We start from the raw sequence: 458,888 nt of genomic DNA, 5'->3' as shown, positions 1-458,888 counted from the left end.
CAGAGCACGTCGTCCACGCCGGTCCGGGCGGCCCAGCGGCGCGCGGCGCTGTTGGTGGCGTACGAGATGGACTTGATGCCCGTCGGCAGCCAGGACAGTTCGGGGCGACCCGTGGCCGGCACCCCGAGGGGCAGGGTGGCGACGGTGACCCCGGCGTGGCGCAGCCGCTTCGCGGCGGCCGGCACCTCGGCCAGGGTGGCGTAGACGGTGGGCAGCCCGCCACCCTCCGGCCCCCGGGTGCAGACCAGGCGCAACGCGCCCTCGACCCCGTCGGGCCAGCCGTCGACGAGGGCGTCCAGCAGGTCCACCAGGGCCGCGTCGGGCGGCAGCGGGAGTTCCAGGGCGGCGGCTCCGGCGCGCAGCCGGGCCAGGTGTTCGGTCCGCAGCCAGGGGCGTCCGCCGCGCAGGTGCATGGTCTCGAACAGCCCGTCGCCGCGCAGCGTACCCAGGTCGTCCCCGCGCAGCACCGCCTTCGTCACGGGGACGACGCCCCGGCCGAGCACGGCGATCCTCGATGCCACCACGACCGCCGAGCCTAGCGGCGGCACGACGTGGCCGGGCGCGGGCCGCCGGCCGAACTATGATCGGACGGTGTCCGAATCCTCGCTGGCGGAAATGCTCCGCTCCCGCGGGTTGCGGCTGACGGCGCAGCGGCAACTGGTCCTCCAAGCCGTGCTCGACCTGGGTCACGCCACACCGGAGCAGGTGCACACCGCGGTCCGTGAGGTGGCCGCCGGGGTCAACATCACCACCATCTACCGGACGCTGGAGCTGCTGGAACGGCTCGGCCTGGTGACCCACACCCACCTGTCGCACGGTTCGCCGACCTACCACGCGGCGGGTGAGCACCAGCACATCCACCTGGTCTGCCGCGAGTGCGGCGCGGTCGACGAGATCGATCCGGAGCTGATGCGCCCGCTGGCCGACCAGCTCGCCACCGGGCGGGGCTTCCGGGTGGACATCGGGCACGTGGCGCTCTTCGGCGTCTGCCACAACTGCGAGGACGGGGAATCGACATGATCGACATCGGGGGAGCGGTCGCCGTCGAGGCGATCGACGAGGCCAGCCGGGACCAGCCGGACGCCGAGCACCGGGCGGCCGGGGTGCGGGGTGTCGCCGCGCACTACGGCGACCCGCTGCGCGAGCAGCGCACCCTGGCCACCGGGGTCGGTCTGGTGGACCGCTCGCACCGGGGGGTCGTGGCCGTCTCCGGCCCGGAGCGGATCGGTTGGCTGCACACCCTGACCAGTCAGCACCTCGCCGCGCTCGGCCCGTGGCAGGGCACCGAGCTGCTGGTGCTCAGCCCGCACGGGCACGTCGAGCAGCACGCCATGGTCACCGAGGACGGTACGACCACCTGGCTGGACACCGAACCGGGGATGACCGCCGGCCTGCTGACGTACCTGGAGAAGATGCGGTTCTTCAGCCAGGTCGAGCCGCGCGACGCCACCGCCGACCACGCGCTGTTGTCGCTGGTCGGGCCGCAGGCCACCGACGCCGTCACCACGCTGGGCGTGACCGGGCTGGCCGCACCCGAGGTGCTCGCGGTGCCGGGCCCGAAGTTCCGCTCCGGCGAGCTGCCCCCCCGCCCCACCGTCCGCTACGACGTGCAGCCGCTGACCGGTGGCGGGTGGGCCCGACGGGTCCCGCTCGGGGTGGACCTGCTGGTGCCCCGGCCGGCCCTGGACGGGGTCGTCGCCGAGCTGCGTGCCGCCGGGGTGCCGGCGGCCGGGCTGTGGGCGTACGAAGCGGTGCGGGTGGCCGCCCGGCAGCCCCGGGTCGGGGTGGACACCGACCACCGGACCATCCCCGCCGAGGTGGGACTGATCGCCCCGGCGGTGCACCTCGACAAGGGCTGCTACCGGGGTCAGGAGACGGTCGCCCGGGTGCACAACCTGGGCCGGCCGCCGCGTCGGCTCGTCCTGCTGCACCTGGACGGGGTGACCACCGACCAGCTTCCGGTGGCGGGCACCCCGGTCACCCTGGACGGCCGGACGGTCGGCTTCGTCGGTACCGCCGTGCACCACTTCGAGCTGGGTCAGGTCGCGCTGGCCGTGGTCAAGCGCAACCTCGCCGACGACGCCCGGCTGTCGGTGGGCGACACCGCCGCCGCCGTCGACCCGGAGTAGCCGACCCGGCGACAAGGATGCCCATCTGCTGCCGCAGGGACGGGAAGTTCTTCGCGTAACTGCCTGCGAGCGTGCGGTTCTTCCTGTCCCGGCCCGGCTGCGGCATCGACCTCAGGCGGCCTGGGCGGTTACCATCGCCGGCATGACGACAGGGACGTTGATCACGGTTGCCCCGACCGGCGCGGAGTCGGCCAAGGCGGAGGTGCCGGCGCTGCCGGTGACCCTCGACGAGTTGCTGCTCACCGCCAAGGAGTGCGAGGCGCTCGGCGCTTCCGTGATCCACGTCCACATCCGGGACGACAAGGCCCGTCCCACCCTCGACCAGGGGCGGCTGCGGGAGACGGTGGCGGCGCTGCGCGAGGGCACCGACCTGATCGTGCAGCTCTCCTCCGGCGGCGCGGTGACCGACCCGGAGGCCGACCGGCTGGCCGTGCTGGACGCCGCCCCGGACATGGCCTCCTGCACCATGGGCACTGTCAACTTCGGCGACGACGTCTTCCTCAACCGGTGGGAGTTCATCGTCGACCTGCACACCCGGATGCAGGAACGCGGCATCCTCCCCGAGTACGAGATCTTCGACCTCGGTCACCTCGCCGCCCTGTCCCGCCTGCTCGACCGGTACGGCCTGCCGCACGGCGGGCACGTGCACGTCGATTTCGTGATGGGGGTGCCGGGCGGGATGCCGGGCACCACGGCCACCCTGGTCGCCGCCCAGCAGATGTTGCGTGACCTGCCGGCGGGCACCACCTTCTCGGCCACCGGCGTCGGTCGCAGCACCATCCCGGTGATGCTGGCCTCGCTGTCCACCGGCGGTCACCTCCGGGTCGGTATGGAGGACACCGTGACGTACGCCAAGGGCCGCCCGGTGGAGTCCAACATGCAGCTCGTCGCCCGCGCGGTCGGCTTCGCGCAGCTCGCCCAGCGTCCGCCGCTGACCACCACCGAGGCCCGTCGGCTGCTCGGCCGGTAGCCGCCGGCCCGGCGGGGGCGGTCAGGCGTCGGTAAGTCATGCCCGGCCCGGCGCTCCGTACCCCCGTGGCAGACGTCGCAGGTCACCCGGGTGCCGGGCGCGTCGGCCCGCGTCGGTACCTTCCCAGGGTGACCAAGACGTACGAGGGTGGCGGGCCGCTCGCCGAGGTGGTCCGGTCGGGGTTCGTGGAGGGCGTGCACCGGGGCTCGGTGGTGGTGCTCGACGCCGCCGGCGCACCGGTGGCCGGCGCCGGGGACGGCACCTCGCCGATCTTCCCCCGGTCGGCCAGCAAGCCGTTGCAGACGCTCGGCATGCTCCGGGCCGGGCTGGCGGCGACCGACCCGGCCGACGTCGCGCTCGTCTCGGCGAGCCACGCCGGTGAGGAGTTCCACCTGGCCCGGGTGGCGGCGCTGCTGCGCTCCGCCGGTCTCGACCCGGACGCCCTGCACTGCCCGCCCGACCTGCCGTTCGGCGAGGCCGCCCGGGAGGCCGTGCTCCGGGCCGGCGGTGGCCCGAGCCGGCTGGCGATGAACTGCTCCGGCAAGCACGCCGGGATGCTGTCGACCTGCCTGGCCGCCGGCTGGCCGCTGGACGGGTACTGGCGGCCGGAGCACCCGTTGCAGCGGCGGCTGACCGCCACCATCGAGGAGTTCACCGGCGAGCGGGCGGCGGCGGTCGGCGTGGACGGCTGCGGTGCGCCGGTGCTGGCGGTCTCGCTGACCGGGCTGGCGCGGGCGTTCCTGCGGTTGGTGACCGCCGGGCCGGGCTCCCCGGAGCGTACCGTCGCGGACGCGATGCGGACGCATCCGGAGCTGGTCGGCGGCACCGGGGCGGACGACACCCGGCTGATGCGGGGCGTGCCGGGGATGCTGGCGAAGATCGGCGCGGAGGGCGTGATCGCCGCCGCGCTGCCGGGCGTCGGCGCGGTCGCCGTCAAGATCGACGACGGGGCCACCCGGGCCCGGATGCCGGTGCTGGTCTCCGGGCTGCGCCGGCTCGGCGTGCAGGCCCCCGTGCTGACCGAGTACGCCGAACTGCCCCTGCTGGGTGGTGGTCTGCCCGTCGGCGCGGTCCGTCCCGTCTGGTGACCCGCTCCCACATCCTCACTGTCAGAGGAGGAAGGCGCGCAGGGCGTCGGCCACCGGGGTCGGGCGTTCCAGCGGGACCAGGTGGGCGGCGTCGGGGACGTCGGGGAGGCGGCGGGCGTCCGGTGCCTCGGCGGCGATCCGGTCGGCCAGCCGGATGATGTCCGGAATATCGACGGCACCGGCGGTGACCAGCACCGGCATGCTCAGTTCACCGAGCCGGTCGATGGCGGGCGGGTCGAGTTCGACGACGTCCACCGCGCTCAGCGCCTGCTCGGCGGCGAGGGCCCGCCGGTCGGACTCCTCGGCGAAGGCGACGAGCGCCGGGTCCAGATCCTCGGGTCGCCGGTACGGCCCGACCACCCAGAACCGCACCTCACCGGCCGCGCTCGCCGCGAGATCCTCCTCGTCGACCTCGCCGACGAGGGTGTCCCACAACTCCTCGGTCTGCTCCGACCACTCGTGCCCGGAGACGGCGGTGCCGAACAGCGCCAGCGCCGACACCCGTTGCGGGTACGCCAGCGCGGTGTCGATCGCCACCGCCCCGCCGAACGAGCAGCCGACCAGGGCGGCCCGTGTGATGCCGAGCGCGTCCAGCACCGCTCGGACGTCGTCATGGTGGGCGAAGGACTCCGGCGGCAGCGCGGACTCCCCGTAGCCGCGCAGATCCAGGCAGATCACCCGGAACCGGTCGGCGAGGGCGTCCCGGACGGCGTGCCACATCCGCCGGTCGGCGATCCCCGCGTGCAGCAGGAGCACCGGGCTGCCGCTGCCCGCCTCGTCGTACCCCAGGGTGGTGCCGTTGACGGCGATGTTCGTGGTCACGCCGTGCAAGGTACGGACCGGGCATCCGGTGTCGCAACGCGGTTTCTGTTAGCTCGCTAACTCTGGCTAGCGTTTTGCTTGCTGGAGCTAGCAGTGCGGACTACGGTTGGGGCATGGCCGCACCCAAGGATCTACCCGACGTCGGCGGATTCATCCGTGACCTGCGGCGGAACGCCAAGATCTCACTCCGCCAACTCGCCGAGCAGGCGGGGGTGAGCAACCCCTACCTCAGCCAGATCGAGCGGGGCCTGCGCAAGCCCAGCGCCGAGGTGCTCCAGCAGCTCGCCAGCGCGCTGCGGGTCTCCACCCCGGCGATGTACCTGCGGGCCGGGCTGCTCGACGACAAGGAGGGTCAGGGGGTGCTCGCCGCCATCGCGGTCGACCCCGACCTCACGATGGCCCAGAAACAGTCCCTCAGCCAGATCTACGAGACCTTCCGCCGGGAGAACACCCGGCTCGCCGAGGCCGAGGCCGCCGCCAACCCGTCCGTCGAGGACGAGCCGGTGGCCCCGGGCGGGCCCACCGGAGCACCCGACGGACCGGCCACCGCCACCGCACCGGACCCGTCCGCTGCGGGCCGGACCGTCACCGACGAGACCGCCGTCACCGATCGGACCGCCGTCACCGACGAGAGCGTCGCGGCGGCCGTCACCGACAGGGCCGCCGTCACGGACCAGCCGCTCGTCACCGACGGGGCGGCCGTCACGGATCAGCCGGTGGTCACCGACCGGACCGCCGCCGTGGCGGACCGGCCGGACACGCCGGCCCCGACGGGCCGCCCGTCCGCGCCGGCCGTGCCGACCGGGGCGGCAGCCGGGATCACCCCGGCGGCCACCGGCCCGGTCACCCCGGAGGGCACCCCGACCGAAGCCGTCCTGGAATCGGTCGCCCGCACCGAGGCGGGCACCGCCCCCGCCCCGACCGGAGCGGGCAGCGCCGGGACGGCACCGCACTCCCCGGACACCGCGCCCATTACCGGCACCCGCGCCGACCGGGCGGATGCCGCACCCACGACCAGCACCAGCAGGGCCGCCGGAGCGGCCGAGGAGGAGTTGTCATGACCCAGCCGAAGACCAACCGCATCCCTGCCCCGCTCTACGCCGCCGCCGGCGCCGGAGAGCTGGCCTACCAGCAGCTGCGCAAGTTGCCCACCGTCGCGACCGAGCTGGGCAACCGGGTCGTCGCCGACGGCACCAAGGTCGTCGCCGAGCTGGGCGGCAGGGCCGTCGTCACCGGGGTCGAGCTGCGGCAGAAGGCCACCGAGACCTTCCGTACCGCCAACCTGACCGCCACCGGCCTGCGCGAGCGGGTCGCCCCGACCGAGCTGAACCTGGACAAGCTCCGCGCCGAGCTGAACCTGGACAAGCTCCGCACCGAACTGGACCTGGACAAGCTCCGGGCCGAGCTGGACCTCGACCGGCTGCGCGGTGCCGCCACCCGCAACGCCGCCGTCGTGGTCGCCGGGGCGCAGGCGGCCCAGGAGCGCGCGCTGGCCGCGTACGGCGCGTTGGTCGCCCGGGGTGAGCGGGTGGTCGGTGCCGGGGTGCTGGAGGCCGCCGACACCGTCAACGCCGACATCGAGGCGACCGACGCCACCGTGCGTACCGGGACCACGGCGGACACCACGACCGGCCCGGTGGACACCGTGACCACCGGCCCCTCGGACACCGTGACCACGAGCCCCTTGGACACCGCGACCACCAGCCCCTCGGGCGGGGCCGCCGCCGACCACGCGCCGACCCCGGCGGACGTGGCCGAGGTCGTCGAGGCCAAGCCGGCCGCCGCCAAGACCACCCGGACCCGGGTCAGCAAGGCCGCCAAGGCCACCAAGCCGGCGGCGACCGGGTCGACCGCGACCGGTACGCCGGCGAAGCCGAAGACCACGAAGCGGACCCGCCCGGCCGCCGAGTGACCGTCGCCGACACCGGCCCCGGGGGCGTCCTGACGGACGTTTCCGGGGCCGTCGGCATATGCTGGCCGACATGGCCATCGCCGCGCCGATCTTCGTGTTCCACCTCGTCTACGTGATCGACCTGGTCCTGCTCGTGTTCGCACTGGCGGTGCAGGGCATCTCGCTGGTGCACGCGTTCACCCAGCGTTCGGACGCCTTCCCGGCGATCGGGACCCTCCCCAAGGGTGGCTGGATCGCCATCCTGGCCGTCTGCATGCTGCTCACCCTGCTCGGTTTCGGCGCGCTGAGCATCTTCGGGCTGATCGGCATCGCGGCCGGTCTGATCTACCTGCTCGACGTCCGGGTGGGGCTGCGTGACCTGCACGACGGCAAAGGGTTCTGGTGAGGGGTTTCCGCTGGCCGCCACCACCGGACGGCGGGCCCCGCACCTGGGGCCCGGGGCCCGGGGCGCCGCGTACCGGGCGACCCGCCCTGCCGGAGCCGGAGACCGAGCTGGTCGCCACCCCGCACGACGTGCACCTGGAACGGCTGGTGACCGGTGTCGGTGACCCGGTCACCGTGTTCGCGCACGGGTTCGGCAACGGCATCGCCACCACCCGTCCGTTCGGCAGCGCGGTAGCCGGCCGCCGGGTCTTCTTCCAGTTCCGGGGGCACGGCCGCTCCGACGCGCCGCCCGGCCCGTGGAGCTACCTCGACCTGGCCCGTGACCTGCGGGCGGTGGCGGATCTCAGCGGTGCCACCCGGGCGTTCGGGGCGAGCCTCGGCGCGGGCGCGCTGTGCCGGCTGCTGGCCGAGAGCCCGGACCGGTTCGAGAAGCTGGTCTTCCTGCTCCCCGCCGTCCTCGACCGGCCGCGCGGCCCGATCGCCCAGCAGCGGCTGGCCGACCTGCTGGAGGCGGTGTCCGGCGGCGACGCCTCGGCGGTGGCGGACGTGGTCGCCCTGGAGCTGCCGCCGTCGGTCCGCAACACCCCGGCCGGCTGGGCCTACCTGCGCCAGCGGCTCGACCAGTTGCTCCGCGACGGGCTCGCCACCGGCCTGGCCGACCTGCCGGAGCAGTCCCCGCTGGCCGACCTCGCCGCCCTGGCCGGGGTGACCGCCCCGGCCCTGGTGATCGGCTGCGTCGGCGACGACCTGCACCCGACCCACATCGCCGCCGAGCTGGCCGACGCGTTGCCGCAGGCGACCCTGCACGTCTACGACCGCCCCGGGTTCGCCTGGACCGACCGCGCCGACCTGCGGGACCGGATCTCCACCTTCCTCAACGACTGACGTCGGCGTCCGCCGTCGGCAGGTGGGCGGCGCGGACGGCACGCAACCAGCGTTCCACGGTGGCCTCGTCGGGCCGGTCGGGCAGCGGGGTGCGGAGCCGGTCGAAGTCCCGCTCCGCCTCGGCGACCAGTGCTTCCGCCTCGGTGAGCGCGCCGCCCGCGACCCGCTCACCGAACGCCCGGAACCACTGCGGGTCCGCCAGCCGGATCTCCAGCACGCCGGTGGCGTAGAGGGTCCGCCCCTGGTGCAGCAGCCGGGCCAGGTGCCGGGCGTGCTTGGCGCAGCGGCGTCGACCGCCCACCGTCGCGTCGCGGGTGGTCAGCTTGCGGAACTGCTGGCTCGCGTACCCGAGGTAGGCGTCGCGGACGCGCGGTGCGCTGAGGAACGCCGACCGGACGGCGATCAGGCGGTCGCCGAGTTCGGTGCGGGTCTCGTAGCAGTCGTCGGGCAGCCAGATCAGCTCGGTGGCCGTCGGGTTGCCGCTCAACGCCAGCCGGGCGTACTTGCCGGCCTCGTGCAGGGTGACGTCCGGGTCGGTGGTGACCACCGACTCCCGGGGCGGCCGCAGGCCGTGGAAGGCGACCGTCGGGGCGGCGAAGACGCCGATCCGGTCGACGTCCGAGCCGGGGCCGGCCAGCCCGTAGGCGACCGAACCGACGATCCCGGAGAGCAGCAGGTGCATGCCGGGAGCATGCCGGATCGAACCGGCACGCGAAACCGGACTTCGGTTGTCAGGTATCACTGCCACCCTCGACGGTATGACGACGACACCGTTGGAGGGAAAGGTCGCGCTGGTGGCCGGCGCGACCCGGGGCGCGGGCCGGCAGATCGCCATCCAGCTCGGCGCGGCCGGGGCGACGGTCTACGCCACCGGCCGCAGCAGCCGGGCCGGCCGCTCCGAGCTGGACCGTCCCGAGACCATCGAGGAGACCGCCGAGCTGGTCACCGCCGCCGGGGGCACCGGCATCGCGGTCCGGGTCGACCACCTGGTGCCCGAGCAGGTACGCGACCTGGTGGCCCGGATCGACGCCGAACAGGGCCGGCTCGACGTGCTGGTCAACGACGTGTGGGGGGCCGACCCGCTGATCACCTGGGACAAGCCGGTCTGGGAGCAGCCGCTGGACGCCGGGTTCCACACCCTGCGCCTGGCGGTGGACACCCACATCGTCACCAGCCACTTCGCGCTGCCGCTGCTGATCCGTCGCCCCGGCGGGCTGGTCGTCGAGATCGGCGACGGCACCCGGGCGTACAACGACACGCACTACCGGCTGTCCGTCTTCTACGACCTGGCGAAGGTGTCAGTGACCCGGCTCGCGTACAGCTGGGGGCACGAGCTGGCGCCACACGGGTGCACCGCCGTCGCGCTCACCCCCGGCTGGATCAGGTCCGAGGCGATGCTGGAGCACTTCGGGGTGACCGAGGAGACCTGGCGCGACGGCGCGGCGAAGGACCCGCACTTCGTGATCTCGGAGACGCCGGCCTTCGTCGGGCGCGCGGTCGTCGCCCTGGCCGCCGACGCCGACCGGGCCCGCTGGAACCAGGCGTCCGTCTCGGCCGGCGAACTGGCCCGGGTGTACGGCTTCACCGACCTCGATGGCAGCCGGCCGGACGCCTTCCGCTACCTCAGCGAGGTGGTCGAGGCGGACCGGCCCGCCGACCCCACCGGCTACCGCTGATCCGGGGGAACGGGGGCGACGCCGTAGAGGGCGGCTGAGCGGGCCGCCGCGTCGACCAGACGGGCCCGCAACTCCGGCGGGTCGAGCACCTCCGCCTCCGGGCCGAAGGCGAGCAACTGGGCGTACGCCACCTCGACGGACTCGACGGGCAGCCGGGTCACCACCCACCCCTGCCCGTCGGGTGCCCCGGCGGCGGCCAGCGCCTCCTCGTACGCGAAGGGGATGTCGGCGAGGAAACGCAGCCGGCGCAGGCCGACCGGGCTGACCCGCACGGTGACCCGCTCGGCGAGCATGCCCCGCAGGAACGCCTCGGCCTGCTCCCGCCAGTAGCCGCCCAGGTCGAAACCGTCGTCGCGGACGAACGTCGCCGGGTCGGGCACGACGTCGACCACCCGGTCCACCCGGTAGGTACGCATCGCGTCACCGACCCGACCGACGAGATACCAGGTGCCGCTCTTGAGCACCAGCCCGTACGGCTCGACCCGGCGGGTCACCTCCCGTTCGCCACGCCGGTACCGCAGCACCACCACCCCGTCCCGCCACACCGCGCGGGCCAGCTCGGTCAGCCAGCGGGGCGGGGTGGACTCCCGGAACCAGCCGGGTACGTCCAGGTGGAACCGTTGCCCGGTGCGGGCCGGGGCGTCGCGCAGGCTCGGCGGCAACGCGGCGAGCACCTTCAGCTCGGCGGACGCCACCGCGTCGGCCAGCCCCAGGTCACCGGCGGGGCCGGGAAGCCCGGCGAGGAAGAGCGCCTCCGCCTCGTCGCGGGTCAGCCCGGTCAGCCGGGTCCGGTAGCCGCCGAGCAGCCGGTACCCGCCGGCCCGTCCCCGGTCGGCGTAGACCGGCACCCCGGCGGCGGACAACGCCAGCACGTCCCGGTAGACGGTCCGCTCGGACACCTCCAGCTCGCGGGAGAGTTCGGCGGCGGTCATCGTCTCCCGGGCCTGCAACAGCAGCACCAGGGAGATCAACCGGGACGCCCGCACCCCTGCATCCTGCCGGCCCGACCCGGCGCGCGACGCCACCGGGTGTCCGGTGGCGATGGTGTACGGCCGATAGGCTCTGCGGTCGTGAACGGACCCCGTACGATCGCCGCGCCGGTGACCGGTGCCACCCGTCGCTTCTTCGGCGGCGTGGGCCTGCTCCTGCGCGGCCTCGGCCTGTACGTCCGCAGCCCGGGGCTGATGCTGCTGGGCGTGGTGCCGGCGCTGCTGTCCGCCGCGCTCTTCGTCGCCGCGTTCGCCACCCTGATCTACTTCGTGGACGAGTTGGCGGCGTGGGTGACCCCGTTCGCCGACGACTGGTCGGACACCCCGCGCAGCCTGGTCCGGGTGATCGCCGGGTTGGCCTTCCTCGGGCTCGGCGGGCTGCTCACCGTGGTCGGGTTCACCGCGGTCACCCTGGTCATCGGCGACCCGTTCTACGAGAAGATCTCCGAGCGGGTGGAGGACCGCCTCGGCGGCACCCCCGGCGCGGTGGAGGTGCCGTTCGGGGCGTCGTTGCGGCGCAGCATCGTCGACTCGCTCCGGCTGATCGGGCTCTCGGTGCTGTTCGGCATCCCGCTGTTCCTGGCCGGTTTCATCCCGGTGGTCGGGCAGACCGTGGTGCCGGTGGTCGGCGCGGCGGTGGGTGGTTGGCTGCTCGCCGTGGAGCTGGTCGGTGCGCCGTTCTCCCGGCGCGGGCTGCGGCTGCCGGACCGGCGGGCCCGGCTGAAGGCGGACCGGGCCACCTCGCTCGGCTTCGGCGTGGCGGTCTTCCTGTGCTTCCTGATCCCGCTCGGTGCGGTGCTGGTGATGCCGGCCGCCGTCGCCGGGGCGGCGCTGCTCGCCCGCCGCTCACTGGGCCAGCACATCGAGGAGGGCTGACGTGGAGGTGACCCTGGTCCAGGGGGACATCACCGCCCAGCGGGTCGACGTGATCGTCAACGCGGCCAACTCGTCGCTGCTCGGCGGCGGAGGCGTCGACGGGGCGATCCACCGCCGGGGCGGGCCGGCGATCCTGGCGGAGTGCCGGGCGCTGCGCGCCTCGCGGTACGGCCGTGGCCTGCCCACCGGCCAGGCGGTCGCCACCACCGCCGGTGACCTGCCGGCCCGCTGGGTGGTGCACACCGTCGGCCCGGTGTACTCCGCCACCGAGGACCGGGCCGCCCTGCTGCGTGACTGCTTCGCCAACAGCCTCGCCGTCGCCGACGGCCTGGGCGCGACCACCGTCGCGTTCCCGTTGATCTCCGCCGGCGTCTACGGCTGGCCGCCCGACGACGCCGTACGCCAGGCGCTGGCCGTGTTGCGCCCGGCGACCCCGACCCACGTGACCGGGGCCCGCCTGGTGCTTTTCGACGCCGGTACCCACGCGGTCGCCACCCGCGTCCTCGCCGAGGGCTGATCGTCGCCCTCGGTCGGCATCCGGCCGGACCGGGCGGTCCGACGTTCCCGCAGACCGGGTGGTCCGGCCGGGCTCGCTGTCAGGGCAGGTCGCGCAGGCAGGACCAGGCGGAGGCCACCGGCCGGTAGCCGAGGCGGGTGTTGACCGCCAGCATCGGCGCGTTGGCCTCGTCGTTGGAGGTGTAGGCCGTGCGTACCCCGCGACCGGCGGCCCGGTGCAGCGCGGCCTGCTTGGTCAGCCGGGCCAGTCCCCGCCCCCGGTACTCCGGCCTGGTCGCGGTGAAGTCGGACCACATCCGGTCGCCGTCCCGCTTGACCAGGCTCAGCGCGACCAGCGTGCCGTCGACCTCGGCCACCGTCCCGGCCTCCAGGTCCAGTCCCGGGTTGTCCCAGCACTCCGAACGCCACAGGGAGTAGCTGGTCGCGTCCACCGGCACGTCGCCCGGCTCGCCCACCGCGGCGGCGGCGTCGAGGAGGTGGACCTGGTACGGGTCGAGCCCGGTGAGCGGGAGCAGCCGTACCCCGGCGGGCGGCTCGGGCATCGGCGGGGCCGGGTGCAGGTCGAGCGCCGAGTAGCGCAGCTCCCGGCTGGGGGTGAACCCGTGCCGGTGGGCGTACGGCAGCGAGCCGGTCTGCACCCAGGTGCGCACCCGGCGGACCCGCAGTGCGGCCAGATGGTCCAGCGCGGCGGTGAGCAGCGCGGTGCCGACGCCCCGGCCCCGGTGCTCCGGGTGCACGTGCAGCGTGGAGACGTCCCCGAAGTCGGGTACGGAGGTGTGCGCGTTCCGGTAGGCCGAGGCCCAGCCGACGATCAGGCCGTCCGCCTCGGCCACCCAGGCCGTCCAGTCCTCCTCGGGCGGCGGCTGGGCGATCATCTGCCGGGTCGACGCGACGCCCCGCACCAGGTACGGATGGACCAGCGACCGCAGCGCCACCACCCCCGGCGCGTCGTCCGGCCGGGCGGTGCGGATGCGCCACCCCGCTCCCGGTCGGCTCAGTGGCCTGGCGGAGTGGGCGTGGGCGGGTGGGACAGGGGGCCGGCGCTGTTCGGCGGTGCCGGTCGGCTGAGTGGTGCCGGTTGGCTCGGTGGTGCCGCTCGGTGCGGGCGGCGATGCGGCGGCGTCAGGCATGCCCGCGAGCGTAGGCACGGGCCGGTGTCGCCGGCCACGGCTTTTCCGCACCCGCCCCGTTCGTTGCTCTGAGTGACGGCACCCTCGGCTCGACCCTGCTGATTCGCCAGACTGTCGATGGTCAACCGTCGGGTGCGGTCAGGCGGACTGCCTGATCACCAGCTCGGTCGGCAGCACCACTGCCCGCTCCACCTCGGCACCGTCGGCCAGGGCCAGCAGCAGCCGGGTCATCTTCCGGCCCAGCTCGACGATCGGCTGCCGCACGGTGGTCAGCGGCGGCTCGGTGTAGGCGGCCGTCTCGATGTCGTCGAAGCCGATCACCGCGACGTCGTCCGGCACCCGCCGGCCCGCCTCGTGCAGCGCCCGCAGGGCGGCGTGCGCCATCAGGTCGGAGGCGGCGAACACCGCGTCCAGATCGGGGTACGCGGCGAGCAGTCGCCGCATCGCGATGGTCCCCGACTCGCGGGTGAAGTCGCCGTACTCGATCATCTGCGGCAGGCCGGCGGCGACCACGGTGTCGCGGTAGCCGGCGAGCCGTTCGATGCCGGCGACCATGTCCTGCGGGCCGGCGATGGTGGCGATCCGACGACGGCCGTTGTCGATCAGGTAACGGGTCGCCCTGGCGACCCCACCGATGTGGTCCACGTCGATGTAGGGCACGTCGGCGGCGTCCAGCGGCCGGCCGCTGCACACCACCGGGATGCCCAACCGGGCGAGCCGGCCGGGCAGCGGGTCCTCCCCGTGCAGCGAGGCGAAGAGCACCCCGTCGACGTGCCGGCCGGTGGTGTAGCGGGCCACCCGGTCGTGTCCGGCGGGCGAGCCGGCGAGCATCAGCACGAGCTGCTTGTCGGCGGCCTCCAGCTCCTGGGCCGCGCCCCGGATGAGCCCGGGGAAGACCTGGTCGTCGGAGAAGACCCGGGTGGCCGCCTCCGGCAGCACCAGGGCGACCGAGTCGGTCCGCTGGGTGACCAGGCTGCGGGCGGCCAGGTTCGGCACGTACCCCAGCTCGGCCACCGCCCGGCGGACGGCCTCCTGGATCGGCTCGGCGACCGTGGTGGAGCCGTTCACCACCCGGGAGACCGTCGCCCGGGACACGCCGGCCTGCCGGGCGACCGCCTCCAGGGTGGGCCGTTGTGCCGCCGTCATACCCGCCACCACCACCTCGTCACAGCCCGTTCCGGGAGATCACCTCCTGGTACCACCGGGCGCTCGACTTCGGGGTGCGCCGCTGGTTCAGATAGTCGACGTGGACGATCCCGAACCGCTTCCGATAGCCCTCGGCCCACTCGAAGTTGTCCAGCAACGACCATACGAGATAGCCGCGCAGGTCGACTCCGCGGGAGATGGCCTCGTGCGCGGCCCGTAGGTGCCCGTCCAGGTAGGCGATCCGGTCGGCGTCGTGGATCCGGCCCGCCGCGTCGGCCGCCGGGCTGCTGCCGTCGTCGGGGAACGCGCCACCGTTCTCGGTGATCATCAGCGGGAGCCCCGGGTAGTCGTTGGCGAGCCGCACCAGCAGCCGGGTCAGCCCGGCCGGCTCGATCTGCCAGCCCATGTCGGACACCGGGCCGGTGGCGGGCAGGAACTCCACCGCCCCCTCGGTGCCCGGGTAGGCGCTGCTGCCCGCCCCGTCCGGGCGGCCCGCGACGTAGGTGGGCGAGTAGTAGTTGATGCCGAGCAGGTCCAGCGGCGCGGCGATGATCTTCTCGTCGCCGTCCCGGACGAACGTGGGCTCCACCATCCGGGCGACATGTTCGAGCACGTCGGCCGGGTAGCCGGCGCCGGTCAGCGGGTCCAGGAAGATCCGGTTCTGCAGGCCGTCGACGAGACGTACCGCGGCGGCGTCGGCGGCGCTGCCCGGGTCGGCCGGCGCGACGTCCGCCGGGTTGAGGGTGATCCCGACCGTCCGCGCGCCGGCCGCCCGCAGCGCCCGTGCCGCCAGACCGTGCCCCAGCAGCAGATGGTGTACGGCCCGGAACGCCGCCCCCGCGTCCTGCACGCCGGGGGCGTGCACCCCGTTGCCGTACCCGAGGTAGGCCGAGCACCACGGCTCGTTGAGCGTCGTCCAGGTGCGGATGCGGTCACCGAGCCGGGCGTGCACCGCCAGGGCGTAGTCGGCGAAGTGCTCGGCGGTCTCCCGGCTGGCCCAGCCGCCCCGGTCCTGCAACGTCTGCGGCAGGTCCCAGTGGTAGAGCGTGACGATCGGGTCGATGCCCCGGTCGAGCAGCGCGTCGGTCAACCGGTCGTAGAAGTCCAGGCCGCGCGGGTTGACCGGGCCGGTGCCGTCCGGCCTGATCCGGGGCCAGGCCACCGAGAACCGGTACGCGGCCAGCCCCAGCTCGGCCATCAGCGCCACGTCGTCGGCGTACCGGTGGTAGTGGTCGCAGGCGACGTCGCCGGTGTGCCCGGCGAACACCTTGCCCAGCGTACGGCTGAAGGTGTCCCAGATGGACTCGCCGCGCCCGTCGTCGCGGGCCGCGCCCTCGATCTGGTACGCGGCGGTCGCCGCGCCCCACACGAAGCCCTCCGGAAATCGAACCTCATTCACGCTTTGACCGCACCTTCCATGATGCCGCCGATGATCTGGCGGCCGAACACGACGAACACCAGCAGCAGCGGCAGCGTCGCGATCGCCGTGCCGGTGAACACCTGCGACATGTCCTGGTAGTAACCGTCGGAGAGGGCCCGCAACGACAACTGCACGGTCGGGTTCTCCGGGTCGTTGAGCACAGCGTACGGCCAGAGGAAGTCGTTCCAGGTCGTCATGAACGTGAGCAGGCCGAGGACGGCGGCGGCCGGGCGCAGCGCGGGCAGCACCACGTTCCAGTAGATCCGCAGCGTGTGGCAGCCGTCGACCCGGGCGGCCTCGATCAGCTCGGTGCTGACCGCCTGGGCCGCGTACTGGCGCATCATGAACACGCCGAAGCCGGTGACCAGGGCCGGGACGATCACCGCCGGCAACCGGTCGTTCCAGTTCAGCTTGGTCATCAGCAGGTACAGCGGGATGACCCCGAGCTGGGTGGGCACCATCATGGTGGCGATGATGATCATGAGCAGCGCGTTGCGGCCCCGGAACCGCAGCTTGGCGAAGGCGAACCCGGCCAGGGTGGAGAAGAGCACCACCGAGCAGGTGACGCTGACCGCGACGATCGTCGAGTTGACCAGGCCGGTGAGGAAGTGCGCGTCGGGGTTGGCGAACAGCCGGGTGATGTTCGCGCCGAGGTTGCCACCGGGGGTGAGCGGTGGCGGCACCTGGCCCATCGCGTCGCTGCTGCGGCTGGCGACCACGAACATCCAGTAGATCGGGAAGATCGACAGCAGGGCGGTGAGCGTCAGCGCCGGGTAGGTGAGCCGGCCGGCCGACCGGATGCGGGTCATCGGTCCCCCTTGCGGGCGCCGCCGCCGAGCCGGCGCAGGATCAGTACGTTGATCGCCGCGACCACCGCGATCAGGGCGAAGAGCAGCCAGGCGACGGCCGAGCCGTAGCCGAAGTTGTAGTGCGGGGCGAAGGCGTTCTCGAACATGTACATGGTCATCGTCTGGGATTCGCGCAGCGGCCCGCCCCGGATCGCGTTGGTGCCGGAGTTGAACAGCCGGGGCTCGGTGAACAGTTGCAGTCCGCCGATGGTGGAGATGATCACCGCGAAGATGATCGTGGGTTTGAGCAGCGGCACGGTGATCGACCAGAACTGCCGGGCCCGGCCGGCCCCGTCGATCGAGGCGGACTCGTACAGGTCGCGGGGGATGGCCTGCATCGCGGCCAGGAAGATCAGCGCGTTGTAGCCGGTCCACCGCCAGTCGACCATGGCGGAGATCGCCGTCCAGGCGGCGAACCGGTTCGCCTTCCAGTCGATCGCGTCGACTCCGACGAGGTCGAGCAGCCAGTTGATCATGCCGAACTCGCGGCCGAAGAGCACCGCGAAGACGATCGCCACCGCCGCCGTCGAGGTGACGTTGGGCACCAGCACGGCCATCCGCCAGGTGGTCCGCGCCCGCAGCCGCCGGTTGAGCAGGTTGGCCAGCCAGAGGGCGGCGAGCAACTGCGGCACCGTGGAGATGACGAAGATGCCGAGGGTGTTCACCACCGAGTTCCAGAAGTCGGCGTCGGCCAGCAGTTGGGTGTAGTTCTGCGCGCCCACGAAGGCCGGGTCCACCCCCAACAGGTCCCAGTCGTGCAGCGACACCCAGAACGTGTACGCCAGCGGATAGAGCCCGAAGATCGCGAAGAGCAGGAAGAACGGCGTCACGTACAGGTAGGGCGAGTACCTGACGTCGAGCCGGGCCAACCGGTGCTCCCGCTCCGGCCGTCTGCTCCGGGTCCGTACCGCTCCCGGCGGCGGACCATTGACCTGAACAACCATCTCCCGTGCTCTTCCTCTCCTGGTCCCGGCCTGCTGCACCTGCCCGCCCGTCCGGGGCGGGGCCGTGACCCCGCCCCGGACGGCATTACTTGGCGGCGGCCTTGCGGGCGTTGGTGGTGGCGTCGGTCCAGCCCTGGGCGGGGTTGCGCTGACCCAGCTCGACGGTGCGCACGGCGTTCTCCACCTCGGTGCGGACGGCCTGGTTCTTGGGGCCCATGTAGACCGGCTTGAGGCTCTTCGCGCCGGCGGCGAAGATCTTGCCGACCGGGGCGTCGGAGAAGTACGCGTTCGTCGAGTTGACGATCGCCGGGTCGTCCAGCGCCTGCGGGGACGACGGCAGCGGCCCCTTCTCCTGGAACGCGCCGATCTGGCCCTTGGCGCTGGTCAGGAACTTGGCCAGTTCGATCGCCTCGGCCTGGTGCCGGCTCTGCTTCGGCACCGCCAGGTAGGAGCCGCCCCAGTTGCCGCCGCTGCCGGGCACCTGGGCGATGTCCCACTTGCCCTTGGCGTCCGGGCCGGCGTTGCCCTCGATCACCCCGGTCATCCAGGCCGGGCAGGCGATGGTGGCGAACTTGGCCTGCTTGAAGGCGGAGACCCACTCCTCGGACCAGGCCCCGTACCGGCCGGAGAGGCCGGAGTCGATGATGTCGACCGTGGTGTCGTACGCCTGGCGTACCGCCGGGTTGCTGTCGACCACCAGTTTGTCGGCGGTGTCGTAGTAGCTGTAGCCGGTGGTGTTGCCGGCGGTCTGCAACAGGATGGTGTTGAAGGTGTTGGTGGCGGCGTCCAGGAAGGCCGCGCCGGTGTTCTTCGCCTTGAACTGTTCGCCGACCCGCACGTAGTCGGCCCAGGTGGGCCAGAGCTTGGAGACGGCCTCCCGGTCGGTGGGCAGGCCGGCGGCGGCGAAGAGGTCCTTGCGGTAGCAGATCGCCATCCCGCCGACGTCGGTGCCCAGGCCGATGAGCTGCTTGCCGTCGGCGGTCAGCCCGCCGTTCCACTTCCACTCCAGGAAGTTGCCCCTGAGGTCGGCGGCGCTGTGGTCGAGCAGGTTGACGAAGTTCTGCGGGTTGGCCTTGTACTCGACGAGCAGCCCTTCCTCGATGGCGACCACGTCACCGGCGCCCTTGCCAGCGGCGAGCCACTGGGTGAGCTTGGGGGAGTACTCGTCGAGGTTGCCGCCGGTGCCCCGCTCGACGATCTTGATGCCGGGGTGGTCGGCCTCGTACTGCCGGTAGAGCTTCTCGTAGCCGAACTGGCCGAACACGTCGACGGTCAGCGTGACCGGTCCGCCGTCGGCGGCCTCGTCGTCGCCGCCGCAGGCGGTGGTGCCGAGCAGCGCGGTGGTGGCCACCAGGGCGATCGCCGCGAGGCGGCGGCGGGAAAAGACACCCATGGGTCGGACCCCTCTCAGGTCGGGTGGTGGGGTGTGGACCTGCGTATGAGCGGGCCGTACGGGTCGTCGGCCCGGATTCGATCTCGGTGAGAGAGCGCTCTCACGACAGGGTGGTGGGTCGATGGACTCCTGTCAAGAGAGCGCTCTCTCGCACCGTCGCCGGACCGCAGCGCCGACCGCCCGGGCTACGTGGGGGACGCTGGGAGCAACCGACCCCGAGCTACGCCGGGAACGCCGGGAGCGGCCGTCCCGGCGGGGACGGCCGCTCCTCGGTACGCGGCGTGCGGTGGCGGGCGGGCGTCAGCCGACGCGCAGGCCCTCCAGCAGGGAACGGTCCCCCACCACCGCGAGGGTGTCGAAGCTGACCCGGCCCCACAGCGCCAGCAGCAGATCGCTGGCCGAGCCGGTGACCTGCACCCGGGCGTGGTGGTCGTCGTGTCCGAAGACCGTCGCGGTGTCCAGCAGGGCCACCCCCTCGCCGCGCATCCGCAGGTACCAGTCCTGGGCGGCGTCGGTCGCGGTCAGGTGCACCACCCCCTGCCACTGCCCCGAACCGCTGCGCCGACCCGCCGGCAGCCAGGTGTCCAGCACCTCGCTGACCCCGTCGGTGGCGAGCTTCGCCTCGATCGGGTCACCGGCGGCGATGGCGAGCTGGGCGTCCCACCGGTGCACCGCCGTCTCGTGCGCCATCCGCCGCGGCCAGAACCCGGCCTTCTTCGGCTGCGGCGCCCAGTTCCACGCCGGGGCTTCCGGGTCGAGCGCGTCGAACAGGGTCATCAGCTGGTCGTACTGGTGCTGCCAGAGCTGGAGGGGGGACACCCCGGCGGGCAGCTCGGCGGTGTCGTCGCGGCGGGCCGGCTGTGCGGTGTCACCGGCACCGGCGACGGAGTGCACCCAGTGGTAGAGGCCGGCCAGGTGCACGGTCAGGTCCGCCACCGTCCACCCCGGGCAGGACAGCACGGGTGTCTCCGGCGGGGCCTCGGCGACGGCCGCGGCGAACGCCGGGCCGTCGACCCGGAGCGCTCCCAACCAGAAGTCCTTCGTAGCGTGCAGTCTGCTCATCGCAATCCTCCCCGGGGTGACCCGGCGACCAGTGGGTGCCGCGGCTACCCCTCAGCCTAGGGTGAAAGGCGTGTCAGACGTCTACGCCAAACCGACAACGGACGCGCAACCCGCCGATCCGGCCGCCCTGGCGGAATACACCACCCTGCGGCTCGGTGGTCCCGCGGCCCGCTGCGTGGCCGCCACCAGCGCCGACGAGATCGTCCACCGGGTCCGTGCGGCGCACCGGCGCGACGAGCCGGTGCTGGTCCTCGCCGGCGGCAGCAACGTGGTCGTCGGGGACGCCGGCTTCCCCGGCACCGTCGTGCTGATCCGGTCGCGGGGCTTCGACGTGGTCGCCGAGGACCCCGACACCGTCACCGTACGCGTCGAGGCCGGCGAACCCTGGGACGACCTCGTCGCCGCCACCGTCGGCAACGGCTGGTCCGGCCTGGAGTGCCTCTCCGGCATCCCCGGCTCGGCCGGCGCCACCCCCATCCAGAACGTCGGCGCGTACGGCCAGGAGGTCGCCGAACGGATCACCGGTGTCCAGGTGTACGACCGCGCCGAGGACCGGCTCGCCACCGTCGCCGCCGCGGACTGCGGCTTCGCGTACCGGGGGAGCATCTTCAAGTACAGCGACCGCTGGGTGGTGCTCTCGGTCGACTTCCGGCTGGACCGCTCGCCGCTGTCCGGGCCGGTCCGCTACGCCGAGCTGGCCCGTTCGCTCGGCGTCGAGGTCGGTGACCGGGTGCCGCTGGCCGCCGCCCGGGACACGGTGCTGACCCTGCGCGCCGGTAAGGGCATGGTGCTCGACCCGACCGACCCGGACACCTGGTCGGTCGGCTCGTTCTTCACCAACCCGGTGCTCGACCGGGCGGCGTACGACCTGCTGCGCGAGCGCTCCGCCGACGTCGGCGAACCCCCCTCCTGGCCCTGCCCGGGTGACCTGGTGAAGGTCAGCGCCGCCTGGCTGATCGACAAGGCGGGCTTCGCCAAGGGCCACCCCGGGCCGGGCGGCACCGCCATCTCGGGCAAGCACACCCTGGCCCTGACCAACCACAGCGGCACCGCCCGGACCGCCGACCTGATCGCCCTCGCCCGGGAGATCCGCGACGGCGTGCACACCCGCTTCGCCGTCCCTCTCCATCCCGAACCCGTCCTCATCAACTGCACCCTCTAGGTGGGTGGGTCAGGTGGGGGCGATGGTGGGCCAGGGGAGGGTCAGCTCGCCGTGACGCCAGCGGTGGGGCCGGTCGAGGACGGGCCAGCCGGTGGACCGGAGGGTGCCGACGGCGGTCAGCCACCGTTGGCGGGGGCCGAACGGAGCCAGCCCGGCGGCCGCCTGCCAGGCGTCGTCCAGGGCGCGGAGCAGGGCGTGGATACGTTCGCCCGGCACGTTGCGGTGGATCAGCGCCTTCGGCAGACGCTCGGCCAGCCGGGCCGGGCTCTCCAGCGTGGTCAGCCGGGCGGCCAGGGTCAGCGTCCGGGGGCCGGTGGAGTCGATCAGCAGCCAGCCGGCCAGCCGGCCCAACTCGTCGCAGGTGCCCTCGACCAGCACCCCGCCCGGGGCGAGCCGGTCGGTGACCGTCCGCCAGGCGTCGGCGACCTCACTCTCGTCGTACTGGCGGAGCACGTTGAACGCCCGGACCACGGTGGGCCGCAACCCGGCCAGTTCGAAGCCGCCCCGGGCGAACGTCAACCCCGGCGGGTCGGCGGCCGGCGCGGCGGCGGCCACCCGTACCGGATCGATCTCCAGCCCGACCACCCGGACGTCGGCGCGGACCCGGGCGGCCAGCCGGTCGCGCAGCTCGACGGCGGTGACCGGGGTGGCACCGTAACCGAGGTCCACCACCAGCGGGTCGGCGGCGGCCCGTAGCCGGTCGCCGCAGGTCTCGACGATCCAGTTGTCGACCCGGCGGAGCCGGTTCGGGTTCGTCGTCCCCCGGGTCACCAACCCCACCGGCCGCTGCCGACCCCGGTCAGCCATCCCGGGTCACGACCCGACCCGGTGCACCTTGTGCTGGGCGGCCTGGGCCAGCGGGCGGACCACCAGACGGTCCACGTTGACGTGGTGCGGGAGGGTGGCGCACCAGGCGACGCACTCGGCGACGTCGTCGGCGACCAGCGGCTGCGCCACCCCGGCGTAGGTGGCGTCGGCCTTCGCCGCGTCCCCGCCGAAGCGGTTCAGGCTGAACTCCTCCGTCCGGACCATCCCGGGGTCGATCTCGACCACCCGCACGGGCCGGCCGCACAGCTCCAGCCGCAGGGTGCCCGCCACGGCGGTCTGCGCGTGCTTGGCCGCGCTGTATCCGCCGCCGCCCTCGTAGACGGTGAAGCCGGCGGTGGACGAGACCACGACGACGGTGCCGGCACCGGAGCGTTCCAGGGCCGGCAGCAGGGCCTGGGTGACCCGCAGCGTGCCGAGCACGTTCACGTCGTACATCCACTGCCAGTCGGCGACCGAGCCGGTCTCCACCGGGTCCAGCCCACGCGCCCCGCCGGCGTTGTTGACCAGGACGGTGACCGGGCCGGGGGCGTCGGCGGCGGCGCGGGCCAGCCCGGCCACCGACTCGTCCGAGGTGACGTCGCAGGCCACTGCGGTGGCGCTGCCGCCGGCCGCCGCGATCTCGGCGACCAGACCGGCGAGCCGGTCGGTGCGGCGGGCGGCGGCGAGCACGTGGAAACCCTCGGCGGCGAGCCGGCGGGCGGTGGCCGCGCCGATCCCGCTGGACGCCCCGGTGACGATCGCGACAGAGGTCATCAGGCCATTCTCACCCCGGCGGCGTGACCGGCCGCTCCGGGCCCCGTGATGAGGTCCGTCACGCCCGCGACCCGGGGCGAGGCATTTCCGAAGCCCGATGGGGAAGATTGCATCCGGCGCGAAGGTTGTCCGAGGAGCGCCGGTCGTGCGGGACGGCATCAACCGTGACAGAAGGAGCGGACGTGGCGGATCAGCACACCGGTGTCGGTCGTCAGCGAGGTTCCCTGCCGTGGCCCCGGCCCCGCCGGATCGCCACCCTGTCGGTGCACACCTCACCGTTGCACCAACCGGGCACCGGCGACGCGGGCGGCATGAACGTCTACATCCTGGAGGTCGCCCGGCGGCTCGCCGAGGCGAACGTCGAGGTGGAGATCTTCACCCGGGCCACCTCCGGTGACCTGCCCCCGGTGGTGGAGATGGCCCCCGGGGTGCACGTCCGGCACGTCACCTCCGGCCCGCTGGAGGGGCTGACCAAGGAGGAGCTGCCCGGTCAGCTCTGTGCCTTCACCGCCGGGGTGCTGCGCGCCGAGGCGGCCCGCCCGCCTGGCCACTACGACCTGATCCACTCGCACTACTGGCTCTCCGGCCAGGTCGGCTGGCTGGCCAAGGAGCGCTGGGGGGTGCCGCTGGTGCACACCGCGCACACCCTGGCGAAGGTGAAGAACGCCCAGCTCGCCGCCGGTGACCGGCCGGAGCCGAAGGCCCGGGTGATCGGCGAGGAACAGGTGGTCGCCGAGGCCGACCGGCTGGTCGCGAACACCCGGGCGGAGGCCACCGACCTGATCGACAGGTACGCCGCCGACCCGGCCCGGGTGGTGGTCGTCGAACCGGGGGTGGACCTGGCACGGTTCCGGCCCGCCGCCGGGGACCGGGAGGTCGCCACCCGCGCCGCCCGTCGCCGGCTGGGCCTGCCCACCGACGGGTACGTCGTCGCGTTCGTCGGCCGGATCCAGCCGTTGAAGGCACCCGACGTGCTGGTCCGCGCGGTCGCCGCGTTGCGGGAACGCGACCCGGCCCTCGCCGACCAGGTGACCGTGGTGATCTGCGGCGGCCCGAGCGGCAGCGGCCTGGACCGGCCCACCTCCCTGATCGAGCTGGCCGGTTCGTTGGGGGTCGCCGACCGGGTGCGTTTCCTGCCACCGCGCACCGGGGACGACCTGCCCGCCCTCTACCGGGCGGCCGACCTGGTGGCGGTGCCCTCGCACAACGAGTCCTTCGGGCTGGTGGCCCTGGAGGCGCAGGCCTGCGGCACGCCGGTGGTCGCCGCCGCCGTGGGTGGCCTGGTCACCGCCGTCCGGGACCAGGTCAGCGGCGTGCTCGTGCACGGCCACGACCCGACCGACTGGGCCCGTACGCTGGCCCGGCTGCTGCCCGACCGGGCCGGCCGGGAGGCGCTGGGTCGGGGGGCGGCCCGGCACGCCCGCAGCTTCTCCTGGGAGCGCACCGTCTCCGGGCTGCTCGCCGTCTACGGCGAGGCGGTCACCGGGCACCGGGAGCGGCTGGCGGCCCGGCTGGCCGACGGTCCGGCGCTCACCGGCTCCTGGTGACCGGGTGCCCCGCCCCTCGTCGCCGGGTGGGGCGGCCACGGCGGCCGTAGAGTGGGGCCGATGAGCGCGAAGAGCGAGCTGGCGGCCCTGATCGAGGCGGTCTGCACCGAACGGGAACTGGACTGGGAAGCCACCGGCGAGGGCTCGTACGCGGTCACCCTGCCCGGCACCCACAAGCTCAAGACGATCTGCAACCTGATCGTCGGCGAGCACGCGTTGCGGGTCGAGGCGTTCGTGATGCGTCAGCCCGACGAGCGGCGCGAGGAGCTGTGGGCGTGGCTGCTGCAACGCAACGCCCGGATGTACGGGGTGGCGTTCTCGATCGACGCGGTCGGCGACGTCTACCTCACCGGGCGGGTCAACCCGTCCGCCGTCGACGCCGACGAGCTGGACCGGCTGCTCGGTGCGGTGCTCAGCTACGCCGACGAGTCCTTCGACACGATGCTGGAGATCGGGTTCGGCAGTTCCATCCGCCGGGAGTGGGAGTGGCGGGTCAAGCGCGGCGAGTCGACCGCGAACCTGGCCGCCTTCGCCCACCTGTTCACCCCGTCCGCCGGAGGTTCGGACCGGTCCTGACGGGTATGCCGCAGCGCTGCGGCGCGGCAGTGTGGGACCCGCCGCAGGCCGAGGACGGACTGTCGAGGAGCGTGTCATGGCTCAGCGGAACAGCTCAGGTCGCGGCGCGACGGCGACCGGGACCACGCGTCAGGCCGGCAACCGGACCCCGAACACGCCGGGCATCTCCGAGTCGGAGATCTCCCGGATGAGGGTCGACGAGATCCGGGGTCAGTTGCGTCGGCGGGGGGTCTCCGGGATCTCCGCGTTGCGTAAGCCGGAACTGGTGAAGGCGCTCGCGCGGGCGTTGCGCGCGGAGGGCCGGGCCGGCGGTGCCGCCCGCCGCAGCACCGGCCCGTCCGGCCGGGCGCCCGCCCGCCGGAGCACGGCCGGGGCCGCGAAGGCCAACCCGTCGCGTACGCGGGCGAAGGCGACGCCGGCGAAGGCCGCCCGTGCCACGGGCGTGCGCACCGGCCGGTCCACCTCCCGTTCGGTACGGTCCGCGCAGCTCATCACCTCTCCGGCGGACCGTCCGGAACGTCCCGGGCGCAGCCTGGTGACCACCAACCACCAGGTGATCCGGAACTGGGCCGCAGCCCGGGGCGCCAAGCCGGCGACCATCGCCGGCACCGAGCGCGACGGCCGGCCGGGGGTGCTCACCTTCGACCTGCCGGGCTACCGGGAGAGCCGCCGGTTGCGGGTGGTGACCTGGGACGACTGGTTCCGGACGTTCGACTCGCGCAAGCTGAACCTGATCTTCCAGGAGCAGTTGCGGGACGGCCGGCCGAGCAACTTCTTCCGGACCGAGTCACCCGATCGGGAAGACGGCTGAGACGTTTGGCGGAATGGCTGCCGGGTAGCCGCGTGTTGGCAGTCACGGAGCCCGGAACAGGAGCACCGGAGCGGGGACGGTCGGTGTTGTGACCGGCGAGACAGTGCTCGAAGGTTGAATCCGGAATCCGGGCGAACTAACTTTATTGCACCGCGTCACGCTCGGAAACGTTCGGGGGAGCGGCGGATCGATCAGATCCGTGCACCGAGCGGGACGCAATCGGGTGGGTCACACCGTTGGGGGACGGTGCCACCCGGGAACCGGCGGCGCGAGCGGGCGACGCTTACGGGGGTGAGGGTCGCCCGCCGCCGCCGGGCAGGCGGTACGAGCGCCCACCGCGACCATCGGTCGCCGGTGGGCGCTCTGCCGTTTACCGGCCTCTTGTGCCGTTTCGGCCCTGTGCGGCCGATCCGGAGAGTTCGACCCGAGCGTCGGGGTGTCGCAGCACCTGGTGGAAGCAATCCCGGGTGGTTCGGGCGGTGGGCGTACTCAGGCGGGGGTGCGGGCCGTGACCGGCTCGGCGGGTGCGGTCCGCACCTTAGCCTCGGCCGACTGCGGGGGCGGCCCGACGACGGTGACCGGCACGACGGGAACCTCGGGGCGGCGCAGGCTGGTCGCCCGGCGTTCCCGGGCCGGCCCGGAGAGCAGGTGGGCCAGCGCGGTCGCCACGCCGATCGCGGCGCAGCCCAGCCAGAGCGTGGCGTTGCCGGCGTGTTCACGCACCAGCCCGCCGAGCAGCGGGGCGACCGCCCCGGCCACCTGCCAGGACAGCGAGAAGACGCCCTGGTAGCGACCGCGCAGCTCGGCGGGGGAGAGTTCGGCGATCAGGGTGGCGTTGGACGGGGAGTTGAGCATCTCGCCGAGCGTCCAGATCAGCACGGTGAGCCCGAAGAACCAGGCGGCGTCGGCGAACGCGGTCAGCCCGAAGCCGACCCCCATCACCACCGAGGCGAGGGCGAGCACGTGCGACCGGCTCCGCCCCCGGATCAGCCGGGGGACGAAGAGTTGCCCCACCACGATCAGCACCCCGTTGAGCGCGATCACCGAGCCGTAGGTGGCGGGGGACAGGCCGGCGTCGCCCATCGCGATCGGCAGCATCGAGATGTGCTGGAGGAAGACCAGCGCGCCGAACAGGTTGAGCACGACGAAGCCCAGGAACACCCGGTCGGCGGCGATGGTGCGCAGCGCACCCACCCGGGGCGGGCCGCTCGTCGCGCCCTTGACGGCGCCGGTCGCCGGGGCGCGGCGGGTCTCGCCGACCTTGACGAAGATGATCAGCGCGGTGACCAGGGTGGTGGCCGCGTCGACCACGAACAGCAGCAGGTAGCCGGCCTCGGCGGCGAGGCCGGCGAGCACGGCGGCGCAGGCGAAGCCCAGGTTGATCGCCCAGTAGTTGAGCGAGAACGCGCGGAGCCGGTCCCGCTCCGGCACCACGTCGATCATCATGGCCCCGAAGGCCGGCCGGGCGGCCTCGGCGAACGTGCCGAGCAGCAGCGCGCCCACCGCGACCGCCCAGAGCGGCCGGGCGAAGCCGAGCGTGAGCATCATGGTGGCCGCGCCCAGGTGGGCGGTGAGCAGGGTGGGCCGCCGCCCCCACCGGTCGACCAGGGTGCCGCCCACGGTGGTGCCGACCGCGCCGCCGACCCCCCACAGGCCCATCACCAGGCCGGCCTGGGCGGCCGAGAAGTGGCGGGCCTGGGTCAGGTAGATGGCGAGGAAGACCAGCACGAACGAGCCGAGCCGGTTGATCAGGGTGCCCGTCCAGAGGTACCAGAAGGTCCTCGGTAGCCCACCTGTGGTCTCCCGGAACCAACCCCGCACCGTCCGCACGCCCGCGCCCCCGCTCAGGTAATGACCACTGTCCTTGAAGCGCCTTACAACCTAGTTCCGGGGGCGGACACCGGTCATCCGTTTTTCCACGTGGTGGTCGTCACCACCACCGCCCGCGTGTCCCCGGACGCGGTGCGGCAGGATGATCGGCATGACTGCGAGCGAGGGGTCCACCGTCGGGACGCTGGTCCTGCTGCGGCACGGCGAGAGCGACTGGAACGCGAAGAACCTCTTCACCGGCTGGGTCGACGTCGACCTGACCGCCAAGGGTGAGGCGGAGGCGCGCCGCGGCGGCGAGCTGCTGCGCGAGCACGACCTGCTGCCGGACGTGGTGCACACCAGCGTGATGCGCCGGGCGATCCGCACCGCCGAGCTGGCGCTGAACGCCGCCGACCGGCACTGGATCGCGGTGCGCCGGTCGTGGCGGCTCAACGAGCGGCACTACGGCGCCCTGCAGGGCAAGAACAAGAAGCAGACCCTGGAGGAGTACGGCGAGGAGCAGTTCATGCTCTGGCGTCGCTCGTACGACACGCCGCCGCCGCCGATCGCCGACGACGACGATTTCTCCCAGGTCGGCGACCCGCGGTACGCGCTGCTGCCGACCGAGCTGATGCCGCGCACCGAGTGCCTCAAGGACGTCGTGGCGCGGATGCTCCCGTACTGGTACGACTCGATCGTGCCGGACATCCTCGCCGGCCGCACCGTGCTGGTGGCGGCGCACGGCAACTCGCTGCGTGCCCTGGTCAAGCACCTCGACCAGATCTCCGACGAGGCGATCGCCAAGCTGAACATCCCCACCGGCATCCCGCTGCGCTACGACCTCGACCCGCAGCTGCGCCCGCTCGCCCTGGGCGGCACCTACCTCGACCCGGCCGCCGCCAAGGAGGCGGCTGCCGCCGTCGCCAACCAGGGCCGCTGAGTTGACGCAGGGCTCCCGACCCGGCGACCTCCGCCGGGTCGGGAGCCCTGTCCCGTCGTCGGGCGGTGCGGGTCAGCCGGCGGCGGGGGTGGTCTCCCCGGTGATCAGGTAGACCACCCGCTCGCCGGCGTTGACCGCGTGGTCGGCGAACCGCTCGTAGAACCGGCCGAGCAGGGTGGCGTCGATGGCGGTCTCCACCCCGTACGGCCACCCGTCGCCGAGCAGGATGCCGAACAGGCTCTTGTGCAGGTCGTCCATGACGTCGTCGTCGCGGTCCAGTTCGGCGGCGATGTCGGCGTCGGGGGTGGCCAGCACCTTGCCGATCTTCTCGGCCATCCGGTCGGCGACCGAGGCCATGTCGGTGAAGACGGGCCGCAGCTCGGCCGGCACCGCCGGGGAGGGGTGCCGGCGCAGCGCGGTCTTGGCCACGTGGTCGGCCAGGTCGCCCATCCGCTCCAGGTCGGCCGCGACGTGCAGGGCGGTGATCATCGCGCGCAGGTCGGAGGCGACCGGCGCCTGGCGGGCGAGCAGGTCGCAGACCCGCTCCTCGACGTGCTGGTAGAGGTCGTCGATCTCGGCGTCCCGCGCGATCACGGCCTCGGACGCCTCGCGGTCGGCGGTCAGCAGGCCGCGGGTGGCCTGGCGCATCGCGGCGCGTACGCCGTCGGCCATGTCCACCAGCAGTTGGCTGACGATCTGCAGGTCGGCCCGGAACTCGTCGCGCATCGTCACTTCCTGGGGTCGGTGCCGCCGGTGGTCGCGGGGACCGCTGGCGTACGGGTTGAGCAGGTGCGCGACCCACCGTAGGCGGGGGTGACGGGAGCCCAGATGAACCCGGATGAACGACGCGGGGCCCGGGAGTGAATTTCTGCCAAAGCGAGTGTGCTTCGTCCTGTTATGGGCGATAACCAGGTTAACAATGACCCTACGATCGCCGGGTGGAATGGGCGGTGGCGATCGTGGTGGCCCTGGTGACCGGACTGGTCGCCGGGCTGCTGCTGGCGCGGCCCGTCCAGACCTGGCGACGCCGCGCGGCGTCGTCCGGGGGCGAGGGCCCCCACGGGAACCTGGGGAGGCGTGCGATTCCCGACGACCAGTCCGGCGGGCTGACCGGGCTCGGCCGCAAGACCATCGACTCGCTGCGCGCCGGTGTCGTGGTGCTCGGCCCGGACGACGTTCCGGTGCTGGTGAACCCGGCCGCACGGGCGATGGGACTGCTCCGTACCGGCGCCACCCCCGGCTCCATCGCGGCCCACCCGCTGATCCGTACCCTCGCCGGGCAGGTCCGGCGGACCGGGGTGCGACGCGAGATCGAGCTGGACCTGCCCCGTGGCCGCGACAACGCCGGGGAGAACCCGCTCGGCGTGCACCTGCGGGCGATGGGCATCGGCGGCGGGTACATCGCCGTCGAAGCCGCCGACGTGACCGAGTCGCACCGGCTGGCCCGGGTCCGGCGGGACTTCGTGGCCAACGTCAGCCACGAGCTGAAGACCCCGATCGGGGCGCTGCAACTGCTCGCCGAGGCGCTCGTCGACGCCACCGAGCCGGCCGACGGCGCACCCGACCTCTCCGAGGACATGCTGGCCGCCCGCCGGTTCGCCGAACGCATCCAGCACGAGTCGACCCGGCTCGGCCGGCTGGTGCAGGAACTGCTGGAGCTGACCCGGCTCCAGGGCGCCGAGCCGCAACCCGCGCCGGAACCCGTCGCGGTCGACTGGGTGATCGCCGAGGTGCTCGACCGGACCCGCACCTCGGCCACCGCCCGCCGGGTCCAGGTGGTCACCGAAGGGCAGCGGGGCCTGACCGCGTACGGCAGCGACAGCCAGCTCGCCACCGCCGTGTCCAACCTGGTGGAGAACGCGATCACCTACTCCGGCGAGGACACCACCGTGCGGGTCGTCACCCGGGCCGACGACGACCACGTCACGGTCTCCGTCACCGACCAGGGCATCGGCATCGCCCCCACCGACGTCGACCGGATCTTCGAGCGGTTCTACCGGGCCGACCAGGCCCGCTCCCGCGCCACCGGTGGCACCGGCCTCGGCCTGGCCATCGTCAAACACATCGCCAGCAACCATGGCGGCCGGGTGGAGGTGGCGAGCACCCTGGGTGGGGGGTCGACGTTCACCCTCCGGCTACCCGCCAGCCCTCCGGACGCCCTGGAGTCGCTACTGCCGTCCGCTGGTATCGAGCCCGGCCCGACCGACCCTGCGCCGGGCCTGACCGTAGGAAAGGAAACACCCCGTTGAGCCGCGTACTGGTGGTCGAGGACGAGGAGTCGTTCTCCGACGCCCTGTCGTACATGCTCCGCAAGGAGGGTTTCGAGGTCTCCGTCGCCGCGACGGGCACCTCCGCCCTCACCGAGTTCGACCGGACCGGCGCGGACATCGTGCTGCTCGACCTGATGCTCCCGGAGATGTCCGGGACCGAGGTCTGCCGGCAGCTGCGGCAGCGCTCGCACGTGCCGATCATCATGGTGACCGCCCGGGACAGTGAGATCGACAAGGTGGTCGGGCTGGAGATCGGCGCCGACGACTACGTCACCAAGCCGTACTCGCCCCGGGAGCTGGTGGCCCGGATCCGGGCGGTGCTGCGCCGGCAGAGCCCCGAGGTGACCGAGTCGGGGGCCCCGACGCTGGCCGCCGGCCCGGTCCGGATGGACATCGAGCGGCACGTGGTCACCGTCGACGGGGCCGCCGTGCAGCTTCCGCTCAAGGAGTTCGAGCTGCTGGAACTGCTGCTGCGCAACGCCGGCCGGGTGCTCACCCGGGGGCAGCTCATCGACCGGGTCTGGGGAGCCGACTACGTCGGGGACACCAAGACCCTCGACGTGCATGTCAAGCGGCTGCGTTCCAAGATCGAACCGGAGCCGTCCGCGCCCCGGTTCATCGTCACCGTGCGCGGGCTGGGCTACAAGTTCGAGCCGTAGGCCGGCGCACCGTTCACCCCTGCGGGCTGGCCGGGTGCGGGGCGATCTGGCCCTGACCCAGCCGGGCCGCGCACAGCTCGGCCAGCCTCGCGTACGCGGGCGCGCCGACCAGCGCGGTCAGCTCCGGGCCGTACGACAGGTACATCGGCTCGGTGCCGACGTGCGCGTCGGTCGACGAGGTGCACCACCAGTCCAGGTCGTGCCCGCCGGAGCCCCAGCCCCGCCTGTCGAACTCGGCGAGCGTCGACACCAGCACCTTCGTGTCGTCGGGGCGGGTGGTCCACTCCTGGTCCCGGCGGATCGGCAGCTGCCAGCAGACGTCCGGCTTGTACTCCAGCGGGTGCACGCCGTCGCGCAGCGCCTGGCCGTGCAGCGCGCACCCGCCGCCGCCGGGGAAGTCGGCGTCGTTGAGGAACACGCACGGCGCGTCCTCGCCCCGGGTGGCGGTCCGTCGGGCCGGGTTCTCGCCGTCGATCGTGTCGGTCGCGGTCCAGTTCTTCGTACCCTTGCGGAAGTGCTGCCAGGTCTGCGGGGTGAGCCGCTTGACGGCCGCCCGGACCCGCTTCTCGTCGTCGGTGTCGGTGAAGAACGCGCCGTGCGAGCAGCAGCCGTCGGCGGCCCGGCCGGCGACGATGCCGTGGCAGCCCCGGCCGAACACGCACGTCCAGCGGGACAGCAGCCAGGTGAGGTCGGCGCGCACCAGGTGCCGCTCGTCGGCCGGGTCGACGAACTCGATCCACTCCCGGGGGAAGTCCAGCCCGACCTCCCGGCTGCGGGGGTCGTCGGGGGCGTCCACCAGCACGTGCAGCTCCACCTGGCTCGTCACCCGGCCCAGCGTACGCGTGAGTGAACCCGCCGGCCGGCGTGCCGTCGAAACGTGGTGGCCCTAGGGTCTTCCCATGCGGCTGGGTGTGCTCGACGTCGGTTCCAACACGGTCCATCTGCTGGTGGTCGACGCCCACCACGGCGCTCACCCGTGGGCCGCGCACTCCGAGAAGGTGGTGCTGCGGCTGGCCGAGCAGATCGGCCCCGACGGCGCACTCACCCGGGCCGGTGCCGACGGGCTGGTCGAGGCGGTCGGGGCGGCCCGCGCGTCGGCCACCGCGCTGGCCGCCGACGACCTGCTGGCCTTCGCGACCAGCGCGGTGCGCGACGCCACCAACGCGGCCGAGGTGCTGACCCGGGTCCGCGAGGAGACCGGCGTACGGCTGGAGGTGCTCTCCGGGGCGGACGAGGCGCGGGCGACGTTCCTCGCGGTCCGGCGCTGGTTCGGCTGGTCGGCGGGACGGCTGCTGGCGATGGACATCGGCGGTGGCTCGCTGGAGCTGGCCGCCGGCATCGACGAGGACCCGGAGGTGGCGGTGTCGCTGCCGCTGGGCGCCGGCCGGCTGAGCCGGGAACGGCTGCACGTCGACCCGTCCGGGGCGACCCCACCGACCGCCGAGGCCGTCGAGGAGTTACGGGAGTACGTCGACGCGCAGCTCGACCCGGTGGTGGAGAAGCTGGCCGGGGTGGGCTGGGAACGTCCGGTCGCCACCTCGAAGACCTTCCGGACGCTGGCCCGGCTGGCCGGTGCGGCCCCCTCCTCGGCGGGCCTGTGGGCGCGGCGCAGCCTCACCCGCACGGGGCTGCGGCAGGTGCTGGGGTTCGTCAGGCACATCCCGCCGGCCCAGCTGCCCGAGCTGGAGGGGGTGAGTGCCGGCCGGGCCCACCAGCTGCTGGCCGGCGCGGTGGTGGCCGAGGCGGTGCTGCGCCGGCTCGACGTGCCGGCGGTGGACATCTGCCCGTGGGCGCTGCGTGAGGGCGTCATCCTCAGACGGTTGGATCAGCTCGAACCGATGTGACGTACGCCGGTCGTTGCGCGGCTTTTGCGGTTGCTCGTCCGGAACTGTGGTGGCGGGCCGGGCTACCCTCGGGGATGTGACTTCCCGCGTCCCGGTGCTCCTGTCCAGTTCCTCGGTCTTTCCTGAGCGGACCGCGGCGGCGTTCCAGCTCGCCGCGGCACTCGGCTACGACGGGGTCGAGGTGATGGTCTGGACCGACGCGGTCAGCCAGGACGCCGGGGCGTTGCGCGGCCTCGCCGAGCACTACGGCGTCCCGGTGCTGTCGGTGCACGCCCCCTGCCTGCTGGTCACCCAGCGGGTGTGGAGCCCCGACCCGTGGGAGCGGCTGCGGCGGGCCGCCGAGCTGGCCGACACGCTGGAGGCACCCACCGTGGTGGTGCACCCGCCGTTCACCTGGCAGCGCGACTACGCCCGCAACTTCGCCGACGGGCTGCGCACCGTCGCCGACCGGTTCACCGGGCTGCACTTCGCGGTGGAGAACATGTACCCGGTGCGGATGGCCGGCCGGCAGTTCGTACCGTACGTGCCCGGCTGGGACCCGACCGAGGTCGGCTACCCCGCGTACACCCTCGACCTGTCGCACTGCGCCGCGTCGCACAGCGACCCGCTGGCGATGGCCGACCGGATGGGCACCGGCCTGGCCCACGTGCACCTCGGCGACGGCACCGGGGAGGGCCGCGACGAGCACCTGGTGCCCGGCCGGGGCACCCAGCCCTGCGCCGAGCTGCTGCGGTCCCTGGCCGGACGCGGTTTCACCGGCTCGGTCGCGGTGGAGGTGACCACCCGGGGTGCCAGGAGCCGCGCCGTCCGCGAGGCCGACCTCCGCGAATCCCTGGCCTTCGCCCGCGCCCACCTCACCGCCCCCACCCCCCTCAACGCCTGACCCCTGACCCCCGCCCCCGCTCCGCTCCGCCCTCTCCCGCTCCACTCCGCCCCTCCCCGCCCGCTCTGCCTCCGGTGATCAAGAGGTTTGCGTCATGTGCGGGCGTGAATCTGACGCGAACCTCTTGATCACCGAGGCGGTACGGCACGGCGGCGGGGCAGGGAGATGGCGGGGTGGGGGAGCGCGGGGGAGGGGTCAGGGGACCGGGGTGAGGGTGGGCTGTTCGGCGGCGCGCTTGCGGGCGCGGTGGGCGGCCACGTGGGAGCGGGTGGCGCAGCGCTCCGAGCAGAACCGGCGGCAGCAGTTCGACGAGGTGTCCAGGTAGACGTTGCCGCAACGTTCGTCGGCGCAGACCCCGAACCGGGCGCTGCCGTACTCGCAGAGCCACACCGACAGGCCCCACGCCGCGCCGGCCAGGTATTCGGCGCTGACCGACGCGCCCCGGCTGGTCACGTGCATGTGCCAGTCGCTGGAATCGTGGCCCGAGATGCGCGGCTGCACCGGGAACGCCTCCAGCAGCGCGTTCAGTTCGGCCACCGCCTGGGCGTCCCGCCCCGAGGTGCCGTACTCGAAGACGTCGCGCAACCGCTTCTGCGCCCGTCGGAAGACCGCCAGGTCCCGGTCGGCCACCTCGTCGCGCATCCACGCGTTCTCGTCCGGAATGAGGGCCCGCAGGTCGTCGAGGTCGTCCAGGTGGGCGTTGACGAGGTCAACCCCGGTCCTGGCGTACGCGTCGAAGTTCACCCGACCAACGGTAGACGACTCACGCGGCACGCGGCGCGTCGATGTAGTGCGGCAGGAAGCGCGCGTAACCGTCGGTGATCAGACTCTCGCTCTCCCGGATGCCGACGCCTGCCGACTCGCCGTCGACGATCCAGCTACCCAGCACCATTCGGCCCCCGTCGAACTGCGGCAACGGCCGGAACTCCTGATAGCAGAAGCCCTCGTCGCCATAGATCCCGGGATTGCTGATCTCCGTGTCGCCGGTCACGATGCGTACCGAGCCACCCTCCCGGCCGAGCAGCGGCTTCGCCACGTACTCAGGCATCCCGCGCGGCGAGTCCAGGTACGCCGGCAGCAGCAGCTCGTGCCCCGGGTACAGCTCCCAGAGCACGGCCAGCAGCGCCTTGTTCGACAGCAGCAGCTTCCAGGCCGGTTCGATCCAGGTGGTCGGGGTGCCCGGCTCCAGCGCCGGTCGGCCGTACGGCTCGGCCAGCATCCACTCCCACGGGTAGAGCTTGAAGCAGGTGGTGACCGGCCGGTCGGCGGCGTCGACGAAGCGCCGGCCGTCCCAGCCGACGTGCTGGATCGGCAGCAGGGTCACGTCCAGCCCGGCCTGCCGGGCCGTCTCGGCCAGGTAGCCGGCGGTGATCTGGTCCTCGCCGGACTCCTCCTCGTTGGACCAGCACACGTGCACCCGCCGGTCGTGCAGCCCCGCCCCGATCTTGGCCCACGCCCCGACCAGCCGTTCGTGCAGGCTGTTCCACTGGTCGGCGTCGGGCCGGGTGTCCTCCAGCCAGTACCACTGCACGATGCTCGCCTCGACCAGTGCGGTCGGGGTGTCGGCGTTGTACTCCAGCAGCTTCGGCGGCCACGAGCCGTCGTAGGCGAGGTCGAACCGGCCGTACAGGGTGGGTGGGCGCTCGTGCAGCGACCGGGCGACCGCCTGCGCCGCCCACGCGGGGATGCCGAACTCGGCGTACCGGTTGCGGGCCACCACGTGCTCGGCGGCGGCCACCGACATCCGGTGCAGCTCCTCGGTCGCCTCCTCCAGCCGCAGCACCTCGTCGAGGTCGAAGGCGTACGCGGCGGACTCGTCCCAGTACGACATGATCTCGCCGTCGGGCAGCTCGGTGTCGACGTACACCAGGCCCTGGGTACGGATCACCGCGTCGGAGTCCGGTCGGGGGGTGACCCGCTCCCGGCGCACCGTCAGCCGCCGCAGGAGGCGAGATGGGTGCCGAAACCGCCGCGCTCCGGCAGCGCGCCGGCCACCGGGTCGGGCGCGGCGGCCCGGGGGTCGATGCCGACGGTCGGCACCTGCATGGCGAGCGCCACGGTGTCCCCGCCACCGACCGGCCCGAGGGCGCAGTCGTCATCGTCGTCGTCGGAGGTGAGGTTGCAGCCGGAGAGGGCGAGTGCCAGCGCGGTGAGCGCGCCGAGCTGCACGGAGGCCGACCGCAGCCGGCGGCGGGGGTGTCGTTCCACGTTCATGGTTGTAACTGATCCACGCCAGCCGCGCGTCCCCTGACCGGCCCGCTGCCGTGGCCGGAACCGGTCCGCCCCGCCGCCGGGCGCGGCCGTACGGTCGGGCGTTACGCTCGGCTCATGCTCCGTTCCGTCATCCTCGCCGCCTCCCGGTCATCCCAGGTCGAGCGGCTCGTCGCGACGGCCCCGTTCACCCGGGACGTCGTCCGCCGGTTCGTCGCCGGCACCGGCACCGACGACGCGTTGCGCGCCACCCGCGAACTCGTCGCCGACGGCCTGACGGTCACCCTCGACAACCTCGGCGAGGACACCGTCACCCCCGACCAGGCCACCGCCACCCGGGACGAGTACCTCGCCCTGCTGCGCGCGCTCGACGCCGCCGGGCTCACCCCGGCCGCCGAGGTGAGCGTGAAGCTCTCCGCCCTCGGTCAGCGCTTCGACGAGCAGTTGGCCTACGACAACGCGCGGGCGATCTGCGTGGCGGCCGACGAGGCGGGCACCACGGTGACCCTGGACATGGAGGACCACACCACCACCGACTCGACCCTGGACACGCTGGTCAAGCTGCGCAAGGACCACCCGTCGACCGGGGCGGTGCTGCAGGCTTACCTGCGGCGCACCGAGTCGGACTGCCGGGAGTTGGCGGGTGCCGGGTCGCGGGTCCGGTTGTGCAAGGGCGCGTACGCCGAGCCGGAGTCGGTGGCGTACCAGTCGGCCCGCGAGGTGGACAAGTCGTACGTGCGCTGCCTCAACGTGCTGATGTCCGGGGCGGGCTACCCGATGCTGGCCACCCATGACCCGCGCCTGATCGCCATCGGCGAGGACCGGGCCCGCTGGTTCGACCGGGGGCCCGGCGAGTTCGAGTTCCAGATGCTGTACGGCATCCGCCCCGAGGAGCAGGCCCGGCTGGCCGGCGAGGGCTACACGGTGCGCACCTACCTGCCGTACGGGGAGGACTGGTACGGCTACCTGATGCGCCGCCTCGCCGAGCGCCCCGCGAACCTGGTCTTCTTCGGCCGGGCCCTGGCCTCGAAGAAGTAGGCCACCGGGGAACAGCAGGTCACGACCGGGTGAACGACGCCTGGAGCGTGATCAGTTGTGGGAAGGGATCGCGCAGGTCACAGCCGCCCCGCTACCGTACTGGTAACACGCGCGTTGCCGGCCCGTTCGGGAGCTCCGTCGGGTGGCGCGCGCCGGGCATGGGATGGGTCGGGTGAGCCATGGCCGGGTCGCAGTCCTCCGACGGTCGGCTGTCGGACGTCAGGTTCCTCACGGTCGCCGAGGTCGCCTCGGTGATGCGGGTCTCCAAGATGACGGTCTACCGCCTGGTGCACAGCGGTGAACTCACCGCCGTGCGGGTGGGCCGGTCGTTCCGGGTGCCCGAGCACGCGGTGCACGACTATCTGCGGGGGGCGTTCCAGGAGACCGCCTGACCGCGCCGATCGCGACGTAACGGGCATCGACGGGGGCGCGTTGGTCCTGCTGACGCTCTCCGGCTACCCTGGAGCCCGATCTGACCGTGCGCCGGTGCGCCCCGACGCCACCAGGCTGGTCCAGGTCCGTTGTCCGTAAAGCGGCCACCGGCGTCACCATCTCGACGCCGAGGGTCCGTCCCGAACGTTGCATTGAAAGGCTGTCGTATGGGCTCGGTGGTCAAGAAGCGTCGCAAGCGCATGGCTAAGAAGAAGCACCGCAAGCTGCTGCGCAAGACCCGCGTCCAGCGTCGCCGTCTCGGCAAGTGACCGACGCCGGGTCACCCCCGGCGTCCGGTACCACTTGCCAACTGTCGACCCCCGGAGGCTCAGGTGATCAGGCCGCGGACATCCCGGCTCGATCTCCCCTGCCGGTCAGGGCGTGCACGATGACCCCCGGTGGCACCCCAGGTGCTCCGGGGGTCGTCGTCGTGACCGGGGTCGGTCGCTACCTCGGCGCGCACGTCGCCGCCCGGCTCGCCGCCGATCCCCGGATCGACCGGGTGATCGGCATCGACCCGGCCACCCCCGCCCCCGAGTTCGCCGGCCTGCTCGACCGGGTGGAACGCGTCCGGCTGGACCTCGACTCGCTCGGCGGCCTGCTGGCCGACCTCGACGTCGCCGCCGTGGTCCACCTCGCCCTGGTCACCGCCCCCGACCCGCAGCACGGCGGTCGGGGGGCGATGAAGGAACAGAACGTCATCGGCACCATGCAGCTGCTCGCCGCCTGCCAGCGGGCGCCCCGGCTGCGCAAGCTGGTGGTCCGGTCGTCGACCGCCGCCTACGGCGCGTCGTTCCGCGACCCGGCGGTCTTCACCGAGGAGACCGAGCCCCGCGAGGTGCCGCGCGGCGGTTTCGGCCGCGACATCCTCGACATCGAGGGGTACGTGCGCGGCTTCCGCCGCCGTCGGCCCGACGTGACCGCGACGGTGCTGCGGTTCGCCCCGTTCATCGGCTCCACCGCCGACACCACGCTCACCCGCTACTTCTCCCGGCCGGTGGTGCCCACCGTCTTCGGCCGTGACCCCCGGCTCCAGTTCGTGCACTTCGACGACGCACTGGAGGTGCTGCACCGGTCCGTCGCCGAGGACCACCCGGGCACGTACAACGTGGCCGGGCCGGGGGTGCTCTCGCTGTCCCAGGCGATCCGCCGGGCCGGCCGGGTGGCCGTACCGGTGTGGGAGCCGGGGCTGTCCGGGGCCGCCGCGATCGCCCGTAACCTCGGCTTCGGCCGCTACGGCCTCGACCAGGTCGACCTGATCGTGCACGGCCGGGTGGTCGACACCCGCCGACTGACCCGGGAGTACGGCTTCACCCCGCGTACCACGGCGGCGGCGTTCGACGACTTCATCCGGGCCCATCACGGCGGGGTGGTGGTCACCCCGGACCGGCTCGCCTCCGCCGAGCAGGCGGTGCTGGAGAGCATCCGGCAGGTCCGCTCCGCCGTCCGGGACCGTACGTGACCGCGCAGAACGGCCATCGTCGGCTCACCACGCCACCCGCCCCCGCCTCGCGCAACGGGTCGGGCCCCGATCCGACCGTCCCCGCGACGACCCGCCCCACCCCGGCCGCCTCCACCCCGACCGCCTCCGGCCCGGCCGCCTCCGGCCCGGCCGGTGGGCGCTCGCCGGGGGTGGAGCGGCCCGGTGACCAGTGGGACCGCCGGGTCGCCTCCGGGCTGGCGTTCCTGCGCCGCCGCCTGTCCGGCCAGTACGAGGTGGACGAGTTCGGCTTCGACCCGGAGCTGACCGGGACGGTCTTCCACCCGCTGCTGCGGCTGCTCTACCGCGACTGGTTCCGTACCGAGGTCACCGGCCTGGAACACGTGCCCGCCGACGGTGCCGGCCTGGTGGTCGGCAACCACTCCGGCACGGTGGCCCTGGACGCGCTGATCCTCTCCGCGGCCCTGCACGACCAGCATCCCGCCCACCGCTACCTGCGGCTGCTCGGCGCGGACCTGGTCTTCCGGATGCCCGTCGTCTCCGAGTTGGCCCGCAAGACCGGCGGTACGGTCGCCTGCAACCCGGACGCCGAGCGGCTGCTCGGCAACGGCGAGCTGGTGGGCGTCTTCCCGGAGGGGTTCAAGGGCATCGGCAAGCTCTACTCCGACCGCTACAAGCTGCAACGCTTCGGGCGGGGCGGGTTCGTCTCGGCGGCGTTGCGCACCGGCACCCCGATCGTCCCGGTCGCCATCGTCGGCGGCGAGGAGATCTATCCGATGCTCGCCGACATCAAGCCGCTGGCCCGGCTGCTCAAGCTGCCCTACTTCCCGGTCACCCCGACGTTCCCGTGGCTGGGGCCGCTGGGCATGGTGCCGCTGCCGAGCAAGTGGCTGATCGAGTTCTGCCCGCCGATCCCGACCGCGCACCTGACCGACTCGGCCGACGACCCGCTGGTCGTGTTCAACCTCGCCGACCAGGTCCGGGAGACCATCCAGCAGACCCTGCACCAGCTGCTGGAACGCCGCCCCGACCCGTTCGGCCCCTGACCGCTCCCCGCCCCCGGTGCCCGGACGACGCGGGTGGCCCGGGTCAGGCCGGGCGGCGGCGTCGGTGCAGTGCCCGACCGGCGGAGACCGCGCCGGCCAGCAGCCCGAGCGCGGCCGTCGACGGTACGGCGATCCGCGCGGCCCGACGACCGGTGCGGAAGTCCCGCACCTCCCAGCCCCGTTCCCGGGCCACCCGCAGCAACGCGCCGTCCGGGTTGACCGCCACCGCGCGTCCCACCGTGGTGAGCATCGGCAGGTCGTTGCTGGAGTCGCTGTAGGCGGTGCAGCGGGGAAGGTCGAGCCCCTCGACCGTGGCGAGCTGGGTGACCGCCTCGGCCTTGGCCGGCCCGTGCATCAGCTCGCCCACCAGCCGACCGGTGTACGCCCCGTCGACCACCTCGGCGACGGTGCCGATCGCGCCGGTCAGGCCGAGTCGGGCGGCGATCACCCGGCCGATCTCCACCGGTGCGGCGCTGACCAGCCAGACCCGCTGCCCGGTGTCGAGGTGCCGCTGCGCGAGCCGACGGGTGCCGGCCCAGATCCGGGGCGCCATCAACTCGTCGAAGATCTCCTCGGCGAGCCGTTCGACGTCACCGACCCGCCAGCCCTCGACGAAGGCGAGGGCGGCCTGCCGGGCCTGTGACATGTCGCCGGCGTGCTCGGTGGCCAGCACCCGGTACCGGGTCTGCTGCCAGGCGAACCGGGCCAGGTCGCCGGTGGTGAAGTAGCGACGGGCGGCGAGCCCCCGGGCGAACCAGTAGATCGACGCGCCGCGCATCATCGTGTTGTCGACGTCGAAGAACGCGGCGGCGCGGGGGTCGGTCGGCGTGGGCCCGACGGCCGTCGCGTCCGCCCATCCGGTGGTGTGTCCGTGGGCGTCGGTGCTGACCGTGACCCTTCGGGTGCCGGCCATGGCACCTCCCCTCCGACGAGCGACCCTGCATGATCGAGCCTAGTCCGGGCGCGGACCGTGGCCGGCCGGTCGGCGCGGGAAGTGTGGCGTGCGGCTCCGTCGCCGTCAGCGGTCGGTCGGGCAGGTGCCGGGCACCGGGCCGAGGGCGTCGCTGCCGACCGGGGCGGGCAGTGCGCAGGCGAGCGCGGTACGCAGCGCGTCGGAGCGCCGGCGGATGGCGTCGAGCAGGGCGAGGGACTGCCTGGTGCGTTCCCGTTCGGCGGAGCCGGCCCCGTCCAGCAGGCCGCCGACCGCCCGGCGTTGCCCGCTGACGAAGGTGTTCACCGCGTCCAGCGCGGCCGGATCGCCGTGCTGCACTGCACCGCCGGTGAGCAGTCGTACGCCCTGGCGGGTGTCGGCGTCCATGTCGTCGAGGACCGCGTCGAACCCGGTGGCGTCGTCGCGGAGCGTGGCCGCCTCGTCGAGCCGGGTCCGGGCGAAGTCGAGGAAGAGCTGCCCCCGGCTGACGTCCGAGCTGGCCAGGGCGAGCTGGGCGCGTTCGGTGGAGCGCTTCATGCCGTACAGGGCGTCGCCAGGCACCGCGTTCTCGCTGGCGGCCGAGATGCCGGAGACGGCGACCGCACCGGCCGCGATGCCGACCAGGATCGCGCCCCGGGCCCGGGCCCGTCGGGCGGTCGCCCCGCCGAGCAGGGAGCCCCGGCCGGTGGCCTGCGACGTGCCGTCGGTGACCGGTTCGGTGGCGTGTTCGCGTTCGGCGGCGGCCACCAGCATGGCCCGCAGGCCGGCGCGGAACTCGACGTCCACCTGGACGTCGGGTCGTTCGGCGACGAGCCGCTGCCCGACCGCCACGAGCCTGGTGAGCTGGGCGTCGGCGCGGGACCGGACGTGGTGGCGTCGGCCGCCGTTGGCCTCGTCGAGAAGCTGGGCGAAGCGTACGGCCCGACGACGGGAGAAAAGGTCGCTGTCCACCGCAGGCACCCCCTCTCGCTGGTCACGGCCGGTCGGCCGCGGTGGTCCACGCGACCGGCGGCGTGCACCGTCGTACCAGGGTCGTGTCGGCGGCGCTGCTCCGGACCGGGACGGGTCCGGGGCGCGCCGGACAACCACCGGCCGCACCCGGAGAAACGCTCCGTGCGGGGCCCCGGTTACGGGACGGTCGGGAGTGAAATCACGAAGAGTGATCGTCGCGGCAGGTCAGGGCTGGAAGCCGTCCGGAAGCAGACGGGCCAGCGCGCGGACCGCCCGGTACTGCAACGCCTTGATCGCTCCCTCGTTCTTGCCCATCGCGCGGGCGGTCTCGGCCACCGAGAGGCCCTGGAGGAAGCGGAGCACGATGCACTCCTGCTGCTCGGGGTTGAGCCGGGTGACGGCGGTGAGCAGGGCGACGTTGGTGATGTGTTCGACCACCGCCGCTTCGGGGCTGCCCTCCGGCCCCCGGTCCTCCCGGTCGGCGTCGAGCACGTCGCCGGTGGTCACCTCCAGCCGGTAGCGGCCTGACTTGAAGTGGTCGGCGACCAGGTTGCGGGCGATGGTGACCAGCCAGGCCCCGAGGTCGCGGCCCTGCCAGGTGAAGCTGCCGATCCGCTTGAGGGCGCGCAGGAAGGTGTCCGAGGTGAGGTCCTCGGCCAGTTGCCGGTTGCCGACCCGGAAGTAGACGAACCGGAAGACGGTGTCGACGTACCGGTCGTAGATCAGGCCGAACGCCTCGGCCTCGCCGGCCTGGGCCCGCTCCACCAGCGTCCAGACCTCGGTGGCCGGGTCGGACGGGTCGGGGCGGCTCGGGAAGCCGGTGGGGGAGGTGCCGGCGGGCGGTGTCGCGGTGGCCGGCGGTCCGGCGGCCGTCGGCTGCCCGCCGGGTACGGCCGGGATCAGGGCGGTGTCGTCGGCGGGTACGGCCGGGATGACGGCGGTGTCGTCGGCCGGCACCACAGGTATCACGGCGGTCTCCCCGCCGGCGGGATCGGTGGTGGCGGGCGGCTCGCCGACCCGTCGGGTCTGCGTCGGCATGGGGGGCCGGGAGTGGGAGGTCACCCGGCCGGCCGGCGTGGCGTTGCCGCCGGGGGCGGCGGGCCGGGGGGCCGCCTCGTTGGGGTGCGGACGCTGGTGCGGCCGGCGGGGCGTCGCCTCCGGCCGGGCCGGGTCGAGCCGTTCGTTGACCGCCGCCCGGGGCGTCGGCCCGGTCAGTCCGGTGGAATGATCCGGGTAGCCGAAGGCGGTCACCGGGCCTCCCCGCAGCGGGTCACGACCGTGACCGGACGGCGGCGGGTGGCCGCCGCGCCGGGTCTGCCCCGGACGGGCAGGGCCGTGTGGGGGGGTGCCGACGCGCGGCAGATCCCCTTGAGGTGCTGGTCCAATGCGCGCACAGGCACGGGGGCCTCCTCGGGCTGAGGGGTGTCGACTCACGGCAAATGGGGTGAGCCGACCCGAGTGATGATAGGGCCAACGTCACCCGCGTGTGCCAAGTCCGTTACACAGGGCCAAAGTATTTGCCCGGCCCGCGGACCCCTGGCGGACCGGTTGTCCGTCGTGGTCGGTTGACTTTCACGTCGCGACTTGTTCCTTGATGGAAATTGCAGCCCAGAGGGGTGGTGGAGGGCCACCGGCACCCCGCCCCGCCGGTCCGGCGACGGGGGTCCACGGGTCCGTCCGGCACCGCCCCGGGGGCGGTCGGGGCGGCCCCGTTCGGGTGGTCCCGGTCGACGCTGCGTGACGGTTCGGTGTGTGGGCCTGGTCGGGCGGTCGACGGCGTGCCAGACTCAGCCACCGCGCGACCGGCTCGGGCGTCCCGGGTGTGCCGCACCCGGGGACGGGCGAGACTGGGCGGGCGTGCCCGGCCCGCCGCCGGGCATCCGGCACCGGTGCGCAGCGGTCCGTCCACCGCGCGCATCCCCGTCGCGGCCGAGTCCGGCCGCCCTCACCCGGAGGTCCCGATGTCCACTGCCGCCCGGCTCGCCCTGATCACCCGTCCCGGTTGCCACCTGTGCGACGACGCCAAGGCCGCGCTGGAGCGGGTGGTGGCGGTCACCGGGGACCGGTGGGTGGAGAAGGACGTCACCGGCGACGTGGAGCTGGAGCGCGAGTACGGCGACCGGCTGCCGGTGGTGCTGCTCGACGGCAGGGAGCACGGCTACTGGCGGGTGGAGGAGGAGCGGCTGCTGCGCGACCTGACCACCCCCCAGCTCTAGGGTGGCGCGAATCACGCTGGGTCATCGAGCAAGCGCGATTGGTGAGAGAAGTCGGGATTGCGCAATAATCGCGCGGCGGCACCGCTGGCGTGCCCGATCGATCTTGTGAGATGGAGGAGCAGGTGCAGGGGGGCCGCGATTCAGCAAGATCGCGATTTGTGCACGTCTTCACAAGCGCCTACTCTGTAGTTTCGACGCGCCCTGCTAGCACGGCCGGCTCGCCCGGCCACCGGCGGGGGTCCCCCAACGGGCGGGCACCGGAGCCGGCCGAGGATCGCACCGCACGGAGTCTCATGAGTCAGCACCGTCACCCTGGCGCGCCCGGCCGCGCCGGTGCCGTACCGGCGCTCCCGGACCTCCCGGAGGCGACCGTCGCGCGGCTCCCCGAGTATCTCCGCGCCCTGCACAACCTCGCCGACGCCGGCCACGAGACGGTCTCCAGCGAGGGGCTGGCCGGGGCGGCAGGGGTCAACTCGGCCAAGCTCCGCAAGGACCTCTCCCACCTCGGCTCGTACGGCACCCGGGGGGTCGGCTACGACGTCGCCCTGTTGATCGACCAGATCGAGTTCGTGCTCGGGCTCACCCAGCGCCGGGCGGTCGCCCTGGTCGGGGTGGGTAATCTCGGTCACGCCCTGGCCGGCTACGACGGCTTCGCCAGCCGGGGTTTCCGGATCGCCGCCCTGTTCGACGCCGACGCCTCGCGGGTCGGCGAGATGATCAACGGGCTGGTCGTCCGGCACGTCGACGAGCTGCCCCGGGTCGCCGCCGAGGAGGCGATCTCGATCGGCGTGATCGCCACCCCCGCGCCGGCCGCCCAGGCGGTGGCCGAGCAGCTGGTCGCCGTCGGCGTCACGAGCATCCTCAACTTCGCGCCGTGCGTACTCTCGGTGCCGGACGGGGTCGACGTGCGCAAGGTCGATCTCGCCATCGAGCTTCAGATCCTGTCCTTCCACGAGCACCGCAAGGCGTCGTTGACCGCGCTGCCCGCCGCCGGCGGCTCCGCCCTCACCGCCCTGCCCGGCGGGCTCGCGACCCCCGACACCCAGGAGGCGATCGGCACGTGAAGCTGCTCGTCGTCGGCGCGTCCTACCGCACCGCTCCCGTGGCCACGCTGGAGCAGCTTGCCGTCGCCCCCGCCGACCTCACCCGCACCCTGGACCGCCTGGTCGCCCAGCCGTACGTCGCCGAGGCGGTGCTCGTCTCCACCTGCAACCGGGTGGAGGTGTACGCCGCCGTGTCCGGTTTCCACGGCGGCCTCGGCGACGTCTGCGCCGTCCTCGCCGAGCAGGCCGGCGCGCCGCCCGCCGCCTTCGCCAGCCACCTCTACGTGCACTACGACTCGGCCGCCGTCGACCACGTGTTCCGGGTCGCCGCCGGGCTGGACTCCATGGTGGTCGGCGAGGCGCAGATCCTCGGCCAGCTCCGCGACGCCTACCACTGGGCCTCCGGCGCGGACACCGCTGGACGGCTGCTGCACGAGCTGATGCAGCAGGCGCTGCGGGTCGGCAAGCGGGCCCACGCCGAGACCGGCATCGACCGGGCCGGGCAGAGCGTCGTCACCGCCGCCCTGGACCTCACCGCCGAACTGCTCGACGGCGACCTCGCCGGCCGGCCGGCCCTGGTGGTCGGGGCCGGCGCGATGGGCGCGCTGAGCCTGGCGACGCTGTCCCGCCGGGCCGCCGGGCCGCTCACCGTCACCAACCGGGGGGCCGACCGGGCCGTCCGGCTGGCCGAGTCGTACGGGGCGAACGCCGTCCCGATCGCCGGACTCGTCCCCGCGCTCTCCACAGTGGACATCGTAGTGGCCGCCACCGCGGCCACCGAACCGGTCCTCACCGTCGACGTGGTGACCCGGGCGCTCGACCGCCGTGACCCCGACCGGGGGCCGCTGGTCCTGCTCGACCTCGCCGTGCCCCGCGACGTGGCACCCGAGGTGGCCGGGCTGCCCGGCGTCGAGGTGATCGACATCGACCGGATGGCCGCACTGCTCGCCGACGGCCCGGCCGCCGCCGACGCCGCCGAGGTGGGCCGGATCGTGGCTGCCGAGGTCGAGGCGTTCCTGAGCTGGCTGCGCGGGGCCGATGTGGCACCCACCGTGGCCGCCCTGCGGGGACGCGCCGACGACGTGGTCACCGCCGAACTGCGCCGGCTCGCCCAGCGTCGCCCGGACTTCAGCGACGACCAGCGCGCCGAGGTGGCCCGCACGGTGCACCGGGTGGTGCAACGGCTGCTGCACCAGCCCACCGTCAAGGTCCGCCAGCTCGCCGCCGAACCGGGCGGTGACCAGTACGCCGCGCTGCTGCGCGAACTGTTCGACCTGGAGGTGCCGCAGACCTCCGGGGTCGACGCGGTGCCCGACGTGGTCGACACCGTCGACGGCCGTGGTTCGTTCGGGGTCGCCGACGTGCCGGCGACCGACACCGACCAGCCGCCCACCGGAGGTGAGCGATGAGTACCCCCCTGCGCCTCGGCACCCGGGGCAGCGCCCTGGCGATGGCCCAGTCCGGCCACGTCGCCGAGGCGATCACCGCGGCGACCGGCCGCGCCGTCGAGCTGGTCGAGGTGGTCACCGCCGGGGACCGGTCGTCCGCGCCGGTGCAGCGCCTCGGCGTCGGCGTCTTCGTCTCGGCGTTGCGCGACGCGTTGACCGCCGGCACCATCGACCTGGCCGTGCACTCCTACAAGGACCTGCCCACCGCCGGGGCGAGCGGGCTGCACGTCGCGGCCGTGCCACCCCGGCAGGACCCGCGCGACGCGCTGGTCGCCACCGGTGGGCGTACCCTCGCCGAGTTGCCGCCGGGGGCCGTGGTCGGCACCGGCGCGCTGCGCCGTATCGCCCAGGTGCACGCCCTCGGCCTGCACCTGGAGGTCACCCCGATCCGGGGCAACGTCGACAGCCGGCTCGCCCGGGTACTCGGCCCGGACGCCGACCTCGACGCCGTCGTCGTGGCGCGGGCCGGGCTGGCCCGGCTCGGCCGCACCGACGTGATCACCGAAACGCTCGACCCGATGCTGATGCTGCCCGCGCCCGCCCAGGGTGCGCTGGCCGTGGAGTGCCGGGCCGACGACTCAGACCTGGTCGAGCTGCTCGCCGTGCTCGACCACGCACCGTCGCGGGCCGCGGTCGTCGCGGAACGCGCGTTGCTGGCCACCCTGGAGGCCGGGTGCTCCGCCCCGGTCGCCGCCTACGCCGAACTCGCCGAAGGCGACGCCGGTGATGAGATCTACCTGCGCGGGGCGGTGATCAGCCCGGACGGTTCGCGAGACATCCGGCTGTCCCGCACCGGAACGCCCGCCGACGCGGCGGAGATCGGCAAGGCACTCGCCGCCGAACTCCTCGAACTCGGCGCCGACTCGATCCTCGGCCACGAAGGAAGCACCGGCCCGGGGACCCAGCAATTTGGGAGCACAGAATGACCCGCACCCGTAAGCCCGTCGGCCGCATCGCGTTCGTCGGCGCCGGACCCGGTGACCCGGGCCTGCTGACCCGCCGGGCCCACGACGCCCTGGTCGACGCCGACCAGGTGGTGTACGACCGGGGAGTCCCCGAGACGCTGCTCGACGTGGTCCGGGCCCAGGCCCGGTCCGACGCCCAGTTCAGCCCCGCCGAGGGCGTGCCGGGCGACGTGGCGAAGATGCTCATCAGCGCGGCCCGTTCCGGGCTCAACGCGGTGCACCTGGTCGCCGGTGACCCGTTCGGCCACGACTCGGTGGTCAAGGAGGTGCAGGCGGTCGCGCGTACCGCCGCGCACTTCGAGGTGGTGCCGGGCGTCGGCCAGGCCGAGGGCGTCGCCACCTACGCCGGGGTGCCGCTGCCCGGGGTACGCACCGCCGCCGACGTCGAGGACGTCGGCACGCTGGACTTCGACGCGCTCGCCGCCGCCGTCGCCCGGGGTTCGCTGGCCCTGGCGGTCGACGCCGGTGACCTGGCCGCCGTGCGGGACGGGCTGCTGGCCGCCGGGGTGGACGGCGGCACCGGGGTCGGGGTGACCGGCGACGGGACCGGCGAGACGCAGTACACCACCACGTCGAGCGTGGACTCCTTCGTCGCGGCGGCGCTCGGCTTCACCGGCCGGGTGGTGCTCACCGTCGGCGAGGGCGTCGGCCAGCGGGACCGGCTGAGCTGGTGGGAGAACCGTCCGCTGTACGGCTGGAAGGTGCTCGTCCCCCGGACCAAGGAGCAGGCCGGGGCGATGAGCGCCCGGCTGCGCGCGTACGGGGCGATCCCGTGCGAGGTGCCGACCATCGCGGTCGAACCGCCGCGTACCCCGGCCCAGATGGAGCGGGCGGTCAAGGGGCTGGTCGACGGCCGGTACGCCTGGGTGATCTTCACCTCGGTCAACGCGGTCCGGGCGGTCTGGGAGAAGTTCGCCGAGCACGGCCTCGACGCCCGGCACTTCGGCGGCGTCAAGATCGCCTGCATCGGTGAGGCGACCGCCGACGCGGTACGCGCCTTCGGCATCCAGCCGGAGCTGGTGCCCGCCGGGGAGCAGTCCTCCGAGGGGCTGCTGGCCGAGTTCTCCCCGCACGACGAGATCCTCGACCCGGTCGGCCGCGTGCTGCTGCCCCGCGCCGACATCGCCACCGAGACGCTCGCCGCCGGGCTCACCGAGCGCGGCTGGGAGGTCGACGACGTGACCGCGTACCGGACGGTCCGGGCCGCCCCGCCGCCCGCCGAGATCCGCGACGCGATCAAGTCGGGCGGGTTCGACGCGGTGCTCTTCACGTCCTCCTCGACGGTGCGTAACCTCGTCGGTATCGCCGGGAAGCCGCACGCGCGTACCGTGGTTGCCGTCATCGGGCCCAAGACGGCGGAGACCGCGACGGAGTTCGGCCTGCGGGTCGACGTGCAGCCGCCGCACGCCTCGGTGCCCGACCTGGTCGAGGCGCTCGCCGCCTACGCCGTCGAACTGCGGGAGAAGCTCGCCGCCATGCCGGCGAAGCAGCGTCGGGGTTCGAAGGTGCAGGGGCCGACCGCGCTCAGGTTCCGCTAGCCGTACTGGGAGGCCCCTCATGCCGTACCCCGAGATCCGGCCCCGCCGGCTGCGTCGCAACGCGGCCGTGCGGCGGCTGGTCTCCGAGACCCGCGTCGACCCGGCCGAGCTGGTCGTGCCGATGTTCGTCAAGGAGGGGCTGACCGAACCACGGGCCATCGCGTCGCTGCCCGGGGTGCTCCAGCACTCCCGGGACTCGCTGCGCAAGGCGGCCGTGGAGGCGGTCCAGGCCGGGGTCGGCGGGATCATGCTGTTCGGGGTGCCCGAGCGGCGGGACCCGACCGGCTCCGGCGGCCTCGACCCGGCCGGCATCCTCAACGTCGCCATCCGCGACGTGGTGGCCGAGGTCGGCGACGCCACCGTGGTGATGAGTGACCTGTGTCTCGACGAGTTCACCTCGCACGGGCACTGCGGGCTGCTCACCCCCGACGGCGGGGTGGACAACGACGCGACCCTGGCCGCGTACGCCGAGATGGCGGTGGCGCAGGCGGACGCCGGGGTCGGCATGGTCGGCCCGTCCGGGATGATGGACGGCCAGGTGGGCGTGGTCCGCCGGGCCCTCGACGCCGCCGGCCACGCCGACGTGGCGGTGCTGGCGTACGCGGCGAAGTACGCCTCCGCCTTCTACGGCCCGTTCCGCGACGCCGTCGAGTCGGCGCTCGACGGCGACCGGCGCACCTACCAGCAGGACCCGGCGAACCTGCGGGAGTCCCTGCGCGAGGTCGAGCTGGACGTGGCCGAGGGTGCCGACCTGGTGATGGTGAAGCCGGCCCTGCCCTACCTCGACGTGGTGGCGGCGGTCCGGGCCGCCGTGGACGTCCCGGTCGCCGCCTACCAGGTCTCCGGCGAGTATGCGACTGTCGAGGCGGCCGCCGCGAACGGCTGGATCGACCGCGAGCGGGTGATGCTGGAGACGCTCACCTCGATCCGGCGGGCCGGCGCGCAGGTCATCCTCACCTACTGGGCGGTCGAGGCCGCCACGCTGCTGCGCCAGCGCTACTGACCCGACGGCCCGGGGCGCTGCCGGCCCCCGATCCGGCAGCGCCGTCGCATCCTGAGCGCGCCGGCCGCCGCCCGACTCCGGCCCGGCTGACCGCGCGCCCCACCGCCCGGTTCCGGCACCGGGTGCCTGACCTTCCTCACCGCGACGTCCGCCTGCCGGTCCGGCGCACAGGGCTGGTCCTCGTCGGCGTCGTCTGCCCCTGGTTTCGGCATCGGGATGGTCGCTCTCCGTATTCCTTCGCCCACCCTCACCTACCCTCCCTCGCAGACTTTGCTCTGCTGCCTTCCGCGCGACGCTTGCTGTAGGTGTCCGTCGCGGATAGGGCAGCAGAGCAAAGCGTCGGTAATGGGGTGGGTAGGGGCGAGGATCGAATGGCGTTTCCGCAGTTCGGGCGGATATTGCGGATCTTGGTGGTGGTGACGCTGCTGACTTCAGCCTTACTCTCTGTAACTGGAGGAGTCCGAGCGGCAGAGTTACTCGCTGTGGTCGGCGAGGTCGGCGGTTGACGCGGGAGTTATCCACAGGCGGCACCGTCGTCCACAGGTGGCGAGAGCGGGGTTGCGACGGTGCTCGGCGGGGCGCGACGGTGGCGGCATGACCGACTCCACTCCGCCGCCCGGACCCGCCGCTCATTCCGCCCCGGGCCCCGGTCCGGTTTCTCCGGCCTGCGCCTCCGGTCCGGTATCGGGTGGCGCTCCGGTCGCCGGGCCGGAGTCCCCCAGGAGCGCGCAGGGCCCGGGCGGGGAGGAGGAACGGCGGGAGGACGAGCCGCCGACCTTCCTCAGCAAGCCGTACGACCTGCCCTGGCCGGCGGCCGGGATCGTGCGGGCGGTCCGGCGGCGCGCCGACGCGAGTCAACGGGAACTGGCGCGCTGGGCGGGGGTGCACCACGGCACGGTGGGTCGGATCGAGGCGGGTGCGCTCACGCCGAGCATCGCCCTGCTGCGCCGGATCATCGCGGCGGCCGGCTTCAGGCTGGCCGTGGTCGACGAGTTCGGCCGGGTGCTCACCCCGATGCGGGACCGCGACGACACCCGGGACGGTGCCGAGCGCCGCTACCCGTCGCACCTCGACACGATTCTCGACCCGGAACCGGGTGAGTGGTGGGCGGACGTCTACGGGCTCGCCCGACCGCCGGAGACGTTCCGCCGTAACCGGGCCGTCCGGGACGCGATGCGCCGCCGGAGCCAGTGGGAGGTGCGGGTGGCGAAGTACCGCAACGTGCCACCGCCGCCCCGCGTGGTGCGCCCGCAATGGTGACGGCCCGCCGATCCGGCGGGAAGCCGGACCGACGGGCCGTCGGGGTACGGGATCGTCAGTCGTCGTCGGTGATGGTGCCGGTCGCCAGCAGGTCGGCGAACCGCAGGTTCAACGGACCGGCCACCGCGAACGCGATCTTCTCGTCCGCCTCCCGCTTGCGGTCACCACGGACGGTCACCGGGAACGCCAGCGAGGTCTGCCCGGCGGGCAGGGTCCGGCAGCCGACGTACGGCTCGAAGTCCAGCACGACCGTCGCGGTCAGCCCCACCGTGGCGGCGCAGAGCGTGGTCGGCTGGGACAGCGGACGGGACACGGTGACCTGGAACGTCATCGTGCTGGTGCCCCGGTCACCCTCCACCACGGTGGCGTCGGCCACCCGCAGCGACGGCTGGCTGCGGAACCGGGCCACCTGCGGGTCGTGGTCGCTGGCCCCCCGGGTGCCGTCCCCGGTGAACTCCGCCGGCCAGTCCGCGTTGACGTGCGCGGCCCGGATCTGCACCAGGTCGGCGTGCAGCGCGTCGTTGACGAACAGGTTGTCCAACGTCTGCGCCGAGCCCTGGAAGCTGTACGAGTACGCCGCCGACGGTACGTCGGCCACCAGGTCGTCCCAGAGGTTGCGCAAGCCGGCGCGGTAGAGCGGCCCGAGCTGGTCCGACGGGGTCGGGTTCGCGCCGGTCGCGATCGGGTCGTCCGGGCGGGGGAAGACGTTCAGGTCCCCGCCGTACACCACCCGGGCGTCCGGGTCGGCCGCCTCGATCGCGGTGACGATCGCGGCGCCGTACGCGGCCTGCTCGGTGCGCTGCCCGACCCGGCTGTCCGGCCCGGACGAGTAGTGGTTGCTCAGCGCGTACAGCAGGTAGGACTCCGACCCGCCGGGCGTCGCCCTCACCACGAACTTGCCGAGCTGCGGGGCCCGGGTGAAGACGTTGTTGCCGTCCTTGCCGGTCGAGGTGTCGGTGTCGGCCGGCAGCACCGCGTTGAGCGCCTTCGGGTTCTGCACGTCCGCGTTGGACGCCAGCCCCGCCGACCGGTACTGCACGGTGGGCGCGGAACCCAGCAGCGGGTCGGTGGCGCTCGCCCCGGCCAGCGACAACCGGTCGGTGCGGTAGAGGAACGCCGAGGTGATGCCCCGGGCGTCCGCGCCGGTGCGGTCGTACGCCGCCGTGTAGGCGGGACCACCGGCGGCCCGGATCGCCAGCGCCAGATCCTGGAGGGTGTCCGGCGCGCCGTCGGCGTTGTCGGTGGTGCCACAGACGAGGCTGCTGCCGGAGACCGAGCAGATGTCCTGGTCCTCGGCCTCCTGCACCAGGATCAGATCCGGGGCGTGCAGGTCGGTGCGGATCTGCGCGGCCAACTCGGACAGGTGCTCCCGGTAGTCGGCCTCACTCGCCGGCACGTAGTCGAACGGCGGGGACACCCCCGGGCAGCCCGCGTTGCCGGTGAAGTCGCAGCCGTCGAACGGGTCGTCGCGGAAGTCGTACAGGTTCTCCACGTTGTAGGTCGCCACCGCGACCTCCCGGGCCCGGTCCGCCGGGCGCGGCGGGTTGTTCGCCGCCGGGTCGACCCCGGCGGTCAGGGCCAGCGACTCCGGCTGCACGCTGAACTTGCTGAAGCCGTACGACACCGCGCCGAACGCGTCGGCGGTGAGGGTGTCGAAGGTACGTGCCGGCGGGAGCAGCGCCGTCGAGTCACCGGCGGTGGCCTTCACGCCGCCGCCGCCGAGCAGGATGCGCTGCCCGTTGCCGTTGTCGAACAGCTGCCCCGGCACGTCGTCGAGGGGGTGGGTGTCCCGGAAGACCCGGCGGGCGTACGGGTCGGCCCGCGCCAGCAGCGGGTCCGCCCGGTCCACCACCCACACCTCGGAGTCGGCGGTGGAGCCGAACACGTCCCGGGGGCCGGTGACGCCCGAGCCGCTGCGGACCCGCAGCCGGGCCCCCTCGTGCCGCTCCCAGAACCGGTCGGCCGCCGTCGCGTCGGCCGGTGGGACCGCGTCGTCCACGGTCACGGCGGTGTTCACGTCGAGCCCGGTGTCGAGCCGGCGGACCAGCGAGGCACCGGAGAGCTGGGTCTGGTCGAAGTACTCCGACACCCGGCCGCGCAGCACCACCTCGTCGCCGACGGTCGGCGCGTAGCCGCCGATCAGCGTGGTGAACGCGCCCATGAAGACGAAGATCCCGTCCGAGCTGAGCGGGTCGCCGTCCTCGGTGCCGGTGCGGCTCTGCAGGTAGAAGCCGTACTGGTCGGCACCGGCCGAGGTGCGGGTCAGCGACTTCTGGGTGATCACGCCCCGCACGTCGTACAGCAGCGGGCTGGTGCCGGTGCCGCTGGGCGGGGCGAGCGGCGACCGGTCGGTGCGCGGGTTCTCGTCGTCGCGGGTCGGGCCCTGCACCTGACCCACCGACAGCACCCCGTTGGCCTGCACGGTGAGCGGGCAGGTGGCGGTGCCGCCGTCGGCGTCCGTCGCGGTCACGGTGACCGTGTACGTGCCGGCGGGCAGGCCGGTGGCGGTGACCGTGGCGGTGGCCGTGCCACCCGGCGCGGTCGCCGGGGTGAACGCGGTACGGCTGATCGAGCCGCTCGCCGGCGCCGGGGTGACCGCGCCGACCGCCAGGTCGACGACGGTGTCGTCCGGGTCGGTGCCGGTGACCTGCCGGGTGCCCGTCGCGCCGGCCTCGATGGTCAACGTCCCGCCGCAGGTCAGCACGGCCGGCTGGTCGACCGGGCCGCCGCCGTCGAGGGTGTGTGCGCCCAACCCGTCGAAGGTGTCGGTGGCGTGGCCGGCCCACTGGGTGGCCGGGTCGAACGCGTCGGACGGGTCGGTGTCCCCGCTGGACACCGACGGCAGCCGGCGCAGCGTGTTGTCGGCGGTGCTGGTCAGCCCGCTGCCCCACTCGCTGCCCGGGTCGACGCCGACCTGCCCGATTGCGTCGAGCACGACGGCACCCCGACGCAGCACGATCGCGTCGTCGCCGTTGAACAGGCTCGCGCCGGTGGTCTGGTCGGCCTGGGCGAGGATCGCCGGGCCGGCCGAGGCGGCGGCGAAGACGAAGACGTCCCCGGCGGCGACGGTGCCGGTGAGGGCGATCGTGGTGGCCGTGGTGGACCCGTTGAAGTAGAGCTGGAGCTGGTAGCCACCGGCGGTCAGGTCGACCGCCGCGCCGGTGCCGTTGTACAGCTCGATCGCCTTGTTGTTGGACGAGCCTTCGACGTACTCGGAGATGAACAGGTCGGTCGGCGCGGCGGTGGCCGCGGTGGGAGCGACGCCGAGCACCGGTACGGCGACGACGGCGACGGTGGCGAGCGCGGCGAATCTGCGGCGCAGGCGCATGGGGCCTCCACGATGGGTGGACGGGAACCAACGCACGTTAAGGTGCGCCGCTGTCCGCCGTCCATCCCCCCGGGGGCGATGTGGTGAATTCGCGACAGTGGTGTCCGGCGTCCCCGGTCGGACGCCGCCGGCCGCCCTGCTCAGCGGTGGGTGTCGAGCCGGTGCACCAGCTCGGCGACGTCCACGCTGTACTCGCACCAGTCCCGGTCGGGCTGGTAGCCCAGCTCGGCGTTGACCTTGAGCATCGCCTCGTTGGCCTGGGCGTTCCAGGTCTGCACCTCGGTCAGCTCCGGCTCGGCGGACCGCAGCTCCAGCAGCATCCGTGCCTTGATCGCCCGGTCGATGCCGTAGCCCTGGTGCTCACGCACCACGATGGTGTCGTACTGGTCGGCGCGGGTGGGGTGCTGGACCGGCACCACCACCTCGGTCAGGCCGGCCACCGTGCCGGTGCGCTCGTGCAGGGCGAGCACGATGTACGGCTTCATGCCCCGCCGGTGCAGCGTGTCGAGGCTGTCCCGCAGCCGCTGCGGATCGTACGAGCTGGGGCGCAGTTCGCCGTCGTCGACGTCGCGGACCTCGGCCTTCGCCCGCGCGTACGCCTCGATCAGGTCGTCGGACGGCCCGCCCGGGTAGAACTCCAGGTGGTAGCCCGGGTCGACGGCGACGGCCATCTCGGTCAGCGCCGTCCAGTCGACCGTGCCGAGGTCGAGCACGCTGCGGGTCTCGACGTACTCCCGGGTGAAGCCCAGCGACGAGTAGAAACCGATCGCCGGGGTGTCGCCGACCACCTCGACGCCGATGGACCGGAAGCCCTCCTGGTAGACCCGGCGGGCGGCGGTCAGCACCAGTTCCCGGCCCAGCCCGCTGCGGCGTACCGCCGGGTGCACCAGCACCTCCAGCACGCCGATGTCACCGAGCAGCAGCACGTGCACGTGCCCGAGGATCGGGGCGGGACCCCCACCGGGCGGCGGATCGGCGTGGGCCACCCAGGAGATACGTCGTTCGCCGGGCATCACCTCGGAGAGGTACTCCCGCAGCGAGTCCTCCCGCCACGGCGGGTCCTGCGGGAGGTCGGCCGCGAGGACCGCGTTCAGCGTGTCCAGCACGGAGCCGATCTCGGCGGACGACGCGGTTCGGGGGTCCCATTCGCGCACCATCACGCGTCTAGCTTGCCGTCAACGGCTCTTCGGGGGAAGTGTCCGGTCCGCCAATGTATGCGGACGATCACCTCACGTACGGCTTGCGCGCCCGTACTCCTGGGCCTTGTCGAAGACGTCCTGCGCGTAGCGGCGCACGTCGTTGTAGGAGAGGATGGCACCCCACCAGTCGCCGGGGATGGTCATGTTCCGGCCGCCCTGGCACAGGTAGTTCCCGGCGGCGAGGGCGGCGTCGTCCAGGTCGTGCGGGTCCTTACGGCCGTCGTTGTCGGCGTCCGCGCCGACCTGCTGCCAGGTGGTCGGGATGAACTGCATCGGCCCGATCGCCCGGTCGTAGACGGTGTCCCGGTCGAACAGCCCCCCGTCGGTGTCCCGGATCAGGGACCGCCCACCCTTGCCGTCGAGCGGATCACCGATGATCTCCGGTACGGCCCGGCCGTCCGGCCCGAGGGTCGCCCCGTTGGCCTGCCCGTGCCGGGACTCGACGTAGCCGATCGCGGCCAGCGTGGTCCAGCTCAGCTGGCAGCTCCGGTTCGTCTGGGCGAGCACCAGCTCGGCGTAGCCGTACGCCTGCATGGCGACCGGGGAGACGCCCACCTTGGTGCCGACGACCCGGGCCCAGTCGCCCAGTGCGTCGGCCGGCCGGCCGGCGGCGGGCGGCACGGCCGGTCCGCTCGGCACGGCCCCGGCCGACGGAAAGCCGCCCAGCGGCAGGGTGGGCGCGGCGGTACCCGGGAACACCGGCACCCCGGTGGTCGCCCCGGCCGACGGGACCCCGGTGCCCGTGGAGGCGCTGTCGTCCACGGCGACCGGCCGGGGAGCCCGGACCGCGCCCGGCACCACCACCGCACCGACCGCGGCGGTCGCCGCGACCAGCGCGAACAGGAACAGGCCGGGGAGGGTCAACCGGCCGCTGGGGCGGCGTGACCAGGCCCGGGCGGCCCGGGTCGCGGCCCGGGCCGCCTGCCGGGGCGGCGGCAGCCGGACGGCGTGCGCGAACGGCACCCGCCGCCGCCGACCGATCTTCGCCCCGGTCGCGGCGCTGCCGCCGGTGCCGCTCTCCCCGGTCCCGTCGGTCTTCGCGGCCGGCTCGGTCTTCTCCGCGGGTTCGGCTTTCGCGGCCGGCTCGGAAGTCTCCCCGTCGTCGTCCTTCCCGGTCCCGTCGGTCTTCGCGGCGGGTCCGGCGGCCGGCTCGGCGGGCTTGGTCCCTTCGCCCGGGGCGGCCCGCTCGGCGGGTCCGGTCCCGCCGCCCGGGGCGGCCGGCGCGTCGGACCCGGGACGGGCGTCCGTCCCGGCGGCCGGCGCAGGAGCAGCGGCCGGCGGAGGACCTGCGGCGGGGCCGTCACCGGCCGGGGCGGCCGGCGGGGTGAGGGCGTCGTGGCGGGGCCGGCGGGGACGGGGAAGCCAGCCGCGTCGCGGGGCGGGGGGCACATCCTCGGGTGGGGTCGCTGCGCGCAGGGGCCGTTCCGTCGAATCTTCGCCGCTCACCACCGTTTGAGTATCACCCATGTCGGCCGGGGAGTCAGGTCCGGCCGTAGGGTGGGCCCATGCCCCGGTACGAGTTCCGCTGCCGCGCCTGCGGCGACACCTTCGAGGTCAACCGACCGATGGCCGAGGCCGGTGCGCCGGCCGACTGCCCCCGGGGGCACGCCGACACGGTCAAGCTGCTGTCCACGGTGGCGGTCACCGGCCGTGGGGGCGGCTCCGTCACCGGTGGCGCTCCGGCAGGGCCCGCCGCCGGCGGTGGCTGTTGCGGCGGCGGCTGCGGCTGTTGACCTGACCGGATCGGCTGCCGACCGCGCCGGAAGCGGCCGATGTAACGGTCCGGCGCACCGGTGCGCCGAGATCAGTGACCCCTTGGGTCTGATATCGCCCGACCGTTCTCACGATGCGTGACCGGTCGACCATAGGGCAGCATGAACCCGACGTCAGGGGTGGAGGTCACGCATGTCGCCACGGATGCACCTCCCGAGCGGTTGGGTGACCTTCGTCTTCACCGACATCGAAGGTTCCACCCGGTTGGCGCAACTGCTCGGGTCCGACTACCGCCCGGTGCTCTGGGAGCACCGCCGGCTGCTGCGTGACACCCTGGCCGAGACCGACGGCGCGGAGCTGCTGACCGAGGGGGATTCGTTCTTCCTCGCCTTCCCGGACGCGTCGGCGGCCCTGACCGCCTGCCTGACCGCGCAGCGGGCGCTGTCCACCCACGACTGGCCCAACCCGGAGGCCGCGCCGAGGGTACGGATGGGGCTGCACACCGGCTACGCGGAACCCCGCGACGGCGAGTACGCCAGCCCCGAGGTGCACCGGGCCGCCCGGGTGGCCGCCGCCGCGCACGGCGGGCAGGTGCTCTGCTCGGCGTCGACGCAGCGGCTGGCCCACCCGTTGCCCGACGGGGCGACCCTGATCGACCTGGGCCTGCACCGGCTGCGCGGCTTCGACGACCGGGAACGGTTGTTCCAGCTCGTCGCGCCGGGGCTGGAACGGCAGTTCCCCCGCCCGAACACCGCCGAGGCGCTGGCGCACAACCTGCCCACCCAGGTCACCTCGTTCGTCGGCCGGGACACCGAGCGGGTGGAGCTGGATCTGCTGATCCGCCGCCAGCGGCTGGTCACGGTGGTCGGTGCGGGCGGGGCCGGCAAGACCCGGCTCGCCGTCGAGGTGGCCTCCGGTCAGGTGGAGGCGTACCCGGACGGGGTGTGGTTCGTCGACATCGCCACGGTCACCGACCCGGGGCTGGTGGCGTTCGCGATCGCCGCCGTGCTCGGGGCCCGGCCGGAACCGGGCCGCCCGATCCTGGACACCCTGGTCGAGTACGCGGCCGTCCGGCGGATGCTGGTGGTGCTCGACACCTGTGACGCCCAGCCGGCGGCCTGTGCCGAGGTGATCTCCCGGCTGCTCGCCGGGGGCAGCGGGGTGCGGGTGCTGGCCACCAGCCGGGAGGCGTTCGGCCTGCCCGGCGAGGTGGTGTGGCGGATTCCGCCGCTGGCGGTCGACCCGCAGCCGGGGCGTACCGAGAGCGACGCGGTGGCGCTGCTGCTGGACCGTACGGCGGCGGCCCGGGGTGGCCGGCCGCCGGAGTGGACGGAGGCCGGCGACCTGCGCCGGGTGGTGCAGCGGCTGGACGGGTTGCCGTTGGCGATCGAGCTGGCCGCGGCCCGGTTGCGGGTGCTCTCGGCCGGTCAGTTGGCGGCCCGCCTGGACGACATGCTGGGCACCCTCGACGCCGGCCGGGGCGTGCCGGAGCGACCCCCCGAGCGGGGCTGGGCGGGCAACCAGCAGGACACCGTGGACCTGGTCGCCGCGGCCTCGGGCCAGACGCCGCCGAGCGCCGCGCACCGGGCGGTGCAGCGGTCGGCGACCGAGCGGCACCTCACCATGCAGGCCACGGTCACCTGGTCGTACCGGACGTTGGGGCCCCGTGCGGCCCGGCTGCTGCACTGGTTGGCGGTCTTCACCGGGCCGGTGGACCTGGCCACGGTGGAGTGGCTGATCGGTGACGACCCGCTCGACCCGCTGTCGGTGCTGGTGGACAAGTCGATGGTGCTGGCCGAGCCGCACGCCTCGGGCAGCACCTACCGGATGCTCGACCCGATCCGGGCGTACGCGGCGCGCAGGCTGGTCGAGACCGGCGAGGAGCAGGCCGCCCGGGACCGGCACGTGGCCTGGGCGCAGCACGCGCTGCACCGGGCCCACCTGGGGGCGGATGGCCGTCCGGTCACCCTGTCGCTGTACGCGGTCGACCCGCTCGCCGGTGAGCTGCGCTCGGCGCTGCGCTGGTCGGCCACCGGGGGCAGCGCCCGGGCGGGGCTGCTGCTGGCCGGCGGGCTGGACCAGTGGTGGCGGGAGCGCGGGCTGTCCCGGGAGGCCCGGCTGTGGCTGTTCCGGCTGTACGGGCGGATCGCCGAGACCGGCGAGGCGATCCCCGAGGCGGAACTGGCGGCGGCGTACCACCTGCACTCGCTGCACGCTGGCGCGGACGGCGAGTTCGCCGAGGAGCTGCGGTTCTCGCAGCGCGCGGAGGCGGCGGCCCGGCAGGCCGGCGACGCGGGGCTGCTGGCCCGGGTGCTCGCCGGGCGGGCCGTGCCGCTCGTCGACATGGGGCAGTTCACCGAGGCGGAGCGGGTCTGCCGGGAGGTCATCGAGTGGGCCAACGAGCAGGAGGTCGGCGGGGACGCGCTGCTCGCCGTCTACCACCTGGCCGAGCTGCTGTGGCGGCGGGGCGCGCTGGTCGAGGCGGCGGAGCTGCTGGGGCGGGCCCGACCGGTGGAGGCGGCCCGCCCGGTGGAGCGCGGGTGCCGCTCGGTGGACATGCTGCTGGGCATGGTGGCGCTGGCGCGGCGTGACCTGGTGGCCGCGCACGAGCACCTGCTGGTGGCGTTGCGGGCCCGGATGGGGCACGGCTACCACGGGCGGGCCTGCGACACGGTGAACGCGGTGGCGGTGCGCTGCGCGTTGGGCGGGGAGCCGTTGACGGCGGCCCGGCTGTTCGGTGCGGCCCAGGCCACCCGGGCCCGGCTGCGCGGCACCCCGGGCATCTACGGCTCGTACTGGCTCCAGCAGCAGGCCGAGCTGCGCCGCATCCTCGGCGACGCGGCCTTCGACGCCGCGTACGGCGAGGGTGGTGAGCTGGGGCTGGAGGAGGCGGCGGCGTTGGCGTTCGCGGTGGAGCACCCGGACATGGCGGCCGACTCGATCCGGTTCCGGGCGACCGGCGTGGTGACGCCCCGGCCGGTCCGCCGCCGCGAGGCGGACCGCCGGGAGGAGTGGGCCTGACCCGCCGTGCGGTCCGGGGTCTTCCGGACGGCACGACGGGCCGGGCGTCGGGTGCGGGCGGTGGTCAGCCGCGTCGGGCGGCGGCCCGCTCGGCGTCGGCCTTCATCCGGGCGGCCCGGTCGAGGTCGGCCTGGGAGACGGCGGCGACCGAACCGAAGATGCTGACCGCCTGGTAGTACGTCCAGGCGAGGCTGGTGCAGGCCGGGCGGACGACGGAGTTGTAGGTGGCGCAGACCCGCTTCAGGTCCTCGTAGAAGGCGCTGTCCAGGCGGGACTTGTTGGCCGAGAAGATCCCCATCGCCTTGTGGTTGCGGTAGCCGAAGTCGTGCCGGTAGCAGGACAGGTTGAAGGTGAAGCCGAGCGGGTTGTCCGGGCTCGACGAGCAGTAGTCGGTGGACCAGTCGAAGCCGTAGTCGGCCCAGGCGGCCTGGTTGAGGCGGCCGGCGTTCCAGGCGTTGTAGCTGCTCGCGCTGGTCTGGGTCCAGCTGCTCAGCACGCTGAGCTTCTGCGAGGTGCTTACCGCGGCGGACGCGGGTGAGCCGACGCCGAGCACGCTGAGCAGGGCGAACGTGCCGGCGGCGAGGGCGGTGGCGAGACGACGGGACAAGTTTTCCTCCGCAGGATGGGCGGTACGGTGCGTCACCGGCTGGTCACCGGAGTTCGATCAGTCTCGATCAATATCCGGTCGCTGTGGCGTGGCGGAGGCGACGTATTGGTGACATACGTCGAAACAGACGAATGCCCCGGGTGCGTGGGCACCCGGGGCGTCCGTGGTCGATCAGGTCAGCGCACCACCCGGGCCGGCGAGGCGGCGCTCTCGTTCCACGACCGGTCCAGCGCGGTCACCTGGTAGGTGTACGCCCGGCCGGGCTTGGCGGTGCCGTCCACCCAGGACTGCTGCCGCCCCGGGGTGGCCCGGACCGTGCCGAGCAGGTGCGCGGCGTCGGCCCGGCCGCACCCGTCGACCGGGCCGGACCCGTCGAAGCGGTAGACCGCGTACGAGGTGGCGTCGGCGAGCGGGCCCGTCCCGCCCGCCGGCTGCCGCCAGCGCAGCCGCACCCCGTCGGCGGTGCGCTCGGCGCGGGTGAACACCGGGCGCGGCAGCGGCTTCGCCGGCAGGTGCGCCATGGTCGGCACCAGCGCCGGGCGGGAGTAGTGCGCGGCGGCGTAGCGGCTCGTCGCGCCCAGCCGGTCGGCCCGCACCTGCACGGCCGAGAAGTGCACGTTGCCGAGCACCTCCGGGTACGCCCGGTTCAGCGTCAGGTGGTCCGACAGCTCCTGCGGGTTCATCCAGTACGTACCGTAGGCCGGGTCGCCGCTCTTGTAGTCCGCCTGGCCGATGTAGAGCTGCACCCGGGTGCCCCGCACCGTCTGCGCCCACCAGGGCACCAGGCGGGCGTAGTCGGCGGCCGGATACTGGCCGATGTACCAGTAGAGCTGCGGCACGATGTAGTCGATCCACTCCTGCCTGACCCACCTGCGGGTGTCGGCCGAGATGATGTCGTACGACTGGCTGCCGGTGGTGTCCGAGCCGTCCGGGTCGGCGCTGGCGTTGCGCCAGATGCCGAACGGGCTCACCCCGAACTTCACCCACGGCTTGACCGCCTTGATCCGGCCGCCCATCTCCTGGATCAGCAGGTCGATGTTGTCCCGCCGCCAGGCGGCCCGGTCGGTGAACCCCCGGTGGTACGCGGCGAACGTGGCGTCGTCGGGCACCGGGTAGGACCCACTGGGGTACGGGTAGAAGTAGTCGTCGAAGTGCACGCCGTCGAGGTCGTACCGGCGGACCGCGTCCAGCATCGCGGTCTGGACGAACTCGCGGACCTGCGGTACCCCGGGGTCGTAGTAGAGCCGGCTGCCGGCGACGCCGGCCGGCGGGTAGGCGAAGGTCCACTCCGGGTGCCGCCGGGCCGGGTGGTCCGGGGCGAGCTGCCCCAGGTCGGCGCCCGCGCCCCCGGGTGCCGGCATGGAGATCCGGTACGGGTTGAACCAGGCGTGGAACTCCAGGTTCCGCAGGTGTGACTCGGCCACCAGGAAGGCCAGCGGATCCCAGCCCGGGTCCTGCCCCCGTACCCCGGTCAGGTACTCCGACCACGGCTCGTACGGCGACGGCCAGAACGCGTCGGCGGTCGGCCGGACCTGCACCACGACGGCGTTGTGGTGCAGCCGCTGCGCCAGGTCGAGCCAGCCCCGGTACTCGGCCTGCTGGGCGGCGATCCGGTCGGGGGCGGTACGGGAACCCGCGCTCGGCCAGTCGATGTTCACCACCGACGAGATCCACATGGCCCGGAACTGCCGCTTCGGCACTGCCGGATCGACCACACAGGCGTCACCCGCCGTGCCGCCACCGGCCGCCGGCCCGACCGTCGCGGCCCCCCCGGTGGCTGCCGCCGCCGACCCGGTTCCCCCGCCGGTGGCTGCCGCCGTTCCGGTTCCCCCACCGGTGGCCGCGGCCGTTCCGGTTCCCCCGCCGGTGGCCGCGGCCGGCCCGCCCGCCGCGAGCCCACCGACCACCACCAGCGCCAACCCGATCACACCGATCCCGAGCCTGCTCACCACACTCTCCCTCCTCCGGTCCCGCCCCACCGCCCGCCTCCTCCGTCGCTAGCCCTGCCGCCCCTCCGCCTCTGCCACCCGTCCCTCCGGCCGCTCGCCCTCCGCCTCCCCCACCCGTCGTCCCCTCACCCTGCCCCGGTGATCAAAAGGTTTGCGTCAGTCGATCAAGAGGTTTGCGTCAGCGGACGCGCCGGAATTGACGCAAACCTCTTGATCACCGAGGGCGGGTGGGGTGGGTGGGGTGAGGCGGGGGAAGAGGGGGGTGGCGGGAAGTGGCGGGGTGGGTGGGGGGATGGGAGGAAATTTTCATACTTGGGGTGTGGGTGCAAGGGGTGGGTGGGGAGAGGGTGCGGATGGGGGGGGTGACCGAAAGTGGTTATCGGGGGACGGGGGGTTGATATTGGTGGGGTGATTGGGGTGGGGTTGGGGTGGGTAGCAACGCCCGGCACCGGCCGTCAGCAGGGCGGTCGCGGTGGTGGGAGGGGTGAGCGCAGTGTCCGTGCTGCGAACCAAACCGATCAGGGACGTGGTTGCCCAGGGCAACGCCGACGGCAGTGACGGCACCCCCGGTCTGAAACGACGACTCGGGGCCCGCGACCTCACCGGGTTCGGCATCGGCATCGTGATCGGCACCGGCATCTTCACCCTCACCGGCATCGAGGCGCGCGACAGCGCCGGGCCGGGTGTGGTGATCTCGTTCGCCATCGCCGGAGCGGTCGCCCTGCTCGCCGCCCTCTGCTACGCCGAACTGGCGTCCAGCGTGCCGACCGCCGGCAGCGCCTACACCTACGCGTACGCCACGATGGGCGAGATCGTCGCGTGGATCATCGGGTGGGACCTGCTGTTGGAGTTCGCGCTCGGCGCGGCGGTGGTGGCCCGGGGCTGGTCCGGTTACCTCGCCGAACTGTTCGGCCTGCCGAGCACCTGGTTCGCCGAAGAGGGCAGCGTGGTCAACGTCGGGGCGATCGGCATCGTGCTGCTGCTCGGCGTCGTCGCCATCGTCGGCATCCGCGAGTCGGCCCGGATCACCAACCTGCTGGTCCTGGTGAAGGTCGGCATCTGCGTCTTCGTCATCGTCGCCGGGCTGTTCTTCGTCAAGGCGGCCAACCTCACCCCGTTCATCCCGCCGGCCGAGCCGGCCGGCGCCGGCGACGACGGGATCAAGCAGCCCGTCACCCAGGCGCTGTTCGGGCTGGAACCCTCCGTCTTCGGTTTCGTCGGGGTGCTCACCGCCGCCGCCGTGGTCTTCTTCGCGTACACCGGTTTCGAGGCGGTGGCGAACCTGGGTGAGGAGACCCGGCGGCCCAAGCGGGACCTGACCCTGGGTCTGTTCGGCACCCTGCTGATCTCCACCACGCTCTACATCGGCGTCTCGCTGGTCGTGGTCGGCATGGTGCCGTACGCCGAGATCGACCGGGGTGCCCCGATCGCCGCAGCCTTCAACGCGGTCGGCGCGGGCTGGGCCGGGGTGCTCGTCTCCATCGCCGCCGTCGCCGGCCTGACCAGCGTGATCCTGGTCGACCTGGTGGCCATGGGTCGGATCGGCTTCGCCATCTCCCGGGACGGCCTGCTCCCGCCCGCCGTGGCGAAGATCCACCCGCGCTGGGGGACGCCGTACCGGATCTCGGCGGTGATGACGGTCGCGGTGGCGCTGCTCGCCGGGTTCCTGCCGCTGTCGGCCCTGGCCGACCTGGTCAGCATCGGCGCGCTCTGCGCCTTCATGATCGTCTCGATCGCGGTGCCGATCCTGCGTCGCAAGCGCCCCGACCTGGAACGGCCGTTCCGGGTCCCGTTCTCCCCGGTACTGCCGATCTTCACCGCGTTGGCCTGCCTCTACCTGACGCTCAACCTGTCGGTCGAGACCTGGATCAGGTTCCTGGTCTGGATGGCGCTCGGCGGTGTCGTCTACTTCTGCTACGGCTACCGGCGCAACCGCCTCGCCCTCCAGGAGGCCGAGGAGCGCGCCAAGGAGCCCGCCTCCGCCTGACCGCCCGTCGGGTGCCGGCCGGTGGCCCCGGCCGGCACCCGGCCCGCCGTCGGGGCACGGTCGGGTCAGGGGCGCGGCGCGAAACGCAGCAGGTTCCAGGAGATCCCCGGCAGGCGTACGGTGCAGCGGTCGCCGTCGACGGTGCCGGTGGGCAGCTCCCGGGGGGTCACCCGGTCCGGCTCGGCCTCGGTGTTGACCGCGTCCGGGTCGTCCCCGGCGACGAGCGCGAGGTGCTGCACCTGGTGCAGCCCCGACAGACCCCGCAGGTCGAGATCCAGGGGGAGGTCGTCGGTGCCCCGGTTGACCGCGAACACGGTCAGCGCGCCGGACTCCTCGTCGTGCAGCGCGACGGTGTCCAGCACCGGCACGTCGCCGTACCGCTTCGTGACGTAGTGCGGTGAGACCGGCTCGGTGCGCAGCACGGTGCCCGTGGCGTACCGGGCGGTCAGGGCGAACGGGTGGAAGATGCTCTGCCGCCAGGCCGGCCCGCCGGTGCGGGTGCGGATCGGGGCGATCACGTTGACCAGTTGCGCCTGGCAGGCCACGCCGACCCGGTCGGCGTGCCGGAGCAGCGTGATCAGCAGGTCGCCGACGACCACCGCGTCGACTGCCGTGTACTCGTCTTCGAGCAGCTCCGGCGCCTCGACCCAGCCGCGCCGGTCCAGGTCCGCCTGGACGCGGGACTGGTACCAGACGTTCCACTCGTCGAAGGAGATCTTCAGCTTGCGGGTCTGCCGCAGCCGGGCGGCCACGTGGTCGGCGGTGGCGACGACCTCGCTGATGAACTGGTCCATGTCGACGGCCGAGGCGAGCAGGCTGGCCCGGTCGCCGTCGGTCGGGTCGTAGTAGGTGTGCGCCGAGACGTAGTCGACCTGCTCGTAGGTGTGTTCCAGGACGGTCGCCTCCCAGGAGGCGAAGGTGGGCATGCCCCGGCCGGAACTGCCGCAGGCGACCAGGCTGATCGAGGGGTCGATCAGTTTCATCGCCCGCGCGGTCTCGGCGGCGAGCCGGCCGTACTCCTCGGCGGTCTTGTGGCCGACCTGCCAGGGGCCGTCCAGCTCGTTGCCGAGGCACCACAGCCGCACCCCGTACGGCTCCTGCGCGCCGTGTGCGCGGCGCAGGTCGGACAGCCGGGTGCCGCCCGGGTGGTTGGCGTACTCCAGCAGGTCGCACGCCTCCTGCACGCCCCGGGTGCCGAGGTTGACCGCCATCATCGGCTCGACCTGCGCGGCGGTCGCCCAGGTCATGAACTCGTCGAGGCCGAACGCGTTGGTCTCGATGGTCTTCCAGGCCAGGTCCAGCCGGCGGGGGCGGTCGTCGACCGGGCCGACGCCGTCCTCCCAGCGGTAGCCGGAGACGAAGTTGCCGCCAGGGTAGCGGACCACGGAGACGCCCAGTTCCCGGGTCAGCTCCAGCACGTCGCGGCGCAGGCCGTGCGGGTCGGCCCCGGGGTGTCCCGGTTCGTGGATGCCGCCGTACACGCAGCGGCCCAGGTGTTCCACGAAGGAACCGAAGAGCCGGCGGTCCACCTGGCCGATCGTGAAGGCCGGGTCGATCGTCATCCGCGCTGCGCGCACGGGCCCACCTCTTCCCTGAGCTGCTCGGAGCGACTGCGGTCGATGCACCGCCCCGCGTTTGTATACCGTGGTCGCCAACGTTGTAAAGGATCTGTCGCGGGCCACCGACGCGGGAGGGAGCGGGGACGTGCGCCACCGCCTCAAGGACGTCGCCGAGCGGGCCGGGGTGTCGGTCAAGACCGTGTCGAACGTGGTCAACGGCTACCAGCACGTCCGTCCGGAGACTCGGGCCCGGGTCGAGGCGGCCATCGCCGAACTGCGCTACCGACCCAACCTGTCGGCCCGCAACCTGCGCAAGGGGCGTACCGGCGTGATCGCCCTCGCCGTGCCGGAGCTGGACGTGCCGTACTTCGCCGAGCTGGCGCGGCACGTGGTGGCCGCCGCCGCCGACCACGGCTGGACCGTGCTCATCGACCAGACCGGCGGTGGCCGGGAACGGGAGAAGGTGGCCGCCGCCGGCGTCGGCGACCACATGATCGACGGGTTGATCTTCAGTCCGCTGTCGCTGTCCGCCGACGACCTCGTCGGCCTGGAACTGCCGATGGTGCTGCTCGGCGAGCGGACGGACCACGGCCGGGCCGACCACGTGATGATCGACAACGTGACCGCCGCCCGGGAGATGACCGCCCACCTGATCGGTCTCGGCCGCCGCCGGGTCGCCGCCGTCGGCGCGCAACACACCCCCGAGGGCGCCGGCGCCCGCCTGCGGCTGGCCGGCTACACCGCCGCCCTGGCCGATGCCGGCATCGGGTACGACGAGCGCCTCGTCGCCGCCACGCCGGCCTGGCACCGCGCCGACGGGGCCGCCGCCCTGCGTCACCTGCTCGCCTCCGGTGCCCGCCCGGACGCGGTCTTCTGCTTCAGCGACACCCTCGCCCTCGGCGCGCTGCGCGCCCTGCACGAGGCCGGTCTGCGGGTTCCCGCCGACGTCGCCGTCGCCGGCTTCGACGACATCGAGGACGGCCGGTTCAGCGTCCCCACCCTGACCACGGTCAGCCCGGACAAGGAACGGATCGCCCGGCTCGCCGTCGACCTGCTCGCCGGACGGCTGGCCGGTGAGCGGGACGCACCCGCCCGGGAGGTTACCGCCCCGCACCGGCTGGCCTTCCGGGAGAGCACCACCTGACCCGGCCCGGTCGGGTGGCGTCGCCCCGGTCAGTCGAAGAAGCGGGCCAGGTGGGCGGGGGACACCGGTGGCGCGTCGGCGGGCAGCGGGGTCAGGTCGGCGAAGATGGACGCACCGTCGCAGCCGGCGTGCAGCGGATACCAGCGCGGCGTCCCCGGCGGGCGCTGACCGCACACCCCCTTGATCGTCTGTACGTCCAGCAGCCGCACGTGGGTCGGGTCGGCCACCGCGTTGACATGCCCCCACCAGGGGCTCATCACGTGCAGCACGCCACCCGGCCGCAGCACCCGGTGGCACTCGTCCACGAGCGGCAGGAAGTCGATCAGGTGCTCCAGTATGTGCACCGTGAAGATTACGTCGACGGAGTCGTCGGCCAGCGGCAGCGACCCGGACAGGTCCGCCACCGCGTCCACCCCCGGGGCGGGGAAGATGTCCAACCCCAGGTTCGTCGGGTACTGCTTCTGACCGCCGCAGCCCAGGTCCACCACCACCGGGTCCCGGCCGGCGACCCGCACCCGCCCCCACACGCCGTACACCCCGGCCAGCCGGCCGACCAGCTCGCGGACCAGCCGCAACTGCTCCGGTGCGGGCACCTCCCCGCTCAGGTGGGCGACCCCCCGGTCGAACCGCACCTGGACGCCGAGCCCGCGTAACCGCTCGTCATGGCGGGCCTGCTCGGCCCAGGCCGCTTCGAGGAACCCGTCGAGCGCCCGCAGCCGTTCGGCCGAGGGCGGTGCCTGCGCCAACGCGACCATGGCCACCTCCCGCCGGCCGTTACCCGCTTCCCGGCCCGGCACACCACCCGATCCGGTGCGCCGGCGTCGGCCGGGTCAGCCGCCAGCGCCGGGTCAGCCGCCGGCTCGTCGGGTCGGCCGGCCGACGGCCCGGATGCGCTGCCGGGGCGCACCTGCCGCCTTCGGGCGCTTGAGGTGGTAGCGGTGCAGCTCGTTGTGGCCCTCCAGGGACGGGTCCTCGCTCATCCCGACGAGTTCCCAGCCCTGGTCACCGGCCCGGTTCAGGTGCGCCAGCGCGGTGTCGCCGTAGGCGGTGACGTCGGTCATCGAGCCGTCCGGGCCGTACCAGACGAAGACGACCTCCCAGCTGAGGTCGGAGGCGGTCGGCTGGCGACGGCGGACCAGCAGCGCGTACTCCCATCTGAGCATGACCCCATTGTCACCCGGCGGCCGACGGGTGACGCCGATCAGTCCTCGGCGATCCGTCCGTCGGCGACCCGCAGCCGCCTGTCGACGCTGACCGCCTCCAGCATCCGCCGGTCGTGGGTGACCAGCAGCAGCGTCCCCGGGTAGCCGGCCAGTGCCGACTCCAACTGCTCGATGGCCGGCAGGTCGAGGTGGTTGGTCGGCTCGTCCAGCACCAGCAGGTTGACCCCCCGGCCCTGCAGCAGCGCCAGCGCCGCCCGGGTCCGTTCGCCCGGCGACAGCGTCGCCGCCGGCCGCAGCACGTGCGCGGCGCGCAGGCCGAACTTGGCCAGCAGCGTCCGCACGTCCGCCGGCATCATCTCCGGTACGGCGGCCCCGAACGCCTCCAGCAACGGCTCGTCGCCGAGGAACAGCCCCCGGGCCTGGTCGACCTCGCCGACCACCACCCCCGGCCCGAGCGCGGCGTGCCCGGCGTCGAGCGGCAGCCGGCCCAGCAGCGCGCCGAGCAGGGTGGTCTTGCCGGAGCCGTTCGCCCCGGTGATCGCCACCCGGTCGGCCCAGTCGATCTGGAGGTTCACCGGCCCCAGGGTGAAGGCGCCCCGGCGGACCACCGCGTCGCGCAGCGAGGCCACCACCGCACCGGCCCGGGGCGCGGCGGCGATCTCCATCCGCAGTTCCCACTCCTTGCGGGGCTCCTCGACCACGTCGAGGCGTTCGATCAGCCGCTCGGTCTGCTTCGCCTTCGCCGCCTGCTTCTCCGTCGACTCAGCCCGGAACTTCCGGCCGATCTTGTCATTGTCGGTGGCCTTGCGGCGGGCGTTCTTCACGCCCTTCTCCATCCAGGCCCGCTGGGTGCGGGCACGGGCCTCCAACGCGGCCCGGGTGTCGGCGTACTCCTCGAAGTCGGCGCGGGCGTGCCGGCGGGCCACCTCCCGCTCCTCCAGATACGCGCCGTAGCCGCCGCCGTAGTGCCGGACCTGCTGCTGCGCCAGGTCGAGTTCGAGCACCCGGGTCACCGTCCGGGTCAGGAACTCCCGGTCGTGGCTGACCAGCACCGTGCCGGCGCGCAGCCCGGTGACGAACCGTTCCAGCCGGTCCAGGCCGGCCAGGTCCAGGTCGTTGGTGGGCTCGTCGAGCAGGAAGACGTCGTACCGGCTGAGCAGCAGGGAGGCCAGCCCGGCGCGGGCCGCCTGGCCGCCTGACAGACCGGTCATCGGATGGTCCAGGTCGACGGTGAGCCCCAACTCGGCGGCGACCTGCTCGGCGCGTTCCTCCAGGTCCGCCCCGCCGAGGTCGAGCCACCGCTCCAACGCCCCGGCGTACGCGTCGTCCGCCCCGGTCGTGCCTGCGGTGAGCGCCTCGGCGGCGGCGTCCAGGGCGGCCTGCGCCCCGGTGACCCCGGTCCGTCGGGCCAGGAAGTCGCGGACCGTCTCGCCCGCCCGCCGTTCCGTCTCCTGCGGCAGGTAGCCCACCGAGGCCCCCGGCGGGCTCAGCGTGACGCTGCCCTCCTCCACCGGCTGCACCCCGGCCAGCGTGCGCAGCAGCGTCGACTTGCCGGCCCCGTTGACCCCCACCAGCCCCACCACGTCGCCGGGAGCGACGACCAGGTCGAGGTCAGTGAAGAGCATCCGCTCCCCGTGGCCGGAGGCGAGTCCCTTGGCGATCATCGTGGCGCTCATGAGGCCCCGAGCCTAGCGCCCGCCGATCCGGGGCGGGGACATCGCGCGGCCCGGCCCGCTGCCGCCCAGTCGACGGGGGCGGTGGTCCGTGCGCCAGATCGTGGAGAGTTCTTGCGGCCATGGCGACAACAACTCTCCACGAACCTGCGCCCCTGCCGCCTCTGCCGGTCACCGCCGCCCGTCGCCACCGCCGCCCGTCGCCACCGCCGCCCGTCGTCACCGCCGGCACGTCTCCCGGGGCGGCCGGTGGTCGGGCTGCCGGCCTCGTCGGCGGAAGGTGGGGGAGGGGCGGGAGGAACGGGGGCGGGTGGGGCAAGGTGGGGGTGTGGGATTGACGTTGGCGATCGACTGCGGCGGCGGCGGCATCAAGGGCTCGGTGCTGGACGGGGACGGCACCCTGCGGGCACCGGTGATCCGGGTGGACACCCCGTACCCGTTGCCGCCGGAGCTGTTCGTCAAGACGCTGCTGGAGCTGGCCGGCCGGCTGCCCCCGGCGGACCGGGTCACGGTGGGGATGCCGGGCATGATCCGGCACGGGGTCGTGGTGGCCACGCCGCACTACGTGACCCGGTCCGGGCCACGCAGCCGGGTCGACCCCGACCTGCTCGCCGAGTGGTCCGGGTACGACGCGCGGCGGGCCGTCACCGAGGCGTTCGGGATGCCGGCGCTGGTGCTCAACGACGCCGAGGTGCACGGTGCGGGGGTGGTCGCCGGGACCGGCTGCGAGCTGGTGCTGACCCTCGGCACCGGGCTGGGCAGCGCGCTCTTCGACGGTGGGCGGCTCGCCCCGCACCTGGAGCTGTCACACGCCCCGGTCCGCTGGGGCACCACCTACGACACGTACGTCGGGGAGCCGGAGCGGCGGCGGCTCGGCGACGCCTTCTGGTCCCGGCGCATCCGGCAGGTGGTGGACGGGCTGCGGCCGGTGTTCCGCTGGGACCGGCTCTATCTCGGCGGCGGCAACTCGCGGCTGATCCGCCCCGAGCAGGTGGCCCGGATGGGCGACGACGTGGTGATCGTGCCCAACACGGCCGGAATCGTCGGCGGGGTCCGGGCCTGGCAGTTGACGGGCGAACGGGACGAGCCGGCCTCCTGAGCCACAAGTCGACCCCCAGGAACACTCGCGGTACGCCCGGTGTTGTGCCAGCGTCGGAGCAATGGCGACGTGACGCGAGGGGGTGGGTCGGGATGGATCTTCTGGCGGAGTACCGACGGGCGACCATGTACTTCGAGATGGGTGACCCGAGCGGAGCGGTCCGGCTGCTGGAGCCGATCGTGGCGGCCGAGCCCGGCAACTCCTCCGTACGTCAGCTGCTGGCCCGGGCGTACTTCCAGACCGCCCAGCTCGGCCGCGCCGAGGAGCAGTTGCGGGAGCTGGTCGACCGGGACCCCAGCGACCACTACGCCCACCACGTGCTGGGCCGGACGCTGGAGCGGCTGAACCGCTTCCCGGACGCGTTGCGCCACCTGCGCATCGCGGCGGCCATGCACTCGACCAACGACGACTACGTGACCGCGCTGCGCCGGGTGGAGAGCCGGGTCGGCAACGGTCGCTGACGTCTGACGACACCGGGCCGGGGGACGGGGTTTCTACCCGTCCCCCGGCCCGGTTCCGCGTCTGGTCCAGGCCAGGAACCTGTCGAACAGTTCCGTCGGGGTGGGTACGGCGTTCGGGTTGAGGGTGACCAGGTCACCGGTGGCGTCGAACAGCCGCCCGGCCATGTGGACGGACAGCCCGACGCGGTCCCGCCGGTATTCGAGGATCAGCAGCAGCCGGGCGGGCCGACACGGCCAGGGGGCGGCACACACCCGGCACCACCAGAGGGGCCGCATCGGTACGTGCGGCCGCACGGCCCCGCCGGGGCGGGCGTGCACCGGCGAGGCGTTCGATCTCCGTTGGGTACTGGGGGTGAACCGGTCGGGTGGCGTGCTGGTCTGGCGGGGCTCCATGGAGTGTTCCGTGGCGTCGGCCATCAGCGTGCGGGGCGAGCGGGCCGGGGGGAGTGCGGCGATATCACCCCAGCGTGTCGGCCGTCTTACCACTTGTCAAGCTGCCAGGGTGTATCTGGCAAGGTGCATCTTGCCTAGCTGCGGTTTGACCACTGGCGGTCTGGCTACTCTCGCGCCGTGCCACGTCACCTCTACGGGGCGGGCGAGATCACGACGCGGCTCGGCGTCAGCCGACAACGGGCGCGCCAGATCATCGACCGGCCCGACTTCCCCAAGCCGTACGACCGGCTCGGGATGGGTGCTGTGTGGCTCAAGGCAGAGGTCGAGGCGTGGATTCGCGAACACCGCCCCCACCTCGGCGAGGCAGACGACGAGGAACAGCCCGCCTGACGGCCGCTGGTTGCCGGCGTGCTGCTCATGTCGGAGCAACCGGCCGAAGCCTGAGCCTCGCTCCGACGCGTGCCGGCCTACGATGGGCCTGCCATGGCGGCTGCGCAGGTGGGGGAGGCGGGATGAAGCTCAAGCTGGACCTGCACGACATCTTCAACAAGGGTCACGACATCGACCGTGCCCTGCGCGGGATCATGGACGAGGCGGTGGCGAAGAAGGCCACCCTGGTCGAGATCATCCCCGGTAAGGGCTCCGGCCAGCTCAAGAAGAAGGTGCTGCGGTTCCTCGACCAGAAGGACGTCAAGCAGCTCTACCACCGGGTCGAGAAGGACTCCAAGAACTTCGGACGCCTCTTCGTCCACTTCCGCTGGAAGTGATGCGGGCGTCATGATGGCCGGTCAGAAATCGAGGACGGCGACCGTCTCCCCCTCGCTCTGCTCGCCGGTCGGCCGGAAGCCCAGCTTCAGATAAAAGCCCTCCGCCCCGCCCTCGCGGGGCACCCAGGTGACGTACGCCCGGTTGCCGCCACGGGCGCGGATCTCCGCGCACACCGCCTCGACGGCGAACCGCCCGTAACCCTTGCCCTGGGCGTCGGCCGCGATGTTGAGTTTCCAGAGGCCGGACCGGACGTCATCGGGGTTGTCGCCCCACGCGTAGTCGAGGAAGGCCATCAGGAAGCCGACCAGCCGGTCGCCGTCGAAGATCAGCCTCGGCCAGGCGATGTCCGGGAAGACGTACGCCTCGGCCAGTGACTTGACCACCGGTCCGACCAGATCCTCCTGATCGGGGCGCACCGACAGTTTGAGCGCCGCCTCGTAGTTCTCCGGGGTGACCTTCTCCAGCCGCATTCTGCGGACCGTAGTCCGCCCCGCCGGCGCTGGCGACCGGTTATCTGTGGTCATGGATGGTTGATCGCCTTCGACCACGTCGTCAGAACGGATAGGTGTGGGCGACCACCCGCATCGCCCAGCTGTGCGGCTCCACCATCCTCGGTCGTCGCCGAGACCCCCGTTAGCGTGGCCAACCGTTGCTGGCGCCCATTACCCGCAGCTATCGCGGATGTGCGCCGGGCCTTGCTAGTAGGTTGGTAAAAAGCGAAATAAAGCTTAAGTCGGACATGGAGAGCATTTTAGCAAGGGGCATGACATCGACCGCATTGAACGACCCGTTAGGATCAGGAAGGGGGGTGAGGATATGAGAGGGTGGAATCGGGGTTTCCAGAGTGGCTTGAACTACGCGCCCCTCATGATGTGGGCTGCGGCGAACTGAGCACCAACGAAAAGCACTCCTGTGGGCAGCAGGATGAGCAGTACCTTGTATGCGGCTGTGCGCCGGGCGACCGTTTCGCCGAACACTGCAGTCAAACTTATGAGGGCGACGATGCTGGTGTAAGTGAGAAGAACGGTCGTCGGAACCCAGTGAGGCATGGCAGCATCTCCGTCCTGAACAGCGCTCGGGTTGCCCATCTGGTCGGTCGGAGCCGGAAGCCCCGCGAGTCGTTTTGTGAGGCATTGAGGTCGCCAGCGGTGCCCTGCAGGTCATAGGTTGGTTCGGCGGCGTCCTATCCAACGCAGCGTCAACGCTTGCTTTGGAACGCTGCGTAGGATGTCCACCACGTAGGCGGTGCGATGCCACCATGGGACGTTTTCGGCGCGTAGGTCGTGTAACTCGCCTCGCCACTCCTCCAGCCATCGTGCTCGGGTCGAGGGGGGCAGTAGTAAGCTCAGCAAGCCTAAGATTGAGGCTCCCAGCAAAGTTGATGACGAGGTTCCCGTTGGACTTGAGCGCGGAGCTTCCGCTACCCTCCTGCTTATCGTTCCAATTGCCATGGAAAGAGGTCTCCGCGGGAGCCGCCGTCTGCCGCGATACCTATCGGGCTCGGTATTAAGCCGCTGGCGCATTACCTTACCCCCCAACTAATGCGGCGGATCCCCATCATGCGACAAGGTCTCGTCAAGGCAAGCACCTCAGTAGCCCGGGTGAGGGCGAAGTCGCCCAGCGGTGGGGGTGCCTCTGGTGCGGGCGGAGGTTTCGGCTAGAGCAAGGCGTGCGGTTTCGGCACCGCCTGGGGCGAACTGGTAATACCGTCGCCGAGGCCGCCCTTGATCCTCGTGCTCGGCAGGATCTTCCCAATGGGATTCCACCCAGCCAGCCTGCTCAAGGCGGGCGAGAATTGGATGGAGGGTGCCCGACTTGAGGCCGGTCTCGCGAGCAATGTCACGACCCCAGCGCGGGTCGGCGGGTGTGGTAAGTAGGGCGCGAATCACCGCCACGGTCTGCGGTGTGAGGCGTGGCGTTTCGGACATGACTCGACTCTACCTAGGTAGGGGTTCGATGTCTACCTAGGTAGGTCGCTTTAGTGCGCCAGTCCAGCCATGCGCGCGAGCATGGCCAGGGTGATCGAGGCCTTTCACCTGCTTAGGGCAGGTGAGTAGGCATGGCCTATGTCGGGAGCAAGCGTCAGAGTGGATAGGTGCGGGCGACCGCCAACATCTCCGAGGTGTGCGACCCCACCACTCCCACCCCCGCAGGCCGGGGACGGAACCCCGGCAGCCCCTCCAACCCGTCGCTGGCGTCCATCGCCCGCACCGCCACCTGCCCCGCCCGGGACACCACGGTCAGGGTGATCTCGACCCCTTCGGCAGGTGGGGCGTGGAAGACGATCCCGAAGCCCCACCGGTCGGCCGGAGTCTCCTCGACGCCCGGCTGCCGCTCGACCGGTACCTCCCGACCGGCCACCTCGGCCCGGGTCACCTCGGCGGTGGTCGTGTCGACGTGCAGGGTGGCCAGCCGGACGGTGCGCTGGGGGAGCAGCCGCAGCCGCAGGGTGCGCAGCCCACCGGCGGTGGTGTCCGCCAGCACCTGCACCGTCGGCGCGGGCAGGTTAGCCGCCGGTGCCGGGCCGCCGCGCAGGTCCGGATCGCCCAGGCCGGGGAAGCCGTCGACGGCGGCGGGACCGTCGACGTATCCGGCGGTCCACGGCTGCGGGTCGGCCTCCCGGGTGAGCCACTGCGCCTCGTTGGTGTCGGCGTCGAGGGCGTACATCAGGTGGGTGGGCACGGGGTGGTCGGCGTCGAACCGGTCGACCGCCAGGCCGACCCCGGCGAACAGGGCGGCGGCGAGCGCGGCGGCGACGGTCGGCAGCGCGCCGAGCCGGCGGGCGCGGGCGGCGACCAGGCCGCGCTGGCCGCCGGCCGCCGGGTGCAGCAGGTCGAGCACCGGCAGCGCGGCCAGCCCGAGCAGCACCGCGAACAGCGCCGCCACCCCACCCATCGCCATCCCCAGCGCAGGGAAGAGCAGCACCACCGTGGGCAGCAGGATCACCACGGCGACCGTGCCGGCCAGGGTCACCGCGACCACCGGCCACGGGCCGTCGATCCGGGTACGCAGCGCCACCAGGCCGGCGACCGCGCCGGCCAGCGCCGGCAGGGTGGCCAGGTACGCCCCACCGGGCACCAGCGCCGCCAGCACCACCCCGAGCACGGCCAGCCAGCCGAGCCCACCGACGGCCAGCGCCGCCGGGCCGACCCGGCGGCGGGTCAGCGCGTACCAGGTGAGCAGGATCGCGGCGGCGAGCGCCACCACCGCCAACCGGTACCAGACCGGCCGGTACGGGTCGAGCAGCTCGGCGTAGCCGGGGCGCAGCGCGGTGATCCCCGCCCACAGCAGTTGGGCGGCGACCGGGGCGGCCACGATCGGCACCAGCGCCAGCCCGAACCCGGCGGCCAGCCGACCGGCCCCGGCCCGCCCGGTGCTCCGGACCAGCCAGCCCAGCGTCAGCACCCCGAGCACCGCCAGGGCGGCCAGTGGCCAGGTCAGCCAGCCGGGGTAGCGGACCAGCCCGCCCGGCACCGGGAAGTAGGTGGCGTCGTGGCCGGCGCGCAGCGCCGTCAGGTCGGCGCGGCCGAACTCCCGGGCCAGCCCGAGCGCGTTGTCGCCGTGCATCTGGAGGCTGCCCCGGTCCATCGCCGCCGGGGTGTCCAGCGGGGTGTGGTAGATCGCGCCCCCGTCGATGTACGCCGCGTTCAACCCGACGAAGTCGTTGTCGAGGAAGGCGGTGAAGTCGGTGTCGTTGGGCAGCGCCCGGTAGATCTCCACCGCGAACGAGGTGCCCACCGGGTGCGGTGCGCCCCGGCCGAAGGCGGCCACCAGCTCGGCGTTGTTCCGGGACGTCTCGAACATGATCACCGGGCCGGTGGAGCCCCGCGCCTCCAGGTTGAGCACCACCCCGCCGTCGGCGGCCAGCGGGTGACTCGCCGCGAACGCCGCCGCCCCGCACAGGCACGCCTCCTCGGCGTCGGTCAGCACGAACACGACGTCGTTGCGGGGCCGGGGGCCGGCGGCCAGCGCGCGGGCCACCTCCAGCATGGTGGAGGTGCCGGCCGCGTCGTCGTTGCCACCCGGGCCGGTCTGCACCGAGTCGTAGTGCGCCACCAGGAAGACCCGGCCGGTGGAGGCGGTCCCGGGCAGCCGGGCCACCACGTTGCGGACCCGGGCGAAGGTGGCCCCGCCGGCCGCACCGCTGAGCTGCCCGGCCTCCGGGGCGACGGTGTCCTGCACCTCGGTCTGCAGGCCCAGCCCGCTCAGCACCCCGACCAGGTGCTCGCGGACCTGGTCGTTGGCGGCGCTGCCGGCCGGGTGCGGCCGTTGCGCCACCGTCTGCACCGTCCGGTACGCCCGTCCGGCGCTGAACTCGTCGGCCGGGGCGTCGACCGGCCGGGGCGTCGGGGTGGCCAGGGTGACCAGCACGACCGCGCCCACCGCGACCAGCGCCAGCAGGGCGGCCAGGGCGGCGGGTGGACGACGCCGGGGCCGGGCCAGCGCCCGGTCGGCGGCGGAGGCGGGGGGTGCGCCCACGGGAACTCCTCGGAGGTGGTGCGGAGGTGGTGCACCATCCTGCCCCCGCCGGGGCGCGGCCGGGGCGTACCGGAACCGAACCGTGACGCGCGGCGCTGACCGGACGCTCACCTGGTGACGGCCTTGTCAGGGAACGCCCGGACCGGGCGGACCGTGTTGTGTGCGACCGTTGTCTAATACAGGATCAGCAGGGCACTCGGAAGGAGCCCGACATCACCAGCGAACTCCCGCGTCTCGCGGCGGTGACCCGGTCGCACCGGGGGCCTGGCTCGGCCGGGCCCTCCGTCGCGCCGTACCCGCACGGCGGGCTGGGGCCGCACCCCAGCCTGCCGCCGGGTGAACGGCTGCGGGTGCTGCTGGTCGAGGACGACGAGGGCGACGCCTTCCTGGTCGGCGAGCTGCTCGCCGAGACCAACTCGATGATCGACCTGCTGGTCGCCACCAGCCTCAGCGAGGCCCGGCAGCGCATCGCCGGGGTCGACTGCGTGCTGCTCGACCTCGGCCTGCCCGACGCGCAGGGCCTGGACGGGTTGCGCCGGGTGCTGGAGATGTCCAGCGGCGCGGCGGTCTGCGTGCTGACCGGCCGCTCCGACGAGCACCTCGGCATCGTCGCGGTCGCCGAGGGCGCCCAGGACTACCTGGTCAAGGGGCAGGTCGACGGGGTGCTGCTGACCCGCGCCCTGCGCTACGCGGTGGAACGCAAGCGGGCCGACGAGAACGCCCGCCGGCTGCGCGAGGTCGAGCTGCGCCAGGCCGAGTCGGCCCGACTGGAACGGGGCCTGCTGCCCCAGCCGCTGATGACCACCGACGAGGTGGCGGTGCACACCTTCTACCGGCCGGGCCGGCACGCGGCGCTCATCGGCGGGGACTTCTTCGACGTGGTGCAGACCCGGCCGGACCGGGTCGACCTGATCGTCGGCGACGTGTGCGGGCACGGCGTGGACGAGGCGGCCCTCGGTGTCGAGCTGCGGGTGGCCTGGCGGGCGTTGATCCTGGCCGGGGTGCCCGACGACGAGGTGCTGCCCGCCCTGGAGCAGGTGCTGATGAGCGAGCGCCGGCTCCAGGAGATCTTCGCCACCGTCGCCACCGCCCGGCTCGACCTGGCCGCCAACCGGGCCACCGTCCGGCTGGCCGGCCACCCGCCGCCGCTGCTGCTGTCCGGCGGCAAGGTCGGGCCGGTACCGGCCCGGGGCGGCCTGCTGCTCGGCGTACGACCCCGCCGTCCCGTCGCGTTCGACCTGGAGTTCGACACCGATGACTGGTCCCTGTTGATGTACACCGACGGCCTGATCGAGGGGCGGGTGGGTGACGGCGACGACCGGTTGGACGTCGACGGGCTGACCGGCCTGCTCCAGGAGCGCGCCAACCACGCCGTGCCGCTGTCCGAGCTGCCCGCCTGGCTGGTCGGTCGGGCCGAGCAGATCAACGGCGGGCCGCTCGCCGACGACGTCGCCATGCTGCTGGTCACCCGGGGCGGTGGCCGGTGAACACGTACCGCCGGGGGTGGACCCTGCGTCGCCGGGTGCTGGCGCTGCTGGCCGTGGTCGGCGTGCTGCTGATCGGGTTGGCCGTGGCCGAGGCGGTGGTGGCGGCGAAGAACCGCGCCTACACCGACGCGCTGCTCACCCGCACCGGCCCGCTGCGGGTGCAGGGTCAGGAGATGCTCAACGCGCTGCTCGACCAGGAGACCGGCATCCGGGGGTACGCGGTCAGCGGCAACCGCGCCGACCTGGCCCCGTACGAGCAGGGGGTGCAGCAGGAGCGCGACGTGGCCGCCACGATCGCGGACCTGAGCCGGGACTACCCGGAGGTCGCCGCCGCGCTGCGGACCGCGCAGCAGCAGGCGGCGGACTGGCGGCGGACGGTGGCCGAGCCGGTGATCGCCACCACCGGGAGCAGCGGCACCGCCGCCGGCCAGGCGTTGATCACCGCCCAGGCCCGGCAGCAGTTCGACGAGATCCGGGCGTCGGTCGGCGACCTCCAGACGGCGATCCTGACCGAGCGGGAGAAGGGCGCCCGGGACATCGAGCGCACCGGCAACATGCTGGTGATGCTGCTGATCATCGCGGCGGTGGTGGTCGTCCTGGCGGGCACGCTGATGCTGCTCTCCCTGGAGCGGATGGTGATCCGACCGCTGACCGGCCTGGCGCAGCAGGTGCGGGAGGTCGCCGCGGGCGACTACCAGCACCACATCGCCGGGTCGGGGCCGCCGGAGTTCCGTCGGCTCGCCGACGACGTCGACGTGATGCGGCAGAAGATCGCCAAGGACCTGGCCGAGGTGCGGGCCGCCCGGGAGAACATCGAGTGGGTCAACAGCCAGTTGCAGAAGCAGGCCGAGGAGCTGACCCGCTCCAACCGTGACCTGGAGCAGTTCGCCTACGTCGCCTCGCACGACCTGCAGGAGCCGCTGCGCAAGGTGGCCAGCTTCTGCCAGCTGCTGCAACGCCGGTACGCGGGGCAGCTCGACGAGCGGGCCGACCAGTACATCGCGTTCGCGGTCGACGGCGCGCAGCGGATGCAGCGCCTGATCAACGACCTGCTGGCGTTCTCCCGGATCGGCCGGCTCACCACCGGTTTCGTCGACGTCGACCTGAACAAGGTGATGGGCGACGTGGCCAGCCAGACCGAGCCGGGCCGGCAGTACGCCGACGCCGAGCTGACCTGGGGCGAGCTGCCGGTGATCCGGGGCGAGGAGCCGCTGCTCACCAACCTGCTGGTCAACCTGGTCAGCAACTCGGTGAAGTTCCGCCGCCCGGACGTCGCGCCGAAGGTGCGGGTCTCGGCCCGGCTGGTCGGTGACGAGTGGGAGATCACCTGCCAGGACAACGGCATCGGCATCGAGGCCGAGTTCGCCGACAAGATCTTCGTGATCTTCCAGCGGCTGCACGCCAAGGACGCCTACCCTGGCACCGGCATCGGCCTGGCCATCGTCAAGAAGATCGTCGAGTACCACGGCGGTCGGGTCTGGGTCGACACCGACCAGGCCGAGGGGACGGCGATCCGGTTCACCCTGCCGGCCCGGCCGGAGGACGTCGAGGCGGCGAAGGCGGCGGCCGAGGCGGACGCGGCGGCGACCGACGGGGACACCGACGTGCCGGCCGACGGGGAGAGCCCGGCGACGACCGACGACGCCGCCCCCGGCCCGGTCGGGGAGACGGCCGACGAGGCCGGCCCGGCGGCCCGACCGACGCCGGTCGGCCGGCAACCGGACGGCACGCAGGACGAGGACCCACCCGGCGGGCCGCCGGGGCACGGCACGACGGGTGGCACGAAGGAGAGGGTCGGATGACCGCGCCGGCGGACGGCAAGAGCCCGATCGAGGTCCTGCTCGTCGAGGACGACCCGGGTGACGTGTTGATGACCCAGGAGGCGTTCGAGGAGCACAAGCTCCGCAACCGGTTGACGGTCGTCTCCGACGGCGCCGAGGCGCTGGCCTACCTGCGGCGCGAGGGCCGGTACGCGGACGCGGTGACCCCCGACCTGATCCTGCTCGACCTGAACCTGCCCCGCCGGGACGGCCGGGAGGTGTTGGAGGAGATCAAGAACGACGAGGAGCTGCGCCGCATTCCGGTGGTGGTGCTGACCACCTCCCAGGCCGACGAGGACATCCTGCGCAGTTACCAGCTGCACGCCAACGCCTACGTGACCAAGCCGGTGGACTTCGAGCGTTTCATCTCGGTGGTCCGCCAGATCGACGAGTTCTTCGTCAGCGTGGTCAAGCTGCCGCCGCGTGGCTGACCACCTGCTCGACGACGTCGACGCGCTGCTGCGGGAGACCGCGGCGAGCGTGGTGTTGCCGCTGTTCCGCAAGCTGGACGACGCCGACGTCACCGAGAAGGCACCGGGTGACCTGGTCACCGTCGCCGACCAGCGGGCCGAGGAGCGGATCTCGGCGGAGTTGCGCCGGTTGCTGCCGGGTTCCCGGGTCGTCGGCGAGGAGGCGGTCGCCGCGGACGGCTCGCTGCTGCGTCACCTGCGCGGCGACGGCGACGTGTGGGTGGTCGACCCGGTCGACGGGACGGGGAACTTCGCCGCCGGGCGGCGACCGTTCGCGCTGATGGTGGCCCTGCTCTCCGACGGCGAGCCGGCCGCGTCCTGGGTGTTCGACCCGTTGGCCGGGACGATGGCCGTGGCCCGCGCCGGGGCCGGCACCCGGCTGGACGGCCGGCCGGTACGCGAGACCCCCGTCCTGCCGCCGGACCGGCTGCGCGGCACCGCGATGGTGCAGTACCTGCCCCGGGCCACCCGGGACCGGGTGGCGGCCGGCGAGGGCCGGATCGGGGAGCTGCTGCCCGGCCAGCACTGCGCCGGGCGGGAGTACCTCGACCTGCTCACCGGTGACCAGCAGTTCGTCCTGTTCTGGCGGACCCTGCCCTGGGACCATGCCCCCGGCACGCTGCTGGTGCGCGAGGCCGGCGGGGTGGCCCGCCGCTTCGACGGCACCGACTACCACCCGGCCGACGACGGCACGGGCCTGCTGGTCGCCTCCGACGAGCAGACCTGGCACGAGGTCCACGCCGCCCTGCTCGACGACTGACCCGCCGGTCCGGCTCCGGGGCTCCGGCGGGCCGCGCCACCGGCCCGGCCGCCGGCTCCACCGCCTGAGGAATCGACGACGGTGGACCCTCGGCTACCGGTTCGACACTCCCGGTCGAGGGTCGCCGTACGGTGCCGTCACGGGCCTGGTGACCGGGCGTGGTTGCGGTAATGTGACCGGCGGTCTCCGCCCCCAGGCCGCCAACCGGGGCCGGCGGGACCGCCGCCGCACCGGCCCCACGGCCGGGCGTCGGCGGCAGAGGGAAGGACACCTCCGTGCCCAGGACCAACCTGACCCGGCCGTTGACCGTGCTGTTCGCCGCGGTGGCGCTGCTGCTCGGCGTCGGCGCGGTGCCCGCCGCGGCGGAGCCCGGCGAGGGTGGCACCAAGCAGCTCAAGGACGCGCTGACGGCGGCGGCCAAGGGGCACATCGAGGCCAAGGCCAAGCTGGACAGCTCCAAGCGCCGGCAGGCGGCGCTGACCGCCGAGCTGAAGGTGATCGAGGGCCGGCTGGGTGAGCTGACCACCCAGGTGGGCGAGGTGGCCGCGCAGTCGTACCGGGTGGGCCGGTTGACGCCCACGTCGATGCTGCTCAACACGGCCAGCCCGGAGGCGTTCCTCAAGCGGGCCGCCGACCTGGACATGATGGCCCAGCGCGACGGCAAGCAGCTCCGCGCGCTCGCCGAGGCCCGGCAAACCGCCGCCGAGGCCACCCTCGCCATCAACGCCGAGGTCCGCGAGCAGCAGAAGCAGCTCGCCACGCTGGCCAAGAAGAAGCGGGACGCCGAGCGCGCCCTGGCCACCGTCAGTTCGGGCAGCAGCGCCGGTTTCAGCGGCGGGTCGAGTTCGGCGAAGCCGGCCCCGCGCAACTCCGACGGGTCGTGGCCCAGCGAATCGTGTTCGGTGAACGACCCGACCACCTCCGGCTGCATCACCCCGCGCACCCTGCACGCCATGCAGCAGGCCAAGGCGGCCGGCTACAAGCGGTACGTCTCCTGCCACCGCAGCGGCGGGGGCGGCGAGCACCCCAAGGGGCGGGCCTGCGACTTCTCGGCCGCCACCAGCGGCTTCAAGGACGAGACGGCCACCGGCGGGGACAAGGCGTACGGCGACAGCCTGGCCAACTACTTCAAGAACAACGCCAACCGGCTCGGCGTGCTCTACGTGATCTGGTATAGGCAGATCTGGATGCCGAACACCGGCTGGCGGGCGTACAGCGGGTCGGGCAGCCCGGCCGCCGACCACACAAACCATGTTCATCTTTCGATGTACTGATCCTCCGCCCCAGGAACGGGACGTAGCATCGCGACGGTGAGCAGCTCATCGTCCGACGTCGTGACCGTTCCGACGTCTTCCGCGCCGACGCCCTCCCGGGCCCTGCCCAACGGGCTCGCCGCGTTCCTGGTCTTCTTCGCCAGTGGCGCGGTGCTGGTGCTGGAGACGGTCTCGTTGCGCCTGGTCGGCCCGTACGTCGGGGTGACCCTCCAGGTGACCAGCTCGGTGATCGGCATCGCGTTGGCCGCCATCGCGTACGGGGCGTGGACGGGCGGCTGGCTGGCCGACCGCCGGGACCCGCGCGGGCTGCTCGCCCCGGCGCTGATCCTGGCCGGCATCGCCGCCGCGGTCACCCTGCCGGTGGTCAGGTACGCCGGTGAGCTGCTGCGCGGCGGCGCGGTCAGCGGCATCCTGCTGCTCACCGCGTTGGCCGTGTTCGTGCCGGCGGCGCTGCTGTCGGCGGTCACCCCGCTAGTGGTGAAGCTGCAACTGTCCGACCTGCGGCGTACCGGGCAGGTCGTCGGCAGGCTGTCCGGCATCGGCACCCTCGGCGGCATCACCGCCACCCTGGTCACCGGGTTCGTGCTGGTGGCGGCGCTGCCCAGCACGGTCATCCTGATCGGGCTGGCGGTGGCGCTCGGCGTGGCCGGGCTGGCGCTCGGGGTCTACCTGCGCCGGCAGGAGGCCGCCGGGCTGCCCGGCCCGACCCGGGCCAAGGCCGCCCTGGCGGTGCTCGGGCTGGTCGCGGCGGGGCTGAGCGCGGTCGCGCCGAACCCGTGCGACGTGGAGACCGCCTACCACTGCGCCCGGGTGGAACGTGATCCGGCCCGGGACGGCGGTCGCACCCTCTACCTCAACTCGGCCCAGCACTCGTACGTCGACCTGAACGACCCGACGCACCTGGAGTACGAGTACACCCAGTGGATCGGCGCGGTCGCCGACGTGCTCGCCCCGAAGGGGCAGCGGCTGGACGCGCTGCACCTGGGCGGGGGCGGGTTCACCATGCCCCGCTACCTGAGCGCCACCCGGCCGGGCACCGACAACGTGGTCTTCGAGATCGACGGTGAGCTGGTCGACCTGGACCGGCGGGAGTTGGGCGTCCGGACCGGGCCGGGGCTGCGGGCCGAGGTGGGCGACGCCCGGATGCTGGTCGGCGGCGAGCCGGCCGACAGCAGGGACCTGGTGGTCGGGGACGCCTTCGGGCACCTGGTGGTGCCGTGGCACCTGGCCACCCGGGAGATGGCGGCGGAGGTCGACCGGGTGCTCCGCCCCGGCGGCATCTACGTGCAGAACGTCATCGACTACCCGCCGGGCCGGTTCATCCGCTCGGAGCTGGCGACCGTGGCCGCCGAGTTCGGGCACCTGGCGCTGGTCGCGCCGCCGGAGGCGATCGCCGGGCGGCAGGGCAGCAACTTCCTCATCGTCGCCTCGGACGCCCCGCTGCCGCTGGAGGCGCTGCGGACCCGGCTGGGCACGGTGGCGAAGATCCCCGACATGCTCGCCGGCAGCGAGGTGACCCGGTTCGTCGACGGTGCGCTGGTCCTGACCGACGACTACGCCCCGGTGGACCAACTCCTCGCGACCGCCTGATCGGGTGACTTTCCTGACCGATTACGACCATCGAGGTGTAGGCCGGGCCGTCCCGGGCAACTCGGTCGACCATGGGTGCAGGAGTCCGGAACGCCGCCCAGCTCCTCGGTGAGCGGTACCGGCTGATCGAGCAGCTCGGCGCGGGCGGTATGTCCGTGGTGTGGCGCGGCTACGACCAGGTGCTCGGCCGTCAGGTCGCGGTCAAGGTGCTCGCCTCGCGGCTGGCCAGCGACCGGGCCTTCCGGCACCGGATCAGGATCGAGGCGCAGGCCGCCGCCCGGCTCTGCCACCCCAACATCACCAACGTGTACGACTACGGCGAGTCCGAGCAGGTCGGGCTGACCGTGCCGTACGTGGTGATGGAGTTGGTGGACGGCGGCCCGCTCACCGCGCGGCTCGGCCGCGACGGGCAGCTGCCCTGGCGGGAGGCGGTGACGATCGGCGCGGAGGTGACCTCGGCGCTGGCCACCGCGCACGCCCGGGGGGTGGTGCACCGCGACGTGACCCCGGGCAACGTGATGCTGACGGCGACCGGGGTGAAGGTCGTCGACTTCGGTATCTCGGCGCTGGTCGGGGAGAGCGAGAAGGGGCCGGACGGCGCGCTGCTCGGCACCCCCGCCTACCTCGCCCCGGAACGCCTCGACAACGGCCAGGTCTCCCCGGCCACCGACGTGTACGCGGTCGGGCTGCTGCTCTACCGGATGCTCACCGGGCGGTTGCCCTGGCAGGCCAGCACCACCACGCAGATGCTGCGGGCGCACATGTACCACGACCCGGAGCCGATGCCCCCGGTACGCGGGCTCCCCGACGAGGTGGTCGAACTGGTCGGCCGCTGCCTGGCCAAGCGCCCCGAGGACCGGCCGGCGACGGCCGAGGTGGCCCGTACCCTCGCCTCGGCGGCCGGGATGGTCGCGGCGGTGCCCGTCCCACCGGCACCCGGGCGGGGTGACCCGGCCCTGCTCGCCAACGCCGGCACCACGATCCTGCCCTGGTCGGCCGACACCGACGCGTTGCCCTTCTCGGGCCGTACCCGCACCCGCCGGGCCGCTGTCCGCCGCCGGCGGATCGAGGCCGGGGTGGCCGCCGCGAGCCTCGTCGCGGTGACCGCGGCCATCTGGGGGGTGACCTCGCGCAGCCCGGCCAGCGGTGGCGTCGACCGGCCCACCGAGGCCCGGATGGGGCTGCCCGACACCATCGGGTGCGAGGTCGAGTACGCGTTGCGCAGCGACTCCGGCAAGGACTTCGCCGCCCAGCTCACGTTGACCAACACCGGTCCCCGGGAGCTGCGGGACTGGACGATGAGCTTCGCGTTCCCCGGCCAGCAGACCGTCACCACGACCACCCCCGGGATACGCCAGGAGGGACGCCTGGTGCGGGTCACCCCGGCGGCCGGGCGGGCCGTGCTGGCCCCGGGCGCGTCGGAGAAGGTCGCGCTGGCCGGCCGGTACACCGGGGGTAACCCGCTGCCGCTGGAGTTCACCGTCGGCGAGTCGAGCTGCGGGGTACGCGTCTCCGGGGTGGCCGGCAGCGCGCCCGTGGTGAAGCCCCCGGCGGTGAAGAAGCCGGCGGCCAAGAAACCGGCGAAGACGTCAGGCAAGGGCGGTTCCGGCGCGGCGGGCCCGGCCAAGCCCAAGCCGAAGGCCGAGAAGCCCGCCAAGGGGCCTGGCCCGGCGGCGGGCAAGGGGGCGGGGGCGGCCAAGGGAAAAGCGGGAAAGTGACGGGGAAGGGAGGCAAGGGCGCAGGTGGCGGTGGCCCGGGTGGCGGTCCCGGTAAGGGGCCCCGGGGCTGAGGCCGAGGGGCTGCGACCCGGTCGCGGCGGGCGGCCGGTGCGGTCAGCGTAGGGCTGCGAACCGCTGCACCTGGGCGATCCCACCCTCCACGACGAGGATGCTGCCGGGCCCGAGCATGGTGTCCGGGTCGGCGTACCGGAAGCGTTCCCCGGCCGGTTTCGCGCCGACCACCATCACCCCGAAGCGTTCCTGCACGGCCAGGTCCCGCAGCCGGTGACCGACCAGCGGTGGGGGAACCGGCACCTTGGCGATGGCGAAGTCGTCACCGAACTCCATGAAGTCGAGCATCCGGCTGACGATCAGGTGGGCCACCCGTTCCCCGGTCTCCGCCTCGGGGAAGACCACGTGGTGGGCGCCGACCGAGGCCAGGATCTTGGCGTGTTTGCGGGACGTCGCCCGCGCCCAGACCTGCGGTACGCCCACCTCGGTCAGGGCCAGCACGGTGAGCACGCTGGCCTCCACCGAGGCGCCGATGGCGACCACCACCCGGGTGAAGTCGCCGATGCCGAGCTGCCGCAGCGCCTGTTCCTCGGTGGCGTCGGCCTGCACCACCCGGTCCAGCGACACCGACCAGCGCTGCACCCGGTCGGGGTCGCGGTCCACGGCGAGCACCTGGTGGCCGAGCCGAGTCAACGCCCCGGCCAGGTGGCAGCCGAACCGGCCCAGACCGATCACGGCGATGTCGCCGTCGCCCTCGTCCCTAGCCGACAACGGGTTGCTCCTTCGGATAGCGGTACAGCCGGCGTCGGGTGTTCAACGCGATCGCCGAGCCGAGGGTGAGCGGGCCGATCCGGCCGATGTACATCAGCACGATCAGCACCAGTTGCCCCGAGGCGGGCAGGTGCGGGGTGAGCCCGACGGTGAGGCCGGCGGTGCTGAACGCCGAGGTCACCTCGAACAGCGTCTCGTTGGACCGGACGTCGGTGGTGAGCACGGTCAGGCCGAGCGTGCCGACGGTCACCAGCGCGACGCTGAGCAGCGCCACCGTCAGCGCCTGGCGTTGGCTGGCCATCGCGATCCGGCGGCGGCCCACGGTGACGTCCGGCTCGCCGCGCAGCTCCGCCCAGATGACGAAGCCGAGCAGGAAGAACGTGGAGACCTTGATCCCACCGGCGGTGCTGGCGCTGCCGCCGCCGATGAACATCAGCGCGATGAGCAGCGGATAGCTCTCCTCGCGGAGTGCGGCCACGCCGACCACGTCGAATCCGCCGGTACGGCTGAGCGCGATCTGGGTGAACGTGGCGAGCAGCTTGCCCGGGGTGTCGTAGGTGCCGATGGTGAACGGGTTGTGCCACTCGGTGGCGAGCAGCCCGACGAAGCCCGCCCCCACCAGCACCACACTGCCCCAGACGGTCAGCTTGGTGGCCACCGTCCAGCGGCCCGGCCGGCGACGCTGGCGGAACGCCTCGAACAGCGCGGGGAAACCCAGCCCACCGACGATCGCGCCGAACGCCAACGGCAGCGCCACCCACGGGTCACGGGAGAACCCGATCAGCCCGTCGGTGTAGAGGGTGAAACCGCCGTTGTTGAACGCCTGGATGGAGTGGAAGACCCCCGACCACAGCGCCCGACCCGGGGAATAGTCGTAGGCGAGCCGGAGCCGGAGGGTCAACACCGCCGTCATCACCAGCTCACAGCCGAACACCGTGCCGGCGATGCGCAGCAGCAGCCGGCGCAGGTCGGCCGGGCCGTACTCGGCGGTTTCGGCCTGCACCAGCAGCCGGTTGCGCAGCCCGAGCTGCCGGGTGACCGCCAGGCTGACCAGGGCCGCGCCGGTGAGGATGCCCAGCCCGCCGACCTGGGTGAGCACGGTGATCATCACCAGCCCGAACCCGTTCCAGTAGTTCGGGGTGTCGGTGACGGCCATGCCGGTGACCGAGACCGCCGAGGTGGCGGTGAACAGCGCGGTGACCAGCGGGGTGTAGCGGTGCTCGCTGGTGGCCCAGGGCAGCATCAGCAGGCCGGTGCCGATCGCGATCGTCACCAGGAAACCGAACGGCACCAGCCGGACGGGGTGACGAAGGAAGCGGCGCACCAGACAATCCTGTCGATTCCGGCGGGATCGGGACGGTGAATCGCGTATCCCGGCCCGGTCCCGGTTTCCCCGCAGGGTTCACCTGGCGGCCAGTCGACGGGCAACTGGCGGTCAGCCGCGCCCGGTCTGCTGGGAGCGCCCGTTGGGGCGTACCGGCGCTCGGCCGGATGCCCATACGACCAAGGAGACCGCGTTGCGACGTACCCTTTCCGCTCTCGGTGTGGCCGGCGCGCTGCTCGCCGTGGCCGTCGCCGTCCCGGTGGCCGTTCCCGGCGCCGCCTCGGCCCGCGAGGACGACGCGGACCGCGCCGACCGGGCCACCCACCGGCCCCTGGTGATCGCCCACCGGGGGGCCAGCGGCTACCGCCCGGAACACACCCTGGAGGCGTACCGGCTGGCGATCCGGATGGGCGCCGACTACATCGAGCCCGACCTGGTCTCGACCCGGGACCGGGTGCTGGTCGCCCGGCACGAGAACGAGATCTCCGGTACGACCGACGTGGCGGCCCGCCCGGAGTTCGCCGGCCGCAAGGCCACCAAGACCATCGACGGGGTGCCGGTCACCGGCTGGTTCACCGAGGACTTCACCCTGGCCGAGCTGAAGACGCTGCGGGCCAAGGAGCGGCTGCCCCAGGTACGGGTGGCGAACACCGCGTTCGACGGCCGGTTCGCGGTACCCACCTTCCAGGAGGTGCTGGACCTGGCCCGCGCCGAGTCGAAGGCCCGGGGCCGCACCATCGGCGTCTACCCGGAGACCAAGCACCCCACCTACTTCGCCTCGATCGGGCTGCCGCTGGAGGAGCCGCTGGTCACGGTGCTGCGCCGCAACAAGCTGACCCACCGCGACGACCCGGTCTTCATCCAGTCCTTCGAGACCGCCAACCTGCGCACGCTCGACCGGATGATCGACGTGCCGCTGGTCCAGCTCCTCGACGCCACCGGCCGGCCGTACGACTTCACCGCCGCCGGTGACCCGCGTACCTACCAGGACCTGGCCACCGCCGCCGGCCTGCGCGGGATCGCCAGGTACGCCGACGGGGTCGGCCTCAACAAGAACCTGATCGTTCCCCGGGACGCCACCGGCAGGCTGCTCGCCCCGACCACGGTGGTCCGCGACGCGCACCGGCACAAGCTGCTGGTGCACGCCTGGACGTTCCGCGCCGAGAACCAGTTCCTCCCGGTCGACCTCCGGATCGGCGCCGACCCGAACGCCCGGGGCGACATCACCGCCGAGTACGAACTCTTCCTCGGCCTCGGACTGGACGGCGTCTTCGCCGACCAGCCCGACACCGCCGTCGCCGCCCGCGCCGGCCTCGGTGCTTGATCCGCGCGCTTGATCGCGCTTGATGCGCGCTGTGTTGCCGATGTGGCGGTGTCCCGTCGCCCGGACACCGCTACATCGGCCCACAGGAGTCGATCGAGACGGCGGCCGGCACCTACAGTCGGGGCATGGGCATCGACGGGTTGCCACCGGCAGGAAGTTCCGGTCGGGTACGTGCCGTCTACCCCGGCAGCTTCGACCCCTTCACCCCCGGGCACCTGGACGTGGTGGACCGGGCCCGCGTCCTCTTCGACGAGGTGGTCGTGCTCGTCGCGGTCAACGGCAGCAAACATCCGGGCGTCGACGAGGAGCGGCGGGCCGCCGCCGTCCGGGCGAGCCTGCCGGCGGGATGGACCTCCGTCACCGTCGCCGCCTGGCGTGGGTTGACCGCCGAATACTGCCTTCGCCACGGGGTGGGAGTGATCGTCCGGGGCGTGCGGAACACCACCGACCTACAGACCGAATGCCGGCTCGCCGCGATGAACCAGTCGTTGGGCGTCCCCACGGTCTTCCTGCCCGCCCAGCCCGAACTGGCGGCGATGTCGTCGACCGCCGTACGCACGCTCGGTAAGTCGCTGCCGCGACCGGGGTAGCGCGGACACCGGACGGCCGGGGCGTTCCGACTGTGGAGACTTGTTGTCGTCTGGGCCGCAACAACTCTTCACCATCCAACGGCCCGGGTGGGGAGGCCGGCCGGTACGCCGGCCCGACACCGTTCCATCGGTTCAGGAGAGTGGCGTGACCCAGGATCTCGGGCTCGGGAGTCCGATCAGAGACTTCCGCCCCCGGTGCTGCGGAGGTTGCTGCCGTCCGTCGGGTTCCGGTGGTCGTCCAGGCGGCGGCGGGCCTGCTCCGATGCCGTCAGGTCACGTACCTGCTGGTCCCCGTCGGTCACCGGCCGGCGGCCACGCCGCCACCATGCCACGGCTGCGAGGGCCACGAGTACGACGATGAGGATGATGAGCCAACGCATGTCTGCCTCCAGCGAGTGAGGGCTCTGCCACCCAGAGTGGACGCCCGGGTCAAGGGCCACCGACCGTGGCCCGCCACGACCCGCGAGCGCCGGTGGCGACGCCCGGGACCTCGTCCGCGTCGTCGCCGGGCGGGACGACGCTGGTCGGAGCGCCCGCCGAACGGTGGTTCGTACCGCTCGCAGGCGTGTCGGCCGCTGACCGCCCGACAGGTCGAGGAACGACAGTTCGGCCTGGTCAAGCGGGGGCTCGACCCGGTGGAGGTGCACGCCTTCCTGCACCGGGTGGCCGCCGACCTGGCGGCGGCCCGGCGTGACCTGGCCCTGACCAGGGAGGAGAACCAGCGGATCAAGCGTGCGTCGCGCTCCTGGCGAACCCACTTCACCTCGGACGTGCGGTGGTGACCCGGACGGGCTTCATGGTCGGTCAGTCGGACGTGCGTTGGTGAGCCGGGAACGGTTCGTCGTCCACCTGCCCGTGACCGCCGACGACCTGGTCTCCGCCCAGGGACTCGCCCGGACGATCACCCGGGCGCTCGGCTTCCTGCCCGACGTAGACCGGGGCGGCACCACCCTGTCCCACGAGGACGCCCAGCCCGTACGCCACTGGGTCTACTGCGACCGACCACTGACACCCGGCCGGCGCTGCACCCGCCTGGCCGACCACCCCGACGACTGCGCGCCCGAAACCCACCGCCCCTCCCACCCCGCCCCCACCCACCCTCGTCCCGGTGATCAAGAGGTTTGCGTCACCCTGGGCGCGGATCATGACGTAAACCTCTTGATCAACTGCGTGGGAGGTCGGGGTGTCCGGCCGGGCTGGTAGACATGTCGGGTGAGTGGGGATCGGACGGCGGTGCGGGAGCGGGCCGAGGAGGTGCTGCGGCGGCTGGCCGGCGCGCACGCCCGGCTGCGGGAGGACCAGTGGCGGGCCATCGAGGCGCTGGTGGTGGACCGGCGGCGGGTGCTCTGCGTGCAGCGCACCGGGTGGGGCAAGTCGGCTGTCTACTTCGTGGCCACCGCCCTGCTGCGCGAACGCGGCGAGCACGGGCCGACGGTCATCGTCTCGCCGCTGCTGGCGTTGATGCGCAACCAGGTGGAGGCGGCGGCCCGCGCCGGCATCCGGGCCCGCACCATCAACTCCGCCAACCTCGACGAGTGGGACGAGATCACCGCCGAGATCCACGCCGGCACGGTGGACGTGCTGCTGATCAGCCCCGAGCGGCTCAACAACCCCGACTTCCGCGACGCCGTCCTGCCGAGGCTGGCCGCCACCACCGGGCTGCTGGTGGTCGACGAGGCGCACTGCGTCTCCGACTGGGGGCACGACTTCCGGCCCGACTACCGCCGGCTGCGTACCTTCCTGGGTAACCTGCCGGAGCGGACCCCGGTGCTCGCCACCACCGCCACCGCCAACGAGCGGGTGACCCGGGACGTCGCCGAACAACTCGGCACCGAACCCACCCCGCCCACCGCCGACGGCCACGCACCCCGAGCCGCACCCCCCGCCGACCGCGCCGGGTCGCCCGCCGACCGCGCCGCACCCCCCGCCGACCGCGCCGGGTCGCCCGCCGGGCCGCGCGCCGACGGCGGTGCGCCGACCGCCGATCCTGCCGCGTCGCCCGCCGACGCCGGTGGCCGCCGGGCCGACGTGCTGGTGCTGCGGGGCACCCTGGACCGGGAGTCGTTGCGCCTCGGCGTGCTCGACCTGCCCAGTCCGGCGCACCGGCTGGCCTGGCTCGCCGACCACCTGGACGCGCTGCCCGGCTCGGGGATCATCTACACGCTCACCGTGGCGGCGGCCACCGAGACCGCCGACTTCCTACGCGGGCGCGGCTGGTCGGTGGCCTCGTATACCGGCCAGGCCGAGGACGCCGACCGCCGTGCCGCCGAGCAGGACCTGCTCGACAACAAGATCAAGGCGCTGGTGGCGACCAGTGCGCTCGGGATGGGGTTCGACAAGCCCGACCTCGGTTTCGTGGTGCACCTGGGTGCGCCGCCCTCGCCGATCGCCTACTACCAGCAGGTCGGCCGTGCCGGTCGGGCCGTCGAACACGCCGAGGTGCTGCTGCTGCCCGGCGTCGAGGACGCCGCGATCTGGCGCTACTTCGCCTCGCTCGCCTTCCCGCCCGAGGAGCAGGTGCGCGCCGTGCTGGCCGCCCTGCACACCGACCGGCCGCTGTCCACCCAGGCCCTCGAACCCCTCGTCGACCTGCGCCGGACCCGCCTCGAACTGATGCTCAAGGTGCTCGACGTCGACGGCGCGGTCCGCCGGGTGCGCGGGGGCTGGCTCGCCACCGGCGAACCCTGGACCTACGACGAGGCCCGGTTGCGCCGCGTCGCCGAGGCCCGCACCGCCGAGCAGCAGGCCATGCGCGAGTACGCCGCGACGCCCGGCTGCCGGATGCGGTACCTGCGGGACTGCCTCGACGACAGCGGGGCGGACGACTGCGGCCGGTGCGACCGCTGCGCCGCGCCCCTGTTCACCGCCGACGTGTCCGATCCCGCGCTGACCGCCGCGCAGACCTTCCTCGGTCGCCCCGGCGTGCAGATCGCCCCCAAGAAGCTCTGGCCGACCGGCCTCGACGCGGTCGGCGTACCGCTGAAGGGGCGGATTCCGCCGACGGAGCAGGCGCTGCCCGGTCGGGCCGTGGGGCGGCTTTCCGACCTGGGCTGGGGTGGCCGGCTGCGTGGCCTGGTCGGCCCCGGCACGGCCGACGGCCCGGTGCCCGACGACGTGGCGGCGGCCGTGGTGGAGGTGCTGAAAGCCTGGGCCCACGGCGACGACCCGTGGCCGCGTCGCCCGGCCGGGGTGGTCGCGGTCGGCTCCCGCAGCCATCCGACCCTGGTCGCGTCGCTCGCCGAGCGGATCGCCACGGTCGGTCGGCTGCCACTGCTCGGCCTGGTCACCCCCACCGGCCCGGCCGGGGGCGGCGGGCCGCGCGGCAACAGCGCCCAGCGGGTACGCGCCCTGCACGACGCCTTCACCGTCACCGACGAGCTCGCCGGTGCGCTGGCCGGGCTGGACGGCCCGGTGCTGCTCGTCGACGACCTGGTCGACTCCGGGTGGACGATGACGATGGCGGCCCGCCTGCTGCGCCGGGCCGGCGCTCCCGACGTCCTCCCGCTGGCCCTCGCCGTCGCCGGCTGATCCAGGCCCGGGTCGATGGTGGCGGTGAGCGGCTCCGCCGGGGGGTCGACCACCGGCCGATCCGGCTCGGGTCGACCGAGGCGGCGAGCGGCCATCCCACGCCGCCGGCAGCCGGTGGGTCGATCCGGGTCGCGGACCGACCGGCGGTCGACGGGGCGGGCGGAAAAGTTCCCCGGCCGGCCGTGATGCGACCGCCGCCACGGTGTCCGGCCGTCGCCCCGGTGCCGGCGGGGTCGACGGTACGGTGGGCGGATGGCCGACCAGCGATCCGTCACCCGGCCCGCCGGCCCGGCAGGCCACGGCGGCCCGACCCCCGACCAGGACACCCGGGCGGGCCGGCCGGGCCGGGGTGCCGACGCGGGCACCGCGCGACCGACGGACCAGCAGGACCGGGGCGGCGACGCAGGGGTCGCGCAGCCGGCGGATCAGCAGGACCGAGGTAGCGCGCAGCCGGCGGACCAGCAGGAATCGGGCGGCGCGGAACCCGGCGGATGGACCCTGTCAGGCGGCACCACGGCGCGGGACGGGGCGTCGACGATGGGGCCGGACCGGGCCACGCTGCGGCTGGCGCTGGTGGTGGGCGGCCTGGTGCTGGCCGTCCTGCTCGGCTTCGGGCTCGGCCGGGTCAACGGGCGGCCGACCGACCGTACGGCGGCGACCGCCGCGACCGCCGCCGGGGACCACACGCACGCTCCGGGCACCGGGGCGCACCAGCACGACGGCACCGGCGGGGACTCCTCCGGTGATGCGGCCAGCGGCCTGTCCGTCAGCTCCGGCGGTTACACGCTCGTCCCGTCGGGCGGGGAGTTCACCGCCGGGCGGGCCGGTGAACTGCGGTTCCAGATCCGCGACGCGCAGCGCCGGCCGGTCACCCGGTTCGCGGTCGTGCACGACAAGCCGATGCACCTGGTGGTGGTACGCCGCGACCTCACCGGATTCCAGCACCTGCACCCGACGATGGCCGCCGACGGCACCTGGTCGATCCCGCTGACCCTGCCGCAGCCGGGCGTCTGGCGGGCGTACACGGATTTCACGGCGGTCGCCGACGACGGCCGGCAGACCCCGGCGACGCTGGGCGTGGACCTGGTCGCCCCGGGGGAGTACGCGCCCCGCCCGCTGCCCGCCCCGGCCACCCGGGCGGCCGTCGACGGGTTCACCGTCGACTACGAGGGCACCCCGCAGGTGGGCGCCGCCGTGCCGCTGCGGTTCACGGTCCGGGACCCGGCGGGACGCCCCGCCGCCCTGGAGCGCTACCTCGGCGCGTACGGGCATCTGGTCGCCCTCCGCGAGGGGGACCTGGGCTACCTGCACGTGCACCCGGGCCCGGGGCCGGCCACCGACACGGTGACGTTCTGGCTGACCGCGCCCGGACCCGGCAGCTACCGGATGTACCTGGACTTCCAGGTGGCGGGTGTGGTGCGCACCGCCGAGTTCACCCTGACCGTGCCCTGAGACCGGTGGCCCGGGGCGGGTGGGACCCGGCGTGGCCCGGATCTACCGGGGGACGGCGCGGCGGTCAGCCGGCGCGCCGGACCGGGCGGTGGGCCAGGTAGCGCAGCAGGTCGCGGATGTGGTGCTTCTCCTCGGCGGGCACGGCCGGATCGGCCAGCCGGTCGAGGATCACCCGGACGTCCGCCTCCACCGGTCCGTCGTCGGCGCGGCGGCGGGGGGTGGGCCCGGAGTCGGGCAGGCCGAGCGCCCGGAAGGCCGCCGCGACCGGCAGGTCGAGGGCGGCGCAGAAACCGCGCACCTTGGCCAGTTCGGGGTAGTCCTGCCAGTCACCGGCGAGCCAGCGGAACACGGTGGACCGACCGACACCGGTGTGGGCAGCGAGGTCGCTCACCGTCCAACCCCGCTCGTCACGGGCGTCGTCGATGGCCCGTCGCACGAAGCGGGCGAACGCCATCTGGGGTGAAACCTCTGTCGAACCCATGCCTGGAGATCGTCCTCTTCGGGTGGGAGCCGGGGTGTCCGGTGCGCCCTCCGAGGGTAGTACGACGACGGTCCGGTGCAATTCCCCGTACCGGTCCTCCGACCGCCCGTACGACGTCCATCCGGGGTGACGGCGCAGGTCGTGGCCGGTTTCGGCACCGGTCGTGACACAGCGTCAGTTGCCGTAGGTCAATCGAACCCGGCGGGTCCGTCCACCCGCCGCGCACCCGGTGAGGAGCAGCATGGCCGAGTCCGACCGTCCGGTGCCGCACCGCCCGGGTGCGGTCAGCCTCTTCTTCGTCGTCAAGGCGGCCGTGTTCGCCCTGGGTTTCTGGAGCTGGCTGCTGGTGCTGGTGGTCACCGGTGCCGCGGTGACCGGGGCGCACGTGCTGGCCGCCGCCGGCGCCGTCACCACCACCCTGGTGGGGGTGCTGCTCGGCGTCCGGCTGGCCCTGCAACGCAGCGCCGCCGTCCGGCACGCCGAACTCAAACGGCTCCTGGTCGACATCTCCTGGAACGCGTTCGCCGCCGCCGGCAACGCCGAGCTGTCCGGCACCGTGGTGCCGTTCCCCACCGCGCCCGGCGACGACGAGCGGGGGCCGCGTCAGCGGATCTCCTCGATCGTCGACCGGGGGCCGGGGGAGCGCCCCGGCGGCCGGCGGCGCTGAACCCGCCTCAGCGCGGCGCGCTGACCGCGCCACCGTCCCGCAGGGCGTCCCCGTCCGGGTCGGCCAGCAGCGTGGCCAGGCGCGGGGTCACCTGCCACTGGTCGACCAGTTGCCGGTACTCGGCCGTCTGCGGGTCGCCGCCGCCGGTGCCGGTCCGGCGGGCCCGGATCAGCAGGTTCCGGGGGGTGTGCCGGGAGTCGACGAACTCGACCACCTCGGCCCGGTAGCCGTGCGACCGCAGCAGGCCGGCCCGCAGCGCGTCGGTGAGCACGTCGGCGAAGCGTTCCCGCAGGATGCCCTGCCGGGTCAGCAGCTCGTACGGTGCCGGGGCCGGCCGGGCGCGCAGCTGCGCCGCGAGGTCGTGGTGGCAGCACGGCGCGGCGAGGACCCACCGCGCGTTCCAGCGCACCGCGCGGGCCAGCGCCTCGTCGGTGGCGGTGTCGCAGGCGTGCAGGGCGAGCACCAGGTCGGGGGCGGGCTCCACCACCGCGTCGGCGATCGTGCCGGCCACGAAGGTGACCCGGTCGGCCCAACCGAGGCGTCCGGCCAGCTCGCTGTTGCGTTGCCGTTGGTCCTCCCGGACGTCCACCCCGACCAGTTCCACGTCGAGCCCGCGGGCGGTCAGGTAGCGGTAGGCGGCGAAGGTCAGGTAGGCGTTGCCGCAGCCCAGGTCGACCACGCGCAGCCGCCCGGTGAGATCGTCGGGCAGGGTGGCGGCCAGCGCCCGCAGGAAGGCGTCCACCTGCCGGCGTTTGGCGGCGTTGCCGCCGATCTCGGCGAAGATCGGGTCACCCGGGTCGAGCAGGTACTCCTTGGCCCGGTCGTGGCCGTCCGCCGGTGCGGCCGGCCGGCTGGCCGTCGCCCGGTGCACCTGCGCCTCGCCGGACTTGGTCACCCGGAGCTGGAGGGTCGCCCCGGCGGTCTCCACGTGCCAGTTGCCGAAGGGCTCGGCGAGCAGCGCGTCGACCGCCGCGCCGGCCTCCGCGCCCGGTGCCACGTTCCGGGTGTACGGCCGTGCGCCGTCGGACGTGGAGATCTGCAACCGGGGGCCGGCCTTGAGGGCGACCGGGCGGAGTTCGGCCCGTACCACCGAGGGGCGCTGCCCCCGGCGTCGGCCGGCGGCGACGGCACGGGTCAGGGCGGGGTCGAGCAGCAACGCCCGGACCTCGGTCAGGGCGGCGTCCAACGGTTCCGGCATGGTTCCATCATCCTTTCCACCCCGGCGGCTGCCGCTCCCGGCCCGCCCCGGCTGGGACGCCGGCCACCGGTGTATGCCGCCTCCGGGCGTGCTCCGGCAGGGGCGTGGGGCCCGGCAGGGGCGCGGGACCCCGGTAGGGCGTGGGGCCGCCGGGGCGACGTGTCCACCGGCGCAGACGGGACATCCCCCGGACCGTCGGACGGCCGGGGGATGTCGTCGGTGCTGTCGGGTCAGTCGGCGGTGGCCTCGGCCGGCGCGTCCGCGCCGGAGCCGCCCCCACCGCGCCGCCGACGGCGGCGACGCGGCCGGCCCGGCTCACCCTCGGTGGCCGACCCGGCGGCGGCGACGGCGGGCTCGCCGGTCGGGCCGGCGGCGGTGTCGGTGGACCCGCCGGTGGTCACCGTGGTCGACTCGCCCCCGACCACCTCGCCGGCCCGGCGACGACGCCGGCTGCGGGGGGTACGGGTGCCCTCCTCGGCGGCCTCCACGGGCGTTCCGGTGGCGTCCGGCGCGTCGGAGTCGGGGCGGGCCCGACGCCGGTCACCGCGTCCGCCGCCCCGCCCGCTGCTCTCGCCGCGTCCCCGGCTCTCGCCGCGCCGGCCACCCCGGCCACCGCTCTCGCCCCGGCGGGGCCGCCCGCCCAGGTCCTCCTCGACCTCGGCGGAGAGCCCGGCGCGGGTCCGCTCGGCGGTCGGCAGGGTGCCGGTCATCTCGGGTGAGATGTCCAGGTCGGTGTAGAGGTGCGGGGAGGTGTGGTAGGTCTCCGGCGGCTCGGGCATGTCGAGGCCGAGCGTCTTGTCGATGATCCGCCACCGGGGCATGTCGTCCCAGTCGACGAAGGTGACCGCGACCCCGGTCGCCCCGGCCCGGCCGGTACGACCGATCCGGTGGGTGTAGGTGTCCTGGTCCTCGGGGCAGTCGTAGTTGATGACGTGGGTGACGCCGCTGACGTCGATGCCCCGGGCGGCCACGTCGGTGGCGACCAGGGTGTCGATCTTGCCGGCCCGGAACGCGCGTAGCGCCCGTTCCCGCGCGCCCTGGCCCAGGTCGCCGTGCACCGCGGCCACCGCGAAGCCCCGGAAGTCGAGGTCCTCGGCGACCCGGTCGGCGGCCCGCTTGGTCCGGGTGAAGATCATGGTCAGCCCGCGCCCCTCGGCCTGGAGGATCCGCGCCACGATCTCGATCTTGTTCATCGAGTGGGTGCGGTACGCCAGCTGCTGGGTCTGCGGGGACGGGCCGGTCTCGGCGGTGTGCCCGGCGTGGATCGTCACCGGCCGGCGCAGGAACCGCCGGGAGAGGGTGACGATCGGGTCCGGCATGGTCGCCGAGAAGAGCATGGTCTGCCGGTCCTCCGGCAGCATCGCCAGGATCTTCTCGACGTCGTCGAGGAAGCCCAGGTCGAGCATCCGGTCGGCCTCGTCGAGCACCAGCGCGCGGACCCGGTCCAGCCGCAGGTGCTTCTGCTTCTGCAGGTCCATCAGCCGGCCCGGGGTGCCGACCAGGATCTCCACGCCCTTGCGCAGCGCGTCGATCTGCGGCTCGTACGCCACCCCGCCGTAGATCGGCAGCACCCGGACGCCCCGGGTACGGCCGGCGGCGGCGAGGTCCTTGGCGACCTGGATGCCCAGCTCGCGGGTGGGTACGACGACCAGGGCCTGCGGCACGCCGTCGCTGCCCTCGGCCGGGGCGAAGACCCGCTCCAGCAGCGGGACGCCGAAACCGAGGGTCTTGCCGGTGCCGGTGGGGGCCTGGCCGATCAGGTCGGTGCCGCGCAGGGCGATCGGCAGCGCGTACTCCTGGATCGCGAAGGCGCGGGTGATGCCCGCCGCGGCCAGGGCCTCGACGGTCTCGGGCCGCGCGCCGAGTGCGGCGAACGTGGGGGCCTCCGGGCGTACCGGGGCGGTGGGGGCCAGTTCCTGGCCCTCCAGTTGGTCGAGAATCTGTTCGCTCATCTGGATCTGGGGGTGCCCTCTCGTGGTGCGCCCCGTGGTGTCCTCAGGGCGCGGTCGGTATGGCGTGGGCCGCGCGATCGACGGCGGAGAATCGCCGTGTCAGACCGGGCCGCACGCGCGCCGTGAGCGGGACTTCGATCAGATCGGCGCCCACGGCAACTACCTCATCCTACCCGAGCGGGTGGGTACACGCCCCTGACCTGGATGGCCGGCTTTTCGGCAGGGGTGAAAAATGTGACCCGCGTCACCGGGTCGCCCTGCGGCGGGCAGCACCCGCCGCAGGGTCGGACCGGTTCAGCGAACGGTGAAACCGACCGCGCGGGCGGACGCCTCGGCGATCTCGACGTAGGCGACCTTGGTGACCGGCACGATGACCCGTCGACCCTTCTCGTCGGTCAGGGAGAGCGTCCCCTCCGCCTTGGCGAAGGCGTCGGTCACGATCTGCTCGATCTCGGCCGGCGACTGCGCGCTCTCCAGAACCAGCTCGCGCGGCGCGTACTGCACGCCGATCTTGACCTCCACTGTGCCTCCTCAGGTGGGCGAGATAGCCGCCGATCGGAAGGCTATCCGATCTCGGGGCCGGATGTTCAGGCCGACTCACCCTGGAGCGGGAAGCTCGCGATGCCCCGCCACGACAGGGCCGCGACCAGCGCCTCCGCCTCGGCCTTCGGCACCTGCCGGCCACCGGCCAGCCAGAACTGGGCGGCGGTCTCGGCCGCACCGACCAGGCCGGAGGCGAGCAGCTCGGCGTGCGCCCGGCTGACCCCGGTGTCCGAGATGATGGTGTCGGTGATCGCCGCGATGCAGCCCTGCTCCACCCGCTCGACCCGCTGCCGCACGGCCGGGTCGTTGCGCAGGTCGGATTCGAAGACGAGCCGGAACGCCTCGCTCTCGTGGTCGACGAAGTCGAAGTACGCCCGCACCGACGCGCCGACCCGCTCCTTGTTGTCGTTGGTGCCGCGCATCGCGTCGTGCACCTTGGCGACGATGGCGTCACAGTGCGTGTCGAGCAGCGCCAGATACAGATCCATCTTTCCCGGGAAGTGCTGGTACAGCACCGGCTTGGAAACCCCGGCCCGCTCGGCGATGTCGTCCATGGCGGCGGCGTGGTACCCCTGCGCCACGAACACCTCCTGAGCCGCCGCGAGTAGCTGCTTACGGCGTGCCGAACGGGGCAGCCGGGTGGGCCGGCCGGCAGTCTGCGCACCGTTCCCCACAGCGGTCATGGGAACCTCCGAGTTTCGTCATTCCAGCCGGCACTTTTACCCCGTACCGGTCAGGGCACTCACCCCGGCCCCGGAATTGGCCCGCCGCTGTAACTTATCGCCACTGTCACCACACGGTAGCCTCAGCGGGGGCGACCAAGGAGCGCGCGGTGAGTGAAACAGGGCAACCCGGTGCCGCCACCCCGGGAGAGCACGGCGACGGGACGGGTCAGCAGGACGACCTGGCCCGTTCCGCCAGTGGGTGGGCACCTGCGACCGGGTGGTCCGGCGGCGGCGACGCCCCGGGTTACCGGGAGGCCGGGTCGCCGTGGAACCGACCCGACCCCGCCGGGGGTTGGGGCGGCCAGCCGGCGCGGCACGGTGATCTACCTGCGCCGTTCGTCACCCCGCCGGCCGAGGAGGAGGCACCCCGCAACGGTCGGGCCCACCGCAATGGTCACGACTCGGCACCGGATTTCCCGGCCCCGCTGCGTCGCCCGGTGAGCGCCCCGCCCGGCGGGCCGGGTCACCCCGGGGTCGATCCCCGGGTCACCGACGGTGACCGGCTGGTCGTGCCGGCCCCCCGGCCGACGTCCCCGACCGGGCCGCCCGACCCGGAGGCCGCCCGGCACGCCTCCGACGACCCCGCCGCACCCCGGCCGGTCCACCGGCCCGCAGGCGACCTGCCCACCTCGGCCCCACCCGCGGTGCAGGTCCCCCCGGTGGGCACCGCAGCCTCCGGCTTCGAGGTGCCCCCCGGCTTCCACGCCCCCGAGCGGGGCGGGGCCGGTTCCGCCCCGGGCGAGGACCCCCGCGACCGCTTCGCCGGGCCGGTCGGGCAACGCGGGACCGACCGCCCCGAACCCACCGCCGGCACCGGGCCGCCCGGGACGGACCCCCGGGGCGTCGGTGCGCGCGGTGCCGAGCGCCGGGGCGGGGAACCGACGCCCGGCGAGCGCCGGGCGACCGCCGGGCCGGACGAGCCGGACTGGTCCGGACCGAGTTGGAACCGGCCGAGCTGGGGCGGGACCTGGGCACCCTCCTGGTCGCGGGACGAGGAACCCCCCGCCGGCCGACGGACCCGTGCCGAACGCGCGGCGGAATGGTCGGCCGAGGCCGCCCGCCCGTACGAGCCGGTGCGTGCCGAGCCGGCCCGCCCGTACGAGCCGGTGCGTGCCGAGCCCGCCCGGCCGTACGAGCCGGTGCGCTCCGAGGTGCCCCGCCCGTACGAGCTGACCCGCACCGAACCGGTCACCCCGCCGGCCCTGCCGGAGCCCGCCGTGGAGCGGCCCGGTCGGGAACGGCCGGCCGCCGAGCGGGTCGCCCCGGGGCGTCCCGGTGTCGACGATCCCGAGCGCGCCTGGTCCGGGCACACCGGGGAACACCCCCTGCCGAACCGGGACGAGCGCGCCGACCGGCCGGAACGGCACGAACCCACCGACCGCTCCGAGCGCGACCGGCCCGGTCCGGACTGGTCCGAGCGGGGCACCCGACCGGAGCGGGACTGGGTCGACCCCGCCGGGCGGGACTGGTCCGAGCGGTCCGGGCGGGACTGGGTCGACCGCTCCGAGCGGGACTGGGCCGAGCCGGCCGGGCGGACCTACGCCGAGCCGGCCGGGCGGACCTACGCCGAGCCGGCCGGGCGGACCTGGTCCGCTCCCGGCGAGCGGGACCGGTCGCCGGTCGAGCCGCCCGCGCCGCAACGGTTGCACCCCGCCGACCGGCCCGGCTGGTCGACGGGGGGAGCCGCCGAGGCACCCCCCGTACCCCGGGACGTGCCGGCCGGGCCGCCGTCCCCGCCCCGGGACGAGCCCGCCGGTCGGGACGAGCCGGGTGCCGTGCCACCCCCGACCCGCGACGAGCCCACCGGCCTGCGCGAGGAACGGGCCGCCACGCTGCCCGCCGCCGTCCGCGCCGACCAGCCGTTCCGGCTGCCGCGCGACGAACCGTCGCCCCGGCCGGCGACCCCCCCGGCCGTCCGCGCCGACCAGCCGTTCCGACTCCGGTCGGTGCCGACCGAGCCGGCCGCCCCCACCGACCTGCCCGGCCACCCGCCGGAGCCCGCCCCCACCGCCGGTGCCCCCGCCACGAGCGGGCCACGCCGCCTGGACCAGATCCCCGCAGCGCCCGCCCCGACGAGCGCGCCCCCCTACGCGGCCCGCCGATCCGCGCCCGACCCGCTGACCACGACCGAGCCGGTGGTGGACGGACGGAGACCGGACCGGGGCACGGCGGTGCTGCCGCAGCGCGTCCCCGCCGAACCGGACGTGCCCGTCGTGCCGGAGCCGCCAGCCGTGGAGCCCCCCGCCGAGACCCCGGAACTCGCCCGGATCGCCACCCACCTGCGCCGCGACGACGAGCCCGCGCCGCTGCGGGAACGCCCCGAGGGCTTCGACGTCAACGCGATCCTGGATGCCGTACGTGAGGTGGCCGGGGTCCGTGACGCGGCGCTGCGACGTACCCCGGCCGGGGCGCACAGCCTGCGGCTCGACCTGTCCGACGGGGCCGACCCGGCTGAGGTGAGCCGGATGGTGGCCCGCCTGCTCCAGGAGCGGATGGGTCTCGCCGCCGCACCGCAGAGTCTGTCCGGTGAGCCGAGCGCCGCGGTGCCGCCGCCGATGCGCCGCCGTACCGGTGAACCCCGCGTCGTCGAGCCGACCGCCGGACTGCCGACCCCGGCGGCCGAGCGGCCGGCCGGTGATCCGGCCCGGCCGGCGACGGAACCACCGGCGGCCGGGGCGCGCACCGACGCGGCGACCGGCGGCCCGGCGCGGGACGCCGAGGACCCGCCGGCCGAGCAGTCACCGACGGTGTCCGGGGTGCCGCGGCGACGCCGGCAGTCGACCCCGCACCGGGGACGGGCCAGCGTGGAGGAGACCCTCCCGGGTGGGCTGCCGCCCACCGGCAGCCCGGCGACGCTCAACGCGTCGTACTCGGGCGGGCAGATGACCACGACGGAGACCGCGCCTTCGCGACCGCTGGACACCGGCGGCGTACCGGGGCCCCGGGTGGTCATCGACCACGTCCAGGTGAGCACCTTCGGCCTGGACGCCAACGTCGAGGTACGCCTGCTCACCGCCGGTGAGCCGGCCTCCGGGCACGCCACCGGCCCGGCCGTGGACGGGTACGTCCTGCGGCTGTGCGCGGTGGCCGCCGCGGCGGCGGTCGACGAGTTGCTGCGGCACGCCGAGCGCACCGCCGAACGGGGGCGGTGCTTCGTCGAGCACGCGGCCGTGGTGCCGTTCGGTAACTGCGAGGTGGCGACCGTGGTGGTGCTGCTGGTCTGCGACGGCTGGGTGGAGCAGTTGGCCGGGTCGGCGTTGGTCTCCGGTGACCCGCGCCAGGCGGTGGTGCGGGCGACCCTGGCGGCGGTCAACCGTCGCCTGGAGGCGTTGCTCGCCTGACCCGTCACATTGTCGGTACGGGGCCGGAACGGGAACACTTGCCGGTATGAAACGCGCCGCCCTCTGGCCCGAGGAGCACCTGCCCCCGCACCGGCTGCCCCCGCCCTGGCCCGGCCGGCCGGTACGCCTCGACGGCACGGTCACCTACGTGCGGGACACCCCGGCCACCGGCCCGGACGCGGAACCGGCGCTGTACGTGCACGGGCTGGGTGGTTCGTCGCAGAACTGGACGGACCTCGCCGGCCTGCTCGCCGACCGGCTCGACGGGCAGGCGATCGACCTGCCGGGCTTCGGGCGCAGCGAGCCGGGGCTGCGGTACACGATCCCGGCCTTCGCCGACCGGGTGGTGCGCTGGATCGAGCACTCCGGGCGGGGCCCGGTGCACCTGTTCGGCAACTCGCTGGGCGGCGCGGTCTCGGTGTACGTCGCCGGTCGCCGGCCGGACCTGGTGCGTACCCTGACGCTGATCTCCCCGGCGCTGCCGTTCCTGAACTTCGGCCGCTCGTTGCAGGGGCGGATGCTGCCGCTGCTGGCCATCCCGCGCGGCGAGCGGCTGGCCGCCTGGCGGCTCGCCCAGCTCGCCCCGGAGGTGATGGCCCAGCAGGCGATGGAGGCGTGCGTGGCCGACCTGAGCCGGATCAGCGAGCAGCGCCGGCAGGAGGCGTTGGAGGAGATCCGGGTCCGCTACGAGGCACCCCACTACGCCGCCGCGTACGTCCGCACCTTCCGGGGGCTGGTCGCCAGTTTCCTGCGGTCGTACCTGCCGGGGCCGGAGTCGCTGTGGCGGATCGCCGCCGGCATCGCAGCGCCGACGCTGGTGGTCGGGGGGATGAAGGACCGGCTGGTGGACGTCCGGGTGGCCCCGCAGACCGCCCGCGTCATCCCGGACAGCCGGCTGATGATGCTGGCCGGTGTCGGGCACGTGGCCCAGTTGGAGGTGCCGCGTACGGTGGCCCGCGCCGTGCTGCACCTGCTCGCCGAGTCGACGCCGGGCCCGTCGCCGCAACGTCCCGTGACCCTGTCCGGTGATGACGCGCCGGGGTCCGGCGATGACGGAAGGTGGCGTCCCGGCGTGGCATCCTGAGCCGGATGTCTGCGCTCCCCTCCCGTGGCCCGCGTCCGATCCGGCTCCCGCGGCCGGCGTCCGGCACCGTCCGGTGGCGTCCGACGGTGCTGGTGCTCCTGCTGCTGGTGGTGACCTCCGGCGGGCTGGCCGTCACCACCCCGCCGCCGGCTGCCGGCCGGCCGCTCGCCGGTCCGGCGGTGACGCCGGGCGGCCCGACGAGCGCCACTCGCGCACCGGGTCCGTCCGGTCCGCCCGGCGTACGCGCGTCCGGTGTCGTCGTCGGACCGTCCGGCCCCGCCGGATTCTTCGGTGCCGCCGGTTCGTTCGGTGCCACCGGTTCGTTCGGTGACGGCGGATCGTTCGGTGGTGGCGGGCCGGTCGTGGGGGCCGGGCCGGTGGGTGCGTCGGGCGGGGTCGGGGCGGTCCCGCCGGCGTCGGCGTCGGCCGGTGCCGTGGTCCCGGCGGCGACCGTGCCGCCGTTGGCGCTGTCCGGTCCGGTGCCGGTGACCGGCCGGGGCACCTTCCGCTACGACGACCGGGCCGGGTCGACGCTCGGCCGCTCGGGCGGCCTGCGGCGCTACCGGGTGGCGGTGGAGGACGGCTCCGGCGAGGACGTCCGGGCCTTCTCCGACCAGGTGCAGGCGGCCCTGGCCGGGCCGGGGAGCTGGGTGGACGGCGGCCGGTTGCGGCTGCGCCGGGTGCCGGGGGACGCGCCGGCCGACTTCACGGTGCTGCTGGCGACCCGCAGCACGGCGGGGCGGCTGTGCCGGGCCGGGGGGGTGGACATCCGGGTCGGTGGTGTGCCGTACACGTCGTGCCGCGCGCCGGGGAAGGTCATCATCAACCTGGACCGGTGGCGGACGTCGGTGCCGCACTTCGTCCGGGCAGGGGTGCCCCTGCCGGTCTACCGGACGTACGTGGTGAACCACGAGGTGGGCCACCAGTTGGGGCACCGCCACGAGGGGTGTCCGGGGGCGGGCCGGCCGGCGCCGGTGATGCAGCAGCAGTCGCTGTTCCTGCGGGGGTGCACGGCGAACCCGTGGCCGTACCGTAACGGCCGTCGGTACGCCGGCCCGGCGCTCTGAACTCCCGGCGGGGGTGCCCGGGCCGGATGCCGGCCGTCGGACGGTCGACGGAGAAGTGAAACATATTCTCGTAGTTTGCGGCAATAGCGGGTTTATGCCCGATTAGTCTGCCATGCTGGCCAGGTGAGCACCGAGTCCGCCGAGCGCCCGGAGCCGCCGGCCGCCGGCCGGCCCGACCCGCGCCACACCGACCCGTACCGGGCCGACCCGCGTCACGCCGGGCCGCACCCGGCCGAACCGCGCACCATCGAGGCGTACCCGCGTCACGTCGAGCCGTACCGGGCCCGGCCGCGTCACGTCGACCCGCGCTCGGCGTGGCGGCACGGCGAGCCGGGTGTCGGACCGCGCCGCAGCCGCCGGATGCGCCGTCGGCGACGGCGGGCCGTCCTGCTCGGCCTGGCCCTGCTCGGCGCGGGGGTGGGCGGGTTCGTCACCCTGCAACCGGAGCGCGGCCCGGGCAGCCCCGAGCAGGTCGCCGGTCGGGTGGCCGACGGGGCCGGCGGTGGTCGGCTGCCCGACGGGGTACGCGCGGAGCGGACCACCGTCGCCTATCCGCGCAGCGGACCCGGCCGCTTCACCGCCGCCGAGGGCCGCTCCGAGGTGTACGGCTTCGACGGCCCGCTGCACCGCTACCGGATCGAGGTGGAGCAGGACACCGGGCAGGACGTGGCCGCGTTCGCCGCCGCCGTCGACGCCACGCTCGGCGACCCGAACAGCTGGATCCGCTCCGGCGAGCTGCGCCTGCAGCGGGTGCCGGAGATCGCCGCCGCCGACTTCACCATCTATCTCGCCACCCCCGCCACCTCCGAGCGGATGTGCGCCGAGGGTGGGCTGGACACCGAGGGCTACACCTCCTGCCGGCTGCCCGGTCGGGTGGTCATCAACCTGGCCCGCTGGATGGAGGCGGTGCCGGACTACGGCGCACCCCTGGCGGTCTACCGGACGTACGTGGTGAACCACGAGGTGGGGCACGAACTCGGCGAGGAACACCAGGCATGCCCCGGCCACGGTGAGCCGGCTCCGGTGATGCAGCAGCAGACGTACGGGCTGGACGGCTGCGTGGCGAACGCCTGGCCGTACGTCGACGGCTCGCTCTACTCCGGCGATCTCGTACCCGGCAGTTGAGATATTCCCGCTCCCGCATGTCGGACGGGGTGTCACTGCTCATGGCCGAAGGGTGGTCGTCCGAGCAACAATGGCTCGGTTCGCCATCTGCCGATCACCGGGGAGTCCACCGTGTCGTTGCCCCCGCTCGTCGAACCCGCCGCCGAGCTGACCGTTGACGAGATCCGTCGCTACTCCCGTCACCTGATCATCCCCGATGTGGGGGTCGAGGGGCAGAAGCGGTTGAAGAACGCCCGGGTGCTCTGTGTGGGTGCCGGTGGGCTCGGTTCGCCGGCCCTGATGTACCTGGCCGCCGCCGGGGTCGGGACGCTCGGCATCATCGACTTCGACACCGTCGACGAGTCCAACCTGCAGCGCCAGATCATCCACGGCGTCTCCGACATCGGCCGGTCCAAGGCCGAGTCCGCCGCCGCGTCGATCCGTGAGATCAACCCGCTGGTCCAGGTGGAGATCCACAACACCGCCCTGGACCGGGAGAACGTCCGGGAGATCTTCGCCCAGTACGACCTGATCGTCGACGGCACCGACAACTTCGCCACCCGCTACATGGTCAACGACGCGGCGGTGCTGCTCGGCAAGCCGTACGTCTGGGGGTCGATCTACCGGTTCGACGGCCAGGCGTCGGTGTTCTGGGCCGAGCACGGCCCCTGCTACCGCTGCCTCTACCCGGAGCCCCCGCCGCCCGGCATGGTGCCGTCCTGCGCCGAGGGTGGCGTGCTCGGCGTGCTCTGCGCGTCGATCGGGTCGATCCAGGTCAACGAGGCGATCAAGCTGCTCGCCGGGATCGGTGAGCCGCTGGTCGGCCGGCTGATGGTCTACGACGCCCTGGAGATGAGCTACCGCAAGATCAAGGTCCGGAAGGACCCGAACTGCGTGCTCTGCGGGGAGAACCCCACGGTCACCGACCTGCTGGAGGACTACGAGGACTTCTGCGGCGCGGTCTCCGAGGCGGCCCAGGAGGCGATCGTCGACGCGACCATCACCGCCACCGAGCTCAAGGAGTGGCAGGACGCCGGCAAGGACATCTTCCTGGTCGACGTCCGGGAGCCCGCCGAGTACGAGATCGTCCGGATTCCCGGCTCCACCCTGATCCCCAAGGGTGAGATCATCTCGGGCGAGGCGCTGGCCAAGCTCCCCCAGGACAAGCAGGTCGTGCTGCACTGCAAGTCCGGGGTCCGCTCCGCCGAGGCGCTCGCCGCGCTCAAGGCGGCCGGGTTCCGCGACGCGGTGCACGTCCAGGGCGGGGTGCTCTCCTGGATCAAGCAGATCGATCCCTCGCTGCCGGCGTACTGACCTGGGCCCGGAGCCGGGGGCGGTGCCGAACCGTCCCCGGCCCCGACCGATTCCCCGAGGCGGGATCGCGTTCGCGCCGGTAGCGTCAGCATTGTGGTGGACTTGGATGCCGCGGTCGGCTTCGTCGTGGCGCACGGCGACGCGGTGGATCGCGCCCGGCTGTCCCGGTTACGCACCGGTGCGCCCGTACCCTCCGACCTGCTCGACGCGGCCGAGGTCGGGCAGACCCCCGACGGCGGCTGGCCGGCCCTGCTCGGCGGTGACGTGCCGTCCATCGACGCCACCTGTTTCCGCCTCGCCGAGTTGGACGACCTCGGCGCGCTCGGCCGGCCGGCGGCCCGGCACGCCCTGGACTGGCTGGCCGCCCGGCAACTGCCCGACGGCGGCTGGGACGAGGACCCGAGGCTGGCCGGCAGCGCCCCCGAATGGGCCACCCCGGGCGACCCGGAGGCCCGGCTCTACCTCTCGGCCAACGCCGCGTTCTGGCTCAGCGTGGCCGGTCGGGACGCCCGCGCCGCCGGCCCGCTCGACCACCGCGTCGGCGGCGCGTACGCCGGGGTGGTGCAGGCGGCGGCGCAGGCCCTGGCCGGTCAGCTCGCTCCGGACGGCAGTTGGCCGTCGTTCCTGGCCGCCGGCTGGTTGAGCGCGGCCGTGCTGCACCGCCAGCAGCTCTACTACGAGTCGGCCCGGATCCAGGCGGTGCTGGCCGAACGCATTCCGAAGCTCTCCCCGGCCGACGTGGCCGCCCTGGCCGCCACGCTGCGCCGGGTCGAGGTGGGCGAGGAGCAGTGGGTGCTGGTGTCGGCCCGCCGACGGCTCGCCGAGACCCAACGCAGCGACGGCGGTTGGGACAGCGACGACGGCCACCAGTTCGACGTGCACACCACGCTCACCGCGATCCGCGCCTGCCGTCCGATCGGCCCGGTCCCCCCGCCCGGCTCCCCGGGCGCCCCGACGGGCTCGCCGGTGACGCCACCCGGCTCACCTGTCGTGCGCCGGGCCCGGCCGGTCCCGCCGACCGACGACGAGCCCGTCACCTGGTGACCCCGGCCCCGGGCGTGGCCCGGGGCGGGTTGGCTCAGCGCAGGTGGCCGTCGCCGGTCACCACGTACTTGGTGGAGGTCAGCTCGGGTAGCCCCATCGGGCCCCGGGCGTGCAGCTTCTGGGTGGAGATGCCGATCTCCGCACCGAAGCCGAACTCGCCGCCGTCGGTGAACCGGGTGGAGGCGTTGATCATCACCGCCGCCGCATCCACCCGGGCCACGAACTCCCGGGCGGCGGCCTGCGAGTCGGTGACGATCGCCTCGGTGTGCCCGGTGCCGTAGCGGCGGATGTGCGCGACCGCCGCGTCGAGCGAGTCGACCACGGCGACGGAGATGTCGGCCGACAGATACTCGGTGGCGAAGTCCTCGTCGGTGGCGGCCACCACGGCGGGGGAGTACGCGGCGACCTCGGGCGAGCCGTGCACGGTCACCCCGGCCTCGGCGAACGCGGCCAGCACCGCCGGCAGGAACGCGTCGGCGACGTCGGCGTGCACCAGCAACGACTCGGCGGTGTTGCAGGTGGAGAGGCGCTGGGTCTTGGCGTTCAGGGCGATCGCCACCGCCTTGGCCGGGTCGGCGGCGGCGTCCACGTAGACGTGGCAGTTGCCCACCCCGGTCTCGATCACCGGCACCGTCGACTCCTCAACCACGGTGCGGATCAGCGACGCGCCGCCGCGCGGGATCAGCACGTCGACCAGGCCCCGGGCCCGCATCAGCTCCTTGACCGAATCGCGGGAGGCGGCGTCGAGCAACTGCACCGCGTCGGCCGGCAGGCCCGCCCCGGCCACCGCGTCGCGCAGCACCGCCACCAGCGCCGCGTTGGAGTGCGCGGCCGAGGACGACCCGCGCAGCAGCGCCGCGTTGCCGGATTTCAGGCAGATGCCGGCCGCGTCCACCGTCACGTTCGGCCGGGCCTCGTAGATGATCCCGACCACCCCGAACGGCACCCGCACCTGCCGCAGCTCCAGCCCGTTGGGCAGGGTCGAACCCCGGACCACCTCGCCCACCGGGTCGGGCAGCGCGGCCATCTGGCGCAGCGCGTCGGCGATGCCGGCCACCCGTGGCGCGTCGAGGGCGAGCCGGTCCAGCACGGCCGCGCTCAGCCCGGCCTCCCGCCCGGCCGCCAGGTCCGCCGCGTTCGCGGTGAGGATCTCCGGCGTACGCGTCACCAGCGCGTCGGCCATCGCGTGCAGCGCGGCATCCTTGACCGTACGGGTGGCCACGGCGAGGGCCTCCGCCGCGTCCCGGGCCCGCCGGGCCTGCTCGACGACGCTCATTGCGTACTCCTTCGGATCTTCCGGAAGCGCCCGCGTGGGACGCCTGAGGTCACAGCAGCACCAGGTCGTCGCGGTGGACGACCTCACGTTCGTACGCCGGGCCGAGCGCCGCGGCGAGTTCGGAGGTGGAGCGGCCGAGCAGGCCGGGCAGCTCCACCGCGTCGTAGTTGACCAGGCCCCGGGCCACCGACGCCCCGTCGACGTCGACCAGGTCCACCGGGTCCCCGGCGGTGAAGGTGCCGTCCACGGCGGTGATCCCGGCCGGCAGCAGCGACTTGCGCCGGCCCACCACGGCCTGCACCGCGCCCGGGTCCAGGTGCAGCCGGCCCCGGGGGGCGGTGGCGTGCGCCAGCCAGAACAGCCGGGCCGCCGGGCGTCGCCGGGCCGGGTGGAAGAAGGTGCCCACCGGTTCCCCGGCCAGCGCGTCGCCGGCCAGCGGGGCGGCGGTCAGCACCACCGGGATACCGAAGCCGGTGGCGATCCGGGCCGCCTCGACCTTGGTGACCATGCCGCCGGTGCCGACGCCGGCCCGGCCGGCCCCGCCGATGTCGACGCCGGCCAGGTCGGCCTCGCCGCGTACCTCGGTGATCCGGGTGCTGCCGGGCCGGGCCGGGTTGCCGGTCCAGAGCGCGTCGACGTCGGAGAGCAGCACCAGCAGGTCGGCGTCGACCAGGGCGGCGACCAGGGCGGCCAGCCGGTCGTTGTCGCCGAACCGGATCTCCTCGGTGGCGACGGTGTCGTTCTCGTTGACGATCGGCACCGCCCGCAGGTCGAGCAGCTTGCGCAGGGTCCGGTACGCGTTGCGGTAGTGCGCCCGTCGGGTCACGTCGTCGACGGTGAGCAGGACCTGCCCGACGGTGAGCCGGTGCCTGGCGAAGCCGGCCGCGTACCTGCCGATCAGCAGGCCCTGGCCGACGCTGGCGGCGGCCTGCTGGGTGGCCAGGTCGCGCGGGCGGCGGGAGAGCCCGAGCGGGGCGAGCCCGGCGGCGATCGCACCGGAGGAGACCAGCACCACCTCGCGGCCGGCGGCGGCGAGTGCGCCGAGCGCGTCGACCAGGGTGTCGACCCGGGCGTCGTCCAGGCCGCCGGTCGCGGTGGTCAGCGAGGACGAACCGATCTTGACGACGATCCGTCGGGCCTGGGTGACTGCTTCGCGCACCCGCCCATTCTGCGCGGTCGGTGCCGGCGGACCCCGTCGCGTTCCCATATCCTGGCCGGTCGTGACGCCTGAGGAGTACGTGGAGGCGGTGCTCGCGCTGGTCGAGCGGATTCCGCCGGGCCGGGTGATGTCCTACGGGGCGATCGCCGACGCGTTGGCCGAGCGCTCCGGGCGGGCCTCGGCCCGACTGGTCGGCGCGATCATGGCCCGGCACGGTGGCGGTGTGCCCTGGTACCGGGTGGTGAACGCGGCGGGCCGGCTGCCACCCGGGCACGAGGTGCGGGCGCGGGCCCTGCTGCGGGCCGAGGGCTGCCCGCTGCGCGGGGCCGGGGTGGATCTGGATGCCGCCAAATGGTGGCCGGATGAGGGGCGGTGACCCGGCGGTAACGTGAGTAACATTCGGCCGCATGGACGCGCCACCGGCCGGGCCCGGCTCCCCACCCGCCGGCCTGCCTGCGTCGGCTGCCGGGCGGCCCGCGCCGGCTGGTGCCGGCGGGGGCGGGCTGCCGCGTCGGGTGCACGCCGGTTACGCGCTCGGTTCGCTGGCCACCGGGGCGTTCGGGACCGTGCCCGGGTTGCTGCTGCTGCCCTACCTGACCGACACCCTCGGGGTGGCCGCCGGGCTGGCCGCCCTGCTGGTGCTGCTACCCAAGGCGTGGGACGTGCTGGTCAACCCGGTCGCCGGGCGGATCTCCGACCGCACCCGCTCCCGCTGGGGGCCGCGTCGGCCGTGGCTGCTCGGCGCCGGGCTCGCCCTGGCGGTGCTCTTCGCCGCCATCTTCGCCGCGCCCTTCGGCGTCGGGCCGGCCGCCGGGGCGTACGTGGCCGTCGCGTTCCTCGCCACCGCCACCGCGTTCGCCTTCTTCCAGGTCCCGTACGTGGCGATGCCCGCCGAGCTGACCGACGACGCGGCGGAGCGTACCCGGCTGATGGGCTGGCGGGTCGCGGTGCTGGCGCTGGCCATCCTGATCTCCGGCGCGGTGGCCCCGGTGGTGGTGACCGCCGGCGGCGAGGGGGTGGCCGGGCACCGCTGGATGGGGGTGTTCGTCGCCGTGCTGATCGCGCTCGGCGCGCTCGGCGCGTTCCTCGGCACCCGGTCGGCGGCGACCGGCACGGTGACCGCCACCGAGCCGACGCTGCGCGCCCAGCTCGCGGTGGTCGCCGCCGACCGGCCGTTCCGGGCGCTGCTGCTCTGCTTCGTCGTCCAGTCCGCCGGGGTGGCGACCATCCTGGCCGGGGTCAGCTACTTCGCCGCCCAGATCCTGCGTGACCCGACCACCGGGCCGACCGTGCTGTTCGCCTGCTTCGTCGGGCCGGCGCTGCTGGTGATGCCGCTGTGGACCCGGCTGGGCGCGCGCCTGGGCAAGAAGACCGCGCTGGTCGCCGCCTCGCTGCTGCTGGCCGCCGGTGCGGCGGCGCTGGTGGCCGCGCCGGTGCTGCCCGCCGTCGCCGTCTACGCGGTGGTCGCGCTGCTCGGCGTCGGGTACGCCGGTCAGCAGGTCTTCGCGCTGGCCCTGCTGCCCGACTGTGTGGCCGCCTCCACGGCGCGCACCGGCCGCCGCCAGGCGGGGGTGTTCACCGGCCTGTGGACCGCCGGGGAGACCTTCGGCCTGGCCCTCGGCCCCGGCATCTACGGCCTGGTCTTGGCCCTCTCCGGCTACGTCTCCTCGGCCACCGGCACCGCCGCCCCCCAGACCCCCACCGCCCGCCTGGGCGTCCTCCTCGGCTTCACCCTCATCCCCGCCCTCCTGGTCGCCCCCGCCACCCTCCTCCTCCGCCCCCACCCCTACCTCCCACCCCCCACCCCCACCCCCACCCCCGCCCCCACCCCCGCCCCCGCCCCCGCCCCCACCCCCCTCGTCGATCATGGAGTTGCGGCGGGGACGAAAGCCGCAGAAACCCACGGAAAGGCCACCACAAATCCATGATCGACAAGAACGGGGTGCCTGCCGAGCGGGTGCTGGATGAGATTCGGCAGCTGCGGGTGGGGGACCGTCCGGTGCACGGGGGGCGGCTGTTCGCCTACGTGTACGACCCCGGCGTCGGTGGGCTCGACGCGTTGGGGGCGGCGGCCCACGCGGAGAGCGCCCACGTCAACGGGCTCGACCCGACCGCCTTCCCGTCCCTGCTGGCGATGGAGAACTGGCTCGTCGGGGCGGCCGGCGGGCTGCTCGGCGGTGGGCCGGGCAGCGCCGCGCCGGACGTGGTCGGCAGCGTCACCAGCGGCGGGACCGAGTCGCTGATCCTGGCCGTCAAGGCCGCCCGGGACGCCCGCCCGGAGCTGACCGCACCCCGGATCGTGGTGCCGGCCAGCGGGCACGCCGCCTTCGCCAAGGCCGCCCACCTGCTGCGGGTCGGCCTCGACACGGTGGGAGTCGACCCCGTCACGCTGCGCCCGTCGGTGGCGGACATGGCCGCCGCGATCGGCCCGGAGACGGTGCTGGTCGCCTGCTCCGCCCCGTCGTACGCGCACGGGGTGGTCGACCCGGTGGCCGGGATCGCGCAGGTCGCGGCGGCGGCCGGGGTGCGCTGCCACGTGGACGCCTGCTTCGGCGGCTGGACCCTGCCCTACCTGCGTCGCCTCGGCGTGCCGGTGCCACCGTTCGACTTCACCGTCGACGGGGTCACCTCGATCTCCGTCGACCTGCACAAGTACGCGTACGCCCCGAAGGGGGTGTCGGTGCTGCTGCACCGGGATGCGACGCTGCGCTCCCCGCAGTACTTCGCGTACGCCGACTGGCCCGGTTACACCATGGTCAACCCGGTGCTCGCCTCGACCCGCTCGGGTGGCCCGATCGCCGCCGCGTACGCCACCCTGCGGCACCTCGGCGACGACGGCTACCTGCGGTTGGCCGCCACCACCCGGGACGCGGTCGACGCCCTGGCCGCCGCCGTACGCGGGGTCGACGGGTTGCGGCTGATGGCCGAACCGGAGTCCACAGTGGTCTGCTTCACCGGCACCGACCCGGCGTTCGACCTGTTCGTCCTGGTCGACGAGCTGACCGCCCGGGGCTGGCACACCCAACCCCAGCTCCGGTACGCGGACCTGCCCGCCAGCGTGCACCTCACGGTGACCGCCTCGGTGGCCCCCCGGGTGGCCGAGTTCGGCCCGGACCTGGCCGCCGCGGTGGCCGCCGCCCGCCGGGCCGGGCCGGTCGAGCTACCGGCCGACCTGCTCGCCCTGGCCGGGTCGTTGACCCCGGAGGCGCTCACCCCCGAGCTGATCGGTGGACTCGCCGCCGGCCTCGGGCTCGGCGCCGGGCCACCGGACCGGATGGCGGTGGTGAACACCCTGCTCGACGCCGCCCCCGCCGCGCTGCGGGAACGGCTGCTGGTGGAGTTCGTCGGCCTGCTGCAACGCCCCACCTGGTGACCCCCGCGTCCCGTCCGTCGCGGCCGGTGGTCGCGGAGGCGTGACGGCGTCGCCGGGAGGTCGCGCTGGGTCGGCCCCGCCGGTCCGGGGTCGCGCCGCCGGTCCGGGGTCGTGCCGTGCCGATGCGGGACGGGCCTGGCGGGACGCGGGACGGGCCCGGCCGGTTCGGGGGCCATGCGGGGCGGTTGTGGTTGACTGTCCCTGGGCGGACAGCGGGTCGGCGGGGACGGGAGGCGGTCGTGCAGTTGCCGGGAGTGCTCGGCGAGCCGATCCGGTTCGTCCTCAACTGGGGTCGCCGCTACTCGCTCTGGGTGTTCAACTTCGGCCTGGCCTGCTGCGCGATCGAGTTCATCGCCACCAGCATGGGCCGGCACGACTTCATCCGGCTCGGTGTCATCCCGTTCGCCCACGGCCCCCGGCAGGCCGACCTGATGGTGGTCTCCGGCACGGTGACCGACAAGATGGCCCCGGCGATCAAGCGGCTGTACGACCAGATGCCCGAGCCGAAGTACGTCATCTCCTTCGGGTCCTGCGCCAACTGCGGTGGCCCGTACTGGGACTCGTACTCGGTGACCAAGGGCGTCGACCAGCTCATCCCGGTCGACGTCTACGTGCCCGGCTGCCCGCCCCGGCCGGAGGCGCTCCTGCACGGCATCCTCCGCCTCCAGGAGAAGATCGCCGCCGAACAGTCAGGCATCGGCGGCGTGGACCGCTCCGACCCCCTGGCCTCCCCGGTCGACGCCGGTGCACCACCGGCCGGCGACACGTCCTCCCGTTCGGTGGAGTCGCTGACCGCCCCACCGGTACACCGCCCCGACTGAGGCACCGCCCGGTCGAGTCCCGCCGCGACGCCCTGATCGAACGCGCGTGACGGCTGCGGGCGTCGGCAGGACACCGTGTCCGGGCCCGGTTTGCGCGTGCCCTGCTCCGGCATAATCAACCATGGTGAAGCTCGATGTTCCGGGCGGCACGCCAGCGGCCCGAGGCGAGGAGGGAACCGCGGTGGTAGTGCCAGAAGACGTGCCGAGGAACCAGAGTCCCGACGAGCGGCCGACCCTGCGGCGACGCCTGAGCCGCCACTACAATGAGAGGCTGGACGGCAGCGGCCGGGGAGCCGTGCTGAGCGCACTCATCGGCCTGGTGACAGCCCTGCTCGGGGCTGTAGTGGCGATCTACGTGGGGACCAGGGGCGACGACAGGAACGCGCCACCGGATGCCAGGCCGAGTGCCGGAGCGAGTAGCCCTGCCGACGCCCCGCCGGTGCCGACTTCACCGGCCTGGCCGAGTCCCACGGCCATCCCGAGCCCTACGGCGGTTCCGTCGACCGAGCCGGGCCCCACCACGGCCGCCCCACCCGACGGCGGGGTCCGGTGGAGCGGCGAGGTGCGGTTCGCCACCCAGGGCGTCGATCTCGACACCGTGCCTGCGACGGTGCAGAGGTACTGGTCGAGCGACGCGGACCTCAGTCGGGATTCGGCGAGCGCGGATGACGGGTTGCACGCCGAATGGGGACAGCTCGCCCTGTGGCCGGGGCCGGGCACGCCCTCGCGGCAGCAGTGCGCCGAGCGCGTCTCCACGCACGGCGCGGAGCGGGTTCACATCCCGGTCGGCAGAATCGGTTGCCTGACCACCAACAAGGACCACGTCGCCATGTTCAAGGTCATCCGCTATCCGGACGACTCCTTCCAGGTGACCGCCCACGTCACGGTCTGGACCCCGCCAGGGGACTCCTGACCCGTCCCCTCCCGATGGGTAGGTCCCTTGCCGGCGTGAAGGTGCCGGAACCTGCGCCGAGCCGACCCACCTGGCGCTGCCGGGCGTGCGGGACCGTCCGGCCGTGCTCGCCTGCCACGCTGCGAACCGGGGGTGGGCGGCCCCGGCGGAGAGGTGGCGGGTGGGGGTTAGCGTGCGGGGCATGACCGACTCCGTGGACCGACGGTCCGCTTTCATCGTCGACGTGTTGACCGAGGAGTTCGGCGCGTCGATGGCGCTCGACCCGGCGGCGTTCCGCCGGAAGTTCCGCAAGATGGCCGCCTCCCCGTTCGCCTTCTACCGGGGCAGCGCCTCGCTGTTCTACGCCGACCAGCGCGGTGAGTTCGCCGACGACGCGTTCCTCGACGAGCAGACCAGCCGGGTGTGGATCCACGGCGACCTGCACGCCGAGAACTTCGGTACCTACATGAACGCCTCCGGGCACCTGGTGTTCAACGTCAACGACTTCGACGAGGCGTACGTCGGGCCGTTCTCCTGGGACCTCAAGCGGCTCGCCGCCAGCGTGGCCCTGATCGGCTACGCCAAGGCTCTGTCCGACCGGGCGATCGGCGAGCTGGTCACCGGCTTCGCCCGGTCGTACCTGACCGAGCTGCGGGCCATCGCCGCCGGTGGGGACGACGCGATCGGCTCGATCACCCTGGACAACGCCGACGGGGTGCTGCGCCGGGTGCTCCAGGAGGCCCGGCTGAACACCCGGGTCGACCTGCTGGCCGCGCAGACCACCGTCGACAACTACGAGCGGCGGTTCTCCCTCGGCGACGGGGTGTTCGAGATCGACGCGGAGACCCGCAAGAAGGTCTGCGCGGCGTTCACCGGGTACCTGGACACCCTGCCCCCCTCGACGGCCCGGCTGCGACCGGTCGCCACCCAGATCAAGGACGTGGTGCTGCGCAAGGGGGTGGGCATCGGCTCGGCCGGGCTGCCGTCGTACAACCTGCTACTGGAGGGGCACACCGAGGCGTTGGAGAACGACGTCGTCATCTACATGAAGCAGGCGCAGGTGCCGGCGGTGGCCCGGCACATCGACGACGAGCGGGTCCGGGGCTACTTCCGGCACCAGGGGCACCGCACGGCCGAGTCGCAGCGGGCGTTGCAGGCGCACGCCGACCCGTGGCTGGGCTTCACCGAGCTGGACGGGGCGGGTCAGCTCGTCGCCGAGGTCTCCCCGTACGCCGCCGACCTGGACTGGTCGGACGTCAACGAGCCGGAAGAGCTGGCCGGGGTGCTCGCCGACCTGGGTCGGGCGGTGGCCCGGATGCACTCGGTCGCCGACGACGAGTCCAGCCACGACCTGGTCGACTACTCCACCGAGGAGGCGATCGTCGCCGCGATCGGCGACGACACCGACGGCTTCGTCGGGCACCTGGTCGAGTTCGCCCACGCGTACGGCGTCCGGGCCCGCACCGACCACCAGCTCTTCGTGGACCTGTTCCGCAACGGCCGGCTGCCCGGCATCTGAGCCGGCCCGTCGGGCGTCACGCCCCGAACTCCAGCACCACCTTGATGTCGTCGTCGGCGTGGGCGTACGCCTGTGCGTACGCCGACACCGGCACCCGGCGGGTGATCAGCGCGTTCAGCCACGACTGGTCGGCCCGGGCGAGCGCCCGGGCGGCCAGGTCCCAGTGCCGCCGGTTGGCGTTGACCGAGCCGAACACCACGTTGTTCTCCAGCACCAACGCCCGGTTGAGCGCCCCGGCGTCGAAGTCGATGGACCGCCCGCCGCTGGACACCCCGGTCAGGCAGACGATCCCGGCCGGGCCGACCTTGCACATGGTCTCCAGCACCACGGTCGGCGCGCCGGTGCACTCGACCACCACGTCCGGCTCGAAGTCCAGCTCGTCGACCGGCACCGTGTGGTACGTCGCCCCGAGCGCCCGGACCAGGTCCGGCTTGGGACCTGTGGTGTTGCGGTCCAGCACGTGCACCGACAGGCCACGCTGGACGGCCAGCAGGGCCGCCAGCAGCCCGATCGGCCCGGCCCCGGTGACCAGCACGGTCTGTGGCTTCCACTCCGCCCGGGTGCCGATCTGCGCGATGTGGTCCCACGCCTTCGCCACCACGCTCGCCGGTTCCAGCAGCATGCCGACCGGGGCGAGGACGGGGTCCAACCCGACGGCGAACTTCGGCTGCACCCGCCACCGTTCCCGGGCGAAGCCGGTCAGCCCCTTGATCCCGTGCTCGGTGTACCGCCCGTTGCGGCACATGTCCCACTCGTCGACGGCGCAGTTCGGGCAGGGCACCGGGTCGGGGTGGCGGACGATGCCGGCCACCAGGTCGCCGGGTTGCAGGGTGCCGGACGGGTCCTCCAGCACCCGGCCGAGGGACTCGTGGCCGAGCACCAGTTCCCGCTGGCCGGGTGGGGCCTCCCCGTAGTCCCCGGCGATGATCTCCTGATCGGTGCCGCAGATGCCGACGGCGACCGCCTCGACCAGGATGGCCCCCTCCTCGGCCGGCGGCTCCGGCCAGTCCTGCACCAGCCGCAGCGAGTCGCGGACCCCGGGAGTCACCGTCACAGCGCGCACGGCCCCATCTTTCCCCGCCCGGCCCCGCCCCGCCGGCCAAAGTGCCAGATGCCCACCCCGCCCTGCCGGACAGGGCCCGCCGGATACGCCGCCGGACCCGCCGGACGACGCGGCCGGACCCGCCGGACGACGCCGCCGGGCCCGCCGGACGACGCCGCCGGAACTGTCGTGCGACGCGGCGGGGGGGTCGTCCGTTCACCTCATCCAGGTGTCCGCCGGGCGCGTACGACCGGGCGGGCGGGCCCGGCGTCGGGGCGGCGGCCATAGGATCAACCGCATGACTCCGGAAGAGGTCGGTCGGCGGGTGGTCGCGCTGCTCACGCCGGTCGAGGCGACCGCGTCGGTGTCCGGCGGGCAGGCCCACGCGCGGGCCACCGTCGACGTACCCCCGGTGGCCTGGGCGGACACGCTCCGCGCGGTGCGCGACGACGCCGAGCTGGCCTGCGACTTCTTCGACTGGCTCTCCGCCGTCGACGAGCTGGCCGCCGGCTTCGACGTGGTGGTCCACCTGTGGTCGACCCGGCACCGGCACGGCGTGCTGCTGCGGACCCGGGTGCCGAGACAGTCGCCGACGGTGGCGTCGGTGGTCGACGTGTTCCCGGGCGCGGCCTGGCACGAGCGGGAGACCCACGAGATGTTCGGGGTCGACTTCACCGGCCACCGGGACCTGGCCCCGCTGCTGCTGCCGCCCGAGTTCGAGGGGCATCCGCTGCGCAAGGAGTTCGTGCTCGCCTCCCGGGTGGCCAAACCGTGGCCGGGGGCGAAGGAACCGGGCGAGTCCGAGGCCGGTGGCGGTCGTCGGGCGGTCCGCCCGCCCGGGGTGCCCGCCCCGGGGGAGTGGGGTGTGGTGCCGGCCCCGGCCGGCCCGGTGACGGTGGGTGAGGGCGCTCCGGCCCGCGCGCCCCGGGAGCGGCCGGCCCGGCCGGCCGCGGGGGCCCGTCCGCCGCGTACCGCCCGCTCCGGCGCGGCCGGCGACCCCCCGGCGGCCGGCGACGGCCCGGCGCGCGGTGACCAGGGTGGCGACCAGGGGGGTATGGCCTGATGCCGACCTGGTTGGAGCTGGTGATCCGGATCGGCGGGGTGCTGCTGGCGTTCCTGACCCTGCCGCTGATCGTCGGTCAGGCCGAGCACAAGGTGATGGCGCACATGCAGGGCCGGCTCGGTCCGATGTACGCCGGTGGCTTCCACGGCTGGGCGCAGCTCGTCGCCGACGGGATCAAGTTCGTCCAGAAGGAGGACATCACCCCCCGCGAGGCGGACCGGGCGGTGTTCCGGCTGGCGCCGGTGGTGGCCCTGGTGCCCTACCTGCTGGTGCTGCTGGTGATCCCGCTCGGCCCGGACGACCTGGTCGGGCAGCCGCTGGACATCGGGCTGTTCTTCGTCCTGGCGGTGGTCGGCGTCGGCGTGGTGGCGGTGCTGATGTCGGCGTGGGCCTCGGCCAACAAGTACAGCCTGCTCGGCGGGCTGCGCGGGGCGGCCCAGCTACTCGGCTACGAGCTGCCGTTGGTGCTGGCCGCCGCCTCGGTGGCGGTGGCGGCCGGGACACTGAGTCTCGGCGGGATCGTCGAGGCGTGGCAGCCGTGGTGGCTGCTCTGGCAGGCCCCCGCCATGATCGTGTTCTTCGTGGCGGGGCTGGCCGAGATCCGACGGCCCCCGTTCGACATGCCGGTGGCCGACTCGGAACTGGTGTTCGGCTACATGACCGAGTACACCGGGTTGCGGTTCGCGTTCTTCCTGCTCGCCGAGTACGTCGGGATCGTGGTGATCGCCGCGCTGACCACCGTGCTGTTCCTCGGCGGCTGGCAGGGCCCGTTCGCCGACGCACAGCTCGGCTGGCTGTGGACCCTGCTGAAGGTCTTCGCCGTCTCGTTCGTGATCATCTGGCTGCGGGTGTCGTTCCCCCGGCTGCGGGAGGACCAGCTCCAGCGGCTGTGCTGGCTGGTCCTGGTGCCGGCCGCACTGGCCCAGCTGGTCCTCACCACCGCCGTACGCCTCACCCTGAACTGAGCGCCGGCCCGGAGGGGCCCCGGGACACTGTCCGGGGCCCCTCCGGTGTGCTCACGGCGCGGCGTAGAGCAGGCGGTTCGGGGAGCCGACCCCCGGGTTGACGACCTTGCCGGTGGTGGCGGCGGTGATCAGCGCGCTCTTGGCGGTGGCGAGGGTCGCCGACGGGTTGGTCTGCCGGTAGCGGGCCAGCCAGCCGGTGACGTGCGGGGCCGCCATCGAGGTGCCGGACCAGCCGCTGGCGACGGCGGTGTTCGAGGCGATGCCGGCGGAGGTGATGTCCACCCCCGGGGCGAAGATGTCGACGCAGGTCCCGTAGCTGGAGAACGAGGCCCGGTTGTCGTTGATGTCGGTCGCGGCGACGGTGATGCCCCGGCTGGACCGGGGGCCGTTGGTGCAGGCGTCGGTGTTGAAGTTGTTGGCGATGAACACCGGGTACACGCCGTGGTCGATCAGGTTCTCGATCGAGGTGTTCGCGGAGGTGCCGTAGCCCTGGAGGCTGAAGTTCGCCACCGAGACGGCCGCGTGGTTGGTGGCCAGCCAGTCGACGCCCTCGATCAGGTCGGTGCTCCACCCGGAGTTGTCGCACTGGAGCACCCGGACCGCCCGCAGCGTCACCGACTTGGCGACCCCGTAGGTGGTGCCGCCGATGGTGCCGGCGACGTGCGTGCCGTGGCCGTGGCAGTCGTTGGTGCCGTTGCCGTCACCGACCGCGTCGTAGACCCCGGCGGCCCGGGTGCCGAAGTCGACGTGGGTGGCCCGGATGCCGGAGTCGACGATGTACGCGGTCACCCCGGAACCGGTCGAGGTGTAGCCGAAGCTGTTGCTCAACGGCAGGTTCCGCTGGTCGATGCGGTCCAGCCCCCACGACGGCGGGTTGCTCTGCACGGCCTGGATGGACACGCCGCCGGCCTGGGCCCGCTCGGCGCGGGCCGTCGTCGGTCCGGTCCGGTCCGGGGTGGTGCTGGTCAACCCGCCCTCGATCCGGGTGTCCCGCTCGACGTACTGGACGGCCGGGTCGTTGCGGACGGCGGCGAGGGCGGCCGGCGGCAGCACGGCGGCGTACCCGTCGAGGACCTGGGTGTAGCGGTTCAGCACGGTACCGCCGGCCCGTTCGGCGACGGCGGCCGACTGGTCGGTGCGGGCGAGGCGGGCGGTGCGCTCGCCGCTGACCGGCTTGTCGGAGAGGACGACGATGTACCGGTCCGGCGCGGCCTGCGCGCTGCCGGCCAGCAGCGGCGCGGGCGCGGCCCGTCCGGGGCCGGGGGTGGCCGGTGCCGCGACGGCGGCGTTGGTGGTGGTGGCGAGCGCGCCGGCGAGAACACCGGCGAGTACGCCCAGACGTGCGGTCCTGCTACCCAGCTTGCGCAAGGCTAGATCCTCCTCAAGAGGGGAGTCCGTAGTGGACTGGTAGCCCGTCGACGGGAATCGCGGCGACGGACATCCCCTAGTCGAACAGGTCATATTGACCATCGTGTTAACTCTTGGGCACCGAAGGTGAATGTGCGACAGCTCTCAGTGTCCGGATTCGACTGTGGTGCGGCGACCGGCAGCAACGGCGGTGGGCCGGTGACCGCCCGGCCGCAGCGGCGTGCGTGCGGGTGGGACGACAGCAGCGCGCCCCCGCCCGGTGGTCCGGGCGGGGGCGCGTGGTCGGTGGTGGTTCAGCCGATCGGGGTGTGCTCCGCCGGCACCTGCTCGGCCGGCGGCGGGGGCGGCGGGGGCGTGCCGTCGCCGAACGGTCGGCCGCCGAGCGCCTCCCGCCCGTGCGGGCTGAGCCAGTTGACCAGGTCCGGGCCGAGCGGCACCACCCCGGTCGGGTTGATGTCCCGGTGCACCTCGTAGTAGTGCCGCTTGATGTGGTCGAAGTCGATGGTGTCGCCGAACCCGGGGGTGGCGAACAGGTCCCGCGCGTACGCCCACAGCACCGGCATCTCGCTCAGCTTCTGCCGGTTGCACTTGAAGTGGCCGTGGTAGACCGGGTCGAAGCGCACCAGCGTGGTGAACAGCCGCACGTCGGCCTCCGTGACGGTGTCACCGACCAGGTAACGCTGGTTGGCGAGCCGGTCGCTGAGCCAGTCCAGCCGGTCGAACAGCCGCCGGTACGCCTTCTCGTACGCCTCCTGCGAACCGGCGAAGCCGCACCGGTACACCCCGTTGTTGACGTCGGCGAACACCACCGCGTTCACCTCGTCGATCTCGGCGCGCAGCGCCTCCGGGTAGAGCTGCGGGGCGCCCTCGCGGTGGTACGCCGTCCACTGGGTGGACAGGTCCAGGGTCATCTGCGCGTAGTCGTTGGTGACCACCTGCCCGGTCGGCACGTCCACGATCGCCGGGACGGTGATCCCCCGGTCGTAGTCGGGGTAGCGGGCGAAGAACGCCTCGGCCAGCCGTTCGATGCCGAGCACCGGGTCGCGCCCGTCCGGGTCCAGGTCGAACGTCCAGCTCCGGGCGTCGTGGGTGGGCCCGGCCACCGCCATCGGCAGTGCCTCCTCCAGCCCGAGCAGCCGCCGTACGATGATCATGCGGTTGGCCCACGGGCAGGCCCGGCTGACGACCAGGCGGTAGCGGCCGGGCTCGACCGGGTAGCCGTCCCGCCCGTCGACGGTGATCCGGGTGGCGATGTAGCGCTGGTCGCGGGTGAACTCACCGCCCGGCTCGACGTACTTGCCGCCGCTCTGGGTCGCCGTCGTGCCGTTGCTCTCCGCCATCGTGTCGCCTTTCGTCCGCTTCGGCTCCCATCATGGCGGGTCCGGCTGCCGGCGGCACGGTAACGCCCGGGGTCGACACCCCACCTCGACCGGCCGGCCCCGACCCGGCGGGCCTAGGCTGCCCGCATGATCGACGTGGAGGCGGCGGCCCGGCGCTTCGTGGCCGACGTGTGGAACGCCGGCCGCGAGGAGTCGGCCGACGAACTGGTCGCCGAGGAGTGCCCGGGGCTGGGCGGCGCCGGCCCGGCGGCGGTGCTGGCCTGGCACCGGGACCGCCGGGCCGCCTTTCCCGACCTGCGCTACAAGCTGGTGGACGTGGTGGCGACCGGGGACCGGGTGGCGCTGCGCTGGCGGGCCGCCGGCACCCAGGCGGGACAGTTCGGCCCGGTGCCGCCGACCGGGCAGGTGGTCAGCTACTCCGGGGCGACGTTCCTGCGCTTCGACGCCGCCGGGCGGATCGTCGACGTGTGGAGCGTCAACGAGCTGTTCCAACTGTTGCAACAGTTGGGGGTGGAGATGCTGCCGCCGCTCACCGACGCCGGGGCGTGATCCGGGCGATCGACAGGTTCACCGGGAACGGCTCACCGGTGTCGACGAACTTCGTCCACCGCCCGGTCTCCAGGTAGACCTCGTTCACCGCGTCGATCTTGTAGGTGTGCACGACCAGGCCGTCGTCCTCCACCTCGATCCGCCAGTAGAACGGGATGCCGGCCTGCGCGTAGAGGGTCGGTTTGAGCACCCGGTCGATGGAGCGGGTGCTGGGGGAGACGATCTCGACGGCCAGCACCACCTCGTGCGGCTCGTAGCGGGACGGCTCGCGGGCCGCGGCGGTGGACGTGGTCACCAGCACGTCGGGGATGAAGGAGCGGGTCCGGTTGATCCGCACCTCCACGGCCTGGGTCACGTCGTAGTCGTCGGGACACTCCTCTTCGAGCGCGACGCCAAGTCGCATCGCGATGGTCTGGTGGACACGGGTGGGGGAGGCGGGCACGATCAGCACTCCATCGAGAAGTTCGCGGCGGCGGCCGTCCTCGGGCAGCGCGTCCAGATCGTCGGTCGTCCAGCCGCCCTCCGGCGGATGGTCGTTCTGCAACGCGGCGGTCATCGGTCGGTCCTTCCCGGTGCGTCGTTCTCCCCGCCCGTCACGGTAGCGCCGGCAAACGCCGGGTGGTGGTCGCGCACGCCGTGGCCACAGGGCAGGATGACCCCATGAGCGAGCGAATCGGGGCGACACGGTGAGCGAGCACGGCGGGGGCACCGGCGGCGGGCTGGTGAAGGGGCTGGCGGTCACGTTGAAGACGATGACCCGCCGGTCGCACACCCAGCAGTACCCGGACGTCGCCCCCGAGTTACCGCCCCGCTCCCGGGGCGTGATCGCGCTGCTGACCGAGAACTGCACGGTCTGCATGCTCTGCGCCCGCGAGTGCCCCGACTGGTGCATCTACATCGACTCGCACAAGGAGGAGGTGGCGGTGGCCGGCGCGGCCCGTCCCCGCCAGCGCAACGTCCTCGACAAGTTCGACATCGACTTCTCGCTCTGCATGTACTGCGGCATCTGCATCGAGGTCTGCCCGTTCGACGCCCTCTACTGGTCGCCCGAGTTCGAGTACGCCGAGTACGACATCAAGGACCTGCTGCACGACCGGGACCACCTCGGCCAGTGGATGGCCACGGTGCCGCCGCCGCCCGCGCACGACCCGCACGGCGAGCCGGCCAAGGAGGAGACCACCGCCGCGCGCAAGGCCGCCGCCCCGACCAGCTCCGCCGCCCGCCCCACCGTGGTACGCCCCGAGCCCGGCCCCGCCACCCCGCCTGCTCCCGGCGTCGGACCGGCCGTCCCCGAGCCCGGCCCCACCGACGACGGAGGTGCTCCCCGGTGACCGGTGCGGACGTGCTGCTGCTCGCCCTGGGCGCGGTGGCGGTCGGGTCGGGGGTGCTGGTGGTCGCCACGAAACACCTGGTCCGGGCCGGCCTCTACCTGGTGCTCTGCCTGGGCGCGCTGGCCGGCGACTACCTGGTGCTCACCGCGGAACTGGTCGCCTGGGTGCAGGTGCTGATCTACGTGGGCGCGGTGGTGGTGCTGCTGCTGTTCGCGGTGATGCTGACCCGGGCCCCGATCGGGGCGTCCGACGACCTGGACCGGCCGGGCTGGCCGGCCGCGCTGATCGGGGCGGGCACCGGGCTGGGCCTGACGGCGTTGCTGGTCGACGCGTTCCGCTGGTCGACGGTGGAGCTGCCGGCGGCGGGCACCGCCGAGGGCATCGGCGAGCAGGTTTTCCGCTCCTGGGTGCTGCCGTTCGAGGTGCTGTCGGTGCTGCTGCTGGCCGCCCTGGTCGGCGCGGTCATCCTGTCCCGCCCCGACATCGGCCGCCACCCCGACGCCGCCCCCGCGTCGTCCCGCCCCGATCCCACCACCGGGGGCGGTGTCCGGTGAGGCCGGTCATCCCGTACGTCACGGCCGCGCTGCTGTTCGGCCTGGGCGTCTACGGCGTACTGCGGCGACGCAACGCGGTGCTGGTGCTGATGGCGGTGGAGCTGATGCTCAACGCGGTCAACCTGATCCTGGTCACCGCCGACACCACCGTGCGGGCGGTCCTGCCGCACTCCGGGCAGGTCTTCGCACTGTTCGTGATCGTCCTGGCCGCCGCCGAGATCGGCGTCGGGCTGGCCATCGTGCTCCAGCTCTACCGGCTGCGGGCCAGCGTCACCGTCGACGACGTGCCGCTGACCGAGCCGGCCGGCGACCGCGCCGGTTCGACCGGTGACGTCGTGGCCGGGTCGGCCGGCGCACGGGCGGAGGCCGGGCGGTGACCGGGCTGCTCGGGGCGGCGCTGCCGGTCGTACCCCTGGTTGCCGGGTTGCTCGGGTTGCTGCTGCCGCCGGCACCGCAGGGCGCGACCACCGGGGAGGGCACTGCCCGGCGGGCGGCGATCGGCCTCGGGGTGGCCGGCGCGGCCGGCGCGCTGCTGGTCGCGGTGCTGCTGCTGGTACGGGTCGGCGACCCGGTGGAGACCAGCACCACCTGGATCGACCTCGGCGGGCTGCGGGTCACCCTCGGGGTGCGGCTGGACGGCGTCGCCGCGCTGGTCGCCGTCGCCGTGACGGCGGTGGCGCTGGCGGTACAGGTCTACTCGGTGGCCTACCTGCGGCGCGGACCACACGACGACGTCGAGGTGGACCACCGCTATCCCCCCTACGCCGCGCAGATCAGCCTGTTCACCGCCGCGATGCTGCTGGTGGTGGTCAGCGGCGACCTGATCCTGCTGCTGGTCGGCTGGGAGGTGATGGGCCTCTGCTCGTACCTGCTGATCGCCCACGACCGCCAGCTGCCCGAGGCGCCGGCCGCCGCGATGAAGGCGTTCCTGGTCACCCGGGTGGGTGACGTCGGGTTCCTGCTCGGCATCGCGCTGCTCGGCGTCTCCGCCGGTAGTTTCCGGATCGCCGACGTGCTCGCCCACGACCATGCCACCGGCACGCTGGCCGCCGCCTGCCTGCTGCTGCTCGCCGGAGTGGCCGGCAAGAGCGCCCAGTTCCCGCTGCACACCTGGCTGCCGGACGCGATGGCCGGCCCGACGCCGATCTCCGCGCTGATCCACGCCGCGACCATGGTCGCCGCCGGGGTGTACGCGGTGACCCGGCTCTACCCGCTGTTCACCGGGGCCCCGGTAGCGCTGGCGGTGCTCGGCGTACTCGCCTCGATCACCCTGCTGCTCGGCGCGCTCGCCGCCACCGCCCAGGACGACCTGAAGCGGGTACTCGCCTGGTCGACGGTCTCCCAGCTCGGCTACATGACCGGTGCGCTCGCCGTCGGTGCCCCGGCCGCCGCACTGTTCCACCTGCTCACCCACGCCGCATTCAAGGCGCTGCTGTTCCTCGCCGCCGGCGCGGTGATCCACGCCGTCGGCACCACCCTGCTGTCCCGGATGGGCGGGTTGCGGCGCAGCATGCCTGTCACCTTCTGGTGCACCCTGATCGGTTTGGGCGCGCTGGCCGGCGTGCCGCCGCTGTCCGGCTTCTGGAGCAAGGACGGTGTGCTCGCCGCCGCCGAGGCCGCCGCGCTCGACGGCACCGGTCCCGCCCCGACCTGGGTCGGCTGGCTGGTCTGGCTGGCCGGGCTGCTCGGGGTGCTGCTCACCGCCGCGTACGCCACCCGGCTGCTGCTGCGCGCCTTCTTCGGCGAGCCCCGGCTACCGCTGCTGCACCCGCACGACCCGCCGGCGGCGATGCGCTGGCCGGTGCTGCTGCTGGCCGTCCCGGCCGCGCTGCTCGGGCTGGCCGCGTTCTGGCCGCCGTTCACCGACCGGCTGCGGGGCACCGCCACCGACGTCGACCTGGTCCACCTCGCCCCGGCGGTACTGCTACCGCTCGCGCTGCTGCTGGTCGGGGCGGGGCTGGCCTGGGCCGGCTGGCGGCGGGACCCGGCCGCCGATCCGGCCCACGCGCTGGGTCCGCTGCGGCCGGTGTTCGCCCGCGCCTTCCGCCTCGACGACCTGCAACACACCCTCGTGGTACGCCCCACGACCGCGCTCGCCCGGGTGACCCGTACCGGTGACGAGGTCGGGGTGGACGGCCTGGTGGAGGGGATCGGCCGGGGCGCCTCCACCCTCGGTGCCGGGCTGGCCGCGCTGCACCGGGCGGCGCTGCCCCGCGCGACGGCGGCGGTGCTGGCCGGTGCCCTGCTGATCGGCCTCGCCGCCGCCCTGATCGGAGTCTCCTCATGAGCGCGAGGAGTGCAGCGCAGCGGAGCCCCGCAGTCGCGAACGAGAGGTGGGCCCGGTGACGGTTGGGCAGGTGCTGCTGGTCGCGGTGCTGGTGTTGCCGGCGGTGGGGGCGGCGCTGGTCGCCGTGCTCCCCGGGGAGAGGACGGCCCGGCTGCTCGGTACGGCGGTCGCCGGCCTGACCCTGGTCGGGGCGGCGCTGCTGGTGCTCGGCGACCACGGCTGGTTCGGGTACGGCCCGGCACCCGCCGTGCAGCCCTGGCACGAGGTCGACCTGCCCTGGGTGCCCGGCCTCGACCTGCGTTTCCACCTCGGGGTGGACGGCATCTCCTGGCCGCTGGGGGTGCTCACCGCCCTGCTCACCCTGCTCTGCTGCGGCTACACGGTGCGCCGGGTGCCCGAGGGCCGGGGGAGCGGCCGGGCGTTGGTGGCGTTGCTGCTGGTGGTCGAGGTGGGCATCCTGGGCACCTTCCTCGCCCTCGACCTGGTGCTCTTCTTCGTCTTCTTCGAGGTCGTCCTGCTGCCGATGTACGCGATCATCGCCGGCTGGGGCGGCACCGGTGATGATCTGCCGGCGCGCGACGCGGCCCGCGCGGCGGCCCGCAAGTTCGCCCTCTACACGCTCTTCGGCTCGGTGCTGCTGCTGGTCGGCGTGTTCGTGGTGGTGGCCGCCGCCGGCACCGCCGACATCGTCGCGCTGACCGGCGGGGCGGGGCTGTCCCGGGGCACCCAGTTGACCGCGTTCGCCCTGCTCGGGTTGGCGTTCGCGGTGAAGGCCCCGCTCTGGCCGCTGCACACCTGGCTGCCCGACGCACACACCCAGGCACCCACCGTCGGCAGCGTCATCCTCGCCGGGGTCCTGCTCAAGATGGGCACGTACGGCCTGATCCGGGTCGCCGTCGGGGTGGCCCCGGAGGGTGCCCGCTGGGCCGCGCCGATCCTCGGGGTGCTGGCCGTCGCGGCGATCCTCGTCGGCTCCCTGGTCTGTCTGGCCCAGGACGACCTGAAACGGCTGATCGCCTACTCCAGCGTCGGACACATGGGGTTCGTGCTGCTCGGGGTGGCGACGCTGACCGCCACCGGCATCCAGGCGGCGCTGATCGGCAACGTGGCGCACGGGGTGATCACCGGGCTGCTGTTCTTCCTCGCCGGGGCGGTCAAGGACCGGGCCCACACGGGGGCGCTGGCCGAGCTGTCCGGGCTACGGGAGACCGCGCCCCGGCTGGCCGGTCTGCTCGGCTTCGCGGCGGTCGCCTCGCTCGGCCTGCCCGGCCTGGCCGGGTTCTGGGGTGAGGCGTTCGCGGTGGTCGCGGCCGTCGAGCGGGGCGGGCCGCTGTGGACCACGCTGGCGGTGCTGGCGGCGGTCGGCGGGGCGCTCACCGCCGCGTACTTCCTGCGGTTGCTGCGCCGGGTCACCCACGGTCGGCCCAGCCCGGCGGTGGGCCGGTTCACCCCCGCCCTGGCCGGGGCGGAGCTGACCGCCTGGGTCCCGCTGGTCCTGCTCGCCCTCGCCGTCGGCCTGGCACCCACCCTGGTCCTCGGCTACGCCACCGGCCCGGTGGACGCCCTCGTGGCGGTGCTCCAATGAGCGCGAGGAGTGCAGCGCAGCGGAGCCCCGCAGTCGCGAACGAAAGGTCCGCCCCGTGAGTCTCGTGCAGAGCGTCGACAACGTGGCGTTGCTGCCGGCGTACCTGGCGGCCGGCACCGCCGTACTCGTGCTGCTGGCGGATCTGCTGGTCGGCCGGGCCGGCGCGACGGTGGCCGTGGCCTGCGCGGGCGTCGTCGCCACCGGGGTCGGTGCGGTGGTGGTCGGCGCGGCCGGCACCCGGCGGACCTTCTGTGCGGGTGCCGACTGCTCGTGGGTGTTCGACGGCCGGGCGGCCCTGGTCGCCGGGGTTTTCGCCCTGCTCACCCTGGGCGTGCTCGGGCTCTCCGGGCCGCTGCTACGGGACGGTCCGACGCCCGTCGGCGAGTACTGCTTCCTGCTGGCCTGCTCGATGACCGGCGGCGTGGTGCTGGGCGCGGCCGGTGACCTGATCACCCTGATCGTCGCCCTGGAGACCCTGACCCTGCCGCTGTACGTGCTGGTGGGCCTGCGTCGGGGCAGCCTGGCCAGCGCCGAGGCGGCGGTCACCTTCTTCGTGGTGAGCGTGGTGGCCACGTCGGTCACCCTGCTCGGCGCGGCCCTGCTCTACGCGGCGACCGGCGGTCTGCACCTGGACCGGCTCGGCGGGCTGCTGGCCGACGCGCCCGACGTGCCGCTGGTCCCGGCGGCGGTGGCGCTGGTGGTGCTCGGGCTGGCCTTCAAGGTGGCGGCGGTGCCGTTCCACGCCTGGGCGCCGGCGACCTATGACGGGGCACCGCTGCCGGTGGCGGCCTACCTGTCCACCGCGTCGAAGCTGGGCGGGGTGGTGGCCCTGCTGGCGGTGGTGCAGCGGGCGCTGCCGGCCGAGGTGACCGGCCCGGTGCTGGCCCTGCTGGCGGTGCTCACCATGACCGTGGGCAACCTGGTGGCGCTGCGCCAGCGGCGTACCGTCCGGTTGCTCGCCTGGTCGTCGGTGGCCCAGGCCGGGTACATCCTGGCGCCGCTGGGGGTGCTGGCGTCGACCGCCGGCCGGGCCGACGACGTCCGGGCCGGCGCGTACGCCGCTGCGGTGGCGTACGCGGTCTTCTTCGTGGTGGTGGAGCTGGCGGCGTTCGCGGCGCTGGTGGCGCTGCGTCCGGCCGGTGCGGACGGCGGCGCGGTGGCGGACCTGCGTGGGGTGGGCCGGCGGCGGCCGTGGGCCGGGGCGGCGTTCGCGTTGGCCCTGGTCGGGCTGGCCGGCCTGCCGCCCGGGCTGGCGGGGTTGTTCGCCAAGGTGACGGTGGTGCGGGCGGTGCTGGACGGCGGGGCCGGCTGGCTGGCCGTGGTGGTGGCGCTGAACGCGGTCATCGGGCTGGGCTACTACCTGCGCCTCGCCGCCACCCTGTACGCCGACCCGACCGCTCCTGGCCCTGCCGGGGAGCCGGACGCGACGGGCGTCCCCGCCCGAACCGGACAACCGGCCGCGCCCGTCGGGGTCGAGCCCGGGGTGACGCCCGGCCGGGTGGCCTGGCCGGTCTCCGTGGCGCTGGCCGGGGCGACCACGCTGGCCGTGGTGATCGGCTTCGCCCCCCAGCTGGTGCTGGACCTCGCCTCCCGCTGAGGCGGCCGTCCCAGGTGGCACGGCGGCCCGCCGACCTGGTGTCCCGGGTCGTCCCCGGTGTCCGGTCCGTTCAGCGGGTTCCCAGCTTCTGTCAGTCAACTGCCAGTCATGAGCTGGATGGTTGACGGGTACCGGTGACGTTGTACCGGTCAGCGGGTCCCGCGCGACCCGCGCACCGAAGGAGCGATCGTGCATCACAACCGTCTGAAGACCGCAGCGCTGCTGGGCCTGCTGACCTCGCTGATCCTCGCGGTCGGCTACTGGTTCGGTGGGAGCGGTGGCCTCGTCGTCGCCGTCGTCGTCTCGTTGCTGATGAACGGCGTGACCTACTTCTTCTCCGACAAGCTCGCGTTGCGCTCGATGCGGGCGCAACCGGTCAGCGAGGCGCAGTTCCCCGAGCTGTACCGGATGGTGCGTGAGCTGGCCACCGAGGCCCGTCAGCCGATGCCCCGGCTGTACGTGAGCCCCACCTCGCAGCCCAACGCGTTCGCGACCGGTCGTAACCCGGCCAACGCGGCGGTCTGCGTCACCCAGGGGATCACCGAGATCCTCGACTACCGTGAGCTGCGCGGGGTGATCGGCCACGAGCTGTCCCACGTCTACAACCGGGACATCCTGATCTCCAGCGTGGCGGCCGGGCTGGCCGGCATCATCACCATGCTGGCGAACCTGGCGTTCTTCATCCCGCTGGGCGGCAGCAACGACGAGGACGGCCCGAACCCGGCCGTGCTGCTGCTCACCATCATCCTCGGTCCGATCGCGGCCACCGTGATCCAGTTGGCGATCAGCCGGAGCCGGGAGTTCCAGGCCGACGCGTCGGGCGCACAGCTCACCCGGGACCCGTTGGCCCTGGCCAGCGCCCTCCGCAAGATCCACCTGGGTACCCAGGCCCGGCCCCTGCCCGCCCAGGGCCAGCTCACCAGCACCGCCCACCTGATGATCGACAACCCGTTCAAGCGGGGTGGCGGTATCGCCGCGCTCTTCTCCACCCACCCCCGGATGGAGGAGCGGGTGGCCCGGCTGGAGCAGATGGCCCGCAACACCGGCCCGGTGCAGTTCCAGCGCTGACCCCGACCGACACCGTGCCCGCGTCCAGGTTCCGGACGCGGGCACGGTCGTGTCCACGGGTCAGGGGGTCGGGCCGGTCGGGTGCGGGCCGGCGTCGGCCGGCAGCCGGTCGGGGCGGGTCAGCAGCACCACGACCAGGAGCAGCACCCCGGCCAGCAAATAGGCCACGGCCGGCCCGAACAGCGCGGCGGCCGACCCGAGCAGGAAGATCCCACAGCCGGCGACGACGATGTTGGCGGCCACGATGGTCGCCTCCACCTGCCCCATCCGTTCCACCGGGGCCAGCCGGGCGAAGGTGGCCTGCGCGCCGATCAGCCACCCGCCGCCCGCGCCGATCAGCGCGTTGGCGCAGGCCAGTGCCCACACCGGGGCGTGCGTGGCGACCAGCAGGGCGGCCAGCAGCAGCGCCCCGGCCAGGGCGGCGGCCACGGTGACCTGCCCGGCCAGCCGGCCCAGCCAGGTGCCCCGCCCCAATGCCAGCACGAAGACCGCGCCGCCCAGCGCGGAGGAGGCCAGCACCACCGGCCGCCACGCCCCTGCGGCGAGATCCGGGGCGAGGGTCTCCGGTAGCGCGCCGGAGAGCACCGTGGCGAGGGTGAGCAGGGCCACACCGCGCAGCACCGGGTGCCCGACGATCGTCCGCAGGCCGGCGGTGGCCGGCGGGCGCGGCCCGCGCCGCCGCTGCTGCCCGGTCGGCAGACCGGCCAGCACCACCGCCGCGACGAGGAACGAGACCAGGTCGATCAGGAGCGCCACCCGGGGGCCGAGGGCCACGGTGATGCTCGCCCCGGCGAGCAGCCCCACCACCTGGCCGACCTGGTTGGCGAACGCCGACAGCCCGAACAGCGGCAACCGCAGCGGGGCGTCCACCGACTCGGCGGCGACCGCCACGTTCACGCTGGAGTAGGCGGCCCGGACCGCGCCGAGCAGACCGGCCGCGACGATCGCCGGCACCGGCCGGGGCGCCGCGAGGGGGACGGCGATCAGCACCGCGCCCGCCACCGAGAGCCAGACCAGCAGGGTACGGCGGGCCGGCACGTCCAGCCAGCCGCTGAACACCGTGGCGACCAGCAGGGCGGGCAGGGCGCGGGCGGCGTACACGGCGGCCGGCCCGAGGACCGACTGGGTCTGGTCGTACGCGAGCAGCAGCAGCGCGGCCAGCCCCACGAAGTCACCCAGCTCGGACACCCCCCGGGCGGTGACCAGGCGGGAGGCGACCGGATGCCGGAACAGGGCCAGGTAACCGGGGGGCGGTGAGAGCCGCTCGTCGGCGTCGGTCATCAGGTCGTCGGGTCCGCTTCCTCGACCCCGTTCTGCTGGTGACTGGTGCTCTCGCGGAGCACCGGGGAAGCTGCCCGGCGGCGGCTGCCCCGGGACGCCGGGCCGGGCCGGCGGCGTTCGGTCGTCGTGCCGACCATTGGACCTCCTACGACATCGGGGGCGATCCAGCGGTGTATGTATCTGGGTCGATCAGCAAGTTACCCTCTCGCCGCCACCCGGTCAGCGGCCCCGGATGTGAGTGAATCGACCATTCCCGGAACGACCTGCGGCGTTAGGGTCTACAGGGTCCTGAGTCGTTACCTGATCGTCTCCTGGGAGGTGTGCCGTGTCCGCACTGCGCCAGTACCTGGGCGTCTGGCGGATTCCCGGCGCCCCCCTGCTGCTGCTCCTCGGCGTCGTCGGCCGGCTCGGCATCGGCATGACCCCGCTGGCGTTGCTGCTGGTCGTGGAGCAGGTCACCGGGCGGTACTCCCTCGCCGCCGTGGCCGGCGGTATCTACGCGCTGTCCGGTGCCGCGCTCAGCCCGGTCGCCGGCCGGATCGCCGACCGGGTCGGGCCCACCCCGGTGCTGCTGGTCACCGCCGTGGCGCACCCGCTGGCCCTGTTCGCGCTGCTCGGGGCCAGTCGCGCCGAGAACGCCGACCTGCCCCTGATCTACCTGGCGGCCGGGCTGGCCGGGGCCACCTACCCGCCGCTGACCGCCGCCATCCGGGGTGCCTGGAACGACCTGACCGCCCCGGCGACCGGCCGCTACCAGCTCCGCAACACCGCGCTGGCCGCCGAGACGTCCTTGTTCGAGGTCGTCTTCGTGCTCGGCCCGCTGCTGGTGGCCGCGTTCGTCCTGCTGGCCGACGCCGCCGCCGCACTGGTCGGCGCGGCCGTGGTGACCCTGGTCGGCACCGGCGGGGTGGCGCTGGGTCGGGTGATGCGCGCCTGGCGTCCGCACGCCCGCGAGCACCACGCCCGGGGCCTCGGCCCGCTGCGGGTCGGCGGGTTCCCGGCGCTGCTGGTCTGCGTGGCGAGCCTCGGCATCGCGTTCGGCGCGGCCGGCGTGATCGTGCCGGCGTTCGCCGGCAACCAGCCCACCGACGACCCGCAGAGCCTGGCCGGCCTGCTGCTCGCCGTCTGGGGGGTGGGCAGCGCCGTGGGCGGTTTCTGGTTCGGGGTACGCCGCCCGGCGGCCAACATGACCCGCCAGTTCGCCTGGCTGCTCGCGGCGGTGGCCGGCACCCTGGCGATCTTCGCGGTGATGCCCGGCCCGGTGTCCCTCGGCATCGCCCTGGTGATCGGCGGAGCCACCATCGCCCCCGCGCTGACCCTGGAGAACACCCTGGTCGGGCGGATCACCCCGACGGGCATGCTCAACGAGGCGTACACCTGGGTGGTGACCATGTCGGTGGCGGCGAGCGCGGCCGGCGGCGCGGTCGCCGGCCTGATCGTCGACCACGCCGGCGGGGTGCCCTGGGCGTTCCTCTTCGCCGCCGGGGCGGTCGGCGTCGGGGCCGGGGTCGCGGCGCTGCCCGGCGGCCCGATCGCCCGCGCCGAGGCCGCCGCCACCCGCGCCGAACACCCCGTCACGGTCTGACCATCGTGCGCGCCCCTCGGGGGTACGCGGCGTCGCGGCCGCCGCGTTCGAGTCGGGCGGCCGTCCCCCACAGGGACGGCCGCCCGACGCGCGGTGCGCCTACCGGGTCAGCGGTAGTTGGTGAACTGGAGGGCCACCCCGAAGTCCTCGCCCTTGAGCAGCGAGATGACGGTCTGGAGGTCGTCCTTCTTCTTGCCGGTGACCCGGAGTTGGTCGCCCTGGATCTGCGCCTGGACACCCTTCGGGCCCTCGTCGCGGATCTTCTTGCTGATCGCCTTGGCCTTCTCCGACTCGATGCCCTGGATCACCTTGGCGTCGATCTTGTAGACCTTGCCCGAGGCGCGTGGGTCACCGGCGTCCAGGGACTTCAACGAGATGTTCCGCTTGACCAGCTTCTCCTTGAACACGTCCAGGGCGGCGCTGACCCGCTCCTCGGTCTCGGCCTGGAGGCTGATCGCCTCCTCACCCGACCAGGAGATCTCGGCGCCGGTGCCACGGAAGTCGAACCGCTGGGCAAGCTCCTTCTCCGTCTGGCGAAGGGCGTTGTCGACCTCCTGCCGGTCGACCTTGCTCACGATGTCGAACGACGGGTTCGCTGCCATGCTGATGCTCCTGCTTGTCCGGCGGTCTGTCAGGGTCGTCGCGGTGCTGACCAGCCCCACGACCCTCTGACGGTACCCGGTTGCCACGCCCCGGGGGGCGACCGCTATCCTTGCTCCGCTGCCGCGTTACGACGCGGCGGTGTGCCCTGGCGGGTTGCCCGAGCGGCCAATGGGAGCGGACTGTAAATCCGTCGCGAAAGCTACAGAGGTTCGAATCCTCTACCCGCCACCAGGTGCACAAAGCGGCCCCTGACCAGCGAGAACGCCGGTCAGGGGCCGCTTTCGTGAGTCTCACTCAGTCCTGCTCTGACCCGCTCAATCTCGCCGGTCGCGTCGTATTCGCGTCGGCGTTTTCCGCACCTCCTAGCGCAGCCTCGATCCGGCGGCGGGCGGCTTCCTCCTGGCCGTAGACGCACTTCGCGTAGACCCGCATGAGGACGTTCACACTGTGCCCGGCCCACTCGGCGACCTGGGTAGCCGGCACCCCCGCATTGAGCCAGAGCGACACGGCAGCGTGCCGCAGGTCGTACGGCCGGCGGGCCAGCGGGGAGCGCTGCTGAGCCGGGGTGAGCACCTTTGCCCGCGCATCGCGCCACGCCTTCCCGTAGGTGTTGTTCGGGATCGGCTGGCCGGCGGTAGGCACGTATCGCCCACCGGGGCCGCGCCGGGTCACGAACAGCTTGCCGTTCGATCCGGGCGGGTACTCCTTGACGTGGTGGTCGAGTAGCCGCACGAGCGGCGGCGGCACCGGAACGTCCCGCGTGGCTGCCTTGGCGCGGTGCTTCAGCTCTCGGTCTTCGGTGGTGTCGTCTCCGTCGCCCCAGTCGCGGCCTACGGCCACTGTGGAGCCGGTGAGGTGCAGGACGCCCCACCCCCCGCGCTGGGCGGGCCGCTCGTACTCGTCTTCCCGCAGGTGAAGCACCTCCTCGGGGCGCAGGGCGGCGTAGTACATGCATCCGAAGAACGCTTCCAGCTCGGGCACGGAGCGTCCCACCTCGGCGAGCAGCGCTCGCGCCTGATCGGGATTCACCACCGCCCCCCGGTCGATCTCATCGGCCGTCTTCGGTGCGGTCCAGCTCACCAGGGACATCGGGTGCACGTCGAGTAGCCGCAGCTCAACGGCGTACTTCAGCGCCCCGGAGAAGACAGCCCGCTTACGGGCGATCGTGCTGGCCGACGCGGCGGCACCATCCATCCGCAGGGCAAGCGTGTCGAGCGCCTTCCGCACCAACGCGGCGTCGGCGAGCGCGGACAGGTTGACGGTGTTGGCTTTGAGCCAGCGCACGGCGGTGGCGAGGTCGGCGGGTGGTTCCCCGGCGTCTCGGCGTGCCTTGTTGAACACCCATCCGTAGAGTGCGGCCCGTAGCGCCTTGTGGCTGGGCACGCCCCGGTCGGTCGAGAGCAGTGCCGGGGTGACGGTGGCCAGCGTCTCGGCGATGCCCTTGCGGTGCTTGGCCGACGCGCGAGGCCACTTCATGTCGACGTAGGCTACGGCGTGGTCGAACCACGATCGGGTGTTTAGTGCTCGCGCCATTGGCTCGGGCAGGCCGCTGACCTCATCGAATGCGACACCCTCCCGCTGCGCAACGATCAGCTTGGCGCGGAAGCTCTCCGCAAGCGCTCGCGTCGCGTAGGTCTTCCGGAACGGCTTCTTCGCCACGAACCAGCGAACGGAGTAGCTGGGCTTCTTCTGGCTGCGGTTCGGAAGGATGCTCCACAACCGCACGTCATAGCTGCTGCTCAAGCGGCCTCCTCGTGGTCGTCGATCCAGTTGTCCAGGTCGCGGCGGCGGACGTAGAGGCTGCCGTTGGGGTACTTGATGGTTCGGGGGGCGCGGCCGGTGGCCTTCCAGCGGAAGAAGGTCGACCGGGGCACGCGGAGTTCGTCCAGAACTTCGGCGAGGGTGAGCAGGTTGCCGGTGGGGGTGGTGCGCTTCGGTCGGCTGGTCACGGTTGGCTGTCCTTCCTCGGTGTGGAGGTCGGTATGTCGCTGGGCGGTCGGGGTTGCCCGGGGTAGCCGTCCCAGCCGTCCCAGCCGTCCCGTTGCAGGTCAGGGCTGGGACGGCTTGGGGGCTGGGACGGCTTAAGCCGTCCCAGCGGTGGGCTGGGCAGTGGTGGTGTGGGACGGCTTGAGCCGTCCCAGGGGTATGACCCGTCCCGGGGCTGAGCTGGGCGGGGACGGCTGGGACGGCTGGGACGCCTCCGGTGGGGGTAGGGCTTCGGGGCCGGGGCAGTAGCGCTGCCAGGCGTCGGTGAAGTCGGCTTGGTAGTAGCCCTTGACCTGCCCGTGGGGTGGCCCGAAGCGGATGTTCGTGGACCGGATCTCGTACTCGGCCAGGAGTTGGCCGAGTTTCATGGCGGTGAGGCCGGTGCCGCTCTTGCCGTACTCGGCCCACGGCGCTTCGGCGTCGGCTCGCAGATGGTCCAGCAGGATGCTGCTGGGGATGCCGGGACGGTTCTGGGTGTCGAGCACTCCGGCGGTGCGGAAGATGGCGCGGCAGTCGGCCAGGAGCCGAATCCGGTCGGAGGGAACGGCTGCCCCGTCGCGAAGTGCGGTGAGGGTTTCGCAGGCGCGGCGTGCCCGGTCGGGCCAGGGTCCGCCGGCCAGGTCGGCGACGGCGACGAGGGGTTCCCAGGTGTCGGCGGCGCGGTCTTCGACGGGCATGGGTGGTTCCGCGGCTTCGAGGGTGGGCAGGTTCGCGCGTAGCCAGGTGGTGAGGGTCCGGGCCAGGGTGCGCAGGGCGGGGCCGTCACGGCGGTGCCGGTAGGGGGCGACCTGCTCGCCGGGGGCGCGGCGGCGCATGCGGATGACGACGGCGCGGTCTTCGATGGTGTCGGGCATCGCGCCGATGCCGGCGAGTGCGGCCATGGCGAAGGTGGGGATCTTCTCCAGGCTGCGGGTGTTGTTGTCCCAGCGGATCGCGGGTCGGTTGCGTTGGTGGCCGGCGTTGAGCAGGCCGCGTAGGTCTTCATTGCCCTCAGCTGCGGCTCCGAAGATGGTGTCGGCTTCGTCGACGAGCAGGGTGGGCGGGTCGTCGCTGCCGATGGCCCGGTAGACGGCGGCGGGGCTGGCGTTGACGGTGATCAGGGGCGCGTAGCAGGTGGCCTCGACGACGTCGAGCAGTCGGGACTTCCCGCACCGCTTTTCGGGTGCCCGGATGACCAGGCGTGGGGCGTGTGCCCACGCGGGTTGGGCGTGGCTGGCGGCGATCCACAGCGTGACCGCGTCTGCGGCTTCCGCCGACGGCAGGATCACGTACTTGGTGAGGCAGGCGTGCACCTGGTCGAGAATTGCTGCGCCGTCGGTGGGCGGGTGTTCGGTTGGGGGGTTGCTGGTTGTGGTGGGTGCGGCTGGTGGCATGGGTGTCTCCTCGGTGGTGGTGTAGCAGCCGCATCCGCCCCAGTCGTCGGGGTCGTAGGGGGTTTCGGAGGTGGCGCGGGTGGTGGTGATGCGGTGGCGTAGGTCGGTAAGCGGGAGGGGGCGTACGGTGCCGCCTCGGCGGTCGCGCAGGATGGCGACGTTTTTGCCGAGGGTGGTGCGTAGGTGTTGTTCGGCGGTTTCGTTGGCGGTGTACCGGTCGGGGAAGACCTTGAGTAGGTGTGCCCATTGGGCGTGGCCGGCGCGGACGCATGCGCCGCCGCAGTTGTTGTGCGCGAAGCCGAGTTCGTAGAGCCGGGGTGGGGTGATGCCCGCCGCGCGGGCGGCGTTGAGAAGGTCGTTCTTGTCGCTGAATGGTGGGTCGCAGAGGGGGGCTTTGACCTGCCAGGGCCGGTGGCCGGCTTCGATCGCGGGGAGCCTGTGGGTTTCGGTCCAGTCGATGCCGACGTAGACGGTCGTGTGAGCGGGGTCGGTGTGCTGCTCAAGCCACCGTCGGGAAGGCACTTGCTTGAGCAGCTTGGAGCAGGGGGCGATGAGTGAGTTTCCGATGATGCGTTGGTCGGCGAACACTTCCCAGGGGGTGCGCCCGTCGGCTACCCGGGTGATGGGTACGCCGATGTCGGCGGCGGCCTGGTCGATGAACCGGTAGAGGTCGTCGTCTTCGACCAGGGTGTCGGCGAAGAGCAGGGTGAGATTCTCGGTGCCATAGGTGTTCGCGACTTTCCTGGCCACAGCCCAGCTCGTGATTCCTCCCGAGAAGGTCACCACATGCCGGTGCGGCTGGCTGGTCATGCGGCGAGTCCCTCGGCGCGGAAGCCACCTCGGATGGCGGCGCGGATGTCCCGGTCGGTCTGCTCGGCTTGGTGGCCGGCGGTGGTGAGGGCGGCTATCGCGTCGTCGTGGCTGATCGCGTTGACCGCGACCATGCGAGCGATGCCTCGGGCTGCGCCGTAGAGGGTGGTTCGACGGGTGCCTTGTGGGGCGGTGGCGACCGCGTGCAGGTGCGCGGCCAACAGCCGGTCGGGATGGGAGATGCCCTCCGCCTCACGGGTGCTGGTCGGCGTGTGCGCCGGGACCGGAATCGGTGAGGGCGGGGCCGGTCGGCAGGCGTCGACCAGCGCGGGGGGCATCTCCTGCATCTCCCTGCGCGGCGCCCACTGGTACGGGCGGCCCGTGCGCGGGTGCACGCTCGGGGGCAGCACCACGTAACCGCCGTCGGCCTTGACGTCGATGCCGGGGCCGAGTCCCTGTCCGGGCTTGCCCTGACTGCACTGCACCGGTCGTCCGGGGTGCCGGTAGTACAGGTGCAGCCCTCCCGACCCGGTGACCACGTAGGCAGTGGGCGGCAGCAGCCCGGCGGCGATGAGCGTGTTCATGGTGTCTCGTCCGCCGTGGGCGGGGTCGACGTCGACCACGACGGTGCCGGACGCGGCACCGGTGCGCAGTGCGAGTTGCCCGGTGGGGACGGCGGCCACGATCGCAGTGATCCGGTCGGGGTCGGTGGTGGCGGCGTAGAAGCCGTGGCAGGTCAGGCACGAGCAGGTGTCCTGGTCGTGGTCGGGGCCGGCGGCGGTGCAGGTGGGGCAGTTGGCGACGGGTCGTTTCGAGCGGGCGAGCATGAACACGGGCCACCCGCGTGCGGCGTAGGTGAGGGCGGGGGCGACCAGGGCAGACGTGTCGGGCATGGCGCTCCTCTTGGGTTCGTTCAGGGACGTCGATAGGGCTTCGGGCCGCCCAGCGAGAGCATTCGGGGTGTGGGCCGGGCACCGTGGCCCTTGCAGGTAGGGGCGGACACCATCGGGGCGGTGGCAGAAGCGCTGTTCAGCGCCGATCCAGTGCCCGCACCGGGTGCCGTGCGGGGGCATGGCCGCTCCTTCCGGGGGCGGCGTGACGATGGCCAGCGCCGGGCGGGCACTGGCCATTCGGTGGTGAGAGCGCGAAGCGCGCCGTTGAGTTGTTAGCGGTGGGGCCGCACCAGCGTCCAGAGCACGAACACGACGGCGGCTACGACCACCGCGACGGCCAGGAGCCAGCCGCTGAGGTCGCGCAGGAGCCATCCGGTGATGCGGGCGCGGGCGAGGGTGGCGTCGGCGTACCAGGCGACGCGTTCGACGCGGCGGCCGAGGGGAACGCCGAGGATCAGGCCGAGTAGCGCGCCGAGGATGAGCGCGGTGATGGTCAGCATGGGGGGTTCTCCCGGTGGGTGTGCGCGGGCAGTGTTGGTTACGGGCTGCGATGGTGTGGGGTGGTGGGCGGCCGTCCGGACGGTCCGGATGAGGCCGTCCGGACGGCTTCCTACGTGGACCCTGGCGGGGTCGTCCGGACAGTCCGGACCGTCCGGACGACCCCGGGGTGTGGTGACGGTGGGTTATGCCGGTTCGGGGATGCGGATCTTGTAGGTGCCCCGGTCGGTCTTGCGGAGCATGGCGTCGGGGCCGGTGGAGAGTCGGCCGAGTGCCTTGCGTACCCAGTCGCCGGATAGGCCGGTGGCGGCGATGACGTCACCGAGGTCCCCGGGCCGCACGACGTTGACGCCAGCGTCGTGTAGGTCGTGCAGGTGCCCGCGCAGGTGCTCGTATGCCTCATCGGTGCTCATGGCCGGTTGGCGGAGTCCGAGGGGGATGCGGGGCATGCCGGGTGGGATGCGGATCGGTTCGGCGGGGTCGACGTTGTCGGGTGGGTCGTGGGGGTTGACGGCCTGGTTGGGTTCGTCGTCGTGGTCGCTGCCGTCGTCGTCGGTCGGGGTCGGCTGCGGGCGGGGGTGGGGTGCCGGTCGCGTCGGTTCCGGGCGGGTGGTGGGTTGTCCGCCGAGGTGCGGCGCGACGGCGTCGGCGCGGTGGTCTTCGTTGGCGACGTAGCTGCGGCAGGGCATCGACCAGCGGGTGGTGTCGGTGCCGGGGACCTCGGCGTAGAGGTAGCCCGGCTTGGTGTTCTTCCATGCCCACGGCATCGCCCCGGCATCGAGGGTGGCCTCGGACAGGGCCATGCCCGCGTCAACGTCCTTCTCGACGCCGAGGCAGATCGACCCGGGGATGTTCGCTCGGGCCGAGGTGGGGAACCGGTCGTGGGATGCCCGCTGCAACCCGAACACCAGGCTGATACCGGCGGACCGCGCGGCCTCGGTCAACTCCGTGACCAGAGGGTTGCCGGCGGCGACTTGGGAGGCTTCGTCGATGATGGCGACGCGGTAGCGGGGGCACTTCCGGCAGCCCTTGGTCCACTGCTTGTGGCCGTGTGCGCCGATCTGCCTGGCCCTACCGGTGATGTCGGTGTACAGGTCTTCCAGCAGTTCGTTCGTGTCGTCCTCGGTCCCGGCGGTCCGGGCGGCACCCTGGATGGCCCATGCGGGGAGTTGGTCGAACTTGCGGGGGTCGGCCAGCCACAGTTCCGCGTCGGTGCGGGAAATGACTTCGGCGGCGATGTTGAGGATGACCTCGGTTTTGCCCGCGCCGGACATGCCCACGATCAGGAAGTGCGCCGCGTTGCGCCCCGCCGCGTGGTCACCCGGCAGCCACAGGGTCAGCGGTTCGCCGTCTTCCATCACCCCCAGCACGATCGGTTCGGCGATGGATCGGCCGGGGGCGGACAGGCCGGGCCAGGGGACCATGGCGCGGAGTTGGTCGACGGGGACGACTTCGACCCTCCCGCGTCGGGCGGAGTCCGGGTCGGGGATGACCCGCACCGCCGTTTCCGGCACGTCGAGTGCGGAGGCGAGGGCGGCACGGTCGTTGGCGAGTTCCCGCACCGACGTACCCGCTTCCAGGGTTACCGCTGCTGCGGCCTTTGCGCCCTTGATGGTGGGTCGGGCGACGCTGGCGTTGCGGAGGCTCTTGACGGCTTCGGCCAGTCCGCCCCCGGCGGTGGCGGGGTCGTCGCCGTCGCCGTTGCGCAGCACCCGCACCACCGCCATGGCGATGCTCGCTGTGGGTGCGCCGATGAGCCACATGTCCGACCAGGGCGACGCCCACGGGCCGGCGATGGTCGCGCCGATCGCCCACACCGATCCGGCCACGCAGGTGGTGGTGGCGACGGCGCGGCGGACGATGCCCCGGGCGGCGGCGGCCCGCCACGTCAACGACGTCAGCGCCGTGCCGGCGAGGGTCAGGCCGGCGGCGGCAGCGCCGACGGTGGTGGGTTGGTCGCCCCACCGCCAGTGGGCCAGGCCGGTAGCGACGGCCAAGCCAACCGACCCGGTCGGGGTGACCAGGTAGGGCCACAGCGGCAGCCGCACCGTGTGCACAGCGGCCAGCCCGGACGGGTCGGAGAACCCGCCGTTCTTCGGCATCCGTGACTTCATGATCTCTCCTTCCTGGTTAGGCGGTGAACTTGAAGTCGGGGCGGCGGGTGCCCCGGTAGCCGACCTGCTCCAACTCGGGCATGTAGGCCGTGACGAACCGGTTGTTCGCCGTGATCACGTACTGACTCGCGATCACCAGAGCCTCACTGGCCTGCTGGATGGGCTTGGCAACCTGCCGGGCACGCGCCCGCGCGGTCAGGCCACCGACGATGACGGCTCCACCGCCGACCCGCCGCAGTCGGGCGTCCAGCTCGCTGGCGGTGATGCCGAGTTCCAGGGCGGCGGCGTGCAGAATGCGGCGGGTGCTCTCGCACCACTCGATCAGAGCATGGTTGTCCGTCAGGGAATCCGCACCGGAGAACAGCGTGCGACCCGACGGCGGGTTGGTGTTCGACACGAACGACTCCTTCGTGATCAGGCGAGGGTGGCGAGCAGGGCAGTGAGCGCGGTGCCGGCCAGGCCGGCCAGCAGCAGATCCACAGCGGTACGAACCCGCCGGTACTTGCGGACTGCTGTGCGGGACAGCCATACGAGGTGGTGCGCGCGTTCGGCGGCGGCGGTCAGTGGCGGGGCGGTGGCCTCGGTCATCAGGTCCCCCGGCGCGGTGCCGGCGTAGCGGACCAGGCCGTGACCACCGCCCAGGCACGGCCGCACCGCACCCGCGAGCAGTGCCACCGCCGTACCGACCAGCGCGACGGTGGCGGCCCCGGCGGCCAGGGCGGGGCCGGGCAGGTCGGTGCGGGCCAGGATCGCCACGCCGACCGTCACCGCTGCACCGGCGACGGCCATCAACGTGGACGCTTTGCTGTCGGCGCGGGCGAGTTCCGTGCGGACTTCGGTGATCCGGTCGGTGAACCAGGCCGGGTCGGGTACTGGCACCATCAGAGGTGCCCTCCTCTCATATGAGGGGTTGGGTGACCGGACCGGCGGCACAGCACGGGTTTCCAGGCCAATGGGCTGTGCCGCCGGGCGGGGTCAGGTACGGCTGCGGCGGCTGGTCACCAGCAGCGCGGCGGAGGCCATGACCATCAGGCCGTCGACGGCGAGGGGGCCGATGGCGATGGTGAGGGGGTCTTCGCCGAAGTGGGCCAGGAGTCCGGACAGGTGCCGGTAGGACACGACGGCGGCGACCACCGCGACCGGCAGCACCCCGGCCACCCGGGCGAACACGGAACTTGCCCCGTTGCCCCAGGGGATGCGGGTCAGGATCTCCACCGTCACGAACAAGGCGACCGGCCAGAACACCGAGAACGCCACCGCCAACGGCGACGGCGACCACCCCGGGCCGGGTACCCACCCGGCGGGCGCATCGTCGGGCGGGTTCGGCAGGTAGGTGTGGGCGATGTTCGCCGCGATCGACACCACCCCACCCAGGATCACCCCGACATAGGCCCACCCCCGCCCCGTCGGACGGCCGGTGGTCGGGGTGGTGGTGATGTTGGAACCCGGGTCTGCGACGGGTACTGCCTGCCCCGACGCGACCTCGGGTGCCTCGGTCCCGTCCGGGGCCGTGCCCGGGGCGGTCGGGTCGTGCGGCACCGGGGCCGTGAGCGCGTCCGGGGCGTCCGGCTCGGGCGGGTCGGCGTCCGGGTGCGGGGCCGGGTCGACCGGGGGGCGGGTCAGTCGGTCGATGATGGCGTCTGCCTTCGGACCGCCCACCCGCAACTCGGTCTTGATCCGGTTCCGCGACGGGACCGTGCCGAGACGGGCGACCAGGGCGTGCGCCTCGGGCATCAACTCGTCCACCGTTCGGGGGTAGATGCTCAGCGTCGGCGCGGTCATCAGGCCACCGCCAACGCGGCGAGCCGGTCAACCGTCGACGAGTCGAGCGGTGGGGCGGGGTCGGTGTACTCGGTGGCGGAGGCGTAGAACTCCCAGCCGTGCCACGTCGGATAGGCGTTCATCCGCCGGTACGCGCGGCCGTCATCGGCGGTGTCGGTGTGCTCGGCGGTCAGCATCTCCGGGTCGTTGAGTCCGGCCGAGTCCAGCCACGACGTCAGGGCGGCGACACTGGCGAACTCGACGGCCAGCGACGCGCCGTCGGAGTGGAAACGGATGGAGGTCGGGTCGGCCAGCAGCAGCAGTTCGGCCATCACAGCGCGGCGGGTCTTGCGGGTGGTCATCGCAGCGTCTCCTTCACGGTCGGGGTGGCGTGGTTGAGGGCGTGGGCCAGGGCGAACGGGGCGAGCATCACCAGCGGCCCGCCCAGCAGGATCAGGAACAGCCAGATCACGCGGGGACTCCTTCAAAGCAGTCAAGGCACTCGTTCAGCGAGCGCGGGATGTAGTAGGGCTGCACCCGTCCGCAGATGCGGCAGGTACGGCGGGCCAGCAGGGCGGCGCGGACGGCGCGGAGCTGGGCGGGGGTGGCGGTGCGTTTCGGTCGGGCCAGGTCGACCCGGTACAGGTAGGCGGCGCGGGTGCCGCCGACACCGCGCCAGAGGACCTGAGCGGCGATGTCCTGACCACCGGGGCACAGGCCGGCGGCGCGGAGTTGACGGCGGGTGGCGTAGCCGGGCGGGGCACCCTGCCACCAGTAGGTAGGGATGCCGTACCGGTCGCCGTCCGGATCGTGGAAGGCGGCCCGGATGCGGGACATCAGACTGCGCGAGGCAGGCCGGCCCGGCACCCGCTGTCGGTGCGGTGGAGAACCTGCTCGCCACCGCAGCCGGGGCAGCGCACGATCTCGCAGTCGTGGCCGCAACCGGTTCGGCCGACCACCGCGAGGCGGTGAGGCACGCACCCGTCGGCGTGCCAGGGCGGGCGAACCGCCGTCGTGGCGGCGCGGGTGACGCGAGCCTCGGCCCGGCGCAGTCGACGCCAGTCCAGCGGCGAGGGGCCGCCCCGGTCGTCGGCGTAGAACAGGCTGATCTCAGCGTCGAGCACGTCCAACTCAGCGGCGATCAACGGCCACTCGGCATCGATCGCGGCCAGGTCAACCGGGGTCGGGTCCATCTCGGCGGGGGTCACTTCGATCGGTTCCTCTCAGTACGGCGAGACGTCTGCGGGCAGGCCCGGCAGCGGCTCTTGTCAGGGGCCAGCGGAGCGAGTGCCCCGCACGCCGTGCAGGTCCGCCAGACGGCGCGGCTCTTGCTGGTGACACGCACACACGCGGCAATCACGGACATAGCGGAATCACCTCTCCCGCAGGGGTAGGTAGAACGGCCGGGTGCGCAGTACGCGGGCACCACATGGACATCACACGGACCAGCAGCAGGACGCCGGGGCCGGGGCCACGCCGGAACGGCGCGACCCCACCCACGGCAGGGGGTCAGAGGCAGAAGCAACCGCGCGCCAAGATCAGCCCACTCGGTCCGCTCGCTCGGGACATACCGAGGTCGGCCACCATGTGGATCAAGGCGGACATACCGCAGACGGATCAAACGCGGCGCTTCTGCTGTGAAGTTCTCAATGAACGACCACACGACCGGCCCGTAGGCGTGCGGCGCGGCGCGCGCCAGCCTTCCCCGGCTTCCGTTCGGCTTGCCCCGCCTGGCTAGCCAGGTTGGACGTGATGAACCTAAGTCGGCTTGGCTAGTCAGGTCAAGAGGGTGCGGCAAACTTTCCTGACTTGGCTAGTCAGCGCTACCGTGAGGGAGTGAGCGAGAATCTTGACTTCCTCGGCGAGCTGGACCCTGACGACCCCAAACAGGCTTCGCAGCAGATCGCGAACAAGCTGCGAGCGGCCATCCTGACGCGTCGACTCGCGCCCGGTGACAAGCTGCCGTCACAGCCCGACCTGGCCGCCCGATACGGCGTTGCGCGGGAGACAGTCAAGCGAGCCTTAGACCTGCTCCGGGCGGAACGGCTGATCGTGTCCCGGCAGGGCAGCGGCGCGTTCGTTCGTGCGCAGACACAGCGAGCGGTGGAGCTGCGGCCCCACATCGAAGCGGCTTTCGAGAGGGCGCACGTCACCATCGACTTCGCCGGGTTCTCGGGCGAGACGTTGCGAGACGCGCTTGCCGAAGCACTCGACAAGGTGCGGGTGGGCAGGCTCGCGCCGGAGACGATCGCGGTACGGGTGCTGATCTCTGACATGACGATGCCTATGGCGCTGCCCGCGCGGGCTGAGACTCAGGCGGATGATCCGGCGGTGCGAGAGCGAGCCGAGCGCATCACGCGCCGGGCAGCAGACGGCATCATCGACCAGGTGGCCGAGTTGGGCGACCTCGGCCTGATCCGCTCAACCACGGTAGAGGTGCGGATGCATCGGGCGTCTCCCCTGTTCAAGCTCTACATCTTGAATGGGGAAGAGGTCTTCTACGGCTTCTATCCGGTCGTCGAGCGCACCGTCTCGATCAAGGGCGAGCCCATGGCGATCTACGACCTGATGGGCAAGGACGTGCCGTTGTTCCACTACGCCGTGACCGACGACGACACGTCTCACGGCACGCAGTTCGTGGAGGCGTCCCGCCAGTGGTTCGACTCGGTGTGGTCGACCATCGCCTACCGGTACGACGGATGAGCACCAACCTTGGCCACCCGCTCGGCAAGGTCGGCGCGGTGCTGCTCGACTTCGACGGGCCGGTGTGCAGCATCTTCGCCGGGTATCCCGCGCCGCAGGTCGCGGCCGAACTGGTGGATGTGCTGCTGCGGCGCGGAGTCGACGTGCCACCGGACCTTGCCGGCGAGCCGGACCCGCTCGAAGTGCTGCGCCGAACGGGCGCGGCCGGCAACCACGGCGTCACGCGGGCAGTAGAGGATGCGCTCTGCGAGGCCGAGCGTCGAGCGGTCGAGACTGCGGCTCCGACGCCGTACGGTCGGGAAGTCATCGTGGCTGCGCGGCAGGCCGGGATGCCGGTGGCGGTGGTGAGCAACAACTCGGCCGGCGCGGTGACGGCCTACCTCACGGCGCACCGGCTCGCCGAATACGTGTCGCCAGTCATCGGCCGGGCGTATGCCGATCCGGGCCGCATGAAGCCCAACCCGGAACCGATCCTGCAAGCCGTGCGATCCCTCGGTGAGCTACCGGCCCGGTGTGTGCTGATCGGTGACTCGATTTCCGACATAGAGGGGGCGCGGGCCGCCGGGGTCGCTGTGATCGGCTATGCGAATCAACCCTCGAAGGTTGAGGCCTTTGGTTCAGCCGGTGCTGACGTAGTGATAACAAGCATGGGAGAGTTGGCAGCCGCACTAATCCAACGGTGATGAGCTTTCGTCCGCCCGTTTGGGTGTCGCCCACAACCGACAATCGGGTGTCATATTCGTGACTCAACCGTGACTGGAATGAGCGCCTTGTCACGGTATATGCGATCTCCGTAGCGGTCCCAGCTGACATACGGTGTGTTGCGCAAGGAGTCAGCCGAACCTCAGTGTCCTACCCTGGTGCGACTATGATGACCACCTAGGCAAGCCGGGACCGTGACCGATTTTCACGCCGAGAGGACAGTATTGTGGCCAAGTCGGTCTTTTTTAGTTTCCACTACAAGCGCGATGTTGGTCGCGTACAGCTTGTGCGGAATGTCAATGCCCTGGAAGGGCAGCCCCTTCTTAACCCTCAGGATTGGGAAGAGGTTCAGCGCAAGGGTGACCGAGCCGTCGAAACATGGATTCATAACCAAATGGCCTACAAGAAGGCTGTCATCGTACTGATCGGTCAAGAAACCGCTTCTCGGCCGTGGGTCATTTATGAAATCAACAAGGCGTGGTCCGATAAGAAGCCGTTGCTAGGAATTCGAATTCATGGCCTGTCTTCGTTTGGCTCGATCGACCGGGCAGGGCCAAACCCCTTCAACGAAGGTGCCGGCATTCCAGTGTTTGACCCAACCGTTAAAGACTGGCGCGGCAACACCGATTCTCGGGGCACCTACAACAAGCTTGTCGAAAACCTGGAATGGTGGTCCGGGCAAGGTGTGGTCCGCTCGTGATGAACGTCAAAGCTGATTGCCCATTCTGTGAGATTGTCCAGCGAGAGACGCCAGATACCCGAGAGGTTTATCGCGACGAGTGTACTGTCGCATTCTTTCCGCTGGAGCCGGCAACTTTAGGTCACACACTTGTGGTGCCCCGCAATCACATCGCCGATATCTGGTCGCTAGATGAGGAGACGGCTGACCGTTTGGCGCGAGTCACCCTGAGATTGTCGCGTGCAGTGAGGCGTGCTACAAATCCGGAGGGACTAAACATAATCCAATCAAACGGGGCCGTGGCCACGCAAACCGTATTCCACCTGCATATCCACATCGTTCCCCGTTGGTCAGCCGACGATCTGGGACGCATTTGGCCTCCAGAAACTACCTATTCGGAGACGCAGAAGGATGAGGTCTGGGAGCGACTCCGATACGAGTGTAGAAAAGCAGGCGGGGAGTGATGCATCCTATCGATAAGGTCGTCATTAACGGTGATGATCGACGCAAGCACTTAGACTATATTCAGGCTGTAGTGACGCGAATGTCTTCAGCTTCCTCCTCGGCAAAAGGCTGGCTGCTTCCGGTGGTGACAGCGGCTTACGGGTATGCGCTCACGAAGAAGCAGAGTCCCATTGCCTTGCTGGGAATCGCGGCCGTGCTCTTGTTTGGCTTCTTGGATGCGAACTATCTGCGACAGGAAAAAGCGTATCGAAGGCTCTATGATGCGGTAGCGCGCGGGACGAGAGAGATTCCCCTGTTCTCTCTCGACCCCTCCCACGCCGATGACCCGATTCCGCCGGCGGCGACACGGTGGCAGACGGTGCGTCTACTCTTCGGACGCTGGTTCCCGAATCGCAATGTTTGGCTGTCTTGGTCGGTTGCGCCCTTTTATGGGTCCCTCATCATTGTGGGTTGCTTCATCGCCCTGTTGGTCGACTGAAAACCTGCATTCGCTGATCTTCAGGGGCTGCGGTGGCAGCGGATGGCTCGGATGATTCTCGCTAGCCAGGCTAGCGATCTTGGCTATCCGGAACGCGCCAAGTTATATTCTGAATATCGATTGGGGTTGACGTTGGCGGCCAGCCCGGATTCAAAATTTCGGCTCGGAAGCTCGCGATATACCATCGAGTAAACCGTCGCCGAAGGAGCAGGAAAATGGTTTGGAGTTCTTGGCCGTCTTCCCACATGAACGGCTCGCCTGACGTCTCGGCCATAATTACGGCCTCATAATCTACGCCGTACGGTCGCGGCCGTTCGGCGGCTCCCCAGGTTTCAGGATCGTAAGCTGAATACGAGTTTTGCAGCTCGTCCAACTGTGTCGCGAAAAAAGCTGCAGTTAGTCTATGAGTCGGCTCCGCTTTCGCTAGTTCTTGAGCAAGGAAGTCTCGGTCGATCCCGCCTAGAGTGGGATGTCTTTCATTCGCTACTATCCATGCTTGTGTAAGAACCAAACGTGTAGTACGATCGATGCCCTTCCAGGCATCTTTCATTCGGCCGTGCTTAATATGTTCAAGCCACTGATGGCCAGCGTCAGTGGCGCTTCCTTCGCCGTAATGAGCTTGCATTGAGTCAATGGTCAGCTGCAAGTTCCTTGCAGCATCTTCAGCAACGCCGGTTAAAGGGCCGAAGTCTAATGCTCGCTGATAAGCGGAGATCGCATTCGTGAATAGGTTGTCCTCTTGGTAGATGCGACCAAGGGTATAAGCAGCGTGCGCGGCGATGCGATGGTCTGGGTTTCCGACAAGCCCCCTCAGTCTGTTGATGGCCTCCGTGCGGCCTCCCGTCGTCGCTAGTCGGGAAGCTTCGAGAACCTCCATCGCTGCTGCGGAATTTTGGCCCGGCTCGGCTAGCCGGGATATGCCCAAAGGTGCAGGAATTACCGCCGGTCGCCCAAGGAGATGCCGAATCAGCGGCTCTAGGTCACGATTGCCGGGGATTCCGATCTCGTACCTGCTGGTGAGTGTTAAGGGGCGGGGGATGAAGCGGGCGTCCGTTTGATCTACGACCACTGGAATGAACTTAACCTGGCTGCCCTCGGCATGATATAGGTCGCTAGTAATTACGGCTCCTTCCCAGCGGACTCCAAGTCCAGCCCCTCGGGCCTCACGTCTCTCGAATCGTCTCGCGTAGGACTCCGTGACTACAAGCAACACGAAGTTTGCTTGGCCGATCTGCTCGATCATCCATTGCGGCCAGGAAATAGGTGGCCGAGTTTCGTCAAACTTATCTATCCACGCGTCAATCCCATCCCTGCGCAGCTCCTGCGCAAAGTCCAGGACGTTGGCACAATGCTCGTGACTGTCATGGCTGTATGAGATGAAGACCCGAGGACCTTCCATGCTTTCTAATCGCTTCCAAACTCCCGCCGCCGAAGTCGACGAGTTGTGGTTGTGTGTAAGTTGGAGCCGCGCTCCACAGTATCAAGAAGGCACAGCGACAGGGTGCCTCGCAAGGCACTGGGCAGCGGTGTCCTCGCCGACGAGTAGGCGCCGAACATGGGGAAGGGTGGGCAGCCGAGGTGCGAGTCGTCGGTGATGTGGTCGGGCCAGCGCGGTCCAGGTTCCGGACAGCCGAGGCAGAAGCCGGAGTGCTTCGTGTCGCATCTGCGTCGCCGTACCCGCGCTGGTCGGCGTTTGCGCTGGTCGGAGACTCGCGGTTGGCGCTCTGTAAATCCGTCGCGAAAGCTACAGAGGTTCGAATCCTCTACCCGCCACCAGGTGTACGAAGAAGCCCCTGACCAGCGTCAGCGCCGGTCAGGGGCTTCCTTTGTCAGTCTCGCTTGCGTCCCACTTCGACCGGGTCGACCCGGCCCACCGTGTCGCACACATGTCACCGTTCGACCATGTTCGCCTCAGGAGTGAAGTCCGATCCGTCGGGTGCCTGTCGGCCGGGAGATCGGGTGCACCAGGCCAGTGTGGCGTCGTCGTACGCCTTGGCGCGCGGCCACGTTCTGCCCTGCGGATCGCCGGCCTCCGCCGCCCGGACCCGCCGGATCACCTCGCCCGGCCCTTCCGTAGCGATGAGCGCGAGAACTTCCGGCCAGTCCGCCAGCGCGAACTGGTCCACCATGCGGCTGGCCCCGTCACTGAGCAGGACGGCACCCCTGATGTCCGCGACAGGCCGGCTCCCGGTCAGCGCTTCCGCCGCCACCCCCGGATCGTCGGCGGCGACCCAGAACCCGCCGGGCCGGTTGCGATGGACGCGCATGGTTTCGATGTATTCGCGCAGCGCCCGGTCGTGTTCCGGGCTCCCGTTCGGGGTGGCGTCCATCGCGGCGCGGTAGCGGCTGCCGACGGCGTCCACCCGACCGTCGGTGATGACCTCGGGACCGTTCCCGGCGCGGTCGAGGACCAGCACGGAGTCGGCGAGCACGAGGTGGTCGGCGTGGTCGTCGTCGACCCGGAGGATGGTGACGGTTGCTGACGGGCTGCTCGGGTCACCGATGTCGCAGGTGTCCCGGTGCGCGTCGGCGACCTCCGCGATGGCCTGACCGAGGATGGCGGTGAGTTCCCGACCGTCACCGGCGGCGAGCTGGGCGAGCAGTGCCCCGCCGAGCCGGCGGGTGTACCAGGCGACACCGTGCAGGCAGGTCGAGGTGGTGCCGGCCAGCCCGGCCCCGTCGAGCAGGACGACGGCATTCGGTACGGCACCGACGAAGTCCTCATTCGGCTGGTCGGGCTTGGCCGGGCTGGTTGCCATGACGACCTGCATCAGCGTCCTCCGTGCCGTTCAGGGACCGATGAACCGTGGCGTCGGTGACCGGCTTCGGTCGGTGGCCCATGGGCAGGCCCGTCCGAACCACCCGAGGTACGAGGATCGCCGGTCGATGTGACGTGCGGGTTATCCGATTTCGGTGGACCGTAGCCGGGTCAGGGTGACTCCGGCGAGGACCAGAGCGATTCCGGCCACGATCGCGGTCGTGACGGCCTCGCGGAGGATCACCCAGCCGAGGATCACGGCGACGACGGGCAGCAGGTAGGTGACCACCGAGGCGGCGGTCGGCCCCTCGTCGTCGATGATGCGGTAGTTCAGGACGTAGGCGGCCCCGGTGCCGAGCACCCCGAGGACGAGCAGGCTCGCCACCGCGTCGGGCCGCCACACCGGCGACTCCAGTCCGGCGAACGGCAGCGCCGGGACCAGCAGAACGGTGGCCGCGCCGAGTTGAGCTGCCGACAGCACGAGCGGCGGAAATCCGCGCCCGGGCAGGAACCGGCCCGTGTAGACGTAGCCGAGTCCGTAGCTGGCGGCTGCGGCGAGGCAGGCGAGGCCGCCCCAACTGGCGATCTCGCTCGCGGATTCCCATGGCGAGAAGATGACCAGGACGCCGAGGAACCCGAGGGTGAACCCGGTGGCCTTCTTGACGGTGACGGCCCGGTCGACGCCGACGAGGAAGGCCAGCAGCAACGTCCACAACGGCGTGGTCGCGTTCAGCACCCCCGCCACGTTCGACCCGATCGTCTCCTCGGCGACGCTGAACAACAGGTACGGCACGGCGTTGGCGACCAGGGCGGCCACGAACAGGTGACCCCACAGCCGCCCGTGCCTGGGAAAGCGGAGTCCCCGGGACAGCGCGATCGGGGTCAGGACCAGGAAGCCGAGCAGGAGCCGGGCGAACACGATCTGCACCGGGTTGAAGCCCCGCAACGCGAGCTTGATCCAGAGGAAGCCGGACCCCCACAGCAGCGCGAGACCGGCCACCCGTGCGATACCTGCCCGGGTGACCCGCTGGGGGTCAGTCTTCGCCGAAATCCCGTCATTCAGGGTGTTCGCATCGGTTCGGGTCATGTGGATGACTTACCTGATCCGCTCGCAGAGGAACAGGGCCCGGTCTCCCGGAGCAGGCCGACGGGAGTTGACCGGGCGCGCGGATGATGCGGGCTACGGTGGGCCGGCCGGGGAGGAGCAGTGAGCGGGGCGGCCCGCAGCGGCGCGCCCCTGCGGCGTCGGCGAGGATCGCGGGATGTCCGACGACCGCTTCATGCGTATCCACAGCCCCGAGTTCCAGGCGATGGCGGCGAGGGTGCTGCGGGCCACCGAGTTGACTTCCCGGCTGAACGTGCTGCCCTTCGACGACGAGGCCGGGCGGGGGGAACTGTTGGCGCAGCTTCTCGGCCGCCCGCTGCCGGCGCGGGTCACCATCTATCCGCCGTTCTTCACCGACCACGGTCTCAATCTGGAGATCGCGGAGCGGGTGTTCATCAACCAGAACTGCACGTTCCTCGACTATGCCGGTATCCGGCTCGGCGAGGGCGTCATGATCGGCCCGAAGGCCACCTTCATCACCCTAGGTCACCCGGTCGACCCCGCGCAGCGGCGGGAGTGGCTGACCGGTGCGCCCATCGATGTGGCGGAGAACGTCTGGATCGGGGCCGGCGCGACGATCCTCCCCGGCGTCAGCATCGGCCGCGACGCCGTGGTGGCGGCCGGCGCGGTGATCGCCGACGACGTCCCGCCCGCCACCCTGGTCACCGGCCCCAAAGCAGGTGTACGCCGCCAGTGGTGACCCCCACGCCTCCCGGCCGCGCACCGTTGGGGCGAGGTAGCGGTATCGAGGCAGGGTGGATACCGCTACGCGGGCCCAGCTGCGTTGATCATGCGCGGCGCCCGTCCCGGCCTGGTCAGGGAGGCCGCGCGGGCTACGGCGTGGCCTCGTGGCCGGGTAGGCCGTGGGTACGCCGCCGCTGCTTCATCTCCGCCTCGTAGAGGTGCCGCCGGCCGTCGGCCAGCTTCTCCCGGGCGTACCGTTCGATCTCCTGGAACGTGGCGTAGTAGCCGTCGTCGAACTCCTCCACGATCTGGAACGTCCACCGGCCGGGCAGCAGGTTGCGCCCCAACAGCTCGTGTTCGACCCGGTCGGCCACCTCGTCGTGCCCGGCCCCGCGCAGCAGCTCCACCACCCGGTCCAGGGTGAGGTCCGCGCCGCCGACGAGCTGGTGCGCGGAGTAGAGGTGCCCGCGCACCCGGTGGATCGTCTCCAACGCCTCACTCAGCTTGCCCAACGCCTCGACCGTCGCGTCGTCGACTCCCGTCGGCCGCGCGTGCTCCTCGTCCACCGCACCATGCTGACCTGCCATGACCTCCGACATACCCCCCTACCGCCCGAGCTATCCCGGTCCTGCTCAGTCCGCCAGCCGGAACGCCAGCTGCGTCTTCCACGTGCTCCGGTCCGGGTCGTCGTCCGGGCCGAGGTGGTAGATCTCCAGTCGGCAGCCCCAGCGCTCACCCGTCCCGGTGTCGTCGGCGTCCCAGCGCAACCCGTGGTGCCGGGCCCAGTCCAGGAACGCCCCGGTGACCGCCACCAGTTCGTCGGGGTCGCCGACGTGGGTGGTGGTCAGGTAGCGGCCGGCCGGCAGGACGCCGGTGCCCATTGGTGCCTCGGCCGCGAGCCGCGTGCCGGCCGGGACCGGCACGCCCGCCTCGACCACCAGTTCCCGCGCCATGTCGATCACGTGGTACCGCAGGAAGTCCGGGCCGGCCGGGGTGATCCCCCGCGCGGTCAGCCAGTCGGCCAGGTCGGCCAGGGTGGCCGCGGCGTCGCCGATGGTCGCCATCGTCACCGTGCGTCGGATCCCCAGGTACGGCTGGGCCGCCCGCTGCTCGATCACCGGCGTCACCGGTGTCTGCGATGTCATGGATTCACGACATCATCGGGGTACGACATCACGGGGTCCGACCGCCTCTGGCGGGTGTTTCGCCTGCTCGCGCCGGCTCGCCACCGTACGCACGTTTTGTCGTTGATCTGGTGCGGAGTCCGTCGACTCCCGACAGGCCGCTTCCGTACCTGACGAAATGAGCTATGGTGATCGATGTGACGGTTCCGGGAGCAGTCGTCGCGGCCCTCGACCACGACGGCCGCCCTGCTACCCGGAGAACGGCCCCGCGCCGTTAAGATCGGGTTTGCGTCGATAGTGACATTGGGCGATTCGTGGAGGCTGTTACCCGTCCTGGTGCCGCTGATCTGGCACGGGGAGGTGACGGTGGTGGGCCGAACGGCGGAACCTCTCCGCTGCTCGGACCAGCGCCGCTCTCCCCGCTTTTCTGGGTACCCGAGGTGTGGCACGATCGTGGAACCTCCACCATCCCCCGTGAACACTCTCTCGACAGGAGCAATCATGTCTGGTCGAAGGCTGGGCCGGCTGTTTGGCTCGCTCCTCGTGCTCGCCACCATCCTGGGTGGACTCGCCGTCGCCGGCGTCCAGTCCATCGATGGCAGCGCGCAAATGGCGGACGTCGTCTGGACGATGGGCGGCGCGCGCTAAGCCCCCGCGTCGTCCCCGCTCCCGGTGTCCTGGGGGTGACGTCTCTCAGGGAGAGGGTGGCGCATGGCCAGCCGAGATCAGCGGCGTAAGTCCACCGAACGCGCCTGGTTCATCACCGCCCCCCTGGCCCTGCTGGCCATCGTCTTCAGCACCGCGATCGGTGTCCTGCGGCCCGAGTTCGGGAAGTGGGGCCTGGCGTTCGTTCTCTTCGTGGCGATGACGGGGATCAGCATCCCGGTCCTCAACGTCATAGTCCGGCGGCAGTCCGTCGGGGTGACGTTGACCGAGGTGCCCCTCGTCGTCGCGCTCTTCTTCCTGCCACCGCTGATCGTGGTGCTCATATACACGCTCTCCGTGCTGATCTGGAGCGCGTCACACCGGTTCGCCCCGGCCAAGCTGTGGTTCAACGTCGCGAAGGCGGCGGCGGCCACCTCGTTGGCCGGGCTGCTCCTGCTGGCCCTGCCCCCGCTGGAAGGGGTGGGGCCGGGCACCTGGGGCATCCTGTTCCTGGCGGTCAACACCATCACCCTGGTCAGCCTGCTCTCGGTGGCCGGGGTGCACGTGCTGCTCCAGGGCTGGCAGGCCGGCCGGGAGGCGTTGCGTACCGCGCCGTCGGTCTTCCTCACCACCTCGATCAACGCCTCGGTGGGCCTGCTCGTCCTGATCGCGTTGAAGACCACCTGGTGGTCGGTGCTGCTGCTGGCCGCGTTGTTCGCGGCGTTGTTCCAGGTCTACCGTTCCTACTCGCAGTTCTTCCGGCAGCACCGCACCCTGACCGGCATGTACGACCTCACCCGGCTGCTCACCAACAGCGCCGAGGGGGCGCTCGCCGACATCCTCCTCGACCGGGTGCGGGCCCTGATGCAGGCCGAGTACGCCACCCTGTGGCTGCCCGCCCAGCGCCGGCACCCCGAGGTGCTGCTGACGGCCCGGGTCGACACCCCGGGCCTGCTGGACTTCGCGCCCACCCCGACGGTCTTCCGGGAACAGGCCCGTGAGCTGGGCAAGACGCTGTCCATCGGGCGGTTGCTCGGCGACGACACGGCCCTGCGCCGGGAGGTCGGCGCGCAGCAGGTCAAGGACGCGATCGTGGTGCCGCTGCGGTCCGGTCAGGCGGTGATCGGCACCCTGGAGGTCACCAACCGGCTCAGCGACATCGGCCACTTCACCACCAGCGACATCCCCGTCTTCGAGACCGTGGCCGCGCACGCCGCCGTCGCCCTGGAGAATTCCCGGCTGGTCGACCGGCTGCGCCACGACGCCTACCACGACGCGCTGACCACGCTGCCCAACCGGCGGCGGATCACCGCCGCCCTGGCCGAGGCGGTCAAGATCCGGGCGCCCGGCGAGGTGGTCGCCGTCCTGCTCTTCGACGTGGACGGCCTGCGGCAGGTCAACGAGTCCCTGGGCCACGCGGCGGGGGACAAGGTCCTCGTCGAGGTGGCCGAGCGGCTGCGCGCCTGCGCCCCCTCGTCGGCCCTGGTGGGTCGGGCCGGTGGGGACGAGTTCCTGGTGACGCTGCGGCTGGAGAACGCCGAGGCGGCCCTGGAACTGGCCGCCCAGCTCCGCGAGCAGATCCGCGACGAGATGGTCTTCGACGCGCTCACCCTCGACGTGGACACCGCGGTCGGGGTGGCGGTGCACCCGGATCACGGCAGCGAGGCCGCCGTCCTCCTGCAACGTGTCGACCTGGCGGCCACCGCGGCCAAGGCGGTGCCGGGCAGCGTGCAGTTGTTCAATCCGGCGCTGGAGTCGCGGTCGCTGCGCCGGCTCGGGCTCGCCGGTGACCTGCGCCGCGCCCTCGACGAGGGGGAGCTGGAGGTCTACTTCCAGCCGAAGGTGACCCTGCGGGACCGCCGCCTGCTCGGGGTGGAGTGCCTGGCCCGCTGGGAGCACCCGGCGCACGGCACGGTCTCCCCGGAGGACTTCGTCGCGGTCGCCGAGCACACCGGGCAGTTGGGCCGGCTCACCGAGTTCGTCCTCCGGGAGGGGCTGCGCCGCAGCCGGGACTGGAGCCGCACCGGGCAGCCGTTGGCGGTGGCGGTCAACATCGCCGCCCGCTCGCTGACCGACAGGCACTTCCCGGACCGGGTCGGTGAGCTGCTGACCGAGTACGGCGTCCCGCCGCAGCTGCTGACCGTCGAGATCCCGGAGGCGGCGGTCCTCGACGGCACCGAGCGGCCCATCCCCACCCTGCGCCGGCTGCGGGACCTCGGCGTCCGGCTGGCGGTGGACGACTTCGGCACGGGCAACTCGTCGCTGGCCCAGCTGCGCCGGCTGCCGGTGCACGAGGTGAAGGTGGACCGGTCGTTCGTGCAGGGGATGGCGACCGACCCGGGGGACCTGGCGATCGTGAACGCGGTGGTGTCGCTGTCCCAGCAGTTCGGCCTGTCGGTGGTGGCCGAGGGGGTGGAGAGCGAGCTGACCCTCGAACTGCTCCAGGACATCGGCTGCGAGATCGGGCAGGGCTTCCTGTTCAGCCGGCCGCTGCCGTACGAGCGGCTGGAGGCCTGGTTCGGTGCCCAGACCGACCAGGAGGCGGTCGATCCGGACGCGCTGCCGAGGCTCCGTGTCGTGCCCTGAGCTGCGGCGATGCGGTACAGGGGGATCCCATTTCACCCCTGGCGCGGTGCCGTGTAATGTATCCCCTGCGCGACGCCCTCCGGGGTGATCGGGTAGGCCCCCTTAGCTCAGTCGGCAGAGCGTCTCCATGGTAAGGAGAAGGTCTACGGTTCGATTCCGTAAGGGGGCTCAGAGGGTCCGGCTGGACCCGCCTGCGGCGGTGTAGCTCAGATGGCAGAGCAAGCGGCTCATAATCGCTGTGTCGCCGGTTCAAGTCCGGCCACCGCTACTCTCGTCCTTCGGGCTCACCCCCGGTGGTCGGTGGGACGGGCGCCACTGGCGCCCGCTTTGCATGTCCAGGCGTTGTCCGCGTAGGCTGATGCGCTGTAGTTGATATCCGTAGCGAGGAAGGCACTCCGCCGTGGCGAAGGCGACCGATGTCCGGCCGAAGATCACTTTGGCGTGTGTGGAGTGCAAGGAGCGCAACTACATCACGCGCAAGAACCGCCGCAACGACCCGGACCGCATCGAGCTGAAGAAGTTCTGCCCCCGGGACGGCAAGCACACGATCCACCGCGAGACCCGCTGACCTGCGGCCGGTACTGGCCGGCCCGCTCCGCAGCGTTTCCCCGGACGCCGATCCGCACGGCTGGCGCGACCCCTTCCAAGGGCGCCCGCCCGTACGGGTCGGCGTTCGTGCGTCCCGTGTAGGTTCGGCGGCATGTCCCTGGACCCGTCCTTCGTCGGCCGGACGTACCCGCCGACCGCCCCCTACCAGGTGGGCCGAGAAAAGATCCGCGAGTTCGCCACCGCCATCGGCGCCACCGACCCGGCCCACCACGACCCGGCGGCGGCCCAGGCGCTCGGCCACCCGGACGTGGTCGCCCCGCCCACCTTCCCGGTCCTGATCACCATGGCCGCCAGCCAGCAGATCGTCGACGATCCGGCGCTCGGGGTCGACTACAGCCGGGTGGTGCACGGCGACCAGCGGTTCGCCTACACCCGGCCGGTGGTGGCCGGGGACGAGCTGGTCTGTGTGAACACCATCGAGGAGATCAGCTCCCGCAGCGGGCACGGCTTCCTCACCACCCGCACCGACGTGACCACCGTGGCCGGTGAGCCGGTGGTCGCCGTCTGGTCCAAGCTCGTCGTCCGTGGGGAGTCCTGACGTGGACCTGTCGACCCGTACGTTCCGGGTGACCCGGGCGGACCTGGTCCGCTACGCGGGCGCCTCGGGGGACTTCAACCCGATCCACTGGAGCGACCGGACGGCCACGAAGGTGGGGCTGCCCGGGGTGATCGCCCACGGCATGTTCACCATGGCGCTGGTCGGCCGGGCGGTCACCGAGTGGGCCGGCGCGCCCGACGCGGTGGTCGAGTTCGGGGTCCGGTTCACCCGGCCGGTGGTCGTCCCCGACGACGACGAGGGCACCGAGATCACCGTCGACGCGGTGGTCAAGGAGGTCACCGAAACCGGCCTGACCAGGCTCGATGTGACCGTCCGGTGCGGTGGCGAGAAGGTCCTGTCGCAGGCGCGGGCGACCGTGCGGACGGCCGGCTGAGGGTTCGTCGGCACGGACCGGGCGGGACCGGTTGGGAAAGTCGGGGTGCTACCCGTACACTGGTCCGCCGTGGGGCAAGTGACCCCTGCTCGGCCGTGCAGGCCGGGTGGGGCGAGCGTTGCCGCACAGGGGTGTAGCTCAATTGGCAGAGCAGCGGTCTCCAAAACCGCAGGCTGCAGGTTCAAGTCCTGTCACCCCTGCGCCTCAGGCCTGACCGTTCCCGTGGGTCGCGCCGCCGCAAGGCGGCGTCCGGCCCGTGGTGGTGGCATCGGCGGGGTGGCTTCGAGGCGACTCGGAGCCCTTCGTCCGGTCCGCCGGCCGCGGCCCGTCGCGGGACGGTTGGTCCGGCCGGCGTGACCAGCGCCGCGTACGCCTCCCGGCGTACGAACCGACATCCCGCGACGGAGGGCGAAGTGGCCGAGAGCAAGCGGCGCGGCGAGGACGCCGGCGACGACGGTCTGCGCGACGAGCGTGACGACGTCGTCGACGAGGTGACCGCCGACAGCGACGCCACCGACGACGACGCCACCGACGCGGACGAGCCGGTATCCCGGGGTGGCACCGCGACCCGGTCGCGGACCCGTGCGGGTGCCGCCGACAGCAAGTCGAAGACCCGCTCCGAGACCGACCGGGTGGGGCCGTTCGGCCGCATCGCGCGTTTCTTCCGCGAGGTCGTCGCCGAACTGCGTAAGGTCATCTGGCCGACCCGCAAGGAGCTGCTGACCTACACCGCCGTGGTGGTCACCTTCGTCGCGGTGATGCTGACCATCGTGGGCCTGCTCGACTTCGCCTTCGCGAAGGGCGTGCTGTGGGTCTTCGGCAGCCCCAGCTGACCGGCCGACTGAGCCGATAGTGACGGAAGTGAGCAAGCGTGCCTGAGTACGACGAGACCGCCGGGACCACGGACGACCAGTCCACGGTCGCGACGGCGGCGAGTGACGAGTCGGTCGAGGCCGCCAGCGAGCCGGAATTCCCGACCACGGAGCCGGAGCCGGACGAGGACTACGACCCGGTCGCCGAGCTGCGCCAGAAGCTGCGCTACGCGCCCGGCGACTGGTACGTGGTGCACTCGTACGCCGGTTACGAGAACAAGGTCAAGACCAACCTCGAGACCCGGATCACCTCCCTCGACATGGAGGAGTTCATCTACCAGGTCGAGGTCCCGACCCGGGAAGAGGTCGAGGTCAAGAACGGCAAGCGTTCCCAGATCCAGGCCAAGGTCTTCCCCGGCTACATCCTGGTCCGGATGGAGCTGACCGCCGAGTCCTACTCCTGCGTGCGCAACACGCCGGGGGTCACCGGGTTCGTGGGGGCCACCGACCGGGCCGACCGGCCGGCGCCGCTGAGCCTCGACGAGGTGCTCAAGTGGCTGGCGCCGGCGGTGGAGACCGAGCAGAAGAAGGCCAAGCCCGAGATCAAGGTCCTCGACTTCGAGGTGGGCGACTCGGTCACCGTCACCGACGGGGCGTTCGCCTCGCTGCCGGCGACGATCAGCGAGATCAACGCCGACCAGCAGAAGCTCAAGGTGCTGGTGTCGATCTTCGGCCGGGAGACCCCGGTCGAGCTGAACTTCAACCAGGTCGCCAAGATCTGACGTCGTTGTCGTCGCCGGCGGCGGGCCACGGCCCGCCGCCGGCGACGTCGTTCCGCCCCGGCGCGGACCTCGGCGCAGAGGGTCGCCGGGCGCTGCGCTACCCTTGAATGTCGTCGCTGTGGCACCGCGCTGACCGTGCGCGCCCGTGGCCGGCACCTTTCCCAGTTCCAAGCCCCAGGAAGTGACATGCCTCCGAAGAAGAAGCTCGTCAAGACGTTCACGCTTCAGCTGAAGGCGGGCCAGGCGACCCCGGCGCCGCCGGTGGGCCCCGCGCTCGGTCAGCACGGCGTGAACATCATGGAGTTCTGCAAGTCCTACAACGCGCAGACCGAGTCCCAGCGGGGCGACATCGTCCCCGCCGAGATCAGCGTCTACGAGGACCGCTCCTTCACCTTCGTCCTGAAGACCCCGCCCGCCGCCCGGCTGCTGCTCAAGGCCGCCGGTGTGGACAAGGGCTCCGGCGTGCCGCAGAGCCAGAAGGTCGGCTCGGTGAGCCAGGCCCAGGTGCGCGAGATCGCCGAGAAGAAGATGGTCGACCTCAACGCCAACGACATCGACCAGGCTGCGAAGATCATCGCCGGTACCGCCCGGTCGATGGGCATCGTCGTCAACGACTGACGCCCGTCAGTCCCCCAGACCAGTTCGTGGGAGGGCGCGCGTCGACCGCGGCCCGCCAGAGACCACAGGAGTAACCCGAGATGCAGCGCAGCAAGACGTACCGCAAGGCCGCCGAGGCGATCGACAAGTCGAAGCTCTACACCCCGGCCGAGGCGGTCAAGCTCGCCAAGGACACCACCAGCGCCAAGTTCGACGCCACGGTCGAGGTCGCCATGCGCCTCGGCGTCGACCCCCGCAAGGCGGACCAGATGGTCCGCGGCGTGGTCAACCTGCCGCACGGCACCGGCAAGACCGCCCGCGTGATCGTCTTCGCCGCCGGCGCGAAGGCCGAGGAGGCCGTCGCCGCCGGTGCCGACGAGGTGGGCACGGACGAACTGGTCGCCCGGATCCAGGGCGGCTGGCTGGACTTCGACGCGGCGATCGCCACGCCGGACCAGATGGCCAAGATCGGCCGGATCGCGCGGATCCTGGGCCCGCGCGGCCTGATGCCGAACCCGAAGACCGGCACCGTGACCATGGACGTCACCAAGGCCGTCTCGGACATCAAGGGCGGCAAGATCACCTTCCGGGTGGACAAGCACTCCAACCTTCACCTGATCATCGGCAAGGCCTCGTTCTCCGAGACCCAGCTGATCGACAACTACGCCGCGGTGCTGGACGAGGTGCTCCGCGCCAAGCCGTCCGCGGCCAAGGGCAAGTACCTCAAGAAGGTCACCCTGGCCACCACGATGGGTCCGGGCGTCCCGATCGACCCGAACGTGGTGAAGAACCTCCAGGAGACCGCCGTCGAGGGCTGATCCCGACCGCTCCCGCGCAGGGGCCCCGCCACGCACCGTGGCGGGGCCCCTGCCGTGTGTCGGGCTGTGGCAGGCTCACCCCATGCGACTGGAGGACGTCCGGCTCCGGTACCACCGGGGCGGCCCCTGGGTACTGCGCGGCGTCTCGGCCCGCCTCGACCCGGGCGAGGTGGCGGTGGTGCTCGGCCGCAACGGGGCCGGCAAGTCGACCCTGCTGCAACTCTGCGCCGGGGTGCTGCGCCCGGTCCGGGGCCGGGTGGTCGACCGCCCGCACCGGGTCGGCTGGGTGCCCGAGCGGTTCCCCGCCGACCAGCCGTTCACCGTGACCCGCTACCTCACCGCCATGGGCCGGGCCGCCGGCCTGGGTCGGGCCGACGCCGACCGGGCCGTCGACAGGTGGACCGACCGGCTGGGCCTGGCCCCGTTCCGTGCGGTCCGCCTCCCCGACCTGTCCAAGGGCACCGCGCAGAAGGTCGGCCTGGCCCAGGCGATGCTGCGGACCCCCGGTCTGCTGGTCCTCGACGAGCCCTGGGAGGGGCTGGACGCCGCCGCCCGGGGCCTGGTCCCGGAACTGGTCGACGAGGTACTGGCGGCCGGGGGAGCGGTCCTGGTCAGCGACCACCGGGGCGAGACGGTCCGGCTCCCCGGGGCCCGGCACTGGACGGTCGCCGACGGCCTGGTCACCGACGAGCCGGCCGCCGCTGACGCCGCCGTCGCCGTGGTCGAGGTCGCGGTGCCGGCCGCGCGGGTGGCCGGCACCGTCGCCCGGTTGCGCGCCGACGGCCACCAGATCCTGCGGGTACGCGAACCCGCCGGCACGCCCCGGGGGGCGGCTGCGCCGCCGGCACCCGTCCCGCCCGCCGGGGCCGGGTCGGCCGGTGAGCCGGCGCGGGACGGCCGGGCGGGGGAGGTGGCCCGGTGACCGCCCTGGTCCGGATGCGGCTGGCCGGCTTCCTGCGTACCGGACGGGCGCTGGCGCCGCTGCTGGCCGGCCTGCTGGCCCTCGGCATCCTGTACGGCGGCGGCCGCGCCCGCCCGGCGGAGGCGTACGGCGTCAGCGCGGTGGTGCTCTTCCCGGTGCTGGCCTGGCAGACCAAGATCCTGCTGGACGTCGAACCGGACGTGCAGCGCCGGCTGGCGCAGGTGCTCGTCGGTCCGGTCCGGGAGCGGCTCGCCGGGCTGCTCGCGGCCGTGTTCGCCGGGGTGGGCACGGTGCTGGTCGCGCTGGTCTTCCCGTGGCCGGTCGGCGGGGTGGCCGCGCCCGGTCCGGATGATCCGCCCGTGGTGGCGGCGTTGGCCCTCGGCCTGTGGGCGCACCTGCTCGCCCTGCTGCCCGCGGTGGCCCTGGGTGCCCTGGCCAGCCGGGCGCTCACCCGCAGCGCCGGGTACGGCGTCGCCGTGCTCGCCCTGGGCGCGGTCGGCACCCTGGCGCTGGGCCTGCGCGGCTCGGTGGCGCCCTGGCTGGTGCCGCCGGTGCTGGCCACCGCGCGGGCGCTCGCCGGTTCCCTGCCCACCGGCACCGCGCTGCTCCTGTCGGCCTGGGCGCTGGTCTGGGCGGGGGTGGCGCTGGCCGGCTACGTCCGGTGGCGGCGGGTCCGCCCGTGACCGGCGGAGGACGATTTGGTGATGGCCGGACCGTCGCGTAACCTGGTCGGGTAGTTCCACCCAGAGACCGCTGGTCACCGTGCCCCGGCACGGTCGAAGGCTCCGCGATGACGGGCGACCCGCGCAGGGCGGTAAGCGTAGTTCGGTTCCTCCCCGTGGTCCGCCGACCATGGTGATCGGCCCCGCCCTCGCCCCGCGCGCCCTGCGCCGGGGCTTTTTCGTTGTCGTGACGCCTCCGGCGCCGTCACCGAGCCCCGTGCTCCCCGACGGCGACCAGCTCCGAGTAACGAGAGAGGAGGGACATGGCGGACAAGCCGATCCGGGCCGACAAGGCCACGGCCGTCGCTGAGCTGACCGAGAGCTTCCGTACCTCGGGCGCTGCGGTGCTCACCGAGTACCGTGGTCTGACGGTTTCCCAGCTCACCCAGCTGCGGCGCTCGCTCGGCAAGGAGACCACCTACACGGTCGCGAAGAACACGCTGGCCAAGCGTGCCGCGACCGAGGCGGGCATCTCCGGCCTCGACGAGCTGTTCACCGGTCCTACCGCGCTGACTTTCGTTTCGGGCGACGTCGTCGAGGCGGCGAAGGGTCTTCGCGACTTCGCGAAGGCCAACCCGAAGCTCGTCATCAAGGGCGGTGTGTTCGAGGGCAAGGCCATTTCCGCGGCCGAGGTCACGAAGCTCGCCGACCTGGAGTCCCGTGAGGTGCTGCTGGCCAAGCTGGCCGGCGCGATGAAGGGCAACCTGAGCAAGGCCGCGGCCCTGTTCCAGGCGCCGCTCTCCAAGGCCGCCCGCGCGGCGGCCGCCCTGGCGGACAAGAAGCGCGAGCAGGAGGGCGCCGAGGCGGCCTGAGGCCTCCCGGCGCACCACGTTCTTTAATTTTCATTGCGAGAAAGGACGCCAGACATGGCGAAGCTCAGCACCGACGAGCTGCTCGACGCGTTCAAGGAGATGACGCTGATCGAGCTCTCCGAGTTCGTGAAGCAGTTCGAGGAGACCTTCGAGGTCACCGCCGCCGCGCCGGTCGCGGTCGCCGCCGCCGGTGGTGCCGGTGGCGCCGCCGCCGCGCCGGTCGAGGAGGAGAAGGACGAGTTCGACGTCGTCCTCGAGGCCGACGGTGGCAAGAAGATCCAGGTCATCAAGGTCGTGCGTGAGCTGACCGGCCTGGGCCTCAAGGAGGCCAAGGACGCGGTCGAGTCCGCGCCGAAGGCGATCCTGGAGAAGGTCAACAAGGAGACCGCCGAGAAGGCGAAGGCCAAGCTCGAGGGTGAGGGCGCCAAGGTCACCCTCAAGTGACCTGTGGTCGACCCCTGCGGTCGACCGTGGCGCGTGTCCGGCTCGGGTGAGCCGCGGCACACCGCAAAATGAACGGGCGGTGATCCGACAGACGGATCACCGCCCGTCATGCTTGGTGACTCCGGGTATCAGTGGTGTGAGCAGGGTGTTCGCACTCGTGGTGCGACATGGCGGTGTCGCGGTGGGTAGCCCATCCGTGGGAAACCCGGCGAGCAGGCGCTTGGAGCCTCTTGACGTGGCCCCGGCCTGCCAGGCACGCTGACACCAGCAAGACCTTCCGCGCTTGCGACGGCCCCCTCTCGGGTAAAGGCTGCGGCAGCACCAGCAGCCGCTCCACCCGAGCGGTCCGACAGGAACGTCGTGTTCCGAGCGGCCCGGTACGACCCCGTTCTCCGGGGTCCCGAGGCGCGTTCCGCGACGACCTGCGGGATGGGCTGGACAGCGGTTAGCCTCTCGGCTACACTGCTAGTTTGCGCTGCCTTCCGACTTGACCCCTGCTCGGAAATGTCCGGTTACGGATATTTCTGGTGGGGTCATTGGAGTGCACGCGTACCAGCCGTTCTGCAGCACCGGTCCTCGGAAGGACGCATCTTGGCAGCTTCCCGCCCTGCGAAGACCAGTCGTACGTCGAGCGCTTTCGCGCCCCGCCGAGTTTCTTTCGGCAGGATCACCGAACACCTCGAGGTCCCCAACCTCCTCGCCATCCAGAACGAGTCCTTCGACTGGCTCGTCGGCAACGAGGCTTGGCAGGGCCGGTCGGCGGACGACCCGCACGCACGCTCGGGTCTCGCGGAAATCCTCGACGAGATCAGTCCCATTGAGGACTTTTCCGGCACCATGTCGCTGTCCTTCTCGGCACCGCGCTTCGACGAGGTCAAGGCCTCGATCGAGGAGTGCAAGGAGAAGGACCTGACCTACTGCGCCCCGCTGTTCGTGACGGCGGAGTTCACCAACAACACCACCGGCGAGATCAAGAGCCAGACGGTGTTCATGGGTGACTTCCCGATGATGACGCCCAAGGGCACCTTCATCATCAACGGCACCGAGCGCGTCGTGGTCAGCCAGCTCGTCCGGTCCCCGGGCGTCTACTTCGACAAGCAGCCGGACAAGACCTCCGACCGCGACCTCTCCAGCGTCAAGGTCATCCCCAGCCGGGGTGCCTGGCTGGAGTTCGACATCGACAAGCGCGACACGGTCGGCGTCCGCATCGACCGCAAGCGCCGGCAGGCCGTCACGGTCCTGCTCAAGGCCATCGGTTGGTCCGCCGAGCAGATCCGCGAGAAGTTCGGCTGGTCCGAGCTGATGATGACCACGCTCGAGAAGGACCACATCGCCGGCCAGGACGAGGCCCTGCTCGACATCTACCGCAAGCTCCGCCCTGGCGAGCCGCCGACCCGCGAGAACGCCCAGACCCTGCTCGACAACCTCTTCTTCAACCCGAAGCGGTACGACGTCGCCAAGGTCGGGCGCTACAAGTTCAACAAGAAGCTCGAACTGGACGTGCCGATCACCACCGGCACGCTCACCGAGGACGACGTCGTCGCCACCGTGGAGTACCTCTGCCGGCTGCACGCCGGTGAGGACGGCTACGAGGCCGACGACATCGACCACTTCGGCAACCGTCGCCTGCGTACCGTGGGCGAGCTGATCCAGAACCAGGTCCGGGTGGGTCTCTCCCGGATGGAGCGGGTCGTCCGCGAGCGGATGACCACCCAGGACGTCGAGGCGATCACGCCGCAGACCCTGATCAACATCCGCCCGGTGGTGGCGGCGATCAAGGAGTTCTTCGGCACGTCGCAGCTGTCCCAGTTCATGGACCAGACCAACCCGCTGGCGGGCCTGACCCACCGGCGGCGGCTGAGCGCGCTCGGCCCGGGTGGTCTGTCCCGGGAGCGGGCCGGCTTCGAGGTCCGCGACGTGCACCCGTCCCACTACGGCCGGATGTGCCCGATCGAGACGCCGGAAGGCCCGAACATCGGCCTGATCGGCGCGCTGTCCACCTTCGCCCGGGTCAACCCGTTCGGCTTCATCGAGACGCCGTACCGGAAGGTCGTCGAGGGTCGGGTCACCGACCAGATCGACTACCTGACCGCGGACGAGGAGGACCGGTTCGTCAAGGCCCAGGCCAACGCGCCGCTCAAGGCCGACGGCACGTTCGCCGAGGACCGGGTCCTGGTCCGCCGTAAGGGCGGCGAGACCGAGGACGTCGCGCCCGGCGCGGTCGACTACATGGACGTGTCGCCGCGGCAGATGACCTCGGTCGCGACCGCGATGATCCCGTTCCTGGAGCACGACGACGCCAACCGCGCGCTGATGGGCGCGAACATGCAGCGTCAGGCGGTGCCGCTGGTCAAGGCGGAGTCGCCGCTGGTCGGCACCGGCATGGAGTACCGCGCCGCAGTCGACGCCGGTGACGTGGTGGTGGCCGAGGTCGGCGGCGTGATCGAGGATCTCTGCGCCGACTACATCACCATCCACCAGGACGACGGCCACCGCCGGACGTACCTGCTGCACAAGTTCCGCCGCTCCAACGCCGGCTCCTGCGTCAACCAGAAGCCTGTCGTCTTCGAGGGCGACCGCGTCGAGGCCGGCCAGGTCATCGCCGACGGGCCGTGCACCGACGAGGGCGAGATGGCGCTCGGACGCAACCTGCTGGTCGCGTTCATGTGCTGGGAGGGTCACAACTACGAGGACGCGATCATCCTGTCGCAGCGCCTCGTGCAGCAGGACGTGCTCACCTCGATCCACATCGAGGAGCACGAGGTCGACGCCCGGGACACCAAGCTCGGCCCGGAGGAGATCACCCGGGACATCCCGAACGTCAGCGAGGAGATGCTCGCCGACCTCGACGAGCGCGGCATCATCCGGATCGGCGCCGAGGTCGTCCCCGGCGACATCCTGGTCGGCAAGGTCACGCCGAAGGGCGAGACCGAGCTGACCCCGGAGGAGCGGCTGCTGCGCGCGATCTTCGGCGAGAAGGCCCGGGAGGTCCGGGACACCTCGCTGAAGGTGCCGCACGGCGAGACCGGCACGGTCATCGGGGTGCGGACCTTCTCCCGCGAGGACGGCGACGAACTGCCGCCGGGCGTCAACGAGCTGGTCCGGGTGTACGTCGCCCAGAAGCGCAAGATCCAGGACGGCGACAAGCTCGCCGGCCGGCACGGCAACAAGGGTGTCATCTCGAAGATCCTGCCGATCGAGGACATGCCGTTCCTGGAGGACGGCACCCCGGTCGACATCGTGCTGAACCCGCTGGGTGTGCCGTCCCGGATGAACATCGGCCAGGTCCTGGAGACCCACCTCGGGTGGGTGGCCAAGACCGGCTGGAGCGTGGACGGCGACGACACCGAGTGGAAGCGTCAGCTCCGCTCGATCGAGGCGCACGAGTCCGAGCCGGACACCAACGTGGCCACGCCGGTCTTCGACGGTGCCCGCGAGGAGGAGATCTCCGGTCTGCTCGCGTCGACCCTGCCCAACCGGGACGGCAAGCAGCTGATCGGTTCCTCCGGCAAGGCGCAGCTGTTCGACGGTCGTTCCGGCGAGCCGCTGCCCGACCCGATCGCGGTCGGCTACATCTACATCCTGAAGCTCAACCACCTGGTCGACGACAAGATCCACGCCCGGTCGACCGGACCGTACTCGATGATCACGCAGCAGCCGCTGGGTGGTAAGGCGCAGTTCGGTGGCCAGCGCTTCGGTGAGATGGAGTGCTGGGCCATGCAGGCGTACGGCGCCGCCTACGCCCTGCAGGAACTGCTGACCATCAAGTCCGATGACGTCCTGGGCCGGGTCAAGGTCTACGAGGCGATCGTCAAGGGCGAGAACATCCCCGAGCCGGGCATCCCGGAGTCGTTCAAGGTGCTGCTCAAGGAACTCCAGTCGCTGTGCCTGAACGTCGAGGTGCTCAGCAGCGACGGGGTGGCCCTGGAGATGCGCGAGACCGACGACGAGGTGTTCCGGGCCGCGGAGGAGCTGGGCATCGACCTGTCCCGGCGCGAGCCGAGCTCGGTCGAAGAGGTGTAAGTGGTGCGGGTCGGGGGCCGGTTGTCCGGCTCCCGACCCCGCCCGTGATCTAGCTGTAAAGACGACGACATAGGGGACATAGTGCTCGACGTCAACTTCTTCGACGAGCTGCGCATCGGCCTCGCGACCGCGGACGACATCCGTCAGTGGTCGCACGGCGAGGTCAAGAAGCCCGAGACGATCAACTACCGCACCCTCAAGCCGGAGAAGGACGGGCTCTTCTGCGAGAAGATCTTCGGTCCTCAGCGGGACTGGGAGTGCTACTGCGGCAAGTACAAGCGGGTCCGGTTCAAGGGCATCATCTGTGAGCGCTGCGGCGTCGAGGTGACCCGCTCCAAGGTCCGTCGTGAGCGGATGGGGCACATCGAGCTGGCCGCTCCGGTGACCCACATCTGGTACTTCAAGGGCGTGCCGAGCCGGCTGGGCTACCTGCTGGACCTCGCCCCCAAGGATCTCGAAAAGATCATCTACTTCGCCTCGTACGTCGTGACGAGCGTGGACGCCGAGGCGCGTCACCGCGACCTCTCGACGATCGAGAACGAGATCCTCGCCGAGAAGCGGCAGTCCGAGAACAGCCGCGACTCGGAGATCGAGAAGCGGGCCGCCAAGCTGGAGGCCGACCTGGCCGAGCTGGAGGCCGAGGGTGCCAAGGCGGACGTCCGGCGCAAGGTCAAGGAGGGCGGAGAGCGCGAGATGCGCCAGATCCGCGACCGGGCCCAGCGCGAGATCGACCGCCTCGACGAGGTCCTCGACACCTTCCGCAAGCTCGACTCCAAGCAGCTGGTCACCGACGAGCTGCTCTACCGCGAGCTGCGTGACCGGTTCGGCGAGTACTTCACCGGTGGCATGGGCGCCGAGGCGATCAAGGCGCTGGTCCAGAACATGGACCTCGACGCCGAGGCGGAGAGCCTGCGCGAGACCATCCGCTCCGGCAAGGGCCAGCGCAAGATCCGCGCGCTCAAGCGGCTGAAGGTCGTCGCGGCGTTCCTGAACACCCGCAACTCGCCGCTGGGCATGGTGCTGGACTGCGTCCCGGTCATCCCGCCGGACCTGCGCCCGATGGTGCAGCTCGACGGTGGCCGCTTCGCGACCTCCGACCTGAACGACCTGTACCGCCGCGTGATCAACCGGAACAACCGGCTCAAGCGGCTGATCGACCTCGGTGCGCCCGAGATCATCGTCAACAACGAGAAGCGGATGCTCCAGGAGGCCGTCGACGCGCTGTTTGACAACGGCCGTCGCGGCCGGCCGGTCACCGGCCCGGGTAACCGCCCGCTCAAGTCGCTGTCCGACATGCTCAAGGGCAAGCAGGGCCGGTTCCGGCAGAACCTGCTCGGCAAGCGCGTCGACTACTCCGGCCGTTCGGTCATCGTGGTCGGCCCCAAGCTGAAGCTGCACCAGTGCGGCCTGCCCAAGCAGATGGCGCTGGAGCTGTTCAAGCCGTTCGTGATGAAGCGGCTGGTCGACCTCAACCACGCGCAGAACATCAAGTCCGCCAAGCGGATGGTCGAGCGGCAGCGCCCGGTCGTGTGGGACGTGCTGGAAGAGGTCATCGGCGAGCACCCGGTGCTGCTCAACCGCGCGCCGACGCTGCACCGCCTGGGCATCCAGGCCTTCGAGCCGCAGCTGGTCGAGGGCAAGGCGATCCAGATCCACCCGCTGGTCTGCACCGCGTTCAACGCCGACTTCGACGGTGACCAGATGGCGGTGCACGTGCCGCTGTCGGCCGAGGCCCAGGCCGAGGCGCGGATCCTGATGCTGTCGTCGAACAACATCCTCAAGCCGGCCGACGGCAAGCCCGTCACCATGCCCACCCAGGACATGGTCATCGGCCTCTACCACCTCACCCACCTGACCCCGGGCGGGGTCGGCGAGGGCCGGGCGTTCAGCTCGGACGCCGAGGCGCGGATGGCCTTCGACGCGGGCGAGCTGCACCTGCAGACCCCGGTCAAGATCCGGTTGCGGGACGTGATCGGTGTCGACAACGGCAACGGCGCCCAGCCCTGGGTCGCCCCGGAGGGCTGGGTCGAGGGCGAGCCGCTGACCGTGGAGACCACGCTCGGCCGGGTCCTGTTCAACGAGACGCTGCCGCAGGGCTACCGCTTCGTGAACTACGAGATCCGCAAGGGCCAGCTCTCCGCGATCGTCAACGACCTCGCCGAGCGCTTCCCCAAGGTGGCGCTGGCCGCCACCCTGGACGGGCTCAAGGAGGCCGGCTTCCACTGGGCCACCTGGTCCGGCGTCACCATCGGCATGGAGGACGTCATCGCTCCGCCGCGCAAGCGGGAGATCCTGGAGCGGTACGAGAAGGAAGCCGACCGGATCGACAAGCAGTACCAGCGTGGTCTGATGACCGCCGAGGAGCGTCGCGGCGAACTCATCGAGATCTGGACCAAGGCGACCAACGAGGTCGCCAAGGAGATGGACACCGCGCTGCCGCAGGAGAACCCGCTGTGGAAGATGATCAACTCGGGCGCCCGCGGTAACCTGCTCCAGCTCCGGCAGATCGCGGCGATCCGTGGTCTGGTGGCCAACCCGAAGGGCGAGATCATCCCGCGACCCATCAAGGCGTCGTACCGGGAGGGTCTGTCCGTGCTGGAGTACTTCATCTCCACGCACGGTGCCCGTAAGGGTCTGGCGGACACCGCGCTGCGGACCGCCGACTCGGGTTACCTGACCCGTCGTCTGGTGGACGTCTCGCAGGACGTCATCATCCGCGAGGAGGACTGCGGCACCGACCGGGCGATCCCGATGCAGATCGGCGAGCGTCTGGAGGGTGGCCGGCTGGTCGTCCACGAGCACGCCGAGACCAGCGTGCACGCCCGTACCCTGGCCGACGACATCAAGGGGCCGGACGGCACCGTGGTGGCCCACCGGGGTCAGGACATCAACTCCATCGGGGTCGACAAGATCGTCGCCGCCGGGGTGGAGACGGTCCGGGTGCGCAGCGTGCTCACCTGCGAGTCGAAGCTGGGCGTCTGCGGTGCGTGCTACGGCCGTTCGCTGCCGACCGGCAAGACCGTGGACGTCGGCGAGGCGGTCGGCATCATCGCCGCCCAGTCGATCGGTGAGCCGGGTACCCAGCTGACGATGCGTACCTTCCACACCGGTGGTGTCGCGGGTGAGGACATCACCCAGGGTCTGCCGCGTGTCCAGGAGATCTTCGAGGCCCGTATCCCGAAGGGCAAGGCGCCCATCGCCGACACCCCGGGCCGGATCCGGATCGAGGACGGCGAGCGGTCCCGGAAGATCATCGTGGTGCCTGACGACGGCAGCGACGAGATCGTCTACGACAAGATCTCCAAGCGGGTCCGGCTGCGGACCCACGACGGGGACCACGTCGAGGTCGGCGAGAAGCTCACCGAGGGCACCATCGACCCGCACGAGCTGCTGCGCATCCTCGGCCCGCGCGCGGTTCAGGTCCACCTGACCCAGGAGGTCCAGGAGGTCTACCGCTCGCAGGGTGTGCTCATCCACGACAAGCACATCGAGATCATCATCCGCCAGATGCTCAAGCGGGTGACGGTCATCGACTCCGGCTCGACCGAGTTCCTGCCGGGTGTGCTGGTCGACCGGGCGCTGTTCGAGTCGGAGAACCGCCGGCTCGTCGGCGAGGGTGGCGAGCCCGCCGCCGGTCGTCCGGTGCTGATGGGTATCACCAAGGCCTCGCTGGCCACCGACTCCTGGCTCTCGGCGGCCTCCTTCCAGGAGACCACCCGGGTGCTGACCGACGCGGCGATCAACTCGCGCAGCGACTCGCTGGTCGGCCTCAAGGAGAACGTGATCATCGGTAAGCTCATCCCGGCCGGTACCGGCATCAGCAAGTACCGCAACGTCCGGGTCGAGCCGACCGAGGAGGCGAAGGCCAAGGTCTACTCGATGACCGGCTACCCGGAGACCGACTACGGCTTCGGGCCGGCCAGCGGCCAGGCGGTTCCGCTGGACGACTTCGACTTCGGGTCGTACCGCTGAGCACCAGCTGACGAGGAAGGCCCCCGGCGTCGTGCCGGGGGCCTTCCTCGTTTCGGGCCGGTGTCCGTCGGCGGCACGTGTCCGGTGCGGCCGGCGGCCGGGCATGATGGTGGGCATGACGACCGCTGCGGGGCAGGTGCCGTCGGCATACCAGCCACCACGTCATCCGCTCGACCCCGACCCGGTACGCGCCACCAAGGCACGGGCCGTCTTTGCGCTCGGGTTGATCGGGGCGCTGACCGGGCTCTTCGTCGGCGGGGTGGTGCCCGCCACGATCGCCCTCCAGTTGGCCCGGCAGGCCCGCCGGGAGGCGTACGCCTCGGGTGGGTTCCTCACCGGCGCGGCCTGGCTGCGGCGGGGGGAGCGGCTGGCCCGGGTGGGCCTGGTGCTGGTGGCGGTCGCGGTGGTGACGCTGGTGGTGATCGGCGTGGTCCGGCTGGCCGGTTCCCCGTACGGGCAGGACTTCGCCCCGAACGTCGACTGACCCGTCGGGGTGATGATCCGGCAGGGGGCACCCGCGGTGCGCGGCGGCGGTAGCCTGGCCGGTGTCCGTCGCGTGACGGTGGACCCACATCGCGACAGGAGGACCCCGTGACGGAACCGGCGCCGCCGTCGGGAGGCGACCCGGGCCGACCGCCCGCCGGCTCCCCGGAGCCGGCCGCGCCCGGCACCGACGCCGGAGCGAACCGCGCACCCGACCCGTGGGCCGCGGGCCCGTGGGGCGTGCCGTCCGAGCCCGGCCCGGTGCACGGTGCCGGCATCCCGCCGGAGGCCACCCCCCTCGGGTACGCCCCACCACCGACGTCCGGGGCCGGCGGCACACCATCGGGTGGCGAGCCGGCCAGCGCTGTTCCGTTCGGTGGTGGGCCGTCGGGTGGTGGGCCGTTCGGCGGTGGGTCGCCGTCGGGTGGCGGGCCGTACGCCGGGGCCGGGGGACCGCCCGCCGGGCCGTCGCCGTATCCCGGCCCGGGTGCGGCGTACCCGGGGCAGCCGTCGGCCGGGACGGGCTGGCCGGCGCCGTCGGGGCACGGGCACGGACCGCTGCCCCCACCGCCGCCGGACGCCCCACGCGCCCCTAAGCGGGTCGACGCCGTGCCGGGCACCCCCTTCGGGGTGGTGCACCTGGACGTGCCGGCGGTCACCTCCGGGCCGGCGGTGGGCTCGTTGATCGCCGGCATCGGGTCGATTCTGGTGTCGTTCCTGGTGATCTGCTTCGGCGTCGGGGGAGCGCAGCTCGGCGGGGCCTGGGCGGCCGGCGCGTTCACGGTGCCGGGGGTGCTGGCCGGTGCGGCGGCGATCGTCGCCGGGCTGCTGGCCCGCCGGCAGATCCGCCGGGCGGCACCACCGCCGGCGGTGCGGTTCACCGGCCGGGGGCTGGCGACGGCCGGGATCAGCTGCGGTGGCGTGGGGCTGGTGCTCAGCCTGCTGGGCCTGGGGCTGGCGTTGCTGGTGCAGTTGGCGTGACCCCCGTCGCCCGGGGGTGACGGGCTGCGGCGCACGGCAGCCGGTACACTGGACAGCCTAGGGGCCCGTCACGGGCGAGCAGGCAGGGCGCACGGCGCGACCGACGGGATCTGAGACCCGGTGGACCAGCCCGTTTTGACCTGCGAGGCTGTGGTAGGTACTCTTTCCCCTTGCGCCCGGGCATGCCCGGGCGACTCGTGCGTGCGCGGGATCCGGATTGATCCGGAGATCGAGCGGCCGTACGACACAGTCGACAGGACCCGGCGGGCGGACGACCACGCGCCGGTGACAGAAACCGGTGCCACCCGCGCGAGCGACGGCACCGGGACCGCGAACCGGGCGACACACCCGACCGCGGGTACCGGGACCGCCGCGAGGTGGATCCGGTCGGAATGTAGGAGAGCCGGCCATCAGGTCGGCTAACGAGCAGACGGCGCGGTCGCGTGACGCGGCCGAAGGGAGCGGAGAAACCCGGTGCCCACCATTCAGCAGCTGGTCCGAAAGGGCCGCCAGGCCAAGACGACCAAGACCAAGACCCCGGCGCTGAAGGGATCCCCTCAGCGGCGCGGTGTGTGCACCCGCGTGTACACCACCACCCCCAAGAAGCCGAACTCGGCGCTCCGCAAGGTCGCGCGTGTCAAGCTCAGCAGCCAGATCGAGGTGACCGCCTACATCCCGGGCGTGGGTCACAACCTCCAGGAGCACTCGATCGTGCTCGTTCGCGGCGGCCGGGTGAAGGACCTCCCCGGCGTGCGTTACAAGATCGTCCGCGGTTCGCTGGACACCCAGGGTGTCCGTAACCGCAAGCAGGCGCGCAGCCGGTACGGCGCGAAGAAGGAGAAGAGCTGACATGCCGCGTAAGGGACCCGCTCCGCGGAAGCCGCTGGTCGCTGACCCGGTGTACAACTCGCCGCTGGTCACCCAGCTGGTCAACAAGATCCTGATGCGCGGTAAGCGTCAGCTCGCCGAGCGCATCGTGTACGCCGCCCTGGAGGGCTGCCGCGAGAAGAGCGGCACCGACCCGGTCGTCACCCTCAAGCGCGCCATGGACAACGTCAAGCCGACCCTGGAGGTGCGCAGCCGCCGGGTCGGTGGCGCCACCTACCAGGTGCCGGTCGAGGTCCGTCCGGCCCGGGCGACCACCCTCGGTCTGCGCTGGCTGGTCACGTACTCCAAGGCCCGCCGCGAGAAGACCATGGTCGAGCGGCTGATGAACGAGCTGCTCGACGCGAGCAACGGTCTGGGCGCCGCCGTCAAGCGACGCGAGGACACCCACAAGATGGCGGAGTCCAACAAGGCCTTCGCGCACTACCGCTGGTAACAGCCTGGTTCCGGCGCCGGACCGGCGCCGGAACCGCCACCGGTCGAGTCGAGACGACGATAAGTAGGGATTGAAGTGGCCGCCGCAGACGCGCTCGCCAACGTACGCAACATCGGCATCATGGCGCACATCGATGCCGGTAAGACCACGACCACCGAGCGGATCCTGTTCTACACCGGTATCACCTACAAGATCGGTGAGGTCCACGAGGGCGCTGCCGTCATGGACTGGATGGAGCAGGAGCAGGAGCGTGGCATCACGATCACCTCCGCTGCCACCAAGTGTGAGTGGAAGGGCCACACGATCCAGATCATCGACACGCCCGGTCACGTCGACTTCACGGTCGAGGTCGAGCGGTCGCTGCGGGTGCTGGATGGTGCGGTCGCGGTCTACGACGGCGTCGCCGGCGTGGAGCCGCAGACGGAGAACGTCTGGCGGCAGGCCGACAAGTACCACGTCCCGCGGATGTGCTTCGTCAACAAGCTCGACCGCACGGGCGCGGACTTCTTCCGCTGCGTGCAGATGATGATCGACCGGCTCAACGCCACCCCGCTGGTGCTCCAGATCCCGATCGGGCTCGAGGGCGACCACATCGGTGTCGTCGACCTGATCGGCATGCGTGCCCTCACCTGGCGCGGGGAGACCCAGAAGGGTGAGGACTACGCGATCGAGGAGATCCCGGCCGACCTGGCCGACTCCGCGGCCGAGTGGCGCGAGAAGCTGATGGAGACCCTGGCCGACGTCGACGACGCGGTGATGGAGAAGTACCTGGAGGGCGAGGAGATCTCCGTCGAGGAGATCAAGGCCGCCATCCGGCGGGCCACCATCGCCAGCAAGGCCAACCCGGTGCTGTGCGGCTCGGCGTTCAAGAACAAGGGCGTGCAGCCCATGCTCGACGCCGTGGTCGACTTCCTGCCGTCGCCGCTGGACGTGCCGGCCATCGAGGGCACCGCGACCGACGGCGAGACGCCGTTGCAGCGCAAGCCGTCGAAGGCGGAGCCGTTCTCCGGTCTGGCCTTCAAGATCCAGACCGACAAGCACCTCGGCAAGCTCACCTACGTCCGGGTCTACTCGGGTGTGGTCGAGACCGGTAACCAGGTGGTGAACTCCACCAAGGACCGCAAGGAGCGGATCGGCAAGATCTACCAGATGCACGCCAACAAGCGGGAAGAGCGCGGCTCGGCCCAGGCTGGCGACATCATCGCGGTGCAGGGTCTCAAGCAGACCACCACCGGTGACACCCTCTGCGACCCGGCGAACCCGGTCATCCTGGAGTCGATGACCTTCCCCGAGCCGGTCATCGAGGTCGCGATCGAGCCGAAGACCAAGGCCGACCAGGAGAAGCTCAGCACCGCCATCCAGCGGCTGGCCGAGGAGGACCCGACCTTCCGCGTCAAGCTGGACGAGGAGACCGGTCAGACGGTCATCGCCGGCATGGGCGAGCTGCACCTGGACATCCTGGTCGACCGGATGCGCCGCGAGTTCAACGTCGAGGCGAACATCGGCAAGCCGCAGGTGGCGTACCGTGAGACGATCCGCCGCAAGGTGGACAAGATCGAGTACACCCACAAGAAGCAGACCGGTGGTTCCGGCCAGTACGCCCGCGTCATCGTGAGCATCGAGCCGCTGCCGCTGGACAACGAGTCGCCGACCTACGAGTTCGCCAACGCCGTCACCGGTGGCCGCATCCCCCGGGAGTTCATCCCGTCGGTGGACGCCGGTGCGCAGGACGCCATGCAGTACGGCATCCTGGCGGGCTTCCCGCTGGTCGGTGTCAAGCTGACCCTGCTGGACGGCCAGTACCACGAGGTCGACTCGTCCGAAATGGCATTCAAGATCGCCGGCTCGATGGTGATGAAGGAGGCGGCCCGCAAGGCCGACCCCGCGCTCCTCGAACCGATGATGGCCGTTGAGGTCACCACTCCCGAGGAGAACATGGGTGACGTCATCGGCGACCTCAACTCCCGCCGCGGCATCATCCAGGCGATGGAGGAGCGCAGCGGCGCCCGCATCGTGAGGGCCCTGGTGCCGTTGTCGGAGATGTTCGGCTACGTCGGCGACCTGCGGTCGAAGACCCAGGGCCGGGCAAGCTACAGCATGCAGTTCGACTCCTACGCCGAGGTGCCGCAGAGCGTGGCGAAGGAGATCATCGCCAAGGCGACGGGTGAGTGACGCTCACCTGCTGCTGATCCGGTGAGCCGGGGCCGGTCGCGGACGGGAGTCCCGCCCGCGACCACCTCGGTCGGGTTGTGTGAATCCGGGCCTGTAGGCTTCATCGCCGCAGAACCCACCAAGCTCTCCGGCCGTTGGCCGGAAAGGCTGTCGACAGAGTCCTAAGCGCCGTCCGGCGCGCCGGGGCGCGAAGAACCAAGAAGTCCACAGGAGGACACCAGTGGCGAAGGCGAAGTTCGAGCGGACTAAGCCGCACGTCAACATCGGCACCATTGGTCACATCGACCACGGTAAGACGACGCTGACGGCGGCCATCACGAAGGTCCTGCACGACCAGTACCCGGACCTCAACCCGTACACGCCGTTCGACGAGATCGACAAGGCGCCGGAGGAGAAGGCCCGCGGCATCACGATCTCGATCGCGCACGTCGAGTACCAGACCGAGGCGCGGCACTACGCGCACGTCGACTGCCCCGGGCACGCCGACTACATCAAGAACATGATCACCGGTGCCGCCCAGATGGACGGCGCGATCCTGGTGGTCGCGGCGACCGACGGTCCGATGCCGCAGACCCGCGAGCACGTGCTGCTGGCCCGTCAGGTCGGTGTGCCGTACATCGTCGTGGCGCTCAACAAGAGCGACATGGTCGACGACGAGGAGCTCCTGGAGCTCGTCGAGCTCGAGGTCCGCGAGCTGCTGTCGGCGCAGGAGTACCCGGGTGACGACCTGCCGGTCGTCCGGGTCTCGGCGCTGAAGGCCCTCGAGGGTGACCCCGAGTGGACCGGCCGCCTGCTGGAGCTGATGAACGCGGTCGACACCGCGATCCCGCAGCCCGAGCGGGAGACCGAGAAGCCGTTCCTCATGCCGATCGAGGACGTCTTCACGATCACCGGTCGTGGCACCGTCGTCACCGGCCGCGCCGAGCGTGGCGTGCTCAAGCCGAACGAGGAGGTGGAGATCGTCGGTATCCGCGAGAAGTCGCAGAAGACGGTCTGCACCGGCATCGAGATGTTCCGCAAGCTGCTCGACGAGGCCCGCGCGGGCGAGAACGTCGGTCTGCTGCTGCGTGGCATCAAGCGCGAGGACGTCGAGCGCGGCATGGTGGTCGTCAAGCCGGGCACCAGCACCCCGCACACGGAGTTCGAGGCGACGGTCTACATCCTCTCCAAGGAGGAGGGCGGCCGGCACACCCCGTTCTTCCAGAACTACCGTCCGCAGTTCTACTTCCGCACCACCGACGTCACCGGTGTCGTCACCCTCCCCGAGGGCACCGAGATGGTCATGCCGGGCGACAACACCACGATGGCCGTCAAGCTCATCCAGCCCATCGCGATGGAGGACAACCTCAAGTTCGCGATCCGCGAGGGTGGTCGTACGGTCGGCGCGGGTCGCGTCACCAAGATCATCAAGTGACCCAGGTAACCCCGATTAGCGTCGCCGCCGGTCGTGCGGCATACTAGTCAGGTTGCGTAACGACGGTTAGTCGCCCGTGTCCGGCGAAAGCTGGACCTCCGGGAAGACCAACAGTCGCGCGTAGGGTGGTTGATCGCCCCTGGCGGTCAACCACCCTCGCACGGCGTCCAGATCGCTGTGATGCGATCGGCGCCTTGACCCACCGCGTGGTCAGAGGATCGCTCCGGAGTCCCGGGGCGGAGCCTGGTCCGAGGGCGCGACACGCCCGACCGCGGGGGTCGGCGAAGTGGGCCTGTACCAGCCGGTACAGGTGCCCGCAACACAGCGGCATCGAGAGAAGGAACAGAAGCCACCATGGCGGGACAGAAGATCCGCATCCGGCTCAAGGCCTATGACCACGAGGTCGTCGACTCCTCGGCGCGGAAGATCGTCGAGACGGTGACGCGCACCGGGGCGCAGGTCGCGGGCCCGGTGCCGCTGCCCACGGAGATCAACCGTTTCTGCGTCATCCGCTCGCCGCACAAGTACAAGGACTCGCGCGAGCACTTCGAGATGCGTACGCACAAGCGGCTGATCGACATCATCGACCCGACCCCGAAGACGGTCGACTCGCTCATGCGCCTCGACCTGCCGGCTGGCGTCGACATCGAGATCAAGCTGTAGGGACCGGACAAATGGACAGGCAAGTCAAGGGGATCCTGGGCGCAAAGCTCGGCATGACCCAGGTCTGGGACAACAACAAGGTTGTCCCCGTGACCGTGGTTCAGGCCGGCCCCTGCGTCGTCAGCCAGGTTCGTAGCGCCGAGAAGGACGGTTACTCCGCAGTCCAGCTCGCCTACGGCACGATCGACCCGCGCAAGGCCAAGAAGCCGCTCGCCGGGCACTACGCCAAGGCGGACGTGGCGCCGCGCCGGCACATCGTCGAGCTGCGCACCACCGACGCCGCGGACTACTCGCTCGGCCAGGAGGTCACGGTCGAGGAGTTCCCGGTCGGCGTGGTCATCGACGTCACCGGCAAGACCAAGGGCAAGGGCTACGCCGGCCCGATGAAGCGGCACGGCTTCCACGGTCTGCGCGCCAGCCACGGTGTCGAGCGCAAGCACCGCTCGCCGGGCTCCATCGGCGCCTGCGCGACCCCGGGTCGCGTCTTCAAGGGCACCCGGATGGCGGGTCGGATGGGTGGCGTGCGCTACACCGTTCAGAACCTGACCGTCCAGGCGGTCGACACCGAGAACAACCTCCTGCTCGTCCGTGGTGCCATTCCCGGCCCCAAGGGCGCGCTGGTCCTGGTCCGCACCGCGGCCAAGACGAAGGCGAAGAAGGGCGGTGTGGCCAAGTGACCACCGTTGACGTCCTCAACGTCGAAGGCGCCAAGAGCGGCTCCGTCGAGCTGCCGGCCGACATCTTCGACGTCCAGGCCAACATCGCGCTGATGCACCAGGTCGTGGTGGCTCAGCTCGCGGCGGCCCGGCAGGGCACCCACAAGGCCAAGTCCCGTGGCGAGGTCTCCGGCGGCGGCAAGAAGCCGTACAAGCAGAAGGGCACCGGTCGCGCCCGGCAGGGCTCGATCCGCGCGCCGCAGTTCGCCGGCGGTGGCGTGGTCCACGGCCCGGTGCCGCGCGACTACAGCCAGCGGACCCCGAAGAAGATGAAGGCCGCCGCCCTGCGTGGCGCCCTCTCCGACCGGGCCCGCGCCGGCCAGGTGCACGTCGTCGAGACCTTCGTCTCGGGCGAGAAGCCGTCGACCAAGGCGGCCCTGGCCACCCTGGCCAAGCTGACCGGGGCCCGGCGGGTGCTTGTCGTGCTGAGCAGCACCGACGAGCTGAACTGGGTGTCGCTGCGCAACGAGCCTCGGGTGCACCTGATCGAGTCCGGCCAGCTCAACACGTACGACGTGCTGGTGGCCGACGACGTGGTCTTCAGCAAGGACGCCCTGGACGAGTTCCTGGGCGTGCCCGCGGAGGCCGGCCCCGCGGCCGAGTCCGCCGAGACCACCGAGGAGGGTGGCAAGTGAGCACGATCGCCGACCCGCGGGACGTCATCGTCGCGCCGGTCGTCTCGGAGAAGAGCTACAGCGAGCTGAACCGGAACTGGTACACCTTCCTGGTGCACCCGGACGCGAACAAGACCGAGATCAAGATCGCTATCCAGCAGATCTTCAACGTCCGCGTCCTGACGGTCAACACGCTCAACCGCCAGGGCAAGCGCAAGCGCACCAAGACCGGCTTCGGTCAGCGCAAGGCGACCAAGCGGGCGATCGTGAAGCTGGCTGACGGTGACCGTATCGAGGCCTTCGGCGGCCCGGTCAGCTGAGGGGTGTAGACAATGGCTATCCGTAAGTACAAGCCGACGACGCCGGGCCGACGCGGCTCCAGCGTTGCCGACTTCGCCGAGATCACCCGGTCCACGCCGGAGAAGTCCCTGCTGGCCCCGCTGCCGAAGAAGGGCGGACGCAACGCCCACGGCCGGATCACCGCCCGGCACCACGGCGGCGGCCACAAGCGGCAGTACCGCCTGATCGACTTCAAGCGGGTCGACAAGGACGGCGTGCCGGCGAAGGTCGCGCACATCGAGTACGACCCGAACCGCACCGCGCGCATCGCGCTGCTGCACTACGCCGACGGCGAGAAGCGCTACATCCTCGCGCCGAAGGACCTGAAGCAGGGCGACCGGGTCGAGTCCGGGCCGGGCGCCGACATCAAGCCGGGCAACAACCTGCCGCTGCGCAACATCCCGGTCGGTACCACCGTCCACAACGTGGAGCTGCGTCCGGGCGGCGGCGCCAAGCTGGCCCGTTCGGCAGGCGTCGGCATCCAGCTGCTCGGCCGGGAGGGCGTGTACGCGACCCTGCGTATGCCGTCCGGTGAGATCCGGCGGGTCGACGTGCGCTGCCGCGCCAGCGTCGGCGAGATCGGCAACGCCGACCAGTCGAACATCAACTGGGGCAAGGCCGGCCGGATGCGGTGGAAGGGCAAGCGCCCGACCGTCCGTGGTGTCGCGATGAACCCGGTCGACCACCCGCACGGTGGTGGTGAGGGTAAGACCTCCGGTGGTCGCCACCCGGTGAACCCGCAGGGTAAGCCCGAGGGCCGCACCCGTCGTAAGGGCCAGCCGAGCGACCGGCTGATCGTCCGCCGCCGCTACGCCACGCGTAAGCGCGGCTGAGGGAGATAGAGCATGCCTCGCAGCCTGAAGAAGGGCCCGTTCATCGACGACCACCTGCTCAAGAAGGTGGAGACGCAGAACGACAAGGGCTCGAAGAACGTCATCAAGACCTGGTCGCGCCGCTCGACGATCATCCCCGAGATGCTCGGGCACACGATCGCCGTGCACGACGGACGCAAACACGTCCCGGTGTTCGTGACCGAGGCCATGGTCGGGCACAAGCTCGGCGAGTTCGCGCTGACCCGCACGTTCAAGGGTCACGAGAAGGACGACCGGAAGAGCCGCCGGCGCTGACGCCGCGGGCATACGGATAGAGGAACAAGGGGTTACAGCGATGCCAGGAAAGGGCGACGCTCCGGTGCTTCCGGGCGCGCGGGCGGTTGCGCGACACGTGCGCATCTCGCCGATGAAGGCGCGCCGGGTGGTCAACCTCGTCCGCGGCCTGCCCGCGAAGGAGGCGCTCACGGTGCTGCAGTTCGCGCCGCAGGCGGCGAGCGAGCAGGTGTACAAGGTGCTCGCGAGCGCGATCGCCAACGCGGAGAACAACGAGCGGCTGGACCCTGACGCGCTGCTCGTCAGCGAGGCGTTCGTCGACGAGGGCCCGACCATGAAGCGGTTCCGGCCGCGGGCGCAGGGCCGGGCCTACCGGATCCGCAAGCGCACCTGCCACATCACCGTGGCGGTCGAGGCGGTCGCGCCGGCCGCGCCGAAGAAGTCCGCGGCGAAGAAGGCGGCACCGGCGCAGCAGGCCGAGCCCGCAGCGACCGAGAGCAAGACGGAGGGTGCCGAGTAATGGGTCAGAAGGTTCACCCCACTGGATTCCGGCTCGGCATCTCGACCGACTGGAAGTCCCGCTGGTTCGCGGACAAGCTCTACAAGGACTACATCGGCGAGGACGTCAAGATCCGCCGGATGATGTCCAAGGGCCTCGAGCGTGCCGGCATCTCCAAGGTCGACATCGAGCGCACCCGGGACCGTGTCCGGGTCGACATCCACACCGCCCGGCCGGGCATCGTCATCGGCCGTAAGGGTGCGGAGGCCGACCGGATCCGCGGCGAGCTGGAGAAGCTCACCGGCAAGCAGGTGCAGCTGAACATCATCGAGGTCAAGAACCCCGAGTCGGACGCGCAGCTGGTCGCCCAGGGCGTCGCCGAGCAGCTCTCCAGCCGGGTCAGCTTCCGTCGGGCCATGCGCAAGTCGATGCAGTCGGCGATGAAGAACCCCGTCTGCAAGGGCATCCGGGTGCAGGTCTCGGGCCGCCTCGGTGGCGCCGAGATGAGCCGGACGGAGTTCTACCGCGAGGGTCGGGTTCCGCTGCACACGCTGCGGGCCAACATCGAGTACGGCTTCTTCGAGGCGCGTACCACCTTCGGCCGGATCGGCGTGAAGGTCTGGATCTACAAGGGCGACGCCGTGCCGGGCCGGGAGGCTCCGGCCGAGGCCGGTCCGTCCCGCCCGCGTCGTGGTGAGCGCGGCGACCGGCCCGAGCGGCCGCGTCGTGGCCGGTCGGGTTCGTCGGGTACGACCGCCGGTGGTACCGAGGCCGGCCGGGCTGCCGCGACCACCATCGCGCAGCAGGCCGAGACGCCGAGTGGCGAGCCGGTCGACAGCTCCGCTGTCGCCGCGGCCGCCACCCAGCCGGCAGAAACGCAGCAGGAGGGCTGACAGATGCTGATGCCGCGCAAGCCCCCGAAGGGCTTCCGCAAGCCGCACCACCCGGACCGCCACGGCGCGTCCAAGGGCGGTAACCGGGTGGTGTTCGGCGAGTTCGGAATCCAGGCTCTCGAGCCGGCGTACGTGACCAACCGGCAGATCGAGTCGGCACGTATCGCCATGACCCGGCACATCAAGCGTGGCGGCAAGGTGTGGATCACGGTCTTCCCGGACCAGGCCCTCACCAAGAAGCCGGCCGAGACCCGGATGGGTTCCGGCAAGGGCTCGCCCGAGTGGTGGGTCGCGAACGTCAAGCCGGGGCGGGTTCTCTTCGAGATGTCCTTCCCCAACGAGCAGATCGCGCGAGAGGCGATGCGTCGCGCGATCCACAAGCTCCCGATGAAGTGCCGCATTGTTACGCGCGAAGTGGGTGAATCCTGATGGCAGCGGGCGTCAAGCCCTCCGAGCTGCGTGAACTCTCCGAGGAGGAGCTGGTCACGAAGCTGCGCGAGGCCAAGGCGGAGCTGTTCAACCTCCGCGTGCAGGCCGCGACCGGTCAGCTGGACAACAACCGGCGGCTGCAGGTCATCCGTCGGGAGATCGCCCGGATCTACACGATCATGCGTGAGCGCGAGCTGGGTCTCTCGGCCGCGCCGACTGAGGTGACTGCATCATGAGTGAGACCGAGAACACCGCCACCACCGTGCGGGCCCGCCGTAAGGTCCGTGAGGGCCTGGTGGTCAGCGACAAGATGGACAAGACCGTCGTGGTCGAGGTCGAGGACCGGGTCAAGCACGCGCTGTACGGCAAGATCATGCGCCGTACCAGCAAGCTGAAGGTCCACGACGAGCAGAACGCTGCAGGCATCGGTGACCGGGTCCTGATCATGGAGACCCGGCCGCTGTCCGCCACCAAGCGTTGGCGGATCGTGGAGATCCTCGAGAAGGCCAAGTAGCGAAGGCTCGAGCTCGGCCGGTTTCGGTCGGGCGCAGGTTCCGCCAGGCTCCGGCCGTCCGCGAGGGCGGCCGGAGAACCGGCAGACATAGGAGATAGACGTGATTCAGCAGGAGTCGCGACTGCGCGTCGCCGACAACACGGGTGCCCGGGAGATCCTGTGCATCCGGGTTCTCGGTGGCTCCGGTCGGCGCTACGCGAGCATCGGCGACGTCATCGTGGCCACCGTCAAGGACGCGATCCCGGGCGCCGGTGTCAAGAAGGGCGACGTCGTCAAGGCCGTCGTCGTCCGCACCGCCAAGGAGAAGCGGCGGCCGGACGGCTCGTACATCCGTTTCGACGAGAACGCCGCCGTCATCATCAAGGACGGCGGGGACCCGCGCGGGACCCGCATCTTCGGCCCGGTGGGCCGCGAGCTGCGGGACAAGCGGTTCATGAAGATCATTTCCCTCGCGCCGGAGGTGTTGTGACCGTGAAGGTCAAGAAGGGCGACACGGTCATCGTCATCGCCGGCAAGGACAAGGGTGCCAAGGGCAAGGTCATCGCGGCCTACCCGCGGCAGGACAAGGTCCTCGTCGAAGGCGTGAACCGGGTCAAGAAGCACACCCGAGTCAGCACCACCCAGCGCGGCGCCAAGACCGGTGGCATCGTCACCCAGGAGGCCCCGATCCACGTCTCGAACGTGCAGGTCCTGGACTCCGACGGGAACCCGACCCGGGTCGGCTACCGGTTCGACGACAACGGCCAGAAGGTCCGCATCGCGCGTAGCACCGGTAAGGACCTGTGATGACCACGGCTACCGAAACCAAGACCCTGCCGCGCCTCAAGGAGCGGTACCGCAACGAGATCGTGGCCAAGCTGCAGGAGCAGCACAGCTACGGCAACCCCATGCAGGTGCCGCGGCTGGTCAAGATCGTCGTCAACATGGGCGTGGGCGAGGCTGCCCGCGACGCCAAGCTGATCGACGGCGCCGTCCGCGACCTGGCCACGATCACCGGCCAGAAGCCGCAGGTGCGTCGGGCCACCAAGTCGATCGCGCAGTTCAAGCTGCGTGAGGGCATGCCGATCGGTGCGAAGGTGACCCTGCGCGGCGACCGGATGTGGGAGTTCCTGGACCGGCTGCTGTCGATCGCGCTGCCGCGTATCCGTGACTTCCGCGGTCTGGACGGACGCAAGCTCGACGGGCACGGCAACTACACGTTCGGCCTGACCGAGCAGTCGGTGTTCCACGAGATCGACCAGGACAGGATCGATCGCCAGCGGGGCATGGACATCACGGTGGTCACGACCGCCACGACCGACGACGAGGGCCGGGCGCTGCTCAAGCTCCTGGGCTTCCCGTTCAAGGAGAACTGAGATGGCCAAGAAGGCGCTGATCCTCAAGGCCGCCGCGAAGCCGAAGTTCTCGGTTCGCGCGTACACCCGCTGCCAGCGGTGCGGGCGTCCGAAGGCGGTCTACCGCAAGTTCGGCCTCTGCCGGGTGTGCATCCGGGAGATGGCCCACCGCGGTGAGCTGCCCGGCGTGTCCAAGGCTTCCTGGTAATAGCCCGGCGCGCTCCGCGCGTCAGCTGAACTGTCTCTTCGCCGTAGGCCCCGGGCCGTGCCCGGGGAACCCCGGCGAGAAAGGTTGACGAATTTCATGACGATGACCGACCCGATCGCAGACATGCTCACGCGTCTGCGGAACGCCAACCAGGCGTACCACGACCGGGTGACGATGCCCTACTCGAAGATCAAGGCGAACATCGCCGAGGTCCTCAAGGCCGAGGGTTACATCGCCACCTGGTTGGTCGAGGAGCCCGAGGAGGGCGCCGTCGGCAAGCGACTGGTCGTCGAGCTGAAGTACGGCCAGAACCGGGAGCGGAGCCTGGCCGGCATCAAGCGCGTGTCCAAGCCCGGTCTCCGGGTGTACGCCAAGTCGGACGGGCTCCCGCGGGTGCTCGGCGGGCTGGGCGTGGCGATCATTTCGACGTCCCAGGGGCTGCTCACCGACCGGCAGGCCCGCAAGCGGAGCGTTGGCGGGGAAGTCCTCGCCTTCGTCTGGTAACGGGAGACAGGTAGAAATGTCGCGTATTGGACGTAAGTCGATCCCGGTGCCTTCCGGCGTCGACATCACGATCGAGGGCCAGACCGTCAAGGTCAAGGGCCCCAAGGGCGAGCTGTCCCACACGCTCGCCGAGCCGATCTCCGCGGAGCGGGGCGAGGACGGCCAGCTGCACGTCAACCGGCCGAACGACGAGCGCAAGGCCAAGGAGCTGCACGGCCTCAGCCGTACCCTGGTCGCCAACATGATCGTCGGGGTCACCGAGGGCTACCGCAAGAGCCTGGAGATCGCCGGCACCGGTTACCGGGTCACGGCCAAGGGCAAGGACCTGGAGTTCGCGCTCGGGTTCTCGCACCCGGTCCTGGTCCCCGCGCCGGACGGCATCACCTTCACGGTGGAGCGGCCGACGCTGTTCCACGTGGCCGGCATCGACAAGCAGCAGGTCGGTGAGGTCGCCGCCAACATCCGGAAGATCCGCCCGCCGGAGCCCTACAAGGGCAAGGGTGTCAAGTACCAGGGCGAGGTCATCCGCCGCAAGGCCGGAAAGGCAGGTAAGAAGTGAGCGCCACGCTGCTCAAGCGCCGCCGCGGCGTCGCCGCCAAGCGCGCCGTCGGCCGTGCGCGTCGACACTTCCGGGTCCGCAAGAACGTCAGCGGCACCGCCGAGCGTCCCCGCCTGGTGGTCACCCGCTCGCTGCGGCACATCGTCGCCCAGATCGTCGACGACACCAAGGGTCACACCCTGGCGTCGGCCTCGACCCTGGACGCGTCGCTGCGCGGTGCGGAGGGCGACAAGAGCGCCCTGGCCGGCAAGGTCGGCAGCCTGCTCGCCGAGCGGGCCAAGGCCGCCGGTGTGTCCAAGGTCGTCTTCGACCGTGGTGGCAACCGGTACGCGGGGCGGGTCGCCGCGCTTGCCGACGCCGCCCGCGAAGCCGGGCTCGAGTTCTAGAAACCCCGTCACGAGAGATAAGGAAGGCTGCTGATGCCAGGTCAACAGCGCCGTGGCGGCGGGTCCGGTGGCAACGAGGGTGGTCGCCGCGACAACCGCCGTGAGGGCGGCCGCGGAAACGCGCCCGTCGAGAAGACCCCGCACCTCGAGCGGGTCGTCGCGATCAACCGCGTCGCCAAGGTCGTGAAGGGTGGTCGTCGCTTCAGCTTCACCGCCCTGGTGATCGTGGGCGACGGCGACGGCACGGTCGGCGTGGGCTACGGAAAGGCCAAGGAGGTGCCCGCGGCGATCGCCAAGGGCGTCGAGGAGGCCAAGAAGCACTTCTTCAAGGTGCCGCGGATCGGCCAGTCGATCCCGCACCCGATCCAGGGTGAGGCCGCGGCCGGTGTGGTGCTGCTCAAGCCGGCGTCCGCCGGTACGGGCGTCATCGCCGGTGGCCCGGTGCGTGCCGTGCTGGAGTGCGCGGGCATCCACGACGTGCTCTCCAAGAGCCTCGGCTCGTCCAACCCGATCAACATCGTGCACGCCACGGTGGCGGCGCTGAAGGGGCTCGAGTCCCCGGAGGCCGTCGCGGCCCGTCGTGGCCTGCCGGTCGAGGACGTGGCGCCGGCCGCCATGCTGGCGTCGCGGGCGGGGGTGGCGTCCTGATGGCACGCCTGAAGGTCACCCAGATCCGGTCCGAGATCGGGAGGAAGCAGAACCAGCGGCACTCGCTGCGTTCGCTCGGCCTGAAGCGGATCAATGACGTGGTGGTCAAGGAGGACCGTCCCGAGATTCGGGGCATGATCTTCACGGTCAGCCACCTCGTGAAGGTCGAGGAGGTCGAGTAATGACGATCAAGGTTCACCATCTGCGTCCGGCCCCGGGCGCCAAGACCGCGAAGACCCGGGTGGGTCGCGGTGAGGGCTCCAAGGGCAAGACCGCCGGTCGCGGCACCAAGGGCTCCAAGGCCCGCAAGAACATCTCGGCGGCGTTCGAGGGTGGGCAGATGCCCATCCACATGCGCCTGCCGAAGATGAAGGGCTTCAAGAACAAGTTCAAGGTCGTCTTCCAGGTGGTCAACCTGGACCGGCTGGCCGAACTGTTCCCCAACGGCGGCCAGGTCGGCCCGCTGGAGCTGGTCGAGGCCGGCGCGGTCCGCAAGGGCCACCCGGTCAAGATCCTCGGCACCGGCGACCTCGGCGGCGTGACCCTCCAGGTGTCGGCGCAGGCGTTCAGCGCTTCGGCCAAGGAGAAGATCACCGCTGCCGGCGGCTCGGTCACCGAGCTGTAGGTCAGGCAGACCATGGCGCCCGCTCAGTTCTTCGTGACTGGGCGGGCGCCCTGGTCTACCCGGAGCGTGTGCGCCGGGTAACATCGGATTCGGTTTATGTAGCCGGGCACACCTGCCCGGAGCGGGATCGGGCTGTTAGAGTCCCTTCCCAGCCATGGATATCGGGCACTTGCCCGGCACCCACCCCACCCGCCAGGGACCACCACCGGGCGGCCCGCGCGCAGGAGGAAGAAGTTGCTGTCCGCCTTTCTCAGTGCGTTCCGTACGCCTGACCTGCGCAAGAAGCTGCTGTTCACAGTAGGCATCATCGCGGTCTACCGGCTCGGCGCCACTCTGCCCAGCCCCGGCGTCTCGTACGGCAACGTGCAGAAGTGTCTCGACAGTCTGCAGGGCCAGAACACGGGCGTGCTCAACCTGCTCGACCTGTTCTCCGGCGGCGCGCTGTTGCAGCTCTCGGTCTTCGCGCTGGGCATCATGCCCTACATCACCGCGTCGATCATCCTGCAACTGCTGACGGTGGTCATCCCCCGGCTGGAGCAGCTCCGCAAGGAGGGCCAGGCCGGCCAGGCGAAGATCACCCAGTACACCCGCTACCTGACCCTCGGCCTGGGCATCCTCCAGTCCTCGGCGTTCGTGGCGCTGGCCCGTTCCGGCCAGCTGTTCCAGAACCGCTGCGACCAGTTCCCGATCGTGCCCGAGGGCACCGGCATCCCGGACTGGCTGACCCTCAGCATCCTGGTCATGACGATGACCGCCGGCACCGGCATGGTGATGTGGCTCGGCGAGCTGATCACCGACCGGGGCGTCGGCAACGGCATGTCCGTCCTGATCTTCACCTCGATCGCGGCCCGGCTCCCCAGCGAGGGCTGGAAGATCAAGACCAACGAGGGCTGGGGCAAGTTCGCCCTGGTGCTCGCGCTGGTCCTGGTGGTCATCACCGCGGTCTGCTTCATCGAGCAGGCGCAGCGCCGGATCCCGGTGCAGTACGCCAAGCGGATGATCGGCCGGCGGATGTACGGCGGCACCTCCACCTACATCCCGCTGAAGGTGAACCAGGCCGGTGTCATCCCGGTCATCTTCGCCTCGTCGCTGCTCTACCTGCCGCAGCTGGCGCTCCAGTTCTTCGACCAGACCGACCCGGGCAAGACCCAGGCCTGGATCCAGAACAACATCGTGCAGGCCGACGCGCCGCTGCACATCGTGATCTACTTCCTGCTGATCATCTTCTTCACGTACTTCTACGTCTCGATCACGTTCAACCCGACCGAGGTCGCGGACAACATGAAGAAGTACGGCGGCTTCGTGCCGGGCATCCGCCCCGGCAAGCCGACCGCCGACTACCTCGACTTCATCCTCAGCCGGATCACTCTGCCGGGCGCGCTCTACCTGGGTATCGTGGCGGTCCTGCCGAACTTCTTCTTCATCTGGCTGAACAGCCAGCAGTTCCAGAACTTCCCGTTCGGCGGCACCGCTGTGCTCATCATGGTCGGCGTCGGTCTGGAGACCGTGAAGCAGATCGAGAGCCAACTCATGCAGCGGAACTACGAAGGGTTCCTGCGGTAGATGCGACTCGTTCTGGTTGGCCCGCCGGGCGCGGGCAAGGGCACACAGGCGGAGTTCATCGCCGCACACCTCTCGGTGCCGAAGATCTCGACCGGTGACATCTTCCGGGCCAACGTCTCCCAGGGGACGCCCCTGGGAGTCGAGGCGAAGCGGTACATGGACGCGGGCAAGCTGGTCCCGGACGAGGTGACCATCAACATGGTCCGGGACCGGCTCGCCGAGCCGGACGCCTCCGAGGGCTTCCTGCTCGACGGGTTCCCGCGCACCACCCCGCAGGCCGCCGCGCTGGACAAGCTCCTCGCCGACCTGGGCACCGCGCTGGATCTGGTGCTGGAGCTGGTCGTCGACGACGACGAGGTGATCCGGCGGCTCTCCGGCCGGCGCACCTGCCGGGGCTGCGGCAAGATCTGGCACGTCGAGTTCGACGCCCCCAGCCGGGAGGGTGTCTGCGACCGGTGCGGCGCCGAGCTGTTCCAGCGCGACGACGACAAGCCGGAGACCATCGCCGCCCGCCTCCGGGAGTACGCCGACAAGACCGCTCCGCTGGTCGACTACTACGGCGCGCAGAACAAGCTGGTCGGGATCGACGCCACCGGCCCGGTGGAGGACGTCACCGTCCGCGCGATCGACGCGCTGCGCTCGTACGGCGGCTGACCTCCCGCCGGGGCCCGGCGGATAGAGTGCGAACAGCGGGGTACGCGACGTGCCCCGCTGTTTCGCTGTGCAGAGCAACGAAAGGTGACCGCTCCATGCGCCGTGCCCAGCTGGACATCCAGCTGAAGACCCCTGACCAGATCCAGAAGATGCGGGCCGCCGGCCTGGTGGTCGCCGAGGCCCTACGCCGGATGAGCGCAGCGGTCGCCCCCGGGGTGAGTACGGCAGACCTCGACGCCATCGCCGAGGCGACCATCCGCGAGGCGGGCGCGATCCCGTCCTTCAAGGGCTACCACGGTTTCCCCGCCTCGATCTGCTCGTCGGTCAACGAGCAGGTGGTGCACGCGATCCCCGCCGCCGACCAGGTGCTCAGGGAGGGTGACCTGATCTCGATCGACTGCGGCGCGGTGCTGGACGGCTGGCACGGCGACGCGGCGGTCACCGTCGGGGTGGGCGAGGTCGACCCGGCGCTGTTGAAGATGGCCTCGGTCGCCGAGGACGCCATGTGGGCCGGGATCGCCACCGCCGCGCGGGGTGCCGCGAACGGCCGAGGCCGGCTCACCGACATCTCGCACGCCGTCGAGACAGCCGTGCGCCGGGGCGGCCGGTACGGCATCGTCGACGGCTACGGCGGCCACGGCATCGGCACCGAGATGCACCAGGATCCGCACGTGCTCAACCACGGCCGGCCCGGCAAAGGGCCACGTCTGGTGCCGGGCATGGCGCTGGCGATCGAGCCGATGATCACGATGGGTTCCCCACGTACCGTCGAGTTGTCCGACGGGTGGACGGTGGTCACCCGGGACCGGTCGATGGCGGTACACGTCGAGCATTCGATGGCGCTGCTGGAGGACGGGGTGTGGGTGTTGACCGCGTTCGACGGCGGGCGGGCGCGGCTCGGTGACCTGGTGACCGCCCGGCAGCCGGCCGACTCCCCGGCGACCTGACCCGTCACCACGGCTCCCGAACCCACGGCCACCTGCCCCATGGCTACCCGACCCGCGGCCCCACCTGCCCTACCGCTACACCCGCACGAAGCCCCCTGAGCTACGGTTCCGGCCCCCTGCCGGTCGATGTCCGCCGCACCCGTGTCTCCCGTCGCCGCCGGCCCGGCCGAAGCATGTCCCGGGCGGGGTGGTTCCCGGGCGGGCGGTGTCCGGGTTGGGGCGTGTCCGGGCTGTCCGGTGTCCGTTTGGGGCAGTGTCCGGTTCGGGCGTCCGGGCGGTGAGGTGTCCCAGTGGTGCGGTCTCCAGGCGTGCTCTCGGTGGTTCACGCCGTCGCGTGCCGTTTCCGGCGGCGCGAACCACCGAGACCAGTGGCCCACCCCAGGTCCTTTCGAGCTGATGACGTCGGCGACTCAACCCGCCGGCCGGGGAGTGGACGTGCTCCCCACGGTCGGCGGAGGAGAGCGTCGGCGGAGTGCAGGCGTGAAGCTCACCCGGGGACGGGGAGAGGGACGTGAATCGCTGATGTCATCAGGTCGAAAGGACCCGAGGGCGGATGTGGTGGGGGAGGCGCGGTCACCGGTGAGAGGAGGCGGGTGGGCCCTCGTGGAAAGCGCCGAAGCGGCCCGACGACCCCTTGGGGGCTGTCACCGGGAGGAACCGCCCGGTAGCCGAGGGCCGGGCTGGCCGAGGCCGGTGGCGGTGCCGTTGCGCCAGCTCGGCGAGGCCAGCCGGGCCAGCCCAGCGGGGCCACCCAGCCGGGCCAGCGTAGGCCGGGCCAGCTCGGCGAGGCCAGCCGGGCCAGCTCAGCCGGGCCAGCGTCGGCCGGGCCAGCCCAGCGGGGCCACCCAGCCGGGCCAGCCCAGCGGGGCCAGCTCAGCCGGGCCAGCGTCGCCGGCCAGGTCGGCCGGGGTCAGCGTCGGGCAGCGGTGGCGGTGTGCCCCCGGTCCGGCGGTCGCCCTGTGGCCCGGTGGGCGATCAGGGTTCGGCGGCGGTGGACCGGTGGTGTCATGCTTGCCGGCATGGAGGGGCGGGCTGGCATGCCGGGGCGGGAACGGATGCGGGCGGCGGACGCCGACCGGGAGGCGACGGCGGAGCGGCTCCGGGTCGCCCTGGAAGAGGGCCGGCTGGACCTGCACGAGTACGACGAGCGCCTGCAACAGACGTACGGGGCGAAGACGTACGCCGAACTCGACACCGTCCTGGCTGACCTGCCGGCACCGGCGTCCGCGCAGCGCTCCGCGCTGGCCCCGCTCGACCCGCAGGCCCCGCCGGTGTCCGGTTCAGGGGAGTCGGTGCCCGACCGGGAGGTGACGCCGGAGCCGCCGGTGACCGGGGGCTCCGTGGTGGGCGAGCCGGTGCCCGTGGGTGCCGGCTCCGGCCGGTGGCCGGTCGAGGTGTGGATGCCCTGGCTGCGGGTGGCGGCCCTGCTCACCGTGATCTGGGCGATCTCCTCGGTCGGTAGCCGGGAACTGCTGTTCTACTGGCCGGTATGGGCGCTCGGCCCGTGGGGGGTTCTGCTGTTCCTGCGTACCACGGGCGGGGTTGCCGGCGGCGCTCCCGCCCGGCGGGACCGCCGGCGGGCGGTGCACGACACGCGGCGGCGCAAGCGCCGCAAGTAGCGCCGCAACGCCCGCCGACAGCTGGGCGTTGCGGGGGAGGGTGCCCGGTTTCGTCCGGGTGGGTGACACCACTGGTGGCCGGTTTGGCGACCACCAGTGGGCGGGCGTACACTTTCAGATCGGCGCACAGCGTCCACTCCGGCATGCCCACCACGCGCTTCGGTGGGAGTGCGGAGCCGCGGCTGGCGCGGGTCCCCGATGACCATCGGAAGGCCCGTGTAAGACGTTGTGGGTCGTCCGGAACAACCGACGTCAGGACAGCGGAGTACATGCCGAAAAAAGACGGAGCCATCGAGATCGAGGGTCGGGTCATCGAGCCTCTGCCGAACGCCATGTTCCGGGTGGAACTCGCGAACGGCCACAAGGTGCTGGCTCACATCAGCGGCAAGATGCGGCAGCACTACATCCGCATCCTGCCGGAGGACCGGGTCGTCGTCGAACTCTCGCCGTACGACCTGACCCGCGGGCGCATCGTCTACCGCTACAAGTAAAGCCTGACGGCGGCCGGGAAGTCCCCGTGTCCGTCTTCGACGTCCGGAGTCGCGGTCACCGCGTCACCGGGCCGGATGGGAAGTAAGGCAACCGTGAAGGTCAAGCCGAGCGTCAAGAGGATCTGCAACAAGTGCCGGGTTATCCGCCGGCACGGCCGGGTCATGGTGATCTGCACCGACCCGCGCCACAAGCAGCGCCAGGGCTGATCCGCGCCCGCTCTCCGCGTGACGGAGGGCGGCGGACCGGTCCGGGTCGCGCAGATCCGACGACAACACGTCACCAGCTCGTCCCAGCCGCGGAACGTACGCATGCGTACCTTCTCGTGGCCAACCCCCGGTCGGAGGCCGGGGCCCGCTCGGGCAGCGGCCGTCCGGTCGCCGGCGCACGACGCGCCGGAGCCGGAACTGGTCGGTAGCGGGGTGGGACGGGTCCACACCTCCGCCACACATCACGAGGAGTACGCCCGCACATGGCACGTCTAGTCGGCGTGGACCTCCCCCGCGAGAAGCGGATGGAGATCGCGCTCACCTACATCTTCGGGGTCGGTCGCACCCGTGCCCAGGAGACGCTCGCCGCTACCGGCATCTCGCCGGACAAGCGCGCTCGGGACCTCACGGACGAGGAGCTGGTCCAGCTCCGCGACCACATCGAGTCGAACTACAAGGTTGAAGGCGACCTGCGCCGCGAGGTCGCCGCCGACATCCGCCGCAAGGTCGAGATCGGCTGCTACGCCGGCATCCGGCACCGCCGGGGCCTGCCCGTGCGTGGCCAGCGGACGCGGACCAACGCCCGCACCCGCAAGGGCCCGAAGCGGACCGTGGCCGGCAAGAAGAAGCCCGGCAAGAAGTAAGTCCCACGCCGGCGCCCAGGCGAAGAGCCAGCAGCCGATCGAGAACCCATACAGGAGCGCAGAAGACTTATGCCACCGAAGGCTCGTGCCGGAGCCGCAGTCAAGAAGGTCCGGCGCAAGGAACGCAAGAACGTCGCCCACGGGCAGGCGCACATCAAGAGCACGTTCAACAACACCATCGTGTCCATCACGGACCCGACCGGTGCGGTCATCTCCTGGGCCTCCGCCGGCCAGGTTGGCTTCAAGGGCTCCCGCAAGTCGACCCCGTTCGCCGCGCAGCTGGCCGCCGAGGCCGCCGCGCGCCGGGCGATGGAGCACGGCATGCGCAAGGTCGACGTGTTCGTCAAGGGTCCCGGCTCCGGCCGGGAGACCGCCATCCGTTCGCTGCAGGCCGTCGGGCTCGAGGTCGGCCAGATCGCCGACGTCACCCCGCAGCCGCACAACGGGTGCCGTCCGCCGAAGCGTCGCCGGGTCTGAGAGGTTAGAGAGAGATGGCTCGTTACACCGGTGCTGACTGCCGCCGTTGCCGGCGGGAGAAGATGAAGCTGTTCCTCAAGGGCAGCAAGTGCGATGGCCCGAAGTGCCCGTTCGAGTCCCGGCCGTTCCCGCCCGGACAGCACGGCCGTGGCCGCACGAAGGAGACGGAGTACCTGCTCCAGCTCCGCGAGAAGCAGAAGGCCCGCCGCGTGTACGGCGTGCTGGAGAAGCAGTTCCGCGGGTACTACGAGGAGGCCGTGGCCAAGCAGGCCAAGACCGGTGAGGTCCTCCTGCAGATCCTCGAGTCGCGGCTCGACAACGTGGTCTACCGGGCCGGGTACGCGCACTCCCGGGACATGGCCCGCCAGCTTGTCAAGCACGGTCACTTCACCGTGAACGGCAAGAAGGTCGACATCCCGTCGTACCGCGTCAAGGAGCACGACATCATCGAGGTCCGGGGCAAGAGCAAGGAACTCACCCCGTTCATCGTGGCGCAGGCCCAGGCCGGCTCCAAGACCGTTCCGGCGTGGCTGGAGGCGATCCCGAGCCAGATGAAGGTCCTGGTGCACTCGCTCCCGGCCCGCCAGGTGATCGACACCCAGGTCCAGGAGCAGCTGATCGTCGAGCTCTACTCCAAGTAGGGCCCGTTGCGGTGGCCCGTCCTGCGGGGCGGGCCACCGGAACAGTTTGTGTCGTGGACGTCATATAGCGGGCGTCCCGGAAGAGAAGAGAAGAAATGCTCATCAGCCAGCGACCGTCTCTCTCCGAAGAGTCGATCAACGAGACCCGCTCCCGGTTCACCATCGAGCCGCTGGAGCCCGGCTTCGGCTACACCCTGGGCAACTCGCTGCGGCGTACGCTGCTGTCGTCCATCCCGGGTGCCGCGGTCACCTCGATCAAGATCGACGGTGTGCTGCACGAGTTCACCACGATCCCCGGGGTCAAGGAGGACGTGGTCGAGCTCGTCATGAACATCAAGGAGCTCTGCGTCAGCTCCGAGCACGACGAGCCGGTCAGCATGTACCTGCGCAAGCAGGGGCCGGGCGACGTGACCGCCGGTGACATCCAGCCCCCGGCCGGTGTCTCGGTGCACAACCCCGACCTCAAGCTCGCCACCCTCAACGGCAAGGGCCGGCTCGACATGGAGCTGACCGTCGAGCGGGGTCGCGGCTACGTGACGGCGGCGCAGAACAAGCAGGCCGGCGCCGAGATCGGCCGGATCCCGGTCGACTCGATCTACTCGCCGGTGCTGAAGGTGACGTACCGCGTCGAGGCGACCCGTGTCGAGCAGCGGACCGACTTCGACCGGCTGATCATCGACGTCGAGACCAAGCCGTCGATGGGCCCGCGTACCGCGCTGGCCTCCGCCGGTTCGACGCTGGTGGAGCTGTTCGGGCTGGCCCGGGAGCTGGACGAGACCGCCGAGGGCATCGACATCGGGCCGTCCCCGCAGGACGCCCAGCTCGCGGCCGACCTCGCCCTGCCGATCGAGGAGCTGGACCTCACCGTCCGCTCCTACAACTGCCTCAAGCGCGAGGGCATCAACTCCGTTGGTGAGCTGATCGGGCGTACCGAGGCCGACCTCCTCGACATCCGCAACTTCGGTCAGAAGTCGATCGACGAGGTCAAGATGAAGCTCGCCGGGATGGGGCTGGGGCTGAAGGACTCGGCTCCGAACTTCGACCCGGCACACGTCGTGGACGCCTTCGGCGAGGCCGACTACGACACCGACGACTATCGCGAGACCGAGCAGCTCTAGTCCGCGCTGCCGCCACACCTGAGGAGCACCAAGCATGCCCACGCCCACCAAGGGCCCCCGCCTCGGCGGCAGCCCCGCGCACGAGCGGCTGATGCTGGCCAATCTGGCCACCGCGCTGTTCCAGCACGGCAAGATCCAGACCACCGAGACGAAGGCCCGGCGGCTGCGCCCGCTGGCCGAGCAGCTCATCACCAAGGCCAAGCGGGGCGACCTCGCCTCGCGGCGGCGGGTGCTGGGCGTCGTCAAGGACAAGGACGTGGTCTACTCCCTGTTCGACCAGATCGCGCCCCGGTACGCCAACCGCAACGGTGGCTACACCCGGATCGTGAAGACCGGCCCGCGCAAGGGTGACGCCGCTCCGATGGCGATCATCGAGCTGGTGGAGGAGCTTCAGGTCGCCGAGCCGAAGGCGAACAAGAAGACCGCCGCCCGCAAGGCCGCCCAGCAGGACAAGGTCGAGGCGCTCGCCCCGGCCGAGGAGACCCCGGCGGCCCCGGCCGACCAGGACTCCGAGGCGCCGGTTTCGGCGTCCGGTGACACCGCCGCCGCCCGCGAGGACAGCGACGAGGCCACCGAGACCGAGGCCACCGAGAAGAAGGCCTGAGCAACGGCAGCACCGTCGGGCCCGGCATCCCTTCCTGGGGTGCCGGGCCCGACGTCGTGAACGGGAGGTACGAGGTGGACGAGCGGACCCGGCTGCGGCTGGACGTCTCGTACGACGGCACCGACTTCTCCGGCTGGGCCGCCCAGCCGACCCGGCGCACGGTGGCCGGGGTGCTGGTCGCGACGCTGGACCTGGTGCTCGGGGCGGGCACCGTGACGGGCCTGACCGTGGCCGGGCGGACCGACGCCGGGGTGCACGCCACCGGGCAGGTCTGCCACCTCGACCTGCCCGCCGCCGTCTGGGCGGAGCACCGGGAGCGGCTGCTGCGCCGGCTGGCCCGGCTGCTCCCCGGTGACGTCCGGGTCCGGGCGATGACGGAGGTGCCCGCCGACTTCGACGCCCGTTTCTCGGCCACGTTCCGCCGGTACGAGTACCGGGTGACCGACGCCCCCTGGGGTGCCGAGCCGCTGCGGCGGTGGGACACCCTCGCCTGGCCCCGGGCGTTGGACCCGGCCGCCCTGAACGTCGCGGCGGCCGGCCTGGTCGGGGAGCACGACTTCGCCGCGTACTGCCGGCGCAAGGAGAACGCCACGACGGTGCGTGAGGTGACCCGGCTGGACTGGCGACGGGACCCGGACGGCATCCTGGTCGCCACCGTGCAGGCCGACGCGTTCTGCCAGGCGATGGTGCGCAGCCTGGTGGGGGCGATGCTGACCGCCGGGGACGGTCGACGTCCGGTCGGGTGGCCGGCGGGGCTGCTCGCCCGGCGGGAACGGTCCAGCGAGGTGACGGTCGCACCGGCGCACGGGTTGACCCTGGTGGCCGTCGGCTATCCGGCCGATCCGGCCGACTACGCCGACCGCGCCGACCGGACCCGCCGGTTGCGGCTGCCGGTGGAGTCCTGACCCGGTGCTACCGGCGGGCGGCGGCGCTGCGCTGGCGGGCCGACTCGTAAAGCACGACGGTCGCGGCGGCCGCCGCGTTCAGGGAGCTGGCGGCCCCGGACATCGGCACCCGGACGAGCTGGTCGCAGGCGTCCCGCCAGCCGACGCTGAGACCGGTGGTCTCGTTGCCGATCAGGGTCAGCGTGGGTCGTGTGAAGTCGTAGTCGGCGGCATCCAGGGTGGCGTGCTCGTCGGCACCAGCGATGCCGATGTGGACACCGCCGGCCCGCACGTCGGCGACCCAGGACAGCACCGCCTGGTGCGAGGGCACCCGGACCACGGGCAGCGCGAACAGCGAGCCGGTGCTCGCCCGCACCGCCTTCGGGTCGTACACGTCGGCGGCATGGCCGGTGACGACGACGCCGGACGCGCCGAAGGCGTCCGCGGAGCGGATGAGGGTCCCGATGTTGCCGGGGCTGCCGGGCCTGTCGAACACGACGGTGAGCATGGTCGGTCCGACCGGGATGCGGTGCAGGTCGTCCTCGGGTAGGGCGACCACGGCCAGCAGCTCCGGCACCGTGTCCGCCTTGCCGCCCAGCTCGTGCATCAGGTCGGGGGCGACGGCGTACCGCTCGGCCCGGACGCTGTCCAGCGTCGTGCGGGCCCACTCGGACAGCCGGACGTCGGCGTCGTAGAGCAGCTCCCGGACCTGCCAGCCGTGTTCGACGGCCATCGCGATCGGGCGTACGCCCTGCACGAGGAACTCGCCGCGACGTTGCCGCTTGGTCCGGTTGCGCAGCAGGGCCTCCCACTGCTGGAACCGCGCGTTGCGGCCGCTCACCCGCCCCCTCACCGGTGCTCCCGCCTCCCGGGTGCCTCGGGACCGGGAGTGTCCTGTCCGAGTCCCCGGCGGATCGCGATCTCCACGGGCGAGTACGCACCGTCGGGCCGTTCCAGTTCGTACGGTGCCGCCGGCATCAGCGGCGGCTGGGCCATGAAGCGCGGTCGCGTCCCGTGGTGCGGCTGCGCCGCGTGCACCAGGAACGGGTGGCAGAGGAAGACGTCGCCCGGGGACCCGGTGGCCAGGGCGACCGGCCGGTGGTCCGACGCCGCCACCAGGTCGGGCGCGAGGTCGAGCCCGCTCGCCCCGTCCTCCCCGTACTTCTCGAGCACCTTCGGCACGTCGAGGTGGGAGCCGACCCTGATCCGGGTCGGGGCGTCCTCGTCGCCGACCTCGCTGAACAGGAACAGCATCAGCAGTGCCCGACCCCGGGAGCGGACGTTCGTGAAGTACCAGTTCGCGCCCTCCGGAAGGTAGCTGCCCTCGACGTGCCAGCCCGCGTCGTCCGGCTCGTCGGGGTGCGGGAAGCGCAACGGGAACGTGCCCAGTGAGTAGCGCGGCTCCCAGCGTCCCGCGCCGACGAGCAGGTCGTAGGCGTGGTGGAGGGCCGGGGAGTTGGGTGCGGCGGCGAACGGCCCCTGCGCCATGCCGGGCACCCAGCGCACGGGTTTCGTCCAGGTGGCGGGGTCGTCCGGGTCGCAGCCGGTCTCCCGCCACAGCAGCCGTGCGCAGTCCGTGGCCACGCGCGGCGCGACGGCGCCCGCCAGCTTCACGAAACCGTCGTGAAGGAACCGGGATACCAGTGTCGTGTCGTCCATGCGCCCCATCGTGGGGCGGCGACCGTTCCGATCGCCCGACACTTCCCGCTCCGCTTCTGTCGGGTGTGTCGCCTGCGCGCCGGCCCACGATACGAACGGCCGGGTCGCCGGGCACCACGGCTCAGGTTCCGCCGCAGCGCCGAAGGGAACGAACGCATGGAAACCCGTATCGTCGGCCGTCCCGCATTCCGGCTCGTGGGGCACGCCGTCCGGGTTCCCCTGATCCACCGGGGCGTCAACCCGTACATCCAGCGGCACGTCGCGGCGCTGCCGGCGCAGGAGCACCTGCGCCTGAAGACACTCGGTGACGCCGAGCCGGCCGGTCTGCTCGCGGTCTGCGACGACCTCGACGCGGACTACGACGAGGGCAGCGAGCTGACGTACCTGCACGGGGTGGCCGTGTCCCGGTGCACGCCGGTCCCGGCCGACCTGGACGTGATCGAGGTCCCGGCGGGCCGTTGGGTGGTCATCCGGGTCGTGGGGCCGTATCCGCAGATCCTGCAGCGGACCTGGGCGGCTGCCGCGACCGGGTGGTTCCCCTTCAACCCGTGGCGTCTGCGGCCGGGCCCGGAGATCGTCGCGGTGCCCGAGCCGACGGACGACCCCGGCAGTCCGACCCGCGAACTCTGGTTGCCCGTCGAACCGGCGTAGCGACCGGGCACGCCGCCGGCCAGTCCCAGGCCGGCTCCTCAGACGCAGGCCCGGCCGCTCCGGCCGGGCCTGCGTCGCCGGCGGTCAGTCGCCGGGCAGTTCGTCGGTGTCCGGGTCGTCGCCGCGCGGGGAGGCGGTGGGCGTCCGGCGGGTCCCGGCGGACGGGGTGGCCGAGGCGCCGGTGGCCCTGGCGGTGGGCTGGTCCACGCTGACGCCGGCCGCGCGCCGGTCCAGCACCCCCTTGTCCAGGTGCAGCTCGATCAGGTCGTAGATGATCTCGCGGACGTCGCGGTCACCGGCCGGGACGGCACCGGCGTCGTCCCGGGTGACCAGGCAGTAGGCGACGTAGTGGCCGCGTACCTGCCAGGCGACGCGGGCGGCGGCGGTGGCGACCGACTCGGTGTCCTCCCCGGCGGGCATGCCCCGGAACCGGCCACGCCGGTCGTCGAGCAGCGGCCTGATCCGTTCCCGGACGCGTTGCGCGGTGGCCAGGTCGGTCAGGTTGAGCAGGCCGGCGGTGAGCAGGTGGTCGCCGTCGGGGGAGCGCAGGGTGGCCCGGACCACCTGGCTGCAGCCGAGGGTGACCAGCAGGTCGGCGATCTCACCGGTGGCGGCCACGGCGCAGTTCGTGCCGGCCTGGGTCTTGAGCACCTGGTACTCGTGCCGGTCGACGCCGACGACCAGGGTCTTGTCGGGAAAGACCTCCTTGACGGTCAACGGCTGCCGGTCGACGTCCCGGGAGTCCAGCGGACCGGTGGCGGCCTGGTCGGTCGGGGCGGTGCTCGCCGTCGCCGTCGGCGCGGCCCCGCTCTGCGCCGGGTCGTCGGTGGCGGTGCGGTCGATGAGCAGCAGGGCGCCGCCGATGCCGCAGAGGCCGAGCAGCATCAGCACCGCCGCCCCGCCGACGGCGATCTGCCAGAGCCGGCCGCCGCGGGCGTCGCCGGAGCGGCGGGACCGGGACCGCTGCGGCGTGGACGTCGGGGCGGGCACCTGGACGGCGGAGCGGATCGGGACGGGATCGGCCTCCGGCGGCGTCGACCGGGTGGTCCGGGGCAGGGAGGGGGCCGGGAAGCGGGACGGGGAGGGCCCGGCCGGTGCGGTCGGGCCGGGTTGCACCAGCGGCAGGTCCGCCCCGGGCCGCGGGTTCTCCTCAAACGCGTCCTCAGCGGACTCGTACCGATATACCATGTCGCCCAGAGTAGGGTTCATTGCCCCTTTAGGGGATAAAACTAGGAAATACCGCCATGGCGCGTCGGGTCCACCGGACCGTCCACCCCGGTGGCCCGCCGGGCACACCGACCGCCGACGACGGGACCGGTCCGGGCCGGTGGAAGAATGCCCCGGTGACCGGCGACCACTACTTCACCCCGGAGCCCAGTGCCCCGGCCCACCCCCGCGAGGTCGAGTTCCACGTCGCCGGGCGCGACTACACGCTCGTCTCCGCCAGTGGGGTCTTCTCCGCCGCCCGGCTCGACCCCGGCACCGCCGTACTCCTGCGTAAGGCCGAGCTGCCGACCGCCGACACCGGCGGCCACCTGCTCGACATCGGCTCCGGGTTCGGGCCGATCAGCTGCGTGCTGGCCGACCTCGCGCCGGCCGCCACCGTGTGGGCGGTCGACGTCAACGCGCGGGCCCGCGAGCTGACCGCCGCGAACGCCGCCCGTGTCGACGCCGCCGACCGGGTCCACGCGGTCGCCCCGGACGGCGTGCCGGCCGAGGTCACCTTCACCCAGATCTGGTCCAACCCGCCGATCCACATCGGCAAGCCCGAACTGCACGCGCTGCTGCGCCGCTGGCTGCCCCGGCTCGCCCCGGACGGCGTCGGCTGGCTGGTGGTGGCCCGGCACCTCGGCGGCGACTCGCTGCACCGCTGGCTGGGCGACGAGGGATTCACCGTCGTGCGGCAGGCCAGCCAGCGGGGCTACCGGGTGCTGCGGGTCACCAGGTAATCGAGTGTCGCCCGGCCGCACGCCTCGGGCAGGATGCCGACGTGGGATACGTGGACGTGGCAGCGGTCGGGTACATCCTCCCGGACGGTCGGGAACTCTTCGCCGACGTGTCGTTCCGGGTCGGTGAGGGTGCCAAGGTCGCCCTGGTCGGGCCGAACGGCGCCGGCAAGACGACGCTGCTGCGGATGGTCGCCGGTGACCTGCCGGTGCGTACCGGCGTGATCGCCCGATCCGGTGGGCTCGGCGTGATGCGGCAGTTCATCGGCATGATCGGCGACGAGTCGACGCTTGCCGACCTGGCCCTGTCGCTGGCCCCACCGGCGCTGCGCGCGGCCGGCCACCGGCTCGCCGACACCGAACGGGCCATGCGCGAGGCCGAACTGCGCGGCAAGTACAGCACCGCCGCCGGCAAGGCCCAACTGGCGTACGCCGACGCGCTGGCCGCCTGGGGCGAGGCCGGCGGGTACGACGCCGAGGTGCTCTTCGACACCGTCACCACCACCGTGCTCGACCTGCCCTGGGACGCCTCCCGGGACCGCCCGGTGCGCACCCTGTCGGGCGGGCAGCAGAAGCGCTTCGCCCTGGAGCTGCTGCTGCGTGGCCCCGACGAGGTGCTGCTGCTCGACGAGCCGGACAACTTCCTCGACGTGCCCGGCAAACGCTGGTTGGAGCGACGGCTGCGCGAGTCCACCAAGTCGGTGCTCTACGTCTCGCACGACCGGGAACTGCTCGCGCACACCGCCGACCGGGTGGTCGCCGTCGAAGGGGGCAGCGCCTGGGTGCACCCGGGCGGCTTCGCGAGCTGGCACGAGGCCCGTACGGCCCGGCACGCCCGCCTCGACGAGCTGCGCCGCCGCTGGGACGAGGAACACCAGAAGCTGCGCGAGCTGATGCTGATGTACAAGCAGAAGGCCGCGTACAACGACGGTCTCGCCTCCCGCTACCAGGCGGCACAGACCCGGCTGCGCAAGTTCGAGGAGGCCGGGCCGCCGCCCGTACCGCCGAAGGACCAGGACATCCGGATGCGGCTGGCCGGCGGGCGGACCGGCAAGCGCGCGGTGATCTGCGAGCAGCTGGAGCTGGACGGCCTGACCTACCCCTTCGACCTGGAGCTGTGGTACGGCGACCGGGTGGCGGTGCTCGGGGCCAACGGCACCGGCAAGTCGCACTTCCTGCGCCTGCTGGCCCGGGGCGGCACCGACCCCGACCCGGCCAACGGCCCGGTGGACGGGGCCGCCGCGCTGGCCCCGGTGGCGCACGCCGGGGTGGTCCGGCTGGGTGCCCGGGTCCGGCCGGGGCACTTCTCGCAGACCCACGACCGGCCGGAGCTGATGGCGAAGACCCTGGTCGAGGTGCTGTGGCGCGGTGACGAGCACCGGGACGGGATGGACCGGCACGCGGCGATGGCGGCGCTGAGCCGCTACGAGCTGGCCGGCCAGGGCGACCAGCGGTTCGGCACCCTCTCCGGCGGCCAGCAGGCCCGGTTCCTGGTGCTGCTGCTGGAGCTGTCCGGGGCCACCCTGCTGCTGCTCGACGAGCCGACCGACAACCTCGACCTGGCCTCGGCGGAGGCGTTGGAGGCGGGACTGACCGCGTTCGCCGGGACGGTGGTGGCGGTCACCCACGACCGCTGGTTCACCCGCTCGTTCGACAGGTTCGTGCTGTTCCGGGGCGACGGCGACGTGGTGGAGACCCCGGAGCCGGTCTGGGACGTCGGCTGAGCCGGTCGCGCTCACCGTGCGGCGACGACCGCACCCGGTAACCGGGCGCGGTCGTCGTCGGCCGGGGCCGCTCCCGGCGGCATAGGGTGGATCTCGTGACTGAGATGACCTACCGCCGGCTGGGCGACTCCGGGCTCGTGGTGTCCGTGGTCGGCATCGGCTGCAACAACTTCGGCCGCAAGCTCGACATCGACGGCACCCGGGCGGTGGTCGACGCCGCGCTCGACGCCGGGATCACCTTCTTCGACACCGCCGACATCTACGGCGAGCCGCCGGGCGGTTCGGAGGAACTGCTCGGGCAGGCCCTCAAGGGGCGGCGCGACGACGTGGTGCTGGCCACCAAGTTCGGCATGTCGATGGGTGGGCGCAACGGCCGCGACTTCGGGGTGCGCGGCTCCCGGCGGTACGTGGTGCGGGCCGTCGAGGCGTCGCTGCGCCGGCTCGGCACCGACCACATCGACCTGTACCAGCTGCACGAGCCCGACCCGGACACCCCGGTCGACGAGACGCTCGCCGCCCTCGACGACCTGGTCCGTGCCGGCAAGGTGCGCTACCTGGGTAACTCCAACTTCTCCGGCTGGCAGATCGCCGACGCCGACTGGACGGCGAAGACCCGGGGGCTGACCCGGTTCATCAGCGCGCAGAACCACTACAACCTGCTCCACCGGGACGCCGAGGTCGAGATCATCCCGGCCTGCGAGCGGTTCGGCCTCGGACTGCTGCCGTTCTTCCCGCTGGCCAACGGGCTGCTCACCGGCAAGTACCGGCGGGACAGCGCCCCGCCCGCCGGCAGCCGCCTCGCCGGTGGCGGCCGGTACGCCGAGCGGCTCGCCGCCGCCCGCTGGGACACCATCGAGGCGCTGGAGGCGTTTGCCGCGCAGCGGGGGCTGACGTTGCTCCAGGTGGCCATCGGCGGGCTGGCCGCCCGCCCGGCGGTGGCCTCGGTCATCGCCGGTGCCACCACCGCCGAGCAGGTCCGGGCGAACGCCGCCGCCGGTGGTTGGCAGCCCACCGACGACGACCTCGACGCGCTGGACGCCCTGCTCTGAGCAGACCGGCCGGACGCGGTCGGGCCCGGACACCGTCGCGGTGTCCGGGCCCGACCGGTGACGCGGTGCTCAGCCGTCCAGGCCGGCCGGTTCGCCGGGCCCGGGGTGCTCCCGGCGACGCCACCACAGCAGCGCCGACCCGGCGACGACCACCACGGCGAGGCCGCCGGCCAACCACCGCCACCAGACCGTTCCGGCCTCCCGTGCCCCGGCCGCCGGGCGTTCGACGGCGACCGGCGACGGCGACTGGGCCACCCGGGCCTGCACCTGCGCGGTCGCCGTGCTGCCGTACGGCGCGGGGGCGCTGACCGTCACCCGCCAGTCGCCGGGGGAGAGCAGCGGGCCGCTGCTGTAGAAGCCCTGCCCCTCCCCGGACGGCTCGATCTGCACCGGCCCGGCCGTCCGGCCACCCTCGCCCTCGGCGGTCAGGGTGAGCCGGACCGGCTGGTCCAGCCGGTGCCCGTCGGCGTACACGGCCATCACGGTCACCCCGCCGGCACCGTCACCGGCCACCGTAAGCTTGACCTTCCCGCCGTGCGCCGCCGCCGGCCCCGCCGGCAGGGCCACCAGGGCCGCCACGACCAGCGCGGCGAGGGCTCTCAAGCTACGCATCGACGTCTCCCTTCCGATGTGGAGGGGCCGCCCCCACCGTCGGTGTCGACGGTGGGAGCGGCCCCGTGGTGCTCCTTACAGCGAACCGCCCTTGGCGATCCGGGTGGGGTCGGCACCGAGCCGGCCGGCCCCGTCGACCGACTTGTTGTTGTTCGCCTTGACGCCGGCCTTGGTGGCCGCGCCACCGAGCCGGACGATCATGGCGTCGGCGTCACGGACCAGCACGTCCCGCACGTCGGTGTCGGTCACCACCGCGGTGTCGGTGGCCAACGCCTTGAAGGCGGTCAACTGCTGCACCGCCCGCTTGTCGTTGCCCGCCGCCTCGGACTCCCGCACCGCGTCCAGCTTGTTGGACAGCTGACGGTGCGCCTTGGTGGTGAGTCGTCCGGTCGCCTTGAACCGGTCCAGCAGGTTCTGCATGTCCCGGAACGAGGTGGTGACGAAGAACCGGACCGTCGAGGTGGTGGAGTTGCCCGCCTTGTCGGTCGCGGTCACCGTCAGCTCGTGCAGGCCGAGCGGCAGCTCGTACAGCGCCTGCAGGGTGCCGCTGGTGTACGCCCGGCCGTCCAGCACGCCGGAGGTCGTCTTGATGCCGGAGGTCGGGTCGACCGCCTGCCACGAGATCCGGACGTCCTGGCTGTCACCGTAGAGCTGGCCGTCGGCGATGCCGGAGACCAGCAGCGTCGGCTTGGTGCCGTCGATCTTCACGACCGCCGACTTCAGCGCCTCGACGTTGCCGGCGGCGTCGGTGGCCCGGTACAGCAGCTCGTGCGTGCCGTCCCCGGTCACCTCGACCGGCGTGGTGTACGCCGTCCAGGCACCGCCGTCGAGCGACCACTCCAGCTTCTTCACCCCGGAACCGGCGTCGGTGGAGGTGATGACCACCGGGACGGTGCCGTTGTGCCAGCCGTCGTCGTTGGCCGGGGCGAACGACGCCGAGCTGACCGGCGCGGTGGCGTCGATCTTCACGGCGACCTTCTTCGTCGCCTCCACGTTGCCGGCGGCGTCGGTCGAGCGGAACCGCACCTCGTGGGTGCCGTCCCCGGTGACCTGCACCGGCTCGGTGTACGCGGTCCACGTGGTGGCCCCGTCGAGCTGGTACTCGGTGCTCGCCACCCCGCTACCGCCGGCCTCGTCGGCCGCCGCCAGCGTCACGGTGACCGGGCCGGTGTACCAACCCTCGGTCGGGGTGCCGGAGACGGTGGCCGTGGTCACCGGGGCGGTCGTGTCGGCCGCCTTGGTGGAGAGCCGGAAGTAGTCGAACGAGGCCGTCTTGGAGGTGGCCGCGTTCGCGCCGAGGGTGAACAGACCGATCTTCGGGGTGGCCCCGACGGCGGTGTTCGTCACCGTCTCGAACGTGGTCCACTCCTGCCCGTCCGCCGAGTAGGACCCGGTGAAGACGTCACCGGCCCGGGCGAGGCGCAGGTACCACACCCCCGAGGTCAGGTTGGAGACCTGGGGCTGCGGGTTCTGCGTCACCCCGCCGAGTTCGCCACGGAACTCGATCCGCCGCGACGGCGTCTGACCCGCCTGGTTGTCCACGATGAAGTCCAACTTGACGTAGTTGTCGTCGTCGGCGTGGACGATCAGACCGGCCTGCTGGTACTGCTCGGCCAGCGCGCTGCCGTCGACCTTCGTCTCCAGGGTCCAGTCGCCGCTCGGCGCGGTCTGGAGGATGAAGTTCGTCGGCCCGGTGTTGCTGGTGCCGTAGATGTCACCCTTCGGCACGTCGATCTTCAGTGCGCCGTCGGCGACCCGGTAGGCGGCCGGGTCCTCCCGGAGCACCGCGTTCCACCGGCACTTGTCGAGCGTGGTGCCGGTGAACTCGTCCGACGGGCTGACCGGGCCGGCCGGGGCGTCCGGCGAGACCAGGAACGAGTCGAACACCGCGTCCACCACCGGGGCGGTGGTGCCGCCGTTGAGGGCGAGCAGACCGATCCGCGGGTTGGTGATGCCGGCCAGCGCGGCGGACCGGCCGACCGGGGTGAACGTGGCACCGTCGGTCGAGAACTGCGCGGTCAGGTTGGTGCCGTCGCTGATCAGCCGCAGCCAGATGGTGTCACCGGCCGGGGCGGCCACGGCGTCTGCCGCGTCGTTGCGCGGAGTCCCGGCGGTCTCCCGGATGAACTCCACCTTGCGCGACCCGCCGTAGAGCAGGTCCACCTTGGCGTAGTTGTCGTCGTCGCCGTAGATCAGCAGGCCGGCCTGCTGGTAGTCGGCGGTGACGGGCACGGTGACCTTCGTGGTGGCCTGCCAGGCCCCGCTGGGTGCGGGCTGGAGCACCAGGTTGGTCGCGTCGTTGCGGGAGCCGTACAGGTCACCGGAGGAGGTGGGCAGTCGCAGCGACCCGCCGGAGACCGAGTAGAGCTGGTTCTCCCGGACCACCGACCAGCGGTCCTTGTCGAGGCTGTTGCCGAGGAACTCGTCCGACCGCGCGCCGAGGCACGTGTTGGTCGGCGCGTCCACCTTGACCGGGACGGTCGCGTAGGACTTCGCGCCCCGCTTGTCCGTCACCGTCAGGGTGGCGGTGAAGGTGCCCGGGGTGGTGTAGGTGTGGGTGGCGTTCAGGGTCGTCGCCGTCCCGCCGTCACCGAAGTCCCAGGCGTACGTCAGCGGGGTGTCACCCTCGGTGTCGGTGGCCGTGCCGGTGAAGGTCACGGTGACCGGCGCGGTGCCGGTCGCCGGGGTGGCGGTGGCCGTCACCTGCGGCGGAGCGTTGTCGGTCACGCCCCGTCCGATGAAGTCCATCCAGTTGACGTTGAACAGCGAACCGGTGCCACCGGCCGGGTCCTTGGCGACGAAGTACAGCGCGCCCTCCGCACCGGCCGTCACCGGCGCGGTCACGTCGACGAACTGCTGCCAGCCGCCCGTGCCGGGCACGGTGGCCGTGGCCACGACCGGTCCGTCGACGGCACCGGCGTGCACGTCGATCCGGCCGCCCTGGACCTCGGAGGCCACCCGGAACCGGATCTGCTCGACCCCGGTCAGGTTGGCCGGGACGAGCGACCACCAGTCGCCGTCCTCGATGAAGCCGATGTTCTGGCCGCCACCGGCGGGGTCGGTGGTGGTCTCCTTCTGCACGCCCGGGTCACCGCCGCCGGTGCTGCCCGGGGCCCGCCCGGTGGCCGTGTAGTACTCGGCCTGCTTGCGCTTGGGCTGGAGGATCTCGATCGCCCGACCGGTCAGCGGGCCGGCGCCGCCGGTGCCGCCGTCGTCGGTGTAGGTGGCCTCGAAGACCGCGAAGACGTTGGCCTCCGCGCCGTGCCCGGACGCCAGCGAGGTCTGCACGGTGCCGGTGCAGCCGGTGTGCTGCTCCAGCGGGTGGGCGTGCTCGTCGTGGCCGAGCAGCACCTGCAGCTGCACCCGGTCACAGTCGACGGTGCCGTCCTCCGGGTCGGTCACCTTGATCGTGTACTTGACCTGGTCGCCCCAGTCGAAGAAACCGCCGCTGGGCGGGAACTCGATGGTCACCGTCGGGGCGGTGTTGCCGACCGTCACCGGCACGTTCGCCACGGCGGTACGGCCCTTGGGGTTGGTCACGGTGAGCTGGGCGGTGTAGTTGCCGGCCGTGGTGTAGGTGTGGGTGGGGTTCGCCTCGGTGGAGGTCTGCCCGTCACCGAACTTCCACGCGTAGGTCAGCGTGCCGCCGTCCGGGTCACGCGACCCGGCGCTGGAGAACGTCACGGTCAGCGGGGCGGCCCCGGAGGTGGGGTCGGCGCTGGCCTCGGCGATGGGCGCCCGGTCACCGGCGGTGTAGTCGATCCGGTAGACCCCGGAGTCGTCGTTGTTGCCGCCGAAGCCGGTGCCCCACTCGATCATGTAGAGCGCGCCGTCCGGACCGAACTCGAAGTCCATCGGGCGGATCATCGGCATGCCGGTGAGCAGCTGGTTGATGTCGATCAGCGTCTTGCCGTCCGCGCTGACCTGCATCGTGTACATCTTCGACTGGTTCCACTCGCCGAGCAGCGCCTTGCCGTCGTAGTACGCCGGCCACTTGCGGGTGGAGTTGCTGTCGGCGTCGTAGCGGTAGACCGGGCCGCCCATCGGGGCGCCACCGCCACCGATCTCGGGGAAGCGCGGGTCGCCCGCGTAGCCGTAGTCCACCGTCGCCGGGACGACCGGCGGCAGGTTGGTCAGGCCGGTGTTGTTCGGCGAGTCGTTGACCGGTGCGGCGCAGTCGAACTTCGCCCCGCTCGGCCCGGACGGGAAGGTGTAGTCGTTGTACGCCCGGTTGTTGCCGACGCAGTACGGCCAGCCGTAGTTGCCGGCCGTGGCGACGATGTTCCACTCCACCAGGCCCTCGGGGCCACGGTTCGGGTTGGCCGCCGAGGCGTCCGGCCCGTAGTCGGCGACGTAGAGGGTGTCGGTCTTCTGGTCGACGCCGATCCGGAACGGGTTACGGAAGCCCATGCCGAAGATCTCGGGACGGGTCTTCGCGGTGCCCGGGGCGAACAGGTTGCCCGCCGGGACGGTGTAGGTGCCGTCGTCCTCCGGGTGGATCCGGATCACCTTGCCGCGCAGGTCGTTGGTGTTGCCGGCGCTGCGCTGCGCGTCGTAGTCCTGGCGACCGGGGCGTTCGTCGATCGGGGTGAACGCGTTCGACTCGAACGGGTTGGTGTTGTCGCCGGTGGCGAGGTAGAGGTTGCCCTGCGAGTCGAAGGTCATGCTGCCGCCGGCGTGGCAGCAGGTGTTGCGCTGGGTGTCGACCTGCAGCACGACCTTCTCGGTGGCCTTGTCGATGGTGTCACCGTTGACGGTGAACCGGGACAGGTAGTTGCGCGGGGCGCCACCGGCCGGTGCGTAGTACAGGTAGATCCACTTGTTGGTGGCGAAGTCCGGGTCGAGGCGCAACCCGAGCAGGCCGTCCTCGTTGCCGGTGAACACGTCCAGCCGGGTCGCGGTGACCGTGTTGCCGGTGTCCGGCTTGACGATCTGCACCCGGCCGTCGCGCTCGGCGTAGAACACCCGGCCGTCCGGAGCGATGTCCAGCTCCATCGGGTTGTTGGTGTTGCTGTCGAGGGTGACCTTCTCGAAGTTCGAGGTCTTGGTGGCGCCGCAGTCGGCGTTCTCGACCCCGGCCGCGGTGCGGATGCCGCCGAGCAGGTGGCTGAGGAACTCCGGCTCGGTGTACGACGCCTGGGTGTGGCCGCCGCCGGTGTACCAGGAGCGACCGCCGTCGTAGTCCTGGCACCAGGCGGTGGGGTGGTCCGCGCCCATCGCGCCGGCACCCGGGCTGTAGGACTTCTCGTCCAGGCTGGCCAGCACGTGCACCTTGGAGCGCGGGTTGGTGCGGAAGTTGTACCACTCGTCGAACCGGGACCAGCGGTCCGGCAGGTCGGCCGTCGACGGGTGCGCGTGGTCCTCGACCTTGACGGTGGCCTGCTGGTTGGCCGGGTGGCCGGAGAAGTACGCACCGACCAGGTTGCCGTACCAGGCCCAGTCGTACTCGGTGTCGGAGGCGGCGTGCACGCCCGCGTAGCCGCCGCCGGCCTTGATGTAGCGCTCGAACGCGGCCTGCTGGGTGGCGTCGAGCACGTCACCGGTGGTGGAGAGCCAGATGACCGCCTGGTACTTGGCCAGGTTGGTGTCGTTGAAGGCGGCTCCGTCCTCGGTGGTGTCGACGGTGAAGCCGTTCTCGGTGCCGAGCTTCTGGATCGCGGCGATGCCGGCCGGGATGGCGTCGTGCCGGAATCCGGCGGTCTTGGAGAAGACCAGGACCGAGAACGGTTCGGCGGCGGCTGCCGCTGCCGGCGCGGGTGCGGCCTGGGGCCGGGCCTGCGCGACGGGAGCGGCCTGGGCGGCGGTGCCGCCGATCAGGCCGCTGGCGAGTAGGGAGAGGGCCAGTAGACCGGCACCCAGTGGACCGCGACGTGCGCGGCGATGGCGGGATGGAGACACTCCATGCTCCTTTTGTCCGCGTTGGACAGTGGTGGGGGCATGGGGACGACTCGCCGCAGACCGTCCCCGGTCGGATCGGTGTGGGCCCGCCGAGGTCCGCACCGGTGGCGATCAGGTACGGGCCACGCCGAGGCTCCGCACCGGAATAATGTCGATCGGTTGAACAAATTAGCGCCGCTGGATTGGTTTCCGGCAAGGCATGAGCATGTAACGATTCGGTATCGGCGACTCGCTTTTCCGGCTTATGTGGATACAAGCCCAAAACAGTAGGCATCGATGGTCCTGGATCAATCTAACACCCCTTGGCGGATCAGCGGATCTGTCGTACGGTCACAGGCACGTGACCCACGGGAGCCCGGTACACCGGGCTGAGAGGGGGGCTGGGAGCCCCCGACCGTCGAACCTGATCCGGGTAATGCCGGCGCAGGGAGGAGAGTTGCCGTGCCGTCCCTCGGCCGACTGCATCTGATCACCGACACCCGCCCCGGGTGCGACCCGCTCGCCGTCGTACGGGCCGCCCTCCCGGTGGCCCGCGCCGACCTCGTCGTCCAGGTCCGGGTGACCGACCACACCACCGACCGGCAGGCGTACGACCTGGCCCGACGGGTGCGCGAGCAGTGTGCCCCGTACGGGGCCACCTGCCTGGTCAACGACCGGCTGCACGTCGCCCTCGCGGTGGACGCCCACGGCGGCCACGTCGGCGCGGACGACCTGCCCGTCGCGGCGGCCCGCCGGGTCCTCGGCCACGCCGCCGTGCTCGGCGCGACCGCCCGGGAACCGGTCGCCGCCGCCCGGGCCGTCGCCGCCGGGGCCAGCTACCTGGGCGTCGGCCCGTGCCACCCGACCGCCACCAAGACCGGCCTGCCCGACCCGATCGGCCCCGCCGGCATCCGCGCCGTCGTCGCGGCCGTCGACGTGCCGGTCATCGCCATCGGCGGGGTCACCGTCGCCACGGTGCCGGCGCTGCGGGCCGCCGGGGCGTACGGGGTGGCGGTGGTCGGGGCGCTGTCCACCGCCGCCGACCCGGGCCGGGCCACCGCCGAACTGATCGCGGCGCTGACGTGCTGACCCGGCCCGACGTCGCCATCGTGGGCGCGGGGCCGGTCGGATTGGCGATCGCCTGGCGCTGCGCCACCCGGGGCCTGCGGGTGGCCGTGCACGACCCGGCCCCCGGCTCCGGCGCGTCCCGGGTCGCCGCCGGAATGCTCGCCCCCGTCGCCGAGGCGTACTTCGGGGAACGGGAACTGACCGGGCTGCTCACCGCGTCCGCCGCCCGCTGGTCGGGCTTCGCCGCCGAACTGACCGAAGCCACCGGAACGGAGTTCGGCTACCGCACCGACGGCACCCTCGTCGTCGGGCTGACCGGGGACGACCTGGCCGAGGCACGCCGGCTCTGGTCGTACCAGCAGGGGTTGGGGCTGCCGATCAGCGCGCTGCGCCCGTCGCAGCTACGGGAGCGCGAACCGGCGCTGACCCCCCGGCTGCGCGGCGGGGCGGTCGCCCCCGGCGACCACCAGGTCGACCCGCGCCGGCTGGTCGACGCGCTACGGGTCGCCGCCGGACGGGCCGGCGCGACCCTGCTGCCCGGCGCGGTGACCCGACTGGCCGAGGTGGACGCGCCGGTCGTCGTGGTCGCCGCCGGCTGCGGCGCCGCCGCGCTGACCGGGCTACCGGTCCGCCCGGTCAAGGGCCAGGTGCTGCGGCTGCGCGCGCCCGACCACCGCCCGCCCGGCTTCCGGCACGTCATCCGGGGGTACGCCGACGGCGAGTCGGTCTACCTCGTCCCCCGTGACGACGGCGAGGTGGTGCTCGGGGCGACCGTCGAGGAACGCACCGACACCGAGGTGACCACCGGGGCGGTGCTGCGGCTGCTCCGGGCCGCCGTCGACCTCGTCCCCGAACTCGCCGAGTACGCGCTGACCGAGGCGACCGCCGGGCTGCGCCCCGGCACCCCGGACAACGCGCCGATCCTCGGCCCGCTGCCCGGCCGGCCCGGCGTGCTCGCCGCCACCGGCCACCACCGGCACGGCATCGTGCTCACCCCGGTCACCGCCGACCTGATCACCGACCTGATCGTCACCGGTCAGCCGGACCCCCTGCTCACCCCCTTCACCGCCGACCGGTTCCACTGAGGAGGAAGACGTGCGACTGATCGTCAACGGCGTCGGACGCGAGCTGGCCGGCGGCACGACCGTCGCGGACCTGGTCGCCACGGTCACCGGGCAGCGGCGCGGCCTCGCCGTCGCGGTCAACGGCGAGGTGGTCCCCCGGGGCGGCTGGCCGGCGACCGAGCTGCGCGACGGCGACCGGGTCGAGGTGCTCAGCGCCGCCCAGGGCGGGTGACCCGGATGCCCCTCACCATCGCCGGACGGACCTTCACCTCCCGGCTCATCCTCGGCACCGGCGGCGCGGCCAACCTGCACGTGCTGGAGCAGGCGATCCGGGCCTCCGGCACCGGACTGGTCACCCTCGCCCTGCGCCGGGTCGACACCGCGCCCGGCACCGCCGGTGGCCTGCTCGACCTGCTCGACCGGTGCGCGGTGCGGCTGCTGCCCAACACCGCCGGCTGCTACACCGCCGCCGAGGCGGTCAAGGTCGCCAGGCTGGCCCGGGAGGCGTTCGACACCGACTGGGTCAAGCTGGAGGTGATCGGCGACGAACGCACCCTGCTCCCGGACGGGGTGGAGCTGCTGCGGGCGGCCGAGGAACTCGTCGCCGACGGGTTCGTCGTGCTGCCGTACACCTCCGACGACCCGGTGCTGGCCCGCCGGCTGGCCGACGTCGGCTGCGCGGCGGTGATGCCGGCCGGTGCGCCGATCGGTTCCGGACTGGGCATCACCAACCCGCACCACATCCGGCTGATCCGGCAGGGCGTCGACGTGCCGGTGATCCTCGACGCCGGGATCGGCACCGCCTCCGACGCGGCGCTCGCCATGGAACTGGGCTGCGACGGGGTGCTGCTGGCCAGCGCCGTCACCCGGGCCGCCGACCCGACGGCGATGGCCACCGCCATGCGGTACGGCGTACGGGCCGGGCGGCTCGCGTACACCGCCGGTCGCATTCCCCGCCGCTTCCACGCCCTCGCCTCCACCCCCGACGACGGAAGACCCGACCTGTGACCCGCCCCGCCGCCCCACCCCTCCTCCGGCCGGACGGGGTGGTGCTGCTGACCGACCGGCTGGTGGCGCGCGGCGACCTCGTCGACGTCGTCGCGGGGGCGGTACGCGGTGGCGTGCGGTGGGTGGTGCTGCGGGAGCGGGACCTGCCCCGCGCCGAGCGGGCCGCGCTCGCCGTCGACCTGCGGGCCGTCCTGGCGCAGGTCGGCGGCACCCTCGTCGTGGCCGGCCCCGACCCGCTGGACGGGGACGCCGTCCACCTGCCCGCCGCCGGGCCGTACCCGCCGCCGGCCGTCGGACTGGTCGGCCGGTCCTGCCACGACGTGGCGGAGCTGGCCCGACTGACCACCGAGGACTACGTGACGCTCTCGCCGGTCTGGACCACCCGCAGCAAACCCGGTTACGGCCCACCGCTGCGCCCGGACGGGCTGCGCGACCTGATCCGACGCAGCCCGGTGCCCGTGCTCGCCCTGGGCGGGATCGAGACACCCGAGCAGGTGACGGCGTGCGTCGAGGCGGGCGCGGTCGGGGTGGCGGTGCTCGGCGCGATCATGCGGGCCGCCGACCCGACCGGGGCCGCGACGACCCTCACCAGCGCCTTCCCCCGCACCCCGAGCACCGATGCGTGCCCCGAGGAGACGACATGACGCCGACGACCGTGCTCACCATCGCCGGATCCGACTCCGGCGGCGGTGCCGGCATCCAGGCCGACCTGAAGGTCTTCGCCGCCCTCGGCGCGTACGGGACCAGCGTGCTGACCGCCGTCACCGCGCAGAACACCCGGGGCGTGGACGCCGTGCTGCCGCTGCCGCCGCGCACCGTCACCGAACAGCTCGACAGCGTGCTCGGCGACTTCGCGGTCCGGGCGGTGAAGACCGGGATGCTCGGCACCCCGGCGGTCGCCGACGCGGTGGCCGAGGCGGCGAAGGCGGGACGGCTGCCGCACCTCGTCGTCGACCCGGTGCTCGTCGCCACCAGCGGACACCGGCTCGGTGTGGTGGCGGCGGTCGAGCGGCTGCTGCCGTACGCCCGGGTGGCGACGCCGAACTGCGCGGAGGCCGCCGCCCTCACCGGACGCCCGGTGACCACGGTCGAGGAGATGGTCGCGGCGGCGCAGGCCCTGGCGGCCGGCGGCCCGGAGTACGTGGTGGTCACCGGCGGCGACGTCGACGCGGCCGGCGAGTCGGTCGACGTGCTGGCCGGCGGTGCGACGACCACCCTGCTCCGTGCGCCCCGGGTGGACACCCGGCACAGCCACGGCACCGGCTGCTCGTTCTCGGCGGCGATCGCCGTCCGGCTGGCCGCCGGCGACCCGGTGCCGGTCGCGGTCGCCACCGCCAAGGAGTACGTCACCCGCGCGCTGACCGGCGCGCGGGGTTGGGAACTGGGCGCGGGACGCGGCCCGCTGGACCACTTCGGCTGGTCCCGATGACCATCAGGGAGGCTGTCATGCAGGCACGTCGCAAGGTCTACGTCGAGGGGTCCCGGCCGGACGTCCGGGTGCCGTTCGCCGAGGTGGAGCTGGCCGGGGACAACCCGCCGGTCCGCCTCTACGACACCTCCGGCCCCGGCTCGGACCCGGAGGTCGGGCTGCCGCCGCTGCGCGGGCCGTGGATCGCCGAGCGGGGCGACGTCGCCCCGGTCCGGGGTGCCGGCACCCCGCTGGCCGGCGTCGACGCCAGGCGACCCACCCAGCTCTGGTACGCCCGCGCCGGGATGATCACCCCGGAGATGGAGTTCGTGGCGATCCGGGAGGGGCTGCCGCCGGAGCTAGTCCGCGACGAGATCGCCGCCGGCCGGGCGGTGCTGCCGCTCAACGTCAACCACCCCGAGTGCGAGCCGGCGATCATCGGCAGGGCGTTCCTGGTGAAGGTCAACGCCAACATCGGCACCTCGGCGGTGACCTCGTCGGTCGCCGAGGAGGTGGAGAAGCTGACCTGGGCCACCCGGTGGGGCGCGGACACCGTGATGGACCTGTCGACGGGCAAGCGCATCCACGAGACCCGGGAGGCGATCGTCCGCAACTCACCGGTGCCGATCGGCACCGTGCCGATCTACCAGGCGCTGGAGAAGGTGGGCGGCGACCCGGTCAAGCTGAGCTGGGAGGTGTTCCGCGATACCGTCGTCGAGCAGGCCGAGCAGGGCGTCGACTACATGACCGTGCACGCGGGGGTGCTGCTGCCGTACGTGCCGCTGGCCGTCGACCGGGTCACCGGCATCGTCTCCCGGGGCGGTTCGATCATGGCGGCCTGGTGCCTGGCGCACCACGAGGAGAACTTCCTCTACACCAACTTCCGGGAGCTGTGCGCGATCCTCGCCCGCTACGACGTGACGTTCTCCCTCGGCGACGGGCTGCGGCCCGGCTCGATCGCCGACGCCAACGACGAGGCCCAGTTCGCCGAGCTGCGCACCCTCGGCGAGCTGACCCGGATCGCCTGGGAGTACGACGTGCAGGTGATGATCGAGGGGCCCGGTCACGTGCCCATGCACAAGATCAAGGAGAACGTGGACCTCCAGCAGGAGTGGTGCCACGAGGCCCCGTTCTACACCCTCGGCCCGCTGACCACCGACATCGCCCCCGCGTACGACCACATCACCTCGGCGATCGGGGCTGCGATGATCGGCATGTACGGCACCGCGATGCTGTGTTACGTCACCCCGAAGGAGCACCTCGGCCTGCCCGACCGGGACGACGTGAAGGCCGGCGTGATCGCCTACAAGATCGCGGCGCACGCGGCCGACCTGGCCAAGGGGCACCCCGGCGCGCAGGCCTGGGACGACGCGCTGTCCAAGGCGCGGTTCGAGTTCCGCTGGGAAGACCAGTTCAACCTGTCGCTGGACCCGGAGACCGCGCGGTCCTACCACGACGCGACCCTGCCGGCGGAGCCGGCGAAGACCGCCCACTTCTGCTCCATGTGCGGCCCGAAGTTCTGTTCCATGAAGATCACCCAGGAGCTGAAGGAGTACGCCGCCCAGGGCATGCAGGCCAAGTCGGCGGAGTTCCGTTCCACCGGCAACCGCGTCTACCTCCCCCTCGCCTGACCGGTTCTGCCCCGGTGATCAAGAGGTTCGCGTCAGTTTCCGCGCGGCGGATGACGCAAAGCTCTTGATCACCGCGCCCCACCGACCGCCCGCCGTCTTGCCCGCTTCGTCCCGATTGTTGTCTGGTGATCAAGAGGTTTGCGTCAGGTTTTGCCGGGCGGGATGACGCAAACCTCTTGATCAACCGATGCAGACCGGGGGCAGGGCGGGGGTGGGGAGGGGCGGGTGGGGAGGGGTGGGTGGGGGGCGGGTGGGGGTTAGTCGCGGTGGTGGCGGCCGCTGGTGCGCAGTGAGCGTCGGCCGCTGTCCCGGTCCGGTTCGTTGTCGGCCAGGGGCTTGCCCAGGCCGGTGACCCAGTCGACGTACTCGTCGTCGGGCGTCGCCGACTTCGGGTCGGCTTCGTCCGCCGGGGCGTCCTGCGGGGAGCGGTTACGCCGGAACAGTCCCCGTCGGCCCTTGGCCCTGCCGGTCTGCTCCGGCGTGCTGCCGTCCTCCGGAGCGGGGTCGGCCTGGTCGGGTTCGACGGGTGGCCCGTCCACCGGTGCGGTGCCGGGGGACCCGTCCGGCTCCCAGCGGAGACTGACGGGCTTCGGGGCGTCCGTCTGCCCGGTGTCGCCCGGTTCGGGAAACGGCAGGGCTGCCCGGGTCGGTGCGGGTCGGTGGGTATCGGCCGGGCCACCCGTACCGCCGGGGGCCGGCAGGTGGTGACGAGGGCGGGGGGTGCCCTCGACGCCACCCGGCGCGACGTGCCGTACGCCGGCCACCGGCACGTCGACGCCCTCCGGCGCGACCCGGTCGGCACCACCCCGCCCGGGGGCCTCCGGTGCCGTCGTGCCGACCGGGGCGATGGCGTCGGCATCCGGTGTCGCGGTGCCGGTCGGGCCGATGCCGGTCGGGCCGGTGCCGGTCGGCCGGTCGTCCCCGCTGCCACCAGCCCCGGCATCGGGCGAGGGCCCGGGTGGACCGGCGGGGACCACACCGGTGCCGGTCGCGGTGGACCGGGCACGGCTGGCCCGCTTCGCCCGGGGCTTGGGTGTGGCGACGGGCCCGTCCCCGGTGGCCGGACCGGTGTCCGCCGCCTGGTCCACCCCGACCTCGCTGCCGGTCTGCTCGGCCGGTGCCGTCTTCCGCTGTCCCGAACGGCTTCGCGGCGACCCGGCCCGGCCCGATCCTGCCCCGGCGGGCGACGCCGCACCCGGCGTGTCCCCGGCTGGCCCGGTCGGAGCCGGCCCGGTCGGAGCCGGCCCGGTCGGAGCCGGCCCGGTCGGAGCCGGCCCGGTCGGAGCCGGCTCGGTCGGGGTCGAGCCGGGCAGGACGGCCCCGGTCGGGGACGGGGTGGTGCGGGGGGCGTGCCGGTCGGCGACCGTGGCGGCGGGGTCAGGCCAGTCCCAGTGGGCCGGGTGACGACCGGTGCCCGGCACGTCGGGCGACGGCCACCCCGGACCGGTGCCGGCCTCCGGTCGGGCGGCGGCACGGGAGCGGGCGGTGTCCGGCTGCTCGCGGTGGAGGGAACCCGCGGTGGCGCTCAGGTCCACGGTGACCGGCTCGTCCGCGCCGCGGTCGGCCGGGCCCGTGCCGGCCGGGCCCGTGCCGGCCTGGTCGGGGCCGGTCAGGGTGGCCCGGTCCGGTCCGGAGCCGGCTGTGGCGGTGCGGGTCGGGTCGGACACGGCCGGCAGCGGGGCGAGGATGTCGGTCGGCTCGATCGCCGCCCCGCCGTCGCGGCGGGCGGCGCGGGCGGGCAGCAGCGGCCAGCGTGCCAGGGTGGCGGCGGCCGAGCCGAGCGCGCCGGTGACGACCGCGATCACCGCACCGTAGTACGGGGCGAGCTGGTACCGGTCCACCTGGTCACCCGGCCCGGCGGTCAGGTAGGCGAAGGCGAGCAGCACCGGCCCGGCGACTCCGGTCGCCCCGCCGGTCAGCGGGGGGTGTCCCCGCCGCCGGGCCACCCCGCCGGTCACCGCGCCGGCCACCAGCGCGATTACGGGCAGCAGCAGCATCGCCAGCCGCTGTGCCCGGTCCGGCCCGAGCCAGGAGGGTTCCAGCACCCCCAGGCGTACGGTGCGCAGCGGCTCGCTGGACAGCACCGCCGATGCGACCGACAGGAGCGCGACCAGCCAGATCGTCCCGCCCAGCAGGGCGACGTTCCAGCCCAGCGGGGGGCGTAGCAGGACGGCCGAGGCGGCTCCCGCGCCGACCACCGCCCCGGCGACCGCGCAGATGCCGACCGCCCAGACCGGGTCGACGGCGTTCAGGTCGGCGGCCCGTGCGGGCTGCATGCAGAGCGGGGCGACGACCAGCGCGCCGAGCGCGGCGACACCGGAGATCGCGAGCTGGACGGGGGTGCCCTCCGGTAGACCCTCGCGCCGGGCGAGCCGGCCGGTGAGGACCGCGCCGACCACGGCGGCGGTCACCGCGAACCAGCCGACCCAGGCGAGCTGGGCCGGCCAGCGGTTGACGTCGGTGAAGTCGCCGGTGAGTCGGACGATGCCGAAGCCGTACGCGATGCCGAGTTGGCCGGCCCCGGCCAACATGCTCACCCCGAGTGCGGTGAGCAGCAGTTTGCCCCACGTCCGAAAGGCCATGTGGCGCACGTTACGGCCCGGTGCGCCCGATCGCCACTGCGGCGCGGCGCGGCCGTGACGACCTGTTACCCAAGCTCTACCAGCGACTACTTCAACTCGACCAGGCGGGCCAGATAGGTCGTGTCCCCGACGTTGGTGAGCATGTGGACGGCGCCCGGGTCCCGGTAGACCACCCCGCCGGTGGGTTCGTCGGCGTCGATCCGGGTGCCGTCGATCGTCTGCACCACGTTCTTCGCGCCCTCGATCGCCACCACCAGGTACGGGTGGTCGTGCCGGTGCAGCGGCTGCCGCTCGCCCGGGGCCAGCCGGATGTGCCAGACCCGCACCCGGTCGTTCTCGAAGACGATCTCCTGGCCGACCGGGCCGAGTTCGAGGTCGTGCGTCACGTCGGTCATCGGGTTCCGTCCAGCTGGGGGAGCACCTCGGCGGCGATGAGCTCCAGGTGGTCGAGGTCGTCGAGTTCGATCAGTCGCAGGTGCACCCGGGTGGCGCCGATCGCGGCGAACTCGCCGATCCGGTCGACCAGTTGGGTGGGGGAGCCGACCACCGGGTCCTCCGGCGGCAGGGCGCTCTTGACGTGCAGCGGCGCGGCCCGGCGGTGGGCCTCGGCGTCGGTACGCCCGATCGCCACCACGATCCCGGCGGAGAGCACCAGCGGCGCCCGCCCCGACTCGGCCCGGCCGGCCCGGTCGCAGGCTTCCCGTACCCGGTCGTACGCCTCGGCGGTCTCCTCGACCGACGTGAACGGCATGTTGAACTCGTCGGCGTACCGGGCGGCGAGGTCGGGGGTGCGCTTCGGTCCCCGGCCGCCGACGATGACCGGTGGGCCGGGCTGCTGGACCGGCTTGGGCAGGGCCGGGGCGTCGACGAGCCGGTAGTGCTCACCGGCCCAGTTGTACGTCTCGCCGACCGGGGTGCGCCACAGCCCGGTGACGATCTCCAACTGCTCGGCGAGCCGGTCGAAGCGTTCGCCGACGCCGGGGAAGGGGATGCCGTAGGCGGTGTGTTCCCGCTCGAACCAGCCGGCGCCGATGCCCAGCTCGACCCGTCCGCCGCTCATCTGGTCGACCTGGGCGACCATCAAGGCCAGCGGGCCGGGCAGCCGGAACGTGGCCGAGGTGACCAGGGTGCCGAGCCGGATGCGGGAGGTCTCGCGGGCGAGCGCGGCCAGGGTCAGCCAGGCGTCGGTGGGGCCGGGCAGTCCGGGTTCGTCGCCCATCGCCCGGTAGTGGTCGGCCCGGAGGAACCCGTCGAAGCCGCCGGCCTCGCAGAGCTGGGCGAACCGGAGCTGATCGTCGTAGCTGGCACCCCGGTGGGGTTCGGTGAAGACGGCCACCCGCACGGTCATCGTCCCTCCGCCCCGGCTGTCGCCGGCAGGTCCCGTTCCATCAGCAGTTCGTGCAGGTCGGCGCTGACCCGGGCGACGTCGGCCAGGTGCGCGTTGCGGCCGAGGGTACGGGGCCGGGGGATGTCCACGTCGACGATCTTGCGGATCCGGCCGGGGCGGGGGCTGAGCACGACCACCCGGTCGGCCAGCAGCACCGCCTCGTCGATGGAGTGGGTGACGAAGACGACTGTCGCGCCGGTCTCCATGTGCACCCGTTGCAGTTCCCCGGAGAGTTCCTCGCGGGTCAGCGCGTCCAGGGCGGAGAAGGGTTCGTCCATCAGCATCACCCGGGGCTCGCCGATCAGCGACCGGCACAGCGACACCCGCTGCTGCATGCCGCCGGACAGTTCGTGCGGCAGCCGCTTCTCGAAGCCGGCCAGGCCGGAGAGTTCCAGCAGTTGGCGGGCGCGGTCGCGGTGCTTGGCGCGGCTCCAGCCGAAGATCTCGGCCGGCAGCAGCACGTTGTCGAGCACGGTGCGCCAGGGGAGCAGGGCCGGCTTCTGGAAGAGCATCGCGACGTCCCGGCGGGGCCTGGTGATCCGGCTGCCGGCTACAGTGATCTCGCCACCGCTGACCGGCAGCAGCCCGGCGATCATCCGGAGCAGGGTCGACTTGCCACATCCGGAGCGGCCGAGCACGGCGACGAACTCGCCCTCGGCCACGTCGAGGTTGATCCCGCGCAACGCCTCGACCCGCCCGGAACGGCCGTCGAACGTACGCGACACATCGGACAGTCGGATCATCGCCGTCGGTCTCCCCTGATTCGGCGGTCAGGAATCCGACAAGGATATCCCCAGCGTGCTGGCCGCTCACTGTCCGGGGTGGAACGCAGTTGTTTCCGTTCCGCAACCCGATCCGCCTGGTGTGGTGACGGTAAGTGTCTCGTACTCTGTGCCAGCGAAGAGTCCCTTCACGACGGCGGCTCGGTGCCCCCTCACGCCGTGCCGCCGACCGACAACCCCCTCCGGGTACACCGCCCGGTCGGAAAGGACATGGTGCACAGATGACAAGGCTGACCCGCACGGTCGCCGCGGCCACCCTGGCCACCGCCCTCGCCCTGGTCTCCGCCTGCAGTGGCGGGTCAGACTCGGCGGACGCAGCAAAGACCGGCGACGGCTCGTCGCTGGAGAAGGTGACCTACCTCACCTCGTTCGGCAACTTCGGTCGTGACTCCTACGCCTGGGTGGCGAAGGACAAGGGCTTCTTCAAGGAGGCCGGCTTCGACGTGGAGATCAAGCCCGGTCAGGGCACCGGCGCGGTCATCCAGACCATCGTCGGCGGCCAGGCCGACTTCGGCCCGATCGACCTGACCGGTGGCCTGCTCCAGGTCGGCAACGGGCAGGCCAAGGACTTCGTGGCGGTGGCCGCGATCCAGCAGCGCACCATGGCCGCCATCGTCTCGGTCGAGGGCAAGAACATCGCCACGCCGAAGGACCTGGAGGGCAAGAAGCTCGCGGACACCCCCGGCTCCGTCGTGCGCAACCTCTTCCCGACCTACGCCCGGATGGCCGGGGTGGACTACACCAAGGTCACCTGGGTCAACGACCAGGCGCAGAACCTGATGGGCACGCTGGCCTCCGGCCAGGTGGACGGCATCGGCCAGTTCGTCGTCGGCCAGCCGACCGTCGAGGCGGTCACCAAGAAGAAGCCCGTCGTGCTGCCGTACAGCAACGTGATGCAGGACCTCTACGGCAACGCGCTGATCACCTCCAGCAAGATGGCCAAGGAGAACCCGGAGAAGGTGAAGAAGTTCACCGCCGCCCTGCTCAAGGGCCTGGAGTACGCCCTGGCCAACCCGCAGGAGGCGGCCACGATCCTGAAGAAGAACGTGGACGCCACCAACCCGGCCGCCGCCGCGGCCGAGTTGCAGCTGATGGCCGGCTACGTCCGCTCCAGCAACTCCGGCACCGCCATCGGCACCCTGGACAGCGACCGGGTCGCCAAGAGCATCGCCATCCTCCAGGGCGCCGGCGCGCTCAAGTCGAACATCACGCCGGACCAGATCATCAACTTCGACCTCGTACCGAAGGCCTGACCGACACCGACGGTGCCACGGGGGTGCGACCCAGCGGTTCGACCGGTGGGTCGCACCCCCGTCGTGTGCCGGCCAGCGTGCCGGCAGGAGAGGAGGACCCTGTGACGGAGTCGATCCGGACCCGTCCCGTACCCGGGTCGGCCGGACCGCCGAGCGCCGTGCCGACCGTTCCCCCGACGCCCGGCCGGTCACCCTGGTCCCGGATACGCCCCGCGACGGTCGGCCTGCCGCTGCTCGGTCTGGTGGTCACGGTGGCCGTCTGGTGGGTGGTCACCTCCGGGTTGCACCTGGTGCACCCGGCGTCCCTGCCGCCGCCGCAGGCGGTCGGGTCGTCGTTGACCTCCTCGGCGGACGTGCTCCTCCCGGCGCTGGGCACGACCACCCTGATGACGGTGCTCGGCTTCCTGCTGTCGGCGGTCGCCGGGGTGCTGATCGGGATGGCGCTGGCCGCCTCCCGGCGGGCCGAGCGGATGTTCGCCCCGCTGCTGGTGGCGATCAACGCGGTCCCGAAGATCGCGCTGGGGCCGCTGCTGGTGGTCTCGGTCGGCTGGGGGACCAAGCCGATCCTGACCATGGTGTTCCTGCTCTGCTTCTTCCCGATCGTGCTCTCCACCGCCACCGGGTTGACCACCACCCCGGCCGACCTGGCCGAGCTGGCCCGGTCGCTGAACGCCTCCTGGTGGCAGTCGTTCCGCAAGGTCCGGTTCCCGGCCGCGCTGCCGCAGATCTTCGTCGGGCTGAAGGTGGCGATGCCGCTGGCCGCGATCGGCGCGGTGATCGGGGAGTTCTACTCCGACAAACCGGGGCTGGGCTACCAGATCCTCCAGTACAACGGCGTCGGCGACACGGCGACCGCGTGGGCGGCGATCGTGTTGATCGCCGCCATGAGCATCCTGCTCTACTCGGCGTTGTCCCTGGTGGAGCGGCTGGCCCTGCCCTGGGTCCGGGCCACCACCTCGGCCCGCTGACCCGTCCCGGACGACCCTCGACGCCACTGACGGGCCGACCCCACCCGGGGACCGGCCCGTCAGTGCGCGGTCGTCAGCCCGCCAGCCGCCACCGGCCGCCGCGCGCGACCAGCGTGGTCAACGCCTGCGGCATCAGGCCGGAGTGGTTGTCCGGGGTCATCCGGATCGGCCCGGACAGGCCGTCGAGCTGGGACGTCTCCAGCACGTCGCGCAGGCCGTCCCGGTCGACCCTGCCGTCGGAGCCGCCGGAGCGCAGCGCCGAGTCGGCGATGAGCTGTACGGCGTCGGCGGCGAACGACGACAGCCCGTTGTAGCCACCGAACCGGGCGGTGTAGTCCTGGAACCACTGCCGACGGGCGGCCTTGGCCGGGGTGGTGGCGATGACGTCGTCGATCACCATGGTCTGCGTGAAGATCAACGTGGCCCGTTCGGTGGCCCGGCCGGAACCGCCCAGGAACAGGTCGCCGGCCGCGGCGGCGTCGAAGAAGAGCGACCCGCCGTAGCCGGACTGGTCGGCGGCGGTGGCGGCGAGGGTGGCCTGCTCCGGCGGGGTCCAGATGATCAGGGCGGCGGGGTCGCGGTTGGTCAGCCGGCGCACCGGTGCGGCCAGTTCGGTGTCGGTGGTGCGGATCGCCTCGGCGCGTACCCGCTTGATGGTGGTCTTGCCGAACTCGGCGTCCAGTGCGGTCAGGCCCTCACGCCCGTAGTCGTCGTCGCTGTGCAGGACGCCTACCTCGGTGATCCCGCGCCGCCGTAGTTCGGCGGTGAGCGCGGCGGCGCTGTCGGCCGCGTTCGGCGCGAGCTTGAACACGTACCGGCGTTCGGGGACCGGGTTGGCGACCGCACCGGACGGGGCGAGCGCGATGGTCGGGATCTTCCGCTCGTTGATGGTGCGCACGGCGTCGACGGCGCACTGGTTGCAACCGCCCATGATGATGGCGTTGACCGTGGCGTCGTTGCTGAAGTCGCCGATGTTGCGCAGCGACTCGGCGGCGTCGGAGCGGTTGTCCTTGACCACCAGCCTGATCTTCCGGTCGCCCAGGGCGCCGGACGCGTTCAACTGGTCGACCTTCAGTTCCAGGGCGCGCTGGTACGCCTTGCCGACCGGTGCGGCGACACCGGAGAGTTCGAGATCGGCGGCGATGGTGATCGGGCTGCTGTCCTTCTCTGCCGCGCCGAACGAGCAGCCGGTGAGCGTGGCGGCCAGCACGGCCGATGCGAGCGCCACGATGGTCGCGGAGCGGATGGGGCTCAACTCAGTCCTCCAGGTGCGGCGCGGGCGGGGCCCGGTCACCGCCGCTAGTCCGTCCTCAGTGGAGAAACGGGATTGTGTGCCGTACGGTGTGCGCGAAAGCCTGCAAAACCTTGCCAATGCGGGGGCGTGCGGTCAAGCGCGATGCTGACGGCGGTTTCGGGACGCGAATCTCACATTGTGGGGACATCAGATATTTACCCATGCTCACTCATCAGAGGCGAACGAACACTCTGGAGTGACATGCCCTGTTCAGGGGTGGCCTGCTCAGCAGGGAAAATGGTGACCAGACCACTGGTCGCCCGATTCCTGTCCGAACGCGGCTTCCCAAACAGGATCTTCTCTGATGAAATCGCGGCCGTGCCGCGCATGGCGCTGTCCGTCGCACCAGGCGCGGGTCGGCGGGTCAGGCGTGTGGAAGATACGACGGAGGCGATGTCGTGAGCACCGGACCGACGACCCTGCCCGAGCCAGGCGAAAACGCCGGACCCGACCGGGAGCGCCGACTGCCCCGGTTGCGGGATGCGCGCATTCGTTCCAAGCTCGCCCTCATTCTGGTCGTACCGGTCGCCGCGGTCATCGCGTTGGCAACAATCCGACTTGTTTCCACTACCGAGGGTGCTGTCGACGCGACCCAGATCCGGTCGCTGACCGCACTGTCCATCGACGTCTCCGCGCTGACGCAGGATCTGCACAAGGAACGGATGGCGGCCGCCGCCTACCTGGCGAACCCGCAGCTGCGCCCGGACGACTACAACCTGCGGGTGCGGGCCACCGGCGAGCGGATCAACGAGTACCGGGCCGAGCGGGCCGACCTCGGCGAGGTCCCGTCCGCCGTACGGGACCGGCTCAAGGTGATCGACGACCACCTGCGCACGCTCGACGCCACCCGGCAGGAGGTGCTCGACCGCCGGCAGATGCCGGTCGCCGAGGCCACCCTGCGGTACGGCGTGATCCTCACCGACCTGGTCTCGTACGGCGACACCCTGGCCCAGTTGCCCGGCCAGGAGAGCCTCGCGGACGCCCGCCGCGCGGTGGCCGCGTTCAGCCGGGCCAAGTCGTCCGTCGCCGAGGAGGAGGCGGTCGCCTACACCGCGCTGGTCGGCGGACGCCTCGACGAGGAGCAGTTCTCCTCCTTCGTGGCGACCCTGACCAGCCAGCAGGAGGCGCTGCTCGGCTTCTCCCTCGCCGCCGACCCCACCCAGCGCGCACTCGTCAACAGCGCGGTCTCCGGTGACGCCGTCGGCCTCGCCGACCGGGTGGCCGCCGACATCACCCGCTCGGTCGGTCAGCGCAGCCCGGTCAGCGCCGGTGACGCCAGCGCCGCGATCGGCGCGGTCAACGACCTGATGCGGTGGACCGAGATCCAGCTCCAGGACACCCTGCTCGCCCGCTCCGAGCAGGCCCGCAGCGACGTCATCCAGCAGGCCGTCATCGAAACGGTGCTGGTGCTGCTCACCCTCATCGTGGCGATCACCCTCGCGGTGGTGCTGGCCCGCTCGCTCAACCACTCGCTGCGCCGGCTGCGGGAGGGCGCGCTCTCGGTGGCGAACCACGACCTGCCGGACGCGGTCAAGCGGCTGCAGAACATGGGCAGCGTCGGCGACGGCGGGGTCGACGAGATCGTCCGCCAGGTACGGGACCCGATCCGGTTGACCAACCGGGACGAGGTCGGCCAGGTGGCCCTGGCGTTCAACGTCGTGCACCGGGAGGCCGTCCGGGTCGCCGCCGAGCAGGCGGCGCTGCGGACCAGCGTCTCGGCGATGTTCCTCAACCTGGCCCGACGCAGTCAGACCCTGGTCGACCGGATGATCGGCGAACTGGACGCGATCGAGCGCGGCGAGGAGGACCCGAAGCGGCTCGCCCAGCTCTTCGAGCTGGACCACCTCGCCACCCGGATGCGCCGCAACGACGAGAACCTGCTGGTCCTGGCCGGTGCCGACTCGGCCGTGCCGCGCCGCGACGACGCGCTGCTGGTCGACGTGCTGCGCGCCGCCCAGTCCGAGGTGGAGCTGTACAACCGGATCGAGTTCGGCACCGTCGACACCGACATCTCGGTCGCCGCCCATGCCGTCAACGACGTGGTACGGCTCGTCGCCGAGCTGCTGGACAACGCCACCCGCTTCTCGCCGCCCACCACCACGGTGGTCGCCGACGGCCGGCGCATCCGCGACTACGTGCTGATCCAGATCGAGGACCGCGGTCTCGGCCTCACCGACGAGCAGCTCGAATCGCTCAACCGCCGCCTCGCCGCCCCGCCGACGGTGGACGTGGCCGCCTTCCGGCTCATGGGTCTCGCCGTGGTCAGCCGGCTCGCCAGCCGGTACAGCATCCGGGTGGAGCTGCGCCGCAACGTCGAGGGCGGCACCGTCGCCCAGGTGACGCTGCCCAACGCCACCGTGGTGCTTCCCGCCCACCGGGGTCGGGACCAGGCGATCAGCCGGCCCCGTCAGCCGCTGGCGGTCGAGCAGCCGCCCGCCTCCGCCGGGATCGGCGGTGCCCTCAACGGGGCCCGCAGCGCGTCGGCGACCCTGACCGACCAGTGGCGCAACACCCCGCCGGCCCCGGCACCCTGGCAGCCGCCGGTGGACGCCCGGGACACCGCCCCCGCCGTGCAGTTCGGCGGGCCGGTCTCCGCCCCGCCGTTCGCCCCGGCCTCCACCCCGGCGACCGCCGACTCCGGATTCAACGCGTTCTCGGCCGGCAGCCCCACGGTGGCGAACCCGACCATCGACCCGCTGCCACGGCGGGCCGCGCCGGGCGAGCCCGCCCCGGTGCTGCCGACCGGCCCGGTCGCCGGTGCCGCACCGCACCCGACCGAGTCCTACGGCGCGGGGGCCATGCCGTACGCGGGGGCACCGGCCGCGACCCCGTACGCGGGGGCACCGGCCGCGACCCCGTACGCGGGGGCACCGGCGGCGACCCCGTACGCGGGAGCACCGGCGGCGACCCCGTTCGCCCCGGCCGCCGCCGCGTCGTTCGCCCCGGCCGCCCCGCCGGCCGCGTACGCCGCCCCCGCCGCACAGCCGTACACCGCGCCGGCCACCTCGTACGCCCCGCCGGCCCCGTCGACGCCGGTGGTGGCCCGCCCGGACCGGCCGGCCGACTCGCCGATCTTCCGGGAGATGGAGGCGGTGTGGTTCCGGTCCCACGGGGACGACGCCACCGCGATCTTCACCCGGCCCCGGTTCGACGAGGAGCCGCCGGCCGCCCCGGCCCGCCCGAACGGCGCGACCACGCCGGCGCGCCCGCCGCTGCCCACCCGGGTGCCGACCGCACCGACCGCCGCCGGCACGCCGACCGTGACGCCCGCCGCCCCGGAAGCGCCGGCCGCGCCCGGTCCGGTGCCGCCCGCCGCGACCGGTCCGGTGCCGCCGGCCGCCACCGCGTCGCCGACACACGGCACACCTCCGCCGGCCGCCCCCGAGGCACCGGCGACCCCCCCGGCCACCGACGCCGACGCGTGGCGGACGGCGGCCGACGAGGGCTGGACCAGGGCCAGCCAGGCGGCCGAACCGGCCAACGCCGGCACCACCCGGTCCGGCCTGCCCAAGCGGGTGCCCCAGGCGCAGCTCGTGCCCGGCGGGATCGAGCCGAAGAGCGGCCGGGACCGCAGCCGCCGTACCCCCGACGAAGTACGCGGCCTGCTCTCGGCCTACCACCGCGGTGTCCAGCGCGGTCGCACGGCGGGCGCGGACCTCAACAGCACCTCGACCAAGGAGACGAACCGATGAACAGGCCAGCTGCCATGCAGGACATGGGTTGGCTGCTCACCAACTTCGCCGACAGCGTGGCGGGTATCGCCCACGTGGTGGCGGTGTCCGCGGACGGGCTGCTGCTCGCCTCCTCGCGGGACCTGCCCGCCGACCGGGCCGACCAGCTCGCGGCGATCACCTCCGGCGTGGTGAGTCTGACCGAGGGTGCCGCCCGGATGTTCAGCGCTGGCGGGGTGCTGCAGACAGTGATCGAGATGGACAGCGGCTACCTGTTCCTGATGTCGATCAGCGACGGCTCGTCCATGGCGGTGCTCGCCGCCCGCAGCTGTGACGTGGGTCAGGTCGGCTACGAGATGGCGCTGCTGGTCGAGCGGGTGGGCGCGGCGCTGGTGCCGCTGCCGCGGGACGCCGTGCGCTCGTAGCCACGGCGGGGCCGGGCGCGACCGCGTCCGGCCCGAGTGACGAAGCATCCGGGCCCGGACCCGGGCGGGAGGAGGTGATCGAGGGATGGACCCCCGGCGGGACCCACGTGGAGCGCTGGTACGTCCGTACGCGGTCACCCGGGGCCGCACCGAACCGAGCCGGGACATCGCGCTGGAGGCGGTGCTCAGCTCCAACGCGACCCAGGTGGCCGAGTCCCGCTTCGCCGGGCACGACAAATACCGCATCGCCACCGTCTGCGAGGGACGGGCGCAGTCGCTGGCGGAGATCGCCGCGTACACCCGGATGCCGCTGGGCGTCACCCGGGTGCTGGTCGCCGACCTGGTCGCCGACGGTCTGCTCACGCTACACACTGCCGCTCCCGCCGAGGGGTTCGAGGAGCGAATGGAAATCCTTGGAAGGGTGCTAAGTGGACTTCGCAGGCTATGACCCCGCCGGGTCGCGCCAGAGCCGGGGAATCGTCTCCGCGAAGATCGTGGTCGCGGGCGGCTTCGGCGTGGGCAAGACGACCCTGGTCGGGGCGATCTCCGAGATCACGCCGCTGACCACAGAGGCGCTGATGACCGCCGCCGGTGTCGGCATCGACGACCCGTCGAAGGTGCCCGGCAAGGAGACCACCACGGTCGCCATGGACTTCGGCCGGATCACCATGGCGCAGGACCTGATCCTGTACCTGTTCGGCACCCCCGGCCAGACCCGGTTCTGGTTCATGTGGGACGAGATCATCCGGGGTGCGGTGGGTGCCGCCGTCCTGGTGGACACCCGCCGGATCACCGACGCCTTCGCCCCGCTGGACTACTTCGAGAACCGCAACCTGCCGTACGTGGTGGCGCTGAACCGGTTCGACGGCGCGGACCTGTACGAGCCGGAGGAGGTCCGGGAGGCGCTGGCCATCTCGGCGGACGTGCCGCTGGTGATGTGCGACGCCCGGGACCGCGAGTCGGTCAAGCAGGTGCTGGTGACGGTGGTGGAACACGCCATGATCCGGCTCCAGGCCGAGCACGGACGGGGTTTCCCCACCCCGGTGGGCTGAGCCCGACCCGGCCCGCCCCGCCGCGTGACGGTGGGGCGGGCAACCGGATCACTCCACCCGGAGCCGGTAGCCGCGCTTGACCACGGTCTGCACCACCCGGGGTGCGCGCAGTCCCACCCGCAGCCGGGCGACCGCCATCTCCACCGCGTGCTCGTCGGCCCCCCGGGGCAGCGTGCGCAGCAGTTCCGTCCGGGACAGCACCCGGCCGGGCCGGGTGGCCAGGGCCCGCAGCACCGCCATCGGGGCGGGGGCCAGCGGACGCAGTTCCCCGTCGATGACGGCGGCGTGCCCGCGCAGGGTCAGCAGGTGCCCGGCCGCCTTCACGGTGACGGTACGGCGGGGCAGCTCGTCCACGATGGTGCGGACCAGCGCGCCGAGCCGGGCGCGGCTCGGCGCGCTGACCGGCACCCCCCGCCGGACCAGGGGTTCGGCGGTCACCGCGCCGACACAGCTGACCAGGACGTCCCCGCGCAACGCGGCAAGCACCGTCTCGGTCCGGTCCCCGGCGGCCCGCAGCAGCGCCTCCGCCGCCGGGGCGGAGGTGAAGGTGACGGCGTCGACCAGGCGGCCGGCGACCAGGTCGATCAGCCGGTGCAGCGGGGCCGGGTCGGTCGGTGGGGCCCACCGGTAGACGGGCACCTCGATCACGGTGGCGCCGGCGGCCTCCAGTGCCTCGGTGCACTCCGGCTGCCGGTCGCCGTGCAGTTGCATGGCGATCACCTGCCCGGCCACGCCGCGCCGGCACAGGTGCTCCACCACCTCCTCGCAGCTCTCCGAGGCCGGCGACCACTGGTCGTGCAGGCCGGCGGCGCGGATCGCCCCCCGCGCCTTGGGGCCCCGGGCCACCACGTAGGCCCGGGACAGCACGCTCTTCAGCGGCTCGGCCAACCCCCAGCCCTCGGCCGCCTCCAGCCAGCCGCGCATGCCGATGCCGGTGTTGGCCATCAGCACGTCCGGCGGGCGGTCCAGGCAGGCCCGGGTGGCGTCCCGCAGGTCGGTGTCGTCGGCCAGCGGCACGATCCGCAGGGCCGGGGCGAGCACCACCCGGGCACCGCGCCGTTCCAGCAACGCGGCCAGTTCGTCGCGTCGCCGGTCGGCGGTCACCCCGATGGTGAAGCCGGCCAGTTCGTCCCGCATCACTCCTCCTGTCGCAGCCGCACCTCGACCAGGCCGTCCCGGCAGCGGACGTCGTACCGGGGCAGGGTCACCCCGGGCAGGTCCAGGCAGAGCCCGGTTCGCAGGTCGTACACCTGCTTGTGCAGGGGGGAGGCGACGGTGGGCACCCCGCCCCGGCTGCCGACGATGCCCCGCGACATCACGTATGCGCCGCTGAGCGGGTCGCGATTGTCCACGGCGAACAGTTCGTCGTCGATCCGGAAGATCGCCACCTGGACGCCGTCGACGAGGGCGGCGACGCCCCGTTCGGCCTCCAGCCGGTCCAGCGGGCAGACCGGGGTCCAGTCGACGGTGACGGTGTCGCTCATCGCCGCACCTCCGGCAGGCCGAGGGCGACCGGCTGGCGACGGCGGGCGGGTGCCCCGTCGGGTGGTGCGCTCGCGTCCGGTGGGACGGCGGTGGGTCGGGTGTCGCGCGTCGGCACCGGCTGGCCGCGTTCCACCGCGAAGGTGATCGACGGGTCCGGTACGTCGGGGGCGTTGACGAACGAGGTGAACCGGCGCAGCCGGTCGGGGTCGTCGAGCACGTCGCGCCACTCGTCGGAGTAGGAGGTGACGTGCCGGGCCATCGCCGCGTCGAGTTCGGCGCAGAGCCCGAGCGAGTCGTCGACGATCACCGAGCGCAGGTGTTCGAGGCCGCCGTCCATCGCCTCGATCCAGGCGGAGGTGCGTTGCAGCCGGTCGGCGGTGCGGACGTAGAACATCAGGAACCTGTCGATCAGCGTGATCAGTTCCTCGGTGGTCAGGTCGGTGGCGAACAGGTCGGCGTGCCGGGGCCGGAAGCCGCCGTTGCCGCCGAGGTAGAGGTTCCAGCCGGTGTCGGTGGCGATGATGCCGAAGTCCTTGCTGCGCGCCTCGGCGCACTCCCGGGCGCAGCCGGAGACGGCGGACTTGAGCTTGTGCGGGGCGCGCAGTCCCCGGTAACGCAGTTCCAGCGCGACGGCCAGGCCGACCGAGTCCTGCACCCCGTACCGGCACCAGGTCTCGCCGACGCAGGACTTCACCGTGCGCAGCGCCTTGCCGTACGCGTGGCCGGACTCGAAGCCGGCGTCGACCAGCCGCCGCCAGATCAGCGGGAGCTGCTCGACCCGCGCGCCGAACAGGTCGATGCGCTGCCCGCCGGTGATCTTGGTGTAGAGCTGGAAGTCGCGGGCCACCTCACCGATCACGATCAGCTTGTCCGGGGTGATCTCGCCGCCCGGGATCCGGGGCACCACCGAGTAGCTGCCGTCGCGTTGCAGGTTGGCCAGGAAGTGGTCGTTGGTGTCCTGCAGCGACGCCTGCTCGCCGTCGAGCACGTGCCCGGTGCCCAGCGAGGCGAGGATCGAGGCCACCACCGGCTTGCAGACGTCGCAGCCCCGGCCCCGGCCGTGCTCGGCGACGAGCTGCGAGAACGTCCGGATGCCGCGCACCCGGACGATGTCGAACAGCTCCTGCCGGCTGGCGTCGAAGTGCTCGCAGAGGGCGGTGGACTGCTGCACCCCGGCCGCGTCCAGCAACTGCTTGAGCATCGGCACGCAGGAGCCGCAGCTCGTCCCGGCCCGGGTGCACGCCTTCAACGCCGGCACGTCGCACGCCCCACCGGCGATCGCCGCGTCGATGTCGTCACGGGTCACCGCGTTGCACGAGCAGACCTGCGCCGCGCCGGGCAGCGCGGTCACCCCGCCGCCGCCCTCGCCGGCCGGGGCGAGCAGCGCCAGCGGGGGAGCGGGCAGCGGCCCGCCGACGCTGGCCCGCAGCGTCGGGTAGGCGGTCGCGTCCCCGACCAGCACCCCGCCGAGCAGCGTCCGCGCGTCGTCGGAGAGGACCAGCTTCGCGTACGAGCGGGTGGCCGGGTCGGTGAACGTGACGTCCAGGCAGCCCGGGGTGGTGCCGTGGGCGTCACCGAACGAGGCCACGTCGACGCCGAGCAGCTTGAGTTTCGTGGCGCTGTCCGCGCCGGGGAAGGTGGCCGCGCCACCGAGCAGCCGGTCGGCCACCACCTCTGCCATCGCGTACCCGGGGGCGACCAGACCGTGGCAGGTGCCGTCGACGGCGGCGCACTCGCCGACCGCCCAGATCCGCTCGTCGTCGCTGCGGCAGGCCGCGTCGACCAGCACCCCGCCGCGTGGGCCGAGGGCCAGGCCGGCGGCGCGGGCCAGCTCGTCGCGCGGCCGGATGCCGGCGGCCACCACGACCAGGTCGGCGTCGACCGTGCCGCCGTCGGAGAGGTCCAGGGCGGCGACCGTGCCGGCCGGGCCGGGCCGCAGCGCGGTGGTGCCCACCCCGAGGTGGGTGGTGACGCCCAGCTCCTCGACGTAGCGGCGCAGCATCGCCCCGCCCGCCTCGTCGACCTGCACCGGCATCAGCCGGGGTGCGAACTCCACCACGTGGGTCCGCAGCCCCAGCAGGCGCAGCGCGTTGGCGGCCTCCAGCCCGAGCAGGCCACCGCCGATGACCGCCCCGGTCGACCGGCCCCGGGCGTGCTCCCGGATCGCCTCCAGGTCGTCCAGGGTGCGGTAGACGAAGACGCCGGGCAGGTCGGTGCCGGCCACCGGCGGGACGAACGGGTACGACCCGGTGGCCAGCACCAGCGCGTCGTACGGGTGCTCCCCGGTCGCGGTGGTCACCACCCGCCGGTCCCGGTCGATCCCGGTGACCGGCTCGCCGAGGCGCAGCTCCACCCCCTCGTCGGGGGTGTGCAGGTTCAGTTCCTCGGCGGTGACCCCGTCGAAGAACGCGGACAGTCGGACCCGGTCGTACGCCGGGCGGGATTCTTCGGCGAGCACCGTCACCTGCCAGCGCCGGTCGTGGTCGCGGGCGCGCAGCGCCTCGACGAACCGCTGGCCGACCATGCCGTTGCCGACGACGACCAAACGTCCACCGGTCATCGGGTCACCTCCTCGTGGTGTCATCACGGTCATCGGGTCGTCCCCACCGAGTCCACCTCGGACAGCCAGTCGACGATGCCGCCGACGGCCTGCCGGCAGCCACCGCAGCCGGTTCCGGCCCGGGTCGCGGCGACCACCTCGTCGACCGTCCGGGCGCCGGCCCGCCAGCAGCGGACCAGGGTGCCCTTGTCGACGTCGTTGCACTGGCAGACGGTTGCCGCGTCCGGCATCAGCGCCGGGGACGCGGCGGGTGTCGCGGGGGCGTTGCCGATCGACCGGCCGAGCAGCAGTGCCCGCCGGTCGGCGGGGACCGGGGCACCCCGGTCGAAGAGCTGGACCACCGTGCCGACCGCCGGGTTGTCGCCGAGCAGGATCGCGCCGGTGAGCCGGTCGTGGTGGATGCGTATCCGGGCGTACGTCCCCCGGGCAGGGTCGGCGAAGGTCAGTTCCTCGCCGGGGCCACCGGCCGGGTCGCCCATCGCGGCCAGGTCGATCCCGGCGGCCTTGAGCCGGGTGACCACCGGCCGGGGCCGGTAGCGGGCGGCGGGGTCCTCGCCGGTGAGCAGCCGGGCCACCACCCGGGCCTGCGCCCAGGCGGGCGCGACCAGCCCGGTCGGGCCCTGGCCGGGCGGACGGGCGCAGTCGCCGATCGCCGAGATCGCCTCGTCCGCGGTGCGCAGCCGGTCGTCGACCAGCACCCCCCGGTCGGCGGCCAGCCCGGCGGCGGCGGCCAGGTCGGTGTCGGGGCGGACCCCGCAGGAGAGCACCAGCAGGTCGGCGTGCAGGGCGGTGCCGTCGGCCAGGTCGAGCCGGACCCCGTCGGGGTCGGTGGCCAGCCCGGTCGCCGGCACCCCCAGCCGGGTGGCCACGCCGAGCCCGGCCAGCGTGCCGGCGAGCACCGCGCCGGCGGTCGGGTCGAGCTGCCGCTCCATCAGGTACGGGTGGGGGTGGACCACGGTCACCGCGAGCCCCCGGGCGGCCAGCCCGCGCGCCGCCTCCAGGCCGAGCAGCCCTCCGCCGAGCACCAGCGCGGTGCGCGCCGACCGGGCGGTGGCGAGGATGCGGCGGCAGTCGGCCAGGGTGCGGAAGACGGCCACCCGGGGCGGCAGGGCGGCGGGGTCGAGGCCGGCCAGCGGGGGCACCACGGCCCGGCTGCCGGTGGCGAGGACCAGGTGGTCGTAGTCGAGGTCGCCGTCGGGGGTGCGCACCGTGCGGGCCGCCCGGTCGATCGCGGTGACCGGCGCGCCGGTCCGCACGTCGGTGCCCTGCCCGGCGACCTCGGCCAGCTCCACGTCGGGCTCGTCGACCTTGCCCGCCAGCAGGGTGGAGAGCATGATCCGGTTGTACGCCCGGTGCGGTTCCGCCCCGAGCACGGTGACCTTGCGGTCCCCGTTGCGGGCGTGCAGTTCGGTGGCGAGCCGGGCACCGGCCATGCCGTACCCGACGATCACGATGTGGCCGGTCATGCCCGCTCCACCCGGACCGCGCAGATCTTGAACTCGGGCATCCCGGAGACCGGGTCGAGGGCGTCGTTGGTGACCGAGTTGGCGCGGGCCGCCCCGGGCCAGTGGAACGGGGCGAAGACGGTGTCCGGCCGGATGGTCGGGCTGAGCCGGGCCGGTGCCCGCAGCTCACCCCGGCGGGAGGCGACCCGTACCTCGTCGCCGTCGCCGACGCCGAGCCGGGCGGCCAGGTCGGGGTGCAGCTCGACGAAGCCGTGCGGGGCGGCCCGGCGCAGCGCGTCGACCCGCCGGGTCTGCGTGCCGGACTGGTACTGGGCGAGCACCCGCCCGGTGGTGAAGTGCAGCGGATAGTCGGCGCAGACCGGCTCGGCCGCCGGCCGGTGCCGTACGGCGTGGAACCGGGCCCGGCCGGTCGGGGTGGGGAACGTGTCGGCGAAGAGCCGGGGGGAGTCCGGGCCGTCCGGGTCGGGGCACGGCCAGAAGACCCCGTCGGCGGATTCGATCCGCTCCCAGCTCACCCCGGCGTAGTCGGCGACGCCACCGGCGGAGGCCCGGCGCAGCTCGGCGAAGACGACCCTCGGGTCGGTGGGGAAGCGGTCCGGGGCGGGGCCGGTCGGCTCCGGGCCGGGGGCGTCGAGGCGGGCCGCGAGGTCGGCGAGGACCGTCAGGTCGGTGCGGACGCCGGGCGGCGGTCGGCGCAGCGCGCGGCGGCGCAGCACCCGACCCTCCAGATTGGTCATCGTGCCGTCCTCCTCGGCCCACTGGGCCACCGGGAGCACCACGTCGGCCAGTTCGGCCGTCTCGGAGCGCAGGAAATCGGCCACCACCAGCAGGTCCAGCCCGCGCAGCCGGGCCTCGACCCGGGCGGCCCGGGGTGCGGAGACCACCGGGTTGGAGCCGAAGACCAGCAGCGCGCGGGGGCCGTCGGGGGTGCCGAGCGAATCGAGCAGCTGGTAGGCGGGCACCCCGGGGCCGGGCAGCTCGGCCGGGTCGACGCCCCAGACCCCGGCGACGTGGGCGCGGGCGGCCGGATCGTCGATCTTCCGGTACCCGGGGAGCTGGTCGGACTTCTGGCCGTGCTCGCGGCCACCCTGGCCGTTGCCCTGACCGGTGAGGCAGCCGTACCCGGAGTGGGGGCGGCCGGGCAGACCGAGGGCGAGGGCGAGGTTGACGTAGGCGCTGACCGTGTCGACGCCCTTGGCGTGCTGTTCGGCGCCCCGGGCGGTGAGGATCATCGCCGAACCGGCGGTGCCGAGCGCGCGGGCGGTCGCCTCCAGGTCGGCCACCGGCACCCCGGAGAGCCGTTCCACCTCGGCCGGCCAGTACTCGGCGACGGTCCGGCGTACCGCGTCGAAGCCCTCGGTGCGGGCGGCGACGTACTCCCGGTCGATCAGCCCTTCGGTGAGCGCGATGTGCAGCAGCGCGTTGGCGACCGCGAGATCGGTGCCGGGCAGCGGTTGCAGGTGCAGGTCGGCCTGGCGGGCGGTGGCGGTGAGCCGGGGGTCGACCACGATCAGCCGGCCGCCCCGGGCCCGCTGGTCGGTCACGTGCCGCATCAGTGGCGGCATGGTCTCGGCCGGGTTCGCCCCGACCAGCAGCAGGGTGTCGGTGCGGCCCAGGTCGGTCAGCGGGAACGGCAACCCCCGGTCGACGCCGAAGGCGCGCAGCCCGGCCGCCGCGGCCGAGGACATGCACCACCGGCCGTTGTAGTCGATGTGCCGGGTCCGCAGCGCCACCCGGGCGAATTTGCCCAGGGCGTACGCCTTCTCGTTGGTGAGCCCGCCACCGCCGAAGACGGCGACCGCGTCCCGCCCGTGGGCCCGCTGGACGGTGCGCAGCCCGTCGACGATCCGGTCCAGCGCGGCCGCCCAGCTCGCCGGGCGCAGCGTGCCGGACGGATCGCGGACCAGCGGGGTGGTCAACCGGTCGGGGTGGTCGAGCAGGTCGGCGGCGGTCCAGCCCTTCTGGCACAGCCCGCCGCGGTTGGTGGGGAACTGTCGGGGCTGGACATCGATCCGGCCGTCGTCGGTGTCCCGCAGGACCATGCCGCACTGAAGGGCGCAGTACGGGCAGTGCGTTTCGGCCTCCCGGGGTGGCTGCCCCGTTCGTGTCGCGGCGCGTGCACCGTCTGTCATGTCCGCAAAGCGTGCCGCCGGCCGGTTTCCGACCGGGGTCCCTTCTGTTTCGGTCCTGTCAAGAGCGGTTCACACCGCACGGGGGCACCGGACCGGACGGTGGGGTCTATAATATGAGACAACTTTCCTAATATGTGAGAGGTGTGGATCGTGGACGTGACGGCGGCCTTCGATGCGGTGGCGGGCTCCTACGATCAGGCCCGCCGCCGGCTCGTCCCCTGCTTCGACGACTTCTACGGCACCGCCGTCGAGGTGGCGGCCCCACCGCTGCGGGCCGCGCTCGCCGCCGGTCGTACCCCCGAGGTGCTCGACCTGGGCGCCGGCACCGGGCTGTTCTCGCTGCTGCTCACCGCGGCGCTGCCCGGGGTGCGGGTGACCCTGGTCGACGGGGCGGCGCGGATGCTCGCGGTGGCCGCCGACGGCCTGACCGCCCGGGGGGTGGCGCACCGCACCGTCGTGGCCGACCTGGCCGACCCGCTGCCCGTCGGCCGGTACGACGCGGTGGTCTCCGCCCTGGCCGTGCACCACCTCGACGACGGCGGCAAACGCGCCCTCTACCGGCGGGCGGCCGACGCGCTCGTCCCCGGCGGGGTGTTCGTCAACGCCGAGCAGGTGGCCGGCCCCACCCCGACCCTGGACCGTCGGTACGACGACGTCTGGCTGGCGCAGACCGCCGCCCGGGGCTCCGACGCCGACGAGATCGCCGCCGCCCGGGAGCGGATGCGGCACGACCGTCCGGCGTCGGTGGCCGACCAGTGCCGGTGGCTGGCCGACGCCGGCCTGGTCGACGTGGACTGCTTCTACAAGGCGTGGCGGTTCGCCGTCTTCGGCGGGCACCGCCCGGCCTGACCCTGGCCGTCGCGGGCGGCGGTCGGGAGGACGGGGATGACCGACGGTCATACCGGGGGTAGGATCGGCGGCATGACTGCCAAGGTGACCCTCTCGTTCTCGGACGAGACGATCGAGGAGGCCCGCCGGTTCGCCAAGCGGGAGGGGCTGTCCCTCTCCGCCTGGATGGACCAGGCCGCCCGGGAGAAGGCCCTGCGGGAGGTCTTCACCGCACACGCCGAGGCGGTCGGCCGGGCCGGGCTCGACCTGGAGTCCGCCGCCCTCGCCGACGCCAGCGAGGTGGGGATGGTCGCCGACGTGCTCTTCGGTGGTCGCCCGCGTGCTGCGTAGGGGAGAGGTCTGGCGCATCGAGGGCGCCCGGGAACGGCTCGGCCTGGTGATCAGCTCCGACGTCTACAACTCCACCGACGTGCCGATCGTGATCGTCGCCGAGGTGGTCGAGACCGCGCTGCTGCGGGACTCCCCGCTCGCCGTTCCGATGGGCGGCAACGTGGTCATGCCCGACCGGCTGTCCGCGCCGATGAAGAAGTGGTTCACCGAGTGCGTGGACATCGCCGACACCGAGACCATGCAGCGGGTGAACCGCGCGCTGCGCATCCTCCAGGAACTCTGACCACCTCACGGCAGGTCGCCGGGCGACGTGCGGTTCCCGTTTCCGGAACGACCCAACCGGGCCACCACCGGGAAACCGGCCCTGCCTAGCATCCCTCTTCACATCGATGAGGAGGAATCGCCGTGAGTACGCTCGCCAGCAGCAGCAACTCCGCCGTCGACCCGGCGGGCGCCGTCGACGCGCCGCCGGAGGTCGATCCGTCCACCGCCGTCGAGCAGCCGACCGCCCGGGGCGCCGGACGCCGGCACCGGCTCGACGACTGGCGGCCCGAGGACCCCACCTTCTGGCGGACGACCGGAGCGCCGATCGCCCGCCGTAACCTCTGGGTGTCGATCTTCGCCGAGCACGTCGGTTTCTCGGTGTGGAGCCTCTGGTCGGTCACCGTGCTCTTCCTCGGCCCGGCGTACGGGATCGACCCGGCGGGCAAGTTCCTGCTCACCGCCGTGCCGGCCGCGCTGGGCGCGGTGCTGCGGCTGCCGTACACCCTGGCCGTGGCCCGCTTCGGCGGGCGGAACTGGACCATCGTCAGCGCGCTGCTGCTGCTCGTGCCGGCGGTGCCGATGACGGTGCTGCTGGAGCCGGGGGTGTCCTACACCACGCTGATGGTGCTGGCCTGCCTGACCGGGGTCGGCGGCGGCAACTTCGCCTCGTCGATGGCCAACATCAACCTGTTCTTCCCCGACCGGCTCAAGGGCCGCGCGCTCGGGCTCAACGCCGGCGGCGGCAACCTCGGCGTACCGGCGGTGCAACTGGTCGGGCTCGCGGTGCTGGCCACCGCCGGGGCCGCGTACCCCCGGCTGGTGCCGGCGGTCTACCTGCCGCTGATCGTGCTGGCCGCGCTCGCCGCCGCCCGCTGGCTGGACAACATCCCGGACGCCCACAACGAGCCCGGCGCGCTGCGCGAGGCCGCCCGCGACCGGCACACCTGGGTGATGTCCCTGCTGTACGTGGGCACCTTCGGCTCCTTCATCGGCTTCGGCTTCGCCTTCGGCCAGGTGCTCCAGCTCCAGTTCGCCGAGCGCTTCCCCACCCCGGTCGACGCGGCCTGGCTGACCTTCCTCGGACCACTGATCGGTTCGCTGATCCGGCCCGTCGGCGGGCAGCTCGCCGACCGGCTCGGCGGGGCCCGGGTGACCTTCTGGAACTTCGTCGCGATGGCCGTCGGCGCCAGCCTGGTGCTCTTCGCCGCCCGGGAGCGGTCGTTCCCGCTCTACCTGACCGGGTTCCTGTCGCTGTTCGTCTTCTCCGGCATCGGCAACGGCTCCACGTACAAGATGATCCCGGCGATCTTCCGGGCCCGCGCGACGGCCGAGGCGGAACTGACCGGTGACCCGGTCGCCGCGCAGCGCCGGGCCCGGCGGCTCTCCGGGGCGCTGATCGGCATCGCCGGAGCGGTCGGTGCCTCGGGCGGGGTGCTGGTGAACGTCGCCTTCCGGCAGTCCTTCCTCACCTCCGGCAACGCCGAGGCCGCCTATCTGGCCTTCATCGGGTGGTACGCGCTCTGCTTCGCGGTGACCTGGACGGTCTACCTGCGGCCCGGCTCGGGCAGGCTCACCGGGGTGTGACCCTGGTCATGCGGGAAACCGCAGGCCACACCGGTCTACCCCCCGTTTTGACCAGCTGACGGGGCGGCGGGTATCGTTGCCTGCTGTTGTACGACATCCAGAGGCGTGCCGCTCAGGTACGCTTGGTCGTTCGTGCGCGCTGGTCCGGCCGGGAAGCCTCTGGTCACCTCGGCGCGCGACCCCAGACCGACGACGAGACAAGGTAGACCTGTGCGTACGTACAGCCCGAAGCCGGGTGAGATCGAGCGTCAGTGGCACGTTATCGACGCCTCTGATGTCGTGCTGGGCCGCCTGGCCACCCACGCCGCCACGCTGCTGCGCGGCAAGCACAAGCCGACTTTCGCGCCGCACGTCGACACGGGCGACTTCGTCGTCATCGTGAACGCGGGCAAGGTGGCGCTGACCGGCAACAAGCGGCAGACCAAGGTCGCCTACCGGCACTCCGGTTACCCGGGCGGCCTCAAGCAGGTCGGCTACGAGGAGCTGCTGACCAAGCGGCCCGAGCGGGCGATCGAGCTGGCCGTGAAGGGCATGCTCCCGCACAACAAGCTGGGCCGTCAGCTGATCAAGAAGCTGAAGGTCTACGCCGGCGCCGAGCACCCGCACCTGGCGCAGCAGCCGGTGCCGTTCGAGATCAAGCAGATCGCGCAGTGAGCGAGGGCGAAGGAAACAGCATGACCGACATCACCGAGACCGAGGTTGCCGCGGAAGCCCCCGAGGCCACCGAGGCGCCCGCGCCCGTCGCCCGCGCGCCGCGTGGTGACCGCCCGATCCAGACCGTCGGCCGCCGCAAGGAGGCCATCGTCCGGGTCCGCATCGTCCCCGGCAGCGGCAAGATCACCTGCAACGGCCGCGACCTCGAGGCCTACTTCCCGAGCAAGGTGCACCAGCAGCTCATCAAGGACCCGCTGGTCACCGCCGAGAAGCCCGAGGCGTTCGACGTCATCGCCAACCTGCGTGGCGGCGGCACCACCGGCCAGGCCGGTGCGCTGCGGCTGGCCATCGCCCGCGCGCTGATCGTCAACGAGCCGGACGACCGCCCGGCCCTGAAGAAGGCCGGCTTCCTCACCCGGGACGCCCGGGTCAAGGAGAGCAAGAAGTACGGTCTCAAGAAGGCCCGTAAGGCACCCCAGTACTCGAAGCGCTGATCACCGACAGCGCGTTGTACTTCTGACGGACGGCCGGGTCCGCCTCCCCCAGCGGGGAGGTGGCCCGGCCGTTCCGTTTGCTCCACTCATCGCAGTCGCACCGGAGGTTGGCGGGTATGGGTCGGTTGTTCGGCACGGACGGCGTACGCGGGCGGGCGAACGTCGACCTCACCCCGGAACTGGCGCTCGCGGTCGCCGTGGCCGCCGCGCACACACTGGCCGAGTCGGACCGCAGCCACCCGCCCCTGGCCGTCGTCGGCCGGGACACCCGGGCCAGCGGCGAGATGCTGGAGGCCGCGGTGGTCGCCGGCCTCACCAGCGCCGGGGCCAGCGTCGTGCGGGTCGGCGTGCTGCCCACCCCCGCCGTGGCGTTCCTGACCGCCGAGGCCAAGGCCGACCTGGGCGTGATGCTCTCCGCCTCGCACAACCCGATGCCGGACAACGGGATCAAGCTCTTCGCCGCCGGTGGGCACAAGCTGCCCGACGAGATCGAGCTGCGGATCGAGGCCGCCGTCGAGGCCAACGCCACCACCGCCTGGGACCGTCCCGTCGGTGCCGGGGTCGGTCGGGTGCACGACCTGCTCGACGGTGCCGACCACTACGTGCAGCACCTCGTCGGCACCGTGCCGCACCCCCTCGACGGGATCAAGGTGGTGGTCGACTGCGCCAACGGCGCCGCCGCCGAGGTCGCCCCGGTGGCCTACCGGGAGGCCGGTGCCGAGGTCATCGCGATCCACGCCGAGCCGGACGGCCTCAACATCAACGACGAGTGCGGTTCCAACCACCTCGACGGCCTGCGGGCCGCCGTGGTCGAGCACGGCGCGCACCTGGGCCTCGCCCACGACGGCGACGCCGACCGCTGCGTCGCGGTCGACGCCAACGGCGAGGAGGTCGACGGCGACGAGTTGATGGCGATCCTCGCGCTGGCCCTGCGCGACGCCGGCGAGCTGACCCGGGACACCCTGGTCGCCACCGTGATGAGCAACCTCGGCCTGCGGCTGGCGATGTCCGCGCAGGGCATCCGGCTGGTCGAGACCAAGGTCGGCGACCGGTACGTGCTGGAGGAGCTGCGCGCCTCCGGCCTCGCCCTCGGCGGTGAGCAGAGCGGACACCTCGTCATGCCCGCGCACGCCACCACCGGCGACGGGGTGCTCACCGGCCTGCACCTGATGGCCCGGATGGCCGCCACCGGCCGGTCCCTGGCCGAGCTGGCGTCCGTGGTCACCAAGCTGCCGCAGGTGCTGATCAACGTGCCGGTCGGGGACCGTACCGTCGGTGCCACCGCGCCCGCCGTCACGGCCGAGGTCGAACGGGCCGAGGCCGAGCTGGGGGAGACCGGTCGGGTGCTGCTGCGCCCGTCGGGCACCGAACCGCTGGTCCGGGTGATGGTCGAGGCCGGCACCGAGGAGACCGCCCGGTCGGTGGCCGAACGGATCGCCGAGCAGGTCCGCACCGCCAGCCCCGCCGGCTGACCGATGTCGGGTCTCCCGCCCGCCGGCCCCGGTGGTCAGCGTGTGGCGGAAAGCCCGCGTAGCCGGGTGACGGCTTCGGTCAGCACCTCGGGGCGCTTGCAGAAGGCGAACCGGACCAGCCGCCGGCCGGCCTCGGCGTCGTCGTAGAAGACCTGGGTGGGTACCGCCACCACGCCGCAGCGTTCCGGCAGGGAACGGCAGAACTCCAGCCCGTCCCGACCGCCGAGGTCGGTGATGTCGGCGGTGACGAAGTACGTCCCCTCCGGGGTGAGCACCGCGAAACCGGCGTCGGTCAGGCCACCGATCAGCAGGTCCCGCTGCCGTTGGAGGCTGTCGCGGAAACCGGTGTAGTAGTCGTCGGGCAGGGCCAGCGCCACGGCGACCGCCGGTTGCAGCGGCCCTGCGTTGACGTAGGTGAGGAACTGCTTGACCCGCAGCACCGCCGACACCAGCGGGGCGGGCCCACTGACCCAGCCCACCTTCCAGCCGGTGCAGGAGAAGGTCTTGCCGGCCGACGAGATGCGCAGGGTGCGTTCCCACATCCCCGGCAGGGTGGCCAGCGGCAGGTGCGCGGCGGCGGCGTCGGTGAAGACGAGGTGCTCGTACACCTCGTCGGTGACCGCGTACACGTCGTGTTCCCGGCAGAGGTCGGCGACCAGGTTCAGCTCCGGTGCGGTGAAGACCTTCCCGGTCGGGTTGTGCGGCGAGTTCAGCAGCACCAGCCGGGTACGCGGCCCGAACGCGGCCCGCAGCTCGTCCGGGTCGAAGGCGTACCGGCCGTCGTCGCCGGGGCGCAGCGTCACCGGCCGCCGTACCGCCCCGGCCAGGGCGATCGACGCCGCGTACGAGTCGTAGTACGGCTCGAAGCAGATCACCTCGTCACCCGGTTCGCAGAGCGCGAGGATGCTGGCGGCGATCGCCTCGGTGGCCCCGGCGGTGACGATCACCTCGCCGTCGGGGTCGTACGTCAGGCCGTGGAAGCGGAGCTGGTGCGCGGCGACGGCCCGACGTAGCACGGGCACCCCCGGACCGGGCGGGTACTGGTTGTGCCCGGAGCGCAGCGCCTCGGCGGCGGCGGCCAGCATCTCCGGCGGCCCGTCGGTGTCCGGGAAGCCCTGGCCCAGGTTGACCGCACCGGTCCGGACGGCGAGCGCGGACATCTCCGCGAAGACGGTCGTCCCGAACGGACGCATCCGGGCCACCAGCGGGTCGACATCGGTCGGTGTCGTCACGCCCGTCAGCCTACGGCCCGGGACCGCCCCTGCCACCAGGGCTCGTCACCGCCTTTCCGCCCCTGATCGCCTTCCCGCGCTGATCCGGCCTTGCTGCCCCTGCTCCGGCTTCCCGCGCTGCTCCTGAGCCGCTTCCCGGGCTGCCCCGGCGTGCTGCCGGTGATCCGTCGTGGTCAGCGGATCGGGTTGGCGTGGCACTGCACCCGCCAGTCGTCCGGACCGGCCACGTCGGTGACCCGGGGCCGGGTGCCGACGGTGGTGGCGCACCGGAACCCGCCCGGGTTGCCGTCGGAGCGGGCGGCGGTGACCAGCACCCGGTTCGGATCGTCGGTACGCAGCGCCATCCGCCAGGGCAGCCGTACCTTCTCCTGCTGGATGAAGTAGCCGTCGCCGTCGTAGAACTGGAGGTCCACGGGGCCGGTGCCGGTCACCTCGTACGTCACCGGGTAGCGGCCGGGACCGTCGGCGGGCCGGGTGGCGGGGGCGGAGGGTTGGAACGGCTGCGGCGGGCTCCAGCTCGGCTCGGGTTCGTCGTCGTAGTATCCCCGGCCGTAGGGGTCCTCGGTCGACGTGTCCGACCCGATCCCGTCGAGCAGGGCGCCGCCCCCGCAGAAGCAGGCGCAGCCGACGAGGGTGAGCACCGCGATCACGGCGACCACGATGCCCACCACCGTGCCGGCGCTGGTCCGCCCGCCCGACGGCGGGTAGCCGGGGTGGGCGAACGGCGGCGGGTACCCCGGCGGCGGCCAGCCGTGGCCGGGTGGTGCACCGGCTGCGCCGGGCCAGGCTGCCGGTGCCGCGCCGGGCCATCCGACGGGCGGGGGACCGCCGGGGTTCGCGGCGGACCAGTCGCCGAAAGCGGCGGGCGTGCCGGACGGATCGACGGCGGCTGGCGGATCGGCCTGCGCGCCGGGGTAGGTCGACCCGTGCGGGCCGGGGGGAGCAGAGCCGGCCGGGCCGGGGTGGACGGCACTGGAGGGGTGGCCGGTCGGGTCGGGTGTCGCTCCGTGGGCCCAGGGGGCGGGGGCCGCCCAGGGTTGCGGGACCGCGAGCGGGTCCGGCGGGGCCCACGCGGACGGGCCTGTGGTGCCGGCGGGCCCGGGAGCCGGGTCGCCGGACGCCTGGGGTGTCGGGCCGCCGACCGCAGGAGCGGGATCGCCGGCTGCAGGCGTGGAACCGCTGGCTGCGAGAGCGGGGTCGCCGGGTGGGGGCGCGGGATCGCTGGGGGGTGGCGTGTCGGACATCGCTGCTCCGGGGACGGAAGAGGAGGAAAGGGGCGTACGGGCCGTCCCAGGGACGTTCCAGGGGTCGCCGAGAGACTGACGTACCGGCGGGCCACCCGCAACCCCGTACGTCCGGACGGGGGTGTCGGTCGTCCGGTTGCCGCCCGTCACCGCCCGATCGCTCAAATTCGGTGATCGTTTGCCCGGCTTCCGCGCACACGAGGTGAGCGAAACTGGGTTAGGCTGCGAACCATGTGTGGAATCGTGGGTTACGCCGGCGCGCGCCCGGCGCTCGGCATCGTGCTCGACGGATTGCGGCGGCTGGAATACCGGGGATACGACTCGGCCGGGGTCGCGATCGTCTGCGACGACGAGCTGCTCACCGAGAAGAAGGCCGGCAAACTGGCCAACCTGGAGAAGGTCCTCTCCGAGCGGGCCGCCACCAACCCCGACGACTGCGCCGCCAGCCCGGTCGGCATCGGCGACGGCACCACAGGCATCGGCCACACCCGGTGGGCCACCCACGGCGGCCCGACCGACCGTAACGCCCACCCGCACGTGGCCCCCGACGGCCGGGTCGCCGTGATCCACAACGGCATCATCGAGAACTTCGCCAAGCTCCGCGCCGAGCTGGAGGACGACGGCGTCCAGTTCACCAGCGACACCGACACCGAGTGCGCCGCCCACCTGCTCTCCCACGCGCTCGCCGAGCTGCGGGCGGCCGGTGGCACCGACGGCCCGCAGCTGCTCGCCGCCGCGATGCGGGTGGTGTGCCGCCGGTTGGAGGGCGCGTTCACCCTGCTCGCCGTCGATGCCGCCATCCCGGGTGCCGTGGTCGGCGCCCGGCGCAACTCGCCGCTGGTGGTCGGCCGGGGTGACGGGGAGAATTACCTGGCCAGCGACGTGGCGGCGTTCATCGAGCACACCCGCGAGGCGGTCGAGCTGGGCCAGGACCAGCTCGTGCTGATCACCGCCGACAGCATCGAGATCACCGACTTCGACGGCCAGCCGGCCACCGGCAAGGACTTCCACATCGACTGGGACTCCTCGGCCGCCGAGAAGGGTGGTTACGACTGGTTCATGCTCAAGGAGATCGAGGAGCAGCCGCAGGCCATCGCGGACACGCTGCTCGGCCGGCTCACCGAGACCGGGGAGATCGCCCTCGACGAGGTCCGCCTCAGCGACCAGGACCTGCGCGACGTCGACAAGATCTTCATCGTGGCCTGCGGCACCGCGTACCACTCGGGCATGGTCGCCAAGTACGCCATCGAGCACTGGACCCGCATTCCCTGTGAGGTGGAACTGGCCAGCGAGTTCCGTTACCGCGACCCGGTGCTCGACCGGTCCACCCTGATCGTGGTGATCTCGCAGTCCGGCGAGACGATGGACACCCTGATGGCGCTGCGGCACGCCAAGGAGCAGAAGGCCCGGGTGCTGGCCATCTGCAACACCAACGGCTCCACCATTCCGCGCGAGTCCGACGCGGTGCTCTACACCCACGGCGGCCCGGAGATCGCCGTCGCCTCGACCAAGGCGTTCCTCACCCAGCTGGTCGCCTGCTACCTGATCGGCCTGCACCTGGCCCAGGTGCGGGGGATCAAGTTCGCCGACGAGGTCGGCGCGGTGGTGGCCCAGCTCCAGGAGATGCCGGGCAAACTGCGGGAGCTGCTGGACCGGATCGAGCCGGTGCGGGAGCTGGCCCGGGAGCTGAAGTCGGAGCCGACGGTGTTGTTCATCGGCCGGCACGTCGGCTACCCGGTGGCCCTGGAGGGCGCGCTCAAGCTCAAGGAGTTGGCGTACATGCACGCCGAGGGGTTCGCCGCCGGTGAGCTGAAGCACGGGCCGATCGCCCTGATCGACAAGGGCACCCCGGTGATCTGCGTGGTGCCGTCGCCGGTCGGCCGGGGCATGCTGCACGACAAGGTCGTCTCCAACATCCAGGAGGTCCGGGCCCGGGGTGCCCGGACCATCGTGATCGCCGAGGAGGGCGACGAGGCGGTGGTCCGCTACGCCGACCACCTGATCTACGTGCCGCGTACGCCGACCCTGCTCGCGCCGCTGGTCACCACCGTGCCGTTGCAGGTGCTCGCGGCCGAGATCGCCGCCGCCCGGGGGCACGACGTGGACCAGCCGCGCAACCTGGCGAAGTCGGTCACCGTGGAGTAGGACGCCGCTCACCGGCCCAGCACGATCCGGGCCATCCCGTCCAGGGCGGGGTTGTCGGGCTCCCAGTAGCCGGTGTGACCGCCCCGACCGCTGGGGAAGGTCCGGCCGCCGAAGCCCGGATCGCTCGGATCGTGCCCGAACCACAGCCGATGGTCGTCCGGGCGGAACAGCGAGGCGGCGCTGGCCAGCGGCGAGGTGGCCAGCACCGCCCGGCCGGCCAGCTCCCGGGGTGGCTCGACCAGCCGGATCACGTCGTCGCCGGCGGTGCTCGACCAGACCTGCCCCGGTGGCAGGCCGAGCGCCCCGGCCCGGTCCACCCCCACCCCCGGTGACCCGACGAAGGCCAGCGCGTCGGCGGCCAGTCCGTGGTCGCGGGCGGCGCTGCCCACCACCAGCGAGCCGTAGCTGTGTCCCAGTACGGTCTGCCGGGCCGCCGGCCCGTCGTGGGTGGCGCGCAGCCCCTCCTGGAAGCGGTGCAGGTCGGGCCCGGCGTCCCGGGCCTGGGCCGGTGAGGACGCCTCGGGCAGGAAGTCGGGGGCGTCGTAGTCCAGCCAGAGCACCGCCGCCGTCTCCTCACCGGGGGCGAGGGCGGTGCACCGGTCCTGCACCCGGGCGGCCCGACCCAGCTCGCCGGGAACGTCGGCGAGGTCACTTGTCATCCCCGGCACGTAGGTCAGCACCCGCTGGGCCCGGTCCGGGTTGCCCAGCGCGACGATCGCCCGGCCGTCGCCGCGCGGGTCGAGCCCGAGCAGGTAGGGCCGGGGTCCCGTCGTCGCGGCGAGTCGTCCGGCGAGCCCGTCCAGGGCGGCCAGCGCCCGGTCGATCCGGCGCAGCCGGGAGCGCCCGCCCGACCCGCTGGCCGACGCCGTTCGGCGTTCGGCCGACAGGGCCTCCCGGTGCCCGGTCAGCAGCAGCCGGTTCGCCTGGTCCCGGGCCGCCGCCGGCACCCCGTCGCGCGGGCCGATCCGGGCCGGCTCGTGCAGCACCAGCCAGCGCCGCTGGGCCGGGGTGAGGCCGTCCCACCAGGCACGGACCGCCGCCGGGGTGGCATCGTCGGCCGGCCGGGCCGGTGGTGGCCGCTCCACCCAGCCGGTGCGGGCCGCCCCGGTCAACTCGGCCAGCCGGCCGGCGACCTCCCGGTCGGCCACGTCGGCCAGCACCAGCGCCTCCCGCAGCGCCGCCGCCACCTGGGCCACCGCCGCCGGCGACCCCACCCCGTTCCTGGTGCCGCCCCCGCCGGTCACGTCCGTGCCGGCGCGGGGACCGGGGGAGTGGGCCGTGCCGGCACCGCCCGCCGGGGCGGGGCGCGCACCCGCCCCGGCCGGCAGCACACCCGACTCGGGGCCCCGCCAGGTCGGCGGGACCGCCCGCAACCCGCCGTGCCGGTCGACCGCCACGCCGGTACGGTCGGCCAGCGCCACCGCCTCGGCCAGCCGGCCCTTGGCCACCCGTAGCCGACCGGCGAACTCGGCGAGCGCCTGATCGGTCTCGACCAGCGCCGGCAGGATGGTGCCCAGCTCCGCGCGCAGCCCGTCGAGCCGGCCGCCGGCCCTGGTGGCTGCCCCGCCCGACCAGCCCGTCCGCAGCGTCGCCGCCCGCTCGGCCAGCCCGGACCGCCGTCGGGTGACCGGCGCGTCCAGCCCGCGCCAGGCCACCCCCGCCGCCACCCAGTCGCTCGGGGAGGCGGCCCAGAGCTGGGCGTACCCGATCATCGGGGTCGACCGGCCAGCCGGCCGGCGGCCCGGTCGTCGGCCGCCACGTACGCCTCGGCGGCGTTGCGCAGCGCGGTACCGGTCTCGGCGACCCGGACGCCGAGCACCCCGTGCCAGGCGTGCACCGCCGACTCCAGCCCGGCCAGGGCGGCCCCGGCCCGCCACCCCGGCGCGGACAGCACCAGACCGGGCTGACCCGCCAGCCCCCGGGCCAGCGCGTACGCCTCGTCGGTCAGCCCGCCGGCGGTCGCCCGCAGCACCGGCAGGTCCACCCGCACCGGCTCGTCCGTCATCGTCCGCCTCCCGCCCTCGCCCGGCCCACCGCCGTGACCGCGCCGCCGACGTTAGGTCGCGGGGTGGTCGGCCAGCGGACCCTGTGGACGACGGGCGGTGGTCGTACCCCCCGGTTGTCCACAGGTCTTGCCGGCCGCGACGCCGGTGGCTAATCTGCCGCCTCCACCGCCGGTAGGGTGATCCCGACCACGGCGGACGGGCCCGACCGGACGGGCGGGACGGCCGTCCGGCGGCGAAGACGGGGGTGGCATGAGATCGGTGTGGCGGGTGTCGGACGTACGCGCGGCGGAGGCCGGCCTGATGGCCACCGTGCCCCCCGGGACGCTCATGCAGCGGGCGGCGGCCGGGCTGGCCCGGCGGTGCGCCCTGCTGCTCGCCGACCGGGGCGGGGTGTACGGCGCACGGGTGCTGCTGCTGGTCGGCAGCGGCGACAACGGCGGCGACGCGTTGTACGCCGGTGAGCGGCTGGCCCGCCGGGGCGCGCAGGTCGCCGTGCTGCCGACCGCCCCCGGGCGGGCGCACGCCGACGGACTGGCGGCGCTGCGGGCCGCCGGGGGACGACTGGTCGACGCCCCGCCCGCCACGGTCGACCTGGTGCTCGACGGGATCGTCGGGATCGGCGGCACCGGCGGGCTGCGGGACGCCGCCGACGAACTCGTCGCCGGCCTGCCCGGGTTGCGGGGCCGCGACGGCGGCCGGGCCACCGTCGTCGCGGTGGACGTGCCCAGCGGGGTGGCGGTGGACACCGGCGACGTGCCGACGGACGGGTCGGGCCGGCCCAGCGCGGTGCGGGCCGACGTGACGGTGGCGTTCGGCGCGCTCAAGCCGGCCCTGGTGGTCGGCCCGGCGGCCCCGCTGGCCGGGCAGGTCGAGCTGGTCGACATCGGGCTCGGGCCGTGGCTGCGCGGCACCCCCGCGCTGCGGGTCACGCAGTGGTCGGACGTGCGCGACTGGTGGCCCCGCACCGGCGCGTCCTCGGAGAAGTACCGCCGGGGTGTGGTCGGGGTGGCCACCGGGTCGCGCACCTACCCGGGGGCGGCGGTGCTCTCGGTGGGTGGCGCGCTGGCCGGCCCCACCGGGCTGGTCCGGTACGCCGGTGGCGCCCGGGACGAGGTGGTCCGACAGCACCCGTCGGTGATCGCCACCGACCGGGTCGCCGGGGCCGGCCGGGTGCAGGCCTGGGTCTGCGGCTCCGGCCTGGGCACCGACGAGCAGGCCGGGGCGGAACTGCGCGCGGTGCTGGCCGCGCCGGTGCCGGTGGTGCTCGACGCAGACGCGTTGACCCTGCTGGTGGACGGTTCACTCGCCGGTAGGCTGCGGGACCGGGACGCGCCGATCGTGGTCACCCCGCACGACCGGGAGTTCACCCGGTTGTGCGGCGAGGAACCGGGGGCCGACCGGGTCGCCGCCGCGCTGCGGCTGGCCGCCTGGATGAATGCGACGGTGCTGCTCAAGGGGGACCGCACGGTGGTCGGCACGCCGGACGGCCGGGCGTACGTCAACCCGACCGGCAGTCCCGCGCTGGCCACCGGGGGCACCGGGGACGTGCTGGCCGGGCTGCTCGGTTCGCTGCTCGCCGCCGGGCTGGCCCCGGAACGGGCGGCGGCCGGCGCGGCGTACCTGCACGGGCTGGCCGGTCGGGAGGCGGCCCGGGGCGGCCCGGTGACCGCGCCGGACGTGGCGACCGCACTGCGTACGGTGGCGGCCCCGCTGCTCTGACCGGGGCGGGTCGGCGTCCCGGGTCGGCGTCCACCGACCGGGTGATCACCGACGCCAGTAGGCTGGGCGTATGTGGCAGGCCGAGGTACGTGTCGATCTGGACGCGATCCGTCAGAACGTGGCCCGGCTCCGGTCGGGCACCAGCGCCGAGTTGATGGCGGTGGTGAAGGCCGACGGGTACGGCCACGGCATGGTCCCGTCGGCGCGGGCCGCGCTCGACGCGGGGGCGGACTGGCTGGGCGTGTGCACCCTCGACGAGGCGTTGACGCTGCGCCGGGCCGGGATCACCGTGCCGGTGCTGGCGTGGCTGCTCGACCCGGGGCTGCCCCTGCACGAGGGGGTGGCGGCCGGGGTGGACCTGGCCGCCGCGAGCCTGTCCCAGCTCGACGAGATGGTCGCGGCGGGGCGGGCCGCCGACCGCCCGGCCCGGCTGCACCTCAAGATCGACACCGGGCTGTCCCGGGGCGGCGCGACCGTCGCCGACTGGCCGACCCTGCTGGAGGCCGCCGCGAAGGCCCAGGCCGACGGCCTGGTCGAGGTGGTCGGCGTGTGGAGCCACTTCGTGTACGCGGACTCGCCCGGCCACCCCACCACCGACCGGCAGTTGGCCGTCTTCCACGAGGGGCTGGCCATGGTCGAGCGGGCCGGCCTGCGCCCGCGCTACCGGCACCTGGCCAACTCGGCGGCCACCCTGACCCGCCCCGACACCCACTTCGACCTGGTCCGACCCGGGATCGCCGTCTACGGGCTGTCGCCGATCGCCGGGCAGCAGTTCGGGCTGCGCCGGGCGATGACCGCGCGGGCCCGGGTGATGCTCGCCAAGCGCGTTCCCGCCGGCACCGGCGTGTCCTACGGGCACACCTACACCACCGTCGAGGAGGCGAACCTGGCCGTGGTGCCGCTCGGCTACGGCGACGGGGTGCCCCGGCACGCCTCCAACGTGGGTCCGGTGCAGCTCGGCGGGAAGCGGCGGACCATCTCCGGCCGGGTCTGCATGGACCAGTTCGTGCTCGACTGCGGCGCGGACGAGGTGGCCGCCGGTGACGTCGCGACCCTGTTCGGCAGCGGCGACGACGGGACGCCCACCGCCGACGACTGGGCCGAGGCGGTCGGCACGATCAACTACGAGATCGTCACCCGGTTCGGCGGGGTGCGGGTGCCCCGGGTCTACGACGGTGAGCGGCCGTGAGCGCGGTCAGCCGGTTCCGGGTGCCCCGACCGAGGACCGCCGCCGGGAGGGTCGCCGGTGTGGTCGGGGCCGCGGTGGGGGTGGCCGCCGCCGGACTGGCCGCCGGGGTGGCCACCGAACGCGCCCTGGTCCGCCGGCTCAAGGCCGACCCCGCCGACCCGTACGCCGGGGAGGACTTCGGCGCGCAGCGCTACGACGAGTCGTACCGGCTGGAGCTGCCGGACGGCACCGACATCCACGTCGAGGTGGTCGAGCCGACCCGGCCGGTGCCGGGGCGTCCGACGGTGGTGCTGGTGCACGGCTTCTGCCTGGACATGGGGACGTTCCACTTCCAGCGCAAGCTGCTCGCCGAACGCGGTGACCACCGGATCGTCGCCTACGACCAGCCGGGGCACGGCAGGTCGGGACGGTTGGAGACCGGCGAGTACGACCTCGCCGCGCTCGGGCACACCCTGCGCCGGGTGATCGACGCGACTGCCCCGCAGGGGCCGTTGGTGCTGGTCGGGCACTCGATGGGCGGGATGACCATCATGGCGTTCGCCGAGGCGTACCCGGAGTTGTTCGGTGACCGGGTGGTCGGCACGGTGCTGATGGCCACGTCGGGCGGGTTGCTCGCCGAGACGAAGCTGGTCGCGCCGGCCCTGCTCGGCCGGGTCGGCTCGCCGGTGCTGTTCATGATGAACAACGCCACCCGGTACGGCGGGATCGTGATCGACCGGGCCCGCAGGTCCACCTCCAACGTGGCCTGGCTGCTGACCCGCCGTTACGGCTTCGGCACCCCGAAACCGAGCCCGGCCCTGGTGTCGTACGTGGAACGGATGAACTCCCGGACGTCGGCCGACACGGTGACCCGCTACCTGCGGACCCTGGCCACCCACTCCCGGTTCCCGGCGCTGGCCGCGCTGAGCGGCACACCGGTGCTGGTGGTGGTGGGCGACAAGGACATGATCACGCCGGTGGTCCACTCGGACGAGATCGTCCGCCGGCTGCCGCACGCCGAATATCTCAAGATCCATGACAGTGGGCACGTGGTGATGCTGGAACACGCCGACGAGGTCAACGCGGCCCTGGAACGCTTCCTGGAGGCGTTGTGAGCGTGCGCGTCACGTTGCCCACGGTCGACGACACGCACGCCTTCGGCCGCCGGCTCGCCGGCGTGCTGCGCGCCGGTGACCTGCTGCTGCTGACCGGCCCGTTGGGGGCCGGCAAGACCGCCCTCACCCAGGGTCTCGGCGCCGGCCTGGGGGTACGCGGCGACGTCACCTCGCCGACCTTCGTGATCGCCCGGGTGCACCGGCCCGACCCGGCGCGCGGCGGCACGGTGGCCCTGGTGCACGCCGACGCGTACCGGCTGGGTGACGCCGCCGACCCGCGCGCCGAGATCGACGACCTGGACCTGGACGCCTCGGTGGACGACTCGGTGACCGTGGTCGAGTGGGGCGAGGGGCTGGTCGAGCAGCTCGTCGACACCCACCTGCGGGTACGCATCGACCGGCGCGACGACGACACCCGGGTGGTCGAGTTGGAGCCGGTGGGCGGGGACTGGGCGGACCGCCTGACCGCGCTGGGCTGACCCGGCCCTGGGGTGCGGGGTGTCGTACCCGCTGCCTAGAGTGCCGGGGACTTCGTTGTGAAAGGTTGCCGATGCCCGACGACACCCCCACCCTCGACCTGCTGGCGCTGTTGCCGCAGGAGTGGCGTGCCGTGCTCACCCCGCACCTGGACCCGGCCCGGACGGCGGCGCTGGCCGAGTTCGTGGCCCGCGAGTACGCCACCCAGACCGTCTTCCCGCCTCAGGAGGACCTCTTCTCCGCCTACCGGCTGTGCGGCCCGGAGCAGTGTCGGGTGCTGATCCTCGGCCAGGACCCGTACCACAAGGCGGGGCAGGCGCACGGGCTGAGCTTCAGCGTGCGGGAGGGGGTGTCCGTGCCGCCGTCGCTGCGCAACGTCTTCAAGGAGTTGAGCGAGGACCTCGGGGTGCCCAAGCCGCGCAGCGGCAACCTGGACGGTTGGGCGGCGCAGGGTGTGCTGCTGCTCAACGCGGTGCTCACCGTCCGGCAGGCCAGCCCCGGTTCGCACGGCAACAAGGGTTGGGAGGAGTTCACCGACGCGACCATCCGGGCCCTGGACGCCCGGGACGAGCCGGTGGTGTTCCTGCTCTGGGGTGGGTACGCCCGCAAGAAGGCGGCCCTGGTCACCAACCCCCGGCACGTGGTGCTGGAGGCCGGCCACCCGAGCCCGATGAACCCGCGTGGCTTCCTGGGCAGCCGTCCGTTCAGCGCCACCAACAAGGCCCTCGCCGACGCCGGCCTGCCCCCGATCGACTGGGAGCGCTCGGCCGGCTGATCCGTGCGGCCGTCCACACCGTGTACCGCCGGCTGACGTCGGCGGTACACGGTGGTCGCGGTCAGCGGCAGCGCGTGGCGGTGTGCCGCACCGTGGTGGGGTGGGCACGACGTTCGGCGTCGTCGGCGCGGCGCTCACCGCCCGGTCCGCGCGGCCGGGCCGACGCCCGGGGTGCGGCCCTCGGCGGCGCGTTGCCGGTGCCGGCGCAGCAGTGCGGCGGCCCGCGGGTCCGTCAGCTCCACGGTGACCAGCGGGACCACCCGGTAGCTGCGTTCCCCGTGCCGTACCTCGATCGCCGCCGGGAACTCGTCGCACATCTGCGCGCGGATCTCGCCGTACCGGGTCATCCAGCGGTGCTCGCCGGGCTCCTCCGGTTCCAGGTACAGGCCACCGAACTCACCCCACCTGGCATTCCAGCGCTGCCCGTAGGCGGCCGTCAGCCAGGCGGTGAACCGGGCGGAGTCGCACCACCGGACGGCGAACTCGACCGCGTCGACGGGTACGGGTGCTCCCTGGAGCAGCGCGGCGGTGCTGCCGGTCAGCAGGTGGGGCAGCGCGCCCAGCCGGTCGAGCAGCCGATCCAGCCCCAGCTCGTCGATCCGGTCGGCGGGCGACCGCCCGGCCAGTGCGTCCAGCTCGGCGTCGAGATGGCTGTCGAGGGGCTCGGCGGTGACGGCGAGTTGTCGGCCGAGGGCGGCGAAGAGGCGCTCGACCAGGTCGAGGCTCGGCACCCGCCCACCGCGCTCGACGCGGGCCACCGCGCTCTGACTCGTGCCTGCCCGGTCCGCCAGTTGCTGCTGGGTGAGCGCGGCGGCATGGCGTTCCCGGCGCAGCAGGGCGGAGATCTCCGTGGCAAGTCGACTACTCTCGGTCATCCAGGCATGATGATGTGATGGCGGTGAGCGGTATGCCTGTCCGTCATATTCATGACCCACAGGAATACCGCTTCACACGGCACACCGCACCCCACCCCGATCGGCTTACCACCTGGCCGTCCGGCCGCCGACGGGCCGTGACCGGCCTCAGGGAGAGGACCCTCGGCGATGACGACCCGTGGCCCGTGGTCGGGAAGCAAGGGTGAGAGGCGGGGGCCGAGAGCGGGATGCGAGGGCCCGGGATGCGGGGGCGAGGGGCCGAGCGGGCGGGCGGGGTGTGACCGGGCGGCGCGGGCGGACGGCTAGGCTGGCTTACCGTGCTCGTACTGGTGGTGGACTCCTCGACGCCCGCGGTCACCGCGGCGCTGGCCGAGGTCACGGCGGACGGCGTCGCGCTGCGGGCGCACCGGTGCACGGTCGACGCCCGCGCCCACGGTGAACTGCTCGCCCCGCAGGTCGAGGCGGTCCTCGCCGACGTCGACGCGCGGCCGGCCGACCTCGGTGCGATCGTCGCCGGGCTCGGTCCCGGCCCCTTCACCGGGCTCCGGGTCGGCCTGGTCACCGCCGCCACCATGGGCCAGGTGCTCGGCATCCCCACGTACGGCGTCTGCTCGCTCGACGGCATCGGCCATCGCGGCCCGGCCCCGGCCGGCACTACCGGCGGCACGGCCGTGGGGGAGCAGCGGGTGCTGGTCGCCGCCGACGCCCGGCGCAAGGAGGTCTACTGGGCGGTCTACGACGGCACCGGCCGGCGGATCGTCGGTCCGGAGGTGGACGCCCCGGCGGTCGCCGCCGCCCGCGCCCGGGAACTGGCCGTCACCGAGGCGGTCGGGGACGGCGCCCACCGGTACGTCGACGTGTTCGGCCTGCCGCTGCGCGCCGAACCCCGCTACCCGGCCGCCGCCGCGCTGGTCGCCCTGGCCGCCGCCCGGATCCGGGCGGGTGCCCCCGGCGAGACGCTCACCCCGCTGTACCTGCGCCGGCCGGACGCGGTCGCGGCGACCAGCCGCAAGTCGGTGCTCCCGTGACGGTACGCATCGACCGGTTCCGCTGGTGGCACATCGCCGAGGTAATGCCGATCGAGGCGGACCTGTTCGGCCCCGAACAGTGGTCGCCGGCGATGTTCTGGAACGAGCTGGCCAGCGGTCGTCACTACCGGGTCGCCCTGGATGGCGACGGGTCGCTGCTGGGCTACGCGGGCCTGGCCGTCGACCCGGACGGCGAGTCGTGGGTGCAGAACATCGCGGTCCGCCGGGACGCCCAGCGGCGCGGGATCGGCCGGGCGCTGCTTGCGGACCTGCTCGCGGAGACCGCCCGGCGCGGGGTCGGCAGCGTCCTACTGGAGGTGGCCGTCGACAACGCCCCCGCCCAGCGGCTCTACGCGGGGTACGGGTTCGAGCCGATCGGCGTACGGCGGGGCTACTACCAACCGAGCAACACCGACGCGCTGGTCATGCGGCGCGACGCGGAACCGGGCGCGGACGGGACGGACCATGGCTGACGAACCCCTGATCCTCGGGATCGAGACCTCCTGCGACGAGACCGGGGTGGGGATCGTGCGCGGGCACACCCTGCTCGCCGACGCGCTCGCCTCCAGCGTGGACGAACACGCCCGGTTCGGTGGGGTGGTGCCCGAGGTGGCCAGCCGGGCGCACCTGGAGGCCATCGTGCCCACCATGGACCGGGCGCTGCGCGATGCGGGGGTGACCCTCGCCGACATCGACGCGATCGCGGTCACCGCCGGTCCCGGCCTGGCCGGGGCCCTGCTGGTCGGGGTGGCCGCCGCGAAGGGTTACGCGCTGGCCGCCGAGAAGCCGGTGTACGGGGTGAACCACCTGGCCGCCCACGTCGCGGTGGACACCCTGGAGCACGGTCCGCTGCCCGCGCCGGCGATCGCCATGCTGGTCTCCGGTGGACACTCCTCACTGCTGCGCGTCGACGACCTGGCCCGGGGGGTGACCCCGCTGGGCGCGACCATCGACGACGCGGCCGGGGAGGCGTTCGACAAGGTGGCCCGGTTGCTCGGCCTGCCGTTCCCGGGCGGCCCGTACATCGACCGGGAGGCGCGGGCCGGTGATCCGGCGTCGATCGCCTTCCCGCGTGGCCTGACCGCCGCCAAGGATCTCGTCGCCCACCGCTACGACTTCTCCTTCTCCGGGCTGAAGACGGCGGTGGCCCGCTGGGTGGAGGGGCGGCGGCGGGCCGGTGAGCCGGTGCCGGTGGCCGACGTGGCGGCTGCCTTCCAGGAGGCGGTCTGCGACGTGCTCACCGGCAAGGCGCTGGCCGCCTGCCGGGAACACGGGATCGACACCCTGGTCATCGGCGGGGGAGTGGCGGCGAACTCGCGGCTGCGGGCGATGGCCGAGCAACGGGCGCAGCGGTACGGCATCCGGGTCCGCACGCCCCGACCGGGGCTGTGCACCGACAACGGGGCGATGGTCGCCGCGCTCGGGGCGCACCTGGTGGCCGCCGGGGTACGCCCGAGCCGGCTGGACCTGCCCGCCGACTCGGCGTTGCCGCTGACCACGGTCAGCGTGTGAGGGGAGGTGCCGACATGATCGTACGGATGTGGGAGGCGCGGGCCGAGTCGTACGGCTTCGCCGACCTGATCACCTGGGTGTGCGAGACGGCGTTGCCGGAGTTCGAGCACGATCCGCTGCACCTGTCCAGCGAGGTCTTCTCCTCCACCGACCACCGGGTGGTGGTCATCTCGAAGTGGCGCAGCAGCCCCCGGTCGCTGCCCGAGCCGCCGGCCACCCTGGTCGCCCGTCCCCCGCACACCTGGGACTTCACCCAGGTGGACCGCTGACCGTCCCGTCCCCGGCGCGGGGCCCGGAGAACCCGACGGCCCGGAAAGCCCGACGGCCCGGAAAGCCCGACGGCCCGCCGGCGGTGGTGCCGCCTGCGGGCCGTCGGGTCAGGTGCGCCGGGTCAACTGCGGCGCGTGATCCGCCAGGTGGCGTAGCCGCCCGCGCCGAGCGCGAGCAGGAAGACCGCCCAGACGACCGTGGTGCTGATCGCGACCGACGGGCCGGCGGCACCGGCCTGGGCGGCGGCGACCAGCGAGTCGTTCTGCGCGGCCGGGATCGCGGCCGGCGGCATCTGCTGCCAGCGGACCAGCCCGGTGCTCTCCAGCATGGCCATGTGGTCGTTGACGAACTTGTTGGCCTCGTCGGCGAGCTTGCGGACGGTGTTGTCCCGGGTGCTGGCCCGGACCGCGCCGATCACCGGGAAGATCTTGCCGTGGGCCACCCGGAGCCGGGTCACGAAGATCTGGTCGAACTGAGCACCGGAGGCGTTCTGCATCTCGGTCAGCCACCCCTTCTGCTCGGTGGTGGGGTCGCTCGGCAGCGTCGCGCCCAGCTTGTTGGCGGCCTGCACCACCAGCTCGTCGAGGACGCCGTGCTGCCTGGCGATCTCCGCGCCGACCTCCCGCACCCGCGCGGACTGGCCCTTCTCGGCGGCCATCGTGCCGGCCGGCATCTCCCAGAGCCCGGCCAACCGGACGCCGTTGAGCAGCGTCATGTCGGCGGCGTTCATCTGGTTGCCGGGTGCGGCGACCGCCATGCCGGGTAGCACGACCAGCCCGGCCAGGAAGGTGACGACCAGCACCGCCACCCGGTGGGTCCGGTTCCCTCGCCGACGACGTACGGAATCCAGCGGTGCCATGCTGCGGTGCCTCCTCGATCCGGGCCGACCTGTCCTGCCGGGCAGCGAACCGCCGGCTGCCCGTCCGTCCACTGGTACGGACTGTCGGGCCGATCAGTTCACCGGACGGCGTACGAGTCGGGGGTGTCCGTTCAGGCGGCGTCGAGCGGGTCGGCGAGGAGCCGTTCGAAGGCCAGTTCGGCAGCACCGACCAGGGCCGCGTCGTCGCCGAGTTTCGGGGTTCGCAGCCGGACGTGTTCCAGGCAGGCGGGCAGCCCGGTCTCGTTGAGCCGGCTGCGGACCTGGGCGGCGGCGGCCAGGTAGAGGTCCCGCATGGTGCCGCCGAAGATGACCATCTCCGGGTTGAAGATGTTGACCAGGTTCGCCACCCCGAAGCCGAGCCAGTCCCCGGCGTGCCGGACGGCGGTCTGGGCGCGGGCGTCACCCCGGTCGGCGGCGTCGAACACGGCCAGCAGCGCGTCGCGGCCCCGGGCCTCGGAGCGGCCGGCGGCCCGCAGCAGCCCGTACTCGCCGATCTGGGTCTCCCAGCAGCCCCGGGAGCCGCACTCGCAGGGGGTACCGTCGCGCACCACCACCATGTGTCCGACCTCGCCGCCGTAGCCGCCGTGGCCGGTCAGCCGGCGGCCACCGGCGATGATGCCGGCGCCGACACCGACGTCCCCGTACAGGTAGATGACGTTGTCGCAGCCGGCGGCGACGCCCCGGGCGTGCTCGGCGAAGGCGGCGACATCGGCCACGTTGCCCACCGTGACGGGCAGCTCGACGCCGAGTTCGACGGCGAGGGCGGCACCGATCGGCTCGTCCACCCAGCCGGTGGTGGGGCCGAGCCGGACCAGCCCGTCGGCCCTGCGGACCATGCCGCAGACCGCGACGCCGGCACCGACGCAGATCGACTCCGGGGGCACCCGCTCCCGCATCTGCTTGAGGGCGCCGGCCAGCATCGGGACGGTCTCCCCGGCGTCCAGGTCACGCGGCCGGTCCAGGTCCCGGCGGTCGAGCACCTCGCCGCCGAGCCCGACCCGCGCGGCCCGCAGCCGGTCCACCTCGATCGAGTACGCGTACGCGTAGACCCGGTCGGACTCGGGCCGGACGACCAGCGACGGTCGTCCGGCCCGGCCGGTCTCCTTCGGTGTGCCCTCGCTGACCAGGCCGGCTCCGGCCAGGTCGGCGGTGAGCGCGCCGATGGTGCTGCGGTTGAGCCCGAGGGCGGTGGTGAGTTCCGCGCGGGAGGTGGCGCCGTGCACGTGGACGTGCCGGAGCAGCGCCCCGAGGTTCTGCCGTCGGATCTCGTCCTGGCTCGGTCCTACCCGCATCGTCGCTGGCACCCCATGTCCCGCCGCTGGAGTACGCGGATCAGCGCGTTCCGGAGGCGGCGGCGCGGCGGCGCGACAGCGCGTCCACGCTGGCCGCGAGGAGCAGCACCACACCGGTGACGACGTACTTGACCCCGGCGCTGTAGCCCATCAGGCCCATGCCGTTGTCGATGACGGCGACCACCGCGCCACCGAGCACCGCGTCGAGGACCCGGCCCTTGCCGCCGAAGAGGCTGGTGCCGCCGATCACCGCCGCGCCGACGGCGTAGAGCAGCACGTTGCTGCCGCCGGTGTTCGGGTCGACCGAGTTGGCCCGGCTGGCCGCGACGATGCCGCCGACCGCCGCCATGGACGAGCAGATCACGAAGACCGAGATCCGGATCCGGTCGACGTTGATGCCGGCCCGGCGGGCGGCCTCCTTGTTGCCGCCGACGGCGTAGACGTGCCGGCCGTAGCTGGTGCGCTGGAGCACGAAGGTCCAGACGATCAGCAGCACCGCGATGACCGGCACCACGATCGGCACGCCCTTGAGCGAGTTGATCAGGACGTTGCGGCTGCGCTCCTGGTTGAGGATGTAGACCGCGATGCCGAGGATCAGGGTCAGACCGCCGATGCGGGCGAGCACCACCGCCATCGGGTCGGTGGTCAGCCCCCGGGACAGCCGCTTGCGGTGCCGCAGCAGTTGCACGGCGGCGTACCCGCCGATGGCGACGGCGGCCAGCGCCCAGCCGACGGCCGGCGGCAGGTTGCGGTTGGCGATCGCCACCAGCACCTCGTCGTTGACCGAGATGTTGGCGCCACCGCTGATCAGCATCAGCACGATGCCCTGGAAGGCGAGGAAGCCGGCCAGGGTGACCACGAACGACGGGATACCGATCTTGGCGACCAGGAAGCCGAGCACGGTGCCGATGACCACGCCGGTGAGGATCGCCGCGAGCACGGCCACGTACCAGGGGTAGCCGGCCTTGGTGGCGACGTTGGCCAGGATGGCCGCGCACACCCCGCTGGCGAAGCCGGCGGAGAGGTCGATCTCGCCGAGCAGCAGGACGAAGACCAGCCCCATGGCGATCAGGGTGACCGCCGCGCCCTGGGTGAACAGGTTGGCGAAGTTGCCGGCGGTGAGGAACGACGGTCGCATGATCGAGAAGACCGTGCAGAGCACGATCAGCCCGAGCACGGCGGGCAGCGCGCCGATGTCGCCGCCGCGGACCCGGCTCCAGTAGCCGCGGAGGTGGCTGCCGACGGTCGGCGGCGGCGTGACCGCCGCCGGGCCTTCCTTGCGCACGGCGGTGGTGGTCATCGAACGCCTCCTGGAGTGGTGTCGGCGGGCCCCGCGCCGGTGCCGTTGCCGGCGGTGACCGGTTCGCCGGTGAGACCGAGGTTGCCGGAACGGCCGGCGGTGATCAACTCGACGACCTGCGAGTGGGTGATGTCGGTGGTCTTCACCTGGGCGACCATCTGGCCGAGGTAGAGCGCGGCGATCCGGTCGGAGACCGCGAAGACGTCGTTCATGTTGTGCGAGATCAGCACCACGGCCAGGCCCTTGTCGGCCAGCCGGCGGACCAGTTCGAGGACCTGGGCGGTCTGTGCCACGCCCAGCGCGGCGGTCGGCTCGTCGAGGATGACCAGCTTGCTGTTCCAGAGCACCGCCTTGGCGATGGCGACGGTCTGCCGCTGCCCGCCGGAGAGGCTGGAGACGTGCTGGCGCAGCGACTTCACCGTCCGTACGGAGAGCCCGGCGAGGGTCTCCGCCGCCATCTGCTCCATGGTCGGCTCGTCGAGCACCAGCCCGCTGTGCTTCTCCCGGCCGAGGAACATGTTCTGCACGATGTCGAGGTTGTCGCAGAGCGCGAGGTCCTGGTAAACGACCTCGATGCCGAGGTTGGCGGCGTCCCGGGGGCTGGTGATGGTCACCGGTCGGCCGTCGAAGAGGAACTCGCCGGCGTCGGCCGGGTAGATGCCGCTGATGCACTTGACCAGGGTGGACTTGCCGGCGCCGTTGTCGCCGACCAGTGCGGTCACCTCTCCGGCGTGGGCGGCGAGGGCGACGTCGCGCAGGACCTGGACGGGACCGAAGCTCTTGTCGATCCCGCGCAGTTCCAGCAGGGGGGTCGCGGACACGGGGGTCTCCTTCGGACGGAGGGAAGATCTCGGAGCCCGTCCGGCGGCGAGCGCCGCCCGGCACGAGGTTCCGTGCCGGGCGGCGTCGCGTCGACGGGGTACGACGCTCGTCGTACGGTCAGCTGATGCCGTTGGCGGTGCAGAGCGCGGCGTACGCGCCGGTGCAGAGCTTCGCCTTGTCGACGTAGCCGTCGGCCACGACGTCCTTGACGGTCGCCTTGTCGATCGCCTTCGGCTCCAGCAGCACGGACGGGACGTCCCGGCCGCTCTCCGGGTCCTTGACCGTCTGCCCGGTCTCCTTGCGCTCGCCCTTGGCCACGGCGATGGCCAGCTCGGCGGCCGCGTCGGCCTCCTTCTTGACGGCCTTGTAGACGGTCATGCACTGGTCACCGGCGAGGATGTTCTGCAGGCCGGTCACGTCGGCGTCCTGGCCGGTCACCGGGACCTTGCCGTTGAGCTTGTTCTTCTTCAGCACCGAGACGGCGGCGTTGCCGAGACCGTCGTTGGCGGAGAGCACACCGTCGATCTTGCCGCCGGTCTGGGTGAGCATCTGCTCGAAGATCGTGGCGGCCTGCGCCGGGTCCCAGTCCGGCACCGACTGGTCCGGGCCCTTGGTGTATTCCTTCGACTCGAACTTCGGCTTGAGCACCGAGTCGTAGCCGTTCTTGAACAGGGTGGCGTTGTTGTCGGTCGGCGAGCCGTTGAGGTAGGCGACCGTCGGGTTCTTGACGCCCTTCTCGGTCAGGCACTTGACCAGGCCCTCGCCCTGGAGCTTGCCGACGGCCTCGTTGTCGAAGCTGACGTAGTACTGCGCGGACCCGCCCAGGGTGAGCCGGTCGTAGTCGATCGTGGCGACACCCTGCGACTTCGCCTTGTCCAGCACGGCCTTGCCGGTGCCGGAGTCCAGGTTGACGATCATCAGGGTGGTGACCCCGCTGGTGATCATCTGGTCGGCGATGGTCTGGAAGGCGTTCTTGTCGTTCTGCGCGTTCTGGATGTCCGACTCGACACCGGCGGCGTCGAAGGCGGCCTTGAGGAACCTGCGGTCGGCGGTCTCCCAGCGGGCGGAGGACTTGCTGTCCGGCAGGATCACGCCGATCTTCGGCTTCTTGGCGGCGGTGCCGCCGGCGTCGTCGCTCGTGGAGTCGTCGCCACAGGCGGCCATGCTGCCGGTGGCCAGCAGGCCCACGGCGGCGAAGGTGAGGAAGCCCTTGCGCATCTGCACGGGTCCTTTCGAGGGTGGGGGAGGAGTGGTCGGTGTTTTGTTGTGTCCGGCAACGTATTCCCGCCCGCGAGCCGGGCGCAAGACTGCCGAGGTCAGAAGTTTGTTGGCGGCGGTAACAATTCAGCAACGCGGTTGTCACCCCCGGGACACCCGCCCCGCAATCACGCTGCGTGTCCGGTCTGCGACCGGCTCCTGACGGCCGGGTCAGCCGGCGGCGATCCGCGCGGTGCCGGCGTCGGTGAGGGCCACCAGGTCCGCCGGGGCGAGCTGGAGCTGCAACCCCCGCCGGCCGGCCGACACGTAGACGGTGTCGTGGTCCAGCGCGGAGACGTCGACCACCGTCGGCAACCGTCGCCGCTGGCCCAGCGGGCTGATCCCGCCCCGTACGTAACCGGTGCTCCGCTCGGCGGCGGCCCGGTCGGCCAGCGCGGCCCGCTTGCCACCCAGCGCCGCGGCCAGCGCCTTGAGGTTCAGCTCGCCGGTGACCGGGACGACCGCCACCGCCAGCGCCCCGTCGACCTCGGCGACGAGCGTCTTGAACACCCGCTCCGGTGGCACGCCGAGCGCCGCCGCGACCAGCGCGCCGTAGTTCGGCGCGTCCGGCGCGACGTCGTACGGGTGGGTGCGGTGGGCGATCCTGCGCCTGGTCAGCAGCGCCGTCGCCGCGGTGGCCTGTCCCGCCATGCCGGTCACGCTAGCCCGGCGGGCCCCCGTCCGCGACCGGTCGGCCGACCAGCACCGTCGGCGCGCCGGCCACCCGGGTCAGCACCAGGCTGGCCGGATTCTCCCCGGCCAGGCGCAGGTCCCGGCGCAGTTGCTCGGGCGACAACGCCGAGCCCCGCTTGAGGATCTCCACCCGGCCGACCCGGCGCTCCCGCAGCAGCGCGCGCAGCCGCTTCAGCGAGAACGGCAGCACGTCGACGATCTCCAGACACCTGCCGAACGGGGTGGGGCGCGGGGCGTCCGCGTAGAGGTAGGCGATGCTCGGGTCGCCAAGCGTCGCGTCGAGGGTGTCGGCCAGTTCGGCGACCAGGTGCGCCCGGACCACCGCCGGGTCCGGGTCGTACAGGTAGCGCCGTACCGGTCCGACTCCCGCCTCGACGTCACCCGTGCCGGTCAGTTGGTGGCTCCGTTCCGGCGGGTCACCGGGGACGGCCGGGCGGTGGTCGTCGGTCGTCCCGGCACCGGGACCCGTGTGCCGCTCCCCGGGGGTCGCCGGGTCGCCCGCCGGGCGCTGCCGGTCGGCGGGCCCCACCCGCAGCACGGTCGCCCGGCGGGGCACCCCGGCGAGCGGGCCGCCCCACAGGGCCGCCTCGACCAGGTCGCCGTCGACGCTGACCCACTCCGCCTCGGCGTCGGCCGGGATCCGGGCGTGGTCGATGCCGGGAGCCACCTTCACCACCGTGTGCGGCACCCGCGCGGCCAGCCCGGTGACGAAGTCCCACGGCGGCGAGTAGGCGTCCGGGTCGAAGATCCGCCGTCCGGTGCCGGCCCGTCGTCGGGCCGGATCGCAGAAGACCGCGTCGACCCGGGTCACGTCGAACGCCGTCGCGTCGCCGCACTCCACGGTGAACCGCCCGGCCAGCCCGGCTGCCTCGGCGTTCGCGGCGGCCAGCGCGGCGGTGACCGGGTCGGCCTCCACGCCGTAGACCCGGATGCCGGCGCGGGCGGCGGCGAGCGCGTCGGCACCGAGGCCGCAACCCAGGTCGGCGAGGGTGCGTACCCCGGCGGCGGCGAGCCGGGCGGCCCGCCGGTCGGCGACCACCCGGCGGGTGGCCTGCTCCAGACCGGGGCGGGTGAGGAACATCCCGGCCGCCTCCGGGCCGAACTTGCCGACCGCGCGGCGACGCAGCTCGGCCTGGGTCAGCGCGGCGGCGGCCAGCCCGGCCGGCACCCCGCGCGAGCGCAGTGCCGCCGCCGCGACCAGCGGGTCGCCGCCGGCCACCCCGGCCGCCGCGGCGAGCGCGGCCGACCCCTCGGCGGTACGCAGCGCGGCGAACTGGTCGAGATCCACCCGCCCATTGTCCGGCCCTCCCGGGAGATCGACTCAGGCGGGCCGATGTCGCGGTGTCCGAGCGGTGTCGTCACCGCAACCTCCCCACCCTTGAGTTGATCATGGCGGGCGGTTGAACGGCGGCGACACGAAGGGCGGCAGATTGGCACTCTCCTTGACGGAGTGCTAGCCGAGGAATAACCTGCGATTAGCACTCTCACCCCGAGGGTGCCAGCGTTCGGGCCGTCCGGCCCGGGTGCTGAACGCCAGGCGGACCGGCACCCGCGACGACGGCCCCGCCCGGTGGCATGTGGCAGATTGACGCTGGTCGGACTCTCGGCCGGCAACGAAACCAAGTACCCCAGGAGGGTATGCCCGTGACTACCGCGACCAAGGTTGCGATCAAGCCGCTCGAGGACCGGATCGTGGTCCAGGCGAACGAGGCTGAGACCACCACGGCGTCGGGCATCGTGATCCCCGACACCGCCAAGGAGAAGCCGCAGGAGGGCACCGTCCTCGCCGTCGGCCCCGGCCGGATCGACGACAAGGGCAACCGCGTGCCGCTCGACGTCAACGTCGGCGACACCGTCCTCTACTCGAAGTACGGCGGCACCGAGATCAAGTACGCCGGCGAGGAGTACCTGGTGCTCTCCGCCCGCGACGTTCTCGCGGTCATCGAGAAGTAACCAACCGATTCCCGTGTCGTCGCCCCGGTCCGGCTCGCCGGGCCGGGGCGACGACGCTTCGAAGGGACATTCATGGCGAAGATCCTGAGCTTCTCGGACGACGCCCGGCACCTGCTGGAGCACGGTGTCAACGCCCTCGCGGACGCGGTCAAGGTCACCCTCGGCCCGCGCGGGCGCAACGTCGTCCTGGACAAGAAATTCGGTGCGCCGACGATCACCAACGATGGTGTGACCATCGCCAAGGAGATCGAGCTCACCAACCCGTACGAGAACCTCGGCGCGCAGCTGGTCAAGGAGGTGGCGACGAAGACCAACGACGTCGCCGGCGACGGGACCACCACCGCGACCGTGCTGGCCCAGGCCATGGTCCGCGAGGGCCTGCGCAACGTGGCCGCCGGGGCCAACCCGACCGGCCTCAAGCGGGGCGTCGACGCGGCGGCCACCAAGGTCTCCGAGTCGCTGCTCGGCCGGGCCGTCGAGGTGGCCGACAAGAAGGCGATCGCGCACGTCGCGACGATCTCGGCGCAGGACGCCACCATCGGTGAGCTGATCGCCGAGGCGATGGAGCGGGTCGGCCGCGACGGTGTCATCACCGTCGAGGAGGGCTCCACCCTCAACACCGAGCTGGAGGTGACCGAGGGTCTCCAGTTCGACAAGGGCTTCATCTCGCCGAACTTCGTCACCGACTCGGAGTCGCAGGAGTCGGTGCTGGAGGACCCGTACATCCTCATCACCACGCAGAAGATCTCGGCGATCGAGGAGCTGCTGCCGCTGCTGGAGAAGGTTCTCCAGAACAACAAGCCGCTGCTGATCGTCGCCGAGGACGTCGAGGGCCAGGCGCTGTCCACCCTGGTGGTCAACGCGATCCGCAAGACCGTCAAGGTCTGCGCGGTCAAGGCCCCCGGCTTCGGCGACCGCCGCAAGGCGATGCTCCAGGACATGGCGATCCTGACCGGCGCCGAGCTGGTCGCCCCGGAGCTGGGCTACCGGCTCGACCAGGTCGGCCTGGAGGCGCTCGGCACCGCCCGGCGCGTCGTGGTCGACAAGGAGAACACCACGGTCGTCGACGGCGGCGGCAAGTCCGCCGAGGTCGCCGACCGGGTCGCCCAGATCCGCAAGGAGATCGAGGCGTCCGACTCCGACTGGGACCGGGAGAAGCTGGCCGAGCGGCTGGCGAAGCTCTCCGGCGGCATCGCGGTCATCAAGGCGGGCGCGGCGACCGAGGTCGAGATGAAGGAGCGCAAGCACCGCATCGAGGACGCGATCGCCGCCACCAAGGCCGCTGTCGAGGAGGGGACGGTTCCCGGCGGCGGTGCCGCGCTGGCCCAGATCCGCTCGGTGCTCGACGACGACCTCGGCCTGACCGGTGACGAGAAGGTCGGTGTCTCGATCGTGCGCAAGGCGCTGGTCGAGCCGCTGCGCTGGATCGCCCAGAACGCCGGCCACGACGGCTACGTGGTGGTGGAGAAGGTCGCCGGCCAGGACTGGGGCCAGGGCCTCGACGCCGCTCAGGGCGAGTACGTCGACCTGGTCAAGTCCGGCATCATCGACCCGGTGAAGGTGACCCGCAACGCGGTCACCAACGCCGCGTCGATCGCCGGCCTCCTGCTGACCACCGAGAGCCTGGTGGTCGAGAAGCCGGAGCAGCCGGAGCCGGCCGCCGCCGGTGGGCACGGCCACGGCCACGGTCACGGCCACCAGCACGGCCCGGGTTTCTGACCCGGTAGCACGCCAGGTCAGGGCGCACCGTCGTACTTCGGCGGTGCGCCCTGACGCGTACGGTGACCGCTGCTTACGGAACGGTGACGTGGTTGGCGGCCGGCCCGGTCGATCGACGACACTGGCCGGATGAGCACCACCCCCCGTGGCTTCGCCGCGCTGGCCGGGGTCACCGCCGCCGTGGTGGCCATCGGTGTCGCCGAGCCGGTCGCCGTCCTCACCGGTCCCCGTTCCGCCCCGCTGATCGCCGTCGGCGGGGTCGTGGTCGACACGGTCCCCGAGCCGCTCAAGCAGTTCGCCATCGACGTCTTCGGCAGGTACGACAAGATCGCCCTGCTGGTCGGCACGGCGGTGCTGCTGGCGGCGTTCGCCGCCGGGATCGGGGTGCTCGCCGTGCGTCGGCTCGCGGTCGGGCTGGTGGGCATCGCGGCGTTCACCGGTCTCGGTGTCGCCGCCGCGCTCACCCGGGCCGGCGCGGATGCCGCCGACGCGCTCCCCGCCCTGGTCGGCGGGGGGTTGGGCGGGCTGGTGCTCTGGGCCTTCGTGGCCGGTCCCTGGCAGCTCGACCCCTGGCCCTGGCAGCCGCCCACCCCGCTGTCCGCCACCCCGCCGGCCGCTCCGGGGCCGACCCCCGCCGGTCCGGGCAGCGGTCCGCCGGCCGGGTGGGAGCCGTTGGAGTCGACCGACCCCGAGTCCCGGCGGCGGTTCCTGCGTGGTGCGGGCCTGCTCGCGGGCGCGGCGACCGTGGCGGGGCTGGGCGGGCACTGGCTCGCCGGGCGGCGGGGGGTCTCGGCGGCCCGGCAGGCGGTCGCGTTGCCCACCCCGTCGGCGGTGGCACCGACGGTGCCGGCCGGCGCGGACCTGTCCCTGGCCCAGCTCGCCCCCTACACCACGCCGAACGGCGGCTTCTACCGGATCGACACGGCGCTGGTGGTGCCGCAGGTCGACCCGGAGACCTGGCGGCTGCGCATCCACGGCCGGGTGCGCAACCCGATCGAGCTGACCTTCGCCGAGCTGCTCGCCCGGCCGATGGTGGAGCGGTACGTCACCCTGGCCTGCGTCTCCAACGAGGTGGGTGGGGACCTGATCGGCAACGCCCGGTGGCTGGGCGTACCGATCCGGGAACTGCTCGACGAGGCGGAGCCGGAGGAGGGGGCCGACCAGGTGGTCGGCCGCTCGGTCGACGGTTGGACCTGCGGCACCCCGACAGCGGCGCTGCGCGACGGGCGGGACGCCCTGCTGGCGGTGGGGATGAACGGCGAGCCGCTCCCCGTCGAGCACGGCTTCCCGGTGCGGATGGTGGTGCCGGGCCTCTACGGGTACGTGTCGGCCTGCAAGTGGGTGACCGAGTTGGAATTGACCAGCTTCGCCGACTTCGACGCGTACTGGGTGCCGCGTGGCTGGTCGGCGCAGGGGCCGGTGAAGACGCAGTCGCGGATCGACACCCCCCGCGCGCGTAACCGGCTGACCACGGGCGAGGTGACGGTGGCCGGGGTGGCCTGGGCGCAGCACCGGGGGATCAGCCGGGTCGAGGTACGCGTCGACGGCGGCGCGTGGCAGGAGGCGACCCTCGCCCCGACGGTGTCGGTGGACACCTGGGTGCAGTGGTCGTGGCGGTGGCCGGCGACCGCGGGTGAGCACACCCTCCAGGTGCGGGCGACCGACCGGGACGGCGGGACGCAGACCCCGTTGACCGCGCCGGTCGCCCCGGACGGTGCGACGGGTTGGCACAGCGTCACAGTCACCGTCCGCTGATTCCCCATCAGCGTTAAGTCATCAAGAGTGATCAATGTTCGGATAGCCAAAAATTCCACAGCGATATCGAGGGTTGAGGCTGTGGGAGCGCTCCCGTAACATACCTGACGCGACTGTTAACGTTAACCTAACAACGGCCACCACCAATGTGCAGGTCGCATCCCGTCAGGAGGGTGTTTTATGTCCAGATCCAGATCGGCCAATGTCGGCCTGATCTCGGCCGGTGTCGCGTTGCTGGCGTCGGCGTCGGTAGTCACCGCGCTGCCCGCAGGCGCGGCGGCGGCGGGATGCTCGGTGAACTACACCGTCTCCTCCGAGTGGGGCGGTGGCTTCGGGGCCAACGTGGCCATCACCAACCTGGGTGACGCGCTCAACGGTTGGACGCTGACCTGGTCCTTCGCCTCCGGGCAGTCGGTGACCCAGGCGTGGAACGCGACCGTGACGCAGAGCGGCTCGGCGGTGACCGCCAAGAACGTGAGCTACAACGGCGCGATCCCGACCAACGGCTCGGTGTCGTTCGGCTTCAACGGGGCCTGGACGTCGAGCAACCCCGTCCCGACGAGCTTCGCGCTCAACGGGGTGGCCTGCAACGGCGGCCCGAACCCGACCACCCCGCCGCCGACGACCCCGCCGCCGACCACCCCGCCCCCCACGACCCCGCCGCCGACCACGCCCCCGCCGACCACCCCGCCGCCGACGGGCAACTGCTCCCTGCCGACGTCGTACCGGTGGTCGTCGACCGGCCCGCTGGCGCAGCCGAAGGCCGGCTGGGCGTCGCTCAAGGACTTCACCATCGCCCCCTACCAGGGCAAGCAGTTGGTGTACGCCACCACCCACAGCAGCAGCGCCACCGGTGGCTGGGGTTCGATGAACTTCGGCCTGGTCGACAACCTCAACCAGCTCGCCACGGCCCCCCAGAACACCATGAGCCAGAGCACTGTCGCGCCGTCGCTGTTCTACTTCGCGCCGAAGAACATCTGGATCCTCGCCCACCAGTGGGGTCCGACGTCGTTCTCGTACCGCACGTCGACCAACCCGGCCAACGCCAACGGCTGGTCGGCCGCGCAGACCCTGTCGACCGCGAAGATCACCGACTCCGGCACCGGCGTGATCGACCAGACGATCATCGGCGACGACCAGAACATGTACCTGTTCTTCGCCGGTGACAACGGCAAGATCTACCGCCAGGTCATGCCGATCGGGAACTTCCCGGGCAGCTTCGGCTCCAACTACACGACCATCATGAGCGACACCTCGGAGAACATCTTCGAGGCACCGCAGGTCTACAAGGTCGCGGGCCGCAACCAGTACCTGATGATCATCGAGGCCCGGACCAGCGGCTGGGAGCGCTACTTCCGCTCGTTCACGGCGACCAGCCTGGGCGGCACCTGGACGCCGAACGCGACGACCTACAACAACCCGTTCGCGGGCAAGGCCAACAGCGGTGCCACCTGGACCAACGACATCAGCCACGGTGAGCTGCTGCGTACCAGCGCCGACCAGACGAACACGATCGACCCGTGCAACCTGCAACTGCTCTACCAGGGCCGCGCCACGAACTCGGGCGGTGACTACGGCCTCCTGCCGTACCGGCCGGGTCTGCTGACCCTGCAGCGCTGACGGCGTGACGCAGGTGCGAGCCCGCTGTTCCTGACTCCCGCGACCGGCGGCGAAAGCCGTACCGGGTGAGCCGCACGACGGCTCGGCGCAGGATCGGGTGAAACGAAGGGGCGGGTCCGGCATCGCCGGGCCCGCCCCGCTCCTTGTGCCGGCCGGCGCACGGGCCGGGAAACGACGAGGCCGCGCTCCGGTTTCCGGAGTGCGGCCTCGTCGAGGTGTGGTGGGTCGGTCAGGCGATCTTGCGCTGGGCCGGTACTGCGGTCTTGTGCGACGCACCGAGCCGGGCCTCCATGCGGGCGATGTCCACCCGGGTCTGCCGGCGGTCGGCCAGGTCCTCCCAGCCGAGGGCGAGCAGCCGCAGCCGCTCGGACTCGCTGAGGCCGCCCCAGACGCCGTACGGCTCCCGCACGGACAGGGCGTGCGCCGCGCACTCGGCCCGCACCGGGCAGGCCTGGCAGACGGACTTGGCGCCGGACTCCCGGCGCAGCCGGGACGAACCCCGCTCGCCGTCCGGGTGGAAGAACTGCGCGCTGTCCCGGCCCCGACAGGCGCCGAGACGCTGCCAGTCCCACAGGTCGACGATGGGTCCGGGCAGTCTACGTACGTTCGACATCAGCACCCCTCCTCCCGCGCGGCACCGCGGAGATCCTCGTTGAACCGGCGTCCGGGCTGTGGTCCGCGCTGGCGTACCCCGTTTCCGGCGTGGAGCCTCGGTACCCGAACCCTCGCCGACTCACACGTGTTGAGATCGAAAACCCGAAGCCTCCTGCGTCGTATGACCCAAATGTCGGAAAAGTTCAGAGGATTGCCCGGAACCTCCTCCCCGGTGGACCCCGTCATGGTCTGCTCGTGTCCGGAGAGGAGACCACCGTGCGTACCGTTCTCGTATGCGTTCGGACACCGATCGCCGCGCAGCAGTTGACCAACGCGGCGGCGCGACTCGGCCTGGCCGCGGCCGTCCGGACAGCCGTCTCCGATCCCGAGGTGATGCTGCGGCTCGCCGAGCGCCCGGTCGACGTGGTGCTGGCCGACACGGCGCTCACCCGGCCGGACAGCGCCGGCTTCGTGCGCCGGGTGCTCGCCCGCGCCCCGCAGGCCGCGGTGCTGCTGCTCGGCACCGAGGAGTCGGAGGCGGCGGCGGCCACCATCAGCGCCGGGGCGCGGGGCCTGATCCAGGGTGCCGACCACGACCTGACCAGCGCGGTGGCGAAGGCGTTGCTGCTGCTCGCAGCGCCCGGCCGGCCCGCCCGGCACCGGGTCGCCGACCCCGCCCGGGACACCGCCGCGGTCGGCGCGCCTCCCCGCCCCGGTCGCCCGCCCGCGCCGGGCTGGTCACCGCCGCCGGCCGACGGTACGCCCGGCGCGCCGTCGGTGGTGCCCGTGCAGCGCGGCGACGACGAGGTCGAGGGGGAGCCGGAGGGCACGCCGGCCGAGCCGGCCCCGGCCACCGGGTTGCCGCGTCCGACCTCCGGCGCCCGCGCCGGCCGGACCTCGGTCGGGCTGACCGAACGCGAACTCCAGGTGCTGCTCGGCATGGCCGAGGGCAAGAGCAACGCGGAGATCGGCCGGGAGTTGTTCGTCTCGGAGGACACCGTCAAGACACACGCCAGGCGGCTGTTCCGCAAGCTCGGCGCGCGGGACCGGGCACACGCGGTGGCCGCCGGCTTCCGCGCCGGCCTGGTCGCCTGAACGCTCCCGTCCCCCGACCCGGTCGGTCCGGCGGTGGCGGGCCGGGTCTGCCCGGAGGTCAGTCGTCGGAGTCGGTGTCGTCGCCCGCGGACTCGGTGAGCGTGTCGTGCACCCCGTCGGCGTAGCCCCGGGCGTAGTCCCAGGTGACGTAGTGGTCCGGGTCGGGGTCGTAGGCCGGCTCGTGCACCCGGGGTCGGCCCGAGCTGAGCAGGTGCCGCAGGTTGCCCCGGAGCAGGTCCCAGTCGAAGTAGTGCGGCTCGCGACAGTCCTCGCACTCGATGACCAGCCCGCGTACCCCGATCGGGGACAGCAGGGCCTGGTAGATCTCCAGGTCGGCGAGGTCTTCCAGCACGTCCTGCCGCTCGACCTCGGTCAGCGGGTCGAGCGGGGCGTCGTCGCCCGGATCGTCCAGCCCCGCAGCCGGATCGGCCGGGTCGCCGTTGAACGGGTCGATGGGCTCGTCGTGCACCCCCTCACCGTAGACCCAACCCTCGCCGCACGCGCCCCCCGGCGGTCGCTGTGGCGTCGCCGACCCCGACCGGTCGCCGGCGAGGGCCGCCCTGCTCAGTGGGTACGATGAGACGACTCGCCGTCACCCCGGCGTGCGCCGGTGCCGCGCGCGCCGCCTCGCTGAATCCCGTCCGAGCAGCTCAGGGGAGCAATCGTGGAGAATTCGCCCAGCACCGATCTTCCGGCCGGCGTCGACAGCGGCGAGTGGGGCGGCCACCTGCCGGAGCTGCCCGCCGGGTCGGCGCGGGTGGTGCCGCTCGGCCTGACCTTCGACGACGTGCTGCTCCAGCCCGGCGAGTCGGACGTGGTGCCCAGCCGGGTGAACACCCGGACCCGGCTCACCCGCAACGTGGAGCTGTCCATCCCGCTGCTGTCCAGCGCGATGGACACCGTCACCGAGGCCCGGATGGCGATCGCGATGGCCCGTCAGGGCGGCATCGGCGTGCTGCACCGCAACCTCTCCCTGGAGGACCAGGCGCTCCAGGTCGACCTGGTCAAGCGCTCCGAGTCCGGCATGATCACCAACCCGGTGACGGCCAGCCCCGAGGACACCCTGCGTGAGGTCGACGAGCTGTGCGGCCGTTACCGCATCTCCGGCGTCCCGGTGGTCGACGGCGAGGGCCAGCTCGTGGGCATCGTCACCAACCGGGACATGCGGTTCGTCTCCGACCCGGCCACCCCGGTCCACGCGATCATGACCCGGACGCCGCTGGTCACCGCCCCGGTGGGGGTGAGCAAGGACGACGCGCTCACGCTGCTGCGCCAGCACAAGGTCGAGAAGCTGCCGATCGTGGACGACTCCGGGCGGCTGCGTGGCCTGATCACCGTCAAGGACTTCACCAAGAGCGAGCAGTACCCGGACGCCACCAAGGACGACGCCGGCCGGCTGCGGGTCGCCGCCGCCATCGGCGTCGGCGAGGACGCCTACAAGCGGGCCCGCACCCTGGTCGACGCGGGTGTCGACGTGCTGATCGTGGACACCGCGCACGGCCACCAGCGGGCCGTGCTGGACATGGTCCGCCGGCTCAAGGCCGACGTCACGATCGACATCGTGGGCGGCAACGTGGCCACCTACGCCGGGGCGAAGGCCCTGGTCGACGCCGGTGCCGACGGCGTCAAGGTGGGGGTGGGCCCGGGTGCCATCTGCACCACCCGGATCGTCGCCGGGGTCGGGGTGCCGCAGGTGACCGCGATCATGGAGGCGGCCCGCGCGGCCCGTCCGGCCGGCGTTCCGGTGATCGGCGACGGCGGCATCCAGTATTCAGGTGACATCGCCAAGGCCCTGGTGGCCGGTGCCGACACGGTGATGCTCGGCAGCCTGCTGGCCGGCTGCGAGGAGAGCCCCGGCGAGCTGATCTTCGTCAACGGCAAGCAGTTCAAGGCGTACCGGGGGATGGGCTCGCTGGGCGCGATGCAGTCCCGGGGCCAGGCCAAGTCGTACAGCAAGGACCGCTACTTCCAGCAGGACGTGCTCAGCGACGACAAGCTGGTGCCGGAGGGCGTGGAGGGCCAGGTGCCCTACCGGGGGCCGCTGTCCCGGGTGGCCCACCAGCTGGTCGGCGGGCTGCGGCTGGCGATGGGGTACGCCGGGGCGGAGAACATCCCCGACCTGCACCACCGGGGCCAGCTCATCCGGATCACCGCGGCCGGGCTCAAGGAGAGCCACCCGCACGACATCCAGATGACCGTCGAGGCCCCCAACTACCACACCCGCTGACCCACCACCCCAAACCACCTGGAGTCCCTCATGCGTGACGTGGTCGAGATCGGGCTGGGCAAGACCGCGCAGCGCGGCTACCACCTGGACGACATCGCCATCGTGCCCAGCCGGCGGACCAGGGACGTCGACGACGTCTCCACCGGCTGGCAGCTCGACGCCTACCAGTTCGACATCCCCTGTGTCGGCCACCCGTCGGACGCCACCATGAGCCCCGCCTCGGCCGTCCGGCTCGGGCAGCTCGGCGGCCTGGGCGTGCTCAACGTCGAGGGCCTGTGGACCCGCTACGAGAACCCGACCAAGGTGCTGGAGGAGCTGGCCGGGCTGGGCGAGGACGCCCGCGCGACCAAGCGGCTCCAGGAGGTCTACGCCGAGCCGATCCGCCCCGACCTGATCGCCGAGCGGGTCCGCGAGCTGCGGGCCGGCGGCAGCACGGTGGCCGTGCGGGTGTCCCCGCAGCACACCCTCGCGCTGGCCCCGGTGATCCTGGACGCGGGCGTCGACATCCTGGTCATCCAGGGCACCATCGTCTCGGCCGAGCACGTCTCGACCACCGACGAACCGCTGAACCTCAAGGAGTTCATCGCCGACCTCGACCTGCCGGTGGTCGTCGGCGGCTGCACCGACTACAAGACGGCGCTGCACCTGATGCGTACCGGCGCCGCCGGGGTGATCGTCGGCATCGGCGGTGACGACTGGTCGACCAGCGAGTCGGTGCTCGGCATCCGGGTGCCGATGGCCACCGCGATCGCCGACGCCGCCGCGGCCCGCCGCGACTATCTCGACGAGACCGGTGGACGCTACGTGCACCTCATCGCCGACGGTGACATCCAGACCTCCGGCGACATCGCCAAGGCGCTCGGCTGCGGCGCGGACGCGGTGATGCTCGGCGAACCGCTGTCGCTGTGCGAGGAGGCCCCGGCCGGCGGTGCCTGGTGGCACTCGGCGGCCAGCCACCCGTCCCTGCCGCGCGGGGCGTTCGAGGTGGCCGGCGAGCCGCTCGGGGAGATGGAACGGCTGCTGTTCGGCCCCGCCGACGAGCCGGACGGCCAGCTCAACCTGTTCGGGGGGCTGCGTCGCGCGATGGCCAAGTGCGGCTACCGCGACCTGAAGGAGTTCCAGCGGGTCGGGCTGGTCCTCGACCGCTGACCCGGGTCCGTCGCGGCCGGCCGGCTCCCTTGTGGGGTCGGCCGGCCGGACCGTCCACCCCGCCTGCGGTCCGGCGTTGCGGGCACGTGCGGCCCGTCGGGTCGGTAGGCTGCGCGGACGGCGGCGGCGAACGGGGGACGAAGGTGGCCATCAGCCGGAACCGGCGCGGGGTCGCGCTGCTCGTCACCGTGGCGCTCGCCCTGGCCGGCTGCACCGCCGACCCGGAACCCCGGCGGGAACCCCGGTCGACCCCGACGCCCGGGGCGACCCCGGGGGTGACCCCCGGCCCGGCCGGCGTCGGCGACCCGTACTTCCCGACCGCCGGCAACAGCGGGTACGACGTCGAGCGGTACACCCTCAAGGTCCGCTACGACCCGGCCAGCGACGAGTTGCGCGGCGACGCCACCGTCCGGGCCACCGCCGAGGCCGACCTGCCGCTGTTCCACCTCGACCTGGCCGGGCTGACGGTGCGCCGGGTGACCGTGGACGGCACCCCGGCCCGGCACACCCGCGAGGGCACCGAGCTGGTGGTCACCCCGGCCGCGCCGGTCCGCGCCGGGACGGCCTTCACCGTCCAGGTCGGGTACGACGGCCGGCCGGAGCCGTTGCCCAACGAGACGATCGGCGAGGGCGGCTGGCTGCACACCACCGACGGCGCGGTCGCGCTGGGCCAACCCGAGTCGGCGAGCACCTGGTTCCCGGTCAACGACCACCCCTCCGACAAGGCCGCCTACGACTTCGAGATCACCGTGCCGAAGGGGCTGGTCGCGGTCGCCAACGGGGTGCCGAGGGGGCAGCGCCCGGCGGCCGGCGGCTTCACCACGTGGCGCTGGTCGGAGGCCGCCCCGATGGCCAGTTACCTGAGCACCGTGGTGATCGGGAAGTACCGCACCACCACCGGTGAGCACCGGGGCCGGCCGGTGTTCAGCGCGGTCGCCGACAGCCTGCCCCGAGGGTCGGCCGACGAGTCGATCGCCCGTACCGTGACGGTCGCCGACTACCTGGAGAGCGTCTTCGGGCCGTACCCGTTCGCGGCGTACGGCGGGGTGGTGGTCGACGAGCCCCGGATCAGGTACGCGTTGGAGACGCAGAGCCGGCCGGTCTACTCGGCCAACTTCTTCCGGGGCGGTGAGAACACCGGGGTGGTCGCGCACGAGCTGGCCCACCAGTGGTTCGGCGACAGCGTGTCGGTGGCCCGCTGGGCGGACATCTGGCTCAACGAGGGGCTGGCCACGTACGCCGAGTGGCTCTGGGCCGAGCACGAGGGCCGGGACACCGCGCAGGCCACCTTCGACCAGCAGTACGCCGCCTCCGACGACGGGGTGTGGCGGGTGCCGCCGGCCGCGCCCGGGGCGGCGAACCTGTTCAGCGAGTCGGTCTACCAGCGGGGCGCGATGGCGGTGCACGCGCTGCGGGTGACCGTCGGCGACGACGCGTTCTTCCGCCTGTTGAAGACCTGGGCGGCCGAGAAGCGCAACGGCAACGCCACCACCGCCGAGTTCGTGGCGACGGCCGAGCGGGTCGGCGGGCGGCAGCTCGACGACCTCTTCGCCGCCTGGCTGTACGGCACCGAACGTCCCGCGCCGCCCACCCGCCGCTGAGCGCGCACCCCGGCGGTCAGTTCTTGACCCGCAGCTCGGGGTGGGCGTCCAGGTAGGTCTCCGCCCTGCCGGCCTTGAGCGCGGGCAGGAACCCCTTGCCGACGCTGGTGAGCTGCTCACCCCGGTAGCTGCCGCCCCTGCCCACCCCGTCGCCGGGCAGCCCGACCAGGGTGATCCGGTCGGCGCTCAGCCCACCGAGGGCGTACGCCAGGTCGACGACGCGGGGGCCGCCCGCGTAGACCAGGGTGTCGCCGAGCGCCGACACCACCTGCTCCACCCGGTCGGGCTGGCGGGCCAGGTTCTCGTTGAGGATCTTGGCGGCCAGCGCCCGCAGGAGCTGCTGCTGGTGGCGCTGCCGGGCGTAGTCGCCGCCGGCGATGTAGCGCTGCCGGGCGTAGTCCAGCGCCTGCCAGCCGTTGAGGTGCCGCTCACCCTTCTCGTAGACCATCTGCGGGCCGGTGTATCCGCCGCCGCCCCGGGCCGGCTCGCGGTACTTGCCGTCCGGCCGGCGGTGCAGCGAGGGGACCCGCTGGTCGACGTAGAGGTCCACCCCGCCGAGGCTGTCGACCAGCCGGTCGAAGCCGTTGAAGGTGACCACCGCACCGGCGTCGAAACGCAGCCCGGTGTACCCGGCGACCGTGCTGCGCAGCAGCTCGTACCCCTGGGCGGCGCTGGGGTTCTTGGGCTTGCCCGGCACCCGGCTGCCGTAGCTCATCGCGTGGGTGAGCTTCGTCCGGCCGCCCCCGTAACCCGACTTCGGGAACTTCGGGATGTCGACCACCAGGTCGCGGGGGAGCGAGAAGAGGTACGCCCGGTCCAGCCCGGCCGGCACGTGCAGGATCAGCACCGCGTCGCCGTGCGGTTCCCAGCCGGGCACGCTGACCCGGGTGTCCACCCCGACCAGGAGCAGGTTGAGCGGGCCGGTGATCGAGGCCCCGGGGGGTGGGGTCGGGCTGGGGGTGGGGCTGGGCGTCGGCGTCGGGCCGGTGGTCGTGGCGGCCGGCCCGGCCGTACGCCGTGGTTCGTCGTCGCGGACCACCCGGGTCACCACCAGGGCGGCCACCCCCACCAGGACGACCACGGCCAGGGCGGCCAGCCCCCACACCCAGCGTGGTCGTCCCGTTCCGGTTTCCTGAGTCATCGCTCGCCACCCCCGTCTGCACAACGCTTCGACCGGCCCTGCGGGTTGCGGTCGGCGACGGTCAGCATGATCGCGCGAAATCCGGCACTGGCGCGATGGCTACCCGCCGGTAATGATGCGGTCATGCGGTACGACGTGCTCGTCATCGGCTCCGGCTTCGGCGGCAGCGTCACCGCGCTGCGGCTGGCCGAGAAGGGCTACACCGTCGGGGTGCTGGAGGCGGGCCGGCGGTTCGCCGACGACGAGTTCCCGCAGACCTCCTGGCGGCTGCGCCGGTTCCTCTGGGCCCCCCGCCTGGGCTGCTACGGGCTGCAACGGATCACCCTGCTCCGCCCGGCCGCCCGGGGTACCGCGAGCGGGGTGCTGGTGCTCTCCGGTGCCGGCGTCGGCGGTGGCTCCCTGGTCTACGCGAACACCCTCTACCAGCCACCGGACGCCTTCTACGCCGATCCGCAGTGGCGTGACGTCACCGACTGGCGGGCGGAACTCGCCAGCCACTACGACCAGGCCGGACGGATGCTCGGGGTCACCCCGTACCCCCGACACACCGGCGCGGACCGGGCGATGCGGGCGGTGGCCGAGCGGATGGGCGTCGGGCACACCTTCGGTCCGACCCCGGTGGGGGTGCACCTCGGCCGCCCCGGGCAACGGGTGGCGGACCCGTACTTCGGCGGGGCGGGGCCGGAGCGCACCGGCTGCACGCACTGCGGGTCGTGCCTGACCGGCTGCCGGCACGGCGCCAAGAACACCCTGGTCAAGAACTACCTGTGGCTTGCCGAACGGCTCGGCGCGCGGGTCCACCCGTTGACCACGGTCACCGCCGTGCGGCCGGCCGACGGTGGCGGCTACCTGGTGCACGCCGTGCGTACCGGGGCCTGGCTGCGGCGGCGTCGCCAGGTGTTCCACGCCGACCAGGTGGTCTTCGCGGCCGGCGCGCTCGGCACCCAGCGGCTGCTGCACGCGATGAAGCAGACCGGCGCGCTGCCCCACCTGTCCGACCGCCTCGGCGCGTTGACCCGGACCAACTCGGAGGCGATCCTCGGCGCGTCGGTCGACCGCCGGCAGGCCCGGCGGCGGGGGCTGGACTTCACCGACGGGGTGGCGATCACCAGCTCGTTCCATCCCGACCCGCAGACCCACGTCGAGCCGGTCCGCTACGGCCGGGGCGCGAACGCGATGGGGTTGCTCCAGTCGCTGCTGGTCGACGGCGGCCCGCACCGGGTCCGGCGCTGGCTGGGCGCGGTCGTGCGGCAGCCCCGGCTGGCCGCCCGGATGCTCTCGGTGCGGCACTGGTCCGAGCGGACGGTGATCGCCCTGGTGATGCAGTCGGCGGACAACTCGCTCACCACCCGCTGGCAGCGGGGGCCGCTGGGCCGGCGGCGGCTGGTGTCCGGCCCCGGGCACGGCGCACCCCATCCGACCTGGATCCCGGCCGGCAACCGGGCGGTCCGGCTGCTCGCCGAGGAGATCGGTGGCACCCCGGGCGGGGCGCTCACCGAACCGTTCGACGTCCCGCTGACCGCGCACCTGCTCGGCGGGGCGGTGATCGGCGCCACCCCGGCCGACGGCGTGGTCGACCCCTGGCACCGGGTGTACGGCCACCCGGGGCTGCACGTGGTCGACGGGGCGGCGGTCTCGGCGAACCTCGGGGTGAACCCGTCGTTGACGATCACCGCGCAGGCGGAGCGGGCGATGTCGTACTGGCCGAACCGGGGGGAGGCGGACCCCCGGCCGCCGCTCGGGTCGGCGTACACCCGGGTGGCGGCGGTGCGTCCCCGGCACCCGGCGGTCCCGGCGGACGCCCCCGGCGCGCTGCGCGGCTGACCGGCGCCGACCGGGCGCGCCGCGCCCGGGGCCGGCCCGTGCCGGGGGCGGGTGTGACTGTCGGTAGGCTCTGCCCACATGAGCACGCCTCGCCCCGTCCTCGTGGTGGACTTCGGAGCCCAGTACGCCCAGCTCATCGCGCGCCGGGTGCGCGAGGCGAAGGTCTATTCGGAGATCGTCCCGCACTCCATGCCGGTCGCCGAGATGCTGGCGAAGGACCCGGCCGCGATCATCCTGTCCGGCGGCCCGTCCAGCGTCTACGCCCCGGACGCCCCGCAGATCGACGCCGGGCTGTTCGACGCGGGCGTCCCCGTCTTCGGCATCTGCTACGGCTTCCAGGCGATGGCCCAGGCGCTCGGCGGCACGGTCGCCCGGACCGGCAACCGGGAGTACGGCGGCACCCCGCTGCGTCCCCGGCTGCTCGACCCGGGGGTGCTGCTGCGGGACCTGCCGGCGGACCTGCCGGTCTGGATGAGTCACGGCGACGCGGTGACCGAGGCCCCCGCCGGATTCACGGTGACCGCCGAGTCGGCCGGTGCCCCGGTCGCCGCCTTCGAGGACCTGGCCGGCCGTCGGGCCGGTGTGCAGTTCCACCCCGAGGTGGGGCACACCGCGCAGGGGCAGGAGATGCTCAGGCGTTTCCTCTACGACATCGCCGGCATCGAGCCCACCTGGACCCCGCAGAACATCATCGACGAGCAGGTGGCCCGGATCCGGGCCCAGGTCGGCGACAAGGAGGTCATCTGCGGCCTGAGCGGCGGGGTCGACTCGGCCGTCGCCGCCGCGCTGGTGCACCGGGCGGTCGGTGACCAGCTCACCTGCGTCTTCGTCGACCACGGGCTGCTGCGGGCCGGCGAGGCCGAGCAGGTGGAGAAGGACTACGTCGCGGCCACCGGCATCACGCTCAAGGTGGTCGACGCGGCCGACCGGTTCCTCGGCGCGCTGGCCGGGGTGACCGACCCGGAGCAGAAGCGGAAGATCATCGGCCGGGAGTTCATCCGGGTCTTCGAGGCCGCCGCGCGGGAGATCGCCGCGCACGGCGACGTCGAGTTCCTGGTGCAGGGCACCCTCTACCCGGACGTGGTCGAGTCCGGCGGTGGCACCGGCACCGCCAACATCAAGAGCCATCACAACGTCGGCGGCCTCCCGGAGGATCTGAAGTTCGCCCTGGTCGAGCCGCTGCGCACGCTGTTCAAGGACGAGGTCCGGGCGCTCGGGCTCCAGCTCGGCCTGCCCGAGGCGATGGTCTGGCGGCACCCGTTCCCGGGGCCGGGCCTGGCCATCCGGATCATCGGCGCGGTCGACCGCGAGCGCCTCGACCTGCTGCGCCAGGCCGACCTGATCGCCCGGGAGGAGTTGACGGCTGCCGGCCTGGACCGGGGCGTCTGGCAGTTCCCGGTGGTGCTCCTGGCCGACGTGCGCAGCGTCGGGGTGCAGGGTGACGGGCGCAGCTACGGGCATCCCGTGGTGCTGCGCCCGGTCTCCAGCGAGGACGCGATGACCGCCGACTGGTCCCGGCTGCCCTACGAGGTGGTGGCCCGGATCTCCACCCGGATCACCAACGAGGTCGCCGAGGTCAACCGGGTGGTCCTGGACGTGACCAGCAAGCCGCCGGGCACCATCGAGTGGGAGTGAGCGGGGTTCAGCCGGCCGTCGGCGGGGTCGCCGGCGGCTGAGGCTGTCCTCCGGTCGCCGGCCCGCCCGGCTGCGGCCAGCCGGCCGGCTCCGCCGGGTGCGGCCAGGTCGGCTGGGCGGTCGGCTGCGGCTGCGCCGCCGGGTCCGCCGGGTGCGGCCAGGCCGGCGCGCCGGCCGGCTCCTCGGGCATCAGGAACCACATGACCGGGTACGCCAGCGCGGCGACACCGCCGGTGACCAGGGTCGCCACCGCGAACAGCACCCGGACCAGGGTGGGATCGACGGCGAAGTAGCGGCCGAGGCCGCTGGCGACGCCGGCCACCATCCGGTCGGTGGTCGGCCTGCGGAGTTGTTTGTACGGGGCGTGGGGGGTGCTCGTCGAGGTCATGTCTCCACGGTCCGCGCCGGCCGCCCCGTCGACCTCGGTGACCGCCCGGAGTCCTACCCTGATCGATCCCTGAGTGACCAGCCCTGAGTCAGGAATCCGACTCTTTTCCGCGTCGGTAACGCGACCCGGGGAGAATTTGGCTCCGTGACCACCTTGCTGGAGCCGCTCCGCAGGATCGCGGCATATGCAGTCTGTGCAGATTCAGTCGGCCGAGTGTTGCTGGTCCGCGCATCGGAGCGCTCCGGCACCCCCGGCGTATGGTCCCTGCCCGGTGGGGCGGTCGACCACGGCGAGGACCCGAACCACACCGTCGTCCGGGAGACCGCCGCCGAAACGGGCCTCTCGGTCGCCGTCGCCGGCCTGGCCGACGTCCTGGCCGACATGCGCGCCCTGCCCGAGCGGGGCATCACCATCCACACCGACCGCCTGATCTACCAGGTGTCGGTACGCGGCGGCACCCTCACCGACCGGGTGGACCGCTCCACCGACCTGGCCCGCTGGTACACCCTCGACGAGGCGCGGGAGCTGCCGCTGCGGGCCTTCACCGCCCGCGCGCTCGGGCTGCCGGCGTCCTCGGCCGACGTGGTTCCCGACGAGGCCCCCGAGTTCCCCTCGTTCTACGCCGTGCCCGGCCCGGACGGGCTGCACCGGGCGCAGCGCTTCGCCGCGTACGCGGTGGCCACCGACCCGGCGGGCCGGGTGCTGCTGACCAGGGTCTCCGACGGCTACCCGGGCGCGGGCTGCTGGCACCTGCCCGGCGGCGGCACCGACTACGGTGAGCAGCCGGGTGCGGCGCTGATCCGGGAGCTGGTCGAGGAGACCGGGCAGACCGGCCGGCTGGTCGAGCTGCTCGGGGTGGCCAGCCACCGTGACGCCGCCTCGCTCGGCCCGGAGGGCTACCCGATCGACTGGCACGGCGTGCGGGCCTTCTACCGGGTGATGGTCGACCAGCCCGCCCCGCCGACCGTCACCGACGTGGGCGGCTCCACCTGCGAGGCCCGCTGGTTCGCCCGGGACGAGTTGGGTGCCCTGCCCACCGACCGGCTCACCGAGGTCACCGCCGAGGCGGTCCAGGCCGCCCGGCTCACCGCCTGACCCACCCCGCCCGCCGGCGGCGTCGGTGGCACCACCGGCGGCCCGGTGCGACGGCACCCGCCCCGCCCGGACGACCGCTAGCCTCATGATCGACGGCGGATCGCGCGGGCGGGGGAGTGACGTGCAGGAGCGACGACGGATCGCGGCGTACGGCTGGTGCACCGACGAGACCGGCCGGGTGCTGTTGGTACGCGGGCGACGCGCAGCCGGCGACCCCACCGGCGACCCGGCGTCCGATCCGGCGGCGGGGTCCTGGCAGTTGCCCGGGGGCGTCGTGCGGCACGCGGAGCATCCGGCCGACACCGTGGTCCGCGAGTGCGCCGGGCAGTCCGGGCTGACCGTCGCGGTCGCCGGGATACGCGCCGCCGTGGCCGACCTGACCGCTACGGACCCGGCGGACGCCGTCGGGCCGGTACACACCGACCGGCTGGTGTTCGACGTCACTATCCCCGGCGACCCGGCGGTGGCCGCGGGAGCGCCGCCGTCGGCGGTCGGCGACGGTGACGGCCCCGGTGAGCTGGCCTGGTGCACCCCGCAGGAGGCGGCGACGCTGCCGCTGGTGCCGTTCACCGCCGACCTGCTCGGCCTGCCCGTCCCGCCGCCGCCCGCCGGCCCGTCGCCAGGCGTGCCGGTCGAGCCGGTGGTGACGGAGTCGACCGACCGGCGGCAGCGGTTCGCCGCGTACGGGCTGGTCACCGATCCCGACGGGCGGGTGCTGCTCACGATGATCGCGCCCGGCTATCCGGGTGCCGGACTCTGGCACCTGCCCGGCGGCGGGACCGATCACGGTGAGCAACCGGTTGACGGTCTGTTACGGGAACTGGTGGAGGAATCGGGTCAGCGTGGCCGGGTCGTCAGGCTGATTCTGGTCGACAATCTTCACAATCCGGGCGCGATGGGCCCCGAGGGTCGCCCGCTGGACTGGCACGGCGTACGGGTGATCTACCGGGTGCTCGTCGACGAGCCGACCGGGCCGGTCGTGACCGAACAGGCCGGTGGATCGACGGCCGGCGCTGCCTGGTTTACGTCTTCGCAGCTCAGCGGCTTGGCGATGACTGATGTCGCGGTGCTGGCGACCCGGTGGGCGGTCGGCTGACGGACGCTCGCCGAGCCGACCTGGTGGTGCTCCGGTAAAGTCGGCCCTGCGGTTGGCGAAGAAAACGGGCGCTGAAGCCCGAAAAACGGACCCAGAAGTCCGAGATGGGAACAAGGCAGCGGTTTGCGCGGTTAACGAGGTTATAAGTACCGCCGGCAGCTATCGCCAACCACCACGCCGCTGTGTAATGGTGTACTCCGCTTGAACGGCTGCCGGGCCAAGAGCGGTCCGGCACGAGACAGCCGGACACCCGCCCGCACGGGCGGCCAGCCGATCCGGTGATGGAGGAAACGTGCCGAGAGCCCCATGGCGCCGGCGTCGTACGACTGACAGTCCGCGCCCCGCAGGGCGTCGCTGGGCGGGCCGGTTGCGCCGCAGCAGCACATTCGCCCGCCAGGTACTGCTGGTCCGGGTGGGTCGCCGGGACGGTGACCAGCTCAACGGCACCGACCTGGTCCTTCCCGAGCACCGCGTCGACCGCCAGCGTCGCCGGTACGGCTTCGACCGTCGCGGGATCACCCTCGACCGCGCCGAGATCGAGGCGGTCGCCCCGGTCAGCCCGGTCCTGGGCCCCACCACACCGGTCGACGAGTCGCCCGCGATGGCGATCCCGCTGCTCCCCGGCGCGCGTACCCCCGCCCGGCGGATGAAGTTCGCGCTGGTCAACGCCTGCACCCTGGCGAGCCTGGTGCTCGGCATCAACGCCATCTTCGTCGCCATGAACGGCCAGCCCCGGATCGCGGCCCTGCTGCTGATCGCCTGCGTCGCGTTCGACGGCCTCGACGGCGCGCTCGCCCGGAAGTTCGGCGTGGCCAGCCCGTTCGGCGCCCAGATGGACTCGCTGGCCGACATGTGCTCCTTCGGCCTGGCCGCCCCGGTGGTGGTCTACGCCTCGCTGGCCGGATCGGCCCCCACCGCCGCGGCGGCGGTCGCCGCAGCCCTGGTCGCGTCATGTGCCGCGATCAGGCTCGCCCGGTTCAACGTCTCGCCCAAGGACGGCCGGTTCTTCTGCGGCGTACCCACCACGATGGCGGCGGCCGTGCTCGCGCTCGGCGTGGCCATCGAACTGCCGCTGCCGGCCGTCGTGCAGATCGGCGGGGTGGCGCTGCTCGCCTTCACGATGGTCTCCAGCTTCCCGTACGCCAAGCTGGCCCGGTTGGTCAAGCTTCCGCCGTGGCTGTGGCTGGCCCCGGCCGTCGGCGCACTCGTCGACATCCGGCTCACCTTCGCCCTCGTGGTGGTGGGCTACCTGGTCAGCGGGCCGCTGCTCTGGCTGCACCAGCGCCGTACCGCCTGATCCGTCCGCAGTTGCACGACAGGGGCGCCGCGATCGCGGCGCCCCTGTTCGCGTGGTCGTCGGCTCAGCTCCAGCGGGCGATGACCGAGGAACCACCGACCACCTTGTCGCCGGGGCCGACCAGCGGCGTGGCGGCGTCGGCCGGCAGGTAGACGTCGGTACGGGAGCCGAAGCGGATCAGCCCGAACCGCTCCCCCCGGGCCAGCAGCGCCCCCACCGGAGCCCGCTGCACGATCCGCCGGGCGATCAACCCGGTGCGCTGCGCCACCACCACCGTGCCGTGTGCGGTGTCCAGCACGGTGTAGGCGGCGACGTTGTGCTCCGCGTCCGGCTTCATCGCGTTGACGAAGCCGCCGTCGGCGACGAAGTAGTCGACCACCTTGCCGGCCACCGGTGAACGGTTGACGTGCACGTCCAGCACCGACAGGAAGACCGCGATCCGCAGCCACTCGCCGTCGCCGAACCGCTCGTCGTGCAGCCGTTGCACCGACAGCACCTGACCGTCGGCGGCGGCGACCACCGCGGACGGGTCCTCCGGCACGTCCCGCTGCGGGTCCCGGAAGAACGCCGCCACCGGGGCGGCGGCCAGCGCCGGCACCAGCCACAGCTTCGACTTCGGCCGGGCGACCCGGGCGACGGCGGCCAGGCCGAGCGCGATACCGGCCGCGGCGACCCCGTTCGAGTCGATGTGCATGCCCCGGGTCAGCGGCACGCTCGACGGCCGGTACGCCGGGGCGAGCCGGGCGGCCGACGCGGCACCGGCCGGGGTGAACCTCAGGTGGTGCACCCGTACCGGCGGGGAGTTGCGCACCACCAGGTCGGAACGCACACCGTGCAGGACGCCCTGCCGGTCCAGTTCGGCGGCGGCCCCCTCGGTGCGGAACACCGGCGCGGCGACGCTGAGCACCGCGCCGTCGGTCAGGTACTTGGTGAGGCCGTCGACGGCGTCGCGGGTCTGCTCACCGGTCCCGGTGAACGGCTCGGCGGCGATGACCAGTTCGGCGGCGTCCGCCTCGGCCAGGGAGTCGACCACCCGTACCCGGTCGGCGACCCAGCGGCCCTGGGCCGTCACGTGGTCGCGCAGCGTGGCGGCGTCGGTCGTCGGGTCCGGCACGACGGTCAGCGTGTCGCCCGGCAGCAGCGCGTCGATCGCCGCGGCGAGGACCGCGGCCCCGGGGGCCGCACCCACCAGCAGGGCTGCCTTCGGGTCGTTGCGTCGGGCGAGTTCGGCGACGAGGGTACGGGCGGCACGCTCGCCGATGCGGACCGGACCGAACGGACCGGAGGGGCGCACGGCGGGGGACTGGGTCATCTCGGGCGGGCTCCTGACGGGGTAGACGGACGTCGCGGCGGGACCGCCTCGGGGTGCCGGGACCAGGCGCACCCGGGCCGGCACCCGGGCCGCCTGGCGCGGCCACCGGCGGGGCTCGCCCGGCGGAGGCGGGATCTCCCCGGCCAGCATACGAGCCGGCACGGGCCGACCGCACCGGCGCGGTCAGCCCGGTGGCCGTGGTCAGGTGCCCGGTGGACCGGTGACCGGGTCGTCGGCCGGCCACCGGCGGGTGTCCCCGTCGCCGACCCGGGCCGGCTCGTCCTGTCCGGGTCGACGGTCCACCGCGCCCGGCCGTCCCGGCTCGTCCGCCGGGTCGCCGAGGCGCAGTTCGGCGGTGTCCCGCCAGCCGGCCCGGTCGTCGGGCCCACCCACGGGACCGTCCGGCGGGCTGCCCACCGGTCGACCCGCCGGGCCGGTCGTCGGGCCGGCCGGGGCCGGCGTGGGGGTTGCGCCGCCGGCGGCCGGCGGCACGGCGTCGGTGGTCCGCGCCGACCGCACCGCGCCGACCAGGCCGAGCAGCCCGATCAGCACCAGAGCGCCGGCCAGGAACCAGCCCACCGCCGGCAGGGCCAACCCGAGGATCTGGGCCAGCAGCCACCAGAGGGCGAGGCCGACGAAGAGCAGCCCGAAGACGAACGACACCAGGTCGGTGCGGTGGGCCTTCACCGGGTCACCTCCAGGTTGCCGGCGTTGACCTGGACGGTGAGCCGCAGCGTGCCGCCGCCGGCTCCGTCCGGGCCGAGGTCGCTCACCTGCCGTGCCTGTCCCTCGAATCCGGCGCTACGTCGCCCGAACACGGTCGCCTCCCCGGCCTTGACGTTGGTCACCACGGTGACGTCAACGTTCGGCGGGACCACGATGGTGGCCGCCCCGAAGTTGACCACCACGGTGATGTCGGTGTCCCGCTTGTCGAAGTCCACCGCCCGCAGGTCCAGGGTGGTGTCGCCGAAGCTGTTCTCGTAGCGGTCGGCCAGCTCCCGGTAACTGGTCGGTGCCCAGGTGACCGCTCCGTCGACGCCCCGGACCCGGTCGTAGGATTCGGCGACGGTGGCGACGGCGAGCGCGGCGGCGGCGACCAGACCGAGGGCGATCAGCCAGCGGGCCCGCCCGAACCAGGTGCCCACCAGCAGGCCGAGCCCGATGGTGGCGAGCACCGCCGCGAAGTAGCCGGCCGCGCCGATCGGGAAGACGTCCAGCAGGTCCAGGATGGCCACCACGCCGAGGACCAGGAAGATCAGCGAGAAGGTCGCGGCACCCAGCGCCGAGCGTTCCTTCGGCTTCTTCGGCGGCTTGACCCGGGGCGCGGGCGGGGGCGGGGGCGGGCCCGCCTGGGCGTACGGACCGCGCGGGGCGAACGGCGGCCGGTAGCCCGTACCGGGTGACGGCGGGACCACGACCGGTGCGGCGGCCGGTCGACCGGGCACCGGTGGGCGGGGCGGCCAGCCCGGAGCTTCCGCCCGGGTGGCGGTGACCTCCATCGGCCGGGCCGGCGGCCAGGGCGGCGGCGCAGCCGTCGGTCCCTGTGCGGGCCAGCCCACCGCACCACCGGTCCGGGGGGCCGCCGGGGCGCCGGCCGGGAACGGCACGGCGGGTACGGGCGGGGTGAACGGTGCGGGCGCCGGGTAACCGACCGGGGGCACCGGTCCGGGCGGCCCGGCCGGTGCGGGGGCCGGACCGGCGGCGGCGAAGCCGGACCGGCCGTCCCGGTTGAGCAGCAGCGCGCCGCCGATCAGGATCGCCGCGCCCAGCAGCACCGCCCGGAACGCGTCGGTGACGATGTAGCCGAAGCTGACCGCGACCAGGATGGTCAGCACGATCACGGTGATCGGGGACATGCTCGACCGGCCCCGCCCGAGCATCGACTCCAGCGGGGAGGCGCTGTCGCCCTCGCCCGGAATGATCAACCAGGCGGCCACGTAGACCAGGATGCCGACCCCGCCGAAGAACCCGAGCACGGCGAGCAGCACCCGCCAGAGCACCGGGTCGGTGTTGGTGGCCCGGCCGATCGCCGCGCAGACCCCGGCGAGGTAGCGGCCGTCGCGGGGCCGGATCAGGCCGTACCGGGAGGTGAAGCTGGCCCCGCCGGACGGCGGGGGGTAGCCACCGGGCGGCGGTGGCGCGTCGTCGCCCCCCGTGGGCGACGCGGGCGCCATGGGGTCCGGCCCGGCGGCGGGACCGGGCGGTGGCGTACCACCCGGTGCGGCCACCGAAGGGTACGGCGGCGGGGCGGGGTCCTCGGTCATGACTCGATCCTGCGCCGTCGTCGGGCCGGCTTGCCTCCGGAACCGACCCTGACCCCACCCTGAGATCCCGGCGGGCGGATGTCGGGGGCGTCCCCGTGGTCGGCGGCGTCCCGGGCGTGTGACGATCGGAGCGGCACCGTACCGCCAGGTGTCCGTCCACCACCCATCGTGACCAGGGAGCCTCCGATCAGCGTCGTGACCCCGCCGCCACCCCGCCTCTACCGGGCGCCCGAGCACCGGTTGGCCGCCGGGGTGGCCGCCGGCATCGCCGACCATCTCGGCATCTCGGTGCTGCGGGTCCGCGTCGCGTTCATGGTGCTGCTCGGGCTCAGCGGCCTGGGCCTGCTGCTGTATGCGGCGTTCTGGGCGGTGGTTCCGCTGCGCCCCGGCGACACCGCCACGCCGCCCCGGCGCGACCCCGGGCAGTTGCTGCCGTTCGTGGCGATCGGTCTCGGTGTGCTGCTGGTCCAGGTGATGCTCTTCGACTCGGTGGGCGCGGCGGGCACCGCCGGCTGGCTGGTGGCGATCATCGCGGTCGGCGCCGGGGTGATCTGGCACCAGTCCGCGCCGGAACGTCGTCGGCAGTGGACCGGGTCGATGCCGGTGCCGTGGCTCGGCGCGGTGGTGGAGGAGACCGACCGGCGGGCCCTCGTGCTCCGCTTCGCCGGGGGCGCGGTGCTGGTCGCCGTCGGCATCATCGGCGTGGCGGCGGTCTACTCGCCGGTGCAGAACCTCGACGCGGTGGTCAACGGCCTGATCTTCGCGCTGGTCGGGCTGGTCGGCGTCGGGGTGGTCGTCGCGCCGGTGCTGTGGCGGACGTGGAACCAGCTCCGCTCGGAACGGGAGGGACGCATCCGCGAGCAGGAGCGTGCCGAACTGGCCGCGATGGTGCACGACCAGGTGCTGCACACCCTCGCCCTGATCCAGCGCAACGCCAGCGACGTCAAGACGGTGCAGCGCCTCGCCCGGGGCCAGGAACGGTCGTTGCGCAACTGGCTCTACAAGCCGACCGCCTCGCCCACCGAGCGGTTCGCGGCGGCGCTGGAGCAGGCCGCCGCCGAGGTGGAGGACACCTTCGCGATCACCGTCGAGGCGGTGGTGGTGGGCGACCGGGAGACCGACGAACGGGTGGGCGCGCTGGTGGCGGCGGCCCGGGAGGCGTTGGTCAACGCGGCCCGGCATGCCGGGGTGCAGACGGTGTCGCTCTATGCCGAGGTCGAGCCGGAGCAGGTGAGCGTCTTCGTCCGGGACCGGGGCAAGGGCTTCGACCCGGATACCGTGGAGGATCACCGGCACGGGGTCCGAGGGTCGATCATCGGGCGGATGAAACGGCACGGTGGCCGGGCGGAGATCCGTTCCGAGCCCGGGGAGGGGACGGAGGTCCGGTTGATGCTGCCGATCACCGGCACCGGCTCCACGGCGGAAAGGGACAGCTGAGATGGCGGAGCAGTCGATGGAACCGGGGTCGGGCACGCCGGACCGCGCGCAACGGTTGAGGGTCTTCCTGGTCGACGACCACGCCATGTTCCGGGCCGGGGTCCGGGCCGAACTGGGGACGCACGTCGAGGTGGTGGGGGAGGCGAGCACGGTGGCCGAGGCGGTCGCCCGGATCGCCGCCACCGGGCCGGACGTGGTGCTGCTCGACGTCCACATGCCCGACGGCGGCGGGCGGGCGGTACTGGACGCGATGCGCCGCACCCACCCGCAGGTGAAGTTCCTCGCGCTGAGCGTGTCCGACGCGGCCGAGGACGTGATCGGGCTGATCCGGGCGGGTGCCCGGGGCTACGTGACCAAGACCATCTCCCCGGACGAGCTGACCGACGCGATCCGCCGGGTGGCCGACGGGGACGCCGTGTTCAGTCCCCGGCTGGCCGGGTTCGTGCTGGACGCCTTCGCCGCCCGGCCGGACGCCCCGGTCGCGGACCCCGAGCTGGACCAGCTCACCAATCGCGAGCGCGAGGTGCTGCGCCTGCTCGCCCGGGGGTACGCGTACAAGGAGATCGCCAAGGAGCTGTTCATCTCGATCAAGACGGTCGAGACGCACGTGTCGAACGTGCTGCGCAAGCTCCAGATGTCCAACCGGTACGAGTTGTCCCGCTGGGCGGCGGACCGACGACTCGTCTGACACCTCCCATTCCGGGAGCATCGCCCCAGGGCTGACAAGAGATCAATTCGTGTCGCATAATGCCCCGTCGCCTTCGCGCGTGCGGGTGGTGTCACGACCCCGCCCGGGGGCGACGCACACCGGCCCGCCGGGAGCGGGCCGACCCCTGGGGAGAGGTGCACGGAACTGATGTTCGGAGAACGAGGACGACGCTGGGCGGGTATCGCCACGGCGCTCGTCACCGGTGGCGCGCTGGTGCTCACCGCAGCCGGTCCGGCCGCCGCCGAGCCGGCGACGAAGGGCGTGGCGCGGGCGGTGCCGGGCACCAGCGTCACGCTGAAGCTGGACGGTCGGGCGCAGAAGACCTCGGCGCTGGCCCTGGAGTTGAAGGACGGCACGGTGCCGGTCTTCTGCATCGACTTCCACACCCCGGTGGCCCGCAACGGCGAGTACGCCGAGGGCAGCTGGGACGAGTCGGAGGTGAAGAACCTCGGCCGGGTGCAGTGGGTGCTCACCCACGGCTACCCCAACGCCGACCGGGCGAAGCTGCTCGCCGCGGCCGGGGCGAGCCTGCCCGCCGGGCTGCCCGACTCCCGGCGCGACGCGCTGCTCTACTTCGGTACCCAGACGGCCGTCTGGCACTTCAGCGACGGCATCACCCTGGGTGACTGGGAGCGGGGTCTGACCGCTGCGGCCGAGTACGACGTGATCCGCCGGGTGCACGACTACCTGGTGCGCAACGCCACCGACCAGCCGGAGCCGAAGGCCGAGCTGAGCCTGGACCCGGCCTCGGCCACCGCTACCACCGGCGGGCGGGCCGGACCGTTCACCGTGCACGGGCCGGCCGGGGAGATCGCGCTGAAGGTCGAGGGCGGCAGCGCCGTCGACGCCGAGGGGCGTCCGGTCGGCACGACCACCAACGGCGGCCGGTTCTGGCTGACCGCCACCACCACCGGCCGGGTCACCGTGACGGTCTCGGCCCCGGACTCGGTCTCCTTCGGGCGGGTCTTCCTCTTCTCCGGCGGCAAGAACGCCAAGCAGAAGCTGATCCTGGGTGGCAGCACCGGCACCTCGGTCACCGCCGACGCGGCGGCGACCTTCGCCGCCGCCCCGGCCTCGCCGTCGCCGTCGGCCTCGCCGTCCGGGTCGCCGACGCCGTCGCCGTCGCCCTCGACGGCGTCCCCGTCGCCGTCGGCCCCGGCGGAGTCCTCGTCGCCGCCGGCCAGCCCGGCGCCGTCGACCTCGCCGGCCAGCAACGGCGGTGGCCTGCCGCTGACCGGGTCGCCGATCGCGCTGGCCGCCCTGGCCGGGATGGCGCTGCTGGCGTTCGGCGCGGTGGCCGTGCTGCTGGTCCGCCGCCGCCGGATCCGCTTCACCGTCTGAGGTACGGGTTCCTCCGGCCCCGGCACCCGCGACGGTGCCGGGGCCGGCCCGTCTCCGCCGGCCCTCACCGACCCCACCGGTGGTGGGGACACCACCGACGACGGGTACGGACCGGCGAACCGGTATCGTCGGCCGGCCGGGCGGGACTCGGCTCCGCCCGGCGGAAGTCACCATCATCCGGATGGTCGAAATCGGCCAACTCTCGGTCGACGTCGAACCGCCTCGACCGGACGGCGGGAAAGCTCACACTTGCTACTCGCCGGTCACCACCCGGTGGAGCGGACTTGCTGTCTTTCCTGCTCAGAGCGGTACGACCAGGGCATCTCATGATCTTTTCTCAAGTATCGGCAACATGGCGGGCAACTAACGGCTTGATAACGGCACCTTCACGTAATGGGCCGGTGGGTGTCACAGTGGCAGCACCTCACCCCTGACGTGAGGCACCCGTGTGTCCCGGTCGACCACGTCACCGCTGCCCATGGCGCGGATCGTGGTCGTCGAGCCTGCCCGGGGGCCGAGTGCGGGAGTGCGGTGGCCCGGCGGATCGGTACCCCTGGGGTGTCCCGATTTCTCTGCGGTAACCGGTGATCCGCAACACAGGATCGCCGTGCGGTGTCACCCCCCAACGTGCGTGAAACCCACGACGGAACCAGGTTAGAAAGAGGAGGCCCCTCGGAATGAGAGTCTCGAAGCGGGCGAGCGGCGCCATCGCGGTGGGTGCGGCGTTCGCGCTCATCGCGTCCGGCTGCTCCAGCGGTAACGACGACGAAGGCAGCAGCGGCGCCAGCAGCTCGGACGGGGCCATCGTCGTCGACGGCACCGAGCCGGAGAACCCCCTGGTTCCGGCGAACACCACCGAGACCGGTGGCGGCAAGATCATCGACTGGCTCTGGACCGGTCTGGTCGAGTACCCCAACAACGGTGGTGCGCCGCAGAACGCGCTGGCCGAGTCGATCGAGACGACCGACTCCAAGCTCTACAAGATCAAGATCAAGCAGAACACGAAGTTCCACGACGGCACCGTCGTCAAGGCCAAGAACTTCGTGGACGCCTGGAACTGGGGCGCGTACTCGCCGAACGGCGCGCAGAACGCCAGCTTCTTCGCCGACATCGCCGGCTTCGCCGACGTGAACACCTCCGACCCGGACGGTGACGGCCCGAAGAAGGCGCCCGAGCCCAAGGCCAAGGAGATGTCCGGCCTCAAGGTCGTCGACGACTGGAACTTCGAGGTCACGCTCTCCGCGCCGACCGCCGTGTTCCCGACCAAGCTCGGCTACAGCACCTTCATGCCGCTGCCGGACGCCTTCTTCTCGCAGGGCGCCGAGGCCTTCGGCAAGAAGCCGATCGGCAACGGCCCGGTCAGCTTCGTCTCGTGGGAGAACAACGTCGCGATCAAGCTGACGCGGTTCGACGACTACAACCTGCGCGACAAGATGAAGATCAAGGACGTCAACGTCAAGATCTACCAGGACGACACGGCGGCCTACAACGACCTGGTCTCCAACAACCTGGACTTCCAGCAGCAGGTTCCGGTCTCCTCGCTGGCCGGCGACAAGTGGAAGGCCGACCTGGCCGACCGCGCGGTCGCGTCGACCACGCCGTCCACCGGCATCATCGCGTTCCCGATCTACGACAAGCGCTTCCAGAACCCGAAGCTGCGCAAGGCGATCTCGCTGTCGATCAACCGGCAGGAGATCACCGACAAGATCTTCTTCGGTAACCGCAAGCCGGCCGACAGCTGGGCCAACCCGCTGACCCCGGGTGCCAAGCCGGGCAACTGCACCGCCTGCCAGTTCAAGCCGGACGAGGCCAAGCAGCTCCTGACCGAGGCCGGTGGCTTCACCGGGCAGCTGAAGATGTACTACAACGCCGACGCCAGCCACAAGGACTGGATGGAGGCCGTCGCCGGGCAGATCAAGAACACCCTGGGTATCGACGCAGTCGCCGTCGGTGTGCCGACCTTCGCGGTCTTCCGGCAGAACATCAACGCCCACAAGATGGACGGCGCCTACCGTGCCGGTTGGCAGCAGGACTACCCGGACGTGGAGAACTGGATCAACCCGCTCTACGTGACCGGTGGCTCCTCGAACGACGGTCTCTACAGCAACCCCGAGGTGGACGCCCTGGCCAAGCAGGCCAGCTCCGCCCCGAGCCTGGACGCCTCGCACGAGCTGTTCGCCAAGGCGGTCGAGAAGATCGACCAGGACGTTCCGTCGATGCCGATCTACTTCGGTGGCCAGCAGTCCGGTCACTCCGAGAAGATCAAGAAGATGGAGCTGACCAACGTCGGCGAGCTCGACATCACCTCCGTCGAGCTCTGATCCGTTCGGTCTGACCCCGGGTCGGGCTCGCCTACCGGTGAGCCCGACCCGGGGCCGTTCCGCGAGTGGGTGCACCCCACCCCTCGCCACGTTGTCGCCACCCGTGTCGGCCGCACCCCCGCCCCCGGCACCCCTTGTCAGGAGGACCACCCCATGGGCCGTTATCTGGTGAGACGGCTGCTCCAACTCGTCCCGGTGTTCATCGGGACGACGCTGATGATCTACCTGCTGGTGTGGAAGGTCCCCGGGGACCCGTTCGCCGGCAAGTGCGGTGACCGTGGCTGCCCGGACAACTACCGGGCCATGATGACCGAGAAGTTCCAGCTGGATCAGCCCTGGTTCGTGCAGTACGCCACCTACATGAAGAACCTCCTGCAAGGCGACTTCGGGGCCACCTGGTCGGGGCGCGACGTCGGCGAGATCATCGCCACCGCGTACCCGAACACCCTCAAGCTGGCCCTGGTGGCCCTGGCCATCGAGGGTGTCATCGGTCTCACCGCCGGTGTGCTCACCGGCCTGCGCCGCAACGGCTTCCTGGACAACCTGGTCCTGGTCTCCACGCTCTTCCTGATCGCGCTGCCGGTCTTCGTGGTCGGCTTCGTGCTCCAGTGGTTCTTCGGCGTGAAGCTGGGCATCGTCAAGCCGACCGTCTCCAACGAGATGCGGATCTCCGAACTGCTCCTACCCGGCTTCGTGCTGGGCAGCGCGTCGATGGCGTACATCGCCCGGGTGTCGCGCACCAGCATCGCGGAGAACCGCCGCGCCGACTACGTGCGTACCGCGATCGCCAAGGGGCTGCCGATGCGCCGGGTGGTCGGTATCCACCTGCTGCGCAACTCGCTGATCCCGGTGGTGACCCTGCTCGGCACCGACCTCGGCGCGCTGATGGGTGGCGCGATCATCACCGAGGGCATCTTCGGCATCAACGGCATCGGCCGCACCGTGCTGCGGGCGATCGTCACCAAGGAGAGCGCTACCGTTGTCTCCATCGTGGTCGTGCTGGTGCTCGTCTACCTGGTGATGAATCTGCTGGTGGACCTGCTCTACGCCGCGTTGGACCCGAGGATCCGCTATGAGTGAGCGCAGCAGCGAACGAATCGTCATTGCAGTGTGCGCGGGCAACCAGGCCGGCGCCGAGCGCAGCGAGGTGCAGGCATGAGCGACCCGAGTGCCGCTTCGATCGTGAGCACGCCCCGTCCCGAGCAGTTGACCGAGGCAAGTTCCCCGGCCACCGCGGGCCCGGCGGGCAAGAAGGAGAAGCCGCGCAGCCTCCTTGGCGACGCCTGGATCGACCTGCGTCGTAAGCCGCTGTTCTGGATCTCCGCCACCTTCATCGTGCTCTTCGTGGTGATGTCGGCCTTCCCGTCGTTGTTCACCTCCGGTGACCCGACTGCCACCGAGCTCTCCCGCAGCCGGGTCGAGCCCTCCGCCGACGCGTGGTTCGGCTACGACGTGCTCGGGCGGGACGTCTACGCCCGGGTGATCTACGGTGCCAACGCCTCGATCGTGGTCTCGCTGCTCTCCACGATCGGCACCCTGCTGATCGGTGGGACGATCGGCATCATCGCGGGCTACAAGGGCGGCTGGATCGACGGCCTGCTCTCCCGGATCACCGACATCTTCTTCGGCCTGCCGTTCGTGCTCGGCGCGATCGTCATCCTCACCACGTTCAACGGCGCCGGCTCCGACAACGGCGAGTGGGAGATCAAGTTCCTGGTGATCGGCTCGCTGGTGCTGCTGAGCTGGCCGGTGGTGATGCGGCTGATGCGTTCCTCGGTGCTCGCCACCAAGGAGGCCGACTACATCGTGGCGGCCCGCGCGATGGGTGCCAGCACCGGCCGGATCATCTTCAAGCACCTGCTGCCGAACTGCCTGGCACCGCTGCTGGTCTACGGGACGATCATGATCGGCTCCTTCATCGGCGCCGAAGCCACCCTCTCCTTCCTGGGTATCGGCCTGCAGAGCCCGGTGGTCTCCTGGGGCATCATGATCAATGAAGCGCAGAACTACCTCCGGGTCTCGCCCTTCCTGCTCTTCTTCCCCTCCGCGTTCCTCGTCACCGCCGTGCTGAGCTTCGTCATGCTCGGCGAGGCGGTCCGCGAGGCCCTCGACCCGAAGCTCCGATAGGGGAGACCGAAGTGTCCGACATTCTCGTGTCCGAGCAGTCCGCGCCCGGCGCCGACGGATCCGGCCGCCCCTCCGGTCGGCTGCTCGAGGTCGACGACCTGCGGGTGGAGTTCCGCACCCGGGACGGCGTCGCCAAGGTCATCAACGGAGTCACGTACCACGTCGACGCGGGGGAGACCCTCGCCGTGCTCGGCGAGTCCGGCTCCGGCAAGAGCGTCACCGCGCAGACCATCATGGGCATCCTGGACATGCCGCCCGGCTTCGTCACCGGCGGTCAGGTCCGCTTCCACGGCAAGGACATGCTCACCATGTCCGCCGAGGAACGTCGCCGCATCCGTGGCGAGGGCATCGCGATGATCTTCCAGGACTCGCTCTCCGCCCTGAACCCGGTATTCACCGTCGGGTTCCAGATCGCCGAGCAGTTCCGGGTCCGGCGCGGCATGAGCCGTTCCGACGCCAAGAAGCGTGCGATCGAGATGCTCGACCAGGTCAAGATCCCGAACGCCAAGGGCCGGTTCAGCAACTTCCCGCACCAGTTCTCCGGCGGAATGCGGCAGCGCGCGATGATCGCGATGTCGCTGGCCCTCGACCCCGAGGTGCTGATCGCCGACGAGCCGACCACCGCGCTGGACGTCACCGTGCAGGCCCAGATCATGGACCTGCTCGGCGAACTCCAGCGGGAACGCCGGATGGGCATGATCCTGATCACCCACGACCTCGGCGTGGTCGCCGACGTCGCGGACCGGATCGCGGTCATGTACGCCGGCCGGATCGTCGAGGAAGCCGACGTCTACGACCTGTACGCCAAGCCGGCGCACCCGTACACCCTCGGCCTGCTCAACTCGATCCCCCGGCTGGACGAGAAGGGGCAGCAGCTCCGCACCATCAAGGGCCTCCCGCCGAACCTGATGAACATCCCGCCGGGCTGCCCGTTCAACCCGCGCTGCCCCATGGCGCAGCCGGTGTGCCGGGAGACCGTCCCCCCGCTGCTGCAGATCGGCACCGGTCGGGCCAGCGCCTGCCACTTCGCCGAGGAGCTGGTGAACCGTGACTGACAACATCATCGAAGTCCGTGACCTGGTCAAGCACTACCCGGTCACCCGGGGCATCGTGTTCAAGAAGACCATCGGCCAGGTCAAGGCCGTCGACGGCGTCTCGTTCGACCTCAAGGCCGGCGAGACGCTGGGCGTGGTGGGCGAGTCGGGCTGCGGCAAGTCGACGCTGAGCCGGGTCCTGATGAACCTGGAGAAGCCCACCGCCGGCACGGTGCACTACAAGGGCCAGGACATCGCCAAGCTCTCCGGTGGCGCGCTGCGGCGGCTGCGCCGGCAGATCCAGCTGGTGATGCAGGACCCGTACACCTCGCTGAACCCCCGGATGACCGTCGGCGACCTGATCGGCGAGCCGTTCGAGATCCACCCGGAGGTCGCGCCGCGGGGCAGCCGCCGGGACAAGGTCAAGGAACTGCTCGACCTGGTCGGCCTCAACCCGGAGCACATCAACAGGTACCCGCACCAGTTCTCCGGCGGCCAGCGGCAGCGCATCGGCATCGCCCGGGCGCTCGCCCTGCGTCCCGAGGTGATCGTCTGCGACGAGCCGGTCTCCGCCCTGGACGTCTCGATCCAGGCCCAGGTGATGAACCTGCTGGAGAAGCTCCAGAACGAGCTGGGCCTGTCGTACGTGTTCATCGCGCACGACCTGTCGGTGGTCCGGCACCTGTCGGACCGGGTCGCGGTGATGTACCTCGGCAAGATCGTGGAGATCGGCACCGAGGACGAGATCTACGAGCGGCCGACCCACCCGTACACCCAGGCGCTGCTGTCGGCGGTGCCGGTGCCGGACCCGACGCTGCGGGAGAACAAGGCGATCATCCGGCTCACCGGTGACGTGCCCTCGCCGATCAGCCCGCCGTCGGGCTGCCGGTTCCGCACCCGGTGCTGGAAGGCGCAGGACGTCTGCGCCGAGCAGCCGCCGCTGCTGGAGATCCGTCCCGGCTCGGACCACCCGAGCGCCTGCCACTTCGCCGAGAAGCGGGAGATCGTCGCCACGCACGAGGCGTGACACGACCCGGGCCGCCTGCCACCGTCGGACCGACGGCGGCAGGCGGTTCGTCGTTCACCCGGCCCACGCCCGCCGGGTCGCTGTCACAGCGGCCCGCGCCCGGCCCGCAGCAGCAGCAGCGCCAGCTGGGTGCCGTCGGCCCCCAGCTCACTGCGGAAACGTTCCAGGATCTCCCGCTCCCGGGAGAGCACCAGCCGGGTGCCCCCGGAGGCCATCCGGGTCACCCCGACCTCCTGGGACAGCGCCGCGCGCTCCTGCCAGAGCGCGATCAGCGTACGGTCGATCTCGTCGATCCGTTCCCTGATCGCCACGATCCGCTCGGCCGCCACCGTGTCGCCGGTGCCGGTACGGGCGGCCGCGGCTCCGGTCGGGTCGGCCTCCGTGGGCTGCGCCCCGGCCGGATCGTCGTGCCGCGCGGGGCCACCGCTGGACTCCACCACGTCAGTCATCATCGTCGTACCCCTCGGGTCTCGGGCCCGGTGTTCGGATCCCGGGACGAAAAAGCCCCGGGCTCTCCGAGCCCGGGGCTTTCGTAGGTCTGTCGATCAGGCGCGACCCACGGCTGCCGGACTCCCGGTGCCGTAGTAAAAGAAGAACCGCCGCTCGATCACGTCGTCGAGTATGCCGACCGGTGACCGGCCGCGCAAGCACCCGGACGGCCGAGGGAAGGGCCCGCCCGTCGCCGCGTCCACGCGCCGCCGGGGGGCCCTTCCCGCCGGTCAGCCCAGCCGGGTGATGCGGTCCGCCGCCGTGGGGGCGACCGGCGCGCCGGCACCCAGGTACGCCACCAGGGCGTCCACGTCGAAGCCGGGGGCGGTGGTCCGGCCGGTGCCGCCCGCCAGCTCGGTGAACCCGTCCCCGCCGTTGGCGAGGAAGTCGTTCGTGGTGACCCGGAAGCTGGCCGCCGGGTCGACCGGGGTGCCGTTGAGGGCCAGCGCGCTGACCCGCGAGCCGGCCGGCGCGGTGCTGTCGTAGGAGTAGGTCAGCCCCGCCGACGGCTGGAGGATGCGCTGGGTGGTCTGCCCCCTGAAGCCGACGAACTGCTGCTCCAGCACGTCCTTGAGCTGCGCGCCGGTGAACGTCTGGGTGACCACCAGGTTGTTGAACGGCTGCACGGTGAACGCCTCGCCGTAGGTCACCTCGCCCGGCGCCTCGCCACCGGCCGACGCCGCGTACGCCAGGGAGGCCCGTACGCCACCCGGGTTCATCAGCGCGAGCTGCGCCCCGTCGCCCTTCGTGTACGCCAGCTGCGCGTCGGCGATCACGTCACCCAGCGGGCTCTCCCCGTTGGGCCGGGCGTCCCGGACGATGTCGGCGCTGATCTTCCCGACCACCCGGTTGGCGATCGGGGCGACCGCGGTGCGGTACTTGTCGGCCAGCGTCTTCGCGCCCGCGTCGACCAGCGCCGGGTTCTTGGCGAACACCCCGCCGGTCTGCTGCCAGGTCCCGTCGGCGTTGCGCACGCCGTTCTCCACGATCACGTTCTTCGCGGTGATGCCGGTGAACCGGCCGGTCCGCCGGTCCAGCGAGTAGTCGATGTCGGTGACCAGCTGGCCGTTGTTGCCGGCGCTGGTGACCACGCTCGGCTTGCCCGAGGAGTTCGGCAGCGAGCAGGAGTAGAAGCGGTGGGTGTGCCCGGAGACCACCACGCCGAACTCCGGCCGCAGGCCCTTGACGATGTCGACGATCGGGCCGGAGAAGTTGTTGCAGTCGGAGACGCCCGGGGTGGCCGGCGGCGCGGACTGCGCGCCGCCCTCGTGCACCAGCAGCACCATCGCCTTGACACCGAACAGCTTGAGCAGGCCACCCCACTTGTTGGCGGTCTGCACCTCGTCGGTGAAGGTGACGTCCTTGATGCCGGCCGGGTTGACGATGCCCGGGGTGCCCTCCAGGGTGACCCCGACGAAGCCGACGGGCACGCCGCCGACGAACTTCACGTCGATCGGGGGCAGGATCGGCAGCTTGGTCTTCTTGTTGATGGTGTTCGCGGCCAGGTAGGTGAACTTCGCGCCGGCGAAGCCGTCGCCGTCCTGGCAGCCGTCGACCGGGTGGCAGCCGCCCTTGTCGATCCGGAGCAGCTCCTTGACGCCCTCGTCGAACTCGTGGTTGCCGACCGAGCTGACGTCCAGGCCGACCTGGTTCATCAGCTCGATGGTGGGCTCGTCGTGGAAGGCGGCGCTGACCAGCGGGGTGGCCCCGATCAGGTCACCGGCGCCGACGGTGGTGGTGACCCGGCCCTCGGCCTTCGCCTCGGCCCGCAGCTTCTTCAGCCAGGTGGCCAGGTATTCCACCCCGCCGGCCGGGGTGCCGTTGACGGTGGCACCGCTGCCGCCGGGCGGGTCGATCGCGCCGTGGAAGTCGTTGTAGCTGAGGAACTGGCCCTTGACCTCGCCACCCGTCGCGGTGGCGTACGAGACGGCGACCGGGGCGAGGCCGGCCCCGGGGGCGGCGTCGGCCGGCGGCGTGGTGGCGCGGCCGGTGATGGGCAGGCTGGCCACGACGGCCAGGGCGAGGGCCGGCGCGGCGAGGTGACGCAGCACGGCCCGACCGCGCGAGCGCGGTTGACTCATGGTTGTTCTCCCAAGTCGTCTACGGGGGAGCAGGCGGGGATTTCCCGGGTCATCGTCGCGCCTCGGGGCGGAAGATGCCAGTGGGGCTGCCGTGACAGCTTCGTCTCAGTCCCGGCCGGTCGGCGGGGCGCGGGTGCGTGCGGCGGCGGGGCACGGTCCGCGTCGGGCGTGCGCGGGCGGGAAGTGTCCGCCCGACGGCATAGACTCGCCGTGCGATGCATCCTCTCTTCGACATCCCCGCGTCCCCGCCCGCACCCGAGTCCGCGTCGGTTCCGCCGCGCCGGTCGGGCCCGACCCGCCACCTCGACCCGCAGGCCCTGGTGGAGGGCCTGAACGGTCCCCAGCGCGACGCGGTCACCCACGCCGGCTCGCCGCTGCTGATCGTGGCCGGGGCCGGGTCCGGCAAGACCCGGGTGCTCACCCACCGGATCGCCTACCTGCTCGCCGCGCGGGACGTCCATCCCGGCGAGATCATCGCGATCACCTTCACGAACAAGGCCGCCGGTGAGATGAAGGAGCGGGTGGCCCACCTGGTCGGCCCGCGCGCCCGGCTGATGTGGGTGTCGACGTTCCACTCCGCCTGCGTACGCATCCTGCGCGCCGAGCACGAGCACGCCGGCCTGAAGTCGACCTTCTCCATCTACGACGCCGACGACTCCCGCCGGCTGATGCAGCTGGTCGCCCGGGAGCTGGATCTCGACCCGAAGCGCTACCCGGCCCGGGGGCTGGCCGCCCAGGTGTCCAACCTGAAGAACGAGCTGGTCGATCCGGAGGAGTTCGCCGGCCGGGCCAAGGGGCCCAACGAGCGGGCGCTGGCCGAGGCGTACACGCTCTACCAGCGGCGGCTGCGCGAGGCGCACGCGCTGGACTTCGACGACCTGATCATGACGACGGTGCACCTGCTCCAGTCGCACCCGCACGTCGCGGAGAGCTACCGCCGCCGGTTCCGGCACGTCCTGGTCGACGAGTACCAGGACACCAACCACGCGCAGTACACCCTGATCAAGGAACTGGTCGCCGGCACCGAGGGGCTCGCCCCGGCCGAGCTGTGCGTCGTCGGCGACGCCGACCAGTCGATCTACGCGTTCCGGGGCGCGACGATCCGCAACATCCTGGAGTTCGAGCGGGACTTCACCGACGCCCGCACCATCCTGCTGGAGCAGAACTACCGCTCCACCCAGACCATCCTCAGCGCGGCCAACGCGGTGATCGACCGGAACACCTCCCGCAAGCCCAAGCGGCTGTGGAGCGACGCCGGCGCGGGCGAGCAGATCGTCGGCTACGTCGCCGACACCGAGCACGCCGAGGCCGACTGGGTGGGCCGGGAGGTCGACCGGCTGGTCGACGCGGGGGAGACCCGCCCCGGCGACGTCGCCGTCTTCTACCGCACCAACGCCCAGTCCCGGGTCTTCGAGGAGGTGTTCATCCGGGTCGGCCTGCCCTACAAGGTGGTCGGCGGGGTGCGCTTCTACGAGCGCAAGGAGGTCCGCGACGCGCTGGCCTACCTGCGCGCGGTGGTCAACGACGACGACACGGTCAGCCTCCGCCGGGTGCTGAACACCCCGCGCCGGGGCATCGGCGACCGGGCCGAGGCGTGCGTCGAGGCGCTGTCCAGCCGGGAGCGCATCTCCTTCGGGGCGGCGCTGCGCCGGGCCCGGGAGGCGCCGGGCATCTCCACCCGGGCCGCCAACTCCATCGCCGAGTTCGTCGCGCTGCTCGACGGCGCCCGTGAGCTGGCCGAGGAGGGCACCCCGGAGGAGGTGCTGGAGGCGCTGCTGACCCGTTCGGGCTACCTGACCGAGCTGGAGGAGAGCGTCGACCCGCAGGACGCCGGCCGGGTCGACAACCTCCAGGAACTGGTGAGCGTCGCCCGGGAGTACACCGAGCGGATCGAGGCGCTGGGTGCCGACGACGAGCGGGCCACCCTGGCCGGTTTCCTGGAGCAGGTGGCGCTGGTCGCCGACGCCGACCAGATCCCTTCCGACGACCCCGACCATCAGGGCGTGGTCACCCTGATGACGCTGCACACCGCCAAGGGCCTGGAGTTCCCGGTGGTGTTCCTGACCGGCCTGGAGGACGGCGTCTTCCCCCATCTGCGGTCGCTGGGCGACACCCGGGAGCTGGAGGAGGAGCGGCGGCTGGCGTACGTGGGCATCACCCGGGCCCGGCAGCGGCTCTACCTGTCCCGGGCGGTCACCCGTTCGGCCTGGGGGCAGCCGTCGTACAACCCGCCGTCGCGCTTCCTGGAGGAGTTGCCGCCGGAGCTGGTGCGCTGGGAGCGCACCGAGGGGACGTACACCTCGTGGGCCGGTGGGGGCGGCGGCGTCGGGGGTCGCGCGGACCGCGCGCCCGGCGGGCGGAGCGGCTTCACCGGGGGTACGCCGAGAGCGGCGGAGCTGGCGAAACGGCTCGGGGTGGACGCCAGCCGGCTGGCCACCGCAAGCGAGCTGCCGCAGGGGCCGAAGGTGTCGGCCGGCGACCGGGTCAACCACCAGCGCTACGGCCTGGGGCGGGTGCTCGCGGTCGAGGGTCACGGGCCGAGCGCCCGCGCGCAGATCGACTTCGGCGACCAGACCATGTGGCTGGTGCTGCGGCACGCCCCGCTCGACAAGCTCTGAGCCGACGCCGACGCCGACGCCGACGCCGACGGGCCCGGTCCGGCGTGCTGCCGGCCGGGCCCGTCGGCGGTACGGCTCAGCAGGCCACGTCGATGCCCCGGGCGCGCAGGAACGGCGCCGGGTCGATCTGGTTCCACATCTGCCCCTGGTGCACCTCGAAGTGCAGGTGGGGGCCGGTGGAGTCGCCGGTTGAGCCCTCGTAGCCGATCACCTCGCCGACATCGACCCGGTCGGAGACGGCGACCTTCACGCTGCTCTGGTGGGCGTAGTGGGTCAGGTAGCCGTTGCCGTGGTCGATGAAGACCGAGATGCCGTAGCCGTCGCCGACGTCGCCGGCCTTGACGACCGTGCCGGCGGCGGCGGCGCGGATCGGGGTGCCGGCCGGCAGGGCGAAGTCGATGCCGGCGTGCAGGGTGCCCCAGCGCTGCCCGTAGCAGGAGGTGACCTGCGCTCCCGCCATCGGGATCACCCAGGACGGCTTCGGCTTCGGCGTGGTCGCCTTCCTGGCGGTGGCCTTCGGTTTCGCGGCGACCTTCGGTTTCGCGGCGGCCTTGCGGGTCGCCGTGGCCGTCGGGGCGGGGCTGGCGGTGGTGGGGGTCGGCCCGGCGGTGGGGCTGGCCGGGGCGGCCGACTCGCGGGCGGACCGGTCGGCGCGGGCGGCGGCCTCGGCCCGCTCCCGGGCGTCGAGCGCGACGGCCGCCGGTTCCGGGGCGTCGTCCCGGTCGAGGGTGGTGACCGTGGCGACCCCGGCCAGGCCGATGCCGACCAGCGCGGCGACGCCGACGGCCAGGGTGCGTACGCCCCGCGGGTGACGCCGCCGGTGCCGGACCACGGCGGCCGAGATCCGGGCTCCGGGGCCGGTGCGGGTGGACTTCTGCTCGCGGGTGGTGCCGTCGTCCGGGCGGTTGTTGTCTTCCAGCACGGTGGACCTTCAACTACTCAGGGGGTTTCGGACCCGGACCATCCTGGGTGTCGAAGTGCGCCGGGCCGGGTAGGGGTACCAGCCGGTAACCCGGATGCCTCGGCGGCCTGCCCGGCTATGTCCCGCCGGGGTGGCGTCTGACCTGTTGCCAGGCGTGAGCCGGACGTGGCCTCGGTCACACTGCGGAGTGTGACGCAGCAGACTTGGCCACACACGAAACCGCCCGGATCCGTAGATCCGGGCGGTGAACAGGCGTTACCGAGCGTCAGGAAGCGGCTGCTTCGGTGTAGTACGCCTCCACTTGCAGCTTGATGTCCACTCCGCGCTCCTGGAGCCACGGCACCGGGTCGAGGGGCTGGCCCTTGACATGGACCTCCAGGTGCAGGTGCGCGCCGTAGGAGTGGCCGGTGTTGCCGACCAGTCCGAGCTGGTCGCCCGCCTTCACCTGCTGGCCCTCGTGCACGCTCACCGCGGAGGAGTGGCCGTAGATGGCCTCGCTGCCGTCGGCGTGCTGCACGATCACCGCGTAGCCGTAGCCGCCGAACCAGCCGGCCTTGGTGACCGTGCCGGAGTGGATGGCCACGTAGGGGGTGCCCTCCGGCGCGACCAGGTCGATACCGGTGTGCAGCTTGCCCCAGCGCATGCCGTACGGGGAGTTGAAGTCGTAGCCCTGCATGGGCAGCAGCCACGGGTCCTGCTCGCTGACGCCCGGCTGGATGTCCCGGGCGTCGCTGCGGGTGGCCCGGTCGGCGGCGTCGGCGCGGGCGGCGGCGTCCTGGCTGGTGATCGAGGCCTGCCGCAGCTCGTCGAGGACCGACGGGCTGACGCTCTTGGCGTCCGGCATCGCCCCCGCGCCGAGCGCGACGATCCCGGCACCGACGAAGGCGGTGGTCACGACCGCCGCGTAGCGGCTCCGCGGGGGGGTGGGTACACGGCGACGGCCGCGATATCTATCGGGCTCAGACGACAGGCGCTGGCGCACGCACACCCTCCGTTGTCGGGGATCCGATGCAACCTCCGACCGATCGGTGCAGCCGCCCCGACGATCGTTGATCGCGTCATCACCCGTCCGTGGACCTGATGACAACCGTGGACACGTTAGCCCTCCGCCGCGCCGGTCACAAGCGTGGCCCCCGGATCGGCGATTCGTTCTGTCCCTTTCCGTCCATCATTGTCATAGCTCCAAACGCCGGACGGCTGTCCTCCTTCCTGCCCGTTCGTCGCGCACAGTGACCGATCGGCGGAGGCGTCCGGCTTCCTGGGGGCGGGCGGGGACGGTAGGGGTCCGGCCCGGGTTCTCCACACCCGGTGGGCCGGGTTACCGTTCGTTCAGCTGGTAGCCGCGGAGCCGTGAAGGGTGTGCGCTGATGAACTCTCGTATCCGGGTAGTCGTCGCGAAGCCGGGCCTCGACGGCCACGACCGGGGTGCCAAGGTGGTGGCGCGTGCCCTGCGTGACGCGGGTATGGAGGTCATCTACACCGGCCTGCACCAGACCCCGGAGCAGATCGTCGAGACCGCCATCCAGGAGGACGCCGACGCGGTCGGCCTCTCGGTGCTCTCCGGCGCGCACATGACGCTCTTCCGCCGGGTGCTGGAGCTGCTCGCCGAGCGGGACGCGCGGGACGTGGTCGTTTTCGGTGGCGGCATCATCCCCGACGCCGACATCCCCGAGCTGGTGGAGATCGGCGTCAAGAAGATCTTCACGCCGGGCGCGACCACCCAGTCGATCGTCGAGTGGGTCCGCGCCAACGTGGCCCAGCCGGTCGCCTGACGACCCCCGGGTGCGCCGCACCCGTCCGTACGCCGACGGTGGTGGGCCGGTTTCCGGCCGCCGCCGTCTCGTCGTGTCGTGACCCCGGCGACCGCCGGGGTGCGGTGGCGTGGGTCGCGGCCCGGGTGGCACCAGGCGGGAGGGCTCTTCCGAATCCGGGCAGGGTGAAGGGCCGGACGCACCCCTCACACGCCCGGCCCTTCTATGCACGATGCCCCGCCGCCACCCCTCGACCGACAGGGCATCGGCCGCTCCCGTCTTCGCGCTGATCAGCGCTCCGACATCAGACTCAACGACGCCCGTACGGTGGGGTTACGCGTTACGTGGGACAACCTGTGGACCGATCTGTGCCACCGGCGAGTCGCCGACGGCGCGCTGTGCATTACCGCACACCGCGCACCCGCTCGGTTGCCGCCGGTGCCCACCTCGCTAGGCTGCGGCCAATGGCCTGTTTCAACTGATGACAGGCGTCAACGGAGTTTCCACAACGCTGGCGGCGGCGCGACGGCGCGCCGCGGAGACGGGACGGGACGCGCAATCGTGGACCTGTACGAGTACCAGGGGCGGGACCTGTTCGAGCGGCACGGCTTGCCCGTGCTCGCCGGCGGCGTCGCCACGACCCCGGAGGAGGCCCGCGCGATCGCCGAACGCCTCGGCGGCCGGGTGGTCGTCAAGGCGCAGGTGAAGGTCGGCGGCCGAGGCAAGGCCGGCGGCGTCAAGCTGGCCGAGGGCACCGACGAGACGGTGGCCAGGGCCACCGACATCCTCGGCATGGACATCAAGGGGCACACCGTCCACAAGGTCATGATCACCGTGACCGCGGACGTGGCCGAGGAGTACTACTTCTCCTACCTGCTCGACCGGGCGAACCGCACCTTCCTCTGCATCGCCAGCGTGGCCGGCGGCATGGACATCGAGCAGGTCGCCGCCGAGACCCCCGACAAGGTGGTCAAGGCCCCGATCGACGCGGTCAAGGGCGTGGACGAGGCGAAGGCCCGGGAGATCGTCGACGCGGCCGGGTTCCCGGCCGAGGTCGCCGACCAGGTCGTCGCGGTCGCGGTGGGGCTGTGGAAGGCGTTCGTCGCCGAGGACGCCACCCTGGTCGAGGTGAACCCGCTGGCCAAGACGGGCGACGGCACGCTGCTGCTGCTCGACGCCAAGGTCACCCTGGACGAGAACGCCGGCTTCCGGCACCCGGACCACGAGGCCCTGGTCGACCAGGCCGCGGTGGACCCGCTGGAGCAGGCCGCCAAGGAGAAGGACCTCAACTACGTCAAGCTCGACGGCGAGGTCGGCATCATCGGCAACGGCGCGGGTCTGGTCATGTCCACCCTCGACGTGGTGGCCTACGCCGGCGAGCGGCACGGCAACGTCAAGCCCGCCAACTTCCTCGACATCGGTGGCGGCGCGAGCGCCGCGGTGATGGCCAACGGCCTGGAGATCGTGCTCTCCGACCCGTCGGTGCGCAGCGTCTTCGTCAACGTCTTCGGCGGCATCACCGCCTGCGACGAGGTCGCCAACGGCATCATCCAGGCGTTGGCCCTGCTGGAGGAGCGCGGCGAGAAGGTCGCCAAGCCGCTCGTGGTCCGGCTCGACGGCAACAACGCGGAGGCCGGTCGGGCGATCCTCGACGGCGCCGGGAACCCGCTGGTGCAGCGGGTCGACACCATGGACGGCGCGGCCGAGCGGGCCGCCGAGCTGGCAGCTGCGGGGGTCTGACGATGGCGATCTGGCTGACCAAGGAATCCAAGGTCATCGTGCAGGGGATGACCGGCTCCGAGGGGTCCAAGCACACCCGGCGGATGCTCGCCGCCGGCACCAACGTCGTCGGCGGGGTCAACCCGCGCAAGGCCGGCACCACCGTCGACTTCGACGGCACCGAACTGCCGGTGTTCGCCTCCGTGGCGGACGCGATGCGGGAGACCGGTGCGGACGTCACGGTGATCTTCGTACCGCCGCAGTTCACCAAGGGCGCCGTGGTCGAGGCGATCGACGCGGGCATCCCGCTCGCCGTGGTCATCACCGAGGGCGTGCCGGTGCACGACACCGCCTCGTTCTGGGCGTACAACGTGGCCAGGGGCGAGCAGACCCGGATCATCGGGCCGAACTGCCCCGGCATCGCCTCGCCGGGCGCGTCCAACGCCGGCATCATCCCGGCCGACATCACCGGCTCCGGCCGGATCGGTCTGGTCAGCAAGAGCGGCACGCTGACCTACCAGATGATGTACGAGCTGCGCGACATCGGCTTCTCCACCTGCGTCGGCATCGGCGGTGACCCGATCATCGGGACCACCCACATCGACGCGCTCGCCGCGTTCGAGGCCGACCCGGACACCGACGCGATCGTGATGATCGGCGAGATCGGCGGCGACGCCGAGGAGCGGGCCGCCGAGTTCATCAAGGACAACGTCACCAAGCCGGTGGTCGGCTACATCGCCGGCTTCACCGCGCCCCCCGGCAAGACCATGGGGCACGCCGGCGCGATCATCTCCGGCTCGGCGGGCACCGCCGAGGCCAAGCAGCAGGCGCTGGAGGCGGTCGGCGTCAAGGTCGGCAAGACCCCGACCGAGACCGCCAAGCTGATGCGGGAGCTGATGTCCGGCCACTGAGCCGGTGGGCCCGCACCGGGCGAACGACGTACCGACCGAGGGGGTCGACCGGAGACGGTCGGCCCCCTCAGTTGTTCCAGAGCGGGTAGTTCCCGCTGGCCCGCCAGATCGCCGTGCCGATGATGTTGATCACGCCGAACGCGATCGCCAGGTAGCCGAGGACCGGCGACTGGCCGTACCGCTTGGCGTCGCGGATCGACAGGTAACCGAAGATGATGCCCAGGATGCCGCAGCAGATCAGGCCGAGGACGATGCCGAGCACCCCCCAGAGCGTGGTGCGGTCCCGCCCGGCCGCGGCCGGTGGCGGTGGGTACGGAGCGTTCACGGCTTCCTCCGGGCGATCGGTGCCACGACTTCGGTTGCGTCCCTGCGCCGAGGCTAGACCGGATCGGGGCCGCACGGCGGTGGATCACGGAACTCGCCGCCTCCGGACGGCCCCGACGGGCAGCCACCACCGGCGCGGCATGCCAGAGTAGAGCCGATGTCCCCGACCACCCCTGATCAGCCCCGCCGTCCCAGCGGTGCCCGCACCGGCAGGCCGCCCGGCCGTGCCGGCGGCGCCCGGGTGCCCGCACCCCGCCGGCCGGAGCAGTCCGGGCGCTCCCGGGCGCCGCTGCCCGTCGCCGCCGGGGTGGCCGCGGCCGGCGCGGCGGTCACCTCCTACCTGCCGGTGGCGGTGGTGCTCGGGCTGGCCCAGCTCAGCGAGGACGCCGGCTCGCTGGTCGGTGCGCTGCGCGCCGGGCTCGCCGGCTGGTTGCTCGGGCACGGCGTGCCGCTGGAGACCACCGCCGGCCGGCTCGGCCTCGTCCCGCTGACGCTCTGCGCGTTCGCCTTCTGGCGGCTGAGCCGGGCCGGGGTGCACGCCAGCCGCGCGGTCGGCGCGCGCGGCGGCCGGTCACCCCGGCAGGCGGCCACCGTCGCCCTCGCGGTCGGCACCGGGTACGCGGTGTTCGGTGTCCTGGCCGCGCTGCTGGTCGACAGCGCCGGCCTGCGGGTGTCCCCGGTCCGGTCCGGGCTGACCCTGCTGCTGTTCGGCACGCTGGCCGCCCTGGTCGGGGCGGCCCGCACCACCGCCGTCACCCGCCTGCTCGCCGACCGTGCGCCACCCGTGCTGCGCGACGGCGTCCGCACCGGCCTGGTCGCCGCTCTGCTGCTGCTCGCCGCCGGGGCGAGCGCGGCGGGCCTGGCGGTGGCGACCGGCGGGGGAGACGCCGCAGACCTGATCGGGGCCTACCGGACCGGGGTCGCCGGGCAGGCCGGGATCACCCTGGTCAGCCTCGCCTACGCGCCGAACGCCACCGTCTGGTCGGTGGCCTACCTGCTCGGCCCCGGGTTCGCCGTCGGCACCGGCACGGCGGTCCGGCTCAGCGAGGTCTCCGTCGGGTCGCTACCGGCCGTACCCCTGCTCGCCGGGCTGCCCAGCGGCCCGGTCGACGGGCTCGGTGCGGCGCTGCTGGCGGTGCCGGTGCTGGCCGGCATGACGGCGGGCTGGCTGCTCGCCCGCCGGCTGCTCCGGCCGGACGCCGACGAGTGGACCCCGCCGGCCTGGCCGGCACTGCTCGGCCCGGCCGTGCTCGCCGGTCCGGTGGTCGGCCTGGTCGTCGGGCTCGCCGCGGCGGCCTCCGGCGGCCCGCTCGGCGGCGGCCGGCTGGCCGAGATCGGTCCGGTGCCGTGGCAGGTGGCGATGGTGGCCACGGCGGTGGTCACGGTCGGCGCGCTGCTCGGGGCCGTCGCCGCCAAGGTGCTCGACCGGCCGTCGTCGGCCCGGCCCCGGCCGGCCGCCGACCGCCCCCGCCGGGCTTCGCAGCGGCCCGACCCGGCCGGGGGGCGCCCCCGACCGACCCGGGAGCGCCCCCGGTCGTCCGAGGACCGCCCACCCCGCCCGGTACCGGACTGACGCGCCCGCCCCGCCCGGTACCGGACTGACCGCCCGGCCCGCCCGCGGCCCGGGGAGCCGGCCAGTCCGGCTGCGCCCGGCCGCCAGCGGCCGGGCCGCCGGTGGCCCGGACCCGGCAGCAGGGTGCGTCGTCGGTCCCGCCGGACGCGCGACGAGGGACGCCCCGGGCGGTGCCGGGACGCCCCTCGATCGTGCCCACCCGGGTCAGGGCGAGGTGGGCAGCGTGAAACTACCGATGATGTTGAGGAGCAGCAGCAGGATGCCGAGACCGACCGCGATCGCCCCGCAGATCAGGCCGGCCTTGGCCTGACCGCCGTTGCTGGCCAGACCCTGGTTCGCCTTCTGCATGCCCAGCCAGCCGGTGATCGCCGCGCCGATGCCGAGCGGAATGCCCAGGTAGAGGCAGCAGAGCAGCGGGATGGACGCGATGCCGAGGATCAGCGACACCAGACCGAGGGTGTTCTGCTGCCCCTGCGGCGCCGGGTAGCCGGCCCCCGGGTAGGCGCCGGCCGCCGCGGCGTACGGCTGCTGCCCGTAGGGGTCCTTGTGGACGGGCTGGCCGTACGGGTCCGGCTGGAAGGGCTGACCGTACGGCTGGCCCGAGGTGGGCTGGGGGCCGTACGGGTCATGGGTGGGCTGCCCGTAGGGCGGCTGTTCGCCGTACGGTGCCGCCGGCTGCTGCCCGTACGGTGCCTGCGGCGCGGCGTACGGGTCCTGCGGCTGGCCCGAGACGGGCTGCTGCCCGTACGGATCGTGCGGGGGCTGCTGGCCGTACGGGTCGTGGCCGGGGTTTCCGGGCTGCATCTGGGCTGCTCCTCAGTCGTGGTCCGTCAGTAGCTGCTGGTGCTGCTGCCGTCGATCGCACCCATCACACCACCGAAGAGGCAGCACAGCAGCACGATGACGAGCCACACGCCACCGATGATGAAGGCCAGCTTCGACCACTTCTTGGACTCGCGGGCGGCGGCCTCGGCGCCCGCGTAGTCGCCCTGCTGCAGGGCCGGGTTGACCTTGGAGGCGTTGATGATGGCCGGGATCGCCAGCGGCCAGAAGAAGAAGATGGCCACGATCGACGCGGTCATGTTGTTGTTGATCGGCTGCTGCGGGTTGGGGTAGCCGGGCTGCATCTGCAGTACTCCTCGTTCACGTCGGTACGGCGTGCGTACCTGATCATGGGCTTGTGGGGCGCGGTGGCGGGCACGGCCCGGCCACCGGGCGACCGGCAGCGTACCGTGTCCGGGCGACACGCGTGATCACCCGAAACGTCGCCGCCCGCAGGATGGGCGTGCCGACCTGCCCGCTAGGGTGGCCGGGTGACCGAGCCCGCGTCCGTCGCCCGCCTCGTCGTCCTCGTCTCCGGCTCCGGCAGCAACCTCCAGGCGCTGCTGGACGCCACCGCCGACCCCGGCTACGGGGCCCGGGTGGTGGCCGTCGGCGCCGACCGGGACGGCATCGTCGGGCTCGACCGGGCCGCCGCCGCCGGGGTGCCGACCTTCGTCGACCGGGTGAAGGACCACCCCACCCGCGCCGACTGGGACAAGGCCCTCACCGCGCACGTCGCCGAGCACCGGCCCGACCTGGTGATCTCGGCGGGTTTCCTGAAGCTGGTCGGGCCGCAGTTCCTGGCGGCCTTCGGCGACCGCTACCTGAACACGCACAACACGCTGCTGCCGGCGTTCCCCGGCATCCACGGCCCCCGGGACGCGCTCGCCTACGGCGTCAAGGTCACCGGGGCCACCCTCTTCTTCGTCGACGCCGGGATGGACACCGGCCCGATCGTCGCGCAGGTGACGGTGCCGGTCCTCGACGACGACGACGAGGAGACGCTCACCGAGCGCATCAAGGAAGCCGAGCGCCGCCAGCTCGTCGAGCAGGTCGGTCGCCTGGTCCGTTCAGGTTGGACGATCACCGGAAGAAAGGTCACGGTTCCGTGAGTGCCCCGCAGGACTCCCGCCGCCCGATCAGGCGGGCACTGGTCAGCGTCTACGACAAGAGCGGCCTGGTCGAGCTGGCCCGTACGCTGCACGAGGCCGGGGTCGAGATCGTCTCGACCGGTTCCACCGCGTCGACGATCTCCGGCGCGGGTGTGCCGGTGACCCCGGTCGAGCAGGTGACCGGCTTCCCCGAGATCCTCGACGGCCGGGTCAAGACCCTGCACCCCAAGATCCACGGCGGGCTCCTGGCCGACCTGCGCAAGGAGTCGCACGCCGACCAGCTCGCCGGGCACGGCATCGCCGGCATCGACGTGCTGGTCTCCAACCTCTACCCGTTCCAGGAAACCGTCGCCTCCGGCGCGTCTCCGGACGAGTGCATCGAGCAGATCGACATCGGCGGGCCGGCGATGGTCCGGGCCGCCGCCAAGAACCACGCCTCGGTCGCCGTGGTGACCGACCCGGCCGCGTACCCGGCGCTGGTCTCCGCGCTGGCCGAGGGCGGGTTCACGCTGGCCCAGCGGCGGGCGCTGGCCGCCCGCGCGTTCGCCGACATCGCCGAGTACGACGTGGCGGTCGCCGACTGGTTCGCCGGCACCGCCGCCCCGGCCGAGGACGGCTGGCCGCACTTCGCCGGGCTGGCGCTGCGCCGGCAGGCGACGCTGCGCTACGGCGAGAACCCGCACCAGGGCGCCGCCGTCTACGCCGACCCGGGCAGCCCGCCGGGGCTGGCCCAGGCCGAGCAGTTGCACGGCAAGGAGATGTCCTACAACAACTACGTCGACGCGGACGCCGCCTGGCGGGCCGCGAACGACTTCCCCGACCAGCCGGCGGTGGCGGTCATCAAGCACGCCAACCCGTGCGGCATCGCCGTCGGCGCGGACGTCGCCGAGGCCCACCGCAAGGCGCACGCCTGCGACCCGGTCTCCGCGTTCGGCGGGGTGATCGCCGTCAACCGGCCGGTCTCGGTGGAGCTGGCCGGGCAGGTCGCGGAGATCTTCACCGAGGTGCTGGTGGCACCGGAGTTCGAGCCCGGCGCGGTGGAGATCCTCCAGGGCAAGAAGAACATCCGGCTGCTGCGCGCCCCGGCCTTCGCCCCACTGCCGGCCGAGTGGCGGCAGGTGACCGGCGGGGTCCTCGTCCAGCAGCGGGACCGCATCGACGCCGAGGGCGACGACCCGGCCAACTGGAAGCTCGCCACCGGCGAGGCGGCCGACGAGGCCACCCTGCGGGATCTCGCGCTGGCCTGGCGGGCGGTCCGCGCGGTGAAGAGCAACGCGATCCTGCTGGCGAAGGACGGCGCGTCGGTCGGGGTGGGGATGGGCCAGGTCAACCGGGTCGACTCGGCCCGGCTGGCGGTGAGCCGGGCCGGCGCGGAGCGGGCCCGGGGTTCCGTCGCCGCCTCCGACGCCTTCTTCCCGTTCGCCGACGGCGCGCAGATCCTGATCGACGCCGGGGTGAAGGCGATCGTGCAGCCGGGCGGCTCGATCCGCGACGAGGACACCATCGCCGCCTGCCAGCAGGCCGGCGTCACCATGTACCTGACCGGCACCCGGCACTTCTTCCACTGATCCACCCGCGTGCTCCCGCGTCCCGGCGCGGGAGCACGCGGTCAGCCCTCACCCGTCGGGTCGGACGGTGGGCGCAGCGCGGCGAAGTGACAGGCGCTGGGGTGGGGGTCGGCGGGCCGGGGGACGGTCGGCGGGTCCTCCCGGGCGCAGATGTCCTCGGCCTTCCAGCAGCGGGTGCGGAAGTGGCAGCCGGACGGCGGGTCGGCCGGGCTGGGCACGTCGCCGGTGAGCCGGATGATGCCGGCCGCGCCCCGGGCCTCCGGATCGGGCACCGGCACCGCCGACAGCAGCGCCTGGGTGTACGGGTGGGTGGCCCGTTCGTAGATCTCCTCCTCGGTGCCGATCTCCACGATCCGGCCGAGGTACATCACCGCGACCCGGTCGCAGATGTGCCGGACCACCGACAGGTCGTGCGCGATGAACACGTACGACAGCCCGAACTCGTCCTGGAGCTGCTCCAACAGGTTGATCACCTGGGCCTGGATCGAGACGTCCAGGGCGGAGACCGGCTCGTCGCAGACGATCACCTCGGGACGCAGGGCGAGCGCCCGGGCGATGCCGATGCGCTGCCGCTGCCCGCCGGAGAACTGGTGCGGGTACCGGTTGACGTGCTCCGGGTTCAGCCCGACCACGTCCAGCAGCTCCTGCACCCGGCCGCGTTTGCTGCCCCTGGGTGCCGCGTCCGGGTGGATGTCGAACGGCTCCCCGATGATGTCGCCGACCGTCATCCGGGGGTTCAGCGAGGTGTACGGGTCCTGCATCACCATCTGCATGTTGCGCCGCAGCCGGCGCAGTTCGCCCCCGGCGGCGGTGAGCAGGTCCCGGCCGTCCAGGGTGGCCCGGCCGGAGGTCGGCGTCTCCAGCCGCATCAGCACCCGGGCGAGGGTCGACTTGCCGCAGCCGGACTCGCCGACGATGCCGAGCGTCTCGCCCCGGCGCAGGGTGAAGCTGACCCCGTCGACGGCCCGGACCGCGCCGACCTGCCGGCGGAAGAGCACCCCCCGGGTGATCGGGAAGTGTTTGACCAGGTCGTCGACCGTGAGGATGGTCTCGCCCCGGACCTTGGCCGGGTCAGCGGTCGCGGTCATCGTGGACCTCCTGGGCGAAGTGGCACGCGCTGGTCCGGCCGTCGGCGAGGACCAGGTCGTCGGGCACCACGTCCACGCACACCTGCCGCACGTACGGGCAGCGGGGGTGGAACGGGCAGCCGCCCGGGATGCGCATCAGGTTCGGCGGCAGGCCCCGGATGGTGGACAGTTCCCGGCCGCGCACGTCCAGCCGGGGAATCGAGGCCAGCAACCCCTTGGTGTACGGGTGGGCGGGCGCCCGGTACAGCGGGCGGACGTCGGCGTGCTCGACGATCCGGCCGGCGTACATCACGGCGATCCGGTCCGCGACGCCGGCCACCACCCCCAGGTCGTGGGTGATCAGGATCATCGCCATGTCGAGGTCGCGACGCAGGTCGGCCAGCAGGTCCATGATCTGGGCCTGCACGGTGACGTCGAGGGCGGTGGTCGGTTCGTCGGCGATCAGCACCTTCGGGTCCAGCGCCAGCGCCATGGCGATCATGACGCGTTGCCGCATGCCGCCGGAGAACTGGTGCGGGTGGTCGCCGAGCCGCCCGGCCGCCCCCGGGATGCGCACCAGGTCCATCAGCTCGACGGTCCGCCGCCGGGCGTCGGCGCGGGACATCCCGTCGCGGTGCCGCAGCGTCTCGCCGATCTGCCAGCCGACCGGGAAGACCGGGTTCAACGCCGACAGGGCGTCCTGGAAGATCATCGCGATCTCCTTGCCGCGCACCTGCCGGCGCTGCTCCTCGGGCAGGGTGAGCAGGTCGCGGCCCCGGTAGCGGATCTGGCCGGAACGGATCACCGCCGGCGGGCTGTCCAGGATGCCCATCACCGCCTGGGCGGTGACCGACTTGCCGGAGCCGGACTCGCCGAGCACGGCGAGCGTCTCGCCGGGGTCCAGGTGGTAGGAGACCCCGTTGATCACCTTGGCCACCCCCTCGCCGGTGCGGAACTCGACGTGCAGGTCGCGGACGTCCAGCAGGTGCCCGCCGGGCGGGGTGGGTGAGGCCGGCGTGGGCCGGGATGTGGACTCGGTCACCGGATCTGCCTCTCGCTCGCGCCCGGGGTGGACATCGGCCTCACCGCAGCTTCGGGTCGAAGGCGTCGCGGATCGCGTCGCCGAGCATGATGAAGGCGAGCACGGTCAGCGCGAGGAAGGCGGACGGGACGACCAGCGGCGTCGCCGACTCGCGCATGTGCACCCGGCCGGCGTCGATCTCGATGCCCCAGGAGATGGTGGGTGCCTTCAGGCCGATGCCGAGGAAGCTCAGGGTCGCCTCGGCGGCGATGAACGAGCCGAGCGCGATGGTCAGCACCACGATCGCCGGGGCGAGCGCGTTGGGCAGGATGTGCCGCCACATGATCCGGCCGTGGCCCGCGCCGAGCATCCGGGCGGCGGCGACGTAGTCCTGCTCCTTGGCGGTGATCACCGAGGAGCGGACCACCCGGGCGGCGGTGGTCCAGCCGAGCACCGCCAGCACGAAGATCACCGCGAACAGCCGGACCGTGTCGCTGCTGGTGCTGACCCGCTTGAGCAGCACGATCGCGGCCAGCAGCAGCGGGATGCCGAGCACGATGTCGATCACCCGGGAGAGCACCGCGTCGACCCAGCGGCCGAAGTAACCGGCCACCATCCCGACGACCAGCGCGATCGCCCCGGTGAGCAGGGCGGACAGCGCGCCGACCAGCAGCGAGGCGCGGGCCCCGTAGACGGCACGGGCGTACGTGTCGCAGCCCTGGAAGTCGTACCCGAAGATGGCCCCACCGGACGCCCCGGCGTGCTGGCGGGACAGCACGCAGTCGCGCGGGTCGTTCGCGGTGAACAGCGACGGCACGGCGGCCATCGCGGCGACCAGCACGACCAGCACCAGGCTGATCCAGAAGACCGGCTTGCGGCGCAGGTCGCGCCAGGCGTCCCCGGCCAGGCTGCGGGGCTTCTGCGGTACGCCCACCCGGTCGGGTGTGCCGGGCTCGCCGGAGACCCCGCGCCGGGCGGCCTGGTCCTCCGTCGCCGCCACCGTCTCGAAGTCGCTCATGCCGGCACCTCGTTGTGCTCACTCATAGCGGATCCTCGGGTCGAGGACGGCGTACAGGACGTCCACCACCAGGTTGGCGACGAGGTAGACCACGACGAGGACGCTGACGATGCCCACCACCAGCGGGCCGTCCTCGGTGCGGATGCCCCGGAACAGGTTGAAGCCGACCCCCGGGATGTTGAACACGCCCTCGGTGATGATCGCGCCGCTCATCAGGTTGCCCAGTTCGACGCCGAGGAAGGTGATCACGGGGATGAGCGAGTTGCGCAGCACGTGCACACCGATGATCCGCCGCCGGGCCAGCCCCTTCGACCGGGCGGTACGCACGTAGTCGGCGCGCAGGTTCTCGGCGACCGAGGTACGGGTCAGCCGCAGCGCGGTGGCCAGCGACAGCGAGCCGAGCACGATGCCGGGCAGCAGCAGGGCCCACAGGTCGGGGTCGGCGCCGGCGGTCGGGGGGAAGATCGGCCAGCGGACGCCGAGCAGGTACTGGGCGAGCGGGGCCAGCACGATGGTGGGGATGCCCAGCACCAGCAGGGTCAGCACCAGGGTGGCGTTGTCGAACAGGCTGGCCCGGCGGATGCCGGCGAGCACCCCGGCGGTGACCCCGAACAGGATCGTCACGGCCATCGCGATCAGCGCCAGCTTGACGGTGACCGGCCAGGCGGCGGCGAGGATGTCCCCGATCGAGCGGCCGGTCAGCGACTGCCCGAGGTCACCCTGGAGCAGGTTCTTGAGGTAGTCGAGGTAGCGGTAGAGGAAGCCGCCGACGCCGGTGCGGTCGAGGTGGAACTTCTCCGTCAGGTACGCCCGCTGCGCCGGGGTCACCGGCCGTTCCCCGGCCAGTGCCTGGATCGGGTCGCCCTGGCCGGCGAACATCAGGGCGTACACGATCAGGGTGGTCCCGAAGAAGGCCAGGACCATCTGGAGCAGACGCCGCAGAACGAAGCGGAACATACTGTGCAGTCTTGCCCAAAAGCAGCGGAGACGGAGGCGGGTCGGGTCACCGTCCACCGATGACCCGACCCGTTGCTCCCGCCGACGGCCCCGTTGCCGCCGACGCGCCTGGACGTGCCGGCGGCCCGCTCGCCGCCGACGCCCTCCCGGACTAGCTGACCGCCTCGATCTTCAGCAGGTCGACCCGGTCGAAGAGGTCCATCTGGACGTTCTTCACCTTGGTCGAGTGGCCGAAGTTGTTCTGGCCGTAGCGCAGCGGGATCACCGGCATGTCCTTGGCCAGCAGGTCCTCGGCTGCCTGGTACTTGGCGATCGCGGCCTCCTCGTTCGGCGCCTTGGCGCCCTCGGCGAGCAGCTTGTCGAACTCGGGGTTGCTGTAGCCGTAGTAGTTCGACGAGCCGTTGGTGCTGTACAGCGGGCCGAGGTAGTTCTCCATCGACGGGTAGTCCATCACCCAGCCCATCCGGAACAGACCCACCGGCTGCTTCGCCTTGACCTTGGTCAGCAGGTCGGCGAACTTGGGCTCGGCGGTGCCGACGCAGTCCACGCCCAGGTTGGCCTTGAGCTGGTTGCAGGTCGCGTCGATCCAGTCCTTGTGCCCGCCGTCGCCGTTGTACGACAGTTCGATCTTCTTCGGGCCGCCGGCCGCCTCGTACGCCGCCTTCGCCTTGGCCGGGTCGAACTCGCCTGCCGCGCCGATGGTGTTCTCCCGGTAGCCCGCGACCACCGGCGAGACGAACGAGCGGGCCGGCTGCTGCGAGTCCTTGAAGATCGACTTGGTGATCTCGTCCCGGTCGATCGCCATCGAGATCGCCTTGCGCACCTCGGGCTTGCTGAACTCCTTCTGGAAGGTCGGGAACGCCAGCACCTGCAACGACGACGCGGGGCTCTGCCGGAACCGGTCACCGAGGTCGGTGGCGGCGGTGGACAGGTTCTCGGTCGGGATCGTCTTGATCACGTCGAGGTTGTCCGAGAGCACGTCCGCGTACGCGGCGGTCGGCTGCTGGTAGATCCGGAACTCGACGCCGCCCACCTTCGGCTGCTCGCCGGCGAAGGCGTCGTAGCGCTCCACCTCGACCTTGGCGTCGTGCTGCCAGGAGCCCTTCATCCGGAACGGGCCCTGCCCGACCGGGGCCTGCTCGTAGCCCTCCTTGAGCACGCCGGGGGCCGAGAAGGCGGCCTTCGGCAGCGGGTAGAAGGCGGTGTACCCGAGCATGGTCTTGAACTCGCTGTACGGCTCGGTCAGCGTGACGGTGAAGGTCAGGTCGTCGACCTTCTTCAGCCCGGACAGCCGCTCGGCGGCCGGCTTGTCGCCCTGGAGGTCGGCGTACCCGGCGATCTTCTCGAAGAAGTAGCTGGAGTTCTGCCCGTTGGGGGCGTACGCGCCGTAGTTCCAGGCGTCGAGGTAGTTGTCGGCGGTGACCTTCTCGCCGTTGTGGAAGGTGTAGCCGTCCTTGAGCTTGACCGTCCAGACCCTGTTGTCCGACGACGTGACCGACTCGGCCGCCACCTCGTAGGGCTTGTTGGCCTCGTCGTAGTCGACGAGCGGGCTGAACAGGGCGGCGAGCACCTGGGAGCCGCTGGTCTCGTTGGTGTTGGTCGGCACCAGGTGCTGCGGCTCGGCGATCTCGATCCGCACGGCCGCGTCGGGGTCGGACTGACCGGTTCCGCTGCCGCCGCCCGAGCCGCAGGCCGCCAGGCCCAGGGTCACCGCGAGCGGGAGAGCGGTCCAGGCAGCAAGCCTGCGCACACGCATGGGGGTCTCCTCATCTCATCACGGAGCGCAGCCGGACCCGGCGCTGGGTGACTCTGCGCAACGTTCGGCAACGGTAGGTCGGGTTAGGCCCGTCGACAACGACAGGGTTGCGATCACCGGCTGCGGCCTTGTCGTCGACGACCGTTGCTGGTAAGGGAAACTCGGCGAAGTTCCTGCTTGATGGCGGGTGTCGAGGGTGGTTTCGCGGTGCCGTCAGGGTGGATGGGTCGTTGTGGCCGCCCGGACGCCGGTGTCCGGTCCGGGCTCGACGCGCCTCTCCCGTCCGGTTCGGCGTGTGAGCCGGCCCGCAGTCGATCACGCAGAGTGAATAACGGCACCTCACGGAAAGTAACGGGTTCCCCGTCGCCGGACCGCCGTCCACCGGCCATGAGACGATCGGGTCGTGACGGCGATCATCCTGGACGGCAAGGCGACCGCAGCCGAGATCAAGGACGAGCTGCGGGTACGCGTCAAGGCGTTGGCCGAGCGGGGGGTCACCCCCGGCCTGGGCACGGTCCTGGTCGGCGCGGACCCCGGCTCCGAGGCGTACGTCAACGGCAAGCACCGCGACTGCGCCGAGGTGGGCATCGCCTCGATCCGCCGCGAGTTGCCCGCCGACGCCACCGGGCAGCAGCTCGACGACGTCCTGGCCGAGCTGAACGCCGACCCGGGCTGCCACGGCTACATCGTCCAGCTGCCACTGCCGGCGCACCTGGACACCCAGCGGGCGCTGGAGATGATCGACCCGGACAAGGACGCCGACGGCCTGCACCCGGTGAACCTGGGCCGGCTGGTGCTCGGCTACGACGGCCCGCTGCCCTGCACCCCGCGCGGCATCGTCGAGCTGCTCCGCCGCTACGACGTGCCGCTGCGCGGCGCCAACGTCGCGCTCGTCGGCCGGGGTAACACCGTCGGTCGCCCGCTCGGCCTGCTGCTCAACCGGCGCAGCGAGAACGCCACAGTCACCCTCTGCCACACCGGCACCCTCGACCTCGCCGCCCACACCCGCGCCGCCGACATCGTCATCGTCGCCGCCGGGGTGCCCGGCCTGCTCACCGCCGACATGATCACGCCGGGGGCCACCGTGGTGGACGTCGGCATCACCCGGGTGATCGGCGACGACGGCAAGGGCCGCTACACCGGCGACGTCGACCCGGAGGTGGCGCAGGTGGCGGGTCGGCTGGCCCCGATGCCAGGCGGTGTCGGGCCGATGACCCGGGCCATGCTGCTCACCAACGTCGTCGAACGCGCCGAGCGGGGCTGACCCGCAGGCCCTCGTCCCTGCTCGGCGGCGGTGCCCCGCGGCGGGGCCACCGTCCGCCGCGTCCCCTGCCGGGAACGGGGCGGTGGTGACGTTGGCCCCATCCCGGGGATGGTCGCCGCCCCTGGCCGAAACGGTGCCGGGATGACTGTTACGGTCGGGAAAACCGACTGGTAGCAGGGAGTGGGACGACCATGGGTAAGAAGGTCACTGTCGTCGGGGCCGGCTTCTACGGCTCCACCACCGCACAGCGCCTGGCCGAGTACGACGTCTTCGACACCGTCGTCATCACCGACATCGTGGAGGGCAAGCCGGCGGGTCTCGCGCTGGACCTCAACCAGTCCCGCGCGGTCGAGGGCTTCGAGACCAAGGTCGTCGGCGTCACCACCGGCCCCAACGGCGAGGGCTACGAGGCCATCGAGGGCTCCGACGTCGTCGTGATCACCGCCGGTCTGCCCCGCAAGCCGGGCATGAGCCGGATGGACCTGCTGGAGACCAACGCCAAGATCGTGCGGCAGGTCGCCGAGAACGTCGCCAAGTACGCCCCGAACGCCGTCGTCATCGTGGTGTCCAACCCGCTCGACGAGATGACCGCGCTCGCCCAGCTCGCCACCCAGTTCCCCAGGAACCGGGTGCTCGGCCAGGCCGGCATGCTCGACACCGCCCGGTTCACCAACTTCGTCGCCGAGGCCCTCGACGTACCGGTGAAGTCGGTGAAGACGCTGACCCTCGGCTCGCACGGCGACACGATGGTGCCGGTGCCCTCGCAGAGCACCGTCAACGGCAAGCCGCTGCGTGACGCGATGCCGGCCGAGCAGATCGAGGAGCTGGTCGTCAAGACCCGCAACGGTGGCGCCGAGGTCGTCGCGCTGCTCAAGACCGGCTCGGCGTACTACGCGCCGTCCGCTGCCGCCGCCCGGATGGCGCGGGCCGTGGCCGAGGACTCCGGCGCGGTCATGCCCGTCTGCGCCTGGGTCGACGGCGAGTACGGCATCTCCGGGGTCTACCTGGGCGTCGAGGCCGAGATCGGCGCCGAGGGCGTGAAGCGGGTCGTCGAGACCGAGCTGGACGCCGACGAGCTGGCCAGCCTCAAGGAGGCCGCCGAGGCCGTCCGCGCCAAGCAGGCCGACGTCGCCAGCATGTGATCCGCTGAACCATCCGCCGCAGGGGCGGGACGGCACCCGCCGTCCCGCCCCTGCGCCGTCCCCACCCGTCGCCCCCGCCGCCCCGCCCCGTTCCGGTGATCAAGAGGTTTGCGTCATGCCACCGCCCCGACGTGACGCGAACCTCTTGATCACCGGGACGGCGCTCCGGGGGCGGGTTCCCGCCGGTCGGCTTCGCGGCGGTGTGCGGCGGCAGCCCCGGGGAATGCCTCCGGGCGGGGCTGGTGGAACGGTCCCGCATCGTCGGTGCGGGGGTGACCGTGGCAGACCCGAGGGGGCGGCGTACCGGATCAGGCGATTTCGCCAGGCCGGCCGTGGCCCACCGGGCGTTCTACCGCCGGCCGGTGCCGCCGGGTGGAGGCCGGCTCGGTGCCGCCGACCAGTTTCCAGTACGCTCGTACTGCTTGAGCACGTGTCCCCCGAGAGGAGCGCCGGCCGATGGCGAAGATCAAGGTAAACAACCCGGTCGTGGAGCTCGACGGCGACGAGATGACCCGGATCATCTGGAAGCAGATCCGCGAGCAGCTGATCCTGCCCTACCTCGACGTCGACCTGCACTACTACGACCTGTCGATCCAGCACCGGGACGCCACCGACGACCAGGTGACCATCGACGCCGCGAACGCCATCAAGGAGCACGGCGTCGGCGTCAAGTGCGCCACCATCACCCCGGACGAGGCCCGGGTCGAGGAGTTCGGCCTCAAGAAGATGTGGCGCTCGCCGAACGGCACCATCCGTAACATCCTCGGCGGCGTGGTCTTCCGCGAGCCGATCATCATGTCGAACGTGCCGCGGCTCGTCCCGGGCTGGACCAAGCCGATCATCATCGGCCGGCACGCGCACGGCGACCAGTACAAGGCCACCGACTTCGTGGTCCCCGGTCCGGGCACGGTCACCATCACGTACACCCCGGCCGACGGTGGCACCCCGATGGAGATGGAGGTCGCCAACTTCCCCGGCGGCGGCATCGCCATGGGCATGTACAACTACGACGAGTCGATCCGGGACTTCGCCCGCGCCTCGTTCCGGTACGGCCTGGACCGCAACTACCCGGTCTACATGTCGACCAAGAACACCATCCTCAAGGCGTACGACGGCCGGTTCAAGGACCTCTTCGCCGAGGTGTTCGAGAACGAGTTCAAGGACGAGTTCGCCGCCGCCGGCCTCACCTACGAGCACCGGCTCATCGACGACATGGTCGCCGCCGCGCTCAAGTGGGAGGGCGGCTACGTCTGGGCCTGCAAGAACTACGACGGTGACGTGCAGTCCGACACCGTCGCGCAGGGCTTCGGCTCGCTCGGCCTGATGACCTCCGTGCTGCTCTCCCCGGACGGTCGTACCGTCGAGGCGGAGGCCGCCCACGGCACCGTCACCCGGCACTACCGGCAGTACCAGAAGGGCGAGAAGACCTCGACCAACCCGATCGCCTCGATCTACGCCTGGACCCGGGGCCTCGCCCACCGGGGCAAGCTGGACGGCACCCCGGCGGTCACCGAGTTCGCCGACACCCTGGAGCAGGTCATCGTCGACACCGTCGAGAGCGGCCAGATGACCAAGGACCTCGCGCTGCTCATCTCGCGGGACGCCCCGTGGCAGACCACCGACGAGTTCATGAACACCCTCGACGAGAACCTGGCGCGCAAGCTCGGCGCCTGACCCTCGCCCGCACCTCCCGGAACCCGTCGGCGGACCGCCGACGGGTTCCGGCGTACCGGGGCGGTGCTGCCACCCGTCCGGGTGACGGCCGCGTCACCGGCCCGGAAACAGGTCGTTGAGCTGGGTGGACGTGGTGCCAGTCGCGTCCAGGGAGGTTGTCGTCGGTCGTCGCACGGCACCGGTGCCGACCGGCCAGCCTTCCCGGCTGTCGAGCACAGCCAGCCGTCCCTTCCCCGCGGGGGGCCCTGTTCCGGGGCCCCCCGCGCCCTGCCTGCGGGCTCAGGCGGCGCGCAACAGTTCGGCGGCCCGCTCGGGGGCGATGTCGTTGATGAAGACCCCCATCCCGGACTCGGAACCGGCCAGGTACTTCAGCTTGTCCCTCGCCCGCCGGACGCTGAACAGTTGCAGGTGCAGGTGGCCCAGCTCCCGGTCGATCCGCACCGGCGCCTGGTGCCAGGCCGCGATGTACGGCATGGGCAGGTCGAACAACCCGTCGAACCGGCGCAGCACGTCCAGGTAGAGCGGGCCGAAGGAGTCCCGTTCGGCGTCGTCGAGCGCCGGGATGTCCGGCACCGGCCGGTGCGGCGCGACGTGCACCTCGAACGGCCAGCGGGCCGCCGCCGGCACGTACGCCGTCCAGTGCTCGTTGGCCGCGACCACCCGGTCACCGGCGGCGCGCTCGGCGGCGAGCACGTCGGCGTAGAGGTTGCCGCCACCGGTGCGCTCCGCGTGCCGGCGGGCCGCCGCCAGCATCGACCGGGTGCGCGGCGTGACGAACGGGTACGCGTAGATCTGGCCGTGCGGGTGGTGCAGGGTCACCCCGATCTCCACGCCCCGGTTCTCGAAGCAGAACACCTGCTCCACCCCGGGCAGCGCGCCGACCACCGTGGTCCGGTCGGCCAGCGCGTCCAGCACCAGCCGGACCCGGGCGGGGGAGAGGCTGGCGAAGGACGCCTCGTGGTCGTCGGTGAAGCAGACCACCTCGCAGCGCCCCTGGCCGGGGCGGACCGGGGTGAACCCGGTGATCTCGGCCGGCTCGTCGGCGATCCGCTGGCTCAACGAGGGGAACCGGTTCTCGAAGACCGCCACGTCGTAGTCGGGCGCGGGGATCTCGCTGTGCCGGTCGCCCCGCGACGGGCACAGCGGGCACTGGTCGGCCGGCGGGAGGAAGGTCCGGGTCTGCCGGTGCACCGCCACCGCCACCCACTCGTCGGTGAGCGGGTCGTAGCGCAGCTGGGAGGCGGGCGGGGGCGGCGGCAGCTCCCGCCGGTCCGGCTGGTCCCGGACGGCGTCGTCGCGCTCGTCGAAGTAGATCAGCTCGCGGCCGTCGGCCAACGCGATCGCCGTACGCTTCACCGCGTCGTCTCCCGCCCGGTAGCCCGGCCCGTACCTGTCACGATCACCAGTTCGCCCACCTTCTCGTCGATCACCCGGCGCGCCTCGGGGGCCAACCGGTCGTCGCTGACCAGCACGTCGGCGGCGCCCAGGCCGACGATGGAGGAGATGCCGACGGTGCCCCACTTGGTGTGGTCGGCGAGGACGACCAGCCGGTCGGCGGCCTCCACCAGGGCCCGGTCGGTCTCCGCCTCCATCAGGTTCGGGGTGGTGAAACCGGCCCGCTCGGTGATCCCGTGCACGCCGAGGAAGAGCAGGTCCAGGTGCAGCGAACGGATGGCCTCCACCGCCAGCGGGCCGACCAGCGCGTCGGACGGGGTGCGTACCCCGCCGGTCAGCACCACGGTCTGGTCGGGGCGGCCGGCGGTGTGCAGGATCTCGGCCACCGGCAGCGAATTGGTCACCACGGTCAGCCCCGGCACGTCGACCAGGCGTCGGGCCAGCTCGGCGGTGGTGGTGCCGGCGGAGAGGGCGACCGCCGCACCCGGACGCACCAGTTCGGCGGCCCGGGTGGCGATCGCGGCCTTCTCGGCGGACTGCCGGACGGACTTGGCGTGGAAGCCCGGTTCGTCGGTCGAGCCCGGGTCGGTGACTGTCGCCCCGCCGTGCACCTTGGCCAGCAGCCCCCGGTCGTGCAGCGCGTCCAGGTCACGCCGGATGGTCATGTCGGAGACACCGAACTCGGCGGCCAGCTCGGTGACCCGGACACCACCGGCGGTGCGGACCCGGTCGAGGATCGTCGCCTGCCGCTGCCGCGCCAGCATCCGCCGTACCTCCCGGGCCCCCGCACCTGCACGCGCTCGCACGTGTTCCAACAAGATTGAACACTAGCGCGCAGCGGGCAGGGGCGGAAGTGGAACCCCCGAGGTCAGGCGGACGGTAGCCGCGGCTCCACCCAGCCGGTCTCGGTCAGGTGGGTCATCACCGCCTGCACCGCCTCGTCGATGCTCTGGTCGGTGGTGTCGACCACCAGATCGGCGTCGGTGGGCGTCTCGTACGGGTCGTCGATGCCGGTCATCCCGGTGAGCAGGCCGGCGCGGGCGCGGGCGTACAGGCCCTTGCGGTCGCGCTGCTCACAGACCTCCAACGGGGTGGCGACGTGCACCAGCAGGAAACCCGCCCCGGCGGACCGGGCCATCTCCCGCACGGCGGCCCGAGCCTGCGCGTACGGGGCGATCGGGCAGCAGATCCCCACCCCCCGGTGCCTGGCGATCTCGGCCGCCACCCAGCCGATCCGGCGTACGTTCGCGTCCCGGTCGGCCCGGCTGAACGTCAACCCGGCCGACAACTCCCGACGCACCACGTCGCCGTCGAGCAGGGTGATCGTCCGGTCGCCCTGCTCGCGCAGCAGATCTGCCAGGCCCCGGGCGATGGTCGACTTGCCGGAGCCGGAGAGCCCGGTGAGGAAGACCACCAGCCCCCGGTGCCGACGCGGCGGGCGGGCCCGGCTCAGCTCCTTGGCCACCGCTGGCGGGGTGTGCCACTCGGGCAGCGGGAAACCCCTGTCGAGCAGGTCGTCGATCTCCGCCTCGCTCAGCGCCAGCTTGCGGTTGCGCGGCGGGATGTCGTCGCGCCAGCGCCACTGGCCGTCCCGGCTGTCGTAGGCAAGTTCGCGGGGGACCAGCACCCGCAGCCCCGCCCCGGAGAGCATGCCGCCGGTGGACAGCAGGTGGGTCACCCCGTAGGCGGCGGAGATCCGGGCCCGCAGCAGCGCGTCGCTGATCTCGTCGGCCCGCCGGGGCAACGGGACGGCGACCAGCGTCGCCGGGGGCATCCGGTCGCGGGCGGCGAAGATGCTGCGGACCAGTGCCTCGGTGGGCAGTCCGGCCGCGCCGTCCTCGCCGACCGGGATCATCACCAGCAGATGCGCGCCGAGGGTACGGGCCGCGTGCGCGATCTGCGCCAGCTGCGGCCGGTGCAGCGGCCGGTCGGCGATCACCCCGAGCACCCGGCCCGGGGGCAGCAGCGGACGCACCTCGTCCGGCCCCCGGCGCAGCCGCTGGAACGGGCCGTGCCCGCCGTCGCCGAGCCGGCGTACCGGGCCGCCCAGCCCGGCCACACCCTCACGGACCGGCCAGACGTCGGTCACCTCCAGCCCGGCCACCGGGGCACCCTCGCCGTCGGTGAGCACCAGCGTCCGCCGGCCCGGGTCGGCCGGGTCCAGCCCGTCGGCGACGGCGGTGGGCACCTGGAGGGTCACCGGGACCGGCCAGGACGTGCCGTCGGCCAGTCGACCGCGACGCTGCAACGAGGCCAGGTCGGCGCGGGTCATGAAGCCGGCCAGCGGGGTGTACGCCCCACTCAGCAGCAGCTCCAGATCGGCCAGCTCACCGGGGCGTGGCGCGTACGCGGGGGCGTCCCGCAGCACGTCCTCGGGCAGCACTGAACCGTTGCTCATCCGTACCCCTCACTCGCTGGCCGGATCACAGTTTCTCAGCCGGCCGGCGATCGGTCGAGAGCGCCACTCCACTCCCGACCCGGAAGTGGATCATCGGTGGCCTGTCCCGGCCGGTCGGTGGGGGGCGTCAACCGGCCGGGACCAGGGACGCGGCGCCGAACGAGACCGCGAATCGTTGACACCAGATGGTGACACTGGTCAGCGCGGCGAGGTCGGTGCCGGCGGGGACGGCGTACGCCTGGTCGCCGCGGTTGCCCTTGAGCCGGCCCAGCTCGGCCCGGCGGCCGTCGTCGAAGACGTGCCAACCGGCCCGGCCGGTGCGGACCGGCTGGTCGGAGAGCCAGACCCGCAGATCCGGGCCGTTGGAGGTGTCCAGCCCGACCAGTTCCAGCCGGTGCCGGCCGTCGGCGGTGCGGACGATCCGGGCGGTGCCCGAGGTGTCGTGTTCGTGACTGACGAACGTCCCCCGGCTCACCACCACCGGCCGGGTGGCCGTGGCGCCGCCCGTGGGTGTCGCCCGGGGCGGGGTGCCGGCGGCTCCGGTCGGGGTGGCGGTTCCGGTCGGCGGGGCGGTCCCGGTCGGGGTGGCCCCGGCCACGCCGCCGTCGGCGGGTGTGGTGCCGTCGGCGGCCATGGTGCCGGTCGGGGTGGCGTCGTCGACGTCGGAGAGCCGCTCGTCGACCTGGCGGTCGGCCACCACCTTCCAGGGCTGGAACCAGTACAGGCCGAAGGCGGCGCCGACGCCGAGGACGACGACGGCGACCCAGGTCAGCGGGGCACGGGACAGGCGACGGAACATGCCGTCCAGTCTCGCCGCGCCACCGCGACCGGTCACCCGTCACCGGGGTCACGGAAGCCTTACCGCCCCGCCCGCTCGATCGACCCCTCTGGGCCGGCACGGCGGTGTCGGATTCGGCGGACACCGCTGGATCGCCGATCGGGCACGGACCATCGGCCCGGCCGACCGGGGCGGGGCTGGTCAGGGGCGGGTATCAGGGGAGACCCGGGGCGATTCCGGATACCCGCCGGGGTGGCCGGTCCCTAGGCTGGCGGACGTGACACTGATCGCGACCGAGTCGCTGACCAAGACGTACGGAGGCCGGGTCACCGCGCTGGCCGACCTGACCGTCGCGGTCGAGCCGGGGATCATCGGTCTGGTCGGCGCGAACGGCGCCGGCAAGTCGACCCTGATAAAGATCCTGCTGGGCCTGCTCCCGCCGACCAGCGGACGGGTCTCCGTGCTCGACCTCGACCCCACCACCGACCCGGCGGCGGTCCGCGCCCGGGTCGGCTACATGCCCGAACACGAGGCGCTCCCGCCCGACCTCTCCGCCGCCGAACTCGTCACCCACCTGGGACGGATGAGCGGCCTGCCCCGTACGGTGGCCCGCGAGCGCGCCTCCGAGACGCTGCGCCACGTCGGCCTCTACGAGGAGCGGTACCGCCCGGTGGGCGGCTACTCCACCGGCATGAAGCAGCGCGTCAAGCTCGCCCAGGCCCTGGTGCACGACCCGGACCTGCTGCTGCTCGACGAGCCCACCAACGGCCTCGACCCGGCCGGCCGGGACGCCATGCTCGCCCTGGTCCACCGGATCGGCACCGAGTTCGGCATCTCCGTCCTGGTCTGCTCGCACCTGCTGGGCGAGGTGGAGCGGATCTGCGACACCCTGGTCGCCATCGACGGGGGACGGCTGCTGCGCGCCGACCGGATCGACGCGATGACCTCGGCCACCGACCTGCTCGCCGTCGAGGTCAGCGAGGGCACCGACCAGCTGGCCGGCCGGCTCGCCGCGCTCGACCTGCCGGTGACCCGCGACGGCCGGATGCTGCTCGTCCCGCTGGCCGACGAGCGTACCTACGACCTGATCCTCGGCGCGGTCGCCGAGCTGGACCTGCCGCTGCACCGGCTGGACCAGCGCCGGCACCGGGTGGCCGAACTCTTCGCCCCGAGGGAGCCCAGCAATGCCTGAGCCGACCGGCGTCATCCACGACATCGGCTACCAGCGCTACACCGGCCCGAGGCTGGGCCGCCGGCACGTCTTCGGTGCGCTCTACCTGCACGGCCTGCGGACGGTCTTCGGGCTGGGCCGCAGCGCCAAGGCGAAGATCTTCCCCTGGCTGGTGGTCGGCATCGTGACGGTGGTGGCGGCCGGCCTCACCGCCGTGCGCAGCCAGATCGGCGAGGTGGTGATGACGTACGCCCAGTTCGCCGACGCGATGAGCTGGCTGGTCATCTTCTTCGTCGCGGTGGCCGCCCCCGAGCTGGTCTCCCGGGACCTGCGCAGCGGCGTGCTCCCGCTGTACTTCTCCCGGCCGCTGCCGCGCGACGACTACGCGCTGGCCAAGCTGCTCTCCCTGGTCAGCGCGCTGTGGCTGCTGCTGGGTGGACCGCAGCTGGTGATGTTCCTGGGCGCGGCGTTCACCACCCCCGACGGCCTGCGTGGCACCTGGAACGAACTGCTGGACCTGCTGCCCGGTCTGCTCTACGCCGGGCTGTGGGCGGTGGTCTTCGCCGCGATCGGGCTGCTGGTCGCCTCGCTCACCGGCAAGCGGGCGTTCGCCGCCGGTGGCATCGTGGCGGTCTTCCTGATGACCACCCCGATCGTCGGCGTGCTGTCGATCCTGCCCTCGCGGGCGGTCAACGAGCTGGCCCTCCTCGCCTCCCCGTCGACGCTGGTTCAGGGGGTCGGCTCGTGGGCGTTGCAGGACCTGCTCTACCCGGGCGCCGGCACCGGCCCGCCGATCGGCGGCTTCGGCCCGGTCTACGCGGTCGTCACCGCGCTGCTGGTCGCCGCCTGCACCGCCCTGCTGCTGCTGCGATACCGGAAGGTGGCCGCCCGATGACCACACTCGACACCGACGCCCGGCCGGTGGCCACCACCAGCACCCTGGATCTCGCCGGGGTCTCCCGCTGGTACGGCAACGTGGTGGCGGTCAACGACGTCACCATGCGGCTCGGCCCCGGGGTGACCGGCCTGCTCGGCCCGAACGGCGCCGGCAAGACCACCCTGCTGCACATGATGGCCGGCTTCCTCGCCCCGTCCCGGGGCACGCTCACCCTCGACGGGGAGTCCACCTGGCGCAACCCGGGCGTCTACCGGCGGCTCGGGCTGGTCAGCGAGCGGGAGGCGGTGCACTCCTTCCTCACCGCCAAGGAGTTCGTGCTGGCCAGCGCGAAGCTGCACCGGCTGCCCGACCCCGAGGCCGCCGCCCGCCGGGCGATCGACCTGGTCGAGATGACCGACGCGCAGGACCGCCGGATCGGCACGTACTCCAAGGGCATGCGGCAGCGGACCCGGGTGGCCGCCGCGCTGGTCCACGACCCGCAGGTGCTGCTGCTCGACGAGCCGTTCAACGGGATGGACCCGCGCCAGCGGCTGCACATGATGGGCCTGCTGCACTCCCTCGGCGACGCCGGGCGGACGATCCTGTTCAGCTCGCACATCCTGGAGGAGGTCGAGCAGGTCTCCGGCACGGTGCAGGTGATGGTGGCCGGCCGGCTGGCCGCCTCCGGTGACTTCCGCACCATCCGCCGGTTGATGACCAACCGGCCGCACGTGTTCGCGGTCCGCTCCACCGACGACCGGGCGTTGGCCGTGGCGCTGATGGCCGACCCGTCGGTCGCGGGCGTCGAGCTGGACAAGACCGGCCTGACCGTACGCGCCGGCGACTACGGCGCGTTCACCCGGGCGCTGCCCAGGATCGCGCTCGCCCGGCAGATCCGGGTCCGGCAGTTGACCCCCGAGGACGAGTCCCTGGAGAGCGTCTTCTCCTACCTGGTGGAGGCCTGATGTCGACCGTTTCCTGGATCACCGCGCGCGGGCTGTTCGGCCGTCGCCGGTTCCTCATGCTGCTGCCGCTGCCGGCGGTGCTGGTGCTGCTGGCCGTCCTCTGCCGGTCGCTCGGGGTGGACCCGGGCCAGTGGGCGACGCCGGTGCTGGTCGGCCTCGGCCTGGCCGTGGTGCTGCCGGTGGTGGCGCTCATCGTCGGCACGGGCGTGCTCGGCGCGGAGATCGACGACGGCACGGTGGTGCACATCCTGACCAAGCCGCTGCCCCGCTGGCAGATCGTGCTGCCTAAACTCGCGGTGGCCGCCGGGGTCAGCGCGGTCACCGTCGCCGTGCCGCTCTACGTCGCGGGCGTGCTCGCCGACTCGGTACGCCTCGGCCTGGGCCTGGTCGTCGCCTCGGCGCTCGGCGCGCTGGCCTACTCGGCGCTGTTCCTGGCGCTCAGCCTGGTCACCCGGCGGCCGGTGCTGCTCGGCCTGGTCTACGTGCTGATCTGGGAGGGGCTGCTGGGCAACTTCGTCAGCGGCACCCGGGTGCTGTCGATCCAGCAGTGGGTGATCGCCCTGGCCGACAGGATCGCCCCGACCGACCTGCTGTCGACCACCGTCTCAGTGCCGGTGGCGGTGGTGCTCACCGCCGTGGTCAGCGTCGGCTTCACCGTGCTGGCCATCGACCGGCTCCGCTCCTTCAGCGTCGCCGGCGAAACCAGCTGACCCTGCCCCACCTGCCTCACCCGGCCCGCCCCGCTCGGGCGGGCGGGGTGGACAGCCCATGATCGACGCAGTTGCGCCGGTGTGGCGGTATCCAGTCGCCTGGATGCCGCCACACCGGCGATCTAGCGCCGACCCGCCGACCCGCCAGCCCGCCGACCCGCGTCAGAACGCGCTGGCGATGACGAGTTCGGGGGCGCGGTCGGGGAGCAGGTCGAGGGTGGTGATCCGGCCAGCGGCGCGCACGTCGTCGGCGACCAGGGTGAGCTGGTCGAGCAGGCCGGCCGGGCCCAGCGCCTCGGCCAACGGGACCTCCGCCCGCATCGACAGCCTGCGCTCGGACTTGGCCCGCCGGACCTGACCCAGCGCGTCCCCGGCCAGCCGCAGCAGGGCCGGGTCACCGGTGCCGGTGATCGCCCGCCCCACCTCGTAGGTGGTCGGCCAGGGGGCCCGGTGCACCGAGCCGTACCGCCACCACGACCAGACCTCCTCGGTCACGTACGGCAGCACCGGGGCGAACAACCGCAACTGCACCGACAGGGCGGTGGCGAGCGCCGCCCGGGCCGAGTCGGCACCCGGCCCGGTGCCGTAGGCGCGTTCCTTCACCAACTCGATGTAGTCGTCGCAGAACCGCCAGAAGAACGCCTCGGTGGCCTGCAACGCGGTCGTGTGGTCGTACCCGTCGAAGGCGGCGGTCGCGGTGGCGACCACGGTGGACAGCTCGGCGAGCAGGGCGGTGTCCAGCGGGGTGGTCGCCGGGGCGCGCAGGGCGTCGGCGGCACCCAGCCCGAGTGCGAACTTCGAGGCGTTGAGCAGCTTGGTGGCCAGCCGCCGGCCCACCCTGATCTGCGCCGGGTCGAAGGCCAGGTCCATGCCGGGCCGGCCGTTGGCCGCCCAGTAGCGCACCGCGTCCGAGCCGTGCTGTTCCAGCAACGCCATCGGGGTGACCACGTTCCCCTTGGACTTGGACATCTTCTTGCGGTCCGGGTCGAGGATCCAGCCGGAGAGCACCGCGTCCCGCCAGGGCAGCACCCCGTGCTCCAGGTGGGCACGCACGACCGTGCCGAAGAGCCAGGTCCGGATGATCTCCTGCCCCTGCGGGCGCAGGTCCATCGGGAAGATCCGGTCGAACAACTCCGGGTCGGTCTCCCAACCGCCGACGATCTGCGGGGTCAACGACGAGGTGGCCCAGGTGTCCAGCACGTCCGGGTCGCCGACGAACCCACCGGGCACGCCGCGCTGCGACTCGTCGTAGCCGGGCGGCGGTTCCCCCGACGGGTCGACCGGCAGCGACGCCTCGTCCGGTGTGAGAGGGTTGGCATGGTCCGGCTCGCCAAAGGCGTCGAGCCGGTACCACACCGGCACCGGCACCCCGAAGAAGCGCTGCCGGCTGACCAGCCAGTCCCCGGTCAGCCCGCCCACCCAGTGCGCGTACCGGTGGCCCATGTGCTCCGGCACCCAGCGCAGTTCGTCGCCCCGGGCCAGCAGCTCCGCCCGCAGCCCGGCGTCCCGGCCGCCGTTGCGCAGGTACCACTGCCGGGTCGAGACGATCTCCAGCGGCCGGTCGCCGCGCTCGTAGAACTTCACCGGATGGGTGATCTCGCGCGGCTCACCCACCAGGTCACCGGCGCCGCGCAGCAGCTCCACCACGGCCCGCCTGGCGGCGTTGACCGACTGCCCGGCCAACGCGGCGTAGGGTCCGGCCGGCACGCCGTCCGGCGGCTCGGCCAGCAGCCGGCCGTCCCGGCCGATCACCACCCGGGTCGCCAGGTCGAGATCCCGCCACCAGGTCACGTCGGTCAGGTCACCGAACGTGCAGACCATCGCGACGCCGGTGCCCTTCGCCGGGTCCGCCAGCGGATGCGCGCGCACCGGCACCTCGACCCCGAACACGGGGGTACGCACCGTCGCGCCGACCAGGTCGGCGTACCGCTCGTCGTCGGGGTGGCAGACCACCGCCACACAGGCCGGCAGCAGCTCCGGCCGGGTGGTGTCGACCAGCACCTCCCGCCCGTCCGGCCCGGTGAACCGCAGCCGGTGGTACGCCCCCGGACGCTCCCGGTCCTCCAGTTCCGCCTGCGCCACGGCGGTGCCGAACCCCACGTCCCACAGCGTCGGCGCCTGCGCCTGGTACGCCTCGCCCCGGGCCAGGTTGCGCAGGAACATCCGCTGCGAGGTGGCCCGCGCCGCCCGCCCGATCGTGGTGTACGTCAGCGACCAGTCCACCGACAGCCCGAGCCGTCGCCAGAGCGCCTCGAAGACCTGCTCGTCGTCGGCGGTCAACCGGGCGCACAACTCGACGAAGTTGCGGCGGGAGATCGGCGTCGGCTCCCGACGCCGGGCCTCGGTGACCGGGGCGTCGGGCGGCTGCCACGCCGGGTCGTACGGCAGGGACGGGTCGCAGCTCACCCCGTAGACGTTCTGCACCCGGCGTTCGGTGGGCAGGCCGTTGTCGTCCCAGCCCATCGGGTAGAACACGGTGCGCCCGCGCATCCGCTGGAACCGGGCCACCGTGTCGGTGTGCGTGTACGAGAAGACGTGCCCCATGTGCAGCTCGCCGGATACGGTCGGCGGCGGGGTGTCGATGGCGTACACGTCGTCGCCGCGACCGTGCCGACGCGGGGTCCCCGCCGTCGACCCGCGACCCGCTACGGTCGCCTTCTCCCGGTCGAACGCGTACGTGCCCTCCTCCTGCCAGCGGCGCGCCCAGCGTTCCTCGATGCCGTCCAGGGTGGGACGTTCGGGAACACCGGCGCGGGCCGTCCTCGCCGTATCAGTCATCGGTCGATCGTAGGCAGCCGGCGACCTCCCGCCCACGGCTTTACCGGGCGTGCCGGCCGCCCTGCACCCGGTGTCCGGCGGGCGACCTACCGGTTCGAGGAGCCGGCGGGCGGGGCGAGCAGCGGTCCCTGGGTGGCGATCTGGAAGTCGAGCCCGGTGCGGTCGTTGACCCGGTCGAGGATCACCGAGACCGCCACGTAGTTGTTCTTCTCGTCCGGGTTGGTGCAGGGACCCTCACCGGGGTCGCCGTTGTGCAGGATGCCCAGCGCCCGCCCGTCGGACTCGGTGAACAGCGGACCGCCGCTGTCCCCCGGCCGGGCGCACACCCGCACGTCGATGCCGCCGCCGGCCTTGCCGATGACCTCGCCGCAGCGGGTGCCCGGCAGGTAGCCGGCCCCGGCGCCCGAGTCGACGTACTGCTCGCCGGCCTTCGGGGTGTACGCCGAGCCGGTGGCGCAGACCACCCAGCCGGCCTGCACCGTGGCGTACGGCGTGACGCCGGTGATCGGCACGTCGCGGCTGCCCCTGCCGGCGCAGGCCGGGTTGTCGGCCACGCACCAGTAGTTGACCAGGCTCGGCGTGTTGCCGCCGGCACCCCGCCTCGGGTACGCCCAACGGGTGCTGGCCCCCTTGGCGTAGGGCAGGATCGCGTAGTCGTTGGGGAAGTCGTTCTCGGCCAGCACCGGGTTGGTCGACTCCAGGCCCACCGGCACCTTCGGACCGAGGAACTGGTGCCAGGTGTCGTCGACGCGCTGGTGCCGGCCGCCCACCACGCAGTGCCCGGCGGTCAGCACGTAGTACCGCCCCGACTTCGCCCGGACGTTGAAGCCGGTGGTGCAGCCGCCGACGGTGCCGTCGTCGCGGGGCACGTCCAGCCGGATGCCGCCGCGCATCGGCGCCTGCGCGCAGTAGCGCGGGTCGCACGCCTTGGGGATCGTGCCCGCGTCGAACCGGGCCCGGACCCGCGCCGGCACCCCGGCCGTGTCGAGCGCGCCGGCCAGCCGGGCGTCGTCGGCGGGCACCGCGTCGCCGGTGAGCACCAGCACCTCGTTGGCCCGCTCGTCGACCACCACGTCCCGCCCGGCGGTGACGCCCAGCGTCCCGGCCAGCCGGGTCGCCGCCGCGTCCAGGTCACGACGCGAGTGCCGGACCGGCACGACGGTGACGTGCCGGGCGTCCGGCAGCCCGGCGACCGCCCGGGTGACCCGGGCCGGGTCGGTGGCGGCGATGGTGAGCACCCCGCCGCCGGCCTGGTCCAGCCACATCCCGGCGTACGCGTCGGGGAAACGGGCGGCCAGGGTGTCGGCCAGCGGCGCGGACAGTTCCTGGAGGGCCAACCGGCGGGCGGCCTCGTCGGGGCCGACCCGGTAGCGGTCGCTGAGGTAGCTCACCGAGGCGGGGGCGGCCTGCGCGACCTGGGCCGCCGGGCGGCTCGCCACCGGTGCCGGGCGCGGTGCGGCAGGCGTCGCGGCCCGGCCACCGGCGTCGGCGCGGGTCGCCGTCCGGGCCTGCCCGGCGACCGGGACCGCCCCGGCCGCCCAGGTGCCGCCGGTGGGTCCGCCGGCCGGAGCGGCGCCCCGGTCCACGGCCAACGCCACCCCCGTCGTCCCCATCGTGCTCAGCGCCAGCGCCGCCGCCAGCACCACTCGTCCACGGATCCGCACGCCGCAACCTCCCCGTATGCCGGCGACGCGACCGGCCCCGCCGCGCCCGCCCGACCGGTCGGACCGGTGGAAGCGGGGGTGGGGCCCGTCGATGCGGGCAGAGTCTATCCGTCCGGTGGACCACCGGATGCCCCGCAGGACGGGTCAGCTCAGCGACTCGCGCCACTGCCGGTGCAGCGTGGCGTACCGGCCGCCGGTGGTGGCGAGCCGGGCCGGCGGGCCGTCCTCGACGATCCGTCCGGAGTCGACGACCAGCACCCGGTCGGCGGTCTCCACCGTGGACAGCCGGTGCGCGATCACCAGCGCGGTGCGGTCCCGCAGCACGCTGGCCAGCGCCCGCTGCACCAGCCGCTCGGTCGGCACGTCCAGCGACGACGTCGCCTCGTCCAGGATCAGCACCCGGGGGTCGGCCAGGAACGCGCGGGCGAACGCGACGAGCTGCCGCTGCCCGGCGGAGAGCCGGCCGCCGCGCCGGTGCACCTCGGTGGCGTACCCGTCGGGCAGGGCGGCGATGAAGTCGTGCGCGCCGATCGCCCGCGCCGCCGCCTGCACCGCCGCGTCGGAGGCGTCCGGCCGGCCGAACCTGATGTTCTCCGCCACCGTGCCGCCGAACAGGTGGTTCTCCTGGGTCACCAGCACCACCGCGCGCCGCAGCTCGGCGTCGGACAGGTCCCGCAGGTCGACCCCGTCCAGCTCGACCGTGCCGGCGTCCGGGTCGTGGAAGCGGGCGAGCAGCTTCGCCACCGTCGACTTGCCGGCACCGGTCGGGCCGATCAGGGCCACCGTCTGCCCGGCCGGCACGGCCAGGTCCAGCCCGGTCAGGATCGGCGTCTGCGGCCGGTAACCGAAGCAGACCGCGCGGAACGTCACCGCGCCCCGCCCCGGCCCGGCCGGCAACGGCACCGGCGACGCCGGTTCGGGCACCCCCGGTCGTTCGTCGAGCACCCCGGCGAGCTTCTCCAGGGCGGCGGTCGCCGACTGCAGCGAGTTGTAGAACTGGCTCAGCTCCTGCATCGGGTCGAAGAACCGGCGCAGGTAGAGCAGGAACGCGGCCAGCACCCCCACCGCGGTGTCGCCGCCCAGCACCCGCCAGCCGCCGTACCCGAGGACGGTGGCCACCGTGACGTTGCCGATCACCTTGATCCCCGGCGAGTACGTGGCGATCAGCCGGAACCCGTGCAGGCTGGCCCGCCGGTACTCGTCGTTGACCGCGACGAAGATCTCCTGGTTGCGTGGCTCACGGCGGAACGCCTGCACGGCGCGGATGCCGCGCAGCGACTCGACGAAGTGGACGATCACCAGGGCCACCGCCTCCCGGCTGTGCCGGTAGGCCTGGGCCGAGGCGTGCGCGAACCAGCGGGACAGCCAGAACAGGAACGGGAACGCCAACAGGGTCACCGCCGCCAGCGGCAGGTCCAGCCAGAGCAGGATGGCGGCGACCGACAGCACCGACAGCGCGGCGGCGACCAGGGAGTCGATCCCCCCGTCGACCAGTTCGGCGATGGAGTCGACGTCGCTGGTGAGCCGGGACACCACCCGACCGGAGGTGTAGCGCTCGTGGAAGCCGACCGAGAGGGTCAGCAGGTGGCCGTACACCCGCTGGCGCAGGTCGAGCAGGACGGCCTGGCCGATCCGGGCGGAGCGGGTGAGGTAGCTGCGCCGGGCGGCGTACTCGGTGAGGGCCGCGACGGCGAACGCGCCCGCGACGGCGGACAGCGGACCCGGGTCACCGGCGCGCAGCGGCGGCACCGCCCGGTCGATGCCGAGCATGACCAGGTACGGCCCGGCCATCGCGGCGGCGTTCTGGGCCAGCAGCAGGCCCACCGCCACGCCGAGCGACCGGCGGTGCGGGCGGAGCAGGTCACGCAGCAGCGCCCGGCTGCGCCCCCGCAGCCGGGCCACCGCCTCCGGGGAGTCGTCCTCGGCCCGGCTGCGGTCGGCGTCCGGTTCGGTGGCCCGTCCCCGCCAGTGCGCCAGCGCGACCGACCGGCCGTCGCCCCCGGCGGGGCCGTGCTGCCGGGGCGGGCGACCGTCACCGGCGGCCGTGCGGTGCCGCCGGGCCGGTCGGCGGATCACGAGCGCACCAGGCCCGGTGCCGGCGCGGGCTCGGCGGCGAGCACCGCCCGGTACGCCGGCACCGTGGCCAGCAGGTCGCCGTGCCGGCCGACGGCGGTGATCCGCCCCCCGTCGAGCAGCGCCACCCGGTCGGCCAGCGCGACCGTCGACGGCCGGTGCACCACCAGCAGCGCGGTGGTGTCCCGCAGCACCCGGCGTAGCGCCGCCTCGACCAGCGCCTCGGTGTGCACGTCCAGGGCGGAGAGCGGGTCGTCGAGGACCAGCAGCGCCGGCCGGCCGAGCACCGCGCGGGCCAGCGCCAGCCGCTGACGCTGCCCGCCGGAGAGCGACAGGCCCTGCTCGCCCACCCGGGTCGCCAACCCCCACGGCAGGTCGTACACGAAGTCGGCCTGGGCCAGCGCCAGCGCGGCCCGGACGTCGTCGTCGGTGGCGTCCGGACAGCCCAGGGTGAGGTTCTCCCAGACCGACATGGAGAACAGCGTCGGCTCCTCGAAGGCCACCCCGACCAGCCGGCGCAGCGCGTCCAGGCGTACCCCGCGCAGGTCGTGCCCGTCCAGGGTGATCCGGCCACCGGTGACGTCGTGCAGCCGGGGCACCAGGGAGAGCAGGGTGCTCTTGCCGCAGCCGGTCGCCCCCACCAGGGCCAGCGTCTCGCCCGGCTCGACGGTCAGTTCGATCTCCCGCAGCACCGGTTCGGCGCTGCCCGGGTAGCGGAACGACACCCCCTCGAAGCGGAGCCGGCCGCGCACCGCCGAGCGGGCCAGCGGCACGGCGTCCGGGGCGTCCACGATCGACGGCGGCGTGTCCAGCACCTCCTGGATGCGGTCGGCGGCGGTGGCCGCCTCCTGCCCGTTGGCGATGATCCAACCGAGCGACTGCACCGGCCAGATCAGCATGAGCTGCAGACTGACGAAGGCGACCAGCTCGCCGATGGTCAACGCGTCCCGGGCGACAAGCGTCGCGCCGCCGACCAGCGTCGCGCCCAGGGTCAGGTTGGGCACCAGGTCGAACAGGGCCGACGCGCCGGCCAGCAGCGCCCCCTTGGCCACGCCGGTGTCGTGCAGCGCGCGGGCCCGCCCGGCGAACCGGTCGGCCAGCTCCGGCCCCCGCCCGTACGCCTTCATGGTGCGCAGCCCCTGCGCGGTCTCCTCGACCAGGGTGGCCACGTCGCCCTGCTGGTCCTGCATCCGCCGCGAGGAGGTGTGGTAGTGCCTGCCGAACCGGCGGCTGATCAGGAACAGCGGCACCGCGCTGGCCGCCACCAGCAGTCCCAGCGGCCCGTGCAGGCGGATCAGCAGGATCACCACGGCGACGTAGGTGACCACGTTGAGCACCAGGAACAGCAACCCGAAGGAGAGGAACCGGCGTAGCACCGACAGGTCGCTGATCGCCCGGGACAGCAGTTGCCCGGACTGCCAGCGGTCGTGGAAGCCGACCGGCAGGCGTTGCAGGTGGGCGTAGAGATCGGCGCGGATGGTCGCCTCCATGCCGACGGAGGAGGACGACTGGCTCCACCGCCGGATGAAGATCAGAACCGCCTCGACCAGGCCGAGTAGCAGGGCCAGCCCGCCGAGGCGGAGCAACCCCGCCGGGTCGTGCCGGGCGACCGGCCCGTCCACCACCCGCTGCACCAGCAGGGGTACGGCCAGCCCCGCCCCGGTGGCCGCCAACGCCGCCAGCAGCAGCAGGACGTACGCGGCGGCGTACGGGCGCAGGTAGCGGCGCAGCCGCCAGAGGTTGCGCAGCGACCGGACCCGACCGTCCGCCCTCGGGGCCGGGTCGCCGTCGCGCTGCGCAGGCACTACCCGACGGTAGCGTCGAACGGCGTCGATGCGGCTGTCAGCTTGCCGTCAGCCGCCGCTCGTGGCCGAGCAGCCACCGCTTCACCGGCAGCCCGTACCGGTAGCCGCCGAGGGTGCCGTCGGTGCGCAGCACCCGGTGGCAGGGGACGAAGAGGGCGGCGGCGTTACGGGCACAGGCGGCGGCCGCCGCCCGGACCGCGGCGGGCCGGCCGGCCAGCGCGGCGTACCCGGTGTAGGTGACCGGCTCGCCCGGTTTGACGTCGCGCAGCACGGTCCAGGCATGGGTCTGGAACGCCCCGCCGCTGTGCTGCCGCACCGGCACCCCGTCGATCGCGGTCAGGTCCCCGTCGAGGTAGGCGCGGACGGCGGCGGTCACCGCACCGAGGTCGGCGTACGACACCAGCGGGCCACGCAGGCTCGGGTGCACCAGCGGCAGCAGGCTGTCCGGGTCGGCGGTGAACCCGGCGGCCCGGACCGCGCCGTCCGGGTCGACAAGCACGCTGAGCGGGCCGGTCGGGGTGTCCATGGTGGTCGTGCCGATGGTGGTGGTGCCGAGGGTCGTGGTGCCGAGGGTGGTGGTGCCGAGGGTCGTCATGCCGCTCTCCAGAGTCTGATCGCCGCGTACGACCGCCAGGGCCGCCAGCGGTCGGCGTACGTGTCCAGGGTGGTGGGGGTGGCCGGCAGGCCGAGGGCGGCGGCGCCCCGGCGTACCGCGAGGTCGGTGGGGAGCAGGACGTCGGGGTCGCCGAGGGCCCGCATGGCCAGGTAGCCGGCGGTCCACGGGCCGATCCCGGGCAGCGCGGTCAACCGTCGTACCGTCTCCGCCCGGTCCCCACCGGGTTCCAGGTCGACCTCCCCGGCGGCGACCGCCCGGGCCAGCGCGCGGATCGTCTCCCGTCGGGCGGCCGGCATCCCGAACGCCGCGTCCGGCAACCCCAGCACCTCCTCCGCCCCGGGAAACCCCCACACCCCCCACCCCGCTGCCCCGCCCCCACCCGCCTCGCCGCCCCCACCCGCCTCGCCGCCCCCACCCGCCTCGCCGCCCCCGTCCGCTTCGGCGCGTCCGCCCGCCTCGCCCCGTCCGCTCGCCTCGGCGGGGTGATCAAGAGGTTTGCGTCGCCGGGAAGCGCTCTCCGTGACGCGAACCTCTTGATCACCGGGGCCAGAGCCGGAGCCGGAGCCAGAGCCGGGGCCGGGGGCGGGGCGGGGGAGGGCGGCTGGGCGGGGGAGGTGGGGGAGGTGGGTGAGGAGGCGGGTGAGGGTGGTGCGGGCGGCGGACAGGGAGACCTGTTGGCCGACGATGGCCCGTAGCGCCATCTCGAAACCGTCCACCGCCCGGGGCACCCGCACGCCGGGTTCGGCGGCGACTATCCCGGCCAGGGTCGGATCGCCGGCCAGCGTCTGGTCGACCGCCTCCGGATCGGCGTCCAGGTCGAACAGGCGACGGCAGCGGGCCACCGCCGGGGCCAGATCCCGCAGGTCGGCCAGGCGCAACGTCGCCACGACGTACCCGGTCGTCGGCGTCAGCGCGATCTCCGCCGGGCCGTGCGGCAGCCGCAACCCCCGGCGGTACGTCCCGTCGCGCACCTCCTCCAGCCCGGGCAGCGTCCGGGCGGCCAGGAACCCCAGCAGGGCGGCGGCGTGCAGCGGTGGCCGGTACGCCAGCCGGAGCGTGATCGTGCCCGCCCCGCCCGGCGTCGGCGGGCCGCCCCGTCCGGTGCGCAACTGCGACGGCACCGTCCCGTACACCTGGCGGACCGTGTCGTTGAACTGCCGTACGCTGCCGAACCCGGCCGCGAACGCCACCTCCGCCAGGCCGAGCCCGGTCGTCTCGATCAGCGTCCGGGCGGTCTGGGCGCGTTGGGCCCGCGCCAGCGCCAGTGGCCCGGCGCCCAGTTCCGCCCGGAGCATCCGGTGCAGGTGCCGTTGCGTGTAGCCCAGCCGGGCGGCCAACCCGGGTACGCCGTCCCGGTCGACCACACCGTCGGCGATGAGCCGCATGGCGCGACCCACCACGTCGGCGCGGACGTCCCACTGCGGTGAGCCGGGCGCGGCGTCCGGCCGGCACCGGCGGCAGGCCCGCAGGCCGGCCCCCTGTGCGGCGGCCGCCGACGGGAAGAAACGGACGTTACGCCGCTTCGGCGTGATCGCCGGGCAGGACGGCCGGCAGTAGATCCCGGTCGACGTGACGCCCGTGTAGAACCAGCCGTCGAACCGCTGGTCACGGCTGTCCACGGCGCGGTAGCACCGTTCGAAGTCCAACTCCACGCCACCGATCATGCCCGCAGCTCACCGGCGGTGGCTCGCGGGAATCGGACCTGAGCGTGCAGGTCGGCGGTGACCTCCCCACCCCGGCCGTCCGGGGTGGGGAGGTGGTACGTCAGCGTGCGGGAACGGGGCCGGTCGCGGGGCCCCGGTCGACGGGCGGTGCGCTGCGGGCGGGGGCCGGTGCGGCGACCGGGCCGGTGCGCGGCCCGTCGACGCGGGGCGCGGGCGACGCGGGAACGGGCGACGCGGGTACGGCGGGCGACGCCGGAACGGGCGACGCGGGGATGGCGGGCGGTGCCGGAGTGGACGTCGCGGGCGACGCGGGCACGGCCGTCGAGGCCGGCTTGCCCGGCGATGCGGGAATGGTGGTCCGGGCCGGTGCCGGCGCGCCGCGGCCGGTCCGGACACCCTGGTCGACGGGGGGTTCGGTCACCGCTGCCGGGGCGGGGGCGGCGGGCGGCCCGCTCGGCGTCGAGGCCGGTGCCGCGGGCGGGGCGTCCCCGCCACTGCTGGCGGCCATCGCGAGCGGGGTGGCGATCAGCATGGCGGCGAGGACGCCCGCCGCGCTCATCGTGATCGTGACGCGGCGGCGGGACCGGGCCCGGCGTTCCGCCCGGTTCAGGTGGTCGTGCACTGTCGGTGCCTCCTCGGCGAGGTCGGAGAGGGTGGCGCGGATGAGGTTCTCGAGGGGCGTGGTCACCGCCGTACCTCCAGCAGTTCGATGTCCGGCAGGAGTTGCCGCAGCCGGGCCACGGCCCGGTGGGTGCGGCTGCGCACGGTGCCGACCGAGCAGCCGAGCGCGGCGGCCACCTGGGTCTCGGTCAGGTCCTCGTAGTAGCGCAGGACCACGACCGTGCGTTGGGCCGCCGGCAGCGCGCGCAGCGCGGCCCGCATCGCCAGCCGTACGTCGGTGCCGCCGAACAGGTCCGGCCCGGCCCGGTCGTCGACGCCGGTGAGCAGCGTCTCCCGGTACCGGCGCAGCCGCCGCCACCAGCTGACCTGCTCCCGGTACATGACCGTGCGCAGATAGCCCTCCGGGTCGGTATGGCGCAGGTCACGCCACCTCGGAATGGTCTTGGCCAGCGCCGACTGCAACAGGTCCTCGGCGGCGTGCCGGTCCCCGGTGAGCAGGTACGCGACCCGCATCAGGGCCGGCGCCCGGCTGGCCACGAACTCGGCCAGCCGGGCCCGATCGTCCTCGTCCACCCACCCTCCCCGTCGTTGTCTGTCACCGATACAGACGCCCCAGCTCACCCCGCCTATCCCGGTCGCCGGGATGAGTTTCCGGCGCGGAAAGTGTCGGTAGTGGTCGGTAGCGTCCCGGCACCAACTCCAGAAAGGGTGCGGCGATGGCGAGCGTGGCCGGGCGGGGCGACCCTCGGTCAGGGCGGGGGCGGCTGGACGACGCCGTCGCGCAGGGCCTCTACGACCGGATGCGGGTGGTCGCGCCGGCCGCCTTCGGCGCGATCGAGCGGGACCGGGCCGACGATCCCGCCCGGCCGTTCGCCGACACCGCCTGCGGCCGGCTCGTCGGCTCCCTCGACGCGGCCGGCCTGCGGGCGCTGGGCATGTGGGCGCACCACTGGTGCATGCGGTTCTACGACGACGACACCCGGGTCGGCCGACGGCTGGTCCGGGAGATCGCCGGTCGACGGGGACTGGGCTGGACGGTCGACGAGGTGCGCTGGATGCTCGGCGAGTCGGAGCGGGCCGGCCCGAGCGCCCGGGACCGGCTCACCCTGCCGCTCGCGGCGGCCGGCGAGCTGCCCGGGGTGGCCGACGGCGGGGCGGGCTGGCGACTCGCCGGGTGACCCCGGCCGGCGGGCCGGGGGACGGCGGTGGCGCAGGATGGCAGCGGAGCCAGCCGCAGAAAGGACCAGCATGCCCGCCATCGAACCGACGATCGTCGCCGCCAGCATGGGTTTCGCCAGCCGCAACCGGGGCCCGTGGGACGCCGCGCCCGGACCGGTCTTCGACCTGATGGCCGGGCTGGCACAGGCCGACGAGCCACGGATCTGCTACCTCAACCAGGCCGTCGGCGACCAACCCACCGCGCTGACGGTCTTCCACGGCGCGTTCGCCGGCACCCGCTACCGCCCCTCGCACCTGGCGCTGTTCCCGATGCCCAACGTCGAGGACGTCCGGGCGCACCTGCTCGGCCAGGACATCATCTGGGTCGGCGGCGGCAGCGTGGCCAACCTGTGCGCGGTGTGGCGGGTGCACGGACTGCCGGAGATCCTGCGCGAGTGCTGGGAGGCCGGGGTGGTGCTCGGCGGGGTCTCCGCCGGTTCGATCTGCTGGCACGTCGGCGGCCCCACCGACAGCTACGGCCGGAAGCTGCGCGCCTACACCGACGGCCTGGGCTGGCTGCCGTACGGCAACGGGGTGCACTACGACAGCGAGGCGCAGCGCCGGCCGCTGCTGCACCGGCTGGTCGCCGACGGCACGTTGCCGGCCAGCCACTGCACCGACGACGGGGTGGGGCTGGTCTACCGGGGCACCCGGCTGGCCGAGGCGGTCGCCGACCGGGCCGGGGTGGCGGCGTACGAGGTGGTGCCGGACGGTGCCGGTGGGGTGCGGGAGACCCGGATCGAACCCCGGTTGCTCACCGCCTGAGCCGTCCCGGCGGTGCCGACGGGGTCGCCCGCCGGGTGACGGCGTAAGCTGGCCCGTCGTGAGTCTCACCATCGGCATCGTCGGCCTGCCCAACGTCGGCAAGAGCACCCTGTTCAACGCGTTGACCAAGAACGACGTGCTCGCGGCGAACTACCCGTTCGCCACGATCGAGCCCAACGTCGGGGTGGTGGGGCTGCCGGACGCGCGGCTCGACAAGCTCGCCGAGATCTTCTCGTCGCAGAAGGTGCTGCCCGCGCCGGTGTCGTTCGTCGACATCGCCGGCCTGGTCCGGGGGGCCTCGAAGGGGCAGGGCCGGGGCAACGCGTTCCTGGCGAACATCCGGGACGCCTCGGCCATCTGCCAGGTGGTGCGGGCCTTCTCCGACCCGAACGTGGTGCACGTCGACGGCAAGGTCTCGCCCGCCGACGACATCGAGACGATCAACACGGAGCTGATCCTGGCCGACCTGCAGACCCTGGAGAAGGCGCTGCCCCGGCTGGAGAAGGAGGCCAAGCTCCGCAAGGACCGGGCCGCCGCCGTGACCGCCGCGAAGCAGGCCGTCGAGGTGCTCGACGGCGGCACCACCCTGTACGCCGGGGCCGCCGCCGCCAAGATCGAGCTGGAGCACCTGCGGGAGCTGCACCTGCTCACCACGAAGCCGTTCCTCTACGTCTTCAACGTCGACGAGGCCGAGTTGGGCAACGCCGCCTTCCTCGACGAGCTGCGCGCCCTGGTGGCCCCCGCCGAGGCCGTCTTCATGGACGCCAAGATCGAATCCGAGCTGGTGGACCTGCCCGAGGAGGAGGCCCGCGAGCTGCTGGAGTCGATCGGGCAGTCCGAGCCGGGGCTGGACCAGCTCGTCCGGGTCGGCTTCCGCACGCTCGGGCTCCAGACGTACCTCACGGCGGGGCCGAAGGAGGCGCGGGCCTGGACCGTGCCGGTCGGCGCGACCGCCCCGGAGGCCGCCGGGGTGATCCACAGCGACTTCCAGCGCGGCTTCATCAAGGCCGAGGTGGTCTCCTACGACGACCTGGTCGCGGCCGGCTCGATGGCGGCGGCGAAGGCCGCCGGCAAGGTCCGGATCGAGGGCAAGGAGTACGTCATGCAGGACGGCGACGTGGTGGAATTCAGGTTCAACGTCTGATTCCCGGTCCCACCTCTGCCGCATCGGATCGGTCGCTCAGCGGCGGTAACACCATGGGTATGGTCGGTCAATGGCGAGGACGAAGAAGGTCACGATCACGCTGCCGGCAGAGCTGCTGGAGAGCATGAAGACGCACACCGACAACGTCTCCGGCTACCTCACCGAGCTGGCCGAGCGGGCCGAGCGGCGCAGACTTCTCCGGGAGGAGCTGGATCGCTACCAAGGCGACCTCGGGGCGTTCACTGACGAGGAGATGGCCGAGGCTCGGGCGCTCCTGCACGGGACCGAGGAGATCGGGCGCGCGGCGTGAGCCTTGAGTCGCTGGTGCTCGACTCGCAGGGCTTCTCAGGGTGGATCGACCAGGATCGAGACGCCATGGTCGCCGAGGTGGCGCTACGGCTACCCGCACCGGTGGCGGTCCTGACATCCGATGTCGACGGCATGGTCAAGCTGTGCGGGCGGCGGGTGCGGACCATCGCGCTGTAGGTGAATCGCGTTGTCGGGCCTGTCGACCGGTCCTACGGTGATCCGGTGACGATCCGAGACGCCGAGGACGGCGACTGGCCTGCGATCTACCCCTTCTTCAGCGAGATCGTGGCGCAGGGCCGCTCGTACGCGTTCCCCGGGAACCTGTCCCTGGAGCAGGCCCGCGGGTGGTGGATGGAGTCCCCTCCGGGGCGCACCGTCGTCGCGGTCGACGGGCCGACCGTTCTCGGCAGCGCGAAGATGGGTCCGAACCGGCCCGGTCGCGGCGCACATGTGGCAACGGCCAGTTTCATGGTCGATCCACGGCATTCCGGCCGTGGCGTCGGTCGCGCCCTCGGCGAGCACGTCGTCGGCTGGGCGCGCGCCGCCGGCTACCGGAGCATCCAGTTCAACGCGGTCGTCGAGTCGAACGAGGTCGCGGTCCGGCTGTGGCGTTCGTTGGGTTTCGAGGTGCTCGCCACCGTCCCCGAGGCGTTCGACCACCCCGAGCACGGCCTGGTGGGGCTGCACGTGATGTTCCTGAATCTGGGCGCTCCCGAGCCACCGTCGCGGTGACCGGCGACGGGATCCGGTGGGGTTCGCTCCAGCGTGTGGTGGTCGCCACGCTCAGGCCTTGCGGCCCGGCACCAGCCCGTCCAGATCGAGTGTGCTCTCGAACGGCGTCGTGGTGCGCAGGCCGTGTCGATGGATCGCGGCCGGCGCATACGACCGAGTGGGCTCGTCGAGTTCGTAGGCGTGGACCACAGGTGATCCGTCCTCCTCCTCGACGCGCCAGTAGTTGGCGATGCCGGCTTCCGCGTACTTGCGCAGCTTGACCGTACGGTCGCGGTGGGCCGACTCCGGCGACACCACCTCCACGACCAGGAGGGTCTCCTCAGGTGTGTAGAAGGTCCGCGACGGGTCGTAAGGTGCTGCCGCTGCCAGGAGGTCGGGCTCGGGGCGGTTCCATCTGTCGAGTCGGATCGTGATCTCCCTGTCGACCTCGACGCCTGGGGGCGCCTGGTTGGTCAGGGCGTTCACCAGCGCGGTGACCGTCCGGGCGTGCCAGACCCGCTGGGGGGACATCATGAAGACGAGCGCTCCGTCGATCAGTTCGGTGTGACGGGGTGCCTCGGCCAGCGTGTCGAGGTCGTCTGCGTACCACCCCTCAGGGCGGGGCGGCCGCATCCACTCGGGCACCGCAGTCATGCCGTCACCGTAGCATTCGGTAGTCGCGGTCCCGGCCTCCTGCGCTCGCTCGCCCAGGCTCTGCTCCGCCACGGAACGCGTTGGACCTCCGCTTCGACGTCCGAGCCCGCCGGTACGGTCGGGCCATGGTCACGACGTTGACACCCACGCTCCCGGACAGCCGGGCCGGCGGGCGGATCGGCGGCGCGCCGCCGGTCGCGATCGAGTCCCATCCGGTGCTGACGACACATCGTTACCTCCTGACACTTCCTGCGGACTGCGCGCCCTGGACCGGCGGTCGTGAGGTGTCGGTGCTGCTGCGCGAGGGATTCGATATCGTCGACGACGACCTTGCCTATCCGGACATGGCGATGCGGGCCGTCCTGCACCGGCCCTCGTCGCGGGGCTCCCGCCCGGAACTCGGCTGGCCCGGGCTGCGCTCCGCGTCATTGACGGAGTGCGGCGACGACATCGTTCCGTTCGTGCGCATCGGCACCGAACCGGTGCTCATCCAGAACGACCCGACCTACGCGGACGCGGTGCTCGCCGACGGGCACGACTTCCTCTTCCAGGTCGACGAGGAGGGGTGGCCGGTGGCAGCCGAACTGGAGGACATGGTCGGGTCCTACCTCTGGGGATACGGCTCGGTGTACTTCTACGGCACGCTGCGGGAGGACGGCACGGTGGACGAGGTCGTGGCCGGGTTCATCGACTTCTGACCACCGCCCCGCCCCTGACGTCGCGGGCCGGGGTGAGCCGCGCGTCACACCGTCGCGGGCAGCGGGTCGGGGCGGTGCGGGCCTACCGTGACGGCGTGGCGTTGCGACTGGAACCGATGACCGACGAGCAGTACCTCCGCTACCGGGAACACGCCGAGGAGGACTACGCGCGCAACATCGTCGCCTCCGGGGCGATGCCGCTGCCGGAGGCGCGGGAGAAGGCCCGGCAGGACTTCCAGGGTCTGCTGCCCGACGGCCTGGCCACCGAGGGGCACCGGCTGTGGACGGCGTACGACGGCGACGTCGAGGTCGGTCGGCTCTGGCTGCACCTGGAGCAGAAGTCCGACGGCCTGCACGCCTTCGGCTACGACTTCGAGGTGCGCGAGGAGCTGCGCCGCCGGGGCCACGGCCGGGCGATCATCGAGGCCGCCGAGCGGGTGTGCCGGGAGCTGGGGGTGGTCGCCATCGGGCTGAACGTCTTCGGCTTCAACACCGGCGCGCGGGCGCTCTACGAGCAGATGGGCTTCGAGGCCACCGCCATCCGCATGATCAAAAGGCTGTAGTAAGCCGGCGCACCCCGGGGTCGGGACGGTGTGCCCCGACCCCGGCCGGTCGACCCCTCAGCGGCGGTAGACCGAGATGTGCGACGTGCTGGTGTCGTCGAACGGGTGCCGGTGCCAGTCGGCGTACCGCTCGACGAGCCGCAGGCCGGCCCGGTGGGCCAGCTCGTCGATCTGCTCCGGCCAGCAGTAGCGCATCGCGAAGGGTTCCAGGTGCACGCCGTCGCGGTCGAAGGTGATGGTCTGCCGGACGAAGGTCTGCGCCGCCCGGTCGTACTGGTGCAGCCGGATGGTGGCCGAGTCCTCGGTCACCGACCGCATCTGCACCTGTTCGTCCCGGTCGAAGGTGGCCGGGTCGGGCACGAACGCCTCGACGACGAACTCGCCGCCGGGGGCCAGCACCCGGGCCACGTTGCGGAAGCAGTCCTGCTGCCGCTCGGCACGGACCAGGTTGAACAGGGTGTTGAACACCAGGTAGACCAGCCGGTACGGGCCTGTCACCGGCACGTCGGCCATGTCGCCGACGGTCACCGGGATGCCGTCGCCGCCGGACTTGGCGCGCAGCTTCGCCACCATCTCCGGTGACGCCTCCACCCCGTCGACGGGTACGCCCCGCCCGGCGAGCGGCAACGCCACCCGACCCGTCCCGACGGCGAGTTCGAGCACCCGCCCGTCGCCGGCCCGTTCGGCGAGGAAGTCCACCGCCGGGCCGGGGTCGGGGTTGCCGGGGCTGTCGTACCTGTCGGCCCACATCCTGCCGAAGTGGCCCGGATCATCGAACACCGACATCAGCGACCCCCGTACGGGGTGCCGGCCGGTCTGGTGTCACCGGCGCATGGTCGCGCCGTCACTGCCGTGGTGGTGCTGGTGGTCACGAAGCCTCGATTCCCGCTGTCTGTCGATGGTGGGCGCCTGGGTGGACCTCGTGGCGTACGACATGTCGTCTGCTCCCTCCGGTCGGCTTCGTCCCCAGCCAAGCAGCGGGCCGGTCAGCGGGGCAACCCGGTTTCCGGGCGGGTCAGGTCGAGCGTCCAGTGCCGGGTGCGGATGACCTGGTCGTTGAACTCGACGTCCTCCTCGCCGAGCAGACTGAATCCGAGCGCCCGGCAGATCGCGTTCGACGGCCCGTTGGTGACCGCCGGGAAGGCGTGCACGGTGTCCGCCCGCTCCTCGGTGCGGGCCTGGTCGAGTAGCGCCCGGACGGCACGTTTGGCCAGGCCCTGACCCTGGAACTCGGGCAGCACCATCCAGCCGATCTCGGCGACCGCCTCGTCGTCCGGCCCGCGCCAGAGGGTGACGGTGCCGGCGACCGCGTCGTCCACCACGATCATCTTGATCAGCGCGACGCCGTCGGCGGCCAGCCGGGCGTCCCGGCGGACCTGCCGGGCCACGTGGGTGGGCGGCAGCGGTCCGCCGAGTTCGGCCATCATCGCCGGGTCGCAGCGCATCCGCTGGTACGCCTCGACGTCGGTGGCCAGCACGTCACGCAGGAACACGCCGCACCCGCTCCCGCCGGCCACTGTGGAGACCCGTCCGCATGCGCCCGAGTATTCCAAAGGCCGACCCGCCGCGGGGGTCAGGCGGGGCGGGCCGGGGCGAGGGACCGGGCCAGCCGGGCGAGGCCGTCATCGCCGTGACCGGCGGCGATCGCCTGCTCGACGACCGACCGGGCGGCGCGCAACACCCCGGAGTCGATCCCGTGGGCGTCGGTGGTCGCGATGACGTGGCCGAGGCCCGCGCCGGCCGAGGCGACGGTGGACCGGTCGCCGGGGAACCGGTCCTCGGTGAGCTGGTCGGCGAAGCGGGCCGTCATCTCGGCCAGCATCGGGGCGATCCCGGCTGCGTACCGGGCGAACGACCGGGGGGCGATGCCCTCGGCCGAGGCCAGCGCGAAGGCGTGGGTCAGACCGCTGACCGCCGTGCCGAACAGGTCGAGCAGCGCCATGTCGTACGCCGCCGCCGCGCCCGGGTCCGGGCCGAGGTATGCGGGGGTGCCGCCGAAGGCCGCCAGGACGGGCCGGACGGCGTCGAAGCCGGACCGGCTGCCGCACCACAGGGCCGTGGCGGCGGGTGTGCCGATGGTCGGCGTCGGGGACAGGATGGCGCCCTTCACCAGGTCGGCCCGGTGCCCGGGGGCCCAGTCCGCCAGCGCCCGCGCCTCGTCCGGTCGGCCGGTGGTGACGTCGACGACGGTCCGCCCGGCCCAGTCGTCGTGGGCGGCCAGCACGGTGCCGACCGCCGCCGGGTCCCGCAGGCAGGTGATCACGACGGGGGCGGCCCGGACCGCCCCGGTGACGGTCGGCGCGGCGGTCGCGCCGAGTGCGACGAGGGGTCCGGCCCGGTCCGGCGTACGGTTCCAGACGGTCGTCGGCGTCCCGGCGGAGATCAGGGTGGCGGCGAGCGCCCGGCCCATCGGACCCAGGCCGAGCACCGCCACCGGCGTACGGTGCGTGAGTTGTCGATCGCTCATGCCGGGGACGGTAGACCTTCTCGTTGACGTGAAGGTCAAGTCCGCGGTCTGCTGTGCGGCATGCGGATCGGTGAACTGGCCCGGCGGGCCGGGGTGAGCACCCGGGCCCTGCGCTACTACGAGGAGCAGGGCCTGCTGCGGCCGCAACGGCGGCCGAGCGGCTACCGCGACTACGGCGAGCAGGCGTTGACCACGGTGCGGCACATCCGGCTGCTGCTCTCGGCCGGGCTCGGTACGGCCGTGATCGCCGAGATCCTGCCCTGCGTGCCGGACGACACCACGGTGCTCGCCCCCACCTGCCCCGAACTGCTCGACGGCCTGGCCGGGGAGCGGGCCCGGATCACCGCGTCCATCCAGCGGCTCACCGCGGCCCGGGACATCCTCGACGCCCTGATCGCCACCGGTGGTCCCGCCCGCCGACCGTGAGGTGGGCCGCCGGAGGCCGGGGCGTCGGCGGGCGGACCGGTGGTCAGGAGATGTAGTGCAGGATCACGTTGTGCACGTGGTGGCTCTTCTGCGCGCCCCGGAACTCCACCTCGTAGGTGTGGGTGCCGACGTGCACGGCGATCGCGCCGGTGGAGAAGAACTCCCCGCCCCACGACTTGTTGCTCACCACGCTCACGCTGGTGATCTTCGAGTAGGGGATGCTGGTGATCGCGAACTTCTTGCCCACGAACGACCGGTCCTGGATGATCACCCGTCGGTCGGTCAGGCCGATGAACCCGGTCCCGGTGCCGATGGCGTCGTAGACGGCGATGATCTGTTCCCCGTCGAGTAGTCCACTGCGGATCTGCTGGAACTGCTCCTTGCGGTCGTACGTCACATTTGCCATGGGTTCCACGGTAGGAAGTGGGCGCCAGTGTCGGCCGGTGCCCGTCCGTCAGCCCGGTCGACTAGTCTCCCCATGCCTGGCCGGACGCGGGCGACGGGGGAGGGAAGCGGTGTGACCAGCGAACGTTCCGAGACGCAGCCCGCCGACGAGTCGCGGCCGGAGCCGCCGGACACCTCGGTCGGCACCGACGACGCGGCCCCGGCCGACGCGGCGACCCCGGCCCCCGCCGGTGCCGATGCGCCCCCGTCCCCTGCGGCTGCCCCGGCCCCCGCCGCCAAGGCTCAGGCCCCTGCCGGCGGCGAGGCCCCTGCCGGCGGCGAGGCCCCTGCCGGTGGCGAGGCCCCGGCCCGAGGCGATGGCGAGACTCCGGCTTCGGGCGGCGGCCCGGCTTCGGGCGGCGGCCCGGCTTCGGGCGGCGGCCCGGCTCCGGGCGGCGGCCCGGCCCCGGGCGGCACCGGGGACGCGGAGGCGGGCCGGGAGCCGCGTGCCGTGCCCGACTGGGAGCCGTGGCCGCAGCGTCCCGCCGCCCGGGGCCGGCTGAACCGGCTGGCCGTGGTCACGCTGGTGCTGGGCCTGCTCGGCGGGGTGCTGGCACCGGTCACCGCCGGCTTCGCGCTGCGCCGGATCAGGCGGGACGGCGAGCGGGGCCGGGGCCTGGTGATCGCCGGGCTGGTGCTGCTCGGGGGCTGGGTGCTGGCCGGCCTGGTGGCCCTGGGCGTCACGATGACCGGGTCCGATCCGGACCCCGGGCTACGCGGGCTGCGGGTGGGGGACTGTTTCCGGGTGCCGTCCGGCGCGACCGCCAGCCGGACCGCGCCTGAGGAGGTCACCCGGGTCGCCTGCGACACCCCGCACCACGCCGAGTACGTCGACGACTTCCCCGCCTACGAGCGTTCCGCCGACGAGCGGTACCCCGGCGCGGCGGTGCTTTCCCAGCGGGCCGAGACGCTCTGCCGGCAGCGGCAGCGCAGCTACGTGGTGGACCCGCTGGGCCTGCCGGCCGAGGTGCGGCTGAGCTGGTACCTGCCGACCCGGGTCGACTGGTCCACCGACCCCACCATCACCTGCTATCTGACCGCCCCGGGCGGGTTGTCCCGGTCGCTGCGGATGGACACCACGGTGCTCGACCCGGCGCAGCTCGGCTACCTGTTGGCCAGCCGGGACTGGGCCGAGGCGCGCGCCGCCCTGGTGGCCGGCGCGCCGACCAGCACCCCGGCCGGGCTGCGGGACGCGGTGCGCCGGGCCGAGAGCATCCACACCGACATGTGGTTCCGGCTGCGCCGGGAGACCTGGCCGGAGGCGGTCCGCCCGGCGATGGAGCGGCTGCTCACCGAGATGGAGCAGGACGAGCCGGCCTGGCGGGACGCCGACGGCGAACCCGACCGGGGTCGGCTGCTCCAGGTGGTCGCGCAGGCCGGGCAGCATCCGGACCCGGCCACCGAGCTGGCCGTACGCCAGGCGCTGGGGTTGCCGACGGCGCAGGGCGAGCCGATGCGCTGAGCCGACCGAGGGTGGTGTTCCGACCACTCGGCGCGGACGGGTCGGACGTTGCGCCGACCGCCCCGTGCCCCGGACGGCTCTAGGCTGGCGGCGGGGACACGGCTGACGACGGGGGTCGACGATGGCGGAAGCGGGCGGGCCTGGGTCGCCGCCGGGCGTTCAGTCCGCCATCACCGCGCGGTACGCGTCCTCGATCCGGGCGGCGAGCAGCACCTCGCCCTCGGTGAGCGGTTCCCCGTCACCGTGCCCGACCCGGATGCGGGTCTCGGTGTCCCGCCGGCTGATGTCCGGTCGTAGCCGCAGCGCGTCCGCGACGACCTTGACCCGCTCGGTCAGCGCCGCGTGCTGGGTGTCGTCCATGACCAGGGTGCGGCGGATCTGCTCTCCGTCGCGGGTCCACCCGTGCAGGAGCGTGAGGGCGTCACTGAGATAGTCGTGCTTGCTTCGACTGGTGAACAGCGCGCGCATCACCGCACCTCCCAGGCGCCGTTGCCGGCTTGTGGCCAAATCGTCGCCGTCCCGTGTCCTCGTGGTGTTAACAGTCTGTCGGCCTCATGGCGGTGTGTCCACGCCCACACTTCCGTCTCTTATTGGCCTACCGGTCGGCCACGGTACCCAAACCGACGATTGATCTGGCACGCTGGACGCCCGTGCAGACCGAACGGCGTAGCGGAAACGGACCGACCGACCGGCGTGAGCCGAGGGTGGTCGTAGGAGCGGCGATCATCTCCGCCGGGCGGGTGCTCGCCTGCGCGCGTACCGCGCCCCCCGAGGTCGCCGGCATGTTCGAGTTCCCCGGCGGCAAGGTCGAGCCGGGCGAGAGCGAGACGGCGGCGCTGGTCCGCGAGTGCGCCGAGGAGCTGGCCGTCCGGGTGGAGGTCGGCGACCGGGTCGGCCGGGACGTCCGGATGGCCCACGGCCGGTCGGTGCTGAAGGTGTACGCGGCACGCCTGCTGCACGGCGACCAGCCCCGCGCGCTGGAACACTCCGCGATGCGCTGGCTGACCGCCGACGAACTGCACAGTGTCACCTGGCTCCCCGCCGACGTGCCCATCGTGGCCGCCCTCCGCCCGCTGCTGGCCGCCGGCTGACGGCGGCGGGTGCCCGGCCGACACGGCGACGGGGGCCGACGGCGTGTGCCGTCGACCCCCGTCGACCTCGTCGTGCCCGCTCCGGCGGATGTCGCGCCGTAGCGATGCCGGCCGTCCCGGCCCGGTGCCGTTCGTCCGGTCCCGGTGCCTGTCGGGCCGGCCTGGCGCCCGTCGGGCTGGTTCAGCGCCCGTCGGGCTGGTTCAGTGCCCGGTCGGGCCGGTTCAGCGCCGGTCAGGCTGGTTCAGCGCCTGTCGGACCGGTTCAGTGCTTCTCGTCCTGGCTCGGGTGGGCGAAGTTGAGGTGCTCCGGCGGCAGCGGGAAGGTGACGTCGTCACCGAACGGCGACGGGGCCGCCGCCCGGTCGAAAGTCAACTCCGTCAGCGGGAGCTTGCCCCGGTCGTCGACCGCCGGCATGGTCGGGTGCGGGACCTCGCGGTGCCAGTTCACGCCCTGCTGGGCCTGGGCCTCCGCAGCCGGGTCGCCGGAGCCTCCGGCGTGCGAGTGGACTCCAGCCTGACGGGCGCCGCTGTGCACCACGGACCCCTTTCCCCCGCTGTTCGCGGTACTCGGGGGCGTCTCGCCCCGACGGAAGATCTTGCTACCGAGCCATACCAGGGGATCGTACCTGCGGTCGACGACCCGTTCCTTCATGGGGATGATCCCGTTGTCGGTGATCTTGATGTGCTCGGGGCAGACCTCGGTGCAGCACTTGGTGATGTTGCAGAAGCCGAGCCCCTGCTCCTGCTGCGCGTACTGCTTGCGGTCGGTCTTCGCGTCCAGCGGGTGCATGTCCAGCTCGGCGGCGCGGATGAAGAACCGGGGGCCGGAGAAGGCCGGCTTGTTCTCCTCGTGGTCGCGGATCACGTGGCACACGTTCTGGCACAGGAAGCACTCGATGCACTTGCGGAACTCCTGCGAGCGTTCCACGTCGACCTGCTGCATCCGGTACTCGCCCGGGGCCAGGTCGGCCGGCGGGGCGAAGGCCGGCGTCTCCCGCGCCTTCTCGTAGTTGAACGAGACGTCCGTGACCAGGTCCCGGATCACCGGGAAGGTGCGCAGCGGGGTGACCGTGACGGTCTCGGACTCCTCGAACGTCGACATCCGCGTCATGCAGCTCAGCCGGGGCTTACCATTGATCTCCATCGAGCAGGAGCCGCACTTGCCCGCCTTGCAGTTCCACCGGCAGGCCAGATCCGGCGCGTCGGTGGCCTGGAGCCGGTGGATGACGTCGAGGACGACCTCGCCCTCGTTCACCTCGACCGAGTAGTCCTGGAGGTCACCGCCGGTCTCGTCGCCCCGCCAGATGCGGAAATCCCTCTTGCTTCCCATCAGTTGCTCGCCTCCTCACCGACGGCGTCGAAGTCGGCCAGCTCCTCGTCGGTCAGGTACTTGGCCAGCTCGGTACGGTCGAAGAGGCCGATCAGCTCGGCCCGCATCTTCGGCAGCGGCTTGTGCTCCAGCCGGACGGTGTCCCCGTCGAGGGCGCAGACCAGGTTGACCCGACGCCACCGGGGGTCCATGGTCGGGAAGTCCTCCCGGGTGTGCCCACCGCGCGACTCCTGCCGCTCCAGCGCCGCCTTCGCGGTGCACTCCGAGACGACGAGCATGTTGCGCAGGTCCAGCGCCAGGTGCCAGCCCGGGTTGTAGCGCCGGCCGCCGACCGCGCTCACCTTCGCCACCCGCTCGCGCAGCTCGGCCAGCCGGCGCAGGGCGTCGACCAGCTCACCCTCCCGGCGGATGATCCCGACCAGGTCTCCCATCACCGCCTGGAGGTCCTGCTGGAGGGTGTAGGGGCTCTCCCCGGTGTCCCGCTGCAACGGCGCCAGCGCCGCCTCAACGGCGGTCTCCACCGCGCTCACCGGCACCTTCGGGCGCGAGGTCAACTGATCGGTGTACGACGCCGCGTGCCCGCCCGCCCGCTTGCCGAAGACCAGCAGGTCGGACAGGGAGTTGCCGCCCAGCCGGTTGGAGCCGTGCATGCCACCGGAGACCTCACCGGCGGCGAACAGTCCCTGCACGGTGCCGTACGCGGCCCCGGAGTCCGGGTCCACCTCCACGCCGCCCATCACGTAGTGGCAGGTCGGCCCGACCTCCATCGGCTCGGCCGTGATATCGACGTCGGCCAGCTCCTTGAACTGGTGGTACATCGACGGTAGCCGGCGACGGATCTCGTCGGCCGAACGCCGGGAGGCGATGTCCAGGTAGACGCCGCCGGCCGGCGTACCCCGACCGGCCTTGACCTCGCTGTTGATCGCGCGGGCGACCTCGTCGCGGGGCAGCAGCTCCGGCGGACGCCGGTTGTTGTCCGGATCGGTGTACCAGCGGTCCGCCTCCTCCTCGGTCTCCGCGTACTGCTTGCGGAAGACGTCGGGGACGTAGTCGAACATGAACCGCTTGCCGTCGGAGTTCTTCAGCACGCCGCCGTCGCCCCGGACCGACTCGGTGACCAGGATGCCCTTCACCGAGGGCGGCCAGACCATGCCGGTCGGGTGGAACTGGAGGAACTCCATGTTGATCAGCGTGGCCCCGGCGCGCAGCGCCAGCGCGTGCCCGTCGCCGGTGTACTCCCAGGAGTTCGAGGTGACCTTGTAGGACCGGCCGACCCCGCCGGTGGCCAGCACCACCGCCGGCGCCTCGAACAGGATGAACTCGCCGGACTCCCGGTAGTAGCCGAACGCGCCGGCCACCCGGTCCCCGTCGAGCAGCAGCTCGGTGATGGTCGTCTCGGAGAACACCCGGATCCGGGCCTCGTAGTCGCCGAGGTCGCGCTTGTCCTCCTGCTGCAGGGAGACGATCTTCTGCTGGAGGGTGCGGATCAGCTCCAGGCCGGTGCGGTCACCGACGTGCGCCAGCCGCGGGTACTCGTGCCCGCCGAAGTTGCGCTGGGAGATCTTGCCGTCCTTCGTCCGGTCGAAGAGCGCCCCGTACGTCTCCAGCTCCCAGATCCGCTGCGGCGACTCCTTCGCGTGCAGCTCGGCCATCCGGAAGTTGTTGAGGAACTTGCCGCCGCGCATGGTGTCGCGGAAGTGCACCTGCCAGTTGTCCCGGCTGTTCACGTTCCCCATCGCGGCCGCCGCGCCGCCCTCGGCCATCACGGTGTGCGCCTTGCCGAAGAGCGACTTGGAGATGATCGCGGTCTTCTTGCCGGCGAGCCGGGCCTCGATCGCCGCGCGCAGGCCGGCGCCGCCGGCCCCGATCACGACGACGTCGTAGTGGTGTCGTTCGATGCGAGTGGTAGTGGTCATGTCGCCGCGCCCTCTAGTTGATGAACCGCAGGTCGGTGAACCAGCCGGCGGCGATGGCCATCACGTAGAAGTCGGTGAAGGCCAGCGTGCCGAGGGTGATCCAGGCGAGCTGCATGTGCCGGGTGTTCAGCTTGGACACGAACGTCCAGGCCCGGTACCGCACCGGGTGCGCGGAGAAGTGCTTGAGCCGCCCGCCGATGATGTGCCGGCACGAGTGGCAGGAGATGGTGTACGCCCACAGCATCACCACGTTGCCCAGCAGGATGATGTTGCCCAGCCCGAAGCCGAAGCCCTGCGGCGAGTGGAAGGCCAGGACCGCGTCCCAGGTGTTGATCAGCGAGATGATCGCGGCGGCGTAGAAGAAGTAGCGGTGCAGGTTCTGCCCGAGCAGCGGGAACCGGGTCTCCCCGGAGTAGGACTTGTGCCCGTCCGGCACCGCGCAGGCCGGCGGCGACAGCCAGAACGACCGGTAGTACGCCTTGCGGTAGTAGTAGCAGGTCAACCGGAACAGCAGCAGGAACGGCAGGGTCAGTGCCGCATCCGGGATGATCCACCAGCCGGGCAGGAAACTGCCGAAGTGCGAGGAGCCCTCGACGCACCGGTCGGTCACACAGGGGGAGTAGAACGGCGTCAGGTAGTGGTACTGGTCCACCCAGTACCACTTGTGCATGAACACCCGGACGGTCGCGTACGCCACCCAGGCGCTGAGCCCGACGACGGTGATCAGGGGGGCGAACCACCAGCGGTCGGTCCGCAACGTCTTCGCCGCGATGGCGGCGCGCGCCCGCGCCCCCCGCGGCTTCGTTGCCGTTGATGTCATTCGAGTCGTCTTCCTGACGGGACGGGCCCTCGCGGGCGGCGGTTCACGTTCCGTGCCGGTCAGTGGACCGGCCGGACCGTGTCCACTGCCGCGTGGTGCGCAAGCAGGCTGCCACGCCGGGACATCGGCGCAGCTAAGTGACACACGTTACGCCGATCATCACGATCGGGCCGCGCAACGCAGTGTCCCGTGTGTCCCGCACCTTGGAAAGACCCGAGCCATGATCAATGTGCGGTGGGCGGCAGGCGGCTGCGGGGCCGGCCGCGCGGGCGCTGCGGCACCGGTCAGCCCGACGCGCCGCCGGTGAAGTTCCACGAGGCCAGCCGCAGTGGCGGCCCCTCCCACCAGCCGCCGTCGAACCGGTCCGGCTGCCGGACCGGCCGCCGGCCGAGGCCGAGCACCGCCCCCGGTCCCAACGCCCGGGGGTACGCCTCGGTGAACCGGAAGTTCCGCACCGCCCGCACCGGCACGCCGTCCTCGACCAGCCACACCCCGTTGCGGGTCAACCCGGTGATCACCAGACTCTTCGGATCGAGCACCCGGGTGTACCAGAAGTCGCTGACCAGCAGCCCCCGGGCCATCGGCGCGACCAGCGCGGCGGTGTCCGCGTCCGCCACCGCCCCCGCCGGGCCGCCGCCCTGTGGGCTCACCGCACCGCCCTGCGGGCCCGCCGCGCCGCCGTCCGCACCTCCGTCGGCAGCCGCCGGCGGTGCACCGGGCATCCGGAGATTGCGGGGGATCGGGCCGAAGGTGGCGCCGCCCGGCGCCCCGTGGCCGGTCGACGACGTGCCCGCCCCGGCGGCGCTGCGCCGGTCGTGAGCCACCGCGCGGGTGGTGCCCGCCTTGACCAGGGTCAGCGCCGCACGCGGGGTGCCCTCCAGGTCGAACGGCATCGCACCGCCGTACGTCGGATCGTCGAGGAGGGTCACCGCCGGATCGAACTGGGCGGTGCCGGGGCGGGCGAACGACTGACCCTCGACGTGCCGCTTGCCGTTGAAGCCGTACCAGGCGAGATTCTGCAACAGGTCGGCCACCGCGGCCGGTTCGAGGACCACCTCGTACCGGCCCGGGGGTAGCTCGACCGGGTCGGCGGCGGCCCGTGCCTTCGCCGCCGCCCGGAGCCCCAGGACCGTGCCGTCCACCTCGTCGAGGCGACCGGCGCAGAGCCGGGCCACCCCGTCCGCGCCGGCCGTGCGGGCGATGCCGTCCATCGCCGCCTCGGTGGTGCGCCCCTGCGCCGCCTGGCCGGCCGAGTTGGCGAACGCCCCCGACCGGTAGGAGGTGCGGCAGTACCCGGCCGCCTCCAGCCCGCCCACCGCGTCGACGAAGGCCCGGACCCGGTCGGCGCGGGCCGCCGGCTCGGCATAGGCGGTCGCCTCGTCGAGCAGGCCGTTGGAGCGCACCGCCGACGGTGGGGTCAGCCCCGGCCAGGCCGGGTCGGGCGGGCAGAGCCGGGCCGCGGTGAGGGTCCGCCCGACCAGGGCCCGCAGCCCGTCCGGGCCGACCAGGCTGCCGCCTCCGGCGGCCGTCCGGCCGTCGACGTGCACCCGCAGCCGGACCGTCACCTGCGACTCGGCGACGTTCTGGTGGATGAACGAGTTGGCGAACCGGGTCAACGCCAGATCGTGCCGGACGACGGTGACCTCGGCCTCGGCGGCCGGGCCGGCGATCTCGTGGACCAGCTCCACCACCCGGGCGGCGACGTCCAGCTCGGTCGCTCCGGGTTCCCGCAGGCCGGTCATGCCCGCACCCCCACCCGGACGCCCCGGAACCGGGCCGGTGCCGCCGGATGCCCGGTGTGCCCGATCTGGCCGGGCTGGCCCTTGCCACAGTTCGGGGTGCCCCACGGGACGATCTCGGAGGAGAGCATGTCCATCGACCGCCAGAACAGCGGACCGATGCCGGTGTAGGTGGGGTTGCGCAGCATCCGGCCGCGCCGGCCGTTGCGCACCTCCCAGGCGATCTCGCAGCCGAACTGGAAGTTCAGCCGCCGGTCGTCGATCGACCAGGATCGGTTGACGTCCATCAGCACCCCGTCGTCGGTGGCCGCGATGATCTCGTCGAGGGTGTGTGGACCGGGTTCCAGGCCCACGTTGGTCATCCGCACCATCGGCAGCCGTGCCCAGCCGTCGGCGCGTACGCTGCCGCCGTGACCGAGGCCGGCGACGGCGGCCGAGTCCCGGCCGGCGAGCACCCCGACCCAGCGGCCCTCGCGTACCGCGTCGCGTTTGACCGCCGGGGAGCCCTCGTCGTCGAAGCCGAAGCTGCCCAGCGCGCCGGGGATCGTCGGGTCGATGGTGATGTTCATCAGCTCGGAGCCGTAGCGCAGCGACCCGAGCTGGGCCAGGTCGAGCCAGGAGGTGCCGGCGAAGGCGGCCTCCCAGCCGAGGATGCGGTCCAGCTCGATGGCGTGCCCGACCGACTCGTGGATCTGCAACGCGAGCTGCTCGTCGCCCAGGATGAGGTCGGTCTCGCCGGCCGGGCACTGCGGGGCGGTGAGCAGCGCCCGGGACTCGTCGGCGATCCGGGCGGCGTGCGCGGTCAGATCGAGCGACTCGACCAGCTCCCACCCGGTGGTGCCGTACTGGCCCCGATAGCTCGGCCAGGAGCGGCGCTGGGTCTCGTGCTCGCCGATCGAGGTGGCCGAGATGCCGCCGCCGCACTCGCGGATGTGCTGGTCGATGCGGTGCCCCTCGCTGGAGACGAACCACTTGCGGGTGTCCCAGATCTGGTAGAGCCCCTCGGCCAGGTCGGCCCCCTGCCCGCGTGCCGCCTCGGTGGCCCGGGTCAGCAGGTCGCCCTTGTCGGACAGCGGCACGCCGAGCGGGTCGACCGCGCAGTCGGAGGACCAGCTCGCCACCACCGGCTCGGCCGGGGTCAGCGTGATCGGCGGGCCGGCCACCCGGGCGCTCGCGGCGGCCACCTCCGCGGCCCGCCGGCCGGCCGCGCGGGCCGCCGCGTCGGACAGCTCGGGTACGGCGTGGAAGCCCCACCCCGACCCGACCAGCGCGCGTACGCCCAGGCCGAGGCTCTCGTCCTGGGTCAGCTCCTCGATCGCGCCGTTGCGCGCGGACATCGACTCGTAGCGCAGGTGCATCACCCGGGCGTCGGCATACCGGGCGCCCGCGTCGAGAGCGGCCTGTACGGCTGCGGCTGCCGCGTCGAACTCGGTCATGGACCGACCCTAGGCCAGTCCACCGACATCCGTCAGGGCACCAGATCCTCGGGCCGGATCGTGGCCTGCACCGGCTCGAGTAGGCGCAGGGCCTCGCCCCGTTTGGTGGCGGAGTGTTCCGTGTAGTGGCGTCCCCGCCGACGGTAGAGGCGTAGCGCGCCGGTCTTCTGCTCCACCAGCAGATACCACCCGATGCCGGCGGCCGCGTAGTAGTGCATCTTGAGGACCTTGTCGGTGGACGCGTTGCTCGGCGAGATGATCTCGCAGACGAGGTGCACCTCGTCCGCCTCGATCATCGGCTCGTCCAGATTCACGGGGTCGGTGATGACGAGGTCGGGGATCGGGATGCGGCCGGGGCGAAGCCGGACGTTCACCGCCTCCAGCAGTTCCAGACCGGCCTGCTCGGCCGCCGGTTCGAGTATGTTGCCCAGTTTGCGCGAGATGCGCTGGTGGCGGGGGGTGGGGGCTGGGGTCACGTGGAGGCTCCCGTCGAAGAGTTCGACGCGTTGAGATGTCTCGTCGAGGGAGAGGTACTCCTCTTCGGTCCACGGTCCGTCGTGGCCGAACACCGCTGCGGTCATGGTCGGTCACCTCCTCCTCGTGTCGCCGGGCATCCCCCACCGGGCACCCCGCCCATGGTCGCACCCCGGGTGCGACCGGACGGCGTCCGCACCGTGTGGCGACTACGCTGTCGTCCGATGACAGCTCCCGTCCCGTAGCTTATTTTCAGCCTCGGTTGTTTGTTGTAGGTTCCCTACAACCCGAGGAGGCGGTCGTGGACAGTCCGCACGTAGCGCCGTCCGGTCCGCCGGACGCCCGCCCGGACGCGCCCGGGAAATCCGACGGCCGACGTCCGGCCGTGCCGACGCCGCGCGGCGACGACCAGTACCTGCGGGTGGACGACCTGCGGGTGCGGTTCGACACGGCCGACGGCGTGGTGCGCGCGGTCGACGGGGTGTCCTTCGCCGTGCCGCGCGGCCGGACGCTCGGCATCGTCGGCGAGTCGGGCTCCGGCAAGAGCGTCACCGCGCTGGCCGTCCTCGGCCTGCACGACCCCCGACGCGGCACCGTCACCGGCACGATCAGCGTCGGCGGGCGGCAACTCGTCGGCCTTGGCGAGGACCGGGTACGTCGGCTGCGCGGCCGGGACATGGCGATGATCTTCCAGGACCCGCTCTCCGCGCTGCACCCCTACTACAGCGTGGGGCGGCAGATCGCCGAGGCGTACCGGGTGCACCACCCCCGGGCGGGACGGCGGGCGGTGCGGGCCCGTGCGGTGGAGATGCTCGACCGGGTGGGCATCCCGCAGCCGGCCCGCCGCTACGACCAGTACCCGCACGAGTTCTCCGGCGGGATGCGGCAGCGGGCGATGATCGCGATGGCGCTGGTCAACGACCCGGCCCTGGTCATCGCCGACGAGCCGACCACCGCGCTGGACGTGACGGTGCAGGCCCAGATCCTCGACCTGCTCGCCGACCTCCAGGCCGAGTTCCACACCGCGATCGTGCTGATCACCCACGACCTGGGGGTGGTCGCCCAGGTCGCCGACGACGTGCTGGTCATGTACGCCGGGCGGGTGGTCGAGCGGGGGAGCGTGACGCAGGTGCTCCGCCGGCCGCAGCATCCGTACACCTGGGGGTTGCTGTCCAGCGTGCCGTCGCTGCACGGCGACCCGGACGCGGACCTGGTGCCCATCCCGGGCAACCCGCCCTCGCTGATCCACCTGCCGGCCGGCTGCGCGTTCCACCCCCGCTGCCGGTACGCCGGCGACCGCTCCCGCGCCGAGGTGCCGCAGCTCGTCCCGGCCGGCGCGGACGGCCACCTGGTCGCCTGTCACCTGCCCGCCGACGACCGCGCCCGGCTGGCCGCCGTGGCCCTGGGCGGGAGGCGGCTGCCATGAGCGCGAGGAGCGTAGCGCAGCGGAGTCCCGCAGTCGCGGGCGAGAGGTGGCTGCCATGAGCGCGAGGAACGTAGCGCAGCGGAGTCCCGCAGTCGCGGGCGAGAGGTGGCTGCCATGAGCGCGAGGAACGTAGCGCAGCGGAGTCCCGCAGTCGCGGGCCAGAGGTGGCTGCCATGAGCGCGGCCGAGCCGTTGCTGCGGGTGCGGGGGTTGACCAAGCACTTCCCGGTCCGCACCGGCCTGTGGTCGCGGGGACTGGTGCGGGCGGTGGACGGGCTGGACTTCGACGTGCGGCCCGGCGAGACGTTGGGCCTGGTGGGGGAGTCCGGCTGCGGCAAGAGCACCACCGGCCGGATGCTGGTCCGGCTGCTGGAGCCGACCGCCGGGACGATCGAGTTCGCCGGTCGGGACATCACCCACGCCCCTCGGCGTGAGCTGCGTCCGCTACGGCAGGACCTGCAGATCATCTTCCAGGACCCGTACGCCTCGCTGAACCCCCGGCACACCGTCGGGCGGATCGTGGCGATGCCGTTGCAGGTCAACGGGATCGACCCGCCCGGCGGGGTGAAGGCGCGGGTCCGCGAGCTGCTGGAGCTGGTCGGGCTGAACCCGGAGCACTACAACCGCTACCCGCACGAGTTCTCCGGCGGGCAGCGGCAGCGGGTCGGGATCGCCCGCGCGCTGGCCCTGCGGCCGAAACTGATCGTCGCCGACGAGCCGGTCTCCGCCCTCGACGTCTCGATCCAGGCGCAGGTGGTGAACCTGCTGCGGGACCTGCAACGCGACCTCGGCCTGGCGTTCGTGTTCATCGCGCACGACCTGGCCGTGGTGCGGCACTTCTGCCAGCGGGTCGCGGTGATGTACCTGGGCCGGATCGTGGAGATCGGCGACCGGGACGACATCTACCGGTCTCCCCGGCACCCGTACACCCGGGCGCTGCTGTCGGCGGTCCCGGAGGTGGGCGTTCCGGGTGGGGCGGGGCGGATCAGGCTGACCGGGGACGTACCCACGCCGCTGGACCCGCCGTCGGGCTGCCGGTTCCGGACCCGGTGTCCCCGGGCGCGGGACGTCTGCGCCCGCGAGGAACCGGCGCTGGTGGCCGACGGCGGCGGCCGGCGCGCCACCGCCTGCCACTTCCCGGAGACCGGACCGCCGCCGGCCGGGCCGGGCGGTGCCGTGGCGACTGCCGGCGCGGATCGGGTCGGCGGCGACACCGAGGAGGTGGCGACATGAGTGTGTCCCCGGTCGACCCGGCGACGCTGGCCGAGGCCGAGACCGCCACGGGTGGCGACCGGCCCGGTTCCGGGTTCGTCGGGCGCTCGCCCGGCCAACTCGCCTGGGCCCGGCTGCGGCGGGACCGGACCGGTCTGGTCAGCGGCGGGATGCTGGTCTTCTTCGTGCTGGTGGCGCTCGCCGTGCCGCTGATCGAGTGGGCGTACGGGGTCGGCCCCCGGGAGCAGTTCCAGTCGCGGCTGGACGGGTTCGGGATGCCGCTCGGCTACGCCGGCGGGGTGACCGGGGAACACTGGTTCGGGCTGGAGCCGGGGCTGGGCCGGGACATCTTCATCCGGATGGTGCACGGGCTGCGTACCTCGCTGTTCATCGCCTTCGCGGCGGCGGTGACCACGGCGGCGATCGGTGTCGTGCTGGGCACCGTCGCCGGCTACCTGGGCGGCTGGCTGGACGCGGTGGTCAACTGGGTCACCGACCTGACCCTGGCGATGCCGTTCCTGATCATCGCGTTGGCGTTGACGCCCACCATCGCGCTGCGCTTCTACGGCCAGCGGGAGGAGGTGCCGGCCGCCTTCCAGATCGGCGTGCTGATCGCCATCTTCGCGCTGTTCGGCTGGACGAGCACCGCCCGGCTGGTACGCGGGCAGGTGATCGCGCTGCGCGAGCGGGAGTTCGTGGAGGCGGCGCGGGCCAGTGGCGCGGGACTGGGGCACATGCTGTTCCGGCAACTGCTGCCGAACCTCTGGGCGCCGATCCTGGTGTCGTTCTCGCTGGCGGTGCCGGCGTACATCACCAGCGAGGCGGCGCTGTCGTTCATCGGGGTCGGGCTGACCGACGCCACCCCCAGCTTCGGCCGGATGATCTACCGCAGCCTGGACTACCTCCAGACCGATCCGGCGTACGTCTTCTTCCCCGGCATCACGATCTTCGCGCTCGTGTTCGCCTTCAACCTCTTCGGTGACGCGCTGCGCGACGCGCTCGACCCGAAGTCGTCCCGGTAGGAGGGCCCGGCGATGGCGCGGTTCCTGGTCAAGCGGCTCTTCTCGGCGGCGTTGACGCTCTTCGCGGTGAGCGTGCTGAGCTTCCTGATGTTCTTCGCCCTGCCCCGCGACCCGGTCACCGGCATGTGTCCCAAGAACTGCAACCCGGAACGGCTGGAGCGGGTCCGTCAGGAGCTGGGCCTGCGTGACCCGCTGATCAGCCAGTACGCCGGCTACATGAAAGGCATCGTGACCGGCCGGGACCTCGGCAGCGCCCAGGGCGGCAGGTGCGACGCACCCTGCCTGGGCTGGTCGTACGTGTCCAACGAGGCGGTCAGCGACACCATCGCCCGGGTGCTGCCGGTGACGTTGAGCATCGTCGTCCCGGCGGCGGTGCTGTGGCTGCTGCTCGGGGTGGGCCTGGGCATGGTCTCGGCGCTGCGCCGGGGCACCTGGCTGGACCGGGCGGCGATCGGCTTCTCGCTGGCCGGGGCGTCGTTGCAGCTCTACTTCGTGGGGGCGGTGCTGCTGCTGGTGTTCGTCTACACGCTGCACTGGCTGCCGGTGCCGAGCTACACGCCGTTGTCCGACGACCCGCTGCGGTGGGCCGGCGGGCTGGTGCTGGCCTGGCTGGCGTTGGCGTTCCTGTTCTCCGCGATCTACGCCCGGCTGTCCCGGGCGCAGATGCTGGAGACGCTGTCGGAGGACTTCGTCCGTACCGCGCGGGCCAAGGGTCTGGCGAAGCCCACGGTGTACGGGCGGCACGCGCTGCGCGCGGCGATCACGCCGGTGGTGACGATCGCCGGCCTGGACGTCGGCGGCGCGCTCGGCGGCACGGTGATCACCGAGACGACCTTCGGCCTGGGCGGCATGGGGCGTACGGCGGTCGACGCGGTGCGCTCCGGTGACCTGCCCACCATCATGGCGACCGTGCTGATCGCGGCGGTCTTCGTGGTGCTGGCGAACGTGCTGGTGGACCTGCTGTACGCGGCGATCGACCCCCGGGTGCGGTTGCGCTGACCGGCCCGTCGGACGGTGGAAGTTACCGGAATCTGCTAAACAGTCCGAAGTTTTTCTTCTTGACGATCCCCGGACGTCGGCGGGCACCCCCGACGGTGACCGGGTGGAGGAGGTAGGAGATGCGACCACGCGCAGCAGCCGCCGTCGGCGGGGCGATCGCCCTGGTGGTGGCGTTGGGGGCCTGCTCGGAGAACACGGGTGAGGGCACCACCGTGGACACCGGCCGGCAGCAGACCGGGGTGATCGCCACCGACCCGAAGGACTCCCAGGGGCCCGCCGCCGAGGTCGACGGAGCGACCCGGGGCGGCACCCTCACCATCATCCGGGAGACCCCCATCTCCCACCTGGACCCGCAGCGGACGTACTCGTTCGCCGGTCTGATGGCCAACCCGCTGTTCGCCCGCTACCTGACCACCTGGAAGGACGACGGCAACGGTGGCCTGGTCCTGGTCGGTGACCTGGCGCAGAACCCGGGCAACAACGTGAACAGCGACTGCCGGGTCTGGGAGTTCACCATCAAGGACGGGGTGAAGTTCGAGGACGGCAGCCCGATCACGTCCCGGGAGATCGCGTACGGCATCGCCCGCTCCTTCGACCCCGACCTGACCGGTGGCCCCACCTACCTCCAGGAGTGGCTGGCCGACACCCCGCAGTACGACACGAAGTGGGACTTCCGGAAGAACAAGACGTCCCTGCCGCCGGGGCTGACCACCCCGGATGCGAAGACGCTGCGGTTCGAGTTCGCCAAGCCCCGCTGCGACCTGCCGTTCGCGGTCTCGCTGCCGACCACCGCGCCGCTGCGGCCGGACCAGGACACGGGCGTCAACCTGGACCAGCGGCCGTTCTCCTCCGGGCCCTACAAGATCGCCAAGAACCAGGCCGGGGTGCAGGTCACCCTGGACCGCAACCCGCACTGGGACCCGGCCACCGACCCGGTCCGCCACCAGTACCCGGACCAGTTCGTCTGGACCTTCGGGCCGACCGCCGACGCGGCCGTCAACCGGGTGATCGCCGACAACGGCGCCGACCAGAGCGCGCTGGCCTGGAACTACGTGCCGGCCTCGCTGGTCGCCCGGGTCGCCCAGGACCGGGGTCTCAAGTCGCGCAGCGTCCTGTCGCCGACCCCGAGCGCCAACCAGCTCGTCATCAACAACCAGCGGGTCACCGACCTCGCCGTCCGCCGGGCGCTCAACTACGCCATCGACCGCGAGGGCCTGGTCAAGGCGCTCGGCGGGCAGACCGTCGCCCAACCCATGACCACCCTGATGCCGCCGTCCACCATCGGCTACCAGGCGTACGACGCCTACCCGGCCGGCGCCAACGGCGACGTCGACAAGGCCAAGGAGCTGCTCGCCGGCAAGACCCCGGAGCTGGTCCTCGGGGTGGCCGACAACACCACCGAGCAGCAGATGGGCACCCAGCTCAAGGCCAACCTGGAGCGTGCCGGCTTCCGGATCACGCTGCGGAACATCCCGGACGACGCGAAGCTCGACGAGATCAAGAAGAAGAACAACCCGTGGGACCTCTACATCGGCAACTGGGCCGCCGACTGGCCCAGCGGCGCGTCGATCCTGCCGGTGCTCTACGACGGCCGCACGATCAAGGCCGAGGGCAACAGCAACCAGGCGTACTTCAACGACCCGGCGGTCAACGCCGAGATCGACCGCATCCAGGCCATGCCCCCGGCCGACCAGGGCCCCGAGTGGGGCAAGCTCGACCGGCGGATCATGACCGAGTACGCCCCGGTGGTGCCGCTCTTCGTGGACGTGGCCTACACGGTGCACGGCTCGAAGGTGGGCGGGGTGTTCATCTCCAGCGTCTTCGGCTACCCCTCCTTCGTCGACGCCCACGTCAAGCAGTGACGTCACACTGAGCCGGAACCGGGCTCCCTCCCGACGCCGATCGGGAGGGAGCCCGCCGCCGAACTGCCGATCTCCGATGCCCGCGACAATCTTGCGGACGTCGTCCTGGCCCGCATCGACGAAGGCGACACGCCCGTTCCGCTGACCTAACTGCGCCGCGAGTTGGGCCTGCGACCACACCGACCTACACCGTTCACATCGAGCGCGCCGCCGCCAAGCTGCTGCGCAAACTGGACCGCCCCGGGCAGGCGCGCCTGGTCGCCGTTATCGCCGCACTGGCCACCGAGCCGCGCCCTGCTGAAGTCAAGGCACCCACCGGCCATCCCGGGCTGCTCCGAATCCGCGTCGGCAGCCATCGCTCGTCTACACGGTCCGCGATCAGGAGTTGATCCTCCTCGTGGTCCACCTCGGTCACCGCAGCGACGTCTACGACACGCTCTGACCGCAGTGCCTACCCTGGCGGGGTGTTGTAGCTCCCGTGGCCCCGTCCCGGCCCTGGTGATCAAGAAGTTTGCGTCACGTTCCGGGCCGCAGGATGACGCGAACCTCTTGATCACCAGGGCGGGAGCCCTTGGGGTGATGTAGCTGCATCCGGCCGTTCGGATACCGCTATGTCGGGGACGTTGAGTCGATCAAGGAAGGCAAGGAGGGTGGGGGCTCAGCAGGAGGACTGGATGTCGAGGGTGACGGGGACGCTCTGGGTGACGGTGCCGTCGGATGCCTGCAGGAGCGGGACGTAGTGGCCGAGCGGGGCACTGTGCAGGCGGAACGCGGCCAGGATCTGCACGACCTGGCCGTCCCCGGACCCGGGCGGGGTGCTCTGCGGGCTGTAGACCTCGGTACCGGCGGGCATTCCGGTGTAGCCGGCGGTGATCGTCGTCGTCCACGTGCCGTCGAGGACGACGAAGAAGTACAGGGCGCGCGGGTCGTCGGGGGTGGCGCAGATCCGCTGCGGCAGGTCCGTCAGGGTCCAGGTCGACGAGGTGACCGGGAGGGGCGACGCCGCGACCGGGGCACCGCCGACGAGGGCGAGCAGCATCGCGGCCAGTACGGGTGCGGTGATCCGGCGGGCGGTGCGGGGGAACTTCATCATCGGCTCCTTGTCTGTCCGGCATGACGCGGTCGCCGACCAGGGTGGCAGGGCGATTTCAGAGGGTTCTGAGAAGAACGTCGGAAAAGGCCGTCACCGTGGTCCGTCGCCCAGCGTCCGGAACCCGGGCCGGCGTCGCCACCCGCGCCGCCTGTCGGGCAGAGACGCAAATCGATTGACCCTCGGCTGGTCGGTCGGGAGAGTGCAGGGCATGGACCCGACGTCGCGCGCCAACCGGACCGCCTGGGAGCTGGCCCACCAGGAGCGGGTCTGGGCCAACGACCAGATGACGGCCGAGGCGGCGGCCGGCGTCACGCTCGTCCCCAGCGAACGCGCACTGCTCCGCGACATCCTGGCGACCCGACCGCTGGTGGTCCATCCGCAGAGCGGCAACGGTCAGGACGACGTCGCCCTGGTCGACGCCGGTGCCCGGATGGTGATCGGCGTCGACTACAGCGGGCACGCGATCCACGGCGCGCGGGGGCGCGCCGACGCCCTCGGTGCCGCCTGTCACTACCTGCTCGGGACGGTCCCCGGCGTGCCGCTGCGCGACGGCTGCGTCGACCTCGTCTACACCGGCAAGGGCGCGTTGATCTGGATGCCCGACATCGACGCCTGGGCCGCGGAGATGGCCCGGCTGCTGCGTCCCGGCGGCCACCTGTTCGTCCACGACGGTCACCCGGCCACCGACCTGTGGACCTGGGACCTGGACGAGCCGCGCATCCGCCCCGACCGCAGCTACTTCGGCCGCTCGTTCGTCTGCCCCGACGACAGCTTCCCGGCCCACGGGGCGGTGATGTGGCAGTGGACGCTCGGCCGGATCGTCACCGCCGTGGTCACCGCCGGCCTGGAGATCCGGCAGCTCGACGAGTACGCGGAGCCGTTCTGGCGGATGGGCGACGTCGACGCGGCGGCCTTCCGGGGCCGCCTGCCGAACGCGTTCGCCCTGCTGGCCCGCCGCCCCGGCGGCTGACCCGCCCAGCCGCCGCCCCGCCGCCCGCTGGCCCGCCCGGCCGGCGGCCCGCCTCCAACTGACCCGCCCGGCCGGTGGCCCGGCGGCCCCCGACCCGATCCGGCTGGGCGGTCCCGCCACGGCTCAGCCCAGGTGGGTGCGGAGGAAGTCGAGTTCCAGGCGGAGCAGGCGTTCGGACAACCCCCCGGCCGCCATGTGGGTGGCCCCGGGCAGCGGCAGTACCGCGTGCGGCCGGCCGGTCGACAGCAGCGCCGCCGACAGCCGCAGCGTGTGTGCGGCCACCACGTTGTCGTCGACCATGCCGTGCACCAGCAGCAGCGGCCGGGCCGGCTCGCCGGGATGCAGCGGCTCCGCCGCCAGTTCCACCAGCGAGTGGTGCCCGTACACGTCGATACCGTCGTCGGGCAGGCCCAGGTAACGCTCGCTGTACGCGGTGTCGTACAGCGTCCAGTCGCTGACCGGGGCACCGGCGATGCCGCACCGGAACAGCTCCGGATGGCGCAGCACCGCCAGCCCGGCCAGCCAGCCGCCGAACGACCACCCCCGGATCGCCACCCGCGCAAGGTCCAGGTCGGGGTGCTTGCCGGCGAGCGCGGTCAACGCGTCCACCTGGTCGGTCAGGATCACGTCGGCCACCCGCCGGTGGATCGCCTTCTCGAACGACGGCGCGACGCCCGGCGTACCCCGGTTGTCGATGGTGACCACGGCGAACCCGGAGTCCGCCCACCACTGCCGCTCCAGCCAGGCCGACCGGGCGGCCACCACCTCCTGGTGGCCGGGGCCGCCGTAGACGTCCAGCAGCACCGGCAACCGGGTGCCCTTGACGTGCTCGGACGGGTAGAGCACCGCCGTCGGTAACCGCCTGTCGGTCACCCGGACCAGCATCGGCCGGGGTGCCGACGAGGGGGTGGCGGCCAGCGACCGCAGCCGGGCCACCTCGCCGTCGCCGCGCCACACCGACCAGGTCGTCCCCGCGTCGTCGAGCGAGGCGGTGCCGACGACCAGGGTGTCCCCGCCGACCGCCGCCGTGTGCCAGCCGGGCGTGCTGCTCATCCGGCGGGCGTCCACCCCGCCACCGATCGCCGTACGGACCCGGTAGAGGTGCCGTTGGCTCGGTTCGCCCTCGCTCGCCTCCACCAGCAGGTCGGCCGGGCCGGGGCCGGAGGGCAGCCGGCCCACCACCCGCCGCACGTACAGCGAGGGCGGGGTGAGCAGGGTGCCGTCGGCGAACAGGCAGCGGGCGTCGTACCCGTCGTGGGCCAGTTCGCCGCCGACCAGCACCCGGCCGTCGGGCAGGTGCGCCGGGGTGCCCGGGATCGGCTCCACCCAGCGCGGATCGGCCAGCTCGGCGTGCACCTGCGTCTCCCCGGTACGCGGGTCCACCGCCAGCACCAGGCCGTGCTGCTGCGACCGGCGCAGCACGGTGATCAGCGGGTTGCCGTCGACCCAGTCGACCGACGCCAGGTACGGGTAGGTCTCCCGGTCCCAGTGCACGTCGACCCAGCCGTCGTCCAGGTCGAGCAGGTGCAGGCTGACCTCGGCGTTCGGCCCACCCGCCCGGGGGTACGCGACGGTGGTCGGCGGGGTCGCCGGGTCCGCCGGGTCGTGCAGGTGCCAACGGGGCAGCCGGGACTCGTCGACCCGGGCGGCGAGCACCATCCGCCCGTCCGGGGCCCACCAGTAGCCCCGGAACCTGCCGAACTCCTCTGCCGCGACGTGCTCGGCGAGCCCCCAGGTCACCCCGCCGTCCTCGCCGGCCAGCAGGGAGTCGGTGCCGTCCGGGGCGACCACCCGCAGCTCACCCCGGCGCACCCCGTCGGCGACGTCGGTCACGTACGCCACCCGCTGCCCGGTCGGGTCGGGGCGAGGGTCGATCACCGGCCCGACGGTGGTCACCTCGATCACGTCGCCGTGCACCAGGTCGGCCCGGAACAACCGGCCGGCCAGCGCGAACACCGCCACCCGGCCCGCGCCGTCCAGGGCGTACGAGCCGATGCCGGCGGCGGTGAGCCGGCGACGTTCGCGCAAGGCCCGCTCGCCCGGGGCCAGCGCCGTCGGGTCGGCGTCCTCGCCGAGCAGCATGGCGGGGTCGGCGATCAGCCGTTCCTCGGCGGAGGCGGTCTCCAGCGCCCAGAGCGCGTCGGCCGGATCCTCCGGGCCGCCCGAGCGGAGGAAGACCACCCGGGAACCGTCGTCGGTCACGGAAACGGCGCGCGGCGCCCCGTGGCTGAACCGACGGGTACGGGCGGCCAGCTCGGGAAAGTCCACAACCCGGATCGTAGAGCCGGGCCGGGCGTGATGTGGCCTACCTGCCTGGACGCGTACGCCCCGGGGCCCGGGGACCGCCGGTTAGAGTGACGGTCGTGACGACGCTGCCCGACCGACGCCTGCTGCTGGTCCACGCGCACCCCGACGACGAGTCCATCGGCACGGGAGCGACGATGGCGCACTACGCCGCCGCCGGGGCCCACGTCACGCTGGTGACCTGCACCCTCGGCGAGGAGGGCGAGATCCACGTGCCGGCGCTGGCGCAGCTCGCCGCCGCCGAGGCCGACCAGCTCGGCGGGTTCCGGATCGGTGAGCTGGCCGCCGCCTGCGCCGCGCTCGGCGTCACCGACCACCGGTTCCTCGGCGGCGCGGGCCGCTACCGGGACTCGGGGATGATGGGCATGTCCACCAACGGACACCCCCGGGCGTTCTGGGCGGCCGACCTCGACGAGGCCGCCGGGCGGCTCCTGGAGGTGATCCGGGAGATCCGCCCGCAGGTCATGGTCACCTACGACCCGAACGGCTTTTACGGGCACCCGGACCACATCCAGGCGCACCGGGTGGCGATGCGGGCGCACGAGCTGGCCGGCGCGGAGGGCATCGCCCCGGCCAAGGTCTACTGGACGGCGATGCCGCGCAGCGTCCTGGAGGCCGGGATGAGCCACTTCACCGAGTCGGCGGACAACCCCTTCGCCGCCATCGACAGCGTCGACGACCTGCCGTTCGGCACCCCCGACGACCAGATCGCCGCCCGGATCGACGGTACCGACCAGCACGCCGCCAAGGAGGCGGCGATGCGGGCGCACGCCACCCAGATCCCGGCCAACTCCTGGCTGTACGCGATCGCCGGCAACTTCGGCGCGGAGTTCATGGGCGTGGAGTACTTCACCCTGGCGGTGGGGGAGAAGGGGCCCGGCACCGGCCGGTACGGCTGGGAGAGCGACCTGTTCGCCGGGATCGACCCGGACCCGGCGGACCTGCCGGGCGACCGGTCCGACCCGGCGGACGGGCGACCGGTCGCGGCGGCGCGCCGGCCGGAGCGGGACGCCCCGGCGGGTGACGTGTCGGCGGCCACGGCGACGGCCGGGCTCCGGTGACCCTGCCCGCCACGCCGATGCCGGTCGTCGAGGAGGAGACCGCCGCCGTCCCGCCGCCGCCCGGCCGGGCGGCCCACCTGCTCGACGTCGTGCTGCGGGTGGTCGGTGGGCTGGTCGCCGTGGTCGGTGGGGTGCTCACCGCCGTGATCGGGCTGCTGCTGTCCACCGTCCGGGCCGGCGGGCAGCTGATCGGGGTGTCGGTGGTGGTGACCATCCTGGGGGCGGTCGCGGTGAGCTGGTTCGCGTACGCCACGGTCGGCCGGAAGTGGGCGGTGGCGTTGCCGGCGCTGCCGTGGTTCGTGTTGATGGCGGTGGCGGCGGTCCGCACCGCCGAGGGTGACCTGCTGGTCGCCGGGGACAACTGGGTCGGGCTGGCGATGATCACCACCGGGGCGATGACGTTCGCGGTGATGGCGTTCCGGCAGATGCTCAGCCCGCAGCCGCGCCGCCACGACGGGTGATGACGGCACACAGCCTGCGGTGGTAGATATTCCTGCCAGGAGACCCGCCGACGGGGCGGGTGGTACGGCGGGAGGCGTGTGATGACGCAGCGGTGGCGGGCGGTCGGGGTGCTCGCGGCGGCCCTGTTCGCGGTCAACGTGGTGGCTCGGGTGATCATCAAACTCGGCTTCGACGGGAACGACGCCGCCGCCGACCGGGTCTCGCTGGGCATGTTCGTCGTGATCGGGCTGATCCTGGCCGGGGTGGTGTTCACCTGGGGTAGGGCTGTTCCGGCGGCGCGGTGGGGTGCCGACGTGTCCGCCGCGGTGGCCGTGGCGCTGCTGCTGACGGTGCTCGTCGGCCCGCTGCTGGTCGGGAACAACCCGTTCGGTGGGGGCGCGGGGCTGTTCTTCGCCCAGATCTGGCTCTACCTCGTCGCAGCCGGGGCCGGCGTGGCGCTCGGCTACCTGGTGCTGATCGCGCTCGGCCGGGACCACCGCTCGCAGCAACTGCGGCGGTACGCCGAGCGCAACGTGGGCAAGCCGCGTCGGGTGGTCCGGCGCTGACCGCCCACCGCCAGGGCCTGCTCAACTCAACGGGGCGTAGGTAGCGGTGTCGGGACCGATGGGATACCGCAACCTCGGCCCACCCGGCCAAGGCGATGGGCCGGGTCAGCCCGGCGGGGCGACCCGGGTCAGGTAGGTGTGGTGGGTGGTGAAGCCGAGCTTGCGGTAGAGCGCCACCGCCCCGGTGTTGCGCTGCTCCACCTGCAGGAAGGCGTGCGTCGCCCCCTCGGCCGCGCCCCATGCGGCCAGGGCCCGGACCACCCGGGCGGCCAGCCCCTGCCGGCGTGCCGACGGGCTCACCTCGATCAGGCTGAGCCCCAGCCAGCGGCCCTGCCCGGTGACCGTGCCCCGGCCCGTCGCCAGCAGCGTGCCGTCGGCGTACACCTGGGCGAAGCGGACCCGGGCCACGGCGGTGAGGATGTGCCGGGCGGAGTCGGGCAGGCCGCCCTTGCGCCCGGCGGCGACCGCGAGCCACTCCTCGGACGGCGCGACGTCGAGCACCACGGCCGGGCCGTCAGCGTCCCGGTCCGCGCCGCCCGGGGCCGGGCCACCCTCCTGGGACACGCGGTGCGGGTCGGAGAGCAGGGTGGTCAGGGGGACGGTCTGGACCAGGGTCAGCGGGCGGGCGGTCCAGCCCCGCGCGTCCAGTTCGGCGCCGACCGGCACGGCCAGCGGCAACGGCGTGTTGACCATGGCGGGTTGGCCGTGTCCGGCGTACCAGCGTTCGATGGCGTCGACCGCCGCCGGCAGCGGCCGGTCCGGGTCGCCCACCGGCAGGGCCGAGTTGGCGCGTCCGGTCCAGCCGTCGGCGGAACGCAGCAGCCAGTCGCCGAGCCGGCCGCGTACCGGCGCGGGCCACGCCTCGTCGGCCGCGAGTTCCAGCTCGACCACGGCCGAGGCGGTGGGCCGGCGGGTGGGTGGCACCCGCTTGGCCCGGTGCACCTCGGCCACCGGCACCCGGAGCCGGCCCTGCGCGGTGGCGATGGTGAGATGGGTCTCGCTCAGCTCGACCAGTTCACCGAGGGCGTCCGAGAAGAGGGGCCGGCCCTCACGAATCCCCACAATGCGGCGAACCACGATCCGGTGTCCCACATCCTGCTGTCGGAGCACGATCGACCTCCTCCCCGGCGAGATACTAGGCTCTTAGCGTCGCGGGTGATCGCGACGAGTCTTGCGGAGGAGAAGACCGGTGACCTACATCATCGCCGAGCCGTGCGTGGATGTGCTCGACAAGGCATGCATCGAGGAATGCCCGGTCGACTGCATTTACGAGGGCAACCGGATGCTCTACATCCACCCCGACGAATGCGTCGACTGTGGTGCCTGTGAGCCGGTCTGCCCGGTGGAGGCCATCTTCTACGAGGACGACGTCCCCGAGCAGTGGAAGGACTACACGGGCGCCAACTACGAGTTCTTCGAGGACCTGGGCTCGCCGGGCGGCGCGTCGAAGATCGGCAAGGTGGAGAAGGACGCGACGTTCGTCGCCGGCCAGCCGCCGCGCGGCGAGGGCCACTGAACCGGCCCGCCGCCGTGACACCGGGGGTACCGGCCGGGCCCGCGACGGCACCGGCCGGGGCCGCGCCGGAGCGCCCGGCCGGGCTCGCCCCGGCGTCGCCGGGCCGGCCCGCGCCGGTGTCGGCCCGGTTGCCCGAGTTCACCTGGGACACCCTGGACGCCGCGGCCACCCTGGCCGCGGCGCACCCGGACGGCCTGATCAACCTCTCCATGGGCACGCCTGTCGACCCGGTGCCCACGGTGATCCGGCAGGCCCTGGCCGACGCGTCCGACGCGCCGGGTTACCCGCTGACGGCGGGCACCCCGGCGCTGCGGCAGGCCATCGCCGGCTGGGTGGCGCGCGCCTGCGCCGCCGGTGTCGACGGGCTCGGGGTGCTGCCGACGATCGGTTCCAAGGAACTGGTCGCCTGGCTGCCCACCCTGCTCGGGATCGGCCCCGGCGACGTGGTCGTGGTGCCCACGGTCGCCTATCCGACGTACGAGGACGGGGCCCGGCTGGCCGGTGCCACGGTCGTCCGGGCCGACGCGCTGACCGCGGTCGGCCCCACCTCGCGGGTACGCCTGGTCTGGGTCAACTCGCCAGGCAACCCGACCGGCCGGGTGCTGCCCGCCGCCCACCTGCGCAAGGTGGTCGACTGGGCGCGGGAGCGCGGTGCCGTGGTGGCCAGCGACGAGTGCTACCTCCCGCTGGGCTGGACTGCCGACGCCGCCCCGGTGTCGGTGCTCGCGCCGGAGGTCTGCGGTGGCTCGTACGACTCGGTGCTGGCGGTGCACTCACTGTCCAAGCGGTCCAACCTGGCCGGCTACCGGGCCGGGTTCGTCGCCGGTGACCCGGCGCTCGTCGCCGAGCTGCTGAAGATCCGCAAGCACGCCGGCATGATCGTCCCGGCGCCGGTGCAGGCCGCCATGGTGGCCGCGCTCGGTGACCAGGAACACGCCGACGAACAGCGGGAACGCTACCGGGCGCGGCGGGAGACACTGCTTGCCGCGTTCACCGGGGCGGGGTTCCGGCTGGAGCACTCCGAGGCGGGCCTCTACCTCTGGCTCACCCGCGACGAGGACTGCTGGGACACCGTCGACTGGCTGGCCCGCCGGGGCATCCTGGTCGCCGCCGGGGCCTTCTACGGCCCGGCCGGGCAGCGGCACGTCCGGGTGGCGCTCACCGGGTCCGACACGCACGTCGCGGCGGTCGCGCAGCGGCTCGCCCAGCCGTAGGACGCCTGCGGTGGGTGACGACGTCGGCCGGCTCCGGGTCGCCGTGGTGGGCACCGGCCTGATCGGCGGGTCGATCCTGCTGCGACTGCACGAGGCGGGCGTCCGGGTGACCGGCTGGGACCCGGACCCGGCGACCCGGGCCGAGGGCCGTCGCCGGGGCGTCGACTTCCCCGACGACCTCGGCGACGCGGTCCGCGACCGGGACGTGGTGTTCCTCGCCGGCCCGCTGCCCAGCCTGCCGGAAACCCTGCTCACGGTGGCGGGGCTGACCGGTGACCGGTGCATCGTCACCGACGTGGGCAGCACCAAGGAGGCCGTCGCCGGCTTCGCCGGGACGCACGGGTTGACCGGCCGGTTCGTCCCCGGGCACCCGATGGCCGGCACCGAACATGCCGGGCTCACCGCCGCCCGGGCCGGCCTGTTCGCGGACGCGGCCTGGGTGCTCTGCCCGAGCGCCGACGGGCTGGTGCCGTTCCGGACGCTGGTCGGGCTGGTGGTCGACGTCTTCGGCGCGCACGTCGTGCCGATGTCGCCGCAGGTGCACGACCGGGTCGTGGCGCTGTCCTCGCACGTACCGCACCTGCTGGCCGGCGGTCTGGCCGGGGCCACCGCCGACTCGACGGTGCGCGACGCGGTGGTCCGGCTCGCGGCCGGCAGCTTCCGCGACGGCACCCGGGTGGCGACCACCCCGGCCCGGCGGACCGCCGCCATGCTGCTGGCCAACCGGGACCAGGTGCTGCGGCAGTTGGCCGAGGTGCGGGCCGCGCTCGACACGCTCGCCGAGGCGGTCCGCGACGAGGACCTGCCCACGCTGGTGGCCCACTACGAGCGGGCCGGCGCGGTGCGGGCGGCCGGGCCGGGCCGGGAACAGCCCGTCCGCCGGGCGTTCGACCTCGACGCCGACCCCGCCGGGGAGTTGGCGTTCCTCAGGTCGGTCGGCGAGGCCGGCGGGCACCTGACCGGCTGCGCGGTGACGCGGGGGACGGTGACGTACACCGGGATGCGGCCGGCCTGACCGTGCGGAAGCCGGCGGCACGCCTGCCGCGCCGCTAGGGTGGGGTGCGTGGCGGACGGACCGGTGGTGGCGGTGCGCGGTGAGGCGTACCGGGAGGTGCCGCCCGAACTGGCCCGCTTCGAGGTCACCGCGACGGCCCGGGAACGGGACCGCCAGGTCGCGCTGGCCCGGCTCGCCGAGCGGGCCGCCGCCGTCCGGGTGCTGCTCGACGAGCACGAGCCGGCGGTGGACCGCCGGGAGGCCGGTGAGCTGCGGGTGCGTCCCGAGACGAACCGTTCCGGCGAACGGGTCGTCGGCTATCTGGGCAGCGTCTCCACCACGGTCACCGTCACCGACTTCGGTTCGCTGGCCGAGTTGATGCTGCGGCTGGCCGAGCAGGACCACGTCGAGGTGGCCGGACCCTGGTGGTCGTTGCGCCCGGACAGCCCGGCCCACCGGGAGGCCCGGCACGCGGCGATCGCCGACGCGCTGCGCCGGGCCCGGGAGTACGCCGAGGCGCTCGGCGCGCGGGTGACCGCGCTGCTGGAACTGGCCGACACCGACGAGGGCTCCGGCATGGGCGGGGCGATGTACGCCCGCCAGGCCCGCCAGGGCGGCCCGCCGGAGCTGGATCTGGACCCCCGCCCGCAGTCGGTGCACGCGGTGGTGCGGGCCCGGTTCACCATCAGCGAGCCGGTCCTGACCTGATGCCCGGGGCGCGTCCGTTCTCCCTCGACGACCTGGTGGCCAGGGCCCGGTCGCTCGCCGACGCCGGCCCCCGGCAACTGCTGGGCATCGCCGGGGCGCCCGGGGCGGGCAAGTCCACCCTGGCCGAGCGGATCGTCGCGGCGGTCGGCCCGAGTGCCCGGCTGGTGCCGATGGACGGCTTCCACCTCGCCCAGGCGGAGCTGGTCCGGTTGGGCCGGGCCGACCGCAAGGGCGCGGTCGACACCTTCGACGCCAACGGGTACGTGTCGTTGCTGCGCCGGTTGCGCCGGCTGGAGCCGACCGCCGTCTACGCGCCGCTGTTCCGCCGTGACCTGGAGGAGGCGGTGGCCGGGGCGGTGGAGGTGCCGCCCTCGGTCCGGTTGGTGGTGACCGAGGGCAACTACCTGCTGCTCGCCGACCCGCCCTGGGACGAGGTGCGGTCGCTGCTGCACGAGGCCTGGTTCCTCGACCTCGACGCCGGGGCCCGGCTGCGCCGGCTGGTGGCCCGGCACGTGGCGTACGGGCGGTCGCCGGAGGCGGCACGGGTCTGGGCGTACGGCAGCGACGAGGCGAACGCCGCCGTGGTGGCGGGCACCGCCGACCGGGCCGACCTGGTGATCCGGTCAACCGACCCGGGGTGACGGGACGGTACGCCGCAGCAGCCGCGCCACCAGGGCCCGTTCCCGGTGGAACTCCACCGCCTCCGGGTAACCGCTGTGGTTGCGGATCGGCGGGTCGGCGACCTCGCCCCCGGTGGGGTGCAGCGCCTCCGGGTCGGTCACCGGCACGTCCCGTTCCCCGGCGTTGACCTGCCAGCCGAGCGGGTCGGTGTCCCGCCAGAAGTTGGTCCACGCGACGTGGCCGGAGGGCCAGGTCAGCGTGTCGGCGAGCACCCGGAGCCGGGCCGGGCCGAAGTAGGCGGGGAAGACCCGCCCGTAGAGCCGGGTGAGTTGACAGCCGTACGACAGGAACCAGATCCGTCGCCGCCACCGGGCCGGCAGTTGGAGCAGGGTCGCCGCGCAGATCACCGTGCCCTGGCTGTGCCCGGAGAGGATCACCCCGTCCATCCGGCGGGGGTCGCGCTCGGTCAGCGCCAGGAGGCCGGCGATCCGGGTCTGCAACTCGGGGACGGCCCGTTCGGCGTAGCTGGGTGGGGCGAGCGGGTGCGCGGCGCGCGGCCAGAAGGTGCCGACGTCCCAGAGCACCCCGACGCTGCGCCGGACGGTGTCGTTGCGGTAGACGAGCATGCCGAGACCGGCGACCACCAGCGGCAGCCAGCCCAGCAGGGTGTCGCCGAGGTCGGCGGCGGTGTGCACCAGCCCGGGCCAGCCCGACGCGCCGGCCGGCGCCGGGCGGGTCCGGGTCAGCGCCGCCACGCAGGACAGCGTCACCAGCACCGCCGCGATGGTGGCGTAGCAGCCGATCAGGCGTACCGCGTGCTCGCCGACCAGGCGGTGCAGCGCGCGGAAGGTGCTGACGTGCCGGCAGCGACGCAGGTCGTGCGCGGACAGCACCTGCCCGGCGGCGGTGAGCCGGTGGTATTCGACGTGGCGTAGCCGGTGGAAGAGCACCGCGGCGCGGACCAGCGTGCCGAGCAGGGCGGCGGTGGCGACGGTGAAGGCCAGCCCGGCCCAGATCACCGGCAGGGGCGGCACGATCGGGGAGAACCCGCTGGGTGAGGCGGCCCCGTTGAGCCGGTCGGTGACCCAGTACAGCAGTCCGGCGCAGTAGGCGATGGCCATCATCCAGCCGAAGCCGGCGATGACGGCGGCCCCGCGTCCGCCCCAGGCGACGTCGGTGTGCACGCCGAGCGGCTGCTGGCCGGCGTCGCTGCCGGTGCGGGGCAGCAGCAGTCCGGCCGCGGCGAGCGCGATGGCCGGCGCGGCGAGCATCCAGATCCGTAGCCCGTCGGGGGCGGCGGGAACGCCGGGTAGCCGGCCGTCGAGCCAGGCCGTGCCGAGGGGCAGCAGCACGGCGGCGGTGCCGGGGACGGGCAGCGCGCGGCGGCCGGAGCGGGCGACCGTGCCGATGGCGATCAGCAGCAGCACCTGGTAGGTGGCGAGCCAGGCGACCAGCCCGTCGTAGCCGGGCAGTGAGTGGTCGGCGCGGCAACCGGCCCCGCCGGGGTCGCGGATGCAGCCGGCCGGTGGGCGGAACTGCGCGAGCGGGGTGCCGGCGGGGCCGTCCGGCAGCAGTAGGAGGGTGAAGGTGCCGGCCAGCGCGAGGCCGGTGAGCACCCCGACGGCGAGGCTCCACCGGCCGAGCGGGGCGGCCCCGCTGCGGCGGGTCAGCCAGGGGCGGCCCACCGCCACCACCGCGATCACCACGACCGTGACCAGGGCGGTGACGGTCGGGACGGCGACCACGGCGCGGACGCCCCGGGCCGGGTCCAGCACCAGCACCGCGCCGACGGGCACCGCCGCGGCGAGCGCCGCGCCGACGCACAGGTGCAGTACGGCGGCGCGGCGCAGCTGCCCCTCCCCGCCCCAGAACGTGGGGTCCTGCAACGGGTTGGCCGGGTCGGGTGCCGGCTCGGCCGGGTGCTCCCCGTCGCCCGCCGGGGCGCGGGGCGCGGCGGGCATCTCGGCCTCGTACTGGTAGGTACGCCAGGAGACGACGCCGAGCACCAGCAGCATCGCCAACGGCAGCAGCAGGCCGACGGCGAGCGCGTGGGCGTCCGCGCGCCACCAGCCCCGACCGAGGAACTCCCACGGGCCGGGTAGTTGCCGCAGGCACTCCTGGTCGACGCACTGCCAGGCGATCAGGTCGACCCCGATGCCGGTGGCGGCGAGCACCAGGGTGCCGGTGAGGCTGAGGCAGAACAGCCGGATCAGCCAGGCGGTGATGCCGCAGCGGCTGCCCCAGCGTTCGGTGTCCGGGTCGGGCGGGATGCCGGGGCGCGCGTACAGGGCGACGTTGGCCAGGGTGAACGGCAGCAGCAGCGTCCACAGGGCACGTTCGACGTCCCGCGCGGTCCGCGCCCCGGAGGTCAACTGCCCCCAGCTGTACGCCTCGACGACGACGGGGTCGTCGGGGGCGGAGTCGCTGGCGCGGTAGAAGCCGGTGACGTCGCCGCCGGAGACGAGCCGGGGTTGCGGGCCGGTGCCGGTCGGGTCGGCGGGCAGGCCGAGGATCTGGTCGGGCGGGGTGTTGGACACGCCGTGTACCCGAAGTTCGAGTACCCGCTCGGCCATCGGTGCTCCCTGGTGACGAAGTCACTACCCAGAGTGCATCGGAATTCGCCGTTCGCCCATGGTTGCGTCGGTGTTTTTGCAGCTCACGCTGTTATTGCAGGGTGCGGATCACCCGTGCGGGATTACCCACGGCTACCACGTTGGGGGGTAGGTCGCGGGTGACCACCGCGCCCGCGCCGACCACCGTGTTCTCCCCGACGGTCACTCCGGCCAGGACGATCACCCCGCCGCCGAGCCAGACGTTGTCCCCGATGGTGATCGGCTGGGCGGCCTCCCACTTGGCTCTCCGCGCCCCGGCCTCGACGGGGTGGGTGGCGGTGAGCAGTTGCACGTTCGGTCCGATCTGGACGTCCGCGCCGATGGTGATCCGGGCCACGTCGAGCAGGACGGCGTTGAAGTTGACGAAGCTGCGGTCCCCGAGGTGGGTCTGCCAGCCGTAGTCGCAGTGCAGCGGTGGGCGTACCCAGGCGTCCTCGCCGACGCTGCCGAGCAGGTCGCGCAGGGCGGCGAGCCGGCCCTGCGGGTCGTCGGCGGGACTGCGGTTGAAGCGTTCGACCAGCCGCGCGGCGCGGTCGAGATCCGCGACGATCTCGGGATCGTCGGCGACGTACGGCTCGCCGGCCAGCATGCGTTCCCTCATGGACGTCACCAGGTGATCGTCGCCGATCGGACGGGCCGACGGAGCGGAATCGGGTCGGTCGTGTCTCGGCAATGTGTCCGGACGGTCATCCCCCGGACTTCTTTTTGCATACTGAGTATGTAATTCTGGGGCGTCGATGTGACTCCCGTCAGATCGACGTGGCCCGTTCGGTTCGACGGGCCCCTGTGTTGTAGACGTCCCAGAAGGAGGTTCCGTTGCACCGAAGCAGAAGAACCGCGGCCGGCGGGCTGGCGATCGCGCTGGCCCTCGGTCTGCCGGCGACGGGCGCGCAGGCCGCGCCCGCCGGCCCCGCCGCGCCCCGGCCCGCCACGCCGGCCGCCGGCTCCAGCACCGTCACCCTGATCACCGGGGACCAGGTCACCGTCACCCGCACCGGCGGTGCCGCCGTGCGCCCCGGCGTCGGCCGGGAACACCAGCAGTTCCTGGTCCGCCGGGAACGCGGCCACCTCTCCGTGGTGCCCCGCGACGCGGTGCCGCTGCTGCGCTCCGGGCAGGTCGACAAGCGGCTGTTCGACGTCACCGGCCTGATCGCCGCCCGCTACGACGACGCCCACCGCGACAACCTGCCGCTGCTGGTGTCGTACCGCGAGGGGCAGGCCCGGCGCGGCGCGGCTGCGCTGCCGGGCACCCGGGTGACCCGCGACCTGCCGGCGATCCAGGGCGCGGCACTGACCGCCGGCAAGTCCTCGACCGGCGCGGTCTGGTCGACGCTGACCGGCGGCGACGCCGGAGCCCGGCTCGACGCGGCAGGGGGCGTCGAGCGGATCTGGCTGGACGGTCGGCGGGCGCTCTCCCTCGACCACAGCGTGCCCCAGATCGGTGCGCCCACCGCCTGGGCCGCCGGCTGGACCGGCAAGGGGGTGACCGTCGCCGTACTGGACACCGGCATCGACGCCACCCACCCGGACCTCGCCGGCAAGGTGAGCGAGGCCCGCAACTTCAGCGAGACGCCCGACCAGCGGGACACCGTCGGTCACGGCACCCACGTCGCCTCCACCATCGCCGGCAGCGGTGCCGCCTCCGACGGGAAGTACAAGGGTGTCGCGCCGGACGCCACGCTGCTCGACGGCAAGGTCTGCGAGGAGTTCGGCTGCACCGAGTCGGCCATCCTGGCCGGGATGCAGTGGGCCACCACCGAGAAGAAGGCCGCCGTGGTCAACATGAGCCTCGGTGGTGGCGACACCCCCGAGGTCGACCCGCTGGAGGAGGCCGTCCAGACGCTGACCGCCCAGACCGGCAGCCTCTTCGTCATCGCCGCCGGCAACGACGGTGCCGACGGTTCGGTCGGCTCGCCGTCCACCGCCGACGCCGCGCTCGCCGTCGGCGCGGTCGACCGGGACGACGAACTCGCCGACTTCTCCAGCCGTGGCCCCCGCGTCGGCGACGACGCGCTCAAGCCCGACATCACCGCCCCCGGCGTCGACATCGTGGCCGCCCGCTCCGTCGACGGCCAGATCGGCGACCCGGTCGGCACGAGGTACGTCGCGCTCTCCGGCACGTCGATGGCCACCCCGCACGTGGCCGGCTCGGTGGCGCTGCTCGCCCAGCAGCACCCCGGCTGGAAGGCCGGGCAGCTCAAGGCGACCCTGATGGCCGCCGCGAAGCCGCACCCGACGCAGACCGCCTACGAGCAGGGCGCCGGCCGGGTGGACCTGACCCGGGCCATCACCGAGCAGGTCACCACCGACCCGGTCAGCGTCTCGTTCGGCCGGGCCCTGTGGCCGCACGGCGACGACGCCCCGATCACCCGGACCGTCGCCTGGCACAACGGCGGCACCACGCCGCTCACCCTCGACCTGACCGTCGAGGTGAAGGGACCGGGCGGGAAGGCCGCACCGGCCGGCATGTTCACCCTCGGCGTCAACCGGATCACCGTCCCGGCGGGCGGCCGGGCCGAGACCACCGTCACCGCGAACACCCGGCTCGGCGTCGACGGCTACTGGACCGGCCGGGTGGTGGCCCGCTCCGGCGGCACCGTCGCGGTGACCCCGCTGGCCGTGCACCGCGAGGTGGAGAGCTACACCGTCACGATCACCCACCTCGACCGCACCGGCGAGCCGGGCGGCGACTACTCGACCACCCTGGTCGACCTCGCCGACGGCGACGTGCGCGACGTGTTCGAGGCCGACGGCGTCGTCGAACTCCGGGTCCCCAAGGGCCGGTACGGGCTGAGCAGCGTCTTCTTCGAGCCGGGCCCGGACGAGGAGTCGGGCGGGCTGGGCATGCTCGCCCAGCCGGAACTGGTGGTCGACGGGGACACCGCGGTCACCGTCGACCTGCGGAAGGCCAAGCCGGTACGGATGACCGTCCCGCAGGCCGACGCCACGGTCGCCCTGGTCGACATCAGCGCCAACTACCTGCTGCCCGACGACGGCCTGTACGGGTTCGGCATCGTCTCCTTCGACACCTTCGACGGGCTGTCCACCGGGCAGCTCGGCAAGGCGGTGTCGGCCGACGAGTTCGTCGCCACCTTCAACAGCCAGTGGGCCGACCGGGAGGCCGAGTCCAGCCCCTACCTGTACGCGCTGGGCGAGGTCGTGCCGGGCAGGTTGCCCAGCGGGCTGGTGCGCGACTACCGGCGGGGCGACCTGGCCACGGTGGTGCACAGGTTCCGTGACCCGTACCCGAAGATGGAAGCCGAACGGCTGGTCTTCCCGGACAGCGGCTACAACCTCGGCGGTTGGGCGGTCGTCCTGCCGACCGACCTGCCCGGCCAGCGCACCGAGTACTACAGCACCAAGAGGATGCGCTGGGAGTCCGAGCTGGACTTCGGCGTCCGCGACCCGGAAGCGGGCTGGCTGGACGTCCAGGCGATCCTGCTGACCCTGCCCACGAAGTACCAGCCCGGTCGGCGGGTCACCGAGACCTGGGGGGCCGCGCCGCTCGGGCCGTCCCTGCCCGCCCCGCGCTGGCCGGGGGACGGCGTCACCCGGATCGGGGACACCGTCCTGGTGAGCGTGGCGCTGCACGCCGACGCGGCCGGGCACCCCGGCGGGTCACTGACCGACAGCGCCCGTACCGCGCTGTGGCGCAACGGCACGCTGGTGGAGGAGACCGACAACCCGGGGTACGGCGAGTTCACCGTGCCGAAGGCGGCCGGCGACTACAAGCTGACCGTGGCGGCCGAGCGGAGCCTCACCGACCTCGGCACCGAGGTGGAGGCGAGCTGGACGTTCCGCTCCGGGCACGTGGCCGGTGACACGCCGAAGCCGCTGCCGCTGTCGGAGATCCGGTTCACCCCGCAGCTGAGGGCCGACAACACCGCCCCGGCCGGGCAGGTCTTCGCCATTCCCGTGCAGGTACGGCGGCAGCCGGGTGCCGGCACCGCCAAGCTGGCGAAGCTCGGCGTCGACGTGTCGTACGACGGGGGGAGGACCTGGCGGCGGGCGACCGTGGTGAAGGTGCCGGGCCAGGGCACGGTGGCGCTGGTCAAGCACCCGACGGGGGCCGGGTACGCGTCCCTGCGGGCGACCGCCCGGGACACCGAGGGCAACACCGCGAGCACCCGGATCATCCAGGCGTACCGCCTGAGGTGATGACGTCCGGGCCCGCGACGGTTGCGTCGCGGGCCCGGACCTGTGCGCGCACCGACGGCGGCCCACACGCCGCCGGGCCGCCCGGCCCTCAGCGTGCCGGGCGGCTCAGTCGTTGGCGTGCCGGGCGGCTCAGTTGTTGGCGTGCCGGGCGGTTCAGTCGTTGGCGTGCAGGGCGGCGTTGAGCGTGATGCCCTGGCCGGTGCGCGGCTTCGCCTCCAGCGCCCCGGTCACCGAGTTGCGCCAGAACAGCAGGCCGTCGACGCCGGACAGCTCGCGGGCCTTCACCACCCGGCCGTCCGGCAGGGTGATCTTCGAGGCGGCGGTGATGTAGCAGCCGGCCTCGACCACGCAGTCGTCGCCGAGCGAGATGCCGACCCCGGCGTTCGCGCCGATCAGGCTCCGTGCCCCGATGCGCACCCGGTCGGTGCCGCCGCCGGAGAGGGTGCCCATGATCGACGCGCCGCCGCCGATGTCGGAGCCGTCACCGACCACCACGCCCTGCACGATCCGGCCCTCGACCATCGAGGTGCCCAGCGTGCCGGCGTTGAAGTTGACGAAGCCCTCGTGCATCACGGTGGTGCCGGCGGCGAGGTGGGCACCGAGCCGGACCCGGTCCGCGTCGGCGATCCGCACCCCGGCGGGCACCACGTAGTCGGTCATCCGGGGGAACTTGTCCACCCCGTACACGGCCAGGTGGCGGCCGGCGGCCCGCTCGATCACCCGCAGCTCGTCCACCCGCTCGGGCGGGCACGGGCCGGCCGAGGTCCAGGCGACGTTGGCCAGTTTGCCGAAGATGCCGTCGAGGTTCAGCTCGCCCGGCCGCACCAGGCGGTGGGAGAGCAGGTGCAGCCGCAGGTACGCGTCGGCGGCGTCCTTGATCGGCTCGTCCAGCGCGCCGATCACGGTGACCACCTGCACCGTACGCAGGCCCGGCAGGGCCCGCTCGCCGATCGCGCCGGGCGGCAGGTCCAGCACGTCGGCCTGGTCCTCGCCGGGGACCAGCGGCAGCTCACCCAGACCCAGCTTGCCGGTCGGGTACCAGGTGTCGAGCACCTGCTCGGCGGCGGTCACGGTGGCCAGGCCGATACCCCAGGCGGATTGGGACGTCACTGTTCTACCCTCTCGTTCGCGGCTGCGGGGCCGGTGGGCTCACCCCTCACACCCACCGTCCAGGACGGTACCGTGCGAATCATGGAGAACCCGCTGACCCCCGAGGTCCTGGCCGATCCGGTGGCGCTGACCCGCGCCCTGGTCGACATCGAGTCCGTCTCCCTTGACGAGAAGGCCATCGCCGACTGCGTCGAGGAGGTGCTGCGCCGGGTGCCGCACCTGAGCACCTTCCGGCACGGCAACACCGTGATGGCGCGTACGGATCTCGGCCGGTCCTCGCGGGTGGTGCTCGCCGGGCACCTGGACACGGTGCCGCACAACGACAACTTCCCGTCGACCATGCGCGGGGACCTGATGTACGGCTGCGGCACCTCCGACATGAAGTCCGGGGTGGCCTTCGCCCTGCACCTGGCGGTGACCCTGCCCGACCCCCGGTACGACGTGACGTACTTCTTCTACGAGGCCGAGGAGATCGAATCCCGGTACAACGGGCTCACCCTGGTCGCCGAGGCCCACCCGGAGTGGCTGCGGGCCGACTTCGCGGTGCTGCTGGAACCGACGTACGGCATCGTGGAGGCCGGCTGCCAGGGGACCATGCGGGCGATCGTCACGGTGCCTGGCGAACGCGCCCACGTGGCCCGCTCCTGGCGCGGGGTCAACGCCATCCACGGCGCGTGCGAGGTGCTCCGCCGCCTCGGCGAGTACCGGGCCCGGCGGGTCACCATCGACGGCTGCGACTACCGCGAGGGCCTCAACGCGGTACGGATCGACGGTGGCGTGGCCGGCAACGTCGTCCCCGACCGCTGCGAAATCGAGATCAACTACCGGTACGCCCCGGACCGTGACCCGGCGGCGGCCGAGGCGCACCTGCGGGAGGTCTTCGCCGGCTACGACCTGGCGATCACCGACGCGGCGGCCGGCGCGGCCCCGGGACTCGACGCGCCGGTGGCCCGGGAGTTCCTGGCGGCCGTGGGCGCCGCCCCGATCGGCAAGCTGGGCTGGACCGACGTGGCCCGGTTCGCGGCGATGGGCATCCCCGCGCTGAACTTCGGCCCCGGCGACCCCAACCTCGCCCACCACAGGGACGAACACGTCGAACTCACCAAGATCCGCGACGGCGCCGCCACCCTCCACCGCTGGCTGACCCCCGCCTGACCCCCTGCGCCCCCCACCCCACCCCACCCCGCCCGCCCCGGGATCGCCCCGTTGATCAAGAGGTTTGCGTCATCGAGAGCGCTCTCCCGCCCCTCATTTCTCTTGATCACGACTCATTTCTCTTGATCACCGAGTGCAGGGCGGGCCTGGGCTGGCTGCGGGAGCGAGCCGGGTGTGGCGCGGGGGCTCGGCCAGGCGTGGGGCGGGGATGGGGAGCGGGCCGGCAGTATCGCGGGCCGGGTGGGAGTAGCGCGGGTCGGGTCGGCAGTAGCGCGGGCCGGGTCGGCGCAGCGCGGGTCGGGTCGGCGCGGAGGGCGGGGCCGGCGGGGTGGGGTGGGTGTGGTGAGGCCCCCGGGGTCGGGGGACCACGGGGGCCTCGGTGCGTACGGGTGGAGCATGTGCCGGCCAGGGGTGTGAGGCTGGGTGCCGGTCGGGTGGTGCGGGCCGGGGCTCCGGCCGGGCGACGCGGGTCGGGCCGGTGGTGTCAGACGCTGGTGAGGCGGGGATTGTCCGGTTCGGTGGGCTCGACGGACGCAGCGGCCGGCTCCACCGGCACCTCCAACTGTCGGGCGCGGCGGCGCTCGGCCACCACCTCGTTGATCCTTCGCTGCATCTGCCGACGGATCCGCATCCGTTCGTTGTTGCTGATCACGCTTGCTCCTCCCCCGAAGGCGCGCGCCGGGCCATACCCGGTATGTGAATAGTAAGACGTACGGGCGACAGAATTAGTTGCCCAAGATCGCGAACTTTTTCTGCGACCCGTCGGCCGGCACCGCCCTGACGTGCGTCTCCACTACGGTGGCTGTCATGAGTCAGACCAACGGGCGGCAGTCGGGCCGCGATCCGGAGCGGCACCGGGGGGCGGTCACGCTGCGCCGTGGCGCGATCCCCACCAGCACGGCTGACCAGCGGTTACTCGACTCCCGGGGGCGCAGCGACTGGAAGACGAAGGACGCCTGGCGGGCGCTGCGCATCCTCGCCGAGTTCGTCGAGGGTTTCGACACGTTAGCGGATCTACCGCCCGCGGTGAGCGTCTTCGGCTCCGCCCGTAGTAAACCCGACAGTCCCGAGTGCCGGCTGGCCGAGGAGTTGGGCGCGGGCCTCGCGCGGGCCGGTTACGCGGTGATCACCGGCGGTGGCCCCGGCGTGATGGAGGCGGCCAACCGGGGGGCCAGCGAGGCCGGCGGCCTGTCCGTCGGGCTGGGCATCGAACTCCCCTTCGAGCAGGGGCTCAACGACTGGGTCGACCTGGCCATCGACTTCCGCTACTTCTTCGCCCGCAAGACCATGTTCGTCAAGTACGCCCAGGCGTTCGTCGTCCTGCCGGGCGGCTTCGGCACCATGGACGAGCTGTTCGAGGCGCTGACGTTGGTGCAGACCGGGAAGGTGACCCGGTTCCCGGTGGTGCTGATGGGCACCGACTACTGGCGGGGGCTGCTCGACTGGCTGCGGGACAGCATGGCCGCCGAGGGCAAGATCGGCCCGGTGGACCTGGAGCTGATCTGCCTCACCGACGACGTGGACGCCGCGGTCCGGCACATCGTCGAGGCCGAGGCGGCGCTCGCCGCCGACCAGGAGGCGGTCCGCGAGGCGGCGGTGGCGCGTACCGCCGCCGACCAGCAGGCCGCCCGCCGGGCCGCCGACACCGCCACCCCCTCCCCGGGTGCGGCGTCCAACGGCACCGGGTCCGGTGGCGCGGGCCGGGGCGTCGTCGACGGTGGGGAGGGCTGAGCCGGTGGCGGCGATCTGTGTCTTCTGCGCGTCCTCCCGTACCCTCGACCAGCGCTGGCTGGAGTTGGCCGCCGAGACCGGCGCGGAGCTGGCCCGGCGCGGGCACACGCTGGTCAGCGGCGGCGGCTGCGTCGGCATGATGGGCGCGCTCGTCGACGGGGCGCGGGCGGCCGGCGGACGCACCGTCGGGGTGATCCCGCAGGCGTTGGTGGACCTGGAGGTCGCCGACCTGGCCTCGGACGAACTGCTCGTCACCGACAGCATGGGCAGCCGCAAGACCGTCATGATCGAGAAATCGGACGCGTTCCTCACCCTGCCCGGCGGACTGGGCACCCTGGACGAGCTGTTCGAGGTCTGGACCACCGCCACCCTGGCCATGCACACCAAGCCGATGGTCCTGGTCGACACCGACGGCTTCTACCGTCCGTTGCTCGACTGGCTGGCCACCATCACCGACCAGACCTTCCTGAAGCCGGCCGGCCTGGACCTGCTCACGGTCGCCCCGACCGTCGCCACCGCGATCGACGCCCTGGAGGCCCGGCTGCCCTGACCGAGGAGCCGGGCCGGGTCGGGTCACGCCGGGCCGGGGCGGGTCACGCCGGGCCGGTCGGCGCCGGGCCGGGCCGGGTCACGCCGCGCCGGGACAGGCCGGTCCGCGCCGGGTCGGACCCGGGCGGGGTGGTGCGGTGGGTGGTGTCGTACCGGCGTGGTGGGATGTGGGGGTGCAGGGGTACCGGCTGGTGCGCCGACCTGCCGGACCGGGCCCGCAGGACGGGCGGTCCGCCGCGAGCGTTCGGGGGGACGGTCGGCACGGCGGACCGGCCGAGGGGCCGGGTCGGGCCGGTGCCGGCGTCGAGGGGGAGCCGCGGCCCGGGGGGTCGGCGGGCGATGCGCTGCGTCCCGAGGGGGGACCACCGGCCCGGAGGCCGGCGGGCGATGGCGTGCGCCCCGACGACCTGCGCCCCGACGAGTGGCGGCACGATCCGCTCCAGGCGCAGGTCGTGGCGCACACCGACGGGCCGATGCTGGTCCTCGGCGGGCCGGGCACCGGCAAGACCGGCACCCTGGTCGAGGCGGTCGCCGCCCGGGTCGCCGAGGGGGTCGACCCGGAACGACTGTTGGTGCTCACCTTCAGCCGCCGGCAGGCCACCGGGCTGCGGCACCGGATCGAGGCCCGGATCGCCGCCGACGGCCACCGGGTGCTGCGGGAACCGCTGGTACGAACCTTCCCGGCGTACGCCTTCGGACTGCTGCGCCGGGCCGCCGCCGAGCGGGGCGAACCGTCCCCCCGGCTGCTCACCGGCCCGGAACAGGATCTGATCATCCGGGAGCTGCTCGACGTCGTCGGCGGCGAACCCGACGACGACCCGGTCGGCTGGCCGGACGACCTGCTCCCCGCCCTGCGTACCCGGGCGTTCGCCGCCCAGCTCCGTGACCTGCTGATGCGGGCGGCCGAACGCGGCGTCGGGCCGGTGGAGCTGGCCCGGCTGGGGGAGAAGCTGGGCCGTGCCGACTGGCCGGCCGCCGCCCGGTTCCTGCGGGAGTACGTCGCCGTCCTCGCCCTGCGCGACGTCGGCAACCGGGGTTCCGTGGCGTACGACCCGGCCGAGCTGGTACGGGCGGCCACCGGCATGCTCCTCGACGATCCGGAGCTGATGGCGGTCGAACGCCGTCGGCTGGCCCACGTCTACGTCGACGAGCTGGCCGACACCGACCCGGCCCAACAGGACCTGCTGGCCGTCCTGGCCGGTGGTGGCCGGTCCCTGGTGGCGTTCGCCGACCCGGACTCCTCCACGTACGCCTTCCGGGGCGCCGATCCGGCCGTGGTGACCGCCTTCCCGCACCGGTTCCGCACCGCCTCCGGAGCACCGGCGGCGCAGGTCACCCTGACCACCTCGTACCGGGCCGGTGCGGTGCTGCTCGGGGCCACCGGTCGACTCGCCCGGCGGCTGCGCGGCCCCGCCGGGCACCGGCGGCTGCGGCCCCTGCCCGACGCGCCGCCCGGCAGCGTCGAGGTGCGCACCTTCCGCTCGGCCACCAGCGAGGCCGCCTGGCTGGCCCACGCGCTGCGCTCCGCCCACCTGCTCGACGGGGTGCCCTGGTCGGCGATGGCGGTGCTGGTCCGCTCGACCCACCTGCACCTGCCGTCGCTGCGCCGGGCGCTGCACACCGCCGGGGTGCCCACCGTCGTGCACGGCGAGGACCTGCCGCTGCACCTGCAACCGGCGGTCGCCCCGCTGCTGCTCCTGCTGCGCTGCGCGCTCGAACCGGCCCGGCTCGACGAGGAGTCCGCGATCGCGCTGCTGCACTCGCCGCTGGGTGGGGCCGACCCGCTCGCCGAGCGGCGGCTGCGCCAGGGGCTGCGGGCGCTCGCGCTGGCCCGGGGCGACCGGCGGCCCTCCGGCGAGCTGATCGTCGAGGCGCTGGCCGACCCGGCGGAGCTGGCCGGCATCGAACGCCGCTGGGTCGAGCCGGCCCGTACGGTGGCGGAGCTGCTCGCCACCGCGCGGACGGCGGCGGCCGTGCCCGGGGCGACCGCCGAGGACGTGCTGTGGGCGGTGTGGGAGGCCAGCGGTCTCGCCGAACGCTGGGCCGGGGCGATCAACCGGGGGCGGGCGGCCACCGGGGAGCACGAGACCGCCCAGCGCTGGCGGGCCGAAGCCGCCGACCGGGACCTCGACGCGGTGCTGGTGCTCTTCGACGCGGCGGCCCGGTTCGTCGACCGGTTGCCCGGCGCGCGGACCGAGGTCTTCCTCGACCACGTCCTCGGCCAGGACCTGCCGGCCGACACCCTGGCGGCCAGCGCCGACCGGGGCGCGGCGGTCCGCCTGCTCACCGCGCACGCGGCGAAGGGCCTGGAGTGGGACCTGGTCGCGGTGGCCGGCGTGCAGGAGGGCGTCTGGCCCGACCTGCGGTTGCGGGGCAGCCTGCTCGGCTCCGAACGGCTGGTCGACGTGCTGGTCGGCCGGGCGGACGGCACCGGCACCCGGGCCAGCCTGGTCGGTCAGACCTCCGCCCTGCTCGACGAGGAACGCCGGCTGTTCCACGTCGCGGTGACCCGGGCCCGGCGTCGGCTGCTGGTCACCGCCGTCGCCTCGGCGGCCGTCGGCGGCGACGACCACGAGGAGCAGCCGAGCCGCTTCCTGCACGAACTCGGCGTCACCGGCCAGGACGGAGACGGCCCGACCAGAAGCGGCCCCACCCCGACCGCCCCCGACGGCGGCCCCACCCCGGGCTCGCCCGGCGGCGGGCCCGGTGAGGGCGGCGCGGGGGACGAGGCGGCCGAGGGGGAAGGGGGGCACGCGGCCGACAGCGGACCGGGCCGGTCATCCGACGGGGTCCCCGGGAAGGCGGGCGAGCAGCTCTCCGGGAAGGCGGGTGAGGATCTGCCCGCAGGGTCGGGTGAGGGCCTGCCCGCAGGGCCGGGTGACGACCCGGCCGGGGAACCGGGGGAGGAGTCGACCCGGGAGTTGCCCGTCGGGCGGCCACCGCGGGCGCTCACCCTCTCCGCGCTCGTCGCGGAGCTGCGTACCGCGATCGTCGATCCGGCGGCGTCGGTGGCCCGGCGGCGCGCGGCGGCGGCCGAACTGGCCCGGCTGGCCGCCGCCGGCATCCCCGGCGCGCACCCGGACGACTGGTGGGGCCTGCGCAGCCTCTCCGACGACCGGCCGCTGGCCGATGAAGGCGAACCGGTGCGGGTCACCCCGTCGGGGATGGAGAGCGCGCTGCGGTGCAGCCTGCGCTGGCTGCTCGAACGGCACGGCGGCAGCGGGCCGGCCAGCGCCGCCCAGGGAGTCGGCAACCTGGTGCACGCCGCGGCGATGCTGGCCGAGGACGCCAGCGCCGACCGGACGGCCCTGCTGGAGTACGTGGCCGCCCGGTTCGACGCGATCGAGCTGGCGGCCCGGTGGATGGTCGGCCCGGAACGGGAACGCGCCGAGGCCATGGTGGACAAGCTGCTGCGCTGGCTGGCCGGCAACCCGCGTCGACTGCTCGCCATCGAGCACGAGTTCGCGGTCCGCCTCGACGACCCGACCCGTCCGGTGGAGCTGACCGGCCGGGTCGACCGGCTGGAGGTCGACGCCGACGGCCGGCTCGTGGTGATCGACCTCAAGACCGGCAAGTCGACGACGGTCACCGAGCGGGAGATGGCCGAGCATCCGCAGCTCGGGGCGTACCAGGCGGCGGTGGAGGCGGGCGGGTTCGCCGAGTTCGGCGACGAGGCCGGGGGTGCGGCGCTGGTGCAGCTCGGCACCGGCGCGAAGGACGCCCGCGAGCAGACCCAGGCCGCCGCCGGGCAGGGCCCCGAGGCCGGCTGGGCCACCGCCCTGGTCCGGCGCACCGCCGATACGATGGCCGCCTCGACCTTCGCCGCCGTCGCCAACGCCAAGTGCCGGGTCTGTCCGGTGCGGACCAGCTGCCCGGTCTCCGGGCAGGGCCGGCAGGTCGTCGAGCCGCCGGCCACCGGCGAGCACCGGGCGGGCGGGGAGTGAACGTGTCGGCCGCGCCACCGACGACCGGGCGGCCGGGGCCGCGGCGTGTGACGAGGGGAGAGCGGTGACCCAGCCGACCCTGTTCAGCGCCGCCACCCCCGTGCCGCGTACCGCCGACGCCGGGCCGCGCTACACGCCGGTGGAGCTGGCCCGGCTGCTGCGGCTGCCCGCCCCCACGGCCGAGCAGGCCGCGATCATCGCGGCCCCGGTCGCACCACTGCTGGTGGTGGCGGGTGCCGGTTCGGGCAAGACCGAGACGATGGCCGCCCGGGTGGTCTGGCTGGTCGCCAACTCCTACGTCCGCCCGGAGCAGATCCTCGGGCTGACCTTCACCCGCAAGGCGGCCGGTGAGCTGGCGCACCGGGTGCGTACCCGGCTCGACCAGTTGGTGCGGCGGCTCGGGCGGCGGGCCCGCAACCCGCTGGACGATCCGCTGGCCGGCGAACCCACCGTCGCCACCTACCACTCGTACGCCGGGCGGATCGTCACCGAACACGGGCTGCGGGCCGGCTACGAGCCGACCACCCGACTGCTCACCGAGGCGTCCCGGTGGCAGCTCGTCGACCTGCTGGTGCGCAACTACGACGGCGACATGTCCGAGGTCGACCGGATGCCCAGCACCATCACCGACGCCGTCCTCGCCCTGGCCGGCGAACTGGACGAGCACCTGGTCGACCCGGACACGCTGGCCGCCTGGACGGGCCGGTTCTTCGCCGAGGTGCAGTCCCACCCGGGCCGCGTCTACGCCGACGTCCGCAAGGCCCTCCAACTGCAACGCACCCGGCTGAAGCTGCTGCCGCTGGTGCGGGCGTACGCCAGGCGCAAGGACGACTTCGAGGCGATGGACTTCGCCGACCAGCTCGCCCGCGCCGCCCGGGTGGCCCGCGACCACCCGGCGGTCGGCGCGGTCGAGCGGGACCGTTACCGGGTGGTGCTGCTCGACGAGTACCAGGACACCAGCCACGCCCAGGTGGTGCTGCTCAACCACCTCTTCGGCGGGGGTCACCCGGTCACCGCGGTCGGCGACCCCTGCCAGTCGATCTACGGCTGGCGGGGGGCCAGCGCCGGCACGCTCGACCGGTTCCCCACCGACTTCGCCCGTGCCGACGGCACCCCCGCCGGCACGATGAGCCTCACCACCAGTTGGCGTAACCGGCCGGAGATCCTCGGGGTGGCCAACGCGTTGTCGGTGCCACTGCGGGCGGCCGGCGCCCGGGTGCCGGAGCTGCGCGCCGCGTTGAGCGTCCGCGACCCGATCCCGCACCGCAGCCCGCGCGGGCGGGCCGCCGGCACCGTGCACTGCGCGCTGCTGCCCACGTACGTCGACGAGGCGGACTGGATCGCCGACAGCGTGCTCGCCGCCTGGCGGGGGGCGGCCCGGATGCCCGGTGCGCTGCCCGAACACATCCCGGTGCCGCAGCGTCCCCCCACCGCAGTGCTGGTCCGGGTCCGCAGCCAGATCCCGGCGATCGAGGCGGCCCTGCGGGCCCGGGGGCTGCCGGTCGAGGTGGTCGGCCTGGGCGGGCTGCTGGACACCCCGGAGGTGCGGGACGTGGTCTGCACCCTGCGGGTGCTCGCCGACCCGACCGACGGCGCGGCCCTGCTGCGCCTGCTGACCGGGGCGCGTTGGCGGATCGGTCCACGTGACCTGGTGGCCCTGCACCGGCGGGCGCGCGCCATCGCCCGCGCCCGCCGGGAGGTGACCGGCGACGACGGGCCGGAGATCGTGGTGGACGCCCTCGACGAGGCGACCCTGGTGGAGGCGCTGGCCGACCTGGGGCCGGCGCAGGCGTACTCGGCGGAGGGCTACGCGCGGCTGCGGTCGTACGGGATGGAACTGGCCCTGCTGCGTTACCGGCTGGACCAGACGCTGCCGGAGCTGATCGCGGACGTGGAACGCACCATCGGCCTGGACGTCGAGGTGGCGGTCCGGGCCGGCCGGGACGGCACCGGCGACGCCGGACTGGCCCGGGGGCACCTGGACGCGCTCGGTGACGTGGCGGCCCGGTTCAGCGGCGAGACCCCGGCGGCGACGCTCGCCGGTTTCCTGGCCTACCTGGCCGCCGCCGAGGACGAGGAGCGGGGGTTGTCCCCGGGCGAGGTGGAGGTGGTCGATGGCGCGGTGCAGGTGCTCACCGCGCACGCCGCCAAGGGCCTGGAGTGGGACGTCGTCGCGGTCGCCGGGCTGACCCGGGGCGGCTGGCCCGGTCAGGTCCGCAACTCCGACCACTGGCTGGGCGGGCTCGGGGTGCTGCCGTTCCCGTTGCGCGGCGACGCCGACGGGCTGCCCGTGCTCGACCTCGCCGAGGTGACCGACCAGCGGGGGGTGGCGCGGGCGGTGACTGATTTCACCGACGCCTGGCGGGCGCACGACGAACGCGAGGAACGCCGGCTGGCGTACGTGGCGGTGACCCGGCCCCGGCGGCTGCTGCTCTGCTCCGGGTACTGGTGGGGGGAGGGGACGAAGCGGTTCCGGGGCCCGTCGGTGCTGCTCCGTGAGGTGCACGACGCCTGCCTGGCCGGCGGCGACGGCCTGCTGATCGACGAGTGGGCGCCCGAACCGGCAGGTGACGCGGTCAATCCGACCACCGCGCTGGTGTTGCGGGCGGAGTGGCCCGCCGACCCGCTGGGCCCGCGCCGGCCGGCGCTGACCGAGGCGGCGGCCCTGGTCCGCCGTTTCCTCGCCGACCCCGACGCGGCCCGCCGCGATCCCGCGCCCGCCGTGGTGCCCGGCGACCCGCAGGTGGTGGCCCCGCAGCCGGTGTCCCCGCAAGCGACGGCCCCGCAGCCGGTGTCCCCGCAGCCGGTGTCCCCGCAGGCGACGGCCCCGCAGGCGACGGCCCCGCAGGCGACGGCCCCGCAGGCGACGGCCCCGCAGGCGACGGCCCCGCAGGTGGTGGCCCCGCCTCCCACAGGCACGCAGGCGGCGGGCAGGGGGGCGGCTGATCCGGAGGCGGCCGGTCCGGAGCCTGATCCGGAGGTGGTGCGGTGGCGGCGGGAGGCGGACCTCCTCCTGGCCGAGCGGGCGGAGCTGCTGCGGCAGGCCGAGGCCGTCGAGGTGACGCTGCCCGACCACCTGTCGGTGACCCAGCTGGTGGCCCTGCGCCGGGACCCGGCCCAACTCGCCCGTACCCTGCGCCGGCCGATGCCCACCCCACCCAGCCCGTACGCCCGGCGGGGCACCGCCTTCCACGCCTGGCTGGAGTCCCGCTTCGGGATCGACCGGCTGCTCGACGTGGACGAGTTGCCGGGTGCCGCCGACGCGGACGCCGCGCCCGACGGGGCGCTGGCCGAGCTTCAGGAGCGCTTCCTGGCCAGCGAGTGGGCCGACCGGGTGCCGGTGGAGGTGGAGGTGCCGTTCGCCACGGTGCTGGCCGGGGTGGTCGTCCGGGGCCGGATGGACGCCGTCTTCTCCCGCCCCGGCGGCCGGTACGACGTGGTCGACTGGAAGACCGGACGGCAGCCGACCGGCGCGGAGGCCGAGGTGGTCGCGGTGCAGCTCGCCGTCTACCGGCTGGCCTGGGCGGAGCTGGCCGGGGTGCCGGTGGACCGGGTGGGGGCCGCCTTCCACTACGTCCGGGAGGGGGTGACGGTGCGCCCGGCCGACCTGCTGGACGCCGACGGGCTGACCGCGATCATCGCCGGGTTGCCGGAAAACCCGGTGGGGGGTGGCGCGACGGGAGATCCGTGGTAGGTTGTTCTTGTTGCAGTTTTGGTTTCCAGAGACTCTGTGTGCGCCTGGCGGATTGTGGCCCCAGGCGCTCTTTGTTGTGTCCGGAGCTCTCCGGGCGGGGCGACCAAAAACAACAGGCGATTCGCGCACCCCGCGCGGAGCGCTGCTCTTCGGGCCCGCAACAGGTGCGGGTCCGACGTTCCGTCAAGGAGACGAAACAGATGGCAATTGGCACCGTCAAGTGGTTCAACGCTGACAAGGGCTTCGGCTTCATCACCCCGGACGGCGGCGGCGCCGACGTCTTCGCCCACTTCTCGGCGATCCAGTCCTCCGGCTACCGGAGCCTGGACGAGAACCAGCGGGTCGAGTTCGAGGTGACCCAGGGCCAGAAGGGCCCGCAGGCGGAGAACATCCGCCCGCTCTGATCTTCGGATCGACCGGTAACACCCTCCGGGTCCTCCGGACCCGGTGACGGACCGGTCCGCCGCGCCGCCCCCCGCTCCGGCGGGACGCGGCGTGCTGCGGCGGACCGGCCCGTACCCCATCGGTTCGTGCTTGTGAGTCCCCGACGGACTGCTCCGTCGGCGACCGCGCCGGCTCCCGGCGCCCTCCCTCGACACGTGCCGCGTCGAGGAAGGCATTCCGCATGACCATGACCATTCCCACCTTCGCCGCGACCGGCCTCGCGCCGGCGCTGCTCGCCGAGCTGACCAAGCAGGGCATCACCGAGCCGTTCCCGATCCAGACGGCCACCCTGCCGGATTCGCTTGCCGGCCGGGACGTGCTCGGCCGTGGCCGCACCGGCTCGGGCAAGACCCTCGCCTTCGGGCTCCCGCTGCTGCACCGCACCGCCGGCCACCGGGCCCGCCCCGGCCGCCCGCTCGCCCTGGTGCTGGTCCCCACCCGTGAACTGGCCGCCCAGGTCACCACGGCACTCACCCCGTACGCCCGGGCGCTGGGGCTGCGCTGTGTCACCGTGGTCGGCGGGCTCTCCCTGCAACGGCAGGCGGACGCCCTGCGCGCCGGTGCCGAGGTGCTGGTCGCCACCCCGGGTCGGCTGCACGACCTGATCAACCGGGGTGACGCCCGGCTCGACCAGGTCGCCATCACCGTGCTCGACGAGGCCGACCAGATGGCCGACATGGGCTTCCTGCCGCAGGTGACCAAGCTGCTGGAGCAGGTCGCCCCGAACGGCCAGCGGATGCTCTTCTCGGCGACCCTGGACGGCGGGGTGGACCGCCTCGTACGCCGGTTCCTCAGCAACCCGGTGTCGCACTCGGTGGACCCGGGCACCGCCACGGTGACCGCGATGACCCACCACGTCCTGCACGTCGACGCGGCCGACAAGCCCGCCGCGCTGACCCAGATCGCCGCCCGTGAGGGCCGCACCATCCTGTTCATGGCGACCAAGCACCGCGCCGACCGGATGGCCCGGCAACTGCTCGCCAAGGGCGTACGCGCCGCGGCGCTGCACGGGGGGAAGTCCCAGCCGCAGCGCACCCGCATCCTGGAGCAGTTCCGCACCGGTCAGGTGACCGCCCTGGTCGCCACCGACGTGGCGGCCCGGGGCATCCACGTCGACGGCCTCGACATGGTGGTCAACGTGGACCCGCCGACCGAGGCGAAGGACTACCTGCACCGGGGTGGCCGGACCGCGCGGGCCGGTGAGGCCGGCCAGGTGGTGACCCTGGTCCTGCCGGAGCAGCGCCGGGACGTCTCCCGGTTGATGAGCATCGCCGGTATCTCCCCGCAGTCGACCCAGGTGCGCCTCGGCGACGGTGCGCTGGCCCGGGTGACCGGGGCCCGGGAGCCGTCCGGCGTGCCGGTGACCATCGTCGCCCCGCAGCCCGCCCCGACCGCCCGGTCCCGTGCCGGTGCCGAGGGCGGTCGGTCCCATGCCGCCGGTGGCGAGGGCGGTCGTTCGCGGGCCGCCGTCGGTGGCGGTGGCGAGGGTGGCCGTCCGCACCGGACCTCGGGCCGGTCCCGCCGCCCGCGTCGCCCCCGTACCGCCTGACCGCCTGACCGCCGCGCGTTCCCGGTCCCGCCGCTGGCGGGCCCGGGATCGACCGGTCGGCGGAGATCGACTCAAGTGGGTCGATGTTGGGGTGATGGTCGGCCGGGTGACCGCAACGTCGGCCCAGGCGTGTTGATCTTGCAGCCGGGTGTGACTCGGGCGCGTGTCGTCGCAGTTCGCGGACGGTACGGGGTCGGGTGCGGACCCTCGGTGATCATGCGTCCGGGTCGGTCGGCTTGCCGGCTCTATTGCGTCCGATCGGTGACTGTTCCATTCGACCCGACTGGTCGAAGCTTGCTCCCGGGGGAAGAACCGGCCGGCACGGTCGGGCACGGGAGGGGTGACCATGGGGGGCGACGCTGAGTCGGGGGCGGGGCGCGAGCTACTGGTGGTGTTCGCCGTGGCGGGTGCCGGGCTCCTGCTCGCCATGGTCGCGGCGTTCGCGCCCTGGCACCCGAGGCCGGGGCGCAGCGCCCCGGCCGGGCTGGTCGAACTGCACAGCCCCGACGAGGGGCGTCCGCCGACGGTCGAGCTGACCGCCGGCTGAGCCTCCCGCGGGGGCCGGTGGGGGCGGTAGGTCCGGGCGTCCCGTCCGACCGTCGGGTCCTGGGGGACCGACGGCCGGACGGGCGTCCCGGGCGACCGGCGTCAGCGGGCCGGGGCCTGCTCCTGCTGGATGAGCAGGTCGGTCAGCGTGGTCCGGTCCACCACCACGGCTATCGCGCCGTCCACCGCGAGCCACACGTCGCGCAGGCCGGCGGCCACCCCGTGGTAGCCGGCGTCCTCGGCGGGCAGCCCCCGTACGGTGGTCAGCGAACCACCGACGGCACGCAGCACGTCCCCGACGCTGATCTCCGAGGCGGGACGGGTCAGTGCGTAGCCGCCCTCGGTGCCCCGGTGACTGTGCAGCAGGCCGGCGCGGCGCAGGTCGAGCAGGATGCCCTGGAGGAAGCTCAGCGGGATGCCCTGCGCCCGTGCCAGGCTCGCCGCCTTGACCAGTTCCCCACCGCCGTCGGGACGTCCGCCGTCACCGCCGTCGGGGCGGGTGGTCCCGCCGTCGCCGCCTGCGGCGACGGCGAGCATGGCCCGGAGCGCGTAGTCGCTGCGCGCGGAGATGTACACGTCACTGACCAGCCTGGTCCAGCACGCCCCAGCGACGGCGGATCGCCCGGTCGGCCGCCCCGAAGGCGGCGTCGACGACCAGACCGACGACCAGGATGACGATCATCGTGGAGAGCAGCCAGGGTGCGTCGGACAGTTCCCGGGAGTAGGTGAGCTGGGCACCCAGGGACGTCTGCGAGATGCCGACCACCAGCAGCTCGCCGGCCATCAGGCTGCGCCAGGAGAAGGCCCAGCCCTGCTTGAGCCCGGCGACGATGGCCGGCAGCGCGGCCGGCGCGATGACGTACCGGTAGAGGTTCAGCCCACGGGCGCCGAGGTTGCGCCCGGCCCGGACCAGCAGCGGTGGCACGTAGTCGACGCCGCTGATCACCCCGTTGGCGATGGACGGCGCGGCACCGAGCACCACCACGAAGAAGATCGCCTTCTCGCTCAGCTCGAACAGCAGGATGGCCAGCGGGAACCAGGCGATCGACGGCATCGTCTGCAACGCGGTGATCATCGAGCCGATCGCCGCCCGCAGCACCTTCGACCGGGCCACCGCCAGGCCGACGAGCAGGCCGACCGCGACGGAGAAGACGTAGCCGAGCGCGGCCCGTTGCAGGGTGGTGGCGAGCCCGTCCCAGAGCTGCCGGCCGCCGGCCTGCCGGGCCAGTTCCTCGGCGACGGTGACCGGGCCGGGCAGCGAGTACGGCGGCTTCCACCCGCTCCAGACCACCACCTGCCACAGCCCGATGGCGATGGCGAGCGCGGCGAGCTTGGGCCAGGTGGACGCCCAGAGGCGGGCCCCCCGGGAGACCTCCTTCTCCCGGCCGGCGATCTCCAGGGCGTCGAGCCCGGAGATCTCCGCGTCGGTGCGGGCCGCGCCGGTCAGGGTGTCATTTGCCATGGCGGCCCACCTCGGTACGGAGTCGGTCGGTGACCTCGGAGGCGATCGCGGCGATCTCGGGGGAGTCGATGCGCCGGGGTCGGGGCACGTTCACCTCCGTGGACCAGATGATCCGCCCGGGTCGGCTGCTGAGCAGGATGATCCGGTCGGCGAGCCGGGCCGCCTCCCGGACGTTGTGCGTCACGAACAGCACGGTGAGCTGCCGTTCCGCCCAGATGCGTTCGAGTTCGTCGTGCAGGATGTCCCGGGTCATCGCGTCGAGGGCGCCGAACGGCTCGTCCATCAGCAGGACCGGGGTGTCCAGGGCGAGGGTGCGGGCCAGGGCGACCCGTTGCCGCATGCCGCCGGACAGCTCGTGCGGGCGCTTGCGGCCGAAGTCGGACAGGTGGACGGTGCTCAGCAGCTCAGCCACCTTCTCCCGACGCTCGGCCCGGGGCAGCCCGCGCAGCTTCAACGGCACCTCGACATTGGCCTCGACGGTCAGCCACGGGAAGAGCGCCGGCTCCTGGAACATCAGGCCGGGGTGGGCGTCGTCGGCCACCGTGATGGTGCCGCCCTGTGCCCGGTCCAGCCCGGCGACGAGGTTGAGCAGGGTGCTCTTGCCGCAGCCGGACGCGCCGACGAGGCAGACGAACTCCCCGGGCCGGACGTCGAGGCTGACCCCGTCCAGGGCGAGGACGGCGTTCGTCCCGCGCCCGTACACCTTGGTCACGCCGGAGAGCGCGACCGCGGCGGTCGCGCTCTGCGGCGGCGTCGTGGTCGACGTCACGGCTGGGTGACCTCGGCCTGGCCCTGCGTCTTGAGCACCTCGTTGAGGTACTTCAGGTCGTAGAGGCCGTTCAGGTCGACCGGCTGGGTCAGTTCGACCGCGACGGCGTGGTCGAGCCCGGTCTTGAGCGAGGACGCGATCGGGTCGTTGGTGAACAGCAGGGTGGGCCACGCCTGCTTGATCAGCTTCAGGTCCAGCGGCTTGCCGGTGATCCTGCCGAGGTGGTCGGAGATGGCCTGCTGCGCCTCGTCCGGCTTGGTGTTGACGAAGTCGTTCGCCGCCACCTGCGCCTCGACCAGCTTCTTCACCGTCTCGGGGTGGGCCTTGAGGAACTTGGTGGAGACGATCAGGTTGGTGATGACGAACTTCTTGTCCGGCCAGAGGTCCCGCTCGTCGACGAGGACCGTGCCGCCCGCGTTGACCAGCCGGGAGACGAACGGCTCGGGCACCCACGCGCCGTCGATCGAGCCGCTGGAGAAGGTCTCCACCGTCTGGGCGTTCTCCTGCGGGACGATCTTGACGTCGCCGCCGCCCTCCTTGGTGGTCTTGAGGCCCTTCTCCTTGAGCCAGTAGCGCAGGGCGACGTCCTGGGTGTTGCCGAGCTGCGGGGTGGCGATCTTCTTGCCGCGCAGCTGGTCTACCGAGGTGATCCCGGGCTTGACCACCAGGGCGACCCCGCCGGACGCGGCGCCGGAGATGACCCGGACGGCCTCGCCCTTGGACTTGGAGAACGCGTTGACCGTCGGGTTCGGGCCGATGTACGTGGCGTCCAGCGCGCCGGAGAAGATCGCCTCGATGGCGGCCGGGCCGGCGTTGAAGGTCTTGGGGTCCAGCTTGACGTCGCTGCCGAGCTTCTCGGCGAAGATGCCCTTCTCGACGCCGACCACGGCCGGGGCGTGCGTGATGTTGGGGAAGTAGCCCAGCCGCAGCGTGACGGGGCCGGAGTCGCCGCCGGCGTTGTCGTCGTCGCCGCCGCACGCGGCGGTGGTGCCCATCGTGGCCACGCCGACGGCGGCGAGGGTGGCGAGGGAGAGCAGCCGACGGAAGGGGAGCCGTCTCATCATCTGTCCAATCCGCAGTATTCCTATTTAGTTGGTAGGAAGAGTGGGTCAGGACTCCGATGGCGTCAAGCGCCGTCCGCATCATGGGATGTCGGGTCTCAGATATTCCTGGTTTTCCTACCTTCTTGATAGGTTTAGCTGCCCCCGGCGAGGTACACCGGGCGGGACACGGCGAGAGGGCGGCCGACATGACCTTCCACTGGTTCCTCCCCACCTCCGGCGACGGCGACCAGGTCGGCGCGGCCACCGTCACCGCCGGCGCGGCCCGGCACGCACGGGCCGCCACCGTCGGATATCTGACCGAGGTGGCGCGGGCCGCCGAGGCGGGCGGGTTCAGCGCCCTGCTCACCCCGGTCGGCTCCGGCTGCCCCGAGCCGTGGATCGTCTGCGCGGCGGTCGCCCAGCACACCGAGCGGATCGGCCTGCTGGTCGCCGTGCGCGCCGGCTTCGCCCTGCCCACCCTGGTCGCCCAGCAGGCCGAGGCGTTCCAGGCGGTCTCCGGCGGTCGGCTCGCGCTCAACGTCGTCACCGGCGGCGACCCCACCGAGCAGCGGGCGTACGGCGACTTCCTCGACCACGACGCGCGCTACGCGCGTACCGGTGAGTTCATCGAGGTGCTCCGCCGCTCCTGGCGCGGCGGCCCGTTCGACTTCGCCGGTGAGCACTACCGGGTCGACGGCGGCGGGCTCGCCCGGCCGCTGGCCGACCCGCCGCCGGTCTACCTCGGCGGTGCGTCCCCGGCCGCCGAGGCGGTCGCCGCCCGGCAGGCCGACGCGTACCTGATGTGGGGCGAGCCGCCGGCGGCGATCGCCACCCGGGTGGCCCGGGTCCGGGCTCGCGCCGCCGAGTTGGGTCGCACCCTGCGCACCGGGCTGCGGCTGCACGTCATCGCCCGGCACACCGCCGCCGAGGCGTGGGCCGAGGCCGACCGGCTGCGGGCCGGGATGAGCCCCGAGCGGATCGCCGCCGCCCAGGCCCGGTTCGGCCGGATGGACTCCGTCGGTCAGGCCCGGATGACCGCGCTGCACGGCGGCGGCAGCGGACGCCTCGCCGTCGCGACGAACCTGTGGGCCGGCATCGGCCTGGTCCGCGAGGGGGCGGGTACCGCCCTGGTCGGCAGCTACGCCGAGGTCGCCGCCCGGATCGACGAGTACGCCCACAGCGGCGTCGACGAGTTCATCCTCTCCGGCTGGCCGCACCGGGAGGAGGCGGAACGCGTCGGCGCGGAGGTGCTGCCCCGGGTCACCGCGCTGCCCGTCGCGGTGTCGCACTGAGACGCAGGCCGAGGACGGCGGTGTCACCGCTGGCGACACGCTAGGGTCGATCACGTGCCGACCCGGAGAGCGAGAATTCCAGCGACGAAATACCCGGTCGAGCGGTTCACCCTCGACAACGGCCTACGGGTGGTGCTCACCCCGGACCGCAGCGCCTCGGTGATCGGCGTGGCGGTGGTCTACGACGTCGGCATCCGCTCCGAGCCGCAGGGGCGGACCGGCTTCGCCCACCTCTTCGAGCACCTGATGTTCCAGGGCTCGGAGAACCTGGAGAAACTGGCCCACTTCCGGCACGTGCAGGGTGCCGGCGGCACCTTCAACGGCTCCACCCACCTGGACTACACCGACTACTACGAGACGCTTCCCGGCAACGCCCTGGAACGGGCGCTGTTCCTGGAGGCCGACCGGATGCGCGGCCCCCGGCTGACCGAGGAGAACCTGCGCAACCAGGTCGACGTGGTCAAGGAGGAGATCCGGGTCAACGTGCTCAACCGGCCGTACGGCGGGTTCCCCTGGCTGACCCTGCCGCCGGTGATGTTCGACACCTTCCCCAACGCGCACGACGGCTACGGCTCCTTCGACGACCTGGAGTCGGCCACCGTCGCCGACGCCGCCGACTTCTTCCGCCGCTACTACGCCAGCGGCAACGCCGTGCTCGCGGTCAGCGGGGACATCGACGTCGCGGAGGCGACCGCCCTGGTCGAACGGCACTTCGGCGACGTGCCGGCCCGGCCCGCCCCGGAGCGCCCCGACTTCACCGAGCCCGACCTGACCGTCGAGCGGCGCACCGCGTACACCGACCAGTTGGCGCCGCTGCCGGCGGTGGCCTCGGCGTGGCGGGTGCCCGACCCGGTCGGCGACTTCGCCGGCTACCTGCCCTACGTGGTGCTCGCCGAGGTGCTCACGGACGGGGACGCGTCCCGGCTGGTGGAGCGGATGGTGCAGCGGGACCGCAGCGTCACCGGCCTCGGCGGCTACCTCGGGTTCATGGGTGACCCGTTCGACGTCCGAGACCCCACCGCGTTGCTGCTCCAGGCGCACCTGCCGCCCGGCGGCGACGTCGACAAGGCGCTGCGCACCATCGACGAGGAGTTGGACCGGCTGGCCACCGACGGATTGACCGACGGCGAACTGGCCCGCACCCAGGCACGGATGGCCACCCACCTGCTGCGGGACACCGACGCGGTGCTCGGCCGGGCGCTGCGGATGGCGGTGCTGGAGCAGCAGCGCGGCGAGCCGGGCCTGCTCAACGACCTGCCCCGGCTGGTCGGCGAGGTCACCGAGGACCAGGTCCGCGCTGCCGCCGCCACCCTGCGCCCGGAACGCCGCGCCTCCATCGAGGTCATCCCCGGAGGTGCCCGATGAGCGCGAGGAGCGAGCCGGGTTTGCGAGCCCCGCAGTCGCGAACGAAGGGAACACCGTGACCACCGCCAACCGGGCGCTTCCGCCGCTGGGGCCGAACCGGCGGCTGAAGCTGCCCCGGCAGGCCGAGCGGCGGCTCCCCAACGGGCTCACCGTGATCGCGGTACGCCGGCCCGCCGTACCCCTGGTCGAGCTGCGGCTGTGGATGCCGTTCGGCCGGACCCACCTGGCCCGGGGCGCGATGCTCGCCGAGACGGTGCTGGCCGGCACCGGCACCCGTACCGCCACCGAGATCGCCGCCGAGTTGCAGAAGGTCGGCGGCGGGCTCTCGGCCGGGGCGGACCCGGACCGGCTGATGCTCTCCGGCGCGGGCCTGGTCACCGGGCTGGACCGGATGCTGGAGATCCTGGCCGACGTGTTGACCGACGCCAGCTACCCGGCCGACTGGGTGCAGACCGAGCGGGACCGGCTGGTGGACCGGATCCAGGTGGCGCTGAGCCAGCCCGCCCACCTGGCCCGGACGGCGCTGCTGCGGCGGATGTACGGCCGGCACCCGTACGCGGTGCAGACCCCGGAGCCGGACCAGGTCCGCGCGGTCCGGCCGGCGGCGCTGCGCCGGTTGCACGCCGAGCGGGTGCATCCGGCCGAGGCGGTGCTGGTGCTGGTCGGCGACGTCCAGCCGGAACGCGCGCTGGATGCGGCGGAGAAGGCGCTGGGCGGTTGGACGGGGGACAGCAGGGGCGCCACGTTGCCGCCCGCGCCGCCGCTGGAACCCGGTCCGCTGCTGCTGGTGGACCGGCCGGGTTCGGTGCAGTCGTCGCTGCGGATCGCGTTGCCGGCGGTGCCCCGGACCCATCCGGACCACGCCGCGCTGCAACTGGCGAACCTGATCTTCGGCGGGTACTTCTCGTCCCGCTGGACGGAGAACATCCGGGAGGACAAGGGCTACACCTACGGCCCGCACTCGTCGGTCGAGCACTCGGTGGCCGGTTCGGTGCTGGTCGCCGGGGCCGAGGTGGCCACCGAGGTAACCGGGCCGGCCCTGCTGGAGACCACGTACGAGCTGGGCCGGCTGGCGTCGTTGCCGCCGGGGGCGGACGAGTTGGAGCAGGCCCGCCAGTACGCCCTGGGCACGCTCCAGCTCGGCATCTCCACCCAGGCCGGGCTGGCCGCCCTGACCAGCGCGTATGCGGGCAGCGGGCTGCGGCTGGACTTCCTCGCCGAGCACTCCGCCCGGCTGGCGAAGGTCACCGTCGACGACGTCGCCGAGGTGGGTGCCCGTTACCTCGCCCCGGCGGGGGCGGTGGTGGTGGTGCTCGGTGACGCCGAACGGATCGCCGGTCCGCTGGCCGCCCTCACCCCGGTCCGGACGGAGCCGGCGTGAGTGGGGAGACCGCGCCGCCGCTGGCCCGGTCCACCCTGGACCGGGCGGCGCACCGGCGTACCGACCCGCAGTGGCTGGCGCAGGCGTGGCGGCGGGCCCGGGTGCTGGTGCTGGACTCGACCCGGGACGGGCGGGCCCTGGTCCGTGCCGACGCGAACCCGCCGGTGCTGGTGCTGCGGGACGCCGCCGAGGTCGGCCCGCCGGGGCAGGCGTACCCGCTCTTTCTCGGGGTGGAGCCGGACGGGGTGCCGGTCTTCGCGGTGGACGCCCCGCTGCCGGAGCTGCCGGGTACCCGGGAGGCCAACCTGCGGGAGATCGGCCACCTGCTCGACGACCGGGACGCGGGGATCTTCACCACCGCGCTCGCCCTGGTCAACTGGCACCTGGGGCACGGCTGGTCACCCCGGTCGGGGCAGCGGACCGAGGTCGCCGAGGGCGGCTGGACCCGGGTGGGCACGGACGGTGACCGGATGTGGCCGCGTACCGATCCGGCGATGATCGTCCTGGTGCACGACGGGGTGGACGGCCCGGACGGGCGTTGCCTGCTCGGCAACAACGCCGCCTGGCCACGGACCCCGGGGCAGCGGCGGTTCTCCTGCCTCGCCGGGTACGTCGAGCCGGGCGAGTCCGCCGAGGCGGCCGTGCTGCGCGAGGTCCGCGAGGAGGTCGGCGTCGGGGTCGAGCGGATCACGTACGCGGGCAGCCAGGCCTGGCCGTTCCCCGGCTCGCTGATGCTGGGCTACCTGGCCGAGGCGGACCCGGGGGAGCCGGTGCGGGTCGACCCGACGGAGATCGCGTACGCCCGCTGGTTCACCAGGCGGGACATCGGCGCGGTGCTGGCCGGTCGGGCGGTGGACGCCGGGGACGGCGACCGGGTGATCCTGCCGCCGCCGTCGTCGATCGCGTTGTTCCTGATCCACCGCTGGCTCGACGGCCACTGCTGACCGGTCCCGGCCCCGGGCCGTCGTTGCCGCGACGGGCCCCGGACCGGGATCGCGGGCCGTCGTGGCCGGGCGGGGAGTCGACCCGGCGGGGCCGGACCGGCCACGACGGACGGCGGGTCAGCCGGGCGGGTTGCGGTGCCGTCGGCCGGGTTCGCCGAGTGGCAGCACCTTGACCCGCTGCCGGCCGGCGCGGACGGCGCCCACGGTGGACAGGGCCCGGGCCAGCAGCAGGGCGGCGTCCCGGTCCTCGGCGTGCACGGTCTGGCGGCGCAGTTCGGGGGTGGTGGTCTCGTTGCGTAGGCAACCTCCGCCGGCCCAGGTGGCGGCGAGGTCGATGTCGGCGGCGGTGCGGATGTCGGTGCGGACGATCAGGTAACGCATGGTGGTCTCCGGACGGAGCGCGGGTGGCCGGCTACGTTGTGGAACTTCCACGTCACTGGATCGTCATGTTACGCCCGCCGGTGCTCCCGGCAAGGGAATCGCCGGCCTTCGACCGGGTCCTGTCCGATCATCCGATGCCTGCTCAGGCAGGCCGCCGCGCCGAGTCGACGGGTGTGGCGGCGCGACGACGCGGGGCCGCCGGCAGCCTGCCGACGACCCCGCTGCGGTGACCGGATCAGTCGAGGGTGAACTCGCCGTCCCTGGTGCCCCGGAGGAAGCCGAGCCAGCCGGCGCGCGGGAACAGCAGCACCGGGCCGTCCGGGTCCTTGCTGTCCCGCAGCGCCACCTCGGTCGTCGCGGTGCGCAGCCGGGCGACCTCCACGCAGTTGGAGGTCTGGCTTCGGCTGCTCTTGTGCCAGCGCAGGTCGGCGGGCACGGTCTGGATCTCGTTCATGGCTCTGCTCCTGGTTCCTGGAACTGCTTCGACGAAACGAGCGGCGGTCGCCCGGCCCCGACGGGTCGGTGTGTCACCGCTCCGTCAGGCGCCCAGGTTGTCGGCGGCGTTGGGCCGGCGCTGCTGTCGGACCCGGGGCCGCCGAGGACGAGGCCGCCGTGTCGGTCAGCCGTCCCGTCGCCGCGAAGAGCCAGGTAAGGGTGTCCGATGCGGAGAGCGCCGCCGAGCATAGCCACTCAAACGTCACTTTATAGCGATTTACCGTAGATGCCTCGGTCGACATGACGTCGATGAAGCCTCCTTCGATCGCCAGCGTCTCCGGGTCCTGCGAATCGGTGAACCGGTAGAGCGAGAAGGCCGTCGGCGGCAGGTAGAACTCGCCGATCCGGGTGTCGCGCAGCAGCAGGTGCAGCGTCACGTTCGGCAGCATGGCCAGCTCGCAGAGGTGGGCGAGCTGGTCGCGCAGCACGTCCGGCGGGCAGGCCCGGCGGCCCAGCGCCGCCTCCTCCAGCACCGCCGTGTAGCGGGGACCGTCCGGGCGGTCCAGCAGGGATTGCCGGCCCAACCGTGCCTTGACCTCGGTCTCCGGGTCGTCCCCGGCGGACGGGTCGGCCGACGCGGCGGCGGCGTTGGCCGAGACGATCCGCAGCCGGGCGTACCCCTCGGTCTGCAACAGCCCCGGCACCAGGACCGGGTTGTACTCGCGGATCTGGGCGCAGCCCGCCTCCAGCTCGGCCCAGCCGAGCTGTTGCTGGGTCATCACCGGGTACGACCTGCGCCAGGCGCGCATGTCGCCGGCCTCCTCGGTGATGACCAGCAGCTCCTCCCGCAGGGCGGGGGCGGCCCGGTAGAGGTCGAGCAGGACGGCCACGTCCTCCGGGTCGGGCCGGCTGCGGCCGTTCTCCAGCCGGGACAACTTCGACGCCGACGCCCAGCCGATGCGTTCGATCACCTGGTCGCCGGTGAGTCCCGCCGCCTCGCGCAGGCGACGCAGGTCAGTGCCGAGCCTGCGACGACGCAGGATCGGGCTCGGTACGGCAGGAGGCACGGTGTCCTCGATTCCGTAGACCGCCACGAGACGCGACGGTAACTGTATGAAACTCGACCCCCACGGTCAGTATGGACGGCGCGACCGGCGTCGGAGGTCCCGGCGAGGGCGTGTCTTGCGACAGAAAGACGACTGTGGAACGTGTCAGCCGGCCCGGGACGACGCCGTCCCCACCGGCGGCAGTTTCCCCGTACGCGTCCAGCCGGACGCCACCCCCGCCGGAGGGAACCCATGCGCACCGTCCTGCGCCGCCCCGACTTCCGTCTGCTCTTCGTCGCGCTGCTGGCCAGCATGGCGGCCGAGTCGATGCTGCTGCTCGCCCTGGCCATCTGGGTCAAGGACCTGACCGGCTCCGACGGGCTGGCCGGCGCGACCATCTTCGCGATCATCGCGCCGATGATGTTGGCCCCGCTGATCGGCTGGGTGGTCGACCGTTACCGCCGCCGGCCGTTCTTCGTGGTCGCGAACCTGGGCACGGCCCTGCTGCTCAGCCCGCTGTTCGCGGTCCGCGACCGGGCCGACGTGTGGATCATCTACGTGGTGGCCGCCTGCTACGGGTTGTCCTACCTGACCCTGCACGCGACCCTGAGCGGCCTGCTGCGCCAGCTCGTGCCGAGCGAGCTGCTGGCCGACGCGAACGGGGCGTTGCAGACCGTGCGGCAGGGCCTGCGCCTCGGTGGGCCGTTGGCCGGCGCGGCCCTCTACGCCACGGTCGGCGGCTGGCTGCTGACCAGCCTGGCGATGACCGGGTTCGTGGTCGCCGCCGCCGTGGTGGGACTGCTCCGGGTGAGCGAGCACCCGCCGGCCGCCGCCGCCCTGCGCTGGCCGGCCGAGCTGGGGGCGGGGCTGCGCCACCTGACCCACGAGGCCGCCCTGCGCCGGGCCCTGCTCGGCTACGGGCTGGGCTCGCTCGTGATGGGCTTCACCGAATCACTGATCTTCGCGTACGTCGACCAGGGGTTGCGCCGTGACGCCGCCTTCGTCGGGGTGCTGATCGCCGTGCAGGGGATCGGCGGCCTGGTGGGCGGACTGCTCTCGTCGACGGTGGTGCGCCGGGTCGGCGAACTGGGCGCGCTCGCCGTCGGGGTGACCCTGTTCGGCCCGGCCGCGCTGATCCTGGCCTGGCCGGACCTCCGGCTCGGTGTGCTGGCCCTGCTGCTCGCCGGGCTGTCCCTGCCGCTGACCATGGTGGGGCTGACCACGCTGGTCCAGCGGCGTACCCCGCCGGGGCTGCTCGGTCGGGTCACCGCCGCCTCCGAGGCGCTGGTCAGCGGGCCGCAGGCGGTCTCCATCGGGGCCGGGGCGCTGCTCGTCGGCGTGTTCGACTACCGGCTGCTCTTCGTGCTCGTCGGGGTGGTCACCACAGCCGCCGGCCTGTGGCTCTGGCGGGGACGTCGGCTCACCCCGCCGGTCCCGCCGAAGCCGCCGGTCCCGCCCACGACACCGGCCGTGGCCCGCATCCCGGCCCCCCGCCGTCCGCTACCCGACCCGACCGCCGACCGACTGTCCGGGCGCTGACCCCCCGCGACACGACGCAGCGGCCGGCCCCGGTGGGGGTCGGCCGCTGCGTGAAGCGGGGGCGGGCTCAGCCCGCGAGCGTGGCCAGGTGCTGCTTGACCTGGGTGATGGAGGGGTTGGTCAGGGCGCTGCCGTCGGCGAAGCGCAGCGTCGGCACGGTCTGGTTGCCGCCGTTGACGCCCATCACGAACTCCGCGGCCTTCGGGTCCTGCTCGATGTCGACCACCTCGTACCCGATGCCTTCCCGGTCCAGCTGCGACTTCAGCCGGTGGCAGTAGCCGCACCACGGGGTGGAATACATGGTCAACATCGTCGGATCCTCCAGAGGTCGTCGCGCCCGCCGGGTCAGGCCGGGCTGACCGGTACAACATCAGCCGGAGCTGGAATGATTCCTCGCTGTGGTGGTTCACTCGGCGGCGGAGGCGGTGCTCGCCGGGCTGGATCCGGAGCAGCGGTCGGTGGTGACCGCCCCGGCCGGCCCGGTCTGCGTCCTGGCCGGCGCCGGCACCGGCAAGACCCGGGCGGTGACCTCCCGGATCGCCCACCGGGTGCTGACCGGCGGGATCTCCGGGCGGCACGTGCTCGCGGTCACCTTCACCGCGCGGGCCGCCGCCGAGATGCGGCACCGGCTGGCCCTGATCGGGGTGCCGGGCGTGCAGGCCCGGACGTTCCACGCGGCGGCGCTGCGCCAGGTGCGCTACTTCGCGCCCCGGCTGCTGTCCGGGCGGGCCATGCCGGAGCTGCTGGACAGCAAGGTCCGGGTGGTCACCCTGGCCGCCGCCAAGGTCGGCCTGCGGGCCGACCGGGCCGCCGCCCGGGACCTGGCCGGCGAGATCGAGTGGGCCAAGTCGTCGCTCGTCGAGCCGGGGGAGTACGTGGTCGCCGCGGGCAGGGCGCTGCGCGAGACGCCGTACGAGCCGGCGAAGGTGGCCGAGGTGTTCACCGCGTACGAGCGGCTGAAACGCTCCTCCGGGGTGATCGACTTCGAGGACATGCTGCGTGCCGCGGTGTGGGGCATCGAGGAGCACCCGGACGTCGCCGAGCAGGTACGCGGCCAGTACCGGCACTTCGTCGTCGACGAGTACCAGGATGTCAACCCGCTCCAGCAGCGGCTGCTCGACGCCTGGCTGGGCGGCCGGGACGACGTGACAGTGGTCGGTGACGCCAGCCAGACGATCTACTCGTTCACCGGGGCCACCTCGGCATACCTGATCGACTTCCCGCGCCGGCACCGGGCGGCCACGGTGGTCCGGCTGGTCCGCGACTACCGGTCCACCCCGCAGGTGGTCGGGCTGGCCAACGCGGTGATCGGGCAGGCCCGGGGCACCGAGGCGCGGCTGCGGCTGGAGCTGCACGGCCAGCGCCCGCCCGGCCCCGAACCGGAGCTGCGGATCTTCACCGACGAGCCGGCCGAGGCGACCGCGGTGGCGGCCCGCTGCCGGACGCTGGTCGACGGGGGCACCCCGGCGAAGGAGATCGCCGTGCTGTTCCGCACCAACGCCCAGTCCGAGGCGTACGAGAAGGCGTTGACCGAGGTCGGCGTCCCGTACGTGGTGCAGGGGGCGGAACGGTTCTTCGAGCGCGCCGAGGTCCGCCAGGCGATGGTGGCGCTGCGGGCCGCCACCCGCTCGATCCCGGGCGAGACGCCGCTGCCGATCGCCGTCCGGGAGGCGCTGACCGCCGTCGGTTGGACGCCCGACACCGCCCCGCCCGGTGGCGCCGCCCGGGAACGCTGGGAGGCGCTCGCCGCCCTGGTCCAGCTCGCCGAGGAGTACGCGGCCACCCCCGAGGTGCTGCCGATCGGCGAGGCCGCGACGGTGGAGCGCCCGGCCAGCCTGGCCGACTTCAACGACGAGCTGGCCCGGCGGGCCGCCCAGCAGCACGTGCCGACGGTGGACGGGGTGACCCTGGCCTCCCTGCACTCGGCCAAGGGACTGGAGTGGGACGCGGTCTTCCTGGTCGGTCTCTCCGAGGGCACCCTGCCCACCTCCTACGCCCGCACCCCGGAGCAGGTCGAGGAGGAGCGGCGGCTGCTCTACGTGGGGATCACCCGGGCCCGGCAGTGGCTCTGGCTGTCGTACGCGTCGGCCCGCTCCCCGGGTGGCCGGGCCCGCCGCCCGTCGCGGTTCCTGCCCCAGCTGGACCGCAACGGTGGCGGCGAACGGGCCGGTACTGGCCGGTCGGGCGGTGCGGGCGCGGCGAAGCGGGCGGTCGAGCGGCGGCGGGCCCCGGTGGTCTCCTGCCGGATCTGCGGCGCGACCCTGGTCGCCGGTGCCGACCGCAAGCTGGGCCGCTGCCCCACCTGCCCGTCCGACATCGACGAGCAGCTCTACGAGCGGCTGTGCGACTGGCGGGCCCGGGTGGCCGGGGCGCAGCGGGTCCCGGCCTACGTGGTCTTCACCGACGCCACCCTGGTCGCGTTGGCCGAGCGGCGGCCGGGCCGGGTCGAGGAGCTGATCGCGATCGCCGGCATCGGCCCCCGCAAACTCGGCCTGTACGGCGAGGCGGTGCTGGCGTTGGTGGCCGGCGCGACGGTCGACGAGATCGGCCCGGAAAAAACTCTCGAAATCTCGTCGTAAATTCGTTTGCCCTCGCCCCGTGGCGAGGAATAGCCTCAGGAAGCACCTCGGGAGCAGCGCCATTACGGCTGCTCACGGGGGCTGAGTCCGAATCGGCACGAGGAACGTGAGGGAGGTGGCACCCGTGGAGATCATCACCTATGAGCGTCCGGCGGCGATGTCAGCTGCCTGCGCTCCGCTGTCGGCTGCGTGGGTGGCCCTTGCCGCTCCGCGACCGTCGATCCCGCAGGTGCACCAGGTCTCGGTTCAGGCCGAGCTGAACCTGACTGTTGCACCCACTGCGGGAGTCGAGGGGACCAGTGGCTTCACGGGTCTGGGTATCGATGTCGCCAAGAAGCGCATGGATGTCCGCGGCGTTCCACCTCGAGGTAGACCGGTCTGACACTCAGACCACCGGCTCACCTCGAGGCCGCGGAACCCGCTCACCGGGATCCGCGGCCTCAGTTTTTTGCCCGTCGAAGTACGTCGGAATGCGATCCACGAGATCGAAGTGAGAGAGAGGTGACCGGGAGATGAGTCTGGCGTTGGCCCCCCTCGACGTGAGCGTCGAGCTGGAGGCGAACCTGCCCTGTCGGAAGTTCGACCCCGACCTGTGGTTCTCCGACTCGCCCACCGACCTGGAGCTGGCCAAGTCGCTCTGCGGGGACTGCCCGCTGCGCGTCGAGTGCCTGGCCGGGGCGGTCGAGCGGGCCGAGCCGTGGGGCGTCTGGGGCGGCGAGATCTTCGAGCGTGGCGCGGTCGTCCCGCGTAAGCGGCCCCGGGGCCGTCCGCGTAAGGAGGACCTCGCCCGCGACGCCGCCCTCCGGGTCGAGGCCGAGGCGCGACTGGCGGCCAGTGGTCTGGCCACCTCGCGCAGCGCCGTCCGACTGGCAGCCTGACCTACCCGATCCGTTCCACCCACCGCCGACATCCGTTGGCCCAGAGAAAGTTGACCCCGATGCTGCACCTGCCGAACGGAACCGAGATGCAACTACTCCACGAAGCGTTGTCCCGGGCTCGAATGCGCCGGCCTCAGGCCGGTCGTACCACCACGAGCACTGAGGCGCACCGTTCCGCCCGTACCGTCGCGATGAACAGCCGGAGCCAGTCGGCTCGCGACCTGGGCGTTCTCTGAAACCACCACTGATACGCGGGGGCGGTGACCGGATCACGGTCACCGCCCCCGCGTCGTGTCGGTCGGCCGTCGCCGGTCAGGCGACCGGGGCGAAGCCGGGTAGCCAGCGTTCCAGGATCCCCCGGTAGGGTGCCTTCGCCTCCAACTGGCAGAGCACCCCGATCGAGCCCAGCGTCACCCGGTGGATCAGCAGGTACGACGGCGGCAGGTTGAGCTGCCGGCTGAACTGGAAGGCGGGTGACTTCGGGCTGGCCAGCCGGGTCGCCTCGGCGCGCAACCAGGCCCGGGTGAACCGGAACTCCTCCTGCGCCACCGGGTCCAGCATCGGGCGGATGTAGTCCAGCAGCGCCTGCGCGTCGATCGGCTCGGTCGGGTTGACGAAGCCCTCCTCGCGCAGTCCGGCGACGACCGCGTCGGCGTCGCCGCGCAACGACAGCCCGAGTAGCCGGCCGATCGGCTCCGGGGTGCCCTCGGGCATCCGGGCCACCGCGCCGAAGTCGATCACACCGAGCCGGCCGTCCGGCAGCAACCGGAAGTTGCCCGGGTGCGGGTCGGCGTGCAGCAGCCCGGCCCGGGGCGGGGCGGACAGGTGCAGGGTCGCCATCAACCGGCCGGCCGTGTCGCGCTGCTCCTCGGTGCCCTCCCGGATGATGTCCGCCAGCGGTGTCCCCTCGATCCACTCGGTGACCAGCACCCGGGGCGACGACGAGAGCACCGCCGGGATGAAGATCTCCGGGTCGTCGGCGTACGCGGCGGCGAAGGCGCGCTGCGACTCGGCCTCCAGCTCGTAGTCCAACTCCTCGGTGATCCGTTCCCGCAGCTCGGCCAGGAGCGGCTTGACGTCCAGGCCGGGCTGGATGGCGCGGAACATCCCGCCCAGCCGGGAGAGCTGCTTGAGGTCGGCGAGCAACGCGTCCCCCGCACCCGGGTACTGGATCTTGACGGCGGCGGACCGGGAGACCCCGGTCTCCGGGTCCCGCCACACCGCCCGGTGCACCTGGCCGATGCTGGCCGCCGCAGCCGGGGCGTCGTCGAACTCGACGAACCGGTCCCGCCAGTCCGGCCCGAGCTGCTCCGCGAGCACCTTGTGCACGCTCGCCACCGGCAACGGCGGGGCGGCCTCCTGGAGCTTGGTCAACGCCTGCCGGTAGGGGGCGGCGATCTCGTCAGGCAACGCCGCCTCGAACACCGACAGCGCCTGGCCGAACTTCATCGCCCCGCCCTTGAGCTGCCCGAGGACGCTGAACAACTGCTCGGCGGTGCGTTGTTGGATCTCGGCGGAGATGACGTCGGAGGCGATGCCGGTGACGCGCTTGCCCATCCCGAGGACGGTCCGACCGGCGAAGCCGAGCGGCAGAGCGGCGAGCTTGGCGGTCCGGGACACGGCGCGGCGCGGGATGTCGGTCACCTGGCCATTGTTACCGACTTCATGGCCCCGCTGCTGCGCTGAAGCCGGGCTGGGTGGCCCCGTCCCCCGTTCCGTGTTCCCGCGACGCCCGTCCGTCATCCCCGCGACGCCCGTTTGCTGCCCCTCCGCTGCCCCCGGACGGGCCGGCCGACCGGGTTCGTCCCGGCCTGGTTGTGGCTGCGGCCTGTCGGGTGGCGGCCCGGGTCAGCGGCCCGAGCAGGAGCAGCCGGGGTGCGGGGCCCAGGCCCGACGGCGTAACCGGCCGCCCGGCCCGACCTCCACCGTGCAGCCCACCGTCTCCGGGGTGCCGCCGTCGAGCTGGGCCAGCACCTCGGCGACCGCGTAACCGGCGGCGGTGAGCAGGGTGGCGGTGCCACAGGAGTGGTCGACCGGGCCGGTGGCGAGTTGGGCGGCCAGGCCGGGCCAGCCCGGGTCACGGTCGGTGCGGTGCAGCTCCAGGCAGTGCAGGCAGGGGCCCACCGGCGGCCGGACCAGGGGGCCGACCACCGGCATCCCCTCCCGCAGGGTGAGCAGCAGGTGGGGCTGGCGACGCCCGGCGAACCCGGTGGCGAGCAGGTCCGCCGGACGGTCCGTACCGAGCTGCACCACCAACTCGACCCGGTGGCGGCCGGCCGGGCGGGTGCGGGTGCCCGGGGCGGCGCGGTCGATGGCGGCCCGGACCGCGTCGGCCAGCGGCCGCCCGACGTCGGCGGCGGCCAGCCCGGTGCCCACCAGGTCACCCGGCTGCACCGGGCCGGTCAGTCCGACCGCCACCTGCCCGACGCCGGCCTGCGCCAGGGCCACGGCGACGGGCGCACCGAGCCGACCCGACCCGGCCACCGCCACCCGGGCGACCCGGCGGCGACGCAGCACCTGGGCCGGGGTGCCGGGCAGGGTGGGCCCGGCCAGGGCGAGCGCCCCGGTCTCCGCGGCCAGCCGGGTCCGGTCGGGGCCGGTCAGGTCACGGGGGAGCAGGGTGTGCGCCGGTACGACCAGCCCGGCGGCGTGCAGGGTGTCGATCAACCCCCGGGCCTGGCCCGGATCGACCCGGGCACTTGCCGCGTCGGCCAGCACATCGCGTTCACTGCGGGTGCCGTCGAGCAGGTCGAGCAGCCGGGTGACCCGCGAGTCGGCCACCTCCAGCAGGACGGCCCGGCCGGGCGTCAGCCCCAGTTGCAGGGTGTGCCGGTCCCGCCAGAGCCGGGTCAGGCCCGGTAGCAGGGCGGGACGCAGCAGCGCGGTACGGGAGGGCGCGGTACGGGGCGGGCTCATGATGACGAATCGTGACCGAGTCCCTGCGGTGCGTCGATCGTTGTCCACAGGTGTGCAGCGCCAGATCCAGCGTTGTCCACAGGATTCGGCGAGTTATCCACAGATCACCGGGAGTCATGTCGGGTAGCCGACACGGCTGCCACCGGGTTGGCGGACGACGGAACGCCGCCGCGGGCAGGCCGATGGGATGCTGCGGACCGGTTCGGGTCGGAGTCGCGGTTCGGGTCGGAGTCGCGGTTCGGGTCGGAGTCGCGGTTCGGGTCGGAGTCGCGGTTCGGGTCGGAGTCGCGGGAGGGGCGGCCCGATGGGCCGCCCCTCCCGCGTCGTACCCGGACTGGTCAGACCTTGGCCTTGCCCAGGATGCGGTTCACTGTTGTGCCGCACACCGGACACTTGCCCTTGGCCATGTTCATCCCGGTCTTCGAAACCTCGACGTGCCCCTCGAAGTCCCGCTTCTCCTTGCACTTCACGCAGTAACCGTTGTAGGTCTGGGCCTGGTCGGCCACGGTAGCCTCCTCGTCTCGTCCGCCGGGCACGTCGGTCCGGCGGTGCTCCCGGCGGCGGGCCGTGGGGGCGCCGGCGCCGGGTCCTTCTCCGCGGCCACCCACGTGACCGCCGGTTGGCGGACCCTACCCAGGTCTGGGCGGTTCCATGTCAGCGGTGCATCGACACTGTGAGCAAGTCGACGTCGAGAGTGTGCATCCCGAAATAGGCGGGATAAGTGAGTTTGCCGGGGACACGCCGTGTGGAGCCCTCTGGGAGGTCCCCCGGACGGGGGTGCGGCGGCGTGGTCGAGGCCGATCACCTACGGTGGAGATCGCGCCCGAGGGTGGCCGCCGACGTCGCCACGAAGGGTGACGGGGGTTCAGGCTCATGGTCACCACCAGTTTTTTTCGGACTCCTTACTACTAACCACCATTTTCCGGGCGCGTGTCGGGGTGTTGACCCTTGCGGACCCCTGGTCAGTACGCATTAGCTTTCCATCGTGGCAGGAAACCACGGCTGCGCGGCCCACTGATGGCGGCCGCGCGGAAGCCAGTCGTCGAGGTACGGCGCAGTCAGCGCCGGCGACGCACGGTGTCCGCCTACCGGGACGGCGAGCGGGTCGTGGTGCTCATCCCGGACCAGTTCTCCCGGGCCGAGGAGAGCGAGTGGGTCGACCGGATGCTCGCCCGGCTCGCCGCCCGGGAGGGTCGGCTGGCCCGCAACGACACCGAACTGCTCGACCGGGCCCTGCGCCTGATCAACCTGTACCTGGCCGACCAGGGCGGCGACGCCCTGCCGGCCAGCGTCCGCTGGGTCACCAACCAGAACGGCCGGTGGGGTTCCTGCACCCCCGCCGACCGGACCATCCGGATCTCGCACCGGCTCCAGGAGATGCCCGACTGGGTGCTCGACTACGTGCTGCTGCACGAGTTGGCGCACCTCATCGTGCCGAGCCACAACGCCCGCTTCTGGGCCCTGGTCGGCCGGTACGCCAAGACCGAACGGGCCCGGGGCTACCTGGAGGGGGTCGCCGCCGCCTCCGCCGTGCCGATCGCCGGTTGACCGCCACCCCCGTCGACCGTCCTGCCCTGGGATGATCAACTCATCGGGGCGCAGGTAGCGGTGTCCGGGCGGCGTCGAGGGCGCTACTTCGGCCCACAGGAGTCGATCACCCGTACCGCGCCGACTAGGGTCGGGGGATGGTCCGACGGGTGGTGGTGGCGTTGCTCGGTCCGGTGGTCTGGTCGCCACCCGGGGTGGAACCGACGCGCTGGCGCACCGCCCTGGCCGAGGACGTGGTGGACCTGTTCGCCACCCTCGCCGAGGTGGAGTCCGCGCTCGCGGTGACCCCGGCCGACCGCTGGCTGGCCGACGCGGTGCGCTGGCCCGACACCCCCGTGTACGAGGTGCCCGAGCCGACCGTCGCCGCCGTGCTGGCCGCCCTCGACGGGTACGACCAGGCCGCCGTGGTGGCTGCCGACGCCCCCGACCTGCCGGGGCTCGTCCTGGGCAAGCTGCTGCGACCGTTGACCAGTCGACCCGTCGCGGTCGCCCCCGTCGAGGGCGGTCCGGGGCTGCTCGGGGTGGCGTCCCGGCTGCCCGTACCCGAATGGCTGCCGGCGCTGGACCTGGACGTGGCCGGGCCGGCGGACCTGCGGCGCGCGGCCCCCGCCCCGGCCGACGTGGCGGTCACCCCCGGCTGGCACCGGCTGCGCGGCCCGGCCGACCTGGCCGCCCTCGACCCGGCCGTCGAGGGTTGGGAGGCGACCCGCGCCCTGCTCTCCGGCCACCGCACCTGACCGGCCACGGCACCTGGCCCGACCCGTGCACCTGACCGGTCACCGCACCTGGCCCGACCCGCCCTGACCGGTCACCGCACGTGACCCGACCAGCGCACCTGGCCCGACCAGCGCAGCCGGCCGACCGACGGCGACCGGCCGGGCCCGCCCGGGAGTCGGGCGGTCCGGCCGGTGTCGCGGCTGGTCGGGACCGGTCAGGGGCGGTCGGTGTCGCCCGGGGTGTCGTCGGGACGGGGACGGCTGCCCGGCGCCTGCTCCTCGGGGCCGCCCGGTGCGGTGAAGTCGAAGGTGGCCAGCTCGTCGTCGAGGTCCGTCGAGGTGGTCGCGAACGCCACCGGGTCGGCGAAGTCGGCGTCCGAGGGGAGCAGGTCGGGGTGGCCCCAGACCGCGTCCCGCCCGGCGATGCCCCGGTGCTCGGTCAGCGCCGCCCAGAGCGCCGACGCCTCCCGCAGCCGACGTGGGCGCAGCTCCAGACCGACCAGCGCGGCGAAGGTCTGCTCGGCCGGCCCGCCGGCCGCCCGGCGGCGACGGAACGCCTCGCCGAGGCGGACCACGTTGGGCAGCCGGTCGGCCGCCGCGCTGTCCACCACGTGGCAGACCCAGCCCTCGACCAGCGCGAGCACCGTCTCCAGCCGGGCCAGCGACGCCTTCTGCGCGGGGGTGTCCTCCGGGGTGAAGATCCCTTCCAGGGCGATCGCCTGCATCGACTCCGGGTCGGTCGGGTCGACCCGGCCCATCGCCTCCTCGATCGCCTCCCGGTTGACCCGGATGCCTGACGCGTAGTTCTCGACCGCGGTCAGCACGTGCCCGCGCAGCCACGGGACGTGCTCGAAGAGCCGCTGGTGGGCCGCCTCGCGCAGGGCGACGTAGAGGCGTACCTCGTCCTCCGGCAGCTCCAGGCCCTCGCCGTACACCCGGATGTTGGCCGGGATCAGCGCGGCGGTGCCGGCCGGGCCGAGCGGCAGGCCGATGTCACCGGCGGAGAGCACCTCGGCGGCGAGCTGCCCGAGGGCCTGCCCGAGCTGACCGCCGAAGAGCGCCCCGCCCAGGGTGGCGACCATCGACTGCATCGGGCCGAGCTGGGCGCGGGCCTCCGGCGGGACCAGGTCGCCCATCGCGCCGACCATCCGGCTGGCGACCGGGTCGCAGAGCTTGCGCCAGACGTCGAGCGTCTTGTAGATCCACTCGTTGCGGTTCCAGGCCAGGGAGACGCGGATGCCCGTCGGCCAGGCCGAGGCCGGCTCCAGCCAGAGGTCGGCCAGGCGCAGCGCCTCCTCCACCGCGTGCCGTTCGTAGGGGGAGGCCATCGGGTCACCCGTGGCCGCGAGCTGGCTGGCGGCCACCTGGCGGGCCAGGTCCCAGTTGACCGGCCCGCTGCCCGGCGCGGAGAGCAGGTGCTGCAACTGTGACATGAACTGCTGCATCTGCGCGGGATCGTTGGGGTCTGGTGGTTGCCCACCCGGGAGCGCGAAACCGAACGGAATATCAGGCACGACGTCTACGGTACGCGCGCCGCGCCCCTGGTAGCCGCCGTCGGCGTTGCGCTGAGGGCGAAGTCCGCCGCAGCCCGCCGGACCCGCCACCACCGGTCGGTACGCTCTGCCGCATGAGACGTCGTGGCGTGACCGTCCTCCTCGGTGCTCTGCTCACCACCCTGCTGAGCATCGGCGTGCTCGGCGCGCCCATCCCGTACGTGGTGCTCGGCCCCGGTCCGACGGTGAACACCCTGGGCACCAACGACGGCCGGGAGGTCATCCAGGTCAGCGGCCGGGAGACCTCCACCTCCGTCGGTCAGCTCCGGATGACCACGGTCGGCGTGCAGCCGACGGTGAAGCTGCGCGCCGCGATCGCCGGCTGGCTGTCCAAGGACGAGGCGGTGGTCCCCCGGGAACTGGTCTACCCGCCGGGCGAGTCGCAGGAGGAGGTCGAGAAGCGCAACGCGGAGGACTTCCAGAACTCGCAGAGCAGCGCCGAGACCGCGGCGCTGGTCAAGCTCGGCTACCCGGTCGAGGTGGTGGCGAAGGAGGTCGCCGCGGACGGTCCGGCGGCCGGTGCGCTCAAGGCCGGCGACGTGGTCACCACCGTCGACGGCGCGAAGGTCACCTCGGCGTCCCGGCTGGTCGAGCTGGTCCGGGGCAAGCCCGCCGGCACCGCGCTGACCATCGGGTACGTCCGCGACGGCGCAGCCGGCACCGCCACCGTCACCAGCCGGGAGTCCGACGGCCGCCCGCGCATCGGCGTGGTCCCCGACCAGCGGCAGCCGCACCCGTTCACCCTGAAGATCGACCTGAAGGACATCGGCGGCCCGAGCGCCGGGCTGATGTTCGCCCTCGGCATCATCGACAAGCTCAAGCCGGAGGACCTGACCGGCGGGAAGATCATCGCCGGCACCGGCACCATCGACGACGAGGGTCGGGTCGGTCCGATCGGCGGCATCGCCCAGAAGCTGGTCGGGGCGAAGAAGGCCGGGGCCAAGGTGTTCCTGGTCCCCGCCGACAACTGCGCCGAGGCGGTCCGCAACCCGCAGCCCGGTCTGCCCATGCTGAAGGTCGGCTCGCTGGACGAGGCATTGACCGCGTTGGACACGTTGCGCGCCGGTGGGGAACCGACCCGCTGCTGAGGGCGGGGCCACGCCGGAACACCGGCGGCGACCCGGGCACGACCTGACCCGACACGTTCAGGAACACCCCGTACTCTGGGTGCCTGTCCGGAGCCGATCACATCGAGCGTGCGGAGCCAAACAGTGGCCATGCGTAGCAGCCCCCTGCCGAGGATGAGTCGGCGCGGACGCGTCACCATCGGGGTCCTGGTCGGGGTGTTCCTCCTGTTCACCCTGCTGGGCTGGGGGGTGCAGGCGTGGACGGACTGGCTGTGGTTCGACGAGGTCCGCTACACCCAGGTGTTCACCGGCGTGCTGCTCACCCGGCTGCTGCTCTTCCTCGCCGTCGGGCTCGGCCTGGCCGCGTTCGTGGGCGGGAACCTGTGGCTTGCGTACCGGCTGCGGCCGAAGCTGCGCCCGCACTCGCTGGAGCAGGCCACCCTGGAGCGGTACCGGATGCTGCTCACCCCGCGCATCGGCACCTGGATCAGCCTGACCGCCGTGGTGCTCGGCCTGTTCGCCGGGCTCTCCGCGCAGGGTCGCTGGTCGCAGTGGCTGCTGTTCCGCAACGGCGGTGACTTCGGCGTCAAGGACCCGGAGTTCGGCATCGACGTCGGCTTCTACGTCTTCCAGTTGCCGTTCTGGCGCTACCTGCTCGGGGTCGGCTTCACCGCCGTGGTGCTGGCCCTGATCGGTGCGCTGGCCGTGCACTACATCTTCGGCGGGGTGCGCCTGCAGGGCGTCGGTGACCGGATGACAGGCGCCGCGCGGGCCCACCTGAGCACGCTGGTCGCGGTCTTCGTCCTGCTCAAGGCCGTCGCGTACGTGCTGGACCGGCGGGCCATGCTGCTGGAGTACAACGAGGGCGCCAAGCTGTACGGCGCCGGCTACGCCGACGTCAACGCGCTGCTGCCGGCCAAGGAGATCCTGGCGTACATCTCGGTGGTGGTGGCCATCGCCATCATCGTGTTCTCCAACGCGGTGATGCGGAACCTGGTCTGGCCGGGCATCTCGCTGGCCCTGCTCGGCGTCTCCGCCGTCGCGATCGGCGGCATCTACCCCTGGGCGGTGCAGACCTTCGAGGTCAAGCCGAGCGCCCGGGACAAGGAGGCCCCGTACATCCAGCGCAGCATCGACGCCACCCGCGCCGCGTTCGACATATCCGAGGTGCAGACCGAGGGGTACGCGGCGAGCAACCTGGTGCCCCCGGCCAGCCTGGCCACCGACACCTCGGTGGTGCCGAACGTCCGGCTGCTCGACCCGCAGCTCGTCTCCGAGACGTACACCCAGCTCCAACAGGTCCGGGGGTTCTACGATTTCGGCCCCAAGCTGGACATCGACCGCTACTCGGTGGAGAACAAGACCTCCGACTACGTGGTCGGGGTCCGGGAGATCAACTACGGCGAGCTGACCGACCAGCAGAACAACTGGATCAACCGGCACACCGTCTACACCCACGGTTACGGGCTGGTCGCGGCCCCGGCCAACCAGGTGGTCTGCGGTGGGCAGCCGTACTTCGTCTCCGGCTTCCTCGGCGAGAAGGCGCAGGAGGCGTGCTCCTCGCAGGCCGAGCAGATCCCGGCCAGCCAGCCGCGGATCTACTACGGCGAGCGGATGCAGCCCGACGACTACGCCATCGTCGGCCAGACCAGCGCGGACAAGGACGTCGAGTTCGACCGGCCCACCCCGACCACCGGCGGCGAGCAGTACTACACCTACACCGGTGAGGGCGGCGTCGAGATCGGCTCGTTCACCAGGCGGCTGCTCTACTCGATCAAGGAGCAGGAGACGAACTTCCTGCTCTCCGAGGCGGTCAACGACAACTCGAAGCTGCTGTACGTGCGTAACCCCCGGGACCGGGTGGAGAAGGTCGCGCCGTTCCTCACCCTCGACGGCGACCCGTACCCGGCGGTGGTGGGCGGCAAGATCCAGTGGATCATCGACGGCTACACCACGGCCGCGACCTACCCGTACGCCGAGCGGATCAACCTCCAGCAGGAGACCACCGACGAGCTGACCAACCGGGGCACGTTCCAGCTCGCCCGGGAGAACGTCAACTACATGCGCAACTCGGTGAAGGCCACCGTCGACGCGTACGACGGCACGGTCCGGCTCTACGAGTTCGACGACGCCGACCCGGTGCTCAAGGCGTGGAACAAGGCGTTCGGCGGGGACCTGGTGCTGCCCAAGAGCGCCATCCCGGCCGACCTGGCCGCCCACTTCCGCTACCCGGCCGACATGTTCAAGGTGCAGCGCAACCTGCTCACCAAGTTCCACGTCACCAACCCCGGCGACTTCTACTCAGGCCAGGACTTCTGGCAGGTACCGAACGTGCCGGACGCGCCGGACAGCGGGCAGAAGCAGCCGCCGTACTACCTGTTCACCCAGTTCCCCAACCAGGACGCCCCCCGGTTCCAGCTCACCTCGGCGGTCACCCCGAACGGCAGGCAGAACCTCGCCGCGCTGATCTCCGGGTCGTACGTCGACGGGCGGCCGAAACTGGAGGTGCTGGAGCTACCCGACCAGACCCGGATCTCCGGCCCGGTGCAGGTGCACCAGCAGATGACCAACAACGCGACCATCCGGACCGAGCTGAACCTGCTCTCCTCCAACCAGGCCCAGGTGCAGTACGGCAACCTGCTCTCCCTACCGTTCGGCAACGGGATGCTCTACGTAGAGCCGGTCTACGTCAAGAGCAACCAGCAGGACGCGTACCCGCTGTTGCAGAAGGTGCTCCTGTCCTACGGCGACGGCGGCTCGTACGTGGTGCTGGCCAACAACGTCAGCGACGGCATCAAGCAGCTCGTCGAGCAGGGCAAACGGGCCGGCCAGGGAACCACTGCGCCACCGGGTGGCGAGACCCCGCCGCCCTCGGGCGGCACCCCGCCGTCGCCCTCGCCCACGGCCTCGCCCGGGGCGAGCAGCCCACCGCCCAGCGCCGACCTGGCCGCCGCCGCTCAGCGGGTCCAGACGGCCATCGCCGAGGTCAAGGCCGCGCAGGCGTCCGGCGACTTCGAGCGGTACGGCCGCGCGCTGAAGGCACTGGACGAGGCGATCACCGCCTTCCAGCAGGCCCAGCAGGGCAACCCGGCGGGCACGCCCAGCGGTAACCCGCCCGCCACGCCGTCGCCGTCCGGCGGCGGCTGACCGGACCGCCCGCGTCGACGGGGCCCACGATCCGCCACCGGGATCGTGGGTCCCGTCGCTTTTCCGACCAGTCGTCCCGCAACCTGACGATGCCGCTGACCGTCTCCAGTGCAGATGGCCGGGACGGGGGGACGTGGTGCGGGCATGAGGGACGAACGTAGTTTCGACGAGTTCTACCGGAGCACCTCGGCGCGGACCCTGCGCTACGGCCACGCGGTGGCGGGCGACCACGGCGAGGCACAGGACCTCGTCCAGGAGGCGTACGCCCGCGCCTGGCGGCAGTGGGGTCGGCTGGCGCAGCACCCCGCGCCGGAGGCGTGGCTGCGGCTGGTGGTCAGCCGACTGGCCGCCGACCGGTTCCGCCGGTTACGGAGCTGGCGGACGGCGATCAGCCGTACCGGTCCGCCGGAGGACGTGCGGCCACCCGGTGAGGACACCGTGCTGCTGGTGGCCGCGCTGCGGCAGCTCCCCGCCAACCAGCGTCAGGCGCTGGCCCTGCACTACCTGTTCGACATGCCGGTGGACGAGATCGCCCGGGAGGCCCGGGTGCCCAGCGGCACCGTGAAGTCGTGGCTGTCCCGGGGGCGGTCCCGGCTGGCCGAGCTGCTCCCCGGCGTCTCGGCGAAGGAGTTGGAGGTCAACGATGTCGCGTGAGCTGCACCGTTTCTACCGGTCGTTGGCGCAGGACACCGACCCCGGCGGCCTGGTTCCGCCCGACCTGGTCCGGCGGTACGCCGACCGGCGGGCCCGGCTACGGGCGGCGGCGGGGGTGCTGGTCGTGGCGGCCCTGGTGGGCGGGACGGCGGCCGGCACCCGGTTCGTGCTCACCGCCGCGCCCGGTACGCCGGCCGGGCCGCCCGCGATCTCCCCACCGGGGACCGCCGTCTCGGTGCCCGCCCCGGCGGTGTCGCCGGCGGCGACGGTGACCTCCGCCCCGGCCGCGTCCGCGCTCACCGGTTCCGCCGGCCGGTCGTCGGCCGGCCCGGCAAGCCCGGCCGTCACGTCGCCGTCCGACCGACCGCCGACCGCGATCCCCGACGCGGCGTTCTTCACCCTCGCTGCGGCCAACGAGACAGGTGTGCGGCCGACGTTCACCCCCGGCCCGGTGCTGCCGCAGCTCTGCGGCGCGCACCCCGGCGACTCCGGGGTCGTCCAGAGCCGGGGCCGCGTCCTGGCCTTCCGCTACGCCGACACCCCCAAGGGGTACGTCCCGGACGGCAGCTACCGGCACACCATCACCCTCTACCGAACCGGTCGCGCCGGGGACGCGCTCGGAGAGCTGCGGGCGGCGGTGCGGGACTGCCCGATCCAGCAGTCGTCCGACACCCCGGGGGTGACGTCCCGGTACCGGCTGCTCGGCGGGGGCGGTTACGGCGACGAGTCGGTGCTGTTCGAGCTGCGCCGGTCGTACTCGGAAGGGGCGGGTGACCCGGCCGGCGGGGACGAGATCCGGCTGGTCCGGGCGATCCGCCTCGGGGACGTGGTGACCGTGCTCTGGGAGCAGGGCTGGGAGGGCACGTCCAGTGACCGGTCGCAGGTGGACGCCGACAGCCGGCGGGCGGTGGATGCCCTGCGGGACTGGTTGGACTGACGGCCCGGGTGCCGTTTTGCGGGCCCGGGGGTCGGTAGGTTACGGTTAACCAGCCGACGCGGGGTGGAGCAGCTCGGTAGCTCGCTGGGCTCATAACCCAGAGGTCGCAGGTTCAAATCCTGTCCCCGCTACTGTTTCGACAGGCCCCGGAGTTTTTCTCCGGGGCCTGTCGCCGTTTCCGGGGCTTGTCGTCGGGTCCGGGCTCGTCGTTGGTTTCGGGGCTCGTCGGTTCCGGGCTTGTCGTCGGTTCCGCTCCGGCGGTGGGTCTGCCGTCGCGGGAGCGGGAACCGGCCGTACCGCAGCCGCCGAACGGGCGACGCGGTCGGTGGCGCTCCCCGGTGGGTGCCCTGAGCTGGGTGGACGGTGGATCGGGGGGCCGGGCGATCTCCGTCGGGCGGATGGGTTAGGCTTAACGGGCCGACGCGGGGTGGAGCAGCTCGGTAGCTCGCTGGGCTCATAACCCAGAGGTCGCAGGTTCAAATCCTGTCCCCGCTACTGTTTCGACAGGCCCCGGAGCTTTTCTCCGGGGCCTGTCGCCGTTCACCGGTGCCCCGTCCGGAATCGCTGCGGGCTTCGGCGTGCCAGAGTTGCCGCACTCGGTCAGGATGAGGGCATGTCTACTGAGATCAAGACGTCAACTCCGATCACATGGTGGGGCCGACTGAGCGCGGTCCTCGGCGCGGTAGTGCTCTCGGTCTTCGTGCCGGTGGCCGCGTGGGCCTCCACCGGCACCGGCGAGCTGGTGGTGGAGGCGGCCCGGCGACGGTCCAGGGGCGGCGGGTTCGGCGTCCTCGGGCTGCTCTGCTGCCTGGTGGTCGTCGGCGGCATCGTCCTACTGGTGGTGCTGCTGACCCGCAACCGGCGCAACCGTCCGCCCCGCTGACCCGCGACCGGCGTCACCGCCCGTCCCGCCGACCCGTCACCGGGCCAGGGCCGCCTGGGCCCGGGCCATGAACTGTGTCGTCGCCGCCCGCGCCCCGGAGCGTCCCGCGCGGATGCTCCGGGCCGCCTCGGTGAGCAGGGCACGCACCTCGCCGTGCCCCCGCGGTGGCGGGGCGGGCGCCGGGCCGACCTGCTGGTGCAGCGCCTCGCCGAGGGCGGCGACCTTCTCGGCAAGCGGATCGTCGAGGGTCTGCACGACCGCCTGGCGTACGGTCAGGCTGGCCGGCAGGCCCCGCTCGGTGCCGAGCAGCCGGCCCACCTCCACGCTGCCGGTGAGGAAGTCGACCACGTCGGCCACCACCTGCGGGTGCCGGGTGCCCCGGAACCCGGCCCAGTACATCGACGCCCGGTCCCACTGGGCGGCCCGGGGGCCGGGGAAGCCGACCAGGGCCAGCTCGTCCCTGCTGTAGCGCTGCAGCTCGGGAAGCTGGTGCGACCAGGCGAACGAGGCGGCGGTGTGCCCGCTGACGACCAGTTGCCGGGCCGGCTCGCCCCCGTCGGCGCGGTCCACCAGGGCGGCAGCCGGGGTGGCCCGTTGGCTGCGGGCCCGCTCCCAGAACTCGAACCAGTCCAGCAGCGCGGCCGGGCCGAAACCCAACTGGCGGCCCTGGTAGAACCGGGTGCCCAGCCCACGCAGCCAGAGCCACAGCGCCCGGTGGTCGCCCGACGGGTCCATCGTGCCGGCGACCCGGCCCCGGCCGGCCCGGGTCACCCGGGCGGCCCAGCTCAGATAGTCGGCCCAGGTCATCGAGGTGGTCGGTTCGGCGACCCCGAGCCGGCGCAGCAGGTCGCGGTTGAACACCACGGCGGCGTGGGTCTGCGCGGCCGCGACGCCGTACACCCGGTCGTCGATCTTTCCGTAGTCGACCAGGCCGGGCGGCAGGGTGTTCAGGTTGATCCGGCCGTCGTCGACGTAGCCGCCGAGGTCGAGCAGGATGCCGCGCTGGGCGTAGTCGCCGAGCATCGAGTCGTCGATCTGGAACAGGTCGGGCACGTTGCCGCCGCCGGCCTGGGTGGCGAGCCGCTCGTAGTAGCCGCCCTGCCCCTGCCAGGTCACCCGGAAGGTGACCTGCGGATTGCGGGCCGAGTACAGCCGCAGGGCCCGTTCGGTGGCCTCGGCCCGTCGGGTGCCGCCGTACCAGAAGACCGACAGCTCCACCGGACCGTCCGGCGTCGGCGACTCCGCCTCGACGCCGCACCCGCTCAGCCCGCCCGCGGCCAGCAGCGGGACACCGAGCAGCGCGCCGAGCAGCCGCCGCCGGGCCGGGTCGACGCCGGGCCGGATCAGCGGGGGACGCACAGCGGACACGGGGTGCTCCTGGGGACGGGCGGGCCGGTAGCCGGACCATTCACGCAGGTGGCGCGGCCGGGTGTCAACGCCCGCCCGGCCGCCGCCCGGGTGGGCGACCCGGCCGGCGTCGTCCCCGTGGTGTACTAGGGCACGTGGAACTTCTGCACTCCGGCAAGGTCCGGGACGTCTACGCGGACGGCGACGACCTGATCCTGGTCGCCTCCGACCGGATCTCCGTCTACGACGTGGTGCTGCCCACCCCGATCCCCGACAAGGGGCGGCTGCTCACCGCCCTGTCGCTCTGGTGGTTCGAGCAACTCGCCGACCTGGTGCCGCACCACGTCGTCTCCACCACCGACGTGCCGGCCGAGTTCGCCGGCCGGGCGATCCGCTGCCGCCGGCTGGACATGGTGCCCGTCGAGTGCGTCGCCAGGGGCTACCTGACCGGTGGCGGCCTCAAGGAGTACGAGCGCACCGGCGCGGTCTCCGGCGTGCCACTGCCGCGTGGCCTGGTCGAGGCGTCGATCCTGCCGGAGCCGATCTTCACCCCGTCGACCAAGGCACCGGCCGGGGAGCACGACGAGCCGATCACCTTCGCCGACGTGGTGGACAAGGTGGGTGCGGAGACCGCCGAGCGGCTGCGCCAGATCACCCTGGACGTCTACCGGCGGGGTGCCGAACTCGCCGCCGACCGGGGCATCCTGGTCGCCGACACCAAGATCGAACTGGGCTGGGCGACGGACGGCACCCTGGTTCTCGGCGACGAGGTGCTCACCTCCGACTCGTCCCGCTACTGGCCGGCCGAGTCGTACCAGCCGGGCCGGACCCAGTTCTCCTACGACAAGCAGTACGTGCGGGACTGGGCGACCAGCAGCGGCTGGGACAAGCGGGCCCCCGCACCCGAGGTCCCCGCCGACGTGGTCGAGGCGACCCGGGCCCGTTACGTCGACGTCTACGAACGGTTGACCGGCGAACGCTGGTCCTGACCGGCCGCGTCCCGGCCGGCCCGTGGCGGGACGGCCGGAACGCGGTCAGTTGCCGCCCAGCGCGGTCTTCGGTTCGGCCCGGTAGGAGCGGTCCTCGGCCTGCTTGCCGAGCACACCCCCACCCGGCGTCTCCACACTGAACGCCTGCTCGTCGGTGACGATCCCCGGACCGTCGCGGTGCTCGTCCCGGTCGTCCCGCTTCGCGGCGGTGGTCCGCCGGGGTGTCAGCTCCGGCGGCACCGGCTGACCGCCGCGCGCCCGCCGGGGTGCCGGCTCGGCCGTCGGCCGGCCCCGCAGGGCGCCCGGCACCTCTTCCAGCCGGGACACCCGCCCCCCGGACAGCGGCGCGGCCGGCGCGTCCAGCACCGGCGCGGTCGCCTCCGACCGGCCGTCACCCCACCACTCGCCGCCCGGCGTCGCCGGTTGCGCCGCACCGCCCCGGTCACGGCGCTTCGACCGGGGCGTCCCGGTCACCCCGGCACCCCGGGTCGGGCTGCCCAGCACGGGCGGGGCGGTCCCCGGCCGGATCGGTGTCGAGGCGTCCCCGGCCTGCCCATCGGCGGCGCGACCGGCCCCGCCTGACGTGCGCCGCTGCGGCGGACGTCGGTTCTGCAACACCGGCGCGGTGGTCTCCCCGGCCGGCCGGCCGAACGGGTCCTCGTCGCCGGCACCCGCACGAACGGTGCCCCGCCGGGCCGGGTCCGCCTGCTGCCCGCTGCCCGGCCGGCCGGAGGCCGGGGAGTGCGGGGAACCGGTCGCCGGAGTGCCCCGGGCACCGGCCGGCGGGGCCGCCGTCGACGGGGCACCGGGGCCACGCAGCCCGTTCGGCGGCGCGGTCCGGCCGCCGGTCGGTGGCGGGGTGGCGTTCGCGCCGGGGGAACGCAGCGACGCCTGGGGTGGCTCGCCGACCGCCGGCGCTCCGGCACCGCCGCGCAGCACCCCGCTGCGCAGCCCGGCACGCTCACCGGCGGCCCCGTCGAGGCCCGGTGGCCGGGTCAGCCCGGCCCGGCCCGCGCCGGTGGCGTTGGCGTTCACGCCGCTCGGCCCGGGTGCCCCGGTGGACAGGCCGGGCGGCGGCGCGACCAGCGGCGGCGGCACCACCGGCGGCGGTGCCACGGCGGGACCCGCCCGGTTGCCGGTGTCCGGCGTCGGGGTCGGCGCACCGACCTCCGGGGGCGGCCTGAGCGTGTCCAGCACCTGCCGGGCCAACTGGTCCGGATCATTCGGAGTGGGCCGGGGTACCGGCCGCACCGACGCCGGCGGCGGGGTCGCCCCGACCCCCGGCGGGCGGGCACCGGGCGGCCCCACCGGCGGCGGGGCGCCGACCGGCCCGCGCCACGGCGGGTGACCGACCGGGTTGAGCACCGCGTCCATCGGGAAGAACGGCGGACCGTGCCCGCCACTGACCTTGCTCAACGTGTCGAAGTAGTCGTCGGCGGTGCGTCGGGCCAACTCCTGCGCCCGCCGGTTGTACTCCTCCTGCTTCTCCCGCACCGCCTCGGCCTCGGCCGCCTGGATGCCCTTCTCGCCGTCGTACAGGCCCAGGGTGAAGCCCTGCTTGAAGCCCTCCGAGAACTGCGTCCAGCCGTCGGAGTTCTTCGCGTCGTCGATGGCCTCCCGGTATTCCGTCCAGAGCCGCTCCATCTCCGCCCGGGAGTCGCGGGCGATGCCGACCATCGCCCGCAGCGCGGTCACGTTGTGCTGGGCCGCGTCCATCCACTCGTCGAGGTACGCCAGCGTCTTGCCCGGCCCCGCCTTGAGGAACGCGTCCCGGGCCTGTGGTGACTTCCAGTGCTCGTCGTGCAGGGTCTGGCTGGCGGACAGCAACTGCTGGTGGATGCTCTGCAGCAGGTTGTACGCGTTCTGCCACTGGTCGGCCAGCGCCGAGATGTCCTCCGGATGCTGCCCCAGCACCTGCTGGCGGACCGCCTCGATGGTGGCCCCGCCCTCGCCGCCCGGTGCCGGGGTGAACTTCAGGTCCGGGTTCTCCGGCGGCATGACGTACCGGGTGCCCTCGCCGCGCGGGCCACCGTGCGCGTACGTCGCCTGGGCACCCCAGTAGTCGGCCATGGTGTCCTCCCGGGCTCAGATGCCGTAGTCGTGCTGCTTGATCTCGTCCAGCGCCCGCTTGACGGGGGATTCGGTCAGCTCGGCCGGGTCCACGCCCTCGGTGTCCTGACCGATGTGCAGCTCCTGGGTGACCGTGCCCTTGCCGTCGGTCGTGGTGATCGTGTGCGTCCCGTCGGCGTGCTGCGCGTCGACCCGGGTGGCGGTCGGCTTGTCCCCGGCGTCGAGCTGCTCGCTGGTCACCGTACGACCGCCGTCGACGCCGTACGACGTGGTCTCCCGACTGCCGCCGGTGCGCCGGCCCTCGGCGTCGGTGTTGGTGGTGGTGACCACCGTCGAGTTGCCGGTGACGACCGTGGTCGTCCGGCTGGTGCTGCTGTCGAGCACCTTGCCGGTGGCGTCGGTCGTGGTGGTGACCGTCTCGGTGCCCACGCCGCCGGGCAACGACCGCTGCACGATGGTGCGCACCACGCCGCCGGGGCCGAGCGCGGTGAAGGTGATGCTGCCGTCCGGGGCGACCCGGGGCTGGCCCTGGTCGACGAACTGCTCGGGGGTCGGCGCGGCGTTGGCCTGACCGCTCGACACCGTTTCGAGGTACTGGTCCCACCAGGTCTTGCCGGAGACGAACGGCGGCAGCCCGGCGGGGCGCGGCGCGTCGGCCTCGCCGAAGGCGAACCGGACCGCGTCCAGCGAGGCCGCCGACCAGCCGTCGGTGTTGGCGTAGGCGTCCGCCACCGTCTGCGCGGCCATGCCGATGTTGGTCAGCGCCGCACCCAGGTAGGTCAGGTACTGCTGGAACTCGGCGTAGTTCAGGGTGAGCTGGGTGCGGACGTACACGCCCTCGGGGAGCGCGGCACCCTCCCAGGCGCGGTGCGGCAACTGGCCGAGCTGGCTCAACCGGCCGCCGTGGCTCTGCAGGTTCTCCTGGATGACGACCATGTTCTTGCCGTAGTCGACCAGCCCGTCCGGATCGACGTCGACGGGTTTCTGATCGGCCAGCCAGTCGGTCCTGGTGTTCTGGTCGGTCTCGTGCTGGTACGGGTTGCTGCCGTCGTCCTCCGCCACCGAACCTCCCCTGGTGCGGCGGGCCCCCGCCCGAGTGTCACCGGAAATCGCCCCGAGCGTAACCGCTGCCGACCACCGCCGGGACCCGGTGTCGCCGCTGTCGCCACCCCGACCAGCCACTTCGGACGAAGTGAGGTGGCCCGATTCGTTACGGGGCGCTACCGTCAGGGTCGGCCACGACGGCCACCACCATCAAGGGGACGCTTCCCTGACCGGGGGGCGCAAGCAGAGGAGCGGGTGAGTCCACCTTGACCGACACTCCGGGACTGGGTCAGGTTCACGCCACCCAGGAACAGCTGAACGCGATGGCGAAACGGTGCAACGAGACCGGTGAGGGCCTCGCACTGGGCATGGCGCGGCTCGTCGAACGGGTGCAGGCGCTGGGCGGCAGCGGCATGCGCGGCTCGGCCAACAACGCGCTGCAGGACGTCTCCGTGCAGCTCAACGACGGCCTGAAGAAGATCATCTCGGCGCTCGACGAGCTGTCCGGCAAGATGACCAGCGCCGCCACGCAGTACGGCATGAACGACGAGGACGCCGCGACCGAGATCCGCCAGGCTGCCGCCGAGACCGGCGACGCCAGCGTGATGAGCATCCTGCGCGGCTGACGCCGCCGGTATCCGCCGCGGCCGCGTCGACCCTCCCGGGCGACCCGTGCCGCCGTGACCAGCGAAAGGTGACCTTCCAGTGAGTAGTCCCATCACCTACAACTTCGCCCAGATCTCCGATGTGGCCACCGCCATCGGCACCTACCAGGGCCAGATGGACGGCAGCCTCCAGGACCTCTACACCCAGTTCACCCAGCTCTTCGCGCAGGACTGGCAGGGGCCGGCGGGGCAGGCGTGCGACGAGGCCCGGCAGAAGTGGAACCAGGGCGCAACCGAGATCAAGGAGGCGCTGACCCGGGTCGGCGTGAAGCTCGGCGCGTCGGCCGAGCGGATGCAGCAGGTCGACCAGCAGATCGCCGCCGGCATGTGACCGTCCGGTCCGACCCTCCCGGCCGGGAGGGTCGGACCGGCGGGGCGGCCGGGGCCGGGCCGCCCCGGTTAGGCTGCCCGGCGCAAGGGACCTCGGGGGAGGGGCGATGGAGGAACGACCGAACTTCGGCGCGTTGACCGCCATGATCGGTGACCTCAAGAAGGCCTGGTCCGGAATGGACGACGTGCAGCGCCGGATGCTCCGGGTGACCGGCACCGCCTGGTCGGACGACCGCACCGTCAAGGCGGTCGTCGGCCCCCGGGGGCACCTGCTGGAGCTGGACATCGACCCCCGGGTGTTCCGCAACCCCAACTCCAAGGCGCTGGCCGCCACCATCGTGGCGACCGTCCGGCTCGCCGTGGAGGACGCCGCCGAGCAGTCCAAGGAGATCCTCGACGGCAGCCTCGCCCCCGACCTGCGCCGGCTGGCCCCCGGTGGCGCGCAGCTGGAGAAGCTGCTGCACAGTCACGACGCCGACGTGCGCCTGAAGGGGGACGACGATGAGTAGCTTCGTCGAGATCAAGACGAGCGTCGCCGACATCCTCGGCATCGCCAACCGGCTCCGGATCAACGGCCAGTCGATGCGCACCGCGATGGACGGCAAGCTCGGCGCGGTCACCACGCTGGAGGCCGCGCCCGGGACGCTGCCGCGCGACGAGTTCACCGAGGAGTTCCTCAAGACGTACCACAAGTCGGTCGAGGTTCCCGGCGGTGGTGGGCAGCAGATGAACGAGGCCATCAAGACCACCGTGCCCAAGCTCGGCGAGGCGATGGACAAGCTCGGCGCGTACGTGGCCGACGCCATGTGGAGCTACACCGGCACCGACGACGACAACGCCACCGACATCGACCGGGCCGGTGGCCGGCACTGACCCGAGGCGGCCGGCCGGGGGACCCGACGATGCCGCGGAGGACCCCGCGTGAGCGAGAGTGACCACGCCCTCGCCGAGATCCTGGAGTGGTTCTCCGACCTCGAAGCCGCCATCCCGGGCGTCCGCTCCACCGTCGGTGAGATCCTCATCGGCAAGATCCCCGAGTCGGACATCGACGCCGTCTACGAGCTCTCCGACGCCTGGGGCGCCGCGACGCAGGAACTCGCCGCTTTCTACGAGGAGGCGGTGCACGCCGCCGACGGCATCCTGACCAACTGGAGCGGCGACGGGGCCGCCGAGGTGTTCGCCCGGGAATGGCTCGCCTACCTGGAGTCGCTCGCCGGCACGGTCGACACCCTCGCCTCCATGGAGGAGGCGGTACAGAGCTTCGGTCTCCAGATCGAGCTGATGAAGTTCATGGCCCTGCTCGGCCTGATCATGCTCGCCGTCTCACTGTTCATGCTGGTCGCCGCCGCCATCCCGTCGCTCGGCCTGTCCACCGCCGGCATCCCGGGGGCGTTCGCCGCGTGCCGCGCCGCGATCGGGGCCGCCGCCACCAACGCGGTACGGGCCATCGGCAGCATCTCCGTCCGCGCCGCCCTCGCCGAGGTGACCGCGCTGCTGACCCGTACGCTGCCGACCCTGGTGCGGACCCAGTTGCCGAACCTGGTCCGTACCCAGGTCCCCCGGCTGGTCACCACCCAGCTGCCGCGCTTCGCGCGGACCCAGGTCCCCACCTTCGTCAGGCAGACCCTGCCGACCGTGATCCGGCAGGGCGCCGGCACCCTCGCCCGCAACACCCTGCCGCGCAACGTCATCGCCCGGTCGGTCGCCGACCGGATGGCCGGTCAGTGGCTACGTGGCGTCACCAACCGGGAACTGCTGCGTCAACTCGGCCGGGAGGCCGGGCTGGAGTCCCGCCGGCTGGCCGGGCGCAGCCTGCTCGCCGCCCGCAACCAGCTCGCCCGGGAGATCGAGGAACAGCTGCTACGCAAGTTCGGTGCCCGGGTCGGCACCGACCTCGCCGCCCGTGGTGGCGTACGGCTTGCCGGCACCGAGGCGTTCGAGCAGCTCAGCCGGGCCACCCTGAGCCAGTACGCGACCCGCGAGATCGCCACCACCACCTTCGGCCGGGAACTGACGAAGTACCTGGGCCAGCGGGTGGCGTTCGGGGCGGCGTTCATGGGCGGCGGCAACCTGCTGGGCCAGATGTACCAGATCGCCGGTGGCGAACGGTCCGGTCTCGACCTCGGCCAGCTCGGCGTCTCCACCGTCCAGGGTGGGCTGTTCGGGGCGTCGATGTTCGGCGGCATCCCCGGCCACGTCATCGGCGGTGGGGTCACCGGCGCCCTGGTGACCGGCGCGACCGATGCCGCGCAGGGGAAGTTCGACCTGCAGAACATGCTGCACGGCGGCGCGGAGGGGGCCAAGGCCGGCGTCGTCTTCGGTGTGCAGAACAAACTGGACACCGTCCGGGTCGGCGGGATGAACCTGCGGATCGGGCGCGACGTGATGGTGCTTCCCGAGGGGATGGCCGCCGTCGACCGGGCCGCCGGCCTGCGGGTCACCTACAGCGAGCGGGGCGCGGTCTGGGCCCACGTCGACGGCGACGGCCAACGGCTCGACGGTGGGGCGATCGCCGCCGACGGCACCGTGCTCGCCCGCGACGGCGTCCGGTCACCCGACCCGACGGTGGTCGACGGCGACGGGCCCACCCCCGGCGGCCCGGGTGGCCCGCACCCGCCGCGACCCGAGCTGCCCCCGGCCGACCTGCCGCAACGCACCGACCTGGCGGGTGGCACCGGGGACGGCGGCGGCCCGCGCCAGCCCGCCCACCCCGCACCGGTGCGGACCACGGAGGCGGGGACCCGCCCGGCCGATCCGGCCCGTCCGTCTCTCGACCAGCCCCGCCCGCCTGCCGACCCGGCGCGGTTCGGGGGCGAGCGGACGTCGGGGGAGTGGTCCCGCCCGGGTGGCGACCGGCTGGCGGGGGAGTCGACCCCGCCGGCCGGCGGGCGGACGGCCGGTGACCCGGTGACCCGGCCGACACCTGCCGACACCGCGCCGCCGCGTGGACCCGGCGACGGCGCTCCCATCCGCCCCGACGGACCGTCGCCTGCTCGCGACCTGGACCACGGCAGCCGTGACGCGGGCCCGCCCGGCCGTGATGCGGGCCCGCCCGGCCGTGATGCGGGCCCGCCCGGCCGTGACGCGGGTCCGCCCGGCCGTGACGCGGGTCCGGTCCGGTCCGACGTCGACCCGGTCCGTCCCGACGTCGAGCCGGGACGTCACGAGGTCGGGCGCGAGGGCGAGCCCGTCCGGCGTGGTCCCCAGCCGGCACACCGGGACGTCGAGCCGGGCGGGCGGGACGCCGACTCGGTCCGCCGGGACCCTGACGACGCGCCACCCCCGTTGCCGGCCGGCCGAGCCGACCCACCGGCGACCAGCCTCCGGGACCACCCGGCGGCCACCGGTGCCGACCGGACCGGGCCGGCCACCCACCCGACCGGGATGAACAGGGCAGAGCCCCGCCCGGACCACCCCCCGCCCGACGGCCACCCGGTCACCGACCGCCCCCCGCAGGACCCGCCCCCCGAGGACCGCGGGGCGGAGAACCGGGGGCCCGACGGGCAGGACGCCCAGACCGGAGCCTCGATCCGTCCCCGCGACGAGCTGCGGGCGATGGAATGGGCGGACCGGGCCTACGACCGGTTCCGGGCCGACCCGGGGGACGTCGCGGACATCGCGGCGAACCTCGCCACCGTCGCCCGCCCCGGCGGCACGACAGGGTTCACCCACGCCGAGATCGCCCGGGTGAAACAGCACCTCATGGTCGACGAGCACGTGCTGCGGGACTACCCGGACGGCTGGGTCCGCCGACGCTTCGACGCGGACGAGGACATCGCGGAGGCGTGGATCAGGCTGCGGGAGGGCCGCCCGCTCGAACCCGACCTGGTCCTGCTGGAGCACGAGCTGGCCGAGTCGGGCTACCTGCTGGTGCACCCGGACGCCACCTACCCGGATGCCCACGCGTACGCCCAGAGCCTGTTCAATTGGGAGCGGGTCGCGCCCGGCCGGACCGGAGAGGACCTGGACAACTCGTGGCCGAGGAGAACCGGTGATGGCGATTCTGGTGGACTTCGAAATGGTCCGGGAGGACAGTCGGGAGGTCGAGTACAGCTTCGGCTACCCGGAGAAGGACCGTCGGCTGGTCATCCAGAAGGCGTCCCGGGAGGGCCAGGTGCTGGACGGGCCGGCGGACATGCAGTACAGGAAGGCGTACGGCAAGATCCTGCGGATGCAGGCCGAGACGGCGAACTGGCCGCCGGGGGGCAGCTACGCGGCGTAGCGCAGGGAGACGTCCCGGCCGAGCTGGTGCCGGCCGGGACGCACCCGGTCGGGCCGTCGGTGCCGCTGCCCGAGGCGGTGCGGTCGACGTTCGACGGGCACGTCGGGGAGCTGCTGGCCGGCCGGGACGCCGGCCCGGTCGACCAGCCGTACCGGGCGAGCTGGGACGAGTCGTCCCGCCTGCTCACCGTCGAGTACCCGGACGGGCTGCGCGTCGGGGTGGTACTCCAGGTCAACTCGGCGCTACCACCCGGGCAGCCGGTGGTGCTGCGGCCGGGGATGACGGTCGAGCACGGGCAGTGGGTGCAGCGGGACCCGGCCGGGGTCGTGTTGCCGGAGCACCTGCCGGCCGATCCGGCCGCGCGGGCCGCCTTCGTCGACCGGCAACTCGGCGACGCCTGGCGCACCCTGCACCACGAGATCCACCAGGTGCTCGACCGCCCGGTCGAGCCCGGGCGGGCCGGGACGCCGGTGGACGGCGTACCGGAAGGGGGCCGGGACGGGGCGACGACGCCGGACGGGCCGACGCGACCCGGACCGGCGCGGACGATGCCGGAGCCGGCGCTTGCGGCGCTGGAGGCACCGGTTCGACCCGACCCGCAGGTGCTGGACGCCGACGCGGTCAGCTTCCGGGACGCCACCGCCCCAGCGCCGGCACCACCCCGGCCACTCACCCCGGACACGGTGCGCGGCCTGCTCGCCGACGACCCGACGACCCCCGCGCAGCTGCGCGACTGGGCCCGGGAACACCTGGCGGTGCGCCAGGGGGACGGCTCCTACCTGCCCCGCAGTCAGGCGGAGATCGACGCCGTGGTGGCCCGGCTGCGCGCGGAGACGACCGCGCTGGTCACCCAGCGGACCCCGGCCGACCCGAACGCCGCACCACCCGCCCCCGCCCCGGGGCCGGCCCTCCCGGACACCGCCGAACCGAGACCCGCCGTTCCGGAAGGCACCGCGCCGAGGTCCGTGCCCCCGGACACCGCCGGGCCGAGGTCCGTGCCCCCGGACACCGCCCGGCCGGGGCCCGTGCCCCCGGATACCGCCGCGCCCAGGACCGTCGGCCCGGATGCCGTGCCGCCCGCCGCCGTGCCGGATGCTGCCATGCCGTCGGACGGGTCGCCGCGGGTGGGCGACGAGTTGCCGATCAGCCAGGAACTCGCGCCGAGCCGCAACTTCCCGGCGCACCGCCCCCGGACCGGCGCGGAGCTGCCCGAGCAGGTGCACGAGCTGGTGGACAGGGCGAAGGAGAACCTGCTCGGCCGGTACCCGGAGGCGACGGTGGCCCGCCGGATCGCCGACCTCGACGCGGTCGCCGGGCAGGCCGACCGGTTGCAGGCGGCCGCCGACCGGGCCCGCGACGGCGGCCCGCTCGGTGACGTCGTCCGGGAGGTACGCGCGCTGAGCCGGGCGGTCGACGGGTACGCCGACCGCTACCGCGACTGGCGGGACTTCTCCCGGGGCGGGGAACACGCCGACCCGGGCTGGCGGGACCTGGACGGGGTGGACCCGCTCAACTCCGTCGAGATGGCCCACCGGGTGGTCAGCGTGGACCCGGTCACCCACCGGTTCCACGCCATCGACCAGGCGATCGCGGTGGCGAAGATCGGCGACGTGCTCGGACCGGCCTTCGAGCGGCACGCGGCCGACACCTTCGACCGGCTGATCCCCAAGGACCCGGAGAGCGTCGAGGCGCTGCTCCCACCGGAGCTGCGCCCCCCGGAGCTGGACGCGTGGATCCGCGGGCCGGCGCGCGGCGGTTTCGACACCCGGACCGAGATCCTCTATGTCGACCCCCGCGACGGCGCCACCAACCGACCGATCAGCGCGGTCGCCGCGACCGTCGTGCACGAGAGCATGCACCGGCTCCAGCCCAGCCCCGACGTGGTGGGCGACGTCCTGGCCCAGGGAGTCGCCGAAGGACGCCACGGCGACGACATCGCGGCGCAGGTGCTGGTGCCGTTCCGGTTCGAAGGCGAGTTCCAGGCGTTCGCCGTCCAGCAGCACTTCCTCCGTGGGCTGGCCGGCTTCCGCGCCGCCGACCACGCAGGGGACCCCCGTCTACCCCGCAGTGACGCCTACCAGGAGATGGCCGACTGGACCCCGCAGCAGATGCGGGACTACGTCCTCGACCGGTACGTGCTGGATCCGGCCGAGCGGGCCGTCCTGCCCCGGGAACTGCTCGACCGGACGGTCGACCAACCTGTCGCGCAGATCGTGGAACGGGCCCGCCTGGCCATCGCCGAGGCGAACCATCCGATCCCCGGCGAGCGTCGTGGCGGTGCCTTCCACGGCCCGCTGAGCCGGGAGATCGCCGACCGGTACGGCCTCGACCTCGACGCGATCGGACAGGAGCAGTCGGGACGGTCGCTGCCCGCGCTCCGCGACCGTCCGGCCGCCCCGGACGTGTCGGCCCCACCCCGCTCCGACCCCGGTGCGCCACCGCTCGCCGAGTGGGGGCCGGCACGCGACGGTGGCCCGGCGGACCGGCCGGCGGCCGGACAGCCGGCGCAGCCGGGGCCGGGGCGTCGCCCGGGAGTGCTGGGTCGGGCCCTGCACCGGATCACCGGCCTCCTCGGCGGGGCCGACCCGACCCCGCTCGCGCCGGAGCGGGGAGTGGAACCCCGGCCGGTCACCCCCGAAGCGGGGACGCCGCGACCGGGTGGACCGGGCGAGGGGACCGTCGGATCGTGGACGCCTCCGGCGCGGGCTGCGGACCACCGGGCGTGGGCACCGGAACCGGGGCCGGGCTGGCCCGCTCCGGAGCCGGCCCGCTCGGCAGGCCAGCCGGGTGCGGGGCGCGGGGCGGTCGACGCGGTGGTCCCGGATGCACGGACCCTGCTCGGGCTGACCGAGCGCCGGTGCGTCGTCGACGAGCTGCGGGCGGCGACCGACCCGATCGACCGGGCCCGGCTCCGGGAGGACCTCCACCGGCTCGACGCCGACCTGGCCCGACGCGGCTACCCCGTGCACGAGCTGGAGCAGGTGCCGCAGGCGGACGGGGCGACACCGGCCGACGGGCGGGAGCCCACCCGCACCGACGAGATCTGGTCCGACCCGCCGTGGCGGCGGGAGGACCGGCGTCCCTCGCTCGACGAGCTGATCCCCGGCAGCCGGGAGGAGGCCGACACCTGGGGTGACGCCGTCCGCCGGGAGTTCGCCGACCAGCTCGACGGACGCGAGTTCGCCGGGCTGCGCGTCCGGGTGGACCTGGACGACCCGTACAGCGTCAGTGTGCACCGCGACGAGGTCGTCGTCCGGGCCGCCGTGCACGATCCGGACGGCGTGCCCGTCGGTCGGGTGGTGCGGTCCTTCCACCGCGACCACGACGGCAGCCTCTTCGTCGAACACGTCTCGCTGAAGCTCAGCGAACGGGTCCAGGGGCAGGGCTTCGCCCGGGAGTGGAACGGCCATCTCACCGACTGGTACCGGTACTCCGGCGTCGAACGGGTCGAGGTGCACGCCGCCTCCACCGTCGGCGGGTACGCGTGGGCGCGCGACGGATTCGACTGGGCACCGAACACCGGGCACCGGGCCGAGGGCGTGCTCGACCGGCTCCGACATGAGCTGCGTGCGGTGGACGTCGACATCGCGTCGGCCCGGCGGGCAGCCGACGGCGACGGCCCCGTCGACGTCGACCGGCTCCGGGCACGCTACGGCACCAGCTACCCGGAGCAGGTGCTCACCGAGGCGTACCGGCAGCGGGAGGCGGGACGGGAGATCCTGGACCGGGCCCGCAGCCACCCCTTCGGCAGCGGCCGGTACCCGACGCCGTTCGAGATCAGCCAGGCCGGCTGGGGGGAGCACCACCGGGGGCGGGACGCCTCCTGGATCGGCAAGCGGGCCCTGCTGGGTGCCGACTGGAAGGGCGTCAAGTCGATCAGCGACACCGGCCCGCTGCACCCCCGGTCGGCGTACACCGCCGGGCTGCCCCGGGTGCCCGACCCGTCGGCGATCCACGGACTGCTCCGTGGGGACGGCCCTGCGCCGGTCACCGCCGCCCGGGTGCCCGACGCGCAGTTCCACGGGTACGGCCGGGAGGTGGCTGCGCCGGAACTGGTACGTCGACTCGGCGACGAGGCGTTGCGCCTGCTGATGGACCGGTTGCCGGCGGACGGCACCCTGCGCGGCGTACGGCTGGACCTGACCGCCGTGCCGGCGGACGCCCTGCCCGACGGCGCGGTGGCCCGGTCGGTGCCGGTCGACGCCGACGGCCGGGACCTGCCGCACGGCACCGTGCCACCGGAGGGGGGCGGCTGGCGGATCGAGCTGTCCGACCGGGCTGCCGACATCAACGTGGCGCGGGCCGTCGCCCACGAGGCGGCCGAGTTGGCGGCGATCAGGCAGCGGGCCGCCGGTGGGCTGGACCCGTTCACGCCGGATGCGCTCACCCCGGGCGTGCTGGCCGACGGCACCGGTCCCAGCCCGCACGACCTGGGCCGGCTGGCCGAGGTGGAGGTGCTGGCCGACCTGCTGCGTGACCCGGCGCAGGCGACGTACGCCCGCGTCGAACTGCGGGCCCTGCGCGACCATCTCGGCCTGCATCCGGACGATCCGGGGGCGGCGGCCCGGCTGAGGCTGCTCGACGGGCGGCTCAGCGACGCCGGCCGGGACGCGCTGCTGGGTCGGGAGGGCCCACCGGACGGGCGTGCCGGTCCCGCCGGCGGCGGCCCGTCGGGGCGTGTCCGCGACGGTGACGTGCTGCCGCCGGAGGCGGTCCACCCGGCGAAGCCCACGGGTGACCTGGCCCCGGCGACCTATCCGGCCCGGATCAGCCGGGTGCCGTTCGAGTTCGCGCGGTTCCTGCACGATCCCCGCTGGTCCACGGAGGCGACCCGGTTCGAGCAGCGGTTGGGGGCGCACTACTTCCGCGACCCGCAGGTGCAGGAAACGGTACGGACGGCGCTGACCCGGATGCGGGACATCCTGGTGGCACTGACCGGGCCGGCGCACCCGGGGGAGACCCGCGCCGAGGTGGTCGCCCGGGTGGAGAGCGCCTTCTTCCGGGACGACGCGCCCGACAGCGCCGGTCAGGTGGGCACCTCGGTCAGCTTCGATCGGCTGCTCGCCGAGGGTAACCTCCGGGAGACGATGACCGCCTTCTACAACGCGGCCTACTGCAACTGGAAGAACCCGTACACCCTGTCCCACGCGCTGCTGTCGGTGCTCGACGGGGGCCGGTGGGAGCAGGCCCGGGACGCGGGCGTCGACGTGGCGGCGGTCCGTCGGATGGGGGACCTGCTCGACGGTACGGTGAACCGGCTGATGCCGGACCCACTGCGGGACAGGCTGAAGTTCGGCCGGGACTTCTTCGCCACCGGCAACGTGGCGAGGAACTCGGAGCACGGCATCCGGGACCTGGCCGAGATGACGGCGAGTCAGTCCCCCCGCCGGCCCCGCTCGGATGACGAACAGCTGGCCCTGGCCAACACCCCCGACCACTATGCCCGGCTGGGGACTCCGCTCGGTCGGCTCGAACGAGCGTACGTCGACCAGGTGAACCGGGAGAAGGCCGGCGCTCCGCTCGGCGACCACAGCCTGCTGCCGTGGCGTGAGGGGGCAACCGCGCACGACACCGACCATGGGCCGTGGGCCCGCTGGGTGGGTCGGGACGGCTTCCCGGTCATCGACGGGGTCTCCGGCACCACCGCCCGGATGCTCACCGCCGCCCGGTTCGTGGGGCTCGACGGCCTGCAGACCGAGCGGTTCCTGAGCGGCCTGATGGGCTGGATGCTGCCGGCCCGGGACCATTCGCTCTTCGAGATCCTGCGCGGAGCGGAGATCGCCGGTATCAAGCGGGTGGAGCTGCGCCCGCCCGACAGCCGCCTGACGGCGGTGGACCTCTACCGCAGCCTGCCCGACGTCGACCTGCCCACGCTGCGGGCCGAGGTGACGGTGGACGGGCTCTTCCCCCACGAGGCCCGTTACCTGGATCATGCCGTCGACCCGCACGGTTTCTCGGAGACCCGGCACAAGGTCCCGGCGATCGCGGACCGGCTGTGGCCCCAACTGGACAGCGGCCGGGTGCGGGACGCCGACCTCGCCGGTTGGCTGCGGCGCAACGGCATCGACCCGGCCGACACCGCAGCCGTGCGCAGTCTGGGTCAGCGGCTGTCGAAGCCCCACGTCATGGCGCTGGCCGTCTACACCCGACACAGCCACTACCTGATCAACAACGTGATCCGTACCCACCTGTTCACCGGTGGGGTGGCGGAGCGACCGACGAAGGAGGTGTTCGACCGGAAGGTCGACGAACTCGTCAGGAACTACCTGGGCAATATCGCTGCCGGCACCAAGGCGTTGCCGTTGCCGTTGCTGCTCCGTTCGGTGGTACACGAGGGGCCGGGTCACCTCACCGCACGCTCGCCGCTCAGTGGCCCGGCCGCGCGGTGGGTGCAGGCGCAACGGCGGATGGCGGCGGCCAGGCAGCGGGCGCGGGAACAGCCGGGCGCCCAGAGCGCCGTCGAGCGGGTCCGGGCCGCCCAGGCGCTCGACAGGGCCTGGGACGACCTCACCGGTCGGCTCCGCTCGGTGTCACCCCGGTTGTTCGACGAGGTGCGGTGGCACGCTGACATGGTGCACGACGCGATGATGCAGTTGCCCGCCGTCGGTAGTCCGGACCGGCCGGTGGTCGCCTATCGAGGTGACTGGATCACCCCGGTGTACTCCCCGATCTATGGCAACTCCTGGCTGCCGACCGGTAGGGCGCGGGAGTTCCTCAGCGTCAGTCGCCGCCTCGACGTGGCGGTACGGTTCATGGCCGAGAACCCCGCCTCGGGCGGGAGGATCCTGGTGGTCTACCGGCTCACCGGGCAGCAGGCCCGCGACATATCGGTGTTCTCGTCCTTCGCCGTCGATGAGGAGGCGGTCTTTCCCCCACGCTCGCGGACGCGTCGGACGTCCGATCCTGACCTCGAGGAACAGGTACGGGCCCGGTTGCCTCCCGAGTTCCAGGACAACTGCACGATAATCATCATGGAAGAGACCTGACAGTGATCGATAGTCCTGTATGGGATGAGGCGGACGACCTCTTCGCCGCCGTACACCGCATGCTGTTGCGGCTGGCGGGGCGGTTCCCGGACGAAGTGGTGACCCAGCTGCGAAAACTCCTCGGCGACGGGGATCTGCGGCACCTTCCGGATGCGGTGTCGGTGGCGACGGTGCAGTACGCCGTACCGATCTCCGCTGCGGACCGGGAGCTGCTGGGCCGGGTCCTGCGCACGCTGGATGTGCCGGGGGGTGAGCCCCAGTTGTACGACGAGGTGCCGGTCTCCGAGGAGACGCCGTCGGCGGACGCCTTCCGTTTCCTGCCGGCGCGGACAGCGGTCGTCGAGCGCGCCGGGAACCGGCTGCCGAACCCGTTGGACCTGACCGGTGTCGACCCGGAGGACCCCACCGGGTTGCCGGCCCGGCTCGGTCACCTCGCTGATCTGGCCTACGAGCTGACCGACTGGCCCGACACCCGGTTCGTGGTGAGTGTCTCCCGTCATCCCGGTGTCCGGGGCATCTGGCGGGCGTGGCGGTCGGCGGCTGACGGCCCACCGGTGGAGCGGCGGGTCTGCCTTGCCGAGTTGAGCCCTGGGATGCGGGCCTGGGACATCACCTACGATGCTCAGCGCGCCCTCGCCGAGGAGGATGAGGAGGCCCCGCAGGTGGAGACCTTCTGGGCCGGTGAACCGCTGCCGCCGTACCAGCGGGCGGCGCTGGCGGGCGCGGCCCTGCTGTGGACGCCCGTACCACCCGGCCCGGGCCCGGGGTGACACCGACAGGGAGGTTGCTGGTGGACACGGAGCGGACGACCGAGGCGCTCCAGCGGTACGTGCTGGAGCCGGGCGAATCCACCGAGCGGGTGTGGGTCGGTCCGGAGTCGGTGACCGTGCGGACCGCCCACTTCCGCTACCTGGCCCGCCCGGCGCGGTGGGCGGTCGCCGACGAGCAGTGGGTG

The 458,888-nt window shown here is 72.8% G+C and carries 414 protein-coding genes, 6 tRNA genes, 14 pseudogenes and 1 riboswitch (2 of these 435 only partly in view); of the genes and pseudogenes, 271 read left to right on the top strand and 163 right to left on the bottom strand.

What is annotated here, in order from left to right; genetic code table 11:
• Positions 1-524: the 5' portion of an aminotransferase class IV gene (locus ACN268_RS18890; RefSeq protein ID WP_421484349.1), read on the bottom strand. 319 nt of this gene lie to the left of the window's left edge; 524 of the gene's 843 nt are visible here — the first part of the coding sequence; its start codon is at positions 522-524; its stop codon lies beyond the left edge, outside the window.
• 91 nt (positions 525-615) lie between these two features.
• Between ACN268_RS18890 and ACN268_RS18885 the strand changes: the two genes are divergently transcribed.
• The 4 genes from ACN268_RS18885 (at position 616) to ACN268_RS18870 (ending at position 4,187) form a co-directional block, all read left to right on the top strand.
• Positions 616-1,020, top strand: a complete 405-nt coding sequence (locus ACN268_RS18885; RefSeq protein WP_421486932.1) for a Fur family transcriptional regulator — start codon at positions 616-618, stop codon at positions 1,018-1,020.
• Positions 1,017-2,129 (top strand): YgfZ/GcvT domain-containing protein, encoded by a 1,113-nt coding sequence (locus tag ACN268_RS18880; protein WP_421484348.1) that lies wholly within the window; start codon positions 1,017-1,019, stop codon positions 2,127-2,129. Before ACN268_RS18885 ends, ACN268_RS18880 begins: the two co-directional genes overlap by 4 nt.
• Before the next feature lie 142 nt (positions 2,130-2,271).
• Positions 2,272-3,099, top strand: coding sequence for a 3-keto-5-aminohexanoate cleavage protein (locus tag ACN268_RS18875; protein ID WP_421484347.1), 828 nt, complete (start codon positions 2,272-2,274; stop codon positions 3,097-3,099).
• Between the two features lie 128 nt (positions 3,100-3,227).
• A complete protein-coding gene (locus ACN268_RS18870) occupies positions 3,228-4,187 on the top strand; it encodes an asparaginase (protein ID WP_421484346.1) in 960 nt (319 codons plus the stop codon).
• A 21-nt stretch (positions 4,188-4,208) separates the two neighbouring features.
• On the opposite strand, the gene ACN268_RS18865 is transcribed toward ACN268_RS18870, so the two are convergent.
• On the bottom strand, positions 4,209-5,009 hold the full coding sequence (locus ACN268_RS18865) for an alpha/beta fold hydrolase (RefSeq protein WP_421484345.1): 801 nt from the start codon (positions 5,007-5,009) through the stop codon (positions 4,209-4,211).
• Positions 5,010-5,122: 113 nt separating this feature from the next.
• Between ACN268_RS18865 and ACN268_RS18860 the strand changes: the two are divergent.
• From ACN268_RS18860 to ACN268_RS18845, 4 genes and pseudogenes are all read left to right on the top strand, one after another.
• Positions 5,123-5,875 (top strand): annotated as a pseudogene (locus ACN268_RS18860) (helix-turn-helix domain-containing protein); the annotation flags it as partial.
• 191 nt (positions 5,876-6,066) lie between these two features.
• Positions 6,067-6,591: pseudogene (locus ACN268_RS18855) on the top strand (hypothetical protein); the annotation flags it as partial.
• A 400-nt stretch (positions 6,592-6,991) separates the two neighbouring features.
• Positions 6,992-7,306 (top strand): DUF2516 family protein, encoded by a 315-nt coding sequence (locus ACN268_RS18850; protein WP_088643267.1) that lies wholly within the window; start codon positions 6,992-6,994, stop codon positions 7,304-7,306.
• Positions 7,303-8,190 carry an alpha/beta fold hydrolase gene (locus ACN268_RS18845; protein ID WP_421484344.1) on the top strand — a complete coding sequence of 296 codons (888 nt, stop codon included), beginning with the start codon at positions 7,303-7,305 and terminating at the stop codon, positions 8,188-8,190. The genes ACN268_RS18850 and ACN268_RS18845 overlap by 4 nt, the downstream gene beginning before the upstream one ends.
• On the opposite strand, the gene ACN268_RS18840 is transcribed toward ACN268_RS18845, so the two are convergent.
• Positions 8,180-8,872: a DNA polymerase beta superfamily protein gene (locus tag ACN268_RS18840; RefSeq protein WP_421484343.1), complete on the bottom strand. Its 693-nt coding sequence runs from the start codon at positions 8,870-8,872 to the stop codon at positions 8,180-8,182. The two genes, ACN268_RS18845 and ACN268_RS18840, sit on opposite strands and share 11 nt — an antisense overlap.
• A 76-nt stretch (positions 8,873-8,948) precedes the next feature.
• On the opposite strand from ACN268_RS18840, the gene ACN268_RS18835 reads away from it, so the two are divergent.
• Entirely contained in the window at positions 8,949-9,866 is a 918-nt protein-coding gene (locus ACN268_RS18835) for an SDR family oxidoreductase (RefSeq protein WP_421484342.1), read from the top strand.
• Here the strand turns inward: ACN268_RS18835 and ACN268_RS18830 are convergent.
• On the bottom strand, positions 9,857-10,852 hold the full coding sequence (locus tag ACN268_RS18830; protein ID WP_421484341.1) for a helix-turn-helix transcriptional regulator: 996 nt from the start codon (positions 10,850-10,852) through the stop codon (positions 9,857-9,859). The genes ACN268_RS18835 and ACN268_RS18830 overlap by 10 nt on opposite strands.
• Positions 10,853-10,936: 84 nt before the next feature.
• Between ACN268_RS18830 and ACN268_RS18825 the strand changes: the two genes are divergently transcribed.
• Positions 10,937-11,731: an EI24 domain-containing protein gene (locus ACN268_RS18825; RefSeq protein ID WP_421484340.1), complete on the top strand. Its 795-nt coding sequence runs from the start codon at positions 10,937-10,939 to the stop codon at positions 11,729-11,731.
• A 1-nt stretch (position 11,732) separates the two neighbouring features.
• Positions 11,733-12,248 (top strand): O-acetyl-ADP-ribose deacetylase, encoded by a 516-nt coding sequence (locus ACN268_RS18820; RefSeq protein WP_421484339.1) that lies wholly within the window; start codon positions 11,733-11,735, stop codon positions 12,246-12,248.
• Positions 12,249-12,327: 79 nt separating this feature from the next.
• Here the strand turns inward: ACN268_RS18820 and ACN268_RS18815 are convergent, their stop codons facing one another.
• The 7 genes from ACN268_RS18815 to ACN268_RS18785 all read right to left on the bottom strand — a co-directional run bounded on the left by ACN268_RS18815 (position 12,328) and on the right by ACN268_RS18785 (position 20,190).
• Entirely contained in the window at positions 12,328-13,377 is a 1,050-nt protein-coding gene (locus ACN268_RS18815; RefSeq protein WP_421484338.1) for a GNAT family N-acetyltransferase, read from the bottom strand.
• A 138-nt stretch (positions 13,378-13,515) separates the two neighbouring features.
• Positions 13,516-14,523: a LacI family DNA-binding transcriptional regulator gene (locus ACN268_RS18810; RefSeq protein WP_421484337.1), complete on the bottom strand. Its 1,008-nt coding sequence runs from the start codon at positions 14,521-14,523 to the stop codon at positions 13,516-13,518.
• A gap of 19 nt (positions 14,524-14,542) precedes the next feature.
• Positions 14,543-15,922 carry a GH1 family beta-glucosidase gene (locus ACN268_RS18805; protein WP_421484336.1) on the bottom strand — a complete coding sequence of 460 codons (1,380 nt, stop codon included), beginning with the start codon at positions 15,920-15,922 and terminating at the stop codon, positions 14,543-14,545.
• Positions 15,919-16,752: a carbohydrate ABC transporter permease gene (locus tag ACN268_RS18800; protein WP_421484335.1), complete on the bottom strand. Its 834-nt coding sequence runs from the start codon at positions 16,750-16,752 to the stop codon at positions 15,919-15,921. The genes ACN268_RS18805 and ACN268_RS18800 overlap by 4 nt, the downstream gene beginning before the upstream one ends.
• Positions 16,749-17,735, bottom strand: a complete 987-nt coding sequence (locus ACN268_RS18795; protein ID WP_421484334.1) for a carbohydrate ABC transporter permease — start codon at positions 17,733-17,735, stop codon at positions 16,749-16,751. Before ACN268_RS18795 ends, ACN268_RS18800 begins: the two co-directional genes overlap by 4 nt.
• A gap of 85 nt (positions 17,736-17,820) precedes the next feature.
• Positions 17,821-19,128: an ABC transporter substrate-binding protein gene (locus tag ACN268_RS18790; protein ID WP_421484333.1), complete on the bottom strand. Its 1,308-nt coding sequence runs from the start codon at positions 19,126-19,128 to the stop codon at positions 17,821-17,823.
• A gap of 300 nt (positions 19,129-19,428) precedes the next feature.
• Positions 19,429-20,190, bottom strand: a complete 762-nt coding sequence (locus ACN268_RS18785; RefSeq protein ID WP_421484332.1) for a maleylpyruvate isomerase family mycothiol-dependent enzyme — start codon at positions 20,188-20,190, stop codon at positions 19,429-19,431.
• 70 nt (positions 20,191-20,260) lie between these two features.
• Between ACN268_RS18785 and ACN268_RS18780 the strand changes: the two genes are divergently transcribed.
• Positions 20,261-21,352, top strand: coding sequence for a UDP-N-acetylmuramate dehydrogenase (locus ACN268_RS18780; protein ID WP_421484331.1), 1,092 nt, complete (start codon positions 20,261-20,263; stop codon positions 21,350-21,352).
• A gap of 9 nt (positions 21,353-21,361) precedes the next feature.
• Here the strand turns inward: ACN268_RS18780 and ACN268_RS18775 are convergent, their stop codons facing one another.
• Positions 21,362-22,159 carry a class I SAM-dependent methyltransferase gene (locus ACN268_RS18775; RefSeq protein WP_421484330.1) on the bottom strand — a complete coding sequence of 266 codons (798 nt, stop codon included), beginning with the start codon at positions 22,157-22,159 and terminating at the stop codon, positions 21,362-21,364.
• A 6-nt stretch (positions 22,160-22,165) separates the two neighbouring features.
• Positions 22,166-22,933 carry an SDR family oxidoreductase gene (locus tag ACN268_RS18770; RefSeq protein ID WP_363650757.1) on the bottom strand — a complete coding sequence of 256 codons (768 nt, stop codon included), beginning with the start codon at positions 22,931-22,933 and terminating at the stop codon, positions 22,166-22,168.
• Between the two features lie 182 nt (positions 22,934-23,115).
• Between ACN268_RS18770 and mshA the strand changes: the two genes are divergently transcribed.
• From mshA to ACN268_RS18755, 3 genes are all read left to right on the top strand, one after another.
• A complete protein-coding gene (mshA, locus tag ACN268_RS18765; RefSeq protein WP_421484329.1) occupies positions 23,116-24,480 on the top strand; it encodes a D-inositol-3-phosphate glycosyltransferase in 1,365 nt (454 codons plus the stop codon).
• Positions 24,481-24,540: 60 nt separating this feature from the next.
• Complete coding sequence (locus tag ACN268_RS18760) at positions 24,541-25,056, top strand: YbjN domain-containing protein (protein ID WP_088646095.1); 516 nt, start codon at positions 24,541-24,543, stop codon at positions 25,054-25,056.
• A gap of 76 nt (positions 25,057-25,132) precedes the next feature.
• The gene (locus ACN268_RS18755) at positions 25,133-25,867 is read left to right on the top strand and encodes a hypothetical protein (RefSeq protein WP_421484328.1); all 735 of its coding nucleotides are present in this window, start codon (positions 25,133-25,135) and stop codon (positions 25,865-25,867) included.
• Between the two features lie 489 nt (positions 25,868-26,356).
• Here the strand turns inward: ACN268_RS18755 and ACN268_RS18750 are convergent, their stop codons facing one another.
• Positions 26,357-27,697, bottom strand: coding sequence for an MDR family MFS transporter (locus ACN268_RS18750; RefSeq protein ID WP_421484327.1), 1,341 nt, complete (start codon positions 27,695-27,697; stop codon positions 26,357-26,359).
• A 151-nt stretch (positions 27,698-27,848) separates the two neighbouring features.
• On the opposite strand from ACN268_RS18750, the gene ACN268_RS18745 reads away from it, so the two are divergent.
• Positions 27,849-28,616 (top strand): phosphoglyceromutase, encoded by a 768-nt coding sequence (locus ACN268_RS18745; RefSeq protein WP_421484326.1) that lies wholly within the window; start codon positions 27,849-27,851, stop codon positions 28,614-28,616.
• A gap of 72 nt (positions 28,617-28,688) precedes the next feature.
• Here the strand turns inward: ACN268_RS18745 and phoU are convergent, their stop codons facing one another.
• Positions 28,689-29,342 (bottom strand): phosphate signaling complex protein PhoU, encoded by a 654-nt coding sequence (gene phoU / locus ACN268_RS18740; RefSeq protein ID WP_421484325.1) that lies wholly within the window; start codon positions 29,340-29,342, stop codon positions 28,689-28,691.
• 212 nt (positions 29,343-29,554) lie between these two features.
• Here phoU and ACN268_RS18735 point away from each other — a divergent pair, with 212 nt between their 5' ends.
• Entirely contained in the window at positions 29,555-30,865 is a 1,311-nt protein-coding gene (locus tag ACN268_RS18735) for a sensor histidine kinase (protein WP_421484324.1), read from the top strand.
• Positions 30,862-31,545 (top strand): response regulator transcription factor, encoded by a 684-nt coding sequence (locus ACN268_RS18730; protein WP_067314784.1) that lies wholly within the window; start codon positions 30,862-30,864, stop codon positions 31,543-31,545. Before ACN268_RS18735 ends, ACN268_RS18730 begins: the two co-directional genes overlap by 4 nt.
• A gap of 13 nt (positions 31,546-31,558) precedes the next feature.
• Here ACN268_RS18730 and ACN268_RS18725 read toward each other — a convergent pair whose 3' ends face one another.
• Positions 31,559-32,371, bottom strand: coding sequence for a hypothetical protein (locus ACN268_RS18725; protein ID WP_421484323.1), 813 nt, complete (start codon positions 32,369-32,371; stop codon positions 31,559-31,561).
• 73 nt (positions 32,372-32,444) lie between these two features.
• On the opposite strand from ACN268_RS18725, the gene ACN268_RS18720 reads away from it, so the two are divergent.
• Entirely contained in the window at positions 32,445-33,389 is a 945-nt protein-coding gene (locus ACN268_RS18720; protein WP_421484322.1) for a Ppx/GppA phosphatase family protein, read from the top strand.
• A 76-nt stretch (positions 33,390-33,465) separates the two neighbouring features.
• A complete protein-coding gene (locus tag ACN268_RS18715) occupies positions 33,466-34,272 on the top strand; it encodes a sugar phosphate isomerase/epimerase family protein (protein WP_357763754.1) in 807 nt (268 codons plus the stop codon).
• Positions 34,273-34,467: 195 nt separating this feature from the next.
• Here the strand turns inward: ACN268_RS18715 and ACN268_RS18710 are convergent, their stop codons facing one another.
• From ACN268_RS18710 to ACN268_RS18700, 3 genes are read right to left on the bottom strand one after another with little or no spacing between them, the layout of a single operon-like run.
• Entirely contained in the window at positions 34,468-35,016 is a 549-nt protein-coding gene (locus ACN268_RS18710; RefSeq protein ID WP_088646103.1) for a CGNR zinc finger domain-containing protein, read from the bottom strand.
• A 19-nt stretch (positions 35,017-35,035) separates the two neighbouring features.
• Positions 35,036-36,202 (bottom strand): glutathionylspermidine synthase family protein, encoded by a 1,167-nt coding sequence (locus ACN268_RS18705; protein ID WP_421484321.1) that lies wholly within the window; start codon positions 36,200-36,202, stop codon positions 35,036-35,038.
• 2 nt (positions 36,203-36,204) lie between these two features.
• Complete coding sequence (locus ACN268_RS18700; RefSeq protein WP_232377627.1) at positions 36,205-36,486, bottom strand: hypothetical protein; 282 nt, start codon at positions 36,484-36,486, stop codon at positions 36,205-36,207.
• Positions 36,487-36,600: 114 nt separating this feature from the next.
• On the opposite strand from ACN268_RS18700, the gene ACN268_RS18695 reads away from it, so the two are divergent.
• From ACN268_RS18695 to ACN268_RS18675, 5 genes are all read left to right on the top strand, one after another.
• The gene (locus tag ACN268_RS18695) at positions 36,601-37,521 is read left to right on the top strand and encodes a proline dehydrogenase family protein (protein WP_204924770.1); all 921 of its coding nucleotides are present in this window, start codon (positions 36,601-36,603) and stop codon (positions 37,519-37,521) included.
• A 179-nt stretch (positions 37,522-37,700) separates the two neighbouring features.
• On the top strand, positions 37,701-37,913 hold the full coding sequence (locus tag ACN268_RS18690; RefSeq protein ID WP_088646105.1) for a helix-turn-helix domain-containing protein: 213 nt from the start codon (positions 37,701-37,703) through the stop codon (positions 37,911-37,913).
• 207 nt (positions 37,914-38,120) lie between these two features.
• Positions 38,121-38,222: a 30S ribosomal protein bS22 gene (locus ACN268_RS18685; RefSeq protein WP_007465623.1), complete on the top strand. Its 102-nt coding sequence runs from the start codon at positions 38,121-38,123 to the stop codon at positions 38,220-38,222.
• A gap of 119 nt (positions 38,223-38,341) precedes the next feature.
• Entirely contained in the window at positions 38,342-39,415 is a 1,074-nt protein-coding gene (locus tag ACN268_RS18680; protein WP_421484320.1) for an NAD-dependent epimerase/dehydratase family protein, read from the top strand.
• A 170-nt stretch (positions 39,416-39,585) separates the two neighbouring features.
• Complete coding sequence (locus ACN268_RS18675; RefSeq protein ID WP_363651102.1) at positions 39,586-40,440, top strand: lysophospholipid acyltransferase family protein; 855 nt, start codon at positions 39,586-39,588, stop codon at positions 40,438-40,440.
• A gap of 43 nt (positions 40,441-40,483) precedes the next feature.
• On the opposite strand, the gene ACN268_RS18670 is transcribed toward ACN268_RS18675, so the two are convergent.
• The 3 genes and pseudogenes from ACN268_RS18670 to ACN268_RS18660 all read right to left on the bottom strand — a co-directional run.
• Positions 40,484-41,353 carry an HAD family hydrolase gene (locus ACN268_RS18670; RefSeq protein WP_421484319.1) on the bottom strand — a complete coding sequence of 290 codons (870 nt, stop codon included), beginning with the start codon at positions 41,351-41,353 and terminating at the stop codon, positions 40,484-40,486.
• Between the two features lie 105 nt (positions 41,354-41,458).
• On the bottom strand, positions 41,459-42,322 hold the full coding sequence (locus tag ACN268_RS18665) for a DUF5667 domain-containing protein (protein ID WP_421484318.1): 864 nt from the start codon (positions 42,320-42,322) through the stop codon (positions 41,459-41,461).
• Positions 42,323-42,547: 225 nt separating this feature from the next.
• Positions 42,548-43,387 (bottom strand): annotated as a pseudogene (locus ACN268_RS18660) (ECF subfamily RNA polymerase sigma factor, BldN family); the annotation flags it as partial.
• Positions 43,388-44,283: 896 nt separating this feature from the next.
• Between ACN268_RS18660 and ACN268_RS18655 the strand changes: the two are divergent.
• The 7 genes from ACN268_RS18655 (at position 44,284) to ACN268_RS18625 (ending at position 51,795) form a co-directional block, all read left to right on the top strand.
• Positions 44,284-44,538 (top strand): glutaredoxin family protein, encoded by a 255-nt coding sequence (locus tag ACN268_RS18655; RefSeq protein ID WP_421484317.1) that lies wholly within the window; start codon positions 44,284-44,286, stop codon positions 44,536-44,538.
• 293 nt (positions 44,539-44,831) lie between these two features.
• Positions 44,832-45,602 (top strand): redox-sensing transcriptional repressor Rex, encoded by a 771-nt coding sequence (locus tag ACN268_RS18650; RefSeq protein WP_145921832.1) that lies wholly within the window; start codon positions 44,832-44,834, stop codon positions 45,600-45,602.
• Positions 45,599-46,990 (top strand): glutamyl-tRNA reductase, encoded by a 1,392-nt coding sequence (locus ACN268_RS18645; protein WP_421484316.1) that lies wholly within the window; start codon positions 45,599-45,601, stop codon positions 46,988-46,990. The genes ACN268_RS18650 and ACN268_RS18645 overlap by 4 nt, the downstream gene beginning before the upstream one ends.
• Positions 46,987-47,955 carry a hydroxymethylbilane synthase gene (hemC, locus tag ACN268_RS18640; protein WP_204924777.1) on the top strand — a complete coding sequence of 323 codons (969 nt, stop codon included), beginning with the start codon at positions 46,987-46,989 and terminating at the stop codon, positions 47,953-47,955. Before ACN268_RS18645 ends, hemC begins: the two co-directional genes overlap by 4 nt.
• Positions 47,952-49,532: a uroporphyrinogen-III synthase gene (locus ACN268_RS18635; protein WP_421484315.1), complete on the top strand. Its 1,581-nt coding sequence runs from the start codon at positions 47,952-47,954 to the stop codon at positions 49,530-49,532. The genes hemC and ACN268_RS18635 overlap by 4 nt, the downstream gene beginning before the upstream one ends.
• Before the next feature lie 19 nt (positions 49,533-49,551).
• A complete protein-coding gene (gene hemB, locus ACN268_RS18630; protein WP_421484314.1) occupies positions 49,552-50,535 on the top strand; it encodes a porphobilinogen synthase in 984 nt (327 codons plus the stop codon).
• Between the two features lie 594 nt (positions 50,536-51,129).
• Positions 51,130-51,795, top strand: a complete 666-nt coding sequence (locus ACN268_RS18625; protein ID WP_421484313.1) for a helix-turn-helix transcriptional regulator — start codon at positions 51,130-51,132, stop codon at positions 51,793-51,795.
• Positions 51,796-51,850: 55 nt separating this feature from the next.
• Here the strand turns inward: ACN268_RS18625 and ACN268_RS18620 are convergent, their stop codons facing one another.
• The 3 genes from ACN268_RS18620 to ACN268_RS18610 all read right to left on the bottom strand — a co-directional run bounded on the left by ACN268_RS18620 (position 51,851) and on the right by ACN268_RS18610 (position 57,771).
• Positions 51,851-55,123, bottom strand: a complete 3,273-nt coding sequence (locus tag ACN268_RS18620; RefSeq protein WP_421484312.1) for a lamin tail domain-containing protein — start codon at positions 55,121-55,123, stop codon at positions 51,851-51,853.
• A 140-nt stretch (positions 55,124-55,263) separates the two neighbouring features.
• Positions 55,264-56,280 (bottom strand): GNAT family N-acetyltransferase, encoded by a 1,017-nt coding sequence (locus ACN268_RS18615; protein WP_421486931.1) that lies wholly within the window; start codon positions 56,278-56,280, stop codon positions 55,264-55,266.
• A 72-nt stretch (positions 56,281-56,352) separates the two neighbouring features.
• Positions 56,353-57,771: a lytic transglycosylase domain-containing protein gene (locus ACN268_RS18610; RefSeq protein WP_421484311.1), complete on the bottom strand. Its 1,419-nt coding sequence runs from the start codon at positions 57,769-57,771 to the stop codon at positions 56,353-56,355.
• A gap of 56 nt (positions 57,772-57,827) precedes the next feature.
• On the opposite strand from ACN268_RS18610, the gene ACN268_RS18605 reads away from it, so the two are divergent.
• Positions 57,828-58,055: an FmdB family zinc ribbon protein gene (locus ACN268_RS18605; RefSeq protein ID WP_421484310.1), complete on the top strand. Its 228-nt coding sequence runs from the start codon at positions 57,828-57,830 to the stop codon at positions 58,053-58,055.
• Positions 58,056-58,227: 172 nt separating this feature from the next.
• Positions 58,228-61,056 carry an ATP-binding protein gene (locus tag ACN268_RS18600; protein WP_421484309.1) on the top strand — a complete coding sequence of 943 codons (2,829 nt, stop codon included), beginning with the start codon at positions 58,228-58,230 and terminating at the stop codon, positions 61,054-61,056.
• 64 nt (positions 61,057-61,120) lie between these two features.
• Here ACN268_RS18600 and ACN268_RS18595 read toward each other — a convergent pair whose 3' ends face one another.
• Both ACN268_RS18595 and ACN268_RS18590 read right to left on the bottom strand, forming a co-directional pair.
• Entirely contained in the window at positions 61,121-61,663 is a 543-nt protein-coding gene (locus ACN268_RS18595; RefSeq protein WP_421484308.1) for a phospholipase, read from the bottom strand.
• Positions 61,664-61,839: 176 nt separating this feature from the next.
• Complete coding sequence (locus tag ACN268_RS18590; RefSeq protein ID WP_421486930.1) at positions 61,840-63,339, bottom strand: family 10 glycosylhydrolase; 1,500 nt, start codon at positions 63,337-63,339, stop codon at positions 61,840-61,842.
• Between the two features lie 757 nt (positions 63,340-64,096).
• Here ACN268_RS18590 and ACN268_RS18585 point away from each other — a divergent pair.
• Complete coding sequence (locus ACN268_RS18585; RefSeq protein WP_421484307.1) at positions 64,097-65,599, top strand: amino acid permease; 1,503 nt, start codon at positions 64,097-64,099, stop codon at positions 65,597-65,599.
• A 65-nt stretch (positions 65,600-65,664) separates the two neighbouring features.
• Here the strand turns inward: ACN268_RS18585 and ACN268_RS18580 are convergent, their stop codons facing one another.
• On the bottom strand, positions 65,665-67,176 hold the full coding sequence (locus ACN268_RS18580) for an alpha-N-arabinofuranosidase (RefSeq protein ID WP_421484306.1): 1,512 nt from the start codon (positions 67,174-67,176) through the stop codon (positions 65,665-65,667).
• 127 nt (positions 67,177-67,303) lie between these two features.
• Between ACN268_RS18580 and ACN268_RS18575 the strand changes: the two genes are divergently transcribed.
• Positions 67,304-68,302, top strand: a complete 999-nt coding sequence (locus tag ACN268_RS18575) for a LacI family DNA-binding transcriptional regulator (RefSeq protein WP_421484305.1) — start codon at positions 67,304-67,306, stop codon at positions 68,300-68,302.
• A 29-nt stretch (positions 68,303-68,331) separates the two neighbouring features.
• Here the strand turns inward: ACN268_RS18575 and ACN268_RS18570 are convergent, their stop codons facing one another.
• From ACN268_RS18570 to ACN268_RS18560, 3 genes and pseudogenes are all read right to left on the bottom strand, one after another.
• Entirely contained in the window at positions 68,332-69,057 is a 726-nt protein-coding gene (locus tag ACN268_RS18570; protein WP_421484304.1) for a methyltransferase domain-containing protein, read from the bottom strand.
• A gap of 162 nt (positions 69,058-69,219) precedes the next feature.
• Positions 69,220-69,465 (bottom strand): annotated as a pseudogene (locus ACN268_RS18565) (hypothetical protein); the annotation flags it as partial.
• 38 nt (positions 69,466-69,503) lie between these two features.
• Positions 69,504-71,141 carry an ABC-F family ATP-binding cassette domain-containing protein gene (locus tag ACN268_RS18560; protein ID WP_421484303.1) on the bottom strand — a complete coding sequence of 546 codons (1,638 nt, stop codon included), beginning with the start codon at positions 71,139-71,141 and terminating at the stop codon, positions 69,504-69,506.
• 325 nt (positions 71,142-71,466) lie between these two features.
• On the opposite strand from ACN268_RS18560, the gene ACN268_RS18555 reads away from it, so the two are divergent.
• Both ACN268_RS18555 and ACN268_RS18550 read left to right on the top strand, forming a co-directional pair.
• On the top strand, positions 71,467-72,237 hold the full coding sequence (locus ACN268_RS18555; RefSeq protein WP_421484302.1) for an ROK family protein: 771 nt from the start codon (positions 71,467-71,469) through the stop codon (positions 72,235-72,237).
• A gap of 92 nt (positions 72,238-72,329) precedes the next feature.
• Entirely contained in the window at positions 72,330-72,698 is a 369-nt protein-coding gene (locus ACN268_RS18550; RefSeq protein WP_421484301.1) for a tetratricopeptide repeat protein, read from the top strand.
• Positions 72,699-72,731: 33 nt separating this feature from the next.
• Here ACN268_RS18550 and ACN268_RS18545 read toward each other — a convergent pair whose 3' ends face one another.
• Positions 72,732-73,091 (bottom strand): hypothetical protein, encoded by a 360-nt coding sequence (locus ACN268_RS18545; RefSeq protein ID WP_421484300.1) that lies wholly within the window; start codon positions 73,089-73,091, stop codon positions 72,732-72,734.
• Between the two features lie 177 nt (positions 73,092-73,268).
• On the opposite strand from ACN268_RS18545, the gene ACN268_RS18540 reads away from it, so the two are divergent.
• Both ACN268_RS18540 and ACN268_RS18535 read left to right on the top strand, forming a co-directional pair.
• Positions 73,269-73,481, top strand: a complete 213-nt coding sequence (locus tag ACN268_RS18540; protein WP_091242277.1) for a helix-turn-helix transcriptional regulator — start codon at positions 73,269-73,271, stop codon at positions 73,479-73,481.
• A 122-nt stretch (positions 73,482-73,603) separates the two neighbouring features.
• The gene (locus ACN268_RS18535) at positions 73,604-73,858 is read left to right on the top strand and encodes a Smr/MutS family protein (RefSeq protein ID WP_067315484.1); all 255 of its coding nucleotides are present in this window, start codon (positions 73,604-73,606) and stop codon (positions 73,856-73,858) included.
• Positions 73,859-73,879: 21 nt separating this feature from the next.
• Here ACN268_RS18535 and ACN268_RS18530 read toward each other — a convergent pair whose 3' ends face one another.
• The 3 genes from ACN268_RS18530 to ACN268_RS18520 form a co-directional block, all read right to left on the bottom strand.
• On the bottom strand, positions 73,880-74,329 hold the full coding sequence (locus ACN268_RS18530; RefSeq protein WP_204924793.1) for a GNAT family N-acetyltransferase: 450 nt from the start codon (positions 74,327-74,329) through the stop codon (positions 73,880-73,882).
• 1,119 nt (positions 74,330-75,448) lie between these two features.
• Positions 75,449-75,787 (bottom strand): PadR family transcriptional regulator, encoded by a 339-nt coding sequence (locus ACN268_RS18525; protein WP_421484297.1) that lies wholly within the window; start codon positions 75,785-75,787, stop codon positions 75,449-75,451.
• A 154-nt stretch (positions 75,788-75,941) separates the two neighbouring features.
• Positions 75,942-78,338 (bottom strand): M28 family peptidase, encoded by a 2,397-nt coding sequence (locus ACN268_RS18520; RefSeq protein WP_421484295.1) that lies wholly within the window; start codon positions 78,336-78,338, stop codon positions 75,942-75,944.
• A gap of 242 nt (positions 78,339-78,580) precedes the next feature.
• Here ACN268_RS18520 and ACN268_RS18515 point away from each other — a divergent pair, with 242 nt between their 5' ends.
• From ACN268_RS18515 to ACN268_RS18485, 7 genes are all read left to right on the top strand, one after another.
• Complete coding sequence (locus tag ACN268_RS18515) at positions 78,581-79,825, top strand: PP2C family protein-serine/threonine phosphatase (protein WP_363650826.1); 1,245 nt, start codon at positions 78,581-78,583, stop codon at positions 79,823-79,825.
• Positions 79,822-81,627, top strand: a complete 1,806-nt coding sequence (locus ACN268_RS18510; RefSeq protein WP_421484292.1) for a sensor histidine kinase — start codon at positions 79,822-79,824, stop codon at positions 81,625-81,627. The genes ACN268_RS18515 and ACN268_RS18510 overlap by 4 nt, the downstream gene beginning before the upstream one ends.
• On the top strand, positions 81,624-82,076 hold the full coding sequence (locus ACN268_RS18505) for a response regulator (protein WP_088644726.1): 453 nt from the start codon (positions 81,624-81,626) through the stop codon (positions 82,074-82,076). Before ACN268_RS18510 ends, ACN268_RS18505 begins: the two co-directional genes overlap by 4 nt.
• On the top strand, positions 82,069-82,875 hold the full coding sequence (locus ACN268_RS18500) for an inositol monophosphatase family protein (RefSeq protein ID WP_421484290.1): 807 nt from the start codon (positions 82,069-82,071) through the stop codon (positions 82,873-82,875). The genes ACN268_RS18505 and ACN268_RS18500 overlap by 8 nt, the downstream gene beginning before the upstream one ends.
• Positions 82,876-83,150: 275 nt before the next feature.
• The gene (locus tag ACN268_RS18495) at positions 83,151-84,149 is read left to right on the top strand and encodes a coiled-coil domain-containing protein (protein WP_421484288.1); all 999 of its coding nucleotides are present in this window, start codon (positions 83,151-83,153) and stop codon (positions 84,147-84,149) included.
• Positions 84,150-84,185: 36 nt separating this feature from the next.
• On the top strand, positions 84,186-85,739 hold the full coding sequence (locus tag ACN268_RS18490; protein ID WP_421484286.1) for a fused MFS/spermidine synthase: 1,554 nt from the start codon (positions 84,186-84,188) through the stop codon (positions 85,737-85,739).
• A gap of 71 nt (positions 85,740-85,810) precedes the next feature.
• On the top strand, positions 85,811-87,457 hold the full coding sequence (locus ACN268_RS18485) for a serine/threonine-protein kinase (RefSeq protein ID WP_421484284.1): 1,647 nt from the start codon (positions 85,811-85,813) through the stop codon (positions 87,455-87,457).
• Between the two features lie 114 nt (positions 87,458-87,571).
• Here ACN268_RS18485 and ACN268_RS18480 read toward each other — a convergent pair whose 3' ends face one another.
• Entirely contained in the window at positions 87,572-88,240 is a 669-nt protein-coding gene (locus ACN268_RS18480) for a potassium channel family protein (protein WP_421484282.1), read from the bottom strand.
• Complete coding sequence (locus tag ACN268_RS18475; protein WP_421484280.1) at positions 88,230-89,564, bottom strand: TrkH family potassium uptake protein; 1,335 nt, start codon at positions 89,562-89,564, stop codon at positions 88,230-88,232. Before ACN268_RS18475 ends, ACN268_RS18480 begins: the two co-directional genes overlap by 11 nt.
• A gap of 193 nt (positions 89,565-89,757) precedes the next feature.
• Between ACN268_RS18475 and ACN268_RS18470 the strand changes: the two genes are divergently transcribed.
• Together ACN268_RS18470 and coaD are read left to right on the top strand one after the other, a co-directional pair.
• The gene (locus tag ACN268_RS18470; protein WP_421484278.1) at positions 89,758-90,888 is read left to right on the top strand and encodes a glycerophosphodiester phosphodiesterase; all 1,131 of its coding nucleotides are present in this window, start codon (positions 89,758-89,760) and stop codon (positions 90,886-90,888) included.
• 125 nt (positions 90,889-91,013) lie between these two features.
• Positions 91,014-91,478, top strand: a complete 465-nt coding sequence (gene coaD, locus ACN268_RS18465; protein WP_421484276.1) for a pantetheine-phosphate adenylyltransferase — start codon at positions 91,014-91,016, stop codon at positions 91,476-91,478.
• 176 nt (positions 91,479-91,654) lie between these two features.
• Here coaD and ACN268_RS18460 read toward each other — a convergent pair whose 3' ends face one another.
• Positions 91,655-91,858 (bottom strand): hypothetical protein, encoded by a 204-nt coding sequence (locus ACN268_RS18460; protein ID WP_421484274.1) that lies wholly within the window; start codon positions 91,856-91,858, stop codon positions 91,655-91,657.
• A 36-nt stretch (positions 91,859-91,894) separates the two neighbouring features.
• Here ACN268_RS18460 and ACN268_RS18455 point away from each other — a divergent pair, with 36 nt between their 5' ends.
• The 5 genes and pseudogenes from ACN268_RS18455 to ACN268_RS18435 all read left to right on the top strand — a co-directional run bounded on the left by ACN268_RS18455 (position 91,895) and on the right by ACN268_RS18435 (position 96,458).
• On the top strand, positions 91,895-92,260 hold the full coding sequence (locus tag ACN268_RS18455) for a DivIVA domain-containing protein (protein ID WP_421484272.1): 366 nt from the start codon (positions 91,895-91,897) through the stop codon (positions 92,258-92,260).
• Positions 92,261-92,300: 40 nt separating this feature from the next.
• Entirely contained in the window at positions 92,301-92,681 is a 381-nt protein-coding gene (locus ACN268_RS18450; protein WP_421484270.1) for a hypothetical protein, read from the top strand.
• 9 nt (positions 92,682-92,690) lie between these two features.
• Positions 92,691-93,308, top strand: a pseudogene (locus ACN268_RS18445) (DEAD/DEAH box helicase); the annotation flags it as partial.
• Positions 93,309-93,440: 132 nt separating this feature from the next.
• Positions 93,441-95,006 (top strand): annotated as a pseudogene (locus tag ACN268_RS18440) (helicase-related protein); the annotation flags it as partial.
• A 252-nt stretch (positions 95,007-95,258) separates the two neighbouring features.
• Entirely contained in the window at positions 95,259-96,458 is a 1,200-nt protein-coding gene (locus tag ACN268_RS18435) for a hypothetical protein (RefSeq protein ID WP_421484268.1), read from the top strand.
• A 64-nt stretch (positions 96,459-96,522) separates the two neighbouring features.
• On the opposite strand, the gene ACN268_RS18430 is transcribed toward ACN268_RS18435, so the two are convergent.
• On the bottom strand, positions 96,523-96,939 hold the full coding sequence (locus ACN268_RS18430) for a helix-turn-helix domain-containing protein (RefSeq protein ID WP_421484266.1): 417 nt from the start codon (positions 96,937-96,939) through the stop codon (positions 96,523-96,525).
• 241 nt (positions 96,940-97,180) lie between these two features.
• Here ACN268_RS18430 and ACN268_RS18425 point away from each other — a divergent pair, with 241 nt between their 5' ends.
• Positions 97,181-97,606, top strand: a complete 426-nt coding sequence (locus ACN268_RS18425) for a hypothetical protein (protein WP_421484265.1) — start codon at positions 97,181-97,183, stop codon at positions 97,604-97,606.
• Between the two features lie 7 nt (positions 97,607-97,613).
• Here the strand turns inward: ACN268_RS18425 and ACN268_RS18420 are convergent, their stop codons facing one another.
• The 4 genes from ACN268_RS18420 to ACN268_RS18405 all read right to left on the bottom strand — a co-directional run bounded on the left by ACN268_RS18420 (position 97,614) and on the right by ACN268_RS18405 (position 101,982).
• Complete coding sequence (locus ACN268_RS18420) at positions 97,614-98,804, bottom strand: class I SAM-dependent methyltransferase (protein WP_421484263.1); 1,191 nt, start codon at positions 98,802-98,804, stop codon at positions 97,614-97,616.
• A gap of 230 nt (positions 98,805-99,034) precedes the next feature.
• A complete protein-coding gene (locus ACN268_RS18415) occupies positions 99,035-100,756 on the bottom strand; it encodes a DEAD/DEAH box helicase (protein WP_421484261.1) in 1,722 nt (573 codons plus the stop codon).
• 294 nt (positions 100,757-101,050) lie between these two features.
• Entirely contained in the window at positions 101,051-101,278 is a 228-nt protein-coding gene (locus ACN268_RS18410) for a DUF3107 domain-containing protein (RefSeq protein WP_088644741.1), read from the bottom strand.
• Between the two features lie 65 nt (positions 101,279-101,343).
• A complete protein-coding gene (locus ACN268_RS18405; RefSeq protein ID WP_091242199.1) occupies positions 101,344-101,982 on the bottom strand; it encodes a TetR/AcrR family transcriptional regulator in 639 nt (212 codons plus the stop codon).
• A 149-nt stretch (positions 101,983-102,131) separates the two neighbouring features.
• Here ACN268_RS18405 and ACN268_RS18400 point away from each other — a divergent pair, with 149 nt between their 5' ends.
• From ACN268_RS18400 to ACN268_RS18375, 6 genes and pseudogenes are all read left to right on the top strand, one after another.
• The gene (locus ACN268_RS18400; RefSeq protein ID WP_421484259.1) at positions 102,132-105,365 is read left to right on the top strand and encodes a hypothetical protein; all 3,234 of its coding nucleotides are present in this window, start codon (positions 102,132-102,134) and stop codon (positions 105,363-105,365) included.
• A gap of 46 nt (positions 105,366-105,411) precedes the next feature.
• A complete protein-coding gene (locus ACN268_RS18395; RefSeq protein ID WP_421484257.1) occupies positions 105,412-106,449 on the top strand; it encodes an alpha/beta fold hydrolase in 1,038 nt (345 codons plus the stop codon).
• Positions 106,450-106,454: 5 nt separating this feature from the next.
• Positions 106,455-107,516: a DUF3152 domain-containing protein gene (locus tag ACN268_RS18390; protein WP_421484255.1), complete on the top strand. Its 1,062-nt coding sequence runs from the start codon at positions 106,455-106,457 to the stop codon at positions 107,514-107,516.
• 123 nt (positions 107,517-107,639) lie between these two features.
• Positions 107,640-108,641 (top strand): DUF3152 domain-containing protein, encoded by a 1,002-nt coding sequence (locus tag ACN268_RS18385; RefSeq protein WP_421484253.1) that lies wholly within the window; start codon positions 107,640-107,642, stop codon positions 108,639-108,641.
• Between the two features lie 111 nt (positions 108,642-108,752).
• A complete protein-coding gene (gene moeZ / locus ACN268_RS18380; protein WP_204924813.1) occupies positions 108,753-109,934 on the top strand; it encodes an adenylyltransferase/sulfurtransferase MoeZ in 1,182 nt (393 codons plus the stop codon).
• 90 nt (positions 109,935-110,024) lie between these two features.
• Positions 110,025-110,846, top strand: a pseudogene (locus tag ACN268_RS18375) (hypothetical protein); the annotation flags it as partial.
• A gap of 166 nt (positions 110,847-111,012) precedes the next feature.
• Here ACN268_RS18375 and ACN268_RS18370 read toward each other — a convergent pair.
• Positions 111,013-112,254, bottom strand: a complete 1,242-nt coding sequence (locus ACN268_RS18370; protein WP_421484252.1) for a glutamate-5-semialdehyde dehydrogenase — start codon at positions 112,252-112,254, stop codon at positions 111,013-111,015.
• A gap of 49 nt (positions 112,255-112,303) precedes the next feature.
• Complete coding sequence (gene proB / locus ACN268_RS18365; RefSeq protein WP_421484250.1) at positions 112,304-113,461, bottom strand: glutamate 5-kinase; 1,158 nt, start codon at positions 113,459-113,461, stop codon at positions 112,304-112,306.
• A 13-nt stretch (positions 113,462-113,474) separates the two neighbouring features.
• Between proB and ACN268_RS18360 the strand changes: the two genes are divergently transcribed.
• From ACN268_RS18360 to ACN268_RS18335, 6 genes are all read left to right on the top strand, one after another.
• Complete coding sequence (locus tag ACN268_RS18360; protein ID WP_421405865.1) at positions 113,475-113,789, top strand: MGMT family protein; 315 nt, start codon at positions 113,475-113,477, stop codon at positions 113,787-113,789.
• A 31-nt stretch (positions 113,790-113,820) separates the two neighbouring features.
• Positions 113,821-115,341: an MFS transporter gene (locus ACN268_RS18355; protein ID WP_421484248.1), complete on the top strand. Its 1,521-nt coding sequence runs from the start codon at positions 113,821-113,823 to the stop codon at positions 115,339-115,341.
• Entirely contained in the window at positions 115,338-116,786 is a 1,449-nt protein-coding gene (locus ACN268_RS18350; RefSeq protein ID WP_421484246.1) for a pyridoxal phosphate-dependent decarboxylase family protein, read from the top strand. Before ACN268_RS18355 ends, ACN268_RS18350 begins: the two co-directional genes overlap by 4 nt.
• Before the next feature lie 239 nt (positions 116,787-117,025).
• On the top strand, positions 117,026-117,607 hold the full coding sequence (locus ACN268_RS18345) for an NADH-quinone oxidoreductase subunit B (RefSeq protein WP_421484245.1): 582 nt from the start codon (positions 117,026-117,028) through the stop codon (positions 117,605-117,607).
• Positions 117,608-118,169: 562 nt separating this feature from the next.
• Entirely contained in the window at positions 118,170-118,520 is a 351-nt protein-coding gene (locus ACN268_RS18340; protein WP_421484243.1) for a hypothetical protein, read from the top strand.
• A gap of 181 nt (positions 118,521-118,701) precedes the next feature.
• Entirely contained in the window at positions 118,702-120,018 is a 1,317-nt protein-coding gene (locus tag ACN268_RS18335; RefSeq protein ID WP_421484241.1) for a DUF2252 domain-containing protein, read from the top strand.
• Between the two features lie 16 nt (positions 120,019-120,034).
• Here the strand turns inward: ACN268_RS18335 and ACN268_RS18330 are convergent, their stop codons facing one another.
• The gene (locus ACN268_RS18330) at positions 120,035-121,081 is read right to left on the bottom strand and encodes a glucose 1-dehydrogenase (protein ID WP_421484239.1); all 1,047 of its coding nucleotides are present in this window, start codon (positions 121,079-121,081) and stop codon (positions 120,035-120,037) included.
• Between the two features lie 277 nt (positions 121,082-121,358).
• Here ACN268_RS18330 and ACN268_RS18325 point away from each other — a divergent pair, with 277 nt between their 5' ends.
• Positions 121,359-122,123, top strand: a complete 765-nt coding sequence (locus tag ACN268_RS18325) for an NADH-quinone oxidoreductase subunit C (protein WP_421484237.1) — start codon at positions 121,359-121,361, stop codon at positions 122,121-122,123.
• Positions 122,123-123,088 (top strand): complex I subunit 1/NuoH family protein, encoded by a 966-nt coding sequence (locus ACN268_RS18320; protein WP_420118328.1) that lies wholly within the window; start codon positions 122,123-122,125, stop codon positions 123,086-123,088. Before ACN268_RS18325 ends, ACN268_RS18320 begins: the two co-directional genes overlap by 1 nt.
• Before the next feature lie 51 nt (positions 123,089-123,139).
• Here the strand turns inward: ACN268_RS18320 and ACN268_RS18315 are convergent, their stop codons facing one another.
• Positions 123,140-124,456 carry a S8 family peptidase gene (locus ACN268_RS18315; RefSeq protein ID WP_421405872.1) on the bottom strand — a complete coding sequence of 439 codons (1,317 nt, stop codon included), beginning with the start codon at positions 124,454-124,456 and terminating at the stop codon, positions 123,140-123,142.
• Between the two features lie 293 nt (positions 124,457-124,749).
• Positions 124,750-125,796 (bottom strand): glutathione S-transferase family protein, encoded by a 1,047-nt coding sequence (locus ACN268_RS18310; RefSeq protein WP_421484235.1) that lies wholly within the window; start codon positions 125,794-125,796, stop codon positions 124,750-124,752.
• Positions 125,797-125,922: 126 nt separating this feature from the next.
• Between ACN268_RS18310 and ACN268_RS18305 the strand changes: the two genes are divergently transcribed.
• Positions 125,923-126,345, top strand: a complete 423-nt coding sequence (locus tag ACN268_RS18305) for an ester cyclase (RefSeq protein ID WP_421484233.1) — start codon at positions 125,923-125,925, stop codon at positions 126,343-126,345.
• Here ACN268_RS18305 and ACN268_RS18300 read toward each other — a convergent pair.
• The gene (locus ACN268_RS18300) at positions 126,326-126,901 is read right to left on the bottom strand and encodes a Uma2 family endonuclease (RefSeq protein WP_421484231.1); all 576 of its coding nucleotides are present in this window, start codon (positions 126,899-126,901) and stop codon (positions 126,326-126,328) included. The two genes, ACN268_RS18305 and ACN268_RS18300, sit on opposite strands and share 20 nt — an antisense overlap.
• A gap of 130 nt (positions 126,902-127,031) precedes the next feature.
• On the opposite strand from ACN268_RS18300, the gene ACN268_RS18295 reads away from it, so the two are divergent.
• The 7 genes from ACN268_RS18295 (at position 127,032) to htpX (ending at position 134,767) form a co-directional block, all read left to right on the top strand.
• Positions 127,032-127,676: a NuoI/complex I 23 kDa subunit family protein gene (locus tag ACN268_RS18295; RefSeq protein ID WP_421484230.1), complete on the top strand. Its 645-nt coding sequence runs from the start codon at positions 127,032-127,034 to the stop codon at positions 127,674-127,676.
• Positions 127,673-128,230 (top strand): NADH-quinone oxidoreductase subunit J, encoded by a 558-nt coding sequence (locus ACN268_RS18290; RefSeq protein WP_421484229.1) that lies wholly within the window; start codon positions 127,673-127,675, stop codon positions 128,228-128,230. The genes ACN268_RS18295 and ACN268_RS18290 overlap by 4 nt, the downstream gene beginning before the upstream one ends.
• The gene (nuoK, locus tag ACN268_RS18285; RefSeq protein ID WP_421484228.1) at positions 128,227-128,607 is read left to right on the top strand and encodes an NADH-quinone oxidoreductase subunit NuoK; all 381 of its coding nucleotides are present in this window, start codon (positions 128,227-128,229) and stop codon (positions 128,605-128,607) included. The genes ACN268_RS18290 and nuoK overlap by 4 nt, the downstream gene beginning before the upstream one ends.
• On the top strand, positions 128,604-130,517 hold the full coding sequence (locus ACN268_RS18280; RefSeq protein ID WP_421484226.1) for an NADH-quinone oxidoreductase subunit L: 1,914 nt from the start codon (positions 128,604-128,606) through the stop codon (positions 130,515-130,517). The genes nuoK and ACN268_RS18280 overlap by 4 nt, the downstream gene beginning before the upstream one ends.
• Positions 130,518-130,572: 55 nt before the next feature.
• Complete coding sequence (locus ACN268_RS18275; RefSeq protein ID WP_421484225.1) at positions 130,573-132,102, top strand: complex I subunit 4 family protein; 1,530 nt, start codon at positions 130,573-130,575, stop codon at positions 132,100-132,102.
• A gap of 55 nt (positions 132,103-132,157) precedes the next feature.
• Positions 132,158-133,699 carry an NADH-quinone oxidoreductase subunit N gene (locus tag ACN268_RS18270; protein ID WP_421484223.1) on the top strand — a complete coding sequence of 514 codons (1,542 nt, stop codon included), beginning with the start codon at positions 132,158-132,160 and terminating at the stop codon, positions 133,697-133,699.
• A 189-nt stretch (positions 133,700-133,888) separates the two neighbouring features.
• Entirely contained in the window at positions 133,889-134,767 is an 879-nt protein-coding gene (gene htpX / locus ACN268_RS18265) for a zinc metalloprotease HtpX (protein ID WP_145921771.1), read from the top strand.
• Positions 134,768-134,827: 60 nt separating this feature from the next.
• Here htpX and ACN268_RS18260 read toward each other — a convergent pair whose 3' ends face one another.
• Both ACN268_RS18260 and ACN268_RS18255 read right to left on the bottom strand, forming a co-directional pair.
• Positions 134,828-136,048 (bottom strand): hypothetical protein, encoded by a 1,221-nt coding sequence (locus ACN268_RS18260; protein ID WP_421484222.1) that lies wholly within the window; start codon positions 136,046-136,048, stop codon positions 134,828-134,830.
• Positions 136,048-136,185 carry a hypothetical protein gene (locus ACN268_RS18255; RefSeq protein ID WP_421484221.1) on the bottom strand — a complete coding sequence of 46 codons (138 nt, stop codon included), beginning with the start codon at positions 136,183-136,185 and terminating at the stop codon, positions 136,048-136,050. Before ACN268_RS18255 ends, ACN268_RS18260 begins: the two co-directional genes overlap by 1 nt.
• A gap of 188 nt (positions 136,186-136,373) precedes the next feature.
• Between ACN268_RS18255 and ACN268_RS18250 the strand changes: the two genes are divergently transcribed.
• The gene (locus ACN268_RS18250) at positions 136,374-137,633 is read left to right on the top strand and encodes an MFS transporter (RefSeq protein ID WP_421484220.1); all 1,260 of its coding nucleotides are present in this window, start codon (positions 136,374-136,376) and stop codon (positions 137,631-137,633) included.
• A 107-nt stretch (positions 137,634-137,740) separates the two neighbouring features.
• Here the strand turns inward: ACN268_RS18250 and ACN268_RS18245 are convergent, their stop codons facing one another.
• A complete protein-coding gene (locus ACN268_RS18245) occupies positions 137,741-138,235 on the bottom strand; it encodes a YajQ family cyclic di-GMP-binding protein (protein WP_204924838.1) in 495 nt (164 codons plus the stop codon).
• Between the two features lie 148 nt (positions 138,236-138,383).
• Between ACN268_RS18245 and ACN268_RS18240 the strand changes: the two genes are divergently transcribed.
• Positions 138,384-138,467, top strand: a tRNA-Tyr gene (locus ACN268_RS18240).
• A 63-nt stretch (positions 138,468-138,530) separates the two neighbouring features.
• Here the strand turns inward: ACN268_RS18240 and ACN268_RS18235 are convergent.
• The 13 genes and pseudogenes from ACN268_RS18235 to ACN268_RS18175 form a co-directional block, all read right to left on the bottom strand.
• Positions 138,531-139,979 (bottom strand): tyrosine-type recombinase/integrase, encoded by a 1,449-nt coding sequence (locus ACN268_RS18235; RefSeq protein ID WP_421484218.1) that lies wholly within the window; start codon positions 139,977-139,979, stop codon positions 138,531-138,533.
• Positions 139,976-140,185 (bottom strand): helix-turn-helix transcriptional regulator, encoded by a 210-nt coding sequence (locus ACN268_RS18230; RefSeq protein WP_282344959.1) that lies wholly within the window; start codon positions 140,183-140,185, stop codon positions 139,976-139,978. The genes ACN268_RS18235 and ACN268_RS18230 overlap by 4 nt, the downstream gene beginning before the upstream one ends.
• Before the next feature lie 132 nt (positions 140,186-140,317).
• A pseudogene (locus tag ACN268_RS18225) lies at positions 140,318-141,001 on the bottom strand (DUF3631 domain-containing protein); the annotation flags it as partial.
• 1,086 nt (positions 141,002-142,087) lie between these two features.
• Positions 142,088-142,405: pseudogene (locus tag ACN268_RS18220) on the bottom strand (phosphoadenosine phosphosulfate reductase family protein); the annotation flags it as partial.
• Positions 142,402-143,298, bottom strand: a complete 897-nt coding sequence (locus ACN268_RS18215) for a bifunctional DNA primase/polymerase (RefSeq protein ID WP_421484216.1) — start codon at positions 143,296-143,298, stop codon at positions 142,402-142,404. The pseudogene ACN268_RS18220 and the gene ACN268_RS18215, both read right to left, overlap by 4 nt.
• 272 nt (positions 143,299-143,570) lie before the next feature.
• Positions 143,571-143,798, bottom strand: a complete 228-nt coding sequence (locus ACN268_RS18210) for a hypothetical protein (protein WP_421484214.1) — start codon at positions 143,796-143,798, stop codon at positions 143,571-143,573.
• A 183-nt stretch (positions 143,799-143,981) separates the two neighbouring features.
• Positions 143,982-145,910: a conjugal transfer protein TraB gene (locus ACN268_RS18205; protein WP_421484212.1), complete on the bottom strand. Its 1,929-nt coding sequence runs from the start codon at positions 145,908-145,910 to the stop codon at positions 143,982-143,984.
• 16 nt (positions 145,911-145,926) lie between these two features.
• Positions 145,927-146,307, bottom strand: coding sequence for a hypothetical protein (locus ACN268_RS18200; protein ID WP_421484211.1), 381 nt, complete (start codon positions 146,305-146,307; stop codon positions 145,927-145,929).
• Between the two features lie 17 nt (positions 146,308-146,324).
• Positions 146,325-146,792 carry a Pycsar system effector family protein gene (locus ACN268_RS18195; RefSeq protein ID WP_421484210.1) on the bottom strand — a complete coding sequence of 156 codons (468 nt, stop codon included), beginning with the start codon at positions 146,790-146,792 and terminating at the stop codon, positions 146,325-146,327.
• 93 nt (positions 146,793-146,885) lie between these two features.
• Positions 146,886-147,692 carry a DUF2637 domain-containing protein gene (locus ACN268_RS18190; RefSeq protein ID WP_421484208.1) on the bottom strand — a complete coding sequence of 269 codons (807 nt, stop codon included), beginning with the start codon at positions 147,690-147,692 and terminating at the stop codon, positions 146,886-146,888.
• Positions 147,692-148,003 (bottom strand): hypothetical protein, encoded by a 312-nt coding sequence (locus ACN268_RS18185; RefSeq protein ID WP_421486929.1) that lies wholly within the window; start codon positions 148,001-148,003, stop codon positions 147,692-147,694. Before ACN268_RS18185 ends, ACN268_RS18190 begins: the two co-directional genes overlap by 1 nt.
• Positions 148,004-148,139: 136 nt before the next feature.
• On the bottom strand, positions 148,140-148,508 hold the full coding sequence (locus ACN268_RS18180; RefSeq protein WP_421484207.1) for an RRQRL motif-containing zinc-binding protein: 369 nt from the start codon (positions 148,506-148,508) through the stop codon (positions 148,140-148,142).
• A complete protein-coding gene (locus ACN268_RS18175; protein ID WP_421484205.1) occupies positions 148,508-148,879 on the bottom strand; it encodes a DUF6284 family protein in 372 nt (123 codons plus the stop codon). The genes ACN268_RS18180 and ACN268_RS18175 overlap by 1 nt, the downstream gene beginning before the upstream one ends.
• Positions 148,880-149,507: 628 nt before the next feature.
• Between ACN268_RS18175 and ACN268_RS18170 the strand changes: the two genes are divergently transcribed.
• From ACN268_RS18170 to ACN268_RS18150, 5 genes are all read left to right on the top strand, one after another.
• Positions 149,508-150,374 (top strand): GntR family transcriptional regulator, encoded by an 867-nt coding sequence (locus ACN268_RS18170; protein ID WP_421484203.1) that lies wholly within the window; start codon positions 149,508-149,510, stop codon positions 150,372-150,374.
• Positions 150,371-151,057, top strand: a complete 687-nt coding sequence (locus ACN268_RS18165; RefSeq protein ID WP_421484202.1) for an HAD family hydrolase — start codon at positions 150,371-150,373, stop codon at positions 151,055-151,057. The genes ACN268_RS18170 and ACN268_RS18165 overlap by 4 nt, the downstream gene beginning before the upstream one ends.
• 245 nt (positions 151,058-151,302) lie before the next feature.
• A complete protein-coding gene (locus tag ACN268_RS18160; RefSeq protein WP_421484201.1) occupies positions 151,303-151,776 on the top strand; it encodes a TIR domain-containing protein in 474 nt (157 codons plus the stop codon).
• Complete coding sequence (locus ACN268_RS18155) at positions 151,743-152,219, top strand: HIT family protein (protein WP_421484200.1); 477 nt, start codon at positions 151,743-151,745, stop codon at positions 152,217-152,219. The genes ACN268_RS18160 and ACN268_RS18155 overlap by 34 nt, the downstream gene beginning before the upstream one ends.
• Positions 152,219-152,698, top strand: a complete 480-nt coding sequence (locus ACN268_RS18150; RefSeq protein ID WP_421484198.1) for a hypothetical protein — start codon at positions 152,219-152,221, stop codon at positions 152,696-152,698. The genes ACN268_RS18155 and ACN268_RS18150 overlap by 1 nt, the downstream gene beginning before the upstream one ends.
• A 70-nt stretch (positions 152,699-152,768) precedes the next feature.
• On the opposite strand, the gene ACN268_RS18145 is transcribed toward ACN268_RS18150, so the two are convergent.
• The 4 genes and pseudogenes from ACN268_RS18145 to ACN268_RS18130 form a co-directional block, all read right to left on the bottom strand.
• Complete coding sequence (locus ACN268_RS18145; protein WP_421487067.1) at positions 152,769-153,575, bottom strand: tetratricopeptide repeat protein; 807 nt, start codon at positions 153,573-153,575, stop codon at positions 152,769-152,771.
• Between the two features lie 138 nt (positions 153,576-153,713).
• Positions 153,714-154,097 (bottom strand): annotated as a pseudogene (locus tag ACN268_RS18140) (toll/interleukin-1 receptor domain-containing protein); the annotation flags it as partial.
• Positions 154,098-154,587: 490 nt separating this feature from the next.
• The gene (locus tag ACN268_RS18135) at positions 154,588-155,469 is read right to left on the bottom strand and encodes a hypothetical protein (protein ID WP_421484197.1); all 882 of its coding nucleotides are present in this window, start codon (positions 155,467-155,469) and stop codon (positions 154,588-154,590) included.
• 129 nt (positions 155,470-155,598) lie between these two features.
• Positions 155,599-156,456 carry a DMT family transporter gene (locus tag ACN268_RS18130; RefSeq protein ID WP_421484196.1) on the bottom strand — a complete coding sequence of 286 codons (858 nt, stop codon included), beginning with the start codon at positions 156,454-156,456 and terminating at the stop codon, positions 155,599-155,601.
• Between the two features lie 262 nt (positions 156,457-156,718).
• Between ACN268_RS18130 and ACN268_RS18125 the strand changes: the two genes are divergently transcribed.
• Positions 156,719-157,261, top strand: a complete 543-nt coding sequence (locus ACN268_RS18125) for a DapH/DapD/GlmU-related protein (RefSeq protein WP_421484194.1) — start codon at positions 156,719-156,721, stop codon at positions 157,259-157,261.
• A 133-nt stretch (positions 157,262-157,394) separates the two neighbouring features.
• Here ACN268_RS18125 and ACN268_RS18120 read toward each other — a convergent pair whose 3' ends face one another.
• Both ACN268_RS18120 and ACN268_RS18115 read right to left on the bottom strand, forming a co-directional pair.
• Positions 157,395-157,832 (bottom strand): hypothetical protein, encoded by a 438-nt coding sequence (locus ACN268_RS18120; protein ID WP_363791826.1) that lies wholly within the window; start codon positions 157,830-157,832, stop codon positions 157,395-157,397.
• A 45-nt stretch (positions 157,833-157,877) separates the two neighbouring features.
• A complete protein-coding gene (locus ACN268_RS18115; protein WP_421484192.1) occupies positions 157,878-158,390 on the bottom strand; it encodes a GyrI-like domain-containing protein in 513 nt (170 codons plus the stop codon).
• A gap of 480 nt (positions 158,391-158,870) precedes the next feature.
• Here ACN268_RS18115 and ACN268_RS18110 point away from each other — a divergent pair, with 480 nt between their 5' ends.
• From ACN268_RS18110 to truA, 57 genes are all read left to right on the top strand, one after another.
• Positions 158,871-159,017: a hypothetical protein gene (locus tag ACN268_RS18110; RefSeq protein ID WP_169733070.1), complete on the top strand. Its 147-nt coding sequence runs from the start codon at positions 158,871-158,873 to the stop codon at positions 159,015-159,017.
• Between the two features lie 63 nt (positions 159,018-159,080).
• Entirely contained in the window at positions 159,081-161,600 is a 2,520-nt protein-coding gene (locus ACN268_RS18105; RefSeq protein ID WP_421484190.1) for a putative bifunctional diguanylate cyclase/phosphodiesterase, read from the top strand.
• Between the two features lie 96 nt (positions 161,601-161,696).
• A tRNA-Thr gene (locus ACN268_RS18100) sits at positions 161,697-161,769 on the top strand.
• Between the two features lie 26 nt (positions 161,770-161,795).
• Positions 161,796-161,868: transfer RNA gene (locus tag ACN268_RS18095), tRNA-Met, on the top strand.
• A gap of 132 nt (positions 161,869-162,000) precedes the next feature.
• Complete coding sequence (gene rpmG / locus ACN268_RS18090; protein WP_067301359.1) at positions 162,001-162,168, top strand: 50S ribosomal protein L33; 168 nt, start codon at positions 162,001-162,003, stop codon at positions 162,166-162,168.
• Positions 162,169-162,300: 132 nt separating this feature from the next.
• Complete coding sequence (locus tag ACN268_RS18085; protein ID WP_204924846.1) at positions 162,301-162,747, top strand: MaoC family dehydratase N-terminal domain-containing protein; 447 nt, start codon at positions 162,301-162,303, stop codon at positions 162,745-162,747.
• Position 162,748: 1 nt separating this feature from the next.
• Entirely contained in the window at positions 162,749-163,141 is a 393-nt protein-coding gene (locus tag ACN268_RS18080) for a MaoC family dehydratase (protein WP_421484188.1), read from the top strand.
• 127 nt (positions 163,142-163,268) lie between these two features.
• Positions 163,269-163,341: transfer RNA gene (locus ACN268_RS18075), tRNA-Trp, on the top strand.
• A gap of 213 nt (positions 163,342-163,554) precedes the next feature.
• Positions 163,555-163,974: a preprotein translocase subunit SecE gene (gene secE, locus ACN268_RS18070; RefSeq protein WP_421484187.1), complete on the top strand. Its 420-nt coding sequence runs from the start codon at positions 163,555-163,557 to the stop codon at positions 163,972-163,974.
• A gap of 38 nt (positions 163,975-164,012) precedes the next feature.
• Complete coding sequence (nusG, locus tag ACN268_RS18065; protein WP_204924848.1) at positions 164,013-164,735, top strand: transcription termination/antitermination protein NusG; 723 nt, start codon at positions 164,013-164,015, stop codon at positions 164,733-164,735.
• A gap of 186 nt (positions 164,736-164,921) precedes the next feature.
• Entirely contained in the window at positions 164,922-165,353 is a 432-nt protein-coding gene (gene rplK, locus ACN268_RS18060; protein ID WP_088644789.1) for a 50S ribosomal protein L11, read from the top strand.
• Positions 165,354-165,433: 80 nt separating this feature from the next.
• Positions 165,434-166,150, top strand: coding sequence for a 50S ribosomal protein L1 (rplA, locus tag ACN268_RS18055; protein WP_204957688.1), 717 nt, complete (start codon positions 165,434-165,436; stop codon positions 166,148-166,150).
• An 82-nt stretch (positions 166,151-166,232) separates the two neighbouring features.
• Positions 166,233-167,072, top strand: coding sequence for an ABC transporter ATP-binding protein (locus ACN268_RS18050; protein WP_421484185.1), 840 nt, complete (start codon positions 166,233-166,235; stop codon positions 167,070-167,072).
• Positions 167,069-167,755 carry a hypothetical protein gene (locus ACN268_RS18045; protein ID WP_421484184.1) on the top strand — a complete coding sequence of 229 codons (687 nt, stop codon included), beginning with the start codon at positions 167,069-167,071 and terminating at the stop codon, positions 167,753-167,755. The genes ACN268_RS18050 and ACN268_RS18045 overlap by 4 nt, the downstream gene beginning before the upstream one ends.
• A gap of 302 nt (positions 167,756-168,057) precedes the next feature.
• Complete coding sequence (gene rplJ, locus ACN268_RS18040) at positions 168,058-168,606, top strand: 50S ribosomal protein L10 (protein WP_088644793.1); 549 nt, start codon at positions 168,058-168,060, stop codon at positions 168,604-168,606.
• A 54-nt stretch (positions 168,607-168,660) separates the two neighbouring features.
• Entirely contained in the window at positions 168,661-169,050 is a 390-nt protein-coding gene (rplL, locus tag ACN268_RS18035) for a 50S ribosomal protein L7/L12 (RefSeq protein ID WP_088644794.1), read from the top strand.
• A 591-nt stretch (positions 169,051-169,641) separates the two neighbouring features.
• On the top strand, positions 169,642-173,073 hold the full coding sequence (locus ACN268_RS18030; protein ID WP_421484182.1) for a DNA-directed RNA polymerase subunit beta: 3,432 nt from the start codon (positions 169,642-169,644) through the stop codon (positions 173,071-173,073).
• 81 nt (positions 173,074-173,154) lie between these two features.
• Complete coding sequence (locus ACN268_RS18025; protein WP_421484180.1) at positions 173,155-177,045, top strand: DNA-directed RNA polymerase subunit beta'; 3,891 nt, start codon at positions 173,155-173,157, stop codon at positions 177,043-177,045.
• A gap of 115 nt (positions 177,046-177,160) precedes the next feature.
• Complete coding sequence (locus ACN268_RS18020) at positions 177,161-177,529, top strand: hypothetical protein (RefSeq protein WP_421484178.1); 369 nt, start codon at positions 177,161-177,163, stop codon at positions 177,527-177,529.
• A gap of 608 nt (positions 177,530-178,137) precedes the next feature.
• Positions 178,138-178,509: a DUF4190 domain-containing protein gene (locus ACN268_RS18015; RefSeq protein ID WP_204925021.1), complete on the top strand. Its 372-nt coding sequence runs from the start codon at positions 178,138-178,140 to the stop codon at positions 178,507-178,509.
• 474 nt (positions 178,510-178,983) lie between these two features.
• A complete protein-coding gene (gene rpsL, locus ACN268_RS18010; RefSeq protein WP_007465318.1) occupies positions 178,984-179,358 on the top strand; it encodes a 30S ribosomal protein S12 in 375 nt (124 codons plus the stop codon).
• Between the two features lies 1 nt (position 179,359).
• Positions 179,360-179,830: a 30S ribosomal protein S7 gene (rpsG, locus tag ACN268_RS18005; protein WP_088647009.1), complete on the top strand. Its 471-nt coding sequence runs from the start codon at positions 179,360-179,362 to the stop codon at positions 179,828-179,830.
• A gap of 75 nt (positions 179,831-179,905) precedes the next feature.
• Positions 179,906-182,002 (top strand): elongation factor G, encoded by a 2,097-nt coding sequence (gene fusA, locus ACN268_RS18000; protein WP_204924854.1) that lies wholly within the window; start codon positions 179,906-179,908, stop codon positions 182,000-182,002.
• Between the two features lie 220 nt (positions 182,003-182,222).
• A complete protein-coding gene (tuf, locus tag ACN268_RS17995; protein WP_088647007.1) occupies positions 182,223-183,416 on the top strand; it encodes an elongation factor Tu in 1,194 nt (397 codons plus the stop codon).
• A 354-nt stretch (positions 183,417-183,770) separates the two neighbouring features.
• A complete protein-coding gene (gene rpsJ, locus ACN268_RS17990) occupies positions 183,771-184,079 on the top strand; it encodes a 30S ribosomal protein S10 (RefSeq protein WP_007073037.1) in 309 nt (102 codons plus the stop codon).
• Between the two features lie 11 nt (positions 184,080-184,090).
• Entirely contained in the window at positions 184,091-184,756 is a 666-nt protein-coding gene (gene rplC, locus ACN268_RS17985; RefSeq protein WP_088647006.1) for a 50S ribosomal protein L3, read from the top strand.
• Positions 184,753-185,430 (top strand): 50S ribosomal protein L4, encoded by a 678-nt coding sequence (gene rplD / locus ACN268_RS17980; RefSeq protein ID WP_421484176.1) that lies wholly within the window; start codon positions 184,753-184,755, stop codon positions 185,428-185,430. Before rplC ends, rplD begins: the two co-directional genes overlap by 4 nt.
• Entirely contained in the window at positions 185,427-185,729 is a 303-nt protein-coding gene (rplW, locus tag ACN268_RS17975; protein WP_067301418.1) for a 50S ribosomal protein L23, read from the top strand. The genes rplD and rplW overlap by 4 nt, the downstream gene beginning before the upstream one ends.
• A gap of 12 nt (positions 185,730-185,741) precedes the next feature.
• Complete coding sequence (gene rplB, locus ACN268_RS17970) at positions 185,742-186,581, top strand: 50S ribosomal protein L2 (RefSeq protein ID WP_204924858.1); 840 nt, start codon at positions 185,742-185,744, stop codon at positions 186,579-186,581.
• Positions 186,582-186,593: 12 nt separating this feature from the next.
• Positions 186,594-186,875, top strand: a complete 282-nt coding sequence (gene rpsS / locus ACN268_RS17965; protein WP_088647003.1) for a 30S ribosomal protein S19 — start codon at positions 186,594-186,596, stop codon at positions 186,873-186,875.
• Between the two features lie 40 nt (positions 186,876-186,915).
• The gene (gene rplV, locus ACN268_RS17960; RefSeq protein WP_088647002.1) at positions 186,916-187,374 is read left to right on the top strand and encodes a 50S ribosomal protein L22; all 459 of its coding nucleotides are present in this window, start codon (positions 186,916-186,918) and stop codon (positions 187,372-187,374) included.
• Entirely contained in the window at positions 187,374-188,246 is an 873-nt protein-coding gene (rpsC, locus tag ACN268_RS17955) for a 30S ribosomal protein S3 (RefSeq protein ID WP_088647001.1), read from the top strand. The genes rplV and rpsC overlap by 1 nt, the downstream gene beginning before the upstream one ends.
• Before the next feature lie 3 nt (positions 188,247-188,249).
• Entirely contained in the window at positions 188,250-188,675 is a 426-nt protein-coding gene (rplP, locus tag ACN268_RS17950) for a 50S ribosomal protein L16 (RefSeq protein ID WP_088647000.1), read from the top strand.
• Positions 188,675-188,911: a 50S ribosomal protein L29 gene (rpmC, locus tag ACN268_RS17945; RefSeq protein WP_013288628.1), complete on the top strand. Its 237-nt coding sequence runs from the start codon at positions 188,675-188,677 to the stop codon at positions 188,909-188,911. The genes rplP and rpmC overlap by 1 nt, the downstream gene beginning before the upstream one ends.
• Entirely contained in the window at positions 188,908-189,189 is a 282-nt protein-coding gene (gene rpsQ / locus ACN268_RS17940; protein WP_088646999.1) for a 30S ribosomal protein S17, read from the top strand. The genes rpmC and rpsQ overlap by 4 nt, the downstream gene beginning before the upstream one ends.
• A gap of 100 nt (positions 189,190-189,289) precedes the next feature.
• Positions 189,290-189,658: a 50S ribosomal protein L14 gene (gene rplN, locus ACN268_RS17935; RefSeq protein ID WP_007073026.1), complete on the top strand. Its 369-nt coding sequence runs from the start codon at positions 189,290-189,292 to the stop codon at positions 189,656-189,658.
• Entirely contained in the window at positions 189,655-189,975 is a 321-nt protein-coding gene (gene rplX / locus ACN268_RS17930; RefSeq protein ID WP_194821781.1) for a 50S ribosomal protein L24, read from the top strand. Before rplN ends, rplX begins: the two co-directional genes overlap by 4 nt.
• Positions 189,975-190,544, top strand: coding sequence for a 50S ribosomal protein L5 (rplE, locus tag ACN268_RS17925; RefSeq protein ID WP_067301437.1), 570 nt, complete (start codon positions 189,975-189,977; stop codon positions 190,542-190,544). Before rplX ends, rplE begins: the two co-directional genes overlap by 1 nt.
• Position 190,545: 1 nt before the next feature.
• Positions 190,546-190,731: a type Z 30S ribosomal protein S14 gene (locus ACN268_RS17920; protein ID WP_007073023.1), complete on the top strand. Its 186-nt coding sequence runs from the start codon at positions 190,546-190,548 to the stop codon at positions 190,729-190,731.
• 96 nt (positions 190,732-190,827) lie between these two features.
• Positions 190,828-191,235, top strand: coding sequence for a 30S ribosomal protein S8 (gene rpsH, locus ACN268_RS17915; RefSeq protein WP_067301438.1), 408 nt, complete (start codon positions 190,828-190,830; stop codon positions 191,233-191,235).
• Positions 191,236-191,251: 16 nt separating this feature from the next.
• The gene (rplF, locus tag ACN268_RS17910) at positions 191,252-191,794 is read left to right on the top strand and encodes a 50S ribosomal protein L6 (RefSeq protein WP_204924859.1); all 543 of its coding nucleotides are present in this window, start codon (positions 191,252-191,254) and stop codon (positions 191,792-191,794) included.
• Positions 191,791-192,180, top strand: coding sequence for a 50S ribosomal protein L18 (gene rplR, locus ACN268_RS17905; protein WP_088646997.1), 390 nt, complete (start codon positions 191,791-191,793; stop codon positions 192,178-192,180). Before rplF ends, rplR begins: the two co-directional genes overlap by 4 nt.
• Before the next feature lie 33 nt (positions 192,181-192,213).
• A complete protein-coding gene (gene rpsE / locus ACN268_RS17900; RefSeq protein WP_088646996.1) occupies positions 192,214-192,828 on the top strand; it encodes a 30S ribosomal protein S5 in 615 nt (204 codons plus the stop codon).
• Entirely contained in the window at positions 192,828-193,010 is a 183-nt protein-coding gene (gene rpmD, locus ACN268_RS17895) for a 50S ribosomal protein L30 (protein ID WP_088646995.1), read from the top strand. The genes rpsE and rpmD overlap by 1 nt, the downstream gene beginning before the upstream one ends.
• Complete coding sequence (rplO, locus tag ACN268_RS17890; protein WP_088646994.1) at positions 193,010-193,453, top strand: 50S ribosomal protein L15; 444 nt, start codon at positions 193,010-193,012, stop codon at positions 193,451-193,453. Before rpmD ends, rplO begins: the two co-directional genes overlap by 1 nt.
• Before the next feature lie 234 nt (positions 193,454-193,687).
• The gene (gene secY / locus ACN268_RS17885; RefSeq protein WP_208568320.1) at positions 193,688-195,016 is read left to right on the top strand and encodes a preprotein translocase subunit SecY; all 1,329 of its coding nucleotides are present in this window, start codon (positions 193,688-193,690) and stop codon (positions 195,014-195,016) included.
• Positions 195,017-195,670 carry an adenylate kinase gene (locus tag ACN268_RS17880; protein ID WP_088646992.1) on the top strand — a complete coding sequence of 218 codons (654 nt, stop codon included), beginning with the start codon at positions 195,017-195,019 and terminating at the stop codon, positions 195,668-195,670.
• 95 nt (positions 195,671-195,765) lie between these two features.
• Positions 195,766-196,617 carry a type I methionyl aminopeptidase gene (map, locus tag ACN268_RS17875; protein ID WP_421484175.1) on the top strand — a complete coding sequence of 284 codons (852 nt, stop codon included), beginning with the start codon at positions 195,766-195,768 and terminating at the stop codon, positions 196,615-196,617.
• Between the two features lie 1,019 nt (positions 196,618-197,636).
• The gene (locus tag ACN268_RS17870; protein ID WP_421484173.1) at positions 197,637-198,236 is read left to right on the top strand and encodes a DUF1707 SHOCT-like domain-containing protein; all 600 of its coding nucleotides are present in this window, start codon (positions 197,637-197,639) and stop codon (positions 198,234-198,236) included.
• A gap of 269 nt (positions 198,237-198,505) precedes the next feature.
• Entirely contained in the window at positions 198,506-198,727 is a 222-nt protein-coding gene (gene infA, locus ACN268_RS17865; RefSeq protein WP_007073013.1) for a translation initiation factor IF-1, read from the top strand.
• Between the two features lie 93 nt (positions 198,728-198,820).
• A complete protein-coding gene (gene rpmJ, locus ACN268_RS17860; protein ID WP_012184307.1) occupies positions 198,821-198,934 on the top strand; it encodes a 50S ribosomal protein L36 in 114 nt (37 codons plus the stop codon).
• A gap of 263 nt (positions 198,935-199,197) precedes the next feature.
• On the top strand, positions 199,198-199,578 hold the full coding sequence (rpsM, locus tag ACN268_RS17855) for a 30S ribosomal protein S13 (protein WP_091241981.1): 381 nt from the start codon (positions 199,198-199,200) through the stop codon (positions 199,576-199,578).
• A 69-nt stretch (positions 199,579-199,647) separates the two neighbouring features.
• Positions 199,648-200,055, top strand: a complete 408-nt coding sequence (gene rpsK, locus ACN268_RS17850; RefSeq protein ID WP_030329919.1) for a 30S ribosomal protein S11 — start codon at positions 199,648-199,650, stop codon at positions 200,053-200,055.
• A gap of 14 nt (positions 200,056-200,069) precedes the next feature.
• Complete coding sequence (rpsD, locus tag ACN268_RS17845) at positions 200,070-200,696, top strand: 30S ribosomal protein S4 (protein ID WP_067301470.1); 627 nt, start codon at positions 200,070-200,072, stop codon at positions 200,694-200,696.
• 95 nt (positions 200,697-200,791) lie between these two features.
• Positions 200,792-201,814 (top strand): DNA-directed RNA polymerase subunit alpha, encoded by a 1,023-nt coding sequence (locus tag ACN268_RS17840; RefSeq protein WP_007073009.1) that lies wholly within the window; start codon positions 200,792-200,794, stop codon positions 201,812-201,814.
• A gap of 34 nt (positions 201,815-201,848) precedes the next feature.
• Positions 201,849-202,418, top strand: coding sequence for a 50S ribosomal protein L17 (gene rplQ, locus ACN268_RS17835; RefSeq protein WP_208568198.1), 570 nt, complete (start codon positions 201,849-201,851; stop codon positions 202,416-202,418).
• A 74-nt stretch (positions 202,419-202,492) separates the two neighbouring features.
• Positions 202,493-203,323 carry a tRNA pseudouridine(38-40) synthase TruA gene (truA, locus tag ACN268_RS17830; protein ID WP_357926400.1) on the top strand — a complete coding sequence of 277 codons (831 nt, stop codon included), beginning with the start codon at positions 202,493-202,495 and terminating at the stop codon, positions 203,321-203,323.
• A gap of 7 nt (positions 203,324-203,330) precedes the next feature.
• Here the strand turns inward: truA and ACN268_RS17825 are convergent, their stop codons facing one another.
• Entirely contained in the window at positions 203,331-204,155 is an 825-nt protein-coding gene (locus ACN268_RS17825) for a TrmH family RNA methyltransferase (protein ID WP_421484171.1), read from the bottom strand.
• The gene (locus tag ACN268_RS17820) at positions 204,152-204,961 is read right to left on the bottom strand and encodes a phytanoyl-CoA dioxygenase family protein (RefSeq protein WP_421484170.1); all 810 of its coding nucleotides are present in this window, start codon (positions 204,959-204,961) and stop codon (positions 204,152-204,154) included. The genes ACN268_RS17825 and ACN268_RS17820 overlap by 4 nt, the downstream gene beginning before the upstream one ends.
• Positions 204,962-205,117: 156 nt before the next feature.
• On the opposite strand from ACN268_RS17820, the gene ACN268_RS17815 reads away from it, so the two are divergent.
• Complete coding sequence (locus ACN268_RS17815; protein ID WP_421484168.1) at positions 205,118-205,612, top strand: GyrI-like domain-containing protein; 495 nt, start codon at positions 205,118-205,120, stop codon at positions 205,610-205,612.
• 84 nt (positions 205,613-205,696) lie between these two features.
• Here ACN268_RS17815 and ACN268_RS17810 read toward each other — a convergent pair whose 3' ends face one another.
• Complete coding sequence (locus ACN268_RS17810) at positions 205,697-206,800, bottom strand: hypothetical protein (RefSeq protein WP_421484167.1); 1,104 nt, start codon at positions 206,798-206,800, stop codon at positions 205,697-205,699.
• 155 nt (positions 206,801-206,955) lie between these two features.
• Here ACN268_RS17810 and ACN268_RS17805 point away from each other — a divergent pair, with 155 nt between their 5' ends.
• The 3 genes from ACN268_RS17805 (at position 206,956) to ACN268_RS17795 (ending at position 210,331) form a co-directional block, all read left to right on the top strand.
• Complete coding sequence (locus ACN268_RS17805; protein WP_421486928.1) at positions 206,956-207,561, top strand: class I SAM-dependent methyltransferase; 606 nt, start codon at positions 206,956-206,958, stop codon at positions 207,559-207,561.
• A gap of 41 nt (positions 207,562-207,602) precedes the next feature.
• Entirely contained in the window at positions 207,603-209,282 is a 1,680-nt protein-coding gene (locus tag ACN268_RS17800; protein ID WP_421484165.1) for an ABC-F family ATP-binding cassette domain-containing protein, read from the top strand.
• Positions 209,283-209,368: 86 nt separating this feature from the next.
• Complete coding sequence (locus ACN268_RS17795; RefSeq protein WP_421484164.1) at positions 209,369-210,331, top strand: aldo/keto reductase; 963 nt, start codon at positions 209,369-209,371, stop codon at positions 210,329-210,331.
• A gap of 69 nt (positions 210,332-210,400) precedes the next feature.
• Here ACN268_RS17795 and ACN268_RS17790 read toward each other — a convergent pair whose 3' ends face one another.
• On the bottom strand, positions 210,401-210,943 hold the full coding sequence (locus ACN268_RS17790; RefSeq protein ID WP_421484163.1) for a hypothetical protein: 543 nt from the start codon (positions 210,941-210,943) through the stop codon (positions 210,401-210,403).
• Between the two features lie 75 nt (positions 210,944-211,018).
• Positions 211,019-216,841, bottom strand: a complete 5,823-nt coding sequence (locus ACN268_RS17785) for a ThuA domain-containing protein (RefSeq protein ID WP_421484161.1) — start codon at positions 216,839-216,841, stop codon at positions 211,019-211,021.
• A 337-nt stretch (positions 216,842-217,178) separates the two neighbouring features.
• Positions 217,179-217,288: riboswitch (TPP riboswitch) on the top strand.
• Here ACN268_RS17785 and thiE point away from each other — a divergent pair.
• From thiE to thiC, 7 genes are all read left to right on the top strand, one after another.
• On the top strand, positions 217,283-217,909 hold the full coding sequence (gene thiE, locus ACN268_RS17780) for a thiamine phosphate synthase (RefSeq protein WP_421484159.1): 627 nt from the start codon (positions 217,283-217,285) through the stop codon (positions 217,907-217,909). (Overlaps the previous riboswitch by 6 nt.)
• Positions 217,903-218,973 (top strand): glycine oxidase ThiO, encoded by a 1,071-nt coding sequence (gene thiO, locus ACN268_RS17775; RefSeq protein WP_421484158.1) that lies wholly within the window; start codon positions 217,903-217,905, stop codon positions 218,971-218,973. The genes thiE and thiO overlap by 7 nt, the downstream gene beginning before the upstream one ends.
• Before the next feature lie 10 nt (positions 218,974-218,983).
• Positions 218,984-219,184 (top strand): sulfur carrier protein ThiS, encoded by a 201-nt coding sequence (gene thiS, locus ACN268_RS17770; RefSeq protein WP_421484156.1) that lies wholly within the window; start codon positions 218,984-218,986, stop codon positions 219,182-219,184.
• Positions 219,185-219,189: 5 nt separating this feature from the next.
• On the top strand, positions 219,190-219,960 hold the full coding sequence (locus ACN268_RS17765) for a thiazole synthase (RefSeq protein ID WP_421484154.1): 771 nt from the start codon (positions 219,190-219,192) through the stop codon (positions 219,958-219,960).
• Positions 219,957-220,604 carry a thiamine phosphate synthase gene (locus tag ACN268_RS17760; protein ID WP_421484152.1) on the top strand — a complete coding sequence of 216 codons (648 nt, stop codon included), beginning with the start codon at positions 219,957-219,959 and terminating at the stop codon, positions 220,602-220,604. Before ACN268_RS17765 ends, ACN268_RS17760 begins: the two co-directional genes overlap by 4 nt.
• On the top strand, positions 220,601-221,389 hold the full coding sequence (thiD, locus tag ACN268_RS17755; RefSeq protein ID WP_204924876.1) for a bifunctional hydroxymethylpyrimidine kinase/phosphomethylpyrimidine kinase: 789 nt from the start codon (positions 220,601-220,603) through the stop codon (positions 221,387-221,389). The genes ACN268_RS17760 and thiD overlap by 4 nt, the downstream gene beginning before the upstream one ends.
• Positions 221,390-221,406: 17 nt before the next feature.
• A complete protein-coding gene (thiC, locus tag ACN268_RS17750; protein ID WP_421484150.1) occupies positions 221,407-222,999 on the top strand; it encodes a phosphomethylpyrimidine synthase ThiC in 1,593 nt (530 codons plus the stop codon).
• Positions 223,000-223,256: 257 nt separating this feature from the next.
• On the opposite strand, the gene ACN268_RS17745 is transcribed toward thiC, so the two are convergent.
• The 4 genes from ACN268_RS17745 to ACN268_RS17730 form a co-directional block, all read right to left on the bottom strand.
• Entirely contained in the window at positions 223,257-225,581 is a 2,325-nt protein-coding gene (locus ACN268_RS17745) for a hypothetical protein (RefSeq protein WP_421484149.1), read from the bottom strand.
• Between the two features lie 86 nt (positions 225,582-225,667).
• A complete protein-coding gene (locus tag ACN268_RS17740) occupies positions 225,668-225,976 on the bottom strand; it encodes a cupin (RefSeq protein WP_145921730.1) in 309 nt (102 codons plus the stop codon).
• Complete coding sequence (locus ACN268_RS17735) at positions 225,973-226,923, bottom strand: LLM class F420-dependent oxidoreductase (RefSeq protein ID WP_421486927.1); 951 nt, start codon at positions 226,921-226,923, stop codon at positions 225,973-225,975. Before ACN268_RS17735 ends, ACN268_RS17740 begins: the two co-directional genes overlap by 4 nt.
• A 2-nt stretch (positions 226,924-226,925) precedes the next feature.
• Positions 226,926-227,711 carry an ABC transporter ATP-binding protein gene (locus ACN268_RS17730; RefSeq protein ID WP_421484148.1) on the bottom strand — a complete coding sequence of 262 codons (786 nt, stop codon included), beginning with the start codon at positions 227,709-227,711 and terminating at the stop codon, positions 226,926-226,928.
• 260 nt (positions 227,712-227,971) lie between these two features.
• Between ACN268_RS17730 and ACN268_RS17725 the strand changes: the two genes are divergently transcribed.
• Both ACN268_RS17725 and ACN268_RS17720 read left to right on the top strand, forming a co-directional pair.
• Entirely contained in the window at positions 227,972-229,003 is a 1,032-nt protein-coding gene (locus ACN268_RS17725; RefSeq protein ID WP_281902779.1) for an ABC transporter substrate-binding protein, read from the top strand.
• Between the two features lie 101 nt (positions 229,004-229,104).
• The gene (locus ACN268_RS17720) at positions 229,105-229,971 is read left to right on the top strand and encodes an ABC transporter permease (RefSeq protein WP_421484146.1); all 867 of its coding nucleotides are present in this window, start codon (positions 229,105-229,107) and stop codon (positions 229,969-229,971) included.
• 73 nt (positions 229,972-230,044) lie between these two features.
• Here ACN268_RS17720 and ACN268_RS17715 read toward each other — a convergent pair whose 3' ends face one another.
• Positions 230,045-231,226: an ABC transporter substrate-binding protein gene (locus ACN268_RS17715; protein WP_421484144.1), complete on the bottom strand. Its 1,182-nt coding sequence runs from the start codon at positions 231,224-231,226 to the stop codon at positions 230,045-230,047.
• Between the two features lie 437 nt (positions 231,227-231,663).
• Here ACN268_RS17715 and ACN268_RS17710 point away from each other — a divergent pair, with 437 nt between their 5' ends.
• From ACN268_RS17710 to ACN268_RS17695, 4 genes are all read left to right on the top strand, one after another.
• On the top strand, positions 231,664-234,957 hold the full coding sequence (locus ACN268_RS17710; RefSeq protein ID WP_421484142.1) for a nitrate- and nitrite sensing domain-containing protein: 3,294 nt from the start codon (positions 231,664-231,666) through the stop codon (positions 234,955-234,957).
• Positions 234,954-235,361 carry a roadblock/LC7 domain-containing protein gene (locus tag ACN268_RS17705; protein WP_030329975.1) on the top strand — a complete coding sequence of 136 codons (408 nt, stop codon included), beginning with the start codon at positions 234,954-234,956 and terminating at the stop codon, positions 235,359-235,361. The genes ACN268_RS17710 and ACN268_RS17705 overlap by 4 nt, the downstream gene beginning before the upstream one ends.
• A gap of 85 nt (positions 235,362-235,446) precedes the next feature.
• Positions 235,447-235,809 carry a DUF742 domain-containing protein gene (locus tag ACN268_RS17700; RefSeq protein WP_204924884.1) on the top strand — a complete coding sequence of 121 codons (363 nt, stop codon included), beginning with the start codon at positions 235,447-235,449 and terminating at the stop codon, positions 235,807-235,809.
• On the top strand, positions 235,790-236,413 hold the full coding sequence (locus ACN268_RS17695) for a GTP-binding protein (protein ID WP_421484141.1): 624 nt from the start codon (positions 235,790-235,792) through the stop codon (positions 236,411-236,413). Before ACN268_RS17700 ends, ACN268_RS17695 begins: the two co-directional genes overlap by 20 nt.
• 48 nt (positions 236,414-236,461) lie before the next feature.
• On the opposite strand, the gene ACN268_RS17690 is transcribed toward ACN268_RS17695, so the two are convergent.
• The 5 genes from ACN268_RS17690 to ACN268_RS17670 are packed head-to-tail and all read right to left on the bottom strand — an operon-like array spanning position 236,462 to position 244,056.
• Positions 236,462-237,550 (bottom strand): uroporphyrinogen-III synthase, encoded by a 1,089-nt coding sequence (locus ACN268_RS17690; protein WP_088647418.1) that lies wholly within the window; start codon positions 237,548-237,550, stop codon positions 236,462-236,464.
• A complete protein-coding gene (gene nirD / locus ACN268_RS17685; RefSeq protein WP_421484139.1) occupies positions 237,550-237,897 on the bottom strand; it encodes a nitrite reductase small subunit NirD in 348 nt (115 codons plus the stop codon). The genes ACN268_RS17690 and nirD overlap by 1 nt, the downstream gene beginning before the upstream one ends.
• Entirely contained in the window at positions 237,894-240,458 is a 2,565-nt protein-coding gene (gene nirB / locus ACN268_RS17680; protein ID WP_421484138.1) for a nitrite reductase large subunit NirB, read from the bottom strand. The genes nirD and nirB overlap by 4 nt, the downstream gene beginning before the upstream one ends.
• A gap of 29 nt (positions 240,459-240,487) precedes the next feature.
• Positions 240,488-241,924, bottom strand: a complete 1,437-nt coding sequence (locus ACN268_RS17675; RefSeq protein ID WP_421484136.1) for an FAD-dependent oxidoreductase — start codon at positions 241,922-241,924, stop codon at positions 240,488-240,490.
• Positions 241,921-244,056: a molybdopterin oxidoreductase family protein gene (locus ACN268_RS17670; RefSeq protein WP_421484134.1), complete on the bottom strand. Its 2,136-nt coding sequence runs from the start codon at positions 244,054-244,056 to the stop codon at positions 241,921-241,923. Before ACN268_RS17670 ends, ACN268_RS17675 begins: the two co-directional genes overlap by 4 nt.
• Before the next feature lie 141 nt (positions 244,057-244,197).
• Between ACN268_RS17670 and ACN268_RS17665 the strand changes: the two genes are divergently transcribed.
• The 7 genes from ACN268_RS17665 to glmM all read left to right on the top strand — a co-directional run bounded on the left by ACN268_RS17665 (position 244,198) and on the right by glmM (position 249,703).
• Complete coding sequence (locus ACN268_RS17665; protein ID WP_421484133.1) at positions 244,198-244,905, top strand: class I SAM-dependent methyltransferase; 708 nt, start codon at positions 244,198-244,200, stop codon at positions 244,903-244,905.
• 72 nt (positions 244,906-244,977) lie between these two features.
• Positions 244,978-245,235, top strand: coding sequence for a DUF6364 family protein (locus tag ACN268_RS17660; protein ID WP_088647412.1), 258 nt, complete (start codon positions 244,978-244,980; stop codon positions 245,233-245,235).
• Positions 245,213-245,518 carry a type II toxin-antitoxin system PemK/MazF family toxin gene (locus ACN268_RS17655; protein WP_204924891.1) on the top strand — a complete coding sequence of 102 codons (306 nt, stop codon included), beginning with the start codon at positions 245,213-245,215 and terminating at the stop codon, positions 245,516-245,518. The genes ACN268_RS17660 and ACN268_RS17655 overlap by 23 nt, the downstream gene beginning before the upstream one ends.
• Before the next feature lie 122 nt (positions 245,519-245,640).
• Positions 245,641-247,083: a nitrate/nitrite transporter gene (locus ACN268_RS17650; RefSeq protein WP_421484132.1), complete on the top strand. Its 1,443-nt coding sequence runs from the start codon at positions 245,641-245,643 to the stop codon at positions 247,081-247,083.
• A 210-nt stretch (positions 247,084-247,293) separates the two neighbouring features.
• On the top strand, positions 247,294-247,737 hold the full coding sequence (rplM, locus tag ACN268_RS17645) for a 50S ribosomal protein L13 (RefSeq protein ID WP_088647410.1): 444 nt from the start codon (positions 247,294-247,296) through the stop codon (positions 247,735-247,737).
• Positions 247,738-247,757: 20 nt separating this feature from the next.
• Positions 247,758-248,231: a 30S ribosomal protein S9 gene (gene rpsI, locus ACN268_RS17640; protein WP_421484131.1), complete on the top strand. Its 474-nt coding sequence runs from the start codon at positions 247,758-247,760 to the stop codon at positions 248,229-248,231.
• 116 nt (positions 248,232-248,347) lie between these two features.
• Entirely contained in the window at positions 248,348-249,703 is a 1,356-nt protein-coding gene (gene glmM, locus ACN268_RS17635) for a phosphoglucosamine mutase (RefSeq protein ID WP_421484129.1), read from the top strand.
• Positions 249,704-249,738: 35 nt separating this feature from the next.
• On the opposite strand, the gene ACN268_RS17630 is transcribed toward glmM, so the two are convergent.
• Together ACN268_RS17630 and ACN268_RS17625 are read right to left on the bottom strand one after the other, a co-directional pair.
• Positions 249,739-250,935 (bottom strand): pyridoxal phosphate-dependent aminotransferase, encoded by a 1,197-nt coding sequence (locus tag ACN268_RS17630; RefSeq protein WP_421484127.1) that lies wholly within the window; start codon positions 250,933-250,935, stop codon positions 249,739-249,741.
• Positions 250,936-251,108: 173 nt separating this feature from the next.
• Complete coding sequence (locus ACN268_RS17625; RefSeq protein ID WP_421484125.1) at positions 251,109-251,594, bottom strand: hypothetical protein; 486 nt, start codon at positions 251,592-251,594, stop codon at positions 251,109-251,111.
• An 816-nt stretch (positions 251,595-252,410) separates the two neighbouring features.
• Here ACN268_RS17625 and glmS point away from each other — a divergent pair.
• On the top strand, positions 252,411-254,324 hold the full coding sequence (gene glmS / locus ACN268_RS17620) for a glutamine--fructose-6-phosphate transaminase (isomerizing) (RefSeq protein WP_204924896.1): 1,914 nt from the start codon (positions 252,411-252,413) through the stop codon (positions 254,322-254,324).
• 8 nt (positions 254,325-254,332) lie between these two features.
• On the opposite strand, the gene ACN268_RS17615 is transcribed toward glmS, so the two are convergent.
• Both ACN268_RS17615 and ACN268_RS17610 read right to left on the bottom strand, forming a co-directional pair.
• The gene (locus ACN268_RS17615) at positions 254,333-256,036 is read right to left on the bottom strand and encodes an alpha/beta hydrolase (protein ID WP_421484123.1); all 1,704 of its coding nucleotides are present in this window, start codon (positions 256,034-256,036) and stop codon (positions 254,333-254,335) included.
• Positions 256,033-256,329 carry a hypothetical protein gene (locus ACN268_RS17610; protein ID WP_421484121.1) on the bottom strand — a complete coding sequence of 99 codons (297 nt, stop codon included), beginning with the start codon at positions 256,327-256,329 and terminating at the stop codon, positions 256,033-256,035. Before ACN268_RS17610 ends, ACN268_RS17615 begins: the two co-directional genes overlap by 4 nt.
• Positions 256,330-256,579: 250 nt before the next feature.
• Between ACN268_RS17610 and ACN268_RS17605 the strand changes: the two genes are divergently transcribed.
• The 5 genes from ACN268_RS17605 (at position 256,580) to ung (ending at position 261,584) form a co-directional block, all read left to right on the top strand.
• Positions 256,580-258,049, top strand: coding sequence for an NAD(P)H-hydrate dehydratase (locus tag ACN268_RS17605; protein ID WP_421484120.1), 1,470 nt, complete (start codon positions 256,580-256,582; stop codon positions 258,047-258,049).
• A gap of 70 nt (positions 258,050-258,119) precedes the next feature.
• On the top strand, positions 258,120-259,238 hold the full coding sequence (gene alr / locus ACN268_RS17600; RefSeq protein WP_421484119.1) for an alanine racemase: 1,119 nt from the start codon (positions 258,120-258,122) through the stop codon (positions 259,236-259,238).
• Complete coding sequence (locus tag ACN268_RS17595) at positions 259,235-260,332, top strand: alpha/beta fold hydrolase (protein WP_421484117.1); 1,098 nt, start codon at positions 259,235-259,237, stop codon at positions 260,330-260,332. Before alr ends, ACN268_RS17595 begins: the two co-directional genes overlap by 4 nt.
• Positions 260,329-260,811: a tRNA (adenosine(37)-N6)-threonylcarbamoyltransferase complex ATPase subunit type 1 TsaE gene (tsaE, locus tag ACN268_RS17590; protein WP_421484116.1), complete on the top strand. Its 483-nt coding sequence runs from the start codon at positions 260,329-260,331 to the stop codon at positions 260,809-260,811. Before ACN268_RS17595 ends, tsaE begins: the two co-directional genes overlap by 4 nt.
• 71 nt (positions 260,812-260,882) lie before the next feature.
• Positions 260,883-261,584, top strand: coding sequence for a uracil-DNA glycosylase (gene ung, locus ACN268_RS17585; RefSeq protein ID WP_421484115.1), 702 nt, complete (start codon positions 260,883-260,885; stop codon positions 261,582-261,584).
• A 134-nt stretch (positions 261,585-261,718) separates the two neighbouring features.
• Here ung and ACN268_RS17580 read toward each other — a convergent pair whose 3' ends face one another.
• Positions 261,719-262,459: a helix-turn-helix domain-containing protein gene (locus tag ACN268_RS17580; RefSeq protein WP_421484113.1), complete on the bottom strand. Its 741-nt coding sequence runs from the start codon at positions 262,457-262,459 to the stop codon at positions 261,719-261,721.
• A 317-nt stretch (positions 262,460-262,776) separates the two neighbouring features.
• On the opposite strand from ACN268_RS17580, the gene tsaB reads away from it, so the two are divergent.
• From tsaB to ACN268_RS17560, 4 genes are read left to right on the top strand one after another with little or no spacing between them, the layout of a single operon-like run.
• Entirely contained in the window at positions 262,777-263,487 is a 711-nt protein-coding gene (gene tsaB / locus ACN268_RS17575) for a tRNA (adenosine(37)-N6)-threonylcarbamoyltransferase complex dimerization subunit type 1 TsaB (RefSeq protein WP_421484112.1), read from the top strand.
• A gap of 44 nt (positions 263,488-263,531) precedes the next feature.
• On the top strand, positions 263,532-263,960 hold the full coding sequence (gene rimI / locus ACN268_RS17570) for a ribosomal protein S18-alanine N-acetyltransferase (RefSeq protein ID WP_421486926.1): 429 nt from the start codon (positions 263,532-263,534) through the stop codon (positions 263,958-263,960).
• Positions 263,953-264,999: a tRNA (adenosine(37)-N6)-threonylcarbamoyltransferase complex transferase subunit TsaD gene (gene tsaD, locus ACN268_RS17565; protein WP_421484110.1), complete on the top strand. Its 1,047-nt coding sequence runs from the start codon at positions 263,953-263,955 to the stop codon at positions 264,997-264,999. Before rimI ends, tsaD begins: the two co-directional genes overlap by 8 nt.
• Positions 265,000-265,013: 14 nt before the next feature.
• The gene (locus ACN268_RS17560; protein ID WP_204924907.1) at positions 265,014-265,268 is read left to right on the top strand and encodes a hypothetical protein; all 255 of its coding nucleotides are present in this window, start codon (positions 265,014-265,016) and stop codon (positions 265,266-265,268) included.
• A 122-nt stretch (positions 265,269-265,390) separates the two neighbouring features.
• Here the strand turns inward: ACN268_RS17560 and ACN268_RS17555 are convergent, their stop codons facing one another.
• From ACN268_RS17555 to ACN268_RS17525, 7 genes are all read right to left on the bottom strand, one after another.
• Entirely contained in the window at positions 265,391-266,128 is a 738-nt protein-coding gene (locus tag ACN268_RS17555; RefSeq protein ID WP_204924908.1) for a DUF4142 domain-containing protein, read from the bottom strand.
• A gap of 131 nt (positions 266,129-266,259) precedes the next feature.
• On the bottom strand, positions 266,260-267,441 hold the full coding sequence (locus ACN268_RS17550) for an ROK family protein (RefSeq protein WP_204924909.1): 1,182 nt from the start codon (positions 267,439-267,441) through the stop codon (positions 266,260-266,262).
• 40 nt (positions 267,442-267,481) lie between these two features.
• Positions 267,482-268,741, bottom strand: coding sequence for a sugar ABC transporter permease (locus tag ACN268_RS17545; protein WP_363651050.1), 1,260 nt, complete (start codon positions 268,739-268,741; stop codon positions 267,482-267,484).
• Complete coding sequence (locus tag ACN268_RS17540) at positions 268,738-269,562, bottom strand: ATP-binding cassette domain-containing protein (protein ID WP_421484109.1); 825 nt, start codon at positions 269,560-269,562, stop codon at positions 268,738-268,740. The genes ACN268_RS17545 and ACN268_RS17540 overlap by 4 nt, the downstream gene beginning before the upstream one ends.
• A gap of 118 nt (positions 269,563-269,680) precedes the next feature.
• Positions 269,681-270,781, bottom strand: a complete 1,101-nt coding sequence (locus ACN268_RS17535; protein WP_421484107.1) for a sugar ABC transporter substrate-binding protein — start codon at positions 270,779-270,781, stop codon at positions 269,681-269,683.
• Between the two features lie 210 nt (positions 270,782-270,991).
• A complete protein-coding gene (ybaK, locus tag ACN268_RS17530) occupies positions 270,992-271,471 on the bottom strand; it encodes a Cys-tRNA(Pro) deacylase (RefSeq protein ID WP_421484106.1) in 480 nt (159 codons plus the stop codon).
• 10 nt (positions 271,472-271,481) lie between these two features.
• Positions 271,482-272,801, bottom strand: coding sequence for a THUMP-like domain-containing protein (locus ACN268_RS17525; RefSeq protein WP_421484104.1), 1,320 nt, complete (start codon positions 272,799-272,801; stop codon positions 271,482-271,484).
• Between the two features lie 350 nt (positions 272,802-273,151).
• Between ACN268_RS17525 and groES the strand changes: the two genes are divergently transcribed.
• From groES to ACN268_RS17505, 4 genes are all read left to right on the top strand, one after another.
• Complete coding sequence (gene groES / locus ACN268_RS17520) at positions 273,152-273,466, top strand: co-chaperone GroES (RefSeq protein WP_204924915.1); 315 nt, start codon at positions 273,152-273,154, stop codon at positions 273,464-273,466.
• 72 nt (positions 273,467-273,538) lie between these two features.
• A complete protein-coding gene (gene groL / locus ACN268_RS17515) occupies positions 273,539-275,185 on the top strand; it encodes a chaperonin GroEL (RefSeq protein ID WP_421484103.1) in 1,647 nt (548 codons plus the stop codon).
• Between the two features lie 129 nt (positions 275,186-275,314).
• Positions 275,315-276,940 (top strand): molybdopterin-dependent oxidoreductase, encoded by a 1,626-nt coding sequence (locus tag ACN268_RS17510; RefSeq protein WP_421484102.1) that lies wholly within the window; start codon positions 275,315-275,317, stop codon positions 276,938-276,940.
• A gap of 180 nt (positions 276,941-277,120) precedes the next feature.
• On the top strand, positions 277,121-278,560 hold the full coding sequence (locus tag ACN268_RS17505; RefSeq protein ID WP_421484101.1) for a non-reducing end alpha-L-arabinofuranosidase family hydrolase: 1,440 nt from the start codon (positions 277,121-277,123) through the stop codon (positions 278,558-278,560).
• Between the two features lie 229 nt (positions 278,561-278,789).
• On the opposite strand, the gene ACN268_RS17500 is transcribed toward ACN268_RS17505, so the two are convergent.
• Complete coding sequence (locus ACN268_RS17500) at positions 278,790-279,173, bottom strand: WhiB family transcriptional regulator (protein ID WP_088645816.1); 384 nt, start codon at positions 279,171-279,173, stop codon at positions 278,790-278,792.
• Positions 279,174-279,430: 257 nt separating this feature from the next.
• On the opposite strand from ACN268_RS17500, the gene ACN268_RS17495 reads away from it, so the two are divergent.
• Complete coding sequence (locus ACN268_RS17495; protein WP_421484099.1) at positions 279,431-280,249, top strand: response regulator transcription factor; 819 nt, start codon at positions 279,431-279,433, stop codon at positions 280,247-280,249.
• 58 nt (positions 280,250-280,307) lie between these two features.
• On the opposite strand, the gene ACN268_RS17490 is transcribed toward ACN268_RS17495, so the two are convergent.
• The gene (locus tag ACN268_RS17490) at positions 280,308-280,718 is read right to left on the bottom strand and encodes a DUF5319 domain-containing protein (protein ID WP_088645783.1); all 411 of its coding nucleotides are present in this window, start codon (positions 280,716-280,718) and stop codon (positions 280,308-280,310) included.
• A gap of 195 nt (positions 280,719-280,913) precedes the next feature.
• On the opposite strand from ACN268_RS17490, the gene guaB reads away from it, so the two are divergent.
• The 3 genes from guaB to ACN268_RS17475 all read left to right on the top strand — a co-directional run bounded on the left by guaB (position 280,914) and on the right by ACN268_RS17475 (position 285,226).
• The gene (gene guaB / locus ACN268_RS17485; RefSeq protein WP_088645784.1) at positions 280,914-282,476 is read left to right on the top strand and encodes an IMP dehydrogenase; all 1,563 of its coding nucleotides are present in this window, start codon (positions 280,914-280,916) and stop codon (positions 282,474-282,476) included.
• A 30-nt stretch (positions 282,477-282,506) separates the two neighbouring features.
• On the top strand, positions 282,507-283,625 hold the full coding sequence (locus ACN268_RS17480) for a GuaB3 family IMP dehydrogenase-related protein (protein WP_302746329.1): 1,119 nt from the start codon (positions 282,507-282,509) through the stop codon (positions 283,623-283,625).
• 149 nt (positions 283,626-283,774) lie between these two features.
• Entirely contained in the window at positions 283,775-285,226 is a 1,452-nt protein-coding gene (locus ACN268_RS17475) for a M1 family metallopeptidase (RefSeq protein ID WP_421486925.1), read from the top strand.
• A 16-nt stretch (positions 285,227-285,242) separates the two neighbouring features.
• On the opposite strand, the gene ACN268_RS17470 is transcribed toward ACN268_RS17475, so the two are convergent.
• A complete protein-coding gene (locus ACN268_RS17470; protein WP_421484097.1) occupies positions 285,243-286,367 on the bottom strand; it encodes an LCP family protein in 1,125 nt (374 codons plus the stop codon).
• 123 nt (positions 286,368-286,490) lie between these two features.
• Between ACN268_RS17470 and ACN268_RS17465 the strand changes: the two genes are divergently transcribed.
• Both ACN268_RS17465 and guaA read left to right on the top strand, forming a co-directional pair.
• On the top strand, positions 286,491-288,191 hold the full coding sequence (locus ACN268_RS17465; RefSeq protein WP_421484095.1) for an FAD-dependent oxidoreductase: 1,701 nt from the start codon (positions 286,491-286,493) through the stop codon (positions 288,189-288,191).
• A gap of 78 nt (positions 288,192-288,269) precedes the next feature.
• Positions 288,270-289,826, top strand: a complete 1,557-nt coding sequence (gene guaA, locus ACN268_RS17460) for a glutamine-hydrolyzing GMP synthase (protein ID WP_421484093.1) — start codon at positions 288,270-288,272, stop codon at positions 289,824-289,826.
• 7 nt (positions 289,827-289,833) lie between these two features.
• Here guaA and ACN268_RS17455 read toward each other — a convergent pair whose 3' ends face one another.
• Complete coding sequence (locus ACN268_RS17455) at positions 289,834-290,214, bottom strand: PspC domain-containing protein (protein ID WP_421484092.1); 381 nt, start codon at positions 290,212-290,214, stop codon at positions 289,834-289,836.
• Between the two features lie 144 nt (positions 290,215-290,358).
• Here ACN268_RS17455 and ACN268_RS17450 point away from each other — a divergent pair, with 144 nt between their 5' ends.
• The 3 genes from ACN268_RS17450 to ACN268_RS17440 all read left to right on the top strand — a co-directional run bounded on the left by ACN268_RS17450 (position 290,359) and on the right by ACN268_RS17440 (position 293,702).
• Entirely contained in the window at positions 290,359-291,309 is a 951-nt protein-coding gene (locus ACN268_RS17450; RefSeq protein WP_421484090.1) for an NUDIX domain-containing protein, read from the top strand.
• Positions 291,310-291,394: 85 nt separating this feature from the next.
• Entirely contained in the window at positions 291,395-292,405 is a 1,011-nt protein-coding gene (locus ACN268_RS17445; protein ID WP_421484089.1) for an NUDIX domain-containing protein, read from the top strand.
• Between the two features lie 367 nt (positions 292,406-292,772).
• On the top strand, positions 292,773-293,702 hold the full coding sequence (locus ACN268_RS17440) for a CDP-alcohol phosphatidyltransferase family protein (protein ID WP_421484088.1): 930 nt from the start codon (positions 292,773-292,775) through the stop codon (positions 293,700-293,702).
• Positions 293,703-293,766: 64 nt separating this feature from the next.
• Here the strand turns inward: ACN268_RS17440 and ACN268_RS17435 are convergent, their stop codons facing one another.
• The 3 genes and pseudogenes from ACN268_RS17435 to ACN268_RS17425 form a co-directional block, all read right to left on the bottom strand.
• A complete protein-coding gene (locus tag ACN268_RS17435; RefSeq protein WP_421484087.1) occupies positions 293,767-295,014 on the bottom strand; it encodes a phosphatidylserine decarboxylase in 1,248 nt (415 codons plus the stop codon).
• 426 nt (positions 295,015-295,440) lie between these two features.
• A pseudogene (locus ACN268_RS17430) lies at positions 295,441-295,701 on the bottom strand (hypothetical protein); the annotation flags it as partial.
• On the bottom strand, positions 295,698-297,278 hold the full coding sequence (locus tag ACN268_RS17425; RefSeq protein WP_421484086.1) for a PspC domain-containing protein: 1,581 nt from the start codon (positions 297,276-297,278) through the stop codon (positions 295,698-295,700). The pseudogene ACN268_RS17430 and the gene ACN268_RS17425, both read right to left, overlap by 4 nt.
• Positions 297,279-297,446: 168 nt before the next feature.
• Here ACN268_RS17425 and ACN268_RS17420 point away from each other — a divergent pair, with 168 nt between their 5' ends.
• The 8 genes from ACN268_RS17420 (at position 297,447) to ACN268_RS17385 (ending at position 307,274) form a co-directional block, all read left to right on the top strand.
• Positions 297,447-298,715 carry a PspC domain-containing protein gene (locus tag ACN268_RS17420; protein WP_421484085.1) on the top strand — a complete coding sequence of 423 codons (1,269 nt, stop codon included), beginning with the start codon at positions 297,447-297,449 and terminating at the stop codon, positions 298,713-298,715.
• Between the two features lies 1 nt (position 298,716).
• Positions 298,717-299,403 carry a response regulator gene (locus tag ACN268_RS17415; RefSeq protein ID WP_421484083.1) on the top strand — a complete coding sequence of 229 codons (687 nt, stop codon included), beginning with the start codon at positions 298,717-298,719 and terminating at the stop codon, positions 299,401-299,403.
• A 168-nt stretch (positions 299,404-299,571) separates the two neighbouring features.
• Complete coding sequence (locus ACN268_RS17410; RefSeq protein ID WP_421484082.1) at positions 299,572-300,765, top strand: thioester domain-containing protein; 1,194 nt, start codon at positions 299,572-299,574, stop codon at positions 300,763-300,765.
• Positions 300,766-301,442: 677 nt separating this feature from the next.
• Entirely contained in the window at positions 301,443-303,086 is a 1,644-nt protein-coding gene (locus tag ACN268_RS17405) for a peptide ABC transporter substrate-binding protein (RefSeq protein ID WP_421484080.1), read from the top strand.
• Between the two features lie 153 nt (positions 303,087-303,239).
• The gene (locus ACN268_RS17400) at positions 303,240-304,166 is read left to right on the top strand and encodes an ABC transporter permease (RefSeq protein ID WP_421484079.1); all 927 of its coding nucleotides are present in this window, start codon (positions 303,240-303,242) and stop codon (positions 304,164-304,166) included.
• Positions 304,167-304,241: 75 nt separating this feature from the next.
• Positions 304,242-305,213 (top strand): ABC transporter permease, encoded by a 972-nt coding sequence (locus ACN268_RS17395; RefSeq protein WP_421484077.1) that lies wholly within the window; start codon positions 304,242-304,244, stop codon positions 305,211-305,213.
• A gap of 26 nt (positions 305,214-305,239) precedes the next feature.
• The gene (locus ACN268_RS17390) at positions 305,240-306,268 is read left to right on the top strand and encodes an ABC transporter ATP-binding protein (protein WP_204925028.1); all 1,029 of its coding nucleotides are present in this window, start codon (positions 305,240-305,242) and stop codon (positions 306,266-306,268) included.
• Positions 306,261-307,274 (top strand): ABC transporter ATP-binding protein, encoded by a 1,014-nt coding sequence (locus ACN268_RS17385; RefSeq protein WP_204924936.1) that lies wholly within the window; start codon positions 306,261-306,263, stop codon positions 307,272-307,274. Before ACN268_RS17390 ends, ACN268_RS17385 begins: the two co-directional genes overlap by 8 nt.
• Before the next feature lie 83 nt (positions 307,275-307,357).
• Here ACN268_RS17385 and ACN268_RS17380 read toward each other — a convergent pair whose 3' ends face one another.
• Both ACN268_RS17380 and ACN268_RS17375 read right to left on the bottom strand, forming a co-directional pair.
• On the bottom strand, positions 307,358-307,726 hold the full coding sequence (locus ACN268_RS17380) for a chorismate mutase (RefSeq protein ID WP_204924937.1): 369 nt from the start codon (positions 307,724-307,726) through the stop codon (positions 307,358-307,360).
• Between the two features lie 267 nt (positions 307,727-307,993).
• Positions 307,994-309,844, bottom strand: a complete 1,851-nt coding sequence (locus ACN268_RS17375) for a bifunctional metallophosphatase/5'-nucleotidase (RefSeq protein ID WP_421484075.1) — start codon at positions 309,842-309,844, stop codon at positions 307,994-307,996.
• A 215-nt stretch (positions 309,845-310,059) separates the two neighbouring features.
• Between ACN268_RS17375 and pcrA the strand changes: the two genes are divergently transcribed.
• Positions 310,060-312,462: a DNA helicase PcrA gene (gene pcrA / locus ACN268_RS17370; protein WP_421484073.1), complete on the top strand. Its 2,403-nt coding sequence runs from the start codon at positions 310,060-310,062 to the stop codon at positions 312,460-312,462.
• A gap of 76 nt (positions 312,463-312,538) precedes the next feature.
• Here the strand turns inward: pcrA and ACN268_RS17365 are convergent, their stop codons facing one another.
• Both ACN268_RS17365 and ACN268_RS17360 read right to left on the bottom strand, forming a co-directional pair.
• Positions 312,539-313,306 carry a M23 family metallopeptidase gene (locus ACN268_RS17365; protein ID WP_421486924.1) on the bottom strand — a complete coding sequence of 256 codons (768 nt, stop codon included), beginning with the start codon at positions 313,304-313,306 and terminating at the stop codon, positions 312,539-312,541.
• A 343-nt stretch (positions 313,307-313,649) separates the two neighbouring features.
• A complete protein-coding gene (locus ACN268_RS17360) occupies positions 313,650-314,366 on the bottom strand; it encodes a M23 family metallopeptidase (RefSeq protein ID WP_421484071.1) in 717 nt (238 codons plus the stop codon).
• 385 nt (positions 314,367-314,751) lie between these two features.
• Here ACN268_RS17360 and ACN268_RS17355 point away from each other — a divergent pair, with 385 nt between their 5' ends.
• The 3 genes from ACN268_RS17355 to sucD all read left to right on the top strand — a co-directional run bounded on the left by ACN268_RS17355 (position 314,752) and on the right by sucD (position 317,765).
• Complete coding sequence (locus ACN268_RS17355) at positions 314,752-315,156, top strand: cobalamin B12-binding domain-containing protein (protein ID WP_088645808.1); 405 nt, start codon at positions 314,752-314,754, stop codon at positions 315,154-315,156.
• Between the two features lie 540 nt (positions 315,157-315,696).
• Positions 315,697-316,875, top strand: a complete 1,179-nt coding sequence (sucC, locus tag ACN268_RS17350; RefSeq protein WP_204924941.1) for an ADP-forming succinate--CoA ligase subunit beta — start codon at positions 315,697-315,699, stop codon at positions 316,873-316,875.
• Positions 316,876-316,877: 2 nt separating this feature from the next.
• Positions 316,878-317,765 (top strand): succinate--CoA ligase subunit alpha, encoded by an 888-nt coding sequence (gene sucD / locus ACN268_RS17345; protein WP_421484070.1) that lies wholly within the window; start codon positions 316,878-316,880, stop codon positions 317,763-317,765.
• Between the two features lie 67 nt (positions 317,766-317,832).
• Here the strand turns inward: sucD and ACN268_RS17340 are convergent, their stop codons facing one another.
• Positions 317,833-318,090, bottom strand: coding sequence for a hypothetical protein (locus ACN268_RS17340; protein ID WP_281894526.1), 258 nt, complete (start codon positions 318,088-318,090; stop codon positions 317,833-317,835).
• A 156-nt stretch (positions 318,091-318,246) separates the two neighbouring features.
• Between ACN268_RS17340 and ACN268_RS17335 the strand changes: the two are divergent.
• Positions 318,247-319,521 (top strand): annotated as a pseudogene (locus ACN268_RS17335) (DUF6350 family protein); the annotation flags it as partial.
• Positions 319,522-319,866: 345 nt separating this feature from the next.
• Here the strand turns inward: ACN268_RS17335 and ACN268_RS17330 are convergent.
• Positions 319,867-320,466 carry a hypothetical protein gene (locus ACN268_RS17330; protein ID WP_421484069.1) on the bottom strand — a complete coding sequence of 200 codons (600 nt, stop codon included), beginning with the start codon at positions 320,464-320,466 and terminating at the stop codon, positions 319,867-319,869.
• Positions 320,467-320,492: 26 nt separating this feature from the next.
• Complete coding sequence (locus ACN268_RS17325) at positions 320,493-320,789, bottom strand: CD225/dispanin family protein (RefSeq protein ID WP_088647169.1); 297 nt, start codon at positions 320,787-320,789, stop codon at positions 320,493-320,495.
• A 186-nt stretch (positions 320,790-320,975) separates the two neighbouring features.
• On the opposite strand from ACN268_RS17325, the gene purN reads away from it, so the two are divergent.
• Together purN and purH are read left to right on the top strand one after the other, a co-directional pair.
• Complete coding sequence (gene purN, locus ACN268_RS17320) at positions 320,976-321,596, top strand: phosphoribosylglycinamide formyltransferase (RefSeq protein WP_204924944.1); 621 nt, start codon at positions 320,976-320,978, stop codon at positions 321,594-321,596.
• On the top strand, positions 321,593-323,164 hold the full coding sequence (gene purH / locus ACN268_RS17315; RefSeq protein ID WP_421484067.1) for a bifunctional phosphoribosylaminoimidazolecarboxamide formyltransferase/IMP cyclohydrolase: 1,572 nt from the start codon (positions 321,593-321,595) through the stop codon (positions 323,162-323,164). The genes purN and purH overlap by 4 nt, the downstream gene beginning before the upstream one ends.
• A gap of 41 nt (positions 323,165-323,205) precedes the next feature.
• Here purH and ACN268_RS17310 read toward each other — a convergent pair whose 3' ends face one another.
• The 5 genes from ACN268_RS17310 to ACN268_RS17290 all read right to left on the bottom strand — a co-directional run bounded on the left by ACN268_RS17310 (position 323,206) and on the right by ACN268_RS17290 (position 328,983).
• Positions 323,206-324,252, bottom strand: a complete 1,047-nt coding sequence (locus ACN268_RS17310) for an ABC transporter ATP-binding protein (RefSeq protein WP_421484066.1) — start codon at positions 324,250-324,252, stop codon at positions 323,206-323,208.
• Positions 324,236-325,273 carry an ABC transporter ATP-binding protein gene (locus ACN268_RS17305; protein ID WP_421484064.1) on the bottom strand — a complete coding sequence of 346 codons (1,038 nt, stop codon included), beginning with the start codon at positions 325,271-325,273 and terminating at the stop codon, positions 324,236-324,238. The genes ACN268_RS17310 and ACN268_RS17305 overlap by 17 nt, the downstream gene beginning before the upstream one ends.
• Before the next feature lie 40 nt (positions 325,274-325,313).
• Positions 325,314-326,270: an ABC transporter permease gene (locus ACN268_RS17300; protein ID WP_088647164.1), complete on the bottom strand. Its 957-nt coding sequence runs from the start codon at positions 326,268-326,270 to the stop codon at positions 325,314-325,316.
• A gap of 18 nt (positions 326,271-326,288) precedes the next feature.
• Positions 326,289-327,227: an ABC transporter permease gene (locus ACN268_RS17295; protein ID WP_421484062.1), complete on the bottom strand. Its 939-nt coding sequence runs from the start codon at positions 327,225-327,227 to the stop codon at positions 326,289-326,291.
• 151 nt (positions 327,228-327,378) lie between these two features.
• Positions 327,379-328,983 (bottom strand): peptide ABC transporter substrate-binding protein, encoded by a 1,605-nt coding sequence (locus ACN268_RS17290; protein ID WP_421484061.1) that lies wholly within the window; start codon positions 328,981-328,983, stop codon positions 327,379-327,381.
• Positions 328,984-329,386: 403 nt separating this feature from the next.
• On the opposite strand from ACN268_RS17290, the gene ACN268_RS17285 reads away from it, so the two are divergent.
• The 3 genes from ACN268_RS17285 to ACN268_RS17275 all read left to right on the top strand — a co-directional run bounded on the left by ACN268_RS17285 (position 329,387) and on the right by ACN268_RS17275 (position 333,063).
• The gene (locus tag ACN268_RS17285) at positions 329,387-330,247 is read left to right on the top strand and encodes a bifunctional methylenetetrahydrofolate dehydrogenase/methenyltetrahydrofolate cyclohydrolase (protein ID WP_421484059.1); all 861 of its coding nucleotides are present in this window, start codon (positions 329,387-329,389) and stop codon (positions 330,245-330,247) included.
• 191 nt (positions 330,248-330,438) lie between these two features.
• Positions 330,439-331,389 carry a malate dehydrogenase gene (locus tag ACN268_RS17280; protein WP_421484058.1) on the top strand — a complete coding sequence of 317 codons (951 nt, stop codon included), beginning with the start codon at positions 330,439-330,441 and terminating at the stop codon, positions 331,387-331,389.
• Positions 331,390-331,845: 456 nt separating this feature from the next.
• A complete protein-coding gene (locus tag ACN268_RS17275; protein ID WP_145921657.1) occupies positions 331,846-333,063 on the top strand; it encodes an NADP-dependent isocitrate dehydrogenase in 1,218 nt (405 codons plus the stop codon).
• 279 nt (positions 333,064-333,342) lie between these two features.
• Here the strand turns inward: ACN268_RS17275 and galT are convergent, their stop codons facing one another.
• From galT to ACN268_RS17255, 4 genes are all read right to left on the bottom strand, one after another.
• Positions 333,343-334,419, bottom strand: a complete 1,077-nt coding sequence (gene galT / locus ACN268_RS17270; RefSeq protein ID WP_421484056.1) for a galactose-1-phosphate uridylyltransferase — start codon at positions 334,417-334,419, stop codon at positions 333,343-333,345.
• Entirely contained in the window at positions 334,416-335,222 is an 807-nt protein-coding gene (locus ACN268_RS17265; protein WP_088647157.1) for a DeoR/GlpR family DNA-binding transcription regulator, read from the bottom strand. Before ACN268_RS17265 ends, galT begins: the two co-directional genes overlap by 4 nt.
• A 104-nt stretch (positions 335,223-335,326) precedes the next feature.
• Positions 335,327-336,856: an adenylyl-sulfate kinase gene (gene cysC, locus ACN268_RS17260; RefSeq protein WP_363655657.1), complete on the bottom strand. Its 1,530-nt coding sequence runs from the start codon at positions 336,854-336,856 to the stop codon at positions 335,327-335,329.
• A gap of 127 nt (positions 336,857-336,983) precedes the next feature.
• On the bottom strand, positions 336,984-337,655 hold the full coding sequence (locus ACN268_RS17255) for a DM13 domain-containing protein (RefSeq protein WP_421484054.1): 672 nt from the start codon (positions 337,653-337,655) through the stop codon (positions 336,984-336,986).
• Between ACN268_RS17255 and ACN268_RS17250 the strand changes: the two genes are divergently transcribed.
• The 4 genes from ACN268_RS17250 to ACN268_RS17235 are packed head-to-tail and all read left to right on the top strand — an operon-like array spanning position 337,654 to position 341,357.
• Positions 337,654-338,826 (top strand): ABC transporter ATP-binding protein, encoded by a 1,173-nt coding sequence (locus ACN268_RS17250; protein WP_421484053.1) that lies wholly within the window; start codon positions 337,654-337,656, stop codon positions 338,824-338,826. The genes ACN268_RS17255 and ACN268_RS17250 overlap by 2 nt on opposite strands.
• Positions 338,819-339,700, top strand: a complete 882-nt coding sequence (locus ACN268_RS17245; RefSeq protein ID WP_421484052.1) for an ABC transporter permease — start codon at positions 338,819-338,821, stop codon at positions 339,698-339,700. The genes ACN268_RS17250 and ACN268_RS17245 overlap by 8 nt, the downstream gene beginning before the upstream one ends.
• A complete protein-coding gene (locus ACN268_RS17240; RefSeq protein WP_421484050.1) occupies positions 339,697-340,647 on the top strand; it encodes an ABC transporter ATP-binding protein in 951 nt (316 codons plus the stop codon). The genes ACN268_RS17245 and ACN268_RS17240 overlap by 4 nt, the downstream gene beginning before the upstream one ends.
• On the top strand, positions 340,647-341,357 hold the full coding sequence (locus ACN268_RS17235) for an ABC transporter permease (RefSeq protein WP_421484049.1): 711 nt from the start codon (positions 340,647-340,649) through the stop codon (positions 341,355-341,357). The genes ACN268_RS17240 and ACN268_RS17235 overlap by 1 nt, the downstream gene beginning before the upstream one ends.
• Before the next feature lie 162 nt (positions 341,358-341,519).
• Here the strand turns inward: ACN268_RS17235 and valS are convergent, their stop codons facing one another.
• The 8 genes and pseudogenes from valS to ACN268_RS17195 all read right to left on the bottom strand — a co-directional run bounded on the left by valS (position 341,520) and on the right by ACN268_RS17195 (position 353,151).
• Entirely contained in the window at positions 341,520-344,135 is a 2,616-nt protein-coding gene (gene valS / locus ACN268_RS17230) for a valine--tRNA ligase (protein ID WP_421484048.1), read from the bottom strand.
• An 86-nt stretch (positions 344,136-344,221) separates the two neighbouring features.
• Positions 344,222-345,799 carry a trypsin-like peptidase domain-containing protein gene (locus ACN268_RS17225; protein ID WP_421484047.1) on the bottom strand — a complete coding sequence of 526 codons (1,578 nt, stop codon included), beginning with the start codon at positions 345,797-345,799 and terminating at the stop codon, positions 344,222-344,224.
• Between the two features lie 144 nt (positions 345,800-345,943).
• Positions 345,944-347,776: an ABC transporter ATP-binding protein gene (locus ACN268_RS17220; RefSeq protein ID WP_421486923.1), complete on the bottom strand. Its 1,833-nt coding sequence runs from the start codon at positions 347,774-347,776 to the stop codon at positions 345,944-345,946.
• 95 nt (positions 347,777-347,871) lie between these two features.
• Positions 347,872-349,677 carry an ABC transporter ATP-binding protein gene (locus tag ACN268_RS17215; protein ID WP_421484046.1) on the bottom strand — a complete coding sequence of 602 codons (1,806 nt, stop codon included), beginning with the start codon at positions 349,675-349,677 and terminating at the stop codon, positions 347,872-347,874.
• 37 nt (positions 349,678-349,714) lie between these two features.
• The gene (locus ACN268_RS17210; RefSeq protein WP_421486922.1) at positions 349,715-350,203 is read right to left on the bottom strand and encodes a methylated-DNA--[protein]-cysteine S-methyltransferase; all 489 of its coding nucleotides are present in this window, start codon (positions 350,201-350,203) and stop codon (positions 349,715-349,717) included.
• 224 nt (positions 350,204-350,427) lie between these two features.
• Positions 350,428-351,945 (bottom strand): annotated as a pseudogene (locus ACN268_RS17205) (AlkA N-terminal domain-containing protein); the annotation flags it as partial.
• Between the two features lie 112 nt (positions 351,946-352,057).
• Positions 352,058-352,645, bottom strand: coding sequence for a hypothetical protein (locus ACN268_RS17200; RefSeq protein WP_421484045.1), 588 nt, complete (start codon positions 352,643-352,645; stop codon positions 352,058-352,060).
• A complete protein-coding gene (locus ACN268_RS17195; RefSeq protein ID WP_421484044.1) occupies positions 352,642-353,151 on the bottom strand; it encodes a SigE family RNA polymerase sigma factor in 510 nt (169 codons plus the stop codon). The genes ACN268_RS17200 and ACN268_RS17195 overlap by 4 nt, the downstream gene beginning before the upstream one ends.
• A gap of 143 nt (positions 353,152-353,294) precedes the next feature.
• Between ACN268_RS17195 and ACN268_RS17190 the strand changes: the two genes are divergently transcribed.
• The 6 genes from ACN268_RS17190 (at position 353,295) to ACN268_RS17165 (ending at position 356,746) form a co-directional block, all read left to right on the top strand.
• Positions 353,295-353,756, top strand: coding sequence for a hypothetical protein (locus ACN268_RS17190; protein WP_421484043.1), 462 nt, complete (start codon positions 353,295-353,297; stop codon positions 353,754-353,756).
• Between the two features lie 70 nt (positions 353,757-353,826).
• A complete protein-coding gene (locus ACN268_RS17185; protein WP_421484042.1) occupies positions 353,827-354,561 on the top strand; it encodes a Type 1 glutamine amidotransferase-like domain-containing protein in 735 nt (244 codons plus the stop codon).
• 58 nt (positions 354,562-354,619) lie between these two features.
• Positions 354,620-355,705, top strand: a complete 1,086-nt coding sequence (gene ychF / locus ACN268_RS17180; protein ID WP_088647525.1) for a redox-regulated ATPase YchF — start codon at positions 354,620-354,622, stop codon at positions 355,703-355,705.
• 70 nt (positions 355,706-355,775) lie between these two features.
• Positions 355,776-356,015: a hypothetical protein gene (locus tag ACN268_RS17175; protein ID WP_145921637.1), complete on the top strand. Its 240-nt coding sequence runs from the start codon at positions 355,776-355,778 to the stop codon at positions 356,013-356,015.
• Positions 356,012-356,191 carry a hypothetical protein gene (locus tag ACN268_RS17170; protein ID WP_421484041.1) on the top strand — a complete coding sequence of 60 codons (180 nt, stop codon included), beginning with the start codon at positions 356,012-356,014 and terminating at the stop codon, positions 356,189-356,191. Before ACN268_RS17175 ends, ACN268_RS17170 begins: the two co-directional genes overlap by 4 nt.
• Before the next feature lie 45 nt (positions 356,192-356,236).
• Complete coding sequence (locus ACN268_RS17165; protein ID WP_421484040.1) at positions 356,237-356,746, top strand: GNAT family N-acetyltransferase; 510 nt, start codon at positions 356,237-356,239, stop codon at positions 356,744-356,746.
• A 51-nt stretch (positions 356,747-356,797) separates the two neighbouring features.
• On the opposite strand, the gene ACN268_RS17160 is transcribed toward ACN268_RS17165, so the two are convergent.
• Positions 356,798-357,451: a Uma2 family endonuclease gene (locus ACN268_RS17160; RefSeq protein WP_421484039.1), complete on the bottom strand. Its 654-nt coding sequence runs from the start codon at positions 357,449-357,451 to the stop codon at positions 356,798-356,800.
• A gap of 53 nt (positions 357,452-357,504) precedes the next feature.
• Between ACN268_RS17160 and ACN268_RS17155 the strand changes: the two genes are divergently transcribed.
• Positions 357,505-358,077, top strand: a complete 573-nt coding sequence (locus tag ACN268_RS17155; RefSeq protein WP_421484038.1) for a hypothetical protein — start codon at positions 357,505-357,507, stop codon at positions 358,075-358,077.
• A gap of 95 nt (positions 358,078-358,172) precedes the next feature.
• Entirely contained in the window at positions 358,173-358,640 is a 468-nt protein-coding gene (locus tag ACN268_RS17150) for a GNAT family N-acetyltransferase (protein ID WP_421484037.1), read from the top strand.
• Positions 358,641-358,697: 57 nt separating this feature from the next.
• Here the strand turns inward: ACN268_RS17150 and ACN268_RS17145 are convergent, their stop codons facing one another.
• The 3 genes from ACN268_RS17145 to ACN268_RS17135 form a co-directional block, all read right to left on the bottom strand.
• Entirely contained in the window at positions 358,698-359,426 is a 729-nt protein-coding gene (locus ACN268_RS17145) for a class I SAM-dependent methyltransferase (RefSeq protein ID WP_421484036.1), read from the bottom strand.
• 200 nt (positions 359,427-359,626) lie between these two features.
• Positions 359,627-360,133: a GNAT family N-acetyltransferase gene (locus ACN268_RS17140; RefSeq protein WP_421484035.1), complete on the bottom strand. Its 507-nt coding sequence runs from the start codon at positions 360,131-360,133 to the stop codon at positions 359,627-359,629.
• A gap of 80 nt (positions 360,134-360,213) precedes the next feature.
• A complete protein-coding gene (locus ACN268_RS17135; RefSeq protein WP_421484034.1) occupies positions 360,214-361,107 on the bottom strand; it encodes an NAD(P)-dependent oxidoreductase in 894 nt (297 codons plus the stop codon).
• A gap of 60 nt (positions 361,108-361,167) precedes the next feature.
• On the opposite strand from ACN268_RS17135, the gene ACN268_RS17130 reads away from it, so the two are divergent.
• Positions 361,168-361,533, top strand: a complete 366-nt coding sequence (locus tag ACN268_RS17130) for a MerR family transcriptional regulator (RefSeq protein WP_088647520.1) — start codon at positions 361,168-361,170, stop codon at positions 361,531-361,533.
• A gap of 43 nt (positions 361,534-361,576) precedes the next feature.
• On the opposite strand, the gene ACN268_RS17125 is transcribed toward ACN268_RS17130, so the two are convergent.
• On the bottom strand, positions 361,577-361,939 hold the full coding sequence (locus ACN268_RS17125) for a PH domain-containing protein (RefSeq protein ID WP_088647519.1): 363 nt from the start codon (positions 361,937-361,939) through the stop codon (positions 361,577-361,579).
• 111 nt (positions 361,940-362,050) lie between these two features.
• On the opposite strand from ACN268_RS17125, the gene ACN268_RS17120 reads away from it, so the two are divergent.
• Positions 362,051-363,439, top strand: coding sequence for a septum formation family protein (locus tag ACN268_RS17120; protein ID WP_421484033.1), 1,389 nt, complete (start codon positions 362,051-362,053; stop codon positions 363,437-363,439).
• Between the two features lie 159 nt (positions 363,440-363,598).
• On the opposite strand, the gene ACN268_RS17115 is transcribed toward ACN268_RS17120, so the two are convergent.
• Positions 363,599-363,907 (bottom strand): 4a-hydroxytetrahydrobiopterin dehydratase, encoded by a 309-nt coding sequence (locus ACN268_RS17115; RefSeq protein ID WP_088647517.1) that lies wholly within the window; start codon positions 363,905-363,907, stop codon positions 363,599-363,601.
• A 182-nt stretch (positions 363,908-364,089) separates the two neighbouring features.
• On the opposite strand from ACN268_RS17115, the gene ACN268_RS17110 reads away from it, so the two are divergent.
• On the top strand, positions 364,090-364,530 hold the full coding sequence (locus ACN268_RS17110; protein ID WP_421484032.1) for a (deoxy)nucleoside triphosphate pyrophosphohydrolase: 441 nt from the start codon (positions 364,090-364,092) through the stop codon (positions 364,528-364,530).
• Between the two features lie 262 nt (positions 364,531-364,792).
• On the opposite strand, the gene ACN268_RS17105 is transcribed toward ACN268_RS17110, so the two are convergent.
• The 6 genes from ACN268_RS17105 to ACN268_RS17080 form a co-directional block, all read right to left on the bottom strand.
• Positions 364,793-365,860, bottom strand: a complete 1,068-nt coding sequence (locus ACN268_RS17105; RefSeq protein WP_204924976.1) for a succinate dehydrogenase/fumarate reductase iron-sulfur subunit — start codon at positions 365,858-365,860, stop codon at positions 364,793-364,795.
• Positions 365,860-367,776, bottom strand: a complete 1,917-nt coding sequence (locus tag ACN268_RS17100) for a fumarate reductase/succinate dehydrogenase flavoprotein subunit (protein ID WP_421484031.1) — start codon at positions 367,774-367,776, stop codon at positions 365,860-365,862. Before ACN268_RS17100 ends, ACN268_RS17105 begins: the two co-directional genes overlap by 1 nt.
• 13 nt (positions 367,777-367,789) lie before the next feature.
• Positions 367,790-368,596, bottom strand: coding sequence for a hypothetical protein (locus ACN268_RS17095; protein WP_421484030.1), 807 nt, complete (start codon positions 368,594-368,596; stop codon positions 367,790-367,792).
• Between the two features lie 284 nt (positions 368,597-368,880).
• Entirely contained in the window at positions 368,881-370,338 is a 1,458-nt protein-coding gene (locus tag ACN268_RS17090; RefSeq protein ID WP_421484029.1) for a TldD/PmbA family protein, read from the bottom strand.
• Positions 370,335-371,771 carry a TldD/PmbA family protein gene (locus ACN268_RS17085; RefSeq protein ID WP_421484028.1) on the bottom strand — a complete coding sequence of 479 codons (1,437 nt, stop codon included), beginning with the start codon at positions 371,769-371,771 and terminating at the stop codon, positions 370,335-370,337. The genes ACN268_RS17090 and ACN268_RS17085 overlap by 4 nt, the downstream gene beginning before the upstream one ends.
• A gap of 32 nt (positions 371,772-371,803) precedes the next feature.
• Entirely contained in the window at positions 371,804-372,352 is a 549-nt protein-coding gene (locus ACN268_RS17080) for a Uma2 family endonuclease (protein WP_421484027.1), read from the bottom strand.
• 278 nt (positions 372,353-372,630) lie between these two features.
• On the opposite strand from ACN268_RS17080, the gene ACN268_RS17075 reads away from it, so the two are divergent.
• From ACN268_RS17075 to ACN268_RS17050, 6 genes and pseudogenes are all read left to right on the top strand, one after another.
• On the top strand, positions 372,631-373,671 hold the full coding sequence (locus ACN268_RS17075; RefSeq protein WP_421486921.1) for an ABC transporter ATP-binding protein: 1,041 nt from the start codon (positions 372,631-372,633) through the stop codon (positions 373,669-373,671).
• A 173-nt stretch (positions 373,672-373,844) separates the two neighbouring features.
• On the top strand, positions 373,845-374,903 hold the full coding sequence (locus ACN268_RS17070; RefSeq protein WP_421484026.1) for an ABC transporter ATP-binding protein: 1,059 nt from the start codon (positions 373,845-373,847) through the stop codon (positions 374,901-374,903).
• Complete coding sequence (locus ACN268_RS17065) at positions 374,900-375,904, top strand: ABC transporter permease (protein WP_421484025.1); 1,005 nt, start codon at positions 374,900-374,902, stop codon at positions 375,902-375,904. Before ACN268_RS17070 ends, ACN268_RS17065 begins: the two co-directional genes overlap by 4 nt.
• A gap of 12 nt (positions 375,905-375,916) precedes the next feature.
• Complete coding sequence (locus ACN268_RS17060) at positions 375,917-376,903, top strand: ABC transporter permease (RefSeq protein WP_421484024.1); 987 nt, start codon at positions 375,917-375,919, stop codon at positions 376,901-376,903.
• A 119-nt stretch (positions 376,904-377,022) separates the two neighbouring features.
• Positions 377,023-378,765 (top strand): ABC transporter substrate-binding protein, encoded by a 1,743-nt coding sequence (locus ACN268_RS17055; protein ID WP_421484023.1) that lies wholly within the window; start codon positions 377,023-377,025, stop codon positions 378,763-378,765.
• A 230-nt stretch (positions 378,766-378,995) separates the two neighbouring features.
• Positions 378,996-379,207, top strand: a pseudogene (locus tag ACN268_RS17050) (type II toxin-antitoxin system RelE family toxin).
• Positions 379,208-379,423: 216 nt separating this feature from the next.
• Here the strand turns inward: ACN268_RS17050 and ACN268_RS17045 are convergent.
• Entirely contained in the window at positions 379,424-379,855 is a 432-nt protein-coding gene (locus tag ACN268_RS17045; RefSeq protein WP_421484022.1) for a DUF5980 family protein, read from the bottom strand.
• Between the two features lie 211 nt (positions 379,856-380,066).
• On the opposite strand from ACN268_RS17045, the gene ACN268_RS17040 reads away from it, so the two are divergent.
• Positions 380,067-380,828 (top strand): class I SAM-dependent methyltransferase, encoded by a 762-nt coding sequence (locus tag ACN268_RS17040; RefSeq protein ID WP_421484021.1) that lies wholly within the window; start codon positions 380,067-380,069, stop codon positions 380,826-380,828.
• Positions 380,829-380,951: 123 nt separating this feature from the next.
• Here the strand turns inward: ACN268_RS17040 and ACN268_RS17035 are convergent, their stop codons facing one another.
• Positions 380,952-383,096 (bottom strand): prolyl oligopeptidase family serine peptidase, encoded by a 2,145-nt coding sequence (locus tag ACN268_RS17035; protein ID WP_421484020.1) that lies wholly within the window; start codon positions 383,094-383,096, stop codon positions 380,952-380,954.
• Positions 383,097-383,182: 86 nt separating this feature from the next.
• Here ACN268_RS17035 and mshB point away from each other — a divergent pair, with 86 nt between their 5' ends.
• From mshB to ACN268_RS17020, 3 genes are all read left to right on the top strand, one after another.
• Positions 383,183-384,193, top strand: a complete 1,011-nt coding sequence (mshB, locus tag ACN268_RS17030; protein ID WP_421484019.1) for an N-acetyl-1-D-myo-inositol-2-amino-2-deoxy-alpha-D-glucopyranoside deacetylase — start codon at positions 383,183-383,185, stop codon at positions 384,191-384,193.
• A 17-nt stretch (positions 384,194-384,210) separates the two neighbouring features.
• The gene (locus ACN268_RS17025) at positions 384,211-384,654 is read left to right on the top strand and encodes a hypothetical protein (protein WP_421486920.1); all 444 of its coding nucleotides are present in this window, start codon (positions 384,211-384,213) and stop codon (positions 384,652-384,654) included.
• An 81-nt stretch (positions 384,655-384,735) separates the two neighbouring features.
• Positions 384,736-385,200, top strand: a complete 465-nt coding sequence (locus ACN268_RS17020) for a hypothetical protein (RefSeq protein ID WP_421484018.1) — start codon at positions 384,736-384,738, stop codon at positions 385,198-385,200.
• Between the two features lie 105 nt (positions 385,201-385,305).
• Here the strand turns inward: ACN268_RS17020 and ACN268_RS17015 are convergent, their stop codons facing one another.
• Entirely contained in the window at positions 385,306-386,310 is a 1,005-nt protein-coding gene (locus ACN268_RS17015; protein ID WP_421484017.1) for a GNAT family N-acetyltransferase, read from the bottom strand.
• Between the two features lie 79 nt (positions 386,311-386,389).
• On the opposite strand from ACN268_RS17015, the gene fdxA reads away from it, so the two are divergent.
• From fdxA to ACN268_RS16990, 5 genes are all read left to right on the top strand, one after another.
• Entirely contained in the window at positions 386,390-386,716 is a 327-nt protein-coding gene (gene fdxA, locus ACN268_RS17010) for a ferredoxin (protein ID WP_007072862.1), read from the top strand.
• Between the two features lie 116 nt (positions 386,717-386,832).
• On the top strand, positions 386,833-387,930 hold the full coding sequence (gene dapC / locus ACN268_RS17005; protein ID WP_421486919.1) for a succinyldiaminopimelate transaminase: 1,098 nt from the start codon (positions 386,833-386,835) through the stop codon (positions 387,928-387,930).
• A gap of 10 nt (positions 387,931-387,940) precedes the next feature.
• A complete protein-coding gene (locus ACN268_RS17000) occupies positions 387,941-388,945 on the top strand; it encodes a prephenate dehydrogenase (protein WP_421484016.1) in 1,005 nt (334 codons plus the stop codon).
• 48 nt (positions 388,946-388,993) lie between these two features.
• Positions 388,994-389,632, top strand: a complete 639-nt coding sequence (locus ACN268_RS16995; RefSeq protein WP_357929656.1) for an SIMPL domain-containing protein — start codon at positions 388,994-388,996, stop codon at positions 389,630-389,632.
• A complete protein-coding gene (locus tag ACN268_RS16990) occupies positions 389,632-390,273 on the top strand; it encodes a nucleoside/nucleotide kinase family protein (RefSeq protein WP_421484015.1) in 642 nt (213 codons plus the stop codon). The genes ACN268_RS16995 and ACN268_RS16990 overlap by 1 nt, the downstream gene beginning before the upstream one ends.
• Here ACN268_RS16990 and ACN268_RS16985 read toward each other — a convergent pair.
• Positions 390,256-392,826 (bottom strand): hypothetical protein, encoded by a 2,571-nt coding sequence (locus tag ACN268_RS16985; protein WP_421484014.1) that lies wholly within the window; start codon positions 392,824-392,826, stop codon positions 390,256-390,258. The two genes, ACN268_RS16990 and ACN268_RS16985, sit on opposite strands and share 18 nt — an antisense overlap.
• Positions 392,827-392,917: 91 nt before the next feature.
• On the bottom strand, positions 392,918-393,475 hold the full coding sequence (locus ACN268_RS16980; protein WP_421484013.1) for a sugar O-acetyltransferase: 558 nt from the start codon (positions 393,473-393,475) through the stop codon (positions 392,918-392,920).
• Between the two features lie 206 nt (positions 393,476-393,681).
• Here ACN268_RS16980 and ACN268_RS16975 point away from each other — a divergent pair, with 206 nt between their 5' ends.
• On the top strand, positions 393,682-397,023 hold the full coding sequence (locus tag ACN268_RS16975; protein WP_421484012.1) for a S8 family serine peptidase: 3,342 nt from the start codon (positions 393,682-393,684) through the stop codon (positions 397,021-397,023).
• A 153-nt stretch (positions 397,024-397,176) separates the two neighbouring features.
• On the opposite strand, the gene dapD is transcribed toward ACN268_RS16975, so the two are convergent.
• The gene (dapD, locus tag ACN268_RS16970; RefSeq protein ID WP_421484011.1) at positions 397,177-398,133 is read right to left on the bottom strand and encodes a 2,3,4,5-tetrahydropyridine-2,6-dicarboxylate N-succinyltransferase; all 957 of its coding nucleotides are present in this window, start codon (positions 398,131-398,133) and stop codon (positions 397,177-397,179) included.
• A gap of 81 nt (positions 398,134-398,214) precedes the next feature.
• Here dapD and dapE point away from each other — a divergent pair, with 81 nt between their 5' ends.
• Positions 398,215-399,288 (top strand): succinyl-diaminopimelate desuccinylase, encoded by a 1,074-nt coding sequence (dapE, locus tag ACN268_RS16965; RefSeq protein ID WP_421484010.1) that lies wholly within the window; start codon positions 398,215-398,217, stop codon positions 399,286-399,288.
• Positions 399,289-399,772: 484 nt separating this feature from the next.
• On the opposite strand, the gene ACN268_RS16960 is transcribed toward dapE, so the two are convergent.
• Positions 399,773-399,940, bottom strand: a complete 168-nt coding sequence (locus ACN268_RS16960; RefSeq protein ID WP_421484009.1) for a hypothetical protein — start codon at positions 399,938-399,940, stop codon at positions 399,773-399,775.
• A 155-nt stretch (positions 399,941-400,095) separates the two neighbouring features.
• Between ACN268_RS16960 and ACN268_RS16955 the strand changes: the two genes are divergently transcribed.
• The 7 genes from ACN268_RS16955 to ACN268_RS16925 all read left to right on the top strand — a co-directional run bounded on the left by ACN268_RS16955 (position 400,096) and on the right by ACN268_RS16925 (position 411,746).
• Positions 400,096-401,019, top strand: coding sequence for a TIGR00730 family Rossman fold protein (locus tag ACN268_RS16955; protein WP_421484008.1), 924 nt, complete (start codon positions 400,096-400,098; stop codon positions 401,017-401,019).
• Between the two features lie 4 nt (positions 401,020-401,023).
• Complete coding sequence (locus tag ACN268_RS16950; RefSeq protein WP_421484007.1) at positions 401,024-401,569, top strand: TIGR00730 family Rossman fold protein; 546 nt, start codon at positions 401,024-401,026, stop codon at positions 401,567-401,569.
• 172 nt (positions 401,570-401,741) lie between these two features.
• Complete coding sequence (locus tag ACN268_RS16945; protein ID WP_421486918.1) at positions 401,742-405,512, top strand: ATP-dependent helicase; 3,771 nt, start codon at positions 401,742-401,744, stop codon at positions 405,510-405,512.
• A gap of 64 nt (positions 405,513-405,576) precedes the next feature.
• Entirely contained in the window at positions 405,577-409,206 is a 3,630-nt protein-coding gene (locus tag ACN268_RS16940; protein ID WP_421484006.1) for a UvrD-helicase domain-containing protein, read from the top strand.
• A gap of 200 nt (positions 409,207-409,406) precedes the next feature.
• A complete protein-coding gene (gene cspE / locus ACN268_RS16935) occupies positions 409,407-409,610 on the top strand; it encodes a transcription antiterminator/RNA stability regulator CspE (protein WP_007464836.1) in 204 nt (67 codons plus the stop codon).
• A gap of 221 nt (positions 409,611-409,831) precedes the next feature.
• Entirely contained in the window at positions 409,832-411,199 is a 1,368-nt protein-coding gene (locus tag ACN268_RS16930; RefSeq protein ID WP_421484005.1) for a DEAD/DEAH box helicase, read from the top strand.
• 346 nt (positions 411,200-411,545) lie between these two features.
• Positions 411,546-411,746 carry a hypothetical protein gene (locus ACN268_RS16925; RefSeq protein ID WP_421484004.1) on the top strand — a complete coding sequence of 67 codons (201 nt, stop codon included), beginning with the start codon at positions 411,546-411,548 and terminating at the stop codon, positions 411,744-411,746.
• Between the two features lie 101 nt (positions 411,747-411,847).
• On the opposite strand, the gene ACN268_RS16920 is transcribed toward ACN268_RS16925, so the two are convergent.
• Genes ACN268_RS16920 through ACN268_RS16905 form a run of 4 tightly spaced genes read right to left on the bottom strand, consistent with a single transcriptional unit; the run spans position 411,848 to position 415,037 of the window.
• Positions 411,848-412,321, bottom strand: coding sequence for an RrF2 family transcriptional regulator (locus ACN268_RS16920; protein WP_421484003.1), 474 nt, complete (start codon positions 412,319-412,321; stop codon positions 411,848-411,850).
• A 1-nt stretch (position 412,322) separates the two neighbouring features.
• A complete protein-coding gene (locus ACN268_RS16915; protein WP_088644248.1) occupies positions 412,323-413,207 on the bottom strand; it encodes an ABC transporter permease in 885 nt (294 codons plus the stop codon).
• Positions 413,197-413,976, bottom strand: a complete 780-nt coding sequence (locus ACN268_RS16910) for an ABC transporter ATP-binding protein (protein ID WP_421484002.1) — start codon at positions 413,974-413,976, stop codon at positions 413,197-413,199. Before ACN268_RS16910 ends, ACN268_RS16915 begins: the two co-directional genes overlap by 11 nt.
• On the bottom strand, positions 413,973-415,037 hold the full coding sequence (locus tag ACN268_RS16905) for an ABC transporter substrate-binding protein (protein ID WP_421484001.1): 1,065 nt from the start codon (positions 415,035-415,037) through the stop codon (positions 413,973-413,975). Before ACN268_RS16905 ends, ACN268_RS16910 begins: the two co-directional genes overlap by 4 nt.
• A gap of 188 nt (positions 415,038-415,225) precedes the next feature.
• Here ACN268_RS16905 and ACN268_RS16900 point away from each other — a divergent pair, with 188 nt between their 5' ends.
• The 4 genes from ACN268_RS16900 to nudC are packed head-to-tail and all read left to right on the top strand — an operon-like array spanning position 415,226 to position 420,001.
• Positions 415,226-416,311: an LLM class flavin-dependent oxidoreductase gene (locus tag ACN268_RS16900; RefSeq protein ID WP_421484000.1), complete on the top strand. Its 1,086-nt coding sequence runs from the start codon at positions 415,226-415,228 to the stop codon at positions 416,309-416,311.
• 54 nt (positions 416,312-416,365) lie between these two features.
• Positions 416,366-417,676 (top strand): M16 family metallopeptidase, encoded by a 1,311-nt coding sequence (locus ACN268_RS16895; RefSeq protein ID WP_204926774.1) that lies wholly within the window; start codon positions 416,366-416,368, stop codon positions 417,674-417,676.
• 55 nt (positions 417,677-417,731) lie between these two features.
• Positions 417,732-419,057 (top strand): M16 family metallopeptidase, encoded by a 1,326-nt coding sequence (locus ACN268_RS16890; RefSeq protein ID WP_421483999.1) that lies wholly within the window; start codon positions 417,732-417,734, stop codon positions 419,055-419,057.
• Positions 419,054-420,001 (top strand): NAD(+) diphosphatase, encoded by a 948-nt coding sequence (gene nudC, locus ACN268_RS16885; RefSeq protein ID WP_421483998.1) that lies wholly within the window; start codon positions 419,054-419,056, stop codon positions 419,999-420,001. Before ACN268_RS16890 ends, nudC begins: the two co-directional genes overlap by 4 nt.
• Before the next feature lie 117 nt (positions 420,002-420,118).
• Here nudC and ACN268_RS16880 read toward each other — a convergent pair whose 3' ends face one another.
• The 3 genes from ACN268_RS16880 to ACN268_RS16870 form a co-directional block, all read right to left on the bottom strand.
• Positions 420,119-420,382: a hypothetical protein gene (locus tag ACN268_RS16880; RefSeq protein WP_204926777.1), complete on the bottom strand. Its 264-nt coding sequence runs from the start codon at positions 420,380-420,382 to the stop codon at positions 420,119-420,121.
• Between the two features lie 235 nt (positions 420,383-420,617).
• Positions 420,618-420,836 (bottom strand): DUF397 domain-containing protein, encoded by a 219-nt coding sequence (locus tag ACN268_RS16875; protein WP_421483997.1) that lies wholly within the window; start codon positions 420,834-420,836, stop codon positions 420,618-420,620.
• A 73-nt stretch (positions 420,837-420,909) separates the two neighbouring features.
• The gene (locus ACN268_RS16870; RefSeq protein ID WP_421486917.1) at positions 420,910-421,884 is read right to left on the bottom strand and encodes a helix-turn-helix domain-containing protein; all 975 of its coding nucleotides are present in this window, start codon (positions 421,882-421,884) and stop codon (positions 420,910-420,912) included.
• A gap of 231 nt (positions 421,885-422,115) precedes the next feature.
• Here ACN268_RS16870 and ACN268_RS16865 point away from each other — a divergent pair, with 231 nt between their 5' ends.
• The gene (locus ACN268_RS16865; protein ID WP_421483996.1) at positions 422,116-423,402 is read left to right on the top strand and encodes an MFS transporter; all 1,287 of its coding nucleotides are present in this window, start codon (positions 422,116-422,118) and stop codon (positions 423,400-423,402) included.
• 67 nt (positions 423,403-423,469) lie between these two features.
• Here ACN268_RS16865 and ACN268_RS16860 read toward each other — a convergent pair whose 3' ends face one another.
• Positions 423,470-423,712, bottom strand: coding sequence for a mycoredoxin (locus ACN268_RS16860; RefSeq protein WP_421483995.1), 243 nt, complete (start codon positions 423,710-423,712; stop codon positions 423,470-423,472).
• 88 nt (positions 423,713-423,800) lie between these two features.
• On the opposite strand from ACN268_RS16860, the gene ACN268_RS16855 reads away from it, so the two are divergent.
• From ACN268_RS16855 to ACN268_RS16845, 3 genes are all read left to right on the top strand, one after another.
• Positions 423,801-425,981, top strand: a complete 2,181-nt coding sequence (locus ACN268_RS16855; protein WP_421483994.1) for an ATP-dependent DNA helicase UvrD2 — start codon at positions 423,801-423,803, stop codon at positions 425,979-425,981.
• 124 nt (positions 425,982-426,105) lie between these two features.
• Positions 426,106-426,363 carry a hypothetical protein gene (locus ACN268_RS16850; RefSeq protein ID WP_421483993.1) on the top strand — a complete coding sequence of 86 codons (258 nt, stop codon included), beginning with the start codon at positions 426,106-426,108 and terminating at the stop codon, positions 426,361-426,363.
• Between the two features lie 130 nt (positions 426,364-426,493).
• Positions 426,494-426,859 (top strand): WhiB family transcriptional regulator, encoded by a 366-nt coding sequence (locus ACN268_RS16845; RefSeq protein WP_204926781.1) that lies wholly within the window; start codon positions 426,494-426,496, stop codon positions 426,857-426,859.
• Between the two features lie 312 nt (positions 426,860-427,171).
• Here ACN268_RS16845 and ACN268_RS16840 read toward each other — a convergent pair whose 3' ends face one another.
• From ACN268_RS16840 to ACN268_RS16830, 3 genes are all read right to left on the bottom strand, one after another.
• Positions 427,172-428,503: an ABC1 kinase family protein gene (locus ACN268_RS16840; RefSeq protein ID WP_421483992.1), complete on the bottom strand. Its 1,332-nt coding sequence runs from the start codon at positions 428,501-428,503 to the stop codon at positions 427,172-427,174.
• Between the two features lie 204 nt (positions 428,504-428,707).
• Entirely contained in the window at positions 428,708-429,775 is a 1,068-nt protein-coding gene (locus ACN268_RS16835) for a ThiF family adenylyltransferase (RefSeq protein ID WP_421483991.1), read from the bottom strand.
• Between the two features lie 338 nt (positions 429,776-430,113).
• Positions 430,114-430,281, bottom strand: a complete 168-nt coding sequence (locus ACN268_RS16830) for a DUF5679 domain-containing protein (RefSeq protein ID WP_007464795.1) — start codon at positions 430,279-430,281, stop codon at positions 430,114-430,116.
• 511 nt (positions 430,282-430,792) lie between these two features.
• Here ACN268_RS16830 and ACN268_RS16825 point away from each other — a divergent pair.
• Positions 430,793-431,323, top strand: a complete 531-nt coding sequence (locus ACN268_RS16825; RefSeq protein ID WP_088644234.1) for a M48 family metallopeptidase — start codon at positions 430,793-430,795, stop codon at positions 431,321-431,323.
• Positions 431,324-431,460: 137 nt separating this feature from the next.
• Positions 431,461-432,060, top strand: a complete 600-nt coding sequence (locus tag ACN268_RS16820; protein WP_421483990.1) for a hypothetical protein — start codon at positions 431,461-431,463, stop codon at positions 432,058-432,060.
• 194 nt (positions 432,061-432,254) lie between these two features.
• Here ACN268_RS16820 and ACN268_RS16815 read toward each other — a convergent pair whose 3' ends face one another.
• The gene (locus tag ACN268_RS16815; protein WP_421486916.1) at positions 432,255-433,484 is read right to left on the bottom strand and encodes a zinc-dependent metalloprotease; all 1,230 of its coding nucleotides are present in this window, start codon (positions 433,482-433,484) and stop codon (positions 432,255-432,257) included.
• 182 nt (positions 433,485-433,666) lie between these two features.
• Between ACN268_RS16815 and ACN268_RS16810 the strand changes: the two genes are divergently transcribed.
• The 7 genes from ACN268_RS16810 (at position 433,667) to ACN268_RS16780 (ending at position 440,280) form a co-directional block, all read left to right on the top strand.
• Positions 433,667-434,680: a PDZ domain-containing protein gene (locus tag ACN268_RS16810; RefSeq protein ID WP_421483989.1), complete on the top strand. Its 1,014-nt coding sequence runs from the start codon at positions 433,667-433,669 to the stop codon at positions 434,678-434,680.
• Positions 434,681-434,809: 129 nt separating this feature from the next.
• Positions 434,810-437,806, top strand: a complete 2,997-nt coding sequence (locus ACN268_RS16805; protein ID WP_421483988.1) for a UPF0182 family protein — start codon at positions 434,810-434,812, stop codon at positions 437,804-437,806.
• 144 nt (positions 437,807-437,950) lie between these two features.
• A complete protein-coding gene (locus tag ACN268_RS16800; RefSeq protein WP_204926787.1) occupies positions 437,951-438,460 on the top strand; it encodes a SigE family RNA polymerase sigma factor in 510 nt (169 codons plus the stop codon).
• Positions 438,450-439,397 (top strand): hypothetical protein, encoded by a 948-nt coding sequence (locus ACN268_RS16795; RefSeq protein ID WP_421483987.1) that lies wholly within the window; start codon positions 438,450-438,452, stop codon positions 439,395-439,397. Before ACN268_RS16800 ends, ACN268_RS16795 begins: the two co-directional genes overlap by 11 nt.
• Before the next feature lie 57 nt (positions 439,398-439,454).
• A tRNA-Met gene (locus tag ACN268_RS16790) sits at positions 439,455-439,528 on the top strand.
• A 290-nt stretch (positions 439,529-439,818) separates the two neighbouring features.
• Positions 439,819-439,892, top strand: a tRNA-Met gene (locus ACN268_RS16785).
• A 118-nt stretch (positions 439,893-440,010) separates the two neighbouring features.
• Complete coding sequence (locus tag ACN268_RS16780; RefSeq protein WP_204926789.1) at positions 440,011-440,280, top strand: hypothetical protein; 270 nt, start codon at positions 440,011-440,013, stop codon at positions 440,278-440,280.
• 36 nt (positions 440,281-440,316) lie between these two features.
• On the opposite strand, the gene ACN268_RS16775 is transcribed toward ACN268_RS16780, so the two are convergent.
• A complete protein-coding gene (locus tag ACN268_RS16775) occupies positions 440,317-441,648 on the bottom strand; it encodes an ABC transporter substrate-binding protein (RefSeq protein ID WP_421483986.1) in 1,332 nt (443 codons plus the stop codon).
• Between the two features lie 134 nt (positions 441,649-441,782).
• Here ACN268_RS16775 and ACN268_RS16770 point away from each other — a divergent pair, with 134 nt between their 5' ends.
• The gene (locus tag ACN268_RS16770; protein WP_421483985.1) at positions 441,783-442,616 is read left to right on the top strand and encodes a phosphoribosylaminoimidazolesuccinocarboxamide synthase; all 834 of its coding nucleotides are present in this window, start codon (positions 441,783-441,785) and stop codon (positions 442,614-442,616) included.
• Positions 442,617-442,661: 45 nt separating this feature from the next.
• On the opposite strand, the gene ACN268_RS16765 is transcribed toward ACN268_RS16770, so the two are convergent.
• Positions 442,662-444,686 carry a hypothetical protein gene (locus tag ACN268_RS16765; protein ID WP_421483984.1) on the bottom strand — a complete coding sequence of 675 codons (2,025 nt, stop codon included), beginning with the start codon at positions 444,684-444,686 and terminating at the stop codon, positions 442,662-442,664.
• Positions 444,687-444,701: 15 nt separating this feature from the next.
• Positions 444,702-445,748 (bottom strand): WXG100 family type VII secretion target, encoded by a 1,047-nt coding sequence (locus ACN268_RS16760; RefSeq protein WP_421483983.1) that lies wholly within the window; start codon positions 445,746-445,748, stop codon positions 444,702-444,704.
• Between the two features lie 248 nt (positions 445,749-445,996).
• Between ACN268_RS16760 and ACN268_RS16755 the strand changes: the two genes are divergently transcribed.
• The 7 genes from ACN268_RS16755 to ACN268_RS16725 form a co-directional block, all read left to right on the top strand.
• Positions 445,997-446,356, top strand: a complete 360-nt coding sequence (locus tag ACN268_RS16755; protein ID WP_245854545.1) for a WXG100 family type VII secretion target — start codon at positions 445,997-445,999, stop codon at positions 446,354-446,356.
• A 79-nt stretch (positions 446,357-446,435) separates the two neighbouring features.
• Positions 446,436-446,726: a WXG100 family type VII secretion target gene (locus ACN268_RS16750; protein ID WP_088644222.1), complete on the top strand. Its 291-nt coding sequence runs from the start codon at positions 446,436-446,438 to the stop codon at positions 446,724-446,726.
• A 106-nt stretch (positions 446,727-446,832) separates the two neighbouring features.
• Positions 446,833-447,234 carry a YbaB/EbfC family nucleoid-associated protein gene (locus tag ACN268_RS16745; protein WP_421483982.1) on the top strand — a complete coding sequence of 134 codons (402 nt, stop codon included), beginning with the start codon at positions 446,833-446,835 and terminating at the stop codon, positions 447,232-447,234.
• Complete coding sequence (locus ACN268_RS16740; RefSeq protein WP_421483981.1) at positions 447,227-447,598, top strand: hypothetical protein; 372 nt, start codon at positions 447,227-447,229, stop codon at positions 447,596-447,598. Before ACN268_RS16745 ends, ACN268_RS16740 begins: the two co-directional genes overlap by 8 nt.
• A 48-nt stretch (positions 447,599-447,646) precedes the next feature.
• On the top strand, positions 447,647-457,933 hold the full coding sequence (locus ACN268_RS16735; RefSeq protein WP_421483980.1) for a hypothetical protein: 10,287 nt from the start codon (positions 447,647-447,649) through the stop codon (positions 457,931-457,933).
• A gap of 59 nt (positions 457,934-457,992) precedes the next feature.
• On the top strand, positions 457,993-458,703 hold the full coding sequence (locus tag ACN268_RS16730) for a hypothetical protein (RefSeq protein WP_421483979.1): 711 nt from the start codon (positions 457,993-457,995) through the stop codon (positions 458,701-458,703).
• Positions 458,704-458,723: 20 nt separating this feature from the next.
• On the top strand, positions 458,724-458,888 hold the 5' end (the start) of the coding sequence (locus ACN268_RS16725) for a hypothetical protein (protein ID WP_421483978.1). It continues 498 nt past the right edge of the window; only the first 165 of its 663 coding nucleotides appear in the window; its start codon is at positions 458,724-458,726; its stop codon lies beyond the right edge, outside the window.

The sequence above is a fragment of the Micromonospora sp. WMMD735 genome (genome assembly GCF_049178995.1).
Lineage (GTDB): Bacteria > Actinomycetota > Actinomycetes > Mycobacteriales > Micromonosporaceae > Micromonospora > Micromonospora wenchangensis.
The sequence above is the reverse complement of the archived record's forward strand: the minus strand, read 5'-3'. Positions and strand labels throughout refer to the sequence as shown.

Bases quoted from the DNA above. Each gene is read 5' to 3' on its own strand.
- ACN268_RS18885 (WP_421486932.1), top strand. From the start codon at position 616: ATGCTCCGCTCCCGCGGGTTGCGGCTGACGGCGCAGCGGCAACTGGTC.
- ACN268_RS18880 (WP_421484348.1), top strand. From the start codon at position 1,017: ATGATCGACATCGGGGGAGCGGTCGCCGTCGAGGCGATCGACGAGGCC.
- ACN268_RS18875 (WP_421484347.1), top strand. From the start codon at position 2,272: ATGACGACAGGGACGTTGATCACGGTTGCCCCGACCGGCGCGGAGTCG.
- ACN268_RS18850 (WP_088643267.1), top strand. From the start codon at position 6,992: ATGGCCATCGCCGCGCCGATCTTCGTGTTCCACCTCGTCTACGTGATC.
- ACN268_RS18840 (WP_421484343.1), bottom strand. From the start codon at position 8,872: ATGCACCTGCTGCTCTCCGGGATCGTCGGTTCGGTCGCCTACGGGCTG.
- ACN268_RS18835 (WP_421484342.1), top strand. From the start codon at position 8,949: ATGACGACGACACCGTTGGAGGGAAAGGTCGCGCTGGTGGCCGGCGCG.
- ACN268_RS18815 (WP_421484338.1), bottom strand. From the start codon at position 13,377: ATGCCTGACGCCGCCGCATCGCCGCCCGCACCGAGCGGCACCACCGAG.
- ACN268_RS18810 (WP_421484337.1), bottom strand. From the start codon at position 14,523: ATGACGGCGGCACAACGGCCCACCCTGGAGGCGGTCGCCCGGCAGGCC.
- ACN268_RS18800 (WP_421484335.1), bottom strand. From the start codon at position 16,752: ATGACCCGCATCCGGTCGGCCGGCCGGCTCACCTACCCGGCGCTGACG.
- ACN268_RS18795 (WP_421484334.1), bottom strand. From the start codon at position 17,735: ATGGTTGTTCAGGTCAATGGTCCGCCGCCGGGAGCGGTACGGACCCGG.
- ACN268_RS18790 (WP_421484333.1), bottom strand. From the start codon at position 19,128: ATGGGTGTCTTTTCCCGCCGCCGCCTCGCGGCGATCGCCCTGGTGGCC.
- ACN268_RS18785 (WP_421484332.1), bottom strand. From the start codon at position 20,190: ATGAGCAGACTGCACGCTACGAAGGACTTCTGGTTGGGAGCGCTCCGG.
- ACN268_RS18775 (WP_421484330.1), bottom strand. From the start codon at position 22,159: ATGGCTGACCGGGGTCGGCAGCGGCCGGTGGGGTTGGTGACCCGGGGG.
- ACN268_RS18770 (WP_363650757.1), bottom strand. From the start codon at position 22,933: ATGACCTCTGTCGCGATCGTCACCGGGGCGTCCAGCGGGATCGGCGCG.
- ACN268_RS18760 (WP_088646095.1), top strand. From the start codon at position 24,541: ATGAGCGCGAAGAGCGAGCTGGCGGCCCTGATCGAGGCGGTCTGCACC.
- ACN268_RS18755 (WP_421484328.1), top strand. From the start codon at position 25,133: ATGGCTCAGCGGAACAGCTCAGGTCGCGGCGCGACGGCGACCGGGACC.
- ACN268_RS18745 (WP_421484326.1), top strand. From the start codon at position 27,849: ATGACTGCGAGCGAGGGGTCCACCGTCGGGACGCTGGTCCTGCTGCGG.
- phoU (WP_421484325.1), bottom strand. From the start codon at position 29,342: ATGCGCGACGAGTTCCGGGCCGACCTGCAGATCGTCAGCCAACTGCTG.
- ACN268_RS18720 (WP_421484322.1), top strand. From the start codon at position 32,445: ATGCGGCTGGGTGTGCTCGACGTCGGTTCCAACACGGTCCATCTGCTG.
- ACN268_RS18700 (WP_232377627.1), bottom strand. From the start codon at position 36,486: ATGAACGTGGAACGACACCCCCGCCGCCGGCTGCGGTCGGCCTCCGTG.
- ACN268_RS18695 (WP_204924770.1), top strand. From the start codon at position 36,601: ATGCTCCGTTCCGTCATCCTCGCCGCCTCCCGGTCATCCCAGGTCGAG.
- ACN268_RS18690 (WP_088646105.1), top strand. From the start codon at position 37,701: ATGGCCGGGTCGCAGTCCTCCGACGGTCGGCTGTCGGACGTCAGGTTC.
- ACN268_RS18685 (WP_007465623.1), top strand. From the start codon at position 38,121: ATGGGCTCGGTGGTCAAGAAGCGTCGCAAGCGCATGGCTAAGAAGAAG.
- ACN268_RS18680 (WP_421484320.1), top strand. From the start codon at position 38,342: ATGACCCCCGGTGGCACCCCAGGTGCTCCGGGGGTCGTCGTCGTGACC.
- ACN268_RS18670 (WP_421484319.1), bottom strand. From the start codon at position 41,353: ATGGCCGGCACCCGAAGGGTCACGGTCAGCACCGACGCCCACGGACAC.
- ACN268_RS18655 (WP_421484317.1), top strand. From the start codon at position 44,284: ATGTCCACTGCCGCCCGGCTCGCCCTGATCACCCGTCCCGGTTGCCAC.
- ACN268_RS18650 (WP_145921832.1), top strand. From the start codon at position 44,832: ATGAGTCAGCACCGTCACCCTGGCGCGCCCGGCCGCGCCGGTGCCGTA.
- hemC (WP_204924777.1), top strand. From the start codon at position 46,987: ATGAGTACCCCCCTGCGCCTCGGCACCCGGGGCAGCGCCCTGGCGATG.
- ACN268_RS18635 (WP_421484315.1), top strand. From the start codon at position 47,952: ATGACCCGCACCCGTAAGCCCGTCGGCCGCATCGCGTTCGTCGGCGCC.
- hemB (WP_421484314.1), top strand. From the start codon at position 49,552: ATGCCGTACCCCGAGATCCGGCCCCGCCGGCTGCGTCGCAACGCGGCC.
- ACN268_RS18625 (WP_421484313.1), top strand. From the start codon at position 51,130: ATGACCGACTCCACTCCGCCGCCCGGACCCGCCGCTCATTCCGCCCCG.
- ACN268_RS18620 (WP_421484312.1), bottom strand. From the start codon at position 55,123: ATGCGCCTGCGCCGCAGATTCGCCGCGCTCGCCACCGTCGCCGTCGTC.
- ACN268_RS18615 (WP_421486931.1), bottom strand. From the start codon at position 56,280: ATGGTGCGCGAATGGGACCCCCGAACCGCGTCGTCCGCCGAGATCGGC.
- ACN268_RS18605 (WP_421484310.1), top strand. From the start codon at position 57,828: ATGCCCCGGTACGAGTTCCGCTGCCGCGCCTGCGGCGACACCTTCGAG.
- ACN268_RS18600 (WP_421484309.1), top strand. From the start codon at position 58,228: ATGTCGCCACGGATGCACCTCCCGAGCGGTTGGGTGACCTTCGTCTTC.
- ACN268_RS18590 (WP_421486930.1), bottom strand. From the start codon at position 63,339: ATGTGGATCTCGTCGGTGGTGAACATCGACTGGCCGAGCGCGGGTTCC.
- ACN268_RS18570 (WP_421484304.1), bottom strand. From the start codon at position 69,057: ATGGTCGCGTTGGCGCAGGCACCGCCCTCGGCCGAACGGCTGCGGGCG.
- ACN268_RS18560 (WP_421484303.1), bottom strand. From the start codon at position 71,141: ATGAGCGCCACGATGATCGCCAAGGGACTCGCCTCCGGCCACGGGGAG.
- ACN268_RS18550 (WP_421484301.1), top strand. From the start codon at position 72,330: ATGGATCTTCTGGCGGAGTACCGACGGGCGACCATGTACTTCGAGATG.
- ACN268_RS18545 (WP_421484300.1), bottom strand. From the start codon at position 73,091: ATGGAGCCCCGCCAGACCAGCACGCCACCCGACCGGTTCACCCCCAGT.
- ACN268_RS18535 (WP_067315484.1), top strand. From the start codon at position 73,604: ATGAAGCTCAAGCTGGACCTGCACGACATCTTCAACAAGGGTCACGAC.
- ACN268_RS18530 (WP_204924793.1), bottom strand. From the start codon at position 74,329: ATGCGGCTGGAGAAGGTCACCCCGGAGAACTACGAGGCGGCGCTCAAA.
- ACN268_RS18525 (WP_421484297.1), bottom strand. From the start codon at position 75,787: ATGTCCGAAACGCCACGCCTCACACCGCAGACCGTGGCGGTGATTCGC.
- ACN268_RS18505 (WP_088644726.1), top strand. From the start codon at position 81,624: ATGACCGCGCCGGCGGACGGCAAGAGCCCGATCGAGGTCCTGCTCGTC.
- ACN268_RS18485 (WP_421484284.1), top strand. From the start codon at position 85,811: ATGGGTGCAGGAGTCCGGAACGCCGCCCAGCTCCTCGGTGAGCGGTAC.
- coaD (WP_421484276.1), top strand. From the start codon at position 91,014: ATGGGCATCGACGGGTTGCCACCGGCAGGAAGTTCCGGTCGGGTACGT.
- ACN268_RS18460 (WP_421484274.1), bottom strand. From the start codon at position 91,858: ATGCGTTGGCTCATCATCCTCATCGTCGTACTCGTGGCCCTCGCAGCC.
- ACN268_RS18435 (WP_421484268.1), top strand. From the start codon at position 95,259: ATGGCCGACCAGCGATCCGTCACCCGGCCCGCCGGCCCGGCAGGCCAC.
- ACN268_RS18430 (WP_421484266.1), bottom strand. From the start codon at position 96,939: ATGGGTTCGACAGAGGTTTCACCCCAGATGGCGTTCGCCCGCTTCGTG.
- ACN268_RS18425 (WP_421484265.1), top strand. From the start codon at position 97,181: ATGGCCGAGTCCGACCGTCCGGTGCCGCACCGCCCGGGTGCGGTCAGC.
- ACN268_RS18420 (WP_421484263.1), bottom strand. From the start codon at position 98,804: ATGCCGGAACCGTTGGACGCCGCCCTGACCGAGGTCCGGGCGTTGCTG.
- ACN268_RS18415 (WP_421484261.1), bottom strand. From the start codon at position 100,756: ATGAGCGAACAGATTCTCGACCAACTGGAGGGCCAGGAACTGGCCCCC.
- ACN268_RS18405 (WP_091242199.1), bottom strand. From the start codon at position 101,982: ATGACCGCTGTGGGGAACGGTGCGCAGACTGCCGGCCGGCCCACCCGG.
- ACN268_RS18395 (WP_421484257.1), top strand. From the start codon at position 105,412: ATGAAACGCGCCGCCCTCTGGCCCGAGGAGCACCTGCCCCCGCACCGG.
- ACN268_RS18390 (WP_421484255.1), top strand. From the start codon at position 106,455: ATGTCTGCGCTCCCCTCCCGTGGCCCGCGTCCGATCCGGCTCCCGCGG.
- ACN268_RS18370 (WP_421484252.1), bottom strand. From the start codon at position 112,254: ATGAGCGTCGTCGAGCAGGCCCGGCGGGCCCGGGACGCGGCGGAGGCC.
- proB (WP_421484250.1), bottom strand. From the start codon at position 113,461: ATGGGAACGCGACGGGGTCCGCCGGCACCGACCGCGCAGAATGGGCGG.
- ACN268_RS18355 (WP_421484248.1), top strand. From the start codon at position 113,821: ATGGACGCGCCACCGGCCGGGCCCGGCTCCCCACCCGCCGGCCTGCCT.
- ACN268_RS18350 (WP_421484246.1), top strand. From the start codon at position 115,338: ATGATCGACAAGAACGGGGTGCCTGCCGAGCGGGTGCTGGATGAGATT.
- ACN268_RS18335 (WP_421484241.1), top strand. From the start codon at position 118,702: ATGACCGACTCCGTGGACCGACGGTCCGCTTTCATCGTCGACGTGTTG.
- ACN268_RS18325 (WP_421484237.1), top strand. From the start codon at position 121,359: ATGACTCCGGAAGAGGTCGGTCGGCGGGTGGTCGCGCTGCTCACGCCG.
- ACN268_RS18320 (WP_420118328.1), top strand. From the start codon at position 122,123: ATGCCGACCTGGTTGGAGCTGGTGATCCGGATCGGCGGGGTGCTGCTG.
- ACN268_RS18310 (WP_421484235.1), bottom strand. From the start codon at position 125,796: ATGGCGGAGAGCAACGGCACGACGGCGACCCAGAGCGGCGGCAAGTAC.
- ACN268_RS18305 (WP_421484233.1), top strand. From the start codon at position 125,923: ATGATCGACGTGGAGGCGGCGGCCCGGCGCTTCGTGGCCGACGTGTGG.
- ACN268_RS18300 (WP_421484231.1), bottom strand. From the start codon at position 126,901: ATGACCGCCGCGTTGCAGAACGACCATCCGCCGGAGGGCGGCTGGACG.
- ACN268_RS18260 (WP_421484222.1), bottom strand. From the start codon at position 136,048: ATGACCGACGCCGACGAGCGGCTCTCACCGCCCCCCGGTTACCTGGCC.
- ACN268_RS18255 (WP_421484221.1), bottom strand. From the start codon at position 136,185: ATGGTCGGCACGACGACCGAACGCCGCCGGCCCGGCCCGGCGTCCCGG.
- ACN268_RS18245 (WP_204924838.1), bottom strand. From the start codon at position 138,235: ATGGCAGCGAACCCGTCGTTCGACATCGTGAGCAAGGTCGACCGGCAG.
- ACN268_RS18215 (WP_421484216.1), bottom strand. From the start codon at position 143,298: ATGCCCGACACGTCTGCCCTGGTCGCCCCCGCCCTCACCTACGCCGCA.
- ACN268_RS18210 (WP_421484214.1), bottom strand. From the start codon at position 143,798: ATGCTGACCATCACCGCGCTCATCCTCGGCGCGCTACTCGGCCTGATC.
- ACN268_RS18205 (WP_421484212.1), bottom strand. From the start codon at position 145,910: ATGAAGTCACGGATGCCGAAGAACGGCGGGTTCTCCGACCCGTCCGGG.
- ACN268_RS18195 (WP_421484210.1), bottom strand. From the start codon at position 146,792: ATGGTGCCAGTACCCGACCCGGCCTGGTTCACCGACCGGATCACCGAA.
- ACN268_RS18190 (WP_421484208.1), bottom strand. From the start codon at position 147,692: ATGACCGCGCCGACGCTGAGCATCTACCCCCGAACGGTGGACGAGTTG.
- ACN268_RS18185 (WP_421486929.1), bottom strand. From the start codon at position 148,003: ATGGCCGAACTGCTGCTGCTGGCCGACCCGACCTCCATCCGTTTCCAC.
- ACN268_RS18180 (WP_421484207.1), bottom strand. From the start codon at position 148,508: ATGTCCCGCATCCGGGCCGCCTTCCACGATCCGGACGGCGACCGGTAC.
- ACN268_RS18165 (WP_421484202.1), top strand. From the start codon at position 150,371: ATGAGCACCAACCTTGGCCACCCGCTCGGCAAGGTCGGCGCGGTGCTG.
- ACN268_RS18155 (WP_421484200.1), top strand. From the start codon at position 151,743: ATGGTGGTCCGGGCAAGGTGTGGTCCGCTCGTGATGAACGTCAAAGCT.
- ACN268_RS18150 (WP_421484198.1), top strand. From the start codon at position 152,219: ATGCATCCTATCGATAAGGTCGTCATTAACGGTGATGATCGACGCAAG.
- ACN268_RS18145 (WP_421487067.1), bottom strand. From the start codon at position 153,575: ATGGAGGTTCTCGAAGCTTCCCGACTAGCGACGACGGGAGGCCGCACG.
- ACN268_RS18135 (WP_421484197.1), bottom strand. From the start codon at position 155,469: ATGCAGGTCGTCATGGCAACCAGCCCGGCCAAGCCCGACCAGCCGAAT.
- ACN268_RS18125 (WP_421484194.1), top strand. From the start codon at position 156,719: ATGTCCGACGACCGCTTCATGCGTATCCACAGCCCCGAGTTCCAGGCG.
- ACN268_RS18120 (WP_363791826.1), bottom strand. From the start codon at position 157,832: ATGGCAGGTCAGCATGGTGCGGTGGACGAGGAGCACGCGCGGCCGACG.
- ACN268_RS18115 (WP_421484192.1), bottom strand. From the start codon at position 158,390: ATGACATCGCAGACACCGGTGACGCCGGTGATCGAGCAGCGGGCGGCC.
- ACN268_RS18110 (WP_169733070.1), top strand. From the start codon at position 158,871: ATGTCTGGTCGAAGGCTGGGCCGGCTGTTTGGCTCGCTCCTCGTGCTC.
- ACN268_RS18105 (WP_421484190.1), top strand. From the start codon at position 159,081: ATGGCCAGCCGAGATCAGCGGCGTAAGTCCACCGAACGCGCCTGGTTC.
- ACN268_RS18085 (WP_204924846.1), top strand. From the start codon at position 162,301: ATGTCCCTGGACCCGTCCTTCGTCGGCCGGACGTACCCGCCGACCGCC.
- rplK (WP_088644789.1), top strand. From the start codon at position 164,922: ATGCCTCCGAAGAAGAAGCTCGTCAAGACGTTCACGCTTCAGCTGAAG.
- rplA (WP_204957688.1), top strand. From the start codon at position 165,434: ATGCAGCGCAGCAAGACGTACCGCAAGGCCGCCGAGGCGATCGACAAG.
- ACN268_RS18050 (WP_421484185.1), top strand. From the start codon at position 166,233: ATGCGACTGGAGGACGTCCGGCTCCGGTACCACCGGGGCGGCCCCTGG.
- rplJ (WP_088644793.1), top strand. From the start codon at position 168,058: ATGGCGGACAAGCCGATCCGGGCCGACAAGGCCACGGCCGTCGCTGAG.
- rplL (WP_088644794.1), top strand. From the start codon at position 168,661: ATGGCGAAGCTCAGCACCGACGAGCTGCTCGACGCGTTCAAGGAGATG.
- ACN268_RS18020 (WP_421484178.1), top strand. From the start codon at position 177,161: ATGACGACCGCTGCGGGGCAGGTGCCGTCGGCATACCAGCCACCACGT.
- rpsG (WP_088647009.1), top strand. From the start codon at position 179,360: ATGCCGCGTAAGGGACCCGCTCCGCGGAAGCCGCTGGTCGCTGACCCG.
- rpsJ (WP_007073037.1), top strand. From the start codon at position 183,771: ATGGCGGGACAGAAGATCCGCATCCGGCTCAAGGCCTATGACCACGAG.
- rplC (WP_088647006.1), top strand. From the start codon at position 184,091: ATGGACAGGCAAGTCAAGGGGATCCTGGGCGCAAAGCTCGGCATGACC.
- rplB (WP_204924858.1), top strand. From the start codon at position 185,742: ATGGCTATCCGTAAGTACAAGCCGACGACGCCGGGCCGACGCGGCTCC.
- rpsS (WP_088647003.1), top strand. From the start codon at position 186,594: ATGCCTCGCAGCCTGAAGAAGGGCCCGTTCATCGACGACCACCTGCTC.
- rplV (WP_088647002.1), top strand. From the start codon at position 186,916: ATGCCAGGAAAGGGCGACGCTCCGGTGCTTCCGGGCGCGCGGGCGGTT.
- rpsC (WP_088647001.1), top strand. From the start codon at position 187,374: ATGGGTCAGAAGGTTCACCCCACTGGATTCCGGCTCGGCATCTCGACC.
- rplP (WP_088647000.1), top strand. From the start codon at position 188,250: ATGCTGATGCCGCGCAAGCCCCCGAAGGGCTTCCGCAAGCCGCACCAC.
- rpmC (WP_013288628.1), top strand. From the start codon at position 188,675: ATGGCAGCGGGCGTCAAGCCCTCCGAGCTGCGTGAACTCTCCGAGGAG.
- rpsQ (WP_088646999.1), top strand. From the start codon at position 188,908: ATGAGTGAGACCGAGAACACCGCCACCACCGTGCGGGCCCGCCGTAAG.
- rplE (WP_067301437.1), top strand. From the start codon at position 189,975: ATGACCACGGCTACCGAAACCAAGACCCTGCCGCGCCTCAAGGAGCGG.
- ACN268_RS17920 (WP_007073023.1), top strand. From the start codon at position 190,546: ATGGCCAAGAAGGCGCTGATCCTCAAGGCCGCCGCGAAGCCGAAGTTC.
- rpsH (WP_067301438.1), top strand. From the start codon at position 190,828: ATGACGATGACCGACCCGATCGCAGACATGCTCACGCGTCTGCGGAAC.
- rplF (WP_204924859.1), top strand. From the start codon at position 191,252: ATGTCGCGTATTGGACGTAAGTCGATCCCGGTGCCTTCCGGCGTCGAC.
- rpsE (WP_088646996.1), top strand. From the start codon at position 192,214: ATGCCAGGTCAACAGCGCCGTGGCGGCGGGTCCGGTGGCAACGAGGGT.
- rpmD (WP_088646995.1), top strand. From the start codon at position 192,828: ATGGCACGCCTGAAGGTCACCCAGATCCGGTCCGAGATCGGGAGGAAG.
- rplO (WP_088646994.1), top strand. From the start codon at position 193,010: ATGACGATCAAGGTTCACCATCTGCGTCCGGCCCCGGGCGCCAAGACC.
- ACN268_RS17880 (WP_088646992.1), top strand. From the start codon at position 195,017: ATGCGACTCGTTCTGGTTGGCCCGCCGGGCGCGGGCAAGGGCACACAG.
- map (WP_421484175.1), top strand. From the start codon at position 195,766: ATGCGCCGTGCCCAGCTGGACATCCAGCTGAAGACCCCTGACCAGATC.
- ACN268_RS17870 (WP_421484173.1), top strand. From the start codon at position 197,637: ATGGAGGGGCGGGCTGGCATGCCGGGGCGGGAACGGATGCGGGCGGCG.
- infA (WP_007073013.1), top strand. From the start codon at position 198,506: ATGCCGAAAAAAGACGGAGCCATCGAGATCGAGGGTCGGGTCATCGAG.
- rpsM (WP_091241981.1), top strand. From the start codon at position 199,198: ATGGCACGTCTAGTCGGCGTGGACCTCCCCCGCGAGAAGCGGATGGAG.
- rpsK (WP_030329919.1), top strand. From the start codon at position 199,648: ATGCCACCGAAGGCTCGTGCCGGAGCCGCAGTCAAGAAGGTCCGGCGC.
- rpsD (WP_067301470.1), top strand. From the start codon at position 200,070: ATGGCTCGTTACACCGGTGCTGACTGCCGCCGTTGCCGGCGGGAGAAG.
- ACN268_RS17840 (WP_007073009.1), top strand. From the start codon at position 200,792: ATGCTCATCAGCCAGCGACCGTCTCTCTCCGAAGAGTCGATCAACGAG.
- rplQ (WP_208568198.1), top strand. From the start codon at position 201,849: ATGCCCACGCCCACCAAGGGCCCCCGCCTCGGCGGCAGCCCCGCGCAC.
- ACN268_RS17820 (WP_421484170.1), bottom strand. From the start codon at position 204,961: ATGGACGACACGACACTGGTATCCCGGTTCCTTCACGACGGTTTCGTG.
- ACN268_RS17815 (WP_421484168.1), top strand. From the start codon at position 205,118: ATGGAAACCCGTATCGTCGGCCGTCCCGCATTCCGGCTCGTGGGGCAC.
- ACN268_RS17810 (WP_421484167.1), bottom strand. From the start codon at position 206,800: ATGGTATATCGGTACGAGTCCGCTGAGGACGCGTTTGAGGAGAACCCG.
- ACN268_RS17790 (WP_421484163.1), bottom strand. From the start codon at position 210,943: ATGCGTAGCTTGAGAGCCCTCGCCGCGCTGGTCGTGGCGGCCCTGGTG.
- ACN268_RS17765 (WP_421484154.1), top strand. From the start codon at position 219,190: ATGCCCCTCACCATCGCCGGACGGACCTTCACCTCCCGGCTCATCCTC.
- thiD (WP_204924876.1), top strand. From the start codon at position 220,601: ATGACGCCGACGACCGTGCTCACCATCGCCGGATCCGACTCCGGCGGC.
- thiC (WP_421484150.1), top strand. From the start codon at position 221,407: ATGCAGGCACGTCGCAAGGTCTACGTCGAGGGGTCCCGGCCGGACGTC.
- ACN268_RS17745 (WP_421484149.1), bottom strand. From the start codon at position 225,581: ATGGCCTTTCGGACGTGGGGCAAACTGCTGCTCACCGCACTCGGGGTG.
- ACN268_RS17740 (WP_145921730.1), bottom strand. From the start codon at position 225,976: ATGACCGACGTGACGCACGACCTCGAACTCGGCCCGGTCGGCCAGGAG.
- ACN268_RS17730 (WP_421484148.1), bottom strand. From the start codon at position 227,711: ATGATCCGACTGTCCGATGTGTCGCGTACGTTCGACGGCCGTTCCGGG.
- ACN268_RS17725 (WP_281902779.1), top strand. From the start codon at position 227,972: ATGACAAGGCTGACCCGCACGGTCGCCGCGGCCACCCTGGCCACCGCC.
- ACN268_RS17705 (WP_030329975.1), top strand. From the start codon at position 234,954: ATGAACAGGCCAGCTGCCATGCAGGACATGGGTTGGCTGCTCACCAAC.
- ACN268_RS17700 (WP_204924884.1), top strand. From the start codon at position 235,447: ATGGACCCCCGGCGGGACCCACGTGGAGCGCTGGTACGTCCGTACGCG.
- ACN268_RS17690 (WP_088647418.1), bottom strand. From the start codon at position 237,550: ATGCGGGACGAACTGGCCGGCTTCACCATCGGGGTGACCGCCGACCGG.
- nirD (WP_421484139.1), bottom strand. From the start codon at position 237,897: ATGAGCGACACCGTCACCGTCGACTGGACCCCGGTCTGCCCGCTGGAC.
- nirB (WP_421484138.1), bottom strand. From the start codon at position 240,458: ATGACCGGTGGACGTTTGGTCGTCGTCGGCAACGGCATGGTCGGCCAG.
- ACN268_RS17675 (WP_421484136.1), bottom strand. From the start codon at position 241,924: ATGACCGGCCACATCGTGATCGTCGGGTACGGCATGGCCGGTGCCCGG.
- ACN268_RS17670 (WP_421484134.1), bottom strand. From the start codon at position 244,056: ATGACAGACGGTGCACGCGCCGCGACACGAACGGGGCAGCCACCCCGG.
- ACN268_RS17660 (WP_088647412.1), top strand. From the start codon at position 244,978: ATGACTGCCAAGGTGACCCTCTCGTTCTCGGACGAGACGATCGAGGAG.
- rpsI (WP_421484131.1), top strand. From the start codon at position 247,758: ATGACCGACATCACCGAGACCGAGGTTGCCGCGGAAGCCCCCGAGGCC.
- glmM (WP_421484129.1), top strand. From the start codon at position 248,348: ATGGGTCGGTTGTTCGGCACGGACGGCGTACGCGGGCGGGCGAACGTC.
- glmS (WP_204924896.1), top strand. From the start codon at position 252,411: ATGTGTGGAATCGTGGGTTACGCCGGCGCGCGCCCGGCGCTCGGCATC.
- ACN268_RS17615 (WP_421484123.1), bottom strand. From the start codon at position 256,036: ATGATCGGGTACGCCCAGCTCTGGGCCGCCTCCCCGAGCGACTGGGTG.
- ACN268_RS17610 (WP_421484121.1), bottom strand. From the start codon at position 256,329: ATGACGGACGAGCCGGTGCGGGTGGACCTGCCGGTGCTGCGGGCGACC.
- ACN268_RS17605 (WP_421484120.1), top strand. From the start codon at position 256,580: ATGAGATCGGTGTGGCGGGTGTCGGACGTACGCGCGGCGGAGGCCGGC.
- alr (WP_421484119.1), top strand. From the start codon at position 258,120: ATGTGGCAGGCCGAGGTACGTGTCGATCTGGACGCGATCCGTCAGAAC.
- ung (WP_421484115.1), top strand. From the start codon at position 260,883: ATGCCCGACGACACCCCCACCCTCGACCTGCTGGCGCTGTTGCCGCAG.
- ACN268_RS17580 (WP_421484113.1), bottom strand. From the start codon at position 262,459: ATGACCGAGAGTAGTCGACTTGCCACGGAGATCTCCGCCCTGCTGCGC.
- rimI (WP_421486926.1), top strand. From the start codon at position 263,532: ATGCCGATCGAGGCGGACCTGTTCGGCCCCGAACAGTGGTCGCCGGCG.
- tsaD (WP_421484110.1), top strand. From the start codon at position 263,953: ATGGCTGACGAACCCCTGATCCTCGGGATCGAGACCTCCTGCGACGAG.
- ACN268_RS17560 (WP_204924907.1), top strand. From the start codon at position 265,014: ATGATCGTACGGATGTGGGAGGCGCGGGCCGAGTCGTACGGCTTCGCC.
- ACN268_RS17555 (WP_204924908.1), bottom strand. From the start codon at position 266,128: ATGGCACCGCTGGATTCCGTACGTCGTCGGCGAGGGAACCGGACCCAC.
- ACN268_RS17550 (WP_204924909.1), bottom strand. From the start codon at position 267,441: ATGCGGGTAGGACCGAGCCAGGACGAGATCCGACGGCAGAACCTCGGG.
- ACN268_RS17545 (WP_363651050.1), bottom strand. From the start codon at position 268,741: ATGACCACCACCGCCGTGCGCAAGGAAGGCCCGGCGGCGGTCACGCCG.
- ACN268_RS17535 (WP_421484107.1), bottom strand. From the start codon at position 270,781: ATGCGCAAGGGCTTCCTCACCTTCGCCGCCGTGGGCCTGCTGGCCACC.
- ybaK (WP_421484106.1), bottom strand. From the start codon at position 271,471: ATGGCGGGACAGGCCACCGCGGCGACGGCGCTGCTGACCAGGCGCAGG.
- groES (WP_204924915.1), top strand. From the start codon at position 273,152: ATGCCCGTGACTACCGCGACCAAGGTTGCGATCAAGCCGCTCGAGGAC.
- groL (WP_421484103.1), top strand. From the start codon at position 273,539: ATGGCGAAGATCCTGAGCTTCTCGGACGACGCCCGGCACCTGCTGGAG.
- ACN268_RS17510 (WP_421484102.1), top strand. From the start codon at position 275,315: ATGAGCACCACCCCCCGTGGCTTCGCCGCGCTGGCCGGGGTCACCGCC.
- ACN268_RS17505 (WP_421484101.1), top strand. From the start codon at position 277,121: ATGTCCAGATCCAGATCGGCCAATGTCGGCCTGATCTCGGCCGGTGTC.
- ACN268_RS17500 (WP_088645816.1), bottom strand. From the start codon at position 279,173: ATGTCGAACGTACGTAGACTGCCCGGACCCATCGTCGACCTGTGGGAC.
- ACN268_RS17480 (WP_302746329.1), top strand. From the start codon at position 282,507: ATGCGTGACGTGGTCGAGATCGGGCTGGGCAAGACCGCGCAGCGCGGC.
- ACN268_RS17470 (WP_421484097.1), bottom strand. From the start codon at position 286,367: ATGACTCAGGAAACCGGAACGGGACGACCACGCTGGGTGTGGGGGCTG.
- ACN268_RS17465 (WP_421484095.1), top strand. From the start codon at position 286,491: ATGCGGTACGACGTGCTCGTCATCGGCTCCGGCTTCGGCGGCAGCGTC.
- guaA (WP_421484093.1), top strand. From the start codon at position 288,270: ATGAGCACGCCTCGCCCCGTCCTCGTGGTGGACTTCGGAGCCCAGTAC.
- ACN268_RS17455 (WP_421484092.1), bottom strand. From the start codon at position 290,214: ATGACCTCGACGAGCACCCCCCACGCCCCGTACAAACAACTCCGCAGG.
- ACN268_RS17445 (WP_421484089.1), top strand. From the start codon at position 291,395: ATGATCGACGGCGGATCGCGCGGGCGGGGGAGTGACGTGCAGGAGCGA.
- ACN268_RS17435 (WP_421484087.1), bottom strand. From the start codon at position 295,014: ATGACCCAGTCCCCCGCCGTGCGCCCCTCCGGTCCGTTCGGTCCGGTC.
- ACN268_RS17425 (WP_421484086.1), bottom strand. From the start codon at position 297,278: ATGACCGAGGACCCCGCCCCGCCGCCGTACCCTTCGGTGGCCGCACCG.
- ACN268_RS17415 (WP_421484083.1), top strand. From the start codon at position 298,717: ATGGCGGAGCAGTCGATGGAACCGGGGTCGGGCACGCCGGACCGCGCG.
- ACN268_RS17410 (WP_421484082.1), top strand. From the start codon at position 299,572: ATGTTCGGAGAACGAGGACGACGCTGGGCGGGTATCGCCACGGCGCTC.
- ACN268_RS17405 (WP_421484080.1), top strand. From the start codon at position 301,443: ATGAGAGTCTCGAAGCGGGCGAGCGGCGCCATCGCGGTGGGTGCGGCG.
- ACN268_RS17400 (WP_421484079.1), top strand. From the start codon at position 303,240: ATGGGCCGTTATCTGGTGAGACGGCTGCTCCAACTCGTCCCGGTGTTC.
- ACN268_RS17395 (WP_421484077.1), top strand. From the start codon at position 304,242: ATGAGCGACCCGAGTGCCGCTTCGATCGTGAGCACGCCCCGTCCCGAG.
- ACN268_RS17380 (WP_204924937.1), bottom strand. From the start codon at position 307,726: ATGATGACTGACGTGGTGGAGTCCAGCGGTGGCCCCGCGCGGCACGAC.
- ACN268_RS17375 (WP_421484075.1), bottom strand. From the start codon at position 309,844: ATGAGTCAACCGCGCTCGCGCGGTCGGGCCGTGCTGCGTCACCTCGCC.
- pcrA (WP_421484073.1), top strand. From the start codon at position 310,060: ATGCATCCTCTCTTCGACATCCCCGCGTCCCCGCCCGCACCCGAGTCC.
- ACN268_RS17355 (WP_088645808.1), top strand. From the start codon at position 314,752: ATGAACTCTCGTATCCGGGTAGTCGTCGCGAAGCCGGGCCTCGACGGC.
- sucD (WP_421484070.1), top strand. From the start codon at position 316,878: ATGGCGATCTGGCTGACCAAGGAATCCAAGGTCATCGTGCAGGGGATG.
- ACN268_RS17330 (WP_421484069.1), bottom strand. From the start codon at position 320,466: ATGCAGCCCGGAAACCCCGGCCACGACCCGTACGGCCAGCAGCCCCCG.
- ACN268_RS17325 (WP_088647169.1), bottom strand. From the start codon at position 320,789: ATGCAGCCCGGCTACCCCAACCCGCAGCAGCCGATCAACAACAACATG.
- ACN268_RS17310 (WP_421484066.1), bottom strand. From the start codon at position 324,252: ATGACCGCGACCGCTGACCCGGCCAAGGTCCGGGGCGAGACCATCCTC.
- ACN268_RS17300 (WP_088647164.1), bottom strand. From the start codon at position 326,270: ATGAGCGACTTCGAGACGGTGGCGGCGACGGAGGACCAGGCCGCCCGG.
- ACN268_RS17295 (WP_421484062.1), bottom strand. From the start codon at position 327,227: ATGTTCCGCTTCGTTCTGCGGCGTCTGCTCCAGATGGTCCTGGCCTTC.
- ACN268_RS17290 (WP_421484061.1), bottom strand. From the start codon at position 328,983: ATGCGTGTGCGCAGGCTTGCTGCCTGGACCGCTCTCCCGCTCGCGGTG.
- ACN268_RS17280 (WP_421484058.1), top strand. From the start codon at position 330,439: ATGGGTAAGAAGGTCACTGTCGTCGGGGCCGGCTTCTACGGCTCCACC.
- ACN268_RS17275 (WP_145921657.1), top strand. From the start codon at position 331,846: ATGGCGAAGATCAAGGTAAACAACCCGGTCGTGGAGCTCGACGGCGAC.
- ACN268_RS17265 (WP_088647157.1), bottom strand. From the start codon at position 335,222: ATGCTGGCGCGGCAGCGGCAGGCGACGATCCTCGACCGGGTCCGCACC.
- cysC (WP_363655657.1), bottom strand. From the start codon at position 336,856: ATGAGCAACGGTTCAGTGCTGCCCGAGGACGTGCTGCGGGACGCCCCC.
- ACN268_RS17250 (WP_421484053.1), top strand. From the start codon at position 337,654: ATGCCGTCCAGTCTCGCCGCGCCACCGCGACCGGTCACCCGTCACCGG.
- ACN268_RS17255 (WP_421484054.1), bottom strand. From the start codon at position 337,655: ATGTTCCGTCGCCTGTCCCGTGCCCCGCTGACCTGGGTCGCCGTCGTC.
- ACN268_RS17245 (WP_421484052.1), top strand. From the start codon at position 338,819: ATGCCTGAGCCGACCGGCGTCATCCACGACATCGGCTACCAGCGCTAC.
- ACN268_RS17240 (WP_421484050.1), top strand. From the start codon at position 339,697: ATGACCACACTCGACACCGACGCCCGGCCGGTGGCCACCACCAGCACC.
- ACN268_RS17235 (WP_421484049.1), top strand. From the start codon at position 340,647: ATGTCGACCGTTTCCTGGATCACCGCGCGCGGGCTGTTCGGCCGTCGC.
- valS (WP_421484048.1), bottom strand. From the start codon at position 344,135: ATGACTGATACGGCGAGGACGGCCCGCGCCGGTGTTCCCGAACGTCCC.
- ACN268_RS17210 (WP_421486922.1), bottom strand. From the start codon at position 350,203: ATGGACACCCCGACCGGCCCGCTCAGCGTGCTTGTCGACCCGGACGGC.
- ACN268_RS17190 (WP_421484043.1), top strand. From the start codon at position 353,295: ATGGCGAGCGTGGCCGGGCGGGGCGACCCTCGGTCAGGGCGGGGGCGG.
- ACN268_RS17185 (WP_421484042.1), top strand. From the start codon at position 353,827: ATGCCCGCCATCGAACCGACGATCGTCGCCGCCAGCATGGGTTTCGCC.
- ACN268_RS17175 (WP_145921637.1), top strand. From the start codon at position 355,776: ATGGCGAGGACGAAGAAGGTCACGATCACGCTGCCGGCAGAGCTGCTG.
- ACN268_RS17155 (WP_421484038.1), top strand. From the start codon at position 357,505: ATGGTCACGACGTTGACACCCACGCTCCCGGACAGCCGGGCCGGCGGG.
- ACN268_RS17145 (WP_421484036.1), bottom strand. From the start codon at position 359,426: ATGTCGGTGTTCGATGATCCGGGCCACTTCGGCAGGATGTGGGCCGAC.
- ACN268_RS17135 (WP_421484034.1), bottom strand. From the start codon at position 361,107: ATGAGCGATCGACAACTCACGCACCGTACGCCGGTGGCGGTGCTCGGC.
- ACN268_RS17130 (WP_088647520.1), top strand. From the start codon at position 361,168: ATGCGGATCGGTGAACTGGCCCGGCGGGCCGGGGTGAGCACCCGGGCC.
- ACN268_RS17125 (WP_088647519.1), bottom strand. From the start codon at position 361,939: ATGGCAAATGTGACGTACGACCGCAAGGAGCAGTTCCAGCAGATCCGC.
- ACN268_RS17115 (WP_088647517.1), bottom strand. From the start codon at position 363,907: ATGCGCGCGCTGTTCACCAGTCGAAGCAAGCACGACTATCTCAGTGAC.
- ACN268_RS17105 (WP_204924976.1), bottom strand. From the start codon at position 365,860: ATGGGAAGCAAGAGGGATTTCCGCATCTGGCGGGGCGACGAGACCGGC.
- ACN268_RS17100 (WP_421484031.1), bottom strand. From the start codon at position 367,776: ATGACCACTACCACTCGCATCGAACGACACCACTACGACGTCGTCGTG.
- ACN268_RS17095 (WP_421484030.1), bottom strand. From the start codon at position 368,596: ATGACATCAACGGCAACGAAGCCGCGGGGGGCGCGGGCGCGCGCCGCC.
- ACN268_RS17090 (WP_421484029.1), bottom strand. From the start codon at position 370,338: ATGACCGGCCTGCGGGAACCCGGAGCGACCGAGCTGGACGTCGCCGCC.
- ACN268_RS17085 (WP_421484028.1), bottom strand. From the start codon at position 371,771: ATGACCGAGTTCGACGCGGCAGCCGCAGCCGTACAGGCCGCTCTCGAC.
- ACN268_RS17080 (WP_421484027.1), bottom strand. From the start codon at position 372,352: ATGACCGCAGCGGTGTTCGGCCACGACGGACCGTGGACCGAAGAGGAG.
- ACN268_RS17070 (WP_421484026.1), top strand. From the start codon at position 373,845: ATGAGCGCGGCCGAGCCGTTGCTGCGGGTGCGGGGGTTGACCAAGCAC.
- ACN268_RS17065 (WP_421484025.1), top strand. From the start codon at position 374,900: ATGAGTGTGTCCCCGGTCGACCCGGCGACGCTGGCCGAGGCCGAGACC.
- ACN268_RS17060 (WP_421484024.1), top strand. From the start codon at position 375,917: ATGGCGCGGTTCCTGGTCAAGCGGCTCTTCTCGGCGGCGTTGACGCTC.
- ACN268_RS17055 (WP_421484023.1), top strand. From the start codon at position 377,023: ATGCGACCACGCGCAGCAGCCGCCGTCGGCGGGGCGATCGCCCTGGTG.
- ACN268_RS17045 (WP_421484022.1), bottom strand. From the start codon at position 379,855: ATGAAGTTCCCCCGCACCGCCCGCCGGATCACCGCACCCGTACTGGCC.
- ACN268_RS17040 (WP_421484021.1), top strand. From the start codon at position 380,067: ATGGACCCGACGTCGCGCGCCAACCGGACCGCCTGGGAGCTGGCCCAC.
- ACN268_RS17025 (WP_421486920.1), top strand. From the start codon at position 384,211: ATGCCGGTCGTCGAGGAGGAGACCGCCGCCGTCCCGCCGCCGCCCGGC.
- ACN268_RS17020 (WP_421484018.1), top strand. From the start codon at position 384,736: ATGACGCAGCGGTGGCGGGCGGTCGGGGTGCTCGCGGCGGCCCTGTTC.
- ACN268_RS16990 (WP_421484015.1), top strand. From the start codon at position 389,632: ATGCCCGGGGCGCGTCCGTTCTCCCTCGACGACCTGGTGGCCAGGGCC.
- ACN268_RS16985 (WP_421484014.1), bottom strand. From the start codon at position 392,826: ATGGCCGAGCGGGTACTCGAACTTCGGGTACACGGCGTGTCCAACACC.
- dapE (WP_421484010.1), top strand. From the start codon at position 398,215: ATGGAGAACCCGCTGACCCCCGAGGTCCTGGCCGATCCGGTGGCGCTG.
- ACN268_RS16955 (WP_421484008.1), top strand. From the start codon at position 400,096: ATGAGTCAGACCAACGGGCGGCAGTCGGGCCGCGATCCGGAGCGGCAC.
- cspE (WP_007464836.1), top strand. From the start codon at position 409,407: ATGGCAATTGGCACCGTCAAGTGGTTCAACGCTGACAAGGGCTTCGGC.
- ACN268_RS16930 (WP_421484005.1), top strand. From the start codon at position 409,832: ATGACCATGACCATTCCCACCTTCGCCGCGACCGGCCTCGCGCCGGCG.
- ACN268_RS16925 (WP_421484004.1), top strand. From the start codon at position 411,546: ATGGGGGGCGACGCTGAGTCGGGGGCGGGGCGCGAGCTACTGGTGGTG.
- ACN268_RS16915 (WP_088644248.1), bottom strand. From the start codon at position 413,207: ATGGCAAATGACACCCTGACCGGCGCGGCCCGCACCGACGCGGAGATC.
- ACN268_RS16905 (WP_421484001.1), bottom strand. From the start codon at position 415,037: ATGAGACGGCTCCCCTTCCGTCGGCTGCTCTCCCTCGCCACCCTCGCC.
- ACN268_RS16900 (WP_421484000.1), top strand. From the start codon at position 415,226: ATGACCTTCCACTGGTTCCTCCCCACCTCCGGCGACGGCGACCAGGTC.
- ACN268_RS16880 (WP_204926777.1), bottom strand. From the start codon at position 420,382: ATGCGTTACCTGATCGTCCGCACCGACATCCGCACCGCCGCCGACATC.
- ACN268_RS16875 (WP_421483997.1), bottom strand. From the start codon at position 420,836: ATGAACGAGATCCAGACCGTGCCCGCCGACCTGCGCTGGCACAAGAGC.
- ACN268_RS16865 (WP_421483996.1), top strand. From the start codon at position 422,116: ATGCGCACCGTCCTGCGCCGCCCCGACTTCCGTCTGCTCTTCGTCGCG.
- ACN268_RS16860 (WP_421483995.1), bottom strand. From the start codon at position 423,712: ATGTTGACCATGTATTCCACCCCGTGGTGCGGCTACTGCCACCGGCTG.
- ACN268_RS16845 (WP_204926781.1), top strand. From the start codon at position 426,494: ATGAGTCTGGCGTTGGCCCCCCTCGACGTGAGCGTCGAGCTGGAGGCG.
- ACN268_RS16835 (WP_421483991.1), bottom strand. From the start codon at position 429,775: ATGAGCCCGCCCCGTACCGCGCCCTCCCGTACCGCGCTGCTGCGTCCC.
- ACN268_RS16825 (WP_088644234.1), top strand. From the start codon at position 430,793: ATGGCGGCCGCGCGGAAGCCAGTCGTCGAGGTACGGCGCAGTCAGCGC.
- ACN268_RS16820 (WP_421483990.1), top strand. From the start codon at position 431,461: ATGGTCCGACGGGTGGTGGTGGCGTTGCTCGGTCCGGTGGTCTGGTCG.
- ACN268_RS16815 (WP_421486916.1), bottom strand. From the start codon at position 433,484: ATGCAGCAGTTCATGTCACAGTTGCAGCACCTGCTCTCCGCGCCGGGC.
- ACN268_RS16810 (WP_421483989.1), top strand. From the start codon at position 433,667: ATGAGACGTCGTGGCGTGACCGTCCTCCTCGGTGCTCTGCTCACCACC.
- ACN268_RS16805 (WP_421483988.1), top strand. From the start codon at position 434,810: ATGCGTAGCAGCCCCCTGCCGAGGATGAGTCGGCGCGGACGCGTCACC.
- ACN268_RS16800 (WP_204926787.1), top strand. From the start codon at position 437,951: ATGAGGGACGAACGTAGTTTCGACGAGTTCTACCGGAGCACCTCGGCG.
- ACN268_RS16795 (WP_421483987.1), top strand. From the start codon at position 438,450: ATGTCGCGTGAGCTGCACCGTTTCTACCGGTCGTTGGCGCAGGACACC.
- ACN268_RS16780 (WP_204926789.1), top strand. From the start codon at position 440,011: ATGTCTACTGAGATCAAGACGTCAACTCCGATCACATGGTGGGGCCGA.
- ACN268_RS16765 (WP_421483984.1), bottom strand. From the start codon at position 444,686: ATGGCCGACTACTGGGGTGCCCAGGCGACGTACGCGCACGGTGGCCCG.
- ACN268_RS16745 (WP_421483982.1), top strand. From the start codon at position 446,833: ATGGAGGAACGACCGAACTTCGGCGCGTTGACCGCCATGATCGGTGAC.
- ACN268_RS16740 (WP_421483981.1), top strand. From the start codon at position 447,227: ATGAGTAGCTTCGTCGAGATCAAGACGAGCGTCGCCGACATCCTCGGC.
- ACN268_RS16730 (WP_421483979.1), top strand. From the start codon at position 457,993: ATGCTGTTGCGGCTGGCGGGGCGGTTCCCGGACGAAGTGGTGACCCAG.